We start from the raw sequence: 452,766 nt of genomic DNA, 5'->3' as shown, positions 1-452,766 counted from the left end.
GCGCTGCCATGATGACATAGGCGCCTTGCAGGGCGCTGTTCCGGAAGGCGGCTTCCTCGCGGCCTTCTTCATCACCCTCGAACCAGCTTTTCGCATCGGTGTGCGGGAAGAGCCAGGGCAGTTCCTCGTGAAAGTCGATGTCGTAACCGATAATCAGCGTGACGGGGGCGGCGCGGATCTTGTCCTGATTGCCTTCGCTGGCGAGGTCGGCGAGCTTGTTCTTCTCCTCCTCGCTTCTCACCCAGACGAACCGGCCCGGCTGCATGTTGGCCGAAGTCGGACCCATCTTGGCGAGTTCGTAGATCAGCTTCATCTGATCCTCGGACACGTCCTTTTCCAACCAGCCATTATAGGTCCGCGCCTCGCGGAAGAGCTGGTCGAGGGCGTCGTCGGAAAGAAGGTTATCGTGATACTGCTTAGACATAAGGGGATCCATCGCTAGAGGGGGACTTGGTGCCCTCGAGGGCGGTTTAGACGACATTGTGGAACGTCGCGGCAAACGGGTGTCAGGCGGCGCGAACCTCGGTCACTTCGGGGATATAGTGCTTCAGAAGCCCCTCGATTCCGTGCTTCAGCGTGGCCGAAGACGAGGGGCAGCCCGAACAAGCGCCCTGCATCGCCAGATAGACGACGCCGTCCTTGTAACCGCGATAGGCGATGTCGCCGCCATCGCCCGCAACGGCCGGGCGCACGCGTTCTTCGAGCAAGTCGTTGATTTGCTCGATGATTTCCTTGTCCGCCGGGTCTTCCTCGATCGCGAGGTCCTCTTCCTGAGGAACCGAGATGCCGGATGCCGTTCCGCCGATGAAGAGCGGTGTTTGCGCGACATAGTGGTCAAGCAGAATGGATAGCACCTGCGGCTTGAGCGCGCTCCAGCTGACGCCGGGCGCTGCCGTTACCGAGATGAAATCATTGCCGAAAAAGACATTCACGACTTCCCCGGTATCGAACAGGGCCTGTGCCAGTGGACTGGCTTCGGCACTTTCGGGCGACGTGAATTCACGCGTTCCCGACGGCATGACCTCGCGGCCGGGAAGAAATTTGAGACTGGCCGGATTGGGGGTGGTTTCAGTTTCGATGAACATGGGCCCGATGTAGGTAAGAGCCGCACAAGTCGCAAGCCGTGGTGCGACATTCACTGGTCCTTCATTGTCCCCGATATTATAACGCTTTCCCATGACCAGACTTTCGCGCGACATTCGTCGCCTCTCGCTCGGGCTGCTGCTCTGTGCCGCCCCCATCGCCCTTCATGCCCAACCGCTTCCGGCCCCCGCAGAGACCGTCGAAGAGGTCCCGGCGCCGCGCTTCGTCCAGAGCGAGAACGAGACGCCCTGGCTGTTCGAGAACAGCGACATTCCCCCCGATCCCGAATGGGTTTTCGGGGAGATGGACAACGGTCTGCGCTATGCGACGCGTCTGAACGGGGTGCCGCCGGGGCAAGTCTCGATCCGCATCCGCATCGACGCCGGTTCGCTCCACGAACGCGACAACGAACTGGGCTACGCGCATTTGATGGAACATCTGCTGTTCCGCGAAAGCGAGTATCTCGGCCCGAACGAAGCGATTGCGACATGGCAGCGTCTCGGAGCGACGTTCGGCAGCGACACGAACGCCGAAACATCGCCGACCCACACCGTGTACAAGCTGGACCTGCCCAACGCCTCCGTCGCAAAGGTCGCCGAGAGCCTGAAGCTCTTGTCGGGTATGATCCGCGAACCGGTCCTCAGCCCCGGAAACGTCGCGGCGGAACTGCCCATCGTTCTTGCCGAGAAGCGCGAACGCGGCGGCACGGCGCAGCGCGTCGGAGAACAGGTGCGCGGAACGCTGTTCGCGGGCCAGCGCTTGGCGAAGCGCTTGCCGATCGGAACGGAAGAAACCTTGCGGGCAGCGACCGCCAACTCTCTCGAGGACTTTCACGACCGCTGGTATCGGCCTGAAAACACCGTCATCTCCGTCGCTGGCGACATCGACCCGATGGTTTCCGCCGCCCTCATCGAGAAATGGTTCGAAGGCTGGGAAGGGAAAGGCGCTGCCGTTCCCGCGCCCGATTTTGGCGATCCGGTAGCGCCTGCCGGCGGTACCGGTGCGAACCCCGTCGGCGAGGTTGCGGTCATCGTCGAACCGGACGTTCCACGCAACTTCACTTATGCGGTCATGCGTCCTTGGCGACCGGTCGTCGACACCATCGTCTATAACGAGGGGCTGATGATGGACGGCCTTGCGCAGGCGCTTATCAACCGCCGTCTCGAGGCCCGTGCGCGTGGCGGAGGAAACTACCTTTATGCGCAGGTCCAGCAGGAAGACGTAAGCCGCAGCACCGATGCGACTTTCGTCAGCTTCGCGCCGCTCGGCGACGATTGGGAAGCAGCACTCGCCGACGTTCGCGGGGTGATTGCCGACGCCCTCGCAACTCCGCCGACGGACGAAGAAATTGCACGCGAAGTGGCAGAGTTCGACATCGGTCTCGCCAGCGCAGTCGAGCAGCAGGAAGTCCAGCCCGGCTCGGCGCTTGCTGACAGCATCGTCACCGCGGTCGATATTCGCGAGACCACGGCGGGGCCGGAAACGATCCTGGCCGTTTTTCGCGGAATGGTCGACGAGGTTACCCCGGAAGCCATCCTCGAACACACACGCGCATTGTTCGACGGCGCCGTAGTGCGCGCGACCTATGTGACACCCGACAGCGCTGATGCGAGCGAAGCGGCGGTCCGGACGGCACTGGCCGCACCGGTCTCCGCCGACGGTTCGGCGCGACTTGCCGCGAGTTCAATCAGCTTTGATGACCTGCCGCCGATCGGCGAACCGGGCGAAGTCGTCGAGCGCCGCCCCACCGGCCTGTTCGACATTGAACAGGTCGCCTTCGATAATGGCGTCAAGGCGCTGCTATGGTCGACCGATGCGGAGCCCGGCCGCGTTTCGGTGAAGGTCCGCTTCGGAAACGGCTTTGAATCCTTCGATGCACAAGACGGCCCCTATATCGGTCTGGGACCGGCGGCCCTTATCGGTTCGGGCATCGGCGAACTGGGGCAGGAAGAAATCGACCGGCTCGCGACGGGCCGCAAGCTGGGCTTCGATCTCGGCGTCGACGACGGCTCCTTCTCCTTCTTCGCGCAAACCCGGCGCGACGATCTGGAGGACCAGTTGTATCTGTTCGCCGCGAAGCTCGCCATGCCGAGCTGGGACTCCAATCCGGTCAATCGGGCGATTGCCGCCTCGCGCCTGTCCTACGAAAGTTTCGAGACGAGCCCCGCGGCGGTATTGGGCCGAGACCTCGAATATTTGCTGCGCGATCGCGATCAGCGCTTCCGCACGCCCGGTCCCGAAACGCTTTCGCAGATGACGGCGGAGGGCTTTCGCGAGACCTGGGCCCCGGTGCTCGAAGAAGGTCCGGTAGAGGTCATCGTCTTCGGCGACTTCGACAGGGAAGCAGCGATCGGTAGTCTCGCCAAGACCTTCGGCGCTCTTGATGCGCGAGAGCCGGCGGCGGATGCCGACCTTACCGCGATCCCGGCTTTCCCTGAGGCGCAGGAGGGACCGCGCATCCTGACGCATCGCGGCGATCCCGACCAGGCGGCCGCGGTCATTGCCTGGCCTACCGGCGGGGGCGTTACCAACTTGCGCGAAGGACGGCAGATCGAGATTCTGACCCAGCTGTTCAACAACCGCCTGCTCGACGCGCTGCGCGAGCGCGTAGGAGCCAGCTACTCGCCCAATGTCGGTGCGACCTGGCCAACCGACGTCGACAGCGGCGGCCGCATCCTCGCTCTTGCGCAATTGCGCCCGGCGGACGTGCCGGTCTTCTTCGACGAGGCGAACGCCATCGCTCAGGACCTCATCGCCAACCCGGTCGAGGCGGACGAGCTGGCGCGTGTGACCGAGCCCCTGCGGCAGGCGATCGAGCGTTCGTCGACCGGCAACCTCTTCTGGCTCTACCAGATCGAGGGTGCGACGGCCGATCCGCGGCTCATCAATCTCGCACGGTCCGTGGGTGTCGACTATTCGCGGACCACGCCCGAGACGATGCAGCAGCTTGCAGCCAAGTATTTCGGCTCGCACGAGGGCTGGCGCCTCGCTGTATTGCCGGAATCGGTCGCGGGCGGGTCGAGCGGCGTCGCGCAGCCCAACGCCCGGTAGTCCGACACGGCAGCTTGCGCGGGGAAAAGATTTACGACCATTGCGCCGCGCGGGCCTGTGCTATGCTGGCGCAACTTGATACTCGCAACCAAGGGACGGAACTTACGTGTCGCAGAGCTGGAAGAGAGATAGCTGGCAATCCTTCGAAGCACGGCACCTGCCGGCTTACGAGGACGAAGCTGCCTTGCAGGACGCTACGCGGACACTGAAAAGCTATCCGCCGCTCGTGTTCGCCGGCGAAGCGCGTGCGCTGAAGGCCGATCTCGCGCAGGTCGCGCGAGGCGAAGCATTCCTGCTGCAAGGCGGCGACTGTGCCGAAAGTTTCGCTGAGTTCCACCCCAACAACATTCGCGACACGTTTCGCGTCATCCTTCAGATGGCCGTCGTCCTGACTTTCGCAAGCAAGCAGTCGGTCGTGAAGGTCGGGCGCATGGCGGGACAGTTCGCCAAGCCGCGCAGTTCCCCCACGGAGACGAAAGACGGTATCACGCTGCCGAGCTATCTCGGCGACAATGTGAACGGGATCGAATTCGACGCGAAGGAGCGAGCGAACGATCCGGCGCGCATGGTCCGTGCCTATTCGCAGGCTGCGGCGACGCTCAACCTGCTGCGTGCCTTTGCGGGGGGCGGCTACGCCAATCTGCGACAAGTTCATCAGTGGACGCTGGACTTCATGGGACGCTCGCCCTGGGCTGCCAAGTTCGCCGAAACCGCAGACCGGATCGGCGAGGCTCTGGACTTCATGGAGGCGTGTGGGATCGATCCTGCGACCGTGCCGCAGCTTCAGGGAACGAGCTTCTATACGAGCCATGAAGCATTGCTGCTGCCTTATGAGGAAGCCATGACGCGGCAGGATTCCCTGACCGGCGACTGGTACGACACGAGCGCGCACATGGTCTGGATCGGCGACCGGACGCGCTTCGACGGCAGCGCTCATGTCGAATTCGCGCGCGGCATCGGTAATCCGCTCGGGATGAAATGCGGCCCGAGCCTCGAGCCGGACGCACTGTTGCGCCTGCTCGATACGCTCAATCCGAAGCGGGAGGAGGGGCGGATCACGCTGATCAGCCGCTTCGGTCACGAAGGCGTGGAAGCCGGGCTGCCGCGCCTTATCCGGGCCGTCCAGCGCGAGGGGCATCCGGTCGTCTGGTCGTGCGATCCGATGCACGGCAACGTCGTGAAGTCGGAAAGCGGCTACAAGACACGGCCCTTCGATCGCATCCTTTCTGAAGCCAAGAGTTTCTTCGCCGTCCATCACGCGGAAGGCTCGCATCCCGGCGGCATCCATATCGAGATGACCGGCCAGGACGTGACCGAATGTGTCGGCGGTGCGGTCGCGATCACCGACGATGCGCTTGGCGATCGCTATCACACGCATTGCGACCCGCGCCTCAACGCGGCGCAATCCCTCGAATTGGCGTTCCTGATGGCGGATATGCTCAACGCGCAAGGACGCGAGAAGCAAACCGAAGCCGCCTGAGCTGACGCCGGTTTTCGTCGTTTCCAAATCGCGGCTTCAAAAAGTTAGGCCGGTAATGCTTTCAAACGGCTGAGCTTTCGGGCAACGTCGCGGGAATGAGCACGAAAGCTGAAACTGTCGTAGCTTCCCCGCGGGCCGATGCGCCGGGCTGGGTTAGCGGAAGTCTCTCCGACCGCTTCCGGGCCATGCGAAGCCTGACTGAGGCCTTGGCGGCCCCGCTTTCGGATGCCGATGCCACCTTGCAATCGATGGAAGACGCCTCGCCTACGAAATGGCATCTGGCGCATACGACGTGGTTCTGGGAAACCTTCCTGCTCCGCGACAACACGAGCGACCATCACGCCTATCACGAGGACTGGGCGTTCCTCTTCAATTCCTATTACGAAGCCGAAGGAGAGCGAATCGACCGGTTCGCGCGGGGAATGCTGTCGCGCCCGACGCTGGACGAAATCCTCGCCTATCGCCGCCATGGGACCGACGCGATGGGCGAACTTTGCGACCGCGAGGAACTCGCGCCGCTTATCGAACTTGGTATCGCTCACGAGCAGCAGCATCAGGAACTCCTGCTGACCGACATCAAACACGCGCTGTTCCAGAACCCGCTTGGTCCTGCGATGTGGGATCGAAGCGAAGCGGCGAAAGCCCAACCTGGCGAACCGAAGTCGCGTGGCTGGTACGAACATCTCGGCGGCATCGCATTGCTCGGCCATGATGGCGACGGCTTTGCCTACGACAACGAAGGGCCGCGCCATCGCACGATCCTCGAACCTTTCGCTCTCTCGAAAACGCTCGTGACGAATGGCGAATGGGCGGAATTCATTGCCGACGGCGGTTATGAGAGCGTCGGTTTGTGGCTGTCCGACGGTTGGGCTTGGGTGAAGGAGTATGGCATCGAAGCGCCGCTCTACTGGCGCGATGACGAGCAGTTCACGCTCGCCGGGTGGGAAGCCCGCGATCCGGCAGCCCCGGTCACGCATATCTCCTATTTCGAGGCAGATGCCTTCGCCACATGGGCGGGACATCGACTGCCGAGCGAAGCGGAATGGGAAGCAATTGCTCGTGGCCAGCGGCCTGAAGAAGAGCGCTTGGCACATGATCCGATGGCGGGGAACCAGTTGGACGTTCCGGCTTCCGATCCGTCCTGGCAAATTCCGCACCCGCGGGTAGAAGCGCAGGGAGACGGGCTGTTCGGTAATTGCTGGCAGTTCACGGGGTCCGCCTATCTTCCCTATCCCCGCTTCAGGATCGCCGACGGAGCGATCGGGGAATATAACGGCAAATTTATGAGCGGGCAGAACGTCCTGCGCGGGGCGAGCTGTGCGACCGCGCGTGGACATTCGCGACCCTCCTACCGGAACTTCTTCTACCCCCATCAGCGTTGGCAGTTCACCGGCCTGCGCCTCGCGAAAGACTTGTAATGAGCACGATACAGACCATGCAGATCGTCGATCAGGACGAGAACGGCGTTGATCGTGCCTTTCGCCGCGACGTCCTCGACGGGCTGTCGCAGCCGCAAAAGGCGATACCTGCCCGGTGGCTCTACGACGATGCGGGCTCGCAATTGTTCGAGGATATCACGCAGGTCCGCGAATATTATCCGACCCGTGCCGAGACCGAGATACTGGAGCGCTATGGCGCGGAGTTTCGCGACACGATCGGGACGGGCCGGGCCGTCGTCGAATTCGGCTCGGGCAGTTCGGTTAAGACCCCGCTCCTGCTCGAAGCGATCGATCCGGCAGCTTATGTTCCGCTCGACATATCCGGCGATTTCCTGCGGGCGGCGGCCGCAGATTTGCAGCAGCGCTTTCCCGATCTTCCGGTGCATCCCGTCGAAGCGGATTTCATGCGGGAGGTCGACTTGCCCGGTGCGGTTCGCGATCTTCCGAAACTCGGCTTCTTTCCCGGTTCGACGATCGGCAACATGGTTCCGCGCACCGCGACCGATCTGCTGCGCTCGATGCGGCAGACGATGCTCGACGGGGCGGAAGCGAGCGGTGAGAACAAGCCGTTGCTCCTGATCGGTATGGATCTGATCAAAGATATCGAGACGCTCGAAGCAGCCTATGACGACAAAGAGGGCGTAACGGCGCAGTTCAACCTCAATCTGGCGCGGCGCATCAATCGCGAACTAGGCGGAACCATTCCGGTCGAACAGATGCGCCATGAAGCGCGCTGGAATGACGGTCTTGCGAGGGTAGAGATGCACCTTGTTGCCGAGAAGCCGCTGGATTTCAGCGTCGCAGGGCGAGACTTCTCGATGGACAAGGGCGAGACCATCCATACCGAGAACAGCCACAAGTTCACCGATCGCAGCAGCAACCTGCTCCTCCTCGCCGGGGGGTGGACGCCCACGCGGCGATGGCTCGACGAAGCCGGCAGGTTCTCGCTGATCCTGGCGGAGGCGGCGGTCCCGCGTAACGCCCCGTGACGATGGACGGTCGTTCATCGTCGGTTGCCGCCGCCCATGCTAAGACGCGAACATGCAAATGAGCGAATTCTTCGACGATCTCAGTGAATCCGTCGCTTCCGTACCGCAAGGCGAACTGCTCGCCGTGACGGTTCTCGCAATCCTTATCGGCTGGATCGGCACGATGATGGTCCGTCGCCGGGTCGCGCTGGGGCGGTTGGTGTCGACCGCGAGCACGCTTATTCTCGGCATCGTGCTGGTGGTCGTAGTGCTGCAGTTGTCGCATATCGATCCGCGTTTCGCGATGGCGGTGGGCGGCTCGGAGCAGACGGTGGAAGGCGGGGAAACGCGCGTTTCCTTGAGCAATGACGGGCATTTCTGGCTCGAAGCCTCGATAAACGGCGAGCCAGCGGCGTTCCTCGTGGATACAGGGGCGACGCTGACGGCAATTTCGCAGGAAACGGCGGATCGGGCGGGTCTGGAAGGTCGGAGCGGAATCGGGACGATCAGGCTGGAGACGGCGAACGGTCCGATCGCTGCGAGCCTTACCGAAGTAGAAGAACTAAGCTTCGGAAATATCAGTGCAAATAATGTCGATGCGGTCATTGCCCCCAACCTCGGGCGGACCAATGTCATCGGCATGAACGTCCTGTCGCGCCTTGCAAGCTGGCGGGTCGAAGGTGACACCATGATCCTCGTCCCCGAAGCAGGAGATCGCGATAACTCGTTGGAATAAAGGCTAAATCCCCAGCGATCGCACCGCGATTATCCCGTTCTTCCAGATTGATGCCTAACTGCACCTCAACGATGTCGAGCCCGGAGTTGGCGTAGCTTAGACCGGGAAGACTTCAGGCGAAGGAGGGCAGCGCAGCGACTTGCGTTTGCGACACCGCAAATCGTCCCTTGGCCACCGGCTTTACTGCCATGCTTTCCGTCAGCCATCCCCGCAAGCTTTGCCGCCTTTCCGTAGCGAGCTGCGTATCGAGCACCTCAGCCACGACCCGGCGAAGGGCGTTGCGGGCAAAGGGCTTGCCGATCTCGCCAGCGATGCCCTTGCCGAAGGATGCACCCTGTCCGGCAAGTACCGGACTCGTCATCAGGATGACCGGTACCTCGCTTCCTCCCGGCATCGCGCGCAGGCGCTCGACGAAGCGCGCCGCGCCATCCTTTGGCAGTCCGGCATCGAGCAGGATGCAGCCGGGCCGGTTCAGTTCGACGAGGCGCAGCGCAGCTTCGCCGCAAGGAACGACGCCGCAGATATGACCTGCCTGTTCCAGCATGTCCGCGGCGAGGTCTCCTGCCAGATCGTCCGCATCCACTATCAGTATCCGTGCCATTCTTCGATGTCCTTTCGCCGTCCGTCGCTGCGAGAAGAAAAGTAGGCCAAAACGGTTCAAGCGAGAGTATCGCAGGGCATAGGGACAATTACCTATTGCCTCGCCTTCCAACCCCTGCGCCGCTCTTGTAAGCCGCGGACCATCCTGCCAAGCCGCCACCCATGGCCGACAGTTTCTCCCGACATTCCGAGTCTCGCGTCCTTCCCCTTTCGGGCGTTCACAATTTCCGCGACTATGGCGGCTATGCGACGAAGGACGGGGGGCGGGTGAAGACCGGGCTCCTCTATCGCTCGGGCCAGCATGGCGAGGCGAGCGAGCAGGACTTGCAGGCGATCGACGCCCTCGCGCTCGCCCATGTGGTCGATCTGCGCGGAGAGGGGGAGCGTCAGCGCGCCCCCTGCCGCCGGGGGCCGGGCTTCGCTGCACAAGTTCACGTTTACGAGGGCGAGACGGCTGCCCTGGCACCGCATGAAGAGGCGGCGGGCGGCGTCCTCGACGAAGCGGGCGCCCATCGCGCAATGACGAAGCTTTATTCGAGATTGCCCGAACGCCGACCGCTACTCACCATGCTACGTCGCTATTTCGACGTGCTGGCGAGCGGTGAGGGGGCGAGCCTCGTCCATTGCCACGCGGGCAAGGACCGGACCGGCATGGCGGTGGATTTCCTGCACCATGCGCTCGGCGTCCATCCCGACGATGCGATGGAGGACTTTCTCCTGACCAATTCCGCCGGCAACATCGATGCGCGGCTCGAAGCGGGCAGGCGCGCACTCAGCGCCCGGTGGGGCTACATCGACGATGCGACGATCCGCGTTCTGATGGGCGTCGATGCGCGGTATCTCGAAGCATCGCGCAAGGCGGTGACGGAGCGCTATGGCTCGATCGATGCCTTTCTCGAGCAGGAACTCGGCGTCGACGATGCAAAGCGCGATGCGCTGCGATTGCATCTGGTGGAAACGTGACGACATCGGGTGACGCAAGCGGCAGTCTCCGATAGGCTGCCACCGCACTTCGCAAGCGGGCGATTCCCCCGTTTCGCGAGCATATTCGTTCAATCACGACTGAAGAAGATCAATGGCTACCCATCGCACCAAGATGCTCATCATCGGTTCCGGTCCCGCCGGTTACTCCGCCGCGATCTACGGCGCGCGCGCCGCGCTCGAACCGATCGTCGTTCAGGGTCTGCAACCCGGCGGCCAGCTTACCATCACGACCGATGTCGAGAACTATCCCGGCTTTCGCGACGTCATTCAGGGGCCGTGGCTGATGGAAGAGATGAAGGCGCAGGCCGAGCATGTCGGCACGCGCATGATGTGGGACACGATTACCGAAGTCGATGTCGCAGGCGGCGGTCCCTTCCGCGCGGTGGGCGATAGCGGCGACGAATATATCGGCGACTGCCTCGTCATCGCAACCGGCGCGCAGGCGAAATGGCTCGGTGTTCCCGGCGAGCAGGAACTTGGCGGGAAGGGCGTGTCGGCCTGCGCAACCTGCGACGGCTTCTTCTATCGCGGCAAGAAGGTCGCGGTCATCGGCGGCGGCAATACCGCGGTCGAAGAGGCGCTTTACCTCACCAATCATTCGGATGACGTGACCCTGATCCACCGCCGCGACGAATTGCGCGCCGAGAAGATCTTGCAGGAACGCCTGCTCAAATCGGACAAGATCACGCCAATGTGGAACCAGACGGTCGAGCGATTCGTCGCAGGCGAGAACGGCGCGCTCGATCACCTCGAACTGCGCGATACGGAGACCGGCGAAACCTCGACGCTGAAGGTGGACGGAGCCTTTGTCGCGATCGGCCATGCCCCGGCGACCGAACTGTTCAAGGGCAAGCTGCCGATGGACGACAGCGGTTATCTGCTGGTCGAACCGGGTACGCCGAAGACCTCGATCCCCGGCGTATTCGCCTGTGGCGACGTCATGGACCATACCTATCGTCAGGCGGTGACGGCGGCCGGAACGGGCTGCATGGCGGCGCTGGACGCGGAACGCTATCTCGCCACGATCGAGTTCGCGCGCGACGAATTGCCGACCGCCGAAGCTGCCGAATAGGTCCGGCTGCGAACCCGCCGCGCCTTTTAAAGGGGCGGCGGTACGCGCTTCTGGTGCAGGCTAGAAGATCGCCAATGCGGCGCGGACGATCAGCACGATCAACACAAGGCTCGATACCGCGAACAGGACGAAGCGGACCATGACCTTGTTCGCCGTCACCTGAACGATCGAGTGCATCACCCTGATGCCCATGTAGATCCAGGCGAGCAGCGCATTCATGCCATCGCCTGCGCCGATCAGCGCCAGGACGATGCACACGGCGTAGAACACCGTCGGCTGCTCGTGCAGGTGATTGTAGTTATGCGCCTTCCACTGCACCTCTGCCGGTAATTGCCGGTCGAGCGAGGCGTCGGGATCGCGGACGATCGTGTCCGGATCGACCTTGAGACGGCTCATCGCGGGTATCCGCGTGGCATACATCCACGCCCACATGACCATCGTCCAGATGAATAGCGCGACGACGGGTTGCAGGATTTGTGCTTCAATCATGCGAGAACTCCGGGGTCGTGGAACAGCGTGGCATAGGCCGCGCGCAGGGCCAGCACGAACAGCGCCAGCGTGGAAATCATAAAGAGGAGGAAGCGCAGGGGTATCGTGTTGACGAGGATCTGCCACAGCGAGTGGATTATGCGGACCGCGACGTAGATCCAGGCAAGCAGCACGTCGATCGCCGCCGCTCCCATGATGGCGAGGATGAGGACGCTCGCGTAGAACAGCGTCGGCTGTTCCATGAGATGCGCATAATTGTGGGACGGCCAGTTGATCCTGTCCGGCAGCACGCCTTCCAGATCCTGTCCGCGGCCGCCCGGCTTCGCCTTGCCGAGGCCGCCTCCCGCCTGCTTCATCGCAGGCAGGCGCTTGCCCGCCATCCAGAACAGGACGATGAGCGACCACACGATAAGCACTGCGGCGGGTGCGAGTATCTGAGCCTGCATGATGTTCGTGCCTCCCCTTTTGGCCTTTGCCTCCGGCCCCTGTGCCGGTCGCGCCTGAATGCCGGGCGAGGGGGCGGCTTGTCAATCGAAGCAGTGAGGCGGCGCGTTGGTTGTGCCCGCTTCGCTCGGATCGTTTTACGCCGCCCGAACATTCGATTAGGGAGGCGCGCATGAGGACGATGCGCGGACCGGAAACGGCGCACGCAGCGTCGCGACACGATCTGGAGACTGACACGGCATGGCAAGAGTACTGGTAATCGGCGCGGGCGGGGTAAGCTCGGTCTGCGTTCACAAGATGGCGTTCAACAAGGACATCTTCACGGACATTCGCCTGGCGAGCCGGACGCTGTCAAAATGCGATGCGATCGCGGCGAGCGTGAAGGACCGCGCCGGGGTCGAGATCAGGACCTACGAGATCGACGCTGAGGAAGTCCCGGCGATGGTGAACCTCATTCGCAAGGTGCAGCCGGCGCTCGTCGTCAATCTGGCGCTACCCTATCAGGATTTGCCGATCATGGATGCCTGTCTCGAGGCGGGGGTCGATTACCTCGATACCGCCAATTACGAGCCGAAGGACGAGGCGAAGTTCGAGTACAAGTGGCAATGGGCCTATCACGACCGCTTCAAGGAGGCAGGGCTGATGGCGCTGCTCGGCAGCGGGTTCGATCCGGGCGTCACCAGCGTCTTCACCATGTGGCTGAAGAAGCACAAACTGAAGACGATCCGCCAGCTCGACATTCTCGATTGCAATGGCGGCGATCACGGGCAGGCGTTCGCGACGAACTTTAATCCGGAAATCAATATTCGCGAAGTGACCGCCCCGGCGCGCCACTGGGAAAACGGGGAATGGGTGGAGACCCCGGCGATGCAGGTGCGCACCGCCTTCGACTTCGAGGAAGTGGGAACGCGCAACGCCTATCTCATGTATCACGAGGAGCTAGAAAGCCTCGCCAAGTTCGTCCCCGAACTGGAACGCGCGCGGTTCTGGATGACGTTCGGCGACGAATACATCAAGCATCTCACCGTGCTTCAGAACGTCGGGATGACGGGCATCGAGCCGATCAAGTATCAGGGCCGCGACATCATCCCGCTGCAATTCCTCGCCGCGGTGCTCCCCAAGCCCGAAACGCTGGGCGAGACGACCAAGGGCAAGACCAATATCGGCGTCATCGCGACCGGCGAGGCGCTCGACGGTTCGGGTGAGAAGACCTTCTACATCAACAATATCTGCGACCACGAGGAAGCCTATCGCGAGACCGGCAACCAGGCGGTCAGCTACACGACGGGCGTTCCGGCGATGATCGGCAGCGCGATGGTGGTCGAGGGCAAGTGGCAGGGCGAGGGCGTCTTCAACATGGAAGAGTTCGATCCCGACCCCTTTATGGCGATGCTGAACGAGCACGGCTTGCCGTGGGACGTGAAGGAACTGGACGGCCCGGTCGACTTCTGATGGAAACGAGAGCCGGCGATCCGGGCGCCTTCGCCCATTTCGACCCCACGCGCGTCGACAGCCCGTCCTTCGTCGTCGATGCGGCGAAGCTGCGGGAGAATTGCCGCATCCTTGCCGAAATCCGGGACGCGGCCGAGATCAGGATGCTCTCGGCGCTGAAAGCCTTCAGCATGTGGTCCGCGGCGCCCATCATCGGGGAATATCTCGACGGCACCTGCACCAGCGGGCTGTGGGAAGCCCGGCTCGCTTCCGAGTTCTACGACGGCGAGATCAGTACCTATTGCGCGGCCTACAAGCCGGAGGACCTCGAGGAGATCTGCCGGCTGTCGGACCACGTGATCTTCAATTCTCCGGGGCAGATGAGCCGCGCCGCCCTCATCCTCGACCATGCGCGGAGCAGCGGTCAGACCTTCGATGTCGGCCTGCGCCTCAACCCGCAGGTGCCGACCGGCGAAGTGCCGCGCTACGATCCGTCCTCGCCCGGCAGCCGCCTCGGCTTTCCCATCGACCAGCTGACCGAAGAACACATGGAGGGGGTCGACGGCATCCACTTCCACAATCTGTGCGAGCAGGATTTCGAGCCTCTGAAGGCAACCTGGGACAAGGTCTTCGACGCGATCGAACCGTGGTTCGGCCAGATCAAATGGATCAATATGGGCGGCGGGCATCACATCACCCGCGCCGATTACCAGCGCGAGGAACTGGTCGAGTTCCTGAGGGACGCGAAGGACGACACCGGCGCGGAAATCTATCTCGAGCCGGGCGAGGCGGTGGCGCTCGATGCGGGCATCCTCGTCGGGACGATCCTCGATACCGGGTTCAACGAAGTACCCGTCGCCATCACCGACATCTCTGCCACTTGCCACATGCCCGATGTGATCGAAGCACCCTATCGCCCGGCGATGCTGGGCGAAGCGACGGGCGAGGACGTTCCCGCCGTAAGGCTCGGCGGGCCATCGTGCCTCGCGGGCGATGTCATCGGCGACTACCGGATCGTCGGCGGGGCGGAGGTCGGCAAGCCGATCGCCTTTCTCGATCAGGCGCATTACTCCATGGTCAAGACCAACACGTTCAACGGCGTCCCGCTGCCTTCGATCTGGCTGTGGGACAGCGAAACCGACACGCTCGAACAGGTGCGCTCCTTCGGTTACGAGGATTTTCGCAACCGCCTGAGTTGAGGCGCACGAGGCCGCATCGTTCAGGGCTGCGTCAGCGCATCCGCGCTATTGCCCGATTGGCCGCATAATTCGGACACGGAGCCACGAATATCCGTTGCGAATCCGTGACGAAAGATTATATGCGCGCTTCCGCTGACGAGCCCCTGCACAACAGGGGACTTCCCAATGCTCGCCGGCTTGAACAAACTTCGATGTTTAGGGGGTCCCTTGAGTTGCACCATTTTCCCGACGCCACGGCTGTAGTCCGCGCCCTCGCGCCCGACGAACCGGTCATTCTCAACCGTCCGCACGCAGCTCGCCGTGCGGCGCGGTTCTTCGTCGAGAAGTTTCCCGGAAAGTCGCTCTATGCGGTGAAGGCCAATCCTTCGCCTGATCTCCTGCGCGTTCTCTGGGATGCGGGCGTCACGCATTACGACGTCGCCTCGATCGCAGAGGTGCGCTTGGTCGCCTCCACCCTGCCGGAGGCGAAGCTGTGCTTCATGCACCCGGTCAAGACGCCGCGCGCAATTTCCGAGGCCTATCACGAGCATGGCTGCCGCACCTTCAGCCTCGATACGGTCGAGGAACTGAACAAGATCGTCGAGGCTTGCCGTGATGCTGACGGAAAACCGGCAACGGACCTGCGGCTGTGTATCCGCCTGCGCGTATCGAGCGAATATTCGGAACTGTCGCTGGCGAGCAAGTTCGGCTGCGACCTGACCGAAGCGCCTGCACTCTTGCAGGAAGCGCGGCAGCATTGCGACTGGCTCGGCCTGTGCTTCCACGTGGGCAGTCAGGCAATGACGCCCTTCGCCTATGTCCAAGCGCTGGAGCGGGTGCGCGTCGCCATCGCCGAAGCGGGTGTCGTTATCGACATGGTCGATGTCGGCGGTGGGTTCCCCTCGGTCTATCCGGGTATGGAGCCGCCGCCGCTGGAAGACTATTTCGCGATCATCCACAAGCAGTTCTATTCGCTGCCCATCGCCTACAATGCCGAATTGTGGTGCGAGCCGGGCCGCGCGCTGTGCGCGGAGTATTCGTCGATCGTGGTGCGCGTCGAAAAACGCCGCGGTGACGAGCTCTACATCAATGACGGAGCCTATGGTGCGTTGTTCGATGCCGCGCATATCGGCTGGAACTTCCCGGTGCGTGCGCTGGAGGACGATCTCATCAAGCCGGAGATGGACTTCGCCTTCTACGGTCCCACCTGCGACGATGCGGATTACATGAAGGGTCCGTTTCCCTTGCCGGAGGACATCCAGGCAGGCGACTATATCGAGATCGGGATGCTTGGAGCCTATGGCGCGGCGATGAAGACCGACTTCAACGGGTTCGGCGCGGCCGAGCGGATCGTGGTCGAAGACGAGCCGATGGCGAGCCTCTACGACGGCAGCCGCAAGCGCGAGGAAGCCGATAACGTGGTCAGCCTTCGCTAAATCGAATGTGGAGGGGCGGTCCTGGTGGCCGCCCCTTTCTTCTCGCTACGCTGACTTCTAGCCGTATTGCCTGCGATGGCGGTCGAGCAGCGGTTTGACGCGCCCGAGCGCCGCCCCGATCCGGTCCGCGAATTCCGGCGGATCGAGCGTCAGGACCGCATCATGCGCCGTCACCAGATGCCGCGCCTCGCTCCATGCGATGCCGAGTTCGATCGCCCATTCGCGAAATTCGTCCGCTGCGCCGGCGCGTTTCTCCAGCGCGCGGGCAAGGCTTGGATGAAAGTCGAACCGGCCTGCAATCGGCAGGAGCGACAGGGGAAAGCCTGCATCGAGGAAGGAAAGCGTGTCGTCGACATGGATCGTGCGGCTGCCCTTGTGATAGGCGAGGATCGAGGAAAAATGAATGTGCCGCCCTTCGCAAACGAGCGGGACGCCCTGCGGTACTGAAAAGGCGAAATCCTCCCCGAACCGCTCGTTTATCGCCCCTTCCTCGCAAGTATCCTCGACCCAGGGGAGGTGCGGTAGCTTTTCGTGATGGCGCGCCGTCCCATACAGGTCCGCGTGCGGATAGGCTTCGTGCATCCACTCGCAATGCAGCGTGTGGAATGGATGCAGGTTCACGATCGCGGCAAGCTTTTCGCCGCCTTTCGTCAGGCGGTCCACCTCTGCATGAATATCGGGCGGCAGGGTGTAACTGTCGAGCATGACGAAGCGGTCGTCGGATAATGCAGCGAGGCTGCAATGCGTGCCGAAATCGACGAGCCCCGCGACCTTCATCTCTCCGCGGATCGACCAGAAGCCGTCCGCTATCTCGATCATCCGTTCGGTCATTTGATCCATTCCTCCGCATAACTGTTCACTTGTCCAACCGCCGAGAGCGGCAGACTTTCCCGCGAGCTGCTGCGATTTGAGAGCGCGTCAGGGTTGGGATGGAAACGGAAGCCTGGTATGACGTTTTTGTGACATGGACCTGTCGAGTTTTTCACCGCAACACATACTCTGGGGCGAAGCGATCGTTCGCATCGCTTTTGCCGTTGTCCTGCCGCTGATGATCGGGCTGGAGCGGTTCCTGCGCAAGAAGCCGATCGACTTTCGGCCCTTCGTCGTGATTTCGGTCGCCGCCTGCGGCCTGTCCATGGCGGCGATGGAACTGGCGCTGACCAGCTTCGACGATCAGATCCGCATCGACCCGACGCGCGTGTTCGAAGGCGTCATCACCGGCATCGGTTTTCTCGGGGCCGGGGCCATCTTTCGGCACGACAATTACGTGATGGGGGCAGGGTCCGCCTCGGCCATCTGGGCGGCAGGAGCCATCGGCCTGATGTGCGGGCTGGGGATGCTCTGGCTTTCGATCCTCATCACCGTACCCGTGCTGCTCGTCTTGATCGTCAGCGCGCCCTTCGTCGAGCGCTACGATCCGGCAAGCGAGACGCTGACCGATGCCAACTCCGACACGGCGCCGCTCGATACCGCAGCCGACTGACCGGCGTCAGTCTTCGAAGCCGACGAAACGCACCGCCTCCTCGACGCTTTTGCGGTTGGTATAGACGGCGTTGGCGGCGAAGTCGTCGTCCGGAAAGCCCATGGCGACGCAGATCATGATGACCTGATTGTCCGCGATGCCGGCATGTTCGCGCACGACCGGCGACTGCATGATCCCCTGGCTATTGATGACGCAGCCGAGACCGCGCGACCACGCTGCGTTGATCAGCGCGTTGGTAACGGCTCCGCAATCGAAGGGGGCGATGTCGCTGCCGAGCAATTCCCTGTCATAGGTGACGATGATGCTGACGGGCGCGTCGAACTGGCGAAAGCCGCGCAGCACCCAGTCCTGCCGCCCTTCCTTGTCATCGCGCTCGATGCCCATCGCGCCGAACAACTGCTTGGCGACGTCGACCTGCCGCGTGCGGTGATCGAGATGCTGCCCGTCATGCTTGCGAAATTCGCGGCTGTCGGGCTTTCCGGCGAGAATGCCCTCGGTATTGCCCTTGCGGATGTTGTCGAGGGCATCGCCGGTGACGACCGTGAAGTTCCAGCACTGGTTGTTGAAGGACGAGGGCGCGCGAAGGGCGAGGGCGATGACTTCCTCGATCAGGTCGCGCGGGACTGGCCTGTCGAGAAACCCGCGAATGGACCGGCGCCCGGTCACGATTTCGTCGTAGGTCTGTTCCGGATTGCCGCTCATCTGTCTTCCCCCGTCTGCATCGTTCGCTCGGGGCAGTAGCGCACGGACGTGCGATGTCCAGCGGTCGCGAGGGCCGTCAGGCGGCTTTCGACAATTCCATGTCGAGCCGTTCCCAGATCTCGACCAGCGCGTCGCCCAGTTCTTCCATCATCGGCTGGGTATGGGCCGGGCCGGGCGTAAAGCGCAGCCGTTCGGTTCCGCGCGGAACGGTCGGGAAATTGATCGGCTGGACGTAGACGCCGTATTCGGCGAGCAGGATGTCCGAGATCTTCTTCGCCCGCACCGGATCACCTACCATCAGCGGAACGATATGCGTCGTCGACGGCATCACCGGGAGACCGCGTTCGGCGAAGATCGCCTTGAGCATCGCTGCATTCATCTGCTGCGCGTCGCGCTCTTCGCTGCTTTCCTTGAGGTGGCGGACCGCCGCGAGAACACCTGCTGCGAGGACCGGCGAGAGCGAGGTCGTAAAGATGAAACCGGGCGCGTAGGAGCGGATGCAGTCGATGACCTTGCGGTCGGCCGCGATATAGCCGCCCATGACGCCGAACGCCTTGCCGAGCGTGCCTTCTATGATGTCGATCCGGTCGGCCGCGCCGTCCCGCTCGGTAATGCCGCCACCGCGCTTGCCGTACATGCCGACGGCGTGAACCTCGTCGATATAGGTCAGCGCGTTGTATTTCTCGGCAAGGTCGCAAATCTCATGAATCGGGGCGACGTCGCCGTCCATCGAATAGACGCTTTCGAAGGCGATGACCTTGGGCGCGTCGATGTCTTCGGCGGCCAGCAGTTCCTCGAGATGTGCCAGGTCGTTGTGGCGGAAGACCCGCTTTTCGCACCCGGCGTTACGGATGCCCGCAATCATGCTGGCGTGGTTCAGTTCGTCCGAAAAGATGATGCAGCCGGGCAGCAGCTTGGCAAGCGTCGAGAGTGTCGCGTCGTTCGAGACATAGCCGCTGGTGAAAAGCAGTGCGCCTTCCTTGCCGTGCAGGTCGGCCAGCTCGCGCTCGAGTTCGATGTGGTAATGCGTGTTGCCGCCGATATTGCGAGTTCCGCCGGAACCTGCGCCGACATCGTGCAGCGCCTCTTCCATCGCGCCGACGACCTTGGGATGCTGCCCCATTGCGAGATAGTCGTTCGAACACCAGACCGTGATCGGCTTGGGACCGTTGTGGCCATGAAAGCAGCGCGCATTGGGATAGGCGCCCTTGTTCCGCAGGATGTCGATGAACACGCGATAGCGACCCTCGGCGTGCAACCGGTCGATCGCCTTGTCGAAGATCTGGTCGTAATTCATCGTCTAGCCGTAAGTGCGTCGCGTTCTCGTCGTCGGATGTGGGGCGCCAGATACTGCCTCGCAAGGCGTTTGGCCACCGCGATCTTTGCGAGCGATTCGCGATAAGTGCGCATCTGCGCGCGTTTGCGCCGCAATCGGGCCTCTGCCCGCAAGTCTTGCAATTATCGCAATGCTCGTGCCGCTTCGGGTTAGCTGCCTATCTGTCAGAAGGTCGATACGCTCATGAAGCCGAGGTTCGATAGCGCGTCCCGATAGGGATCGAGCATGGCCGGCTTGCCAGTCGCCACGAAAAAGGACGGTGCCGGTTCGAAATCCTGATGGCGGGTGAGATCGACGATCCGCCGCGCAATGCCCTTCGATCCATCCACCAGCGTTACTTCCGAACCGAAGGCGCGCAGCAACTCGTTGCGGATCAGCGGGAAATGCGTGCAGGCAAGGACCAGCGTGTCGATCTTCGCATCATGCGCCTTTTCGCGCAGGGCGTGGGCTGCATCGTCCACCAGTGCCTGATCGACCGGTTCTCCGCGCAGCCGCGCTTCCGCCGCCATGACGAGTTCGGGGGCGGCGTGGCGCACTAGCGTCTTGTTCTTGGCAAACTCCGCCTCGAGGCGATCGACGTAAGGCTGCCTGATAGTCGCTTTCGTTCCCAGCAGGCCAATGACGTTCGTGCGGGTCATGGCAGCCGCCGGCTTGATCGCCGGGACCGTGCCGACGATCGGAATTTCGAGCACGTCGCGAACCATCGACAGGGCGATCGTGCTCGCCGTGTTGCACGCGATGCAGGCGAGGCGCGGGCGATAGCGTTCGCTCATCCGCCCGAGCAATCCGGCAACACGCGCCGCGATCTCGTGCTCGCTCTTGTCGCCATAGGGCAGGCCCGCCAGATCGGCGGCGTAGATCACCGGCGCATGGGGCAGGAGCGCGCGCAATTCGGACAGGACCGTGAGGCCGCCGACACCGGAATCGAGCATGAGGATAGGCGCATCGGCTTTGACCGTGCTAGGATCGTGTTCGACAAGCATCGGGTGGAGGGTTAGAGGCAGGCCATGGATTTTGCTACGGAAAATGTCTGGGCGCTGCTTCTGGGCTATCTTTTCGGGTCGATACCCTTCGGGCTATTGCTCACGCGGATGGCCGGGATGGGCGACGTTCGCAAGATCGGCAGCGGCAATATCGGGGCGACGAACGTCCTTCGCACCGGCAACAAGGCAGTGGCGGCGGCAACGCTGGCTCTCGATCTTGCGAAAGGGCTCCTGCCCGTTCTTCTCGCGAAATTGTGGTTCCCCGACGCGGTCGGCTGGGCCGCCTTAGGCGCGGTTCTGGGGCATTGCTTTCCGATCTGGCTGCGCTTTCGCGGCGGCAAGGGCGTTGCAACCAATGCGGGGGTCTCCTTCGGTCTTGCCTGGCAGATCGGCCTTGCTTACGGCCTCGTCTGGCTCGTCGTGCTGGCCGTCTCGCGCATCAGTTCGCTTGCCGGGATGAGCGCGGTCGTGGCCGCTGCAATCGCCGCCCATTTCCTCGGCTTTGCCGATTACGTCGTGGTCCTCGTCGTGATCGCTGCGCTCGTCATATTCCTCCACCGCGCCAATATCGCCCGCCTGCTGAAAAGCGAGGAACCGCGTATAGGCGGCAAATAATAACCGGATGTTCGTCAATCGGTTCTAGCGCCGCAGCAATGACGAGCAGCCCTCTCCTTCAGGACGAACCCGTAGCGCCCGAACCGCCGACGCTGTCTCAGGCAGAAGCCTTTGCGCGTATCCGCCTGCTGCGCTCGCCCCATATCGGGCCGATTTCCTACCGTAACCTCATCGATCGCTACGGAACAGCTATCGCCGCGTTGGAGGCGCTGCCGAACATGGGAGGCGAGGGTAAGCGCCGCTACGTCGCCGTGCGTCCCGATCTCGTAGAGCGCGAAGTCGCTGCGGTGAAGCGGGCCGGGGCGAAATACCTGTTCCACGATCAGCCCGACTTTCCGCCACTGCTTGCCGAACTCGAAAGCGCGCCGCCGATCCTCACCTATCGCGGTGACTGGCAACTGGCCGCGCGGCAATGCGTGGCCATCGTCGGGGCGCGCAATGCCAGCGCGTCGGCGATCCGGCTGGCGCGCGACTTCGCGCTGGGCCTTGCGGAAGCGGGACTGACGGTCGTGAGCGGACTGGCGCGCGGGATCGACGGGGCTGCGCATGAAGGTTCGCTCGGTGCAGGGTCGGGTTCGACCATTGGCGTCATCGCCAGCGGGATCGAGATCGCCTATCCGCCGCAGCACGCCGACCTACAGGAGCGCATCGCGAGTGACGCGCTGCTGATCGCTGAACAGCCACCGGGGACGGAGCCGCGCGCGCAAAATTTTCCAAGCCGCAACCGGATCATCGCCGGGCTCGCGGCGGGGACGCTGGTCGTGGAGGCAGCGCCTAAGTCCGGCTCGCTCATCACGGCGAGGCTGGCGGGCGAAGCGGGGCGCGAGGTCATGGCGATCCCCGGCTCGCCGCTCGATGCGCGCAGTCATGGCTGCAACGAGCTGATCCGGGACGGCGCGATCCTCATCCAGTCGGTCGAGGATGTTCTGGAGGCCTTGTCCGGTTTCACCGGCGAGCCACGCATCCGCGTGGTGCGGGCTGCGGCGCGGGATAGGCCGAGGCCTGTCACTTCACAGCCAAAGCCGACTGCGGCTTCTTCCGCCAACCCGCCGGACGAAAGCGATATTGCGGCTATGCTGTCGAGCGCGCCCATTTCGATCGACGAAATCGTCCGTCAGTCAGGCGCGAGCGTCGCGGAGGTGCAGATGGCACTGCTGGAACTCGAAATCGCCGGTCGTCTGGAACGCCATGCAGGCGGCAAGGTCAGCCGCAACTAGCCGGATCAACGAAGACGAACTTAATGAAACCCGCGCAAGCTTGGTAAGCGAACTGGAGTCCGACGTCCCCAAACCCGCTTGACACGCGTGAAAAGCGATCCCCACTTTCGCGCGTATACACGCATACGCACGTAAGGACTGCCGCAACACTCATGCAACTCGTCATCGTCGAATCGCCAGCCAAGGCCAAAACCATCGAGAAATACCTCGGCAAGGACTTCAAGGTTCTCGCCAGCTACGGCCATGTCCGCGACTTGCCGCCCAAGGACGGCTCGGTCCGCCCGGACGAGGATTTCGCGATGGACTGGGAACTCTATCGCGACAAGCAAAGCCGGTTCAAGGAAATCGCCGATGCGGCGAAGAAGGCCGACCGGCTGGTCCTCGCCACCGACCCCGACCGCGAGGGCGAGGCGATCAGCTGGCACGTCCGCGAACTGCTGCAGAAGCGCAAGGCTTTGCCTGCCAAGGTCGACCGGGTCACTTTCAACGCGATCACGAAAGGCGCCGTGACCGACGCGATGGGCCGCCCGCGCGAGCTGGATGGCGACCTCATCGATGCCTATCTCGCTCGTCGTGCGCTCGACTATCTGTTCGGCTTCACCCTGTCTCCAGTGCTCTGGCGCAAGTTGCCCGGTGCGAAGTCCGCCGGCCGGGTGCAGTCCGTCGCCCTTCGCCTCGTCGCCGAGCGCGAGCGCGAGATCGAGGCGTTCGTCGCGGACGAATACTGGTCGATCGTCGCCAAGTTGCAGCAGGACGGCACCGAGTTCGATGCGCGCCTCGTCAAGTATGACGGCAAGAAGCTCGACAAGCTTTCGCTCGGGGAAAAGGGGATCGCGCACGAGGCCAAAGCAAAGGTCGAGAACGCGCCTTTCACGATCGAGGACATCGAGACGAAGCCTCTGAAGCGCAATCCGGCGCCGCCGTTCACGACCTCGACGATGCAGCAGGAGGCGGCGCGCAAGTTGGGTTTCTCCGCCAGTCACACGATGCGGCTCGCCCAGTCGCTCTACGAAGCGGGCGCGATCACCTATATGCGGACCGACGGCGTGCAGATGGACGGCAGCGCGATTTCGGCCTGCCGCAAGGCTATCGCAGAGCGATATTCGGGACACTACATGCCCGAAAAGCCGCGCCATTACAGCACGAAGGCGAAGAATGCGCAGGAAGCGCATGAAGCGATCCGGCCGACCGATTTTCGCAAGGATCGTGCGGGTTCGGGCGACGAGGCCAAGCTCTACGACCTCATCTTCAAGCGTGCGATGGCGAGCCAGATGGCAGCTGCATCTCTCGAACGCACGACCGTCACGCTGCGCGATCCCGCAGGCCTGCACGAGCTTCGCGCTACCGGGCAGGTCGTGAAGTTTCCTGGCTTCCTGGCGGTCTATCAGGAAGGACGCGACGACAGCGACGACGAGGAGGATGGTCTTCTCCCGGTGATGGCGAAGGGCGATACTCCCGCAAAGCGTGCAGTCGAGGCAAACCAGCATTTTACCCAGCCGCCGCCGCGCTTTTCCGAAGCCAGCCTGGTCAAACGGCTCGAGGAACTGGGGATCGGCAGGCCGTCGACCTATGCCTCGACGATCCAGACGCTGCGCGACCGCAACTATGTCCGGATGGAGAAGAACCGCTTCTTCGCCGAGGAATCGGGCCGGCTGCTCACTGCCTTTCTCGAACGGTTCTTTCCGCAATATGTCGCCTACGACTACACCGCAGGACTGGAAGACGAACTCGACGAGGTTTCGGGCGGCAGGGAGCAATGGAAGAAGTTGCTCGATGCGTTCTGGCGCGACTTCAAACCGAAGACCGACGAGGTAATGGAACAGAAGCCGTCCGAGGTCACCGAAGTTCTCGACGAATATCTCTCCGACTATCTCTTTCCGCCGCGCGAAGACGGAAAGGACCCGCGCACCTGTCCGCTATGCGAAAAGGAAGATCGCGAGGGCGGCAGGCTCGCCTTGCGGGGCGGGCGCTACGGAGCGTTTGTCGCTTGCGCCAACTATCCCGAATGCAAGTTCACTCGCCGGTTTGCGCAGCCAGGCGGGGAGGATGGCGAACCGGCAGAGGACGAGGTCATGGGCAATGATCCCGAGACCGGCCTTCCCGTTGAACGCAAATCGGGGCGCTTTGGCCCCTATGTCCAGCTTGGCGAAGGCAAAGAAGCAAAACGCGCCTCGATCCCCAAGGATCTCGACGATTTCGATCTCGAATGGGCACTGAAGCTGCTGTCGCTGCCGCGCATCGTCGGCGCGCACCCGGAAACCGGCAAAGAGATCGAGGCCGCGATCGGACGATATGGGCCTTATCTGAGGCATGACGGCAAATACGCCAAGCTATCCTCGACGCGCGACGTGTTCGAGACGGGCATGAACGCCGCTGTTTCCCTGCTGGCCGAAGCGGCGAACCGCAAAGGCGGCGGTCGCCAGAAAGCCGAACCGATCAAGATGCTCGGTGCGCATCCGACGAGCGGCGGCGAAATGAAGGTGATGCCGGGGCGTTACGGTCCTTACGTTACCGACGGAACGACCAACGCCACGATCCCGAAGGACATGAAGCCGGAGAATGTCACTGAGGCGCAGGCGGCCGAACTGATCGACGCTCGTGCCGCGAAGGGGCCGCCGAAGAAAAAGGCGAAGAAGAAAGCGCCCGCGAAGAAGAAGGCTCCGGCCAAGAAAAAAGCGACGGCAAAGAAGAAACCTGCGGCTAAGACGAAGGCAGGCGCAAAGCCAGACGCCGATTGATGGCGCAGGTTCGGGAGCAGGCTACGCGCGATGGCCTGCCCATGCCGCGCCGCGTGCTCGCTATCGTGGCGATTAGCTTCGGTACGGCGCTGTTCGTGCTGGATGGAGCGATCGCGAACGTAGCCTTGCCGACGATCGCTCGGGAACTCGGCGTTACAAATGGCGTCGCGACGAATGTCGTCACGGTCTATCAGCTCGTCCTCGTCATGGGCTTGCTGCCCTTTTCCAACATGGGCGACCGGATCGGCCATCGGCGGCTGTACCAGATCGGACAGGCGATCTTTCTCCTTGCGACGACCGCGATATTCTTCGTCGCGAGCTTTCCGGTCCTGCTGCTTGCTCGTGCAGGGCAGGCGATCGGGGCAGGCATGGCGCTCAGCGTGGCCGCCGCCATGCTGCGCGAAATCTATCCGGCAAAGAGTCTTGGAAGTGGCATGGGCATCAACTCGGTAATTGTCGCCACATCCTACGCCATCGCGCCGACACTCGGTGGCTTCATCGTCGAGCATTTCGACTGGCGCTGGGTGTTCGTGGTGGCCGCTCCGCTGGCCGTGTTAAGCCTCGTCATCGGGCGGTCGCTACCCGAACCCGTCGCGCATGAGCGTTCGCCCGAGCGCCTGAGCGGGCTCTGGAGCGCGCTGACCGTCCTGCTGCTCATCGGCGGGCTACAGCTCGCGACACATGGTGAGACGACCCTGGCGGGCATCGTCGCAGTCGCACTCGGCGCATTGTCGGCGGTGTATCTCGTCAAGCGCGAGCGTGCTCGCAGCAACCCGGTCGTTCCCGTCGACCTGCTTGCCAACCCGGTACTGGGTCTGTCGGCGCTGGCTGCCGTCGCGGCGTTTCTAGCCAGTTCGTCGCTGATGGTCGCGCTGCCGTTTCGCTTTGAGCAGGTTTATGGTTACGCTCCGGCCGAGGTCGGCTTGCTACTGCTTCCGTTTCCGTTGACGATGCTGTTCGTCGCACCGGCTGCGGGATGGCTCTCGGACAGGGTCGCGGCCACGAAACTCGGCGTCACCGGCATGGCCATCGCTATCGTCGCCCTGTTATTGCTCGCCTTTCTGCCCGAGGCGCCGGGCCCGACGGCAATCGGGTGGCGGCTGTCGCTTGCGGCGCTCGGTTTCGGCTTGTTCTTCGCGCCGAATTCGCGGCTAATCATCGGTCGGGCTCCCAAGGAGCGCTCGGCCGCGGCGGGCGGGATGCTGTCGACCTCGCGGCTGATGGGGCAAACGCTGGGCGCCGCGCTAATCGGCCTGCTGCTGGTGATGGGGGCGGGGCTGGGCGAAGTGCCCATGCTGGCCGCCTGCGGGTTCGCGGTCCTTGCCGCCGTGTGCAGCCTCACGCGGTTCGCACGCGCGCGCCGTTCCGCGACGAACTAGTAATCGAGGCCGATTTCCTCATAGATTTCGCGGTCTTCGTCCCAGTTCTCGCTGACCTTGACGTGCAGGAACAGGTGAACCTTCTGGCCGAGTATCTCTGCTAGTTCCGTCCGCGCCGCTTCGCCGATCGCCTTGATCCGGCTGCCCCCCTTGCCGAGAACGATGGGCTTCTGGCTCGCCTTGCCGATTACGATTTGCTGACGGATCTCCACGCTTCCATCTGCGCGCTGCGTATAGCTTTCGGGCCGGACTGCGCTGTCGTAGGGCAGTTCCTCGTGCAACTGTCGATAGAGTTGCTCGCGCGTGATCTCGGCAGCAAGAAGGCGCTCGCTCGCATCGGACACCTGGTCCTCGGGATACATCCACGCCGCTTCCGGCATCATCCCGGCGAGTTCGTCTTTCATCTCGGGGACACCGTCTCCGGTCAGCGCGCTGACGAAGAAAACCTGCGAGAATTCCGCTTTCGCTCCTAATTCCTGAGCGAGTTCGAGCAGCGGCTCCTTCTTCGCCTTGTCGACCTTGTTGAGGACGAGAATCTTGCGTTCGGGTCGTTTCGACAACGCCTCGACCAGCGGTTCGAGTTCATGGCGGCGCTGTTTGATCGGATCGACCAGCAGGACGACGGCATCGGCTGCTTGCGTACCTTCCCAGGCTGCGCTGACCATGGCGCGCTCCAGCTTGCGCCGCGGCGAAAAGATACCCGGCGTGTCGATCAAAATCATCTGCGTGTTGCCGTGCAGCGCGATGCCGAGCATTCGCGCACGCGTCGTCTGAGCCTTGGCCGAAGTTATCGCGACCTTCTGCCCGACGAGCTGGTTGACCAGCGTCGACTTGCCGGCGTTCGGCGCGCCGATGATCGCGACGACGCCGCATCTGCTATCCTGTTCAGTCACGCATATTTCTCCAGAAAGGCCTTCGCCGCCGCCGTTTCGGCATCCTGCTTGCTCGACGCGGTCGCTTCGACCTCGCCGACGTTCTTCACCTTAACAAGAACGGTGAACTTCGCCGCGTGATCCGGTCCGGTCCGCGAACTCACGCTATATTCTGGCGGTTTGCGACGCTGCGCCGCCGCCCATTCTTGCAACGCGCTCTTGGGATGCTTGTGCTGGCCGGCGCTGCTTGCGATCATGTCCGCCCAAAGCTTGTGAACCAGCTTCGCAGTTGCCTCATAGCCGCTGTCGAGGAAGGACGCGCCCAGCAATGCCTCCATGACGTCGCCGAGGATGTTGTCGCTGTCCGCGCCGCCATCGGCACGGGCCTGACTGCCGAGGCGAACATGATCGGGAACCCCGATAGCACGAGCGACACCGGCGCAGGTCTCGCGGCTGACAAGCGCGTTGAGCCTCAGAGACAGCTTGCCTTCCGGCCCGGTATTGCGGTCGTAGAGCCAGGATGCGATGGCAAGGCCCAGCACGCGATCGCCCAAAAATTCGAGGCGTTCGTAATCGCGCTTTTCCCCCAGGCTGCCGTGCGTGAGCGCGGCTTTCCAACGCGCGGCGTCGCCGATCGCGAAACCGCTTGATTTAAGCCATGCCATTGTTTCAGGGCGCAATTCGCTCAAGGTTTCTTCACAATTCGTTGCCGATCCTGTTCCAGCGCGCTGCTCTAAACCAGCTTGCCGGGTCCGACCAGTCTGCATGGCCGTCGGTCGAGAAAACGATGCGATCGGCCCGGCCGACGAGCATCGTTACCGGAACGAAGCCGGTTCCGCCGCCGACACGAAGCGGAAAGCGGCTGTCCTGCGAATTGTCGCGATGGTCGCCCATAACGAAGAGGTGGCCTGCTGGAACGATCTCTGGGCCAAAGTCGTCCGCATAACCCTTTCCGCTGTCCAAAATTTCGTAGGCGTCTGCTTCGTCCAGCCTCTCGCGGCTTCGCCCGAAGCGACAGCCTTCTTCGCCAGTTGGCAGGATAATCGGTCGGCCCCAGTTGCACGAAGCATATGGCCCCCGAGCGATGGCGAAGTCGGCCTGTTCTTCGCGCGGAACCTTATGACCGTTGAGGAAGAACTGCCCGTCACGCAATTCGACCCGGTCTCCCGGCAGGCCGACGACCCGCTTGATGTAGTCCGAACGATCGAGCGGATGCTTGAATACGGCAATGTCGCCGCGTTCCGGAAGAGCGGCAAAGATGCGCCCTTCCGGCAGGGGCGTGCCGAAGGGGATGGAGTATTTCGAATAACCGTATGGCCATTTCGCGATGACCAGATAGTCGCCGCGCAGAAGGGTCGGCATCATGCTTTCGCTGGGAATGTAGAATGCTGAAAAGACAAGGACTCGAAAAAGAAAGACGACGATTACGACCTTCGCGATGAACCACAGGAAACCCAAGCCGTCCCGCTGTTCGGCGCTGTCTGCTGTTTGCTCTGCTTCAAGTTCCGGTCGGTCTTCGAGAGACATGGCGAACCCGCCGTCAGATCGCCGAAGCGAGCAGGGACCGATGCTGTCGCTGGCGTATTGAGGGGTTACAATTCATGGCGGGCTCACCTAACCGTCCGACCGTTCAGCAGCAAAGGAATTCCGCGTGACCGCTTCTTCTGACAGACAAGCCATGGCCGCCGCCTGGAACGCGATCGAGGAAAGGCCGACGCAGACGTTGGAGCAACTCTTCGCCGCCGATCAGGAACGGGTCGGTAAATTGTCGCAGAGGCTCGAATGGACCGACACGGCGCTCGGAGAGAATGCCAAGCAAGGCATTCTGTTCGACTGGTCGAAGACGCATCTCGACGACGATTTGCTGGACGAGTTCGAGGAACTGGCGAAGGCGGCCGATTTCACCGGCTTGCGGGCTTCCTTGCTCGGCGGTCGCCGTGTCAACGTGACCGAAGACCGCCCCGCCGAACACACCGCACAGCGCGGTATCGGAGACGAGGCGAGCGTCGAGGAGGCATCGGCGCTTCACGAGCGGATGAAATTGCTGGTCGAGGCCATTCACGGCGGCGCGCTGGGCGAAGTCCGGCACTGTATTCACATCGGTATCGGGGGAAGCGCGCTCGGCCCCGCAATGGCGCTCGACGCGCTGACCCGCGACCTCGAACTGGTCGATGTCCATGTCGTCTCGAATATCGACGGCCTCGCGCTGGAGCAGGCTTTCGCGGCGTGCGACCCCGCGACCACGATTATCGCCGTGGCATCGAAGACGTTCACCACGACCGAGACGATGACCAACGCGGAATCCGCGCTCAGATGGTTGGGCGAAAACGGCGTCGACGATCCCGGCGGGCGGGTGGTTGCGCTTACCGCATCGCCCGACAAGGCGGTCGAGTGGGGCGTTGACGAGACGCGCATCCTGCCCTTTGCTGAAAGCGTCGGCGGTCGTTACTCGCTATGGTCCTCGATCGGCTTTCCCGTCGCGCTCGCGGTCGGGTGGGACGATTTCGCTGCAATGCTGGCGGGCGCGAAGGCGATGGACGAGCACTTCCGCGACACCGACGGGCGCGCGAACCTCCCGCTACGCGCGGCCTTTGCCGACCGGTATTACGCACGCATTCGCAAATGTCAGACGCGCGCAGTCTTCGCCTATGACGAACGCCTTTCGCTCTTACCCGACTATCTTCAGCAACTGGAGATGGAATCGAACGGGAAGCGCGTGACGATCATCCGGGACGAAGTCGACGAGCCGACAGCCGCTATTACCTGGGGCGGCGTGGGGACGGGCGCGCAGCACGCCGTCTTTCAGCTGCTTCATCAGGGTACGCACTTGGTCCCCGTCGATTTCATAGCGAGCATCGCGCCTGGCGACGAGCTCGATCCTGCACATCACTCGATTTTGCTGATGAACTGCTTTGCACAGGGGGCGGCGCTCATGAAGGGCGGTAACATGTCGGCTTCGGGCGACGATCCCGCGCGCGCCTTTCCGGGCGACCGACCGTCCGCGACCATCCTGTGCGATGACCTCGATGCGAGTACTTTGGGCGCGCTTATCGCGTTCCATGAGCATCGCACCTTCGCCAACGCGGTGCTCATGGGCATCAATCCGTTCGATCAGTTCGGCGTCGAACTCGGCAAGAAAATGGCAAAGGAAATCGAGAGCGGCGGTAGTGATTTCGACCCGAGCACGACAGCGTTGCTGGAGGCTGCCGGACTAGGCTAATTACCTAATTGGCGGGCATGGTGAGCAGGCGCTGCTCGTCATCCGGCTCTCCCACGACGCGCGTTCGGGCAATTGCTTCCGGCTGGCGATCCGCGATCCATTCCAGAATATGCTCGCGCATGTCGCAACGCAGGTCGAACAGGGTCGGCGAGTCTTTCGCGCTCATGAGCAACCGCACCTCGATCGCGTCGCGCTTGGTATCCGTGACCTGGACGACCTTCACGCGTCCGTCCCACTTAGGGTGTTCCACGACAGCGCGTTCGAATTCCTCGCGGATCGGACCGATCTTCGTCGTCAGATCGAGATAGAGGAAGACTGTCCCGAGCATTTGCGCATGGCGCTTCGTCCAGTTCTGAAAAGCTTCCTCGAGGAACTTGGCGGTCGGCACGATCAGGCGTCGTTCGTCCCAGATCTTCACGACGACGTAGGTCGTTCGGATGTCCTCGATCCAGCCCCATTCGCCCTCGATAATGACGACATCGTCGATGTTGATAGGCTCGGTCACTGCCATCTGAACGCCGGCGATGAGGGAGCGCAGGGCGGGCTGTGCGGCTGCTCCGACGGCCAGACCGGCCAATCCGGCGGAGGCCACGAGCGTCAGGCCGATGTCGCGAATGCCGGGTATCGACAGCAACATGAGTCCAACCGTGATGAAGAGGATGATGAAGGTCGCCAGCCGGTTGAACAGGGACAGCTTGGTGCGCTTGCGTCGTGCCTTGAGGTTGTCGGAGACCGTGATGTCCGCGCGCATCGCCATCGTATGCGTGAAGGCGCGCAGGATGGCGACGGCGATCCAGCCGACGAGGGCGGGGACCACGAACCCTGCGATGCGATCCCAGGCTTCGCGAAGCAGGGGCAATTCCCCGGCGACAAGGACGACGGCGAGGGCGATCGCGGCATATCTTGTTGGGTTGAACAGGCCACGCAGCAGGACGTCGTCCGACTTGCTTTCGCTTCTTCGCGACAAGCGTATCATTGAAAGAAAAATGAGACGATGAAGGAGCCACGCGAGGATGACCGTGGCTCCGAGAGCTATCGCAGTTTGCAGCCATTCGGGCTGGGCACGAAAGTGAAGTTCGATCCAATCGAGCATTGGTCTCCTTCGCCGGTGTTAAGTAATTGATCGAGACGCGCCGAAAGTACGCTTCCCCTCAACCAATGACATTAACTGGCGGCAGTTCCGCTCGTCCTGCAGCTTTTTGCTGCAACTGCGAACCGAGTTCGCCTCAGGCGCTAGCGGAATTGCGCTAATCCCTAAAGACGGCGCCTGAAGCATTGCCATGAACGGCTGAAAATCGCATGGGGAGCCAGCCATGCAACCCGACAAGATCGACGATCGCAAACCAATCGAGCGCATTCAGGAGAACCTTCTCGCGCGTAGCGAGCGGCGCCTCCTCAACTGGTTGTGCGCGCGTTTTCCGGCTTGGGTATCGCCGGACCTTCTCACCTTCGTCGGAATGTTCGGCGCATTTATGGTGTTCGGTGGCTACGTAGCCAGCAATTGGGACGAGAACTGGCTGTGGCTCGCCATCGCCGGCTACGTGGTACACTGGTTCGGCGATTCGACGGACGGCAGCCTCGCTCGGTATCGCCGGATCGAGCGGCCCCGCTACGGCTATTTTCTCGATCATAGCTGCGATGGGTTGGCCACGACGCTCGTCGTGACCGGGATCGGCCTCAGCCCCTATGTCGTCATGGAAGTCGCATTGTTCGCGCTTGCAGGATATCTGCTGCTTTCCATTCATGCCTTTCTGTCTGTTCGTGTGCTCGGCGAATTAAAGCTGAGCTACCTTAATGCGGGCCCAACCGAACTGCGATTTCTCCTCATCGGTCTGACGGTCGCGATGATGTGGTTCGGCACTGGGCCGGGATGGTTCGGCAGGATTTCCGGGATCGACCTGTTCGTGGCCTTCGTGGCCTTCATTCTCATTTCTCTGTTCGTCGTTCAAACCAGCGTGACGGCGCGACGGCTCGCGCGTGAAGAGCCAAGCCGGAACGGTGAGTGGAAAACGCGCAACGATCGGAACAAGTAGGGTTCGCGCGAAATCGATTGACTTCGGGCAGTAGTCTGCCCATCTGCGAGCCATCGAGGCGATCGGCAGCGTGAACCGGCGGCATATTGTGCCGCCCCGGCCAAGCCTCGGTCGATAGTTTTAACGACAACTTCCCTTTTCACGCGGGCGGTTCCAATCCCCCGCGCCGTGCGCCTCGTAAAGGCAGCGCGCCGCTGTTATTTGCGAGTAAAAAAACATGAAATTTACCGAACTCGGGCTTTCGCAGCCCGTTCTTCAGGCGCTCGAGCTCAAGGGTTACGACACGCCGACCCCCATCCAGGCGCAGGCCATTCCGCCGGTTCTAAAGGGCGATGACCTACTCGGCGTCGCCCAGACGGGCACGGGCAAGACCGCAGCCTTCATGCTGCCCTCGATCGACCGGTTGCGCCAGAGCGACCGGCATGCGCCCCGCAAGGGTTGCCGGATGCTGGTGCTCGCGCCGACCCGCGAACTAGCAGGTCAGATCGCGCAATCCGCGCGAGACTACGCGGCTCTTGCAGCGATGAAGGTGGCGAGCATCGTGGGCGGAACGTCGGTCGGTCGCGATCGCCAGAAACTAGCGCGCGGCGTCGACATCCTCGTCGCAACGCCGGGTCGATTGCTCGATTTGGTCGATCAGAAGGCCTTCCAGCTCGACGGGGTCGAAATTCTCGTCCTCGACGAGGCTGATCAGATGCTCGATCTCGGCTTCATTCATGCTTTGAAGCGAATCGTGTCACTGGTCCCGCCGAAACGGCAGACCTTGTTCTTCTCCGCCACCATGCCGCGTGCAATCAAGGATCTGGCGGCGCAGTACCTCACCGAGCCGGTCCAGATTTCGGTCACGCCCGCCGCGACGACGGCGGAGCGCCTCGACCAGTATCTGCTGATGGTCCAGCAGGACGAGAAGCAGGCTTTGCTGGAAATGATCCTGTCCGGTCGACACCAGGTTCCGGGCGAGTTCGAGCGTGTCTTGATCTTCACGCGAACGAAGCACGGTGCGGATCGCGTGGTGAAGAAACTGGCTCAGGCGAATATCGACGCGAATGCCATCCACGGCAACAAGTCGCAGCCGCAAAGGCAGCGCGCGCTCGGCGACTTCAAAAGCGGGAAGGTCCCGATCCTCGTCGCAACCGATGTCGCGGCGAGGGGCATCGACATTCCGGGTGTCAGCCACGTCATTAACTACGAGCTGCCCAACGTTCCCGAGCAATATGTGCACCGGATCGGCCGGACGGCGCGGGCGGGTGCGGACGGCATCGCCATCGCATTCTGTGCGGAGGACGAGCGAGCCTATCTCAAGGACATCACTCGCAATACCGACGCGCAGCTCGAGCGGTTGCCGCTGCCCGACAACTTCCGGGCGGTTGTGGAAGGGGTCGGTCCAACGAAGCCGGCGCCCAAACAGCAGCGCGGACGTGCTTCGGTGACGCCCAAACATCCGCGCAAGGAAAGGAAGCCGGATAATCGGCCTCGCAAGGGCGGTGCACCCGCCGAAGGTGAGGGGAGGCAGGACTCCAAACCGAAGCGCAAGCATCCTAACCGGGCGGGGAAACCCGCGCGTTTCGGAGGTCCGGGAAAACCGTCAGGCAAGCCCGGCGGCCAGCGCTCGCGGCGTCAGCGCAGCCAGCGAGAGAGTGCCGGTCGAAGCTGATCTGCGCATTCGAAGTTTGGCCCCAGGCGAGGAATTAGTTTCCTCGCCGGTTGCGGCGTAGCGGCGGCAGGGCCATATCTCCGGGCTAATCCCAGGAGCATTGTTTGATGGCCGACGAATACGATTTTGACCTTTTCACCATCGGTGCCGGCTCGGGGGGCGTTCGCGCTTCCCGCGTTTCGGCCGCTCACGGAGCGCGCGTGGCCATCGCGGAGGAGCACCGTATCGGAGGCACTTGCGTCATTCGAGGCTGCGTTCCGAAGAAGATGCTCGTCTATGGTGCGCAATTCGCCGAAGATCTGGAGGATGCGAAGGCATTTGGCTGGGATATCGGCGAGGCAAAGTTCGACTGGGTCACGCTGCGCGACAATGTTCTCACCGACATCGACCGGCTGAACGGTCTTTATACGGAAACGCTCGAAAGCCATGACGTCACGATCTTTCACGAACGCGTGACGCTGACCGGTCCGCACGAGATCACCCTCGAAAGCGGCAAGACCGTCACGGCCAAGAATATTCTCATAGCGACCGGCGCGACGCCGCACGTGCCCGACCTTCCCGGTGCCGAGCATGGCATTACCTCGAACGACGCGTTTCATCTCGACGAAATACCCAAGCGCGCCCTGATCGTCGGCGGCGGTTATATCGCCAACGAGTTTGCGGGCATCTTCCATCAGTTCGGCAGCAAGGTGACGATCATCAATCGCTCCGACACGCTGCTGCGCAGTTACGATCAGTCGCTGCGCGATCGCCTGCTCATGATTTCGACGGCCAAGGGCATTCAGTTCCACTTCAACACGACGATCGACCGCATCGAGAAGAAAGACGGCGCCTTGCACGTGGCGCTGGACGGAGCGGACGACATGGAAGTCGACTGCGTTCTCTTCGCCACCGGACGCGTTCCGCATACGAAGGGGCTCGGTCTCGAGGAAGTCGGCGTTGAAATTGGCGACAAGGGCGAGGTCAAGGTCAACGAGTTTTCCCGCACGAATATCGAGCATATCTATGCGGTCGGAGACGTTACCGATCGCGTCCAGCTGACTCCGGTAGCCATTCGTGAAGGCCAGGCCTTCGCCGATACGGTCTTCGGTGGCGAGGAAACGACGGTCGATTACGATTGCATTCCCAGCGCCGTCTTCAGCCACCCGCCGATTGCATCCGTCGGCATGACGGAAGGGGAGGCGCGCAATACATTGGGCGGCGTCAGGGTCTATCAGTCGGACTTCCGCCCGATGAAGCACGTCGTTGCCGGACGTAACGAACGCGGCCTCTACAAGCTCGTTTGCGATGCTGCGAACGACCGGATCGTCGGCATTCACATGATCGCGCCCGAAGCGCCGGAAATCATGCAGATGGCTGCTGTTGCGGTGAAGGCTGGCCTTAAGAAGTCCGACTTCGATGCTACCATGGCGATCCATCCGACGATGGCGGAAGAACTCGTCCTCCTGAAATAGGCGTTCTGCCAGTGCGACCTTCACCGTGCCATTGTGGTGCATTGCACCGGTAGCGCGGCTTGCGTGGCCCCTGCCTTTGCTCAATACGCTACCGCCTTTGCCGGTCGAGCGAATCGCGGATTGCTCGCTGCGTCTAACGATGGGGAATGGCATGAACGTCTTGGCGTCGAAGGGGCAATTGCGCGCCAGTTTTGTCCGATGGTCGCTGCTGACCGTGCCGGCGATTCTCTTGCTCGGCTTCCTTTCGTCCGCCATCGTCGGAGATATCGGCGAAAGTGCGTGGTTCGCCGCCCTTCAAAAACCTGCGATCTATCCCCCTCCCGCACTTTTCGGCATTGTCTGGGCGATACTGTGGGTTCTGATCGGGTTCGCGGTGGCACTCATATGTGCGGCCCGGGGCGCCCGCTTGCGCAACCCCGCGATAGCTCTGTTCGTCGTCCAGTTCCTCGTAAGCCTCGCCTGGACGCCACTCTTCTTCGCGCTGCACGAGATGAGCGCAGCGCTAGTCCTCATCATCGTGCTCGACTTGCTTGTCCTGGCGACCATCTACCTGTTCTGGAAGGTCCGGCCATTGGCAGCTGCGCTGATGCTGCCCTACCTCGCCTGGCTCGTGTTCGCGACGATTCTGAACTACCAGTTTCTCGCGTTGAACCCTGACGCGGACGGTGCCGGCGGCGTGCCGCCCGCCGAAGTGCAGCGGATGGAACTCTAGGGGACATCAAAGGCGCTTGCGTTTATGTCGTCGCCGACCCACATTGCAGTCATGCAGTCTCAGAACCCCATGATCGCCGATTTCGTCAAGCTCGCCAACAGTGCGGCCGGAACCTTCGCCGGAATGACGCGAGAAGCTCGTGAGGCAGCGCGGGAACGCGTCAAGGAAGCGATGGGGGGCATGGACTTCGTGACCCGCGAAGAGTTCGATACGGTCAAGGCAATGGCTGCGAAGGCGCGGGAAGATAGCGAAGCCCTGATGAAGCGGGTCGCCGAACTCGAAGCGAAACAGACCATCGACCGCTAACCGGCGCACGACGCGACGGCAAGTTGCATGAATCTGCGCGTCCCGGCAATCGTCGTCGCGGCACGATCGCATGGCGAGACGGCGGTGATCGCACGTCTTCTTACGGAAGACGCCGGACTCGTTGCCGCCTATATCGCCGGGGGCAGGGGGCGCAATCTGCGACCGGTCGTCGTTCCCGGCAATCTTGTTGAAGCCGACATCCGTTCCAAGTCGGACACGCAATTACCGTTCGCGCGCGTCGAGCTTACCACGAGCCGCGGACCTTGGCTGACGGAGCCACTGGCGTCAGCGGCCATTTTATGGGTGACCTCCCTCACCGCGAGCGTCCTTCCCGAACGCAATCCCTATCCCGCTCTCTATCGCACACTCGTCGCCGTGCTCGACGCCATTTGCGCCGCACCCTCGGCTCGCGGTTGGCTCCCGGCGCTGGTCGCGTATGAGCGGCTATTGCTGCGCGAACTCGGATATGGCGGTGCGAACATCCGTGAAAGGCACGGAGAACCTTCCCGCTCTATGGTCGGAGTAGGCGCAAATGGCTATTATCAGGCTGTCTTCGTCCGGTTCGAAAAACTTGGTCCGGCGATAGAAAACTACCTGCTCGCAGATGTCAGGGGCGATGTTATGGCCGCGCGGAACTTACTGGGCGCAAGACTGAAACGGATGCTGACATGAAGATAGCGATTTTTCCAGGCGACGGGATCGGGCCGGAAGTCGTGGAACAGGCACGCCGGGTGCTGGCTGCACTGTCGCTTCCCGGGCTCAAGCTGTTCGAAGGCGATGTCGGTGCCTGCGCCTATCGCAGGCACGGACATCCCCTGCCTGCGGAAACCTTGCAAATGGCGAAAGCAGCCGATGCAGTGCTGTTGGGGGCAGTGGGCGATCCCGAATGCGACGGGCTCGTGCGTGAATTGCGACCGGAACAGGCCATCCTCGGTCTTCGCAAGGAACTGGAGCTCTTCGCCAATCTGAGGCCGGCGAAAAGTTTTCCGAACCTCGAACATCTTTCCGCCCTCAAACCTGACATCGCACGCTCGATCGATTGCCTTATCGTGCGCGAACTTACCGGGGACGTTTACTTTGGAGAGAAGGGACGCGACAGGAACGCATCCGGAGACGTCGTGGGCTGGGATCGCATGGCCTACGACGCGAGCGAAGTCCGGCGTATCGCCCATATCGCCTTCGATGCAGCGCGGGGCCGGAAGCGCCGCGTCCTTAGCGTCGACAAGGCGAACGTGCTCGAAACCAGCCGGGTGTGGCGCGAGACAATGATTGAGGTCGCAGAGGACTATCCCAAAGTGACGCTTGCGCACATGTATGTCGATAACGCGGCCATGCAGTTGGTGCGCGATCCGGCAGCGATCGACGTTCTCGTGACGGGCAACCTCTTCGGCGACATTCTTTCCGATCAGGCGAGCGCCTGCGTCGGTTCCATCGGCCTCATGGCCAGTGCGTCGCTAGGCGCGCGCAAGACGGAGTTCGGAACCTTCGGTCTTTATGAACCGATCCATGGCAGCGCGCCTGATATCGCGGGGCAGGGGTTGGCCAATCCGTCGGCAACCATTCTCTCGCTCGCCATGCTTCTGCGTCATTCGCTGGGGCTGGAAAGCGAGGCTTCGCGGATCGAAGCAGCGGTCGAGGAAACGCTCAATGCAGGCGTATTGACGCGCGATCTCGGAGGCGAAGCTTCCACACGCGAAGTGGGGGATGCGGTTCTGGCGCGGCTCTGAAGAGATCAGCTTTTTACTATGTTGGGCAATAGCGTCATCGCCGCGACATAGATTGCGACGGGTACGATGCCGAGCCAGATTACAGCTTCCCAGAGCGAGATGCCCGGAACCGGCGCGCCCCGGCGGCTCGCGACGAGGCGGCGTCTGCCTGCCAGATAGCGCAGCACTGCGAATGCGAGAATCGGAGCAGCCGCTAACGGAATGAGTACAGGCAGTAAGGATGAGCCTGCTCCGAGCGCCACTCCTGCTGCCGCCAGGCGCATCCTTCCGGTTTCGGGCTCGCGCATTGCGGCCGCAAGCTGCCACCCCGCAGCGAGGAAGAACGCGGCACCAGTTACTTGCCAAGCGGTTACCGACCCTAATGGCGCAAGAAGGAAGATCGCCCCCGCCGCGACACCGATGCCGAGGGATACGCCCCTAGAGCAGCTGGCGAACCATCCTGTTCGAGCGATGCAGAAAAGGCCGGCAGTCAGCGCCGCAACTTTCGGCAGTGGTACGAGCTTCCATACGACGAGTGCTACGAAGACCAGTCCTGCGATGATAACCGTTGCGAATAAGGGATCGCGCCTGTTCGCGGAATGACCGTGTGACCCCTGATCCATCGTTCCTGTCGGTTAAGAGGGGCGATGCACTTCCGCAAGGAGAAGGTTTTCGCGCTCTACCGCTCTTGCCGAACGTTCAGACCGACTTTTCGTGAGCATTAGGTCCGAGAGGGGAACGCGCCTTCATTCAATTCATTGGCAGCAATTAAGTCAGCAAAAGATTTAGCGGAGGTATTTATGCGTCTTTCGAAACTTGCATTGGGTCTGGCGGCATCGGCATTGGCTGCGGCGCCGATCGCGGCACAATCGACGAGCGCACTTGATCGTGCCAGCGCCCCGGTCGAAGGGGAAAGCGAACTCTTCGAGGGTATTGGCGCGGGTGCGATCATCGCCATTATTGCAGGTGCGGGCATGGCCGTTCTCTTGCTGACCGACGACGATGACGACGACGAGCCGATCAGCGCCGGCTGATTTGCCTTTGACAGATGAACAGGATGACGGGGGTCGCTTGCGGTCCCGTTTTTCTTGTCGACGATGGGGTCCTGCTTGCGCCGGGCGGGATGCGCGTTAAACGCTGCGTCCTATGAAAAAGACTACGGGCACAGACAGGAAAAAGACGGCGCAGTGGCGTCCTGCAACTCGGGCAGTTCGCGGCGGGACCTGGCGGAGCGAGCACGGGGAAACCAGCGAAGCGCTGTTCCTGACGTCGGGCTATACTTACGATGACGCAGCGACGGTAGCCGCTCGCTTTGCCGGCGAAGAGCAGGGAATGACCTACTCCCGCCTGCAAAACCCGACCGTCGCCATGTTGGAAGAGCGTATCGCCCTGCTCGAAGGAGCGGAAGCGTGCCGGGCTCAGGCAAGCGGGATGGCAGCAATGACCGCCGCGTTGCTCTCGCAGCTGTCTGCAGGTGACCACTGTGTTGCCGCGCGCGCGGCGTTCGGCTCCTGTCGCTGGCTCGTGGACAGCCTGCTTCCCCGGTTCGGGATCGAGACGAGCGTCATCGACAGTGCAGATGACGAGGCTTGGGAACGGGCCATCAAACCCAATACGAAGGTATTCTTCTTCGAGACTCCGGCCAATCCCACGCTCGACATCGTCGATCTTTCACACGTTTGCGCTGTGGCCAAGGCGCATGGGATCACGACCGTTGTCGATAATGCGTTCTGTTCGCCAGCCTTGCAGCGACCGATGGAATTCGGCGCCGACATCGTTGCTTATTCGGCGACGAAATTGATGGACGGGCAGGGCCGGGTTCTCGCCGGTGCGATCTGCGGTTCGCAGGAATTCATCGAAGAGACCCTGATGCCGTTTCAGCGCAATACAGGTCCGACATGCGCCCCGTTCAATGCCTGGGTGGTCTTGAAGGGTCTGGAGACACTGGAACTGCGCGCGCATCGGCAAAGCGAGAACGCATTGAAGGTCGGTCAATTCGTCGAGGGCCGCGTTCCCACGATCTTGCATCCCGGCCTGCCGAGCCATCCCCGGCACGAACTCGCCACGAAACAGATGGATGCCTGCGGGCCGATCTTCAGCTTCGTCGTCGACGACAGGGCTCAGGCTCACGCGATCCTCGATGCGCTCGAACTCATCGATATATCAAACAATATCGGCGATACGCGAAGCCTGATGTGCCATCCGGCGACTACCACTCATGCCGGACTTTCCGCCGAAGCGCGCGAGGCGATGGGCGTCGGCGAAGGCATGTTGCGGGTCAATATCGGGCTCGAAGACCCGGACGACCTGATCGAGGATTTCGATCGAGCCTTGAGCGCAGCAGGGCTTTAGCTCGGCAGATAGACCTTGCGCGTTTCGCTCAGCGTGAAGGGCGGAATGGAGGCGAAAGGAATGATCGGCTCGAGCCGGTATTCCATCGTCATCGTGCCGATCTGCGAGCGTGCCGTGGCCGATCGGCGAAACTCCAGCTTGGTTATTCCCGACAGGAGCACGCCCTTCATGCTGCCCTTCGCGGCGTCCTTCACTTCGATCGTCGAGGCGGTCGGATCGACCTTCGCGAGGCGCAGTCCTTCACCCAGCGCATGGCGCATGACGCCGGCGGTGTGCAAGACGACCGCAAACTGGACGATGCCGATCATCATCGTCACGAGGATTGGAATGGCAATCGCATAGTCGAGCCCGACCGAACCCCGACTGTCGCGAGAGAAACTGCGAAAACGGCGCATGGCGAACAAGCTCATTGGAACCGCACCACGCTATCGCCGGTCACCCGGATCGTCGGATCGCCTTCCGAGCCGCTGAACATTTTTCCGATCCCGCGCCAGTTAAAGCCGGTATCGACATCGCGTGAAACGCTGACGCTGGCGAACCTGGCGGGGATCTCATCGACGGGGCAAACGGTCGTGAAATCGGTCTGCCGCTCGCCGCTGCATTCGAGATAGATCTCCACCTTGATCAACGACGGATCGGCTTCAAGGGCTTCGTCGGTGATACCGGTTGCCTCTTTTGCCTCTGCCAGAAGATAACTCGCATCGCCGTTGGTCGGACGCTGCGACAGGGCGAAGTCGGTAACGCGCTGGGCTGCCTGCTCCATGTCGACCTTGCTGGATGCGACGATCGACATGTCGATCATTCCGAGCCCCAAAAGCATGAGGACAGGCGCGGCAAACCCAAGTTCGACCAGTCCGACGCCGCGTTCGTCCCGGACCAGCTTGCGAGCCGTTGCATTCGTTTGGATGTTCGTCATGAGCGTTACTCCACTACCCGAATGATCTTCGTGCGCGAGGTGTAGGATTCCACCTCGGGCCCGCAATTGTTCTTGATGTTCGACTGGCCAGCGAAACCGACGCGCTTGGCTACGAGCAAAAGGCACTGCGATTTCTGATTGGCGTTGCCGGAGAAATCGAGATCGCCACCGGGCATGTAGATTATGCCGTCCATGATGAGCTCGGAGCCACCATTAATCTTGCTGCGTTGCGCGCTGCCGATCTGGTCCTGGAAGAACAAAATACCGGCCCAGTCCGGGTCCTGATCAAGCGTCGGGGCGGTCAGTTCGAGCTTCGCGCCGCCATTCAGATCGACCGTTGCGGCATCGCCCGCTCCGCCCTTGTTGGTGAGAATGATCGTCACGCCCTTGCCAATGATCTTCGCCTGGCTGTTCGATTTGAAAGAGCCGCCAGCGATGAGGTAGACGCCCGGATGCATCAGCAAAGTCCCGCGGACGTTGATGCCGCCGCAATACATTCCCGGATAAATCTCGGCGGACGTGCCTGGTTTGACGGTGAAGTTCGTTTGATCGCAGGATCCGGTCGTATCGGGCACGGTCAGGCCGCGTTCCTCGAGCGGATCGTCAACGGGGATACCGAATGGTTGCAGACCTGCATTGGCGGGCAAGTTCACTTCATCGTAAACGATCCCGCCAGCGCTGCTGATCGGCGAACCGTCGAGATAGCTCGAACCGTGAAAGTAAATCGCGCTCGCTCCGCGCGAATTGGCGACGACCCCGCAGCCAAGATCGACGTCGGCGGTTCCCTGCATCTCGACCCCTACGCCGTCATCGGCGAGTGAGATGACGCAGTGCTTGCCGCCCGCGATCGTTGCCGCGACGGAACGGACGCGGATCGTGGGCGGAGCGCTCATGAACATTCCGCTGAAAGGCAGCTTCCTGCTGGTCGTCGCGATGAGTTCGATCGCGCCCGTATCACCGATGTAATCCCCGCTCGACGGAGGATTCGTTAGTGTCTCGATGACGAAACTGGTATTGGCCGTGCGTGTCAGCTCGGCCCGCGCAGTCGGATCGAAGTCCGCCCCTTGATGCAGGGCGAGCGCACCGGCCAGGGCGCCGCTGTCGGCGGCTTGCTGCAATTGGCGGTTCCACAGATACCACTGGACGGTGTCCGCTCCGACGCCGGCTGCTCCGACCAGCATCGCAAAGCCTGCTCCCGCCATCAGCAGGATATTGCCGCTCTCGTCGCGAACGAACCGGCGTTTGAGGTTTGTAAGCTTGCGCTTCATTGTCTCGCTTCCCTTCGAACCCCTTTTGCGAAGGCGGTTCCCCTGAGTTTTGCGAGAATGGGCGCGATGGGTAAAAATTCCTTAAGGTTTTGCAGTTTACGCGAAATTTACCATCGTGACCGAGGGATTTGGCGGCTCCCCGTACGGACGAATGTCTGAACGGGCCGACCGAAAGCTGCGGAAAATCACCCCGATTGTTAATTGAAGTGCAACCGGGGGCTTGTTATCGTCGCGAGATATGATGAAGGCCCTGTTTCAACACGCCGCAACCAGCCACGATGTCACCGTGCGCGTTTCTGTGAATTTCCTGCCCGAGCAATCGCAACCAGAACTCGGAAAGTGGTTCTGGGTGTATCACATCCGGATTGAGAACGGTTCTGACGAGACGTTGCAGCTCAAGACGCGGCATTGGCGCATTACCGATGGCCTCGGCCAAGTGAGCCATGTCGATGGCGACGGCGTCGTCGGGGATCAGCCCGTTCTTCATCCCGGAGCGGCGCATGATTACGTATCCGGCTGTCCGCTGACGACGCCGCACGGGTCGATGGAAGGCTTCTACGGGTTCGAACGTGAAGACGGCGAACCGATGGAAGTGCGGATACCTTTCTTTCCGCTGGCCGCTCCCGCGACTGCCAATTAGGCCGATAGCTCCGCTTCTACGCGCGGAGCGGACTTGCCCGGAAAATATCCCTGCGATAGGCGATGCGCGATGAAACGGACCCATCTGCCTCTCAATGCCCTGCGCGTCTTCGATGCGGCAGCGCGGCACCTGTCCTTCACGCGGGCAGCCGACGAGCTCGCCGTCACCCCGGCTGCCGTGGGGCAGCAAATACGCGCATTGGAAGATCACCTGGGGACGGTTCTATTCCGGCGAACGTCGCGTGGGCTTGAACTCACACCTGAAGCGCTGGCCGGGCTCGATCCATTACGCGACGGGTTTCTTCGGTTCGAGGAGAGCGTCCAGGCCATGCAGGCGGGTCAGGCGAGTGACCGCTTCACCATTGCCGCCCCGCGCGAGTTCTACGCGCAGTGGCTCGCCCCGAGACTGGCAGCCTATCGGCGCGAAAACCCCAAGGTACGTTACCAATTGATCGAGAACGAAACGGCGGATTTTACCGAAGCCAATCTCGATCTTGCGGTGCGCCTCGTCGATGGGCCGGGCGATCTCGAAGGGATCGAGCTGGCACCCGCGCGGCGCGTCGTCGTCGCGCATGAGGATGCTCCCGATAGCTGGATCGACTGGCCCGGTGCGCCGCTGCCTGAAGGGGCCGAGGGCGAGATAACCGTCGGCAATGCCGGTCAGGCGCTCTCGTCGGCGATGGCCGGCCTCGGACGTGCAATCCTGCCTTACCTGCTGGTCGAGGAAGCCTTGGCTGCGGGACGTCTGAAAATCCTCGAGGGACCGGACGAGGGGCGCCGCTCCTACTGGCTGGTCGCGCCGCTTCCGCAATGGCGGCAAAAGAAGGTGAAGGCGCTCGTGGCATTCCTTCAGCAGGATGCCGGAAACTGATTCGTTTCGGACACGAAATCATCCGGCAAGATTAATGTTTGATAGCTGTTTCGGCCGTTCTTATTAATCTTTCGGGGCCGTTCAGGCATCGTCAGAAAGCTCATTTTCGCGACGCATTTCTGATTGGGTCTGCCGCCGGAATAGAGTTTTTCTGCCGTACTCCAGGGCTAACAAACTCCTAATACATCCGCTTAATGGTGCGTTTACAGAGGTTTATACGTTATTTAATACCCTCGCTCTAGCTTTCGGACATCTCGAAGATGGAGTTCGAAAGCGATGTCGTTGCTTGATAGCAAACGCAAACGTTCGATTATCAAGGACACGTCAGGCAACGCCCTGATGATGATGGCTGCGGCGGTACTCCCGCTGACCGCAATGATCGGCGGCGGGCTCGATATGGGTATCGCCTACACCGCGCGCGCCAAACTGCAGAACGCCTGCGATGCCGGAGTGCTGGCGGGACGGCAGGCCATGCAGGGCAATATCTGGAGCACCGATGCTCAGGCAGAGGCACAGAAGTTCTTCGACTTCAACTATCCCGCCGGGCTTCACGGTGCGACCAACCTTGCTTTCGCGGTCCGCCAGAACCCCACTGACGGAGCGGAATTGCTCGCAACCGCCTCCGCGGAGATACCGACGGTCATCATGCGTGTCTTCCAGATCGACAGCCTGGATATCGCAGTCGACTGCAATGCGAAGAAGGAAACCGGCCATAACGACATCATGGTCGTACTCGATGTAACCGGTTCGATGCTCAACGCACCCAGCGTCGATTCCGCCGGGACTTCGAAGATCGGCAGGCTCCGTGTGGGCACGCTCGGCCTTTATCGCGGCCTCGATGATAGCGACGACGAGACCATCACACGGTTCGGCATACTGCCCTACTCGCACACGGTGAATGTCGGCGGCCTGCTGGAAAGCGACTGGGTTCTCGACAATCAGGTCTACGAGAACAGGCTGGTCTTCGTAAACGGCGTATTCCAGCCAGGGCGGACCGGCTGCGGCGGCCTCGGTCCGAATTGCGAAGTCCGACGCAGCGATCTCGTCGTGCCCGCCACCAAGTCCGGTTTCGCGACCAACCGTTCCTTCGCGCGCAACTTGCCCGATCTGCTCGCTTCGGTGAACGGTTACACCGGGTCGGTCATGCGAAGCGTCCTGCCGTCGAGCGGTAGCACGACGAACGCCCTTTCGAGGTTCCAGAACGGCGGCTTTGCCTGCATCGAGGAGCGGCCCTCCGTCGGCAGTTCCGGCGAAACCTACGATTCGATCAGCAACGACGACATCGACACCGTCCCGACGAACGGGGGCGAGCCCGAGCTGCAATTCGGTCGCTACGATCCGAGCTGGATCAACTCGCCCTATTCCGTGCTCGACTGCCCCAATTCCGCTACGATGATGCAGGAATACGCTTCCTTGGGCGCGTTCCAGTCGCAGATCGCGACCTCCACCGCGCGGGTCGGCGGCTCGACCTTCCACGACATCGGAATGCTGTGGGCTGTTAGGCTGATGTCGCGTACCGGCATGTTCGCCGACCAGAACCCCGAAACCATCGACGGCGCCCCGGTTACGCAGCACATCGTCTACATGACCGACGGCATCCTTTTTCCCAATCCGGATGTCTACAGCGCCTATGGCACTGCCAACGTCAAGCGGCGCGTCGAGGGTTCGGGATCGCATTACGACCGCCATCTCAGCCGGTTCGAGGATGCCTGCAATCTCGCGCGCGCCCGTGGCATCACCGTCTGGGTCATCGCACTCGACGTGACGGCAACCGACGACATCCGCCCCTGCGCCTCGTCCGACACGCATTTCCTGACCAGCGACGGCACTGATCTCGAAGAGGTTTTCGAGACGATCGGTCGCCGCATCGGAAAGCTTCGTCTGACGAAGTGAGACTGGCAATGCGTGGCCTTCTCTCCCTTTTCCGCGACGAGCGGGGCACGACCGTGGTCGAGTTCGCGCTGATCGTGATCCCGGTCTGCATCGTCATGATCGGCGGGATGGAGGTCGCCTACCAGTCCTATGTCCGCACCGTGATGCAGGGCGCGCTCGACACGGTCGCCCGGACTGCGACGGTCGAGGCGCCCGTCATCGCCGCTGCCGGGGACAGCACCGAGGAACGGATTGCCGAGCGCGTGCGCTCTCACGCCGGAACTGTCGCCGTCGATGCCGAAATCACCATCGTCCAGCGCAGCTATCTCGATTTCGGCGGCGTCGAGCGGCTGGAGAAGCTCGTCACCGACGTCAACGGGAACGGCCAGTTCGACGAGGACGACAACGACTGCTGGGAAGACGAGAACGGCAGCGGCACCTTCGACGAGCGCGGCCGCTTGGGCCGGGGTGCGGGCGACGATGTCGTCTTCTACACCGCCAGCATCCGGATGCCCCGCCTGTTTCCCGTGGCGGCCTTCGACCTTCTTTCCCCGACCATCGCCATGTCGGTGGAGACCGCCGTCCGCAACCAGCCCTTCGGCGACCGCCCGCCGCCCGCCATCCTGTGCGGCAGCGGTGACGCCTTCGTCGGCTGAACCCCTTAGCGACCACGAACGAACGAGCCTGCCATGCCGTATCCCTTTCGCCCCTTCGCCGATCTGCAGCGCGACGAGCGCGGCGTCGCGATCACCGAATTCTCGCTCGCGCTGCCCGCGCTTCTCATCCTCATTCTGGGTGGACTGGAAGTCAGCAACCTCGCGCTGACGCATCTGCGCGTCAGCCAGATCGCGATGACCGTCGCCGATAATGCGGGCCGCGTACGCTCGACCATCGACGAGGCGGACGTATACGAAGTGTTCGCCGGGGCGGATCTCATGGGTCGCAAGCTCGACTTTGCGGAGCGGGGCCGGGTCGTCCTGTCCTCGGTGGAGGACAATGGCAGGAGCGGCGCCAATCGCGGCCAGTACATCCGCTGGCAACGCTGCTTCGGCGCGAAAGAGGTCGATCCGGCTTACGGGGTCGAGGGCGACGGACGCGACGATGCCTCGCTTGCCGACGGGCTGGGCCGTCCGGAGAAGCGGATCGCCGCCAGCCGCGACACCGCGGTCATGTTCGTCGAAGCGAGCTATACTTACGAACCGCTGCTAATCCCCGACGGATTCGGCTCTTCGACCGTGCGCTACGAAACGGCGTTCAACGTGCGCGAGCGCGACAACTTCGCGATCACGAACACGCAGGCGCTGACCGAGAACGCCTGCGACTGATCGTTGCAGACGCATCGCGGGAGCGTTCGCGCGGACGTCCGCGAGCCTTCCCAGCCTGTTGGAACGGAATCGCGCTTTCCTGCGGGTTTCGTGGTTCCAAATCCTACGCGATGGAACACATGGAACACGGTCCTGTGATTGGAATCGGAGGCGCGCGCACACGTTCGGGCCGCTGAAGGACGGCACCGAGCTGAAAGCCGTAGCGGACGGGGCTTCGCAAGGTTCGGGGAAGGGCGCGGCGAACATGATGCGCACCACGATGCAGATTTCGGGAGAGTAGGAAACTCAGGCACAGGCGTTCGTGCGGGAGAGACCGGCGGCGGCGGGTCCGCGCTCGCGCTTTGCTTCAGCCGAGCAGCGAGACGATCAGCATCAGCACCACGAAGCCGACCAGCCCAGCGATGAAGATCATGCGGTTGCGACGCTTGGTCAGGATGATCTCGGCTCCGCGCGCCTTGTCGGCATCGTAATGGATGGGTTCGTCGTTTCTTTCGGGCGGTGTGGTCATGGCGTTCTCCTTGCCCATTCAACGGATGGGGGGCGGGGGGTGGTTCCGCTCCAGCCTACGAATGCGCCGCGGCTCCGGCCTTGACCTCTTGTCCTGCCGCTAGTAAGTGCGCGGGCATCCGGTACGGGAATCGCCTCGGTGCGAAGCCAGGGCCGGGCAGATAGAGCTGAACATTGCCGGTATGTCCCGGAGCCTTCGTGTTGTCACGCAAGGCTCTTTTCTATTGCAGCACTCCTCTCGGGGACGCTGGGGCAGCCGTCAAAGTAACCCGGTGGCCATTGGGTCGGTGGGTGGAGTGCTTCAGGCTCGTGCGAAAGGACAATGCGGACGCGCTACCCGCGCGGCGGCTTGTCCGACCGAACCCCGCGACGAAGTCCGGGTGACGGTCAGAGCACGAACTCAGCAGCATCCGCCGATCAACCCGCAACGTGTCGCCAGCCCCGGTTGCCGCAGTATCTCATATGCTGCGAGCGATCGGAACCTCATCAGGGGAAGTGGGAACCGGTTCCCCGCCCGGATGAGGTGACCCGGTCCGGCAAGTCGCCGGTCCGGACAAACAGGTGAAGAGAAAGAAGTCTATGCCGACGATCAACCAGCTGGTCCGCAAGGGCCGCGAACCGCAGAAGGCCAAGTCGAAGGTCCCTGCAATGGAGCAGAACCCGCAGAAGCGCGGCGTCTGCACGCGCGTCTATACGACGACGCCGAAGAAGCCGAACTCGGCTCTGCGTAAGGTTGCCAAGGTCCGCCTAACCAACCAGCGCGAAGTCATCTCCTACATTCCGGGCGAAGGCCACAACCTGCAGGAGCACAGCGTCGTGCTGATCCGCGGCGGCCGTGTTCGCGACCTTCCCGGCGTTCGTTACCACGTCCTGCGCGGGGTGCTCGATACGCAAGGGGTCAAGGACCGCAAGCAGAGCCGTTCGAAATACGGTGCGAAGCGTCCGAAGTAAGGAAAGCCATGCCGCCGGCATGGTGCTGGCGGGAAGGTTTGGTTTTTTGTTTGGTGCGGTCGGGACATCTGTCCCTCCCTTTCGGGACCGGCCTGCGCCCCCACCGAACCCCCGATATGGTATCCGGGGATAATCGGGTGGCTGGGTGGGGGAGCCGGACAGGCACCGCCAGCTCCGACGGATGTCGGGGCGCACTCCAGAGGAGTTAAAAGAATGTCACGTCGTCGTCGTCCCGAAAAGCGGGTCATCCTGCCCGATCCCAAGTTTGGTGATCAGGTCCTGTCGAAGTTCATGAACAACCTCATGCTCGACGGCAAGAAATCCACTGCCGAGCGCATCGTCTATGGCGCGCTCGACACGGTCGAGGCGAAAGCCAAGGCCAATCCGGTCGAGATGTTCCATGCAGCGCTCGACAACGTCAAGCCGCAGGTCGAGGTGCGTAGCCGCCGCGTCGGCGGTGCGACCTACCAGGTGCCGGTCGAGGTTCGCCCCGAACGCGCCCAGGCGCTGGCGATCCGCTGGCTCATCGGTGCGGCGCGCGGCCGTGCCGAAACCACCATGTCGGCGCGTCTCTCGGGCGAGCTGATGGATGCGGCGAACAATCGCGGCAATGCCGTGAAGAAGCGCGAGGACACGCACCGGATGGCCGACGCCAACCGGGCCTTCTCGCACTATCGCTGGTAGAGCGAATGGGGTAGGGCCCCGGCGCGCCGCGGAAATGGCGGGCCGGGTCTTACACCTGTAACAATTGCAACTATATCGGAGGCGGGCCGCGCGTGCGGCCGTTTCCATTCAACCCTCGAGGTAATTATCATGGCCCGCGACTATCCGCTGGAACGCTATCGCAATATCGGGATCATGGCGCATATCGACGCCGGGAAAACGACTACGACCGAGCGCATCCTTTACTACACCGGCAAGTCCTACAAGATCGGCGAAGTGCATGACGGCGCTGCGACGATGGACTGGATGGAGCAGGAGCAGGAGCGCGGCATCACGATCACGTCCGCCGCGACGACCACTTTCTGGTCGGCAGAGGACGGTCAGGGTCCCAAGCACCGCATCAACATCATCGACACGCCCGGACACGTCGACTTCACCATCGAAGTCGAGCGTTCCTTGCGCGTGCTCGACGGCGCGGTCGCCGTGTTCGACGGCGTTGCCGGGGTCGAGCCGCAGTCCGAAACCGTCTGGCGGCAGGCCGACAAGTACGGTGTTCCGCGGATGTGCTTCATCAACAAGCTCGACCGTACGGGCGCGGACTTCTACTACTGCGTGCAGTCGATCGTCGACCGCCTCGGCGCGACGCCGCTGGTCCTCTATCTCCCGATCGGCGCGGAAAGCGACCTTCAGGGCGTCGTCGACCTCGTGAACATGCGCGGCATCGTCTGGGAAAATGACGGGTTGGGCGCGACGTTCAACTATGTCGACATTCCCGAGGACATGGCCGACAAGGCGGCCGAATATCGCGAACAGTTGGTCGAGACTGCCGTCGAGCAGGACGACGATGCGATGGAAGCCTATCTCGAGACGGGCGACGCACCCGACGCGGCAACGCTGAAGCAGCTGATCCGCAAGGGCACGATGGCGCGCGCCTTCGTTCCCGTGCTATGCGGCTCTGCATTCAAGAACAAGGGCGTCCAGCCCCTGCTCGACGCAGTGGTCGACTACATGCCTTCGCCGCTCGACGTTCCCGCGATTAAGGGCGTCCTGCCCGACAGCGACGAGGAAGCGACGCGTCAGTCTTCTGACGATGCACCGTTCAGCGCGCTGGCGTTCAAGATCATGAACGACCCGTTCGTCGGTTCGCTGACCTTCACCCGCATCTATTCGGGTAAGCTGTCCAAGGGCTCCGTGCTCAACAGCGTGAAGGACAAGAAGGAAAAGATCGGTCGCATGCTGCTGATGCATTCCAACAACCGTGAAGACATCGATGAAGGTTTCGCAGGCGACATCGTCGCGATTGCCGGCCTCAAGGAAACGACGACCGGCGACACGCTATGCGATCCGGCAAAGCCGATCATTCTCGAGCGGATGGAATTCCCCGAGCCGGTCATCGAGCTGTCGGTTGAACCCAAGACCAAGGCCGACCAGGAAAAGATGGGCGTCGCGCTCAACCGCCTGGCAGCCGAGGATCCCTCGTTCCGCGTGACGACCGACCACGAATCGGGTCAGACGATCATCAAGGGCATGGGCGAGCTTCACCTCGACATCCTCGTCGATCGCATGAAGCGCGAGTTCAAGGTCGAGGCCAATGTCGGCGCGCCGCAGGTGGCGTACCGCGAATCGCTGGGCCGCGAAGTCGACGTCGATTACACCCACAAGAAGCAGTCGGGCGGTTCGGGCCAGTTCGGCCGCGTGAAGGTACGCGTCGCTCCTGGCGAGCGCGGCCAGGGCGTGATCTTCGAAGACGAGATCAAGGGCGGTAACATTCCGAAGGAATTCATTCCCGCGATCGAAAAGGGTTTCCGCGAGCAGGCCGAAAGCGGCTATCTCGTCGGCTTCCCGATCATCGACTTCTCCGTCACGCTGTATGACGGCGCCTATCACGACGTTGACTCGAGCGCGATCGCGTTCGAAATCGCCGGTCGTGGTGCGATGCGCGAAGTTGCGCAGAAGGCCGGGATCAAGCTGCTCGAGCCGATCATGAAGGTCGAGGTCGTGACGCCGGAAGACTATCTTGGCGACGTCATCGGGGATCTCAATTCCCGGCGCGGCCAGATCCAGGGTACCGATACGCGCGGCAACGCGCAGGCGGTCGAGGCGTTCGTCCCGCTCGCCAACATGTTCGGTTACGTGAACGAGCTGCGTTCGTTCACCCAGGGCCGGGCTCAATATTCGATGCAGTTCTCGCATTACGAGGAAGTGCCCGCGAATGTTGCCGCGGAAGTCAAAGAGAAACTTGCCTAACGGCGGTTGAGCGTTTAGGGGCGGCGCCTGAATTCGAACGGGCGCTCGCTTCCCTTTGAATATCAATTTTCAATCCAGAGGTTATTTGAGCATGGCGAAGGAAAAATTTCAGCGGAACAAGCCGCACTGCAACATCGGCACCATCGGTCACGTTGACCATGGCAAGACGACGTTGACTGCGGCCATCACGAAGGTGCTCGACGCGCCCGTGGATTTCGCAAACATCGATAAGGCTCCGGAAGAGCGCGAGCGCGGCATCACCATTTCGACGGCCCACGTCGAATACGAAACCGACGCACGTCACTATGCGCACGTCGACTGCCCGGGTCACGCCGACTACGTGAAGAACATGATCACCGGCGCGGCGCAGATGGACGGCGCGATCCTGGTCGTGAACGCTGCCGACGGCCCCATGCCGCAGACGCGCGAGCACATCCTGCTTGCCCGCCAGGTCGGTGTTCCGGCGCTCGTCGTGTTCCTCAACAAGGTTGACCAGGTCGATGACGAAGAGCTGCTCGAACTCGTCGAACTCGAAGTTCGCGAACTGCTTTCCGACTACGACTTCGACGGCGACAACATTCCGATCGTCAAGGGTTCGGCTCTGGCCGCTCTCGAAGGTCGCGACGACGAAATCGGCAAGAACGCAGTCATGGAACTCATGAACGCTGTCGACGAGTATATCCCGCAGCCCGAGCGTCCGATCGACCAGGACTTCCTCATGCCGATCGAAGACGTGTTCTCGATCTCCGGTCGCGGTACGGTTGTCACCGGCCGTGTCGAAACGGGTGTCGTCAATGTCGGCGACGAAGTCGAAATCGTCGGCATCAAGGACACCAGCAAGACGACCGTCACCGGCGTCGAAATGTTCCGCAAGCTGCTCGATCGCGGTGAAGCCGGCGACAACATCGGTGCTCTCATCCGCGGCGTCGGACGTGAAGACGTCGAGCGTGGTCAGGTTCTCGCGAAGCCCGGTTCGGTCAATCCGCACACCGAGTTCAATGCAGAAGTCTACGTCCTGTCGAAGGACGAAGGCGGCCGTCACACGCCGTTCTTCGCGAACTACCGTCCGCAGTTCTACTTCCGCACGACGGACGTGACCGGCGAAGTCATTCTTCCCGAAGGTACGGAAATGGTTATGCCGGGCGACAACGTGACGATCGGCGTCAAGCTGATCGCTCCGATCGCGATGGACGAAGGCCTGCGTTTCGCAATTCGCGAAGGCGGTCGGACCGTCGGTTCGGGGGTTGTCAGCAAGATCACGAAGTAATATAGGCGGGCGCAACGCGGGGGATTCGTCCTCCGCCCCGCCGAATACGCTTCGGCTCTAAAGTTTTGATCGATGGCCCCGCTCTCCCTGGAGACGGGAGGGGGCGGGGCCATTGATTTTGTGTTTGCTCTTTCTCATCGGTAATTGGACATGGAAGCCCAGAATATTCGCATTCGCCTCAAGGCGTTCGACCACCGCGTTCTCGACCAGGCAACTGGCGAAATCGCAGAAACCGCACGTCGTACGGGTGCACTGATCCGGGGTCCCATTCCGATGCCGACGAGGATCGAGAAGTTCACGGTGAACCGCGGTCCGCACATCGACAAGAAGTCGCGCGAGCAATTCGAGGTTCGCACCTACAAGCGCCTGCTCGACATCGTGCAGCCCAACGCCCAGACGGTCGACGCGCTCATGAAGCTCGATCTGGCAGCTGGCGTGAACGTCGAGATCAAGCTGGCTTGATCTTCACGATTCGTCCGGCTAGGGCCGGGCGACGTCCGCTCCCGAAGGGACGTTAAGCGATCGGGAAAGTTTCAAAGTCCGCTGAATAGCGGCATCGGAGGCGCAGGGGACCGGAAGGTCCGAGCCGCTTCCGCAGCGAAAGACCGCCAAGGTTTTTCACGAATTTCGAGATACCGCCGGGCTTGCCCGGGCTGCGTCTCCCGTCTCGTTCGCCGGCGGCCTCGCGCCCCATGCGAACATTCAGCCCGGACGGGCGATGCATACGAACATTTCGGGCTGAGGGTGAGGCGTTGTTTTCGCTTGTGCGGCGGCAGGGCCAAACCGGATTGAAACCAAGCACCTGGGGATGGTCCTCATGTGCCTCTGTCGAAGGAGTATGCGTGATGCGCACGGGCGTGATCGCTAAGAAAGTCGGGATGACCCGCCTGTTCCAGGAGGATGGCCGCCATGTACCGGTGACCGTTCTCGCACTGGAAGAATGCCAGGTCGTCTCTCACCGGACCGAAGAACGCGACGGTTATATCGCGTTGCAGGTCGGTGCCGGCGAAGCGAAACAGAAGAATGTCAACAAGCCGCAGCGCGAGCATTTCGCGAAGGCTGAAGTCGGTCTGAAGCAGAAGGTCGCCGAGTTCCGTCTCGATAGCGAAGAAGGTCTTCTTCCGGTCGGTGCGCGGATTTCCGCAGAGCATTTCGTCGCCGGCCAGAAGGTCGACATCACGGGCCATACGCAGGGCAAGGGCTTTGCGGGTCCGATGAAGCGTTGGGGCTTCGGCGGTCTGCGCGCGACGCACGGCGTCTCGCTCTCTCACCGTAGCCACGGTTCGACGGGTAACCGTCAGGATCCGGGCCGCGTGTTCAAGGGCAAGAAGATGGCCGGCCACATGGGCGACCGTCAGCGCACGCAGCAGAACCTCGAAATCGTTCGCACCGATGCCGATCGTGGTCTCCTTTTCGTCAAGGGTTCGGTCCCCGGTCACAAGAATGGCTGGCTGCTCGTTCGCGACTCGGTCAAGGTCAAGCATGACGATCTGCCGTTCCCGGGCGTGATGCGCCGCAACCAGGACGAGTTCGCTTCGGAAGATGCGGGTGCGGGCATGGTCGAGACGGCAGCAGAGCACCAGGTCAATCCCGAAGTATCCGCAGAGCAGCAGGAAAAGCTCCTGCAGCAGCAGGATGCGGGCGCCGAAGCCGATACCGGCGCGGCCGAAGACAACAGCACTACGCCGAGCGTCGATGATGCCGGCGAGAACAAGGAGGGCTGACACATGAAGGTGAAGGTCCAGAAAATCGACGGCTCGAAGGGTTCGGGCGATGTCGAACTGAACGACGACGTGTTCGGTCTGGAACCGCGTGCGGACATCCTGCACCGGGTCGTGACCTGGCAGCTCGAGAACCGCCGCGCGACCGCTCGTCCGACGCGCGAGCGCAGTGACGTTGCGCGTACCGGCAAGAAGTACGGTCCTCAAAAGGGTTCGGGCGGGGCGCGTCACGGCGACCGCGGTGCACCGATCTTCATTGGCGGCGGCAAGGCTCATGGTGCGCGCAAGCGTGACTTCAGCCAGTCGCTCAACAAGAAGGTCCGCGCTCTGGGTCTGAAGATGGCCCTGTCGAGCAAGGCGAAGGACGGTCTCGTGGTCGTCGACGAGCTTTCGGTGAAGGACGCGAAGACGAAGTCGATCGCAGCCGATTTCACGAAGGCCGGCTTCAGCGGCAAGGTTCTCTTCATCGACGGCGATGCGGTCGATGCGGGCTTCCGCAAGGCGACTGCCAACCTGCCCGGTATCAATGTTCTCCCGGCCCGCGGCGCGAACGTCTATGACATTCTGAAACACGACACGCTGGTTCTGTCCAAGGCCGCGGTCGAGCAGCTCGAGGCGCGCTTCGCCCTCGCGGGAGGTGCCAAGTAATGGCAAAGAAGCAGGACATCGACGCGCGGCATTACGACGTCGTGCTGGCGCCCCACATCACCGAGAAGGCGACGCTCCTTTCTGAGCACAACGCCGTGGTGTTCAAGGTGGCCGGCGATGCGACCAAGCCGCAGATCCGGGAAGCCGTCGAGGCGATCTTTGACACCAAGGTGAAGAAGGTCAACACCGTCGTCCAGAAGGGCAAGGTGAAGCGCTGGAAGGGTAAGCCCTACCGCCGCAACGACGTCAAAAAAGCGGTCGTGACGCTGGTCGAGGGGGCCAACCCCATCGACGTCACGAGCGGTATCTGAGGCGATTAGGAAATGGCACTCAAGAACTATAAACCGACCAGTCCCGCCCGGCGCGGCCTGATCCTCGTCGACAAGTCCGGCCTGCACAAGGGCGGTCCGGTCAAGGCGTTGACCGAAGGCAAGCGCAAGACGGGCGGCCGCAACAACAAGGGCCACGTCACGTCTCGCGGCATGGGCGGCGGTCATAAACAGAAGTATCGCCTGATCGACTTCAAGCGGCGCAAGTGGGACATGCCGGCGACGGTAGAGCGGATCGAATACGATCCCAACCGCACGGCGTTCATCGCGCTCATCAAGTACGAAGACGGCGAACTTGCCTACATTCTGTGTCCGCAGCGCCTCGGCGTGGGCGACCAGGTCGTCGCTGGCGAGAAGGTCGACACGAAGCCCGGCAATGCCATGCTTCTGTCGCAGATGCCGGTCGGCACGATCTGTCACAATGTCGAGATGAAGCCGGGCAAGGGCGGCCAGATCGCCCGGAGCGCTGGTACCTACGTTCAGCTCGTCGGTCGTGACCGAGGCATGGTCATCGTGCGCCTCAACTCGGGCGAGCAGCGTTATGTCCGGGCCGATTGCATGGGGACGGTCGGTGCAGTGTCGAACCCTGACAACCAGAACCAGAACCTGGGCAAGGCCGGACGTCGGCGCTGGATGGGCATCAAGCCGCTGACGCGCGGTGTCGCCAAGAACCCGGTCGATCACCCGCATGGCGGTGGTGAAGGCCGCACGAGTGGCGGTCGTCACCCGGTCACGCCGTGGGGCAAGCCGACCAAGGGCGCCCGTACCCGCAAGAACAAGCAGACGGACAAGTTCATCATCCGTTCGCGCCACGCGAAGAAGAAGAGGTAAAGGCATATGGCTCGTTCCGTATGGAAAGGCCCGTTCGTCGAACTCAGCCTTCTCAAGAAGGCCGAAGACGCACAGGAAGCCGGTGGCCGCGCCCCGATCAAGACCTGGTCGCGCCGCAGCACCATCCTGCCCCAATTCGTGGGGCTCACGTTCAATGTCTATAACGGTCACAAGTTCATTCCCGTGTCCGTCAGCGAAGACATGGTCGGCCACAAGCTCGGCGAGTTCGCGCCCACGCGCACCTTCCCGGGCCATGCTGCCGACAAGAAGGGCAAGCGATAATGGGCAAGGTCAAATCTCCTCGCCGCGTGGCCGATAACGAGGCACTCGCCGTTGGCACGACGATCCGCGGCAGCGCGCAGAAGCTCAACCTCGTCGCGGAACTCATTCGCGGCAAGCGGGCCGAAGAAGCGCTCAACATCTTGTCCTTCTCGAAGAAGGCGATGGCGCGCGATGCGAGCAAGGTTCTGGCGTCGGCCATTGCCAATGCGGAGAACAATCACAATCTCGACGTCGATGCGCTCGTCGTTGCCGAAGCCAGCGTCGGCAAGGCGATCACGATGAAGCGGTTTCATACGCGCGGTCGTGGCAAGTCGACGCGCATCCTGAAGCCTTTTAGCCGGCTTCGCATCGTCGTTCGCGAACAGGAAGAGGCGTAAAGATGGGCCAGAAGAGTAATCCGATCGGTCTGCGCCTGCAGATCAACCGCACCTGGGACAGCCGCTGGTACGCCGAAGGGCGCGATTATGCGCAGCTGCTCAAGGAAGATATCGAGATCCGCAAGCACATCATGAACTCGCTGCCCCAGGCCGCGATTTCCAAGGTCGTCATCGAACGTCCTGCCAAGCTGTGCCGCATCTCGATCTATGCCGCGCGTCCGGGCGTCATCATCGGCAAGAAGGGCGCCGACATCGAGAAGCTTCGCGGAACGCTGGCAGGCATGACCAACAGCGAAGTGAAGCTGAACATCGTCGAGATCCGCAAGCCCGAGATCGACGCCAAGCTCGTCGCGCAGGGCATCGCCGACCAGCTCATTCGCCGCGTCGCTTTCCGCCGCGCGATGAAGCGCGCGATGCAGTCCGCCATGCGTCTGGGTGCCGAGGGCATCAAGATCGTCTGCGGCGGTCGTCTCGGCGGCGCGGAAATCGCGCGTGTCGAGCAGTATCGCGAGGGTCGCGTGCCGTTGCACACGCTGCGCGCCAATGTCGATTATGCAGAAGCCGAAGCGCTGACCGCATACGGCATCATCGGCATCAAGGTCTGGGTCTTCAAGGGCGAGATTCTCGGCCATGATCCGACCGCGCAGGATCGTTTGATGATGGAAGCGCAGACTTCCGGCGTTAGGCCGGCTCGCTGATCCGGCGGCTGTCAGAGCGAAAGACTGAGTAGAGACAATGCTACAACCGAAGAAAACCAAATACCGGAAGGCTTTCAAGGGCCGGATCAAGGGCGAAGCCAAGGGCGGCACGACCTTGAACTTCGGCTCCTACGGCCTGAAGGCGCTCGAACCGGAACGTATCACGGCTCGCCAGATCGAGGCGGCTCGCCGCGCGATCACGCGTCACATCAAGCGTCAGGGTCGTCTCTGGATCCGCGTCTTCCCGGACGTGCCGGTTTCCAAGAAACCTGCCGAAGTCCGTCAGGGTAAGGGCAAGGGTTCGGTCGAATACTGGGCTGCACGGGTCAAGCCGGGCCGCATCCTGTTTGAACTCGACGGGGTTGCCGGACCGCTCGCGGCAGAGGCGTTCAGCCGCGCCGCCATGAAGCTGCCGGTGAAGACCAAGGTCGTCGCCCGCTTCGGCGACACCAGCCACCTGGGAGGCGAATGATGGCCAAGATCGAAGATCTCCGCACGAAGTCCGACGACCAGCTCACGCAGCAGCTGACGGACCTCAAGAAAGAACAGTTCAACCTGCGGTTCCAGGCGGCGACCAACCAGCTCGAGGCGCCTTCGCGCATCCGGCAGGTCCGCCGCGAGATCGCGCAGATCAAGACGCTTCAGACGCAGCGCACCAAGGCTGCTGCTGCTGAAAAGACCGGTGCATAAAGGAGCACAGCGATGCCGAAACGCATTCTGATCGGGACCGTCACCTCCGACAAGACCGACAAGACCGTGACCGTGAAGGTCGAACGCAAGGTGAAGCACCCGCTTTACGGCAAGATCATCCGTCGTTCGAAGAAGTATCACGCGCACGACGAAACGAACGAATACACGTTGGGCGACACCGTCCGCATCGAGGAGACGCGACCGATCTCCAAGACGAAGACCTGGCGGGTTCTCGACCGGGTCCAGGCCGGCGGTACGCAGGCTGTCGAAGCCGATCTCGACGTCGAGGCTGCATCGAACTGAGATCGCACCCTGCGGGGGCGATCCGGGGCGGTAGGCCGGAAAGAATTTTAGTGGAACTCCCCGACTGGTTCGGGAAAGCCGAGTAGGAAGGAAACGCATCGATGATTCAGATGCAATCAAACCTGGATGTCGCTGACAATAGCGGTGCGAAACGGGTCCAGTGCATCAAGGTGCTGGGCGGCTCGAAGCGTCGCACCGCCAGCGTGGGCGACGTAATCGTCGTCTCCGTCAAGGAAGCGCAGCCTCGTGCCAAGGTCAAAAAGGGCGACGTTCATCGCGCCGTGATCGTGCGCACGAAGAAGGACGTCCGCCGTACCGATGGCAGCGTCATCCGCTTCGACAGCAACGCCGCCGTGCTCGTCAACAAGAACGAGGAGCCGATCGGCACCCGTATTTTCGGCCCCGTCGTGCGCGAGTTGCGCGGACGCGGCTTCATGAAGATCATCTCGCTCGCTCCGGAGGTATTGTAATGGCCGCTGCGAAGATCAAGAAGGGTGACAGCGTCGTCGTCCTGTCCGGCAAGGACAAGGGCAAGACCGGCACGGTTTCCAAGGTGATGCCGCGCGAGAGCAAGGTCGTCGTCGAAGGCGTCAACATGGCTGCGCGCCACCGCAAGCCGAGCCAGCAGAACCCGCAGGGCGGTATCGACCGGTTCGAGGCGCCCATGCACATCTCGAAAGTTGCCGTCGCCGATCCCAAGGACGGCAAGCCGACGCGCGTCCGTTTCGAAGAGAAGGATGGCAAGAAGGTTCGCGTCGCCGTGAAATCCGGGGAGACGATCGATGGCTGATTACACGCCGCGCTTGAAGAAGCGCTACAACGACGAAATCGCGAAGGCGATGACCGAGAAGTTTGGCTACAAGAACGCGCTCGAAGTTCCGCGGATCGAGAAGATCACGCTGAACATGGGTGTCGGCGAAGCGAGCCAGGACAAGAAGAAGGTCCAGAACGCTGCCGAGGAAATGGCTCTTATCGCGGGTCAGAAGCCGGTCATCACCAAGGCGAAGAAGTCGATCGCACAGTTCAAGCTGCGCGAAGGCATGCCGATCGGTTGCAAGGTAACCCTGCGCCGCGACCGGATGTACGAATTCCTCGATCGCCTTGTCACCATCGCCATGCCGCGCATCCGCGACTTTCGCGGGCTGAATCCGCGCTCGTTCGACGGTGCCGGCAATTACGCGATGGGCCTCAAGGAGCAGATCATCTTTCCCGAGATCAGCTACGACAAGATCGAGACCGTCCGCGGCATGGACATCATCGTGACGACCACGGCCAAGACCGACGAGGAAGCGCGCGAACTGCTCAAGCTGTTCGGCTTCCCGTTCCCGGCCGAAGCGGCACAGGAAAAGGAGGCCGCGTGATCGCGCGCACCTCGAACGAATTGACACGAAGGAAGAGAGCTTAAGTCCAATGGCGAAACTGAGTTCCATCAACAAGAACGAGCGTCGCAAGAAGCTCGCCAAGCAATATGCAGCGAAATACGAGAAGTTGAAGGCGATCGCCGACGACAAGTCGCTGGATGAAGGCGAGCGTCTGATTGCGCGCCTCAAGATGGCGGAAATTCCGCGCAACGCGAACCCGACGCGCATCCGCAACCGCTGCACCACCACCGGTCGCCCGCGCGGCTATTACCGCAAGTTCGGCCTCAATCGTATCGAGCTCAGGAACCTGGCCAACAAGGGCCTCATTCCCGGCGTTACGAAGTCGAGCTGGTAAGGATCTGATATATGGCTATGACCGATCCCCTGGGTGATATGCTCACCCGTATCCGCAACGGCCAGCAGGCGAAGAAGGATTCCGTCCTCAGCCCTGCGTCCAAGCTGCGTGCGAACGTTCTCGAAGTGCTTCAGCGCGAAGGCTACATCCGTGGCTATTCCGAAGACGAGAGCGGCAAGCACAAGGCGCTGCGGATCGAATTGAAATATTTCGAAGGCGAACCGGCGATCAAGTATGTCGCCCGCGTTTCCAAGCCCGGCCGCCGCGTCTATTCGGGAAGCCAGAACCTTCCCACGGTTCGCAACGGCCTTGGCATCACCATCGTCTCGACCCCGCGCGGCGTGCTGTCCGATAGCGAAGCCCGCAGCGAAAACGTCGGCGGCGAAGTGCTGGCGGAGGTATTCTGATGAGCCGCATCGGCAAACGACCGGTCGCGATCCCCAGCGGGGTCACGGCAAACATCGAAGGCGACACGCTGTCGGTCAAGGGCCCCAAGGGTACCCTGACGATGGGCCTGTCCGACCTTATCGACTACAAGATCGAGGGTGACGAAATCCGCGTCAACCCGGCGAACGATACGAAGGCGGCGCAATCCTTCTGGGGTATGCAGCGCACGCTCGTATCGAACCTCGTCGACGGTGTGACCGAAGGTTTCACCAAGGTCCTCGAAATCAGCGGCGTCGGCTACCGTGCGCAGGCTCAGGGCAAGAAGCTCAAGCTGCAGCTCGGCTACAGCCACGATGTCGATCTCGACGTGCCCGAAGGCCTCGAGGTCAAGACGCCCGATCAGACCACGATCGAAATCAGCGGCAGCGACAAGCAGGCCGTCGGCCAGTTCGCCGCGGAAATTCGGCGCTGGCGCAAGCCCGAACCCTATAAGGGCAAGGGCATCAAGTATCGTGGAGAGTACATCTTCCGCAAGGAAGGGAAGAAGAAGTAAGATGGCCAAGCTTTCCCTATTCGAACGCCGCCGCCGCCGGGTCCGCACTGCCTTGCGCAAGCGGTCCGCCGGCAAGCCGCGCCTCTCGGTGCATCGCACCGGGCAGCACATCTATGCCCAGATCATCGACGACGGCGAAGGCCGGACGCTCGCTGCGGCATCGACGCTCGGCAGCAAGTCCTCGGGCGCGAATGTCGAGGCTGCCCGCCAGGTCGGCAGCGACATCGCCGAAGCAGCCAAGAAGGCCGGTGTCAGCACCGTCGTCTTCGATCGGGGCGGCTTCCTGTTTCATGGCCGCGTCAAGGCGCTGGCCGATGCTGCGCGCGAAGGCGGGCTGGAGTTTTAATTATGGCTGACGAGACAAAAAACGAAGACACGGCGGACAAGAAGCCGGTCGAGATCGATCACGCGGCATCGGCCGAGACGGAGCATGCCGTCAAGGACCAGCCCAAGATCGACAATGACGGCGCAACGCCGACGCCGACCACGGCATCGACCGAGGCGGCTGAAAATCAGTCGCCTGCTTCCGGCGATCCGACGCAGCCCCGCGGACGCGGTGGTCGCGGCGGACGGGACGGCGGTCGTGATGGTGGCGGACGTGGCCGTGGCCGCGGACGCGACGGTGGTCGTGGCAATCGCCGCGAGGAAGAGGACGATGGCATCATCGAGAAGCTCGTCCACATCAATCGCGTCTCCAAGACGGTAAAGGGCGGTAAGCGTTTCGGCTTTGCGGCACTCGTCGTCGTGGGCGACGGTTCGGGCCGGGTCGGTTTCGGCCACGGCAAGGCACGCGAAGTTCCCGAGGCGATCAGCAAGGCAAGCGCGGCTGCTCGCAAGAAGATGATCCGCGTCGCCCTGAAGGAAGGCCGGACCCTGCACCATGACGGCAATGGCCGGTTCGGTGCGGGCAAGGTGACGATCCGCACGGCTCCTGCCGGTACGGGCATCATCGCCGGTGGTCCGATGCGCGCCGTATTCGAGAGCCTGGGTGTGGCCGACGTCGTGACCAAGTCGGTCGGTACGTCCAACCCCTACAACATGATCCGCGCCACTTTCGACGCACTGACCGATCAGACTTCGCCGAAGTCGGTCGCACAGCGTCGGGGCAAGAAGGTCGCCGACCTGCTTGGTCGTGGCGGAGCAAGCGAAGCCGAGGCTCAGGCCGACGCTGCCGCGGTTACGGAGTAAGTCTGATGGCCGACAAGAAGAAAAGCGACGGCAAGACCATTCGCATCAAGCAGATCGGTTCGCCGATCCGCCGTCCCGAAGCGCAGAAGAAGATTCTGGTCGGCCTCGGTCTGGGCAAGATGCATCGTGAAGTCGAAGTTGCCGACACGCCGGAAAACCGCGGCGCGATCGCCAAACTGCCGCACATGGTCGCGGTTCTCGACTGACAACACATAGAACGGGGTCGCTTGACCCTATGGGCCCGGGCGCGTACCGGGCCCGTTCCTTTTAAGCGCGTTCCCCATGCGAAAGGGGCCAGGAAAGCGAAAGCGAGTGCACTATCATGGCTATCAAACTCAACGAACTTAGAGATAACGAAGGCGCCCGCAAGGAGCGGATGCGCGTCGGACGCGGCATCGGCTCCGGCAAGGGCAAGACCGGCGGCCGCGGTCAGAAGGGTCAGAAGAGCCGTTCTGGCGTCGCCATCAAGGGCTTCGAAGGCGGCCAGATGCCGCTGCACATGCGCTTGCCGAAGCGCGGCTTTAACAATCCGTTCGGCAAGGACTTCGCCATCGTCAATCTCGGCATGGTCCAGAAGTTCATCGATGCGGGCAAGCTCGACGCCAAGAACGCGATCGACCAGGCCGCCCTGCAGGCAGCCGGTCTCGCCAAGGGTGGCAAGGACGGCGTCCGCCTCCTCGGCAAGGGCGAAATCACCTCAAAGGCCTCTTTCAAGGTCGCCGGCGCTTCCAAGGGCGCGATTGAGGCGGTCGAGAAGGCCGGTGGTTCGGTCGAAGTCGTCGAAGAAAAGCGTCCTTCCGCCAAACCTTCGGCCAATCCGCGGTCCAAGGACGCGAACGGCAAGGCGAAGAAAGACACGGCATAATCCGCCGAATATAGGGCGGGGGGTTCGACAATCCGGATCCCCCTTCCTATGTATCGGATCGGAGGGCTGCGGCCGCGAGAATTGACGCGGTCCCAAGCCGCAGAGTCAGGACGAACGGTTACCCATGGCTTCACGCACCGACAGCATTGCCAGCAATCTCAGCCTTGCGAACTTTTCGAAGGCGACGGAACTTAAGAAGCGTATCTGGTTCACGATCGGCGCGCTGATCGTCTTCCGTTTCCTCAGCTTCGTGCCGCTTCCCGGCGTCAATCCGCTGGTCCTCGAGACCCTCTACGATCAGGCGCGTGGCGGCATCCTCGACCTGTTCAATACTTTTTCCGGCGGTAGCCTCGAACGAATGAGCCTCATCGCGCTCGGCGTCATGCCCTACATCACCGCCTCGATCGTGGTGCAGCTGGCATCCTCGCTTCATCCGACCTTGGCGGCGTTGAAGAAGGAAGGGTCTGCCGGACGGCAGAAGCTCAACCAGTACACGCGCTACGGCACCGTTTTCCTCTGCGCGATCCAGGGCTGGTTTCTTGCAGCGGGCCTCGAAAGCTTTGCCGCGCAGAACGGATTGCAGGCAGTCGTCGCACCGGGCTACATGTTCCGCATCGGTGCTGTCATCAGCCTTGTCGGCGGTACGATGTTCCTTCTGTGGCTGGGCGAGCAGATTACCAGCCGCGGCATCGGCAACGGCGTCTCGCTCATCATCATGGCGGGCATCGTCGCACAGTTTCCTAGCTTTGTGACGAGCTTCGGCTCGCAATATGCAAGCGGCACCATCGGCACGGGCCTCGTCATCGGCTTCATCGCCATGATCATCGGCCTCATCCTCGTGATCTGTTTCGTCGAGCGCGCGCAGCGCCGCTTGCTGATCCAGTACCCCAAGCGCGCGACGCAGCGCGGCATGATGCAGGCGGACCGCTCGCACCTGCCGCTGAAGCTGAACACGGCCGGCGTTATTCCGCCCATCTTCGCCAGCTCGCTGCTCCTGCTGCCGCTGACGATCAGCCAGTTCGCGGGTAATTCGGTTACCACCGAAAGCACGACCGGGAATATCATCCAGCAGCTCAACTTCTATCTCGCGCCGGGGCAGCCGCTCTATCTCGCCTTGTATGCTGCGGGCATCATCTTCTTCTGCTTCTTCTACACCGCGGTCGTCTTCAACCCGGAAGAGACGGCGGAAAACCTGAAGCGGAACGGTGGCTTCATTCCCGGCATCCGTCCGGGCAAGCGGACCGAGGAATATCTCGATTACGTGCTGAGCCGGATCACGGTCGTCGGAGCAATCTATCTGACGCTGGTCTGCGTCATTCCGGAATATGTCATCCGTCAGACCGGCATCCCGCTGTTCCTGGGCGGAACGAGCCTGCTTATCGTGGTGAACGTCACCGTGGATACGATCAGCCAGGTCCAGTCGCACCTGTTGGCACATCAGTATGGCGATCTTATCAAGAAGGCGAAGCTGAAAGGCCGCGGGCGCTGAACGAGCACCGGCCGGGTTTGCCAGTCCGCCGATCAAATGACAATGCGGTAGGCGACGATACCGTTGGGAGCGTGTGAGTGGATATCATTCTGTTGGGGCCGCCGGGTGCGGGCAAGGGCACGCAATCGCAGCGGCTCGAAGAACATCACGGAATGAGGCAGCTTTCCACGGGCGACATGCTCCGCGCGGCGGTCAAGGGCGGCACGCCGATCGGCATCAAGGCAAAGCACATCATGGATGCTGGCGAACTCGTTTCGGACGAGATCGTCTCGGCCCTGATCGATGCCGAGCTTGAAGCGATGGGCGATCATGTCGGCGCCATCTTCGACGGTTATCCCCGTACCGCCGCACAGGCTGAGGCGCTGGACGAGATCCTCGCGAAGCACAACCGCAAGCTCGATCACGTCATCGAACTCGAAGTGAACGAAGACGCTCTCGTCGACCGGATCACCGGTCGCTTTACCTGCGCAGAGTGCGGGGCGGGCTATCACGAGCGCTACAATCTCCCCGAGGTCGAAGGCGTTTGCGACAAATGCGGTTCCACCGAGTTCAAGCGGCGTCCCGATGACAACGAGGAAACGGTGCGGACCCGGATGCAGGAATATCGCGGCAAGACCGCTCCGATCCTGCCGGGATACGAGGAGCGCGGAATAGTGAGCCGGGTCGACGGCATGGCCTCGATCGACGAGGTGACGACCGCAATCGAGAACATCCTGAAGGGGTAGGAGCGCCTTGCGCATTACCCGCGTAGCGAACCCGAGGCGGGCATTGTTCGACCCGTTTCCGTAAGGTTCGACGCAGGGCTTGACCTGCCTGGCGAATCACCCTAAGCGCAGCCCTATTCGACAGGTTCGGTAAGTCCGGCAGGTGTTAGCAACTTTCGATGCGCGCCATCCGGACTTTTTGCTATTGTAGCCAATTGGCTTTCACGGCGATGCCGGCGGATCGAAGCAAACAGCGATGAGATAGGGGTGCGATCCCCTTTGCCGGCGTCCTGCCGGTGACGGATCGAGCAAGCCCTTGTGGAGCATGGAGAAGTATTAAGTGGCTCGTATTGCCGGGGTCAACATCCCCACCAACAAGCGCGTGATCATCGCGCTCACCTACATTCACGGTATCGGCCGCACGACGGCAGTCCGGATCGCCGACAAGCTCGGCATCGATCACGCAACGCGCGTGCAGGACCTGTCCGATGCGGAAATCCTTCAGATTCGCGAAACCATTGACGCCGATTACTCGGTCGAGGGCGATCTGCGGCGCAATACCGCGATGAACATCAAGCGCCTGATGGACCTTAGGTCCTATCGCGGCCTGCGGCACCGTAACGGCCTGCCCGTTCGCGGTCAGCGCACGCATACGAACGCCCGCACCCGCAAGGGCAAGGCAAAGCCGATTGCCGGCAAGAAGAAGTAAGCCGGTCTGCGGTCGCTTCCCTCGCGGAAGCAGGCCGCCGATCAGTTTGCTTTTCGCTTCTTCCAACGAATAGGATACCGATATCATGGCACGCGAACCAGGCCGGGTTAAACGCCGCGAGCGCAAGAACATTTCCAGCGGCGTTGCTCATATCAACGCCAGCTTCAACAACACGATGGTCACCATCACCGATGCCCAGGGCAATGCGATCAGCTGGTCGAGCGCCGGCATGATGGGCTTCAAGGGCAGCCGCAAATCCACTCCCTACGCAGCGCAGGTCGCCGCGGACGATGCCGGCAAGAAGGCCGCCGAACACGGTGTGCGCACGCTGGAAGTCGAAGTGAAGGGTCCGGGCTCGGGCCGGGAAAGCGCATTGCGCGGACTTGCAGCCGTCGGATTCAACATTACCTCGATCAGAGACGTCACGCCGATCCCGCATAACGGCGTGCGCCCATCCAAGCGCCGCCGCGTCTGATCGACTGCCGCCCGGTGGCTTGTTGCTCACCGGGCAATTCAAAGGTCGGACGCTTTCACGACGAAAGCGCGCCGGCCTTGTCCGCATCTGAACCCGCTACACTAGCGAATTAGGGGAAATCCATGTCCGTCAATACGAAGAACTGGCAGGAACTCAAGAAACCCAATACCCTCGACATCAAGGAAAGCGGCGATGCCAAGCGCAAGGCGACCTTCGTCGCCGAACCGCTCGAGCGCGGCTTCGGCCTGACGCTCGGCAATGCGCTGCGCCGTGTCCTTCTCTCCAGCCTTCAGGGCGCCGCGATCACCTCGATCAAGATCGAGAACGTGCTGCACGAATTCTCCTCGCTCGCCGGTGTGCGCGAGGACGTGACCGACATCGTTCTCAACGTGAAGCAGATCGCGCTGAAGATGGAAGGCGAGGGCGTGAAGCGCCTGCAGCTTTCCGCGACCGGCCCCGGCCCCGTAAAGGCTGGCGATATTGCCGTCACCGGCGACATCGAGGTGATGAACAAGGATCTCGTCATCTGCCACCTCGACGAAGGTGCGACGCTCAACATGGAACTCACCGCCGATGTCGGCAAGGGCTATGTCGCGGCGGTCCAGAACCGTCCGAACGACGCGCCGATCGGTCTCATTCCGGTGGATGCGCTCTACTCGCCGATCCGGCAGGTCAGCTACAAGGTCGAGAATGCCCGCGTCGGGCAAGAGCTCGATTACGACAAGCTGTCGCTGACGGTCGAGACGGACGGAACGGTTACGCCCGAGGATTCGGTCGCTTATGCCGCCCGTATCCTGCAGGACCAGCTGACCCTCTTCGTGCATTTCGAGGAAGGTATTCCGCAGCCGCAGAGTGCGATGATCGGCCAGGCCGCTCCGCAGGAGGAAAGCGATGCGAACCAGCTCAATCGCTATCTCCTGAAGAAGGTTGACGAACTCGAACTCAGCGTTCGCTCGGCCAACTGCCTCAAGAACGACAATATCATCTATATCGGCGATCTGGTTCAGAAGACCGAAGCCGAGATGCTGCGCACGCCGAATTTCGGTCGCAAGTCGCTGAACGAGATCAAGGAAGTCCTGTCCAGCATGGGTCTTCGCCTTGGCATGGACATTCCTGGCTGGCCGCCGGAAAACATCGAGGAAATGGCGAAGAAGCTCGAGCAGGAGTTGCTCGGCTGAAGCCAGTTTAGTTGCGGGTTTTTGGTGGCGCGCCCCGATCGAAGCGCCACCGGCATCGGGCTACCTCATACGGGCCCCTTACGAACGGAGTAAATGAAAATGCGTCACGGAATTTCGCAGCGCAAGCTGAGCCGCAAGTCGGGTCACCGCAAGGCCCTGTTCCGCAATATGGCGGCTGCCCTCATCAAGCACGAGCAGATCCTCACCACCGCCCCCAAGGCGAAGGAACTGCGTCCCTATGTCGAGAAGCTGATCACGCTGGCAAAGCGCGGCGGCCTGTCCAACCGGCGCCTCGCGCAGAGCCGCCTGCTCGACGAGACGCAATTGAAGAAGCTGTTCGACGTTCTGGCCGACCGCTATTCGGACCGCGAAGGCGGCTATACGCGGATCATCAAGGCCGGCTATCGCGCGAGCGACAGCGCACCGATGGCGATCATCGAACTCGTTGATCGCGATGTCGATGCCAAAGGGCAGGACAGCGGTCCGGTCATGAGCGACGAGGAAGAATACGAAGACGCCTGATCGGCGCTTTTCTATAAGAGATCACCGAGCGGGGTCGCAGGAGAAATTCTGCGGCCCCTTTTCTTTGGCGACGGTGGGCGTCAGAGTGCGCAGCATGATCCTTCGTCCATTCGCGGCCGCTGCGCTGCTCTTTGCCGCTCTCCCGCCCGTGCCGCTTTATGCGCAGGCCGTATCGCAGGAGGAGGTCGAAGCACGCTACGACCGTGCACTCGCCGCGGGATACAAGGCGCTCTTCCTGTGCAGCGCGATCGCCAATGCGGAAGCGAATGGCACGTCGCGCACGCCCGAAAGTGTGATGGAATGGGAACTGACGGGTATTCAAGAACCGCTGTCCGAAATTGCGCCCGATCTGCTCTACGACATCGAGCGTCTGGAAGACGGTGCGATTGATTATGTCGCAGTCACGTGGGCACGCGATATGACGCCGCGCATAGCCGATCACCGGGAGGGGGGCGGCTGTTCGCTTCTACCGCCGGGGATGGAGCCGACGCAGGCGGGAGGGCGAGCTATCGGCGAGCCGCCTCGTTTGGCGCCGATCGTCATGCCGGAAGGAGTGATGGCTGATGTCGTCGACCAGGCCTTCGGTGATGGATACGGCGAAGGCGCGCGCACGACGGCGGTCCTCGTCCGGCAGAACGATGCATTTGTCGCCGAGGCCTATGCAGACGACTTCGGGCCGACCGTTCCCCAGCGCACCTGGTCGGTCGCCAAAAGCATTGCAGCCACGCTCGTCGGCGCAGCGGTTCATCGCGGGGAAGCGGACGTGACCCGGTCGGCCGGGCTGGGCGAGAGTGACAGCGATCCGCGCCGCGTCATAACCATCGATCACCTGTTGCGCATGGCGTCGGGCCGCTACTCGGACACACTCGGCAATCGCACCGATCCGCTCTATTTCGGCGGCTCGACCGTCGAGGAAACTGCGCTCCACTGGCCGTTGCTGGAGGCGCCGGGCAGCGTCTATCGCTACGCCAATAACGATACGCTGGCCGCGGTGATGGCAATCGACGCGACATTCGACGATCATCCGCCCGCGCAGTTCTTCGATCGGCTCGGCATGACGTCCACCGTCGCCGAGACCGACTGGCAGGGCGACTACATCCTTTCGAGCCAGGTCTGGTCGACGGCCCGCGATCTTTCGCTGCTCGGCCAGCTTTACCTTGACGACGGCGTGCTTCCCACGGGCGTGCGCATTCTTCCCGAAGGATGGGCGGACTATGTCTCCGCTCCTTCCGGGCCGCAGCCCGACAGACCCTTCGGCTACGGCGCGGGCTTCTGGCTTTTCAACGACAGCGAGGGCGTGCCGCCAGACACGTTCGCGGCGATGGGCAATCGCGGGCAGTATGTCGTCATCGTACCGAGCCGCGATGTCGTGATCGTCCGGCGCGGCGAGGACCCGGTGGGCAGCCGCTTCGACATCGGCGCATTCACGCGCGACGTGCTGGCCGCGCTCGACGACTAAGCCGCATCGCCCTTTGCAATCCTAAGCAATCTCATTACATCCGTAACCAGATCACTTTTCCAATCGGAGACCTTCATGCGCATCCGTCATCTTCTGCTCGCGGCCAGTGCCGCGACCCTCGCCATCGCCCCCATTCAAGCTCAGGAAATAACCGTGCCAGACTATCCCGAAACGCGCGACGACGGAACGAGCGAGACCATTTTCGGCCAGACGATCGCCGATCCCTATCGCTGGCTGGAGGACGACGTGCGCGTCAATCCCGCCGTCGCCCAGTGGGTTGAGGATCAGAACGAGGTGACCGACGCGATCCTCGCGTCCTTGCCCTTGCGCGACACGTTCAAGCAGCGGATCACCGAACTTACGGATTACGAGCGGTTCGGCCTGCCCGAAGAGAAGAACGGGCGCTATTTCTATACCCGCAATGACGGGTTGCAGAACCAGTCCGTGCTTTATGTAAGGGAAGGGCTGAACGGAGAAGCCCGCCTGCTCATCGACCCGAACGAGTGGTCGGAGGACGATGCAACGGCGCTCGCCGGCTATGCCATTACCGAAGACGGCAGCAAGCTCGCTTATGCCATCCAGGATGGCGGCAGCGACTGGCGCACCGTCAAAGTGCTGGACGTGGCGACGGGCGAAACGATGTCCGACACCGTCGAATGGGTGAAGTTTTCCGCCATCGATTGGGCGAAGGACGGTTCCGGATTTTTCTACAGCCGGTTCCCCGCGACTGGCGAGGGCGAAACCTTCCAGGCGCTCAACACCAACCACACCGTCTATTTCCACCGCCTCGGTACCGATCAGAGCGAGGATGTGCAGGTTTTCGCGCGTCCCGATATGCCGGAGCTCAACAATATCGCGCAGGTGAGCGAAGATGGGCGTTACCTCGTGGTGACGTCCTCGAGCGGAACCGAGGCCCGCTACGAAGTCGCGCTCGTCGACTTGTCGCAGCCTAACGTCGATCCGCGCGTCCTCGTCCCCGGCTTCGAGCACGACTATTCCTATTTCGGCAATGTCGGCGACACCTTCTATTTCACGACGAATGACGGTGCGCCGCGCAATCGCGTGGTCAGCCTCGACATCTCACAGGTCGATCCGCAGCCGGTCGAGATCATTCCGGAACAGGCCGAAACGCTGGAAGGCGTGTCGCTGGTAGGTGGAAAGCTCGTCGCAAGCTATCTGAAGGATGCGAAGAGCCAGATCAGGACCTATTCGCTGGACGGCGAGCCTTTGCGCGAGGTCGCACTGCCGGGTATCGGTTCGGCAGGCGGCTTCGGCGGGGATGTCGATGACAGCGAGACGTTTTACTATTTCTCGAGCTACAACCGCCCGACGACGATCTATCGCTATGATCTCGACAGCGGAGAGAGCGATGTCTGGGCCGCACCCGAAGTCGCCTTCAACCCCGACGACTTTGTGGTCGAGCAGAAGTTCTACACTTCGAAGGACGGCACGCGCGTACCGATGTTCCTCGTGCGCAGCCGCGAAGTCGCCGAAAGCGGCGAGGCGGTCCCGACGCTGCTCTACGGTTATGGCGGGTTCGACATCTCGCTGACGCCCGGCTTCTCTCCGTCGCGCATCGCCTGGATGGAGCAGGGCGGGGCCTATGCGGTCGCCAACATTCGCGGGGGAGGAGAATACGGCAAGGCGTGGCACGATGCCGGTCGCCGATCGAACAAGCAGAACGTGTTCGACGACTTCATCGCAGCTGGCGAATATCTCATCGAGCAAGGCATCACCCCGGAAGACGGGCTGTCCATCCAGGGTGGGTCGAATGGCGGCCTCCTCGTCGGCGCCGTCACCAACCAGCGGCCCGACCTGTTCGCTGCGGGCAACGCTGCGGTAGGCGTGATGGACATGCTCCGCTTCGACCGGTTCACCGCAGGACGCTATTGGGTGGACGATTACGGCTATCCCGACCGGGAAGAGGATTTCGCTATCCTGCGCGCCTATTCGCCCTATCACAACGTGCGTGACGGAGTGGATTACCCCGCGGTCCTGGTGACGACCGCCGATACGGACGATCGCGTGGTGCCGGGACACAGCTTCAAATACACCGCCGCCTTGCAAGCCGCCGATCTCGGCGACAAGCCGCAGGTTATCCGGATCGAAACCCGCGCCGGGCACGGTTCGGGCAAGCCGACCGACAAGGCGATCGAGGAAGCAGCGGATATCCTCGCATTCCTCGGCCATTATTCGGGGCTCGATCAGGCCCAATAACCCGGAGAATAAGCAGGCGGATACTGTTCAGAAAAGCGTTAACTTATCTGAACGGTATCTGTCTTGCCAGTTCAGGCTCATCTCACAGGGGCTTGTCTATAACGCATAGTGAAGCCGGGCAGTCCCGTTCCGGCCAGATGCGAGGACAAGCCTCATGAGACAATTGACGAAGACCTTTCTCGGCTCCGTCGCAGCTGGCGCGATGGCCGTAACGGCAGCGGCGCCCGCCGCCGCCGAGGACCGCTACCGTGATCGCGACCGTGGCATCGATGCAGGCGACGTGATCGCCGGCGCGGCCGTAATCGGCGGGATCGCCATCCTGGCAGGTGCGCTCGGCAAGGATCGCGACCGCTATCGTTACGACGATTATCGCTATCGCGACCGCGATTACCGCTATCGCGATCAACGCTATTACGACCCGCGCACCGCCGTCGAGCAGTGCGTTCGCACCGCGGAACTCAATGCCCGCCGCTATGGCTTTCGCTATGCCGACGTGACGGAAATTCGCGATGTCGACCGCACACGCTACGGCTATCGCGTGAAGGGCCGTATGGTCGTGGAAGAGCGCGACCGTTATGACCGCTACGACCGTTATGATCGCTATGACCGGCGCAGCCGCTATCGCGACATCGACTACGATAAGGGAAACTTTACGTGTTACGCCGATAGTCGTGGCCGACCGCGCGTCGATTACAGCGGGATCCGAGGACTTAGGTAATCTGCCGAAGATGGAACGGTGGATAGCGGTTCAGGCTGTTTTCAGCCTGGACCGCTTATCCGTTCGCCTGCAATCCCTCATCCGGGATCGTTTTCATTCACGTTGAGGTACGCCATGTCCCGCTTCGTTCGTTTTGCCGCCGCTCCCGCGATGATCGCCGCCGTCTCGCTCGGCGCACCGTCCTACGCTGCCTCCCTTCCGCTCGCAACGGGTCGCGCTCAGTTTGTAGAGCCCGCCGCCTGGACCGACGACGCGCAAACGGTCGAGGGCCATCGCCACCGTTATCGCGATCGCTATTACCATCGCCGCAACCGCGTGGATGCGGGCGACGTTATCGCCGGCGTTGCCATTCTCGGAACGATCGCCGCCATCGCCAGCGCCGTCCGCAAGGACCGGAACGAGCGCGTCTATCGCGAGCGCGACGTGCGTTACCGCGACTGGCGCGAGCCGGGTTACGAGGACTCGCGCGGTCTCGATGGCGCAGCCGAGCTCTGCGTGCGCGAAATAGAGCGCGATGCCCGCGTGTCGGACGTCAACGCCGTCGAGCGCAACGCGACCGGCTGGATCGTTCGCGGCACCCTGTTCGACGGCTCGGACTTCACGTGTTCGATCGACGCTGATGGCGACATCGAAAACATTGACTATTCCCGCACCGACCTGCGCGCGCCCGACTATGACGATGACGGTTTCGCCGCAGTCGATCGCGGCAACCAGTGGGACGATGAGCGTTATGCCGAAGCGCGCGCCAATGCCCTCGTCGAAGGGCCGCACCGCAGCGAAGCGTTGTCCTCCGACCCGGTCCGCGATGAAGAAGAAGAGGTTTATCCGGCCTATCCCGGCGGACCGCTACCCGGCGAGACGTTTGACGATGAGGACGATGTTGCGGACGAGCAACCTATCGATGGCGACCTCGTCCTTGCCGACTGAGGACGCGCGCCTGATCTAGCCAGCGCGGCGTCCGTAAGCGGGCAGGGCGAGATTCCACTGAATGGCCGCGGCCCTAAGGGCGAAGCCGGCCCCCGCAGCGACGATCCACACGACGAAGCGCGGTAGCTCTAGCGATGCTCCTGCGACGCAGAGCGATGCCGATAACGCCGCCGCCGTGACATAGAGTTCGGGCCGCATGATGATCGACGGCTGGCCCGCGACCACGTCGCGAATGATCCCGCCGACGCAGCCGGTGACGATGCCCATAAGAATTGCTGGGACTGGCGGCACGCCATAGCTCAGCGCCTTCGCCGAACCGAGCACGGCATAGGCCGTCAATCCCAATCCATCGGCGAGCGCGAGCAGCTTACCCTCCCACCATTTTGCCGGCGTGAACCAGGCGAGCAGCGCCACGGCAAGGCAGATGCCGGCGACGCGACCGTCCGCGATCCAGAACACCGGCGCGCCGATCAGCAGGTCACGCACCGTGCCGCCGCCGACACCGGTGACCAGCGCGAAGAAGGCCATCGTCACGAAGGTCTGGTTCTCCCGCGCGGCGAGTAAGGCTCCGGTAAAGGCGAAGACAGCGACGCCGAGCAGGTCGAGCCAGTCGAGGAGCGGCGTGAGTATTTCTTCGGGCATCGGGACTTACGCTGCTTGCGGTGACCGGAATTCAGGCGGCACTCGGCCGTGCCCGCCGCCGGCGAAACAGCAGGACGGTGCCGATGGCGACGCCGATCGCGGCGAGAATGGCGAAGATAATGAGCACCGGATGCGACGTATCCTCGCGCGTTTCGAAATCCATAATGTGCAACGCCCAGGCGAAGTCGAAGGCCCGCCAGAACCGCGTGCGAACGGCGAGGATGTCGCCCGTTTCCTCGCCGACATAGACGTGCGTTCCGTCCTCCAGCGCGACTTGCCAGGCGGCAATCGGACGCCGGAAATCGGGCGCCGGATCGCTGGCCGGGAAGAGCGTCGCGCTTTCGACCCGGTCACCGCCGACGATCCGCCGTCCGACGAGAGCGCGCGCCGCGATCTCGTTCAGCGCGGGGATCTGCCGCCCGCTTTCGGAAAAGCGTTCGACGCTGTCGTCCATGTAGGTGATGCGCGTGATCGCGAGACCGCCGTCCATCGCGATGCTGACGGATTTGACGGGCTTCTCGACCCTGGAAAGATCGACCGCGATACCCGCATCGCCGGGCAGGCCGCGGTCGGCCACAGGCAGTTGCAAATGATTGCCGCGCACTTCCTCAATCGGGCGCGCGACCATCAACAGCCCGGACAGGGTCCACATGAGCAGCGGCACGGCGATCAGCCAGCCGAGCCAGATATGCGCCTTTGCCAGCGCCTGCATTGCCGGCCCGTTCGATTTCATCACGACAACCCCCTTCGACCGTCCCGTCGATCTCGCCGCCGCAACGGGGGACGAGATCAGATGTGGATTGGCTTCCCTTGTACCGCCATGGCCGCTTCCTTCAAGGCTTCGGCGTGGGTCGGGTGCGCGTGACAGGTATAGGCGATGTCCTCCGATGTCGCGCCGAATTCCATGGCTTGCGCGGCCTGCGCGATCATCGTCCCGGCAAGGCTTGCGACGATATGGACACCCAGCACCTTGTCCGTTTCCGCATCTGCGATAACCTTCACGAACCCGTCAGTGTCGCGATTGGTCTTGGCACGGCTGTTCGCCATCATCGGGAACTTGCCGACCTTGATCGTGTGGCCTGCGTCCTTCGCTTCCTGTTCGGTAAGGCCGACATCGGCGAATTCGGGCATGGTATAGACGACGCCGGGGATGACGGCGTGATTGACGATGCCCGTCTGTCCCGCAATGTTTTCCGCGACGGCGATGCCTTCGTCCTCCGCCTTGTGCGCCAGCATCGGGCCCGGAATGACGTCGCCGATCGCCCATACCCCGCCATCGTCCGTGGCGACTGACGTGCGGAATTCGTGGTCGGTCTCGATCTGGCCACGTTTGTTGAGTTCGAGCCCGATCGCATCAAGGCCGAGCCCGTCTACATTGGGCCGCCGCCCGATCGCGACGAGGACATGGCTCGCCTCGATCGTTTCGGCATCGCCGCCATCGGCAGGCTCGACGGACAGCAAGACCTTCTTGCCCTTGACCTCCGCGCCGGTGACCTTGCTCTTGAGCTTCAGCTCCATGCCCTGCTTCTTGAAGATCTTGGCCGCTTCCTTGCGCACGTCGGTATCCATGCCAGGCAGAAGCTGGTCGAGATATTCGACGACGGTCACCTTGGCACCGAGGCGGCGCCACACGCTGCCGAGTTCGAGGCCGATGACGCCGCCGCCGATCACGACGAGGTGCTCCGGCACTCGGTCGAGCGCGAGCGCGCCGGTTGAATCGACGATCATCCCCTTGTCGTTGTCGACTTCGACGCCGGGCAGCGGCGTGACCGACGAACCGGTGGCGATCACGATGTCCTTGGCGGTCACCGTTTCCTCGCCAACCTTGACGGTATGGGCATCCTGGAAAGTGGCCTGACCCTTCTTCCAGTCGACCTTGTTCTTCTTGAAGAGGAATTCGATGCCGCCGGTCAGTTCGCCGACCGCCTTGGTCTTTTCCGCCATCATCCGGCCAAGGTCGAGCTTCGGCTCGGCGGTGATGCCCCATGTCGAGAAGTGGCCGTCCGCAGCTTCCTCGAACAATTCGGAGCCGTGGAGCAGCGCCTTGGAGGGAATGCAGCCGACATTGAGGCACGTTCCGCCCAGCGTCTCGCGGCTTTCCGCACAGGCGGTCTTGAGGCCCAGCTGCGCCGCGCGGATCGCGGCGACATAGCCACCGGGGCCAGCACCGATGACAAGGACGTCGTAGTCGTATTCAGCCATAATTATCCTTCCGCAGAACCGGTGTCTGCACCGTTCTGGACACAGATTTGAAGTACTTCCTCGATCCGCGCGCGATTGATGTCGAGATCGCCGTCAGCTGCAAAGTCGGAGGCGAAGTTATCAGCCGAACATTCGCATGCCGAAGCGATACGTTCCGCCGCGATGCCCGCCCCTTCGGCGACGCCTTCGCACCGTGCGAGATATTGCGCACGGACCTCGCCCTGAATGGCATCGCCGGCCATGTCAGACGCGACTTCGCATCCGGCAAGGGCGGTAAGGACAAGCAGCAAGAACGCAGGTTTCTTTATAAGTTCTGTCATCACAAATCGATCAGCATCCGGGTGGGATCCTCGATCGCTTCCTTGATGATCTTCAGTGCGGTTACCGCTTCGCGTCCGTCGATCAGGCGGTGATCGTAGCTCAAGGCCAGATACATCATCGGCCGAATGACGATCTCGCCATCGACCACGACCGGGCGATCCTCAATCCGGTGAAGGCCGAGCACGGCGCTTTGCGGCGGATTGATGATCGGGGTGGACATGAGCGATCCGAACACACCGCCGTTAGAGATCGTGAAGGTGCCGCCCTTCATGTCTTCCATCGTCAGCGTGCCTTCCTTGGCGCGGCTGCCGAAATCGGCGATGTCCTTCTCGATCCGGGCAAAGCCCTTCTTGTCGGCATCGCGAATGACCGGCACGACGAGACCGTTGGGCGCGCTGACGGCGACCGAGATGTCGACGTAGTCGTGATAGACGATGTCGTCGCCCTCGATATAGGCATTGGCCGCCGGAACGTCCTTCAGCGCAAGGCAGGCCGCCTTGGCGAAGAAGCCCATGAAACCCAGTCGGATGTCGTGCTTCTTGGCGAACAGATCCTTGTATTTCGTGCGCGCCTCGATGACGGCCGACATGTCGCAATCGTTGAACGTCGTCAGCAGCGCGGCATTGTCCTGCGCGCCTTTTAGCCGCTTGGCGATCGTCTGGCGCATCCGGGTCATCTTCACCCGCTCTTCGTTGCGCCCCGACGTTCCGCCATCGCCCTGCGCACCGGCGTCGATCTGGCGCGCCTGTTGCGGAGCCGCATCGGCCACGCTGCCGCCGCCGTCCTTCTTCGCTTCGGCGGCCTTCACCACGTCTTCCTTCGTCAGGCGACCGTCCTTGCCGGTGCCCTTGATGGTCGAGGGATCGACCCCGTGTTCGAGGACCGCCCGGCGCACTGCCGGTGATAGCGACTGCGCGGCATCATAGGCCGCTTCGCTCGTTTCCTGCTTGGCAGGAGACGCTGCGCTGTCCTCGCGCTTCTCCTGCCCTTCCTCGCGCTGTTCTTTCGCGCGGTCCGCTTCCTCGCCGGAAGCGCCGCCCGTCGCGCCTTCCTCGATCACGGCCAGCAATGCGCCGACCTCGACCGTGTCACCGACCGCGACGCTGTGTTCCTGCAGGACGCCGGCGACGGGAGAGGGTACCTCGACCGCAACTTTGTCGGTTTCGAGGCTCGCTATGGGTTCGTCCACCGCAACCGCGTCGCCGGGCTGTTTCAGCCACTCGCCGACCGTGGCTTCCGCGACCGATTCGCCGAGCGTCGGGACTTTGACTTCGTGAGCCATGTACGTTTCCTTCAGGCTTTCTGGTAATTCTTGCGGCGGGAGATCGTGACTTTCGCCGTCTTGCCGACATTGGCGAGGTCGAGTGCGAGGCTGACCAGCGCATCCTGCTGCATCTGGTGGCGAGAGGCGTAACCCGTCGCGGGCGAAGCCGCCACTTCGCGGCCCGCATAGATCGGACGCAGATTATGTCCTGCCGCGAGCGAGGCCTGCTCGATCAGCCGGTCGACGAAGAACCAAGCTCCATTGTTCTGCGGCTCTTCCTGACACCACACGATTTCCTCGAGATTGGTCATCCGCTCCAGCCGCTTGGTCAGCGCCTCTCCGGGGAAGGGATAAAGCTGCTCGATCCGGACGATGGAGATGTCCTTGATCTCCTCCCGGTCGCGGCGCTCGATCAGATCGTAGGCGACCTTGCCCGAACACAGGACAAGACGCCGAATATCCTCGTCCGGTAATTCGGTCGTATCCCCGACGATGCGGCGGAAATGCGAGTTGCCGATGAATTCGGAGCGCTCCGATTTCGCCAGCGGATGACGCAGGAGCGACTTGGGCGTCATGATGACGAGCGGCTTCCGGAACGGACGCAGCATCTGGCGGCGCAACACATGGAAGTAGTTTGCCGGAACGGTGATGTTGCAGACCTGGATATTGTCGTTCGCGCAGAGTTGCAGGAAGCGTTCCAGCCGCGCGGAACTGTGTTCCGGTCCCTGACCTTCGTAGCCATGGGGCAGAAGCATGACGAGACCGTTCGCGCGAAGCCACTTCACTTCGCCCGCGGCGATATACTGGTCGATCATGATCTGCGCACCATTGGCGAAGTCGCCGAACTGCGCTTCCCACATCACAAGCGTTTTGGGATCGGCGAGCGCGAAGCCGTATTCGAAACCCAGCACGCCATATTCCGACAAGGTGCTGTCATACACTTCGAACTTGCCGTGAGGCAGGGTGGAGAGCGGGATGTATTTCCGCTCGTCGGTCTGGTCGACCCAGAGCGCATGACGCTGGCTGAACGTGCCGCGACCCGAATCCTGCCCGGACAGGCGCACGCCGTAACCCTCGGTGACGAGACTGCCGAAAGCGAGGGCTTCCGCCGTTGCCCAGTCGAACCCTTCGCCCGTTTCGAACATCGCCCGCTTGGCGTCGATCACCCGCCCGAGCGTCTTGTGGATGGTGAGATCGTCGGGAACGGTCGTCAGCGTCCGGCCAAGGCTGTCGAACAGCTTGTCCTCGATGCCGCTGTCGATGCTGCGCCGCGCAGTTTCAGGATCGGCCGGCTTGTTGAGACCGGTCCAGCGCCCGCCGAACCAGTCAGCCTTGTTGGACTTGTAGCTCTTGGCGGCCTCGAACTCTTCGGACAGCAGGCCCGTGAACTCGTCGATCAGCCCTTGCGCGTAGCCTTCCTCGATCTCGCCCTGAGACAACAGGCGCCCTTCATAGAGCGTCGACACCTTGGGATGCTTGCGGATGCGATCGTACATCAGCGGCTGCGTGAAGCTCGGCTCGTCGCCTTCGTTGTGGCCGAACCGGCGATAACACCACATGTCGATCACGATGTCGCGGCGGAACTTCTGCCGGTATTCGATTGCCAGCTTGCAGGCGAAGGTCACGGCCTCAGGATCGTCGCCATTGACGTGCAGGATGGGAGCCTGAACCCCCTTCGCCACGTCCGACGGGTAGGGGGAGGAGCGCGCGAATTGCGGGCTCGTCGTGAAGCCGATCTGGTTGTTGATGACGAAGTGGATGCAGCCGCCCGTGGAGTAGCCGCGCACGCCCGACAGGCCGAAACATTCCCACACGACGCCCTGGCCCGCAAAGGCCGCATCGCCGTGAATGAGTACGGGAAGTACCTGCTCATGCTTCGTCAGATCGTCGCGGAATGCCTGCTGCGCGCGGGTCTTGCCGAGCACGACCGGGTCGACCGTTTCGAGATGCGAGGGGTTGGGGACGAGTGACATATGGACGTTGATGCCGTCGAACTCGCGGTCGGTGCTGGTGCCGAGGTGATACTTCACATCGCCCGAACCGCCCACGTCGTCGGGATTGGCGCTGCCGCCCGAAAATTCGTGGAAGATGACCCTGTAAGGCTTGCCCATGACGTTGGCGAGGACGTTCAGTCGTCCCCGGTGTGCCATCCCGTAGATGATCTCGCGCACGCCCAGCTGGCCGCCATACTTGATGACGGCTTCCAAGGCCGGGATCATCGATTCGCCGCCATCGAGGCCAAACCGCTTCGTCCCGACATACTTCTTGCCGAGAAAGTTCTCGTACTGCTCGCCGCGAATGACGGCGGCCAGGATCGCGCGCTTGCCTTCGGGCGTAAACTGGATCGTCTCTTCGGGTGTCTCGAACTTGTCCTGAAGGAAGCGGCGTTCCTCGGTGTCCGAGATGTGCATGTATTCAAGGCCGACATTGCCGCAATAGGTCGCGCGCAGGGCCGCGAACAATTCGCGGATCGTCACCCATTCGAAGCCGAAGACGCCGCCGACATAGACTTCGCGGTCTTCTTGTCCGGTAAAGCCGTGCCATTCGAGCGTCAGGTCCTCGGGGACGTCGCGATGCGAGAGGCCCAGCGGGTCGAGGTCGGCCGCGAGGTGGCCGCGCACACGGTACAACCGGATGAGCAGCATCGCGCGGATCGAATCGTCGGCCGCCTGCTGGATCGCCGCCGGGTCGGTCGGTTTGCCCGCCTTGGCAGAGGCCTTCTCGACCGACTGCTTCATCACCGTCGGGTCGAGCGACTGCGTCCATTCGTCGTCGCTGCCCGTCAGCGGCCACTTCGGATTAGCCCAGGACGGTCCGGCCTGCGCCTCGCCCTGATCGCCCATTTCAGGCAGGAAGCTGTGATTTTCGTTACCCATCGGTCAAGTCCTTGCGCGGGATCGCTGCTGCGGAGCCCGGCGTGCCGTAGCGGCAAGCGGTCAGGCGTTCTCTTTCAACATAGCGTCCAGCGTCGTGCCGAGTTCCGAGGGCGAGGGGGAAACGCGGATGCCCGCATCTTCCATCGCCGCGATCTTGTCGTCCGCGCCGCCCTGGCCGCCGGATACGATCGCCCCGGCATGACCCATGCGCCGACCCGGAGGAGCCGTGCGGCCCGCGATGAAGCCAACCATCGGTTTCTTGCGGCCTTTCGCGGCTTCCGCCTTGATGAAGGCAGCCGCTTCCTCTTCCGCGCTGCCGCCGATTTCGCCGATCATGATGATCGACTTGGTCTCGTCGTCGTCGAGGAACAGGTCGAGCACGTCGGTGAAATTCGTGCCGTTGACCGGGTCGCCGCCGATGCCGACCGCAGTCGTCTGGCCGAGGCCGACCTGCGTGGTCTGGTGCACGGCTTCATAGGTGAGCGTGCCGGAGCGCGAGACGACGCCGACAGTGCCCTTCTTGAAGATGGAGCCGGGCATGATGCCGATCTTGCATTCCTCGGGCGTCAGCACGCCTGGACAGTTGGGACCAATGAGGCGCGACTTCGAGCCTTCGAGCGCAGCCTTCACCCGAACCATGTCGAGCACCGGAATGCCCTCGGTAATCGCGATTATGAGTTCCATCTCGGCGTCGATCGCTTCGCAGATCGCGTCGGCGGCAAAGGGCGGCGGCACATAGATGCAAGAAGCGGTCGCGCCGGTTTCGGCCTTGGCCTCGCGCACGGTGTTGAAGTTGGGCAGGCCGATATGCGTCGTGCCGCCTTTGCCCGGCGTCACACCCGCAACCATCTTGGTCCCGTAATCGAGCGCCTGCTGCGTGTGGAAAGTGCCGGTGTCGCCGGTCATACCTTGGGTGATGACCTTGGTGTTTTTGTCTACGAGGATGGACATTTTGCTCGCTATCCCTTCGTCGTCATCCCGGCGCAGGCCGGGATCCAGTTCAACATATCGACTCGAACAGATCGTCCCAGTCTGGATTTAGTTCTTCGATGACGCGCAATTTCCACACGCGTCGCCATTCTTTCATTTGCTTTTCGCGGATGATCGCTTGGTCAATCCGATCAAAGACTTCGAACCATACGAGCATCTTGCAGCCGTACTTGGTGGCAAATCCTTCAATATCGCCTTGTTTGTGCTGCCAAACACGAGCCGCCAAGTTGCTGGTCACCCCAATATAGAGCGTACCGTTCCGCTTGCTGGCCATGATGTAGACGTATCCGCGTTTCTCCATTTATTCTTTGTTCGACTGGATCCCGGCCTGCGCCGGGATGACGGGTTACTTCAGACTTTCATCCAGCCCCTTGCAGGCTTCGAGCAGTTCCTCGACCGCGTCGGTGCTGACCTTGAGGTTTTTCTTCTCTTCGTCCGACAGGTCGATCTCGATCACTTCCTCGGTACCGCCCGCGCCGATCACAGTGGGCACGCCGACATACAAACCGTCGAGGCCGTATTTGCCTTCGACATAGCTGGCGCAGGGCAGGATGCGTTTCTGGTCGCCGAGATAGGCTTCCGCCATGGCGATCGCGCTGGTGGCGGGGGCGTAATAGGCTGAGCCATTGCCGAGCAGCTGCACGATCTCGCCGCCGCCCTTGCGCGTACGGTCCACGATTTCGTCGATGCGGCTCTGCTCGACGCCCTTGATTTTCGCGAAGTCGTTGACCGGAATGCCGTTGACCGTCGTGTAGCTGGTGACGGGAACCATGGTATCGCCGTGGCCGCCGAGCACGAAGGCGTTCACGTCCTTCACGCTGACGCCGAATTCCCAGGCAAGGAAGGTCGCAAAACGCGCGCTGTCGAGCACACCCGCCATGCCGACGACCTTGTTGTGCGGCAGGCCGGAAAACTCGCGCAGCGCCCAGACCATCGCGTCGAGCGGGTTGGTGATGCAGATTACGAATGCGTCGGGGCAGTTGTTCTTGATGCCTTCGCCGACCGCCTTCATCACTTTGAGGTTGATGCCGAGCAGGTCGTCGCGGCTCATGCCGGGCTTGCGCGGTACGCCCGCCGTGACGATGACGACGTCCGCACCGGCAATATCGGCATAGTCGTTGGTGCCGGTAATCTTAGCGTCGAACCCTTCGACCGGGCCGCACTGGCTGAGGTCCAGCGCCTTGCCCTGTGGCATCCCCTCGGCGATGTCGAACAGGACGATGTCGCCCATTTCCTTCTTCGCGGCGAGGTGTGCGAGCGTTCCGCCGATCATGCCGGCGCCGACGAGGGCGATTTTCTTGCGAGCCATGAGGGTGTCGACCATCCTTGTTTGCGCGGGACGGAGAAAGAGAAGCCGCGGCGCTGCCGATGTTGTCCCGCCTAGATAAAGCGCGCCCGGACGTTTGATTGCGGTTTCGATTAGGCGCGCAGAAACGGCATTGCAACCGCCAAAGGACACTATCTTTGCAACTGGTTCGCAATCGCAATAAGCGCCGCCCACCGCTTCCGACAGGCTATCGGAGCGGGGCGGTTCTGCGTTTCATGGATCAATGCGCGAGGGGCGCGTTCTATCCCGCACCGGTTCAGGCGCTATCGAAACGAAGGGCGGGGCGTCAGTCGAGGCCCAGCGCTATCTCGCAATTGCGCGCCATGGCGGCATCGAAGGATCGGCAGATCGAAAGCCAGCGAGAGCGTTCTGCACCATCGCCCACGTAATGCGCAGCTTCTGCGTTGCTGCGCGCTGCGGCGGCGGCTCCGAGGCCGTGTTGCGAGAAACAGGCAAGCGCGGAGCGCAGGTCGATCCGATCGCGCGCGCCTTTGCCATTGTCGTTCGCGGCTTTCGAAGGAGTGATTACCGGACGGCAAAAGGACAGGGGGCGGCGTGATGCGCGAAGCGGCACCGGGCTGGAATCGGTAATCATGCGAACCCTCGAAGGCGACGTTTTGTTTGACCGACGCTCTAGTGCCGAGCCGATAAGGTTTCATTGTGCGACAGGGTTACGGCGGCGTTTACCGTAATTTCGAGGTTACGCAGGCCCGCTGATTTACTCGCTGCCTTCGCGCAGGGAGCCGCCATCACCTGCCTTGAGGCGCGACCCTTCGCCGGCCACCTTGAGCGTGCCCGCCCCGTCGGCCTTCAATCGCGGCGTTGCCGAGCCGACCTTCAATTCGCCGCGCCGCTTGTCCTCCGTCCATTTCGACGGAGCCGGCGTCGGTTCGATCGGCGGATCGACCGTGATCGGTGCGCTGTCGCCTAGGGACTGCTCGATGGCTGCAGCCGTTCCCTCGATCTCGTCGATGGGCATGGTCAGCAGCGTCTCGTCGAGCGTTCCGGGTGAGCGGCGCGCATCGAAGCTCGCCGCGGCCCGCTCGAACCCGGCATGACGCACGTTGAATGCGCCCGGCGTTCCGGCACGCCCGTTCCAGCGATAGAAGCGGTGATTCCCGATCGCTCCGAGCGGGTGCAGCCGCGGGGCCCAGATCGGGCTGACCGCATGGGTGTGGTAATGCGTCGCCAAGCCAACCTTGCGATCGACTTCGCCTGACAAGGCATCGTTCGCAATTTCGAGAGCGCGGGCATAGATCTGCCGATTGGGACGCCGCATCAGCGACCCGTCGCAGGTGAAGGTGAACTGGCACCCCGTCGCGCGTTCGGAGCCCTGGAAGACGACCTGGCACACGCTGGCGGGATAGGCAGGATGCGAGACGCGGTTGAGAACGACCTGCGCTACGGCGCGCTGTCCCTCGATACCTTCGCTTGCCGCCTCGTAATAGACGGCCATTGCAAGGCATTCGGCGGCGCGGGCGCGGTCGGCCCGCGTTCCGTTGAACACGAAGGAGCGCGCTGCCGGACCGGCATCGGCGATCGGCGCGGCAGAAATCTTCGCGAAGGCGCTATTTGGATCGATCACGGCCTGCTCAATCGTGTTTCCGCCCAGCGGGGGTGCGTAGAGGCCGGGCTTCATTGCCGAGGGCAGCGTGCCGTCCTCGGCCATCGGCCCCTGTCCGGCAATGGGAGAGACTGCCGATACCGAATTGACCGTCCCGATCGTGCCGATGCCGAGCATGGCGAACATCGCGAGCGGGGTCGCGACCTTCCACTTGGGCATGGCCCGGATTCTCACGGCTAGCAGCATATGGAACTCAAAGAGGCCTTTCAGCATTGGTTCCCGCGCGAAAGAGCGGGTCGGAAACGGTTTCCTACGGCGCCAGAAAGCGCCCCGGGCGATGCGGTTCCCTACGATAGCCGTAGCGATCCCCAATCTCCGGTAATATTCGTCCCTCGCATAGCGAATATGCGTCCCGTCCATGCGCTCGAACATACCCTCGCGAAGCGCTGCGGGCGAGTCCGCCCGACAGCAACGTTCCTATTCGGGACAGAGTTTTGCACGTTCGTGTAGTTCGGCGGGCGCCGTTCACGCAAAGATGCCTCCGAGTGCACGCGTGCAAGGCGCTTGTCCGCAAAAGCGCAAAGGCGTAGGGGCGTGCCCGAGTCATGGGTTGCCTGCCGCAGGGTGGGCCTAAGAGGGAAGCCGGTGTCACAATCCGGCGCTGCCCCCGCAACTGTGACCGGCGAGGTTCAGCCCGATGATGCCACTGCGCCATATGCGCGGGAAGGCCGGGCGAAGCGTTCGAGCCGGAAGCCAGGAGACCTGCCCAAGACCCGTCGTTAGGCCGCGAGCGGGGTGTCTCGTCGGTCGAGCGGAAGGCGTGTCTGTCGCGCGCCTCCCGTCATGGGCGGATTTTGCCACATGACAGGAGGTTCTATGTATAAATATCTGTTATTGCTCACTTGTTCGCTCGTACCCTGCGCTGCATCGGCGCAGCAGACCGATGAGGTCGAGGAGCGCGTCGATCCGGATTGGAATGCCCCCGGTCATGCTGGCTTCGAGCCGGTCGAGCCGACCATCACCGTTACGGCGAACGGTCTCTCCACCGCCGTCGCCAATACCGGACAACCCGTCACCTTCATCGAGCGCGAAGAGATCGAAGCGGTGCAGGGCGCCGATCTGCAGCGCGTCCTGCGCCGCGCGCCCGGCGTCACCCTGACGCGGAACGGTCCGGTCGGCAGCTTTTCCGGCATATCGGTGCGCGGAGCGAGCGCCGATCAGTTGCTCGTCGTGGTGGATGGCGTCCGCGTGGCCGATCCCGCTTCGCCCGCCGGGGGCTTCGACAGCGGCAATCTCTTGACCGGCAATGTCGGCAAGCTCGATCTGCTGCGCGGTTCCAATTCCGTGGTGTGGGGCGCCGATGCCATAGCGGGCGTGCTGGCCGTCTCGACCCGCGCCGAAACCGGCGCCGAGGCGAGCGTCGAATACGGCTCGCGCGATACGCTCTTCGCCAATGCCGCCGCCGGTCATGCAGGCGAGAGATATTATGCGGGATTGACCGCAAGCCATTACGATAGCGATGGATTTTCCGCTGCCGCCAGTGGCGAGGAGAATGACGGATTTCGACAGACGGCAGTTTCGGGAAGCGCGTTCTACGACCTGACAGATGATGTCGAGCTGTTCGCCAATGCCCGCTATGGCACCGGACGGTTGGAGATCGACGGCTTCGCGCCGCCGGACTATCTCGCGCTCGGTGATACCGAGGAAGTGCAGGACACCGATCAGTTCTCCGGCGCGCTCGGCGCGACCTATTACGGACAGGACCTGACCCTGCGCGGCAGCTACTCGCTGTCCGATACCGAACGTACCAATTTCGCGAGCGACGCGCGCATCGCGGAAGGCTTTGCCAGCGACGGACGCTCGGAACGATGGGCCTTGCGCGCGGAATATCGCCTGATCGGAGGGCTGTCGCTCGCCTATGGCGGCGAATATGAGGAAACGCGCCTTGCAACAAGCTTTGGCGGCATTGCGAGCGATGCGGCCGAGACGTCCATCGTCGGCGGCTATGCGCAGGCCGGCTGGGTCTTGGGCGATCTCGCGGCACATCTGGGTGCGCGCTACGACAAGCACGAGGATTTCGGCGGACAGACGAGCTTCGGCGGCGATGTAAGCTACGGCCTGCCGGGCGACTGGCGTATCCGGGCCAGCTTCGGGGAGGGGTTCAAGCCGCCCAGCCTGTTCCAGCTGTTCTCCGACTTCGGCAATCCGGTCCTGCAACCCGAGGAAAGCACGAGCTTCGATATCGGCGTGGAAAAGGGTTCGCGCGGCGCCTCGCCCTATTACCTCTCCTTGACAGCGTTTCGCAGGGATAGCGATAACCTCATTGATTTCATTGGCTGTTCGGTCGCGATCCCCATTTGCATCGACCGCCCCTTCGGTACCTATGACAATGTCGGCGAGGCGCGAGCCCAGGGGATCGAGGTGGAAGCCGGCGCGCAACTTTCCCGCGGCTTCAGCATCGGCGGCCAGTACAGCTTCATCGATAGCGAGAACCGCACGGACGGTTCGCCGAACGAGGGTAACCGGCTCGCCCGCCGGCCCCGCCATGCCGCCACGCTGTTCGCCGACTGGCAGAGCGCCGTCGGCCTTACGCTTGGCGCCGATCTGCGGTTCGTCGGCGGCAGTTATGACGATCCCGGCAATATCGTCCACCTCGACAGCTACGGCGTGCTCGACCTGCGCGTGGAATACGCGCTGAGCGGCAAGTTGACTGCCTTCGGCCGGATTGAGAATGTGTGGGACGAGGATTACGCGACGGCGGCGGGCTACGCCTCAGCGGGGCGGGGCGTCTTCGCCGGAGTGAGGGCGTCGCTGTGATCCGCGCCGCGCTGCCAGTTCTGGCGGCGCTGGGGCTGGGCAGCTGCGCGCCTGCCGCGCCCCACCCGTCTGCAGAGGCCGCGCACCCGCGTATTGCCAGCCTTAACCCGTGTCTCGACGCGATCCTCGTCGAGGTGGCAAGGCCGGGCCAGGTAGCGGCGCTTTCGCATTACAGTCGCGACCCTTCAGCCAGTTCAATCCCTTCCGCCGTCGCCCGCCGCTATCGGACGACCGGCGGCACGGTCGAGGAACTGATTGCGCTGGAGCCGGACATCGTGCTCGCCTCGACCTTCACCGATCCGGCGACCCGCAGCGCGATGGAGCGGCTGGACATGCGCGTCGCGACTTTCGGCATCGCGGGCAGCGTCGCCGACAGCCTCGCTCAGGTCGAGGAAATCGGGCGCATCGCAGGTCGTCAGGAAGCCGCCCGGCGCCTCGCCGAGCGGATCGAGGGCGCCGTTGCGAAAGCGCGCGCGGACGAAGGTCCGGGGCCGAGCATCGCCTTGTGGCAGCCCGGCGGCATCGTGCCGGGCGAAGCGGCGCTGGTCTCACAGCTTGTAAGGATCGCCGGATTTACGAGCAGTTCGGTGACGAGGGGCATGGAGCAGGCCGACTATCTCGACCTCGAGAGCATCATCGCCGACCCGCCCGACATCCTGCTCGTCGCGGGCAGTGAAACCGGGCAGCAGCATCCGGTCCTCGGTCGTATCGACGGGATGGAGCGCGTGCCGTTCGACACCTCGCTCATCTATTGCGGTGGGCCGACCATCATCGCGGCGCTGGAACGACTGACGACGATCCGCGAAGAATGGCGGGCGCGACGATGAGCCGCGCGACGATCATCTTCGGCGCGTTGCTGCTCGTCGCTTTACCGCTGTCGCTGGTCGCCGGGCGGGTGTGGATCGGCGGCGGAGACGTCGCCAATGCGACGCTCATCCTGGCTGAATTGCGCCTGCCTCGCAGCGTCCTGGCCGTGGTCGTCGGCGGAGGGCTGGGAGCAGCGGGTGCGGCCATGCAGGGCTATCTCAGGAACCCGCTCGCCGATCCCGGCCTGTTCGGCATCGCGCCGGGCGCGGCGCTCGGCGCGGTCACCGCCATCTGGCTCGGCCTTGCCGCCAGTCCTTTGGTCCTGCCGCTTTTCGCGCTGGTTGGGGCTGGGGCCGCGATGGCCCTGCTAGCGCTGATCGCCGGGCGCAGCGCCTCCGGGCTCGGGCGAGGCATTGCGCTGTTCACCCTCGCCGGGCTGATGGTCGCGAGCCTTGCCGGTGCGTTGACCGCGCTGATGATAAGCCTCGCGCCAAACGCCTTCGCCCTTAGCAACATCGTGCTGTGGCTGAACGGCGCGCTGACCGATCGCAGCTGGCAGGACGTCGCCATTGCCGCACCGCTGACACTGGTCGGCATCCTTCTGTTACGGAGAGCGGGAACGGCGCTCGATGCGATGACACTGGGCGAGGAAGTGGCCCGCTCCCTCGGCATCGATGCGCGGAGGCTCCTGTGGTTGCTGATTGCCGGGGTGGGTCTGACCGTCGGGGCGGGAGTCGCCGTTGCGGGCATCATCGGGTTCGTCGGCCTGATCGTGCCGCATCTCGTCCGCCCGCTGACCGACCGGCGACCCTCGCGCCTGATCGTGCCGAGCGCTTTGGCAGGCGCCCTGCTGGTGCTGGTCGCCGATAGCGTGGTGCGTATCCTGCCGCTGGTCACGGAACTGCGCCTCGGCATCGCGCTGAGCCTGATCGGTGCGCCCTTCTTCCTGTGGCTGCTCGTGCGGATGCGGAGGGGGTGGGCATGACACTCGAAGCGCAGAACGCAGGCCTTGCAGGAAGGCTGACCAACGTCACCGCGCAATTTGTGCCCGGCAAGATTACCGCTATTTGCGGGCCGAATGGAGCGGGCAAGTCGACATTGCTGAAATTGCTCGCCGGACTGCTCGCTGCCGATGCGGGACGCATCGAGTTCGACGGTGGCGCGATGTCCGACCTTCATCCCCGCGAACGGGCCAAGGTAATCGGCTATCTGCCGCAATCCGCCGAAGTCGCGTGGGACGTGCCGGTCCGCAACATCGTCGCACTGGGACGCATCCCGCATCGCGATGGGGCGAGCGAGCCGGTCGCCGAGGCAATGGCCGCGCTCGACTTGTCGGACCTCGCGGAACGGCGAGCACTGACCCTGTCGGGCGGCGAGACGGCGCGCATGTTGCTGGCGCGTGTCCTTGCAGGAGAGCCGCGCTGGATCCTCGCCGACGAGCCGTTCGCTGCGCTCGACCTTGCCCATCGCGAGCGATTGCTGCGGCAGTTCCGAATTGAAGCGGCGAAGGGACGCGGCGTTGTGGTCGTCATGCACGATCTGGCACTGGCGAGAAATCATGCCGACCGCGTTCTGGTGCTGGAAAAGGGGCGCATGGCGGCGATGGGCGAGCCGGAAGGAACCTTGTCGAGCGCACTCATCGAAAAGGTCTGGGGCGTGAAGGCGCGCTGGATCGGGGAGCCGGGGCAAAGCGCTCTTCTTGTCGATCCGCTGGGTTGACGAGTCAGCCCTGCAAGCCGGTTGGCTAGGCCATGCGAGCGCCTATATCGAGGCGATGGAACGGCAACTGCTCGTCGAGGAATGGCTGCAACTGACGCGGGAGGCGATGCCCTCCGCCGCGCGCAGGAAACGCTGGTCCGTGCGGTTCGATCACTGCTTTCAGCGCATCCTGCTCGACAACGCGGTCGGCGGCCGATGGTACGATCACATCGCGCGTCCGGCCTATCGCAATGCGAGCGATGACCTGCTTCGCGAGGCGATCAGGCTCGGCAAGGCTGCCCTTATGGGCAAGGAAGACCTTGCCGATCTGAACCGCAAGTCGCTCGAATGGCGGGGGCAGCGTTAGCGCCGCCCCCCGCGCACATTATTACTCGACGGGATCGATGCCCGCCGTATCGCTCGGCAATTCGCCGTCGGAAATGTCCTCCGCTTCGCCTTCGCCGCCCGCGACGAGGCCGCGTGCTTCGAGCATCGGGGTAACATCAGGTTGGCGCCCGGCGAAGTTCTCGAACATCTCGAAATAGTCCATCGTGCCGCCCCGGCTCAAAACCGTGTCGCGGTAATGGTCGCCATTGGCGCGCGTCAGGCCGCCATTTTCGAGGAACCACTTACGGCTGTCGCGGTCGAGCATCTCGGTCCACAGATAGCTGTAATAACCGGCCGAATAGCCCGACGGGTTCGAGAAGATGTGGTTGAAATAGCTGCTGCGATAGCGCGGCGGCACGAGGTCGATCTCGAGCCCGAGATCTTCCAGCGCATCGCGCTCGAACGCATCGACCTGAGCCGGCGTGGTGATCGCCGCCGCTTCCTGAGGCGACAGCGCATGCCATTTCATGTCGAGCAGCGCCGCTTCGACCACTTCGCCGAAATCGTAGCCCTGGTTGAATTGCGCCGCGGCTTCGATCTTCTCGATGAGTTCGGCGGGAATCGTTTCGCCCGTCTCGTAGTGCTTGGCATAATTGCGCAGCACCTCGGGATAGGTCGCCCACAACTCGTTCACCTGGCTCGGATATTCGACGAAGTCGCGCGCCGTCGCCGTTCCCGACAGGGAGGCAAAGCGCTGATCCGCGAAGAGGCCGTGCAGCGCATGGCCGAATTCGTGGAAGATCGTGTTGACGTTGTCGAAGCTGACGAGTTGCGGCTGGCCTTCGGCGGCCTGCGGAATGTTCAGCACGTTGTAGATGACGGGCTTCGTTCCATAGAGGTCGCTCTGGTCGACGAAATTGCCCATCCACGCGCCGCCGCGCTTCGAAGGGCGCTGAAACGGATCGAAGTAGAAGATGCCGAGTTCGCTGCCGTCTCGGTCGAAGACGGTGTAGGTCGTGACGGTCGGATGATAGACCGGCAGGTCAGTGCGCTTTTCGAAGGACAGGCCGTACAGCTTGTTCGCGGCGTAGAAAACACCGTCCTCGAGAACGCTGGTCAGTTCGAAATAGGGCTTTACCGCGTTCTCGTCGAGGTCGTAGCGCGCCTTGCGCACCTGCTCGGCATAGCGATACCAGTCCCACGGCTTGACCTCGAAATCGCCGCCATCCGCTGCGATCTGCTCGTTGAGGAGAGCCGCTTCGCGCCGCTGCGTCGCGGCGAGGGCGGGGACCATCTGCTCCATGAAGTCGAGCGCGGTCTGCGGGTTCTTCGCCATGCGGTCGTACATCGCGTAGCTCGCCCAGTCGGGCTGGTCGAACAGCGCCGCCTTCTGGGCACGAAGCTTTGCAATTTCGGCGAGCAGCAGGCGCGTATCATTGTCGTCGCCCATCACCGCGCGATTATAGGACAGCTTGAACAGGCGTTCGCGCGTCTCGCGGTTTTCAAGATTGGGAAGCAGCGGCTGTTGCGTCGTGTTCTGGAGTGCGATGGCATATTTGCCCGGCTGTCCGCGCTCTTCCGCCAGCTTGGCGGCGGCCGCGATCTCGTCGTCGGACAGGCCGGCCAAGGCCGCGGCGTCATCGACGATCAGAGCGTTCTCGTTCGTGGCGTTGCGCACGCGCTGGGAAAACTCGGTGGTCGTTTCACTGAGCCGGGTGTTGATCGCCTTGACCTGCTCCTTTTCCGCAGCCGTCAGCAAGGCTCCGGACTGGACGAAGCCGTCATAGGTCTCTTCCAGCAGCTTGGCGTCCTCGGGCGTCATGCTCATCGCGGCGCGATTGTCGTAAACCGCCTTCACGCGGGCGAAGAGTTCGGGATCGAGGCTGAAGCTGTCATAATGCGCGGCGAGTTCCGGGCCGACCTCCGCGTCGATCGCATCGAGCGTGTCGTTCGTATTCGCGCCCGTCAGCGCATAGAACACCGTCGAAACACGGTTCAACATCCGGCCCGAGGTTTCGAGCGCGACGATCGTGTTTTCGAAGGTAGGTGCTTCGGGATTTGCCTTGATAGCCTCAATTTCCGCCTTGTGGATGGCCATCGCCTGCTCGAAGGCCGGCATGAAGTCGTCATCCGAAATTGCGGTGAAATCGGGCGCATGGAAGGGCAGGTCGCTGTCGGAGGCGAAATAGCCGGTCGCTTGCGGAATGGCAGGGGCCTGCGTCTGCGACACGGTGCGCGTCGTAGCGTTGTCTTCAGCCATGGTGGAACAAGCCGAGAGCAGGGCGCCGGTAGCGCTGGCGGTCAGCAATTTCTTGATCATGCGACATAATCTCCGATGTTTCTTTGTTCCGCACAGGCGCGAGGAAGTCGCGCCGCGAGGCAATGGAGGGCTTCAAGAGCAAAGTGCTTTCCTTTGCAACCTGTTCCCCGCATGCGTCGGCGGATAGTGGATTAACATCGTGGGTAGCAGGCCGCGCATCGCCTGCGGATGAACTGAGCGACCCGTCAGGTAAACTGACCGCTGCCGATCTCGCGGGGATCGTCGTAAGATGCTTCCATGAAGATGTTGGCGCGTCGCTCGCTGCGATAGATCAGGCCCTTCGCCTTGCTTCCTGCGGCATGGTGATAGGAGAGTTCATCCGCAATACCCTGGTAATCGCCGCTGGCAATCGCCTGGTTAAGGCGCGGGCTTGCGCGCTCGGAAACATTGCCTTCGCCGACATTGAAGATGAGATCAACGAGAGCATCGAATTCGTGCTGGTGAACGGGCAGATCGCCGAGCAGGCGGACGGCGGCACGCTCCGCGATGCGCAGATCCTTTTCGAGCAAATCGAGAATTTGGTCGTCGCTGATCCGGTCGCCGACGGATAGCCCGTCATCCGGCGTCACCAGATGGCCGACGCCAACGGTCGGATTGCCTGCAACATCGAGATAGACGGTCTTGCGCGCGCCTTCCTCCTCGATCATCGCCTGCTTCATTTCGTCGCTCGCCGACAGGAGATGCGCCGGGACCCGGTGTTCGCTCGCATTGAGGACGGAAAGCTGGTGTGCTTCGACGGCGGACGGGGCCATGATGTCGACGGCTCCGGTAGTGATCGCCACGGTTCCCGCAGAAGCGGCGAGCGCGATCTTGCGTTTGCGGCGGCGTTTGCCGCCCGCGTTAGCCCTTCGTTCGAGACGCCGTTCGACCAATCGGCCCTTCAGCCGCGTAATGCGCTGCCTCGAACGATTGGCAGCACGTCCGCCGACGCGCACCACCGAACGATAGGACGGTCGGTAAGTGAGTGATGTAATGGCATGACGATGCTGGATAGGGCGTTCTCCTGTTACGTTCTCCACAATCGGGCCGCGCAAGCGCGACAGATTGTTTCCCGTTCATCTAAATAACGGGCGGACTTGGCGAACGGTCCTCGCTTCGCCGCCACTGGCCTTCAGCTGGCCGTGCCAAAGGGAACGTTCCCCAATTGCAACAAAAAAGCCCGGACGAAGCGCGCTGTCCTGCGAGGGAGGCGGCTTCATCCGGGTCTAGTCTTCGGGTCGCATGGAACCTCTCGGCTCCGCAGTGGGTAATAGGCGCGCTCGCCCTTCATGGCCGTGACGGACATCACAGCGGGAAGATTTCTTTGGCTTTTTCGGCGAGAGCGAACTTGATGCGGGCGAGCGGCCCGCTAAGGCTCATGCCATGCCGACCTCTGCCGAAATCGCCGCCGATCCCCTGTGGCTGCCGCACAAGGCGGATTTTGCCACGCGCCGGATGACATTCGTCCGCCTCCGGCCCGAACGGTTCGCAGAGACCGCCTTCCTTGCGGATCAGCAACCGACCGAAGCCAGCGACAGCGCCAGCCTGTCCTTCGACGAGGTCATCGCGCTCGACTTCCCAACCGGGCCGCTGCATTTCATTTTTCACACAGCGTTCTGCCGCTCGACCTTGCTGGTCCGCGCGCTCAACATCCCTGGGTTCAGTATCGGAATGAGCGAGCCGGGAATCTTCGCCAGCCTCGCAGGGGCCGGGCAGCAGGCGGGACCGCTCCTAAAGCCGGTGCTCGACCTGCTCTCGCGCCCGCATCCGGGCAGGCAGGCCGTGTTCGTCAAGCCGAGCAATCATACGAACATGTTGATCCCGGCGCTGATGGAGGCGCGACCCGATGCGCGGGCGATCCTGATGAGCAACGCGCTGCCCGCCTTCCTCGAGGCGGTGATCCGCAAGGGCATGATGGGGCGCCGCTGGGGTCGGCAGCTGTATCTGGAATTGCAATCCTACGCGACGCTCGATCTCGGCATGGACGGGCGCGAGACCTACCTCATGACCGACCTGCAGGCGGCGGGGGCGGCATGGCTGCTCAACCGGCGATGGTTCGAACTCAACGCCCGCAATGCGGTCGGGCGGGCGGGCGAACGGATGGTCAGTCTAGACGGCGACCGGTTCAACGAGCACAAGGCGGACACCCTTATCGCCGCGCTCAAGCTCGCGGGCATCGATCTGCCCCGCGAACGCGCGGACGCGGTCGGCGCAAGCCCGGTCTTCGGCGAATATTCGAAGGGCGGGAGCGACTTTGCGACCAAGGAGGCGGACGACCGGGCGCGCAGCAGCAGCCCGGTGACCCGCGAGGAAATGGAACAGGTCGGTCAGTGGGTCGGCATGGTGGCAAAGCAGTCGGGTATCGCGATGGAGGTCCCCAGCGACCTTTTCTGAGCGTTGTTGCTTCTGCTTCAGGCTGCGGCTCGCTCGATGCGGTTGCGTCCTCCGCGCTTCGCTGCGAACAGGGCCTTGTCGGCGGCCATGAGAGCCGCTTCGAGCGACGTATCCGGCGCGCATTCCGCCCGGCCGATGGACACTGAAATTTCAAGATCGGGGGCGATGTAGGACAGGTCCAGCGAGCGCATCCGGGCGAGGACGATTTCTGCCACGCCCTTGGCGGCGAGCGAATCGACGCCGCTGAGCAGGACGATGAATTCTTCTCCGCCCGTTCGCACCGCGCAATGCGGTCCGCCCGGTACCTCGCGCGCCACATCGCGCAGGATGCGCGCCGCCTCGACCAGAACGCGGTCGCCCGCGGCATGGCCGAAACGGTCGTTGATCGACTTGAAGTGATCGAGGTCGATCGCCAGCACGTGCCGCTCGACCGGCTGTGCTGCAATCCATCCTTCCATCTCGAAAAAGGCGCGGCGGTTCTTCAAGCCGGTCAGCGGATCGTGCAGCGATAGAAAGTTCGCCTGCTCCAGTGCTTCGGTGAGTTCCTCGCCCAGCCGGTGATTGGCGACGAGGACGGCGGATACGGCATAAGCCTGTCGCGCCATTCCGAGGCTGAATGCGATCACGCCGCCTCCGATGGCGGCGAGGGCGAGGATGTAGACGAGCGCGACGGGCGTCGGATGAATGAACAGCCCCATCGCCAGCGTGCCGCAGAACGAGGCGACGAAGCCGAGCAGGATCTTGGGTAGCGGGCCGAGGACCGCCGCGACGAGCGAGACGCCCACGGTCGCCAGCCCGATGAGCAGCCAGGCGAGCGGTTCGACGGTGGTGTTGCCGAAGATCGGCCATAACAGTACGGCCCAGGTCGCGCCGCTGAAGCACAGGCTCATGCCGAGCAGCCGCAGCGCGCGCAGATAGGGTTTTCTCTTCTTGATCCGGTATGCGAGATGAAGGCTGGCGAGCCGGGTTGCCGCAATAGCAAGGAGGCGCAGGCCTATGGCGACGGTCAGGGCTCCCGACATCGGCAGGATCATCGCGACGATCGCGCAGGCGAGAACGCCGAACAGGTTGGATGTGAACGTCTGGACTTCGCGGTCGGCCAGCGAACGGACCATCTCGCGATGGATCTCCTCGTCCGCGTGGATGATGTCGCGCAGCGAAACGCCGTAAAACCTGTCCATATTCGCTGCTATCCGGCCCGCTTAAGTGTCCCTGCGACCGCTTTACCAAGAACGGGTTAAGACTTTTTTGCCGCCGCAAGAAAGACTTGCTGCCATAGTCTTATCCACTCTACCGTCCGAAAAACCGCGATGGTTTGATAATAGATCTATGCTACCGCACGGCGATCCTTATGGTTACGGTCGCTAGGTTTTCATGTCTTCGAATGTTGTTCGGCTCGCTGCCGCCGTCCTTGTTGCCGTTGCGCCGTTTCCAGTTCTCGCGCAGTCGAACGGTCAGCCGGTCGCCACGCGCGAACTGACGCCGGCGCAATTGTTCGCCTTCGCCGACGCAGCGCGCGATGCCGGCAATTACGAGCTCGCGGAGACAGCCTATCGCGCTCTCGCTACCAATCCCGACGTCGCCCTTCGCAACGAGGCACGCTTCCGCCTCGCGATGATGCTGGCCTACAGCCAGTCGCGGCCACGCGATGCCGAGGTGCTGCTGCGCCAGATCCTCGACGAGCAACCCGAAACGGCCCGCGTCCGCCTCGAACTGGGACGCGTTCTCGCCGATCTCGGCGAAGTGCGCGCGGCCGAGCGCGAATTGCGTGCCGCCCAGGCGGCCGGACTGCCGCCGGAAGTCGAGCGACTGGTGCGCTTCTTCACGGGCCGTCTCAACCAGGCGAAGCCGTTCGGCGTCAACTTCCAGCTCGCTTTCGCGCCCGACACCAACATCAACCGCGCGACGCAGTCCGATACGCTCGAGACAATCATCGGCGATTTCGACCTCAGCGAGGATGCACGGGCGCAATCGGGCATCGGCTTGTCTTCGCGCCTCCGAGCCTTTGCCCGCATTCCGACCGACGAACATGCCACGCTCGCGCTCGGGTTCAACGGCAGCGGGCGCTTCTATCGCGAAAGCGCCTTCAACGACATCATCGTCGGCGGGCAGATCGGCTCCGAGATCCGTTCGGGAACCGACTATATAGAGGTCTCCGGCGTAGCGAACTGGCGCTGGTTCGGCGGAATTTTATACACCAAATCCTATGGCGTGACCGGACGGATGCGCCATCCGCTGAACCCGAGAACGCAGCTCAACCTCGATGCCGCGCTCATCTACAGCGACGACCAGCTCAACGATCTGCGCGATGCTGAAGTCGCGACGGCGTCGGTCGGCCTCGACCGCTCTCTCGATGCGCGCACGGGGATCGGCGGCAGCGTTTCGGCCAGCCGCAACTTTGCCAATGACGAAGGCTACGCGACGGCCTCGGGCGACATCGATTTCTATGCCTATCGCGAGTTCGGCAGCACGACGGCGCTGGTACGGGCAGGCTATTCGCATCTCGAAGCCGACCGGCGGCTTTTTCTTTATCCGGAGCGCCGCAAGGACGATCGTTTCACGACCAGTATTGCAGGAACCTTCCGAAGCTTTCGTGTCGGTACATTCGCCCCGCAAGTTCAACTGAGCTAAGAAAAGAATCTTTCAACTATTGGAATAGATGATTATGACCGTTTCGCAGCCGAAATAGGGATTGTGGCTGCTTTTTAGGGGTTTTCGCAAAATGAATATTCGCGTTGGGTTGCAGGCGTAGGCTTGCGCGATGGCTTTCGCCCTGTCGGCATGTGGTGGCGGGGGCGGGGTCGGCAGTACGCCCCCCTCCGCGGACCGGGGGCCCGGCGCCTTCGCCAAGTCCCTCACCGAGCCCTTCTCCGACGCCAGCCCCGGCACCGGCTCCCACGCCCAGTCCCACTCCCGCTCCGAAGCCGCTACCGACCTCGCTGGTCAATCTTTCGACCGCTTATACGTTTGATGCAGCGGACGGGCGGATCGAAGGGACCATTAGCGCTGAAGGCTCGGTTCAGGACATGGCGGTGTCCGACCCTTCGCTTTCGATCCGATACGACCCGGCAACCATGCGTTACACCCTTTTTCGGTCAGAAGGTGAAAAGGCTTTCACTCAAGCTGAACTAGAGCTCGTCGATGCTACCAACGAGCGGCTTCCCTACAATGGCTACCTTCGGACGCTCTCTAATGGCTCGGAAGAACTGTTCGTCAGTGCCAAATACGCCCACCGCCCGCCTGAACTGGGTAGGACACGGTCAGTATCTGGAGCAGCGCTTCGACGGATCGAAATACAATGTTTCGTCCGACGTTTTTGTTTTCGGCGTGCCGACCGTAGCATCCGCGGTTCCTACGACTGGCAGCGCGACCTACTCGGTAAATTTACTTGGGATGCTTACCGCTAAGAACGAAACGGCCTATCTGCTGATAGGCGGATTCCCCGGGATGTTAACCGCCGATTTCGGTGCGGGAACTGTCTATGTTATCGGAATTTCGAGGTACATCGATCTGATAAACGGGGGCGGCACGGACACCAATGGCTACATCGGTTTCAACTACGAAGGCACGGCAGCGATCGGCTCCTCCGAAACCTTCAGCGGGGAGTTCAATCTCGCCGGTTCCTTGGGATCTTGGAACGGTCAGTTCTTCGGGCGTGGCGCCGAAGAAGTGGGCGCCTACTTTTCAGGCTCATCCGATAGGGTCGATTGCGTCGGCACTTTGGTTGGTTCCAGTAACAACCAGTTCCGCGGTTTCGCTTCTTCCTTGAGGGATCTTGGGGACGCCGCTTCGTGGGATCCGATCGTAGTTGAAGAAATCACCCGGTTCGATCAGGGGACCGGTGCGATCGCTCAGCATTTCATAAAAGTGGTACGTCCAGGTAGCGGTGGCATGATCGGCGATGGCAACGTGCGTTATGATGCCAGGGCGGGGATATGGAACCTTGCAAACACGTTTCCGTTTTTTGCTACAGAAATTGACCCGGATAAAAGTACGTTAGCTTATACCCATTATGGGAATCCATCGATCGTGTCGACGACCGGTGGAGATGGTCTCGTTCTTCTCAACAACACAGCCGATAATCCGCTTGTAGACCTGACCTACACCAAAATGGGATATTGGCAGATGAGCAACGGCTTCGAGACTTGGCGGCACTACGTTGCGTTCGGTTTCAAGACGGATGCCGCGCAAGTCCCTTCAACCGGGTTGGCAAGCTATTCCGGCATCGTCTTGGGCGCCGCAACCAGCCAGGGAGCCGACGATCGTTATTACGATCTGGGGGGTACGACGCAGGTTACTGTCAACTTCAGCGACGGAATGTGGGGCAGCCTCCTCACTCTAATCGGTATCGATCGGGCAACCGGAGCAGAACGCGATTTGGGCAGCTATAGTTCGAGCGATGGGCTAATTTCCGGCAATGAACTGTCGGCCAGCGATCTGTTGAACGGAACCGCGGAGACTGTCGGCTCGATTTTCGGTTATCTGTTCGGGAGCAATCCGGAAGAAGTCGGCGGCGGTTTTTCCGTTACAACCGCCGACCCGGCAATGTCTGATCAGACGCTTGATGCCGCCGGCGTCTTCGTGGGCAAACGCGACTAACCGGCCACATCAACTTCGTCACCGCCCGTCCTGCATATCGCGGGGCGGACATTATTTTTGATGCAAGCGTTACCACATGACCCGAAAGCGGCGTCGCAGGGACTTCCCCCGCGCGTCGCATCGCCTTGGACCATAGCGAACAATTCGGAAACACAGCCGACCCATGACATCAGGCGAAGTTTTAGATTTCGCCGCCGTCTACGCGCGTTGAGATTGCCTCTTCTTGAGAGTCAGCCTGCACACTTCATGAAATGAAGACGAAGCGCTGCGTTCCTCAGCGACCGTCATCATTAAATTTCTCCGTCGAAAGCGCACGCGCGTCTCAGCCTGACCTGATCCACCCGCTCCCTATCTTACGGGGGCGGGAAATCTCGATATTATGTCAGAGAAGCCTCGTTCATCGGTTCAGACTAACGTTACTTATATAGCGAAACTGCCGCGATATGCTTGTCATCTCCGATCAGCAGTTGGTTGTCTGGCGAAATTGCGAGCCACCTTGCGCCACCATCACGTTGCCAGACTATCGGATAATTGGTTTGCGACAAATCGAACGCGTAAGTTTTGCTGGCTGAACTTACGAACAAGAGGTTGCTGGCAATCACGATATTACTGTTTGCCGTCTCGCTATCTGGAAACGCTACGGAAAATGCAACGGATCCAGTTGCCTGATTGATAGCATCAATCAGTTGAAGACCATGCCGGGCGGCGAACAGGCGTCCATTCGCAAAGGCAGGAGCAGTCGTGTAAGAATTTTCGGAAATCCATATTTGCCGTCTCTGTGGGAGGGAATACCCAGCCAGTTTCGTTTCGGAATTGTACATTCGCGGAGAGGAAAAGCCGAAAACAAGTCCATCCGTTCCGATTATGGGCGCGCCGTCCCAGCCATAGCCTCGCCACTCGAAATTCGGATCGGCCATTGAGGTTATTTTCCCGCCAGTAGACCGGTCGAAGACGTCCATGAACGCTCCGGAGTAATAGTACACGTAATCTTGATCGGCAGCGACGCTCTGGCCATCCCAAATGTTACCGCCAGTACCACTAGCCTGCCACAGCAGCGTTCCAGCGACATAATCGAAATTGTATACTTCGTTTCCGTAGTAACCGGCGGCTACGTATACAGAACCATCGAAAACCGTAGGTTGAGCGAAGTCATGCCATTGCGAACCGAACTGCATCTGTTGAAGCAACGTTCCACTCGATGCATCGAGAACCCATTGCGGGTTATTATCCGATGAGTTTTGCATGGATGTGATAAAAACCCGGTTATCGCTGAAGCTCGGGCCGCTGACGTAGGCCTGCTCTCCCAGCGATCGCGTCCATCGTATTGAACCATCCGATGCCCTGAGGGCATGAACCACGCTCGTCCCGAAATATTGCCGCTCGGTTACGAATACGCTTCCGCGAGTGGCCGACATTTCAAGCGTATTGCCATCTGCTGGTGCCCAGCTCCAAGAATCTTCGAAGTCAGCGGGTTCGTACCGAGCCGCGACATAACCCGTGTGCGCGGCATTGCGCTGGAACATGCCCCAGTCGCCCAACTTGACATCGAGGTTCACTGTAAAGGTCTTAGTGGAACCAGGATAAACAGTGCTACAGGCGGCGGTCGTGCAGAGCCGAAACTGCACTTCGCTGGTCGTGGCGCCACCGGCCGCAAGTGGCACGGTCGATAGATTTACGGTGTAGCTCGAACCCGACTGCACCGGGGCGCCATCCAGCACGTATCGCCTACCGCCGATTGCGACATCGGCAACGATCGGGCTGGAAGTGCTTCCCGAGTAGTTTGCCGTGAACCCGAATTTGGCGCTTGCGCCTTCTTCCACGCTGACATTCGCCGAAGTTTGCGAAAGGGTGACGTTCAAATTCGGCGTACTGCCCCCGGTTGGCGGTCTGGATGATCCATCGTCTCCGCCGCAACCAGCGAGTAGAACCATGCCGGAAACCGACACCAATAGTGCGTAAATTTTCATTATGACCCCCAAGTTCGGCCCGCCAGAGCGAGCCGAAAATCCCCCATTAAGTTCGTAGTATTTCTACGATATCTCTAAAAGCGCAAGCCAGATTTAACGCAGCCGGATATTTCGTCGCTGTAGTGCCAGAAAAGCCACCCGCATGCCGGCAAATCCGTAAGCGCACTCGTAATTAGGTTAACAATCACCATGTAGCGCGCGGCCATCCATCTCGTCTTGACGCTGGCGAACAATTCAGGAACAGATCCGCTTTATGGCATTAACCAAGATTTCGGTGCGCGGCGCGCGCGAGCACAATCTCAAGGGCGTGGACATCGACCTGCCGCGCGACAGCCTGATCGTCATCACCGGCCTCTCGGGCAGCGGCAAGTCGAGCCTCGCCTTCGACACGATCTATGCCGAAGGACAGCGGCGCTACGTCGAAAGCCTGTCGGCCTATGCCCGCCAATTCCTCGAAATGATGCAGAAGCCCGATGTCGAGCATATTGACGGGCTCTCGCCCGCCATCTCGATCGAGCAGAAGACGACGTCGCGCAATCCTCGCTCCACCGTGGCGACCGTGACCGAGATCTACGACTACATGCGGCTTTTATGGGCGCGCGTGGGCGTTCCCTACAGCCCTGCGACCGGCCTGCCGATCGAGGCGCAGACCGTGTCCAACATGGTCGACCGGGTGATGACCTTGCCCGAAAGCACGCGGCTCTATCTGCTCGCGCCGGTGGTGCGCGGACGCAAGGGCGAATATCGCAGGGAGCTCGCCGAATGGCAGAAGGCGGGCTTCACGCGTGTCCGCATCGACGGCGAGTTCTACGCGATCGAGGACGCGCCCGCGCTCGACAAGAAGTTCAAGCACGATATCGAGGTCGTCGTCGACCGGCTGGCGGTGAAGCCCGATCTCGAAACGCGCCTTGCCGACAGCTTCGAAACCGCGCTGAAACTGGCCGATGGTCTTGCCTATGTCGATCTCGCCGATACGACCGTCGCCGAGGCCCTGTCGCATCGGCAGGACGTTCGCACCGCGGTCATCGGGCCGGCTGGCGAGGGCGAGGGCACGGAGCAATCGGGCGTGTCCGAAAAGGGCGGGGCGATGAAGGGGGCGGGCCTGCCAGAGAACCGGATCGTCTTTTCCGAGCGTTTCTCTTGCCCCGTCAGCGGCTTCACCATCGAGGAAGTCGAACCGCGCCTGTTCTCGTTCAACGCGCCGCAGGGTGCCTGTTCGACCTGCGACGGCATCGGGGAAAAGCAGCTGTTCGACCCGCAACTCGTCGTCCCGAACGAGGAACTGTCGCTGAAGAAGGGCGCGGTCGTGCCGTGGGCGAAGTCGAACCCGCCGTCGCCCTATTACATGCAGGTGCTCTCCAGCCTCGCCAAGGCCTACGACTTCGACCTCGCGACGCCGTGGAACGAACTCGATGCAGAGGTGCGCGACGTCATCCTGTTCGGAACGAAGGGCAAGGCCGTGCCGCTGACCTTCAAGGACGGGCGCAAGCAATACACCGTCAAGAAGGCGTTCGAGGGGGTCATCGGCAATCTCAACCGCCGGATGCGCCAGACCGAAAGCGCGTGGATGCGCGAGGAACTCGCGAAGTTCCAGACCGCCCAACCTTGCGAGGCGTGCGGCGGGGCGCGGCTCAACGACAAGGCGCTGGCGGTGAAGATCGCCGGGACGGACATCAGCCAACCGACCCGCATGAGCGTGGCGGATGCGAAGAAGTGGTTCCTCGCCATCGAGGATCGCCTGACCGAGCAGCAGCGCCAGATCGCCCGCGCCATCCTCAAGGAAATCAACGAGCGGCTGGGCTTCCTCGACGATGTCGGACTCGACTACCTCAATCTCGACCGGACCTCGGGCACGCTGTCGGGCGGGGAAAGCCAGCGGATCCGCCTCGCCAGCCAGATCGGCAGCGGCCTGTCGGGCGTGCTCTACGTCCTCGACGAGCCGTCGATCGGCCTGCACCAGCGCGACAATGACCGCCTCCTCGAAACGCTGAAGCGCCTGCGCGACCTCGGCAATACGGTGATCGTGGTCGAGCATGACGAGGACGCGATCCGCACCGCCGACCATATCGTCGATCTCGGCCCCGGCGCAGGGGTGCGCGGCGGCGAGGTCGTCGCACAGGGCACGCTGAAGCAGATCATGAAGGCGAAGGGCTCGCTCACCGCCGACTACCTAACCGGACGGCGCGAGATCGCGGTCCCCACCACCCGCCGCAAGGGCAACGGCCACGAGTTGACGGTCCACAATGCGCGGGCGAACAACCTCGCGGGCGTCACCGCCAGCCTGCCGCTCGGCACCTTCACCTGCGTCACCGGCGTATCGGGCAGCGGCAAGTCGAGCTTCACCATCGACACGCTCTACGCCTCCGCCGCCCGCACCCTCAATGGCGCGCGCATCATCGCGGGCGCGCATGACAAGGTCACCGGCCTCGAGCATTGCGACAAGGTGATCGAGATCGACCAGTCCCCCATCGGCCGCACCCCGCGCTCCAACCCGGCGACCTATACCGGCGCCTTCACCAATATCCGCGACTGGTTCGCCGGCCTGCCGGAAAGCCAGGCGCGCGGCTACAAGCCCGGCCGGTTCAGCTTCAACGTGAAGGGCGGCCGGTGCGAGGCGTGCCAGGGCGACGGCCTCATCAAGATCGAGATGCACTTCCTCCCCGACGTCTACGTCACCTGCGAGGAATGCGGCGGCAAGCGCTACAACCGGGAGACGCTGGAAGTCCGCTTCAAAGGCATGAGCATCGCCGACGTCCTCGACATGACGATCGAGGATGCGGAGGAGTTCTTCAAGGCCGTCCCCCCGATCCGCGACAAGATGGCGATGCTGAACGAAGTCGGCCTCGGCTACGTCAAGGTCGGTCAGCAGGCGACGACGCTGTCGGGCGGAGAGGCGCAGCGGGTGAAGCTGGCGAAGGAACTGGCGAAGCGGTCGACCGGGCAGACGCTCTATATCCTCGACGAACCGACGACGGGCCTGCATTTCGAGGATGTGAGGAAGCTCCTGGAAGTGCTGCACCGGTTGGTCGACCAGGGCAATTCGGTCGTGGTGATCGAGCACAATCTCGACGTCATCAAGACCGCCGACCATATCCTCGATCTGGGGCCGGGTGGCGGCGTGCGCGGCGGGGAGATCGTCGCGCAAGGCACGCCGGAGGACGTGGCGGAGGAACCGCGCAGCTTCACCGGCAAGTATCTGAAGCCGATGCTGGGCAAGAGCGCAGAGCGGCAGGCGGAAGCTGAAACCGAGGCTGCGGAATAGCCCGCCTGCACTGCGTATCAGGGCGGTCGCCCGTCTTTCTTAACCAATGACAATCTCGGAACGCCCGCATCGGCGCTCCATTGGTTTGTTGTTTAACAAGGGAGAAACGACATGAAGAAGATCGGTCTAGCCGCCACCGTCCTCGCAGCATTTGCCACCTCGGGCTGCGCCACCCTGGCCGCCGCCGGCGCCGGTGCCGCCGCGGCAACCTGCCTTCCCGAAGACACCGATTGCGTCGAGGAAGTCGAAGACACGGCTGAGGACGTCGCGGACGACATCTGAGCGACAGTTACGTTCAGGAAAATCTCGCCCGTTCGCTAGCGCGGCTGCAATTCGTGGCCGCGCGCGGCGGGGAGATCGTTGCGCAAGGCGTTCCGGAATATGTCGCGACGGTGAAACGCAGTTATACGGGTCAGTACCTCAAGCCGCTTTTGGAACGCGCGACCTGGAACGAGCTTGCCCCGGCGTAGGCCGGGGCCGAGGGACGTGGCAGAGGAACCGCGCAGCTTCACGGGCAAGTATCTGAAGCCGATGGTGGGAAAGGGCGGTGCGGACGTGGAGAAGGTCAGCATCGCGATCCAGAGGTTCATCTCGTTCATTAATTGCATCACTTTAAAAAGCATGTGAAAATGAATTCGCAGGGATCTGCGGGGCATCAAAATGGTCAAGCAGACGACCAAAATGCAAACTTTCCCGACACCATCTAACTCCAAATTACGAACCAGTGTGACGATTTAAGGTGACTCGTTACTGATAATAGGATTCCAATGCTTGCAAATAATTTTTGGCAAGCATATGCTTGCAAGGAAAGTTAGCAAGCATGGATTGATCTCAATGAATGAAACTCCCCAATCTAAAGGCGGTTCTGCCCGCGCGGAAAAACTCTCAAAGCAAGAGCGGAGGGAAATTGCTAAGAAGGCAGCAGTAGCTAGATGGAGCGCGCACCTCCCTGACGCTACGCACGAAGGGGAGTTAGAGATCGCAGGCCTAAATCTGCCTGTAGCTGTGACATCGGACGGCACTCGATTGATGATATCGAAGGCGTTCATGACGGCCTTGGGACGTCCTTGGAAGGGCAGTTATGCGCGCACCGAATTGCCAAATTTTATCGCCGCGAAGAATCTCCTGCCTTTCGTATCCAAAGAGATAAGGGACGTCCTCGACCCGATCGATTTCGTGAACAAGCACGGGCAACGGGCAAATGGGTATCGTGCTGAATTATTGCAAATGGTTTGCGACGTATACTTGGACGCGCGAAAGGCCGGGGTACTGACAGAATCGCAAGAGCGCGTTGCTGCGCAAGCTGAGATTCTTATTCGTGGATTCGCCCGTGTCGGGATTTTGGCGCTGGTTGACGAGGCGACGGGCTATCAACGCGATCGTGCAAGCGACGCGCTGGCTAAAATCCTTGAACAATTCATCGCCAAGGAACTTCAACCATGGGTAAAAACATTTCCGGATGAATTCTATGAGCAGCTTTTCCGACTTCGCGGTTTGGATTTTCCGCATGATACGGTCAAGCGCCCTCAGTATTTTGGACATCTTACTAATGATATCGTCTATCGCCGTCTCGCGCCCGGCGTGCTGGCAGAGTTGAAGGGGACCGAACCCAAGACCCCCTCAGGCAAGCGGAAGGGTACGCTTCAACAGCGGCTAACACCCGACCTTGGTCATCCAAAGTTGCGCGAACACTTGGCCTCGGTGTGTACGATTATGGATTTCAGTGAGGATTACGAGGACTTCATGAACAAGCTTGACAAGCGGCATCCTCGCTACGGTGAGACAATCTCGTTCGATTTCGAAGGAGACAACTGGAAAGGCCTTTAGGGGTCTCCCAACGAAGCTTCGCAGTTATCTCGAAAATCGTACTGCGCCAGCCAGCCGAAAGGTTTGCGGCGCGCTTCTTCCCGCCTTCACAGCGTCCCTGAGGCGGATCGGACTAATAGTCGTCACCCACATGCGGCAATCTTACTAACTAGGATAGCCGAACGGTTCGGGTCGGCTAGCTGCGTCTGTCCTTGTGGTTCTTTATGCCGGGCGCAATGCCCGTGGATAATGCCAGACAAGTTTATTTTGGTTGTCGCGAATTTCGACCCGATCATATTCGCCAGAGTCGACGGCATTGCGCCCTATAATCTTAGCGTCAGAGAAGTTCCCATTAAATCGCTCTTCCGCTTCCGGGCGCGACGCCTTTATGTAAGAAATTGAATAAGCCATTCTCTTTTTATAACATGAGAAAGGCTGGATTGCCCAATGAATCTCGAAATTACTCCTAATTTTCCTACTTCCCACATTCCCGCTAAATAGTCCGGTTCCCCTTCGTCCCTGAAAAGGAGAACCGTTCCCATGTTGCCGATCCAGTCCCCCTGGGCTTCCCGCGAAACGATTGAGGCCGCGCAGCGCTGGGCGCGCCACGCCGAGGCGCAGGCAAAGCCCGACATTCGCCGCCTCGCACGAGACGCGCAGCAGGAAGCCATCCTGCTCGGCCCGGATGCCCGCTATCGTTCCGGCAGCGCGACCCATGCCCTCTACAAGCTCGCCAAGCCCTTCGGTCCGCCCAGGCCGCGTTTTCCGGGGCTGCGGCGTGCCCCCACCCCTGACAGTGAATTTCCCACCCCTGACCGCGACTCCCCCACCCCTAACCCCTCCCCCCAAGGGGAGGGGGAATTTGCGTTACTTCCAAATGGGGAGGGGGATTTTGCGAATCCGCACGGCGAGGGGGATGGCGACCCGCTACCGACCCCGAACGCACCAGACAATCACTCCGCCGAAGGAGCCGCCCGATGAATGCCATCGCCTCCGCGGATCGCTTCTCGATCTTCACGCCCCGCGCGCAGGGCGAATTCCTCGCCAACCTTCAGCTTTACGGCAATGTCCGGCTCGCCTGCCGGGCCGCGCGCGTCTCCGCCCAGACCGCCTATCGCGCCCGGCGGCGCTCCACCGCGCTCGCCCGCGCCTGGGACGCGGCGCTGCTCGCGGCGCGCAGCCATGCCGAGCAGGTGCTGGCCGAACGCGCGATCGAGGGGGTGGAGGAAGCCATCTATTACCATGGCGAGGAAGTGGCGCGGCGGCGGCGCTACGATTCCCGGCTGCTGCTGGCACACCTCGCGCGCTTGGACCGGCTGGCGGAGCGGGAGGATCTGGCCGGGGCGCTGGCAAGCCTCGATGACGAGATCGACGCGCTGCGCCGGGGTGAGGCCTTAGCCGAGACCCTGAGCCACACTTGCGAACCGTTCGAAGCGCGCGCGGCTGCCTGCGATGCGTCTGCTCGCGAACGGGCTGCGATCGGGCATGAGGCGGAGGGCGCTGAGGGGGCGGGAAACAAACCGCAGGACCGTGTTCCATGTGTTCCATCGCGTAGGATTGCGGACGCCTCGGAATGGCTGGAGGACCGGCTCGACCGGATGGAGGCGGCGCGACCCGCCGATGCGCCGAAACTGGCGACGTTCAGGGATGTGGGCGCGGCGGAATATGCGCAGCTTCTCGCATTCGAGGAGGGCGCGGCGAACTGGTGGCTGCTGGATGGGCAGCCGGACAAAGAGCAGCGGCTGGAGGGCGCGGAAGGCGGGGACGCGGCCCGGTCGTCCGGCTCAGTCGAGTAAAGCGAGTTCGACCGCTGCGTGGCCGGAGCGGACCATGCCGAGCTGTTCGGCGGCGGCGCGGCTCACGTCGATCACGCGGCTCTTGGCGAAGGGGCCGCGATCGTTGATCCGCACGACGACGCTCTTGCCCGTATCGGCATTGGTCACGCGGACCTTCGTGCCGAAGGGCAGGGTGCGGTGCGCGGCGGTCAGCTGGGTGGGGTCGAACCGCTCGCCGCTCGCGGTCGGGCGACCGGCGAAGCGCTTGCCGTAGAAGCTGGCGCGGCCGGTGTCGAAGATGCTGTCCTCCTCGACCGGCGGCTCGAAGCTGTCGAGATCGACGGCCTTGCTCGACAGGTTGCTCGCCGGGTCGGGCGCGTCGGGCAGATCGTCGAAGGCGCCGAAATGCTGCGCGAACGGATCGGCAGCGGGCTCGGGCGCCTGGGCGGCGGCCGGAGTTGCGGCGAAGGCGGCGAGCGCGAAGAGGCGCAGACCGCGCTGGGCGATGGTGGTCTTGATCCCGTCCATAACGCGACCGGAGATAGAGGCGGCAGGCCGAACAAAAAACTAACGCGGCGGGGGCTCGCCGTATCTCCGGCTCGACTCGGCGGAAGTCGAGTTTAATTTGCGACGAAACGACTCGTGACGTCGGCAAGCGGTGAAATGACGCCGGAACCGGGCTTCGGCGGGGGTCAGCGGTCCCGCTTGGCGAGGAGGCGCAGGCGCAGGGCGTTCAGTTTGATGAAGCCTTCCGCATCCTTCTGGTCGTAGGCTCCGGCATCGTCCTCGAAGGTGACATGCGCCTCGGAATAGAGGCTGTCGGGGGATTTGCGCCCGACGACCGAGGCGAGGCCCTTGTAGAGCTTCAGGCGGACCGTGCCATTGACCTTCTGCTGGCTGAGATCGATCGCGGCCTGCAGCATCTCGCGCTCCGGGCTGAACCACAGGCCGTTATAGATGAGTTCGGCATAGCGCGGCATGAGTTCGTCCTTGAGGTGCGCCGCGCCGCGGTCGAGGGTGAGCTGTTCGATGCCCCGATGCGCGCGGGCGTAGATCTCGCCGCCCGGGGTCTCGTACATGCCGCGGGACTTCATGCCCACGAACCGGTTCTCGACGAGGTCGAGCCGGCCGATGCCGTGCTTCCTACCCAGTTCGTTGAGGCTAGCGAGCAGCGTAGCAGGGCTCATCGCCTCGCCGTTCAATGATACGCCGTCGCCCTTCTCGAAGCCGATCTCGATATATTCGGGTGTATCGGGCGCGTCTTCGGGGTGGTCGGTGCGCGAGTAGACGTAGTCGGGCGTTTCCATCCACGGGTCCTCGAGGACCTTGCCTTCGGAAGAGGTGTGCAAAATGTTCGCATCGGTTGAGAATGGGCTTTCCCCGCGCTTGTCCTTCGGGACGGCAATCTGATGTTCTTCCGCCCAGGCGATGAGCGCCGTCCGGCTCGTCAGGTCCCATTCGCGCCACGGGGCGATGACCTTGATGTCCGGGGCGAGCGCATAGGCCGACAATTCGAAGCGGATCTGGTCGTTGCCCTTTCCCGTCGCGCCATGCGCGATCGCGTCGGCACCCGTCTCGCTGGCTATTTCGACGAGCCGCTTGGAAATGAGCGGACGGGCGATGCTGGTACCGAGCAGATAGTCGCCTTCGTAGCGCGCATTGGCGCGCATCATCGGGAAGATGAAGTCGCGGACGAACTCCTCGCGCAAATCTTCGATGAAGATGTTGTCGTCCGGGATGCCCATCGCCCGAGCCTTGTCGCGCGCAGGTTCGATCTCCTCGCCCTGTCCAAGGTCGGCAGTGAAGGTGACGACCTCGCAGCCTCGTTCGACCTCGAGCCATTTGGCGATGACGCTCGTATCGAGGCCGCCGGAATAAGCGAGGACGACTTTACTGGCTTGAGGCACTGGCGAATTCTTTCACTATCGAATTGGGAACGGCGGCCCGCCTATCAGCGGGGAGCGGGCCGATCAATGGGCTCACTTCGCGAGGAGGCGGCGTTCTTCCTCGCGCATGTAGTCGCGCGCCAGCGGCAAAGTCAGCCGGTTGCGGCTGTACTGCACCTGATAGTTGCACATGCCCCCACTCTCGAAGCTCGCCGTCGCGCCGGCAAGATAGAACATCCACATGCGATAGAACCGCTCGTCGTAAAGGTCGATAATGTCGTCCTTCCTCGCCGCGCAATTCGCGTACCAGGAACGCAATGTCTTGGCGTAGTGCAGTCGCAACGTTTCGACGTCGGTCGGGATCAGGCGGTATTTCTCGCTGGCGAGAATGATCTCAGAAAGCGCCGGGATATATCCGCCGGGGAAGATGTATTTGCGCGTGAAAGCATCCGTCTGACCCGCCGGGCCCATTCGTCCGATCGTATGCAGCAGCATGATGCCGTCCGCATCGAGCAGCTTGCGTACGCAATCGAAGAAGGTGTCGAATTGAGGTCGTCCGACATGTTCGAACATGCCGACGGAAACGATCCGGTCGTACTTTCGCCCGCTCGCGGCGAGATCGCGGTAGTCGTCCAATTTGAAGGTGACCTTGTCCGAAACACCGGCGTCGGCGGCACGCTCTACGGCGAGTTCCAGCTGTTCCTTGCTAAGCGTGATCCCCTGGACCCGGCAGTCGTAGTTCTTCGCGAGATAGATCGCCATCCCGCCCCAGCCACATCCGATGTCGAGAACCTCTTGCCCCGGTTCGATGGAAAGCTTCGCCGCGATATGCGCCAGCTTGGCTGTCTGCGCTTCGCCCAGCGTAATGCTTTCTTCGGGCCAGTAAGCGCAGCTATATTGCATGTGCTCGCTGTCGAGGAACATCCGGTAGAGTTCGTTGCCTATGTCGTAGTGGTGCGAGACGTTCGACTTCGAGGAAAGCTGTTCGTTCGCTTCGGCAGTCTTGGTGTGCAGGGCCAGCTTCACCTTGCCGAACAGACTGCGATGGGCAGGCCCCTTCGCTTCCCACGGGATGTTGCCCTTGATCAGCTCGACGAGATCCATGATCTCGCCCTTCTCGATCACGAGGCGACCGTCCATATACGCTTCGCCGGTACCCAGGGACTGATCCATGACGATCTGCCGAGCGACGCCCGCATCGGTGAACCGGATACGGACATCGGCGAACAGGGGGTGAGAGGTTCCGAACCGTGCGACGCGCCCGTCATGGTGAACGATTTCCAGCGTGCCGTCCTTAACGACGTGCTTCATCGCCTTGTCGATCAACCTGTCGAACATTCTCGTCTCGCTTTCAGTGTCTTTGCAAATTCAGATCCCGGCATACCAGTGGTAGCCCGAGCGGTCTTCCCAATAGCCGCCTTTGCCCTTGCCGATGTCGTCCAGAGAGGCAACCGCTTCTATGGCTGTCAGGTATTTCGCATGCTTGTAACCGAGTTGCCGCTCAATCCGCATTCGAAGTGGCGCGCCATTCTTGATCGGCAGAGGTTCCTCGTTCAGCTGATGAGCCACGATCGTCTGCGGGTGATAGGCATCGTCGAGGTCGCAGCTTTCGTAATAGTCGTCGCCATTGAGATTGTCGGCACAGCGAAAGACGATGAACCGCGCCTCGGGCGCCAGTCGCGCTTCGTCGAGAATGAGCGACAGTTGCGGACCGGTCCATTGCCCGATGGCGCTCCACCCCTCGACGCAATCATGGCGCGTAATTTGCGAGCGTTGGGGAAGGGCGCGAATATCATCCATCGAAAGGGACAAAGGTCGTTCGACGAGGCCAGCAACTTCGAGGCGCCAGTCGGCAAACCCGGCCGCCGCGGCCGCGCGGTAAGCGGCGTTGTCCGGATCGATCGTTCCGTTGCCTCTGAAAGTCGGCGAGATGGCGGACGCGTCGTATTCCTTCACCAGTCTCCCATTGCCGAGAAACCGGTGAACGATCCGATGCCAGCTTTCCGAAGCGTCGAAGGCGGCTTGTCCGGCCTCGGTTTGACCGATCTTCGTGCACCCGGCGAGGAAGGATGCCCCCATAGCGGCGAGGAAACCGCGACGTTTGACGTTGGCCATTATGCCTCTCCTGCGGGCGTTGCGGCCTTCGGGTTGCGTCCGGTGATCATTGCGCGAAGCTGCCATACGGGGCCGGACAATATGACGAGCAGGACATGGACGACGAAGAAAGCGAACAAGGTCCATGCGAGGATGAAGTGCAGGCTGCGCGCTGACTGTCTGCCGCCCATGAGTTCGATCGCCCAGGTGAAGCTTGGCTCGAGGCCGGGGCTCATCGCCATGCCGGTGAATACCATGCCGGGCAGGATAATGCCGAAAACAAGGCCATAGGTGAGCTTTTGCAGGAAATTGTACTTGCCCGCTCCGTGGTGGAAATCGAGCCGCAGATGGGCCTTGATGTCCCGGACGACCTCGCTCACCTGCCACTCGCGCCGCCGGGTGCGGATATCTTGCCAGAAATGTCCGTTGGCGAGCATCGCGACCCAGATGAAGAGGAGAATGAGCGCCATCGGCCAGGCGAACAGTACGTGCCAGTCCCGCGCTTGCGCAAGGCTATAGAAGTCGGGGATCGTGGCCCATCCCGGAAAGCGAGGAACGCTGAGCCAGGCTTCGGCGGGGCGGAAGCCGTAATCGCCCCAATAAAGATAGGGGTGGGCATTGCTGATATTGAGGCCCGACATGAAGAGGATGACGACGCAGACGAGGTTGATCCAGTGCCACAGGCGCGTGGAGAAGGCATGTCGTTTCCGGCCTGTCATACTTTAACCCCGCGCTTCCCTTGCGAGGTAGATAACGTCGCGATCCTGCCGGAGCAAATGCTGCCCGGCATCGACGAATATCGTCTCGCCCGACGCCAGATGTCCTTCGCTGAGAAACAGAGCCGCTGCGGCGATGTCCTGCGGGGCGGTCCTGCGGTTCAAAAGGTTCATCCGGTGCGAAATCTCGATCTCCTCGACCGACTGGTCATGGCTCGGAAGGATGGCGCCGGGCGCCAGCCCATAAATTCGGTCCAGCGGGTTCGTATTGGCGATGGCGAGCATGGGGATCGTTCCGGCAAGGGCGTGTTTGCTTGCGGTATAGGAAAAGAAGTCGGGGTTGGTGTTCGCGAGCTTCTGATCGGTAATGTCGACGACGCATCGCAGACCGGTGCTGCGAGCAAGGGCGAGATAGGCCTGCGCCATGCGTGTCGGGGTCTCGCAATTGATGCGCATCATGCGGCGAAACAGGTTCGGATCAAGTGCGCTAGCCGTATCCGGGGCGAAGATGGAGGCGTTGTTGATCAACATTCGCCAATCGTCGAGCTCTTGCCCAAGCCGTTCGATCATGGCGGCAGCTTCGTCGCCGTCTTCGAGGTCGCATTGAACACAGCGGGCGGAGGGCAATCGATCGGCCAGTTCGAGCGCCGCGGTTTCCGAACGGTTGTAATGTATGACGATATGCCAGCCTTCCGCAGCGAATGCTTCGGCCAGAACCGCGCCGATGCGCCGGGCAGCTCCGGTGATGAGTATGGCGGGGCGAGGCATTGCGGTAACCTATAAAGGAATTCGCTCAAATGCGATGCTTCGATGGTCCAGCAGACGAAAAAAAGCGCCGGCGGGTTTCGCCGACGCTTTCGAATTCGCTCACATCCTTGCCGTCAGTTCAGCGGCATTTCAGATCGCCCTTGTCGATTTCGCGACCGAGCAGACCGCCGCCGACCGCACCGATGATGGCGCCGAGCGTCTTGTCTCCGCGTCCTGCGATTTCATGACCGGCGAGCGCACCGACCGCAGCGCCGATAACGAGGCCGGTGGTGCCGTTGTCGCGCTTGCAGTAATAGCGACCGTCATCGCCGCGCCATACGCGATCAGCACGGGAAAGGCGGCGCGGCTCGTAATAGCGCCCGCGATCGTCGTAGATGCGATCCTTGGCACGCTTGCCATAGGCTTTCGCATGTGGGGGCGGATCGGCCAGAACCGGAGCGGCTGGCACGGTCATGGCAGCGGCTGCTGCAATCATCATAATCTTCTTCATGGCTTCATTCCCCTTCGATGAAAACCTGACATGTCTGACGGTCTCGCGCGGGGATGCACAACACCGGATGAACGATGGCGGTTAACGTGTTTCAATGCGACGAATTGAAGCTCTCGCTAAGTCGAAATGAAGTTTGGAACGGGGTTCGGCAGCGTAACGGGTTCAGGCGTTCGACGCCTCTCGGTCGCGCTCGGCCCGGCTTTTCTTCTCCGCTGCCGTCTTCAACTGCCCGCAAGCCGCATCGATGTCCCGCCCGCGGGGAGTCCGGACCGGAGCACTGATGCCACTGTCGAAAACGATCGCGGAAAAGCGCTTTATCCGTTCCGGCGTTGAGCATTCATAGGCCGAACCGGGCCACGGATTGAAGGGAATGAGATTGACCTTCGCCGGAAGATCGAACGCCTTGATGAGTCTCACCAGTTCTCGCGCATCCTCGTCGCTGTCGTTCTTGTCCTTCAGCATGACGTATTCGAAGGTAATCCTTCGGGCGTTCGATGAGGCGGGATAGGCCTTGCAGGCAGCCAGAAGCTCTTCGATGCCGTACTTCCGGTTCAAAGGCACGATCTCGTCGCGCACGTCCTTCGTCACCGCATGGAGAGATACGGCGAGATTGACGCCGATCTCTTCGCCGCAGCGCTCCATCATCGGCACGACGCCGCTCGTCGAAAGGGTGATCCGGCGCCGCGACAATGACAGGCCTTCGCCATCCATCACGACGTTCAGCGCGTCGCGCACATTGTCGAAATTGTAGAGTGGCTCCCCCATGCCCATCATGACTATGTTGGTAAGCAGCCGCCCGTCGGCGCGGTATTCTCCGGCGCTCTCCTCGTCGCCGAAATCCATCTTGCCCTTCGGCCACTCGCCCAGCGCGTCGCGCGCCAACATGACCTGACCGACGATCTCCCCCGCCGTGAGGTTACGCACGAGGCGCATCGTGCCCGTATGACAAAAGGTGCAATTCAGGGTGCATCCGACCTGGCTCGACACGCAAAGGGTTCCGCGCGTTTCATCTGGGATGAAGACCATTTCGAAATCATGTCCGTCTTCCGTCCGCAAGAGCCACTTGCGCGTGCCGTCATTCGAATGCTGCGCTTCAACGACATTGGGGCGACCGACGACGAAGCGTTCCTCGAGCCAGATGCGAAGCGACTTCGAGATATCCGTCATCGCTTCAAATTCTGTCTCGCCGCGATGATACATCCAATGAAAGACCTGCTTGGATCTCAGCTTCGCTTGTCGTTCGTCGAGGCCTGTTTCGATGAAAAGCCTTCCGATCCGCTGACGAGAGAGCCCGAGCAGATCGACCCTGCCATCGGCACGAGGGGTTACTTCACGCGGTGCGGGGACCGGATCGATTCGACCCGGGATGGACATGAGTGCGGTGTTTGCCATGAATGTCCGCATATAGCGACGACGGTCGCAGGATTAAAGCAGCCTCGCACGCTCTATGCGGCTGAGGGTTCCCGCGTTTCGACGATCACAAATGCTATTCATCGAACGGGACGTAGTAATTTTGCCACAAAATCTTGTTATATTATGTTCATGAAACTCCACCGCGGGGTCGGGCGTCTGAGGCCACGTGGGGCACAAACGCCTAACCAAATGGAGTTGAAATGAAGTACACCAGAACATTGCTCGCAGTTGTCGCCGTTGGCGCAATTTCATCACCCGCACTGGCACAAGATGCGGTCGACGGAACCTTTACCGGTCCGCGCGTCGAAATCCTGACAGGCTTCGACAGCACGAAGGCCGGCAGCGACATCGATGACGAACTCAACGAAGACAATGACCAATCGATCGAAGGCGTCCTGTATGGCGGCGCGATCGGTTATGACGTTGCGCTGGGCAGCTTCCTCGTCGGTGCCGAGGCGGAACTGACCGGATCGACCGCTGACACGGAAGTGGACGAAGGTGATTTCGAGGGATTTGGCTTCGGCGATGTCGAAACCGGCCGCGACCTCTATCTCGGCGTTCGTGCCGGCGTTCTCGCGAGCCCGAACCTTCTAGTTTACGCGAAGGGTGGTTACACGAACGCTAAATACGACATTCGCGCAAGCGACGGGACGACCGAGTTCACGCAGGACATCGACACCGACGGTTACCGTCTCGGTGCGGGCGTCGAATATGCGCTGAGTGAGCGGACATTTGCGAAGCTCGAATATCGCTATTCGAACTATAGCCGCGCCGAACTCGATTTCCCCAATGACGTACCGGACAGCGATCGTTTCGACATCGATACCGACCGTCATCAGGTTGCGGTAGGCGTCGGTTACCGCTTCTGATCGCCTCTGCAATCACAAAAAAGGGCCGGGAGCTTCGCGCTTCCGGCCTTTTTCTTGATCTACAGCTTAGCACAAGCGCGCGAAGCCGCATCGACAGCGCTAGACGCTCCGCGCAAATCATAACTGTTCGAGAACGACTGTCCCCGGTCGTCGCGCGCGGCAATCTTCATCGAAGCTGCGGATCGCATGGCAGCAAGGATTGCGGCGTTCATGGTCTTGTCCCGCGCCCAAGCATCGCCGCCACCGCCGGTCAACAGGAACTCGCGGTCACCTATATCGAGGGATATCGTCGAAGAGCGGGCCATCTCGCGCGACAGGCGAAAATGTACTTGGGCACGGATACCCTCGTCCGGCCAGTGTCCTACGGTTGCATAGGGCTCGTAATCCCGCCTGAGACTGCTCGGCGCCGCCTTGGCGATTGCGTAGCAACGCGGGACGTCCCGGTCGCGGAAGGCTGCCCAACCATCAAACAGTCCAAGGCTTTCGCGCGCGAGAGCGCCGGCAGGGATCGCCGCTGCCGCCACCGCTGCCAGAACGGCCAAGTTTATCGAGCCCCGCGCCATCTCCTGGCTATTTGCGCAGGAATTCGCCCGCACGCTGCGGATGACCGCTCCGAACCCGCTCGGGATGAAGCGCGGCATAGACGCTCGCGTTCTCGATGACGCGCTGGACGTAATTCTTGGTTTCGAAGATCGGAATCCGCTCGATCCAGGTCACGTAGTCGATGCTCCCGGTTCGCGGATCGCCATTTGCGCGCAGCCATTTATTCACATTGCCCGGACCGGCATTGTAAGCGGCGATGGCGAGCGGATAGGCGCCGTCAAAATAATCGAGCATTCGCGCGAAATAGGCATCGCCGAGCCGAATGTTGTAGTCGGGCTTGCCGATCAGGTCAGCCGTCATATAGGTCATGCCGAGCTTGCCCGACTGCTCCTGCGCGGTCGCGGGCATCAGCTGCATCAAACCGCGCGCGCCGGCATGGCTGATCGCATTGTCGGCGAATTGGCTTTCCTGCCGCGCGATCGCGTGGACCATGATCCAGTTGGCGCCCGGCGGCGTGTCGAGCACAGGAAAGCCCTGTTCGACGAAGGCGGAGTGTCCGTCCGCACCCGCCGCTTCGGCGACGTTCACGGCAAGGTCGCGGCGACCGATTTCCCGCGCGAAGTCGGCGACCAACCGGTGTTCCGCCGGCGTATCGGCACGCTGTGCAAGAGCGCGGTAGAACTGAATCCCGGTACTCCAGGGGGCTCCTCTAGAGACCTCACGCGTCGCTTCGACCAGCGGCTCGCTGCTGAACTGGCGGTATGCCTCGGGCGAGAGAGCAGTCTGTCCCTGACCCTTCAGCGAGGGAAGCGGGCGCCCTAGTTTTTCCAGAGCCAACTGCCCGTAAAAACGGTCTGCATACTCGCTCGCCATTTCGAAATATCGGTTGGCCCCTGCGGTATTTCCGGCTCTTTCGCTTGCCAGACCTGCCCAGTAAAATCCTTTTGAGCGGGTTTGCGGGGTCTTGGCCGCCGTGCCGTAGTGATAGAACAGCGGCGCGGCCGAAGCGGGGTTTCCGTTGGACCACAAGGCTTCTGTGCCACCATGCCACATGAGCGAGGTGTAATCGTCCCGCAGACGATAGGAGAGATCGCTGATGTCGGTACCGTCGGCAAAGATTGCATCGGCATTGGCCGCGATGCGAGATGCCGCCGCAGGCGGCGCAGAGCGCGCTACCTGGAGCATTTCGGCAATCATCGCCTCTGCGTCATAGGCCGGTTTCGAGAACGACGTCGCGTTCGACAGTGTCGAGACAGCCAGGTCCATTCGTCCCATGCGCCGTTGCTGCTGCGACAGATTGTAAACGTAGCCGGGATCGCTGCCGAACGCTCCGAGGTTTGCTGCAGCGTTCGGCGCGTTTTCGAGAAGGTCAAGTCGCGCTTCGGCGACCGTGCGCGCCTGAGGCGACGCCATTGTCAGCGTTCGACGGGCGGCTTCGGTCTCGCCTTGCCAGAGCAGTGCATCGAGCCGCTGATCGTGATCGGCTTGCTGGAAGCGCGCGGCATACCGGGCAGAAAGATAGGCTTCCGCCGTTCCGTCCAGTCGTCCATTGCGCCAAGCCTCGCGCGCCCATTCGAAGGCTTCGGGTCGTTCGAGTGAAGCAAGGGCAAGTGCGTATCTGGCTCGCCCGCTATTCGTCAGGGGCGGATTGCGATCGAAGAATGCCACCAGTCTTTCGGCGCCGACAGGTTCGCGATCGAGCGCGTTCTCGGCCCTTATCCGAAGGGTCTCCTCACGGGGGAAATCCGGATAGGCGAGGACGAAGCCCGCATAATCGTCGAAGCGCAGATCGCGGCTCGCGGTCAGGCGCTCCCACTGGGAAATTGCCGGTGCGATCCGGCTCGGAGCACGGGCGATCATGTTCTGCCGAGCGCGGTCCCAGCTTTCTGCGTCCTGCGCGGTCACGGGGGCGGACGCCGTCATTGCAGGCATGACGGCAAGAGCTAATGCTATAAAAGGTAAACGGTCCATACTGGACATAGTAGGCAGTCGCTCCTTATCAGTCGCTGAATAAATCGACGGTCGATCGTTTTCAGCTTACGATTCCCGACCGCTAGCCTCAAGGGTTCCGCTATGTTCGCCGGCTCAATTCCCGCTCTCGTGACGCCATTCCGGAACGGCTCGTTCGACGAGATGGCGTTTCGCAACCTTGTGGACTGGCAGATCGAAAGCGGCAGCAGCGCGCTCGTACCCTGCGGAACGACCGGCGAAGCATCGACCCTGTCGAACGCCGAACACCACCGGGTCATAGAGGTGTGTATCGAGCAAACCGCCGGGCGTGTTCCCGTCATCGTGGGCTGCGGCAGCAACGATACGAAGAATGCTCTTTTGCATATGAACTTCTCGAAGAAGGCTGGGGCGAGCGCTGCCTTATGTGTCGCACCCTATTACAACAAGCCGAGCCAAGCGGGACTTATCGCGCATTTCAGCTATCTGGCGGATCACTGCGACCTGCCGATCGTCCTCTATAACGTGCCGGGTCGAACCGTGACCGATATCGCTCCTGAAACCGTTTGCGAGCTGGCGAACCGGTATCCTGACCAGATTATCGGCATCAAGGATGCGAGCGAGGATCTGTCACGCGTCGCCGACCATCGCATGGGCATCTCGAAGGAGTTTTGCCAGCTTTCGGGCAACGACGAGCTGGCCCTGCCGTTCAATGCCGCGGGCGGTAAGGGCTGCATCTCGGTCACCGCCAACGTAGCGCCTCAGCTATGCGCAGAATTCCAGCATGCCTGTGCCGATAATGATCTGCTCAAGGCGCGCCAGTTGAACGACCGGCTGTATCCCCTTCATTATGCAATGTTCGAAGATTCCTCGCCAGCGCCCGTGAAATACGCGCTGTCACGCGTTCGTGAGGGCTTCAGCGACGAGGTAAGGCTTCCGCTATGTTCGGCGAGCGACCACGCACGGCGCGCGGTCGACGCGGCACTCGACCACGCTGGCCTCCTGTAGCCTTACAATTCGCTCTCCCGCCTCTTAATAAAGCCGCATGGCCAGACCCAAACCCGAAACCTTCGACAAGCAGAAAACCGTCGCTGAGAACCGGCGCGCTCGCTTCGACTATGCGATCGAAGACAAGTTCGAGGCAGGGCTCGTCTTGCAGGGGACGGAGGTGAAGTCGTTACGGGCTGGCGAGGCCAGCATCGGGGAGTCCTATGCCGAGGTGACCGAAGGCGAATGCTGGCTGATCAACGCCAATATTCCGGAGTTCAGTCACGGCAACCGGTTCAACCATGAACCCAAGCGACGTCGCAAGCTCCTTCTGAACGAGCGCGAGATCAACAAGATGATGGGTGCCGTCGAGCGCAAGGGAATGACGCTCGTCCCGATGTCGATCTATTTCAACCGGCAGGGCAGGGCGAAGGTGGAACTTGCGCTGGCGAAAGGTCGCAAGGCACAGGACAAGCGCGAATATATCAAGGACCGCGACTGGAAGCGTGACAAGGCTCGCCTGCTGAGAGAAAACGGCTGATCCGTTAAGCTCTGCGCTAGCAATCGCGTATTATGACGACGCCACACGTCGTTTGATCGGTTTACCGGGCATTGCTATTGCGCTTGGTCGACGGTCGTAGCAAAGCGCGAAGCGATCCAATGAATCTTAAAAAACTCACCAGAATGCTGCCAGGCTGGGCCAAGCCCCGCATGCCGACGCGCGACGAAATGGCCAGCAATAAGTGGCTCGAACCAATCGCACATCGGTTCCTGTCGCCCGAACTCTGGCGCTTCACCCGGCGGAGCGTCCCGAGGGGCGTCGCACTCGGACTATTCTGCGCGTTCATCATTCCCGTTGGCCAAATCTTCCTTGCCGCATTCATGGCCCTTCCGGCGCGGGCCAACGTACCCCTTTCCGCAATTGCGACCTTCATAACGAACCCGTTTACCTTCCCGTTCTGGATCGTCGTCGCCAATCGCGTCGGTTCCTTCATCCTCAAGATCGACGCCGCGGCGGGTGGGCTTGCCGGCGAGGAACTTCAAGGTGAGCGGGGCCGCTTGCTGGCGGAGTTTTTCCAGACGGCGGGCGTCACCGCTTTCGGTTTTCTCGTGCTTGCCGTCGTGACCGCTTCGATCGGGCACGTCGTTTCGTCATGGAGCTGGCGTTACATCGTGGCCCGCCGCCGCTCTCGCAGGCTTGCTCGCATGGAAGCCGATCTCGATCGGAAGCTGGAAGCCAACAAGCAATGATGGGAAGTTTCGAGCGCGAGGGGGCGCTGCCCCCCGTACCGCTGATTCTCGGCCTTTTGCTGGCCCTTGCGCTCAGCGTCGGCTTGGTATGGCTGCTCGCCGAATCCTCGATCACGGCCGCAGCGTTCGGCGGCTCACTCCTCGTCCTGTCGCTCGCGGCGATGATCTACGCGCGGGTAAAGCCGGAGGTCGAGGAAGTCGCCCACGCATTGCCGGACTGGTCGGTTACCCTCGCGGCGATCGAGAAAGGCGGCGACGGCGTCGTTATTATCGACCGGGCGAACCGCATGGTCTGTGCGAATGAACGCTTCCTCAAATGGTTCGGCCAGAGCGCCATCCCGCCGGAACTGCCCGTCGATCAACAATCGCGCGAAGGCCTCGTCGAAGCTGCCCGCAAGGCATGGCGAGAGGGAGAAGCCGAAGTTGGACTGCTGCTGTCCCCGAACGAGGACAAGCGCTGGAGCGCTCGCCTGCAACGGGCCGGACGCGCCGATGATTATCTCGTCTGGCATTTCTCCGAGATCGTGAATACGCGGATCGAGGATCTGATCAGCGAGAACCTGACGGGCCTGTTTGGTGTTGTCCTGTCTCGCGCGGGGCTGGAGGCAGCGCTGGTTCGCGCCGATGGACGCATCGAATCGGCCACTCCTGGACTTGGCGAACGCGCGAGCGGCAATGCGCGCATGAACATCGTGCATGCCGAATTCGTCCAGATGCTGCGAACGGATGAGCGCAATCGGATTTTCTACGCGCATGAGGGAATGCAGGGCAGTCCGCAAACCCTCGTGAATATCGCGCTCGATCCGCCGGGCACGACTTCGACCAGCAATGCGGACCAGGCATCTTCGCTCATGCTGCTCATCGATAGCACGGTGGTGCTTGGCGGCGGGAGCGAAAGCGCCGGGCGCAATGCCGTGCCGCAACTGGAAGCTCTCTTGTCGGCGCTGCCACTCGGCCTGGCGCTGACCGATCGCGACGGGCGCTTCCTATTCGCCAACAAGGCGTTCATGCGAGCGGTCGACAGGCGCGACAAGGGTCTGCCGCAATATCCGTCCGATCTTGTCGTGCGTGAGGACAAGGGAGCCTTTGCCGATTCCGTCAGACGCTTCGCCAAGGGCCCGATCGCCAGCGGCAACATGCCCGTGCGTCTGTCGAGCGATCCCGAAGAACCCATTTCGATTGGTTTTGCAGGTGTCCGCGGTTTGGGCGATGCGGCGGTCCTCTTGTCGATGAGCGACTCCTCGGAGGAAAAGCGCCTCCGCCGTCAGGTCGCGCAAGCGACGAAGATGCAGGCGGTGGGGCAACTGGCCGGCGGCGTTGCGCATGACTTCAACAATGTTCTGACCGCGATCATCGGCTATTGCGACCTCATGCTGCTGCGGCACTCGCCGGGCGACAGCGATTACGACGATATCCAGCAGATCAGGGCGAACTCGAACCGCGCTGCTTCTCTTACGCGGCAATTGCTCGCATTTTCGCGGCAGCAGACACTGCAACCGGTCGTGCTGCAATTGCCCGACGTGGTCAGCGAAGTGAGCCAGCTGCTGAAGCGCCTCATGAGCGACGGCATCGAGTTTACGGTGCGGCACGATCGCGAACTGGGCCCCGTCCGCGCCGACCCGCAGCAACTCGAGCAAGTGATCGTCAATCTCGCCGTCAATGCACGAGATGCCATTCTCGCCAGCGGAACGACGAACGGTCGTCTGACGATGGCGACCCGCCGCGTGTCGCGCGAGGATGTCGAGCGCATGGACATCGAAGTCATGCCGGTTGACGACTACACCGCCCTCATCATTCAGGACACGGGGGGCGGTATCCCGGCGCATATCTTGCCCAAGATCTTCGAGCCATTCTTCACCACCAAGGAGCAAGGGAAGGGCACGGGCCTCGGCCTTTCGACAGTCTACGGGATTGTGAAGCAGTCGAACGGTTACATCTTCGCGGACAATATTCCGGCAAGTTCTGGTCGGCAGGCAGGTGCAAGGTTCACCGTCTATCTGCCGGTATACAAGGGCGATGCTTTGCCGGCGCCGTCCGGGCCTCCCTTGTCGGAAGAGCCTGATGCCGATGCCAGCGACTGGTCGACTGGCGGCAACCTGCTTCTCGTGGAGGATGAAGACATGGTACGCGCCGTGGCGGAACGTGCCTTGAGCAGAGCCGGCTATCAGGTGACGACCGCCTCCGACGGCGAGGAAGGCCTCGCGCAGATCGCGAATGGCGGGGGTTTTGACTTGGTCGTGTCCGATGTGGTCATGCCCGGCATGGACGGTCCGACCATGGCGAAGGCCATACGCAAGGTGCATCCCGACCTACCGATCCTCTTCATGTCGGGCTATGCCGAGGAACAGCTGCGGCGCGACATCAATATCGAGAACATGTATTTTATCGCCAAACCGTTTTCTGTGCAGCAGATCGGCGCGAAGGTTTCCGAAGTCCTCGGGCAGAAAGGAAAATAATTTGGGAGTTGTTTACCATCGAAGGTGGCACCAAGCTGCCGATCGTGCGAGCAGCGTCCCAAAGAGAGCGGAATAAATTTTGTTCTACTCTTGTTCTGTGAGAACAAAAGGCATACACAGTTATCCAACAGGGCGATCGAAGTCTGGATCAGTCCTAAAGATGGAGGCGTGTTATGGCTTCGGCGAAATTGAAACTGGTCGAGGATAAGGAAGTGAACGTGGATCGTCAGAAGGCATTGGACGCAGCACTCGCGCAGATCGATCGTGCATTCGGAAAAGGCTCGGCAATGAAGCTGGGCAGTCGGGAAGCGATGAATGTCGAGTCGATATCGACGGGTTCGCTTGGCCTGGACATCGCGCTTGGTATTGGCGGCTTGCCGAAGGGGCGCGTCATCGAAGTCTATGGACCGGAAAGTTCGGGCAAGACCACGCTTGCGCTGCACGTCATTGCAGAAGCGCAAAAAGCGGGCGGAACGGCGGCGTTCGTGGATGCAGAGCACGCCCTTGATCCCGTTTACGCACGCAAACTGGGCGTCGATATCGACGAACTGATCGTCTCTCAGCCCGACACCGGCGAGCAGGCGCTTGAGATTACGGACACCCTCGTACGTTCTAATGCGATCGACGTGCTCGTCGTGGACTCCGTTGCCGCACTTGTTCCGCGGGCGGAAATCGAGGGCGAGATGGGTGACAGCCATGTTGGCCTGCAGGCACGGCTCATGTCGCAGTCGCTCAGGAAGCTGACCGGTTCGATCAATCGTTCGAAATGCATGGTCATCTTCATCAACCAATTGCGTATGAAGATTGGCGTCATGTACGGTAACCCGGAGACGACCACTGGCGGGAACGCGCTGAAGTTCTACGCGTCCGTGCGGCTCGATATTCGGCGTACCGGACAGATCAAGGATCGCGACGAAGTCGTCGGCAACTCGACCCGCGTTAAGGTCGTCAAGAACAAGGTTGCGCCGCCTTTCAAGCAGGTCGAATTCGACATCATGTATGGCGAGGGCATTTCGAAGATCGGTGAAATCCTGGATTTGGGCGTGAAGGCCGGCTTGGTCGAAAAGTCGGGCTCTTGGTTCAGCTATGACAGCATTCGCATCGGACAGGGCCGGGAGAACGCGAAGAACTATCTCAAGGAAAACCCCGAGGTTTGCGACAAGCTCGAGGCGGCCATTCGCGGGAAGACGGACGAAGTGGCAGAAGAGATGATGACTGGACCTGACGCCGAAGAATAAGTGAGCGGCGCGAGTTATTCGTCGCGCTCCACATAAGGAAAGCGAAAATCGGGCGAAGCCAACCTAGGCTTTGCCCGATTTTCATTTGTGCTAGGAGTTTCTGCCTTATGGCAACCGAGGTCGACCATCTCAGCCGCGGGTTGCTACCGAACCGGTTTGAAATAGCGGAAAATTCTTATGGCAATCGTAGTCCATCACCTGAACAGTAGTCGTTCGCAGCGCGTACTCTGGTTGCTCGAGGAACTCGAACAACCCTACGAAGTGATCCATTATCAGCGGGATAGCGATACCAATCTGGCGCCGCCTGAACTGAAGAATGCTCATCCGCTCGGCAAGTCGCCGGTCATTGAGGATGACGGACGCGTGATTTCCGAAAGCGGAGCCATTATTCAATATCTCTGCGAACGTCATGGCGGATCGGACTGGTTGCCCCGCGCGGGAACCGACGAATATGTCTCGCATCTCGAATGGATGCAATTCGGGGAAAGTTCTTTCTTCGTACCCGTCATGCTGAAACTTTTCCTCGCTAGATTGGGCGAAGCGGCAGCACCCGTTCAGCCGCGCATCGACGAGCAACTGAGCGCGCATATCGACTTCATGGAATCGGGGATTGGCGACAATCTTCATTTTGTCGGCGACGGTTGGACTGCCGCCGATGTGCTGATGAGCTTCCCCGCCGAAATTGCGCTATTACAGGGCTATGGGGAGGGGCATCCGAAGATTTCGCGCTTCGTCGAGAAAGTTCATTCGCGCCCAGCGTGGCAGAGAGCGAGAAAAAAGGGCGGCGCGTATTTCGTCTGGTGATCGAGACGTAAAAGGACGCCTCATTGCGGCAAGAGCGTTCATCGCCTCTTGTCGATACATTGACGAGTGCGTAATTCGCACCGCATGACTTCGACGAACGATATACGGCGATCCTTTCTGGATTTTTTTGCCGCCGCCGACCATCAACCGATCCCCTCGGCACCACTCGTGCCTTTCAACGATCCGACGCTCATGTTCGTGAACGCCGGAATGGTTCCGTTCAAAAACGCCTTCACGGGCCTAGAATCACCGCCTTCGCCGCGTGCGACGAGCAGTCAGAAATGCGTTCGCGCAGGCGGCAAGCACAACGATCTCGATAATGTCGGCTATACCGCGCGCCATCATACATTCTTCGAAATGCTCGGCAATTTCTCCTTCGGCGACTACTTCAAGTCTCAGGCAATCGAACATGCCTGGACGTTGCTGACGAAGGAATGGGAGTTGCCAACCGAGCGGCTGACGGTAACGGTCTATCACGACGATGACGAAGCGTTCGATCTGTGGCGCAAAATTTCTGGCCTTCCCGAAGAGCGCATAATCCGCATCGCGTCGAACGATAACTTCTGGTCGATGGGCGATACCGGCCCGTGTGGGCCATGCAGCGAAATATTCTACGACCATGGCGACCACATTGCCGGTGGTCCTCCGGGTAGTCCGGACGAGGACGGCGACCGGTTCGTCGAGATCTGGAACCTCGTCTTCATGCAATACGAACAGCGCGAAGACGGAAACCGCGTGGCGCTTCCCAAACCGTCAATCGATACGGGCATGGGGCTCGAGCGCATTGCCGCCGTCATGCAGGGGGTTCACAACAATTACGACACGGATACCTTCAAAGCGCTGATTTCCGCTGCCGAAACATTCACCGGAAAGAGCAAGGGCGAAACCGAACTTGCGAGCCAGCGCGTCGTTGCGGACCATCTGCGTTCCGTCAGTTTCCTGCTGGCGGACGGCGTCCTTCCTTCCAATGAGGGGCGTGGCTACGTTCTGCGCCGGATCATGCGACGAGCCATGCGCCATGCGCACCTGCTTGGAGCGGAAGAGCCCTTGCTTCATCGGCTCGTTCCCGCGCTGGTCACTGAAATGGGTCAGGCCTATCCGGAACTGGTACGCGGTCAGGCTTTAGTTGAAGATGTGCTGAAGCGTGAGGAAGTCCAGTTCCGCCGAACGCTCGAGAAAGGCTTACGCCTGCTCGAAGACGAGGTTGCTGGTCTGGCACCTGGCGAAAAGCTTTCCGGTACGGCAGCTTTCAAGTTGTACGATACTTACGGTTTTCCGATCGACCTTACTGAAGATGCGTTGCGTATGCGCGATCTGTCAGTCGATCTTGCCGGCTTCGATGCTGCAATGGCCGAACAGAAGGCCGCCGCGCGGGCGGCGTGGAAGGGTTCGGGCGAGGCAGCATCCGAGGATGTCTGGTTCGATATCTTCGAACGGTGCGGATCGACCGAATTCACCGGCTATTCGTCGACGAAAGGTGAAGCGCAAATCGTGGCAATCCTTCGCGACGGAGAGGAAGTGGCCGAGGCGTCGGACGGCGAAAGCGTGTTGATCGTCACGAACCAGACGCCTTTCTATGGGGAAAGTGGCGGTCAGGCCGGCGACAGCGGAAGCATTTCGACGGCTTCCGGCATGAACGGAAAAGTGACGGACACGACGAAGCCGCTCGGCAAGTTGCATGCGCACCAAGTAGAGATTAAGCGCGGTTCGGTGGCGACGGGGGATGTCGTTCATCTCCAAATCGACGCCGAGCGACGCGACCGGGTTCGCGCCAACCATTCGGCGACGCATCTGCTTCATGCAGCATTGCGCCACCGTCTGGGCGAACACGTTACCCAAAAAGGCTCTCTCGTTTCCGAGGACAAGCTACGCTTCGATTTTTCGCATCCTGATCCGCTCAGCGCCGAAGAGATTGCCGATGTCGAAGCCGAGATAAACTCCGAGATCCGCGCGAATGAAACCGTCGGGACGGGCCTGATGACGCCCGACGATGCGATCGCGGCCGGGGCACTCGCCTTGTTCGGCGAGAAATACAGCGATGAAGTGCGCGTCCTGTCCATGGGGCGTAAGAAAGATGCGGAACGCCATTATTCCGTCGAACTGTGCGGTGGTACCCATGTCGAGGCTACCGGCGATATCGGCATCTTCCGGATCATCTCAGAGAGTGCCGTATCCTCGGGCGTGCGGCGCATCGAGGCCCTTACCGGCGAAGCAGCGCGTTTGTGGCTCGTCGAACGCGAAGAGATTTTGCGGTCTGTCGCAGCGATCGTCAAAAGCTCTCCCGACGAAGTTAATGAGCGTGTGCGCAGTCTAGCCGAAGAACGCCGCGCTCTCGAAAAGGAACTGGCCGAGGCGAAGCGGAAGCTGGCACTATCGGGCGATGGTTCGGGGGCGCAAACGGCAAGCTCCGATGAAAAGATCGGCGATCTGAACTTTGTCGGACGCGTTCTGAACGATCTGCCAGCAAAGGAACTTCGCGGATTGATCGATCAGGAGAAGGCACGGATCGGGTCGGGTGTCGCTGCGGTCATCGCAGTGAATGAAGGCCGCGCCGCAATCGCCGTGGGGGTGACCGACGATCTCGTTTCGCGGTTCGACGCGGTCGCGCTGTTGCGCAGCGCCGTCGAAATTCTTGGCGGCAAGGGCGGCGGCGGACGGCCCGACATGGCGCAGGGCGGCGGACCGGACGGCGACAAGGCAGATGCTGCGCTCGACGCCGTCCGTCAGGCCTTGCAGAAGGAAGACGCCTAAACGATGCCTTCCGGATCGGCGCTTTACGCCCCTGGCGTTTCCTTCGTCTGACCGCTGCTTCCCCGCGGCACGTCGTTTCCTCCGGTATCGCCCGGCTGCTCTCGATGCTGCGTGGCGTTGTTGCCGTCCTTCAGCGGGCCTTTCACGTTTTGAGGCTTGAACTTCTCGTCATTGGAGGTCGGTTTCGTCGGATCGTTGTTATCGGACATTTGTGTCTCCTTTCGACCCTACCAACGCGTCAGCTAGCTAAGCGGTCCGGTCAGCCCGAACCGCTCGCCGTGGAACTGCGCAGCTTGGGCGTATAGCCGATCTCGCCATCTTCCTTGATCTGCGCACGAAATTCGTCGCGCTTTTCATGGATGGAGGCGATGACCGGGCCCATCGGAACGCCGATATCGACGAGCACGGCTTCCGATAGTTGAAGCGAGCTTTCGAGCGTCTCGGGAACGGCGTGGCTCGCACCGCTGCGATAGAGTTCTGCTGCGTGTTTCGCATCGCGAGCGCGGGCGATGATCGGCAAGTCGGGATAGGACTTGCGCAGTTTCGAAACCAGGCGCTGTGCGAGTACGGGTTCGTCCATCGTGAGGATGACCGCGAGCGACTGTCCGATGCCGAGGCGATCGAGCGCATCGCGCCGTCCCGCATCCCCGAACACCGCGCGATATCCCTGTCGCTTCGCTTCGTCGATCAGATCGGCGTTGGAATCGATCGCAACATAGGGCTTGTCGTGGCGGGCAAGCATGTCGGCCACCAGCCTGCCGACGCGACCGGCTCCGACGATCACGACGAGCGGCGTTCCCGGGTCCGTCTCAGGCAGTTCGGGTATGGGTTCGACCCTGCGTCCGATCGAACGTCCGAGGCGCGCGAGAAGGGGCGTGATGGTCAGGCCGATAGCAGTGACGATCTGCCAGAATTGTGCCGTGCCTGGCTGGATGAGCAAGGCAGCGCTCGCCGCCGAAAGGACGATCAGCGTCGTCTCCGAAGGGCTGGCCATGAGTATCCCCGTTTCCGTCGCCGTGCTTCGCCGCGCACCCATCAATCGCAGGAGAAGGCCTGTCACCAGCGCCTTGAACGTCAGCACCATGACGACAGCAAGCATGATCGTGCCAAGATTGTCCCAGATGGTGAGGAGGTCGATGCTCATACCCACCGTGATGAGGAAGACCCCGAGCGCCAGTCCCTTGAACGGCTCCATGATGGACTCGATCTCGCCGTGATATTCGGTTTCCGCGATCAGTAGTCCGGCGATCAGCGCGCCGACGATCGGCGAAAGGCCGGTGAGGGCGGTGGCGAGGCTGGCTCCGATCACCACCAGCAGTGTCGCGGCAAGGAACAATTCGGGGCTTTTCGTCCGGGCCGCCTGCGCGAACAGGCGCGGCAGCGCGATGCGTCCGATGACGAGCAGGGCGAGAACGACGAGCCCGCCCTGCCAGAGCGTTTGCATCAGACCCTGCAATCCTTCGCCCTGCGCATAGGGAGCAAGCGCGCCGAGCATGAAGATGATCGGAACGATGGCGATATCCTCGAACAGCAGCATCGACAGCGCTGCCCGGCCGACCGGACTGCTCGTTCCTGAAATCGGCAGCACGATGGCGGTCGAGGACAAAGCGAGCGCGAGGCCCAGACCGAGCGCGCCGGTCCAGTACTGGCCCATCATCGCGAGGAAGATCGCGATGAGGCTGCCGATGATGAGCAATTCGAGGGCGCCCAGTCCGAAGACAAGCCGACGCATCTGCCACAATCTGTTGAACGACAATTCGAGCCCGATCCCGAACAGGAGCAGGATTATCCCGAACTCGGCAAAGGGCGCGAGCGCCTCCGGATCGGATATCGTGACATGGGTAAGCCACGGGACGTCGTAAACGAGCTTGCCCAGACCGAACGGCCCGACAAGCACGCCGATGAGGATGAAGCCGATGACGGGCGTGATGCGGAAACGCGTGAAGACGGGAATGACGATGCCGGCTGCGCCGAGGATCACCAGCCCGTCCGAAAGCATCGGGGAAAGGGAAAGTTCGCCGGCCATGCTAGGCGTTGCCGCCTCTCGCCCAAACGGAGGGAATGCGCGATTCCGCTCGCGCAAATCCTACGCGATGGAACACATGGAACACTGTCCTGGGGTTAGAAAAGGAACCCCCGGCAAAGCCGGGCAGCTGCGCGCTCGCCGACCACCCCTCGCTTGGCCAAACCCCGTTTTCGTTGGATCGCGTCATCGCGCGCGACGATAGCGAACAAGCACCAAGTAGGGAATGCCGGATCACCCGCCGCCGGGCGATGGTTTGCCGAGCGGTTCGCGGCGCGGTCGGGGCTTGCCTTCATGCGCTCCGGCTTCGTCCCATTCGATGCGATAGAGGTCGAAGCGGCGATCCGCGAGATTACGAACCGTTCCCTCGGCGCGCGCCCAGCTCAGATCGGCAAGGTTGATGTCGCTGATCGTCAGCGTCTCGACGTTCTCGCTTGCCTCTGCGGCGATCCCGTCGCGCGCGAAGGGAAAGTCGCAGGGCGTTAAGATGCAGCTTTGCGCATACTGGATATCCATATTGGCAACGTTCGGCAGATTGCCGACATTGCCCGACAGGACGACAAAGCACTGGTTCTCGATCGCGCGTGCCTGACCGCAATAGCGCACCCGCAGATAGCCTTGGCGGCTGTCGGTGCAGAAAGGCACGAAGATGATGCGCGCGCCTTCATCGGCAAGGCGCCGCGCAAGTTCGGGAAATTCGCTATCGTAACAGATGAGCACGCCGATCGGGCCGCAATCGGTCGGAATGACGTCGATGCTGTCGCCGCCTTTGATGTTCCACCAGTACCGCTCGTTCGGCGTCGGGTGAATCTTCTCCTGCGCGTGGATCGACCCGTCGCGCAGGCACACATAGGCGATGTTGTGAATGTCGCCGTCTTCTAGCCGGGTCGGATGAGAGCCGCCGATGATGTTGATGTTGTAGCGCATTGCCATGTCCGACAACGCTTCCTGGATGCGCGGCGTATAGTCGGACAGCTTGGCGATCGCCTCGACCGGCGACAATTCCTTCTCTTCGAAGGACAGCAGCATCAGGGTGAAGAGTTCGGGGAAGGTGATGAAATCGGCTTCGTAATCCGCCGCCACATCGACGAAATACTCGATCGCGCGCATGAATTCCTCGAAATCCGCAACTGCGCGCGCCTGCAACTGGCAGGTCGCGACGCGCACGGACTCGACGCCGCGCGGCAGGCGCTTCTTCACCGGCTGGTCGCGATCGACATAGGGATTGCGCCAGACCATCATGATGGCGTTGCCGGCGGATCGCTTGTCCTCGGGCAGGTAATTTTCCATCACCCGCTCGGGCTCGAACCCGTTGGCGAGCTGAAAGCGCAGGACCGGGTCGTGGACCTTGCCCGCGATGACGAGATCGAGATATTCCTGCGGCGTTTCGGCGCGGTTGTTCTTGCGCCGCCGTGCCCGTGCAAAACCCGGCATCCGGCCGCCGAAGACGATCCCGGTCAGGTCACGTTCCTCGGCCAGCGCGCGCCGTTCCTCGTAAAGCCTGCGTCCGATGCGCACGCCGCGCACCTTTGGGTCGACGCACATCTCGTAACCGTAGAGCCAGTCGCCGGTCGGATCGTGGCGGCTGCCGAACCCGTTGCCGGTAATCTCGTCCCAGTCATGCGGGGCGAAAGCGACGGCTTCTGCCAGCTGCATGGTTGCGCAGTAGCCTACGATCGTATCGTCGAGCAGCGCGACGAAGCAGCCTTCCGGAAAATTGTTGATCTGCCCCCGGATTTCGCCCTGCGTATAGGCTGGCAGATCGTCATAGGCACGCGCGACGAGCGCGGAGATCCCCCGCACGTCGCGCGTTCTCGCCTGTCTGATCTCCAGGCGGCGCTCGCCCATGCGCTCTCCGTCCTTCTTGCGGGAAGGACGCTTGGCGGGTGTGGGCGAACCTCCGCTCTTCGGCTTCTTCGCCATAGGGTCGGTCCGTTGCCTAGCGGAAAAGGGTGAAGATCAGGCCGCGCCCATCTTCGCTTCGAGATTGTTGACGATCGCTTCGAAGAACTGCTCGGTCGTGAGCCAGTTCTGCTCCGGTCCGATCAGTAGTGCCAAATCCTTGGTCATCTGGCCTTTCTCGACCGTCTCGATGCAGACCTGCTCCAGCGTTTCGGCGAACTTCACCACTTCCGGCGTATCGTCGAACTTGCCGCGATACATGAGGCCACGCGTCCAGGCGAAAATCGAGGCGATCGGATTGGTGCTGGTCGCCTTGCCCTGCTGGTGCTGGCGGTAATGACGCGTCACCGTGCCATGTGCGGCTTCTGCCTCGACCGTCTTGCCGTCCGGCGTCATCAGCACGCTGGTCATCAGGCCGAGCGAGCCGAAGCCTTGCGCGACGGTGTCGGACTGGACGTCGCCGTCGTAATTCTTGCAAGCCCAGACGAACTTGCCGTTCCACTTGAGGGCGGAAGCGACCATGTCGTCGATCAGGCGATGTTCGTAGGTGATGCCGGCCTTGTCGAACTTGTCCTTGAACTCGTTCTCGAACACTTCTTCAAACAGGTCCTTGAAGCGGCCATCATACTTCTTGAGGATCGTGTTCTTGGTCGAGAGATAAACCGGCCAACCGCGGTCGAGACCGTAATACATCGACGCGCGGGCGAAGTCGCGGATCGACTCGTCGAGGTTGTACATAGCCATCGCGACGCCGCTGCTCTGGAATTCGAAGACGTCGAGGTCGATTTTCTCGCCATCCTCGCCTTCGAAGACGAGGCGCAGCTTGCCGGCGCCCGGAATGAGGGTGTCCTTCGCGCGATACTGGTCGCCGAATGCGTGACGTCCGACGACGATCGGATCGGTCCAGCCCGGCACAAGGCGCGGGACATTGTCGATAACGATGGGCTCGCGGAAGACGACGCCGCCCAGGATGTTGCGGATCGTGCCGTTGGGCGAGACCCACATCTTCTTGAGGTCGAATTCCTCGACGCGCGCCTCATCGGGCGTGATCGTCGCGCATTTAACACCGACGCCATGCTCCTTGATCGCATTGGCGGCATCGACGGTGATCTGGTCGTCCGTCTCATCGCGCTTTTCGATGGAAAGATCGTAATATTTCAGGTCAACATCGAGATAGGGCAGGATCAGCCGTTCGCGGATCCATTGCCAGATAATCCGCGTCATTTCGTCGCCGTCGAGTTCGACAATGGGGTTCTTGACCTGAATCTTTGCCATAATCTTTCTGCAATCCAATCGGTTGTGACGGGGGAATGTCTCGTTGCTGCGCGCTTTAGCAGAGGGGCGGCAGGGCGCAAGGCGGGGCGGCCCAGAGCGAGCGAAAGGGCGCTATCGTTTGCGGAACTGCCGGGAAAGGGAACGAATGGTGGGCGTAGGAAGAGTTGAACTTCCGACCCCTGCGATGTCAACACAGTGCTCTACCACTGAGCTATACGCCCACGCTTCGTCCGCGCCGATGGCCGATCCCCGTGGGGGCGACTATCGGTGAGAGGCGCGCATTTAACGGGCGGCTCGGTGGAGCGCAAGCCCTATCGTCACGCCGCCGAAGTTATCTCTCGCGAATCGCGTATCAGAGGGACGCCTGCGCCTTGTCGTCCAGCACGCGCTCCACCTCGAGCACGAGGTCGCGCAGGTGAAAGGGCTTCGACAAAACCTTCGCCTCGGGCTGTTCGCGACTGGCCTTGAGCGTCACCGCAGCAAAGCCGGTGATGAACATGACCTTCGTATGCGGACTGACTTCGTTGCATCGCTGCGCAAGTTCGATCCCGTCCATTTCCGGCATGACGATGTCCGACAGCAGGAGATCGAAACTCTGCGTCTCGAGGAGCGGCACGGCAGCGGTTCCGCGATCGACCGACTGCACTTCGTAACCGGCCTTCTCGAGCGCACGTTCGAGATAGACCCGCATCGCCGCATCGTCTTCGGCCAACAGGATGGATGGTTTCGCGCTGTTCGTCATGTCGTCGCCTTAGCTCGAATTCTTTAAGAAAGCTTTGGTTCGTCGCGGTAGCTTTTCGGTAAAGGCCCGCTCCCTTGCATCCGATGGCGAGGGACCGTTTTCCGCAAATCCGCTCGGTTCACGCGAATGGTTTACAGCGACGACAGCTTGTTGGCGAGCCTCCGCTCGTCGCTCAGCCTTTGACACGGAGCGCGTTTGCGCTCAGCAGCATGGTCATGAGCGGCAGACAGCTACCAGACGAACCCCGAGAAGCCGCGTCGCCTTTCCGCTTCTTTTTGCCGTCTGCGCCATCGGTGCCGGTCGTGATCGCCGCACCGCATGGCGGCCGGGCGTATCCGCAAGAAGTCACGGTTTCGATGCGCGACCCCGATTATGCCAAGTTGCGGCTGGAAGACCGGTTCGTCGACCAGATGGCCCTGGCCATCGCCGAGCGGACGGGGGCTGCCTGGCTGGTTGCCGATGCTCCGCGCGCCATGATCGACCTCAACCGCGCACCGGACGATATCGACTGGGGCATGGTGGCGAATGCCCCGGATGCTGGCCGTGCTGCGAAGGGCACCCAGCGGCGTGCGAAGAACGGGCTGGGGCTCGTGCCGCGACGGCTGGCGGAACATGGCGATATCTGGCGGCAACCATTGGAGCATGGCGAACTCGAACGGCGGATCGCGCAGATACATGCACCCTATCACGAGCGGCTGGACACGATGCTACACGCCGTCGCCGACCTGTGGGGAGCGGTCCTGCTCCTCGATCTGCACTCCATGCCCCCGCTCAAGAGCAGGAGCGGTTCGGGCAGGGCGGCGGAGTTCGTCGTCGGCGACAGGTTTGGGGCATCCTGCGGCCACGCCCTCAGCGCTCTTGCCCTGCGCCATTTCGACATTGCCGGTCGCCCGGTAGCGCATAACCGCCCCTATTCGGGTGGCTATATCCTCGACCGGCACGGAAAGGTCGCGCGGCAGCACCACGCCTTGCAAATCGAGGTTTGCCGGTCGGCCTATCTCGATTCGAGGCACGAAAACACGACGCCGCGGATGGAGCGTATCGTACATCTCTTAAGTGGCTTGGTGCAGACCCTGTCGGCCGAAGTCGCGCAGATCGGCGATCCTTCGCTGCGTCGCCACGCGGCTGAATAATCCTCCCGCAAATCGGGGACCCCGAACGAAAAAACCACCCCGTGCATATCGCACGAGGTGGCCAAGGTTCAGGGAGGTATGTGCTACTCAGAGCACAAGTGCCAGGCCGCTCGAAAGGGGGGATGGCGACCTGACAATCTGGAAATAATACGGGCGCCGAAGCGTTTCAAGAGGCTCCAGACCGGAAAAGATTTTCTTTTCGAACTTATTTTGCGCCGCTTCCGGCAGACCTCAGGAAGGCTGCGGCATCGTCTGGACAGGCACCTTGCCCTGCGCCTGCTGCCGGCCGAAGATGTTGCGCATCAGATCGAGCGAGAACAGGTGAGCGTGGATGAGCGGCAGGAGGCCGTTCTGGTTCCACGTACGCAACTGGTCGCCGCGCAGGTCCCGAAGTTTGTCCTGATTGATCATCTGGAAACCGCGATAGATGAAGGGCTTGTCCGGATTGTCGTTCTGCGACACCGACATCTCACCGTCCATCAGCAACTCGTGCTTCGCGAGTTCTTCCATGAAGGCGCGGGTGCGCTGTCCGGCTTGCTCGAACTGTTCGCAGAACTGCAGGATGCCGTTGGTCGCTTCGCCCGGCTTGCCTTCTTCGTTGAAGAGCGGTTCGCCTTCGCTGAACTCGCCGACGGTGTCCGCCGTCGGGTCGAAGCAAAGCGACAATTCGTCCGAATCCTGCCGCAGCTTCGCGAGCATGAAGGGATAGCGGCGGATATAGGCCGGGACATAAACCGGCTCGTTGATCTTGCCGTTTTCGTCGACGAAGACATTGACCCCTTCGTTGAGGCCCATCAGCGCCAGCGGCAGGGGATTTGCGCCCGAAGAGAAAACGATCGGAAAATTGCGCTGTGCCTGCGGGAATTCGTCGACCGTCAGGGGGATCGCGTGATGACCGGCCAGCCACTTCGCGGAGTCCGTCGCCTTCGCATGATATTTGGAATGATCGCGCGAATTGAGCGGCATCAGATCATTGTAGAACAGGGGTAGGCTGGCTTGCGGCGCGCTGGCCATAGAATTTCTCCGCTGAAAAGTCTTTTTTGAAGCCCGCGATCCCCGTCGATCCGGTCGCGCGCCTGCGTGGCAGTGCCCTTAGGCAAGGCGCCGGGGCGATGCAAGATGCAAGGGCGGGGCGGTGCGCGAGCCCGTTACTTTGGCTGCACGAGTTTCCCCGGATTCATGAGACCATGCGGATCGACCGCCCGCTTGATGCTGCGCATGAGCGACAATGCGGCCGGGTCACGGGTAGCCTCTAGCGTCGACAACTTGTCTTGGCCGATACCGTGTTCGGCGGAGATCGACCCGCCTTTCTCCGATACGTGACGATAAACGAGATCGCTGATCTGTTTGGCAGTCGTATCGTCCCAGTTATTCGGGGCTTCGGCGGGGGCAAGGACGTGAAGATGGATGTTGCCGTCGCCAAGATGACCGAAACCGCGCACTTCGTGATCGGGGAACTGCTCTACGATGGCCCTTTCCAGCTCGCCCAGCGTAGCAGGCATGAGTGCGGGGGCGACGGAGATGTCGTGCTGCACCGCGCGGCCATGCGCGCGTTCGGCAACCGCGATCATCTCGCGCAATTGCCAAAATGTTTCGGCCTGTTTCTCGTTGCTCGCAATGGCCGCATCTTCGAACAGGCCGCGTTCGAGCGCGTCTGCGAGGCAGGCTTCGACCCGTGCCGGCAGCGTCGCGGCGCCTTCGCGATCGGCATCGAATTCCAGGAGGGCATGCCAAGCATGTGTGCCTTCGAGCGGAGGACGGGCGTCAAGATAGGCAAGAACGGTGCGATAGCAGCTATCGGGCAGCACTTCGAATCCCTCGAGCGCTTGGCCCATGGACCGCTCGCAATGCAGCAGCAGCTCGCGCGCCGCCTCAAGGGAATCGAGACCGACCCAGACCACTTGCCGGGCGGCAATCGCCGGGACCAGCGCCAGCACCGCTTTCGTGACGATGCCGAGCGTACCTTCCGAACCGATGAACAGCTGCTTCAGATCGAAGCCGCGATTGTCCTTCTTGAGGGGCGACGTCAGATCGAGCACCGTCCCGTCGGGCAGGACGATTTCCAGCCCCTCGACGAGCGCGCGCATGACGCCATGGCGCAGGACCTGCGTGCCGCCGGCATTGGTCGAAACGAGCCCGCCGACCGTGGCTGAGCCTTTGCCGCCGAGCGACAGGGGAAACCGCAATTCCTCACCCGCCGCCGCCTCGTGCAGGTTCTGCAGGATGACCCCCGCCTCGCAGATTGCCTGTTTCGCCTGCGGATCGATCGTCACATCGTCCATGCGCCGCAGCGAGAGGAGTAGAGCATTACCGGTCTTGTCGGGCGTCGCGCCGCCGACCATGCCGCTGTTTCCTCCTTGCGGAACGACCGGTACGCCTTCCTTTGCACATAGCTGCAAGAGGGCGGAAACTTCCTGCGTCGAGGCGGGCGAGGCAAGGCCGACTGCCCTGCCGGTATAGCGGCCGCGCCAGTCGGTCAGCCATGGGTCCACGGCGGCGGCGTCGCGGGTGAAACCTTTCGGCCCGAGAAGGTCCGCGACCTGGCTTTCGAACGACGGGTTCGGCTTGGAAGAGGTGGCTGCGTTCTCGCGCGAAGCGGGTTCGATACGTTCGGACATGGCTTCATTGTGTCACAATTAAGCCGCCATTCAATATGGTTCGTTAGGGAAGTCCTTGAACACGCGCCGCAAAGCCGAATAGGCTGCCTTACCGAATCGAAGAGGGGGGACGTTCGCTTCGCAATGAATATCGTCGTATCCTTGCTCGCACCGATAGCGCTGCTCGCTCCGTTCCCCCTCGATGGGCTGTCTGGCCCCGGACCATATGACAGCGATGCTCAGACCGTTTCGCACGGCGAGGCAGATGCCAACGAGGACAAAAGGCTTTCGCGGACCGTCCGCAAGATGCCGGACTGGATCGAATTCGCGCCGGCACAGCGGATCGAACCGGCAAGGCAGGTCCGGATCGAAAGGCGCGTCATCATTCGCATTTCGCCGCGCCCCCCTGCCGAGCGGCAACGTCTGCTGCGCGAACTGCCGCGCTCGCAACCCGTGGCGAACTATGTCGAACGAAAGCTGGACGAGTGCCTTTCGACGCAGGGCATCATCGGCGTCCAGCCTTCCGGAGAGCATAGCCTGAGGCTTTTCCTGCGCGATCGCAGAATGATCAATCTGCGCTTGGCGAAAAGCTGTCCGGCGCAGACCTTTTATTCCGGCTTCTATGTGGAGCGTCACGACGACGGCAAGCTCTGCGCTCGCCGCGACCTCTTACATTCCCGATCCGGTACGAAGTGTTCGGTCGCGGCCATGTCTGAACTCGTGCCCGTAACGAAGCGATAGCGCGCGCCTGCTGCCTCGCGGGGGCAGGACGGTAATTCTTGACATTTTCGCCGCTTTGTCGGACTGCCGCGGGCGCGTGATTAGCCGGACCGAAGCGTCCGTGCGATCCTGACAACAATCCTTCGAAAAACTGGAACCGCATGACCTTTGCCGATCTCGGCCTATCGCCTGAACTTTTGAAAGCGGTCGAAGCCGCAGGCTATACCGAGCCGACGCCGATCCAGGCGCAGGCGATACCTGCCGTTCTGATGATGAAGGACGTGCTCGGCATCGCGCAGACGGGGACCGGCAAGACCGCCAGCTTCGTGCTGCCGATGATCGACATTCTGGCTTCGGGGCGGCGTCGCGCGCGTATGCCGCGCTCCCTCATTCTCGAGCCGACCCGCGAACTCGCGGCACAGGTGGCGGACAATTTCGAGAAATACGGCACGAACCACGACCTCAAGATGGCGCTCCTTATCGGCGGAGTTCAGATGGGCGAGCAGGTAAAGGCACTGGACGAGGGCGTCGACGTGCTCATCGCGACGCCGGGCCGGTTGATGGATCTGTTCGAGCGGGGCAAGATCCTGCTGACGGGATGCGAGCTGCTCGTCATCGACGAGGCAGACCGGATGCTCGACATGGGCTTCATTCCGGATATCGAGGCGATCTGTGACAAGCTTCCGCCGCAGCTGCAAACGATGCTGTTCTCGGCAACGATGCCGCCGCCGATCGAGAAGCTGTCGAAGAAATTCATGGACAACCCGAAGCGCATCGAAGTAAGTCGCGCTGCCTCGACCAACGAGAACATCGCTCAGAACAAGCTGCTGGTCTCGCCGCGCAAGAAGAAGGACGCCTTGCGTTATTTCCTCGCGAAGGACGAGATGCAAACGGCGATCGTCTTCGCCAATCGCAAGACGACGGTGCGCGAACTTGCCAAGAGCCTCAACCGCGAGGGTTTCTCGGCGGGTGAAATTCACGGCGACATGGACCAGTCCTCGCGCATCGCTGAACTGAAGCGGTTCAAGGACGGCACGATCAACATTCTTGTCGCCAGCGATGTTGCCGCGCGCGGCCTCGATATCAAGGGCGTCAGCCACGTCTTCAACTACGATACGCCCTGGCACCCTGACGATTACGTCCACCGCATCGGGCGCACCGGGCGGGCGGGCGCGACCGGTCACGCCTATACCTTCGTGACAAAGGAAGATGCCGAGGCGATTGCCAATATCGAGAAGCTGACCAAGAACGAAATTCCGCTCTGGACCGGCGAAGGTGCCGGCGAGGGCGGGTCGAACGATGGCGAGGCGCAAGATGATAGCGGCGAGGCGGCTGACGCGCGGGAGAATAAAGCGCGCCGGTCGCGCTCACGATCGCGCCGGAGCGACGGCGACGAGGGCGGGCATGCGTCGCGCAAACTTCGCGGGGACGACCGTGAGGCAAAAGGAAAAGGCACTTCGCGGAACCGTCGCAATGATAACGGTCGCGATGATGAGCCTCCTGCAAAGCCGGGCGAATGGAACGGTCCGGTGCCCAGTTTCCTCGGCGTTTCTACGACAGACTGAGTGCAGACCTTCAGGTCCGCGCTCCGCAGCCGAACCTTATCAGGCGAGACGGACGAAGCTGTCGATCACGCGTTTAAGGCCGACATCTTCGAATTCGATTTCGAGCTTGTTGCCTTCCTGATCCATCACGACGCCGCTGCCGAACTTGTCGTGAACCACCTGCGCTCCGACCGCGATGTCGGTCCGGGGCCGGGCCGCGAAACTCGCCGCGGACCGCTTGCTTTCCGCAACGCGCTGCTGTCGGGGCTCGTATCCGGTCGCCAGTGCGCGCTGCCAACCAGGACCGCGCGAGGAGGACTTGCCCGGTGCCGCCTGTGCGACATGCGCGAAAGGATCCTCGTTCTCCGTCCAGTTCGCGCGCCATAGCGACGCACCGCCGCTCATCGTCGTCTCGCTTTCGATGTGGTCGTCGGGCAATTCCTCGATGAAGCGGCTGGGAATAGAACTGGTCCACTGACCATAGATGCGGCGGTTCGCGGCATGAAGGATCGTGCAGCGTCGCTTTGCCCGCGTGATCGCGACATAGGCGAGGCGGCGTTCCTCCTCGAGGCTGGCGAGACCGCCCTCGTCGAGTGCGCGCTGCGAAGGGAACACGCCTTCTTCCCAACCGGGCAGGAAGACGTTGTCGAATTCGAGGCCCTTCGCCCCGTGCATCGTCATGATCGTTACCTTCTCGCCCTCGTTCGCCGCGTCATTGTCCATGATGAGGGAAACGTGTTCGAGAAAATCGGTCAGCGTCTCGTATTCTTCCATTGCGCGGGCGAGTTCCGACAAGTTCTCGAGCCGACCGGCGGCTTCGGCGGATCGGTCCTTCTGCAGCATGTCCTCATAGCCGCTTTCGGTGATGACCGTTCGCAACAGATCGGCGGGCGACACGTTTTCCGCCTCTTCTCGCCACTTCGCGAAGTCGCGCAATAATGCGACAAGCGTATTCTCCGCGCGCTTCGGCAGTTCGTCCGTATTGGCAAGATCGAGAGACGCAGCCGCCAGCGGCATCTGCGCGCGGCGGGCATGGCGGCGCATTGCCTCCAGCGTCTTTGCGCCGAGGCCGCGCTTGGGTTGATTGTAGATTCGCTCGAACGCAAGATCGTCCGCAGGTTGCGCGATGACCCGCAAATAGGCGAGTGCGTCCCGGATTTCGGCCCGCTCGTAGAAGCGAAAGCCGCCGATGATGCGATAGGCGATACCGGTCTGGATGAAGCGATCTTCGAACTCGCGCGTTTGGTACTGAGCGCGAACGAGGATGGCGACCTCGTCCATCGAGGCGCCCTGACCTTCGAGCCGCTCGATCTCTTCGCTGACGCGGCGGGCTTCCTCCGGCCCGTCCCACACACCGACGATGCTCACCTTGTCGCCCTTGGGCAGTTCGGTCCACAACTCCTTGCCCAGCCGCTGGCTGTTCGCGTCGATTAAGCCGGATGCCGCCGCAAGGATTTGCGGGGTCGAACGATAATTCTGTTCGAGCTTGATGACTTTCGCGCCCGAAAAATCCCTCTCGAAACGGAGGATATTGGCGACTTCCGCGCCGCGCCAGCTGTAGATCGACTGGTCGTCATCGCCCACAACGCAAATATTGCGGCGATGCTGCGCGAGGAGCCGGAGCCAGAGATACTGGACCTGGTTGGTGTCCTGATATTCGTCGACGAGGATGTATTTGAACCGCTGGTGGTATTGCGCGAGCACCTCTGGCTCGGTGCGGAAAATGTTGAGCATGTGCAGCAGCAGATCGCCGAAATCGCACGCATTCAGCTCCTTCAGACGATCCTGATACAGGCCATAGAATTTCGCGCCCTGGCCGTTCGCATAGGCCTCGTTCTCGCCCGCATCGAGATCGCCGGGATTGAGCCCGCGGTTCTTCCACCTGTCGATAAGACCCGCCAACTGCCGCGCGGGGAAGCGCTTTTCGTCCAGTTCGTTCGCCGTGATGAGCTGTTTCAAAAGGCGTAGCTGATCGTCGGTGTCGATGATCGTGAAATTGTTCTTCAGTCCGACCAGTTCGGCATGACGGCGCAGCATCTTCGCGCATACGGAGTGGAACGTTCCGAGCCAGGGCATTCCTTCTACGGCCGGACCGACATGACGGCCCACGCGCTCCCGCATCTCGCGCGCCGCCTTGTTCGTGAAGGTGACGCAGAGAATTTCGCTGGGCCACGCAAGGCGCATGGCGATCAGATGAGCGAGGCGAGCGGTAAGGGCGGCCGTCTTGCCCGTCCCCGCGCCAGCCAGCATGAGGACCGGCCCTTCGGTCGTCAGAACCGCCTCGCGCTGCGGCGGATTGAGCATCCGCGCATAGGCGGGAACGTCGTTCGATGCGGTAGTGTCGGTAGCGGCGGGCAAGTCGGTCATTACCGGTGAACAGTTAGAGAACACCTGCTCCTGCGGCAAGGGCGGTCTGTCGCGATTTCGGAACCCGACGCCCCTGTAATGGTAGAATTGGTGTAATTCCACGATGGAGTAAGCACCAATGAGAAATCTTTTGATGTCAGGCGCCGCAGGACTGGCGCTCGCAATGTTTTCCGCGCCCGCACTCGCCGATCACCATAATGAGGGCGGTCAGGCGATGAACGAGGAAATGGCCGACAGCATGGACGCCTATGAAATGACGACCATGCAGCAGACCGATTACGATAGCTGGAACGCGACGCAGCAATCAACCTACGACAACTGGCCCGGTGGCGTTCAAGAATACTATTTCACGCTAAACGATGACCAGCAGGATGCGTGGTGGATGCTCAATGACGAGCAGCGCGTCCAGGTCTACAATCTCGGCGAAACGCAGCGGACCGCCGCTTGGACCAGCATCATGAATCAGGTCAATGCACGGCAGTCGGGTATGTCCGGAATGAACAATTCGAGCCAAACTGGCATGAACAACGCGAGCCCTACCGGTATGAACAATTCGAGTTCGACCGCCATGATGAGTAACATGGGCAATTCCGGCAATATCCGGTTTGTCCGTAACGAAGAGGTTCAGGCCGCACCCGCCCCGCATAATGGAGAATATCCGATTTGTAATTCGGATATGGATGATAACTGCATGAACCCTTGGGAAGCAGGGAAAAGAGGCCCCGGCGTTGAACAGCCTCTCTCCTATTGGCCGGGACGCCCGGCAAGCGAGATCGACGAACCGCTCCCGGCGACACGACCGAACTGATTGAGATTTTCGGTTTCAGGATAGAGAAACGGCCTCCGACGGGGGCCGTTTTTTTTGTACGAGGGTCGTCACCCCGAAACGCGCAAAAGGGTCAGCTTCGCCTTGCCGACGATCCGTTCGGCTTCGACAGACAAAGACTTAATTTCGACCTCGTCCTGCCGCGCCGTTTCCAACGCGATCCACGTTGCCGATCCGACCCAACCCAGCCGGTCGAGGCGATCGAGAGCGACGTTCCCGGCGCCCGTTCCGTAAGGTGGGTCGAGCAGGATGAGATCATGGGGAACCTTCGCGGGTCCGAGTTGCATGACCGAGCCATGATGGACTTCACAGCGGCTTCGGACTTCGAACTTGGCGATATTGGCGCGAATCGCTTCGACGGCCTGTTTGTCCTCTTCGACGAACAGGCAAGAAGCCGCACCGCGCGACAAGGCCTCCAGCCCCAGAGCACCACTTCCGGCGAAGAGATCGGCGACTGACAATCCTTCGAAACTGCCGATCCGGCTGGCCAGCATGTTGAACAGGGTTTCGCGGGTCCGGTCTGCGGTCGGACGCGTCGTCTCCCCCTTGGGCGAAAGCATCGTGCGTCCGCGCCATTCGCCGCCGATGACGCGCAACGGTTTCGGCTTTGCGGAAGGATTGCGCTTGGTCATGCCCGGCGCGCGTCCCTTGCCAGTTCCTTGCGCAGACGCTCGACCTCGCTCTGCTTGACTTCGACCGCTGCGCCGCGCGGCAGGTCCGCTAGTTCGAAAGCGCCGTAGCGTATCCGCATCAGACGCGACACTTCGAGCCCGAGATGTTCGAGCACGCGCCTGACTTCGCGGTTCTTGCCCTCGGTCAGGGTCAGCTCGATCCATTGGTTGCGGCCAGTCCGCCGTTCCAGATTGGCATCGATCCGCCCGTAGCGCACACCGTCGATCGTTATGCCCTCGATCAGATCTTCGAGTTGCTCCTGTGAGACCTCGCCGAAGGCGCGCGCGCGATACGTCCGCTCGATCTGACTCGAAGGCAGTTCAAGCGCGCGTTTCAGCGCGCCGTCATTGGTCATCAGGAGCAGCCCCTCCGTGTTGAAGTCGAGCCGTCCCACCGGCATGACCCGCGGGGTTCCCTTGGGCAGGGCGTTGCGCAAGGCAGCGTAAATGGTGGGACGCCCGGAAAAGTCGCGCTCCGCGGTCAAAAGGCCCTGCGGCTTGTGAAAGATGAAGAGGCGCGCGGGATCGGGCTTCCCGACAGGCTTGTCATCGACAGTCACGCCCTTGAGATCGCGAACGATCGTCGCCGGTGTGTCGAGCGTCTTTCCGTCAATCGCGACCCTTCCGGCCTCGATCATGCGCTCCACCTCACGGCGGCTGGCGATACCGGCGCGGGCCAGCAGCTTTGCTATCCGGTGCCCTTCGGGCTTCGTGCTCGAAGAATTTGAAGACGTATCGTTTCCGCTCATTACGCGAGCGCACCTAAGCGCCTTCGCCGTTCAGCGCAATGCGGCGATCCGTTCCTGCAGCGTTTCGTGAAACTGGCGGATGCCATCCTCCAGCGTGCCGAGCGTCAGCTGTTCGATGGTCCCGCTTTCGAGGCCCTGCTGCCCCAGTTCGGCAGCGCGGAAATCTTCCGAAGCGAAGACGCCGCCATCGAGCAGCTTCCAGCTTCGCTCCCAATGGTCGCGTGCCTTGTCCGTCTTCGGCTCTTCCGGGATGATCATGAAATCCTCGACCAGCGTCCGGTTGTGCGCTTGAGGCCAGATCGTCATGACGTTCACGTAGTCGGGGCTCGGCACGATGACCGTCGCAGGGACGAGTTGATAGGCGAAGGTGACGGTGCGGCGAAGGGCGTCCATGTCGTCGAGGTCGATCGCTTCCATCTCTTCCATTCGTCCGACCGCGCTGCGGTGATGCGGCCCGACGAGATCGCCCGCAGTTATGCCGTCCTTGAAGAACGGCCCGATGGTCGCACTATGCAACCGCGTCACGTGATAGCTTTCGAGAAACGCATCCATGATGAGTTTCCAGTTCGATGCGACTTCGTGCGTCTTGCGGCGAAAAAGGACACCTTCGTCCATGCCGAATGCCGCGAAGTCAGGCGCGAGTTCGCGAGCATGAGCGAAGTCCGCAGTTTTCGCCGGGCAGAACCAGATGAGGCCGCCCGCTTCCTCACTCGGCAATTCGACAAGACCATATTGTTTCTTGTCGAGGTCGGGAAACGCATCGGTGCGAGGAAGGGCCAGCAATTCTCCGTCCAGTTTGTAGGTCCAGGCGTGGTAGGGACAGACGAGCCGCGCGCTGCATTGCGCTTCACTGCCTTCGACGAGACGCGTTCCGCGGTGCCGGCAGACATTCATGAAAACATGCGCCTTGCCTTGCTTGTCGCGGGTCAGCAGCAGGGGTTTGCCCGTCAAATCGTGCGGCACCGCCATGCCCGGTTCGCCAAGCAGCGCGGCCGGCGCGATGACTTGCGGCATCTTCGCGAATAGGGTCGCTTTTTCCGCCTCGAAATGGGCGGGATCGGTATAGACGCTGGTCGGGACCGAGGACACGGCATCGGAGCGCTTTGCATCGTCCGCGACGATCCGGTCGGCAAGGGCGCGTTGCGCCGCGCTTGCCCGCCGCGGTCTTTCGATGGTTTGGGTGGCATTCATTCCGCTGTTCCTATCCGCATCATGCAGCTAGTGTGACATAAAATTGCGAGGGATGGTAAAGTTTATGAGCGGAACCGCCGAACGGATCGACGACGGCAATGCACGAGGCAAGCGCTCTCTCGGCGAATCGATAAAGCCATATCTGGAGAAGGAATCGCTGGCGTCCTTCTTCCTTGGCATTTCATCGGGTTTCCCCTTTGCGATGCTGGCAGCGACCCTCACGACGCGGCTTGCCCAGAACGGCATCGACAAGTCGACGGTGACCGCCTTCACGCTCGCGTTTCTCGTCTACAATCTGAAGTTCCTCTGGGCATGGGTCGTCGATGGCGTCCGCCTCCCAATCCTTAGCAACTGGCTGGGGCAACGGGTCTCATGGATGGTCCTCATCGGCATTCTCGTCATGGCAGCGACCGTCAATCTGGCGCTGGCCGATCCGCAGGCGGACATCCTGTGGGTCGCAACCTCCGCCGTCCTTCTCGGGCTCGCCGGGGCGAGCTTCGACATCGTGATCGATGCCTATCGTATCGAGACGCTGAAGCCCTATCAGCTGGGTACCGGTTCGGGGATGAGCCAGTATGGCTGGCGCATCGGCGCGGCGGCAGCCGGGGCCCTCGCGCTCGTGGTTGCTGCCCGCTATGGCTGGGAAGCGGCCTATATCGCCTGTGCCGTCTTCGCCCTTCCGGCGATGCTGACCGCACTCATTCTGGGCGAGCCGCCCCGCCGCAAAGTCGTGGTCGAGCGGCGCAGCATGGGCGAGATGTGGCAATCCATCGCCGGACCCTTCACCGAATTCTTCCGGCGGAGCGGCGCGTGGCTCGTGCTCGTCTTCATCCTCGTCCACAAGATCGGCGACACGCTCGCCAACCTGACTTTCCGCCTGCTGTTCGACGATCTTGGCTACACCAATGACGAGATCGCGATCTACGACATCGGCGTCGGGTTCTGGGCGCTCATCATCGGTGTCTTCGTCGGCGGCGTCATCTATGCAAAACTCGGCCTCAAACGGTCCGTCCTCATAGCGCTTATCCTGATGGCAATCAGCAACGTCAGCTTCGCCGCGCTCGCAGCGGTGGGCAAAAGCAACCTCGGCATGGCAGGCGCGATCGGGTTCGAGAATTTCGCCAGCGGCTATGGCGGCGTGGTCGTCGTCGCTTACTTCTCCGCCCTGTGCGACCTGCGTTTCACCGCGACGCAATATGCGCTCATTAGTGCTGGCGCGAGCATCGTAGGGCGGTTCCTCACCGGGACGACGGCGGGATCGCTGATCGAAAATTTCGGTTACGTGAACTTCTACCTGCTGACGACCATTCTGGCGTTTCCGGGAATCATCCTGTTCTGGTGGATGATGCGCACCGGCCTCGTCGATGCGGCCATGGGCACGGCGGGTGAAGTCGGCGAGGGCGATGCGCGCGCCGATCCGCCGGTCTAGTCGGGCAGTTCCTCGTTGAGCCTGAGAACTTCACCCGCGAGGTAAAGCGATCCGGCGATCAGGACCGCCGCGCCGTCCTCGGGCAATGCATCGAGCGCAGTCTGCACGTCCGGAGCCGAGGCTGCGCCGTCCCCAAAAGCCGCCGGCCCATGGGCCGGGTGATTTGGAACGGGCACGACGGTGATGCTGCGCAAGCTTTTCCGAAGCGGTCGAACGATGGCCGAAGGGTTTTTGCCTTCGATCATGCCAATGACGAGGTGCAGCTCTTCTTCGGCAAAATGCCGCGCCAGCGCTTCGCCGGCGCTGGCATTATGGCCGCCGTCGAGCCACACTTCGCGGCCCCTCACGAGCGGACCGTCCGCCAGCCGTTGGAGACGTGCCGGCCAGTGCGCTTCGCCATTGCCTGTCGCCAAGGCGTCCGCTTCGACAGTGACGAAATCCTGATGCCGCAGCATCGCGATGGCGAGAGCGGCGTTCTCGAACTGATGTTCTCCAAGAAGTGCAGGCCGGGGGAGCGCGATTTCTCCATGGCGGTCGGCATAGTGAAGGCCGGTGTCCGTGATGCTCGAATGCCAGTCGCGTCCGCGCATGGCCAGCGGCGCGCCTTTCGTCATTGCGGCTCGTTCGATTTCGAGTGTCATCGCGTCGGAGTATGACAGCGTCACCAGCGACACGCCGCGCTTCGCAATCCCCGCCTTTTCGAACGCGATACGCGCCAGCGGGTCGGTCGGAGCGCCCTCTTCAGGCGCCAGCAGGAAGCGTTCGTGATCGATGCCGAGCGCGGCAACGCCGCAAGCTGCGAGGACATCCGACGGCAATATGTTCGTGGCATCGAAGCGGCCGCCGAGACCGACCTCGACGACGCAGGCATCGGCGGGCGTCCGGCTGAAGGCTAGAAACGCAGCGGCGATCGTCACTTCGAAGAAGCTCGGATTGATGCCCTCGGCATGGTCGAGGACTTCCTCGAGCAGGCTGGCGAGCGAGGAGTCGTCGATCAACGCTCCGGCAAGGCGAATGCGCTCGTTGTAACGCACGAGATGCGGGCTGATCGTGGCGTGGACACGCTTGCCGTCCGCCTCCAGCATTGTGCGCAGAAAGGCGCAGGTCGAACCCTTGCCGTTCGTCCCGGCGACATGAAAGACCGGTGGCAGGCGGGTTTGCGGATCGCCGAGCCGGGAGAGCAGCGCGCGAATGGCGTCCAGACCGATCCGCCCCTCGGGCAGGGACAGTTTTGCCAGTCGGTCGAGTTGTGCCTGAACCAGTGGATCGTCGGATGAGCCGAAGTCGCGCATCGCAGCGCCTCTCGTCTGCGATCAGGCGGCTTCTGCCGGTTCCAGATATTCGAGAAGATCGGCCAGCGTACCCTTCAACTCATGCCGGTCGACCACCATGTCGACCATTCCATGTCTGTGGAGGTACTCGGCTCGCTGGAACCCATCGGGCAGTTGCTCGCGGATCGTATCCTGAATGACGCGCTGTCCTGCAAAACCGATGAGCGCGCCCGGTTCGGCGATATGGATATCGCCCAGCATCGCGTAACTCGCCGTAACGCCGCCCGTCGTCGGGTCGGTCAACACGACGATATAAGGCAATCCCGCTTCCTTGAGGCGCCGCGTCATGACGGTGGCCTTGGGCATCTGCATGAGGCTGAGGATGCCTTCCTGCATCCGTGCGCCACCGGCGGCGGTCACCACGACATAGGCGCAGCGCCGCTTCAGCGCTTCTTCGGCGCCTTTGCAGAAGGCCTCGCCCACCGCCATGCCCATCGATCCGCCCATGAAGCCGAAATCCTGAACCCCGACCACCGCCGGGCGGTTGTCGATCGTTCCGGCAGCAGCGGTGAAAGCATCGCGATGCGGATTGGCGGCGCGCGCCTGCTTCAGCCGCTCCGTATACTTCTTCGTGTCGCGAAACTTCAGCGGGTCCTCGCGCACGTCGGGCTGCGACAGGACTTCATATCCTTCGTCGAGCAGCAGGGCGAGACGCCGATCCGCCCCGATGCGTCCATGATAATCGCATTTCGGGCAGACCGAGAGGTTCTCCTCGTAGTCCTTCGTGAACAGCATTTCCTGACAGGCGGGACATTTGGTCCAGAGATTATCGGGCGTGTCACGCTTGCCGAGGAAGGGGAGGGCGTTGCGCGCGCGGGTCAACCAGTTCATGCGTTTTCTTCTTTCTGCGAGGCCTTTCGCGCATTATGCACCGCGTTGGCAAGGCTCGCCGTCAGGGCTTTGAGATGTTTCGGCGCGTCGGACCCATGTTCCGCGACCAGTTCGACGAGGGCGGAGCCGACGACGACACCGTCCGCGACCATCGCAATGGCGCTGGCCTGTTCGGGCGTGCGCACGCCGAACCCGACGGCGACGGGCAGGTCGGTCGCCGCTTTCAGGCGCGCCACGGCCTCCTCGATGCTCGCTTGAGCTGCCTGCTGCTTGCCGGTGATCCCGGCGACGGAGACGTAATAGAGAAAGCCCTGGCTACCCTCAATGACCGCAGGAAGGCGTTTCGTATGGGTGGTGGGCGTGGCGAGCCGGATCGGAGCCACCCCGGCCGAGCGCAGCGCCGGGCCGAGCGCCTCGTCTTCCTCGGGCGGGATGTCGACGCAGATCACCCCGTCGACGCCGGCGGTTTCGCATCGGTCGGCGAACCACTCCGGGCCGCGCCGGATCATGGGGTTGGCGTAACCCATCAGTACCAGTGGCGTTTCGGGATGCCGCTGCCGGAATGCGGCAGCGATAGCGAATACGTCCGCCGTGGTCGTGCCATTGCCGAGCGAGCGGATGTTCGCGTTCTGGATCGCGGGGCCGTCCGCCATCGGATCGGTGAACGGCATGCCGAGCTCGATCACATCCGCACCTCCCTCGACCAGCGCGTCAAGATTGGCCGCAGTGTCACCGTCGCCCGCGGTGAGGAAGCACACGAGCGCGGGGTGGCGCTTGGCGAAGGCGCTGGAGAGGCGGGGGGATATGCTCATTGCGAGAAGCTAAGTCCTACAGGATGGAACACGTGGAACACGGTATGAGGCGAAAACGAATAGGGCTTGAATGGGCATGCATATGGGAGGGTAGGCAAGGAGTCGGTTAGCATCATTCCGTCCGTATGCCAGACGTATGTCGTAGTAGGACACATTGTATCGAATACGGATTGCCAGCGTCATCCGAAGCGTGAAGAAATCCCCAGGGACAGTTTAATCAAGGCCAATACGGACAGAAGGATTGAGGGGATCAAAACCAATGGCAACATCCCTCTGACAGGCGAAGGCGTGCAAAGCACAATAAAGTTGTCGTCGGGGTCATCTATCGGACAATGCAATGTTGCCAGAACGCCGGAATGAATAATCAGCCCTCCAATGATGACGAAAAAAAGCAGCGTCAAAAGGCTGCGATATGCGGAGATCTGCCTTATCCAAGGTCGCGACGGCACTGCTCGCAAGACAAAATCACCCATGTGCCAGACGAATACGGGAATCATTATAACCAAGAAAATGGCAATCGAATTGCTAGTAGCCCAAGCCGCCGTTTGAGCGCGATACTCTAACATATTCGCGTTGGTGAAACGGAACACATTTTCAGAATTCACGTAGATTTCGATCAGTAATGATAGCCCCAGAAAGGCCAAGCCAAGAACCATACTACTGGCGTAATTTAGAAGCTTTTGGCGAAAAGCGTTGGTCAACGCGTCACATCTCCACCCCGAGCCGCTCGGCAACGGTGAAGATGTCCTTGTCCCCCCGGCCGCAGAGGTTCGCGAGGATCACGCTATCTTTCGGCATTTGCTTCGCGCGCTTGGCCACCGCTGCGATCGCGTGGCTCGGCTCGAGCGCGGGGATGATGCCCTCGGTTCGGCAGAGCAGCTGAAAGGCATCCAGCGCTTCTTCGTCGGTAATCGCGGTGTATTCGACGCGGCCCGTGTCCTTGAGCCAGGCGTGTTCGGGACCGATACCGGGATAGTCGAGGCCGGCGCTGATCGAGTGGCCTTCGGTGATCTGGCCGTCCTCGTCCTGCAGCAAGTAAGTCTTGTTACCGTGGAGCACGCCGGGAAAGCCGCCGAGCAGGCTCGCCGCGTGCTCGTCACCGTCGAGGCCGTGGCCTGCCGCCTCGACGCCGAGCATATTCACGTCCGGATCGTCGAGGAAGGGATGAAAAAGTCCCAGCGCATTCGAGCCGCCGCCGATCGCCGCGACCAGCAGGTCGGGCAAGCGACCGATGCGGTCCTGCATCTGCGCGCGGGCTTCCTTGCCGATCACGCTCTGGAAGTCGCGGACGAGTTCGGGATAGGGGTGGGGGCCTGCCGCTGTGCCGATGATGTAGAAGGTGTTGTGAACGTTCGCGACCCAGTCGCGCAGCCCCTCGTTCATCGCATCTTTCAAGGTCGCACGACCGCTCGTCACCGGCACGACCTGTGCGCCGAGCAACTTCATGCGGAACACGTTCGGCTGTTGGCGGGCAACGTCGGTCGCACCCATGTAGATGACGCAGGGCAGGCCGAAGCGTGCGCAGACCGTCGCCGTTGCGACACCGTGCTGGCCCGCCCCCGTCTCGGCGATGATGCGGGTCTTGCCCATTCGCATGGCGAGCAGGATCTGACCGATGCAATTGTTGATCTTGTGCGCGCCGGTATGATTAAGCTCGTCGCGCTTGAACCAGACCTGCGCGCCCATTCCTTCGTCGGCGTCCTCGCGCAGCGATTCGGTCAGCCGTTCCGCGAAATACAGGGGGGAGGGGCGCCCGACATAATGCTCGAGAAGATCGTCGAACTCGCGCTGGAATTCGGGATCGGCCTGCGCCTTGCGATATTCCCGCTCAAGATCGAGGACGAGCGGCATCAGCGTCTCGGCGACGTAGCGCCCGCCATAGTCGCCGAAATGCCCGCGCTCGTCAGGCTGGTTGCGGAAGGAATTGGGGGTGTTCTCGGTCATGTCCGGCCCTTCAGGATTGCAATGCCGCTTCGCAGAAGGACCGGATCAAGTCCACATCCTTGACGCCCGGCGCGCTTTCCACGCCGGAAGAGGTATCGACGAGAGGCGCACCGGTCGTGCGGATCGCTCGGGCGACATTCTCGGGCGTCAGTCCTCCGGCGAGGCCCCAGTCGATCTCGTGATCGTGATCCGATAGCCAGTTCCAGTCGAACGCCTCTCCGTTTCCGCCGGGCAACGCCTTGGCCGGAGCATCGTAGAGCAGGCGGTCGACCTTGCCCTTCCACTTGCCGGCTCGCTTGAGCGTCGCAGGTTCGCGCAGGCCGACGGCTTTCCAGACTTCGACTTTTGCCTGCTGCCGGACGAGGCCGACCCATTCGGGCGTTTCCCGGCCATGAAACTGCACGACATCCGGCCGTATGCGATCGATTGCCGTAGCGGTCGTATGCGGATCGGCATTGGCAAGCAGCAGGACGGCCTTGCGGTCGGAAGAGACGCAACGGCGCAGCCGTGCCGCGTCGTCAAGCGAGAGATGCCGCGAACTCGGCTCGAAATGGACGAAGCCGATATGCGAAGCACCGGCATCCAGCGACGCCTCGATCGTCTCCGTCGTCGACAGCCCGCAAATCTTGATGAGGGGCGCGGTCATGACTTGGTCTCGGAGGGGATGAATTGCATGAGCGGCAGATAGCGATAGGGCACGGTAACAGGAAGGGGGCTTACAGCGTTCCTTCGATCTCCCGCGCCGCGGCGGCAGGATCCTCCGCCCGTGTGATCGGACGCCCAATGACGAGGACGCTCGCGCCGTCGTCGCGGGCCTGCCGCGGCGTGACGACCCTTTTCTGGTCACCGCTCGCCTTGCCCGACGGGCGCAGGCCGGGCACGACGAAAAACCCCTTGCGCCATTGCTTGTGGACAGCGCCGACTTCACGACCCGAGCACACGATGCCGTCGAGCCCCGCACTTTCAGCCAGTTCGGCAAGGCGCATCACCTGATCGTGCGGTGATCCGGTCACGCCTGTTCGGGCCAGATCGCGCTCATCCATGCTCGTGAGAAGCGTCACGCCCACGACCTTGCAATGTTCTCCCGCTGCCGCCTTTGCGTCTTCCATCATTGCGCGACCTCCGCTTGCATGAACCGTGACTATGGCGGGTTCGAGTGCATGGATGGCCTGCATGGCGCCCGCGACCGTATTGGGGATGTCGTGCAGCTTGAGATCTAGAAAGATCGGCAGTCCGATATTGGCGACGTCGCGAACGCCGCTTGCCCCGTGCGAGTAAAAGAATTCCATCCCCAGTTTTACGCCGCCGACATGAGCCTTCACCTGCTTTAACAGGGCGAGTGCAGGGTCAAGCTGCGGCAGGTCGAGCGCGACGAATATCGGGTTGCTCATCAGGGAAGCGCCGGTCGATCGTTGGGCGTAGCCGTCGCACCAGCATCGTCCCGGTCGTGCAGGGCCGGCTCGTCGGTAGTCGGCGCAACGGGCGAGGGGCTGGGCGAAATCGCAGACACGCGGGTCGCCTCTTCGAGAGCCTTCATTCGGCGGCTCAGCCGCCATTTGACCCCGCGATGATAGAGCCACATCGGCACGAGACCGGCCAAAAAGGACAGCAGCACGACCGCAGGCAGGCGGGTATCGACGACGATCCCTTCCCAGATGCGAACGGTGACGCCCGGGCTCCAGTTGGCCCAGCTGAACAACAGCAGCGCGGCAAGGATGAGAAGCCACAGGATCGTGCGGATGATCTGCATGGTCTGGTCGGCGCTCCTTCCGGTCGTTTTGGCTACCGGGGGAGCCTAGGCCGATGCGGCCCTTTGGTCCAGTCGACTCGCAGCCGAACCTTTATGTGCGCTCAACCGAAAACCCGTTCGAAAATCGTGTCCACCTGCCGGAAGTGATAGTCGAGGTCGAACTTTTCCTCGAGTTGCTGCTCGCTGAGGGCATTCCTAACCTGCTCATCCTGCTTGAGAAGGGAGAGTAGGGATAGCGCACCGTCCGACTCCCACACCTTCATCGCATTGCGCTGAACGATGGCGTAGGCGTCCTCGCGGCTGACGCCTGCCTGCGTCAGCGCCAGCAGGACGCGCTGAGAATGAACGAGCCCGCCCATCCGGTCGAGGTTCTTCTGCATCCGCTCCGGATAGACGAGCAACTTGTCGATCACGCCCGTCAGCCGAGCAAGCGCGAAATCCAGCGTGATGGTCGCATCGGGTCCGATGAACCGCTCCACGGATGAGTGGGAAATATCGCGTTCGTGCCAGAGCGCCACGTTCTCCAATGCGGGCAAGGCATAGGCTCGGATCATGCGAGCCTGGCCAGTCAGGTTTTCCGTAAGGATCGGATTGCGCTTGTGCGGCATTGCGCTCGAACCCTTCTGACCCGGCGAGAAATACTCCTCCGCTTCGAGAACTTCGGTTCGCTGCAAGTGCCGGATCTCGACGGCCAGTCGCTCGATCGATCCGGCAATGACGGCAAGGGTCGAGAAATACATCGCGTGGCGATCGCGCGGAATGACCTGAGTGCTGATCGGCTCGGGCGTCAGACCCAGCTGCTCGGCGACATAGGTCTCAACTTGCGGGTCGATATTCGCGAAGGTCCCGACTGCACCGGAGATGGCGCAAGTGGCGATTTCCTTGCGCGCTGCCTCTAGCCTCGTCTTGCATCGATCGAACTCGGCATAGGCCTGGGCAAGCTTCAGTCCGAAGGTTACCGGCTCGGCATGGATGCCGTGGCTACGTCCGATCGTCGCCGTGTATTTGTGTTCCTCGGCCCGGCGGCGAAGGGCATCGAGCAGATCGTCGAGGTCGGCGAGCAGGATGGCACTCGCCCGGTCAAGCTGCACCGCGAGCGTCGTATCGAGGACGTCGCTCGACGTCATTCCCTGATGCATGAAGCGCGCTTCGTCGCCGACCTGTTCGGCCACCCAGGTAAGAAAGGCGATAACGTCGTGCTTTGTAACCGCTTCGATGGCGTCGATCGCTGCGACGTCGATCTTCGGCTTCGTTTCCCACCAGTCCCACAAGGCTTTCGCAGCGCTTTGCGGCACGACGCCCAGCTCTCCTAGTTTCTGCGTGGCGTGAGCCTCTATCTCGAACCAGATCCTGTATTTCGCCTCCGGTTCCCAGAGTTCTGTCATTTGCGGGCGGGCGTAGCGGGGCACCATGGTGCGGTTCCTTTGTACAAAGACAGATTGAAGGTGGGGTCGAGTTTTCCGCGCGCTAAAAGGCGCCTGACGGTTTTGCAAGCGGCGGACTTGCCTGTTTCCGCCGATAAACAGAGTCCATGCCCGCGCTCCTGAATTGCGTCGTTACGGGAATCCTAACCTCATTCGTTACTTGTCGTTTGACTGGGCCGTGTTAGTCTCCGTGACGATTACACAGGGGAATTCATCGTGCGCAGGACGTCGCTTCTTTTTTCGGCCCTTTCGGGAACTTCGCTTTTAGGATTCATCGCTTCACCGGCCTTCGCAGGAGATACGGTGCTTTACGGACCGGCCCCTTCCTGGGTCGAGATCGAGGACATTACGGACGAAAAAGCGGAAACGGGCAATCCGATCGTTCTCTATGACCGTCAGATACGTCTCGAAGAAGGCAGGGTGACGCACTTCACAGATATCGCGTTCGCTCTATCTACGCCGCAAGCGCTTACCGCGTTCGGCAATCTGCAGGCGAACTGGCTGCCGGACAAGGGCGACCTGACGGTGAATAGCGTCGAACTCATCCGTGACGGGAAGGCCATCGACTTGCTGGCCGGTGGCGCGAAATTCGACGTCATCCGCCGGGAAGCGCAGTTGGAAAGCCGCGTCTTGAGCGGTCTTCTGACCGCGACGATGAGCGTTCCGGGCGCGCAGATCGGCGACATCGTTCGCCTCTCCCATTCCATCACCCTCAGCGATCAGGCGATGGGCAAGGAAATCCAGCTCCGCGAACACATACCGTTCCAGGAAAACGTAATCCGCGAGGGAGAGATCGCCATCAGCTGGCCGAAGGGCCTCGCCGTCAACATCGAAGGCTTCGGTTCGCGCCGAACCGTCGAGCCGGTGCTGAAGGACGGATTTTACTATATCTGGGAAGACGTTCCCGGAGATGAGATGGAGCCGATCCCCTCTGACGCTCCGGCGCGTTTCCGCATTATGCCGCAGTTGCAGGCGAGCACTTTCGCCGACTGGCGGGAAGTCTCGAAGGTCATGGCGCCGCATTTTGCGACGGAAGGACTGATCGCACCGGGTAGCGAGATTGCCGATGCGGTCGCCAGGATCGCGGCAGAACACAATGGCGCCAAGGCGCGCGCCGCGGCGGCGCTGCAACTCGTCCAGGACGAGATCAGTTACCTCGCCAACGGGATGGACGGGGGCAACTATCTTCCCCAGTCGCCTGAAGAAACCTGGCAATCGCGCTATGGCGATTGCAAGGCCAAGTCTCTCCTGTTGCTCGCGATGTTGCGCGAACTCGATGTCGATGGGGACATCGTTCTCGTCCAGAGCACTGAAGGGGATGCCGTGAGCGAGTTCGTGCCCATGCCCGCGGCTTTCGATCACATGATCGTGCGCGCGGAGATCGACGGCGAATCATATTGGCTCGATGGCACCAACACCGGTAGCCGACTTGCGAATATCGAAGCGGTTCCTCGGTTTCACTATGCTCTGCCGCTCGTCGCGGGCGGAGCGGACCTGATGGCGATGACCGAGCGTCCGCTGCAAAACCCGATCAACCAGACACGCCTGATGCTCGATTACAGCGCCGGGGTGGACGTGCCGATGCTGTTTTCCGCTGATGTCACGATCCTCGGACCCTATGCAGCGTTCTGGCGGCAGATCGAATCGCAACCCGATGAAGATACGAAGAAGGAAACGCTGTCCGGAATGCTGGCGGGCTATGTCGGGGAGAATCACCTTACCGATTTCTCGATTTCCTTCGACGACGCTGCCGGGACTGCGCGCGTGACGGCCACCGGCCTCGCGAAATCAGCCTGGAGCGAGCAACGCGAGCGCATGCAGTTCACTCCGCCGGGGCAGGTCGCGGGCGATCTCGATTTCGATTCGGATCGAACGAAGGCGGAATGGCGGGACCTGCCGCTGGCGCTGAACGGACCCCTTTACCAGACGGCCGACGTCGTCGTGAAACTGCCGAAAGCAACCGGATTCGCGCTGTCGGGCGAACAACAGATCGACGAAACCGTCGGCGGATACGAATCGAAGGGTACATCGTCGCTCGATGGTCAGTTTTTTACGATGCGTCAGTCGCTCCGATCCATGAAGACCGAGCTCGATGCAGCGGAATTAACGGCGGCGAAACGCGAAGTGCGCAGCCTTCGCCGCGCGATGCCCGAAATCAAGGCACCCGCGGACGTCCGGCGCAGCTGGGATTATCGCGGGTCTGACAGGAAGCAGCTGGCAGCGATCGACGATGCGTTCGCCAAGCTCGTGAAAGCCGCAGACTCCGACGACGTGTCGATTTTGTGGAACCGGGCCGAATATCGCCGCTCGATTCTCGATTTCGCCGGTGCGAAGGAGGATCTGGACACCGCAATCGAGCGCTCTCCGGAGCAGTATCTTTACTTCGCCCGGGCTCAGGACAAGACCAATCTCGGCGATCTGAAGGGTGCGATCGTCGATTACCGGACGGCGGAGGAGATGGAACGCACCGGCGCAAGCTATTTTGCGCAGCTGCCGCTACTTGCCGAACTCGGTCGCACCGATGAAATGGCGGACCTCGTCGACGACTATTATGATCTTGTGGAAGAGACGCATCAGGCCGAACTGTTCGAGGCGCTGGCGCTCGACTATGAAGGCAAGCATGACGAAGCCTACGCCATTCTGACGTCGATCGCTGCGGATCGTCCGGGAGATAGCAACGTGCTCAACGCGATCTGCTGGCACGGCGGCACGTGGGACCGCGTCAATGCAGAGGTCATGTCGGCATGCGACGAAGCGGTGACCAAATCGGGCTATTCCCCACAAAATCTCGATAGTCGCGCGCTTGCCTTCTACCGTTCCGGAGAAATCGACAAGGCCTTGGCCGACTATGATGCGGCGCTCGGCAACGGCACGCGGGTCGCAGAGATCGAGTATATGCGCGGCGTTGTGCGCCTTGCTAACGGTGATGCCTCGGGCCAGCAGGACGTTGATCGTGCGCTCGCCAAATCGCCGAATATCGCAGTCATTTACGGCGCCTGGGGGCTCTAGCCGAAACGATACCGGACAATAGATTTGGGCAAAGCCGGGCAGGGCGGCGATGTGCTGCGAAAAGCGGTCCGGTATCGGGCCTTCGCCGGTTGACTTGGGATGAACCCCCTTCTAATGGAGCGGCGCCCTTGGCGGGCAGCTTTTTGCCTGTATCGTCGTTTCATCTTGTGAAAGGAGCTTCGCCTTCCGGCGAGGTCCCGACGAGGAGGAATACGGTATGAGCGATGAGAAGCCCGCGCGAGAGCCCATTGCTGAGGATGCGCGGATCGACGCACTCGAGAAGCGGCTCGCTGCCGCCAACGAGCGGGAAGAAAGCCGCAACCGGCCGAAGATTACGGGCGCCGATGCGAATTACCGCAGCGGCAACCGTGTTCTTGCCGATCTTCTCGGCGGCATATTGGGCGGAGTGGTGATTGGCGGCGTGGTGGATTACTTCGCTGGGACGACACCCTGGGGTCTGTTGGTCGGGTTGTTCCTCGGAATAATCGTGGCCTTCAGGAACATATTTCGAATGGCGAACAAGCGCCCCGATTGACAGTGAAGGCCGAATGCTCGGCCTCACGGCGGGGCAAGGTCGAAGCAAGCGGACAGGGGCTCAATGAACCCGTGTCCCTGATTGGGGTAGCAAGAGCGTGGCAGGTCAGGAAGCTAAGGTGGACCCGATGTACCAGTTCACCATCGAACCCCTGATGGGTTCTGATGGCTGGGAAATCGCCGGCTTCAACATCGCCTTCACCAACAGCGCATTATGGATGGCGATCACGACCATCCTGCTCGCCGTGTTCGTCGCCGGCGGAATGAAGCGCGAGCTCGTTCCTGGACGCTGGCAGATGGCGGTCGAGACCTTCACCGGTTTCATCGACGACATGCTGGAGGCGAATGTCGGCAAGGCGGGGCGCAAATACGTGCCCTACATCTTCTCGCTGTTCATGTTCATCCTGTTCGCCAACCTGCTCGGCCTGCTTCCGGTCGGCGTTCTCGGCCTGCACCCGTTCACTTTTACCAGCCACTTCACCGTCACCGGCGTTCTGGCGATCATCAGTTTCTCGATCGTGCTCATCGTCGGCTTCGCGAAGCACGGCTTCCACTTCTTCAGCCTGTTCGTTCCCCACGGTACGCCGCTGCCGATGATCCCGATCATTTTCCCGATCGAGCTTATTTCCTTCCTCGTGCGCCCGTTCAGCCTTGCTTTGCGACTGTTCGTCGCGATGATGGCCGGCCACGTCCTGTTGAAGGTTCTCTCCAGCTTCGTCATCGACGGAACCAATGCCGGTGCGGGTTTCGGCCTGCTCGTCGGCTTGCCGAGCTTCATCCTGATGATCGGTATCAGCGCGCTGGAAATCCTCGTGGCCGGTATCCAGGCCTATGTTTTCGCCCTGCTGACATCGCTTTACATCAACGATGCAGAGAACCTTCACTAATCCGTTTCCAAACAGTCACGATTTTCAACAAGGAGTTATTACAATGGACGCAGAAGCTGCAAAGCTCGTAGGCGCAGGTCTCGCCGCTATCGGTGCCGGTATGGCCGCCATCGGCGTGGGTAACGTATTCGGTTCCTTCCTCGAAAGCGCACTGCGCAACCCGGGCGCCGCAGACGGCCAGCAGGGTCGCCTGTTCATCGGCTTCGCCGCTGCCGAACTTCTCGGCCTGCTGGCATTCGTCGTCGCGATGATCCTGATCTTCGTCGCCTAAGACGTTCGTGCTGCCGGACCGGTTGGCAAAGTTTCCGGTCCGGCAGCACAATTTCCTCGCATATCAACGGAAAGCCGTTCGATGCCCCAGATAGCACAGCTCGCCGAGACCTATTCAAGCCAGATCTTCTGGCTCTTGATATTCTTCGGTATTACCTTCTTCTTCGTCGGACGGGGAATGGTGCCCAAGGCCATGGCGACGGTGCAGGACCGCAACGACAAGATCGCTGGCGATCTCGCCGCAGCGAAAGCGGCTCGTGATGCAGCCGACGAGGAAGAGGAAACCTGGCGTAAGCGCGAGAACGAGAACCGTGCCAATGCACAGGCAATCGTGGCGGAAGCCAAGGCGGAAGCGGCGGCAACCAACGAACGCAAGCTGGCAGAGGCGCAGAAGCGGCTCGATGCACAAGTGAACGAGGCAGAAGCGCGTATCGCCAAAGCCCGCGAAGCCGCAATGTCGGAAATTGAAGCAGTGGCGGTCGAGGCGACGCAGGACATCGTGCAGCGTCTTGCCGGTATCAACGTCCCTGCTGCGGCGGCGAAAAGCTCGGTAGAAAAGGCATTGCAGCATGGCTAACACCCCCGAAATCTTTTCGGACACTCCGACGCAAGCGACGACCGAAACGCATGGCGGCGCGGCTGCGCATGCCGATCCCAGCCTGTTCGGGATGGAGCCTTACCAGATCGTCGCGATTGCGATGCTGGTGCTGATCGCGATCGCCATTTGGAAGAAAGTCCCCGGCATGATCACCGGCGGGCTCGACGCCAAGATTGCCGCGATCCGCGAGCAGCTCGACGAGGCAAAGAATTTGCGGGCCGAGGCGGAAGCCCTGCGTGACGAGTACAGCGCGAAGATCGCCAATGCCGAGAAGGATGCGGAGGCCATGATGGACAACGCCCGCCGCGAAGCTGCGAGCGTTCTCGACAAGGCCGAAGCGGACAGCGCGGCGATGATAGAACGGCGCAAGCGCATGGCGGAAGATACGATTGCTGCCGCCGAACGCGAAGCGATTGCCGGTGTTCAAGCCAAGGCTGCCATGGCCGCAGCCCAGGCTTCGCGCAATCTCATTGCCGAACGCCACGATGCAACAGCTGACAGCAAACTGGCCGACAGCATTATTTCCAGCATCTGATCGAGAGCGGCTCATTTCGCATTCAATTGCGAAATTAGGAACGAAGGCGGCGGTTCATGCGTGACTCCTTATGAAAGAGGAGTTCCTATATGACCGTTTCCGCAATCGCCTTTAACTGTTCGCTGAAGAAATCGAGCGGCGAGCCGAGCTCGACCGATGCGATGATCGAGGTTCTGAAAAAGAAGTTCGCAGCGCGCGACGTCACGCTGTCCGAGACCATCCGGGTTGCAGATTACAACGTCTTGCCGGGCGTTACGAATGACGAGGGCGAGGGCGACGACTGGCCCCAATTGCTCGAAAAGATCAAGGCGCACGACATTCTCATCTTCGGCGGCCCAATCTGGATGGGCCAGATCAGCTCCATCGCCAAGCGCGTGCTAGAGCGCATGGATGCTTTCCTTACCGATACGGACGACAAGGGCCGGATGCCAAGCTATGGCAAGGTCGCCGTGGCCGCGATCGTCGGCAATGAAGACGGAGCGCATTGGAGCAGTTCCCAACTCTTCCAGGCGTTGAACGATACGGGCTGGACCATTCCCTCGGTCGCCGCGTGCTACTGGGTCGGCGAGGCCATGCATGGCACCGACTTCAAGGATCTCGACAAGACCCCGGAAAAGGTCGACCAGACTGCCGGCATGGTGGCGGACAATGCCGCCCATCTTGCCCGGCTGTTGAAGGATAACCCCTATCCGGGCCACGAATAGGCCGTCAGACTAGAACGCGTCCTTCGCGGAACGCAGGGCGGCAAAGGTCTCGTGCGGGGCATTGCCGCCCCACCGCTCACGCATGTCATCGCTATCGGCGCGAAGGAAGGGATTGGTCGCCATCTCGCGGGAAAGAGTGGTCGGGACCGTCGCTTCTCCGCGTCGGCGCGCCTCGTCGACTTCCTTCGCATAAGCCGCGAGCGCAGTATTGTCCGGATCGGCATGGAGCGCGAACTTGGCGTTCGCTTGCGTATATTCGTGCGCGCAATACAGCGTCGTGTCTTGGGGCAGGGCCTTGATCCGTTCGAGGCTCTGCCAGAATTGTTCGGGCGATCCCTCGAACATGCGTCCGCAGCCCAATGCGAAGACGCTGTCGCCGACGAATGCGAGGCTATCTTGCGGCAGATAATAGGCAATGTGGCCCATCGTATGTCCACCGACATCGATTACGCGCGCCTGATGATCGCCCAGCGCCACGATCTCGCCATCCTCGACCGTTCGGTCGATCCCTGCGATCCGCTCCGCTTCCGCGGCCGGAGCGGTGATCTTACAACCGGTCGCTTCCTTGATGGCTTCGTTTCCCCCGGCATGATCCGGATGCCAATGCGTGTTCCAGATCTGCGTGATGCGCCAGCCTTTCGTTTCAGCTTCGCGCAGAATGACGTCCGCCTCTGGCGTGTCGATGCACGCAGTTTCGCCGCTGTCCGGATCGTGCAGAAGGAAACCGTAATTGTCGCTGAGACAGGGGAACTGGTGGACTTGCAGTTGGCTCATTTATCATTCCTTCCGCGAGGGAAGCGCGCGGTTTCAGGGGGGAGGGTCACCCAGTCGTGGCGGTTCTCTTCGAACACCGAACGCATGGGCGGACCGATCGGCTTGCCGACCAGCGTGCCTGCGGTGATGCCGATGCCGCCGGGGTGCCGCGCGGTCTTGAGATAAAGCGTCGTGCCGCAGACGGGGCAGAAGCCGGAGGTGAAGGGCAAGCCGCTATCGGCGGAGCGTTCATATTCGGTCGCCTCGCCCGAGATAGTGACGTTCGCAGCGTCGAAATACAGCGCCATTCCGAAAGGTGAGCCGCTGCGCCTTTGGCAGGCGGTGCAATGACACACGACGCTGCCATATTCTCCGTGGGCGACGGCCGATAATTGTCCGCATTGGCAATGGGCGTGCATGAGCGCAATTCTACACAAGCTGCCAGAGTAGGAAAGGCCCGCCTGCTCCTTAAGAGCGGACGGGCCTTTCCATCATTCATGTGCCCTCGCGTTTAACGAGGTCAGAAGATGCGTCGATCAGTCGTCGCTCTTCTTCAGCGCTTCGCCGAGAATGTCGCCGAGCGACGCACCCGAATCGGACGAACCGTACTGCTCGACCGCCTGCTTCTCTTCGGAGATCTGCAGCGCCTTGATCGAGAAGTTCGGCTTCTTCGAACGGTCGAAGCCGGTGACCAGCGCGTCGACCTTCTGGCCGGGCTGGAAGCGGTCGGAACGCTGTTCGTCGCGATCGCGACCGAGGTCCGAACGCTTGATGAAGCCGGTCGCACCATCTTCGCCGACCTGAACTTCGAGACCGCCATCACGGACTTCGAGGACGGTGACGGTGACGGTCTGGCCACGACGCAGATCGCCGCCTGCACCTTCGGCCGAGGGCGCACCCTTTTCGAGCTGCTTCATGCCGAGGCTGATGCGCTCCTTCTCGACATCGACGTCGAGAACGACGGCTTCGACTTCCTCGCCCTTGCGGTGCAGGGCAAGTGCGTCTTCGCCCGAAATACCCCATGCGATGTCGGACATGTGAACCATGCCGTCGACGTCGCCTTCGAGGCCGATAAACAGGCCGAATTCGGTCGCATTCTTGACTTCGCCCGAAACCTTGGACCCAACCGGGTGCTTCTCTGCGAAATCGTCCCACGGATTACCCTGAGCCTGCTTGAGGCCGAGGCTGATGCGGCGCTTGTCCGAATCCACTTCGAGGATGACGACTTCGACTTCCTGACTGGTGGAGACGATCTTGCCCGGATGGACGTTCTTCTTGGTCCAGCTCATCTCGGATACGTGAACGAGGCCTTCGATGCCCGGTTCGAGTTCGACGAACGCACCGTATTCGGTGATGTTCGTGACCTGTCCGGTGAACTTCGCACCGACCGGGTACTTCGCCGAAACGCCGTCCCACGGATCGCTTTCGAGTTGCTTCATGCCGAGGCTGATGCGCTGCGTATCTTCGTTGATGCGCACGATCTGGACCGTCAGCGTCTGGCCGATCTCGATCATTTCGGTCGGGTGGTTGACCCGCTTGTAGCTCATGTCGGTGACATGGAGCAGGCCATCGATGCCGCCCAGGTCGACGAACGCACCGTAATCGGTGATGTTCTTGACCACGCCTTCGGTAACCTGGCCTTCGGTCAGCTGATCGATCAGTTCGCTGCGCTGTTCGGCGCGCGTTTCCTCGAGCACGGCACGGCGCGAAACGACGATATTACCGCGGCGGCGATCCATCTTGAGGATCTGGAAGGGCTGGGGCACGTCCATCAAAGGACCTACGTCGCGAACGGGGCGAATATCGACCTGGCTGCCGGGCAGGAAGGCAACGGCGCCGTCGAGATCGACGGTGAAGCCGCCCTTGACGCGGCCGAAGATGCGACCTTCGACGCGCTTGCCTTCGCCGAATTCGCTTTCAAGCTTGTCCCACGCGGCTTCGCGGCGGGCGCGGTCGCGGCTGAGCATCGCTTCGCCATCGGCATTCTCGACGCGGTCGACGAACACTTCGACTTCGTCACCAACCGAAAGGCCGTGATCGTCTTCGCCGCGGGCGAATTCCTTGAGGGGGATACGGCCTTCGCTCTTAAGGCCGACATCGACGAGAGCGGCGCCGCCCTCGATCGCAGTGACGGTGCCCTTGACGACGCGGCCTTCGAAGCCCTCTTCGTCGGCACCGCCGAGTTGTTCGTTCAAGAGCGCTTCGAATTCGTCGCGCGTCGGATTGGCTGCAGTTGCCATATGGTCAATGTTCCAGTTCAATGTTCATTTCCGGCCACCGGTTTTACCGGGGTCTTTTCTCCGCCCCTCGCGGGATTGCGAGAGAGCGGGCCAAGAGGGCCGTATTCCGCACGCGGCCGGATGCCGACGCGCAGGTTCCGTCAAACGCCTGAGTGATTTCAAGAACGACGCGCGCCTAGTCCAAAACCACGCAAAACGCAAGCAGGACGACTCAGCTCAAGTCCAACGCGATGGAACACATGTAACACTGTCCTTGGACCGAAAGAAACGGGGTCGGAAAAGGATCGGTCGAAGCATCGGGATGACAGGTCGGAGCGTGCTTAAAAGAGGCATCCCGCAGGATTGCCACATCGCGGACAAGTAGGAAAACCTGCCCGGCGTCCCCGGTCTATTTCGCCCGGCCCGATCGTTTGTCGACGGCGTCGATGGCGGCAGCGATTGCCCCGTCCTTGTCCAGGTCCGACGTATCGAGGATCACCGCATCCTTCGCCGCACGCAACGGTGCTTCGTCGCGGTTGCGGTCGCGCTCGTCGCGTCGTTCGAGGTCGCCGACGATCACTTCGAGGGGAACGTCCGTGCCGCGCTCGATCATTTCCTTGTGACGCCGCTTCGCACGTGCCTCGGTCGATGCGGTCACGAACAGTTTGACGTCGGCTTCGGGCGCGATCACCGTTCCGATGTCGCGTCCGTCGAGCACCGCTCCGCCTTCCTGCAATGCGAAGCTGCGCTGCCGCTCGAACAGTGCCTCGCGCACATCGTGATGGACGGAGACCCGGCTGGCGAAACCGCCCGTCACTTCATCGCGCAGCGCCGAATCCTTAAGCAGCTTTTCGGGAAAGTCGCAGGCGGCCAGAGCATCGGCGGGATCGTCGGGGTCCCCTCCGCTGAGGAACACCTGTCGCCCGACCGCGCGGTAAAGCAGTCCGGTATCGAGATGCGGCAGCCCGTAATGCGCGGCGAGCGCCTTGGCTATCGTGCCCTTTCCGCTGGCGGTCGGGCCGTCGACGGCGATGATCATGCTTCGCGTTCCTGCGCTTTCTTTCCGGTACGCGCCGCTTTCACGAGGCCGTAGATCGCGATCGCCGCCCAGAAGCCTTCCAGAACGAGCGAAGGCCAGTTGGTATGATAGAGGAGCGATACCGTCAGCAACGAAGCGCCGACGAGGTTCGTTCCGTGCAGGACGTATGGATTGGGCGCGTCCTTCCAGGTGAGATAGGCATAGGCCGCGATGATGCAGGCCATGCCGATGAAGCCGATGCCCGTCGCCCAGTCCAGATCGTTCATTGCGTCAGCCCTTCGAGAAGGTCAGCGAAGCCGGGAAAACTGGTCGCGATCGGGCCTGTATCGTCCACTTCCACCCCGTCACGGCTGGCAATGCCGGCAATCGCCATGCTCATGGCGATGCGGTGGTCGAGCGCCGTCGCGACGCCCTCGTTCGCCGTGCCGCGCAGCGGTGTGCCGCCCGTTCCCTCGATGACGAGGCCGTCCTCGCGCTCCTCGACCTGCGCACCGGCGGCTGTGAGAGCACGAGCCATCGTCGCGAGGCGATCGGACTCCTTGACCCGCAATTCGTGCAGGCCGCTGGTGGTCGTGGTTCCCTTGGCGAGTGCCGCGGCAACGAACAGGACCGGGAACTCGTCGATCATCGACGGCGCAAGCGCTGGATCGACTTCGACGCCGTGCAATTCCGCATGACGAACGCGCAGATCCGCGACCGGTTCGCCGCCGACCTCCCTCCGATCCTCGTAAGCGATGTCCGCGCCCATCGCTTCCAGCACCTGGAAGATGCCGTTGCGCGTCGGGTTGAGGCCGACATTGCGGATCGTTACATCGCTTTCGGGCACGATGGATGCTGCCACGGCGAAGAACGCGGCGGAAGAGGGATCGCCGGGCACGACGATGTCCTGCGGCGCGAGGTCGCCGGGACCGTGGATGCGGATATGGCGTTCCTCCGCGACGGTTTCCGTTTCGATCGCCGCGCCGAAGCCCTTCAGCATCCGTTCCGAGTGATCGCGCGTCGGGACCGGTTCGATGACAGTCGTTGTTCCCGCGGTATTGAGGGCCGCGAGCAGAATGGCGCTTTTCACCTGTGCGCTGGCGACGGGCAACCGGTAGGTGATCGGCACGGCGGGATTGGCGCCGCGCATCGTCAGCGGCAGCGTATCCTGAGGTTCGCCCGCGCGTGAGGCGGTAAAGCTCGCCCCCATTTGCCCGAGCGGTTCGATGACGCGCCCCATCGGGCGGGCCGAAAGGCTGGCATCCCCGATAAAGGTCGCGCTGATCGCATGACCTGCGATGAGACCCATGAGGAGGCGGGTCGAGGTGCCGCTATTGCCCATATCGAGCGCGGTTTCGGGTTCGAGCAGGCTGCCGACGCCGACGCCCTCGACGACCCAGGTCTCGCCATCGCGTTCGATCTTCGCCCCCATCTGGCGCATGGCCGCCGCGGTCGCGAGCACGTCCTCGCCCTCGAGAAGGCCTGCAATCCTGCTTTTCCCGACGGCCAGCGCGCCGAAGATGAGCGCGCGGTGACTGATCGACTTGTCGCCGGGGACCGTGATCGTGCCGCGCAAGGGGCCGCGCGGTGCGAATCTGCGCGGTGTCGGGTTGTCGGGCAAGGGCAGCGTTCCTAGATGCGTGAGGTTGCGATATGAGCGCGGCTTTTGACAGTGCGACCCGCCTATGGCAAGGCGCGCGCGCTTTTGCGAATCCGGGCGGGCAATCCCGGCCAGCGACATCGCAGTCACGAGAATTTCTTGCGTCCGGTTGGCAGCCTGCGGGCGGTCCGGACCAGCTTTGAGGAACGAGAATGGTCAAGCCAGAATGGGGCACGAAGCGCACCTGCCCGAAATGCGGCACGCGCTTTTACGATTTGAACAAGGACGATCCCGTCACCTGCATCGAATGTGGCGAGGAATGGGAGCCGGAGCCCGTCCTCAAGTCGAAGCAGCCGATCCCCTTCGACGACGAGAAGAAGAAGGATACCGAGGCCGACAGCGACCTGGCCGATGACGATCTCGAGGATATCGACGAGGACGACGATTCTCCCGACAACGAAGTCGATCTGGGCGGCGACGACGATCTCGGCGTGTCCAAGGGCAAGGGCGACGACGACAAGGACGACGAGTAAATTGTTGCAAAGGGCGGCCCTCTCGCATAGGGGGCTGCTTTCGCGCTTCGGCGCGAGATGGAATGGCACGGGGCCTTAGCTCAGCTGGGAGAGCGCAACACTGGCAGTGTTGAGGTCAGCGGTTCGATCCCGCTAGGCTCCACCATTCACCGCCTTCGGGCGGGTCCTGGAAGTCAGGAACATAAAGTGCTGAGGTAGCGCATAGCGCTGAAGCACGGACATGAGGTGCTCAAGTAGCGCAAAGCGCGGTAGCACGAAACGAAGAAGCCGGGGCATTCTTGCCTCGCACGCTGGCCAACGAGGTTTCGTTCGCCGGCGTTTTTGGCATTTAACGCCTGCGCGGCAGCATCGCTGCCATGCGGCAAGGTTTTGGAGAACGCGCATGTTCGACAATCTGTCAGATCGCCTCGGCGGGGTGTTCGATCGCCTGCGCGGGCGCGGCGCGCTTGGCGAGGCCGATGTGCGCGAAGCCATGCGAGAAGTGCGCATCGCCCTGCTCGAGGCGGACGTTGCCCTGCCGGTCGTCCGCCGCTTCATCGATGCGGTAACCGAAAAGGCGATCGGTCAGGATGTCCTGCGTTCGATCACGCCGGGTCAGCAGGTCGTCAAGATCGTCAATGACGAACTCGTCGAAATGCTCGGCGGGCAGGGCCACGAAGGACTCGAACTCGACGTCAAGCCGCCTGCCGTGGTGATGATGGTCGGTCTGCAGGGTTCGGGCAAGACGACCAGCACGGCGAAGCTCGCACGCTACCTCAAGCAGAAGCATGGCAAGAAGGCGCTGATGGCGTCGCTCGACGTGCAGCGTCCCGCCGCGCAGGAGCAGCTGAAGGTGCTCGGCGAGCAGGCCGAGGTCGCGACGCTGCCGATCATCGAGGGCCAGCAGCCGGTCGATATCGCGCGCCGCGCGCTCGAAGCGAGCCGTTTGCAGAGTTTCGACGTCCTGCTGCTCGATACCGCCGGCCGCCTTCACGTCGACGAGGCGTTGATGGCGGAGATGAATGCCGTCGCGCGCGTGTCGAACCCTGCCGAGGTGCTGCTCGTCGTCGATGCGCTGACCGGCCAGGATGCCGTCAATGTCGCGCAGAGCTTCTCCGGCGAGGTCCCGCTGACCGGCGTGATCCTCACGCGGATGGATGGCGATGCGCGGGGCGGTGCGGCGTTGTCGATGCGGCATGTTACCGGCAAGCCGATCAAGTTCGCCGGCACGGGCGAGAAGCTCGATGCGCTCGAAGCCTTCGATCCGGAGCGCGTTGCCGGGCGCATCCTCGGCATGGGCGATGTCGTCAGCCTCGTCGAGAAGGCTGCGGCGACCATCAAGGAAGAGGATGCCGAAGCCCTCGCCAAGCGCATGGAGAAAGGTCAGTTCGACCTCAACGATCTGCGTATGCAGCTTCAGCAGATGAACCGGATGGGTGGCCTCGGTATGCTCGCCGGAATGTTGCCGGGCATGAAGAAGGCGAAGGCCGCGCTGCAGGGCAGCGGAATGGACGACCGGGTGCTGCTCCACATGGATGCAATCATCGGTTCGATGACCGCGAAGGAGCGGGCGAACCCCGCCTTGCTCAATGCGAAGCGCAAGCGGCGCGTCGCGGCAGGCTCCGGCACGCAGGTGCAGGACGTCAACCGCCTCCTTAAGATGCATCAGGAAATGGGTCGCGCCATGAAGCAGATCAAAAAGATGGGCGGGCTGAAGGGGCTCGGCGCGCTGTTCGGCAAGGGCGGTCTTGATGCCGCAATGCCAGGTCTCGGCGGGCCGGGCGGCGGCATGGGCGGCGGTGCTGGCGGATTGCCGCCGGGCTTTCCCGGCATGGGCGGTCGCAAGAAATAGATTTCACTCAAATACAAATAATTTCAGTTTGTTAAATTCGAAAGGTAAGAGATTATGGCAATTGCATTGAGGCTGTCGCGTGGTGGCGCGAAGAAGCGTCCTTATTACCGTATCGTTGCTGCGGACAGCCGCAAGCCGCGTGACGGCAAGTATCTGGAGCAGATCGGCGTTTACAACCCGCTGCTCGCCAAGGATGACGACAACCGCGTGAAGCTGGACGAGGACCGTGCGCGTTACTGGCTCGGCGTTGGAGCCCAGCCGTCGGATCGCGTAGCTCGCTTCCTCGATGCCGCCGGCATTCGCGAGCGCGAGGCACGCAACAACCCCAACAAGGCGAAGCCGGGCGAAAAGGCTACCGAGCGGGCCGAGGAAAAGGCTGCTAAGGCTGCCGAAGCCGAGGAAGCTGCGAAGGCTGCCGAAGAAGAAGCCAAGAACGCTCCGGCCGAGGAAGAAGCCGAAACGACTTCGGAATCGACCGAGGAAAGCAGCGATGCTCCGGTCGAAGGTAGCGAAGAAACCGTCGACGAAGCGCTGGAAGAGAAGTCTGGGGACTGATCGGCGTCATGCCGGACCGCCCGGATACCGCTCCCGGCACGATTGCCCTCGCGGCGGTCGCCGGGGCGCATGGCGTTGCAGGCGAAGTCCGGCTGAAACTGTTCGGGGAGAGCGTCGAGGCGCTCTCCTCGCATCCCTCCTTCAACGACGGCGCACTGACGCTGTCGAAGGTGCGCTCGGACAATAAGGGCGGGGCCATTGCGCGCTTCGCCGAAGTGCGTGACCGCAACGCTGCCGAGGCCCTGCGGGGCACATTGCTCACCGTATCGCGCAGCACCTTGCCGCCGCTGGAAGAGGGCGAATTCTACCATGCCGACCTGATCGGTCTTGCCGTTCAGACGAATGACGGAGCGGCGGTCGGTCGAGTGGTCGCGGTCGAGAATTTCGGCGCGACCGACATCGTCGAGATCGAGAAACCGGACGGCAAGCGGTTCATGATTCCCCTGACCGAAGACGCCGTTCCTCACTGGGACGACGAGACACTGACCGTGGATGCCGCATTCGTCGACTGATCGTCCGCAGGGACGCTCTTTCGCCCCCTCCGTCAGTTCAGCGTTTGAGCGGCTTCTGCTCGGCGAGTTCGTTGCGGATCGTCGTCGCCGCCACGCCAGCCTGTCCCATCGCATGGCTTATCTGGTCAAGCCCCAGCACGACGTCGCCCGCGGCGAAGAGGCCGGGCACGCTCGTGCGCATATGCTCGTCCACTTCGAGGCAACCTTCCTCGCTCGCCTTGGCTCCAGCCGCCACCGCCAGGTCGCTGCGGATGATCGAGCCGAGCGCGGGATAAGCGCTGTCGAAGCTGAGGGTTCCGTCTGCCACGCGCACGGCCATGCGCCCATTCTCAAATGCGTATTCGCCGCACGGACCGTCCGCTCTCGTAATTGCGTAGTTGTCGAGTTTGGCGAGACACTCGTCGTCCAGATCGTGTTCCGCATCGGGCGAGATGAGCGTCACGTCCTTCGTGAAGCCGCGCAGGAAGATAGCCTCAGCCGTACCATGACTGCCCGTTCCGATGATGCCTACCCTCTTGTCCGTCACCTCATAGCCGTCGCAGACCGGGCAATAGCGCAGGAGACCGCGTTCCAGTGCCTCGTCATGGAAAGCATCTTCCATTCCGGGCGGATGGCGGTTGAAGACCCCGGTCGCGAGCAATACGCTACGAGCGAGAAACCTTCTGCCATTGCTACTTAGCGAGAATACGTTACCGTCTTTCGCAAGCGCCTCGACCCTCGTCGCTTCGCGCATCGTGCCGTATTTGATGGCCTGTTCCCGCATTCGTTCGAGAAGGGTGGTTCCCCTGATCCCCTCGGGAAACCCTGCGTGGTTATGCGTCGTGGGAATGAGGGCAGCGCGGCTCGTCCCGCAGTCGAACAAGCGGACGGAAAGGTGATAGCGCGCGAGGTAGATAGCAGCCGTCAGGCCCGCCGGTCCGCCGCCGATGATGATGCAGTCATCCGGTTGAGCCATTTCCTCTTTCCGTTGCTCGCGAGAATTGGCAGGAGCCGACCATGTCCGATGCTTGTTCAGATCCGAGTGCCAGCCCCTTGGCGCATGAGGCGCTAGCGCGGTTCGTATGGCGATGCAATCAAGCCTCTGCTGTTAACGCGGTCAGCTGCAGGACGATTAACAAATGACCTTCGCCGCGACCGTCCTCACGCTGTACCCAGAGATGTTTCCCGGTTCGCTCGGCCACTCGCTGGCGGGGCGGGCGCTCGAACGCGGCGACTGGTCGCTCGATGCGGTGCAATTGCGCGACTTCGCGACGGACAAGCATCGCAACGTGGACGACACGCCTGCCGGGGGTGGGGCGGGCATGGTGCTGCGGGCCGACGTCCTCGGCGCTGCGATTTCAAGCATTCGGGACGACAGGCCGATACTCGCCATGACGCCGCGAGGCCAGCCGATCACGCAGCAACGCATCCGCGAGATAGCAGGCGGGCCGGGCGTCGCCATTCTGTGCGGTCGTTTCGAAGGCTATGACGAGCGGATCTTCGAGGCCTATCCCCAGATCGAGCAGGTCAGTCTGGGCGACATCGTCCTGTCGGGCGGAGAACCGGCGGCGCTCGCCATACTGGACGCTTGCATTCGCCTCCTTCCCGGAGTAATGGGCGGCGCTTCAAGCGGTGTCGAGGAGTCCTTCGAGGGAGGGTTGCTCGAATATCCGCAATATACCCGACCATCTGAATGGGAAGGGCGCACGATCCCCGAAGTGCTGCGATCGGGGGATCATGCGAAGATCGCTGCTTGGCGCAAGGCAAGGAGCGAGAACGATACTCGGTTACGCAGGCCGGACCTTTGGGAGCGTTACTGTGACGCTCGGGACCAGTCTGCCTCTGGCGCGCGGCACGAAGACTAAGGACCAGGGGCCATGAACCTCATCCAGCAGCTCGAAGCGGAAGCGATCGAGCAACTTGCAGAAGGCAAGGAAATTCCGGATTTTCGCGCGGGCGACACCGTGCGCGTCGGCGTGCGCGTCGTCGAAGGCGAGCGTACTCGCGTGCAGAACTTCGAAGGCGTGTGCATCGCGCGTTCGAACCGCGCGCTGAACAGCAATTTCACCGTTCGCAAGATGAGCTTCGGCGAAGGCGTGGAGCGCGTGTTCCCGCTCTACTCGCCCAATGTCGAAAGCATCACGGTGGTTCGCCGCGGTGTGGTACGCCGTGCGAAGCTGTATTATCTGCGCGGTCGTACCGGCAAGCGGGCCCGTATTGCGGAACGTCGCGACAACGCCCCCAAGGCATAAGCTGCCGCAAGGCAAATTATTAGGGAAAGGGCGGTCCGGTCGGGCCGCCCTTTTTCGTTGGAGCTTGCCAAGTTGCCTCACCATTGCGAGGAGCATGGCCGCGAGGCAACGACGCGATAGCGCTTGATGCCGCGCCGCCAGCTTACGCCCGCCAAGAACGAGGTTTCCGATTGACATGCGCTTTGCCATCACCGCCGCCGCCCTGCTGTTCGCCAGCCCCGTCGCGGCGCAGGAACAAAGCGTGACGAGCGCTCCGCAGCTTAGCTTCGAGCGGGTATTCGCCTCGCCCTCGCTCGACGGGCCGGCCCCGCGTCAGGCGAAATTGTCGCCCGACGGGCGCTATCTGACGCTGCTGCGGAATCGCGCGGAAGATCGCGAGCGCTACGATTTGTGGGGTTATGATCGCCAAACCGGCGAGTGGTCGATGCTGGTCGATTCCGAGAGCCTCGGATCAGGACAGGAACTGTCCGAGGACGAGAAGATGCAGCGCGAGCGGCAGCGGATCGGCAATCTGTCGGGCATCGTTTCCTACGAATGGACCGCCGACGGTGCGGCTTTGCTCGTGCCACTCGATGGCGATCTCTATCTTGCTGGGCTGGACGGATCGGTCCGGCGGCTGACACAGAGCGAGGACAGCGAACTCAATCCCAAGCTCAGCCCGGAAAGCACCTTCCTGTCCTTCGTGCGCGATCGTCGCCTGTGGGTCGGTGAAGTGGGCGAGGAACCCCGTCCGATAACCCCGAAAGAGGGCGACACGATTCGCTGGGGCGAGGCGGAGTTCGTCGCGCAGGAGGAAATGGGCCGCCTGACCGGCTATTGGTGGGGGCCCGAGGAACGCCGCATCGCTGTCCAGCGCACCGATGAAAGTCCGGTCGGCATTGTGACCCGTGCCGCGATCGGTGCGACCGGCACGAAGGTCTTCGAACAGCGCTACCCCGTCGCGGGGTCCGACAACGCCATCGTCGAGCTTTACGTCATGGACCCCGACGGGCAGAACCGGATCAAGGTCGATCTTGGCGAAGAGACGGACATCTACCTGGCGCGCGTTGATTGGGCGCCGGATGGCAGCGCGCTCTACGTCCAGCGGCAGAACCGCGAACAGACAAGGCTCGACATGCTGCGTGTCGATCCGGCGACTGGCGCGAGCGAAGTCTGGTTCACCGAGAATGCCGCGCAGGACGACTACTGGATCAACCTGTCGGATAATTACCGCTTTCTGGAGGACGGCTCGCTTCTGTGGTGGTCGGAGCGCGATGGATACGGACATTTCTACCGGTTCGACGGAACGGACTGGCTGCGCCTGACGAGCGGCGACGAGCCGACGACCGCGCTGGTCGGTGTGAACGAAAAAACCGGTGAATTCTTCTATCAAGCGACGAGCGGTGTGCTGACGCAGCAGATCTACAAAGCGCGGCTGGACGGCAGCGGCACGCCGCAGCGCCTGACCGATCCGGCATTCACCAACAGCGCGAGCATGGATAGCGACGGCAGTGCGCTCTACATCACGCGCTCTAATACCGAGCAGCCGACGCAAAGCTATCTCGCCAATATTAACGGATCACGTCTGCAATGGGTGGAGGAGAACGCGCTCGACGCCGAACATCCTTATGCGCGCTATCTTCCGAGCCATCGTCCAGCGCAGTTCGGAACGATCAAGGCGGCGGACGGAGAGACCGATCTGTACTGGAAGATGGTCACGCCGCCGATGGAAGCGGGGAAACGCTATCCGGTAATCTACTACCATTATAGCGGGCCGGGACCGCAGGTCGTGACCCGTGGCTGGGACGGAGCCTTGCAGCAGGCGGTTGTCGATGCGGGCTATATCTGGTTCGAGCTCGACAATCGCGGCAGCGCCAATCGCGGTGTCGCATTCGAACAGCCGCTCTATCGCGCGATGGGCGGGGTCGAGGTCGCCGACCAGAAGGCCGGCGCGGAATATCTCAAGTCGCTCGACTTCGTGGATGGCGACAAGATCGCGCTCTATGGCTGGTCCTATGGCGGTTACATGACGCTGAAGCAGCTGCAGGCCGATCCGGGCCTTTACGCTGCCGGGATCGCGGGCGCGCCGGTGACCAAGTGGGAGCTCTACGATACCCATTACACCGAGCGTTACATGGGCGACCCGTCGAAGGTGCCGGAGGCTTACGAGGCGGCTGCGGTCATACCCAACGCGACCGAGATCGAGGACCCGCTGCTCATCATTCATGGCATGGCCGACGACAATGTGGTGTTCGAAAATTCCTCGGAACTGATCGCGGCCCTGCAAGAAGGAAACGTCCCGTTCCGCATGATGTTGTATCCCGGTTATACGCACCGGGTTTCGGGAGAGAACATCTCTCCCCATATGTGGAATACGATCATGACCTTTCTTGAAGAGGCCGGTGTTTCGCCGCCGCAATAGGCGAAGCGCCTTGCGCCCCTGATGAAGGGCGCTAGGGCGGTGAACGAACACGAACGAACGGAGAATTTGTCTTGGGTTATCGAGTGGCAGTCGTTGGTGCGACGGGCAATGTCGGGCGTGAAATGATGGCTATCCTGGCCGAACGCGAATTTCCGATCGACGAGATCGCAGCCGTCGCAAGTTCGCGCAGCCACGGGACGGCAGTCGAATTCGGCGACACCGGCAAGATGCTCAAGTGCAAGAATATCGAGCATTTCGACTGGGCGGGCTGGGACATCGCGCTCTTTGCCGCGGGCTCGGGTCCGGCAAAGGAATACGCGCCTAAGGCTGCAAAAGCCGGCTGCGTCGTGATTGACAACTCCTCGCTCTACCGGATGGACCCGGACGTGCCGCTGATCGTACCCGAGGTGAACCCGGATGCGATCGACGATTACAAGAAGCGCAACATCATCGCCAATCCCAACTGCTCGACTGCGCAGCTCGTCGTCGCGCTGAAGCCGCTGCACGATGCGGCCACCATCAAGCGCGTCGTCATCTCGACCTATCAGTCGGTTTCCGGCGCGGGGAAGGCCGGCATGGACGAATTGTTCCAGCAGAGCCGGGCAATTTTCGTGGGCGACCCGGTCGAACCGGAAAAGTTTACGAAGCAGATCGCCTTCAACGTCATCCCGCATATCGACGTGTTCATGGATGACGGCTCCACCAAGGAAGAGTGGAAGATGGTGGTCGAGACGAAGAAGATCCTCGATCCCAGGATCAAGCTGAATGCGACCTGCGTGCGCGTGCCGGTCTTCGTGGGCCATTCCGAGGCAGTGAACATCGAGTTCGAGAAGGAAATTTCGGCGGACCAAGCGCAGGAAATCCTCCGCGAGGCGCCGGGTTGCATGCTAATCGACAAGCGCGAGGACGGCGGATACGTTACGCCCGTCGAAAGCGCCGGCGACAGCGCGACTTATATCAGCCGTGTGCGCGAAGATCCGACGGTCGAAAACGGTCTGACGCTTTGGTGCGTGAGCGACAATTTGCGAAAAGGGGCAGCCCTGAACGCCGTGCAGATCGCGGAACTGCTCGGCCGGCGTCATCTCAAGAAGGGCTGATCGCAAGGTGCGTGCGATCCTCCCGTCACTGCTCGCGCTGTCGCTCGCTTGCGCGCTTGCCGCCTGTTCCGGTTCGGACGGCGATGAGGAGGCTATCGAGGCCAATCGCAAGGCGCTCGATGCGGCGACGATCCAGGCGTTCGACTCGGTCGAGGCCGCTTCGATTGCTTTGGACGGAGAGGGCTTGCGCATCGTTGCTCCACGCGGTTCCGGCTTGCTGCTCGGTTTCGGCGCAAAGCGCGGCACGGTGGAAGGGCTGCTTCAGAACCTTTTGGAAGACGAGCCGGAGCGGACCATCAACAACGAATGCGGCGCAGGGCCGATGAAGTTCACGAGTTTCGGCAGCCTGACCCTCAATTTCCAGGATGGCGAGTTCGTCGGCTGGCTGGTTGACGAACGCGGCAAGCAATCGACCATCGACGGGGTCGGCATCGGGACGACGCGTGCTGAGGCGGAGCGGTCGCGAATCATCGAGATCATCGATGGCAGTACGCTCGGCACCGAATTTTCGAGCGGCGCGATTAACGGCTTTCTCGCGGATGAAAGCGCGGATGCGCCTATTACCGGGCTGTATGCAGGCACGAACTGCTTCTTTCGCTGACCGTTTTTGCCGGACATACGAGGCCATATCATGAGCGAGCCGACGATGACGATAGTCGATAGCTTCGACGGAACGCCTCTGGCGGTGCACCGGATGGGTGAGGGCCGACCCGTGCTGATGCTTCACGGCCTGTTTTCCGATGCGAACACCAACTGGATCAAATACAGTCACGCAGAGCGGATTGCGCAAGCCGGTTTCGAATGCATCATGCCGGATCTGCGCGCTCATGGGCATAGCGGCAAGCCGCATGACCCCACATTCTACCCAGATGACGTTCTGGCAAGGGATGTTGCCGCGGTGCTTAACCGGCTGGAGATAGAAGCGTACGACCTCGTCGGCTTCTCGCTTGGCGCGCGCACTGCCGTCCGCGCGGTCGTATCGGGCCTTGCCCCGCGGCGGCTGGTCCTGTCGGGCATGGGTTTGCAGGGGCTGGCCGGGTGGAACGAGCGCGCCGCCTTCTTCATCGATGCGATCGACCGGTTCGACGAGATCAAGCGCGGCGATCCGGCATTCTTCGCCGCCGCCTTCATGAAGACGATGAAAGTCGACCGGGTGGCGGCACGCGCTCTCCTGCAATCCGTGTCCGATACGGAGCCTCACGAACTTTCGCGCATCACCATGCCGACTCTGGTTCTTTGCGGAGCGGACGACCGCGACAACGGATCGCCCGAAGAGCTCGCGGATGCCTTGCCCGATGCGCAGCACGTCGAAATTTCCGGGACGCACATGTCCAGCGTCACCGAAGCGGCCTTGGGTGAGGAAATCGCGGCATTCCTCGATTGATTAAGCCTGGCAACAGGTTCATTCCGGTAACAGTTGAAATCATTACCGATCGAAGAGGACATAGCCCATCATGAAATTCGCTAGCGTAGCGCTGTCGGCGCTTGCCATTTCCCTCGCAACCCCGGCCATGGCCGACGACCACAACGCCTCCGCCATGTCGCAGGACGCGACCTTCCCGATGACGTCAGAGGGCGCAAAGGACTGGGTCGCAATGGTCGAAAACGACCTGTTCGACTATTCGATCGAAGCCTCGCGGGTCTACTGGATCAATTCCACCTACATCAACCACGATACCGATGCGCTCGCCGCGCAGATCGGCGCGGAAGGTACCGAGAAATCGGTGAAATACGCGCTCGAAGCGGCGAAATATGCGCAGGTTCCGGGTCTCGACGCCGACGTTGCGCGCAAGCTCGACATCTTGCGCAACGGCATCGTCCTGCCCGCTCCGACCGCCGACGGGGCGGCCACCGAGCTGAACGAGATCGCGACCGGCCTCAACAGCCAGTACGGCAAGGGCAAGGGCACGCTGAACGGCGAGCCGATCAACGGCAGCGACATCGAGGCCGAGATGGGCAATCTCGACCATACCCCTGCCGAATACGCAGAAATGTGGGCAAGCTGGCATACCAATGTCGGCGCTCCGATGAAGGAAGACTATGCCCGCATGGTCGCCATTGCGAATGATGGCGCGGAAGAGCTCGGTTTCGCCGACGTCGGGTCGATGTGGCGCTCCGGCTACGATATGGAGCCCGAGGAATTTGCCGCCACGACCGAGCGCCTATGGTCCGAGGTCAAACCGCTCTACGACAGCCTGCATACCTACGTCCGGGCGAAGCTGAACGAGAAATACGGCGACGAGGTGCAGCCCGCCACCGGTCCGATCCGCGCCGACCTGCTCGGCAATATGTGGGCGCAGGAATGGGGCAACATCTATCCGCTCGTCGCACCCGAAGGGGCCGGCGACATCGGCTACGACCTGACCGATCTCATCGAGAAGAAGGGCTATAGCGAGACCGACATGGTTCGCGTGGGCGAGCAGTTCTTCTCCTCGCTCGGTTTCGAGCCGCTGCCTGAAACCTTCTACGAGCGCAGCCAGTTCACGAAGCCGGCCGATCGCGAAGTCGTCTGCCACGCGAGCGCTTGGGATGTCGATAATAAGGACGACATCCGCATCAAGATGTGCATCAAGAAGAATGCCGACGACTTCATCACCATCCATCATGAACTCGGTCACAACTATTATCAGCGGGCCTATAACGAGCAGCCCTATCTTTATCTGAACGGCGCGAATGACGGCTTCCACGAGGCGATCGGTGATATGGTCGCTTTGTCGATCACGCCCGAATATCTCGTCCAGATCGACATGCTCGATCGCGCAGACGTGCCGGGCGCAGACAAGGATATCGGCCTTCTCTTGCGGCAGGCGATGGACAAGGTCGCCTTCCTGCCTTTCGGCCTGCTCGTCGACAAGTGGCGCTGGGGCGTGTTCGACGGCTCCATCACGCCTGCTGAGTACAATTCGGCATGGCATGAGCTGAAGCGCGAATACCAGGGCATCACGCCGCCGGTCGAGCGTCCCGCCGACGCCTTCGATCCGGGCGCGAAGTATCACATTCCGGGCAACACGCCCTATTCGCGCTATTTCCTCGCCCGTATTCTGCAATTCCAGTTCTACAAGGCCGCATGCGATCAGGCGGGCTGGGAAGGACCGCTTCACCGTTGCTCTTTCTATGGCAACGAGGAAGTGGGACGAAACCTCAACGCGATGCTCGAAATGGGCGCGTCGAAGCCCTGGCCGGATGCGCTGGAAGCATTCACCGGCTCGCGCGAAATGAGCGGCGAGGCGATGATCGAGTATTTCGCGCCGCTGAAGGCGTGGCTCGACGAACAGAACGAAGGCAAGCCGACCGGCTGGTAAGGCGATAGGGAAGGGCCGGGCGCGATGCTCGGCCCTTTCGCTTTTCTGCGCGGGGAAACGCTTTTGCAAGGTCGCCGAAGATAGTAGCCTTCTTCCGGCGTGGCGTCGTGCCGCGCATGAGGGGGACATCATGACATCGAAATTCTTTGCCTGCGCCTGCGCGCTCTTGTGTTCTGCGACACCGCTATATGCGCAATCGGCGCCTGACATCGTCACGGCAAAGGACCCCCAAACGATCGGCTCGGCCATGCGCTATGCGGGCTATCCCGTCGAAATCGAGAAGGACGAGTTCGAGGATCCCATCATTTACACGCAGATGGGTGGATGGAACGGCAGCATCCTTTTCTACGGCTGCGACGCGGAAACGAAGGACCAATGCGATTCGGTGCAGTTGCGTGCGTGGTTCGACCGCGAAACTCCGATGCCGGCGGAGAAGATCAACGAAGTGACGAAGACCACGCGTTTCCTTTCCATGGCGATCGACGACGAAGGCGATCCCTATGTATCGTGGGACATCATTATGGATGACGGTATTCCCGCGAGCGTATTCCTGAAATCGCTCGACAAGTTCGGCTGGGCGTTGAACGATGCCTCGGACATCATTTTCGCCGACGATTGAGGGGTTGGCGCGATAAGGAGGGAGTGAGACAATGACCGGCAATAGGACGCTTCTACAGAGAACGTCGGTGGTTCTGGCGCTGGCCGCGCTGAGCGGTGCCTGCGCGTCTCTTCCCGAAAGTTCGACCCGCTCGGACGCTGAAGGCGGCAGCCTCTTCGTCGCCAACAAGTTCGGCAACACGCTTTCGAAGCTCGATCTCGACACGGGCGGGGAAGCCATCCGCGTCGATAGTTGCACGAACCCGCATGAACTTGCTGCCTCGCCCGACGGAGAGCATGTGGCGCTCGCCTGTTATGGCGGGCAAAGCGTGGCGATCTTCCGCGCCGTTGACCTAAAGCGCGTAGGCGAAGTCGATCTCGGCGAGAATGCGCGACCGCACGGCATAGTGTGGCATGCAAATGGCGATCTTTATGCAACGGCCGAGGGACGCAAGTCGATTTTCTGGATCAGGAACCCGCTGGGCGAGGCCGAAACATTCGAATTTGCGACGGGACAGGAAGGCACGCACATGCTGGCCGTATCGCCGGATGCGCGCCATGCCTGGACGACGGATTTGGGGTCGAAGACAGTGACCGCAGTCGACTTGCTGACCCGCCGCGCGCCGCGCTCCGTCGAAGTCGGCATCGAACCCGAGGGCATCGCGCTTTCGCCCGATGGCAAGACCTTGTGGGTCAGCGCCCGCGGTTCGAACAAGGCCTTTGCGCTCGATCCCCAAACGCTCGCAATTCGCCGTGAAGTCGCCACGGGCGCCTTCCCCCTCCGGATCGCAGTTAGGCCTCAAGGCGATGTCGCAGTCACATCGAACCTTGCCGATACCAGCCTGTCAGTGATCAACACCGAAAGCGGCGCAGTTTTGCGCACTATCGCGCTCGACGAGCCGGGCAACGCCGAAACCCGCCAGCAGGTGACCATCCTCTGGTCGCCCGATGGATCGCGCATCTACGTCGCGGAAACCGGCAGCGATACGGTGGCCGAAGTCGATTACGAGAGCGGCCGGGTCCTGCGCCGCCTGACCGTCGGTGATGGCGGAGACGGAATGGCGATCATCGACTAGTCGACGGAGAACTTGGCGGCATGGCGGGCGACCTCGTCGCCGTACCGGTCGGCCACGGTAAGAAACTTGCGGTGCTCGTCGTCATAGGCGCTGACGTCGCCTGTCGCGATGTCATAGACCCAGCCATGGATCGAGAGGTCGCCCTGGGCGAGGCGTGTCGCGACGGTGGGATGCGTTCGGAGGTGGCGCATCTGCAGAAGGACGTTCTGTTCGAGAAGCATCTTCATGCGCTCGTCGTCGCTCAGCCCGTCGCCCGTCGCCTCGACGATGTCGACCGCTGCCTTTGCAAAGCCGAGCCAGCGGCGCACGTGGGGCAGCCCCTCGACGCTCGGCAAGTCCATGGCTCCGGCCATCGCGCCGCATTGCGTATGCCCGCAAATGACGACGTGAGGCACTTTCAGCACAGCCATCGCGAACTCGATGGATGCGGTCATTCCGCCCGTCTGATCGGTGTGCGGGGGAACGATGTTACCGGCGTTGCGGCAGATGAAGAGCTCGCCCGGTTCTGTCTGCGTAATCATCGCAGTCTCGACCCGGCTGTCGGAGCAGGCGATGAACAGGGCTTCGGGCGACTGACCCTTGGCCAGTCGTTCGAACAGGTCGCGCTTCTCCGGATAGACGTGCTGCTGGAAATGAACGACGCCGGCTGCGAATTTGGGCATGATGCGGTCCTGTTGCTGTTCTGGTTCGATCAGTTTTTAACGGAAGGGTGGTTCGTTGAAGGCGCGCAGCTTGCGGCTATGCAGGCGCGGACCCTCGGCGCGCAGGATGCGACAGGCGGTCGTGCCGATCTCGAGGTGGGCGGCGATCGCCTGTTCGTAGAACTTGTTGGCCTGACCGGGCAGCTTGATCTCTCCGTGGAGCGGCTTGTCACTGACGCAGAGCAGCGTTCCGTAGGGTACCCGGAAGCGATAGCCCTGGGCCGCGATGGTCGCGCTTTCCATGTCGATCCCGACGGCACGCGACAGCGACAGGCGGCGCGCGGAATTCGTAAAACGCAGCTCCCAGTTGCGGTCGTCGGTCGTGACGACGGTCCCGGTGCGCATTCGGCGCTTGAGGTCCGCTCCGTGCTCGCCCGAGACTTCCTCGGCGGAAGCGGCGAGCGCCTGCTGCACTTCGGCAATGGCGGGGATCGGTATCTCCGGCGGCAGGACCGAATCGAGCACGTGATCGTCGCGCAGATAGGCGTGGGCGAGGACGTAGTCCCCGATCTTCTGGCTCGGCCGCAATCCGCCGCAATGGCCGATCATCAACCAGGCTTCCGGTCGCAGCACGGCCAGGTGATCGCACACCGTCTTCGCGTTGGAGGGACCCACGCCGATATTGACCAGCGTGATGCCGTCCCGGCCTTCCCGCGTCAGGTGATAGGCGGGCATCTGGTGGCGCCGCCACGCCGTGTCTGACAGCTGCAGCCGGGCATCGTCGGTTTTTTCGTCGAGATACATGCCGCCCGCACCGGCCAGCGCCTCGTAACCATTGCGGCCAAGCTGGCGACCGGCCCAGTCAACGAATTCATCGACATAGCGGTGATAGTTCGTAAACAGGATGAAACGCTGAAAGTGCCGGGGATCGGTGCCCGTGTAATGCGCCAGCCGTGCGAGGCTGAAATCGGTACGCAAACCGTCGAACAGCGACAGGGGTATGGTATCGCCGCCATCACCGAGTTCGATGCCGTCCGCCAGTTCGTCGCCGATGTCGGCAAGTTCCGTCGCCGGAAAGTGCTGGGCGATGACCTGCGGGCTGATCCCGGCAAGTTCGGCCCCCGCATCCCCGTCGAGGACATAGGGGAAGGGGATTTCCTGGTTCGAAAGGCGGGCTTCGAGTTCGATCTCGTAATCGCTGCCGATGAGTTCCAATTGCTCGCGCAGGTAATCGGCGAACATCGCCGGGCGGGTGACCGTCGTCGAATAGGTACCCGGAACATTGAGTCGTCCGAAGGCACGGCTGCGGTCGGCCGGCTGGTCGCCGCCCATGAAGCGCATCACCAGTTCGGGATAGGCATAGCTGCCGTCGCGTCGCCGCTCGGATGCGGGCAGGGTGCCGTCACGTCCGAAGGCTATGACGTCGGAGCGAAGTCGCTGGATGGAGCCCTGATAGAGCCGCTCTAGCTCGGCGAGGATGGAATCGACGGTTTGCATCGTGCCCTTCAGTCTTGCGCGTTCGCGGCGAAAAGGAAAGACGTTGCCAGAACGGTTCAGCGTCTTCTATACAGGAAGGGCGCGAAGCCGTCGCCGACCCGCGCCCTTGCCGTGTTCGTTATAGGGAGGAAAATCAGCTTTCGCTGTCTTCTTCCCGTGCGGCGCCTTCTTCGAGCATGTCGGCGGGAATTTCACCCGGCTCGAGGTTGGGATCGACCGCTTCGGTGAAGCCTTCGCCTTCCTGCGCCTTCTGTTCTTCTTCGAACATCTGCGCCATCACGTCGACGCCCTGGCTCTGCAGTTCAGCTTCGTCATCGCTGCGGGCGACGTTCGCCTTGATCGTGACGGAGACCTCGGGGTGCAGGTCGATGCGGACATCGTGCATACCGATCGATTTGATCGGGTTGCCCATGATGACCTGCTTCTTGTCGATCTCGTGACCCTTGTCGGCGAGACCGGCAACGATGTCGCGGACATTGACCGAGCCGTACAGCTGGCCGGTGTTCGACGAAGCGCGGATGAGAACGATCTCGGTTCCATCGACCTTTTCGCCTTGCTTTTCGGCTTCGGTCCGGCGTTCGGCGTTTTCCTTTTCGAGCCGCTCGCGATTGGCTTCGAAAACCTTGCGGTTGGAATCGTTCGCGCGCAGCGCCTTCTTCTGCGGAAGAAGGTAGTTGCGGGCATAGCCGTCCTTGACCGACACGACGTCGCCGATCGTGCCGAGCTTCTCGATCCGCTGGAGGAGAATAATATCCATGAAACTTTCTCCCTTACTTCACGATATATGGAAGCAGGCCGATATGGCGCGCACGCTTGATCGCCTGGGCGAGCTCGCGCTGCTTCTTGGCCGAAACGGCGGTGATACGGCTGGGAACGATCTTGCCGCGCTCGGACATGAAGCCCTGCAGCAGACGAACGTCCTTGTAATCGATGGTCGGCGCATTCTTGCCCGAGAACGGGCAGGTCTTGCGGCGGCGGAAAAACGGGCGGGCCATCAGTCGCGGTCCTCTCTGTCGGAGCGACGCTTGCGGTCGCGGTCGTTCTTGCGCATCATCACCGAGGGTCCGTCCTCGTGTTCTTCGACGCGGATCGTCATGTAACGCAGCACGTCTTCGTTGATGCGCGTTTGACGCTCGAGTTCCTCGACGACCGAGCCGGGCCCGTCGATGTTGAGCATCACGAAATGCGCCTTGCGGTTGCGGTCGATCTTGTAAGCGAGGCTCTTGAGGCCCCAGGTTTCCGTCTTGGTAACCTTGCCGTCATTCGCTTCGATGATTTCGGTGGCATTCGCGGCCAGCTGATCGACCTGAGCCTGGCTCAGATCCTGGCGCGCGAGAAAGATATGCTCGTAGAGAGCCATCGTCTCACATCCTTGGTACTGTAATGCCGATCGCTGGCTGATCCGCGGGATTGCGGGGCCCCTCCGGCTTTCTTCAATATTCCGCGACCGCCCGCCGGCCATATCTGGCACTCTTGGGAACTCGGGAATGCGCGCTCATAACCGGTCGGGCGTGAAAAGCAAGGGCTGTCCTTTCCTGACCGGACGGCTAAGGCTGAATGTTCATCTGATCTTCTTCCCAAGGATAGCAGCGAATATGCCCGGCGGACTGGTTGCCCTACTCGACGACGTATCGATCATCGCCCGCACGGCTTCGGCGTCGGTAGACGACATTGCGGCAGCTGCGGGACGTGCGGGTTCGAAGACCGCCGGCGTGGTGATCGACGATGCGGCGGTGACGCCCTCTTACGTCACCGGTCTCAGTCCGGCGCGCGAATTGCCGATCATCTGGTCGATTACCAAGGGAAGTCTGAAAAACAAGCTGCTGATATTGCTGCCAGGCGCCCTTATCCTGAGCGAGTTTCTGCCTGCCGCGATCATCTTCATTCTCATGCTGGGCGGCTGCTACCTTTCCTACGAAGGGGCGGAAAAGGTGCTCGAAAAGCTTGGCGGCGAAAAGCACGGCAAAACACTCGACGATGTGATCGAGGACCCGGCAAAGTTCGAGAAGGAACGGATATCGGGCGCGATCCGGACCGACCTGATCCTTTCGGCGGAGATCATGGCAATCACCCTCAATGAAGTGGCGGCGGAAGATCTACTAACGCGCGGCGGCGTGCTCGCGCTCGTCGGGCTCGCTGTCACGGTCGGCGTTTACGGCGTGGTCGCCCTGATCGTGAAGATGGACGATGTCGGCCTTCATCTTGCGCAGAAAAGCAGCACCGCCGCGCAGAAGTTCGGCCGCGGGCTGGTAAATTTCATGCCATGGCTCCTGAAGGCGCTTTCGCTCATCGGCACCATCGCGATGCTATGGGTCGGGGGAGGCATCCTGCTGCACGGGACGCACGAACTTGGCTGGCATACGCTCTACGATGCGACGCATGGGCTTGAGGAAGCGGTCGCATCCACGACGGGGGGTCTCGGCGGCGTTCTCGGTTGGCTCAGCTACGCGGCGGCGTCAGCTGTCATAGGGCTGATTGTCGGAGCGATCCTCGTCTTCATCCTGCACAAGGTCTTTCGTATAGGTCACGGCGAGGACGCAGCCGAAGCGCACTAGCCCGTTCGCCCGTCCTGCTCGCCATGCTTCAGGTCGACTCCGCAACGGCTGCACACCTTGTTGGGCCAGGGTAGCGGGATCCCCTTTCGCATGAAAAGATTGCTGCCGCAGCGCGGGCAATTGTACTTCCACATGCCGGTCGCCATGGCGAACAGGATGACGGTGCAGATGGCGAAGGGAATGGAGGAATGGCCAAAGGCCTGTTCGAAAATGACCACGAACACGGCACTGGCGCCCACGCCGAACAGCATCCGATAGAGATGCTGGCGAGCCTGCCGGAAGACCATCATGGCAGGCGTTTCACCAGGTCGGCAGCGAACGTGCTCAGGGTGTCGTCCCTTGCGCCCATGACGACGATGCGGTCCCCGGCTTTCGCGGTGTCCACGAGATAGTCGCCGCAAGCCTCGCGCTCGGGGATATGCCGGGCGTTGCCACCGGCTTGCTCGATCAATTCCGCGATGCGCTCGCTGCCCACGCTCCGGTCGGTTGTTCCACCGAAATAGACAGGATCGCAAAGGACGACCTCGTCCTCGTCGTCCAACTCGTCGGCGAAGGTTTCGGCAAGCTCGGCGCCCATCTGTTTCAGCGGACCGTATCCGTGCGGCTGGAAGAAGGCGAGCACACGCCCCTCATGCGCTTTCAGCGTTCGCAGGGTCGCGGCACATTTCTCCGGGTTGTGCCCGAAATCGTCGATCACGGTAATGCCGCTCTCGCTGGTTCCAACGATATCGAAACGGCGTGCGAGGCCTGCAAATCCGCTGAGCGCTTCGACAGCCAAGCCAGTCGGTATGCCCGCTGCAACCGCACCGGCTATGGCGGCGAGCGCATTGGACAGGTTGTGGCGTCCGGGCAGGGCGAGCGTCAGCGGATGGCGACTGTCGTCATGGCGGTCGAGAACAAGCGCTGCCTGCCGCACAGGTCCCTCTGCGATGCTGCCATCCACGATCCCGATCTGCGCTTTCTCCTGCTCGATGCCGAAAGTGATGACCTCGTTTGCGCGGGGCAGCAGCGCCAGGGCTTCGGCATCGTCGGCATTGACGACCGAAATGCGGCTGCGTTCGAGATAGTCGCCGAAGAGGCTGCGCAATTCTTCCATGCTCTTGTGATCGAGCGAGACATTGAGTAGAATGCCGACCGCGGGTTTGTAGAGCGCGATAGAACCGTCGCTCTCGTCGACTTCGCTGACATAGAGGCTCTCGCCGCCCACGACCGCGCTGGCAAAGGGGCGCTCGTCGTCGGTGAAGTTCTTCATCACCGCGCCGTTCATGATCGTCGGCTCGCGCCCGACGGCGTGCAGGATCCAGCCGAGCATGCCCGTGACGGTCGATTTGCCGCTCGTCCCGGCAACGGCGAGGCCTGCGCCGCTGGTATTGAAGAGGATCGAATTGAGCTCCGCCCGCGTCATGCGCAGGCATCCCAGTTCCTTCGCCCTGGCGACCTCGGGAACGCTGTCTTCGATGGCGGCGCTGGCAACGAGTATCTGGTTTTGGTCGGTAATGCCGCTGCCGTCCTGCGGATGAATGGCAAAGCCCTGACGTTCGAGCGCGGCGAACTTTTCCGGCGTGCGGCCCTGATCGAAACTGCGGTCGGATCCGGCTATCTCCGCGCCGCGCCCTTTCAGGATGTGGGCCAGGGGAAGCATCCCCGAACCACCTATGCCGCAAAAGAAGAACGGACGGGCGAGCAATTCGCGGGCAGTCGGGAACTCGGTCATTGCCTGTCAGGTATTGCGTTGTGCCTGCAAGCACAAGCGCGCTAAGGGGGTTTTATGACTGCGATAGGGATTTGCGCACCGGGCAAGCGACTGGATCGCCGCCATGCAGACCGGTTGCTTGAAGTGATGGAGCAAGACCCGGCGCTTGCGGGCATCTCAATCGAGTTCCACCCGCAATGTTTTGCCCGATCCGGCCATTTTGCGGGCGATGACGAGACGCGCCTCGCGGCGCTTCTGGAATGCGCCAACGACCCGACGAAGGATGCGGTCTGGTTCGCGCATGGCGGTTACGGCACGAACCGCATTGCTGCCAGCGCCATCGACCGGCTGGGACCGGCGGCAAGAGACAAGATTTTTCTCGGCTATTCGGATACCGGCTACTTCCTGTCCGCCCTCTACATGCACGGCATTGGCAAGCCGGTGCACGGCCCGATGGTCGCTGATATTCGCCACGATTACGGGGAGAGCGCGGTCAAGCGGTCGCTGCATTATCTCGCCGGAGAACGGGACGGACTGGAGGGCGATCTCGACGACAAGCCGACGGTCGCGCTCAATCTGATGACGCTCGCCATGCTTTGCGGCACCGAGCTCATGCCCGATCTGTCGGGTCACGTCGTGCTGGTCGAGGAGGTCTCCGAGCATCTCTACGCGATCGACCGCCTGTTCTTTCACGTGACGCAGCATCTCGGCGGCATCGCTGGCTTGCGGTTGGGCCGGATAAGCGACGTCCCGGAGAACGACCGTCCGTTCGGCGCGAGCGCGGAGGACATCGCCCAATACTGGTGCGGCAAAGCTGGCATTCCCTATCTGGGCCGCGCCGATATCGGCCATGACAGCGCCAATAAGATAGTGCCCTTCGGCCTTGCGGAGCGCGCTTCGAGGCAATAGGCGCACAGCTCTCGTTTCAGCACAAGGATATGGAGAGCAAAGCGATGCGGGCATTCATCTTTCCGGGGCAGGGAAGCCAGAAGGTCGGCATGGGCTCCGACCTCGCTGCTGCGTCGCCTGCCGCGCGGGCAGTATTCGAGGAGGTCGACGATGCGCTGTCGCAGAAGCTTTCTGCGATCATGCGCGACGGGCCGGAAGACCAGCTGACGCTGACGGAGAATGCGCAACCCGCGATCATGGCGAATGCCATCGCGACGCTGCGTGTCCTGACCGAGGAATTTGGCGTATTGCTGACGGAGAAGGGCGATTGCGTCGCCGGCCACTCTCTTGGGGAATATACCGCCCTTTGCGCAGTCGACGCTTTTTCGCTCGCCGATACTGCGCGGCTCCTGAAGCTGCGCGGACAGGCGATGCAGCAGGCGGTTCCTGTCGGTCTCGGCGCGATGGCCGCGTTGCTCGGTACCGATTTCGAAAAGGCGAAGGAACTCGCCGCTGCCGCCGCGCAGAACGAGGTTTGCGAGGTTGCGAACGATAACGATCCGACCCAGGTAGTGATCTCGGGTCATGCCCACGCGATCGACCGGGCCATCGCACAGGCCCGCGACCACGGCATCAAGCGAGGCATTCGACTGCCCGTTTCGGCCCCGTTCCATTGCTCGCTGATGCAGCCGGCTGCCGACCGCATGGCCGAGGCGCTGGCGGAGACGCCGCCGGGCGACCCCGCGCTGCCGCTCTATGCCAATGTCACGGCGGCCAAGGTGACGAGCGGCGACGAAGAGCGCGAATTGCTCGTCGAACAGGTGACGGGAAGGGTGCGCTGGCGCGAAAGCGTGCTCGCGATGGCGGATAGCGGCGTCGCCGAGTTCGTCGAACTCGGCGGCAAGGTCGTCGGGCCGATGGTTGGCCGGATCGTGAAGGATGCCAAAGTGACGAGCGCGGTCACGATGGACGACCTCGAAGCGCTCGCGAAGGAGATCGGATGATGTTTTCGCTTAAAGGCAAGACCGCACTCGTAACGGGAGCCAGCGGCGGCATCGGTTCGGCCATCGCCTATGCGCTGGCACGGCAGGGTGCGCGGCTGGCGCTGTCCGGTTCGAATGGCGAGAAGCTGCGAATCTTCAGGCAGCAATTGATTGAGGAGATTGGAGGTGATCACATCGAGATTACCTGCAACCTGTCCGATCCGGCGGAGGTCGAGGAACTTGTGCCGTCGACGCTGGAGAGTTTCGAGAAGCTCGACATCCTCGTCAACAATGCGGGCATCACGCGCGACAATCTCGCGATGCGGATGAAGGACGAGGAATATGCAGACGTCATGCGCGTCAATCTGGAAGCTGCCTTCCGCCTGATGCGCGCATGCACAAGGCCGATGATGAAGGCGAAAGGCGGACGTATCGTCAATATCACGAGCGTAGTCGGCGCGACCGGCAATCCGGGACAGATGAATTATGCCGGTGCGAAGGCGGGCCTCGTGGGGATGAGCAAGAGCCTCGCCCAGGAACTGGCGAGCCGCGGCATTACGGTGAACTGCGTTGCGCCGGGCTTCATTCGCACGGCGATGACCGACGAATTGCCCGATGCGCAGAAGGACGCCCTGAGCAGCCGCATTCCGATGGGCCGGATGGGCGAGGGCGAGGATATCGGCGCGGCGGTCGCCTATCTCGCCAGCGACGAGGCAAGCTACGTCACCGGACAGGTGCTGCATGTGAATGGCGGCATGGCCATGTTCGGCTGAACTGTCGACGGGCGCGCGGTCCTACCGTCGCGTTCGCGAGCCCTGTTTGAGAGGGCGCTGCGAGCCTTCGTGCCAGATGGGTGAATTATCCCCAAAGAATCGCCGGAGACGCGCTGCGATGCTTGCCCCGCAAGCCGCCAACGTTAAGGGTATCGGCAGAAATTCATGCGCCGCGAAGCGATTCTGTACCGATAACGCTTCGGCTCGGGCTGCGTCAGAGGGGTTGGAAGACGAGACGATGAAGGCAACAATCGAACGCGCAACGATCCTGCGCTGCCTTTCCCATGTGCAATCGGTCGTCGAGCGACGTAACACGATACCGATCCTGTCCAACGTCCTGATCGAGGCTTCCGAAAGCGGAACGCTCAAGGTCATGGCCACCGACCTCGATTTGCAGGTCGTCGAGAATATGTCCGCCGCTTCGGTCGAGGTGCCCGGCGCCGTCACCGTTTCCGCGCATCTGCTGTTCGACATTGCGCGCAAGTTGCCTGACGGAAGCCAGGTCAGTCTGGAAGCAGCAGAAGGCCGCATGGCGATCAAGGCAGGTCGCAGCCGCTTTTCGCTTCCCACCCTCCCGCGCGACGACTTCCCGGTCATCGCCGAAGGCGACCTGCCGACGAGCTTCGAGTTGCCCGCCAAGACGCTGGCCGAAATCATCGACCGGACGCGCTTCGCGATCTCGACCGAGGAAACGCGCTATTATCTGAACGGTATCTTCCTGCACGTCACCGACGACGATCAGCCTGTTCTGAAGGCTGCGGCAACCGACGGGCATCGTCTCGCCCGGTTCACGCTCGATCGCCCGGAGGGCGCCGCCGGGATGCCTGACGTCATCGTGCCGCGCAAGGCGGTGGCGGAGTTGCGCAAGCTGATCGAGGAATCGCTGGACGGAAACGTCCAGATCGACCTGTCTGCAAGCAAGATACGGTTCACCCTCGGCGGGGAGGGCGGTGTCGTGCTGACCTCCAAGCTCATCGACGGAACTTTCCCCGATTACAGCCGCGTCATCCCGACCGGCAACGACAAGCTCTTGAAGCTCGATCCGCGCAGCTTCTACGAAGCGGTCGACCGCGTAGCGACCATCGCGACGGAAAAGACGCGTGCAGTAAAGATGGGCCTCGACCGAGACCGCGTGACCCTGTCGGTGACTTCTCCCGACAATGGTACGGCTGCGGAGGAGCTGGCGGCAGAATATGGTGCCGAAAATCTCGAGATCGGCTTCAACGCCAATTATCTCAAGGACATTCTGAGCCAGATGGACAGCGATGCGGTCGAGTTGCATCTTGCCGACGCAGGCGCGCCGACCCTCATCCGCAAAAACGATAAGGCACCGGCGCTCTACGTCCTGATGCCGATGCGGGTCTGACCCGCCTTGGTCACGCGGACGGGCGAATAGCCTGCATCATCGCTTCGACATCGACGAACTTCTCGCGCGGCGAGCCGTCGCGAGCGGCTGCGGCTTCGGCTTCCTCGATCCTTTTCCATTCCTGAAACGTGACGATTTTGAGGCCGCGTTTCGCCGCCATGCGATCGAACCCTGCCCGACCTTCTTTCTTCTTTCGGTCTGCCGAATCGAAGTCGGACGCGATCTTCTCGATCAGAGCATAACCGTCCGGCCTGTTCGTGCCGATGGTTCCTGTGGGACCGCGCCGCGCCCATCCCACGCAGTACAGTCCCGGCAGGATGCGTCCGTCCTCGTTGGCGAAACGTCCGGCGCGCTCGTCGAACGGCACCCCTTCGATCGGTGACGTGCGATAGCCGATACAGGTCACGACGAGATCGGCTGGCAGGCGAAATGTCTCGCCGGTACCGACCGCCCTGCCTTCGACGAGTCCGGTGCGCTCCAGTTCGACTTCGGCGACCGTGTCATCGCCGAGAAATGCCGTCGGACTGGCGAACATGGCAAAGTCGATGACGATCGGCTTCGTGCCGCGCTCGCTGTCCGGAATGGCGGCGAACTGGCGCAAGTGAGCCACCGACTTGCGCAAGCCCGGTTCGAGAATCGCATCTTCTTCTTCAGGCGGTAAATCCGCCTGAGCGACATGAGGAGTAGCGCGTTCCAGTTCGCCGAGCTCGCCCAGTTCCTTAGGTGTCATCTGGATCTGGTAAGGGCCGCGGCGCCCGACGATGGTGATCCGCTCGATTTCAGATTGGCGCAAGGCGTCGAAAGCATGAGCGACGATATCGCTGCCAGTGAACTCTGCCTCGCTCTTGGCGAGAATGCGCGCGACATCGAGCGCGACATTGCCCATACCGATGACGACCGCATGGCGTCCTGCCAGGTTCGGTGCGAGATCGGCGAATTGCGGATGTCCATTATACCAGCCCACGAAAGCGGCGCTGCCGATGACGTTGCGAAGATCATTGCCCGGGATGTCGAGCGTCCGGTCCTGCGGCGCGCCCGTTGCGAGGACCACGGCGTCGTAAAGCTTTTGCAATTCCTCGATCGAGACGTCCTTGCCGATGCGGACATTGCCGACGAAGCGGACATTGTCGCTGAACGCAGTCTTTTCGTAACGGCGCGAGACGCCCTTGATCGACTGATGGTCCGGGGCGACGCCCGAGCGAATAAGGCCGTAGGGGACGGGCAGCGCATCGAACACATCGACCCGCACGTCCTCTCCCCATTCCTTGGCTGCCGCTTCCGCCGTGTAATATCCGGCCGGGCCGCTTCCGATAATGGCGATGTGAAGCAAGCGCAGCCTCCCGTTGATCGATCATGTTTTGCGTAACGCTTTGATGGCTTTTACGCTGCGCCTTTCCGATGGTCATGGCAAGGGGCAGGGGTACCCGCGTCAATCCTTGAAGGGCACGCAAATCAACGCGTCGACTGACCGATAGTGGGCTTGCGAAAGGCCTGCGTTAAACCTTCGGCTTAGGAAAATCCTAACCATTCGCATTTACGCAAAGCACCAGCAGTTCACGCAAGAAAGGTTCCCGGCAGCCATGGGCGAAATGCCCTTTTCCGCTCTGTTCAAGAAAAGCCGCAACCCCGCCGAACTTCGCGGCGGGGGTGGTCGCGGTATCGAACCGCAGGAAAAGCTGTCGATCGTCGAGGACCTCGAAGACACCGGTCTCGCCGCTTTCTGGGCGACCGGTCCGGATGGCTCGCTCACCTATCTCAGCCCCTCCATCACCGACGGGCTGGGCAAGGGGCTCGACACGCTGAAGGGCCAGCAGCTGCAGAACGTCTTCAAGCCGATTTCGAGCGACAACGACGCGCGTTCTCTCGGATTGAAACTCGGGACCCGCAAGGCCTTCGCCAATTTCACCGTTTCGGCCTGCGATCGCAATCGCGACATCGTGCTGCGCTTGTCCGGGCGTCCTTCGTTCGACAGCGCGGGAGAGTTCCAGGGGTTCAGGGGCAGCGGGATCGACATCACGGAAGAATTCCGAAGCGAGGAAGAAGCGAACCGCCTCGCAAAATACGACGCGCTCACCGGCCTCTCCAACCGGCACCGGATGGGTCAGTGCATCGATTCGACGCTCAACACCTTCCGTCAGGCCAAGCGCACCTGTGCCATCCTGATGATGGATCTCGATCGCTTCAAGGCGGTGAACGACACGCTCGGCCATGCTGCAGGCGACCAGTTGCTGGTGCAGGTTGCTCAGCGTCTGACCAGTGTGCTCGGTGAAATTGGCGAGATTGGACGGCTCGGTGGCGACGAGTTTCAGGTGATGCTGCCGGACATCGACGATCGGGGAAAGCTCGGCGAGATCGCGAAGAAGATCATCACCATGCTCTCGCAACCCTATTCCGTCGAGGAAGGCCGCTGCTCGATCGGCGCATCGGTCGGCATTGCGATCGCACCTTATGACGGGATCGAGCGGGACGAACTCACCCGCGCCGCCGACCTGGCACTCTATTCCGCCAAGAACGGCGGGCGCGGGCAGTTCCGCTTCTATTCGGCGGAGCTGGAACACGGTGCCAATCTCAGAAAGCGGATGGAAGACGATTTGTCCGACGCGATCGACGCCGGACAGTTCAAGCTCGAATATCAGCCGATCGTCGCGCTGAAGGGGAACAAGGTCGTCGGGCTTCAGGCGACCTATGTCTGGGACGACGAGGAACGTGGCCGGGTGCCTGCCTCGACCTTCCTGCCCGTGGCCGAGGGCAGCCGCCTCATCGTGCCCATCGGCGAATGGGCATTGAAGAAAGCCTGCGAGGATGCCTGCGAATGGCCGGCCAGCCTGCGGCTCGTGATGAACGTCTCGCCAGTGCAATTCGGCGAGAAAGGCTTCGTCGAAATGGTCACTCGGACGCTCGAGGAAACCGGGCTTGATCCGGCCCGGCTCGAGATCGAGATGAACGAAGCGGTCTTTCTGACCGATCAGGCAGCGACGGAAAAGGCGATCTCCGACCTCTTCAAGCTCGGCGTGCGTCTCTCGCTCGACCAGTTCGGGACGGGCTACACGTCGCTGAGCTATTTACGCCGCGCCCCGTTCAGCAGCATCAAGATCGGCGAAAGCTTCTTCGAAAGTACGATGGTCGACGAGTTGGGCGATCTCGACATGGTCGAGGCGATCGTCGAACTGACCAAGGTCCTCGGCATGGAAACCGTCGCCGCCGGCGTCGATTCGCTCGATCTGCTGAAAGCGCTCGCGAAGCGGGGCATTGGCAACGTCCTGGGCTTCGTGTTCTCCGAACCGCTTTCGAGCGAGAAGATCGCCGAGGAAATTGCGGCGGGCGAGTGGGTTCTCGATCCCTCGCATGACGGCTCGCAGCGGGCCGGGCGGCGGACGGTATTCCGCAGGATCGGCATCATTCACGAAGACCATTACTACGAGGTCACGCTGCGCAACCTGTCGCGCACCGGAGCAATGATCGAGGGGCTTGAGGACGTACCGGTCGGCACCATGTTCGTGCTCGATTTCGGTGGCGGACAGCTTGCTGTGGCGTCGGTCAAGCGGACCGACGACGATGTGCAGGGCCTCGAATTTGAATCCGCGCTTGTCGATGACGGGGCGGGCGGGCTTTGCACACGGCATCGCGTGAGCCCTTACGAGCTGGCGGCCGCTGGCGCTCCGCTCTCTGCCTTGCCGGCGGGCAAGTATTCGGGTCTCGGCGACGCGGGTGGACAGGCGGCAGGGTTCCCGCAGTTCAAGTTGTCGGGACGCGCTCCGACGCAGGGGCAGGGGCCGCAGCCCGTTTAGAACCCTCGCGAGGCGTCGCGTTCTTCTCTTCGCAAGCGCAAAAGGCGGCTGACAGGCAAGCGACGCGCGGCTAAAGGCGCGAGCATGACCGACCTCTCGCTGATCCGAAACTTCTCCATCATCGCGCATATCGACCACGGCAAGTCGACGCTGGCCGACCGTCTTATCCAGGTGACGGGCGGCCTGACCGATCGCGAGATGCAGGAGCAGGTGCTCGACAACATGGATATCGAGCGCGAGCGCGGCATCACCATCAAGGCGCAGACCGTTCGGCTGAAATACGAGGCGAAGGACGGCAAGACCTATCAGCTCAACCTGATGGATACGCCGGGCCACGTCGATTTCGCCTACGAGGTCAGTCGCAGCCTTGCCGCCTGCGAAGGGGCGCTGCTGGTCGTCGATGCAGCGCAAGGCGTCGAGGCGCAGACGCTCGCCAACGTCTATCAGTCGATCGAGCACGATCATGAGATTGTGCCGGTCATCAACAAGATCGACCTTCCTGCCGCCGAACCCGACAAGGTTCGCGAAGAGATCGAGGAAGTCATCGGGCTCGACGCTTCGGAAGCAGTCTTGACATCGGCCAAGTCCGGCATCGGTATCGAAGACGTGCTGGAAGCTGTCGTGAAGCGCATTCCGCCGCCCGCCGGCGAGCGCGATGCACCGCTCAAAGCGAGCCTCGTCGATAGCTGGTACGACCCGTATCTCGGCGTCGTGATCCTCGTTCGCGTGCTCTCGGGCGTCCTCAAGAAGGGGCAAAGCATCAAGTTCATGCAGGGCGGGACGGAGCACCTCGTCGACCGGGTGGGCTGTATGCGTCCGAAGATCGAACAGCTCCCCGAACTCGGCCCCGGAGAGATCGGCTTCATCACAGCGCAGATCAAGGAAGTCGAACAGGCCCGCGTCGGCGACACCATCACGACAGTGAAGAACGGCGCCGAAAAGGCGCTCCCCGGCTATCGCGAGCCGCAACCCGTGGTGTTCTGCGGTCTCTTCCCGGTTGACGCCGCCGATTTCGAAAAGCTGCGCGAAAGCATTGGCAAGCTGCGGCTAAACGATGCGTCCTTCAGCTTCGAGATGGAGTCCTCTGCCGCCCTGGGTTTCGGCTTTCGGGCAGGCTTTCTCGGCCTGTTGCACCTTGAGATCATTCAGGAGCGGCTGACCCGCGAATACGATCTCGACCTCATTACGACGGCGCCGTCGGTCGTCTATCGCATTCAGCTCGCCAAGTCGAAGACGGACGATGCGCGCACGATCGAATTGCACAACCCCGCCGACTATCCCGACCCGACCCGCATCGACATGATCGAGGAGCCGTGGATCAAGGCGACGATCTACACGCCCGACGAATATCTCGGCCCGATCCTAAAGCTATGTCAGGACCGGCGCGGCGTGCAGGTAAACCTGACCTATGTCGGCGGTCGCGCGCAGGTAACCTACGAACTGCCCCTCAACGAGGTGGTGTTCGATTTCTACGACCGGCTGAAAAGCATCAGCCGCGGATATGCCAGCTTCGATTACGAGCAGATCGGGCTGCGCGAGGGCGATCTCGTGAAGATGAACATCCTCGTCAATAACGAGCCGGTCGATGCACTTAGCATGATCGTGCATCGCGGCGTTGCCGAAGCGCGCGGTCGGCATATGTGCGAGCGCCTGAAGGACCTGATCCCGCGACACCTGTTCAAGATCCCGATCCAGGCGGCGATCGGCGGCAAGGTCATTGCGCGCGAGACGATCAGCGCAATGCGCAAGGACGTGACCGCGAAATGCTATGGCGGCGACATCACCCGCAAGAAGAAGCTTCTGGAAAAGCAGAAGAAGGGCAAGGCAAAGATGCGCGAATACGGCAACGTGTCGATCCCGCAGGAAGCATTCATTGCCGCGCTCAGGATGGGCGAGGAGTAGGGCGGCGTACGGCGACCTCTGGGTGGCGGCTACAGGCGGGCAATGACCGAGGCGAGCGAGGATACGACCCGAAACCAGGCTCGACGTGGGGTCGCAGCTCGGTTGCGCGATGCATTGCGCTATCGCGGCTTTCGTCAGAACTGGAATGTAGGGGTCATGGCTCGGCCTGTGGCGGATGTGGCCGGGCTGAACGGCGCGGCGGCACAGCGCGAAGCGCTGGCGGCGGTTTGGTGGATGGAGGAAGAGCGCGGGCTCTTTCGCGCCGATCCATTCCCGCTGCCAGCATTCGACGGCGGGCTCGACATATATTTCGAACAGCTTCGCTGGGACGAAATGCGCGGGACGATCGAACGGGTATGTTTTCGCGATGGCAGCTTCGGCCCGGTCGCACCCTATCTGTCGGAGGCGCACCATCTTTCCTATCCCTACACGCTTCAGGGGGAAGGAAAGGCTTTGGTCCTGCCGGAACAAGCGGAGGCCAGATTGGTCGCGGCGCTCGATCCGCAGGATGCCGGAATTAGAAAGACGGTTATCTCAGGCGAGCCGTTGCTCGACAGTTCCATCCTGCGATATGGCGGGCGATATTGGCTGTTCGCGACGCGGCTCGATGAAGGCGAGAACGAAACCCTTCACCTTTTTCACGCCGAAGGGCTGGACGGACCGTGGACGCCGCATCCCGGCAATCCGGTAAAGCGCGATGCGCGCGCGGCGCGACCGGCGGGTCATTTCTTTCGGCACGGGAACGACTGGTTCCGGCCCGCGCAGAACTGCTCGCGATATTATGGCGAGAGCATCGTCATCAACCGTATTGCGCAGTTGGATGGGGAAGGCTTTTCCGAAGAAGCCGTTTCGGAAATTCGGTCGCCGCCAGGTTGGCGCTATGCGGATGGATTGCACACGATCTCGCATTGCGGCGATACGACGGTCATCGACGCGGCGCGGCTGGAGAGCAAATTCGCAGCGTTTCTCGACCCGCTGGCGCGTTTCGTGCGTCCGCCCGATCAGGCGAAGCTGTAGCCGTCGCTGCAGAAATGCGTGAGATGCCAGTGGGAAAGGGAGCTCGCATGGGAAAGTTCTGCACCCTCGACCTGCTTGAAGACGAATGTCATTCCCGGACCGCGCTTGATGAAGCCAGCCCGTTCGAGCGCGTCGATCAGAGCCGGGTCGCTGACCACGATGTCGGCGACGTCCGCACGGCGCTCATAGAGTAAATCTGCCAGCGCAGCGACGAGAGCTTCGCGCGCTTCGGATCTGTCGGCCACGACGTAATGCATCATCGTCAGGCGGCGAACGGGGACGGGGCCGTCCTCCGCGTCCGGCTCACGTTCGCGCAGAACGAACACGCCCAACAGCCGGTTCTCGGCGTTGCGAACCGCATGCATCGTGTCGACCGACTGCAGGCGCGAGGTCGCCCAGTCTGCCTCTTTGTCCCAGTGCCAGCGGGTTTGGTCCCGCTCGATGTCCGATGCGAGCGCGCGAAACTCTTCCGCATCGACTTCGCGGCAGTTCGCCTGAGACGCAGCCCGACCGCCCTTCAGACCAGTGCGTAGCGCGAGCGCGACATTGGCGAGGAACGCGGAAGCGCCGGTAACGAAGGGAAGCGAGACTTTGCGATGGAGGAAGGGTCCGACATTGCGGATCAGCGCATATTTCGGAGTGAACCCCAGCACCTCGTAATCGAGCTTTTCGTAGATGCGCATCATGGCGGGTGCAGAGAAGGCGGCTCCGCTAAGCTGCTCGCGTCGCCCAAATTCTTCGACCTGGACGGCTACGAGTTTGGTGCCGATGCCCCGACCGTGATGCGCAGGATTGACGATCGTATCGAAGCACCAAGCGAAATCGCGCACCTCATCGCCGCGGCGGACCACGTCCGGCATGGCCCGGCGAGCACCGAGGATCTCGCCGTCTTCCACAAAATAGAACAGGTAGGGGAAGTCATCGTCGTACGGGACCGGATTGGCGGGAAAGGCCGGATCGCACAGATCCGGGCGCTTCTCGAACAGTTCGGGATGCAGTTCGGAAAGGTTTTCGCGTTCGCCGTAACGAACCAGTCGGCAATCCATCTGTCATTCCCCTTTTCGGGCTATTTGTGCTTCACTTCGAAGCCCGCCGCACCGACGAGTTTGCCGGCCGCTTCGCATAGCTGTGCCGCGCAATAGAGAATTTGCGGCGATTGTCCTTTTGCAAGGCGGCTAGCCGGCCGCATGATCGCCCGCGCTGCCACACCTGCACTGTGCACCGCCATCCGCCCGCGGCTCGATCCGCCTTTGAGCATGGTCAGGACCGATGAATTGCCGATCCAGTAATGCCGCCGCATCTGATAGCCGAGGGTAAGCCGATCCGCCTCCTCGTTCTCGTAGACCTTCGCGTCCTTGGCGAAGACGATGCGATACCCTTCTCTTGCGACCTGCCGGTAGAACACCATGTCCTCGCCGCCGATCCGCCCGAACTTGGGATCGAAACGCAGGTCACTTCGCTCGCGCAGCAACTGTCCGGAGATCATGCTGTTGTTGGTGAAGGCCAACGCCATCTCATGACCAGTTTCGGCCTGAAATGCGGTGACACTGAGGAATGGCTGGGTTTTAAGCCAGTTCGGTGCGTGATCGGGGGCGCGCCTGTAAAGCGGGCCCGTCACGACATCGGCGTCGTATTCGCGTTGCACGCGGAGCAATTCCCTAAGCCACGCCTCGCCGGGTTCGCAGTCGTCGTCGGTCATAGCGATCCATGCCGCGCCGCCCTCTGCTGCAGTCTCCAGCACGAGGTTTCGTGCGATGGAGATATTGCGCTTTCCCGAATGGCGATATTCGATGCCTCTTTCGAACTTGTCGGCAAAGTTCGCCACGACGCCTTCGGCTTGCTGGTCCGCGCTGTCGTCGACGACGACTACTCCAAGGCGATAGATGTCGGCGTCCGCCTTCGCCAGCTTCTGCAACGTTTCGAGCAGCAGACGAAGCGGCTCGTTGCGCTTGAATGTGCAGATCGCGACCGTAAGCGCCACCCGATCCTCGGCGTCGCGATTGCGGGTCGTGCCGGATGCGGGCGCGGGCGGTGTCATGCTGTGGGATTGGCTCTGCGAAATTACGTTCAATTCTTGCGAAGCCTTAGATCACAAAGCTTAACAGTGCGACAACCAATTGGCCTTGCATTTGACCACCCCGCGGCACCGCCTCTGACGTCACATTTCGGGCATTTCGACGTTGTCGCCCAAGCGCGCAAGAACGTCGGACGCATCAAACGTGGGCCCGCTCGCATTGGTGTTCATGCCATTATACATCCGGATGGTTGCGGAGGCACGGTACTGATCGCTCGTCTGGATACGCTGCGCGGGATAAGTGCTGCCCAGAAACGGATCGTATGCCGTGCCGAACCCGGTGCCGTAATACCACGTCGGACCCCAGCCCGGATAGGCGCCGGCGAAAGTCGTTGTGGGAACGGTGTCGACATCCAGTTCTCGCTGGGTATTGTCGTTCAGCAGCGTGAAATTCGAATAGCCGTTGCGCCGCGTCAGTTCGGCTGCCCGGTACAGGAGATAGTTTTCCACGGTTTCGCGCGAAGTGAAATCATTGCCTTCGAACATCACGCGATAGCGGTCCGAAGCTAGCTGTTCGCTCGAATAACCATATTCGTTTCCGGTACTTTGCGCGGATTGATAGGGCGTCGAACTGGCGCAACCTCCGAGGGCGAGTGTCGCCGCGCCGAGCAGCGCTGCGAATTGCAGGTTAGAAACTCTTAACATAGGTAAGTCCTTGTTTTTCCCTCGCATGTGATCAAGGCGGCAGCCCTTCCATTTGTTCCGAGATGGGGAAGTGATGGGCACCGCAAGGCGAATATCGGATAAGTCCGGACGGGTCTGCCGCAGCGCCCCGTCTTTCACTTGGCGTTCAGTATCGTGATGGCTATAGCGCGCTTCCATGATCGCTCATTCGCTTCCCTCTGCTTCGCCGCGCAAGGCGCGCTTCGCTTTCCTCGCAGCCGGTGCGGCGCTTGCTCTGTCGGCCTGCGCCACGACGTCGGACGGTCCGAACGACACCGCATATGTCGCGCGTGATGTCGAAACGCTTTACACGGAAGCCAAGAGCCGCCTCGATCGCGGTAATCCGACTGTCGCCGCCGCCCTGTTCGACGAGGTCGAACGGCAGCATCCCTATTCGCCTTGGGCGCGCCGGGCACAGTTGATGAGCGCCTTCAGCTATTACGTCGCGCGCGATTACAACAAGGCGATTGCCAGCGCGCAGCGGTTCCTCTCGATCCATCCGGGTAACAAGGACGCACCATACGCCTATTACCTGATCGCACTGAGCTATTACGAACAGATCAGCGACGTGCAGCGGGATCAGAAGATAACCGAGCAGGCGCAGGCTGCCTTGCGCGAAGTCGTGCGCCGTTTCCCCAACACGTCCTATGCCGCCGATGCGAGCCTCAAGATCGATCTGGTCGAGGATCACCTGGCGGGGAAGGAGATGGAGATCGGACGATTCTATCAGCGGTCGGGTCGCTGGCTTGCAGCGCAAATCCGCTTCCAGAACGTGATCGACGAATTCCAGACGACGAGCCACACGCCGGAGGCGCTTTATCGCTTGACCGAGAGCAGTCTCGCTTTGGGCGTTCCGGTCGAGGCGAAGAAATATGCGGCCGTTCTGGGAGCGAACTATCCCGGCAGCGACTGGTATGAAAAGGCTTACGAGCTGATCGAGGATCACGCCGCGAACGTAGTCGTCAGCTGATAAGAAACAGGCGATCTTTCTGTCCCTGTCTTTACGGGTCAGCGCATACTTAACATTCCTTAACCATCCCGCTGTATGGCGGCGGGATGAGAGAACGGGGCGTCTTCCTGCTGCGCATGGTCGTGTGCGCGTTGATCGCGCTGGTCGTCATGATCGCCCCGGCATCCGCACAGCCTTCCGAAAGGCTGGTCGGTGGTGCGGTCAGGGAGGGCGAGATACGGCTCGCCGGCCTGTTGGACGGGCGCCGGGACAAACTCAAATTCGACGAGGGGATCGCCGTCAGCATCAACGATGTGGCGGCGGTGCTCGACAGTGCTGGCAGATACTCCGTCGATCTGCCTCCTTCACCGTACTATACGGTAACAATCGAAGGCGATGCGATCTTCGACATGGTGCAGACCTTCGGTCACGCCGAACTGATCGATCCCCACTGCAAATGCCTGTCCGTCCCGGCGATCGAACTCGTGGCGCGCAAGAAGGATCGTATCGAGCTGTTTTTCGGCGGAGACAGCATGGCGGGACGCCGTTACTTCGCATCGCGCAGCGATGGGCTGCAGGTGCTGAACCGGGAAACGCTAGCCCAGGATCTCGATGGCCTGCTCGCCGCGATCAAGCCGTATTGGTCGGAGAGTGACATCACCTCCATCAATCTGGAATCGGTCGTCGCCGCGTCCGAGCCCGGCCCGCCCGCGCCAAAGAAGTACCTGTTCTTTACCCCGCCCGAAGCCGTACACGCTTTCGCTCGCGCAGGGATCGATCACGTCTCACTGGGCAACAACCACACGGCGGATTACCGCGCGGCAGGTCTGGCCACGACCATCGAAGCGCTCGACAGTGCGGGCGTCGCCTTTTCAGGGGCGGGGATGGACATCGAACAGGCCGAGGCGGCAAGCATCCTTCCGGCAGGCGGGCGCACCGTCGCGATCTATGGCTTCGTCGGCTGGCGTGGTACGTGGGAACCCAACCAGACTGCCACCGAGAGCAAGGCCGGCGCGGCCTGGGGGCAGTCGAGCGTCGTCGAACGCGTGACCCGCCGCGAGCGTAAGGCCGGCCATATCCCGATCATGCAGTTTCACGGTAATCTCGAATATAGCGACCGTCCATCGGCAATGTCGCTGCCCCGCTATCGTCTGGCGATCGAGAAAGGCGCGCCGCTCGTCATCGGCCATCATCCGCATGTGACGCATGGCCTGGAGCTTTATCGCGGCGGCCTGATCGCTCATTCGCTCGGCAATTTCATGTTCGATCAGGACCACCCGCACACCCACAACAGTTTTGCGCTGAAGGTCTGGCTGGAGAAGGGCAAGTTTCTGCGGGCCGAGGCCGTTCCAATCAACATTCTCGACTATCGCCCGGTTCCTGCGACGGGAGGGATGCGGCAGGCTAGCCTGAAGCGCCTTTACTGGCTGTCGGCGGAAATGGGGACGCGCTTGATGCAATCCGGCGGTCATGCGGTGGTTTGGCGCTCGACCCGGGGAGAAGCAAAAGTGCCATGCATCGACGACCCATCGACCGGGCTGCGTTTGCAAGCGGCCTGCATCGGACCGGCGCACCGCAATGGTCGCAATATCGTTCCGCGCGGCGATTTCGAAAATACCAATTTCGGCGAAGCGCGCGACCGATACTGGCGCAGCTACAATGCGGGGCTGGACTTTCGCCGATCTTCCGCTGGCGAAGGCGTGCTCGCCGTCCTGCCGGAGGATGCCGCAAAGCCTTTCTATCTCTTTTCGCAATCCTATGTGCGCGACATCTACGCGACCGAGTTCACTCTGAAGGCGCGCGTGCGTATCCCGCACGATGCCTCGGTCGAATTGTTTGTAAAAGATCGACCGCTGGAGGGCCAAGCCGCTTCGCGCTCTCACGAAGGCGAAAAGGTTGCCGGAACGAGCGTTTCCGGGAGCGAGGACTGGCAGGAAATTTCGCTCGATTTTACCCGCCCCGTCGATCCTCTCTCGCACGAGAACATCAACGTTGCAGGAGCAGCGCGCGCATTTCGCCCGATCCTGCGAATAACCTATGACGATCGCACAAACGCCTCCACCAGCATGCTGATCGATGACTTTGCGCTTATCGAATGGCCTGAGGACGCAGCGCAAACCGATCCGGCGAAAGCATGGTTGTGGACCCACCGGCGCACAGGGACGCGTGTTGCTGCAAGCCCTCCGCGCATTGCCGTCGAACCGTTGGAACAACCGATGCGATGAAACCCGTGACGCAAACGATCGCTTGCGCTAACCACCCTCGCGACGATGCTTACTCGGCTATCCATTCGCAATATCGTGTTGATCGAGGCGCTCGACCTCGACTTTTCGGGCGGTCTCGGTGTTCTGACCGGGGAGACCGGCGCGGGCAAATCGATCCTTCTCGATGCGCTCGGTCTCGTGCTCGGCAACCGCGCCGATAGCGCGCTGGTTAGGGCCGGCGAGGACAAGGCGAGCGTTACCGCCTCCTTCGAATTCGCCAAACTACCCGCCGCTATGTCCGCCGTTCTCGATGATGCCGATATCGAGATTGAAGACGGCGAACCGCTCATCATCCGTCGGCAATTAAAGGCCGATGGAAAGAGCAAGGCATTCGTCAACGATCAGCCGGTCGGGGTCGCGTTGCTGCGCGAAATGGCGCCGTTTCTCGTCGAACTTCATGGGCAGCACGACGACCGCGGGTTCGTCAATCCGAAGGGGCATCGTTTGCTTCTGGACCGCTATGCCGGAGCCGAAAGCAGCCGGGTCGCGGACGCATGGCACGAATGGCGGGCCGCCGAAAAGCAACTTTCCGAAGCCCGCCAGTCATTGGAGCAGGCGAAGGCCGATCAGGACCTCCTGCTGGCTCATCTGGCCGAACTGACGGCGCTCGAACCGGTCGCGGGCGAGGAAGCGCGCCTCGCGGAAACGCGCGCATCCATGCAGAAGGGCGAGAAACTGTCCGGCGAATTGGCGGAGCTGCGTATTCTCTGGGAGGGATCGGATTCGCCGCTCGCCGCCTTGCGCGTCGCCGCGCGCAAACTCGACCGGATCGCGGGCGAACACCCACTTCTCGGCGAAGCATTGGAAGCGCTCGACCGGGCCGTGATCGAGACGGGCGAGGCCGAGGATCGTCTGAACGCGGCAGGAGAAGCGCTTATCCACGACCCGGCGGCGCTGGAAACTGCCGAAACCCGCCTGTTCGAATTGCGTGCTCTCGCGCGCAAGCACCGCTGCGAGGTTGACGAACTTCCCGAGAAGATGCGCGAGATGCGCGGTCAGCTCGACGCGATCGAGGGCGGCGAGGCGCAGCTCGATGCGCTGGAAGCTGCCGAGCGCGAGGCGGGCGCGAGCTATGCCGCGCGGGCCGAGGCGCTGCACGCAAACCGTGTGGCGGCGGCGATGGAACTCGACGAAGCGGTGGCGGGCGAACTGGCCCCGTTGAAGCTCGATGCGGCGCGGTTCAAGACCGCAGTGGCCGAGATGCCGGAAGAGCGCTGGGGGCCTCATGGGCTCGACAGCGTCGAATTCCTGATTGCGACCAATCCGGGGGCGGACTTCGCGCCGCTCGGCAAGATCGCGAGTGGCGGCGAACTAAGCCGCTTCATTCTTGCGCTGAAGGTGGCTCTCGCCGAGCAGGGCGGCGCGGCGACGGTCATCTTCGATGAGATCGACCGCGGCGTGGGCGGCGCGGTGGCCTCGGCGATTGGAGAGCGGCTGGCGCGGTTGGCGGATGGCGGTCAGTTGCTGGCAGTCACGCACAGCCCGCAGGTGGCGGCGCGAGGTAACACCCATTACCTGATCGCGAAATCTTCGGAGGGGACGGTTACGCGCACTTCGGTCGGACGGCTCGATCAGGAAGCGCGCAAGGAGGAAATCGCGCGGATGCTATCGGGCGCTGAAGTGACGGACGAGGCGCGGGCGCAGGCCGACCGGCTCTTGGAGGGCGTGTGAGCAAAAGCGAGGCCAAACTTTCCGAAGCGGAAGCGGCGAACGAACTGATGCGGCTTGCGAAGCAGATCGCGCATCACAACCGGCTTTATCACGCGGAAGATTCGCCGGAAATCACTGACCAGGAATATGATGCGCTGGTTCGGCGCAATGCAGAACTCGAAGCGGCATTTCCCCATCTGGTCCGCGTGGACAGTCCGAGCGTCGCCGTCGGACATGAAGTCGGTGCCTCGCCGCTGTCCAAGGTGCGTCATGCAGAGCGAATGATGAGCCTCGACAATGCGTTCGACGATGCCGAGGTGGCGGAATTCGTCGCGCGGGTGCGCCGCTTCCTGAACCTCGCGGAGGATGAACCGGTTGCGTTCACCGCCGAGGACAAGATCGACGGGCTGTCCTGCTCGCTGCGTTACGAGAACGGAAAGCTCGTGATGGCGGCCACGCGCGGAGACGGACAGGTCGGCGAAAACGTCACCGCCAACGTCGCTCATATTTCCGACATTCCGCAGGAACTGGACGTCGACGACGTGCCGGAGGTCTTCGAAGTCCGCGGCGAGGTGTATATGGAACGTGCCGCCTTCGCCGCGCTCAACGAGGCGCAGGAGAAGGAGGGCGGAAAGCTGTTCGCCAATCCGCGCAACGCCGCTGCGGGTTCGCTAAGGCAAAAGGATGCAAGCGTAACCGCACGGCGTCCCATGCGTTTCTGGGCGCATGGCTGGGGTGCGGCAAGCGACGTTCCCGGCGAAACCCAGACGGAGGTCGTCGAAACGCTGAGAGATTGGGGCTTTCCTGTGTCACCGGACTTTCGGAGGGCCGAAACGCTCGAGGAAATGCTGGCTGCCTATACCGCGATTGCAGCAAAGCGCGCCGATCTTGCCTACGAGATCGACGGGGTGGTCTACAAGGTCGATCGGCTGGACTGGCAGCGCCGCCTCGGTTTCGTGGCGAAGGCGCCGCGCTGGGCGATAGCGCGGAAATTTCCCGCCGAACGCGCCGAAACGACGCTCGAAAGGATCGACATTCAGGTCGGACGCACGGGCAAGCTGACCCCGGTGGGGCGTCTGGCGCCGGTCTTAGTCGGCGGAGTGACGGTCACCAACGTCACGCTGCACAATCGCGACGAGATTGCGCGGCTCGGTGTGCGCGAAGGAGACCGGGTGCTCATCCAGCGGGCAGGAGACGTCATCCCGCAGGTGGTCGAGAACCTGACACCCGAAGTCGATCGCCCGGCATTTATCTTTCCCGGTCATTGCCCGGAATGTGGCAGCGAAGCCGTCGCGGAGGAAGGCGAGGTCGATGTGCGGTGCACCGGGGGCCTCGTCTGCCCGGCCCAACGCGCGGAACGGCTGAAGCATTTCGTCAGCCGCGGCGCGCTGGATATCGACGGGCTGGGGGAAAAGACCATCGACCAGTTCCTCGGTCTCGACTGGCTTTCCAATCCTGCCGACATCTTTCGCCTGCATCAGAAGCGCGAGGACATTCTGGCGCTGGAAGGCTGGAAAGAGAGGTCCGTCGACAATTTGCTCGCCAGCATTGAGGCCAAGCGGCAACCGGATGCAGCCCGGTTACTGTTCGGACTGGGAATTCGGCACGTGGGAAGCGTGACGGCGCGCGATCTGATGAAGCATTTCCACGATCTGCCTACCCTTCGGCAAGTCGCGGAAAAAGCCCGAAACGGCGATACGGACGCCGTCGCCGAACTCACGGCCATCGACGGGATCGGCAACGCAGTCGTCGAGGCGCTGGGAGATTTCTTTCACGAACCTCACAACATCGCGGTGTGGGAGGAACTGCTGAGCGAGGTCAGCCCGCCGCGCTACGAAGTCAAAACGCGCGATAGCCTGGTGGCTGGCAAGACCGTCGTCTTTACCGGCAAGCTCGAAACGATGAGCCGCGACGAAGCCAAGGCCCAGGCCGAGCGGTTGGGCGCAAAGGCTTCCGGTTCGGTCAGCGCGAAGACCGACCTGCTCGTCGTCGGTCCGGGAGCCGGTTCCAAGCTGAAGAAGGCGGAAGAGCTGGGCATCGAAGTGTGGGACGAAGCCCGCTGGGCTGAAATGGTGGCCGCCGCAGATTAGGCAATTTGCGGAGGTTCAAGGCGCTTCGTTTCTTTCCGCGGGGGAGGGCACCCATTTCATGACGCTGCCGGAAAATGGCGTCCACCAGCCCATCTCGACGCCGGCGGCGGCAAGGACATTGCCGGTCCAGCTGTTGCAGGTGCTGATCGGGTTGTATCGACCAAGAGCGTCGAAGTGGATGTCGCCGGGCTGGTAGCTCGCGTAACTCCTGCGCATTGCCGGGTCGGTCGTTGGGGGCAGGGATGCTTCGACTGCCGCGACGAGCCGCTCATATTCCCATGGCCGCAACCGCAACGGCCGGTGGTTTTCGCCGGGCGCCGGCCGAACATAGTGTGACACCCGCAAAAGCGTATCGCCACCGATCGTCACGACGCGCAAGGCCCTGAGCAGATCGAGATCGCCCCATGTGGCGACGTTGAGAAAGACGTCGCGCTCTCCCCAACCGACCGCGATGTGGGTTGGTAATTCGCCCGATGGGGTCGGTTGCCTCGCGGACGGGAAAAACTCCCCCCAGTCGTTGACCTCGCTGACGATCGGCATGACGATGCCGGTATGCACTCCGTTCGTCTCGACGAGGATGGTGATGCCGTCCTCGGGTTCAGTCCACCCGGGATTGCGCGGAATAGAACTGCCGACCCAAGCCGTCAGGAAGTAGAGTCCGACCAGCAAGGCAAGGCCGAGAAGCGCCCGCTTCGTCCACACGGCTGCGCGTGAAATGCGGCCGTCGTGCCGCTGCCTTATCTCCGCTTTCGCAGCCATAGAATTGCCCAATCTCCCTTTACGAGACGCCGTGCAAGCCGGAACCCGGCCCGGCGATAGGCGGCTCGCACCGTCGCTTCCTGTTCTTCGAGCAGACCTGCAAGCAGCACATTGCCTCCCGGCGCGATGTTGGCGGCAAAATCGTCCGCTAGGGCGACGAGGGGTTGCGCCAGAATGTTCGCAATTAGCAGGTCATATGGGCCGCGCACTTCGATCAGTGGATCCTCCATACCCGCTGCGATCACGACGGTCAGTTGCCCGCGCGACGGGCCGATGGGCACTTCGTTGAGCCGGGCATTGTTGATCATCACTCCCCGACAGACTTCGTCGATGTCGCTCGCCGTGAGATAGGCGCGCGGCCAAAGCGCGCGTGCTGCGAAAGCCAGCAGTCCGGTCCCGCTGCCGACATCTACGATGTTGCGCGCCAAAACGCCGGTCCGCCGCATCTCCGACAGCATGGCGAGGCAACCGGCGGTCGTCGCGTGGCTTCCCGTGCCGAATGCCTGGCTCGCCGGAACGACGAGATCGATGAGTTCGCCGTCATCGGCAGGCGGATAGTCGGGCGTGTGAACGTAGAACCGGCCGGCAGTTACCGGCTGCACGCCGCCCTGGCTCAGGGTCAGCCAGTCTTCCTCCGGCAGTTTTTCGACGCTGAAATCCGGGGGATCGGCAGTGAATAGCGAGGCTATATCGGTGAGATCACGCTTAGTCGGCCTGCGCGAAAGATAGGCTTCGAGCACCCAGTCGTTCGGACGGTCCTCCGCGATTTCCCGGCCCAGCACGACGATCTCGCCATCCCAGTCGTCGATAGCATCATGCGCGAGAAGCGCGGCCTGTACGTCGCGCTTGCCCGCTTGCCCTGCGACTTTCCAGCTATCCGCCATCCCGTGCCTCTCTGGTAAGCCGCTCGGTCAGACGTTCGTTCGCCGTTTCGGCATAGCGGCGACATCCGGCGCTATCGATGAGCGCAGCTTTACCCATTAATCGCGGGCGCAAGTTTGCGGCGGCCGGATGCGGGGCGAGGGCGATGCCGCATCGCATCGACCCGATCTTTTCGATCGCTTCCACAAAGGCAGCGACCAGTTCCGGGTTGTCGGAGAAGCGGAACACGTTGTCCGAGATAGGGTTCATGCTGTCGATGTAAACGAGCGTTTCGCAGGCCTCGCCTTCGCATTCCCGCCAAGCCCAACTCATCGCACCGCGCGTATGGCCGGGGGTCGGCACCGCATGAACGGTTCGCGACGACAGCGAGAGCGGGCCTTCGTCGACGATTTCGATCGCGCCGGTCACGGGTGGGAAGGGCGGATGATTCGACCCGGCTTGCGGATCGTTTTCCGAGGGCAGCCCCCTGCGCAGAACTTCGGCGGCTTCGGCGCTTGCCAGGATCGTTGCGCTTGTCGCAGCCTGTATGCGCGCCATTCCGCCGACATGGTCGAAATGCTCATGGCTCATCAGAATCGTCGTTACATCTTCAGGTTCGAAGCCCAATGCGCGGATGTTATCAAGCACGATCCGGGCTCCCGCATCAGTGCCGGTGTCGATCAGCGTATGCCCGGTCTCGCTCGCGATCAGGATCGCCGAAATACCGCAGGTGCCGACGTAATAGGATTGACCGTAGATACGAAAGGGCGGTCCCGGCTTGTCCCATTCGTCCGAGTCTCGGCAAGCTGCGGCCCAACCCTGCTGCCCCGTCGTACGGCCGAGATGGGTCTCAGCCTGTGGCGGGACTGGTGGATGGGGCATCGCACAACTCCCCAGCATGAAGCTCGCTAGGATGGTGGTCGCTCTAGCGGACATAGCTCGCCCCATTGGCGTCGAGCGTCGCGCCGGTCATGCTGGCCGGCGCATCGAGCGCGCAATAGGCGATCATGTTCGCGATTTCCTCCGGCTGCGCCACCCGGCCGAGCGGGATGTCCGCAAGCAGGCCCGGACCGCCGCGACTTTCGAGATAGTCGCCCGCCATCGCCGTATCGACGAAGCCCGGTGCGATCGCGTAGCTCAGAATGCCTTGCCCGGCATAAGCGCGGGCAATGGTCTTGTGCAGCGCGAGCATTCCGCCCTTCGCCGCAGCATAATGCCAATGTGCCGGCGAGTCGCCGCGATGACCGGCGCGGCTTGCGACGTGGACGATCCTTCCGCCGACGCCCCTTTCCTGCCAATGCAGCACAGCCATTCGGCACAACTGGGCCGCCGCACTCAGATTGATGCTCAACGTCTGCTGCCACTTCTCGAGCCAGGCGGCATCGCTCGCATCGATCGGATTGGGATCGAACAGGCCGGCATTGTTCACCAGCACTTCGATTTCGCCCCCGGCCCGTTCGAGCGCCTCGCCCCAGATGGCGGTAGGAGCGGCATAATCCGACAGATCGCCGCCGATCGTTTCCGCATCATGCGCGGCGCTCGCATGACCGATGACGGTGGCGCCGCGCGATTGAAGGAGGGAGCGGGCCGCGGCACCGATGCCGCGACTCGATCCGGTAAGAAGGATGCAAGTCATGCAACGCGCTATCCGAAACTTTGCAAGCCATGTCGAGCGACGCGCCTTGATTGACGGGTCGGTTCGTCTAAGTAAGGCGCACGAAACGCGTAACCGGAACGATCGAGAATTATGAGCAACAGGCCCCTGTCACCCCATCTTGGCATCTGGAAGTGGGGGCCGCACATGCTGACCTCGATCCTGCACCGGGTGACCGGCGACAGCCTGGCGCTTGTTGGGCTCGGCGTGTTCCTCTGGTGGCTCGGCGCGATGGCGAGCGGACCGGAAGCTTACGAGACTTTCGCCGCCATCATGGGGTCGCCCATAGGCATCATCGTGCTGATTGGTCTTAGCTGGGCGTTCTTTTCCCACATGATGAGCGGTCTGCGCCATTTCGTGCTCGACATCGGTGCGGGTTACGAACTCGATACGAACAAGACGTGGGCGATCGTAGCGCCAGTGCTCGGCGTCGTCCTGACCGTTGTGTTCTGGGCGGTCATCTTTCTGAAGTGAGTGGTAGGAATGGATAAAGGTACATCGGTCGGCCGGGTTCGCGGGCTCGGCTCTGCCCATGAAGGCGCGCATCACTGGATGGTGCAACGGTTCACGGCGGTCGGCAATCTCATACTCGTCCTGTTCCTCGCGGTCGGGCTCGCACTGTTGCCAGACTACAGCTACGCGACCGTTGCCGGCTGGGCCTCGCAAACGCTTCCCGCAACTGCGCTGGCGCTCATCTGCATCAACACGTTCTGGCATGCCCGGCTCGGTCTTCAGGTCCTGATCGAGGACTACGTCCATACGCCCGGCAACAAGTTCGCCTGCATCGCGCTGCTCAATATCGCGACGATCGGCGGCGCCGTCTTCGGCGTGGTTTCAATTGCGCGCATCGCGCTTGGAGGAATTTCCTGATGGCTTCGGGCACGAACGACAATACTCCGCCGCATGGCGGCCCGGACAATACGAACACCGGAAATGTCGGAAGCGACAATCAGTCGCCTACGACTGCACCGACCACGTCGAAGGACAAGAAGGCTCCGGCGGCGGGCGGCACGGACAAGAACGCCTATCCGATCGTTGACCATACCTACGACGTCGTCGTGGTCGGAGCGGGCGGTTCCGGCCTTCGGGCAACGATGGGCAGCGCGGAAGCTGGTCTACGCACCGCGAACATCTCCAAGGTCTTTCCGACGCGCAGCCATACCGTCGCGGCGCAAGGCGGTATCGCGGCAAGCCTCGGCAACAATACGCCCGACCACTGGTCCTGGCACATGTACGACACGGTGAAGGGTGCAGACTGGCTCGGTGATCAGGATGCGATCGAATATCTCGCGCGGGAAGCACCGCAGGCGGTGTATGAGCTGGAACATGCGGGCGTCCCGTTCTCTCGCAACGACAATGGCACGATCTACCAGCGACCCTTCGGCGGCCATATGCAGAACATGGGCGAGGGACCGCCGGTCCAGCGCACTTGCGCTGCGGCCGACCGGACCGGCCATGCGATGCTGCACGCGCTTTACCAGCAGAGTCTGAAATACGACGCCGATTTCTTCATCGAATATTTCGCGATCGACCTCATCATGCAGGACGGCGCATGTCGCGGCGTCATCGCGATGTGCATCGATGACGGCTCGATCCATCGTTTCCGCGCGCAGAGCGTCGTTCTGGCGACGGGCGGCTATGGTCGTTGCTATTACACCGCCACCAGCGCGCATACCTGCACCGGGGATGGCGGCGGCATGGTCCTGAGAGCGGGGCTGCCGCTGCAGGACATGGAATTCGTCCAGTTCCATCCCACTGGCATTTACGGCGCCGGCGTGCTCATTACCGAGGGCGCGCGGGGCGAGGGCGGTTATCTGACCAATTCCGAAGGCGAGCGCTTCATGGAACGCTACGCCCCGTCGGCAAAGGATCTGGCAAGCCGCGACGTGGTCTCCCGCTCGATGGCGCTGGAAATGCGCGAGGGCCGGGGCATCGGCGCGGATGGCGACCACATCCACCTGCACCTCGACCATATCGATGCGAAGGTGCTGGCAGAGCGACTTCCCGGCATTACCGAGAGCGGCAAGATCTTCGCAGGCGTCGACCTGACGCGCGAACCATTGCCGGTAACGCCGACCGTTCACTACAATATGGGCGGAATTCCCTGCAATTATCATGGCGAAGTCGTGACCATCGGCAAGGACGGCAATCCCGATACGGTCGTGCCGGGCCTGTTCGCCGTGGGCGAGGCGGCCTGCGTTTCGGTCCACGGGGCGAACCGGCTCGGCTCCAACTCGCTCATCGACCTCGTGGTGTTCGGGCGTGCGACTGGGCATCGCCTGAAGGAACTCATCAAGCCGGGCGCAAGTCAGGCCGAACTGCCGAAAGACAGCGCGGAGATGGCTCTCGGGCGGCTCGATCATTTCCGCTATGCCAATGGTGGTTCGCCCACCGCGCAGATCCGCAGCGACATGCAAAAGACGATGCAGAAGCACGCAGCCGTCTTCCGCGACAGCAAGCTGATGGCCGAGGGCGTCAGCCAGCTCGCTCAGACCTATCAGCGGATGAACGACATCCATGTGACTGACCGCTCGCTGATCTGGAACAGCGATCTCGTGGAAACGCTGGAGCTCGACAATCTGATCGCTCAGGCGGCTGTCACCATGTCCTCGGCCGAGAACCGCAAGGAAAGTCGCGGCGCTCACGCCCACGAAGATTTCCCGGAGCGTGACGACAAGGAATGGATGAAGCACACCGCCGCCTGGTTCGATGGCTGGGGCGGCAAGGGCGGGGAGGTGAAGATCGACTACCGCCCGGTTCACGAATACACGCTGACCGACGACATCGATTACATCGAGCCGAAGAAGCGGGTCTACTGAGCCGAGGAGTTCGACCTATCGTTGCGCGATAGGAGGTCGGGGGCGGTCTGCGCGGTCGCTCCAGACGACGTTCAGGGCAGTTCGCTGCCGGGTTAGTCTTGTTCGATGCGCCGCGCTTCGATGATCTCGACCGGCTCGGCAAGCATCTGGCCTTTCATCCAGCCTTCGCCCGCTTCCGGATCAACCGGAGCAGCGTGAATGGCTTCGACGACGTCCATTCCTTCGATGACATGACCGAACACCGCATAGCCGTCGCGAAAAGCGGGATCGTCACTGTCGGGCTGAGCGTCCATCGCCGGTTGGTCGCGTAGCAGGATCGAGAAGTCTCCGGTCGCGGTACCGGGATCGAGCCGCGCCATGGATAGCGCCCCCCTGCGGTGCGTCAGCCCCGTTTCGCTGGTCGGCTCATGGGCGATCGGGTCGATGATCCGCTCCGGATCGTTCTGCGTTCCGCCCTGGATGAGACCGTTTGGCTGCTCGCCCCAGTCAAGCCGCATCGCGCGGTAAAACACCGTCCCGTCGAAGCGATCCTCGTCAACGTAGCGCAGGAAATTGTCGGCGGTGACTGGTGCGCGTTCGGTTTCGAGAGCCACAACGATGTCCCCCATGCTCGTTTCGAGGATGACCGTTTCCGTTCCATATGTCGCTGGCGGCGTTTGCTCTTCCTGCTCTGCCGTCGCCGCCCCGAGCGGAGCGATCAAGAGCAAGGCGGACAGCGCGAATCGTTTCAGCATGGGCAGGATGATGGCACGGCGAGGGTTGGGAAAGGAAGCACCGCTCAGATGATGCCGGCGATGAGGCCTTTTTCCAGCGCTTCCTCGCACGGGATGTACCAGTTGTCGGGCGCCTTGTTGCGCACTTCCTCGAAGGATACGTCTGACCCGTCGCAAAGCGCACGAAATCCCTCTTCCTCGATCTCGATCGAATGTTCGATTTCGTGCAGTGCGGCCTTGAGCTGGTCCGTGCAGCTCTTTAACGGGCCCGAGAGGTTGATCGTCTTGCTCAGATGCCGTTCGTGGATCATCAGCCGCGTGCCCTTCGTCAGGAAGCGGCATTCGACGGGGAAGCCCGACATGAACGTTGCCCCCGCCGAATAGACCGCCGCCTTTCCGAGAAACAGCAATTCACGCTTGGCTTCGCGCAGCAGCCGCACATCGTCGGACATGCAGCGCGCTACTTCCGGATTACCGCCGAGCGTCGTGATGTTGATGACAAGCGGCCCGTCGGTCGGCGCGGCGGCCAGCTGCCTGCGAAATTCGTCATACATCGCCTCGTCGATACCGCCGACAAGGCGCAGTTGCGGCGAAGTAAGGACTTTCGAGGAATCAGTTTCGGCCATGCGGCCTCCCATCTTGTTGAAATGCTTTGTCGGACGCGTGCTCACATAGCGGCCAGGCGGCGGCTCGGTTCCGAAGCTCATCCCCGCATTGCCGATGTCGTTCGTCGAACCTTCTCAGCCGTTCGTCCCGAATGAACGTTTACAAGCGTAGTCGCGTTCGTTTACAGATGTAGTCGATGAATGGAGAGAAGCCATGAAGAACCCGGTGACGCCCGAAGGCGAACGGATCAGCGAGGCGGAATACGCCGTCATGGACGCATTGTGGCAAGCGAGTCCGCTTTCCGCGACGGAGATTTGCGCGCATGTCTGCCAGGATCGCGACTGGTCGCTCGCCACCGTCAAGACGCTCGTTTCGAGACTCGTGGCGAAGAACGTGGTCGACGCTGAGGCCGATGGCCGACGTTATCTCTATTCTCCGCGGATCCAGCGATCGGACTATGTCGGCGGCGAGTCGCGCAGACTCGTCGACCGGTTGTTCGGCGGAAAGGCGGCTCCGCTTTTTGCCCATCTGGCGGAGAGCGAAGCATTGTCCGACGACGATCTCGCGGAAATGGAAGCATTGCTGAAGGAGTTGCGGAAATGACGGACTACCTCCTCGACACGCTCTTATGGACGGGCATGCTGATCGCGCTGGTCCTGCTCGTTCGCCGCCCCGTGGCTCGTCATTTCGGGGCGAAGGCGGCCTACGCCCTCTGGCTTTTGCCGATGGTGCGGCTCGTCATGCCGCCGATCACGCTTCCGGCCATGCTTGCTCCGACACAGGACGCGGTTTCCCTCCCTCCCGTGGCTGCCGCGGAAGTGTCCATCTCGCACGCGAATACCTTCGATCCGCAGGCGCTCGCTTCCGCCCCCGTCGCGAGCGAGGTGCCGCGTTTCGCCGTCGATGTCGATTTCGTAACGCTGCTGGTCATTCTCTGGCTGGCAGGAGCGGCCATCTTTCTCGTCCGCCGCTTCTATCTCTACGCCGTGATGCGGCGCGACATGCTGGCGGAAGCGCGCCCGATGGGCGAGGCGGGCCCGATCCGCCTCGTGGAAACCCCCGCGACGACCGGACCCGTAGCATTCGGGGTAAGGGACCGCGTGATCGCTTTGCCGCCGGGATTCCTTGCGAAATCCGACCGCCGGATGCGCGATCTCGCGCTGGCGCACGAACTGGCACACCATCGCGGCCGCGACCTGCTCGTTAACTTCTGTGTGCAACCGCTGTTCGCTCTGCACTGGTTCAATCCGCTCGGCTGGGCAGGGTGGCGCGCCCTTCGCCGCGATCAGGAAGCGGCCTGCGATGCGCGGGTCGTGGAACGGATGCAGCGGCGCGAGCGGGCAGACTACGCCGAAGTCATTGCGCGCTTCGCCGCCGGTCCCCACGCTGCGCTCGCGGCGCCGATGGCGTGCCCCGTCCTGGGGGACAAATCCATAATTCAAAGATTGAGGAGCCTATCCATGTCCGACCCCACACCCCGCAAGAAGGCGACCGCAAAGTTTCTACTGACCGGTGCCGCGCTGGCACTGCCGCTGACGGCCTCGATCTCCTACGCGAAGGCGGATGCCGACCGGGACGTGACGTTGCCGCCCGCTGCTCCCGAAGCACCGGACGCACCGCTTCCGCCGGCCCCACCGCTTCCCCCGGAAGCACCGGACGCACCGGAGTTCTGGGATGCTGGCTACGAGGAGGGCGAGGCTGCTTTCGAACGCGCGATGCTCGAAGGCGAGCGTGCCGAAGCCGAAGCCGAACGCAAATGGCAGCGCGCCGAACGCGAGTGGGAGCGCGCCGAACGGCAACAGGAACTCGCCGAAGAACGGATGGAACAGGCGGAAGAAAGGGCCGAAGCGCGGCGCGTAAGCATGGTCCACGGAAAGCGGATCGTTCACGGAGAATTGGACAGTGCCGAAATGCGCGAGGCGCTGCGGGAAGCTCGCATCGAACTGCGCATGGCCGACGAGGAACTGAAGCGCCACGCGATCGACCGGAGAGAGCTTGAGCGGAACATCGAAACGGCGCTGTCCGCCCTCGATGAAACGACACGGATCGTCAGCGTCGAGTGTCCGCGCGGGACGAACTATACGCAGACGAACACGGTGAACGGAAAGACCACCGTCCGGATCTGCGCCACGAAGATCGCCGCCGAAGCACTATCGCATGCACGAAACGGCATGATCGAGGCGCGCGAGGCGATCGCAGCCGACCGTCATATGAATCGCGAAGACAAGCGCGAGGCGCTGCGCTCGCTCGACCGGGAAATCGCCAAGCTGCAACGCGAAATCTGATCGCTATCTGCAATACCCCTTTTCAGTCCGGAGGGGTCGGGGGCGCGGTGCCGAATGGCTCCGCGCCCCCTTTTTGTCGGGCTGAAGGTCAGCGAAGGTTGGTGATCGCATCGCATTGCGTATCGTCGCCCTGAAGGCCGAGCCGCAAGGCCTGCATCCGCTGTTCGCTGGTGCCGTGTGTAAAGCTTTCCGGATTGACCCGCTGTCCTGCCTGACGCTGCAACGTGTCGTCGCCGATCGCGCTCGCTGCCCTCAACCCCTCCTCGATGTCGCCCGGCTCGATGAGGTTCCGGTTGCGTCCTGCCCAGACGCCGGCATAGCAATCCGCCTGCAATTCCATCAGCACCTGCAACTGGTTCGAAGCGCGGGGATTTTGCGATTGGGCGCTGCGGATCTGGTCGGAAATGCCGGTGACGGTCTGGATGTGATGACCATATTCGTGAGCGATCACGTAGTAGCGGGCAAAATCCCCGCCCGCGCCCAACTGCCGCGCCATCGTGTCGTAGAAGCTCGTGTCGAGGTAAATGCCCTGATCCTGCGGGCAGTAGAACGGACCGACCGCGCTCGTCGCATTGCCGCAACCCGAGCGGATTGCGCCGCTGTATAGCGTCAGTTCCGGATCGACGAAATCGAGGCCTGCATTCTGGAAGATCGGCGCCCAGGTCTGGTTGAGCGATGTCAGCGCATTGCACGCCTCGGTCGCATATTCGCTTTGCGTACAGACTTCCTGCTCGTTCAGATTGTCGGCGACCTGTCCGCCCCCGGTGCCTGAACCTTGCATCCCCTCGACGACCCCGATGGTCTGCAACGGGTTCACTCCGAACAACACCATGCCGAGAAGCGCGATGACGAGCGTGCCGCAGCCGATCCCTCCCTTGCCGCCGGGAAAGCCGCCGCCTCCGCCGCCGCCGCGCACCCGGATATTGCCGGTATCAAATGGATTGAGCCGCATTGTCTTGTCCCCTTTCGCTCGCTCGTCACCCGCACTCGCTGTCTTCCCGGTCCGGGAAAGCGAAGTCGGACGCGAACGCTTCTCTTGTCAGCCGTGTCCTAAAGGATGTTCCTGCTAATTCCTACGCCCTGTGGACTAGCGATTGCGCGGTTGTGTCGTTACATGACCCGCCACACCCGAAACCCGTTCCCGCAAGAAAGCGATTCTTTACCGTGGCAGCCAGCGACATTCCCATCGGCCTTACGTTCGACGACGTCCTTCTGCGTCCCGCCGAAAGCGACATCGTGCCGTCCATGGCCGATCCGCGCACGCAGCTGACGAAGGAAATCGCGCTCAATATCCCGTTCCTGTCGGCCGCGATGGACACCGTGACCGAAGCGGACATGGCCATCGTCATGGCGCAGCTGGGCGGGATCGGCGTCCTCCATCGCAATCTCGAGGTCGAGGAACAATGCGCGGCGGTCCGGGCGGTGAAGCGGTTCGAAAGCGGAATGGTCGTCAATCCGATCACCGTCCAGCCCGAGGCGACGCTGGGCGAGGCGCAGGCGATCATGACGCAGAACCGTATCAGCGGCATTCCCGTGACCGACCGCGACGGAAAGCTGGTCGGCATCCTGACAAATCGCGATGTGCGCTTTGCGGAGAACCCCTCGCAGCCGGTCCGCGAATTGATGACGACCGACAATCTGGCGACCGTTCCGCTCGGCACCAATCAGGAAGACGCGCGCCGCCTCCTGCATCAGCGGCGGATCGAGAAGCTGATCGTGGTCGACGACGATTATCGCTGCATCGGCCTCATCACGGTCAAGGACATCGAGAAGGCGGTCAACTATCCCGACGCGACGAAGGATGCCGGGGGACGACTGCGCGTCGCAGCGGCGACGACCGTGGGTGACAAGGGGTTTGAGCGCAGCGAGGCGCTGGTCGATGCGGAAGTCGACGTCATCATCATCGATACCGCGCACGGACATAACAAGGACGTCGCGCGCTCGGTGGAACGGGCCAAGAAGCTTTCCAACCATGTTCAGGTCATCGCCGGCAATGTCGCCACCGCCGAGGCTACGCGCGCCCTGATCGAAGCCGGCGCCGATGCGGTGAAGGTCGGGATCGGTCCCGGCTCGATCTGCACGACCCGCGTCGTGGCAGGGGTCGGGGTTCCGCAGCTTACCGCGGTCATGGAATGCGCCGAGGAAGCGGCGAAATCCGGCGTTCCGGTCATTGCTGATGGTGGCCTTCGGACGAGCGGCGACGCGGCCAAGGCGCTCGCAGGCGGGGCATCTGCGCTGATGATCGGTTCGATGCTTGCAGGCACGGCGGAAGCGCCGGGCGAAACCTTCCTCTATCAGGGGCGCAGCTACAAGAGCTATCGCGGCATGGGCAGCGTAGGCGCCATGGCGCGGGGCAGCGCCGACCGTTATTTCCAGCAGGACGTTTCCGCCATGAAGCTCGTGCCCGAGGGGATCGAGGGGCAGGTTCCCTACAAGGGGCCGGCGGCAGACGTCATTCACCAGCTCGTCGGCGGCATCAAAGCCGCGATGGGCTATACCGGCGCGGCGACGCTCGCGGATCTGCGCGAGCGCGCGAAATTCGTGCGCATCACGAATGCTGGCCTGTCCGAAAGCCATGTGCATGACGTCGCCATCACCCGCGAAGCGCCGAACTATCCGACGCGCTGAAGGATGAGGCCCGCTGCCCGCGTCCAGGCCGCTATCGAACTGCTCGATGCCATTATCGGTGCCGCGCTCGATAACGGACCGCCTGCCGATCGGCTGATAGCCGACTATTTCCGGCAGCGGCGTTATGCCGGATCGAAGGATCGCCGGGCGGTTCGCGACCTCGTATATCGTGCGATCCGGGCTTGCGGACCCGTGCCGGTCAGCGGCCGCGCTGCAATGTTGCGTCTGGCCGCCGACGATCCCGCGCTAGCCGAAATGTTCGACGGTTCCGATCACGCGCCGGATTTGATCGTCGAAGGAGAGAGACCGGCAGCGGCCGGCATCGCCCCGCAATGGCTGACCGAGGAACTGGCGAAATCTGGCATCAGGGGCGAGGAGGCAGAAGCATTGCTCGACCGCGCCCCTCTGGACTTGCGGGTGAACAGCCTCAAAGCCAGCCGCGAAACCCTCGATCTGCCCGAGACAGGCGAGTTTCTGGCGGCACCGAACGCCTTGCGGTTCGACGGAGGAACGCGCGTCGAGACTTGGGACGCCTATGAGGACGGCCGGGTCGAGGTCCAGGATCATGGCAGCCAGCTTGCCTGTCTCGCCGCCGCCCCCGAACCTCACGATACCGTCATCGATCTGTGCGCAGGGGCGGGGGGCAAGACGCTCGCCATGGCCGCAACGATGGAGAATGGCGGAGCGATAATCGCCTGCGATACCGACAAGCGCCGGCTGTCGCAGCTTCCCCCGCGCGCAGAGCGGGCGGGTGCGACGAACATCACGCCGGTCTTGCTCGATCCCGGCAAGGAGCTGGAGCGGCTGGAAAGCTACCGGGAAAGTGCCGATCTCGTGCTTGTCGATGCTCCGTGTTCCGGGACGGGAACCTGGCGACGCAATCCCGAGACGCGCTGGCGGCTGACGCCGAACCGCCTCGATGCCCTGATCGAAACGCAGGCGCGGCTGCTCGATCTTGCCGCACGGCTTGTCAAACCGGGTGGACGGATAACCTACGTAGTATGCTCGCTTCTCGACCGGGAGGGCACGCTGCAAGCGAAAGCCTTCCTCGAACGACATTCCGGCTGGAAGGCTAAACTGCCGCTCATTCCGGCGGGGCAGGAGCGCGGTGCGGGCGTTCGCCTCACGCCTCATCACGACGCAACTGACGGGTTTTTCATCGCACAGCTATGTTCGCCGTGATAAACCCGTCGCGACAATGACCGAATTCATGCGAAATTTGGCCGAAGACGGAACCGGAGGTCGTTCGACCGGTAGCGGTTCCCTGAAGGAGTTTTTCATGCGTTACGCGCCCGCCGCCGCCGCCCTTTCTCTCGCCCTCGCCGTTGCCGGAAGCGTCTCGGCAGTTGCCGAACCCGAAGCAAGCCCGCGTGCAGCGGCGCTCGTCGCGAAGGGAGAAGCCGCACTGAGCGAGGGCCGCACTCAGGACGCGATTGACGCCTTCGAAGCTGCCCTGACGGTCGATCCGGCCTATACGCCGATCTTCAACGATCTGGCTGCGGCAGCGCGTGCACAAGGGCTGCAAGGCAAGGCAATCCGCTATTATCGCGAGACGCTGTCCCGCGATCCGCGCAATTTTGCAGCCATATCGGGCGAGGGCGCGGCAATGGTTGAGCGCGGAGCGATCGAGAAGGCGCGGCAGAACCTCTCCAGACTGGAATCGCTATGCGGCCCGAATTGCCCCGAAACGGAGGCTCTCGCGGCTGCTATCGCATCGCCGCCGGTCCGCACGGCTGAGGCGCCGACGCCTTCCGGCTCCGAAGAGCCGCAGGCGAACTGATCAGACGACTTGTGATGTTCTTTAGATAAGGTTCCGAAATTCCTCGAGAATGGCGCGGTAAAGCACACGCTTGAACGGCACGATGACCTCGGGAAGCTGCTCGGGGTCGAGCCACTTCCATTCCGCGAATTCCGCAGGTTGGTGCGTTTCCAGATCGACTTCGCTGTCATCTCCTGTGAACCGCAGCAGGTACCAGACCTGCTCCTGCCCGCGATACTTTCCGCCCCATAGCTTGCCGATCAGCTCGTCGGGCAAGTCGTAGCGCAGCGATTCGCCTGCTCGCGCGATCAGGGTCGAATTGTCTTGCGTGACGCCGGTTTCCTCGTGCAATTCACGCCACATGGCCGTTTCGAGGTCTTCGCCCGGATCGACGCCGCCTTGCGGCATCTGCCAGTAAATCTGTCCATCGGTGGTCTCGGGATGGTCGAGCCGCTTGCCGACGAATACCTTCCCCTCGCGATTGGCCAGCACCACGCCGACACAGGGACGGTAACCCAGTTCAATATCCATCAGGCACTTCGCTCCAGCATGTTCTTCACCGCGCCGAGCAGGGCTTCCACGTCCTTTTGCGCGCTCGGTATGCCCTTGCGAAGATTGATGAAGCCGTGGATCGTTCCCTTGAATTCGAGATAGGTGACGTCGGCGCCGCGGCTGATGATGTGGCCGGCATAGGCTCGCCCGGAATCCCTCAGCGGATCGAGCCCGGCGGTACAGATGATCGTGGGCGGCGTGTTCGAGCAGTCGCCGAGCAGCGGCAGATTGCGCGGATCGCTAGGGTCTGCCGCATATTGCTGGGTGAAGAAGGCCATCGAAGCACCGGTCAGGAAATAGCCGTCGCTGAATTGCCGGAAGCTTTCATATTGCGATACGTCGTCCGCGACCGGATAGATCGGCACCTGGCAGATGACGGGAACTTCGGCCGGTTCAGAGCAAAGCGCGTTGGTCGTCACGATCGTCAGATTGCCGCCCGCGCTGTCGCCCATCGGGATGAGCCCCGTGACCTTGCGACCGAGCGCGTCAGGACCGGAGGCAACCCAGCGCGCGGCAGCCTCGCAGTCGTCGGGCGCTGCGGGGAAGGGGGCTTCGGGAGCCCGGCGATAATCAACCGATACCACCGGCAGGTCGAGCTGCGCACAGATCTCGGTGCAGATGCTGTGATAGATGTCGAGATCGCCGATGACGAAACCGCCGCCGTGAATGAACAGCACGACCGGTCCTGCCTCACGCTCCTCTCGCGTATCGTAGAGCCGGAGCGGGATGTCGCCGTCGGGTCCGGGACAGGACAGGTTCTCGATCACCGCGAGGTCGCGCGGCGGCGCCTCCGCCAGCAGGTTCAGCGCGGCCATGCCCTGCCGTCCCTCCTCGACGGGCAGTTCCTCGACCCCAGGGCGGTTCGCCTGCTCGAGCAGGTTCAGGAAAGCGCGGACGTCGTCGCGCACGAAATGTTCGGTATCGGCCATGGTTCTGCCTAGCTCCCGGTTTTCATTGTGATTTCAGCACGGCTTTAACGGGTTGGCGGACCATTTCCAGAATGGTTTTGCGTCTTTAGGAGAAAAACTTCATTGCCCCGCGTCGGCCCCGTTCATAGGTGCGGCGCGTTGCCTAGCGGCGGGCCGGGCGTTATGCTTGCCCGCCAGATTTAACCGAGGAATTTTCATGGCGAGTGCCGCCGATACCAGACCCCCCGAAACCGCCGGTGCCGCGCCCGACTCGGTCGTGGTGCGCTTTGCCGGGGACAGCGGCGACGGGATGCAGCTGACCGGCGGGCAGTTCACCCTGTCGACGGCGTTGGCCGGGAACGATCTGGCGACCTTTCCCGACTTTCCGGCCGAGATCCGCGCCCCGCAAGGCACGCTGTTCGGCGTCTCGGCCTTCCAGATCAATTTCGGCAGCCGCTCGATCAACACGGCAGGCGATGCGCCCGACGTGCTCATCGCGATGAACCCGGCGGCGCTCAAGGTGAACCTGCCCGCCCTGAAGCCCGGCGGGCTCGTCATCGCGGATACCGGCGAATTCACGAAGCGCAATCTCGACAAGGCCAAATACGACGCCAACCCGCTGGAGGACGACACTCTCGCGAAATACCAGGTGCTGGCCTTCGACATTTCCGCGCTCACGATCGAGGCGGTCAAACCCTTCGGCCTCGGCAACAAGGATGCACTGCGCTCCAAGAACATGTGGACGCTTGGCCTCGCGCTGTGGATGTTCGACCGCTCGCGCGAACCGCTTCACGCGTGGCTGAAACAGAAGTTCGCAAAGAAGCCCGATATTGCCGACGCCAATATCGCGGCGCTCGACGCCGGTCATGCCTATGGCGAGACGGCGGAGTTGTCCGGCCCGCTCAAGCAGACGCATATCGGACCGGTCAAGTCGGAGCCCGGCCTCTATCGCACCATTACCGGCGCCGAAGCGGTGTCGCTGGGTCTGGTCGCGGGCGCGCAGCTGGCCGAACTGCCGATGTTCTTCGGCGGTTATCCGATCACGCCCGCCAGCGCGATCCTGCATCATTTGGCGCGCCTCAAGGAATATGGCGTCACGACGTTTCAGGCCGAGGACGAGATCGCGGCGATCTGCGCCGCCATCGGCGCGAGCTATGCTGGCAGCCTTGGCGTCACATCGTCGAGCGGTCCGGGCATTGCCCTGAAGACCGAGGCGATGGGCCTTGCGATCATGGTCGAACTGCCGCTCGTCATCGTCAATTCGCAGCGCGGCGGTCCGTCGACCGGCTTGCCGACCAAGACCGAGCAAAGCGACCTTTATCAGGCGGTCTATGGCCGCAATGGCGACGCGCCGATGCCGGTCATCGCCTGTCGTTCCCCCTCCGATGCATTCGACTGCGCGATCGAGGCAACGCGCATCGCGACGCAGTACATGACGCCCGTCATGCTGCTGACCGACGGATATATCGCCAATGCCGCAGAGCCGTGGAAAGTCCCGGACCCTGCCCAGTTTGCGCCTTTCCCCGCGCGCTTCAAGGATAGTCTGGCCGAAGGCGAGGACTTCGCTCCCTATGCACGGGACGAGAAAGGCGCGCGGCCGTGGGTCAAGCCCGGCACGCCCGGACTGATGCACCGCGTCGGCGGGATCGAGAAGCACGCGACCACTGGCAATATCGACTATTCACCCGACAACCATCAGGCGATGACCGATGCGCGCGCCAAAAAGGTACTGGGCGTCGAGGTTCCCGAACAGGATGTCGCGCTCGGCGAAGCGGGCGGCAAGCTCGCCGTCGTCGGCTGGGGTTCGACCTACGGACCGATCCGGCAGGCTGTCCGCCGTGCGCGCGAAAAAGGCCATGATGTCGCGCAAATTCATGTCCGGCATATCTGGCCGCTTCCTGCCAATCTGGGCGAATTGCTGCGGTCCTTCGACCGCGTGCTCGTTCCCGAAATGAATACTGGCCAGTTCAAGACGGTGCTTCGCGACCAGTTTCTCGTCGACGCCGAAAGTTTGACCAAAACGAGCGGCCAGCCGTTCCAGATCGCGGAACTGGAAGCGGCAATCGCCAGATATTTCGATGGGATCGACGGCAACGAGGGCGGTGAGGTCGAGGTCAACGAACAGCAACTCCCGAACCTGGAAGCCGGCCATGATGACGGCTCCTATTCGGATGCACCTTTTCACGGTGAAGGGGCCGTCCCGTCCGGCACGGACACCGATTCCGAGGCAGTAAACCAATGAACGCACCCGTTAAGATCGAAACGACGCTGAAGGATTGGGAAACCGATCAGGAAGTGCGCTGGTGCCCCGGTTGCGGGGACTATGCCATCCTGAAGGCCGTGCAGCGCACGCTGCCGAAAATCGGCGCCGACCCGGCTAATACGGTGTTCATTTCCGGCATCGGCTGTTCGAGCCGCTTTCCCTATTACATGGAAACCTACGGCTTCCACACGATCCACGGCCGCGCACCCGCGGTGGCGACGGGCGTGAAGCTGGCCAATCCGGAACTCGACATCTGGCTGGTAACGGGCGATGGCGATGGCCTCAGCATCGGCGGAAACCACATGATGCATGTCCTTCGCCGCAACGTCGACATGCAGATCATGCTGTTTAACAACGAGATTTACGGCCTGACGAAGGGCCAGTACTCGCCCACGAGCCGCGTCGGTACGCCCAGTCCCTCGACCCCGCGCGGTAGCGTCGATGCTCCGGCCAATCCATGTGCATTTGCACTGGGATCAGGCGCGCGCTTCGTCGCCCGCGGTTTCGACGTCTCGAAGAAACTGCCCGAAGTCCTGATCGCGGCGCACGAACATCGCGGCGCAGCCTTCATCGAGATTTTCCAGAACTGCATCGTCTACAACAAGGACGTGTTCGACGACTTCGCTGCCCCAAAGGGTGCGGAGGACCGTCAGCTATGGCTCGAAGACGGCGAGCCCATGCTGTTCGGTTCGGAGAAAACGGGTGGCGTCAAGGGCTTGCGGCTTAACACCGATACGCTTTCCTTCGAAGTTGTCGAGGTGGCAGACGGCGACTGGCAGGCCGCAGGCGTCCGCGTGCATGATACGAAGAACCGGGTCATCGCCCATTTGCTGGCCGAGCTACCGTTCGGACCTTACCCGATGGCGATGGGCGTCCTCTATGACGATCCCGCTCCGACATTTTCCGACGGCATGATCGCCGAGCGCGAAGCCGCGACGAAGGGCAAGGAAGCCAATCTCGCCAAGCTGCTGCAATCGGGACAGACCTGGACGGTGGATGGCACGGCCCAGGACCCGGTGTGATCTTATAGAAGTTAATACGCCTTTTTTTGAACAAATTGCGCCCGGCTTCGTTGCCCTGTTAGAAAGACACGAAAAAACAGCCGGATAAGCGGCCGCGTCGAACTCTAACAGGAGCAACATTTATGAGAAATTCACTGATTCTTGCAGCAGCTGCCAGCGCGCTCGCCCTTTCGGCCTGCGGTGAAGGCGAGCCGCTCGATGACGTCGATGAAATCAACGACATTGCCGAAGAAGACGGCGCGGATGACGCCTATCCGGTTGGCGGCGACCTGACGTCAGAGCAGCAGGCAAGCTACGATGCGATGGATCGCCAGGCTGTCAGCGACGAGTATGATGCGAACCAGGATGCGATGATGGCGGACGGAACGATGTCCGGTTCGTCGTCCGGTACGATGGCATCCGACACATCCTCGATGAGCGACGACGCCGCGATGAGTGGCGGCATGGCCGATAGCGGTTCCGGCAACATGGCCGATAGCGGCGATGCGATGCAGGGTTCGAGCGGCAACATGCAAAGCGGCAATATGGCCTCGAATAATGGCCAGTCCGTCGAACCGCTGCGTCCGCGTAGCCAGATGGACTTTGCCTTCCTCGACCGGAATAGCGACGGCGAGCTCTCGGTCGCCGAATACGCAATCTGGGCAGTACGCGCCAATCCGCGCACGGATGCCCCGAACGACGCGCGTCCGCCCTACATGACCACCGCGCAGATCAACGAAGCAGGAACGACCTTCTTCTATTTCGATGAAGACGGCGACAGCTATCTTTCCGAGAGCGAGTTCATGAATGCTCGTAACAGCGCACGAACGCCGGGCGGCACTTCCTGAAAGCGCCAAACGGTTTAGTCTTTTAAGAAAGGCGGCGAGTCTCCACCTGCCGCCTTTTTTCGTGCGACGAACCGATCCTCTGCCACCGGCTTTCCTACCCTGGACCGCATCCCTATAGGTCAGGGCATGAAAAACTTCGCAAAACCCCGGCTTTCACGGCACTTTGTCGGCGATTGCAGGAGGGCGATTTTTCTTCCCCATAACCCTGTTCCATGTGTTCCAAACGTGCATTACACACGACGAACCGAGTGGCTTGAGGACTGGGGGTTTCGGTGGATAATCTAACGCACGGCCTGACGGGTGCGCTGCTCGGCCAAGTGGGCCTGAAGCGGAAAACGGGCCTCGCCATGCCGGCGCTGATCATCGGTGCGAACCTGCCCGATGTCGATGCGGCGTGCTTCCTATGGACGACCGGGGCGGAACATCTCGCCATAAGGCGCGGCATCACGCATGGCCCGATTGCCTGGGTGGTGTTGCCGCTGATACTGGCTGCGCTACTCTACGGCTTCGACCGCTGGCAGACGAAGCGCGGGAAGCGGCCGGAGGGGCGGCTGCCGGTAAACTTCAAATGGCTCTACCTACTGAGCTTCATCGGCTGCCTGACGCATCCGGCGCTCGACTGGCTCAACGTTTACGGCATCCGCCTGCTGGAGCCGTTCTCGAGCCGCTGGTTCTATGGCGACATTCTGTTCATCATCGACGTTTGGCTGTGGGCACTACTGGGCTTCGCGACGTGGTTCTCGCTGCGGCGGGAGAAGCGGGGCGGGGAATGGCGACGTCCAGCACGCCTCGCGCTGAGCGCGGCGCTGGCGTATATTGGGGCGAATGCGGGCATTACGGTAAGTGCTGAGCAAGAGGCAGATCGGTGGTTCCACGGCTCAAACGACGCAAACGTCGAGACGATTGCGAACCCAGTGCCTATAGCGTTCTGGCATCGAGAGGTGTTGCTAGGCGAGGACGGTTATTGGACTCAGTTCAACTCTAGCGCTTGGACACATTCGGGCGGCGAACTGATCGAACTATCAGACGGATTTTGCCGCTATGATCGATCTGTCTTTACTGAACGCCGCAATGCGGCCGATGCCTTCCTCTTCTGGTCCCGCGCGCCCTTCGCCGAGCGAGCGCCCGATGGCTCGGTTCTCCTGCGCGATGCGCGCTTCTACGACCCGCGGGCGCGCGATCGCTTCACCGTCGCATTGCCCGACGTCGCGTGCGAGGAACTTCCCGCTGAAGCAGGCGCTGACTAACGATGAGCAATCCGCAAATCGTGTGGCTGCGGCGCGACCTCCGCATGAAGGACCAGCCCGCTCTCCACGCCGCCGCAGAAGCCGGACCGATCGTCCCGGTCTACGTCCTCGATGACGAGCGACCCAAACAAGAGGGGGCCGACCGCTGCTTCGGCGGGGCGCATCGCTGGTGGCTCCATCAATCGCTGCAAAGCCTTTCCAAGAGCTTCGGCGCTCGCAACGGCTCGCTCGTTTTGCGGCGCGGCGACTCGGTCTCCGTTCTGGCCTCCATCGCGGACGACACCGGTGCCGAGGCCGTCCATGCCAATCGCCATTACGAACCGTGGTGGCGCGAAGCGGAAGAGGAACTGAAGGAAGCCCTGCCGGATGGCTGCGAGCTCGTGCTGCATGACGGCAATTACCTAATGCCGCCAGGTACGGCGACCACCGGCAGCGGCGATCCATACAAGATCTACACCCCGTTCTCCAAAGCGATGCTCGACCTCTTTCCGCCGCGCGACGAGCTGCCCGAACCCGAAACGATCTCGCAACCGTCGGATATGCCGGAAAGCGACGATCTCTCCGAATGGGACCTCTTGCCAACCAAGCCCGACTGGGCTGGGGGCTTTCGCGAGTTCTGGCAAGTCGGGGAGGATGCCGCCTGGGATCGGCTCGATTGGTGGAAAGACCATATCGACGATTACGAGGACGACCGGAACCTGCCGAGCGAGGACGGTTCGAGCAAGATGAGCCCGCATTTGCATTGGGGGGAGATCAGCCCGGTCAGCATCTGGCATGCGTTCAAGGACAAGCGCAGTCAGGGCTGGAAAACGTATGAAAAGGAACTGATCTGGCGTGATTACGCGCAGAACATCATCATGCAGTTCCCCCGCTATCCCAGCGAGAGCTACCGGGACTATGACGAGAACAAGCTGTGGCGGCATCCCGAACGCGGTCACCTGATCGCGGAAGATCTGGAAAGATGGCAGAAGGGCATGACGGGCTATCCGATCGTCGATGCGGGGATGCGGCAGCTCTGGCAGACAGGCTGGATGCACAATCGCGTGCGCATGATAACGGCGAGTTTCCTCATCAAGCATCTGCTGATCGACTGGCGGCATGGAGAGCTATGGTTCTGGGACTGCCTCGTGGATGGCGACTATGCCAGCAACGGAACGAACTGGCAGTGGGTGGCCGGCACAGGGGTCGATTCGAATATGTTTCCCCGGATCATGGCGCCACTGTCGCAGAGCGAGAAATTCAACGCCGCGGACTATATCCGCCAATACGTTCCGGAGCTCGCCGAGCTGTCCGACGAGGATATTCATGATCCGCCCGACGAAAAGCGAGGCGACTATCCGGAGAAGATCATTAGCCACAAGGAAGCGCGTCAGCGGGCGCTCGATGCGTATAACGATATGAAAGACTCCTGACTTGCCTACTGTCGGCGCGCATCGCATAGGGCGCGCATGGGAGCCGACGGGTTTGACAGGGCAGGGCCGGGGCGCAGCGCAGCACTATTGTCGCGGGCGCAACGCTTCGAGAGAAAGGCGGGCTTGCTTGCGCGGATGGTCGCGCCCGGCTTTCACCGCATTCTCGACCGCCTCGATGTCGGGCTGGAAAGCGGCTCGATCACCGGGAGACTGCCGGACGGTACGGTGCGGTTGTTGGGCGGAAGACGGCCGGGGTTCGATGCCGAGGTAGAGTTGCGCGACTGGCGCGCACTCATTCGCCTCGCAAGCAACGGCTCGATCGGCTGGTATCAGGGCTGGGCGAACGGCGAATGGACGAGCCCCGATCCCGTTCAAGTCTTCGCGGTTTTCGGAGCGAACGCGGCGTCGCTTGGATCTCTCGGCCGTGCTTCCGGGCTGTTCCGCCTGAGTGCGCGGCTCGGCCATTGGCTCAACCGCAACGATCGGGCCGGCGCCAGGCGGAATATCGAGGCGCATTACGATCTCGGCAATGCGTTCTATAGCGCATGGCTCGATCCGACCATGAGCTATTCGAGTGGTTACGCCGTCGAGGGTTCCGAACTGGAAGAAGCCCAGCGGAAGAAATGGGATCTGCTCGAAGCGCGGCTCGGCGATGCGAAAAAAGTATTGGAGATTGGCTGCGGTTGGGGAGGGCTCGCCGCTTACCTTGCGGAAGGCGGTCGCGAAATGACCGCTATCAGCCTTTCGGACGAACAGCTCGAATGGGCGCGCGCACGACACGGTAATGCTGGGAAGAAGGCCGGAGGAAGCGTCGCCTTCCTCAAGCAGGACTATCGCGATGTAAACGGACAATTCGACGGGATCGTCAGTGTGGAGATGGTGGAAGCGCTGGGCCGTAAATATTGGTCGGAATTCATGCGATGCCTCGTACGTAACCTCGAACACGGCGGACGGGCGGCGATCCAGTTCATTTCGATGCGCGACGAGATTTTCGAAGCCTATGCCGCCAGCGCCGATTTCATCCAGGCCTATGTCTTTCCCGGCGGGATGCTCATCAAACAAAGCGAATTTCGCGCGCTTGCCGAGAAGTCCGGACTGGGCTGGGTCGATCAAAGCGACTTCGGTCAGGACTACGCGGAAACCCTGCGGCTATGGCGCGAGCGGTTCGAAGAGGCCGTCGAACGGAAGGCGTTGCCGCAGGGATACGACGCGCGCTTCATTGATATGTGGCGCTATTACCTGATGTATTGCGAGGGCGGCTTTCGCTGCGGCAATATCGACGTGCACCAGGTTACGCTCATCAAGTCTTGAACGACGCCCTATTCACAGCGAAGCTGAGCGAAGTCTCCCGGCAACGCTTTCCGGCGGTCAGACGTTGCTGCGATAGACCCGGTTACCGCTGTAGCGTTGCAAAATATTGTCGTGAACGATCGGGCTGAGCAGTTCGGAGAATGCGCATCCCGCGATGCAATTTTCCCACCACACGACTTGCGCCTGAAGGGATTGCAGACCGGGCAACGTAAGCCAGCATACCTGCCCTTCATGCATCCGGTTGATGGCCGACGCAGAGAAACCCGAAATGGAGAGATCGTGGACGACCGTCTGGAAAGCCCGTCCGCCGGATGCTCGCAGCATCCCCGGAATGGTAAGTTTCGTGCGCTGACCGCACCGGTCTTCCTGCGCGGCAATCTCGTATTTTTCCGAAACCTTGAACTGCATGACGTGCCTCTAAGATGGATGCCGCAGGCTCCAAACCTGCGCTGCGTCCGGGATACCCTTCGAGTGTTAGGTAAATTTTACCCTTCGAAGTTAAGCGATATTAACCACGATAATGGTTAATTTTCGGTATCGATCCTTAAAGAAGGTTCGACGTCACGGCGGACGGATACCATTTCGGAGATACGCCCGCGAAGGGGAAAGACCTACTCTTCGACCCGCTCGCGGTGAAAATCCGAGAAGTCGTTGGTCAGCAAGGCGACGATGCGATCCGCTACCACGCTCGGCTGCTTCACGGTTTTCGGGTCCTCGCCCGGATAGGCCTTGGCTCTCATTTGGGTTCGCGTCGCACCCGGATCGACGATGGCGACCCGGATTGCGCTGATCCGCTCCACTTCCCCGGCGTAGCTTTCCAATAGATTGTCGAAAGCGGCCTTGGACGAACCATAAGCGCCCCAGAAAGGTCTCGGGGAAGCTCCGACAGAACTGGTCAGTCCTATTACGCGAGCATTCGGCGCTCGCTTCAAAAGCGAGTCAAACCCCGCCAGTAGCGCATGCGTGGCGAGAACGTTGATACTCATCGCCTTTGCGAACTCGGCCCCGTCAATCTGCACAACCGATGACAACGTCGGAAGATAAGCTGCTGAAATGACGAGAATGTCCAGCCTGTCCCACCGCTGCGCTATCGCGGATGACAAGCGGGCTACACCATTCTTTTCCGTCAGATCGAGCGGAGCGATGCTGCTGGAGCCGCCGCTTTCATGGATTCGGTCTTCGACCTTTTCGAGCGAGCGTACATCCCGTCCGGTCAGGATCACATGAGCGCCCGCTTCGGCAAGCGCTTGCGCGGTTGCAGCTCCGATACCCTTGCTCGATCCGGTGACCAGAGCCGTCTTTCCAGCGAGTGGCGGGTCAGCCATTTGCGAGGACCTTGCTAACTGGCAACGACATTTCGGTCTGGCGGTTTTCGGTCTCCCCAAGATCTGTCAGCGAGGTCGGATAGTCGCCCGTAAAACAGGCGTCACAGAACTGGGGGCAGGCCCGGTCTCGCTTCGTCGAGGCGACGGCCCGATAGAGCCCGTCGATCGACACGAATGCAAGGCTGTCGGCTTTGATGAACTCCCGCATCGGCTCGACATCCATGCGTGCGGCAAGCAACTTGGATCGTTCGGGCGTATCGACACCGTAATAACAGCTGTGCGCGGTCGGGGGGCTCGCTACACGGAAATGGACTTCGGTCGCGCCGGCTTCGCGCATCATCTCGACGATCTTCATCGACGTCGTGCCGCGAACGATAGAATCGTCGATAAGGACGATCCGCTTTCCCTCGACTAGGCCGCGATTGGCGTTGTGTTTTCGCTTCACGCCGGCATGACGGGCACCGTCGGACGGCTGAATGAACGTGCGGCCCACGTAATGCGAGCGAATGATGCCGAGTTCGAATGGCAGGCCTGATGCTTGCGCGTAGCCGATCGCGGCCGGAACGCCGCTGTCCGGTACGGGAACGACCAAGTCCGCCTCCACCGGATTTTCGATCGCGAGTTCCGCGCCGATCGCCTTGCGCGCCTCGTAAACGGAACGACCATCGAAGACCGAATCCGGTCGGCTAAAATATACGTGTTCAAAGATGCATGGGCGCGGCTTGCGCTCCCCGAACGGTCGCAACGAAGTCACCTTGCCTTCATGGGTGACCTGCACGACTTCACCCGGCTCGACCTGCCGGACGAATTTCGCCCCGATGATGTCGAAAGCGACGGTTTCGCTTGCGAAGGCAATGGCATCGCCGATCTTCCCCATTACCAAGGGGCGGATGCCGAGCGGATCGCGGCAGGCGATCATTCCTTCGGGCGTCATTACGAGCAGCGAATAGGCGCCTTCGACCATCCTCAAGGCGTCGATGAGCCGGTCGATCATCGTGGGATAGCGCGAAGTCGCTACAAGATGGATGATGACTTCGGTGTCCGAGGTCGACTGGAAAATCGACCCGCGCTTGACAAGGTCCTCGCGCAAGGTCCGCGCGTTGGAGATATTGCCGTTGTGAGCGACAGCGAACCCGCCGCTCGCCAGGTCAGCGAACAGCGGCTGGACGTTCCTGAGTCCTGACCCGCCAGTCGTCGAATAGCGCACATGCCCTGCAGCCATCGACCCAGGCAGATCGGCGATCGCTTCCTGACTTGAGAAGTTCTCCGCGACATGGCCCAGTCCGCGTTGCGAATAAAATTCGGTTCCGTCGAAACTCGTGATGCCCGCGGCTTCCTGACCGCGATGCTGCAGGGCATGCAGACCCAATGCGGTAATGGCGGACGCGTCGGCTGCGTTGATAGTTCCGAAGACGCCGCACTCCTCGCGCAGCTTGTCGCCGTTTTCGTCACGATAGGGGTCGGTAAGGTTCATGGCGCAAATGTTCTGCACGTTCGGCGGGGCTCAGTGGTCCAATGGCTATGTTGCGCTTCGATTACAACCCGCAAACCGTGACGCACCCGCAAAGCTGCGGACAATTCGGCTAATTCATTGCAGGGCCATGAAAGCTTGCCTACAAAAGCCTTGTCGCACTGCGACGCTCTCGCAACAGTTGGCCAACGAGTTCCCTTGATCCTCTCACCATTCGAACGGACGATTGCCCGTCGCTACCTGTTGCCGGGGCGAAGTGAGGCATTCATTGCACTCGTCGCGGGTATCAGCGTCGGCGTCGTGATGCTATCGGTCGCGATGCTCGTCATCGTCATGAGCGTAATGAACGGTTTCCGTGCGGAACTGCTCGACAAGATCGTCGGACTGAACGGTCACGCGGTCGTTCAGGCATTTGGCGGGCGGCTCGATGACTGGGAGAACATTCTCGAGGACATCCGCGAGACGCCCGGTGTGGTTCGCGCCTCTCCGCTGATCGAACAGCCCTTGATGACGACGTTCAACGGTCGTGTCGAAGGCGTCTTCGTACGCGGCAACACGATGGAAGACATCGAACGTATCGGCGCTCAGGTCGTCCAGGGAAACATCGATGCTTTGCAGCCAGGGGCAGGCAAGGTCGCGATCGGCACGCGCCTTGCGGCAAATCTGGGCGTTCGGGTGGGTGATACGATCACCGTCATCAATCCTCAGGGCAGGTCGTCTCCCTTCGGAACCGTGCCTCGGCAAGTTGGCTATGAGGTCGCAGCGCTGTTCGAAGTAGGTATTTATAATTACGACGAGACTTTCGTCGTTATGCCGATGCAGGATGCCCAGACATTATTGCTGCTTGGTGACCGGATCGGCATGATCGAGATCAAGGTGGAGGATGCGGACCGCGTCGAGGAAATACTCGCACCGGTCGCCAGAAATCTGACGGGATTGGCGCAAATCGCGGACTGGAAAACAATCAACGCTTCTTTGTTCGAGGCCTTGCAGGTCGAGCGGGTCGCCATGGCTTTCGCCTTGTCGTTCATGGTCTTGGTCGCCGCCTTTAATATTTTGTCGAGCCTCGTCATGCTCGTCCGTGCAAAAACGCGCGATATTGCGATCATGCGCACGATGGGTGCGACGCGTCGCTCTTTGCTGAAGATCTTCGTGACGACCGGATTCACCGTCGGCGCACTGGGGACGATTGCTGGTCTGATTCTCGGTTTTATCGTCCTGACCTTCCGACAGCAGATCGTAAAGATCATCGAAGTGGTTACCGGTCAGGAATTGTGGGACCCTCAGGTTCGCTTTCTGAGCACGCTGCCTGCCCGGACGGACCCGGTGGAAATTGCCATGATCGTCGGCCTGGCGCTGTTGCTCAGCTTTCTTGCGACGCTTTATCCGGCGCTAAAGGCTGCCAGTACCGATCCCGTGCAGGTCCTGCGCTATGAGTAAATCGTCGCAGCCTGCCGTCGTCGAGCTGAAGGGCCTGACGCGAAGCTTCGAGCAGGGCGGGGTGCGTATAGACGTTCTTCGCGGCATTGATCTTTCCGTCGGTTCCGGGGAAATCGTAGCTTTGTTGGGCCCGTCGGGTTCCGGGAAGTCGACGATGCTGCAGGCCGTCGGTCTGCTCGAAGGCGGTTTCGGCGGTCGTATCGCGATTGCCGGGGAAGAAGCGAGCCAGATGCCGGCGGACGAGCGAACGCGCCTTCGCCGAAACTACCTCGGTTTCGTATATCAGTTTCACCACTTGCTGCCGGATTTCAATGCAACCGAAAACGTCGTTCTGCCTCAGCTCGTCAAGGGCACGCCGCGACCTGATGCGGAAGAGCGCGCCCGTTCTCTACTGACCTCACTCGGGCTTCAGGAACGAATGGACCATCGGCCGAGCCAGCTTTCCGGCGGTGAGCAGCAACGTGTCGCTGTGGCGCGAGCACTTGCCAACAGACCGCACCTGGTTCTGGCGGACGAGCCGACCGGCAATTTGGACGAGGCAACCTCCGATCGCGTTCTGGCGCAGTTTCTCGAACTCGTGCGGGGAGAAGGAAGTGCAGCCCTCGTCGCGACGCATAACGAGCGACTGGCGGCAAAAATGGACCGGGTTGTCCGCCTGCATGACGGAATGCTCGAATAGCGGACCCACGAGGCGCCTTGTGCGTTGCGATGAAAAGACAGGAGAAGCACAATTGACCGATCATCCCAGCACTTTTCACGGCGATCCTCAGAACACCGGCGCTATCGATTGGGATGACCGCGCAGCGCTGCACCGGGTCGGCGACGGAAGAGGCGTGTTCGACGGCTCAAAAGCTTTGAAACACGGAACATTCTCCGACATTATCAAACATTTGATGATGCTTCCTGCGGAAGAGCGTGAGAAATACGCTATCCAGAAAGCGGGCGATCGGAAATATACGGCGGAAGAGGCGGTCGCGCTCGCCGATCATCCTAACTTTCCTCGCGACTGACGCTTTCTGTTAAGGTCAGCCGCGGCCGCCGAAGCGTTTATGCAGCGCTAATTTCCGCTAAATTGCTGTGGATTGGACCTTGGATAAAGTTGCGCAAGATCGCATAAGAGCGGGATGAAGTTTGCCCCCTTCGTCCCTTTGCGGGTCATGTCGTCCTATTCCATGCTGGAAAGCGCGATCGATCCGAAGCATATCGCGACCGTTGCGAAAGAACGGGGCTTTCCCGCCATCGCCATCTGCGACCGAAACGGCCTCTACGGTGCCGTACAATTTGCCAAGGCCTGCCAGTCGGAAGGCATTCAGCCAATTATCGGCGTGCTGCTCGGAATAGCGCGAGAAAAAGGTCCGTCGCAGATCGACTACCTTCCGTTGTTCGCTCAGAACGACACAGGTTACGACAATTTGTGCGCTTTGGTCAGCAAGGCGCATCTCGAACGCCCGCTCGAGCTCGAACCGCATATATCGATGGGCGATCTCGAAGGCGCGACCGACGGGCTCATCGCTCTGAGCGGCGCGGATGACGGCGCGGTCACCCGATTGTTTGCCGAAGGGCAGAGTTCGGATGCGGAAGAATTACTCGACCGGTTAGAGCAACTGTTCCCTGCGCGGTTCTACATCGAGCTGGTGCGCGGGATGGGCGGCGTGTCGGCTGCGGCGGAAGAGCATCTGATCGACGCTGCCTATGCGCGTGACTTGCCCCTCGTCGCAACGAACCCCGCGACCTTTGCCGACCCCCATATGCACAAGGCGCATGATGCCATGCTGTGCATTGCCGGTTCGACGCATATCGAGGCTGAGGAACGGCCTCGCTCGAACGCTCAAAGCTTCGTCAAATCGGCCCCCATGATGGCCGAGTTGTTCAGCGACTTGCCGGAAGCATTGGACAATTCCCTGACCATCGCGCGGCGTTGTGCGTTCGCTCCGCCCAACCGGGCGCCCATCTTGCCCAGTCTTGCCGGAGATCTCGAAGGAGAGGCCCGGATGCTCGAAGAGGATGCGAAGGCCGGCCTCGAAGAGCGATTGTCAGCGTATGGCGAGCTGAGCGCCGAAGAACGGCAGGTCTATGACGATCGTCTTACGTACGAAGTCGATATCATTCGCGGGATGGGTTTTCCGGGTTACTTCCTCATCGTCGCCGATTTCATCAAATGGGCGAAGGAGCAGGGAATCCCCGTAGGTCCGGGGCGTGGTTCGGGGGCGGGCTCGCTTGTCGCCTGGGCGTTGACGATCACCGACCTCGATCCAATCAGGCTCGGCTTGCTGTTCGAGCGCTTCCTCAATCCCGAGCGTGTATCGATGCCGGACTTCGACATCGACTTCTGTGAAACTCGGCGCGGAGAAGTCATTCGTTACGTTCAGGCGAAATACGGGCACGATCATGTCGCGCAAATTATCACCTTCGGAAAATTGAAGGCGCGTGCCGTCTTGCGCGATTGCGGCCGCATTTTGCAGATGAGTTACGGTCAGGTCGATCGGCTTTGCAAGATGGTGCCTAACCATCCAACCGACCCGTGGGATTTGCCACGGGCGCTGAACGGTTCGAGCGAGTTCAAGCGCGAGTATCACAACGATAACGAGGTCAGGCGGCTCGTCGATCTCGCTATGCAGCTGGAGGGATTTCCGCGCAATTCCTCGACTCATGCCGCCGGTGTCGTGATCGGCGATCGACCACTTGCGCAGCTCGTCCCACTCTACCGCGACCCGCGCTCCGACATGCCGGTCACTCAGTTCGACATGAAACATGTCGAGACGAGCGGTCTCGTCAAATTCGATTTTCTCGGCCTGAAGACGCTGTCCGTGCTTCAGAAAGCAGTCGATCTGCTCGCAGAGCGGGACATAGCAATCGACCTTGCCACGCTCGAGCTGGACGATCCCGCCGTCTTCGAGCTCATGAAGTCGGGTAACACGGTCGGGGTGTTCCAGCTCGAATCCGAAGGCATGCGACGTACCCTGACCGCCGTCAAACCAACGAAGTTCGAAGATATCATTGCGCTCGTATCGCTCTATCGCCCGGGACCGATGGACAACATCCCGCTATTTGGCAAACGCAAGGCCGGGGAAGTGGAGATCGAATACCCTCATCCCAAGCTCGAAGGGATACTTGCCGAAACCTACGGCATCTTTGTCTACCAGGAACAGGTCATGCAGGCGGCGCAGATCCTGGCGGGCTATTCGCTGGGCGATGCCGATCTGCTTCGCCGTGCGATGGGCAAAAAAGTCCAGGCGGAAATGGACGCGCAACGCCAGCGGTTCGTCGACGGCTGCAAGAGTGTTTCGGGTATCGAACCCAAGCGCGCGAACGAACTGTTCGACCTTATCGACAAGTTTGCCGGCTACGGGTTCAACAAGTCACATGCCGCGGCTTACGCGCTTCTCGCCTATCAGACCGCATGGATGAAGGCGCATTATCCGCACGAGTTCTATGCGGCGTCCATGTGTTTCGACATGCATCAGTCCGAGAAGCTGGCCGTATTCGTCGATGATGCGCGACGCTATCCCGCTCGTGTTGGAGGACCGATCGAAATTCTTCCTCCGAACATTAATCGATCGGTTGCACGATTTTCGGTGGAAACGACCGAAAATGGACATGCCGTGCGCTATGCTCTGGCCGGTATCCGCAATGTCGGCGAAAAGGCGATGGATGCCATCGTTCAGGAGCGGGAAGCCAGCGGGCTCTTCGAAAGCCTGTCGGACTTCTTCAATCGTCTACCGGCGGGATCGATGAACCGACGGCAGCTAGAAGGACTGATCTGCGCCGGAGCGCTCGACACTCTTGAGCCCGACCGAGCGCAGCTTCTTGCGAACGCGGATTTGCTGATGGCCGTGGCGGACGCCGCGGCGCGAGAGCGCTCAAGTGGTCAGGCGGGCCTGTTCGGCGGGGCCGAAGCAACTAGTGAGCCGATCCGGCTGAAGCCCGCGACCAGTTGGACGCGCGCGGAAATCATGGCACATGAGCGCGAAAATTTCGGCTTCTTCTTCTCGGCTCACCCGGTCAGCGCCTATCGCTTAGTCGCCTCGGCCAACGGGGCACGCAGCTATGCCAGCATCATGGAAGGTGGACTGGATGCCGCAGGACGGACGTCCGCAGTCGTGGCCGCGATGGTCGAGAAGGTGAACAAGGGGCGTACGCGCCGAGGAAAAGATTTCATCCGCGCTGATTTCTCCGACCATACCGGCCAGTTCAGCGCCGCCTGCTTCGAAGAAGGAATGGTGGAAAAGTTCGAGCAATGGGCCCGCGATAGCACCTGTGTCCTTCTCAACGTCGAACTCGACAGTCCCAGCCCCGACGAGCCGCCGCGCGTTACCGTTCGTGGCGGGCGGCCGCTCGATGAGCTCGGTCAATCTGCTCGTCTCACATTAAGCCTCGCTGTGGCCGACGTCGTCGCGCTCGATGCTCTCGCAAAGGAACTGGAAGGTTATGTGGGACAGAACGAGCAACTGCCGCCTAATGGTGAGATAATGATATCCCTGGCGAAAGAAGGTCTGGACGGTCGGCGGATATGCCTCGGCACTACGTTCCGCCTGGACGGTGAATTGGCCGAACGGCTCGGCCAGATCGCCGGTCTTTCAGAAATCGAGCTCAAGGCGCGGCAGGCGACAAGTCACCTCAGGCTGGTGGCCTGACGAAAGCCACTTGTCGATGGTCGCAGAGCAGCTAAGGTTTCGAAAACAATAGCGGGAGAGAGAGTTTGCTCGGCGGAATGCAGGACTGGAGCCTGAAGGTAACTCACCTGATCGACCACGCGGCGCGCGAACATGCAACGCGCGAACACGTGACACGGTGGGCTGACGGGAGCGAAACGCGCGCCGACTGGGCCAGTATTCGCCTAGATGCTTTGAAAATGGTTCAGGCTCTGCGCGATATGGGAATCGAGAAAGGCGACCGGATCGCGACGCTCGCAATGAACCATTCGCGGCATCTCGTCACCTGGTATGGCGCCGTCGGTGCTGGCGGCGTGCTGCATACGATCAACCCGCGCCTTTTCGAGGACCAGCTCGAATACATCGTCAATCATGCGGACGACCGCGTGCTTATCTACGATGCCGCGTTTCAGCCGATCGTCGACAAAATGCGCGAGCAATGGCCGAATGTCGAAAAGTTCATCTGCTTCGACAACGATGCAGATACGGTGTCTTTCGAACAATGGCTTGCTCCGTATGACGGCCAAACTGACTGGGCCGACGTAGACGAGCGCGATCCATGCATGCTCTGTTATACGAGCGGTACGACCGGAAATCCAAAAGGGGTGCTGTACGAGCATCGCTCGACGATGCTGCATGCAATGGCCGGTCTGCAGCCGGGAAGCTTCGGCTTCGAAACCCAGACGGTCATGTTGCCGATCGTCCCGATGTTTCATGCGGCGAGTTGGGGTCTTCCGTGGGCAGGTGCCGCGGCGGGCGTCAAGTTCGTCTACAGCACGGTGAACGAACCCGACGTTTTATGCGAACTGATGGACAGGGAAGGGGTCACGGACAGCGCCGGAGTGCCGACCGTCTGGCTGGGTATCTTCCAATATTGCGACAAGATCGGGCGAGAGCTTCCCAAACTTAAAAAGGTTATCATTGGCGGGTCGGCTTGCCCGCGCTTCATGATCGAGCGCCTGATGAAGAACGATACCTATGTGGCGCATGCCTGGGGGATGACCGAAACCTCTCCCATCGGAACGGTCGGATCGAGGACATCCGATTGGGAAAAATTGAGCTTCGACGAAAAGGTCGACGTCGTCGCCAAACAGGGACGGCCTATTTTCGGCGTCGAACTGCGCACCGTCGATCTCGACAATATGGCCACTCCGTTGCCGCGCGATGGAAAAACGGCGGGCGCCTTGCAGATACGTGGCCCATGGATCATCAAGCGTTACTTCAAGGCCGAACAGGATGCGGCGGACGCGGATGGCTGGTTCGACACCGGCGATGTCGGCATCATTCATCCCGATGGAACCTTGCAACTCACCGACAGAACCAAAGATGTCATCAAATCGGGCGGTGAATGGATCAGTTCGGTGGAACTGGAGAACCAGGCAGTCGGTCATCCCGCAGTTGCGGAAGCTGCGGCCATTGGAATGCCGCATCCAAAATGGGACGAGAGGCCCGTGCTGTTCGTCGTGCGCAAGGAAGGTCAGGATTGCTCGGCAGACGACTTGACCGCCTACCTGTCGGACAAGGTTGCCAAATGGTGGCTTCCGGATGCCATCGAATTCGTTGACGACATACCGCACACCGCTACGGGAAAAATCAGTAAGAAGGACCTGCGAACGCGCTTTGCCGGTTACCGGCTAGCAAGTTGAGCAAGTTCGGCGTCGACTTCCGCTATGCGACGTTCGAATCGTTTCCATTCCGCCGTTTGTTCGATACTGTCCGGATCGCTAGACAGCATGCGGAATGTTTCGCGCTCTCCCACTAGTTCGTCCCGGCGGCTTTCTAGTTCTTCTATCGCGATGAACCGGCGTGCCTGCGGCGAATAATTGTTCAGATCCTGAGCAGCGAGCAGCTCGGCATCGCGCTTCTTTCGTTCGATCGTGAAATCGATTGCGTCCCCGATGGTAAGCGGCTCGCGGCCATCGAGGCTGACGAGTTTTTTACCGCAGAAGCGATCCGAAGACGCCAGATGCTCGATAGCGTATGTCTTGAAGATGCCGCGTTCTTCGACTGCCAAACGACTTGCCACATCTGCCACGACTTGCATGTCGGTAAAGTCGTAAAGCGCAAGCGGATCGTCGCGTGGATCATCCGCGCATGCGCCGAGCGCGAGGCAGGCTGCGACAAGCCAGAGAAGGCGGGACACCAACATCAAATATTACTTTGCTGAAACTCGGTTAATTTCGCGTTACGCTTCGAATTAAAGGAGTTGTATCTGGCCATCGAGGCGGGGTGCTGTGAAACTGTCACAACTCAATGCGATCTTGCGTTTTTCAAGGCCCGACCGTCGGCATGCTGCGCGGAAGCGCGCGCGAAAGAGGTCCGCCCAAACGCCCTTCGGATTGAACCGCGCATGAAAGTTAGGTTCGTTGTCGCGGCCACCCCGCATGTCGCGAACGATGTTCATCACTTTCTGAGCCCGATCGGGAAAGTGCACTTCGAGCCATTCGCGAAAGAGCGGCGCCACCTCGTTCGTCAGGCGCAGCATGATCCAGCCTACAGACCAGGCACCGCACTCGCTGGCACGCTCTACGATTTCTTCGAGAAACTTATCGGTAATGGCGGGGATAACGGGTGAAATGGAACAATGCACCGGGATGCCCGCTTCGGATAGTCTACTTATCGCCGCCATGCGTTTTGCCGGAGAGGCGGCGCGTGGCTCCAGCTTGCCGGAAAGATTTGCGTCCAGCGAAGTCACTGAGAGAGCGACCGCTACCAGATCGCGCTTTGCCATTTTTTTCAGGAGTTCGATGTCCGCCAGCACGCGGTCGGATTTGGTCGTAATAGTGACCGGGTGCCCGACTTCCAGACAAAGTTCGAGGATTTCCCTTGTGATCCGATAGCGCTTTTCGATCGGCTGGTATGGATCGGTATTCGTTCCCATCGCGATAGGTTTCGGCTTGTAACCGGACTTGGCGAACGTTTGTCGAAGCAAGGCCGCCGCCTGTGGCTTCGCAAACAGACGCGTCTCGAAATCGAGGCCGGGCGACAGGTCGTGATAGGCGTGCGTCGGACGGGCAAAGCAGTAAATGCATCCATGCTCGCAACCTCGATACGCGTTGATCGAGCGATCGAAGCCGATGTCGGGCGACGTGTTGAACGTGAGAATGCTTTTTGGATGTTCTTCGACGACGTGAGTACGAAGTTTGACCGGAGGACCTTCCAGCTTCTCCATGTAATCGCGCCAGTCACCGTCGCATTCCCGTTCAATGCCGTGAAACCGCAAGGATTGTGCGGAAGAGGAAGCCCCGCGGCCCTTCAAAATTGTTCGTCCTGCGTCCGACATTGCAGAACAATTAGAGAACATATAGGTTGTCGTAAAGGCAGTTATTCCTTCAACCGGGGCATCAGCTCGACGAAATTGCAGGGGCGATAGCGGCTGTCCAACTGGGTTGCCAGGATGTTGTTCCAAGCGTCTTTGACAGCCCCGTTCGAACCGGGCATCGCGAAGATGTAGGTCGTGTCGGCAAGGACTGCACAGGCCCGGCTCTGGATCGTGCTTGTGCCGATAGTTTCGTAACTCAACATCCGGAACAATTCGCCAAACCCGGGGATGTCCTTCGATTTTACACGATCGAGCGCTTCCGGCGTAACGTCGCGGCCTGTCAATCCCGTTCCGCCCGTAATCAGGACTGCATCGACGTTCGGATCATCGATCCAGCTTCTCAATCGATTGACGATCGTTCCGACGTCGTCCTTTTCGATACTTCGAGCAGCAATGCGATGGCCCGCACCTTGCGACAAATCGCGCAGTATGTCGCCCGAGGTGTCGTCTGCCGAGCTGCGCGTGTCGGACACCGTTAGAAGAGCGAGGTTAAGCGGCTTGAATGGCCGCGTTTCATCGATCGGCATATCAGTTCTTCGTCGGAAATTCGGGCCATGCGTTCTGGGCAAGCGCTTCCCGGCTCGGGGCTGGCTCGGCTCCCTGACGAAGATAGATCCAGTAGTTTCGCATTACGATAGCGACATAGCCGCGCGTCTCCCAGTAGGGTATCGATTCCATGTAAAGAAGAGGATCGTCAAAAGCGCGTATCTCGCTGTTCCAGCGGGCCACTGGTGTGGGACCGGCATTGTACGCAGCCATCACTTTCGGAAGGTGGCCGTTCGTCGTTTCGGACTGCGACAAAGCTCGCAAAGCTCGCTGACCGAATGCGATATTTGTTGCCTCGTCCTTGAGGTCGACTGTCGAAGCATTCATCTGGATGGACGCCGCGTATTCCCGCGCCGCGATGGGGCGTATCTGCATCAGGCCAATAGCGTTCGCGGGGCTTACGACGCGCGGTCTGAAATCGCTTTCCTGAAGAGAATGCGCAAAGGCGAGCGCCGGATCGACCGTCCATCCTCGAACGGGAGTTGCGGCAGTGCTGGGATAGCGCATAGCCGGGATCGGCTGCGCTCCGCGGGGGGTATTGTAACCGCTCCATTTTTGTGCCGACGTCAGCCCCAACGTCTTGGCGAGCCGAGCCTTTGACGCGAAGCTCTCTGCATCGCCCGTCTGCAACGCATGCAGCAGGGTCTCGTCCGCGAGTTCGAGTTCATTGATCTCCGCAAGACCGATGGCGTTCCGGACGATCGGATCGTTGCGCAACTTTCGCCAGTCTTCGCGATCGAACGCCGCCACGCGAAAGCGATCGGGGCGGGTTATGCCGAGCTGCTCGGTTGCCAGCATCCCGTAAAGGGTCTCGTCGCTCCTGCTAGCGCGTTCGAGCATCTGCCGGGCGAGCGCGGGCTGACGACATTTCGTGAACGCGCGCGCCGCCCAATATTGCGCGGCAGAGCGGAGCTCCACATTGTCCGCCTGTTCGCTCGCGCGCGTAAAGGCATCGGCTGCATCGGGACAGTCGTCGAGGCGCCAGGCCGCCAGACCTTCGACCCATGCCCCCTCGGCAAGCCACGGGCCGGTGCCGCCCCGCGCCGTCCTTGCCATCGCCAGCGCCGCGGTGTCGCGGTTCTCGATGTAGTAGCTCCAAGCGACCCTTTGCCGCCATTCGGTTCGCGATGCCGGACTGAGCGAAGCGTCGATGCCGTCGAGCAGCATGCGTGCGCTATCGGGATCGTCATTGCGAATTGCCGACAGGATCGCCTCGCCGATCTCTGCAGGCATCGTGCCGTCTTCGACCGAGCGGGGCAGGACCCTTTTGGGAATGGAAGGTTCGCGGGCTGTCGCGACCTTGCGGGGCAAAATCGGCGCCTCGACAAGGCCCCGCTTGATACCGAGCCCGATCATGCGTTCGGCCTGAGGGTGGGTAGGATAGCGCTGTAGCCACGCCTCGATCTCTTCGATGGAAATGCGCGGACTATTGGGGTGCAGGAAGTATTCTGCTGCCAATGTCCCGCGCAGCGCTCCGAAGGGATCGTTGTCGATCGCGGTCCGCACACTCACCCAATCCTGACGGTTCAGTGCGTCGAAGGCATTCGCGTAGAATGCGGTTTCCTCGCGAGAAAGAACGCGCTCCGGCAAGTCCGAGAGACCGGGGGGTCGATAATCTATTTGTTGTGCCGCGACAGGCTCCCCCAGCATCAGGGCGCTTGCCATGCCGAGAGCGAATATCGTTCGAGTAAGAAGTGTCATTCGTTCGTTGCCGTCCAATCGAGCCATCGAGACCAGAACCTTTGCCGTCGTTGCGCGGAACGGGCCAGTTCGCCAAGTGCGGGAGCGGCGAAAAGTGGTATTTTCGCGCCGCGAATATCCAGATCGGTACTGTGGCCGGCTCGCTCGTTCGCGAGGAAGGGGAGTATCGAGCGGCCGAACAGCACGACCCGTTCGGGTTCGACAAGCGCAATATGATGTCGCGCGAGGGCAAAGAGACCTGTGTCTCTCGCCGCGATCCAGTCCGGGAAAGGACCATGTCTGGGCATTACGCTGGCAAGATAGACAGCCTCGCTTTCCAGATTGAGCGCGTTGCGGAAGGCCTCGAGAAAATTCGAAGCCGGGCCGTCGACGAGTTGTTTTCGGTCACCTTCGAAGGGTTGGGGAAAGAGGAACAGTGTCCTTGCCGATTTCGCTCCTACTGGGGCGATCGATGAGCTGTTCGGGTTCGTCTCTGTGAAACCCGCCTGCATCCACCAAGATTGAAAAGCCTCGAGATCGCCGGGTGCCGAAGCGACAAGTTCTTCCGCTTCGCGTGGCTTCGTCTCCGCATTCTTCGGTTCGGGGCGACGGGCAGGCTCGACGGGTTGCGATCCCTGTCGCGATGGTATGGGCGCTTCGTCGCTCTCTTCTGCCAGCCAGTTGATGGCCTCGCTCTCGAACAGGCAATCGACGCCGGCGGACTCCCACCAATCGTAAAAGCCCGAAACGGCGTCTGAAGGGGTTGTCTTGCGGGTTTCCATGGCCATTTCGAAAGTAACCGGGGCGGGGCCAGTCTTGACCTCTCAAGCGTCAGCAATCAAGGCGTTATCGGACCAGTAAAACGAAAGAAGCGAAGAACCATGACCGAACGTGAATCGATGCCTTGCGACGTAGTCATTATCGGCGGAGGCGTCGCTGGACTTGCCGCCGCGATAAGGCTGAAGCAGATCAACGATGAACTGGAAGTTGTCGTTCTCGAAAAAGGTTCGGAGATCGGCGCGCACATTCTATCCGGAGCGGTAGTCGATCCGATCGCGCTTGACGAACTGTTGCCCGAGTGGCGCGAAATGGATTGCCCCATGGCCGAGACGCCGGTGACGGATAACTGGCACTGGATACTTTCCGCTCGCGGAAAGACCAACATCCCCCATCTCGCGATGCCGCCCTTCATGTCGAACAAGGGATGCTACACAGGTTCGCTCGGCAATCTGTCGCGCTGGATGGCTGAACAGGCAGAGGCGCTGGGGGTGATGGTGTTCCCCGGCTTTCCCGCCTCTGAAGTATTGTTCGACGAAAACGGTGCGGTAGCCGGTGTCGTTACACAAGACATGGGCGTAGCCGCCGACGGGTCGCATAAGGCCGATTATCAACCGGGCATGGAAATTCTCGCGAAGTATACCTTCTTTGCCGAAGGGGCTCGGGGCAATCTGACCAAGAAGATGAAGGCTCGCTTTGATCTCGAGGCGGACTGCCAACCGCAGGTCTATGGTCTCGGGGTCAAAGAGCTGTGGGACATTGACCCAGAGAAGCACGTTCCGGGCCGCGTCTTGCACACGCAGGGTTGGCCCCTTTCCGAAAGCGATACGTGGGGCGGTGGCTTCATGTACCACCAGTCCAACGGCCAAGTCGCGCTCGGATTCGTGACCGCGCTCGACTACAAGAACCCGTATGTCTCGCCGTTTCAAGAGTTCCAGCGGTGGAAGCAGCATCCGGCCATTCGCGAATATCTCGAGGGCGGCAAGCGGGTCGCCTATGGCGCGCGCGCGATTAATGAAGGCGGCTGGCAATCGGTCCCGAAACTCGCCTTTCCGGGCGGTGCCCTGATCGGCTGTGCCGCCGGTTTCGTGAACGTACCGCGGATCAAGGGTAGCCATACCGCCATCAAGAGCGGCATGCTGGCCGCGGAAAGCGCTGCTGCGGCAATTGCTGCCGGACAGGAAAAGACCGAACTGGCCGATTACGACAGCAATCTGCGCAATAGCTGGATCGCGACCGAGCTAAAGAAAGTCCAGAATGCGCAGCCCGCCGTCGCGAAATTTGGCGGCGATCTCGGCACCGTTATCGCCGGCGTGGATATGTGGATGCGACAATTGAAGATCGGCCTGCCGATCGCGATGAAGCACGAACCCGATTACGAGATGCTGCAACGCGCCGACCTTTACAAGCCGATCGATTACCCCAAGCCGGACAACGAGATCAGTTTCGATCGCCTGACGTCGGTATCCTATAGCTACACCAATCATGCAGAAGACCAGCGCAATCACCTGAAGGTCGAGGACATGGGTCTTCAGCGCGCCAGCGAACTGGAGGTCTATGGCGGGCCGTCGACGCGTTACTGCCCCGCCGGTGTCTACGAATGGGTGGGCGTTGAGGAAGGGAAGCCGGAATTCGTCATCAATTCCCAGAATTGCGTTCACTGCAAGACGTGCGACATCAAGGATCCGAACCAGAACATCGAGTGGACCACGCCCGAGGGCGGGGGCGGACCGAATTATCCGAACATGTGACGCAGCGCCGACACCGCGCTCATCATGAGGCTTCGCGAAACCGCCTTTGCCAAGATCAATCTGGCGCTGCATATCCGTGCCCGCCGGGAAGACGGCTATCACGACATCGAAACGCTATTCGCGTTCGTCGATAAGGGAGATGTCCTGACCGCCCGAACGGCAGAGCAGGATGCCGTCACTACGCTCGGCGCGTTCGCTCGGGAACTCGACAACCCGTTCGACAATCTGGTGGCGAAAGCGCTTTCGGCTCTGCCGCGTCCTGACGGACTGGCGGTAACGCTCGAGAAGAACCTGCCGGTTGCGGCGGGGCTCGGTGGGGGTAGCGCCGATGCCGGAGCGATCTTTCGCATGGTACGCGATGCTTACGGGCTTCCGGACGACTGGCGCGCACGGGCGGCGCGGCTCGGAGCGGACGTGCCTGCCTGCGTCGACAGCTCATCCAGCCTCGGCAAGGGAACGGGGACGCAGATTGAGCCAGTCGAGGACGATATGGTCGGCACCGCGGTGTTGCTCGTCAATCCCGGCGTACCGATGTCGACCGTCAAAGCGTATGGCGCATGGGACGGGACCGATGACGGTCCTCTCATTGGCAAGTCGACCAGCGAAATAGCCGGACGCAACGGCAACAGCTTCGAGCGCATTGCAACGGAACGGCTTGGCGTCGAACCCGTCGTCGAAACCCTGAGGCTGCTAAGCGAAACGAAACCTTTCCTGCACCGGCTTTCCGGATCCGGCGCGACCTGCTTCGCGCTGTATCGAAAGATTGGCGAACGAGACGAGGCGGCGGATTTTATCAAGCGCAGGCGTCCGGAATGGTGGCAAATTTCGGGAGCATTGCGGTGACCACGTCGGAAACATTCGAAAGGCTCGGTCCCAACAGTCAGTCCCCGATCGCGGCCTGCGCCGATCATGCGGGTAACAGCTTGCCGCCCGATCTAGCGCTCGGGATCGGAGACGATGTCCTCGATCAGCACGTCGCCGTCGATCTCGGCGTCAGGGAACTGTCGCAATGCCTTGCCGGCAATCATAATATTCCCGTGCATGTCGCCAAGGTCAGCCGCCTAGTCGTCGACCTACATCGCAGGGAAGACGATCCTGCAGTAATGCCGAAAACATCGGACGGCATCGCCATTCCCGGAAACGACGCGGGGCGTTTGGAAGATCGCCTTGCCCGGTTTCATCGTCCCTATCACGCCGGCCTGGAAAATTTCATCGAGGATACCGAGCCCGAGCTCTTCCTCGCTCTTCACAGCTTCACGCCCCGGCTGAAGACATCGGGCGAGAAACGCCCCTGGGAAGTCGGGTTGCTTTACAATAATGACGACCGGGCCGCTCGGCACGCCATTCGTCTTTTTAAAAACATGGGTTTCACGGTTGGCGACAACGAGCCTTACTCGGGCAAGCAGTTCAATGCGACGATGGATCGTCACGCAGAAACGCGTCGCATACCGTATCTGACGATCGAGGTACGACAGGATCTGGTCACTTCCGCTCAAGGACAATCGGAATGGGCCGACAGGATTGCGCAAGTCGCCCGGCAGACGCTGGCCGCGCTAAAGGCGAATTAAGACCCGCCAAACATCGCTTGCGCTTGATAAAACCCGCGAGGCGGGCGAAACCCGCCCGATGACCCAGAATTTCGACAAATCGCGCCTTCCGAGCCGCCACGTCTCGGTCGGTCCCGAGCGTGCGCCGCACAGGTCCTATTACTACGCGATGGGGATGTCCGAGGAAGAAATCGCCCGACCTTTCGTCGGCGTTGTGTCGGCGGGTAACGACAGCGCGCCTTGCAATACAGCGCTCGACGCACAAGCGAATATCTGCCGACGCGGCGTTGAGGAGGGCGGGGGCACACCGCGGCGTTTCAACACGATTACGGTCACCGACGGCATCGCCATGGGTCATCAGGGGATGAAAAGTTCGCTGGTAAGCCGCGAAGTCATAGCCGACTCTATCGAATTGTCGGTGCGCGGCCACTGCTACGACGCGCTTGTCGGGTTCGCCGGATGCGACAAGAGCCTGCCCGGCATGATGATGGCGATGCTGCGGCTCAATGTGCCTTCGATTTTCGTCTATGGCGGGTCGATCCTTCCCGGAACCTATCGCGAGAAAGACGTCACTGTCGTCGATGTGTTCGAGGCGGTAGGCCAATATGCCGCCGGAGGCTGCCCGCTGAAAGACCTGACCGCACTTGAGAAAGTGGCCTGTCCCGGACACGGCGCCTGCGGCGGACAGTTTACGGCGAACACGATGGCGTGTGTAGGAGAAGCTATCGGATTATCTCTTCCGAACAGCAATATGGCACCTGCTCCTTACAAATCACGAGAGGAGATTGCGACAGCCGCCGGGCGCCAGGTGATGGAACTGCTCGCTCGAATCCTGCGCCCGCGCGATATCTGTACTCGTGAAGCGTTCGAGAATGCCGCACGGGTCGTGGCTGCAACCGGAGGCTCGACTAATGCGGCGTTGCATCTTCCCGCGATGGCGAGCGAGTGCGGCATCGCGTTCGATCTCTTCGATGTCGCGGAGATCTTCAAAACGACGCCTTACATCGCCGATCTGAAGCCTGGTGGACAATATGTCGCGAAGGACATGCATGAGGCGGGCGGGGTCTACATGGCCATGAAAACCCTTCTCGACGGCGGTTTTCTCGATCCAGAGCCCCTGACCGTGACTGGAAAGAGCCTCGGCGAGAACCTCGAAGAGATTACGTGGAACCCGGATCAGAAAGTTTTTTACGACGTTCGCTCGCCGCTCAGCCCGACCGGCGGGGTGGTCGGTTTAAAAGGATCGCTCGCTCCTGATGGCGCGATCGTCAAGGTCGCGGGCATGGAACGACTGCAATTCAGCGGACCTGCGCGCGTCTTCGAATGCGAGGAGGACGCATTCGATGCGGTTGAACGGCGCGATATCCAAGAGGGGAGTGTCATCGTCATTCGCTATGAAGGCCCGAAGGGCGGGCCGGGCATGCGCGAGATGCTTTCGACAACGGCTGCCTTGTATGGTCAGGGAATGGGCGAAAAGGTCGCTTTGGTCACCGATGGACGCTTTTCCGGGGCGACGCGCGGCTTTTGCATCGGTCATGTGGGTCCGGAGGCGGCAGAATGCGGTCCGATCGCGCTCGTCAAGGATGGCGACATGATCCACATTGATGCCGAGAAGGGGTCTATCGATGTCGAGATCGATCAAACCGAACTCGACCGACGCCGCGGCGAATGGCAACCCCGACGCAACGATTACCAGTCCGGTGCACTCTGGAGATACTCGCAGAATGTCGGACCGGCATCCAAGGGTGCGCTTACTCATCCCGGGGCTGCCAGCGAAACGCATGTCTTTGCCGACATCTGATCGCCTAGCTACAGGATGACCATCGAAGCCGCGGAGATCGTTCGCCTTGCGTCCAAGGGCGACGGCGTCACGGAAAGCAAACAGCATGTGGCGGGTGCGGCACCCGGCGATCGCATTGCACCCGACGGAGCAATTGTACCCGGTCCGCATCGTGTCACGCCGCCCTGCCGCCATTTCGGCGAATGCGGCGGGTGCCAACTGCAGCATTGCGACGAGGAGGCCCTGCGCCAGTTCGTAACCGATCGCGTCGTCCTGCCCGCGCTCAAACTCGGACTGGAACCGGGCGAGCTTTTGCCGACCCATCTGTCTCCGCCCCATAGTCGCAGAAGGACGGTGCTGCATGCCGTCTCTTCGGGGAAAGGCGTAAGGATCGGCTACAACCTGCCGAAAACCAATCGCATTTTCGATCTTGTCGAGTGCCCGGTCCTGCGACCAGAACTGGTTGCTCTGGTCAGCCCTCTGCGTTCGCTTTTGCGCTCGTTCCTTGGGAAAGGCACTGCTCGAATCGCCTTGACGCTGGTCGATCGGGGCGTCGATTGCGTCATTTCCGGCATAGAGCCCGAAGGACTGGCGCAGACCGAACGACTAACCGCTTTTGCCGAGGAACATGGCTTTGCGCGCCTCTCCCTCGATCAGGGGTTCGGACCCGAGGTGTTCTACGAGCCGGAACCGACGACGATCACGCTTTCGGGCGAGGCCGTTCCGTTTCCGCCCGGCGCATTCCTCCAAGCGACACAGGACGGGGAGCAGCGACTGGTGGACGACGTGCTTGCCTTTGCAAGCGGTGGCCCAACCGCCGATCTTTTCGCAGGACTGGGAACATTCGCCTACGCGCTGGCGGCGGAGCGGAGGGTGCTGGCGGTCGAGGCTGCGCAGGACGCACATATCGCCTGCAAGGCTGCGGCGAACCGGTCGGGCGCGTCCGTATTCGCGCTGCATCGCGACCTTTTTCGAAATCCGCTTCGAGCCGAGGAACTGGCGCGTTTCGAGACGATCGTTCTCGATCCTCCGCGAGCCGGGGCTAGGAACCAGATCGAACAGATCGCGCAGAGCGACGTCCGGCGCGTCGCCTATGTCAGTTGCAATCCATCGAGCTGGTCACGCGATGCCGCCATATTGAAGGCGGCCGGCTTCAGCTTGCATAGCTTGCGCCCTGTCGGGCAATTCCGCTGGTCGACTCATGTCGAACTCAGCAGCTGTTTCGTCCGTAACTAGGCGTCCGCGCCGTCTGTTAGCTTGCCTTCGACGAAATCGCGCAGACCACCATAGGTTTCGAGCATTTCACCATCGACGTCCTCATCATCGATGATGATGCCGAAGCGGTCCTCGATTTCCGTGAGCAGTCCGGCCACCGCCATGGAATCCATTTCGGGCAAGTGTCCGAAAAGGCCAGTATCGGCATCGAACTCGGCAACATCGGCAGGGTCCAGCGCGAGGACGTCGCATAATACGGCGCGCAGTCGCTCATCGACGGCCTTCGCGTTGATTCGTCCGTGGCACGCGTCGCTTACGTTGCTGGCCGAATCGTCCGTTCGATCCTGTTCGGTCTGCGCATGCGAGGTGACGGCCATGCAAGTTTCGCCTTTCCCAAACCCGGTTCTTTTGGAAAACCCGCATTATCGGCTCGACCGGGCCGAAGCAAGCATAGCTGCCATCAGATAGCGGGACCGCGGCCATGCCCTTCTGGTTTGCCTCGCATGGACAGCACGACCTGCCGGGTTCTAAGGACGCGGTCGACGGCGTGACGAAACGAACGAGGCGGTGTTGGAACGATTGGGATCGGAGGAGGGGATGGAAGGCGTGAAGGTCGAAATCCGTCCGCTCGACCATATTCTCGAGCGGGGTCAGGCAAACGACACCGCACTTGTCCTGAAGGAGCGCGCCTATTCGTACGCCGAATTGCGCGAGGTGGTAGCGCAGGCGAGCGCGTGGCTGGCCTCCATCGCCAATCCGGGGGATCGTGTTGCGAGCTGGGCCGCGAAAGGGGTGTGGACTGCGATCCTTCCACTCGCCGCGCCTCGCGCGAAGCTGATCCATGTTCCGATCAATCCCCTGCTCAAGGAAGAGCAGGTCCGCCATATCTTACGCGATTGCGGCGCGTCGTGCCTGATTGCGACCACAGCGCGTCTCAAGCTGCTCGACCGGGCAGATTTGAGCCAAGCTTGCACGTTCTTTTCGGACGAAGAGGCGAGCGGGCTGCGCGACGCTTTTCCCGGCAGGCTGGCCGCATCGAACGCAGATACCGATGACCTTGCTGCCATACTCTATACAAGCGGTTCGACGGGGAAGCCGAAGGGCGTCATGCTGTCTCACGCCAATCTTTGGCTTGGGGCGGACAGCGTAGCATCTTATCTTTCGCTACAAGCGTCCGACCGGACGCTCGCCGTCCTGCCGTTTTCGTTCGATTACGGGCAAAACCAGCTGCTCAGCACGTGGTACGCCGGTGGCTGCGTCGTTCCGCTCGATTACCTGTTCCCGCGCGACGTCGTAAAGGCCTGCGCGGCGCATGACATCACGACGCTCGCCGCCGTTCCACCCCTATGGACGCAACTCGTCTCGGTCGATTGGCCACCGGAAGCGACGGGATCGATGCGTCGGCTTACCAATAGCGGGGGTGCACTTACCCGGTCGCTGATAACGAAATTTCGCGAGGCTTTCCCTTCTGCCGACATCGTGCCGATGTACGGGCTGACGGAGGCATTTCGCTCGACCTATCTCGATCCTGCCTTGGTCGAGAAATATCCGACGTCGATGGGCAAGGCCATTCCCCACGCAGAGATACTGGTGGTCGATCAAACAGGCGCTCTGACGAAACCGGGCGAACCTGGCGAACTGGTGCATTGCGGGCCGCTGGTGGCGCAAGGCTATTGGAAGGATCCGGGACGAACGGCGGAGCGGTTCAAGCCTGCGCCCTCATTCTCCTACTATGGGGGAACGGCCGTCTATTCCGGCGACACGGTGATGCGCGACGAAAACGACCTGCTCTTCTTCGTCGGACGCGACGATGCCATGATCAAGAGTTCGGGCACACGTATCAGCCCGCAGGAGATCGAGGATGTCGCAATCGGTTCCGGCGTTGTCCGTCATGCGGTCGCTTTCGGAGTTCCCGACGAGGAACTGGGCCAGACGGTCTCCCTTGCCGTGGAAATGATCGACGATACAGATACTTCGATGACCCTTTTGCAAAAGCATTTGAAGCACATCCTGCCGACCTTCATGCACCCGCGCATGGTGCATCCAATTGGTGAAATGCCCTTCAACCAGAACGGGAAGATTGATCGCTCCTCGGTCATCGAACAATACGGCGCGACAGGGCGAGGGGTATGAAAGCAAAGCCGCACGGACCGATCCCGGAAGGCTTCGATGCCGATACCGAAGGGCGCTTGCTTATCGGAGGACGCTCCGTTTCCGCGTGGGTGGAAGAAGCCGGCGAGACTCCGGTATTTCTTTACATCGCCGATCGATTGCGACAGCGCGTCGCGCGCTTGCGCAGCGCCATGCCGGAGCGGCTGAGGCTCAACTATGCGGTAAAGGCCAATCCGTTCCCGCCCTTGCTCGAGACGATGCGGGAACTCGTCGACGGGTTCGATATTGCCTCTGGCGGCGAACTGGCCATGTGCGAGGCCGCGAATATCACTGCCGATCGCATCAGTTTCGCTGGTCCCGGCAAGCGCGATGCGGAACTGGCGGCCGCGATCACGGCGGGAGTAACGCTGAATTGCGAATCCGAAGGCGAAGTCGAGCGCGCTCTTTCGATCGGTTCTGAAATCGGACGCAAGCCGCGGATCGCCCTGCGCGTCAATCCGGAGTTCGAGTTGCGCGGCTCGGGCATGAAGATGGGGGGCGGGGCGAAGCCTTTCGGGATCGATGCAGCCCGCGTGCCGGAACTCGCGCGCTACCTTGGCGCTCAGCCATGCGATTGGCGTGGCCTGCACGTATTTACCGGAAGCCAAGCGCTCGATCAGGCAGCCATCATCGAGACGCAGGGCAATGTCCTCGACCTGGCGGCGGAAATCTGCACGACCGCCGGGGTAGGCTTACCGTCGCTCAATATGGGAGGCGGCTTCGGGGTGCCGTACTTTCATGGCGACGAGGCGCTGGACATCGAGCGGGTCGGGGAAGCATTGCGCGAACGGTTCGCGCATCTGCCGGACGTGCTTGCCGAGACCGAGTTCCACATCGAACTGGGACGGTATCTGGTGGCGGAGGCGGGCATTTATTGCTGTCGCATCGTCGATCGGAAGGAAAGCCACGGCGAGATTTTCCTCGTCACCGACGGGGGGCTGCACCACCAATTGGCCGCGTCGGGGAATTTCGGAACCGTGGTGCGACGCAATTACCCGATCGCGATTGCCGACAGCTTCGCCGCCGAGCCGGAGGAGCGCGTCAACGTCGTCGGTTGCCTTTGCACGCCGCTCGATCGCCTGGGCGATGCCGTCATACTGCCGACCGCGCGGGAAGGAGACATCGTGGTCCTCTTCTGCGCCGGCGCCTACGGTGCGACCGCCTCGCCCGCCGCTTTTCTCGGTCGCGGCCCGGCGAAGGAACTGCTCGTCTAGCTGGCTTGCGGACTACCCCGTTTCGCCGTGTCCCAGCGCCATGTAGCGCGAGCTTTGCATTTCCTTGAGGCGGCTGACGGTGCGTTGAAATTCGAAGCTGTTGTCGCCCGCCGGATACAGTTCTTCGGGCTCGACCTCCGCGGTCACGAACAGCTTCACCCGCGCTTCGTAAAGCGCATCGATCAAGGCGGTGAAGCGCGTCGCCTCGTTGCGCTGGTCCGGCCCCATCTGCGGAATGCCGACGATGATGACCGTGTGATATTCGCGGGCGATAGCGAGGTAGTCCGCCGCCCCTCGTGGCTCCCTGCAAAGGCGTTTGAAGCTGAACACGGCGACGCCGCGAAAGCTCTTGGGAACGTGGATAGTGCGCTTCTTGCCGACATCAAGCTCGCGTGACGGTACCGTCTCCGCATCCTCGGCTTCGTGATCGGTAAGCCGGAAGAATACCTCGCGCACCTTCGCGGTCGCTTCCGGGCCGAGGGGCGTATGCCAGGCATCGATCCCGGCAAGCCGATCGAGCCGGTAATCGGTCGGCCCATTCAGGGGCACAACTTCGAGGCGTTCTTCGATAAGGGCAATAAACGGCAGAAAATGCTCGCGATTCAGCCCGTCCTTGTAGAGATCGCGCGGGGGACGGTTCGACGTCGTGACGATTACGACTTTCTCCTCGACGATCAACGCCCGGAACAAGCGTCCCATGATCATCGCATCGGCCGAATTGTTGACGACCATCTCGTCGAAGGCGAGGCAGCGTACGCCGGTCGCGAGATCGCGCGCAACCTTGGGGATCGGATCGCCGGGGTCACGCTCGCGCCATTCGCGCATCAGGTCGTGGACCTCTTGCATGAAGGCATGGAAGTGAACGCGCCTCTTCGCTTCGATCGGCAAGGTTTCGTGGAACAGGTCCATCAGCATCGACTTGCCGCGCCCCACTCCGCCCCACATGTAAACACCGGGCGGGGCGGCTTCCTCCTTGCCGAACAAACGGGAGATGAGCCCGGAACGCGGCTTTTCCGCCAGTCGGCCTTGCAACGTATCCAGTCGCTGCGCAGCCGCCTGCTGATCGGTATCGGGTTGCAACTCTCCCGCTTCGATGAGGGCGCGGTAACGCGCGAGTATGCCGTTCTCTCTCATGCCGGACCGATCAGGAACGCGGCTTGAACTTGCGCACGATGCCGCTGAAGGCGGCCACGATCGTGTCGCCTTGCACGACCTCGCCCCGCAAGAACGCCAGTCGCCCGGTTTCGCGCAGGATCGAAGTCACCGCGTCGAGCGGTTCTTCGGCCTTGCCCGCTTCGACGAATTGCGTCGAAAGTTCGAGGGTGACCGATGGGCCGCTATCCGAGCCGCCGAGGACATGCATCGCGGAGAACAGCGATATGTCGATAAGGCCCATGGTGACGGCGCCGTGGATGACGCCTTGCAGGTTGAGGTGGCGCCGCTCCGGAAACATGCGCAGACGGCAGGCATCGCCATCCTTCCGAACGATCAGCCTTCCGAGAACCGCGCCGTTGAACAGCGTGTCGTCGTGAAAGTTCCAGTGATTCCAGCCCGGGTTGTCTGGATCGGGTCCGTGATCGAAGATGTCGTCGGACAGATGATCGAGCGGCACGTCAGATATGCTTTTCGACCTGCATTTTCTTGATCTCGGCAATCGCTTTCGCCGGCGACAGGCCCTTGGGGCAGACATTCGCGCAGTTCATGATCGTGTGACAACGATAGAGGCGGAACGGGTCCTCCAGATCCTCGAGCCGCTCGCCCGTCATCTCGTCACGGCTGTCGGCGAGCCAGCGATAGGCCTGGAGAAGGATCGCAGGACCAAGAAATTTGTCCGAATTCCACCAGTAGGATGGGCAGGCCGTCGAACAGCAGGCGCACAGGATGCACTCGTAAAGGCCGTCAAGCTGTTCGCGCTGTTCGGGGGACTGGAGCCGTTCCTTGCCCGAAGGGGTCGGCGATACGGTTTGCAACCAGGGCCGGATCGACGCGTATTGCGCATAGAAATGGGTGAAGTCGGGAACGAGGTCCTTGATGACTTCCATATGCGGCAGCGGCGTAATCCGAATCTCGCCCTTCAAATCCTCGATTGCCGTCGTGCAGGCGAGGCCGTTCTTGCCATTGAGGTTCATCGAGCACGAACCGCAGATACCTTCGCGGCAGGACCGGCGAAAGGTCAGCGTCGGATCGATCTCGTTCTTGATCTTGAACAGTGCATCGAGAACCATTGGGCCGCACTGATCGAGATCGACCTCGAACGTGTCGTAGCGCGGGTTCTGGCCGCTATCGGGATCGTAGCGATAGATTTTGAACGTCTTGGTTCGCGTCGCCCCTTCGGAGCGGTGCTTCTTGCCCTTTGCGTTGATCTTCGAATTCGCGGGGAGGGTGAAAGTCGCCATGGTTCGATCCTGTCTGCCTTGCCGTCTATCTAAGCATTTCGCGCCGCGACTCAAGACGAAGTTGCCACTTTGCGCGGAGCGCCAAATCCAACGCGATGGAACACATGGAACACTGTCCTGTCAGAGAAAACTCCCCCCGATAACGGTCGAAAACATGCATTTTCGAGCGCGCTGGGGAACCGGGCGGACATCGGACAACTCTAAGGAATATGGGCGATGTAGGACAGGATCGGCGAAGCGCGGCGATATTCGGAGCAAGCGGCGGCATTGGCAGAGCACTTGCCGAGGAGGCGCTGCGTCGCGGCTTCGAGACGGTTCACGTAGGCTCCCGCTCCGGCGAGGGACCTTCGGGGGAGGGGCTGCGGCCGTTCCGCTTCGACTACGAAAACGAAGAGAGCATCGCGGATTTTGCTGATAGCGTTTCCGAGACACCATTGTCGCTGATTGTCGTGGCCACCGGCGTTCTTACCCTTGCCGACGGAATCGGACCCGAGAGAAGTTTTCGCAAAATCGATCCGGACTTGATGGAAAAGGTATTCCGGGTCAATACGATAGGACCCGCACTTGTCGCGAAACATCTGCTTCCGCAATTGCCGCGCGACCGGCGTTCCGTCTTCGCCGCCCTGTCGGCACGGGTCGGGTCGATCGGCGACAACCGGCTCGGCGGGTGGCACAGCTACCGCGCGTCGAAGGCTGCGCTCAACATGCTGATCCGCAATTTTGCCATCGAGCTTGCGCGCACGCACAAACAGGCGCTCGCGGTCGCCTTGCATCCCGGAACGGTCGATACGAAGCTGTCCGAGCCGTTTCAGGGCAATGTGCCAGACAAACAACTCTTCACGCCGCAGCGATCAGCGGCGCATCTGTTCGACGTTATCGAAGGCCTCGAACCGAAAGATAGCGGCGGGCATTTCGACTGGCGCGGCGACAGGATCCCCGACTGAATTACAATCAGAACCGGAACGATCGATGATCGGGGCGGGCGGGGAGCCTTTCAGCTACCCAACTCCGCCCCGCTATCGCCTAATCGCCTATTCGCCGAAGGTCCGCTGCCACCAGCCACGCCGCGGCTTGGCGGTCTCGATCGTTCCGGCGCTGTCCTTCGAAGCATTGCCCGCTCCGTTATCGCTCGCCTTGGCATCGCCATCGGAAGGCGCGTTGTCGTTAGAGCCACCCTCTCGCGAGGTTTGCTCGGCCGGTTTGGGTTCAGCCTTCTTGCGGGACTGGCGCGGCTTCTTCTCCGCCGGAGCCTTCTCGCTCTTGGCTGCCTTTGCAGCGGCCTTTTCTTCGGCCGCTTTCGCCTTCGCTGCCTTGTCGGCTTCGATCTCGGCCTTGGTGCGGCGCTTGCGACGCTTCGGCTTTTCCTCGACTTCGGCCTTCGCCTCGCCGGTATCGTCCATGCGCTCGGCAGTTTCCGAAGCACCGTCAGGACCGGTCACGACGGCGATGTCGTCCTGCATCTGCTCGGAGACCTGCTCGAGCGCTTCGCCGTCGATCTTCTGATCGGACGCGTTGCCGGAGTCGGCGTTGCTATTCTCGCCATTATCCTGAGCACCGTTGTCCTGCGAGGTATCGGTGTTCTTGCGCCGACCGCGGCCACCCCTGCGACGACGCTTGCGCGGCTTGTCCCCGCCGTCGCCATTGGCGTCGCTTTCGCTTCCGTTGTTCTGATCGCTGGCGGAGGGGGCGGACGTTTCCTCGCGGTCGTCCTCGCCATTCTCGCGCCGCTTGTTGCGGCCACGTCCGCCGCGCCGACGGCGCTTGCGCTTGCGCTGCTGACCGTCGTGATCGTCCGAAGAGGTTTCGTCGTTGTCGTTGTCGTCTTCGTCCTGATCGTATTCGTCGGAATCCTCGTCGTCATCCTCCGCGATCGGTTCGAATTTCGGCGCATTGGTGGGGCGCGCGCCGGAACTCGACACGCTCATCTTGGCACCTTCGTCCTCGCCTTCGGGGTGAACCTCGACGCTGACATTGTAGCGATGTTCGATTTCCTGAAGATCAGCGCGTTTCGCGTTCAGGAGATAGATCGCCGCCTCGGTGCTCGCCGAAAGCTGGATGATCGAACCCTTGCCCTTGGCGGCTTCCTCCTCGATGAGACGCAGCGCACTCAATCCGGCGGAAGAGGCCGTGCGGACGAGGCCCGTGCCGTCGCAATGCGGACAATCGCGCGTCGTTGCTTCGAGCACGCCGGTCCGCAGCCGCTGCCGGCTCATTTCCATAAGGCCGAAGCTGGAGATGCGACCGACCTGGATGCGTGCACGGTCGTTCTTCAGCGAATCCTTCATGCACCGCTCGACCTTGCGGATATTGCCGTGCCGTTCCATGTCGATGAAGTCGATCACGACAAGGCCGGCCATGTCGCGCAGCCTCAATTGGCGGGCGATTTCCTTGGCCGCTTCGAGATTGGTCGACAGCGCGGTCTGCTCGATACCGTGCTCCTTCGTGGAGCGGCCGGAGTTGATGTCGATCGAAACCAGCGCTTCGGTCGGATTGATGACCAGATAGCCGCCCGATTTCAGCTGCACAACGGGATCGTACATCGCCTTCAGCTGGTCCTCCGCCCCATAGCGCTGGAACAGCGGAACGGGATCGGAATAGGCCTTCACCCGCCGGGCGTGGCTCGGCATCAGCAGCTTCATGAACGACTTGGCCGACTTGTAGCCTTGCTCGCCCTCGACGATCACTTCCTCGATGTCGCGATTGTAGATGTCGCGGATCGCACGCTTGATGAGGTCGCTGTCCGAATGGATGAGCGAGGGCGCGGTCGAGCCGAGCGTCTTCTCGCGAATCTCATCCCACAGCCGCGCGAGATAGTCGAAGTCGCGCTTGATTTCCGTCTTGGTGCGCGACAGACCGGCGGTCCGCACGATCAGCCCCATGGTGCGGGGCAGCGACAGGTCGGACACGATTTCCTTCAACCGCTTGCGGTCGCTGGAGGAAGAAATCTTCCGGCTGATGCCTCCGCCGTGATTGGAGTTGGGCATCAGGACGGTGTAGCGTCCGGCAAGGCTGAGATAGGTGGTGAGTGCGGCGCCCTTGTTGCCGCGCTCTTCCTTGACGACCTGTACCAGCAGGACCTGGCGGCGCTGGATGACGTCCTGAATCTTGTAGCGGCGACGCAGCGCCTGACGACGCTGGCGCACCTCGTCGACGGCCTTGGAGCGGGTTCCGCCGCCATTGTCGCCATTGTCGGAATTCTCCTGCGACCGCTTCGGTCCGCGGCGCGAGCGCGAGCGCCGCGAACGTCCGCGACCAGAGCCGCCGTTTCCGCCGTTTTCCTCGGCATCGTCGTCTTCGTCATCGTCGCTATCGTCGTCATCGCCGTTCTCGACGTGACCTTCCTCGATCGTGGCGACCTTGCTCTTTTCCGAAGTGTCAATTTCCTCGACGCCGTCCTCGGCTATTTCCTCGACCAGAGCGCCCGAGGATTCCTCGTCCGCATCGAAATCGTCGGACGATCCGTTGCCGCTTTCCTCTTCCTCTGCACGAAGCCTCGCTTCTTCGGCGGCCGCTTCCGCGTCTTCGTCGAGCAGGGCCTGCCGATCGGCCTGCGGGATCTGGTAATAGTCGGGGTGGATTTCGCTGAAGGCCAGGAAACCGTGACGATTGCCGCCGAAATCGACGAAGGCGGCCTGGAGGCTCGGTTCTACCCGCGTGACTTTCGCGAGGTAGATATTGCCCTTTATCTGCTTGTGTTCAGCTGATTCGAAATCGAATTCTTCAATGCGATTTCCCTTGAGTACCGCCACTCGGGTTTCTTCCGAATGGCGCGCATCGATAAGCATGCGCGTTGACATGAATTATTCTCCATACGCGCGAACGCCGGGCAGGGCCGGACGTCAATTTGCGCGTTCTGTGTGATGAACCCGGCGCCGAACCTGCGGGCCGAGGGGTCAGATACCGGTACGCTGCGCAAGGCGTCGCGCACCGGAATGTCGTGTCTGCAGAACTGAAGCCGCGCGATCCTCGCGCCAAGCCGCCATCGCACGGACCTGCTGCACCGGGCAGCGCGGTCGTGAGCGGTAGCGTGGCTATCATGGTCTGCATCAACCTGTCGTCTTGGCCGCGCCTGACCGTGCCTTTCGATGAAAGGAGGCCGGCGGGGCACTGGTGGATAGGCTCGATCCAGCGATTGCGGCGTTTCGCATCAGCGGTTCGCCTGTCGCTGCCGGTCGTCCCTATCCCTCGAATACCGGTTTACATGCGCTAGCATCGTGCATTTCATTCAGCAACTATATTGCGAAAATGCAGCGATAACCTTAACCGTCGGCATCGCCATGCTCTCGCGCGCTTCCTATCTGCCGATCGCAGGCGCTTTCCTCGCCGTGCTGTTCGTCTGTCTGGGACTGTATCAGACGCCTCTTCTCGATGCACCGAGGATCGGGTCGCGCCCGGACTATGTCCTGAAGCTGCAATTGCCTGCGCCGGGTGAAGTCGATCTGCCGAGCATTGCGGGCGGCGGCGATGCCTCGCGTCCGCTCGTCGTGATCGACGCAGGACACGGCGGCCACGATACCGGAGCGATCGCCGGGAACCGTCAGGAAAAGGACATCGTCCTGTCGCTCGCAAAGCGGTTGCGCGACGAATTACTGGCCGACGGGCGGGTACGGGTCGCCCTGACGCGGGAGGACGACCGGTTCCTCGTGCTGGAGGAACGCGCCGAGATCGCTCGCCGCCTCGACGCCGACCTGTTCCTTTCGATCCATGCCGATTCCGCCGGGGAAATTACCGAAGCCGCCGGAGCCAGCATCTACACCCTTTCCGCCGACGCGTCGAGCCAGGCCGCCGCCCGCTATGCCGCGCGTGAAAACAGCGCGGACATCATCAATGGCGTGCAGCTGGAACGCGGCAACGAGACGGTGGCGACGATCCTCGTCGAACTGTCGCAGCGTCGCGCTGTCGAGGAGGCCGGCGCCTTCGCTCAGGCGATAGAGGAAGCTGGGACGGGCCGGATCGCCTTTCGCGAGCCAGCCAGGCGCTCGGCACCGTTCGTGGTGCTGAAGGCGCCCGACATCCCCTCCGTTCTGTTCGAGGCGGGCTTCATCAGCAACGCTGCAGAGGCGCAGGTTCTGGACAGTGCCGAGGGACGCGAGCGTTTCGCAGAAATTATGGCGCGGGCGATTTTGAACTATTTCGATGCGGTACCCCCGGTACAGGACCCGCAGCCTGCACCCCGCCCCGCGAACGAAGCGCCATCTGCGAGGCCTTCCATTGGCAGCGTTCTGTAAGTCTGCCGCGTCGCGAGTAAAGCGCCTTTCGACCCCGGACTTGGCGAACCGACAAGCCTTCCCTAATATGCGGTTCATCCTTCTTGGGGTATTGGCGTAACTTCGCGCTCGAACATGCGAAACGCAATGGACGGTAACGATACATCGATGACTTATTCCGAACGGCTGCGGCGAGAGACCGGCGGCTTCTTCCTCAAGCTGCGCGAAGTGTGGAGCGAACACCGCCTGTTGCGGTGGTTCGTCTATCTCGTCCTCGCTGGCATTCTCGCGCTGACGATCATCTGGATCCTCGTCGCGCGCAATCTGCCCGATGCCCGAATGCTCGTGAACTACCAGCCCGCGCTGCCCAGCGTCGTGCGCGGCGTGGACGGCGAGATCGTTCACAGCTTCGAGCGAGAGCGGCGCGTCCAGCTGCAATATGACGATTTCCCGGAGCCTTTGATCGAGGCTTATCTGTCGGCCGAAGACAAGACCTTCTTCAGCCATGGCGGGGTCGACCTGCCCGGTACGATCAATGCGGTCATCGACTATGCCACCAAGTTCGGTTCGGGCGAACGCGCGGTCGGCGGCTCGACCATCACGCAGCAGGTCGCCAAGAACGTCCTTCTCTCCAACGAATATTCGGTCACGCGAAAACTGAAGGAAATGGTGCTCGCGCGCGAGATCGAGGACGTCCTGACCAAGCAGCAGATCCTCGAACTCTATCTCAACGAAATTCCGCTCGGTCGCCGCAGTTTCGGCGTTCAGGCCGCTGCCCGTGCCTATTTCGACAAGGACGTCGATCAGCTCGACCTGCATGAAATGGCGTTTCTGGCAATCCTGCCCAAGGCGCCCGAACGCTATGGCCGGGCGGCCAATGCCGAACTCGCGATGGAACGGCGCAACTTCGTCCTCGGGCAAATGGCTGAGAACGACTTCATCACCGAAGCGGAGGCGCGCGCTGCCCAGGCGCAGCCGCTCGGCCTGCAGCGGCAGCAGCCGGGGGCGCGCAGCGCAGACGCCGGCTATTTCTTCGAGTCGGTGCGCCGCGAACTCATCGACCGGTTCGGCGAGAACGCGGAAGACGGCGACAACAGCGTCTATGCCGGCGGATTGTGGATACGCACGTCGCTCGACACAGAGTTGCAGAATGCGGCGCGCGATGCGCTTCGCGCAGGATTGCTGCGTTATCACGGCAATCGCGGCTGGACCGGGCCGATCGCAACGCTCAACGTCGACGAGGGCAACCTTTCGGGTCAGTTGGCGAGTTCCAACCTCGGCATCAATTACGAGGACTGGCGCGTCGGCGTCGTCACCGAGCGCAGTGGTTCGCGAGCGACGATTGCCTTCGCAAACGGCGACACTTCGCCGCTAAGCGGGCTGCCCGACAATCTGAAGACGGGCGACGTCATCGCCGCTTCGCCGTCGGGAAGCGGCTATCGCGTGCGCACCGTTCCGGAGATCAGTGGCGGCTTCGTCGCTGAGCAACCATTTACCGGGCGCATCCTTGCCATGCAGGGCGGGTTCGACAGCCGCCTCGGCGATTTCAATCGCGCGACGCAAGCGGATCGTCAGCCGGGTTCGACGATCAAGCCCTTTGTCTATGCGACGGGCCTCGAGAACGGGTTCACTCCTGCGAGCGAAGTCCCCGACCAGACCTATTGCTATTATCAGGGCGCCGGACTGGGCGAGAAATGCTTCCGCAACTTCAGCGGCCGCGGCGGCGGGGTCCACACGATGCGCTGGGGTCTCGAACAGTCACGCAACCTGATGACCATCCACATAGCGATGGAAGCCGGGATGGAAAACGTCGTCAAGACGATCGACCGCGTGGGTATCGGCGATTACGAACCCTATCCCGCCTTTGCGCTCGGCGCGGGCGAAACGACGGTCGAGAAAATGGTCTCGGCCTATTCCGCGCTTGCCAATCAGGGGCGGCAGATGCCCGCGACGACGATCGATTTCGTCCAGGATCGCACCGGCAAGGTGATCTGGCGAGCCGACCGCCGCGCGTGCAACAATTGCAACATGGCCGAGTGGGACGGCAATCCGATGCCCCGCTTCGCCGCGGGCGGGCGACAGGTCCTCGATCCGGGCACGGCGTTCCAGACTGTTCACATGCTCGAAGGCGTCGTCGAACGCGGTACGGCGACCGTCCTGCGCGATCTCGACATGCCGCTGTTCGGCAAGACCGGCACGACCAACGGTCCGACCAATGTCTGGTTCGTCGGTGGTTCGCCCGACGTCGTCGCCGGGGTCTATCTCGGCTTCGATCAGCCGCGCAACATGGGCGGCTATGCCCAGGGCGGAACGCTGGCCGCGCCGATCGTGAAGCAATTCATCTCCGATACGCGTGAGAAGTGGAGCGGTTCGCCCTTCGTCGCACCCGAAGGCATCCGGATGGTTCGCGTGAACCGCCTCTCCGGCAAGCGGGTCTTCGAGGGATGGCCGACCGACGAGCCGAAGCCTGCGGTCATCTGGGAGGCCTTCAAGGCCGATACCGAACCGCCCATCGCAACGCGGCAGGATGCCATTGCCGCGAAGCGCGAGGAGGTTCTCGACCTCATACGCCGTGCGCGGATCGGCGCGACGCGTTCGCGACAAAGCGTCGCGGCGGAGGAACCCGTCGACTTCGTGGAAGAGCAGGGCGGCATCTACTAGCACGCCGCTTTACAATCGCGCGAGGCGAGGTAATCGCTGCCGGACAAGCCATGCAAAGCCGTGCGGCAGCGACACGCCGCGCGCAGATGAGGATTTTTCGTATGCGTGCCGAAGGGCAAGCTCATATCGACCGGATCGAAGCGGCACTCTCGCTCGTGCGGCAATCGCTCGACTGGGACCGGGCGCTGCGCGAACTCGACGAGCTCAATGCGCGCGTCGAAGACCCAACGCTGTGGGACGATCCGAAGCAGGCGCAGACCATCATGCGCGAGCAGAAGCGGCTGGAAAGCGCCGTCAACACCGTTCGGCAGATTTCGAACGAGATGAACGACGCGGTCGAATTCATCGAGATGGGCGAAGCCGAGGGCGACGAGGAGATCGTCGACGAGGGTCTCGCAAGCCTCGAGAAACTGGCCGAGCGCGCCGACGCCGACAAGGTGCAGGCATTGCTCGCGGGCGAGGCGGACGCCAACGATACCTATGTCGAGATCCACGCCGGGGCTGGCGGCACGGAAAGCCAGGACTGGGCGGAAATGCTCTTCCGCATGTATGCGCGCTGGGCCGAGAAGCGCGGTTTCAAGGTCGAGACGGTCGAATATCAGGCAGGCGATCAGGCCGGCATCAAGAGCGCGACCTTGCTGGTGAAGGGCGAGAACGCCTACGGCTATGCGAAGACCGAAAGCGGCGTTCATCGCCTCGTCCGGATCAGCCCTTACGACAGTTCGGCACGTCGCCACACCTCCTTCAGTTCGGTCTGGGTCTATCCGGTAATCGACGACGACATCGACATCGAAATCAACGAAAGCGATCTCAAGATCGACACCTACCGCGCCAGCGGTGCGGGCGGTCAGCACGTGAACACGACCGATTCAGCCGTTCGCATCACCCACCAGCCGACCGGCATCGTCGTCGCGAGCCAGAACGATCGCAGCCAGCACAAGAACCGCGCGACTGCGATGAACATGCTGAAGGCGCGGCTCTTCGAACGGGAGATGGCGGAGCGCGAAGCGGCGGCTTCCGGCGAATATGCCGAAAAGACGGAGATCGGCTGGGGACACCAGATCCGCTCTTATGTCCTGCAGCCCTATCAAATGGTGAAGGATCTGCGCACCGGGACGACGTCGAGTTCGCCGGACGATGTGCTGGACGGTGCCTTGGACCCGTTCATCTCGGCGGCGCTCGCGCAGCGGGTGACCGGCGAAACGGTCGAAGTCGAGGATGTCGAGTAGGCCGCGAAGAATGAACCGCTTATCCGTCCTCTGCCTGGTCCTCGGTCTGGGGCTCGTCACGGGTTGCGAGCGCGTGGGCGAGCAGGGCGATCGACCCGAAACGGCGCTCGCCTTTCCGTTGCCCGACCGCCCCGTTTCCAATCTCGGGGCCAACCGCTTTTCCACCGAAACGGCCCGCGACAGCGTGAACGAGGCGCAGAAGGTCATGGACCTTGCCGCCATCAGCGAGGGCATGACGGTCGCCGATATCGGTGCGGGCGAGGGGTATTACACCGTTCGCCTCGCCGAGCGGGTGGGGGAAAGCGGGCGGGTGCTCGCCCAGGATATTGATCGCAACGCATTGTCGGCTCTCGGCGAACGGGTCAGCCGCGAGCGTTTGGACAATGTTTCGATCAAGCCGGGAGCGCCGGACGATCCGCGCCTTCCCGAGAACAGTTTCGATCGCATCTTCCTCGTGCACATGTATCACGAGGTGGCTGAACCCTACGCCTTCCTCTGGCGGCTGTGGCCGGCTCTGCGCGAAGGGGGGCAGGTCATCGTGGTCGATGTCGACCGCCCGACCGATCAGCACGGGATAGACCCGCTCCTCTTGTCCTGCGAGTTTCGCGAGGTCGGCTTCGAACTCGTCCAGTTCCGTGACGAGCCGGAACTGGCGGGGTACTATGCAAAATTCGAGAGGGCGGCTAAGAGGGCTGCTCCCGCCGACATCCAGCCTTGTCGCGGATCGTCGAACGATACCAATCGCGCCGCCTCGTAGCAGCGCCCATAACCGGCAGAAATCATGGCATTCAAAGGGTTGAGCCCGATCAATTACGGCGGCAAGGAAGTGTGGCCGCTCATCGAAGGTGGTAAGGGCGTTTCCGCGACCAACCACGCCAGTTCGGGCGCCTGGGCCGCGGCCGGCGGGATCGGCACGGTCAGCGCGGTCAATGCGGACAGCACCGACGAAGACGGCGAGATCATCGAACAGGTCTATCCGCAACGGACGCGCAAGGAACGGCACGAACAGCTTATTCGCTATGCCATCGACGGCGGTATCGAGCAGGTGCGCAAGGCGCATGATATCGCAGGCGGGAACGGCGCCCTGAATATCAATGTCCTGTGGGAAATGGGCGGCGCACAGCCAGTTCTCGAAGGGATCCTCGAAGAGGTCGGCGATCTCGTCGACGGCGTGACGTGCGGGGCCGGGATGCCCTACAAACTTGCCGAGATCGCTGCCCGGCACAAAGTTCACTATCTGCCGATCATTTCCTCGGCGCGGGCGTTCCGCGCCTTGTGGAAGCGCAGTTACTCCAAGGTTCCCGAGCTGATGGCCGCGGTAGTCTATGAGGATCCCTGGCTGGCTGGCGGGCATAACGGTCTGAGCAATGCCGAAAACCCGAAGGAACCGCAGGACCCTTTCCCCCGGGTCAAGGCCTTGCGCGAAACCATGCGGGCCGAAGGCGTTAGCGAGGATTGCGCGATCGTCATGGCGGGCGGCGTTTGGTTCCTGCGCGACTGGGACCACTGGATCGACAATCCCGACATCGGCAAGATCGCCTTTCAATTCGGCACGCGGCCCCTGCTCACGCATGAAAGCCCCATTCCGCAGGAGTGGAAGGACGAATTACGTAACCTCGATGAAGGCGACATCCTGCTGCACCAGTTCTCGCCCACCGGGTTCTATTCCTCGGCGGTAAAGAACGACTTCCTCTACGATCTCATCCATCGATCCGAGCGGCAAATACCGTTCATCAGGCATGAGGATGAGGATCATAGCTGCTCGCTCGACGTCGGCGTAAAGGGCAAGAACTTCTGGGTCAGGCCGGAAGACCGCGAAAAGGCGCAGAAATGGCACGAGGCGGGATTTGTCGAGGCGTTGAAGACGCCGGACGACACCCTCGTCTTCGTCACCCCTGAAAGCCGCGCGACCATCCGCACGGACCAGGCGGATTGCATGGGTTGCCTGTCGCATTGCCAGTTTTCGAGCTGGAAGGACCACGACGACTATACGACTGGCCGGCTGGCCGATCCGCGCAGCTTCTGCATCCAGAAGACATTGCAGGACATCGCGCATGGCGGAAGCACGGACGACAATCTGATGTTTGCCGGCCACGCCGCCTTCATGTTCAAGAAGGACCCGTTCTACTCGAACAATTTCACCCCGTCCGTGAAGGAACTGGTCGACCGCATCCTGACCGGCGACTAAGGCGGTGCGGATCGGGAGGGCCGATCTCCACGATGCCGATGTGCGCGCGCTCATAACCGAGCATTAGCGGCGCATGTACGAAAGCTCTCCGCCCGGTACGTCCTTCGCGCTTGATCTCGACGGGTTGCGGCGGCCAGAGATCACCGTGATCGAAGCGCGCGAGGGCAGAGAACTGCTCGGCGTCGCAGCGCTCAAGGCGCTGTCCAAAATGGCGGGTGAGATCAAATCGATGCGCACTGCGGACGGCGCGCTGCGCAAAGGCGTGGGGCAGGCGTTGCTCGATGCATTGTGCGAGATTGGTCGCGGTCGCGGCTACACACAGCTGATGCTCGAAACGGGGCAAGGCGAAGTCTTCGAAGCTGCCAATGCGCTCTACCTCAAGAACGGTTTCATGCGGCGCGAAGCGTTCGGCAATTACCGTGAAACCGACTTCAACATCTTCTACGGAAAAAGCTTGTAGCCGCCGGTCAGCGCCACAACTGCATCGAGCGGATGGCGTCGGGCATTTCCGCGTCGGTGTCGGGGCGCGAGAGGGTCCGCTCGACAATGCGCCAGCTGCGCTTGAACCGGCTGCGCTGCCACAGGTCGGTGATCCAGGTCTCGCCCGACCATTCGTGCATTCCGATCGTCGCGTCGAGCGTCATGCGCGTCGCGAAAACCGCGGTGGAGCCGTGCCGCCGCACATATACTTCGTCGAACCGGTAGCCGTTGCAGCGAAACCGCGTGGTCGCTGCTTCGAGCCAGCTCGCCCGGTCGAGAATGGCAGCACTGCTTGATGCCAGAAGAAAGATGAAATCGCGGGCGGCCAGCTGCTTCATCAGGTTGCGGTCGCGCTGCATCCAGGCACGCATCCAGCGGTGTTCGAGCGTTTCGATCTTCGCGGCGAGTTCGTTCATGCGGGCAAGCGATACAGGCAGCCGCGCAAACCGCAAGATAGCTTGCGAAAGGCGAAAGCCCCTTCAGTCGAGGTTCGGAAGTACCTGGTCGGGCGGACGATGGCCGTCCATCCAGAAGCGGATATTGGCGATCACTCGTTCGCCGGATGCTTCGCGGCCTTCTACCGTCGCGCTGCCGATATGGGGCAGGGTCATGACGTTGGGATGCGCGATGAGGCGCGGATCGACCTTTGGCTCGTCGGGATAGACGTCGAGTCCCGCGCCGACGAGATGCCCGCTTTCCAAAGCATCGATCAAGGCCTCCTGGTCGATCAGTTCGCCGCGCGCCGTATTGATGAGCGCCGCGCCCTTGCGCATCAGACCGAGGCGCCGCCGGTCGAGCAATCCGACGGTTTCGGGCGTGGCGGGACAATGCAGCGTCAGGATGTCGGAACTCGCGACGAGGTCGTCGAGCGAGGGAATGAACTGGGCCGACAGCATCCGCTCTGCCGCTTCGGGCAGGCGCTTGCGGTTGTGATAGGCGATATCGAGTCCGAATGCCCGCGCACGGTGCGCGACCGCCTGGCCAATCCGGCCCATGCCGACGATGCCCAGAATTTTCCCGCCGAGCTTGCGGCCGAGCATGGCCGACGGAGCCCAGCCGCTCCAGTCGCCGTGCCGGACAAGGGCGACGCCTTCGCGCACGCGTCGAGGCACGCCGATGATGAGGGCCATCGTCAGGTCCGCCGTATCGTCGGTAAAGACGCCCGGCGTATTGGTGACGATGATGTCGCGCTTGCGCGCCGCCGCCAGATCGATGTGGTCCGTGCCTGCGCCATAATTCGCGATCAGCTTCAGCCGGTCGCCCGCATCTGCAATGAGCTCGGCATCGATCGTGTCGGTAACGGTCGGGACCAGCACGTCGCAACGTTGAACCAGATCGAACAATTCGTCGCGTGACAGAGGGTGATCGTCCTCGTTCGTTACGACATCGAACAATTCGCTCATGCGTGCTTCGACGGCAGGCATCAGATGGCGCGTCACGCCGACGCAGGGGACGCTTCGCTTGGTGTCGTTGAAGTCGGACATTCGCCACTTGCTAGGGCGTATTGCAGCGCCAGACAAGCAAGCAGACGTATCGAGCGCTACGAAGGGTTTACCGCTCTCCGTCGCTCCGTTTATCAGCGCGTTGACGCACGTCGACGGACGCGAATCAAATTATAGGGACTCACCGAACGCGATGATCGAGCCGCTCCGCTTATTGAAATTGCTCGTCGCGGCGATTTTGAGCTTCGTCCTGCTGAGCGAAGGGGAAGCGTGGGCGCAGGAACGCGAGGTTCCCTACTGGGCGAGCATCCGCGAATCGGCGACCCGCCTCAATATGCGGGTAGGGCCAAGCCTCGAATTCAAGATAGCCTGGGTCTATCAGCGTCCCGGCCTCCCGGTGAAGGTCGTGCGGCTGAAGGATGGCTGGCGGCTCGTGGAAGACCCAGACGGAACGAAAGGCTGGGTTCGCGCCAGCCTGCTTTCCACGAACCTGTCGGTCTATGTCCATGGAGAGGGTCTAGCCGACATGCACGAGGATCCCGAATTCGCTTCGGCGGTTCGGTGGAGGCTCGAACCCGGCGTGGTCGGATCGCTCGTTCGCTGCGAAGATGGCTGGTGCCGCATCGCCGTCGGCGAGCGGCGCGGCTGGGTCCGGCAGGACCGGTTATGGGGCGCAGGCGCGGCGTAATCTACGCAGGGCGTTGAACTAGTCGAGCTGACGCACGACCGTGCCGGTATCCGCTCCCGTCGAGTCGATGGCGCGCCAGCTTCCGTCCGGCCCAACTTCGCTGCCGGTCATGCATCGTTCGGTCGCCGGTCCGTCTGCATCGAGACAAATCCCTTCGCCGTCGCTGCGCCAGCTTCCGCGTTCGAGTTCTTCGCCACCCGGCGTCGTGTCCCGATAGGTTCCGTCGGGACTGAGAACCTGCAAGACCACCGAGCCGTCGCCGCTGGTCAGTTCATACGTTCCGGCAAGCCCCGCCGTGCCGTCATCCAGCGCAACGTCATCCTCGACGGCGAGAACCTCGTCGGCAACAGCCGCCTCTTCGCTGGATGTGCCGCAAGCGGCAGTGACAAGAAGCACCGGGCCGAGGATTACACAACGCATCGTATCGTTCCCCTGTGCTGGACCGGCCGTACGTTTATCGGGCGACCGGTCGCCTTGGCAATATCAGAGCATTTCTACGGCAACTGCGGTTGCCTCGCCCCCACCGATGCACAGGCTGGCAACGCCCTTCTTCTTACCCTGTTGCTTCAGGGCGTTGAGCAGCGTCACGATGATGCGCGTACCGCTCGCTCCGATCGGATGACCGAGCGCCGTGCCGCCGCCATTCACGTTGATCCGGTCATGCGGGATGCCGATATCGCGCATGGCGAACATGGCCACGCAAGCGAAAGCTTCGTTCACTTCCCAAAGGTCGACCTCGTCCTTTGACCAGCCGGCCTTTTCCAGAACCTTTTCGATGGCACCGATCGGGGCAGTGGTGAACTTGGCCGGTTCGTGCGCATGCGCGGCGAGCGCGACGATACGTGCGATCGGCTGCTGTCCGCGCTCCTTCGCGACACTTTCGCGCGTGAGGACGACGGCAGCCGCCCCGTCGGAGATCGAACTGGACGTCGCCGCGGTGATGGTGCCGTCCTTGGCAAAGGCGGGACGCAGTTGCGGTATCTTATCGGGCTTGCCCTTTCCGGGTGCCTCGTCCTTGTCCACCGTAACGTCGCCGCCGCGCGTGCTCATGGTGACGGCGACAACCTCTTCATCGAACGCGCCGTTCTCGATCGCGGCATTTGCGCGCCGCAGCGACTCGATGGAATATTCATCCATTTCCTCGCGGGTCATCTGGTATTCGTTGGCCGTTTCCTGCGCGAAGGTGCCCATCGCGCGACCTTCTTCATAGGCATCCTCGAGACCGTCGAGGAACATGTGATCGTAAGCGGTATCATGGCCGATCCGCGCACCCGACCGATGCTTCTTGAGAAGGTAGGGCGCATTGGTCATGCTCTCCATGCCGCCCGCCACGACGCAATCGACGGAGCCGGAAGCCAGCGCCTCGCTCCCCATGATGACGGTCTGCATGCCCGAGCCGCAGACCTTGTTGACGGTGGTCGCCTCGACCGATTTGGGCAGGCCGGCCTTGATCGCAGCCTGGCGGGCGGGCGCCTGGCCCAGTCCGGCGGGCAGGACGCAGCCCATGTAGCAGCGGTCGATTTCCTCGCCGCCGACCCCCGCGCGCTCGACAGCGGACTTGACGGCCGTCGCACCGAGATCGGTAGCCGATGCATCGGAAAGGGCGCCCTGCATCGCACCCATCGGCGTGCGAGCATAGGAAAGAATTACGACGGGATCGTTGGCGGAAAATTGCGACATGATCGAGCACTCGCTTCGTTGGTTGGACCTATGGGCTTTCCATCTATGGCGATAAGGAGCGCAACGCAAATCGAATGGCGACGGCGAAGAGGCGCCGCGCTTGCTTCGCCTATGAGGACGACATAGGTGGGCGGGACAAGATCAGCGAAGGAGAGAGCGATGGCGGACGAAAACAGGCAGGACTTGCACGGCACTCTAAACCGGCAGCGCGAGGATTTTACCCGGTCGCGGCCCGAAAAGCTTTCCAAGCGCAAGGACCGTATCGAGCGTGCTATCGCCCTTCTGAAAGAGAATGGCAATGCGCTGTGCAAGGCGATGAGCGCGGATTTCGGCAATCGCAGTCCGCGGCAATCCATGATGACCGACATCGCCGGGACGGTTGGCTTCGGCAAATACTGCCTCAAGAACCTCGACGACTGGGCTAAGCCCGACAAGCGCAAGGTGCAGTTTCCGCTCGCGCTGTTGGGCGCGAAGGCCGAGGTGCGCTACGAGCCCAAGGGCGTCATCGGCATCCTCAGCCCGTGGAATTTCCCGGTAAACCTGTCTTTCGGTCCGCTGATGCAGGTTCTTGCCGCCGGCAACCGCGCCATGATCAAGCCCAGTGAATTCACGCAGGAGACAAGCGAACTCTCGCGCGAACTCGCGGCGAAGTATTTTGCGCCGGAGGAAGTCGCCTTCGTCACCGGCGGGCCGGAGATCGCGCAGGAATTTTCCGAACTGCCCTTCGACCATCTGGTCTTCACCGGTTCGACCGAGACGGGGCGCAAGGTGATGGAGGCCGCGGCCAAGAACCTCGTCCCGGTCACCCTCGAACTCGGCGGCAAGTCGCCCGTGATCCTTGGCAAGAATGCCAATCTCGAACGGGCGGGCGAACGGATTGCCATGGGCAAGATGATGAATGCCGGGCAGATTTGCCTCTCGCCGGACTACATGATCGTTTCGGAAGAGCAGGAAGACGCCGCCGTCGCCGCCGTCGAGCTCGGCGTGATGAACATGTATCCTACGCTGCTTGAGAACGAAGACTATACGAGCATCATTTCCGACAAGCACTTCGAGCGCCTTAAAGGACTGGTGGAGGATGCGCGCTACAAGGGCGCAGATGTCGTTGAGGTGAACCCCGCCAACGAGGATTTTTCTAGCGCCAACGCGCGCAAGATGCCGCTCACGATTCTGCGGAACGTCAATGACGACATGAAGGCGATGCAGGAGGAGATTTTCGGCCCGGTCCTGCCCGTCATGACCTACAGCTCGGTCGATGATGCGGTCGATTACGTGAACGACCATGACCGGCCGCTCGGCCTCTATTATTTCGGCGACGATTCAGCAGAGCAGCAGCGGGTTCTTTCGCGCACGGTCTCGGGCGGAACGACGGTGAACGACGTCATCTTCCACGTTTCGATGGACGATCTTCCCTTCGGCGGCATCGGACCATCGGGGATCGGCAGCTATCACGGGCCTGAAGGTTTCCGCGAATTCAGCCATGCGCGGTCCGTTTACACGCAGCCGAAGATCGACATCGCCAAGCTGGCCGGGTTCAAGCCGCCTTACGGAAAGAATACCGAAAAGGCGGCGCGCTCGGTCATGAAGTAGTCTTTCACGAGCGTCTGACCGCTAACATATCGAAGGAATGGGGGAATTGCGCAGGGTTTCGTCTGCCCGTGCCCTTGCGCGCACCGTCCGAGGAGCCTAGATGCGGGCCACCCCTTCTCACAACCGGAATCGCTCGTGGTCGATCTCTCGCAATATCTGCCTATCCTATTGTTCCTGTTCATCGCGCTGGGACTGTCGGTGGCGTTCGTGTTCCTGCCGATGGGCGTGTCTCGCCTGACAGGAGCGCATCAGCCGACCGCCGAGAAACTCAGCGAATATGAATGCGGCTTTCCGGCGTTCGAGGATTCGCGGGGCCAGTTCGACGTCCGGTTCTATCTCGTCGCGATCCTGTTCATCGTCTTCGATCTCGAAGCGGCATTTCTCTTTCCCTGGGCGGTCAGCCTCGACCTGACCGGCTGGGCCGGCTGGACCACGATGATGATCTTTCTCGCCGAACTCGCCGTAGGCCTGGCTTATGCATGGAAGGTGGGAGCGCTCGAATGGGAGTAGGAACGAACGATATGAACAGCCGGGAATATGCCGAGCTGGCGACCGCACCGACCGCGAAAGGCGGCGAAATCCGGCAGCCCGATGCGGATTACTTCAAGGCGATGCAGACCGAGGTCAACGACCAGGGGTTCCTCGTCACGACGACCGAGGACCTGTTCCAATGGGCGCGGACCGGTTCGCTCTGGTGGATGACGTTTGGCCTCGCCTGCTGTGCGGTCGAGATGATCCACGTCAATATGCCGCGCTACGACATGGAGCGGTTCGGCGTTGCGCCGCGCGCAAGTCCGCGCCAGTCGGACGTGATGATCGTGGCGGGAACGCTCTGCAACAAGATGGCCCCGGCACTGCGCAAGGTCTACGACCAGATGTCGGACCCGAAATACGTCATCAGCATGGGAAGCTGCGCCAATGGCGGCGGCTACTACCATTACAGCTACTCAGTGGTGCGCGGCTGCGACCGCATCGTGCCGGTCGACATCTACGTGCCCGGTTGCCCTCCGACCGCCGAAGCCTTGCTCTATGGCGTGATGCAGTTGCAGCGGAAGATCCGCCGCGTCGGCACGATCGCTCGGTAAGGCGGAGAGCGCTATGACAGTCCTTCATCCCGCACCGAAGATTTCGACGCTGACGAACATCCGCGAGACGCTGTCGCAGGCTATGGGCGACCACCTGCTCGAAGCGCGCGAGGAACACGGCGAATTCCTGTTTTCCGTAAAGCGAGAGGCGATCGACGACGTCCTGAGAATGTTGCGCGACGAGCATGGCTATCAGCAGCTCATGGAGATCGCCGGCGTCGACTATCCGAGCCGGGCAGAGCGGTTCGAAGTCGTCTACATGCTCCTCAGCGTAACGAAGAACCATCGCGTAATCGTGAAGGTTCAGACCGACGCGGAGACGCCGGTACCCACGGTCACCAATCTCTGGCCGAATGCGGGTTGGCTCGAACGCGAGGTGTTCGACCTATTCGGCGTGCTGTTCAGCGGCAATACCGATCTCCGCCGTATTCTGACCGATTACGGTTTCGAAGGGCATCCCTTCCGCAAGGATTTCCCGCTGACGGGATATAGCGAGTTGCGCTATTCCGAGGACGAGAAGCGGGTCGTATACGAACCCGTCGAACTGGCGCAAGAACTAAGGACTTTCGATTTTCTCAGTCCATGGGAAGGGGCGGACTACGTGCTGCCCGGCGACGAGAAGGCCGAAATGCCCCCCGTGGCCGATCCGAAAGTCACGGACAGTCCGAAGGACACCGGCGCCGGCCCCAAGACGGACGAGAAAGCGGCAAACAAGGTGAGCGAGGGCTCGCCCGCCGAAAAGGACGCTGGCGAAGATCGCACGCCTCCGCCTGCGCCGACGGAAGACCGTCCGGCGAGAGCGAAGCGCAAGGGCAAGACGACCGATACGAAGGCGGCGACCACACCTCGGAAGACCGTCGAACCGAACAAGGCAAATGTTGCTCCTGCCGATGATGCCGGAGCGAGCGGAGACAAGGCGGAATGAGCGGCCTAACCCTCGAGAAATCGCCGACCACCGGCGACGAAACGATCAGCAACTACACGATCAACTTCGGACCGCAGCATCCCGCAGCGCACGGCGTGTTGCGCATGGTGATGGAACTCGACGGCGAGATCATCGAACGGATCGATCCGCATGTCGGCCTCCTGCATCGCGGGACCGAGAAGCTGATAGAGCACAAGACCTATCTGCAGGCGCTGCCCTATTTTGACCGGCTCGACTATTGCTCGCCGCTTTGCATGGAGCACTCCTACGTGCTCGCCATCGAGAAGCTGCTGAACATCGAAGTGCCGGAGCGGGCGCAATACCTTCGCGTGCTGTTCGCGGAACTGACTCGCATCTGCAACCACATGCTCAATATCGGGGCGCATGTCATGGATGTGGGCGCGATGACGCCCAACCTCTGGGTGTTCGAGCTGCGCGAAGACTGCATGAACTTCTTCGAGCGGGCGAGCGGCGCGCGAATGCACAGCGCATGGTTCCGGCCCGGCGGGGTTCATCAGGACGTGCCGCTGAAATTGCTCACCGATATTGGCGATTGGGTGGATACGCGCCTGCCGGAACTGTTCGGCGATGCGATGAGCCTCGTCACCGACAATCGCATCTTCAAGCAGCGTAACGTCGATATCGGCGTGGTGTCGAAGGAAGACGCGCTTGCGTGGGGCTTCTCTGGCCCAATGATCCGCGCTGCCGGCATCCCATGGGACTTGCGAAAGAGCCAGCCTTACGACGTTTACGACCGGATGGAGTTCGACATCCCGGTGGGGACCAATTCCGATTGCTACGACCGGTTCATGGTGCGCGTGAAGGAAGTTTACGAAAGCGCGAAGATCATCAAGCAATGTCTGGCGGAAATGCCGGAAGGCCCGATCGCCAGCGACGACCGCAAGGTTTCTCCGCCCAAGCGGGGCGAGATGAAGCAGTCGATGGAAGCGCTGATCCATCACTTCAAGCTCTATACGGAAGGTTTTCACGTACCCGCGGGCGAAGTGTACGTCGCGACGGAAAGTCCGAAGGGCGAGTTCGGCGTCTATCTGGTGAGCGACGGTTCCAACAAGCCCTATCGCTGCAAGATCAGACCGACGGCTTTCAGCCACCTTCAGGCGATGGATTTCATGTGCAAGGGGCACATGCTGCCCGATGCGATCCCTGTCCTGTGCGCGATCGACGTTGTGTTCGGGGAGAGCGACCGGTGAGTGACATGGTAAAGCTGGTTTTGGTCGCGGCCGTCCTAGGGTTCGCCGCAGCCGTTGTTATAAACGTTATTTCACCGGAAGTTTCCGGCGGCCTCGTGGTGGGTGCGGTCGTAGCTGCAATAGTCGGCGCAGGATCGGCTCGCTCGATCAGGAAATTGAAGCATGGCTGACCGTTCCCTTGCACCCGATACGCCCGAACTGCGCGAGCGCTGGGGCGGCTTTGCATTCACCGAAGCCAACAAGGCGCATGCGGACAAGGTCATCGCGCGCTATCCCGACGGTCGGCAGAAGAGTGCGGTGATGCCGCTGCTCGATCTTGCCCAGCGGCAGGTCGGGGCGGAAACCGATACGCAGGGCTGGCTGCCTTTGCCGGTCATCGAATATGTCGCTGCCTATCTCGACGTACCGGTCATCCGCGTGCTCGAAGTCGCGACCTTTTATTTCATGTACAATCTTCGCCCCGTGGGAAAGTATCACGTGCAGGTCTGCGGCACGACGCCGTGCATGCTACGCGGCTCGGACGCGATCATGGAAGCCTGCAAGGCGCGCGGCATGAAGAAGGGCGCCGTATCCGAGGACGGCTTGTGGACGCTCACCGAAGTCGAGTGCATGGGAAGCTGCGCGACCGCGCCGATGGTGCAGATCAATGACGGAAACTACGAGGATCTGACGCCGGAGCGGCTCGATGCGGTCCTCGACGCGCTTGCCGCAGGGAAAGATCCGAAAGAAGGCACGCAGGAACCGGGGCGGCATACGTCCGAACCGTCCGGCGGGCCGACCACGCTCAAGGAAATGGTCAGCGAGAACCACGACTACCGGAGCCAGTGGTAGTGGAAATCGTCACGATCATCGTCGCGCTGATCGCGATCTTCATCGCCTGGAAGCTGTTCAAGGGCGTGGTCAAGACGGTTGCGCTGCTCGTCATCCTGGCGATCGTTGCGGTCGTCGTATTCGGCGGTGTACTGTGACCGGAATGACCAACACTCAAATGCTGGTGATGGCGACGGGGCTCGTCGCGCTGCTCGCAGGGGCATACATTGTCTTTGTCGCCGGTAATGTGCTCGGCGTGGTATTCATGGGGCTGGCGACGATGATGTTCGGACTGTCCGCATCTGTCGGTGCGAAAGAGAAGAAGAAGGACGCGAGCGATGCTGGCTGACAAGGACCGCATCTTCACCAATGTCTACGGGTTTCAGGATTGGGGCCTCAAGGCAGCGCAGCAACGCGGCGACTGGGACAACACGAAGTCGCTCATCGCGCGCGGGCAGGATTCGATCATCGACGAGATTAAGGCGAGCGGTCTGCGCGGTCGCGGCGGGGCAGGGTTCCCGACCGGTCTCAAATGGTCTTTCATGCCCAAGGAATCGAAAGACGGTCGACCCTCCTTCCTCGTCATCAATGCCGACGAATCCGAACCGGGCTCGTGCAAGGATCGCGAGATCATCCGGCACGATCCGCACAAGCTGATCGAAGGAGCGCTCATCGCCGGGTTCGCCATGCGCGCTCGTGCGGCCTACATCTACATTCGCGGGGAATATATCCGCGAGGCACAGACGTTGCAGGCGGCCATCGAGCAAGCCTACGAAGCCGGGCTGATCGGCAAGAATGCCAGCCAGTCGGGTTATGATTTCGACGTGTTCCTCCATCGCGGCGCCGGCGCCTATATTTGCGGCGAGGAAACGGCGATGATTGAGAGCCTCGAAGGCAAGAAGGGGCAGCCGCGCCTCAAGCCGCCGTTTCCGGCGGGTGCGGGCCTTTATGGCTGTCCCACTACGGTCAACAATGTGGAGAGCATCGCGGTCGTACCGACGATCCTGCGGCGCGGAGCCGCGTGGTTCTCGAGCTTCGGGCGTGAAGGCAATCACGGAACGAAGCTGTTCCAGATCTCCGGCCACGTCGAAAAGCCGTGCGTCGTCGAAGAGGAAATGAGCATTCCGTTCCGCGAACTGATCGAGCGGCATTGCGGCGGCATCACCGGCGGGTGGGACAATCTGCTCGCAGTCATTCCCGGCGGCTCATCGGTTCCGCTCGTTCCGGCCGAACAGATCATGGACGCGCCGATGGACTTCGACGGGCTGAAAGAGCTCGGCTCGGGCCTCGGCACCGCGGCAGTCATCGTCATGGACAAGTCGACCGACATCGTCCGTGCGATTTCCCGCATCAGCTATTTCTACAAGCACGAAAGCTGCGGTCAGTGCACCCCCTGCCGCGAAGGCACGGGCTGGATGTGGCGCATGATGGAGCGGCTTCGTACCGGCGACGCGGCGATCGAGGAAATCGACATGCTGCAACAGGTTACGAAGCAGGTCGAGGGCCACACGATTTGCGCACTCGGCGATGCCGCAGCTTGGCCGATCCAGGGCCTCATCCGCCACTTCCGGCCTGAACTCGAGCGCCGGATCGAAGAACATAACGCCAAATTCGCAGAGGCGGCCGAATGAAAATTGCGACGGCTTTTGCCGTGCTTTCTGCCATCGGATTGAGCGCCTTGCCTACTACCGGGTTCGCGCAAACCGACGACGCTGTCGAAATCGTCTCAGAAAGTCGCTCGGAAACAGCGTTTAGACGCCAAGTGACGTCTATGGCCACTTGCGCCTACGATATCGCGCCTCAGTCTGCCGTAGAAGCTATTCTCGATACGGGAGTGCAGGCACTTCAAGAATTTAGTGAAGGACTTACTCTCGGACATTGCCTCAAAGCGAGATCAATTTGGTTTTCGTCCGAAGTTCTTCGTGCTGGTCTCGCGCGGGCTGCGTATTTGAGCGGTGATTTGAAGGCGGAATTGCCGGTCGATGCCTTGCGAGCCCATCGATACGAATTTCCTGATGAGACTCCACTTAATGATCGATTGGAATATCTTCGCTTCTCGAATTGCGTTTTTTTGAATGACGAGGACAGCTCGAGGACGTTCTTGAGTTCGTATCCGAGCAGCAGCACTGAAAGCAGGGCTCTTGCGGATCTTGAACAGAGCTTTGCGGATTGCGGTGGGATGCTGGCAGTGCCGAAGCTAAAGCTAATGCCATTCGCCATGGCCCTGTCCTATGTCGCATTCCTCCATTGGATCGGCCAACCTTTTGTAATTGCAGAGTTGTCGTAATAATGCCCAAAGTTACCGTAGACGGTCAGGAAATCGAGGTTCCGAACGGCGCGACCGTGCTGCAAGCCTGCGAGCTTGCAGGCAAGGAAATCCCGCGCTTCTGCTATCACGAGCGGCTCAGCATTGCCGGCAATTGCCGCATGTGCCTCGTCGAAGTGAAGCCCGGACCGCCCAAGCCGCAGGCAAGCTGTGCGCTTCCCGCGACCGACGGGCAGGAAATCCGCACCGACACCGACATGGTCAAGACTGCGCGCGAAGGGGTGATGGAGTTTCTCCTGATCAACCACCCGCTCGACTGCCCGATTTGCGACCAGGGCGGCGAGTGCGACCTTCAGGACCAGTCGATGATGTATGGTCGCGGCGCGACCCGCTACGAAGAGAACAAGCGCGCCGTTACCGAGAAATACATGGGTCCCTTGATCAAGACGATCATGACCCGCTGCATCCATTGCACCCGCTGCGTGCGTTTCTCCGAGGAGATTGCCGGCGTGGACGAAATCGGCGCGATTTATCGCGGCGAGGACATGCAGATCACGACCTATCTCGAACAGGCGGCGAGCCACGAATTGTCGGCCAACGTCATCGACCTCTGCCCGGTCGGAGCGCTGACCAGTCGCCCCTATGCGTTCGAGGCGCGGCCGTGGGAGTTGAAGAAAACGTGGTCGATCGACGTGTCTGACGCGGTCGGCGCGAATATCAGGCTCGACAGCCGCGGTCGCGAAGTCATGCGCGCGCTGCCGCGCATAAATGACGCCGTGAACGAGGAATGGTTGTCCGACAAAGGCCGTTATCAGGTCGACGGGCTGTCGCGGCGTCGGCTCGACAAGGTCTATATCCGCAAGGACGGCAAACTGGTTCCTGCCGAGTGGAACGAAGCATTCGCGGCCATCGCAGCCGCCAATCCGAAGGGCAGCATTGCGGCGGTTGCGGGCGATCTCGTCGATTGCGAGACCATGTTCGCGGCCAAAGCTCTGCTCGGCGCGCTCGGTTCCGACCATCTGGAAGGTCGTCAGACCGGGCTCGATTACGATTGTTCCAATCTCGCAGCGGTCAATTTCAATTCGACCTTCGAAGGGATCGAGAACGCCGATGCGATCCTCATCGTCGGCAGTCAGGTTCGTTGGGAAGCCGCCCTCGTCAACGTCCGCCTGCGCAAGGCGGCCAAGCGCGGAGCGAAGATCTTCGTCGTCGGCCCGCAGTGGGATACGACCTATCCTGCTACTTTCCTCGGCGAAGACGCAGCCGTGCTGCACGATCTTCCGCAAGCGATTACCGAGGCGTTCAGCAAGGCGGAACGTCCGGCGGTCATCGTCGGCGGCGGTGGCCTTGCGAAGGGAGCGCTGCATCCCGCACTCGCGTTTGCCGAACAGTTCAATCTGGTGCGCGAAGGCTGGAACGGCTTCAACGTGCTGCACATGGCGGCAAGCCGGATGGGCGGCCTGATGCTGGGCTATGCGCAGAAGGGCGGTATCGGCAATATTGCCAAGGCCAAGCCCAACGTGCTGATTTCCCTTGGTGCTGATGAATTGGATTACGGCGCGTTCGCCGACAGCCTGAAGGTCTATATCGGCCATCATGGCGATGCTGGAGCTCACGCCGCTGATATCATCCTGCCCGGTGCGAGCTATGCCGAGAAGGACGGAACCTACGTCAACACGGAAGGCCGCGTGCAGTTCGCGGAGAAGGCCGTCTTCGCTCCCGGCGACGCGCGCGAGGACTGGACCATCCTGCGGGCGATGGCCGACGCGCTCGACGTCTCCGTCGGCTTCGACAGCTTTGCCGAATTGCAGAGCGCGATGATCGCCGCCGTTCCGGCACTGGGCGAAGAAGGCCTCGCCGATTTCGGACAGCTTCCGAACGCTGATGCGTCGATCAGGGCGAGCGGCGCGATTTCCTATCCGATCGCCGATTTCTACATGACCAATGTCGTTGCGCGCGCGAGTGCGACCATGCAGCGCTGTTCCTCCGAACTGCTGCATCATGACGACCTGAAGGAAGCCGCCGAATGACCGAGTTCTTCCAGTCCCTCGGCCTCACCTTCGAGGCGGCGTGGTTCATCGCGACGATTGCCGGCATCCTGCTGATCGCATTGCCGCTGATGCTTGCTGTCGCCATGATCATCTATGTCGATCGCAAGGTCTGGGCGGCCATCGCGCTGCGCCGCGGACCGAATGTGGTCGGGCCGTTCGGCCTGCTGCAAAGTTTTGCCGACGGGCTAAAGGTTTTCCTGCAGGAAACCATCATTCCGAGCGCCGCGAACAAGGGTCTGTTCCTGATCGCGCCGATCGTGACCTTCACGGTCGCGCTGCTGGCCTGGGCAGTCATTCCTTTTGGCCCAGAGGCTGTCCTGGCGGACATCAATGTCGGTCTGCTCTACGTGCTCGCGATCAGTTCGCTAGGCGTTTACGGCGTCGTCGTGTCGGGCTGGGCATCGAACTCGAAATATCCGTTCTTTTCCGCCATGCGCGCCGCAGCGCAGATGATCTCCTACGAGGTTTCCATCGGCTTCGTGCTCGTCTGCGTCGTCCTCTGGGCCGGGACGTTCAACATGAACGGCATCGTGCTGGCGCAGCTCGGTCACGGCTTCGGCATCGTCAATGCATTCGCGTTCAACCTGCTGCTGTTCCCGATGTGGGTCGTCTTCCTCATTTCCGCACTGGCGGAAACGGCGCGCGCGCCGTTCGATCTGACCGAGGCAGAGAGCGAACTCGTCGCAGGCTATCAGACCGAATATTCCTCGATGAGCTTCGCCCTGTTCTGGCTCGGCGAGTATGCGAACGTCCTCTTGATGTGCACGCTCAACGCGATCCTCTTCTTCGGAGGGTGGCTGCCGCCGCTCAATATCGATCTCATTCCGTGGTTCGACATTCCCGGCTTCGTATGGCTGTTCGCGAAGATATTCTTCTTCTTCTTCGTCTTCAGCTGGATCAAGGCGACCGTGCCGCGCTTCCGCTACGACCAGCTGATGCGGTTGGGCTGGAAGGTGTTCCTGCCCTTGAGCCTCGTCTTCGTCGTTCTCATCTCCGGCTATCTTATGGCCACCGGACATTATTCATGACCATCGCCCAAACCATCAAGTCGTTCACCTTGTGGGAGTTCGTTAAGGCGCACGCCCTTACGCTGAAATATTTCTTCAAGCCGAAGGTGACGATCAACTACCCTTACGAGAAGAACCCGATCAGTCCGCGTTTCCGGGGGGAGCACGCATTGCGCCGCTATCCCAATGGGGAGGAACGCTGCATCGCCTGCAAGCTGTGCGAAGCGGTATGTCCAGCGCAGGCGATCACTATCGAGAGTGAACCGCGCGATGACGGCAGTCGCCGCACGACTCGCTACGACATCGACATGACGAAGTGCATCTATTGCGGTTTCTGCCAGGAAGCCTGCCCGGTCGATGCGGTGGTCGAGGGTCCGAATTTCGAATATTCGACGGAAACCCGCGAGGAACTGCTCTACGATAAGGCGAAATTGCTGGCCAACGGGGACAAGTGGGAGCGGGCGATCGCCGCAAACCTTGAAGCCGACGCTCCCTATCGCTAACGCGCGCGTCAGACCACACGGGGCCCATCGCAAGCTATGACATTACAGGTCGTTGCCTTCTATCTTTTCGCGAGCATCGTCATCGCCAGCGCGGTGATGGTGATCCTCGCCCGCAATCCCGTGCATTCGGTGCTGTGGCTGATCCTCGCCTTCTTCAACGCGGCGGGTCTCATGGTGCTGCTCCATGCGGAGTTCATCGCGATGCTCGTGGTGATCGTCTATGTGGGGGCCGTCGCGGTCCTGTTCCTGTTCGTCGTGATGATGCTGGACATCGACTTCGCTTCATTGCGCGCAGGCTTCGTGAAGAACTTCCCGCTCGGCATAGCCGTGGCTCTCGTGCTGCTGGCGGAACTGGTGCTCGGCATCGGGGCTTACCGCGCGGGTGCGCTGAATCTCGGGGCGGCGGAGGGAACGGCTGCGCCCATCCCCATGACGAGCAATATCGAAAGCCTGGGCGCGGTACTCTATTCCGAATACCTGTTCCTCTTCGAAGCGGCAGGGATCGTCCTGCTGGTGGCGATGATCGGGGCCATCGTCCTGACGCATCGCGACCTGCGCAGCCCGCGCGCTCATCAGGATATCGGCAAGCAGGTCCGTCGCAATCCCGACGAGGCGACCATCATGACGCAACCGGCGGTAGGGAAGGGGGTCGACTTATGATCGGCATCGAACATTACATCGTCGTCAGCGCAATCCTGTTCGTGCTCGGCGTGCTCGGCATCTTCCTGAACCGCAAGAACATCATCGTCATTCTGATGGCGATCGAGCTCATTCTGTTGGCGGTCAACATCAATCTGGTCGCTTTCAGTGCATTTCTGAACGATCTGACCGGACAGGTTTTCGCCATGTTCGTGCTGACCGTGGCAGCCGGTGAAGCGGCCATCGGCCTTGCAATTCTCGTCATATATTTCCGCAATCGCGGGACGATCGCGGTCGACGACGTCGACCGGCTGAAGGGGTAGAACGGTGTCGTCGATACTGATCATCGTATTCCTGCCGCTGCTGGCAGCGATCATCGCCGGTTTCGGCAATCGTGCGCTGGGCAATACGGTCGCGAAATCGATCACGACCGGTGCACTGTTCGTCTCCTGCGTGCTATCGTGGCCGATCTTTCTCGGGTTCCTCGGCGGAACCGCGACGGCTGAAGTCGTCCAAGTCCTCACTTGGGTCCGCTCCGGCACGCTGACATTCGATTGGGCGCTGCGGGTCGATACGCTGACCGCAGTCATGCTGGTCGTCATCACGACCGTCTCCGCGCTCGTTCACCTCTATAGCTGGGGCTATATGGACGAGGACCCGGACCAGCCGCGGTTCTTCGCCTATCTGTCGCTTTTCACCTTTGCCATGTTGATGCTGGTGACGGCCGACAACCTCGTGCAAATGTTCTTCGGTTGGGAGGGCGTCGGGCTCGCTTCCTACCTCCTCATCGGTTTCTGGTTCAGAAAGCCGAGTGCGAACGCTGCGGCGATCAAGGCGTTCGTGGTCAACCGCGTCGGCGATCTCGGCTTCATGCTCGGTATTTTTGGCACGTATCTGGTTTTCAATACGGTCTCGATCCCCGCGATTCTCGAGGCGGCCCCGGCAATGAGCGGCGCGACGATCGGGTTCCTGGGTTACCGCATGGCAACGATGGACGTGCTTTGCATCCTGTTGTTCATCGGCGCGATGGGCAAGTCGGCGCAGCTCGGCCTTCACACCTGGCTGCCCGACGCGATGGAAGGGCCGACACCGGTCTCAGCGCTGATCCATGCGGCGACGATGGTCACGGCAGGCGTGTTCATGGTCTGCCGGCTCAGTCCGATGTTCGAAACCGCGCCGGTCGCGCTCGCTGTCGTCACCTTCATCGGCGCCGCTACATGCCTGTTCGCTGCGACGGTCGGAACGACGCAATGGGACATCAAGCGCGTCATCGCCTATTCGACCTGTTCGCAGCTGGGATACATGTTCTTTGCAGCGGGCGTCGGAGCCTATGGCGTCGCCATGTTCCACCTCTTCACCCATGCCTTCTTCAAGGCGCTGCTGTTCCTCGGCGCAGGTTCGGTCATCCACGCAATGCATCACGAGCAGGACATGCGGTATTACGGTGCGCTGCGTAAGGAGATACCGCTGACGTTCTGGGCGATGCTGGCAGGCACGCTGGCGATTACGGGCGTCGGCATATACTGGCTGCACGCCGGTTTTGCGGGGTTCCATTCGAAGGACGCAATCCTCGAAGCGGCGTGGGGCAGGGGTACCGAACTGGGACGTTTCGCCTTCTGGATGGGCACGATCGCGGCGCTGCTGACGAGTTTCTATAGCTGGCGCCTCATGTTCCTCACATTCTGGGGCAAGCCGCGCTGGATCGAGAGCGAGCATATTCAGCATGCCGTCCATGCGGGACACGACGAGCCCGAAGACCATAATCCGGCGCGTCAGGAAGATTCAGGGCACGACGTCACCCACGCAGTTCCACCGCCGGAGTATCGCGGCGGCACCGGTGGCTATCATCCGCACGAAAGCCCGGTATCGATGCTCGTTCCGCTCGGTGTGCTGACCCTCGGTGCGATCTTTGCAGGCTTCGTCTTTACGGACGCATTCGTCGACAGCGAGACCTTCTGGGCCGGCTCCATCTATTACAATGAGGGGCTCATTCACGAACTGCACGAAGTGCCGTTGCTGGTGAAACTTGCCGCCTCGATCGTCATGCTGCTCGGCCTGACGGCGGCGTGGTTCGCTTATATCAAGGATACGTCGATACCGGAAAAGGCGGCCGACCAGCTCGGGCCGATCTACCACTTCTTCTACAACAAGTGGTATTTCGACGAGCTCTATCGTTACGTCTTCCTGAAGCCTGCCTTCTGGTTCGGCCGCGTCTTCTGGAAAGCGATCGACATGGGCACGATCGACCGGTTCGGCCCGAACGGCGCGGCCTGGCTGGTGTCGAAAGGTAGCGTTGCCGCCAAGCGGTTCCAGACCGGCTATCTCTACAGCTATGCGCTGGTCATGCTGCTCGGCCTCGTGGCCGCAATAACCTGGGTCGTCTTCTGATGGGGTTCCCTATCCTTACCTTCCTCCTGCTCGTGCCGCTGGTCGGCGCGATCGCCTGCCTGTTCCTTGGCGAGCGGACCGCGCGCATAACCGCCCTTGTGGCGACTTCGGTCAATCTGGTGCTCGGTCTGTTGCTCTGGGCGAATTACGAAGTAGGCGGAGCTCAATGGCAGTTCGTCGAGCGGAGCGAAGTTTTCGCCGGCTTCTCCTATGCCTTGGGGATCGACGGCATTGCGCTGATGCTCATCGTCCTGAGCGTATTTCTCATGCCGATCTGCATACTGGCCAGCTGGGATGCGATCCGCACGCGTGTCGGTGAATACATGTCGGCCTTCCTGTTCATGGAAGTGCTGATGATTGGCGTCTTCGCCGCGCAGGACATCTTCCTCTTCTACATCTTCTTCGAGGCTGGCCTGATCCCCATGTATCTCATCATCGGAGTATGGGGCGGCGACAACCGGATTTACGCGAGCTACAAATTCTTCCTCTACACGCTGCTCGGCTCGGTCCTGATGCTGATAGCGATGCTGTGGATGGTGAACGAGGCCGGCACGACCGACATTCCGACACTGATGCAGTATGATTTTGATCCGTCGGCCCAAACCTGGCTCTGGCTGGCGTTCTTTGCGAGCTTCGCGGTCAAGATGCCGATGTGGCCCGTACACACCTGGCTGCCCGACGCGCACGTGCAAGCTCCGACCGCGGGTTCGGTCATCCTTGCCGGCGTACTTCTGAAACTGGGCGGCTATGGCTTCATTCGCTTCAGCCTGCCGATGTTCCCCGAGGCCAGCGCGCAGTTCGTCTGGCTGATCTTAGGCCTGTCGATGGTCGCGGTCGTGGTGACGAGCCTCATCGCACTGGTTCAACACGACATGAAGAAGCTGATCGCCTATTCCTCGGTGGCTCACATGGCGATTGTTACGGCAGGCCTGTTCGCATTCAACGTACAGGGCCTCGAAGGCGCTATGGTCATGATGCTGAGCCACGGCCTCGTATCGGGGGCGCTGTTCCTGTGCGTCGGCGTCATCTACGATCGGCTGCATACGCGCGAGATCGATCGCTATGGCGGGCTGTCGATCAACATGCCGCGATATGCGCTGTTCTTCCTGTTCTTTACAATGGCCAGCATCGGACTCCCTGGAACAAGCGGTTTCGTGGCCGAATTTCTGAGCCTTGCCGGAGTCTACGAAGTTTCGAGCTGGGCCACTCTCGTCCTGACGACGGGGATCATTCTGGGTGCCGGTTACATGCTTTACCTCTATCGCCGTGTCGCTTTCGGCGTCCAGCGCAACGAAGATGCTGCTGCGATGCCGGACTTGACTGCGCGCGAATGGGTCATGCTGGCACCGATCGCTGCGGCCGTCCTGTGGATGGGCGTTTATCCCGAGAGTTTCCTCGCGCCCATGCGTGCCGATATCGCGACGCTCGAGGCACGTCTCGCGACTGCAGCCCCGCAGGGTGACGCTGAACTCGTGATTGGCGAACCTGCGGCGCATGGAGCCAATTACATCGAGGGAAGCCTCGGAGCGGAGGGAGCGCACTGATGGATTACGCAACCTCTCTCTATCTGACCGGTGCCGAGATCGGTCTGTCGATCAGCGGACTCGTCCTGCTCTTGGTTTCTGCCTGGGGCGGAGCGCGCGTGACACGGCTCGTGACCATTCTTGCGGCGGCGGCGCTGTTCGGGGCGGCGATCTTCACCGGGCACCTCTTTACCGAACTGAGTGTTCCTGCTGCAGGCGATGCGTTCGGCGGCCTTTATCGAGCGGACGACTTCAGCAGCTTTGCGAAGATCCTCATCTACCTAGCGGTCATCGCCTGTCTGATGATCACGCCGAAATATCTGGCAGCGAACGGTATCTACCGGTCCGAGTACCCGATCCTCCTGCTGTTCGGGGCGGTCGGCATGAGCATGATGGTGTCTGCCGTCGACCTCATCACCCTCTACATCGGTCTGGAACTGTCGAGCCTGTCGTCCTACGTCCTCGCAAGCTTCGCGCGTGATGACGTCCGTTCGTCCGAGGCTGGTCTCAAATATTTCATTCTCGGCGCCTTGGCGTCAGGCATCCTCCTTTACGGAATGAGCCTGATCTACGGTTTTGCCGGAACGACGGACTACGCTGCCATACGCCTGGCGTTTATCGGCGGGATCGAGACCGGAGCGCTCTTCGGTATCGTTTTCGTTCTCGCCGGCCTCGCGTTCAAGATCGCGGCGGTTCCCTTCCATATGTGGACGCCGGATGTGTACGAAGGCGCGCCGACGCCAGTCACGGCGTTTTTCGCCAGCGCTCCGAAAGTTGCCGCCGTGGCAATCCTTATGCGGATTGCGCTCGAGCCCTTCGCCGATCATGTCGATAGCTGGCGCCAGATAGTCGTCTTTGCGGCGCTGGCATCCATCGTCGTCGGTGCCTTGGGCGCAATCGGGCAGGACAGCCTCAAGCGCTTGCTGGCCTATTCCTCCATCAACAATGTCGGTTTCATCCTCATCGGTCTCGCGACGGCGACGCAACTCGGCACGAGCGCGATGATGACTTACCTGGTGATCTATGTGGTCATGACGCTCGGTAGCTTTACGGCTTTGCTTATGCTGCGCGCCGAGGACGGTCGCCCCTTCGAGACTTTCTCGGATATTGCAGGACTCGCCACGCGCAAGCCGGCGATCGCCTGGTGTCTGCTCCTTCTGATGTTCAGTCTGGCAGGCATTCCGCCGCTATTCGGGTTCTGGGCGAAGTTCGTCGTCTTTCGCGCAGCGGTCGAAGCTGACCTGATCGCGCTGGCAGCCATAGGGATCGCCGCAAGCGTCATCGGTGCGTTTTACTATCTGAAATTCGTCAAGGTGATGTTCTTCGATGAGGCCGAGGGATCCGTCGTGAAGACGAGTCCGATCGGTCAGTGGATCGTGCTCATTCTGGCAGGCATCATCGTTTCACCGCTGGGATATTTCCTGAACGGGCTGCTCGACGCTTGGTCGAGCGATGCAGCGGCTTCGCTATTCTACCTGGTCTAGCGTCGTGACGAGAGCCGTCGCCCTCGAGACGGTGCCGCTTACCGGTTCGACCAATGCCGATCTGCTTGCGCGCCTGGGCTCAGGAGAACTGATCGACGAACATTATTGGCTGCGCGCCGAACGGCAGGAAAGCGGTCGCGGCAGGCTCGGGCGAAGCTGGACGAGCGAAGCGGGCAATCTGTTCTGCAGCACCGTGGTCCATGTCAATGTCGCCGATCCGCCCGTTACGACTCTTTCCTTCGTCGCAGCTCTCGCGGTCCATGACGCCATTGCCCACCGGTTAGGCGGGCAATCGTCGCTCAGACTGAAATGGCCGAACGATGTAGAGGTCGGCGGCGCCAAAATAGCCGGCATTCTTCTCGAACGGCTCGAACGCTTCGTTGTCGTGGGGATTGGCATCAACGTCGCGCATGCGCCAACGATCGAGGGGCGGCGTACGATATCAATGCGTGAAGCCTGCCAAGATGCCGCAATCGGTCCTGCCGAGGTGCTGGTCGATCTTGCAGACAGGTTCGCCGTACGTCTGGACGTATGGCGAAGCCGAGGGAGCGATGCAACGCTGGCTCAATGGTCCACCCGCTCTCACAAGCCGAGCGAACAACTCACCGTCAGCAATCCGGGCGGCGGAAATTTGCAGGGTTCATTTGCCGGAGTGTCAGCCGACGGGGCGCTGCGTTTGCGCATGCCGGACGGAAGCATTAGGGACGTTTACGCCGGCGATATCGGACCCGGCTGAAGGAGTGGGTTCATGCTGCTGGTCATCGACGTAGGCAATACGAACGTCGTTTTCGCCCTGTTCGACCGGAAGGGAACCGGGCGGGACAACATCCATGCGCGTTGGCGAATTGCCACCGATCCTCGCCGGACCGGGGACGAATATGCTGTCTGGCTCGTTCAGCTGCTCAAGATCGAAGGCTACGAAACTTCCGATGTTACGCGCATCGTGGTCGGTTCCGTCGTACCGCGTGCCGAGCATAATCTGACCGTTCTTGCCGAGAAGTATTTCGGCATCACGCCTATTTTCGCAGGGCAGGGCGAGGCAAGATGGACATTCGAGATCGACGTCGACCAGCCCTCTTCTCTGGGCGCGGACCGCGCCCTCAATTGCATCGCCGCAAGCCATATTTTCGGTGGTGATCTTATCGTCGTCGATTTCGGAACGGCCACCAAATTCGAAGCGATCGACTTTCACGGCGCTTACAAAGGCGGAATTATCGCACCGGGTATCAACCTCTCGCTCGATGCGCTGGTCGGCAAAACGGCAAAGCTTCCGCGCATCGGCATACGCGCACCCGACAATGATAGCGTCGTCGGACGTACGACCGAGGAACAGATGCTTATCGGCGTCTATTGGGGTTATGTGGCGATGATGGAAGGCCTGATTGCTCGCATGAAGCGGGAGATTGGCCGCCCGGTAAAGGTCGTCGCGACCGGCGGACTGGCAATCCTTTTCGACACAAACACCGACATCTTCGATGCGGTGGAAACCGACCTGACCATTCGCGGTCTGGCCATACTTTCGGAACAGATCGATACATGAAGAAGAATTACCAGCCCGAAGACGAATTGCTGTTCCTCGCCCTTGGCGGTTCGGGCGAGATCGGCATGAACGTCAACCTTTACGGCTGTCAGGGCAAATGGCTGATGGTCGATCTCGGGATGACCTTTTCCGGAAATGAATATCCGGGCGTCGACCTCGTCTTCGCCGACATCGAATTCATCGAGGACCGGCGGAAGGACCTTCTCGGAATCGTGCTGACACACGCCCATGAGGATCATATCGGCGCAGTGCCATATTTCGCAGAGGAACTGGGTGTTCCCCTCTATGCGACGCCGTTTACGGCGGATCTTGTCCGGCGGAAGCTTGCGGAGGCGGGCTTGGAGAAGCAAGTCGAACTCAACGTGATCCCGCACGATCATGGCACGTTCGATCTCGGGCCTTTCACCGTCGAATATCTTCCGCTTGCGCACTCGATTGCCGAGGGTCACGCCTTGCTGATCGAGACGCCTTTCGGACGGGTGTTTCACACCGGCGACTGGAAGCTCGATGAAGATCCGATAATCGGAGAGCCGACGACGGAGGAAGAGCTTCGCTCGATCGGAGAGGACGGAGTCCTCGCCCTGGTTTGCGATTCGACGAACGTGTTCAATCCCGAACCGAGCGGTTCGGAGGGCGCGGTCTATCGCGGATTGCTGGATGAGGTGCGCAAGCACGAGGGTAAGCGAGTCCTGGTCACGACCTTCGCCTCTAACGTCGCTCGTCTCCATACGCTCGGGGCCGTCGCTCGTGAGACCGGGCGGCAGGTTTGCGTCGCCGGCCGCTCGCTCGATCGCATTCTGGAAGTCGCACAGGACAATGATTATCTGCTCGACTTTCCCAAAACGGTAGATTTCGACACGGCAATGCGGCTGCCGCGCGGAGACGTGCTTATTATTGCGACGGGCGGGCAGGGCGAACCGCGCGCCGCTCTCGCGCGAATAGCAGAGGATAACCACCCCCTCGAACTGACGCGCGGCGATGTCGTTCTCTTCTCCAGCAGGCAGATACCCGGCAACGAGATTGCGATCGGACGGATGCAGAATGCTCTTGCCGATCGCGGAATTGAAATGGTCACGGATCGGCAGAACATGATCCATGTCTCTGGCCACCCCGGGCGCCCCGAACTGGAAGCACTTTATGAGTGGCTTCAACCGGAGATTCTCGTACCCGTTCATGGGGAGATGCGCCACATGCGGGAGCAGGCGCGTCTCGGCCGAGATCGCGGAATCGCTCACAATCTGGTTCAACGTAACGGCGAGATAGTCAGGCTTGCTCCCGGCGATCCGCAAAAGCTCGGAGAAATCCGCGCAGACCGACTGCTGCTCGATGGCGATCTGATCGTTCCGGCAGACGGCGAGGCTATCACGATGCGACGTCGAATGGCCTTGAACGGTTTGGTCATTGTAGCGCTTGATAACCGTCTGACACCGCAGATCGATGCGATCGGCCTGCCGCTGGACGAGGATTTCGATGAGTTCGTAACGGAAGCCGAAAGCGACGTTACCGATGCGATCGCCAAGTTACGCGGGAAGGACAGGAACGACGCAAATTCCATTCACGAGGCAGCGCGCTTGGCTGCGCGTCGTGCAGCAGTTCGCTGGAGCGGGAAGAAGCCGCAAGTAAAGGTGCTGATGCCGCGTCACCTAGCGAAGGAAGTTTAAGACCGTGCAATGGACCTCGATCATAGCGATCTTCGTCCTCATCTGGATTGCGACCGCTTTCATGCTTCTGCCGTTCGGCGTGAAGACACATGAGGAAATGGGTCTCGAGAAAACGCCCGGTCAGGCCGACAGCGCTCCGGCGAATTTCCGACCTAAACGGCTCCTAACGCGTGCAACCATCCTCGCGGCCGTTCTGACCGCGCTATTCGTTGCCAATTACGAGAATGGCTGGATTACCGCGAACGATCTCGACTTCTTCGCGCGCGCAAAGGACTGATCGGCCTCTCTCAGTTGCGCAGACGCTCGATTGCCTGTGCGAGTGCGACATAGAGCTTGCCCATATCCGATCCCAGAACCGTTACGCTTAGCGCGTTGCCGTTTTCTGTCGCGAGGAAGGAGCGAAGCAGTTCCTCGAAATCATGGATGTAGCGGCTCACATGTTCGCGAAACTCGGCGTCGCTGTCGTATAGGGCCGCGATTTCCTTCGCCTGCGTATTGTCCAGCAGGCGAACGGCACGGCGTGTGAAGATGCCGCGATCGCCTTTCAGATAGGATGCCCAGGCAGTTTCGCTGACATCCTCCGACATGGCCTTCGAAATATCGATCGCGGAAGAATTGAGATTTTCCGTGATGACGGCAACCCGGCGCGAGAAGTCGCTATCGAGTCGGTCGTTCGCACGTTCGCGAATATGATCGATCCGGGTTTCGAGTTGGGCTGTCATCTCTTCTATGCGTGCAAGCTCGTTGCGCAGGACGTCGGCCGTCTCCTCGCTGTGCTTTGCCGCACGCGCGCTCGATAGTTCCAAGGCCTCGACCGTTTCCTCAGCCTTCGTTCGCACGGCATCTTCAACCGCACGCGCGCTTGCACTTCCGACGAGTTGCGCAATTTCCTCATACCTGTTCGAATCGGGATCGCGAAAGGATGCGAGCGCCTCGTCGACAGCTTGTCTTGAAGTCTCGATGACGCCGCGAAGTTCGTCCGTCGAACGTTTGGATTGATCGTCCAGCAGGGCAGAAATTTCTTCCAACCCGTCCTTCAGACTTGATAGCCGCAGCTGTTGAGCATCAACACCCTCCTCGAGGCGAGAGCGCCAGCCATCGAGGTAGTCGATGGCGGCAACGCTCTTCTCGCTGCTCGCGCTGATATTCGTCGAGAGCGATGTGCCATGAGCATCTGCTTCACGTAGTTTGTCGACAAGCTGTTCGAGCGCCTCGGAAAGGGCGGCAATCTTGGTTTCGCTCGCTCCGATGCTTTCGGGCAGGACTTTTTCCGTTTGCGTGACGCTTGCCTGAAGCAGTTCGAGAAGCCTGACGCTGTCGTCGGTTGCCGTCGCCATATCGCTGCGCGTTGCGTCGAGCATTCGCTTGCCTTCCTCGACATGATCGCGAAGAGAAACGACGTCGTTTCTCAATTGCTCGCGCGTTTTTTCTCCGGCTTCTGAAAGTGAGCCGATCTTCGAGGCAAGCTCGTCGATACGCGCGCCCATGCTATCGAGATCTGCCCCGAGCCTTTCGGAATAGTCGGTGAATACCCCGCGCTTCGCTTCCAGGCGGTTATCCAGTTCCTCGATGCGAGCGGCGAGGTCGCGACTTACATCCTCGCCAAGCGCGAGCAGTCGTTCGCCCCGTTTGTTGAGGTCGTCTTCGAGGTCCGAAGCGTGCAGCCGTAGATTGTGTTGAAGGCCGGACACATCGTCCTCGATCTTCACGAGGTGCTCGTCCCAATCCGAACGGGCTGCGTTTTGCGCCTCGCCAAGGCGATCCGACACGCGATCCGCCGAGGACCGCAACTCCTCGATCCGCTCGATCAGCGCGGTTAGCATAACGCTTTCCCGCTCCACGGACTCGTCCCGCAAGGCGTTCAATTCATCGTTCAGCTTGTGCGCCCTCTGGCGAATGCTTCCGAGAGCCGCGATTTCGTGGTCCTCGAGTTCGGACCGCAACAATTCGATCGCCTTGCCCAGTTCCTTGAACCGGCTTGCGGCGGCGACATTCACATATTCCGATGTTTCCGTGAAGTGGGTATAGGTTTCGTCGAGTTTCGCTTTCAAAGCATCGACCTGTCGTTCGCTGGCCAAGCCGAACTTATTGAGCCGTTCGAAACCGGTAATGAGTGTTTCGACCTGCCGCTGAGCACCTCGGCCAGCGCCGGCGATCTGGTTGGCGACGTCGCGCGCCGAATTGGCGATCACAGGGAGATCGTCGCGAATTTTCTCCATGTTCCCCGCAGCGACCTCGCTTACCGTCGCAATCTTCTCGACCTCGTCGTTATTGCGGCCAATCAGCGACTGAAGGACGGTCGCGTGGTCGGACAGCCGCTCGCTTGCACTGCGGCCGACATATTCGAGCTCGCGCGATTGTATCGTCAGGAACTCGCGCGCAAGGCTCAGCTCGCGGTTTACGGTATTTAGCCGGTGTTCGAGTTCCAGCGAAGCCTGCCTCAAAGAGTTTGCCGCATCGCCGTATCGCTTGATCTCGCGAGTGCTTGACCGCGTATACAGAATATAGGCGACGGCGATCAGAACCAGCGGAACCGCCCAACCAACCAGAAGATCGCTGACGCGAGAAGGAGAAAGACCACTCTCCCATAGAGAACTTTTGGACCAGAAGAAGTAGCCGGTCCATGCGATCGCCGCGCTCGCTGCGACGATCGGCAACCATAGTCCGCCGGTCTCGTTTTCGTCGTGAAAGCTGCCGTCTTCTTCCGCAGCGATCAGTCCATCGGCATCGTAGTAGCCATCGTCGCGCGCAATCTGATGCTCGTCCAGGATGAGTGTGCTTTCATGCGGATCCTGCGGGGCTGCATCGACGACCTGGTGATCGCCTTCGACGGCTCTGATGTGGGAATTCGTGACCATGAGAAGCAAGCTATCACGTAAGAATAGGGCTTAAAAACTTTTTAACCTTAATTGCGGTAGATTGTGCGCCGATGGCTTACGACAACGGCAATCTTGAGGCGACGATCTCTGCCGCGGCGGGCGACAACGCCGCGCTGCAGGGAGAACTTGCGACTGCCTTTCTCGACAGCATTGCCCGGCAGCTCGATCTGTTGAAAAGATCGCGTTGCGACGCGAACTGGAACATGGCGGCCTTACGGTTGCGGGCGATCGCAGCGAGCTTCCATGCAGAGCAGCTCGTCGCGCTGGCTGACGAGACCCTCGCTTCCGCGCCCGGCGAGCCGACCGTGTTGCGAAAAATGGATGCCGTTCTCGCGTCTTTTGCAAATATGGAAGCACGCTGAACGCGCTTACCGTCAGCTAGCCCCTCTTTATTTCCGCATTGTCGCCGTTTACCGGTGAACGACTGGCGACGGGAGAGGACGGGTGCGGATAGCGCTGCTAAGCGCCTTAAGCAGAAACGCCGAAGGGCGAGAGCAAGTCGCTGCCTTTCTTCCAGTGGCGGGTTCGTCGATCATTCATCGTCAGATCAAGTTGGCGCACCAATTCGGCTGTTCGAAAGTTCTGGTTCTTGTCGACGACCAATCGCCACAAAATGATCGGCTTACCAATCTCTGCTCAAGTTTGGGTCTCCAAGTAGAGTTCTGCGATAGCGTCGAGAAAGTCGCGAATTCCATCGGATCGGATGACGAATTGATGCTGGTTGCAGATGGGTTAGCCATTTCATCTCAACTTGCCGAAGGACTCGCATTTGCCGATCCTTTCGTCATGGCCGTTCCCGCGGACGAAAAGGGCGACGAGCATGAGCGGATCGACGCGAAGCGCAGATGGTTCGGCTTGGCAATGATCCGGGGGCACCTTGCTCAAAGCCTGCATGACTTTCCCGAAGACATCGACGCAACTTCGACGTTGCTGCGGTTGGCCCTACAGGACGGAACACCCATCTTGTCCGATATCGTGAAGGAACAGGAGGATTATTTCCTGTTGCCGTTCGCGACGTCCGAGCAACGCGGCAATTTCGAGGAACGCGAATTTGCAACCGTGGTAACGCCGGTCCGTTTTTCGCAACCCTTGAAAGGCGTGGCGCAACGTGTCGCGCTGAGCGTAGCTAGCAAGGGTCTGCCCGAAGGTTCGATCGTCCGGCAGGTGAGCCTGATATCTCTCGTCCTATGCGCGACGATCCTGCTGGCTCTGTATTTCGAACTCGTTGCGGCTGCTCTTTTTCTGTGCGCGGTCGGCACCGCGATGATCTACGCCGCTTCGACCATCGACAAACTTCGCAATTTTGGCGCTACACGCAGCAGGATCAACACGATGTTGCTCGGCTTCGAGCTTCTGGCAATCGCCATTGTCTCGCTACAGCCCGAGACCGGTTTTTCATTAGTTAGGATTTTCGCTGGGGTCGTGCTGTTCGGAACGCTTTATATCGCGCAAAGCAAAGACACTCGATGGCTGGAGATGCTGAAGGATAGGGCGACCCTGTTTCTTTTTCTAAGCATGGCAGCCTTAGTCGATCAGCTGCTTCATACAGTTATGGTGCTATGTGTTTACGTTATCGCTGTCCTCTTGTGGCACGATCGCGAAACGAGAATAACGACTGATTAACTACGCCATGCTAGCGAAGAAGCATGAGCGACGAGGTTCTGACAGAAGACGAAACGGTCGGACCATCCGATGATTTCCTCGCTCGCCTGGCGCAGGAGGAACGGTTCGCACGGCAAACCGATGCGACCCTTGCCCTATTGTTTGCCGCGCCGCCCTCGCGATATTTCAGTGACGCTATCATTGCTCGGACACGAGGTCTTGTCCGCAGTCTTGCCCGGCAATTGAGCGAAGCGGAACGGGAAACCGATAATTCGAGCAACTCAACCGCCCCATCTGTTGGGCGGATCAGTCGATATCTCGAGAACAACGAAGCGCTCCTTCGGCACTGTCACGCACTGTCCCTCGAATATACGCTTCTCCTTCGTTTGCAAAAGACACGGGGCGCAGACCCAATTCTCCCGCCGGTGATCCGCGATTGTCTTTCAGACGATAAGGAAAGCACTGCCTCGCTCGCAATGCGTTTCGTGGCAAGTCAGGGGCAGTTCTTGCAATCGCTCGAACGCATGCACCTTCCGCTGTCGCAACTCCCGGCGGACATCCTTCACGAGGTTCTGCGTGACTGGCGCAATAGCGGCAGCCCGCAGAACGGCGCGGCGATGACTGCGAGTGAAGCGCAAATCCGGAACGCCTATGACGAGCGCAACAGCCGGACCGCCTTGCTCGAGCGGTTGGCAACAATCGTCACGGACACAGGAGATGAAATTTTTCCGCTCGAAAAGTCTGGTCTGTCTCTATTCGTCTCGCTCCTGAGCGATGCGTTGAAGCAGGAGCGCGAGGAGATCGTCCGACTTCTCGACTTGTCACAGGCCAGCCGCCTTTCGCTGGCGCTTCATGCAGTCGGCAAGAAACGGACGGCAGCATTAGCAGATCTGGCCTATCTGTCCGACGAACACGCGGAAGCGGCGTGGAGCGGTGAGATCGATCAGGTTGAGGCGCGAACCTTGTATTTCGCCGAAGCAAGGCACGGTTCTTGATATGATCGACACCCTCGATAAACCCCTGATCGAAGGACGGTGCGATGCGAATGGCTGGCTGATAGAAGCAGGCGACGCCTTGGCCGAATTGCAAGCCGATTGCGGCGGCGCGATACCGGGCCCTGTCGCAGTTCCCCAATTGGCGGAGCTTGTCCGAAAGACGAAGGAGTATGGATTCCGCATCGCGAGACAGATCCGCGCCTTCGACGGAGAGCACGAGATCCGCGCATGGATCGAACTGACCCCTCATTTCGCGATCGGCGGAAGTCAAACTAGTGGAGCGGAACGCGGGGCGCCCGAATATGCAGGCACGCGGATCGCGATTTTCAGCTGGAACAAGCAACGCGAAGATCTAGCTTCGGCGTCGTCCATGGCCAACCGAAGCGAGGACGCAGAGAAACTGCTTTCGGAATTGGCACTCCGGCTCGGTCCCAATGAGGAGATCGTCTCGGTCGATGCCTCTGCGCCCGACACGATCAGCGCCGCCAAGAAAATGAAGGCGGCGATTGGACAATCTTGGCGTCATCTCGTGGTGTTCAATGATCATGACGACATAGACGAAAGTCATTGGCGCGTCTTGAACGGTGCGCGTTGCACGTTGCCGGGTTCGAAGCGGCATTGGAAGATCAGTTTTCAGCCTCTCAAACCGGACGCAGGACAGCCAACTGGTTTCATGCTTTACCTGATCCCTGACAGCGCATTCATCGCACCGGAGCAGTCAGACAAGCAAGTTGCCTCGGCGACATTTGACTTGATCGGGCGAGACCTTTCCCCCGTTCTTCGGCAGCCAATCGCACGTATTATCGCGAATGCCGAAACGATCCGCACAAAGCTCGCGGGACCGATCGACGACGCCTACAGCGACTACGCTTCGGACATCGCTGCGGCCGGGCAGCATCTGCTCAATCTTATCGACGATGTGGGCGATCTGGAGGCCGTGGAAGATGCAGAGTTCAGTACGGCTCCCGACATTATCGATTTGGCCGAGGTTGCACGGCGTGCTGCGAGTATCCTGCGCGGCAAGGCTTCGGAGAGAGGAATTTCTCTGATCATGCCGCAAAAAGGGGAAAGTCTGACAGCGACAGGCGAATTCCGCCGCGTTCTTCAGGTCCTTCTCAACCTGCTCGGTAACGCCGTCCGTTATTCTCCGGAAAGTTCGCAGATTTGGCTGTGTCTCGACGAGACTGAGGACGAGGCGATGCTGACGGTCGCTGATCAGGGAGCAGGATTGAGCGAAAGCCAGCAAGCGAAGGTTTTCGACAAGTTCGAGCGCCTCGGTCGTTCTGGCGACGGCGGAACCGGTCTCGGGCTTTACATTTCGCGCAAGATAGCCCGAGCGATGGGTGGCGATCTGTCGGTCGAAAGCGCGCCGGGGCAGGGGGCACGCTTCACGCTATCCATCCCCAAAAACTCTCACGGCACGAATTAGGGCGAAAGCGCGATATTCGCGCTCTCGCCTTTTTGTCTCAGCGCTTGTCGACCGGTACGTAGTCGCGTTGCGTCGGACCGGTATAAAGCTGCCGCGGACGACCGATAACCTGGCCTGGGTCGGAAATCATCTCGTTCCATTGCGCGACCCAGCCGACCGTCCGCGCAAGCGCGAAGAGAGCGGTGAACATCGTCGTCGGGAAGCCGATGGCTGACAGGATGATACCCGAATAGAAATCGACGTTCGGGAACAGCTTCTTCTCGCGGAAATAATCATCGTTGAGAGCGATCTCTTCGAGCTGCAACGCCGTTTCGAAGACCGGATCCTTCACCTTCAGTGCGTCGAAAACTTCGCGCACCGTCTTCTGCATGACGGTCGCGCGCGGATCGTAGTTCTTGTAGACACGGTGTCCGAAGCCCATCAGGCGGAACGGATCGTTCTTGTCCTTCGCACGCTCGATATAGTGGGGGATCTTGTCCGGCGTTCCGATCTCGCGGAGCATGTTCAACGCGGCTTCGTTCGCGCCGCCATGCGCCGGACCCCAAAGACATGCGATGCCGGCGGCGATGCAGGCGAACGGGTTGGCCCCCGACGAACCGGCAAGCCGCACTGTCGATGTGGAAGCATTCTGTTCGTGGTCCGCATGAAGAATGAAGATGCGGTCCATTGCTCGCTCGACTTCGGGAATGACTTCGTATTCCTCTGCCGGAACACCGAAGGTCATTCGCAGGAAGTTGCCGGTGTAACTCAGTGAGTTGTCCGGCTGCAGAAATGGCTGACCGATCGAATATTTGTATGCCCAGGCCGCAATTGTCGGCATCTTGGCCAGCAATCGATGGCTCGAAATCTTCCGGTGCTCCGGATCGGAGATATCCGTGCTGTCGTGGTAGAAAGCCGAAAGCGCGCCGACCACCCCGCACATGATCGCCATCGGGTGCGCATCGCGGCGGAAACCTTGATAGAACTGGCGAAGCTGATCGTGCAGCATCGTATGGCGCGTGATGGTATAAGTGAACTCATCGAGTTCGTCCGCTTTCGGCAGTTCTCCGTTCAGGAGAAGGTAGGAGACTTCCATGAAACTGGAATGTTCCGCCAGCTGACCGATGGGATAGCCGCGGTGGAGAAGGACGCCTTCCTGACCATCGATGAAGGTCAGGGCGCTTTCGCAGCTCGCGGTAGATTTATAGCCGGGATCGAAGGTGAAGCGTCCGGTCTGACCATACAGCTTGCGAATATCGATGACATCCGGTCCGCAGCTACCCTGAAGGATCGGGAAATCCTGCGTAGCATCGTCAATCTGCAGCTTCGCCTCGTTATCGGCCAAAACACATCTCCTTAAAATTCATTCGTCTTCGGTCGGAGCGGCCTGCGCCCTGATACGGGCGAGGGACTCGTCCCGGCCCAATAGGACCAGCACGTCGAAAATTCCCGGCGACGTCGTCGTGCCGGTCAGCGCCGCGCGCATCGGTTGCGCAAGCTTGCCCAGACCCAGGCCGAGCGTCTCGGCCAGCGATTTGGTAGTGGCTTCGAGTGCCTCGCTTGTCCAGTCATTTTCACGGCTCAGCGCTTCGTGGACCCGTGCCAGATTGAGGCGCGCATCACCGTCGAGCAGAAGCTCAGCTTTCTCGGTCATCGCGAGCGGTCTTTGCGCGAACAGGAATCGAGCGCCTTCGGCCAGTTCGTTGAGGTTCTTGGCCCTCGTCTTGAGAAACGGCATCGCTGCAGCCAACAAGTCCCGATCAATTGACTTTTCATACCGCTCGGCAACAAGTTCGACGAGCCGGTCATCGTCGGCCTCGCGGATGTAATGCCCGTTCAGGTTCTCGAGCTTCTTCAGGTCGAAGCGGGACGGGCTTTTGCCGACGCCCGAAAGATCGAACAACTCTATCGCTTCCTGCCGCGTCAATTCTTCGCGATCGCCGTGGCCCCAACCGAGCCGGAGCAAATAATTGTTCATTGCTTCCGACAATATGCCGAAGTCGTCGCGGTAAGCTTCGACGCCGAGCGCACCGTGACGCTTCGAAAGTTTAGCCCCGTCAGAACCATGGATGAGCGGTACATGCGCGTATCGCGGGTCAGGCCAATCCCCCTCGATCTCGTTCATTGCACGAATGACAGGCAACTGACGGAAAGCATTGTTGAGGTGATCGTCGCCGCGGATGATGTGCGTGCATCCCATGTCGTGATCATCGACGACAACTGCTAGCATATAGGTCGGCGAACCGTCGGCCCGCAGGAGGACATAGTCGTCGATCTCGTCGTTCGAAACCGACACCTTGCCCTGAACGGCGTCCTCGATTTCGGTTGTGCCGCCTCTTGGCGTCTTGAGCCTTACCGTGAAGGGGGTGCCGGGTTTCGCTTCGGAAGGGTCGCGGTCTCGCCAGCGGCCATCATACCGGATAGGCTGCTTGTTGGCACGCTGCTCAGCGCGCATTTCTTCGAGTTCTTCCGCCGTCGCAAAGCATTTGTAGGCATGACCGGCGGCGAGCAGTTTTGCCGCAACCTCCGCATGCCGTTCTGCGCGCTTCGATTGAAATACGGGTTCTTCGTCGTAATCCAGACCCAGCCACTCAAGACCGTCGAAGATCGCTTCGATCGCTTCTGGAGTGGATCGCTTGCGATCGGTATCCTCGATCCGGAGCAGAGCCTTTCCGCCGTGATGTCGCGCGAACAGCCAATTGAAGAGTGCCGTTCGCGCGCCTCCAATGTGCAGAAACCCGGTGGGCGAGGGCGCGAAGCGCGTTACGACCGGTTTCGGCGACAAACTCATCTTAACCTCTGACTTCTAACTTATTGCCGGTCATGGGCGCCCTTCAACAACATGGTGATTTCGAAGAAAATGCACCTTGGCAGCATCCACGACGAACTTCGCGCCATTGGCCGATCAAGGCAGCTTTGTCCAGCACCGGGGACCGGTTGGAAGAGTTTCTGGAACGGAGCGCTTTCGATCGCGGTCCCTGGCTGGCAGTTGCGATGGCTTGCGGCATCGCAAGCTGGTTTTTGCTCAACACGAAGGCGCAATGGATAGGCTTTGCCACTGCGTTGGGGTTGCTGATATTCCTTTCGATTTCGGTTTGGCGGGACAGGGTCGAGCGAGCGGCCCTCCTGTTGGCCGTTGTTTCCCTAGGCGGTATGACACTTGCCGGCTTCGGAGCAGTCTGGGCTCGCTCAGCTATGGTTGGTCAGCCCGCGATCGAGCGACCGATGATCGAATGGTTCGACGGGCGCGTCATTGAGCGCATCGAACAACCTGCGGAGGATCGAACGCGTCTCGTCCTGGCGGTAACGGATCGTGACACCGGACTACCTCGCAAAATTCGAGTAAACTTGCCGCAGGCTAAGGACAGCGATGAGTTTCGGGAGGGGGCAATCGTGCGATTGAGAGCGCGCCTCATGCCCCCGGCCGGACCGATGCTCCCAGGCTCTTACGATTTCGCGCGATCTGCCTGGTTCGACGGATTGGCAGCATCGGGATCGGTTATCGGAGATGTCGAACTCGTCCGACGCCCGCCTGCAACGAGCGACATTTCCGAAATGCAGCGCCGCCTCTCTGCTCACGTCCGTACGCAGGTCTCTGGCAGCGCGGGTCATATTGCCGCTGCTTTCGCGAGCGGGGATCGAGGTTCCATCGGCAAACCTGATGAGATTGCCATGCGTGATGCTGGGCTGACCCATCTTTTGTCGATCAGCGGATTGCATGTCAGTGCAGTCATCGGAGCCGCGTATTTCATCGCATTGAAACTGATGGCGCTCTTTCCGCCAATAGCCCTGCGATTTCGGGTTCCGCTTATGGCTGCCGCGCTCGCTGCATTGGCGGGTATAGCATACACCGTCCTTACAGGGGCACAGGTTCCGACCGTGCGAAGCTGTATCGCTGCGCTGCTCGTGCTCGTCGCGCTCGCGCTCGGGCGAGAGCCCCTTTCCCTTCGGATGATAGCCGTAGCCGCGATTGCCGTGATGATCGCTTGGCCCGAAGCGGTCATCGGGCCGAGCTTTCAGATGAGCTTTGCGGCCGTCATTGCTATCGTTTCCCTACATTCCTTGGAGCCGGTGCGCCGGTTTCTAGCTCCACGCGAAGAAAGATGGCTGGTTTGGTTCGCGCGCAGGGTGATGATGCTATTTACGACCGGCCTCGTTATCGAAATCGCCCTGACGCCGATCGTCCTTTATCACTTTCATCGGTCCGGTATCTACGGCGCTTTCGCCAACGTTGTCGCAATTCCGCTTGTGACCTTTGTCTCGATGCCCGCAATTGCAGCGGCCCTTCTGCTGGATTTGGTTGGGCTAGGCCGACCGTTATGGTGGCTCGTGGGCATGTCGCTGGACTTGTTATTGTGGATTGCCCACCATACGGCGAATATTCCGGGCGCCGTCCGGTTGATACCACAGTTAGCTTTGCCGGCAGTGCTTATCTTCGCGTTCGGTGCATTATGGATGGCTTTGTGGAACGGTCGTGCGAGGTTGCTCGGAATTGTTCCGGTCTCGGCAGCTATTGTGATGTTCGTTTTTACGACGAGCCCTGACGTGATGATCTCGCGTGATGGGCGACATGTCGGAATTGCCGGTGAAGGCGAACGGCTACTTGTCTTGCGTGCTACGCAAAGCGGGTACACACGCGATAATTTCCTCGAACTATCGGGGCTGGAGGGCGAACCCTTGCCGTTTGAGCAGTGGGACAGGGCACGCTGCAGCGCGGATTTCTGTCTCACGACTCTCGAACGGGAAGGAGAGATTTGGCAAATTCTCGTCGCGAGAAGCAGGAACCTCGTAAGCGAACGCGAACTGTCGGCGGCCTGTGCCAATGTCGACATCGTGATAGCTGACCGCCGCTTGCGGCGCAGTTGCCGCCCGCGCTGGCTGAAAGCCGATCGCCGCATGCTGGAGCAGGCCGGCGGGCTTTCCATTAACCTTTCAAACCAAACTGTCGAGCGCGTTGCCGACAGCCAAGGAGATCATGGCTGGTGGCGCGAAGATAAACGCGCCTTTCAGCGATGATTTGCGGGTGAAAGCGCCGTCACGACACCGCGATTTTAATGATAACGGCGCAGCAATCCGGCAAGCTTGCCCTGAACCTTTACCTGCGAGGAGTTGTAGATCTGCGGTTCGTACATTTCGTTCGCCGGATCCAGCCTTACGCGAGCACCATCGCGGCGCAGATATTTAAGAGTCGCTTCCTCGTCATCCACCAAAGCGACGACGATCTCGCCATCACGCGCAGATTCCGTCCGGCGGATCAGGGCATAATCGCCGTCGAAAATGCCGGCCTCGATCATAGAATCGCCGGAAACTTCGAGCGCATAATGCTCGCCCGGACCGAGGAGCGCTGCTGGAACCGGAAGGCTATTGAAATCCTCGATCGCCTCGATCGGGGCGCCAGCCGCAATACGACCGTGAAGCGGTACTTCGACGATGTCGTTCGCTGCGGTGGGCTGCGTTGCGGTAGATTTCTTGAACGGAACCACCGTGTCGGACTTCGGCTCCGCCGAACCATTCTCACTCGCAGGCGACTGATCCGCACCGGCAGTTTCAGGAACCTTCAGCACCTCGAGCGCACGGGCACGGTTAGGCAAACGCCGGATGAAACCGCGTTCTTCCAACGCAGAGATCAGCCGATGAACCCCGGACTTGCTCTTAAGGTCGAGGGCATCCTTCATCTCTTCGAAAGAGGGCGAGATGCCCGTCGCTTCGAGCCGGCGCGCAATGAAGAGAAGCAGTTCGTGCTGTTTCGCGGTAAGCATCCAGTTGGCCTCCTTGCCAAGCCATTCCAAAATCCGTCAGCGATTAGTTAACACATTTCGCGAACGAATACGGAACAAGTAGGAAACTTGTTCGACAAGGTCAAGCATTTCCGCGCTTTTCTAAAGGCGGTATGCAGCCACGCTGTCTCCAATGCCGCGAGGTTCGTCATCTATAGGTCGATCGATAAGGTATTGCGCCTCGGCCAGGCTATGGAGAGCCCCGCTACCTTGCTCGGTCAACGCATATAATTTGCCATCCTTTTCGACCGCGCGCAGAAATTCGCGGCGATCGCCCCCAGCGGGGAGGGCGGCGCCGAGCGGCATCGAAACCGGCTTGAATTCGACATCTTCCGCCCCCGCCAAATGCAGGAGAAGGGGGCGTACGAATAGCATTGCCGTAACGAAGGCCGAGACCGGATTGCCCGGCAAGCCGACAATAAGTTGCTTGGCCCGTCGAGCGACCATGACCGGTTTGCCGGGCTTGATCGCGACTTTCCCGAACTTGAGGTCGGCGCCGATCTGCTCGAAAGCCTGTCCGACATGATCGTGCTCGCCCACCGAAGCGCCACCGATCGTCACGATGATGTCGTGATCATGGAGTTTCGCGAACTCCTCGGCAAGCCGGTCTGGATCGTCTGGCAGCAGGGGCTGCAACGATGCTTCAACGAGATGCGGCGCGAACATGGCCTTCAGCATAAGTCCGTTCGCTGCGGGCAGGCGGTGACTTTCCGTGCTGACAGGCTCCTGCATCGGATCGTATAATTCATCGCCGCTTTGAATGATGGCGAGTCTTGGACGACGCTTGACCGTTACTCGGGTCACCCCGGCAGTAAGAGCAAGGGCTAGCAGTCGCGGTGTGACCTCGCTTCCTTCTTCGGCGATCGTCTCACCTTTTGAAAAATCGCCGCCTCGTCGCCGGATATGCCTGTCGCGGGGTTCGGGCAGGTCGCCGCTCAATCTGATTGAACCCTCCGTGCGTTCGACAATTTCGCGGACGAGGATCGCATTTGTCCCTGCCGGAACGACTGCGCCTGTCGATATGAGCACGGCCTGTGCACTCGTAACCGTTCCCGAGTAAGGCTGGCCAGCTCGCGACTCCCCGATAACCTGCCATTCTTTGCCGTTGACGTCTGCGACTGCGAAGCCGTCCATCGCGGAAAGGTCGGCGGCGGGTTGAACACGCTGCGAGATCAAGGGAGCGACAATATATCGTCCAATCGCATCCGTCACCGCGATTTCTTCGTCCTCGAGCGGTGTCGCAAGGCGGAGAAGTTTGTCGAGGGCAACCTCGTAGGCGAGCAACTCGCTCACCGCACTGCTTGCCAGTCGCCCGACTTGCCGCCTTCCTTGGAAACAAGCCCGACCTCGTCGATCGTCATTCCCTTGTCGAGCGCTTTCGCCATGTCGTAGATCGTGAGCAATGCGACGGTCGTGGCCGTTAGCGCCTCCATTTCGACGCCGGTTTTGCCGCTGACGCGCACGGTGGCCGTCGCAATTATTGCGGTAGCTTCGTCGAACTCGAAGTCGATCTTCACCCGGTCGATAGCCAGGGGGTGACAAAGCGGTATGAGGTCGCTCGTCTTCTTCGCTGCCATGATGCCCGCTGTCCGCGCCGTCGCCAGCACGTCGCCTTTCGCGGCAGCACCCTCGCGAATAGCGGAGAATGCTGCGTCGTTCATGGCGATCTTACCGCGCGCAGTCGCGACACGACGCGTTACGTCCTTGTCGCCGACATCGACCATGTTCGCATCGCCGCGATTGTCGAGATGCGTCAGTTCAGCCATGGAGAAGTTTCCTCGTCGCTTCGGCAATGTCGTCCTTTCGCATAAGGCTTTCGCCAACGAGAAAGCATCTCGCCCCGGCTTTTGCCAATCGCGCGCAATCGTCGTGCGAGTCGATGCCGCTTTCGGAGACGAGGATTGCATCGGACGGTGCCATCTCGGCCAGCCGCTCGGTCGTCGAAAGATCGGTCTCGAAGGTCTTCAGGTTGCGATTATTGACCCCGATAAGGCGGGATTGCAGTCTTGCCGCACGTTCCAGTTCGGCTTCATCGTGAACTTCGACGAGGCAATCCATTCCCAGTTCGAGAGCGGCGCTTTCGATCTCCGCCATCATCGTATCGTCCAGCGCGGCAACGATGATCAGAATTGCGTCGGCGCCGATACTGCGCGCTTCGGCGACCTGCCAGGGATCGAGAATGAAGTCCTTGCGCAGGACGGGGAGATCGCAGGCAGTTCGCGCAGCCATGAGGTAGTCTTCGTGCCCGCTGAAGAACTTTGCATCGGTCAGCACCGAAAGACAGGTCGCACCGCCGGCAGCGTATGCCGAGGCGTGGTTGGCCGGGTCGAAGGATGCGCGGATCAGTCCTTTCGACGGGGAGGCTTTCTTGATTTCGGCAATCAGCCCGAAATCGTTGGATGAAGCTTCTTCGAGTGCCTTTTGAAAGCCGCGCGGGGCGGTTTGCTCTTTGGCCATGCGATCGAGTGCGTCGATGGAAAGGTCTCGTTTACGCAGATCCACTTCCGATCGCTTGAATGCGCAGATTTCGGCCAGTTTGTCCATCTTTCAAAGCGCCAATTCGATCCAGCTCTTAAGCAGTCGTTTGGCCGCGCCGCTGTCGATCGCTTCCTCCGCGAGCGCACGCCGTTCGGTCCAGTCGGAGCCGCGACCGGCAACCTTCAGGGAAGCAGCGGCGTTAAATACCGCGGCATCGCGGTAAGAACCCTTTTCGCCATCGAGCAATTCTTTCAGCTTGCTCGCATTGAATGCTGGATCGCCGCCACGGATCGCTTCGACTGGTGCGTGCTCGAGGCCGAGTTCGGTACAGGACAGTCGCTGCATCACGAATTCGCGGCCCTCGACCATGGCAACCTCGTTTCCGCCAGCAAGGCTCAATTCGTCGAGCCCCTCGTCGCCCGATACGATCAAAGCCATCTTCGCGCCCAGTTCCGCCCGTGCTTCGGCATAGATTGGTACATAGGCGGGGCGAGCTATTCCGATGAGTTGTCGCTCCACATGGGCCGGGTTCGACAACGGCCCCATCAGATTGAAGATAGTGCGCTGCCCGATTTCACGGCGCAGCGGTTGAATACGTCGCATTGCCGGATGATGGTTTGTCGCAAAAAGGAAGCAAATACCGATTTCGGCGAGCGTCTTCTCAGCCGTCCTGCCGGCAGCTTCCATGTCGAGGCCGAGCGCCTCCAGCGTGTCGGCTGCTCCTGCCTTCGACGACGCGGCACGATTGCCATGCTTAGCGACGGGAACGCCGCAAGACGCGACAATCAGGCTCACCGCTGTCGAGACATTCAGTGTATGGTGTCCGTCACCGCCGGTCCCGCAAACGTCGATCGCGTCGTCCGGTGCTTCGACCGGTATGAGACGCTCGCGTAGCGCGAGCGTCGCCCCGGCAATCTCCGCCGCCGTCTCTCCGCGATTGGAAAGCGCGACGAGAAACGCCTTGATCTCCTCGTCCGAAACCGTCCCGTCGAGGATAGCAGCGAAAGCGTCATGCGCCGTCGCCCGATCGATAGGATGTTCGATATCCGGCAAGCCGTTCATTGGCTGACGACCTCCAGGCCGCAAATCTTCAGAAAGTTGCCGAGCAACGCATGACCGTTTTCGGTTGCGATGCTTTCGGGGTGGAACTGTACCCCATGAATTGGCAGCGTTTCATGGCGGAAGCCCATCACGTTCGTGCCGTCGAGACCGGGCGTCGTCGTATGGGCATTGACCTTGAGACAAGCAGGAATGTCTTCGACGACGAGCGAATGGTATCGTGTCGCCCGATAAGGGGAGGGTAGGCCAGCAAAGACGCCGCTGCCGTCATGTGTGATGTCGGATGTCTTGCCATGCATGAGGCCGCCTTGCACGACCCTTCCACCAAAGAACTGGCCGATCGCCTGATGGCCCAGACATACGCCGAGCAGCGGAAGACCATGTTTTGCGCAAGCAGCCACGATTTGAAGGCTGATGCCCGCATTGTCGGGCGTGCTCGGACCGGGGGAAATGAGGATACCTTTGGGCTTCAGATCGAAGGCTTCGTCGACGGTCAAGACATCGTTGCGGCGAACCTCGACATCCGCTCCCAATTCCATGAGGTAATGGACGAGGTTGAAGGTAAAGCTGTCGTAATTGTCGATAACGAGGATCACGGTCTTATCGCTTCTCGACTACGATTATCGGACCGATTGCCGCGCCGGTATCGAGCCGGTCGGCAGCAGGGTTCCACAAGGCTGACACGTTTCCGTCGAGATAGAGCGCGTTGGGAACATCAAGTTCATCGCGATAGAGGCGCGCCATCTTGCCGAAGCTGACCGCCCGATTGCTGATGACGAAATGCGCGCGACCGCGTGTGTCGATGCCGACCGCATTCCTGATCGCCTTCGAGGTTCCGTCCGTCGCGATGTCGGGATGGAGCTTGCCATTAATCACGAGCATCGGCCCGCTTTGAGTGCCGAATTCGGGTCTGTCGGACACTGAACTGAAGAAATCGTCCGACGTCCTGATTTCCCATTTGCCATCGCTGCCGTAGAAGACGCCATTCGGCAGCATGTGGAAATTGCCTTCCCCGGCGTTTCGGTTGAGCTCCTTTAGCCGTTCCGAATTCTCGACATAGTATCCGATCGGATCGCCGGCATCGTCATACATGCCGCCATTGACGGCGAAGGCCACTGGCGGCGCATCGGATGACCGCGAAGCGGCATATTGGGCCAAGCCGCGATATGGCGTGCCGTCGCTCGACTGAAGCGCGGTCGAGATATGATGGCGCGCAGGCACCGCGACGCAGTGAATGAAGGGCTCGTTCTCGAAAATGACGGGCCTACACGGGGTTTCGACAGCCGCGCGCTGTTCGCTGGCAACATTGCCTTGTTCGGAGCCGCTGCCGGTCTCGGAGCCTCCGATCTCCGTCCGCACGACCGCTTCCCCGGTTGCCTGTTCGTTGCAGCCGGAAAGCGCGGTCAGACCCAAAACGAGGATAAGGCTTTTACGGAATGTGCTGTTCATTGCCCGAAACCGGGTTCGTTCGAGAGGCGCACGGCTTCCTCGGCAGCAGCGAACAAAGCGCCAGCTTTCGCGCGACATTCGCGCAACTCGTACTCTGGATCGCTGTCAGCCACGATCCCCGCGCCAGCATAAACGTGCATCACTTCATCCTTAACAATCGCGGTCCGCAATACGATGCAGCTGTCGATCGTTCCGTCCGTGCCGAAATACCCGACGCCGCCGGCATAGGGGCCGCGACGCTCCGGTTCCAGTTTTGCGATGATCTCGCAAGCCCGTATTTTCGGCGCACCGCTGACCGTACCGGCGGGAAAGCCTGCAAAAAGCGCGTCGAGAGCGTCCTTAGCGGGGTCGAGACGACCCACCACGTTGCTGACGATATGCATAACGTGACTGTATCGTTCGACGAAATAAGACTGCGTGACCTTCACCGTATCGGACCGGGCAACCCGTCCGACATCGTTCCTTCCGAGATCGAGCAGCATCAGGTGTTCTGCCAGTTCCTTCGGATCGGCGAGCAATTCTTCTTCTGCTTTCCTGTCGGCATCCGCCGTAGCACCGCGCGGCCGCGTTCCCGCGATTGGTCGAACCGTAACTTCTCCTTCGCGAACGCGCACCAAAATTTCAGGGCTCGAGCCGACAATCGCGAAGTCCGGAAAATCGAGGAAGAAGAGGAACGGTGAGGGATTAATCCGGCGGAGCGCTCGGTAAAGCGCGAGCGGGGGAAGATCGAATGGCGCAAAAAATCGCTGCGCGAGCACGACTTGGAAAATCTCACCCTGTTCGATGTAGTTCTTCGCCTTGCCGACCATCGCGCGATAATCCGCTTCGTCCATGGCGGGCTCGGGCCGCGGGGAACGCGCGCTGGCAATTTCAGCCGTCTTGTCCACTGAAGCGGCGAGCTTGGCGAGTAAGGTATCGATCCGCTCCGAAGCCGCTGCAATAGCTTGCCCAGGTTCCTGCGCAGCGTTCCAGATAGGAGCCACGCAGAAGATGCAATCCTGCAAGCGATCGAAGATGAAGATCGTGGTCGGGCGAACGAACAGCATGTCCGGAAGGTCGAGCGGATCGGCGGACGCGAAGTCGATCCTTTCGATTAGGCCGATAGTCTCGAAGGAAAAGTAGCCGACCAGACAGGACAGAGCGCCAGGGATTTCTTCCGGCGTATCGATCTGACATTTCCGGTGGAGGTCGCGTAGCGCTTCGACAGCAGGGGTTGCGATTTTCTCGAACGCTTCCTGATCGGTCTGCCAATTGCGATTTACGAAAGCGGCCTTTCCGTCGACCCGAAAGACCAGATCGGGATCGAGTCCGAGAAGGCTGAACCGGCCGCGGGTTTCGCCGCCCTCGACGGATTCGAGTAGGAAATCGCCTCTTCCCGGTTGCACAAGGTGGACTGCGGCTCGCACGGGGGTGACCGTATCGGCCACAACCTTTCGCCAGACCAGTGCGGGCTTTCCCGCTTCGAGAAGAGCGGCCGCCGTTTCTGCGCCTTGCGTCGAAGTCATTGGCGAGTTCGAGACGATCAGTTCTCGCCGATCAACTGACGGCGCACCGCCTCGACCGCGGCCTGATTGATTTCCACGCCCTGACTATTACGCATCGCAGTTACCAGTTGCTGCTGATATTCCTGCTCGATAGCCTGCCCGAGCTGGGTTTGTGCCTGAGCGACGAGCGGATCGCTCTGTTCGAGTTGTCCGGGTATGATCTCGTTCAAAGAAACTACGTAGTAACCCGTCGAGTTCTCCGCTTCGAGCTTCTTCTGGGTCCCTTGCGCCATGCTGAAGAACAGGGCGAGCGGTGGCGGAACGCGTTGCTCGCGCAAACGCGCAAGTTCCTCGCGTGTCAGGCTGACGGCCTCTGGCGGCGGCACGGACGTGTCGAGCGAGCGCACTGCTGCGGGAAGGTCCGTCTCGCCGTTCATCCGCGCAAGAACGCGGTCGGCGGCAGCCCGTGCAGCGCGCTGGCCCTGGACAATCCGCCAGTCGCGAACGAGCCGGTCACGAATTTCGGCGAAAGGAGCCGTCGCGCTTTCGGTAATGCGAGATACTTCGAAAATCAGAAATTCCTCGCCGCGCGTTACTTCCGCAATCTGGGGTTCGCTTTCGACCATCTGGAATGCAGTTTCGACAGCCGGCGCTACCGCGTCGGGAACCCGCTCGCCCGGCGTTCCATAGATCGAACCGTCTGCGACGACGGGGCGAGTGGTCTGAACCTCGAGCTCGAGCTCTTCGGCCAGATCGGTCAGGCTCACGCCATCCGCGAGGGAGTTCTCGATCTCCGCGCTCAGATCCGACAGGAGGCGATTGGTCTTCTGCTGACGAACAGTGGCCGCAATGTCCTCACGCGCCTGTGCCAGTGTCCGACCGGACTGCGAGCTGATGTCCTCTACCCGCGCAACATACCAGCCGAGATTGCCGCGAGCAGGAGTGGTAAGACTACCTTCGCCAGCTGCGAAATAAGCCTTTGCGACCGCTTCGTTGGCCGTTGCTTCAATTTCCGCTTTGGTCGAGGGGTCTACGGTCGTCGTGCGCAGACCGGCGGCCTGCGCAGCTTGCGCCAAGCTCTGCCCGCCTGCTACTGCACTTGCGATGGACCGCGCTGCCGCCTGGCTCGAGGCGATGACTTGTGTGAAGCTGCGCTCTTCACGCGCAGCAAATTCCTCTTCATTCTCGCGATAATAGCGCGTGATCTCGGCCTCGGTCGGAGCAGCCTGTTCGGCGATGGCGTCAGGGCCGAACGTAACATAGCGGATGATCCGGCGCTCTGGACGGACGTAGCGGCTGCGGTTCTCATTGTAGTAGGATTGCAGCTGCGCATTGCTCGCCTCACCTTCAGGCGCGAAGGCGGCGCTTGGCAGAAAGGCTATGCTGCCCGTCCGCCGCTCCCGGAACAGGGAAGCATATTGCCGCGCTATTCCAGTGGGGATTGTCGCATTTGCAGTCGTGGGCTGAAGGATCTGTTGAGCAAGGAGGCCATCCGCGAGATCGGCGCGAAACACCGCGTCGGTAAGACCGACCTGTTGTAAGGCCGCCCGGTAGACATTCTGATCGAAGGCTCCGCTCGGACCACGGAACTGCGGGATGTTGACGATCTCGCTATTTACGAGGTTTTCCCCGGCGCGAAGTCCGATCGAGCGGGCGTATTCAGCGATTGCATAGCGGTCGAGCATCCGGTTCAGCGTCTGATCGAGCCCTCCCGCCGCGACGAACTCCTCCATGGTGAGGTTGGGATTGTCACGTCTTGCCTGGTCGAGGGCAGTCGAAGCAGCCCTTGAAAGTTCCGCCGTCGAGACCTTTCGATCGCCCACCACCGCGACCCGGTCACCGCCGGCGACGCCGCCGAACGTTCCGGTATTCGCCACATCGCTGCTGGCGAAGGCGAAAGCGATCAGTCCAAGAAAGGCGAACGTTACCGCGAGACCTATCTTCGACTGGAAAAACTTGCGGAAAAACTGAAACATGATCGGTTGAATTCGTCCTGGTTGATCGGTGCTCTTGCGGCCCTGGGCCCACATCGTCGTGGCGCTCCATATAAGGCCCGGTATAAAGCGGCAAGGTTGATACTTATGGTTTTGACCTATCCGGCAAGCTCGGCTACCGGACCGTTCGAATTACGGCCGATCGGGCCGGTCCTCAACGACAGATAGGTGATTGCATGGCCGAACGGCCTTATATTGTCGGCAATTGGAAGATGAACGGTACGCGCGCGATGCTGTCCGAAGCACGCGCAATTGACCGGGCCTCGCAGCGTTACATGAAGGTCGAGGTGGCGCTCGCGCCGCCGTTCACCCTGATCCATGCGGTTGGCCGCGAGGTCGAGCAGATCGGCGTCGGTGCGCAGGATTGCCATGCAGAACCGGACGGCGCGCATACCGGCGACATTTCGGCAACCATGGCGCTCGATGCGGGTGCGAAATTCGTTATCCTCGGCCATAGCGAGCGTCGCGAGAACCACGATGAAAGTGACGCCCTGATCGCCAAGAAGATGGCGGCTGCGTTCGATGCAGGCCTGCGCGTGATCCTGTGCTGCGGCGAGAGCGCCGAAACGCGCGAAGCCGGTCGCGCCGAAGAATTCGTACTTGGCCAGCTGCGTGCTTCGTTGCCGGAACTTACCGACCCGCAGCAGCAGCTTACCGTCGCTTACGAACCGATCTGGGCGATCGGAACGGGCAAAGTGCCGACAGCCGGCGACATTACTGCGATGCATGGTGCGATCCGCGGCGTCCTGAAAGAGCGATATGGTGCCGACAATGCAGAGGCGATCCGCATCCTGTACGGCGGTTCTGTCAAGGCGGACAATGCCCGCGAAATCCTCGACCTGCCTGACGTCGACGGCGCGCTCGTCGGAGGCGCGAGCCTGACTGCCGAGAATTTTCTCGGTATCGTTCTTGCCGCGGTCGAGCGCGAGGACGAGGCCAACTAATCCATCAACGCAGCCAAGGCTTGCCGCCATAGCCGGCAAGTCCTAGATAGCCGGCAATCCGCTTGCCGATCGATCGAAAGATAGTCCGATGTCCCTCTTCGTATTCCTCACCGTCGTCCAGGCGATCGTCGCCGCCGCATTGGTAGGCGTAATCCTCATGCAACGCTCCGAAGGCGGAGGTCTGGGAATCGGCGGGGGCGGCAGCCCCTCGGGAATGCTGAGCGCACGCGGAGCCGCGGACTTCCTCACCCGCTCGACGAAGATGCTAGCAATTCTGTTCGTGGCCCTCTCCATCGCCTTGGCGGCGGTCGCGGTCGAGACGACCGGAATTGACGAGATTACGTCGACCATCGACCGTTCGGTCACACCGGCGGGACAGCCCGATCCGCTTTCCGGCGGCACCGGTTCGTCGGCATTGGGTGCGCCTGCACCTGTCGATGGCGGAGCCGACGATACGGCGCCTGCAAGCACCGATCCGCTCGCCGAGTAAGGCAGCTTCGGCGCCGTCACGGCGCACCGACTGCATTGTGGATTGGCGAGCGCCGTTGGGCGTTAATCGCTTGCTCCGAATCAATACGACTGCTTAAGGCTTGGCTCCCATGGCGCGGTATATTTTCATCACCGGCGGCGTGGTTTCTTCGCTCGGTAAAGGTCTCATGGCTGCCAGTCTGGCAGCGCTTCTTCAGGCGCGCGGGTACAAGGTTCGTATCCGCAAGTTCGATCCCTATCTCAATGTCGATCCGGGCACGATGAGCCCTTATCAGCATGGTGAGGTTTTCGTCACCGATGACGGTGCGGAGACCGACCTCGACCTTGGCCATTACGAGCGCTTCACCGGCGTTTCGGCGCGGCAGAGCGACAACATCACCTCGGGCAGGGTCTATCGCGACATCATCGCCAAGGAACGGCGCGGCGACTATCTAGGTGCGACAGTGCAGGTCATTCCGCACGTCACGGACGCCATCAAGGCATTCGCGCTCGACGATCAGGGCGACCACGACTTCATCCTGTGCGAGATCGGCGGAACGGTCGGCGACATTGAGAGCCTGCCGTTCATCGAGGCGATGCGGCAGCTGAAGAACGAACTCGGACCTTCGCGAACGGCCTTTATCCACGTCACCCTCGTCCCTTACATTTCCGCCGCGGGCGAACTGAAGACCAAGCCTACGCAGCACTCGGTTCGCGAATTGACCAGTCTCGGCATTCAGCCCGATATGCTCCTGTGCCGTTGCGAGCATCCGCTGCCTGATGGGGAACGGCAGAAGATCGCCAATTTCTGCAATGTCAGGAAGGAAGCGGTCATTCCTGCCCTCGATGCGTCCAGCATCTATGCCGTGCCCCTGCAATATCACGCCAGCGGTCTGGACGCCGAATTGCTCAAGCATTTCGGGCTCGAAAGCGAGCCGCCCGAACTGTCCGCATGGCAGGATATCCTCGACCGTTACGAGAACTTCGAAGGAGAGGTGACGATCGGGGTCATCGGCAAATATGTCGGGCTTCAGGACGCGTACAAATCGCTGAACGAGGCGCTTGTCCATGGCGGGCTCGCGAACCGGGTCAAGGTGAAAATCCGCTGGATCGACGCTGAAATCTTCGAGCGGGAACCGGGCGAAATCGTATCCGAACTGGAACCGCTGCACGGAATCCTCGTGCCCGGCGGCTTCGGCGAACGCGGCTCACGCGGGAAGATCGCCAGCGTTCGTTTCGCGCGGGAGCGCAAGGTGCCGTTTCTCGGGATATGCCTTGGGATGCAGATGGCCTGCATCGAGGGGGCGCAGCTTGCCGGTATCGGCGGCGCTTCCTCCACCGAGTTCGGAGAAACGCAGGAACCGGTCGTCGGCATCATCACCGAATGGATGAGCGACGAGGGACTTCAACAGCGCAACGTGAACAGCGATCTTGGCGGAACGATGCGTCTCGGCGCCTATGATGCAGCATTGAAGGAAGGGAGCCGCATCTCCGAGATTTATGGCAATGCGCTCACCATCTCCGAGCGGCATCGTCACCGTTACGAGGTCAACGCCGGATATATCGAACGTCTGGAAGCTGCGGGTTTGCGCTTTTCAGGCATGTCGCCCGATGGATTGCTTCCGGAGATCGTGGAGCGTCCGGAGCATCCCTTCTTCATCGGGGTTCAGTATCATCCGGAACTTAAATCCCGACCGTTCGAACCGCATCCTTTGTTCGCCAAGTTCATCGAGGCGGCTCTGCATCAGGCGCGCCTCGTCTGATATAAAGACCCTCTGATCTGACCGATCTGCGCCACTTTCGGACAGTCGGGAAAATCGATTCTTCAACTTTATTATGTTTTGTGGCAAGCAAAGCGTCGAATCCGGCTACGAAGCTTGCCACGGCCTCAATCGTCTAAAGCGACCCGGACGATCGAAGCAGGGGTGGGGCGGCACCACGTGTCGCGGGGCGGACCTTCCCAAAAGGCCCGCCCCGAACATCTTTCAAATTATGGCGCTGTCGCTGATCAGGCCGCGTCGGAGCGCTTCTCGTCATCGTCACTATCGACGATTTCCAAGCGCTGATGGCTCTTGAGCTGAACTTTCTTCGGCTTCATCGCCTCCGGAATTTCGCGCACGAGGTCGATGTATAGCAGACCGTCCTGAAGGTCCGCCTGTTCAACGCGTACGAAATCGGCAAGTTCGAAGCGCCGCTCGAAACCGCGATTGGCGATGCCGACATGCAGCATCTCGCGCGTTTCGTCGCTTTCCGAACGCTTCTTGCCCACGACGACGAGCAGGTTCTGCTGCGCGGTTATATCGATGTCCTGCGGACGAAAACCGGCGACCGCGAGGGTAATGCGATAATTGTCGTCACCCTGCCGCTCGATATTGAAGGGTGGGTAATTGTCGCCGCTATTCTGGCGGGCCTGGCCCTCCAGAAGGTCGAAAAGGCGGTCGAAACCGACCGTGCTGCGGCGATAGGGGGTAAGATCGATACGGTTCATGTTACAAATCCTCATTCTAGAGCAATTCGAAGTTCCGAAGCCCGCCAATCGGCGGCACTTCGTTCGTGCGTTCTCACCGGCAATCAGCCCGGAAAGTCCGCACCTTGCAAAGATATGTCATGAGAAATCGCCTTTCAAGATTTCGAAAGCCTCCTAAATGCAAGGAACGTGCAACAAGAAGAGGATCAAGATGAGCCAGCCCCAAATCGACATCTATACGAAATTCGGCTGCGGTTATTGCGCGCGAGCCAAGCGCCTGCTCGACGAGAAGAACGCATCCTATCACGAGCACGACATCACCATGGGCGGGCCTTCGCGTGACGAGATGATGAAGCGGGCTCCGATGGCGCGAACCGTGCCGCAAATATTTATCGGCGACGTTCATGTCGGCGGATCGGACGATCTTGCCGCACTCGAGCAATCGGGCAAGCTCGACGAGCTTCTTTCCGCATAGTATTGTAATGACGCGCATTGCCGTTCTGCAGATGCAGTCGGGCATCGACCCGATCCGTAATGCCGAGGCCATCGCCACGGCCTGCGATGAAGCGCGAAGCGGCGGCGCCGCAATGCTGTTCACACCTGAAATGAGCGGGTTGCTGGATCGCGACAGGAAACGCGCTGCTGCTTCTATTGTCAGCGAAGACGAGGATGTCTGCCTTCAACGCGTCAGACAGGCGGCTGCGGCGAACAAGCTCTGGGTCGCGCCCGGATCTCTACCGATCCTGCGCGAGGACGGTATGTGGGCGAACCGTTCGTATGTCATTGATGACACCGGCAATATCGCTGCCCGATACGACAAGATGCACATGTTCGACGTCGATCTCGACAGCGGTCAAAGCTGGCGGGAATCGAATGCCTACAGGGCGGGAGATGACGTCGTGACAGTCGAAACTCCGATCGGACGGTTGGGATTGTCGATCTGCTACGACATACGATTTCCTTTGTTGTTTGAGAGGCTTGGGCGCCTATCCTGCGACGTAATCGCTATCCCGGCGGCTTTCACCAAGCCTACCGGAGCTGCCCATTGGCATGTGCTGCAACGGGCCCGCGCCATCGAGGCAAGTGCCTATGTCGTCAGCGCCGCTCAGGTCGGCAAACATGAGGATGGACGCGAGACTTACGGCCATTCTTTGGTCGTCGATCCGTGGGGCGAAGTCCAACTCGATCTGGGCGGCGAGATGCCTTCGCTCGGCTTTGCGGACATTTCGAAAAAGCGCATAGCCCATGTGAGACAACAGGTCCCGAGCCTTAAAAACAGGCGAGAAATACCGGAGCGGACATCGAGATGATCGTTTTCGATCTGAATTGCCTCAACGGCCACCGCTTCGAAGCGTGGTTTCGCTCTTCGAGCGATTTCACCGAGCAGCAGGCGCGGAATCTTGTCACCTGTCCGCAATGCGGCATTGAAAAGGTTGAGAAAGCTCCGATGGCGCCAGCCGTGCCCGTCAAGGGAAACAGGGCGACGCACAAGGATGTCGAGCAGAGGTCAAGGGATGCCGAGAGCGCCCCAAAGGATAGCGAACCCTCACTTCCTGTCGCCAAGTCTGCTGTTCCGAATCTCCCGCCGGAGGTGAAGCAGAAATTCGAAGCTGCCGTCCGGCAATTCGCCAAAGCGCAAAGCGAAGTTTTGAAGAAGAGCGAATGGGTCGGCGATAAGTTCGCCGATGCCTCTCGCAAGATCCATTACGGCGAAGCGAGCGACAAGCCGATCCACGGCAAGGCGACCGCGAAGGAAGCGCGCGAGCTTCTGGAAGAGGGAATTTCGATCGCTCCGATCATCGTTCCCTTCGCGCCGCCCGACGAAGTCAATTGACCGGATTGCGCTTTGCCAAGCGTGCGGTTAGGCAATCGCGCGGGGCGCCCGTAGCTCAGTCGGATAGAGCACCAGATTCCTAATCTGGGGGCCACAGGTTCGAATCCTGTCGGGCGCACCAATCCTTCCTCTGATGCTATCCCCGGCGCAAACAAAGGCGCAGAAGTCGCCTGACACAAGTCAGTTCGTCTGACCGGCCTTGGTGCCGATCGGCACCTTCTCCTTGAAGGTGTGCGTGACGTAGGGGAACGGAATTTCGATACCCGCGTCGTCGAGGCCGCGCTTGATCGCGCGCACGACGAGATCCTTGCTTTCCCAACCCGAGCGGGGCGTCGAACCGGCCCACCAGCGAACCAGAAAGTCGACCGAGCTCGAATTGAATTCCTGCGCGAAGATGTCGATGCCCTTGTCCGTCGCCAGACCTGACACGCCGCGGACCGCCTTTTCGATGACTTCGGCAGCGTGATCGAGGTCGGTGTCATAGGAAACGCCGACGACCACTTCATGACGCCGCTGGTCATGATCGGTGAAGATCTCGACCGGGCTTTTGAACAGCATCGAATTGGGTAAAAGCGTGAGCTCGCCCGAGAGCGAACGGATATGTGTCTCGCGCAAGGTGATATGCTCGACCTTGCCCTTGATGCCTTCGCATTCGATAACGTCGCCGATGCGCATCTTCTCGCGGAGCATGATGAGGACGCCGGCAAGGAAATTCTCGAAGATATCCTGAAAGGCGAAGCCAATCGCGACCGCACCGATGCCAAGCCCTGCGATCAGGCTGGCCGCGGTCAGCCCCGGCATCACGATGACGGCGGCGATCATGAGCCCGATCAGCCAGATGCCGAGCTTCACGAGCGTAGCGATCAGGTTCTCGAGGCTGGGGCGGATGCTGGTCTTGCCGATCAGCATGTCGGCGATGCGAACCGCAAAACGCGCCACGATCCAGGTAATCAGCAGGACGATCAGGGCAATGGCAAGGCTGGGGAGGGCTTCGATGAAACCGGTCGCCATTCCTTCCAGTTCGCCCCTGATGGTCTCGATGTAATTCATGTCGGCAAAATCCCTTCGCAGCCGAACGGACCCTTACCGCAATTGTTCCGATACGAAGGGCAGGGCGCCCGGTTATCTACAGAATTAGACGCCCGTCCTTATCATTTGTTAGCCTGATGCAGCCAATCGGCGTGTCGCGGTGCTTTTTTCGTCTCGCTCCACTCCTCTAGCATGGGCATCGCAACGCGCTTCAGCTCGGCATATTGTTCGTCCGTGCCGATATCGGCTGCCAGTTCGACGCGGTGACCATTGGGGTCGAAGAAATAGATCGATTTGAAGATGCCGTGATGCGTCGGGCCGAGCACTTCGATCCCTTCGCTTTCGACATGCTCCTTCGCAGCGAGCAGCGCATCTTCGTCCGCCACGCGAAAGGCGAGATGCTGGACCCAGACCGGCGTGTTCTCGTCGCGGCCCATATCCTTCTGATTGGGCAGTTCGAAAAATGCGAGAACGTTGTCGTTACCCGCATCGAGAAAGACGTGCATGTAGGGGTCGTACTCGCCGGTGGAGGGTACGTGGTCCTCGCTGAAGGCACTGACATATTCCATGCCGAGTACGCGCTCGTACCATTGCACGGTCTCGCGCGCATCCTTGCAGCGATAGGCGGCATGATGCACGCCGCCCAGTTTGATGGGATGAGAGGACGTCCTGGTCATTCGGCCGGCTCCTTTTCCTCAACCTTCAACGTGCCGCGATTGATCTGGTCGCGCTCCATGCTTTCGAAGAGCGCCTTGAAATTGCCTTCGCCAAAGCCCTCGTCGCCCTTGCGCTGGATGAACTCGAAGAACACGGGGCCGACCTGCGCCTCTGCGAAGATCTGCAGGAGCAGGCGCGGCTGACCGCCTTCCGTAGTCCCGTCGAGCAGGATGCCGCGGGTCTGCAAGGCGCTTTTGTCCTCGCCGTGACCCGGCAGACGCTCGTCGAGCATCTCGTAATAGGTGGCGGGCGGGGCTGTCATGAAGGGAACGCCGAATGATTTGAGACGGTCCCAGCACGCGACGAGATCGTCGCAGATGAGGGCAATGTGCTGGATGCCTTCGCCGTTGAACTCGCGCAGGAACTCCTCGATCTGGCCTTTACCGCCATCGCCTTCTTCATTGAGAGGAATACGGATCTTGCCGTCCGGTGCGGTCAACGCCTTGGAAGTGAGGCCGGTATATTCGCCCTTGATGTCGAAGAACCGGATTTCGCGGAAGTTGAAGAGCGTCTCGTAATAATCCGCCCAGTACTTCATTCGCCCGTTATAGACATTGTGCGTCAGGTGATCGATCCGGTCAAAACCGGCGCCGACGGGGTTCCGCTCGACGCCCGGCAGATATTCGAAATCAATGTCGTAGATCGAGAGCGCGCCTTCACCTTCACCGTCGTCGTAGCGATCGATGAGATAAAGGATGGCTCCGCCGATGCCTCGGATTGCGGGAATACGCAGTTCCATCGGGCCGGGCTCGTTGGCGACCGGCTCCGCGCCCTGTTCGATGACGTGATCATAGGCCTTGGCGGCGTCCTTCACCCGGAAGGCCATGCCGCAAGCCGACGGACCATGCTCGCGCGCGAAATACCAGGCGGCGCTGCGCGGTTCGTAATTGGCGATGAGGTTGATCCCGCCCTGCCGCCAAAGCTGAACGTCCTTGCTCCGATGCGACGCGACATGGGTGAACCCCATCGCCTCGAAAACCGGTTCGAGCTGCCCTTTTTCGGGCGCACAGAACTCGACGAACTCGAAGCCATCGAGGCCGGCGGGGTTTTCGAACAGGTCTGCCATCAAGGTTCCTCACGTTATAGTTACAATGGAAACTATCTACCACAATGCGACCTATCTGTCAAAGCCGCTACCTCATCCACACAAGGTGCCGGAAAGGCGACGAACATTGGCGATTTTTCTTGCGAAAATCACGACGTTGTGGTGGTTTGGCGCGGTGATGCAAAGACGCCGTTTCGACAGGATGTTCCGCAAGGAAAACCGCACTCGCACGGTGGGTATGGGCGCGATGGGCCTGATCGTCGGACTGGCGCTCGTCGGTCCGTCGGGGCTGTTGTCGTGGAGCGAGACGTTGCGGCTGCGCGATGCCCGCGCTGCGCAGCTTGCCGAACTGGAAGAACGGCGCGACGAGTTGCAGCATCGCGTGACGTTGCTGTCGCCGGATTCGGCCGATCCCGACCTTGTCAGCGAACTCATCCGCGAGAACCTCAACGTCGTCCATCCGGACGAGATGGTCATCATCCTCGACGATCCCGTCGAACCCGCTGCGCGATAGGACGGTTCGCCGGTTTCCCCTACGTTCTCGGCGAATTGACCGCGCGAAGCATTGCGCGGTTCGAAAATTTCGTCTTATAGACCCGACCTTATGTACAGGACGCGGCTTGCCGGCATATCGCGCGCAAAAGGCGCTTGGCTGGCCGCAGTCGAAGAACGAGGATGACACGATTTGGCGAACGCTAAAGCCGAAAAGACAGCCGCAAACGCAAATGCGAACCCGGCAGAGGACGATTTCTCGCTTCGCAGCCTGCAGGAAGCGCATCAGGACAAACCCCGCTTCGATGCGAGCGAGGAACAGATGCTCGACTTCTACCGGCAGATGCTGCTCATCCGCCGGTTCGAGGAGAAGGCCGGCCAGCTTTACGGTCTCGGCCTGATCGGCGGGTTCTGCCACCTCTATATCGGGCAGGAGGCTGTCGCCATCGGCTTGCAATCGGCGCTCGACAACGACCGGGACAGCGTCATCACCGGCTATCGCGATCACGGGCACATGCTCGCCTACGGGATCGATCCGAAGGTCATCATGGCCGAGCTGACCGGCCGCGCTGCGGGCATATCCAAGGGCAAGGGCGGCTCGATGCACATGTTCTCGACCGAGCACAAATTCTACGGCGGGCACGGCATCGTCGGTGCGCAGGTGGCGCTCGGCGGCGGCCTTGCGCTCGCGCACCAGTACAATGACGATGGCGGTCTGTGCCTTGCCTATTTCGGCGACGGCGCGGCGAACCAGGGTCAGGTCTACGAGACCATGAACATGGCGAGCCTGTGGAACCTGCCCATCGTCTTCGTGGTCGAGAATAACCAATACGCCATGGGAACTGCGGTCAACCGCAGCAGCGCGGAAACCGAATTCTATCGCCGCGGTACGGCCTTCCGCATTCCGGGAATGGACGTGAACGGTATGGACGTCCTCGAGGTGCGCGGCGCGGCAGAGATCGCGTTCGATCATGTGCGCCAGGGCGGCGGCCCGGTCCTCATGGAATGCAACACCTATCGCTATCGTGGGCACTCGATGTCCGACCCGGCGAAGTACCGGACGCGCGAGGAAGTGCAGGGCTATCGCGATACCAAGGACCCGATCGAGGCCATCAAGAAAACCCTGATGGAAAAGGGAAAGAGCGAGGACGATCTGAAGGCAATCGACAAGGACATTCGCAAGATCGTCGCCGAAGCTGCTGATTTTGCGGAAAACTCGCCCGAGCCGGAAGCGGCTGAACTTTATACCGACGTGCTGGTCGGGGAGTATTGAGCGATGGCGGTCGAACTCAAGATGCCTGCGCTTTCTCCCACGATGGAAGAGGGCACGCTCGCCAAATGGCTCGTCAAGAAGGGGGACACGATCGAACCGGGCGACATCATCGCCGAGATTGAGACGGACAAGGCCACGATGGAATTCGAAGCCATCGACGAGGGGACCATTGCGGAAATCCTGGTCGAGGAAGGCGCGGAGAACGTGGCAGTGGGAACCGTCATCGCCATGCTCGCGGGCGAGGGGGAGGATGCGTCCGAAGTCTCCGCTGCGTCATCGTCGAAGGATGTGGCAGAGCCGTCGTCCGGCGGCGATGTCGACGACGTTCCGGGCGAGGGGAAGGATACCGGTCGCGAGCCTGCGGAGGCTGAAATCACGAAGAAGGCTGCCGCGAAGAAGCCCGTCGCCGATCCGGCGATCCCCGAGGGCACGAACATGGTCAGCACTTCCGTGCGCGAGGCGCTGCGCGATGCCATGGCCGAGGAAATGCGCAAGGACGAACGGGTCTTCGTCATGGGCGAGGAAGTCGCTCAATATCAGGGCGCTTACAAGGTTACCCAGGGCCTGCTCGACGAGTTCGGTCCGAAGCGCGTGATCGACACTCCCATCACCGAATACGGTTTCGCGGGCATCGGCACCGGCGCCGCAATGGGCGGGCTGCGGCCGATCGTCGAGTTCATGACGTTCAATTTCGCGATGCAGGCGATCGACCATATCGTGAACTCGGCTGCAAAGACGAATTACATGAGCGGCGGCCAGATGCGCTGCCCCGTCGTCTTTCGCGGACCCAACGGTGCGGCGAGCCGGGTCGGCGCGCAGCACAGCCAGAATTACGGGCCGTGGTATGCCAGCGTGCCGGGTCTCATCGTCATTGCGCCTTACGATTCCGCCGATGCGAAAGGCCTTCTGAAGGCAGCGATCCAGTGCGAGGATCCGGTCGTCTTCCTCGAGAACGAATTGCTTTACGGCCGCAGCTTCGACGTACCCGATCTCGAAGACCATACCCTGCCGATCGGGCAGGCGCGTATCATGCGCGAAGGCGGCGACGTCACGATCGTGTCCTATTCCATCGGGGTGGGGATCGCACTCGAAGCGGCTGAGAAGCTCGCGAAGGAAGGCGTCGAGGCCGAGGTCGTCGATCTGCGTACGCTACGTCCGCTCGACAAGCACACGGTCCTCGAAAGCCTCGCCAAGACCAACCGGCTCGTCGTCGTCGAAGAAGGCTGGCCGACCTGCTCGATCGCTTCCGAGATACAGGCAATCTGCATGGAGGACCGGTTCGACGATCTCGACGCCCCCGTATTGCGGGTGACGAACGAGGACGTGCCCTTGCCTTATGCTGCAAATCTCGAAAAGATGGCGCTGATCGACAGCGACCGCGTGATCGAGGCGGTGAACCGCGTTACGTACCGGAACCGGAACTAGACGAGGAAGATCCCGGCACGACGAAGATCGGGCGCGAATAGGTCAGCTCGAACGCGTCGAGGTCGATGAAGGGAAGGATGGTCTCCATCCGATAGGTCACGCGGAAGTTAATTTCCTTGGCGCCCGTGACGCGGCTCGACGTCGCGTCCGGTGCCGTGACCGTCAGGCGGTTGGTCTTCAGCAGATAGGGCGGATTGACGGCAATGCCGCGAGTAATCGCGGCAATCTGCGATTCGTTGAGTTCGTTGCCACGCTGGTAGCTGACCGCGATCTCGCGTTGCACGTCCGAAGCGACCGAGCGCACGGCATTGTAGTTCTGCATGTAGATGCCGGTCAGAAACACGCCCATCACCGCTGCCAGAAAGGCGGGGATGATGAGCGCGAATTCGACGGCCGCGCCGCCGTCTTCGTCCGAGAAGAATTTGCGCAAGATCATGTCAGGACACCTGAACCGTTCGCTCGACATCGTAATTGATCGTGTCGCCGATGCCGAAATCCTTCCACACCGGCGTGTAGGAATCGGTGACTTCAATACGGAGATAGGAGCTGACGACCGGCTTGTTTGCTTCTTCGCCGCCCTCTTCTGTCGTTTCTCCGTCGACTTCACCTTCGCCCTCGGCGATGCACAAGGCGGGATTGTCGACGGTGTTGGCATCGGCATCGCAGCGGTAAAAGCGCGTGACGTTCACATTGTCATCGCCCAACCGTGTTGTCGTCTTGATGATATCCTCGATTTCGTCGACGTGAATTTGAGCCCCGCGTGCCACGGCAAGCGCGATGGTCTCGCCCTCAAGCGCAGCAGCTTGCAATTCCTGCTGGCGCGAAAAGATCGTACCTATCTCGAATGCGCCTAATGCGAAGGTCGCGAGGATCGGCACGACGAAGGCCATTTCGACCGCGATCGAACCTTTCTCGTCACGAAGGGCTAGGCGACGAAATCGCAACATGGTCATGCGACCAGCCTCACATCCGGAACGCCCGTTCCGACACTGGTGCTCGCGCGAGAAGGACACAGCGTCTCGATATTCGCATTGCCCTGTACTTCGAGCCGATAGGCGGTGATCTGCAGGCACTGCGAAGCAACGTCAGCCGTACCGTTGACGGTCAGCTTGCTGGCCGGAAGATAGATCAGGCCTTCGATGAGCGAATTGGAGTTGCCGTTCATCTGATGCCCCGGGTTGGGGGGATCGTTGTCCCGTTCTTCGAAGATCAGGATGCCGGCCAGCTTGTGCGCCATATCCGCCGCCGGCGTGTTCAGCAAATCAGCTTCTGTCGGCGGGGTAAGGTTGAGGCTGTTCGAATTGCCGCTGCCGCCCAGCTTGATGCGTGCACCATTACGCAGCACGAACATCACGCCATTGCCAGTCACGTTGTAATTCGCCGAAAGGTCGAGCAACCCGCCGTCGATCACATAGATGCCGGACGCGAGGACCGTCGTGCATTTAACGACGATGCTGGAATAGGTTCCGGGCAGCAGTGACGCTTGCTTGTTCTGTCCCTTGCCGGAGCAATTGTCGGACCGGGGGCGCGAATCGTCGGGCGGTACGAGGTCCTTGTAAGTATCCTCGAGCCCCTTGCGCTTCTCTTTGATGATCGTCGATTCGTCGCTGTCGTCTTCGCCGTTCGAAATAGTGCCATTGGCACTGATCGTGCCGCAGGCGACCATCGAATCGGTAATGATCGTCGCCGCGCCGTTGATCTCAATGGCATTCTCGTCGCATGACAGGGCCGCAAAGCCGCACTTGGCGTTGATCGTGCCGCTGCCCGTAACCAGCGTACCGGTGCCTTCCGTAGCGGTGGAGATGAGGCAGGCGTTGTAATCGAAGCCTTGCTCGAAGCTCGCTTGTGCGCGCACGCTGATCGTGGCGGCCTTGCCCGTCAGGAACGAGGAGAAGGGAAGCGACTTGGACGCCGAGGCGGATACGACGACGCTGTTGTCCGAACCGCCGGCATAACCGGCAAGTCGGATCCTCGGATTGCTCGCGAAGTCCTTCGTCACCTTGAGGTTCGCGTTATATTCCTGAACCGCGCGCCGCTGATAGATGTCTTGGCTGTTCTCGTTCGCCATGGCCCAGGCACCAGCATAGGCGGCCTGATCGACGGAATGTTGCAATTCGCGCTTCCACAGATACCATTGCGCGGTATCGACGGCATAGCCCGCCCCGCCGACCAAGCCCGGCATGGCGAGTGCGACGATCAGCATCGCATTGCCGCTCTTGTCTGCCTTCAACTGGTGCAGTTTGTTTCTAATCCGTCCCATGGGGATGTCCTTGAAATAAATTTCATGTGCCTGCCGCATTAGAGGAGCAGCTATTGAGGAATGAAAAAGCAGCATGGTTAAGACAGGGTTATCGCGCAGCACACGGTTTCGATTGCATGTGCCGTTGACGATAGCGACGTCGTGAGCCTGCTGGACGAACTGGGTCCGCCGGCGCGCTTTGCCTTGGCCTATGCTCCAAAGGCGGTGCGCCAGGCGACTGCCGCGCTGTTGGCGCTCGACGTTCGGCTCGGACAGATCGTGGCGCGTGCCAACGAGCCGATCCTTGCGCAGATGCGATTGGCGTGGTGGCGGGACCGGCTGAAGGAAGAGCCGGAAGCACGACCGAAGGGCGACGGTGTACTTGAGGCAATCGGCGAGCACTGGACCGGGCGGGAAGGGGCGCTGATTGCCTTCGTTGATGGCTGGGAAGAATTACTGGCCGAGGGGACGCTCGATGTCGCTTCGATCGAAGCTTTCGGCGAGAGCCACGCCGCGGCCTTCGAAGGATTGTCGAACGGGACGCTGTCCGGCGCTGACAAGATCAACGTGAGGGAGCGCGCGAAGCTCTACGCATGGGGGAAGTTGCACGCTCGGACGAGCGACTCAGCGGAGCGCGAGCGTATCGCAGGGGTGGCACTGCCGCTAGCGGCTAGGGGAGGGCGGCTCCCGCGCTCTCAGCGACCGCTCGCGATCCTCTCGGGCTTGGCTGCCTACTCGCTGCGCCATGAAGGGGAGGGGCTGATGGCCTCGCGCGGGGGCATTCTCACCGCATGGCGGATCGCCTTATCGGGCCGTTAAGCATTACGCTCTAGCGAGCCGGGAACGGAGGATTGCATGAGCAGATTGGTTCTCGGCGCGGTCGGCGCGCTTGCCTGCGCAGGCGTCGGCAGTTTCTGGATGCAGGGCCGGGCGGAGGTCGAGGCAGGCGCGCCGCCGCCTGCACCCCTGAAGCTCTCTTCGCTCGATGCCTATGCCGACCCTTCTCTTCCGTCCTCCGACGTTGCCAACCTCGTCGGACCGGCACCGCCCGAGGCGAGCGAATTGTCGAAGGAGCAGCGCCGCTTCTTTCGCTACGATCGCAACCACGACTGGAAGATTTCGCGCAACGAAATGCTCTCCAGTCGCACCGATGCCTTTCGCAAGCTCGACAAGGACGGCAACAACTTGCTCACATTCGAGGAATGGGCAGTCACCACGGTCGAGAAATTCGACGGCGCGGACGCCAATGGCGATCTTTATCTTACGCCGAGCGAGTTCCTCGCCACCAAGAAGAAGTAGCCGTCACGCCGCGACGGTTTCCACCGTGCCGAGCCAGTTGCGCAAATCCGCCTTCGCCCGGTCGGTATAGGCTTCCTTGCGCTGTTTCTTGGGCACGTCGTGCAGCGGCGGGAATAGGCCGAAATTGACGTTCATCGGCTGATAGTGCTCCGCCGCTGCGTCGCCGGTAATATGCGCGAGCAGCGCGCCCATCGCGGTCGTGCGAGGCGGTTCGCTGATCGGTCGCCCGGCGATGTCCTGTGCCGCCATGATCCCGGCGAGCAGACCGATCGCCGCGCTTTCGACATAGCCTTCGCACCCCGTGATCTGTCCCGCGAAGCGGATATGTTCCGCTCCGCGCAGGCGCAAATGGCGATCGAGGACCACGGGCGAATTGATGAACGTGTTGCGATGCAGACCGCCCAGCCGGGCGAACTCGGCATTGGCAAGCCCCGGTATCGTGCGAAACAGCTCGACCTGCGCGCCGTATTTCAGCTTGGTCTGGAAGCCGACCATATTCCACAGCGTCCCCAATGCGTTGTCCTGCCGCAACTGGACGACCGCGTAAGGCCAGCGTCCCTGTGGAAACTCTGGCGTCGTATCGCGCGGATTGTCGAGGCCAACAGGCTTCATCGGCCCGAAACGCAAGGTATCGACGCCCCGCGCCGCCATCGCTTCGATGGGCATGCAGCCGTCGAAATAGGGCGTATCAGCTTCCCATTCGCGAAATTCGGTCTTCTCTCCGTCGATGAGCCCCTGATGGAAGGCGAGATATTCGTCCTTGGTCATCGGACAATTGATATAGTCGCCGTCCTCGTTCGAGGCCGCGGTCCGCTTGTTCCAGCGAGACTGGATCCAGCAGATGTCCATGTCGATACTGTCGCGATGGACGATCGGGGCGATCGCATCAAAGAAGGCTAGGCGGTCTTCCCCGGTTGCCTTGACGATACTTTGCGCGAGCGATTGCGCGGTCAGCGGTCCCGTGGCGACGATGGTCGGCCCTTCCGTTGGCAGAGCATCGACCCGTTCGCGCACGACGGTAACCTTTGGATGTTCGAGCAGCCGACGTTCGACGTTACGTGAGAAAACGTCGCGGTCCACCGCCATCGCGCTGCCCGCAGGAACCCGCGCTTCTTCTCCCGCCGCCATGACGAGTGAATTAAGCTGCCGCATTTCGTGATGCAGCAGCCCGACCGCATTGCGTTCATCGTCGTCGGAGCGAAAGGAGTTCGAGCAGACGAGTTCGGCAAGCCCGTCGCCCTGATGGGCGGGCGTCGTGTCGCCGCCCCCGCGCATTTCCGAAAGGCGCACGTTCAAGCCCCGTTCGGCGAGTTGCCAGGCAGCCTCGCATCCGGCGAGGCCGCCACCGATGATATGGATGTCGTAAGTCATTGCGCGCCTGAGTAAGGCTGTGCGATAGCGCGCGCAACCTCAGCCTTCACGAGACGGCGACGGACGAAAGGGGGCGGGCCATGCCGCGACGATCTTTGGTTGAACACCGACCGTGGCTATTCGCGAGCCTCGCCGCGGCGATCGCCTATTACTTCCTCAGCGACGAATCGTTGGGCGAATTGTGGCAGGTTGCCATCAAGGGCGCGGCAATCCTGTGTCTCGCCATCTACGCGCTTCAGCGCCATCCCGGCAGCGACGCGAAAATATTGAGCGGTTCGCTGCTGCTGGCTGCGACCGGCACCATGGCGCTGGAGCTGTTCCCGTTATGGGCAGGGCTGTTTCTCTTCTTCTCCTACGCGGCGGCGATCGCTCTATATCTGCATCATCGGCGACCCGCGCCATCCTATAGCCAGCGTGCGCTCGGCCTTGCACTGCTCGTCGCGACGCCGCTGATCGCCTTCGCTTTGACTGGCGATCTCAATGTCATCGCCTATGGCCTCGTTGTAGGTGCAATGGGCTTCGCCGCCTGGCTGAGCGCCTTTCCCCGCTACCGCGTCGGCGTCGGAGCTGTGATGATTGTCGCCGCCGAGCTGTTATGGTTCGCGCATGGCGACCGGCCCGGCGAGCAGAACCTCGTCGACTGGCTCTACTGGCCCCTCTTCTTCGCGGGGCAGTTCTCGGTCGCCACAGGCGTCATCCAGTCGCTTCGCGGACAGCCCGTGAACCGGTGACGAGACCGGCTCGCGTGCTGCCAGATCAGGGTTCCTGATCGGGCGGGTCGTCGCGAGCCAGCGTCGTATCGGGCTGCGTCTCGTCCTCTCCACCCCGCTTTTCGACCATTTCCTCGACGACCGCCTGTTCGAGCTCGTTCTCCGGTTCCTCAGTCTCGTCAATCAACGCCGCACCGACGATCGTTTCGCCCTTCGCGACGTTGAAGATGCGAACGCCTGAAGAACCGCGGCCCGAAATCGAATAGCCGATATGGTTCTCGAAGCCGCCCTCCGTCAGGTGACGCAGCTGGATCGGCAGCCGGATGAGCTTCGCCTGATCAGTCACGAGCATCAGTTGCGAGCCGTGAGTGACCGGGAAGCTCGCTACGACCGGTCCGTTCCGGTCCGGGTTGCTCGACGGTTCGCCGATATTGGCAAGACCCTGGCCGCCGCGGCCGATGGTCCGATATTCATAGGCAGAGGAAATCTTGCCGTAGCCATTGGCCGTCAGCGTGAGGATGAACTCTTCAGCTTCCTCCATCTGCGCAACGGTATCCTCGTCCAGAGTATGGTCCGTCTCGTTGTTCTTCCACGAAGCTGCGCGTAGATAGGCCTCGCGCGTTTCCATATCGGCTTCGAGCGGATCGAGCACCGCCATCGAGACGACCTTCGCCCCGTTTTTCAGCGTCATGCCGCGCACGCCGATGCCCGTACGGCTCTTCGTTTCGCGCGCATCGGTGGCGCTGAAACGGATCGCCTTGCCGCTGTCGCTAGCGAGGAAGACTTCCTGATCCTCGCTCAGCAATTCGACGCCAATCAGCCGGTCCCCGCTGCCTTCGACGAAGCCCATGGCATATTTGCCGTTTGAGGGAACGTTGGTGAACGCATCCATCGAATTGCGGCGAACCATGCCCTGTTCGGTCGCGAAGACGATGTTGAGGCGGCTCCATTCCTCTTCATTCTCGGGAAGAGAGAGAACATTCGTGACCCGTTCGTCATCGGCAAGGGGAAGCAGGTTGACCATGGGGCGACCCTTCGTCTGCGGTCCTCCCTCCGGCAGCTTCCAGACCTTCATGCGATAAACGCGGCCCGTATTCGTAAAGAAAAGCACGGGGTTATGGGTTGAAGTTACGAACAGTTCGACGACTGCATCCTCGTCCTTCGTCGCCATTCCGCTCCGCCCCTTGCCGCCGCGTGCCTGCGCACGGAAAGTCGATAGGGGAGTACGCTTGATGTAACCGCCATGCGTGACGGTCACGACCATTTCGTCGCGCTCGATGAGGTCTTCGTCGTCGAGCCCGTCCCAGGCCGGCGCGATTTCCGAAAGGCGCGGTGTGGCGTAATTCTCCCGAATATCGACGAATTCCTTGCGCATGACTTCGTAGAGTTTCACGCGGTCGCCGAGGATGGCGAGATATTCCTCGATGGCGACGGCCAGTTCCTTCAGCTCGTCGCCGATCTCGTCACGCCCGAGCGCCGTCAGGCGGTGCAGGCGCAGGTCGAGGATCGCTTTGACCTGCCGTTCGGACAGGCGGTAGGTTCCGCCTTCCTGATCGGCGGTCGGCTCGATCGCCTCGACCAGCTGTATGTATTGCGCGATTTCGCCGATCGGCCACTCCTTCGCCAGCAAACGCGCGCGGGCCTCAGCGGGGTTGGGGGCGCCGCGGATCATTGCCACGACTTCGTCGAGATTGGATACGGCGACCACCAGGCCGAGCAGGATGTGGGCGCGTTCCCGGGCCTTGTTCAGTTCGAACTTCGTCCGCCGCGTGATGACCTCTTCGCGGAACTTGATGAACGCCTGAATGATGTCGCGAAGCGTAAGCGTTTCCGGGCGACCGCCGCGAATGGCCAGCATGTTCGCCGGAAAGCTCGACTGAGCAGGCGTGTGCCGCCAGATCTGATTGAGGACGACGTCCGCCGTCGCATCGCGCTTCAGGTCGACGACGACGCGCACACCTTCGCGGTTCGATTCGTCGCGGATGTCTGAGATACCTTCGATCCGCTTGTCCTTCGCCGCATCGGCAATCTTCTCGACGAGATTGGATTTGCCGACCTGGAAAGGAATGGAGGTAAGGACGATGCTTTCGCGTCCCTCGCTCTTGCCGCCGCGCTTTGTCTCGATCTCGTGACGACAGCGCATGAGGATGGAGCCGCGCCCGGTCGTGTAGGCGGCCTTAGCGCCCGACTGTCCGAGAATGAGCGGTGCGGTCGGGAAATCCGGCCCCGGAATGATCTGGAACAATTCCTCAGACGTGATTGCCGGATCGTCCATGAAGGCAAGGCAACCGTCGATCACCTCGCCGAGATTGTGCGGCGGGATATTGGTCGCCATGCCGACTGCGATGCCGCCCGCGCCGTTGACGAGCAGGTTCGGAAACCGCGCCGGCAGAACCGTGGGTTCGCGCTTGCTGCCATCGTAATTGTCCGCGAAATCGACCGTGTCCTTGTCGAGATCGTCGAGCAGCGCGTTCGCGACTTTCGCTAACCGTGCTTCGGTATAGCGCATGGACGCGGGCGGATCGGGGTCCATCGAACCGAAATTGCCCTGGCCATCGACCAGCGGTACGCGCAGCGACCAGTCCTGCGTCATGCGGGCGAGCGCATCATAGATCGCGCTGTCGCCGTGCGGGTGATAGTTACCCATCACGTCGCCGACGATCTTCGCCGACTTGCGATAAGGTCGACCGGCGACGAAGCCGCCTTCCTGACTTGCGAAAAGAATACGGCGGTGCACAGGTTTCAGGCCGTCGCGCACATCGGGCAGGGCGCGGCTGACGATGACGCTCATGGCGTAATCGAGATAACTCGTCTTCATCTCATCGACGATGTCGATGCTGTCATATTCGCCCGAGGGTGAGATCGGGTCTTGGGGATCGATACTGTCGGTCAAAACGGGTCTTTCCGTGACGCGCCCTTACGGGCGCCAAACAACCCCTCACATGTAGGAGTTTCCGGCGCAAAACGCCACCGCAAGCGACCAAGGGCAGGCAGAATTTCGCGCTTTTTTCCACATCTTGCGTCGTACGACGCTTGCAGCGGGGCGGGCGACATGGAACCGCGCCCGAACCGCCAGCGTTCAATCGCTATTCAGGGCCCTGCATGTAGTTTCACAAGGTATTCAGCGAATTCAGACCATTTACCGGCACCGAAGTGCCCAATCAATTCAGTCCCCAGTTTCAAGAGAGGTTTATCGATGATTTTCAATCGTTTCGACACCAAGCATGCCAAGCGCAGTCCCGCTTCGAAACTTGCGCTCGCCATAGCGCTCGCGTCGGGTACGGCTTTGACCGCGACGGCGCTGGAAGTGCCCGCCCATGCGCAGAAAAAGCGCCAGAAGGGCGATGAGCAGGCTGCAGCGGCCCAGTATTCCGATGCTTTCCGCGAGACGTTCGGACCGTATCAGGAACTCGCGAATTCCGAGACGGCTGACGTCGCGGCTCTTCGTGCCGCAGTCGATCCAGTCCGCGCGTCCATCTCGACGCCCGACGACAGATATGTCGGCGGTAACTTCCTCTACAATACGGGCGTCAAGGCGCAGGACCCCGCCTTGCAGCTCGAAGGCATCAGGTTGATGCTCGAGAGCGGAAAGACCCCTGCGGCCAACCTCGGTCAGTATAATTTTGTTGCTGCCCAGCTCTCCTATCAGCAGGAGCAATGGGCGGATGCACGGCAATTCCTCGAAGCGGCGATCGCGAACGGATATACGCAGAACAATCCGCGCGCATTGATCATCGAGAGCTACATCAAGGAAGGCAATTCCGCCGAAGCGGTGAACTACATCACCCGCGCCGCCGACGAGGCAATGGCGGCAGGCCAGAAGCCCGAGCGCTCGTGGTTGGTGCGTGGCATCCAGCAAGCCTATCAGTCGGAGATGCGGGAAGAGGCGAAGAACCTCTCCTATCTTTATGCGATGAACTACCCGTCGCCGGAAAGCTGGGGCGATGCCATCGTCATCGCGCGCGCTTTCGGTAGCAACGACGACCAGACGAGCCTCGACTTTCTCCGATTGCAGCGTCGCACTGATACCTTCCGCCAGGCGAACGACTATATCGACTATATCGAGTTCGCCGACGCACGGCGTCTTCCTTACGAGGTCAAGGCGATCATCGACGAAGGTTACGCATCGGGAACCCTGCCACGCGACAATAGCTACGTCACCGAATCCTACGGTCTCGCCAAGCAGCGTATCGCGGCCGACCAAGCCGATCTCGGATCGCTGGAACGCGATGCGCGGGCTTCGGGCGCTTCACTGAGTACGGTGATGGCAGCCGGCGACGTGTTCTTGAGCTACGACCAGCCGGCAAAGGCGGAAGAGTTCTACCGCGCAGCGCTCGACAAGTCGGGAGCGGATCGAGGTATGGTCCTGACGCGGCTCGGCATCGCTCAGGTCGACCAGGGCAAGTATGACGAGGCGCAGCAGACCTTCGAACAGGTTCAGGGCGCGCGCTCCGACCTGGCGAACCTCTGGTCGGCTTATGCCAAGCAGCAGGCAGAGGGCACGACGATGACTCCGGCCGCTTAAAGCTGCCCGCTCGAAGTTCGAGAATGATAGAAGGGCGCGGGAGCTTCGGCTCTCGCGCCTTTCTCGTTTCAGCGGAGACGCTTTACCGCATACTGCCCGTCGTTACGCCGCTCGAGCTTAAAATTGTCGAGCGACTTGAAGAGGTCGGACAGGCTCGAATAGCCGTAATTGCGGACGTCGAAGCTTGACCGGTTGCCGGCAATCTGACCGAGCTGGTTGAGCATCGCATAGCCTTGCTCGTCGCGCTTGGTCTCGCGATAGGCCGCCCCGATCAGTTCCATCAGATCCTGGTCGATGGCTGCGGCTTCGCGACCGCGCTTTCCGCTTGGCGTGTCGGCGTCGGCCGTATTGGCGATCAGCTTGCCGATCTCCAGAAACCTTGTGCAGGCAGATTTGAAGGCTTGCGGCGTCTTGGCCTCCCCAAAACCATAGACGAGCAGCCCGTCTTGCCTGAGGCGAGTTACGAGCGGGGTGAAGTCGCTATCAGAAGTCATCAGGCCGAACCCGTCGACCTTGCCCTGATACAGCAAGTCGATCGCGTCGATCGTCATTGCCATGTCGGTCGCATTCTTCCCCTTCGACACATCGAATTGCTGGTGCGGACGAATGCCGAACTTGTTAGTGATCTTGTCCCAGCGCGCGAGATTGTCCTTAGCGAAATTACCGTAGGCACGGCGAATATTCACCTGCCCCAGTTCCGCCATAACGGTCAGCACCGGATCAATGCCTTGCGGCGAGGTATTGTCCGCGTCGATGAGCAGTGCGATATTGAGAAGAGAGCGTTCGGCCATGCGCGCTCTCTTGCCGAGGCCGAGCCGTTCAGGCAAGCCTTTGCATAAGGCTCGAATGCCTCCGAGTTGCGGCTTGCGGGTCGGCCCCATCACTCTTAAGTGGACCGCATGAACGATCTTTCCTCCGTTCCGACGCCTGAGGGCGAGCATCCTCCACGCGAGCGCAAGCCCGACTGGATCAGAGTCAAGGCTCCGGTAAGCAAGGGTTACCACGAGACGCGCAAACTGATGCGCGAACTCAGCCTCAATACCGTGTGCGAAGAAGCGGCCTGCCCGAACATCGGGGAATGCTGGACCAAGAAACACGCGACCGTGATGATCCTCGGCGATGTGTGCACGCGCGCCTGTGCCTTTTGCAACGTCAAGACGGGCATGCCGCGCAAAGTCGATCCGCTGGAGCCCGAGCATACCGCGGTCGCGGCGGCGAAGATGGGTCTCGAACACATCGTCATCACGAGTGTCGATCGCGACGATCTTCCCGACGGCGGTGCGGGGCAGTTCGTCAAGGTGATCAAGGCTCTGCGCCGCGAAACGCCCGAGACGACGATCGAAATCCTGACGCCCGATTTCCGGGGGAAGATGCGCGCTGCGGTCGAGGCGATCTGCGAGGCTGGCCCCGATGTCTACAACCACAATCTGGAAACCGTTCCGCGGCTTTATCCGACAATCAGGCCGGGCGCGCGCTATTATGCTTCGCTGCGTCTCCTCGAAGAAGTTAAGAGCCACGATCCGATGATCTTCACCAAGTCGGGCATTATGCTGGGGCTGGGTGAACAGCGGCTCGAAGTGCATCAGGTGATGGACGACATGCGCAGTGCCGACATCGACTTCATGACGATGGGACAGTATCTTCGCCCGACGCCGAGACACGCGAAGGTCGAGGATTTCGTCACCCCGAAGGCGTTCGACGCCTATGGTTCGATCGCACGCGCCAAGGGGTTCCTTCAGGTTGCATCTTCGCCGCTTACCCGTTCGAGCTATCACGCTGGCGATGATTTTGCTGAAATGCGCGCCGCGCGCGAAGCTCGCCTCGCGAAAGCAGCCGCCAGAGCCGACTGATGCCCGGTATTCGCGAGAAACGCTTCCTGCCGTATAGCTGCGAGCAGATGTTCGACCTCGTCGCCGATGTCGACAAATATCCCGAATTTCTGCCGTGGGTTATCGCTACGCGCGTACGCAATGACAGCGCGGAAGAGATGACCGCCGACATGGTCGTCGGGTTCAAGGCAATTCGCGAACGATTCACTTCCACCGTTAGCAAGTCACGTCCCGAGCGTATCAACGTGCATTATGTCGACGGACCCCTGCGCGATCTCGACAATAGCTGGGTGTTTACTCCGGCGGAGGGCGGATGCGACGTCGACTTCTGTGTGGATTTCGCTTTCAAGAACCGGATGTTCGAGACGCTTGCCGGGGCCTATTTCGATCGCGCGTTTCGGCGTCTCGTCGCGGCGTTCGAGGCGCGGGCGGACCAGCTTTACGGCAATAGCAGTTCGAGCGCGCAGACTGTCGCCTGATGGCGAATTTCGCTGCGCGAGAGGTCTTCCCCGAAACGCTTCAGTTCGCCCTCCGGTTCGCCGGTCGTTCCGCGCACCATTCGGGCGAAGACGACTGTTCCAACGGGTTTGAGAGCATTTCCGCCGGTCGGACCGGCTACGCCGCTGATAGCGACGGCAACGTCCGCATCGCTGTGCTTGAGCGCACCATGGGCCATCGCCCACACACAGGCGATGGAAACTGCGCCGAACGTTTCGAGAATGTCGCTCGCAACGTCGAGGCATTCCATCTTCGCCTGGTTGGAGTAGGTGACAAAGCCGCGCTCGAAAACGGCTGAGGAGCCGGGAATCTCCGTCAATGCTGCGGCAACGAGTCCGCCTGTGCAGCTTTCGGCGAGAGTTACCGTGCGACCGATCTCGCGATTCTCCCTGATCACCCGTTCGGCAAGTTGAACGATGTCGTCAGGCAGCATGTCGGTCGACCACGACGGTTCTATCCAAGTTTCGAAATGCAGTCCGGAAGGTCATGCTGTCCTTTCGAGCGAGACGATCGCTTGTGCGGCGATGCCTTCACCACGCCCGGTGAAGCCAAGGCGCTCGGTCGTCGTTGCCTTGATACTGACCAAACCAGCATCGACGTCAAGCAGGCTCGCCACGGTTTTGCGCATGGCGTCCCGATGCGGACCGATCTTGGGACGCTCGCAGATGATGGTGCAATCGACATTGGCAACACGATAACCGGCGGCGCGGACCAGTTCGGTTGCATGGATGACGAACCGATCGGATGACGCGCCTTTCCAGCGCGGATCGCTGGGCGGGAAATGCGTGCCGATATCGCCTTCGCCGATTGCGCCCAACATAGCATCGACGATGGCATGAAGAGCCACGTCCGCGTCGCTGTGACCCGCGAGGCCGAGTTCGAAGGGAATATTGACGCCAGCGAGCCAGAGTTCTTCCCCGGCCGCCAGACGATGAACATCATAGCCCATGCCTGTGCGAAAGAGCGGCGCTGTCGTCCTCGTCTCGTCACGGAAGTCTTTCGCAAAGGTAAGCTTTTTCAAGGCTTCGTCGCCCTCTACCGTCACGATTTCGAGGCCTGCTCGCTGCAGGACTTGCGCGTCGTCCCCGGCCACTGGCGCGTCCTTCCATGAACGGTGCGCTGCAAGTATTGCGTTGAAGCGGAAGGCCTGGGGCGTCTGTACGCGGCGCAGCATGTCCCGCTCCGCCGTGCCGGTCATCATCCCGTCTTCGCATTGGGCAAGACTATCGACCACCGGCAAGACCGGAATTGCCCCGGGGTTCGTTTTGAGCGCGGCCAGCAGGCGGCCAATGACGCTTTGAGGCAAATTGGCGCGTGCGGCGTCGTGTATCAGGACGAGTTCGGGTTGATCCTCGGCCATTGCTTCGAGGGCCGCGCGAACAGAGGCCTGCCGTGTCGCGCCGCCATGAACGAGGCGCACCTTGTCGAACCCGGCAACGATCTCGCGAGCGAGGTTCTCGAAGGCTTCGGGAATGGCGACGACAATAGGGTCGGCACCCGCTCTTGCTAAACTCTCAAGCGAGTGAAGAAGAACCGGTTTGCCGTTCCATTCGGCGAACTGCTTGGGGATATCGAGACCGGTTCGCGATCCGGTTCCGGCGGCCACCACGACGGCAGCGAAAGGAGAGGGGGCGGGCCCGTTCGTCATGGCCGCTCGCCCTATCGTCTTGCGTGACCTGTCGCAATCCACTAAGCGATGCCCAAAATTTAGGCAGAAGTACGAGTAATGGAAAACCCCCCCGCACCTCCGCGATTGAAACCCATTCCCATTGGCAATGTCGTCATTCAATCTCCCGTGATCCTCGCGCCGATGACCGGCGTTACGGACATGCCTTTTCGCAGGCTCGTTCGGCGCTACGGGTCGGGCCTCAACGTGACCGAAATGATTGCCAGCCCGGCGATGATCCGTGAAACGCGCCAAAGCCTTCAGAAGGCTGCGTGGGATCCGAGCGAGGAACCTGTTTCCCTTCAGCTTGCCGGTTGTTCCCCGGTTGAAATGGCGGAAGCGGCGAAGCTCAATGCCGATCGCGGGGCTGCCATCATCGACATCAACATGGGTTGCCCGGTAAAGAAGGTGGTGAACGGCGATGCCGGTTCGGCGCTCATGCGCGATCTGCCGCTGGCCGCCAGCCTTATCGAGGCTACCGTCAGGGCGGTCGACGTACCGGTCACCGTCAAGATGCGGATGGGCTGGGACCATCAGTCGCTCAATGCCCCGGAACTGGCGCATATCGCGGAGGATCTCGGTGCGAAGATGATCACCGTCCATGGTCGCACCCGCTGTCAGATGTACAAGGGAAGCGCGGACTGGTCGTTCATCAGAAAGGTAAAGGACGCAGTTAGCGTGCCCGTGATTGCCAATGGCGATATCTGTACCATCGAGGACTCAGTTGCAGCGCTCGAGCAATCGGGTGCCGATGGCGTGATGATCGGCCGGGGAGCTTACGGAAAGCCCTGGCTGCTCGGTCAGGTCATGCACTGGCTCGACACGGGCGAGTATCGCGCTACGCCGTCATTCGACGAGCAATATGAAGTTCTGGTCGAACATTATCGCGCCATGCTGGAACTCTACGGTCGCGATGTGGGCGCCAAAGTCGCGCGCAAGCATATCGGTTGGTACGCCAAGGGCATGCATGGATCGGCGGAGTTCCGGAATCACGTCAATCTTCTGGACGACCCGGATCAGGTGCTGGGAGAAATCGAGCGTTTCTATACGCCCTTCCTGCGTCGGCGGGCTGCGTGAACGAACCGCCCGATGCCGCCATTCAGCTGGCGGGATTGATCTTCGCCGTTCTGCTTCTCGATGGCAGGGGAACCATCGTGCAAGCCAACCCTGCGGCCGAGAACCTCTTCGGGCAAAGCGAAAAGCGTCTCGCCGGAAAAGAAGCGTTCGCCTTGTTGAACTTCGAGAACGACCGTTTCAGGCAGCAATTTCATGCGGGCGAGGTCCGGCTAATTGCACGATCCGTCGCAGCCGAAGTCAACGATCGCCGCATGTCCGTCAATCTGACGATCTCGCCCGTAGGAACGGACCCGTCGTGGTATGTCATGACCATCTCGGAAAATATCGGCAATGAAACGGGATATGCTGCCGAGGATCGTTCGCTGGTCGGGGCGCCCAACATTCTCGGGCACGAAATCAAGAACCCGCTTTCGGCCATTCGCGGTGCCGCGCAGTTGCTCGCGCGAAAGATCGGACCGGGCGAGATGAAGCTGTCCGACATCATAACGCGCGAAGTCGACCGGATCGCGGACATCATCGATCGAATGCAGCAATTGGGGAGTAGGGGTGCCCTCGACACACGACCGAGCAACCTGCACGGCATTGTGCGCAACGCTATTGCAACGGTCAGGGCCGCCCGCAGCACCACCACCGAGGCTGATGCAGTCATTGTCGAAGAGTTCGATCCCTCCCTGCCTCCGGTCCTCGCCGACGCCGCGACGCTGGAGCAGGTGCTGATCAATCTGCTGGTCAACGCCTGCGATGCGAGCGTCGATTCTCACGACAGAACGGTCGTCGTGCAAACGCGCTATGCTTCCGGCCTCTCCTTCAAGGCCATCCGCTTCGGCCGGGCCGTCAGGCTTCCGATCGAGATTGCCGTAATCGATCGCGGTGCGGGCATTGCACCGGGAATTGCCGAGCGCGTCTTCGATCCTTTCGTCAGCAGCAAGCCGAAGGGCCAGGGTTTGGGGCTCGCGCTCGCCCGAAAACTTGTCGAGGACATGCAGGGGCGGATCAGTCACACGCGCGACGAGAAGCGCGGAGAAACGAGTTTTCGTATCCATCTCCCGATGGCCGAATAGGGAAGGGCGGCAGGATGAAGCAGAAGATTCTTTTGGTGGAGGACGATGACGGTATCGCAGCCGTCATCGAGGCTGGCCTGAACGAAGCCGGATTTGAGGCCGATCACTGCCTGTCGGTCGCAGAGCGCGACCGCTTGCTCGACAATGGTAATTACGACGCGATAATCACCGATATCATGTTGCAGGACGGCGATGGCATTGCCGATCTCGAACAGGTTCGCGAGCGGGCGGGGGACATCCCTGTCATTATCGTTTCCGCACAGAACACGTTCGATACCGCCATTCGGGCCACAGATGCCAAGGCTTTCGAATATTTCCCGAAGCCGTTCGATCTCGATGAACTCGTACGAGCGGCCGTGCAGGCGACGCGCAGAAACCGCAATCAGACCGTTCGCGAGGTAGAGGGGGAAGATGCGCTCCCGCTGATCGGAACCAGTCAGGCGATGCAGCAGGTGTTCCGTATGATCACGCGCGTCATGCGTAATGACCTGTCCGTGCTGGTCACCGGCGAATCCGGGACCGGAAAAGAACTGGTCGCCGAAGCCATCCATCAGCTCGGCAGCCGCCGCTCGGGTCCATTCGTAGCGGTGAATTGCGCTGCTATTCCGCACGACCTCATCGAAAGCGAATTGTTCGGGCATGAGAAAGGGGCATTTACCGGCGCAATTTCGCAGGCAATTGGTAAGTTCGAGCAGGCAAACGGCGGAACGCTCTTTCTGGACGAAATCGGTGACATGCCGTCCGACGCGCAAACCCGCCTACTTCGCGCGCTCCAGTCCGGTCGTATCCGGCGGGTCGGAGGACGCCAGGACGTTTCCGTCGATGCGCGCATCATTGCCGCCACGAACCGCGATCTTGCACCGCTAATAGCGCGAGGGAGTTTTCGCGAAGACCTATTTTACCGCCTCAACGTCATTCCCATTCACCTGCCACCTCTGCGAGAGCGGCGGGAGGACATAGCCGCGCTAACGCATCACTTCTTCAAGCAAGCCGAACGCGAAGGCTTGCCCAACAGAACGATTTCGCCTGAGGCCATCGAGCGGCTCGCGACCCGGGAATGGCGCGGTAACGTGCGCGAGCTTCGCAATGTCGTGTTCCGCCTCGCCGTCTTCGCGCGCGAGGACGTTATTACAAACGAGAGCTTGTCCGATCTCGAACTTTGGACCGAGACGAACGAGGCCGCAGAGGTCGAAGCAGGGTTTGACCGCATACTGTCCCGCTGGATTGAAGAGGAAAAACCGGCCGCCGGTTCGGTTTACCATAAAGCGATTTCCGAATTCGAGCGCCCTCTCTTCACGTATGCCTTGAAGATGACCAACGGCAACCAGATAAAGGCATCGCAATATCTCGGCATAAACCGGAATACGCTGCGCAAGAAACTTGCCGATCTGAAGCTGTCAGCGGATAACTTCGCCGGGCAGAAGTAGCGGAAGAGCGTACCCTAACGAGAAAACTCTTGCATTTTTGCAACACTATTCGTGTAGTGTTGCAACGATGGCTGTTTCCCCCGACACGCCCAAACTTTCGACGCCGCGTTGGTGGCGACGCGTAATGGTTTTTTCGCGTCGGGCAAACCTGTTTGCTTTGATCGAAATATCGCTTGCCATCGCTTTCTTCGTGATGGTTGCGGTGACTTACCTGACGTTCACTTCGGCGCCCCCTAATGGCGAATTGCTTCCGTCGGGACAGGTCGCAGCCCTGTTGGTCGGAACGCTTATTCCGACCATGGCGCTGCTCGTACTTCTTGGACGCAGGCTTGCACTGCGGCGAGCGGCGGGTAGTACGGCGCGGCTACACGTTCGCCTGGTATTCCTGTTTTCGCTGATTGCAGCGGTTCCGACGCTTCTGGTTGCCGGTTTCGCCACATTGCTCTTTCAGTTCGGCGTCGATTTCTGGTTCTCCGACAATTCGCGCGACCTGATGGCCAGCACCAATACGCTCGCGCAAAATTATTACGAACAGAACCAGCTCGACGTAGCAAACGAGACGATAGCCATGGCGAGCGACATGCGCTTTTACCTCGAGCGTGGGACCATAACCGACGAGAGCTTCCCCAATTACTACCAGTATCAGGCGCAGGGGCGCGACATCAGCGAAAGCGTCATCCTGCAACTCATGCCAGACGGAACAACCCGGAGCGCAGCGGTATTCAACCTCCGCCAAGACAACGATCCGGCAACCTATGCGGGCGAGACGCTTCCGACCCTTATCGCAGGCAAGGCAGTGTCCGTCAGCGGTAACCCGACGCGGATCGAGGCTCTGGCGCCGATCGATCGCGAAAGCGGCGTCTATCTCTATAATGCCCGCAATTCCGAAGCTGCTTCATTCAACTTCTGGCGCGGAGCGAATTCGATTTCCGCAGCCTATCAGCAGCTCATTTCGCGAGCGCGGGCGCTACAATTGCGCTTCAGTCTCGCCCTCTTCGTAATTAGTGTCGCACTGGTCGGTCTTGCAGTCTGGTTCGCCCTGCGCTTCGCGGATCGCCAAGTGGAGCCATTGACGGATCTCGTCGCCGCGGCTCGCCGCGTCGGCGCAGGCAATTTTGCCATGAGGGTGCAGGGAAGGACGGGCGGCGACGAGATCGGCCTTTTGAACCGTGCGTTCAATCGCATGACGCAGCAGCTGGAAAAGCAGACCGATGCGCTTGTGGCAGCGAACAGGCAGATCGAGGAACGCCGCAGCTTCATCGAAGCAGTCCTGGAATCGGTAACCGCGGGGATCTTGTCGCTCGACGAGGACGGGCTCATCCTGCTGATGAATAACTCGGCACAGAAAGTGCTGTTCGATGGCGAGCATGCCTCGCTCGTCGGAAGGAGATTAAGCGATGTCGCTCCGGAAATCGCGAACCTCGTATCCTCCGGTTCGACGCAAGGCATCGTTACATATTCGCGCAACGGGGAATTGCTTACCCTCGCGGTAAAGGTCGGAAACGAGACTTACGGCCGCGTCATCACCTTCGAAGACATCACTCGCCAACTGCTCGATCAGCGCCAGGCGGCCTGGTCCGACGTTGCGCGAAGGATCGCGCATGAGATCAAGAATCCGCTTACGCCTATTCAACTTGCGACCGAACGTCTGAAGCGGCGTTATCGCAAACAGATCGACGGCGAGGACGAGGGCCAACTGTTTGACGAACTCACCAGTACCATCGTGAGGCAAGTCGGCGATCTACGGAAGATGGTCGACGAGTTCTCGTCGTTTGCTCGCTTGCCGAAACCGGTATTTCGCCAGGAAGATGTCGTCGATCTCGTAAGGCAGTCAATGTTCCTGCAGGAAGTGGCTCATCAGGAAATCGATTTTCATTACCGCTCGGACGCGGCCGCCCCGACGATCATCGCCTGCGACAGGCACCAGATCGGTCAGGCGATGACGAATGTTCTCAAAAATGCTGTCGAAGCGGTCGAAAGCCGGCTTCGCCAGTCAGGTTCGGAAGAGGCGGAAAAAGGCCAGATAACCGTCTTGCTCGAGGAACTTGACGATAAGATCTGCATCGCGGTCGAGGATAACGGCGTCGGGCTTCCGACAGATATGGAGCGGATTGTCGAACCTTACGTCACCACGCGAGAGAAGGGCACGGGCCTCGGATTAGCGATCGTCAACAAGATCGTGGAGGAACATGGCGGAGAAATGCAGTTTTCCAATCGGAAGGAGGGGGGCTCACGCATTTCGATGACGTTTGCGCGCAATCCACAGAAAACGAAGACCTCCGACGGGTACCGTGACGTGAATAAGAAGGTAACGGCTTGATGGCGCTTGATATTCTCATTGTCGACGACGAACGCGATATTCGGGAACTGGTCTCAGGCGTCCTGAGCGACGAGGGCTACGAATGTCGCACGGCCGGGGATAGTGATGCGGCCTTGGCAGCAATCGACGAGCGTCGTCCCAGCCTCGTGCTGCTCGACGTATGGCTTCACGGCAGCCAGATGGACGGTCTCGAAGTGCTCGACGCCATTAAGCAGCGCGAGCCCGAACTGCCGGTCATCATTTTCTCAGGTCACGGAAATATCGATACCGCGGTATCGGCCGTAGGGCGGGGTGCGGTGGACTTCATCGAGAAACCCTTCGAGGCAGAGCGGTTGCTGCTCCTCGTCGAACGAGCCACTGACACGGAAAGACTGCGCAAGGAGAACGAGGGCTTCCGCCAGGGCTTTTCGCGAAACGACGAATTTACCGGCAATTCGGCCGTCATCAATCAGGTTCGCGCGACAATCAAGCGAGTGGCCAATACGGGTAGTCGGGTGCTCATTACCGGCCCGGCAGGCTCGGGAAAGGAAGTAGCGGCGCGGCTGCTTCATTCCTGGAGCGGTCGGACGGATCATGCTTTCGTCATCGTCAATTCGGCGCGGATAACCCCGGAACGGTTCGAGCAGGAACTTTTCGGAGAAGAGGCGGACGGTCGCCTCGTACGTCCCGGCCTTCTTGAACTGGCCGATGGCGGTACACTTTACTTCGACGAAATCGCGGAGATGCCGCTTTCGACCCAGTCGCGCATTCTGCGCGTCCTCACGGAACAAAGTTTCGTTCGGGTCGGAGGCTCACGCCAGATCGGTGTCGATGTTCGGGTCGTCTCTTCAACAGCGCGCGACCTTTCCACAGAGATGGAAGAAAAGCGGTTTCGCGAGGACTTGTATTATCGCCTGAACGTCGTCCCGATTGCCATTCCTTCGCTGGCCGAACGCCGAGAGGACATTCCCGCTTTGGCGGAGCATTTCTTCACACGCTACTCGGCGGAACAGGGAATTGCGCCACCCGCGTTGGGAGAGGAGGCCGCCGCGGCCCTTCAGGCCTATGACTGGCCAGGCAATGTCCGGCAGCTTCGCAACGTGGTCGAGCGCACGATAATCCTGACCCCGCGCGAGAAGTTGACTGAGATTGCCGTCGATATGTTGCCCGAAGAGGTCAGGGGAGGGGACGGATCAGGCGGAAACAGCCTGACCGGTTTGATGGGGGCGCCGCTGCGTGAAGCCCGCGAAAGCTTCGAGCGCGAATATCTGGCTGTGCAAATCAGACGATTTTCGGGAAATATTTCCAAGACCGCGAATTACATCGGCATGGAGCGCTCGGCGCTTCATCGAAAACTCAAACTGCTGGGGATGACCGATCGGAAAAATGGCGAGAATGGCGACGACGCATAAATCTGTCGCAAAATCGCTTCGCAAATGCTAAATAAACCCGGCAATCGCACGAGATTGTAACGAAACGGAATATCGCGAGCGCATTGCGCGGACGTGTTCCAGATCGCGGATCGAAGCCTCTTCGGTCCGCCAACAAACAGGAACAGATCATGTCCGAAAGAACCTTGACCGCTCGTCCGAAGTCCTCTCCCCCCGAACCAGCATCTCGCCCTTCCGCGAAAGGCAAGGGTCCGAACCTTCAGGATGCGTTTCTCAATCTCCTGCGAAAGAACAAGACGCCGATCACGATGTTCCTCGTGAAGGGCGTGAAGCTCCAGGGCATCGTTACCTGGTTCGATAATTTCTCGATCTTGTTGCGCCGCGACGGTCAGTCGCAACTGGTCTACAAGCATGCTGTTTCGACGATAATGCCGACTCAGCCGGTCGACGCCTCGCAATTCGACAGCACGGGTAGCAACGCGAAGCAACGGCTGTTGCAGGATGTCTTCCTTTCACGAGTGAGCGAAGCGGAAGCCGAAGTTACGATGTTCCTCGTCAACGGCGTGATGTTACAGGGCCGCATCGCAGCATACGATCTTTTCTGCATGCTGCTCGAGCGCGACGGCTTTGTACAACTGGCTTACAAACACGCAGTTTCGACAATCCAGCCGGCAGTCGATGTCGATCTGACCGAAGATTGGGAAGACGACAACTGAGTTTCGACGACGACCTTTCAGGAGAAGTCACGCGCGGTGCGCGGGGCCTGATTCTTTGTCCTGACATTCGTGCAAAGTCCTATGATTTAAGCGCCGAAGCTCGTCTGGAAGAGGCAAGGGGCCTTGCGCTCGCCATTGGCGTCGTCATTGCCGGCGATGCGATTGTTCCGATCCGCGAAGTGAAACCGAACACTTTCTTCGGTTCGGGACAGGTCGAGGACATCGCGATACGCTGCGATCAGGACGACATAGAACTGGTCGTCGTCGATGGAAGCCTGACTCCGGTCCAGCAACGCAATCTCGAAGACAAGCTCAAGCGGAAGGTCATCGATCGAACCGGCCTTATCCTCGAGATCTTCGGGGAGCGCGCCAACACCGCAGAGGGGCGGTTGCAAGTTGAACTGGCGCATCTCGATTATCAACAAAGCCGTCTTGTCCGAAGCTGGACGCACCTCGAGCGTCAGCGTGGCGGCTTCGGCTTCCTTGGCGGTCCCGGGGAAACGCAGATCGAGGCGGACCGGCGCATGATCCGGCAGCGCATGGCGCGGCTGCGGAAAGATCTTGAGCAGGTACGACGCACCCGAACATTGCAACGATCGCGGCGAGAGCGAGCGCCGTGGCCCGTTATTTCGCTGGTCGGCTATACGAATGCCGGCAAATCGACATTGTTCAACAGAATGACCGGTGCCAATGTCATGGCGGAAGACCTGCTATTCGCCACGCTCGATCCGACGATGCGGGCAATTTCTCTACCTGGCGTCGAAAAGGCGATCCTGTCGGACACGGTCGGTTTTATTTCCGATCTGCCGACGCAGCTCGTCGCAGCTTTTCGTGCAACGCTCGAAGAAGTCACGGCCGCCGACGTCATCTGCCATGTTCGGGATATGGCCAACCCGTCCGCCGACGCCCAGAAAGGTCAGGTCATGGACGTGCTTCGCGATCTCGATGTCGTCGGAGAGGAAAGCGAAGAGCAGGTTCCGATCATCGAGATTTGGAACAAACTCGATCTGTTACCCGACGCGGAAGCCGATGCTTTGCGCGACGTGGCGGAGGGTGACGATCGTGTCGCTGTCATTTCGGCTCTGACGGGCGATGGGATCGAAAAGCTGTCGGAAAAGCTCGGGCATTTGCTGACCCTGTCCGCCCGGCTGCACGAAATCGAACTGTCGGCGAGTGAAGGGCGTAAGCTTGCCTGGCTTCACGCTCACGGCGAGGTTCTCAACGAAAGTCCGGCAGAACCGGACGAAAACGGCCCCCGGCGGCGGCTTAAGGTCAGATTGAGCCCCAAAGAGTTCGGCCAGTTCGAGACGCTATGAACTCTCGCGTTTGACTATTGCCCATAGTTCTTCCTGTTCGTCGAGCGAGAGAGAAGCGAACTGGCGAGGCGCCATGGCTTCCATGGCGCGATAGCGTGCTTCGAACTTCCGGTTGGCGGCGGACAAGGCCTTTTCCGCATCGATGCCATAAGCGCGAACGAGATTGACGGCGGCGAACAGCAGATCGCCTGCCTCTTCTTCGCGCTCCTCGTTCGTCCGGCTCTGTCTGAGTTCTTCTGCCTCTTCTACCAGTTTCTCCGCCGGTCCCGTCGGATCAGGCCAGTCGAACCCATCCCGGGCGGCACGTTTTTGCAGTTTTGCCGCACGAAGTAACGCGGGTAGGGCTGTGGCAACGCCATCCATCGCGCTGGTTTCGCCGCGCTGCTCGCGTTCGGCCGCCTTCAGATCTTCCCAACGTTCGCTGTCCATCGTTCCGTCTTGTCGACCGAAGATGTGCGGGTGACGCGCTTCCATCTTGTCGGCAATAGCCTGTGCGACGTCGGCGAAAGCGAAGTGACCGGCCTCTTCCGCGATACGCGAATGAAAGACGACCTGGAGGAGAAGATCGCCCAGTTCGTCGCGAAGGTCGTCGATATCATTTCGCTCGATCGCGTCGGCGACTTCGTAGGCTTCTTCGATCGTATAGGGTGCGATGGACGCGAAGTTCTGCGCCTTGTCCCAGTCGCAACCCTTATCGGGATCGCGTAAGGTGGCCATGATCGAGAGAAGGCGATCGAGAGATTGCGGCATCAGTCGGCGTCGTTCGGCTTCACCACCGCGAGGACGGCTTCCACCTGCACCTGACCGCCTTCACCGGCGGAGAGCTCGGCCACAGTCCCGTCAAACGGCGCGGTGAGCGCGTGCTCCATCTTCATCGCCTCGAGCACCATCAACCGCTGCCCGGCGGTGACCGCATCGCCCTCGGCCACATCAACCGCGATGACCTTGCCCGGCATGGGTGCGATGATCGCGCCATCGACGGCGGAGGCGTAGCCGGTGCCGTCGTAGCGTGCCGGGATGAACACCCCTGACCAGCCATCATTGTTGCTGACGAATATGCCATCGGCCTTCGCCCGCGCAATAGGCACATCCCAGATCGACTGCGTGCTGACATCGACCTCAGACAGATTATTGCCGTGCCGGACACGGACTGACAGCGGCTTGGGCTCGGCATTCAAGCGGAAGCCAGCCATCCGGGGGCGCCACGTGTCGTCAAGATCAAGAGAGTCACTCGCCTGCCTGCCATTGGCGAGCGCAGCAATTAGCAGCCCTGCTGCTTGGAGCGCGTCGTCAGGCGCAGTAACTGCCGGGATCAGGTCTTCAAGATTGCGCTCGATAAATCCGGTATCCAACTTTGCAGCCTTAAAGTCTTCGGCAAGGGCGAGGTTGCGCAAAAAGCCGGCGTTCCATTTCACCGGATAACAGTGCGAACGGCCAAGATGTGTGGCGAGCGCCTCGATGGCCTCGAGCCGGGTCGGGCGGTGGCAGATCATCTTGGCAATCATGGGGTCGTAGAATGGTGAGACTTCCGCCCCTTCTTCCACCCCAGCGTCCACCCGCAGGTCGCCGTCCCGTCGGTTACGCTGGGCGAGATAGAAGTCCTCCAGCCGCCCCGTACTCGGCAAGAACCCCTTTGCTGGATCCTCCGCATAGACTCGGGCCTCGATCGCCCAGCCGTTGATCGACAGCTCCTCCTGCTTCATCGGGATCGGCTCCCCGTTCGCCACCCGCAGCTGCCACTCCACCAGATCGACCCCGGTGATCTCCTCGGTGACCGGGTGTTCGACCTGCAGACGGGTATTCATTTCCATGAAGAAGATACGGTCGGCGCGCAGGCCTTCGCTGGCGTCGGCGATGAATTCGATTGTGCCTGCGCCTTCGTAATCGACCGCTTTGGCGGCGCGTAGGGCGGCGGCGCAGATTTCCTCGCGCGTTGCCTCGTCCATGCCGGGGGCGGGGGCTTCCTCGATCACCTTCTGGTGGCGGCGCTGGAGCGAGCAGTCGCGTTCGAACAGATGGACGACATTGCCGAGACTGTCGCCGAAGACCTGCACTTCGATATGGCGGGGCGAGGTGATCCATTTTTCGAGAATCACGTCGTCATTGCTGAAGCTGGCCTTCGCCTCGCGGCGGCAACTTTCGAGCGCAGACAGGAAGTCGCCCTCGGCATCGACCTTGCGCATCCCCTTGCCTCCGCCGCCCGCGACAGCCTTGATCAGCACGGGATAGCCAATCGCATCAGCCTCCTGCTTAAGGCGTTCGGGCGACTGGTCCTCGCCGTCATAACCTGGAGTGACGGGCACGCCCGCCTCGCGCATCAGTTTCTTCGCGGCGTCTTTCAGTCCCATCGCCCGGATTGCGGCGGGCGGGGCACCTACCCAGATGAGTCCTGCATCCTTAACCGCCTGCGCAAAATCGGCGTTCTCCGACAAGAAGCCGTAACCCGGATGAATTGCTTCTGCCCCCGTCTGCTTTGCTGCGGCGATGATTTTCTCACCCACTAGATAGCTTTCCGCGGCGGGTGAGGGGCCGATATGCACCGCCTCGTCCGCTTTACGAACGTGCAGCGCCTTGGCGTCGGCGTCTGAATAGACGGCTACGGTCGCGACGCCCATCTCACGGCAGGTGCGGATGATGCGGCAGGCGATCTCGCCGCGATTGGCGATAAGGAGTTTGGTGATCATTGGCATCACATCCTGAACACGCCGAATTGCGGGCGCTCGGGTATCGGGGCTTCGAGCGTCGCCGCGAAAGCAAGGCCGAGCACGTCCCGGGTTTGCACCGGGTCGATTACGCCATCGTCCCATAACCGAGCCGTGGCGTAATAGGGATTGCCTTCATCCTCGTATTTCTGGCGGATCGGAGCTTTGAATTTTTCGGCCTGCTCATCCGTCCAACTATCTGCGTCGCGGTGGACGGTAGCAAGAACGCTGGCCGCCTGCTCGCCGCCCATCACACTGATGCGCGCGTTGGGCCAGGTGAACAGGAAGCGGGGGGAATAGGCGCGGCCACACATGCCGTAATTGCCCGCGCCAAAACTGCCGCCGATGACCACGGTGACCTTGGGTACCGTGGCGGTTGCGACTGCAGTCACGAGCTTGGCGCCATGCTTGGCGATCCCCTCGGACTCGTATTTTCCGCCGACCATGAAGCCGGAGATGTTCTGCAGGAACAGCAGGGGAATGCGGCGTTGCTGGGCAAGCTCGATGAAATGGGCACCCTTCTGTGCGCTTTCGGAAAACAACACGCCGTTATTGGCGAGGATCGCGACTGGCATACCCCAAATGTGCGCGAAGCCGCAAACCAGCGTGCTGCCGTATTGCTGCTTGAATTCGTGGAACTCGGACGCGTCGACGAGGCGCGCAATCACTTCATGCACATCATAGGGCGCGCGGACATCATCCGGTACAATCGCGTACAGATCGTCGGCATCGAACTTCGGTGGGCGCGGATCGCGTAGGTCGATATTTTTAGCTTCCGCATAGTTGTCGCCCAAATGGGAAACGATGTCGCGCACGATGGTAAGGGCGTGTTCGTCGTTCTCGGCCAAGTGGTCCACCACGCCGGACTTCTTCGCGTGCAGATCGCCGCCACCAAGATCTTCCGCACTGATTTCCTCGCCCGTCGCCGCCTTCACCAGCGGTGGCCCGGCAAGGAAAATCGTGCCCTGGTTGCGCACGATAACCGTCTCGTCCGACATGGCGGGCACATAGGCGCCGCCCGCGGTACAGCTTCCCATAACGCAGGCGATCTGCGGAATGCCGAGCGCGCTCATATTGGCCTGATTGAAAAAGATGCGCCCAAAGTGATCGCGGTCGGGAAAGACCTCGGCCTGGTGCGGCAGGTTCGCCCCGCCGCTGTCGACGAGGTAGATGCATGGCAGGCGGTTCTCCTGCGCGATCTCCTGCGCACGAAGGTGCTTCTTCACCGTCATGGGGTAGTATGTGCCGCCCTTCACGGTGGCATCGTTGCAGACGATCATGACCTGCCGACCCGAAACGCGCCCGATCCCCGCAATCATTCCCGCGCCATTAATCTCGTCCTTGCCGTACATATCATTGGCGGCAAGCTGGCCGATCTCGAGGAACGGACTGCCCGGATCTAGCAGCCGCTCGACCCGCTCTCGCGGTAGCAATTTGCCTCGCCCGACATGGCGCTCGCGACTGCCTTCGCTGCCGCCGAGTGCGGCTGCGGCGACTTTGGAACGCAGTGCTTGAGCAAGGGACCTGTTATGCTCGAACCGCGCCATGGCATCGGGTGCTTCGCGATCGAGGGTAGAGGTGAGGGTAGGTGCGCTCATATGGCCTCGTCTTCCGGCCTTGCTACCGTTCGGGCAAGCGGTTCTATCCACGGCAACGGGTATGCGCCAAATTGCTGTTTCAATTCGCTCGGTCGTGGAAGATCGGGCATCAATCCGGCGCGTAATCGAAGCTGACCTAGCCGCCTCGTGCGTCGGCTATATACAGGCGCACCACAGCCTGCGCAGAAAGCGCGGAATTTGCCTGAAGAGCTTTCATATTCGCTTATTCTATTTTGACTTTTCCATCCGACCTGCTGTTCCGTCACCGGTACGACCATATGGAACTCGCCGCCATTAGCGCGGCGACACTGAATGCAATGGCAGACTTCTATGCGATCGTATGGAGGCGAAAGAGCGTAGGATGTCGGGCCGCACAGACACCTTCCCATGACCGATGGCTTTTTCATCCCGCCGCCCCGATCAATTCGCGGCCGATCAGCATCCGCCTGATCTCGTTCGTCCCCGCGCCGATGTCGAGCAGCTTGGCATCGCGCATGTAACGCTCAACCGGCCAATCTAGCGTGTAGCCGGCACCGCCCAAGGCCTGCACGCTTTCGGCCGCGACACGGAATGCGTTTTCGGAAGCAAGCAAAATTGTTCCCGCTGCGTCGAACCGCGTGGTCTTGTCGGCATCGCATGCCTTTGCGACGGCGTAGGTATAGGCACGAGCGGATTGCAGCGCGACATACATGTCCGCCACCTTGGCCTGCATCAGCTGGAAGCTGCCGAGCGGCTTGCCGAACTGGGTACGCTCGCGAAGGTAGGGGATGACGGTGTCGAGGCATGCTTGCATTACGCCGAGCTGCAATCCTGCAAGCACGACGCGCTCGTAATCGAGCCCGCTCATCAGCACGCCGACGCCGCCATTCTCCGGACCCATGATGTTTTCTTCCGGTACGAAGCAATCTTCGAAAACGATCTCGCTTGTCGGAGAGCCGCGCATTCCAACTTTTTCGATCTTCTGACCGATCGAAAAGCCCTCGAAGCCTTTCTCGATCAGGAAGGTCGTGATCCCGCGGCTGCCCGCGTCAGGGGTCGTCTTGCCGTAAACGACGAGCGTGTCGGCATATGGCGCGTTAGTAATCCAGAATTTGGTGCCGTTCAGAACGTAACCACCGTCCGCCTTTTCAGCTTTCAGTTTCATTGAAACGACGTCGGAGCCTGCGCTTGCTTCGCTCATGGCCAGACTGCCGATGTGTTCGCCGCTGATCAGTTTGGGAAGGTATTTTGCCTTCTGCTCGTCATTACCCCAGCGCGCGATCTGGTTGACGCAGAGATTGGAATGCGCGCCGTAGCTGAGGCCTACCGAGGCGCTCGCGCGGCTGACTTCCTCGACTGCGATGACATGCTCCAGATAACCCAGGCCAAGGCCGCCATCGGCCTCTGGAACAGTAATGCCATGAAGGCCAAGCTCTCCCATAGCAGGCCACAATTCGTCCTTCGGAAACCAGTCCTCGCGATCTACTTTTTCGGCCAACGGCGCGATCTGATCGTCGGCGAAGCGGGCAGTCGTCTCGCGGATCATGTCCGCCGTATCGCCAAGTTGAAAGTCGAATTCGGGGGTCGCGCGCATGATCTCTCCTTCACTGCGACGAAGCCCTAGATGGTCGGCGGGCTTAGGTGAACCCGGTTTCGTATGAAAATAGTCGCGCGGGAGCAGGGGCGTTCGACGAAGCTCAGCGATCGTTGAGAATGATAATAAGTATTATGTTAAATAAAAGATGGGCGCGTCAACCCGCTATGAGATTGAAGAATAGGAATACGATAGCGAAAATCGCGAGCCACCCTGTTGCCATGACCACGCCGCGCTTCCACGACAATCGATGGCCGATAAGCGCGCTGCCAGCCAGGATTAGAAATCCTAGCAGCGCAACCAACGACACGATCTGATGTTCGTTCATGCAGCAATTTCCAGACCGTCGTAACCGACGATGACGTTCTTCGGGATTTCCGACTTCAAAGTCGCGTAATCCATGCTCTTGTCGAGATGCGTCAGGACTAATTTCTTCGCACGCGTCTTTCGACCGAGTTCAAGCGCAAGATCAAGATGCGCATGTGTCGGATGCGGATCCCGGCGCAGGCAATCGGAAACCAGAATGTCGGCGCCTTTCAATACATCGACCATCGACGGTGTTATCGCGTTGAAGTCCGTCGCATAACCTATTGTCTTTCCGTCATATTCCAGAAGGAATGCCGTGCTGTCCATACCGCCATGCGGCATCTCGCAATGAGCCAGGCCAAATCCTGCGACCAGCCTGACATTGTCGAGAGTGGAAAGATCTACCAGCGTGGGATAACCGTATTGACCGGCAAAGATGTAATTGAAACGCGCCTTCAGTCGCTTCGCCGTGGCCGCGCTGGCATATCCCGGCAAAGCGTTGGAACGACCGTATCTCATCGGGCGCAAATCATCGATTCCGTGACAGTGATCTGCGTGATCATGTGTCCAGAGGACGGCATCGACGCGGTCGATATCGTTCGCAAGCAATTGCTGCCGGAGATCGGGAGAAGTATCGATCAGCACTCGCTTGCCGAGCGAATTTTCGACTATGATGGATACGCGTGTGCGTCGATTTCGCGGCTCGTTCGGATCGCAGTCGCCCCAGTCGTTTCCGATCCTGGGAACGCCGGTCGAGGTACCCGACCCTAGCATGATGAGCTTCACCTTTGCGCTTTCGCGAACAGGCGGAAAAAGTTGGCGGTCGTCGTTTCCGCAAGTTGTTCGATGGTTTCGTTTCGCAAGTCAGCGAGGAAGCGGGCCGTGTCGCTGACAAAGGCCGGCTCGCAGGTTTTGCCGCGGTTCGGAACGGGCGCCAGAAATGGGCTGTCGGTTTCCACGAGCAGCCGATCTGCCGGAATGATCCTCGCGAATTCCTGCAACGGTTTGGCGTTCTTGAACGTCACGATGCCCGATAAGGAGATCGACAAACCCAAATCGAGAACGCTTTGCCCGAACCCTGCGGAAGCGGTGAAGCAGTGGATGATCGCGGGAAAGGCGCCCTGCTCCATCTCGGTCCGAAGAATGTCGAGCGTATCGTCCTCAGCATCACGCGTATGAATGATTAGCGGCAGCCGAGTCTCGCGAGCAACGTCAATATGCATGCGAAACAACGACTTCTGCGTTTCTCTGTCCGAATGTTCGTAATAGTAGTCGAGGCCGGTTTCACCGATGCCAATGACGGGAGGATGGTCCGTCGCAGACTTCAGGTCGCTCCTCGCGAGATCGCGGTGTTCGTCCGCCTCATGAGGATGAATGCCGACGCTGGCCCAGACGCCGTCCTTGCAGGTCGCCGTTTCGCAAACCCGGTCCCACTCGCTGCGCTTGGTACTGATGTTGAGGAACGCTGTAACTCCTGCCGATCGGGCATTCTGTAAGACGTCATCCTGTCGTTCTGCCAAGCCTTCGTATTCAAGGTGACAATGGCTGTCGACCAGCATCATGCGGCTACCGCCTCAGAAAGCTCGAGGCGCGGAAAAACGGGAGCCGGCTTTTCGATCATATGCCCCTTGGCGACAAGCGCACCGAACCAGCTTTCGTCCTGAAGATCGTCATATGATCTGCGCTCCGATGCGATACCGAGTTGGTCGAGAACGAGTTTGGACTTTTCAGGAATGACGGGCTGAATTGCGATCGCAAGATCGCGGATTGCGATAAACAATGTCTGCAATACCGCAGCCATGCGCGTTGGATCGCTCTTCTTCAACGCCCACGGAGCCTGCTCGTCGACATACTGGTTGCACGCGAAAACGGCGCGCAGCCAAGCCTCGATACCCACCGAAAACCTCAATTGCTCGAACGCCTCGGGAAGTTCGTCGCGACATGCCCGCTGAACAATCGTCAAGAGCGTCCTGTCGGCGCCATCGAAATAATAATCGCTAAGCGCGCCATCCATATTCTTATGGATCATCGACAGAACGCGCTGGCAGAGATTGCCGAAACTGTTCGCGAGTTCCGCGTTGGTTCGCGTCACGATTGCTTCGTGCGACCAATTGCCGTCCTGGCCGAAGGAGATCTCGCGCAGCAGGAAATATCGAAGCGTATCGACCCCATACATCTCGGCGAGTTCAAGCGGGTCGCTGACGTTTCCGAGGGACTTGGACTCCTTCTGCCCGCCCTTTAGGACGAAACCGTGCGCAAATACCTGTTTGGGTAGCGGCAGGTCGGCGCTCATCAGAAAGGCCGGCCAGTAAATCGTGTGGAACCGCGCAATGTCCTTGCCGATCAGATGTAGATCGGCAGGCCAGAATTTACGCCAATTATCTGTTTCGTCAGGAAAACCAAGACCCGTCAGATAGTTCGTGAGCGCATCGACCCAGACATACATGACGTGGTTTTCGCTGCCCGGAACCTTGACGCCCCAATCGAAGCTGGTGCGGCTGACGGAAAGGTCGCGCAAGTCCCCTTCCAGAAATGCGATCATTTCGTTGCGACTACGTTCGGGTCTTATAAAATCGGGGTTGCCACGCAGCAATTCGAGCAACGCGTCCCGATATTTGGACAAGCGGAAAAACCAGCTTTCCTCCGTCGTCCATTCTACCGGCGTACCTTGTGGAGAAAGGCGCTCGCCCCCCTCACCCTCGATCAGCTCCTTCTCGTAGTAGAACGCTTCGTCGCGGACCGAATACCAGCCTTCGTATCGGTCGAGATAGAGGTCACCGCGCGCTTCCATGCGCTCCCATAATGCCTTGCTGGCACGATGGTGATCGTCGTCGACCGTTCGAATGAACCGGTCATATTCGATGTGCAGAGCGTCGCACATATGCTTGAACTTGGACGACATTTCGTCTGCCAATTCGCGCGCAGTCTTGCCCTGCTCTTCCGCTTTACGCGCCATCTTCAGGCCGTGCTCGTCCGTACCGGTCTGGAACCGAACCTCGCGTCCCCGTAGTTTGTGAAACCGCGCAATCGTGTCAGCTGCGATGGCTTCGTACGCATGGCCGATATGCGGCGGACCATTCGGATAGCTAATTGCGGTAGTGATGTAATACGGGTCAGGCATAGTGGCGCTTCGTAGGACGAGCGGCATTCGCAAGCAAGCTACCGATCTCCATCGCGAGCAAACCTGAATCGTAGTTGAAGGTCGCGATTTCCGCCGCCAGACGTTCGCATTCGAGATAGGCAGTGTGACGAGAGGAAAAGTCCTCTCTCGAACCGTTTGCCATGTTCTTCGCCAGAAGCGATCTTGCAAGAGAGACGATGGCTGCCAGGCGTTCGCGGTCGGGTCGTTGCCCGATGGCATTTGCAAGAGCGGCTCTTGCTTCGAAATGCGGATCCCCGCCCTCGAGGATATGCGCCATCGCTTTTCGGACTTCGCCCAGCTTTAGCGCGATCAGCTGAAGCGCCAGTCCCGGCGATCCGTTGGCTCCCTCGATGGCGGCGTCCAGCGCCTCGGGCGTCGCGTCGACATCCTGCTTCGCCAATACATGACGAAGCTGCTCCTCGCTCAGCGCGGCAAACCGCAAGACTCGACAGCGCGAGCGGATCGTCGGAAGCAATTTCGAAGGCTGATGCGAAACGAGGAGAAAATGGCTGCCGGTGGGCGGTTCCTCGAGGCTTTTCAAGAGCGCATTGGAGGCTGATCGTTCCATGTCGTCCGCAGCATCGATGATGATCACCCGTTTGTCGCCCAAGGTTGGCCGGGTCGTCAGTCTCTTCTGCATCGAACGCACTTGGCCGACGCCGATATTGCGCTTGCGCTCGAACGGCTTTCCTTCGGCGCGCTTCTTATCCTCTTTCTCATCCTTCGGCAGTTGCGAAAGGATGTGAATGTCGGGATGTTCGGTAGCTGGCGCGTCACCGCCAACGAGTTTGCGGCCAGCCTCTATGGCAAAGTGCATCTTGCCAATCCCACGCGGTCCCGAAAGGAGCCAGGCATGATGCAACTTGTCTGAACCGACTGCAGCTTGCCATTGACGCGAAGGTTCCTCGTGCCCCTGCAGCATCAGTCGCGCTCTTCGAGAAAGGGTTTCAAGGCTGCCATGACCGAGCGATGGACGAGTTCGGGTGCGCCATTGCCATCGATAATAATGACGCTGTCATCTCCGTCTGCCAGATTGCGAAATCCCTCGCGGACCCGTGCATGGAAGGCCGGATCGCGTCCTCCGATCGCATCGCTCCTCCCCCGATCGCGAGACATAAGCCGCTCTGCCACATTGACGTCGCTCACATCGAACAGGAGCGTCACGTCCGGACGCAGCCCCGTACTTCCTGCCAAATGCAATTGTCTGATTAGCTCGTCTCCTAGAGACCCGGCATGCCCTTGATAAGCGCGGCTCGAGTCGATGAAGCGATCGCAGACAACCCATTTTCCGGCAGCCAACGCAGGTCCAATGAGTTTGTCGACGTGATCCGCACGCGCAGCGGCAAACAGGAGCGCCTCCGCTCTGATGCCCCACCCCCCGGCGGGCGGATCGAGGAGCAGCTTGCGAATGGCCTCCGCCCCCTCCGTTCCGCCTGGTTCGCGCGTATGTACGACATCCTGGCCAGCTCCTCTTAATGCCTCGACAAGCAGCCCGGCCTGCGTCGTTTTCCCCGTTCCCTCGCCGCCTTCAAGAGCGATGAAAAAACCTTTCCCAACCTGAGGATAAGTCACGAAAAAAGGCCCGCGAGACCGTTATACATCCGCTCGAAGGGGTTCGCCGTATCGACCGAACGGGATGCATAGAGCGGTATGCTGTAGCTGGCGGCAGTCCCGTGCGAGACGTCGAGCCAGGCGACCTGTTCGCCATCTTCGATCGGGGCAACAACGGGCCCTGCGTAGCGAATTGAGAGCTTCACGTCGCGCAGATCCTCGCCCTCCATCAGCGTCGCGAACACGCCATGTTCGCTGACGACGTCCAGCCTGCGCGTATCGCCATTCTGAACTGGTATCGTGGCGACCGGGTCGGCAGGAGCGAACAACATCCTGTTGCGCGTCTCCAAAAATCCCCATTCGATGAGATTGCGCGCGGCCGTGTTGCGCAGATTCGCGCGGTCGCTTGCTGCGACGACCATCATGAGCCGCCTTCCCTCGCGCTCGGCCGTCCCCAAGAAGCCGTAGCCAGCCTGATTGGTGAACCCGGTCTTTATTCCGTCGGCTCCATCGACCTTGGAGGTAATCGGATCATGATTGTTCTGCGTGATATTGTTATAGGTATAGGTCCGCTTCCCATAGAAATGTCGATATTCTTCGCCGAAATCGCGCAGGAGTGAACTGCCGAGAGTTACGAGGTCTCGCGCTGTCGTGAAGGTTCTGCCTTCGTCGGGCCAGCCGTTCGGCGTTCCGAAATGCGAGTTCTTCATGCCGATGCGGCGCGCGCTGTCGTTCATCAGGGCCAGCCAGTTGTCGACGGAGCCCCCCATGGCTTCGGCAAGAATGACCGACGCATCGTTTCCGGACACGGTGGTAATGCCGTGGAGCAATTGGTCGAGCGTCAGGACCGCATCATGCGGCACATACATTGTCGAGCCCTTGCCGCTCCATTCGCGAAATGTCTCCGGCCGGACCCCGGTTTGCTGCCGGAGAGAAGCATCGCCCTCCTTGAGCTTCGAAAAGGCGACATAGGTCGTCATGACCTTCGTGATGGAGGCCGGCGCGAAACGGCGATCGACGTCACGCTGGAAGAGCGTCCTGCCGCTCTGTAGATCGTAGAGCATCGCGATCGGTGCTGCTTCAGGCGCAGGTATCTCCGGTCGCACTTCGTCCTTCGCATGGATCTGCGAGGCCAAGGACAGAGCGGACAGAGCGCAGAAAAGGCGCGTCGCAATCGAGAATCGGACCATAAGCCGCTTTTAGCGCGCTATTTCGTCAGCCAACAGACCCACGCTCATCGCATAGTAATTGGAGCAATTATATTCGAGGATTGCACGGTAATTGCCCGTTAGGAGGTAAGCCGGCGTCCCCGTCCCGTCGGGCTGAAAGACGAACGCGAACACGTCGTCGCCGATTGCCCGCTGCGGGGTCACGCCGAGGTCGCGCCATTCTGCGACGGTCTTCCACTGGCTGTGCCGATTATGCACGCGCGGGCATACGGGGGCGACCAGTTCGGTCTCGTAATCGGACGGATCGAACCCGGCGGGAAGGCTTGCCCGAACACCCCATGGCTGACCGGGACGCCAGCCAGCATCGCGGAAATAATTGGCTATGGAAGCAAGGGTGTCAGCGCGATTGTTGAAGATATCGGCCCTCCCGTCACCATCGCCATCCGCGGCAAGTCGAAGATACACGCTCGGTAGGAACTGCGGGTTACCGAATGCGCCCGCCCAACTGCCCTGCAGCCGATCGCGAGGGTAACCCTTGTCCGCGACCTTCATCAGGGAAACGAATTCCGATGCAAACAACTCGCGACGACGCCCTTCCCAGGCAAGCGTCGCCAGGGCGCGGGCAAGGTCGAAGCTGCCGGTAACCGCCCCATAGGCTGTCTCATGCCCCCAGATCGCGACCAGTATTTCCGCAGGTACGCCATATTCTCGCGCGATCCGGTCCGCCGTTCCACGCGAATTGCGATAGACGTCGCGACCGTTATTGATCCTGACGTCATTCACGTGAATGTTGATATAATTCTGGAGCGAGGGAAACACGTCGGGGCGCGAAGGCGTACCCGGTTGCTCGCGATCGAGTTCGATGACGCGTGAATTCGGCGTCAATCCGGCAGTCATTCGCGATAGTGTTGCTTCACTGACGCCTTCTGCACGCGCCCGCGAAACCAAGCTGTCGACATAAGCATCGAAACTAGGTTGCTGAGCGAAAGCGGGAGCGGCTGATGTTCCGACCAAGGATGCCAGAGTAAGCGGTAAGAGCGAGCGTAGAAATTTCATATGTTACTCATGGCAGAACCTGTTCGATCGTTAAAGGCGAGAACGACGCTTTACCTTCGGTGAACTCGGCAATCTCCGCGTGACAAAGCGCCCTATCGGCTTTAGCGCACCGCCGGACGGACAGGTGGCAGAGCGGTTGAATGCACTGGTCTTGAAAACCAGCAAGGGTGCAAGCCCTTCGTGGGTTCGAATCCCACCCTGTCCGCCATGTGGTCCGATTACTCGGGCTGACGGTCCTTCTCGTCGGCATCCTTCTTCGGCACGAGGCTTTCCGCCTTGCGCTCTTCCTCTGGATAGTCCTCCGGTTCGACCGAGGACTGGTTGCGCAGGGCGATATGATCCTCGACGATGCCACCGTCCCGGTCGCCTTCCGGTCGGTCGCGTTCGCCTTGCGGATCATCCAAAATTTCGAATTCCATTGTCTCTCTCCTTGCGCCAATAACGCGCGGAGAAAGGCAACGGTTCTCGACATTTACGACCAGACGATGAAAAATGCGACGAACCGACAGCGGAACGCCGGGCGGTCAGATATGCAACGCCTTTCCATAGGCCGCGAGCACGCTTTCGTGCATCATTTCTGATAAGGTCGGATGCGGGAAGACCGTCTGCATCAGTTCCGCCTCCGTCGTTTCCAATTGCTTGCCGACCGTATAGCCCTGAATGAGTTCCGTCACTTCCACCCCGATCATGTGGGCGCCGAGCAGTTCCCCGGTCTTCGCGTCGAACACCGTCTTGATGAAGCCTTCCGCTTCTCCCAGTGCAATCGCCTTGCCGTTGCCGATGAATGGGAAGTTTCCGACCTTCACCTCGCGCCCTGCATCTTTCGCCGCCTTCTCAGTCAGCCCGACGCTGGCAACCTGGGGATGGCAATAGGTACAGCCGGGAATGTTCGACCGGTCGAGCGGGTGTGGATGGACGTCCTTGTTGCCAAGTTCCCTTGCGATGGCCTCGGCTGCGGTCACGCCTTCGTGGCTGGCCTTGTGTGCGAGCCACGGGCCGGGCGTGCAGTCGCCGATGGCCCACAATCCCTTGCTCTTCGTCCGCCCGTAAGGGTCGATCGTGATGAAGCCACGTTCCATCTCGACCAGATCGTCGAGGCCGATGTCTTCCGTGTTCGGCACGATGCCGATGGCGACGATGACGTGGCTGAAGTCGCTTTCTGCGACCTTGCCGTCCTTCGTCTTGATCTTCGCCTTGATCCCGCTGTCCGAGACCGAGATGTCCTCGACCCCGGCGCCGGTCATGATTGTCATACCCTGCTTGACGAGGCTCTTTTCGAGGAACGCCGAGACCTCGTGGTCTTCGACCGGCACGATGCGGTCGACCATCTCCACGACCGTCACATCCGAACCCATGTCGTTATAGAAGCTGGCGAACTCGATGCCGATCGCGCCCGATCCAATCACCAGCAGTTTTTCGGGCATTTCCGGCGGGGTCATGGCGGCGCGATAGGTCCATACGCGCTTGCCGTCGGCCTTCGCAAAGGGAAGATCGCGGGCCCGCGCGCCGGTCGCTACGATGATATGCTTCGCTTCCAGCTGTTTCTCGCCGTCGTCACCTTTCACCGAAAGGGTGGTGGCGCTGGTCAACCTGCCCTCGCCCATGTGCACGGCAATCTTGTTCTTCTTCATCAGATGCGTGACGCCCTGATTGAGCTGTTTCGCGACGCCCCGACTGCGTTTCACGACGGCTTCAAGGTCGGCCTCGATGGCACCGGCAACCTTGAGGCCGTAGTCCTTCGCGTGGTCCATGTAGTGCTTGATTTCCGCCGAGCGAAGCAGTGCCTTTGTCGGAATGCAGCCCCAGTTGAGACAGATGCCCCCCAGCTTCTCGCGCTCGACGATTGCCGTCTTCAACCCGAGCTGGGCGCAACGGATTGCCGCGACATAGCCGCCCGGCCCGGAGCCGAGAACGATGACATCGTAACTCTCTGACATTATTCGATAACCTTTCGGAAAGTCCTACAGGATGGAACACATGGAACCCGGTCCTGACGAAGAGAAATCTCCCTTCGCGCGAAGCCTGAAAAAGCCATTGGAAAGCGATCGTGAGCCACTGACGTCATGCTCTATTATTCGCATAGGACGATAGCTGCAGGACAGTAATCACGATACCGGACGCAAGTTTGATCGCCCTGCCGCTCAAGCCACCAGCCCGAGCGGGTTTTCGACCAGTTCCTTGAACACCTTCATCAATTCCGCGCCGTCCGCACCGTCGATCGCACGGTGATCGAAACTGCCAGTGGCGCTCATCACCGTAGCGACCGCCAGGGCGTCCTCGACCACGTAAGGACGTTTCTCGCCCGCACCGACCGCCAGGATCATGCCCTGCGGCGGATTGATGACGGCATCGAACTGCTTTATGCCGAACATTCCAAGATTGGACAGGCTGGCCGTGCCGCCCTGATATTCATGCGGCTGCAGCTTGCCGTCGCGGGCCTTGCCGGCCAGTTCCTTCATCTCGGTCGATATGCTCGATATCGCCTTGTTTCCGGCATCGACGATGATCGGAGTGATGAGCCCGCTGGGCGCGGCGACGGCGACCGAGATGTCCGCCCGGCTGAACTTGCGCAGCTCGTCGCCGGCAAAGCTGACATTGCACTTGGGCACTGCCAGCAGCGCCTTCGCCAGCGCCTTTATGAGCAGATCGTTGACCGAGAGTTTGACGCCCTGTGTTTCAAGCGCGGAATTGAGGTCGCTGCGCAGCTTCAGCAACGCATCGAGCCGCACGTCGACGGTAAGATAGATGTGCGGGATCGTCTGCTTCGCCTCGGTCAGACGCCGCGCAATCGTCTTGCGAACGTTGTTGAGCTTTTCCGCCTCGAACGGGATGCCGAAATCGGGAACCTTGGCCGCGCTCGCCGTCGGGGCGGGCGTATGCTCCGGAACGGCAGCACGATCTTCCTTTTGGGCTTCCGTCCCTCGTTTCGCCTTTGCCTTGCCCGGCTTAAATTTATCGACATCGGCTTTCACGATGCGACCGTTCGGCCCGCTACCCTCGATCTCGGCCAGGTCGATGCCCTGCTGTTCTGCGATCCGTCGCGCAAGTGGCGAGGCGATGATGCGATCGTCATCGTCGCTCGCTTCGCCTTTCGGCGCGGTCGCGGGCTTGTCTTCCCATCGCGGCGCATCCTTGGCGGGTTCGGCATCCGCCTTGCTGTCTGCCTGCGAAGCGCTGGCGGGGGTTTTGTCCTGAGCCGCCGTAGCCTGCTCGCCCGACGCATTATCGGACGAATTTGAAGTCGCCGCTTTGGCCGCTTCGTCAGGGTCCTCGCCTTCTTCAGCGAGGATTGCGATCACATCGCCCACCTTGACGTTTTCCGTTCCGGCCTCGACCTCGATCGCCGCGATGACCCCTTCGTCCACCGCTTCGAATTCCATGGTCGCCTTGTCTGTTTCGATCTCCGCCATGACGTCGCCGGATTCGACCTTGTCGCCGACTTTCACAAGCCATTTGGCAAGCGTTCCCTCTTCCATCGTAGGCGACAAAGCAGGCATCTTGATCGAAATCGGCATAAATCTAAATCTTCCTCGACCTTACGGAACAGGCGAGGTTATGCCTTTGCCGATCGCCTTCGTCTAGGCAAGGTTCTTGCGCTATCGGTGAATTCGTCGGATATCGCGCTCGACAGGAAAGACAGGTCGACAGCGGTGAATGTCGGCGGAAAGCGGGGGCGCGATGCGGATTTACATGGTCGTGATGGACGAAACGCCGGAAGCGCGCAAAGCCTTGCGCTTCGCGGCCCTTCGCGCGGCCCGGACCGGCGGCGCGGTCCATATCCTCGCCCTCGTTCCGCAGAACAACTTCAATGCCTTTGGCGGCGTGCAGGCAACGATCGAACAGGAAGCGAAAGATCGGGCAGAAGTGCTCGCCAATAGCGAGGCAGGCAACATTTTCGCAGAACACGGCAAGCGTCCGACGATCGCGGTGCGGACCGGCGATCCGCAGGCATCGGTGAAGAAATATCTCGAGGAACATAGCGACATTGCCGCGCTCGTCCTCGGTTCGAGCGCGGAAGCGGCGGCCGGGCCGCTCGTAACCCATTTCACGAGCAGCGCCGGCGGACTGCCCTGCCCGCTCTACATCGTGCCGGGCGGGCTTTCGACCGAACAGATCGACGCGCTCGCCTGAGGCTGCATCAGGTCAGTGTGCCGCGCGCCGGATAGTCTTTCTCCGTAACGAACTGAATCGCCTCGACCAGTTCGTCGAGCGGAGGACGGGTGAAGGGACCGCTCTGCACGACCGAGAAATACAGCGTTCCGTCCGGCTTCACGAGGAACAGGCCCGGCTCCGAGAACTTGGCGGGTTCCTCGCTGTCCGGGCGACCTTCGGAGATGAACAGGCCCCATTCGCGCGCCTTTTCCTCGCTCAGGTCGTAAGCGAGCGGGACGTCGCCCGTATCCCACTCCCGATCGATCGTCATTGCGCGGTCCTCGTCATCCATCGAGACGGTGAAGGTGTTCACCCCCGCCTTCGTGAAGTCGTCGAGCTTGCCGGCCAGTTCCGTCAGGTATCGCTTGCATACCGGGCAGTGCTTGCCGCGATAGAACACCAGCATGGTGAAGCTGTCCGGGTCCTGATCGGCGAGGACGAACTTCGCGTCGATGGTCAGGGGCAGTTCGAGGGTCGGTACTTTATCGCCGGGCTTCAGCATGAATATCTCCTTTTGATAAAGGCAATGGGCCGTGCGCCGACCCGTTCCGAGGCCTAGCGCTTGCGCCCCTGATGCCGGATGTTGCCGGGGCGGCCTCGCTTGCCCTGCTGGTGGCCCGGCTTGCCCTTGCGCCCGGACTTTTTCGTTCCGCTTCGACGCTCGCCCTGTGCTGGTCGTTTGCCGCGGGGTTCGACGCCCTTCCCCTCGCTATCGGGGACTTCGAATTTGAGCGCCCCGGTCAAAGGATTGGCTTCGGCCAGTTTCAGCTTGAGCCGGTCGCCCGTCGTAAAGCTTTCGCCGCTTCGTTCCCCGACCAGCGACTGGGCTTTCTCGTCGTAGCGATAATAGTCGTTGCCAAGCGTCGAGACGGGAACGAGTCCGTCGCCGCCCAGCCCCTCGATCGTGGCGAAAAAGCCGAAGGACTGAACGCCGGTGATGCGCGTATCGAAGGTCTCGCCTACGCGGCTTGCGAGCCATGCCGCGACGTAGCGGTCGATCGTGTCGCGTTCGGCCTCCATCGCGCGCCGTTCCGACTGACTGATCGCGTCGCTGATCTTTGCAAGGTCCGCCTTATCCTTGTCGGACAGGCCGGACGTTGGGGGCAAGTCGCCTTTCGGCGCTGCCTGTTCGAGACCGTAGGCATCCACCAGCGAGCGGTGGACCAGAAGGTCGGCATAGCGGCGGATGGGTGACGTGAAGTGCCCGTAGCTGTCGAGCGCCAGCCCGAAATGCCCGGCATTGGTCGGGCCGTAATATGCCTGCGTCTGGCTGCGCAGGACGGCTTCCATCAACTGGGCCTTTTCCGCCGGATCGTCGATCTCGGCCAGGAAGCGGTTGAAGATGGACGGCTTGATGACCTGGCCCATCGCGAAGTTGCGGTCCAGCGTGGCGAGATATTCCTTCAGCGCAACCAGCTTCTCCCGGCTGGGCGTCTCGTGAACGCGGTATACCACGGGAGCCTTTTTCGCCTCCAGCGCCTTTGCCGAGGCGACATTCGCGGCGATCATGAAATCCTCGACGACGCGGTGGGCATCCAACCGCTCGCGCACGGCGATCTCCGTGATCCTGCCCTGCTCGTCGAGCATGACGCGCCGCTCGGGCAGGTCGAGATCGAGAGGTTCGCGCTCGGCGCGCGCTTTCGCCAGCGCTTCCCAACAGCCCCACAGGTTCTTCAGATTTTCGCCCGCCTTGTCGTTATCGATCCGCTCCTGCGCGTCCTCATAGGCGATGACCTCGTCGATGCGGACGATGGCGCGGGTGAAGCGCCAGTCCTTGAGCTTGCCGTCCGACGAGATTTTCAGGTGGCAGGCCATTGCGGCCCGGTCGTCCCCCTCGCCCAGAGAACAGACATCGGCGGAGAGGATCTCGGGCAGCATCGGCACGACCCGATCGGGGAAATAGACGGAGTTGCCGCGCTTTCGCGCTTCGCGGTCGAGCGCTCCGCCGGGCCGGACGTAATAGGACACGTCGGCAATCGCGACGACGGCGTCGAAGCCGCCCTTTCCGTCAGGCTCGGCCCAGATCGCATCGTCGTGGTCGCGCGCATCGGCGGGATCGATGGCGACGATCGGCAAATGCCGCAGGTCCTCGCGCTTGTCCGGCGTTACCGGAAGTTTTGCAGCCCGATCCGCCTCTTCGAGCGCGGCATCGGGAAAGACATAGGGAATGCCGTGTTTCGCGATGGCGATGAGACTGAAACTCTTCGGTTCGAGGGGATCGCCCAGCACCTCGATGACATTAACCCCGGCACGCTGCGAGCGACCTGCCAACTCGGCCAGAACCAGCTGCCCTTCCTCCGCTTCGCCGACATCGGCGATCGCGCTGCTCGACCGGATGCGCTTGTCGACCGGCGCAAGCCAGTGCTTGCCATCGCGATCGGTCTCGACGACGCCCATCATGCTTTCGGTCTTTGCGGGAAGCTTCTTCATGGGATGGGCGACCCACCCGCGCCCCGTCTCCTCCGTGCGAGCAAGCACCCGGTCCCCGACCTTCAAAGCCGGAAGACGGGCCTGCTTCTTCTTTCCGCCCTTGCTTTCGCGCACGTAGAGCCGCGGAGGCGGCGTCGCATCGTCGGGGTTCCAGCTGTCGGGAATGGCATAGGCCTCGCCATCCTCGATCTCCGCGATCCGCAGTACCGTCACCTTCGGCACGCCGCCCATGCGATGATAGGCCGTCTTCTTGCCGTCGATCAGCCCTTCCTCAGCCATGTCCTTGAGACGTTTCTTGAGGGCGATCTTCTCCTGCCCCTTGAGGCCGAAAGCCTTGCCGATCTCGCGCTTGCCGACCGTACCGTCGGCGCTTTGGATAAATTCGAGGATCTGTTCGGCCGAGGGCAGGCTCGCCTGTTTTGCTTTGTTCATGCGCGCGATATGGGGTGGACCGGTCGATCTGTCACCCCAAACCGCCCGATGCCGCCCTTAATAGGCGCGGCCCACGATGATCCGCTCGACCGCCGGCTTGCCGGTAAAGATGCACTTCCCGTCGGCAGGGGGGGCATCCACCGGCACGTTACGGAAGGTCAGCTTGAGAGCTTTCAATCGTTCGATGACGGCTTCGAGTTCTTCGCCCGTCGGACGCGACCACTGTACTTCCACCCAGCCGGGGGCAGACGCGCCCTCGGCATAGAGCGCCTCGATCTGCGAAAACTCGTTCACGTCGCGCGTGACGTTGCGCTCGCGCCGATCGCGCGCTTCGACGAAAAGCGCGGTTTGCATGTCTTGGAGAATGGCGACGACGCGGTCTGCAGTTTCGGTCCGCGAGGGCGTCGAAAAGTTCGGCTTGCCGTTTTCCATGTTCCACAGGTCGTCGCGTCGGAGAAGGCTGACAACATCGTTCTCCATGTCGCGCCCGCCGACCTCGATGATGACCGGCGCACCCTTGCGCACCCAGTCCCAGCGTTTCGCAGCGGCCTTGCCCGGTTTCCGGTCAAGCAGCACGCGCACCGGCTCTCGCAGGACGTCCTTCCCGGCGATCGCGTCACGCAATTCCTCGCAATAAGCGAGGAGCGCCGCATCCTCCGGCTTGTCGCGGAGCATCGGCAGGATAACCACCTGGTGGGGAGCGATCGCCGGCGGCACGCGAAGCCCGTCATCGTCGCCATGCGTCATGATGACGCCGCCCACCATCCGGGTCGAGAAGCCCCAGCTCGTCGTATGGGCGAGTTGCTGCGACCCCTCGCGATCCTGAAAGCGGATGCCGCTGGCTTCGGCGAAGTTGGTTCCGAGATAGTGGCTGGTTCCCGCCTGCAAGGCCTTTCCGTCCTGCATCATGGCCTCGATGGACCATGTTTCGACAGCCCCCGGAAACCGCTCGTTCTCCGGCTTCTCTCCTACGATTACGGGGATTGCGAGTTCGTCTTCAGCGCAGGCACGGTACATTTCGATGGCCCGGTGCGTCTCGGTCAGGGCGTCCTCGCGCGTTTCGTGCGCCGTATGACCTTCCTGCCAGAGGAACTCGCTCGTGCGAAGAAACATGCGCGTCCGCATCTCCCAGCGCACGACGTTCGCCCATTGATTGGTTAACAGCGGCAGATCGCGCCAGCTTTGGACCCAGCGCGCCATGGCATCGCCGATGATCGTCTCCGACGTCGGGCGCACGACGAGAGGTTCTTCGAGTTTCGCTTCGGGATCGGGCACGAGTTTGCCGTCCTCGCCCGCGATGAGGCGATGATGCGTGACGACCGCCATTTCCTTGGCAAACCCCTCGACGTGTTCGGCTTCCCGCTCGAAATTGGAAAGCGGAATGAAGATGGGGAAATAGCAATTATCGACCCCGGCGGCCTTGATTCGTGCGTCCATCAAGCGCTGGATCCGCTCCCAGATTCCGTAGCCCCATGGCTTCATCACCATGCACCCGCGGACTCCCGATTCTTCCGCCAGATCGGCTTCGGCGATGACCGCCTGATACCATTCGGCGAAATTATCCGCGCGCTTGACCGAAAGGGCGTGACGTATCTGTACCAAGTTTCACCTGAGAAATGTGCCCCCGCGCAAATCACTGCGCGCAGAGCGGGAGAGATTGAGTGTTCGCCGGCGGCGGCAAACGGACCGTGAAGGGTTATTTACCGAGTTCGTCGAGCTTCTTCTGCATGGCGGCCATCTGGTCGCGCAGTGCGGCAAGCTCGTCACCGCTGTGCGTATCACTTCGCTTGTCACCCTCGCGCGGCTCGCTGGCGGTAGAGCCATTGGGCATGAACGCCTCGGTCGCGGCCATCATCATCGCCATGTTGGTTTCGGCCAGCTTGGCGAAGGGGTTGCGCCCAACGCTGCGCTCGAACGCTTCGCGCATCTGGTCCTGATTGGCACGAAACTGTGCCATGGAGGCTTCGAGATATTGCGGCATCATTGCTTGCATCGACTTGCCGTACATCCCGATCAGTTCACGCAGGAAGCTGACAGGCAGCATCTGCTCGCCATTCGCTTCCTCGTCCATGATGATTTGTGTGAGAATAGAGTGCGTGATGTCGTCCCCGCTGCGCGCATCGACCACCTGAAAGTCGATGTTCTCGCGGACCATCGCGGAAAGATCGTCAAGCGTGATGTAGCTCGAGGACGAGGTGTTGTAGAGACGCCTGTTGGCATATTTCTTGATGATTACGGCGTTCGTATCGTCCGTGTTCTTGGCCATGCTCTCAGGTCCCCGGCAATCGTTTCATGCTGCACTTAGCATTCGCCAAATCGCAGGCGCAATATCGCAAGTCCAGTGTCAAGCAAAGCGGTCGCCGAGAACGGTCAGCAATTCGTATTGCGACAGGCCGGTCGCGCCCGACTTTTCCGGCAGGAGATAGGGAATGTCGAGCCAGTCGCCCTCGCGCAAGTTCGGCGCTTCGCTGCAATCGACGACGACCATATCCATGGATATCTTTCCGAGCAGGGGAAGGCGGGTCTGTCCATCTCGGAAAGCCGCCCCCTCCTGCTTGTTGGCCCTCAGGAACCCGTCGGCATAGCCGATGGAGACCACGCCGATCTCCATGTCATGCTGCGCGGTGAACGTCGCGTTGTAGCCGACCTTCTCCCCTGCCCTGATGCTGCGGCGCTGGATGATCGCGGCTTGCGGATAGGCAACCTGTGCGATCACTTCAGACAGTTCAGTGCGCGGAACGCCGCCATAGAGCGAGAGACCGGGACGGGTGAGATCGAAATGATACTTGCTGCCGAGCGCAATGCCTGCGCTGTTCGCCAGGCTTGTCGTCCGATGCGAAATGGCGGGAATGATATCGCGAAAGCGCTGAAGCTGGCGTACGTTCATCGCACTGTCTTCGTCGGCGCAGGCCAGATGCGACATCAGCACGTCGATGTCGAGCGCGGCAATGGCAGGGTCGCTGCATTCATGCGTAGCGATGCCGAGCCGGTTGATCCCCGTATCGATCATGAGGTGACAGGGGCCCCCGTCCGCCTCGGTCCAGCGCCTTGCTTGCTCGAGCGAATTGATGACCGGCTTTGCCCCTGTTGCGATGGCATAGGCGGCTTCGGCCTCGTTCGTGCAGCCGTGCAGGACCGCGATGGAGCCGGGATCGACGTGGCGTGCGACACCCTCGACTTCCTGCCAGTGAGCGACGAAGAACGCCTCGCAGCCAGCTTTCTTCAGGATCGGCACGCAGCGATCGACTCCGAGACCGTAGCAATCCGCCTTGACCGCCGCGCCTGTCCCCGCCCGCCCCGAAAGACGGTCGAGCGCCTGCCAGTTCGCGGCCAGTGCCTTTTGGTCAATTCGCAGGCGAAGGGTGGATGGCGGCCTGTCAGCCATCTTCGGCAAAGTCGCGCGGCGGTCCGCTCGGCAGGCCCCAGAAGGCGACGACCATGCCGAATGCGACGACCGCCCACGTGTACCACAACCCTGCGTAGATATCGCCGGTCCGGGCCACGATGAAGCCTGATATAAGCGGCAGGAACCCGCCGAGATAACCGGCGCCTATATGGTAGGGGATCGACATCGAGCTATATCGGATGCGTGGGGGAAACATCTCCGACAGAAGCGCCGCTACCGAACCGTAGGTCATGGCCGACAATGCGCCGAGGACGAGGATCAGCCCGAGAATGCCGATGATCGCGCCGATACCGGGAACCTGCCGGGAGAAGTCGAAGCCGTATCCCGCAAGCGTCTCTTCGATGCCGGCACGGCGGGCGGCGCCATCCTCGAACCAAGTTGGCGGCAAGGCGACGACGTCACCGGCCACGGACAGGCCAACGGTCGGAGCTTCCGCGACCGCATAGCGCACTCCGCTGCTGGTCAGCGTTTCGAGCAACTTGCCGCAATCGGTCTGCTCACGGTCGAACAGTTCGGCGAAGGGATCGGTCGCGCATTCAGGTCCAGACACCAGGATCGGATTGTCCCTCGCCGCCTGTGCGAGTCCGGGATTGGCGAGGCTGCCCATGGCCCAGAAGATCGGGAACAGCAGCAGCAGGGCGAGCAGCGCGCCGATCACGATCGGCTTCTTCCTGCCGACCCGGTCCGACCATTTGCCGACCACGAGGTAGAAGCTCATCGACACGAGCCCGCCGACGAGCAGGATCATCTCGACCGCGAATTCGTCGAGGCGCATGTCGCGCTGAAGGAATGAAAGGCTGGAGAAGAACGCGGTGTACCAGATCGTCGTCAGCACGCCCGTAATACCGAACAGCGCGACGAAGATACGCTTCTTGTTGCCGGGATAAGTGAAGCTTTCCACAAAGGGATTGCGCGCCGTCTCTCCCGCCTCCTTCATGGCGAGGAAGACCGGGCTTTCGGAAAGCTTCAGGCGCATCCACAGCGATATGCCGAGCAGGACGATCGATAAAAGAAACGGAACGCGCCAACCCCATGCGGCGAATGTATCCGCCGGAAAGATCGCGCGGCAGGCGAGCACAACCACGATGCTGAGGACGAAGCCGCCGACGACGCTCGCCTGGATGAAGCTTGTGTAGAAGCCGCGCTTTTCTGGTGGTGCATGTTCCGCGACGTAGATCGCAGCCCCGCCATATTCACCGCCCAGGGCCAGCCCCTGAAGTATGCGCAGCAGGATCACGATGGCCGGGGCCCACAGCCCGATGCTTGCGGCATTGGGTACGAGGCCAACGCCGGCCGTCGCGATGCCCATGAGGGTGACGGTCACAAGGAAGGTATATTTGCGCCCCAGCCGGTCGCCGAGAAAACCGAACAGGATCGCGCCGAGGGGCCGGAAGCCGAACCCGATCGCGAAACCGGCCCAGACCAGCAGGATCTGCAAGGTTTCGTTCTCGCTCGGGAAGAAGGCCGCTCCGATCAGCGCAAACAGCGTTCCGTAGATGAAGAAATCGTACCACTCGAAGATCGTACCGGCGGACGAGGCCGCGATGACCAACCTGATTTCCTTCTCGCTCGGCTCCTGTTCGAGCGCGGCAGCCTCGGACATTCTTGCCCCTCCCCTCGCAGCTTCGTTGTAAAGGGCAGCCTTAGCCAGCCGTCACGCCTTTGGAAAGCGCGACCGCCGCGGCCTTCCACGGCAGCAGGATGGCTTCGTGCCGCCCCTTGTGAGGGATGGCAGGAGCGAGCGCTTCGATGTCGGCCCAGTCGGGAAGCGGCCCGTTATCGTCGAGCCAGGAGGCAATCGCGTCCATCGCGGCAGAAATCGACGAGGCTTCGCGACCCTCGGCATCAGCGACGAAGATCGCCGCCGCCGCCTGACCGACGGCGCAGGCCGATGCGGAGATACCGATCTTCGATGTGTCGGACGGGTCGAAGGCGACCGTCACGATGCTGCCGCAGGTTCGCGACCGCACGCTTTCGGAAAGGGTCATGCGCTCGCCTATCGGATAGTCCGCCAGCGTGACGGCAAGTCCGAGGAGGCGCGGCGAATAAAGGGCCGGACTGCCGCTCATTCCTCGTTTGCAGCGGCGTCTGCGGCCCGCATCCGTGCCCGTCGCTCGCCGATGATCTCGACCATGCTGCGCGAGCTTGCATCGATGAATTCGTAGCTGCGGGCCGTCGCGATCCAGTTCGGTCGGCCCTTCATGCCCCAGATCGTATCGAAGCCGAGGACGAGAACCGAGAAACCGATGACGACGATGATGAGGCCCTTGATGGCTCCGAACAGGAAGCCGAGGATACGATCGATGAAACCGAGGACGGAACTGCGCGCGGCCTTCCCGGCATTGGTCGCGATGACCTTCATCGCTGCATAGGGAATGAGCAGCAGAAGAACGAAAGCGAGAATGGACGTTGTCGTCGTATCGCCGAGTTGCGTTCCCAGCTGATCGGTCAGCGGCTTGTGCAGCACGCGAATCGCAGCGATCGCCAGGATCCAGGCAGCAAGCGACAGCACTTCCTGCACGACGCCGCGCATGAAGCCGCCGACGGCAGCCACGCCCACGATTGTCAGCACGATGATGTCGAAGCCTGTCATTGCGATCCCGTCGTTACGTCTCGCGTGGTTAATTTCCCGTCATCGCGCGGTCAACGAGGTTGAGCAATTGCGCCAGTCCGACATAGCGCAGCTGCTTTGCCGGATTTTCGACATCGGCAGGTCCGTATCCGGCGGCAAAACCGAGCTTGGCCGCTTCGCGCAGACGTAGTCCGGCATGGGCAACGGGGCGAATTTCTCCGGCTAATGAAACCTCGCCCAGCCAGACGCTATCCTTCGGCAGCGGCTTGTCGGAGAGGGCGGAGACGAGCGCAGCCGCGACCGCCAGATCGGCTGCAGGATCGGCAAGGCGGTAGCCGCCTGCAACGTTCAGATAGACTTCGGCCGAGGAGAAGTTGAGCCCGCAGCGGGATTCGAGAACGGCGAGCAGCATGGCGAGCCGCCCATTGTCCCAGCCCACGACAGCGCGGCGCGGAGTTGCCCCAGATTGCAGGCGCACGATCAAGGCCTGTATCTCTACGAGGACGGGTCGCGTTCCCTCGATCGCGGGAAAGACGGCGCTGCCCGCCAGCGGTTCGTCCCTGCCCGAAAGGAACAGCGACGAGGGGTTCGCGACTTCCTCCAGCCCGTCGCCGGCCATGGCAAACACGCCGATCTCGTCGACCGCGCCAAAACGGTTCTTGAGTGCGCGGAGGATCCGATACTGGTGGCTGCGCTCGCCCTCGAAGCTCATCACCACGTCCACCATGTGTTCGAGAACGCGTGGCCCGGCAATGTTCCCGTCCTTCGTCACGTGGCCGACGAGGACCAAAGCGACGTTGTTCTCCTTCGCATAGCGGATCAGTTCAAAGGCGCAGCCGCGCACCTGGCTCACCGTTCCGGGAGCACCCTCGATCGTGTCGGAATACATTGTCTGGATCGAATCGATGACCAGGAGACCGGGCGTTGCCATCTGTCCGAGCGTCGTCAGGATGTCGCGCACCGACGTTGCCGCCGCCAATTTCACGGGCGCATCGGCAAGGCCTAGCCGGGCGGCGCGGAGGCGCACCTGTCCCGCAGCTTCCTCGCCACTGACATAGCAGGTCTCGACACCCGCCCGCGCCATGTTAGCCGCCGCTTGCAGCAACAGGGTCGACTTGCCGATGCCCGGATCGCCGCCCATCAGGATCGCAGAGCCGGGCACGAGCCCGCCGCCCAGCGCCCGATCGAATTCAGCGAGGCCTGTCGCCTGCCGCTCGGGCAGCTTGCCCGGCCGGTCAAGATCGACGAATTCCACCGATCGCCCGCCGCTCGAGAGGTCATGCTTTTGCGAAAAGACGGTTGCCGGCGCCTCTTCGGACAGCGTGTTCCATTCAGCACAATCGGGACATTGTCCCTGCCAGCGATGCGACACCCCGCCGCATGCCTGACAGACATATTTTCGTTTCGGTTTAGCCATAATATTCAGGATGCGACCGGGTGGCCCTCGAACTGTTTCGCGTCATCGCAGATTACCGCCCATTCAGGCTTCTCCCGCACGAATTCATGGAACCGCACCTTGAGGTTCAGCGGATCGTCGAAGCAATTGGCAGGGACCGGAAAGCTGTCGCCGGAACTCCCGATTTCGCCAAGCGAAGTGCCGCAGCGGCTGCAGAAAGTTCGGCGGTAGCGAAAGCTCTCTTCGGGTTCATAGACGGAAATTTGCGAGTGACCGTCGACGAGGGAGAAGGCATCGGACTTCACGAAAACGAAGGTGCTCATCCCAACCTTCCGGCAACGGCTGCAATGACATGTCGCCATCATTTCGGGCGGTTCGCTGACGGTGAACCGCACCGCCTTGCAACAACAACTTCCCTCTAGCATCCGACACTCCCGCTTTCCACGATCTGGAACGTAAAGAGAACGACCGGATTTTGCAATCTCGCAATTGCCTACTGGCCATAGTTTTTCCGACCTGCCAGAAAGGCCGCGATGCGGCAGAAAGAGTTACGGATCGCACTGGTTTGCTACGGCGGCGTCAGCCTTGCCGTCTACATGCATGGCGTCACGAAGGAATTATGGCACCTCGCCCGGGCCAGTCGCGATTTCCATGGCGAAGGTGTCGAGGCGTCGGGGTCGAGCGCCGTCTATCGCCGCATCTTCAACGATATCGAAGCGGAGCATGATCTGCGCCTGCGGGTGCTCCCCGACATCCTGACCGGGGCGAGCGCAGGGGGGATCAATGCCGTCTTCCTCGCCGATGCGATCCATTCGGGACATTCGCTGGAGCCATTGACCGACCTATGGCTGGAAATGGCGGATATCGACGAGCTGGTCGATCCGGATGCCCGCCCCGTCTGGCGCTTCGCCAAGTTCTGGGCGCAGCCGCTCGTCTGGTGGCTCATGAGTCGCCCTGACAGCGCCGTTAGCGAGAGCGTCGCCCCCGAGACGCGCACCGAGGTCGCCCGCAAGCTGTCGAGCCTGGTGCGCGGGCGGTGGTTCCAGCCGCCCTTTTCGGGGATCGGTTTTAGCAAGCTGCTCGCCGGTGCCATCACGACCATGCGGGAAACGCCGGCGGAGAAGCCGTTGCTGCCTCCCGATCATCCGATCGACCTGTTCGTCACGACGACGGATTTTCGCGGACACATCCAGTATTTGAGGCTCAACAGCCCCCCGGTCGTCGAGGAAACCGAACATCGCCTGCCAATCTCTTTTGCCGTCCGCGTCCCGCGGGAGGGTGGCATGGGACTGGCAGACATCAACGAGCTGACTTTTGCGGCCCGTGCGACTGCCAGCTTTCCCGGAGCCTTTCCGCCGCTGCGCGTCGCAGAGATCGACCAGCTGGCAGAGGATAGCGGGGCCACTTGGCCGACGCGCTCCGACTTTCTCGAACGGATCATGCCGGTTCATCACAAGCAGGGTGATGAGCATAACGCCTCGCTGATCGACGGATCGGTTCTGGTGAACGCGCCGTTTTCCGGTGCGATCGCGGCTCTTCCCCAGCGACCTGTCCAGCGCGAAGTCGACCGGCGGTTCGTCTATATCGACCCGCGCCCGGACCGGATCGGATCGCTTGGCGACGACGACATGGCGGAACCCGTTGGCTTTTTCGCGGCGATCTTTGGCTCGCTCTCGACCATTCCGCGCGAGCAGCCGATCCGCGACAATCTCGAAACGATCGCCGATCAATCGCGCGAGGCGGTGCGCATTCAGCGCATCATCAAGGCGCTGCGGGACGAAGTCGAAGGCGAGGTCGAGCGGCTGTTCGGACGAACCTTCTTCCTCGATACGCCCACGCCGCGCCGCCTGAAGAACTGGCGCGCCAAGGCGCAGCAGGCGGCCGCGAGCAGTGCCGGCTTCGCGTTCCAAGCCTATGCCCAGACCAAATTCTCGAACATCGTGGAAAACCTTGCGAAGCTGGTGGCCGACGCGGGCGGCGGGCCGGATCAGCCTTCGCTGCAGGTGATCGAGGCGCTGCTGCGCGGCGAATTTGCGGAGCGCGGCCTTACCAATCTGGGCGCACCGGGGGGCGGTGCGAGCGAGGAGGCCATCGCGTTCTTTCGCGTCCACGACATCGACTTTCGGTTGCGCCGATTGCGGCTGCTCACACGCCGTCTCGCGCGCGACTGGGAGATCGATCCTGACATCCCCGTGTCGGCGGTCGAGGAAGCGCGGCAGGCGATCTACGATATTCTGGCGCTCTATTACGCGCGGGAAAGCGAGGAGTATCTCGGACCCGAATTTGCAGAGGCGGCACGCGATATCGCGAAGGACGCCGGGCGGGTCATCGATCTGATCGCAGAGCGGCGGTTGCTCCCCGAACTCGACGAACGGGCGGAGGAGATGCTGGCCGAGGCTATGGCGGCGATGCCTAAGGACCTGAAACGGCGCATGCTGCTCACCTATCTCGGCTTTCCCTATTACGACATCGCCACGTTCCCGCTGCTGCGTAACGAGGTGTATAACGAGTACGACCCAGTGAAGGTCGACCGCATCTCGCCCGACGATGCACGCTCCATCCGCGAGGGGGGAACGCGCGCGACTTTACGCGGAATAGAATTCTACAATTTCGGGGCGTTTTTCAGCCGCGCCTACCGCGAGAACGATTATCTATGGGGCCGCCTGCACGGCGCGGAGCGGATGATCGATCTCGTTTGTTCGACGATCGAGGACGGCGTTTCCGACCGGCTCTGCCGATCTTACAAGCGCGATGCGTTTCTCGCGATCCTCGATGAAGAGGAAGACCGACTGACGCATAGCGCCGATCTCGTTGCGAGTCTGCGGGCCGAAGTCGAGGCCAGACTTCCGGCCGAAGAAACGGAGGAACGCGACGCCGAGGATGACGCGGTTGGTCAGTCTCCGAGTGACTCGTAGACCATCTCGACGAAGTCGTCGGCATCCTTGAACCCCTCCTCGCCCTCATTGAAGCCTGCAAGGGGTGATGCCGCCTGCGCCTCTTCAAGCGTCATACCCTGCTCATATAATTCTCGGACGCGATCGACCATTGCACCCAATTGCGCCCGATAGGCGGTTAGTTCGGCCTTTGTCGAAACCGTGCCGTGGCCTGGTATGACGACCGTCTCCTCATCCAGCATGGGCAGGATGACATCGAGCGAATTCATGGCGTCGAGCACGCTGCCGCCGCTCGATATGTCCATGTAGGGAAAGCCGGGGATGTTGAAGTAGAGATCGCCCATGTGGACGACATTGTCCTCACGCCAGCGGACAATGCTGTCGCCATTGGTATGGCCTCCGCCGACGAACATCACGTCGACCGTATCGCCGTTGACGTGCATCGTGATCCCCTGACCGTAAGTCACGACGGGCAAGGCGGCAGCCGGAGCAGGAGGCGTATTGCCCTCGGGCTGGCTGCCACTGGCGAGGCGGCTTCGGACATTGTGATGAGCGAAGATCTGTGCGCCCTTCTTGGCAAAGTTCTCGTTCCCGCCGGTATGATCGCCATGCCAGTGCGTGTTGATGAGATATTGAACGGGTTTGGCGCCCAGTTCGGTGATGGCCGCTTCGATCTTCGCAGTCAGCGGCGCGAACTGATCGTCGACCAGAATGGTGCCATCCTCGCCGTAGCTCACCGCCAGATTGCCACCCGCCCCGAACAGGACCGCGATGCCCGGTGCGACTTCTTCCGCGGTAATCTCGACTTCGCTGAAATCGCGTTGCGCCTGAAGCGGGGTGGCAAGCAGCCCGATCGAGAGAACGGTAGCGGCGGAAAGGCGAAGGGTCATCGGCAAGTTCCTCTAGGCGCAAGGGCAACGGCTCATGCGCATACGACCGTAAGTCGCTTGCACGCCCCTGTCGAGTTCCCGCCGAACGTCTGCTCGTTACGCTCCGAACGCGCCTTTCAGCTTGTCGAAGAAGCCGCGGCTCTGCGGGCATTCGTCGCCCGTTTCGGTCTCGCGGAACTGACAAAGTATCTCGCGCTGTTGCTTCGTCAGCTTGGTCGGCGTCTCTACCTGTATCTCCACCACCAGATCGCCGCGCCCGCGCCCTTGGAGGATAGGCATTCCCGCTCCGCGCTTGCGCAGTTGACGACCGGACTGGATGCCCGCCGGAATGTCGATGGTATTCGTCTCGCCGGACATGTCGGGTATGTCGACCGAACCGCCCAGCGCCGCTGTCGTGAAGCTGATCGGAACGCGGGTGGCAAGCGTCGTGCCTTCACGCTCGAAAACGTCGTGGCGGCGAATGTGCACGAAGATGTATAGGTCCCCCGGAGGCGCACCGCGCGGCCCCGCCTCCCCCTTACCCGACAGACGGATACGCGTCCCGGTATCGACGCCCGGCGGAATGTCGACCGCGAGCGACTGGGCGACGTCGATCCGCCCCTCGCCCCGGCAATCGCTGCACGGTTTCTCGATGACTTCGCCGCGGCCGTGACAGTTGGGACAGGGTCGCTCGACCACGAAGAAGCCTTGCTTCGCCCGAACCTTTCCGTGGCCGCCGCAAAGATTGCAGGCCCGAACGCCGGTTCCCGGAGCCGCCCCAAGCCCGTCGCACGTCTCGCAGGTCTGCGAGACCTCGACCTCGATCTCCGTCGATTTGCCGTGAAACGCATCTTCGAGAGAAATTTCCATGTCGTAGCGCATATCTGCGCCGCGGCGCGCCTGCTGGCGACTTCCGCCGCCGAAAGCGCTTCCGAAAATCGTCTCGAAAATATCGCCTATATCGCCGAAATCCTGACCGTGAGCATGGCCGCCCCCGCCCATTCCCTGCTGGAAAGCAGCATGGCCGAAGCGGTCATATGCCGCCCGTTTCTGCGGATCTTTCAGGCACTCATAGGCTTGCCCGATCGCCTTGAACTTGGCCTCGCATTCGGCATCGCCCGGATTGCGGTCCGGATGATATTGCATGGCAAGCTTGCGATAGGCCGACTTGATCGTCGCACCATCGGCGGAGCGTTCCACTCCGAGCATTTCGTAATAGTCGATGTCGGTCGCTGACATAATCTTCCCCGTCCAAAAGCGATCCGCCACCGCCACCCCTTAAGGGCAACGATGGCGGTCGTGTCCGTCGGACTTGTCAGCCCTTGGCGTCTGCGTTGTCGTCTTCGCCGACTTCCGAAAATTCGGCATCGACCACATCGTCATCCGCCTTGTTGGCGCTGCTGTCGGAAGCCTCGCCAGCATCGGCGGAACCGCCATCGGCTTGCTGCTTCTCGTAGATCTGCTGACCCATCTTCATAGCAACGTCGCTCAGGGCCTGCGCCTTGGCGTTGATGGCATCGACATCGTCGCCTTCGAGGGCCGTCTTGGTCTCGGCGATGGCGCTTTCGACATCGGACTTCAGCGAAGCGTCGATCTTGTCGCCATTTTCCTCAAGTTGCTTCTCGGTCGTATGGACGAGGCTGTCGGCCTGGTTGCGCGCTTCGGCGGACTGCTTGCGCTTCTTGTCCTCCTCGGCGAACTTCTCGGCGTCCTGCACCATCTGCTCGATGTCGCTATCACTGAGACCACCCGACGCCTGGATGCGGATCTGCTGCTCCTTGCCGGTACCCTTGTCCTTTGCCGAGACGTTGACGATACCGTTCGCATCGATGTCGAAAGTAACTTCGATTTGCGGCACACCCCGCGGCGCGGAAGGAATTCCGACGAGATCGAACTGGCCAAGCATCTTGTTGTCGGCGGCCATTTCCCGCTCGCCCTGGAAGACGCGGATCGTCACGGCCTGCTGGTTGTCCTCGGCAGTCGAATAGGTCTGCGACTTCTTGGTCGGGATCGTCGTGTTGCGATCGATCATGCGCGTGAAGACCCCGCCGAGCGTCTCGATACCGAGCGAAAGCGGCGTCACGTCGAGCAGCAGGACATCCTTGACGTCGCCCTGCAACACGCCAGCCTGAATGGCGGCACCCATGGCGACGACTTCATCCGGATTGACGCCGGTATGCGGCTTCGAACCGAAGAATTCCTCGACCGTCTCGCGGACCTTGGGCATCCGGGTCATGCCGCCGACGAGAATGACCTCATCGACTTCGCCCTTCTCCATGCCGGCATCCTTCAATGCCTTCTTGCACGGCTCAAGCGTCCGCTTGATGAGATCGCCGACCATCCGTTCGAGATCCGACCGGCTGATCGTCTCGACGAGGTGCAGCGGGGTGGACGAACCGCCTTCCATGCGGGCGGTAATAAAGGGCAGGTTGACTTCGGTAGTCTGCGAAGAGGAAAGCTCGATCTTGGCTTTCTCGGCTGCTTCCTTCAGTCGCTGCAAAGCGAGCTTGTCGCTCCGCAGGTCCATGTTTTCCTTTTTCTTGAACTGGTCTGCCAGCCATTCGACGATCGCGCTGTCGAAGTCCTCGCCACCGAGGAACGTGTCGCCGTTCGTCGATTTCACTTCGAAGACGCCATCGCCGATTTCGAGGATGGAAATATCGAAGGTACCGCCGCCAAGGTCATATACGGCGATGGTCTTGCCGTCATTCTTGTCGAGGCCATAGGCGAGCGCTGCCGCAGTCGGCTCGTTGATGATGCGCAGGACTTCGAGGCCGGCAATCTGGCCGGCATCCTTCGTCGCCTGACGCTGCGCGTCGTTGAAGTAGGCAGGAACCGTGATGACTGCCTGGCTGACCGTCTCGCCGAGATAGCTCTCGGCCGTTTCCTTCATCTTCTGCAAAATGAAGGCGGAAACCTGGCTCGGCGAATACTTCTCGCCGCCGGCTTCGACCCATGCGTCGCCATTGCCGCCCTTGACGATGTCGTAGGGGACAAGTTCCATGTCCTTCTTCGTCATCGGATCGTCGAACCGGCGACCGATCAGGCGCTTGATCGCAAACAGCGTATTGTCGGGATTGGTCACCGCCTGGCGCTTTGCCGGCTGACCGATGAGGCGCTCCCCATCCTTCGTGAAAGCAACGATGGAAGGAGTCGTCCGCGAACCTTCGGAGTTCTCGATGACTTTCGGCTTCCCGCCATCCATTACGGCAACGCAGCTGTTCGTCGTGCCGAGGTCGATACCGATTACTTTTGACATTGTTTCCCCATTTCTCATTGGTTGGACGCCGCGCGGCTGGTTCCCTCGAACCAAGCGGAACCGTTCGGCGGCTCGATCACGGAAGGGGATATAGGTGCGGTTTTTGTTGGCACAAGAGAACGAGTTCAGTAGGAAAAAGCCGATCTGGGACAGGGGTAATTGCATGACTTTGACATTCATTTCACGTCGCGGCTTCGCAGCTTTCATGGCGGCGAGTGCGTTGGCGCTATCGGGTTGCGGCGAAACCGCCGAAGAAGCTCCGGCACCGTCCGAGACCGGTCTGGCAGCCGAGAATGCGCGGCTCGTCCTGCCCGCGGTCGAGGGCAATCCGGGGGCGGTCTATTTCGATCTTGCCAATCGGAGCGAAGGCAATCTGGTGGTTCGCGCCGCCTCAGTCGAAGGAGCGAGCAGCACCGACATGCACGAGATGTCCGAATGGAACCTCGAAATGCAGATGACCGACATGGCGCCGCTGATGATCGAGCCAGGCTCCACCGCTACGTTCGAGCCGGGCGGTCGCCATTTGATGGCGCATGACTTGCCGGCAAACCTGACGGCAGGAGACACCGTCGAGGTGACTTTGACGGTTCTTGGCGGCGACAAGTTCAGCTTCCCCGCAACCGTTCAAGAGGCTGGAGAGGATCGCTGAACCCAGTCGTAGCCGAAAATGAGGTGCCGCCACCCTGCCCCGTGGGCGGGGAGCGCGCACTGACTTCCGGCGAAATAGCCTTGGCGCGAAGCGTCTATGGCGATGCGATCGACTACCGGAAAGTCACCATTAGGCGCCGAAAGTGGTTTCCCTTTCAGCCGCGCCAAACCACGATGGCTCCGCGCGGCCATATTCATTTCCATCCTGGCGGCGATGCCTATTGCGATGATTTCTCGAAGGTTCCGGTTCTCCGGGCGGGTCTCTTCATCCATGAAATGGCGCATGTCTGGCAGGCTCAGACGAAAGGAGACTGGTGGCTCGTCCTCAATCGCCACCCGTGGTGCCGATACGACTACTCGCTGAAACCCGGTTGGTCCCTCGGCCGCTACGGCATCGAGCAGCAGGCCGAGATAATCAAGCACGCCTTCTGGCTGAGGAACGGTTTGAAGGTCGCGGGGATCGGCGATCCCGCAGCTTATGACCTGCTCGTGCGTTTTCCGGGGGCGGATCGGTGACCGAGTTCGAATTCGTCTTCATTCTCTATGCCCTCGTTCTCGGTCTTTCGCTGGTAGCGCTGCTTTCGGGGCTGGGTCGTGCGCTGGAGCTTGAATTCGCGTTCGATGCCGCGGGCGAGGAGGCGAAGTTCTCGATAGGATGGCTGACGCCGCTGTTGGCGATCTTCGTCATGCTGGATCTGATGTCGTTCTGGATATTTGCCTGGACCTTGCGCGATCTCATCAGCGTGACACCGGCAACGCTGATCGGCGTCATGGCGTTTTCCAGCGCTTACTATCTGGCTGCGCGGCTCGTCTTTCCTGAGCGACCGGAAAGCTTCGCAAATCTGGACACGCATTATTTTCGCATTTCGAGAACGGTCTTCGGCATCCTGATCGCTCTCGTTTTCGTGCAATGGGCCTACCTGCTCACAATGAGCGAACTGACTGCAGTTCTGCTTTCACCGCTCAGCGTGGGAATGACCGTCCTGTTCGTCGGCCTCATGGGTGCAGCGATGATCTTCCGTCGGAGGGCCGTTCAGGCGACGATCCTCAGCGTGCTTATCGCCCGGTATCTCGTCCTTTACCTGATCGTGTGACGCCATGGAAAAAGGCCGCTCCGTTGCAGAAGCGGCCCTTTTGGTAACGAGTTCCGCCGATCAGTAGCGCGGATCGTCGGGATATCCGTCGAGACCGAAACAGTCGTCGTCGAGATAGCGATCGTTATTATAACCGTCGCAGCCATCGTCCTTGTCGACGAAATAGCCGACAGCACCGCCTGCAAGTGCGCCGGCAAGGGCATAAGTCTCGATATCTTCGCCCGTGATCGCGGCAAGTCCGGCACCAGCGGCAGCTCCGCCGATGGCGCCTTCGGCTGCATAGTTTTCCGCACAGCCGGCGAGGGGCAAGGCGGAAAGGGCCAATGCAGGTGCGAGCAGTATCTTGGTCTTCATGGCATTCTCCAGTAACATTGCCCCCGGCAACTTACGGCTGCAAACCACGAAAGTTCCAAGCGAAATCCGTCAGTCGGGTTTCTTTGCGACGCCGACCATCGCGGGGCGCAGCAACCGGTCCTTGATCATGTAGCCGGGCTGCATTTCCTGGACGATAGTCCCAGGTTCCTTGTCCGCGGTCGGGATTTCGAGCATCGCCTGATGCTGGTTCGGGTCGAGCGGTAATCCCATCGCTGCGATGCGGGTGATTCCGTTCTGGCTGAACACCTTTGCGAGTTCGCGTTGGGTCGCTTCGATACCGGTGACGAAGCCGCGCATCTTTTCGTCTTCGCGCAATTCCGGTGGGATCGCCGCAACGGCCCGGTCGAGATTGTCGGACACCGACAAGATGTCGCGAGCGAACCCGGTCGCAGCGTAATTGCGTGCGTCGGCAACGTCCTTTTCCATGCGACGCCGGACATTCTGGGTTTCGGCACGTGCGTAAAGGACATCCTGCTTTGCCGCCTCGAGATCGGCCTTGAGCGCCGCGATCGCATCGCCTTCGCTCGATCCGCTATCGTCCTTACCCTCTTCCGCCGGGTCTTTCCCATCCTCGAGAAATTCCTCGGGAACGCCTTTCAATTCCTCGGCCACCGCCGCGTCATCGGGCGCATTGTTCTTGTCGTTATTCACGTCGTAAGTTCCAGTCAGCTGATGATTTTGCCCAGGGATCGGGCCGTGAAATCCACCATGGGCACTAGCCGCGCGTAATTCAACCGCGTCGGACCGATGACCCCGAGGACGCCGACCACTTTCCCTTCGCCGTCGCGATATGGCGCGGCGATTACCGAAGATCCGGAATGGGCAAACAGGCGGTTTTCCGAACCGATGAAGATCCGCGTCGATTCGGCATCGCGCGCGGATTCGAGCAGTTCGGCGACGGACTGTTTGTTCTCGAGATCGTCGATCAGGCGCTTCACCCGGTCGAGATCGTCGAGAGCGCTTTCGTCGAGCAGATTGGCCTGCCCCCGAACAATGAGGACCCGTCGCTGACTGGCATCCTTGCTCCATACGGCGAGACCGCGCGCCACGAGATCACGGCTGGCATCGTCAAGGGCGCTGCGCCCGCTCGAAATTTCGTTCGAAATAGACCGCGCAGCTTCCGCCAAGCTCGTCCCGGACAACCTCGCAGTGATAAAATTTCCAGCCTGTTCCAGCGCTGAATAGGGAACGTCGACGGGCAGGTTCATGATGCGGTTTTCTATCTGTCCGTCATCCGCCACCAGGACCGCGAGAACTCGTCTATCTCCCAATGGAACGAAGCTCATCTGTGACAATCTCGCTTCGCGGGTCGGTACGAGAACCATTCCCGCCGCCCCCGAAAGATCGGAAAGGACGGCACTGGTATTAGCCAGTGCTTCCTCGATCGGACCGCTGCCCGCGACCCTCTGTTCGATCGCAGCCCGCTCCTGCGCGTTGGGTTCCGCCACCTGCATCATTCCGTCGACGAAAAGCCGCAGGCCGCTGATGGTCGGCATCCGCCCCGCGCTCGTATGAGGCGCAGCGAGCAGCCCCGCGCTTTCCAGTTCGGCAAGCACCGAGCGGATGGACGCCGGTGAGAGATTGATTGCCTGCTCGCTCGCGAGTGCCTTCGAACCGACCGGCTGACCTTTTTCGAGATAGGTCTCTACCACGCGGCGAAAGATTTCCCGCGCACGGTCGCTCATATCATCTGCTCGAAAGCCGGCCATCGAAACAATTTAGCCGCTGGGCTTGCGGCGACAAGGGCGAAGGTCTTATCGCGCTTGCAACCTGGCCCAAGGCCACGGCAAAGCAATCGCCACAGGAGTGACACATGCGACCATCAGGCCGCGCGCCCGACGAAATGCGCGCTATTACCATCGAAACCGGTTTCACCCGTCATGCCGAGGGCTCCTGCCTGATCGGGTTCGGAGACACGCGCGTCCTTTGTACCGCCAGCATCGAAGAGCGCTTGCCTCCTTGGCTTCGCGGGAAAGGCGCAGGGTGGGTCACCGGGGAATATTCGATGTTGCCCCGGGCAACACATACTCGCGGAATGCGGGAGGCCGCTAAGGGAAAGCAATCGGGCCGCACGCAGGAAATTCAACGTCTGATCGGCCGATCGCTTCGCGCGGTCGTCGATCTGAAAAAGCTGGGCGAGCGGCAGATCACGCTGGATTGCGACGTCATCCAGGCCGATGGCGGAACGCGCACCGCCGCTATATCCGGCGCATGGGTCGCATTGCGGATCGCAGTGAACAAGCTGATGGCGTCTGGCGCGTTGAAGGCAGATCCGATTACCGCCCGGGTCTCCGCAATCTCCTGCGGGATATATAAGGGCACGCCGGTTCTCGATCTGGACTACGACGAGGATTCCACCGCCGATGCGGACGCGAATTTCGTTCTGATCGAGGGCGGGCGGATTGCGGAAGTTCAGGCGACTGCAGAAGGCGCAACCTATGATGAGGAAGGGCTTTTACGCCTCCTGCGGCTTGCCAAGATCGGCTGCGGGCAGATATTCGCTGCACAGGCAGATGCGGTGAAATGACGAATACCGAACGGCGTCTCGGTTCAGGCTCGCTGGTTATCGCGACCCACAACGCAGGCAAACTGAAAGAGATCGGTGCGTTGCTGGAGCCGCATGGACTGAAATGCATTTCCGCAGGGTCGCTCGGTTTGCCAGAACCGCCCGAAACCGGACGAAGCTTTGTCGAAAACGCTTTGATCAAGGCTCGCGCGGCCGCCGAAGCATCCGGCATTGTCGCGCTCGCCGACGATAGCGGGCTGTCGGTCGCAGCGCTCGACGGAAGGCCGGGGGTATACACTGCCGACTGGGCCGAGCGGCAATGGTTCGAAGGCGAGCCCGGGCGCGACTGGTACATGGCCATGGGCAAGGTCGAGGGACTGCTTGCAGAACGAGGTCCCCACGTGGACCGGCAGGCGGCTTTCCATTGCGTACTCGCCATCGCATGGCCGGACGGGGAACACGCTGTCTACGAAGGATTTGCCCCCGGCTCGCTCGTCTGGCCCCCGCGAGGAAAACTCGGCTTCGGTTACGATCCGGTATTCGTGCCGGAAGGGAGCGATAAAACGTTCGCCGAAATCGAACCTGACCGCAAGCACGCCATCAGTCACCGGGCGGATGCTTTTGCGAAGCTGGTCGCGGAGCAATTCCCCAGCTAGAACTGGTCGCGATGGCTCGAGCACTCTACATCCATTGGCCTTTTTGCCTGTCGAAATGCCCATATTGCGATTTCAACAGCCATGTTCGCGCATCCGTCGACCACGACGCATGGCAGGAAGCCCTGTTGCGCGACATGGCGTATGAAGCTGAGCGTGCTGGCGGTGAACCGCTATCGAGCATCTTTTTCGGTGGAGGGACACCCAGCCTCATGCCACCCGCGCTGGTTTCTGCGCTGCTGAGCGAGGCCGAGCGACTATGGGGGTTTGCCGAGCAGATCGAAATCGCTCTGGAAGCCAATCCGACTTCGGTCGAAACTGCAAAACTGGCCAATCTCGCGGTAGCCGGCATCAATCGCGTCTCCCTCGGAATTCAGTCCTTGGACGACGAAGCGCTGCTGTTCCTTGGCAGGGAGCATGATGCCGAGCAAGGTTTGCGGGCGCTGGACGTTGCGCAAAGTCATTTCCCGCGGGTCAGCTTCGACCTCATCTATGCGCGGCCCGGACAAACACTGGACGCCTGGCGCGATGAACTCGTTCGCGCTCTCTCCTTCGGAACGCAACATTTGTCGCTTTATCAGCTGACGATCGAGCCCGGAACGCGGTTCGCGACGGAGCAGCGTCGTGGCAGGCTGGTTCCGCTGGATGACGATGCCTGCGCGGATATGTTCGCGCTGACCGACGAACTGACGAGAGCCGCCGACCTTCCGGCATATGAGATCAGTAACCATGCCGCGCCAGGCGAAGAGAGTAGGCATAACCTCACCTATTGGCGCTATCAGGATTACGTCGGAATTGGTCCGGGGGCACATGGACGCCGTGGCGGCTGCGCTACGGTGAGGCACAAGAAGCCCGAGAATTGGCTGACCTCGGTGCGCGAATACGGGCACGGGACTGCAGAGCAACGCGCCCTTCCCCGCCACGAGCAAGCGACCGAAGCGTTGCTGATGGGGCTAAGACTTCGCGAAGGGGTCGATTTGGAGGCTCTCTCCCGGCGTTTTCAACTGGCGGAGAGCACCATGATCGATCGGGCAAATTTCGAGCGTTATCGAGCGCACGGTTTTGTCGAGCGAGACGGAACGCGCATCATGGCGACCCGGCGGGCCATGCCGATCCTCAACAGCCTGTTGCAGGAACTGGTCGCTGACGATTTGGTCGCGGCATGAGCGATCAGGCGAAAGCCGACTTCCTTGCCGAATGGCGCGCGCATCTTGGGGAAGGGAGGCGGTTTTCGCCGCATACGATCCGGGCCTATCTTGCCACCGCCGGACGGCTTCTCGACTTTCGAAATGCGAACTCCTGGCACGAAGTCGCCTCGATCGAAGCCCGGGACATTCGCGCGTTTCTCGCCTATCGCCGTTCAGAGGGAATTGAAAATAGTTCCGCGGCGAGGGAAATGTCTGCGTTGAAGACCTTTCTGGCTTTCGCCCGGACACGAGCCGGCGTCGGCGACGAAGCCGCGCCGAGATTGCGCGGTCCGAAAATAAAGAAAGGACTGCCGCGGCCGGTTACTCCAGACGAGGCGATAGCGCTCGCGGACCTCGTGGCCGATGCGGAAAGCTGGACTGGCAAGCGTGACCGCGCAGTCCTCTATTTGCTGTACGGAGCAGGTCTTCGCATCGCCGAGGCCTTGTCGCTCAATGGCGACGATGTGCCTCTCGATGATGCTCTTCGCATTTCGGGCAAGGGGGGCAATGAGCGCATCGTTCCGATCCTCGCGCCCGTGCGCGAAGCCGTTGCGAGCTATTGCGACGCGTCCCCTTTCCCGGTCGAACGCGGAATGCCCCTGTTTCGCGGAGCCAAGGGAGGCCGCCTCTCCCAGGGCATGGTGCAAAAGGCGGTGGCGCGAGCCCGCATCGCGCTCGGTCTTCCGACTACTGCGACGCCCCATGCGTTGCGGCACAGCTTCGCGTCGCATTTGCTGGGCGCTGGAACCGACCTTCGCTCGATTCAGGAATTGCTGGGCCATGCGAGCCTTGGCTCGACGCAGATCTATACGAAGGTCGATAGCGCGATGTTGCTCGATACATATCGCTCCGCCCATCCCCGCGAACGCATCGATCCGGTCGACTAGCTCACCGCTTGGCGCGCGGTTTCCAGGTTACGAATCGCCAGATATAACCGCCGACCGACAGCACGATCGTCGCGATGATTACGACGCTGACGACGTTGTCGCTATTGTCGAATGTTCGTGCGAGCCATTGTGTACCTGCGATAAGTATCACGTTCCAGAGAGCGGCGCCCGCTGTCGTGAAGATCAGAAACTTCCAGATGTTCATATGCGACAGCCCGGCGGGCAGCGAGATCATTGTGCGCATCACCGGTGTCGCGCGCAGCACGAATACGACCCAGTGGCCGTGTTTGCGGAAGAATTCGGATGCTCGCTCGACATCCTCCCATTCCATCGTGAGCCAGCGACCGAACCGGTCGATGAATGGTCTCATTCGCTCATAGCCCCATTTGTGACCGATCCAGAACCAGACGTAATTGCCCGCCACGGTTCCCGCGGTCGCAAAAGCGAGCAATGGCCAGTACGAAAATTGACCGCGATCGATTGCCAGCGCGCTGGCCCCCATGATCGCTTCCGAGGGCATGGGCGGAAAAATGTTTTCCAGCATCATCAGGATTGCGACCCCGAGATAACCGAGGCGACTGATGAATTCGACGATGAGCTCATCCATGCGACCTGAACGCGGGAACGACGCGAACGGTCCGCAGGCTTTCAGGGATAAGCCTTACATCTGCGCGTGTCGCCGCTCGATCGAATCCCAGATGGCCCCTGCGCTGTCGGTTCCATTATAACGATCAATGGCGACGATACCTGTCGGAGACGTGACATTGATCTCCGTCAGCCATTTGCCCCCGATTACGTCGATACCCACGAAGGTCAGGCCGCGCCGCTTGAGTTCCGGGCCCATCGCCGTGCAGATTTCTTTCTCCCGCTTGGTAAGTTCGGCTGCCTCTGCATAGCCGCCTTGAGCGAGATTGGAGCGGAACTCGCCTTCGCCGGGCTTGCGGTTGATCGCTCCAGCGAATTCGCCGTCGATGAGAACGATGCGCTTGTCGCCCGCGCTGACCTCGGGAAGAAATTTCTGAATCATGTGGGCTTCGGGCCAGGTCCGGTCGAACAGTTCGAAAAGAGCAGACAGATTCGTTCCGTCCTCTTCGATCTTGAAGATCGCTTTTCCGCCGTTGCCGTGCAGCGGTTTCACGACGATCGCGCCATGTTCCTTCTGAAACCGGCGCACGTCGTCCAGGTTTCTGGCAATGAGGGTCGGCGGCATGAACCGCGCATAGTCGAGCACGAACATTTTTTCGGGCGCGTTCACGACTTCCCGCGGATCGTTGACGACCAGCGTGGTGCCCTTGAGGCGGTCGAGCAGGAAGGCGGCAGTGATGTAGCCGAGATCGAAGGGAGGATCCTGCCGCATGAGCACCACATCGATGTCTTGTGCCAGATCGAGCATCTGCATTTCGCCGGCTTCGAAATGGTCGCCTTCGACACGTCGGACCTCGACCCGGCGTCCGTGCGCCCAGAGCTTTCCGGAAAGCGTATCGTCGCTCTCCCACGAAAGTGTCTCGACATCATAATGATAAATCTCGTGGCCCCGATCCTGTGCGGCCATCATAAGTGCGAAACTCGAGTCTCCGGCGATGTTGATCGTTTCCAGGGGATCCATTTGAACGGCTATGCGCAAGGCCATCGTGCTTCTTTCGGTTTCAGGGTTGCCAGGCATTGGCGATGTGACGCGGCTTGACGCCCGGCGCAAGAAGGATGACGTCGATACGAATGTCTTCGTGAGGTTCGGCGTATTCGTGGGCGACCGCTTCTACCGCTGCCGCTACGCGTGCCAGACGGCGTTCGTCGATCGCCAAGTCGAGATCTGCCGCCGACTTGCGCCACTTGACCTCTACGAAGACGACCGTCCCCTCGCGGCGCAGGACGAGATCGATTTCGCCAAGCTTCGTCTTGACCCGTTCGCCGACCAGCGACCATCCCTGTGCAGCGAACCAGTTGGCAGCTTCTCGTTCAGCCGCCCTTCCCTCCAGTTCCGCGCGCCGGCGTCTTTCCGGACGAGCGATCTTCATTCTTTCAGTTCCAAGGCGCGCGCATAGAGCGCCTTGCGGTCCCGGCCGCTTTCTTTCGCGACTTGGGCAGCGGCCTTCGACGGTTTAAGTTCGCGCATCGCTTCGACCAGCAACCGGTCGGTTTCATCATCGTCAATTGCCCGCTCCGACGGAGGAGCAACAAGCAGCACGATTTCGCCCCTCGGAGGCTTTTCGCGGTAATGCTCTGCAAGAGACACCGCCGTTCCCCGGCGACATTCCTCATGCAGTTTGGTCAGCTCGCGAGCGACCGCGACGGTTCGATCACCCATAAGGTCGGCAATCGCGGTGAGCGATGCGACCAGTCGAGGTGCGGTCTCATAGAAAATCAGCGTTGCGTCGATTTGCGCGAGGTCGGCAAGCGTTTCGCTGCGGGCCTTCTCGCGATTGGGAAGGAAACCGGCAAAAAGGAAACGGTCGTTCGGCAGTCCTGAAAGCGTAAGAGCGGTCACCGCTGCACAGGCGCCTGGCAGGCTCGTGACGAAAACACCTGCGTCCTGCATCGATCTCACGAGCCGAAAACCAGGGTCCGAAACTATCGGAGTTCCTGCATCGCTTGTCAGCGCGATCGCCTGCTGTCCCGCCATGGCAACAAGCCTTTCCCGAGCTTCCTCGTCGCTGTGATCGTCGTAGCGCCACAGCTTCTTTCGAAGTCCCAGATGCTTCAGAAGCTTGCCCGCGACACGCGTATCCTCGCACGCCACGATGTCGCAGCGCTTGAGGACGTCGACGGCACGCAAGGTGATGTCGCCGAGATTGCCAATCGGCACCGCCACGATGTACAGACCCGGCTCGAGACTGTCGGAAGGCGTTTCTGCACTTGTCACGCGCGCTTCCTTGGCCGAGAATCAATTGAATGGGAAGGCTTGTCGCGGGATCCGCCCAAGCCGGTTGAATAAGGGAAGCAGTGCAAATGTCGGGCATCACTTTTTCGAGGCGCGTTTTCGCTATCGCCGGCGCGACAATCGTTCTGGCGGGCTGCCAAGTCGTGCCCAAGACCACTACTGCCCCGCCCGCGCCAACTCCTGCGCCCACCGCCGGTCCGACGGAAGAAGTGCTGCCGGAGGACGAAACACGGCATCGCGTTGCGCTCCTCGTTCCGATGAGCGGTGAGAATGCCCCGGTCGGTCAGACCCTGGCCAATGCTACGACGATGGCGCTGCTCGATACCAACGCTTCGAACCTTCGGATAACGACATACGACACGGCGAGCGGCGCCGCCGAAGCGGCGCGGCGAGCGGTCGCCGACGGCAACAAGCTCATTCTCGGCCCGCTGATCCGCGAGAATGTCGGCGTCGTGGCCGATATTGCCCGGTCACGCGACGTTCCGGTCATCACGTTCAGCAACGATGCGGCGGTTGCAGGCGGGAATGTCTTCGTCATGGGGCACGTCCCGGAGCAAAGCATCGAGCGCTCGGTGCGCTATGCGGATGCGAACGGAGCCAACAGCTTCGCAGCAATCATCCCCGACGGCGATTACGGAGAGCGCGCAGAAGCTGCATTCGAAACGAGCGTCCGCGGAGTCGGCGGCAACATCGTCGCTGAAGAAGATTATCAGCGCAACAATACTTCCATCGTCAGTGCCGCCCAGCGCGTGGCACAGGCTGGCGGCTTTGATGCCTTGCTGATCGCCGAAGGTCCACGTCTCGCCGCGCGCGCAGCGAATGAGATCGCCGGGCGCGGTACGCCGACCCAGATCATTGGCACCGAGTTGTGGAGCGGCGAGGCCGGTATCGCCCAGACCAGATCGCTCGACGGCGCGATCTTCTCGGCTGTTTCGGACGCCCGCTATCAGACCTTCGCAAATGCTTATGAAGCGCGGTTCGGCAATGCACCTTATCGGATCGGTCGGCTTGGCTATGACGCGGTGCTTCTGACGCTGCGCATATCGAACGACTGGCGCGTGGGACGCGACTTTCCCACTTCGATGCTTCGTCAGGACGGCGGATTCATCGGGGTGGATGGACCGTTCCGCTTCGGGCGAAGCGGCGTCGCAGAGCGCGCGCTCGAAGTGCGCAAGATCGAGAACGGACGCGTTACGATCGTTTCGCCCGCTCCGACGAAATTCGACGACTAACCTTTCGGAGAGCCGCTGGAAACGGGGGAAATTGCGCAGCCCTTCGGTTGCCGCACGCCTGTCTCCGCCCATATAGAACAAAGCATGTCCAAGGATCTGTTCGAAAATCCCCCGCCCGACAATTCCGGCTACGATGCTTCGTCTATCGAAGTTCTGGAGGGGCTTGAGCCCGTTCGTCGGCGGCCCGGAATGTACATCGGCGGAACGGACGACCGCGCACTGCATCATCTCGCCGCGGAAGTGCTCGATAATGCAATGGACGAAGCGGTTGCAGGTTATGCCAATCGCATCGAGATGGAATTGCAGGAAGGGCCCCATGGTACCGCCGGACGTTTGATCGTAACCGACAACGGACGCGGCATTCCCGTGGACGAGCATCCCAAATATCCCGGTAAGTCCACCCTGGAAGTAATCCTTTCAACGCTTCATTCGGGGGGCAAGTTCTCCGGCAAGGCTTACGCCACGAGCGGCGGGTTGCACGGCGTCGGCGTCAGCGTCGTGAACGCTTTGTCGATCGATACGCGGGTCGAGGTTGCTCGCGACAAGCAACTCTACGCTCAGGAATTTTCGCGCGGCGAAACTAAAGGGAAGCTCGAACATTTGGGTCCGACGCCCAATCGTCGCGGAACCTCGGTCGCTTTTACGCCCGACCCGGAAATCTTCGGTGACCGTGCATTCAAACCCAAACGGTTGTTCAAACTTGCACGCTCCAAGGCCTATCTGTTTGCCGGGGTCGAGATACGTTGGAAATGCGCGGCCAGCCTTGCAGGCGACGACGTGCCGGAAGAAGCCACCTTCAAGTTTCCGGGCGGGCTTGCCGATCATCTTGCCGAACAGATTGACGGCCGCGAATGCGTGACCGCCCAGCCCTTCGCCGGAAACCAGGAGTTTCCCGAGAACGATGCAGGGGCGACGCAAGGAAGGGTCGAATGGGCCATCGCGTGGCCGCTTTTCTCCGATGGCTCGACAAGTTGGTACTGCAATACGGTCCCGACTCCGGACGGCGGTACGCATGAGCAAGGGTTGCGTGCCGCCTTGACTAAGGGACTGCGCTCCTTCGGCGACCTCGTCGGACAGAAGAAGGCAAAGGATATTACGGCGGACGACGTCATGAACGGCGCGGAAGTCATGCTCTCGGTCTTCATTCGCGATCCGCAATTCCAAAGCCAGACGAAGGATCGGCTGACTTCGCCCGATGCGGTGCGGCTCGTCGAGAATGCCATGCGTGATCATTTCGATCATTTTCTCGCGGACAACATGGATCGCGGAAAAGCCCTGCTCGGCCAGATCATGGAGCGCATGGACGAGCGACTACGGCGTAAGCAGGAGCGCGAGATCAAGCGCAAGAGCGCGACGAATGCCAAGAAACTCCGATTGCCAGGGAAGCTGACGGACTGTTCGGGCGAAGGGGATGGCGAGACCGAACTCTTTATCGTCGAGGGCGATTCCGCTGGTGGCAGCGCGAAGCAGGCGCGCAACCGCAAAACGCAGGCAATTCTGCCTATCCGCGGCAAGATCCTGAACGTCGCGAGTGCAACAAGCGACAAGATCCGAGCTAATAGCGAGATTGCCGACCTGACGCTCGCGCTCGGTTGCGGAACGCGTAAGGAATGCGACGCGGAAAACCTCCGCTACGACCGGATCATCATCATGACGGACGCCGATGTCGACGGCGCCCATATTGCGACACTTTTAATGACCTATTTCTTTCAGGAAATGCCGGATATCGTCCGCAAGGGGCATTTGTATCTCGCGCAACCGCCGCTCTACCGACTGACGGCCGGCAAGGAGAGTCGCTATGCGAGGGACGATGCGCATCGCGCGGAACTCGAAGCGACCGTTTTCAAGGGCAAGAAGGTTGAAGTCGGGCGGTTCAAGGGTCTCGGCGAAATGAACCCGTCGCAGTTACGCGAAACGACGATGAACCCGGAAACGCGTTCGCTCATTCGCATCACTCTGCCGAGCGAGTTCGAGCATCGCGCGGTCGTGAAGGAACTGGTCGATCAACTGATGGGCCGAAACCCGGAACACCGGTTCAATTTCATTCAGAACCGCGCGGGCGAAGTAGACCGCGAAATGATCGATGCGTGAGGAGGGAGAAGCCTTCCACGAGCCTGAAGAGGGCGACATCATGGCAGGCGATCGGCGTATAGCGAGAGCCGATACGGCCTTGCCGGACTGGTATGCCAGCGACGCTGCCTATCGCCCCATTCCTATCGTCTGGTTCGGCGGAGCCCTCGTCCTGCAAGCGATTGCGCAACCGGCCGTTGCGTTCGTCGCGCTGAGCGTCCTAGGTCTGTCTGCCTGGATCGCGTTGATTCTGGCTGCGCTCGTCACCGCTGTCATATGCCGCTATGTCTGGGCGAAGGGCATGGCGGGAGCGGGTGCGGGCTGGCGCTGGGCGACAATACTTACCTTGCTGTTATTTTTGGGAATTACCGGTCTCGGACTGTTCGCGTGAAGCGCTCGGCGCGCAATCAGTATGAATGTGCAGGACGCCTTCCAACGTCTTGTGAACCGGGCATTTGTCCGCAATCGTCATCAGTTTGGCGCGGTCCTGTTCGCTTAGGTCGTCGCCTTCTATAACGATGCTGCGGTGCAAAGCCTGCATTCCTTCCTCCGCTTCCATTGCCTCGCCATGCTGGCAAGACTTACCATGGTCGCGTTCATGCGTGACGCGGACGATAACCCGCTCAAGCGGCAGCCCCTTGCGATCGGCATACATCTTCATCGTCATCGCGGTGCAACTGCCCAAGGCTGCGTTCAGCAGGTCGTAGGGTGTTGGCCCCGTATCGTCGCCGCCATAGCTTTCGGGCTCGTCGGCAACGAAGCGATGCGATTGGGTGAATATCTCGGTTCCGAACTTTCCAAAACCTAGCCGCGCGACGATGCCTTCCTCCGGAAACATGTCATCCTCGCTTTCCGGCAGATAGCGATCTGCCCAAGCGGCAATGATCGTCGCTGCGAATTCGGCATCCTGTTGATCGAGAAGCAGATGGTCCGCTCCGTCCAAACTGACGAAACTTTTCGGATGCTTGGCCTCACTGAAAAGATTTCCAGCATTCTCAATCCCGACCACGGCATCGGCTGGGGAGTGGAGGATAAGCAATGGTTCGCGAAGTAAGCGAACCCGCTCCATCAGCTTCGCCTCGCGGGCTCGGTCGATGAATTCACGGCTCAGCGAGAACTTCCGCCCTCCGATGGTGACATCGCCGATTCCTTCGCGCTCGATTGCCTTGAGGTCGCCCTCGATATTCGCAAGAACATGCGGCACGTCTGACGGTGCGCCGATCGTTGCAATACCTGCTATGCGCTCGATCTCCTGTGCGGCTGCAAGGACTGCGGCGCCGCCGAGGCTGTGACCGATGAGAAGGATATTTCTCGCGAACCGGTCGACCAGATAGCGCGCCGAAGCAACGATGTCGGCAACGTCGCTGGCAAAGCCCGCACGCCCGAATTCGCCTTCGCTACTGCCGAGGCCGGTAAAATCGAACCGCAATGTCGCAATGCCCAACCGAGCGAGCTTTCTGGACAGCGCGACTGCGCCCTTGCTTCCCTTGGTACAGGTAAAGCAGTGAGCGAACAGGGCAGCGCCACGCAGATGACCCGTCGGAAGTTCAAGCGCCCCGGACAGCTCATGTCCTTCGTTCGTCGTAATCGAGATCCGTTCCGTCGGCATAAGCAGTTTGTCTCCTTTCGTGGTGCCGTAGGGCGAAGGACCGCTGTCTGGCAAACGAGGAAGCGCCCTGCCCCTTGCTCTTCAATGGCCAGTTTCCTATCGCTCAGCCAAATGAGTTGCTGAAGGATACTCGATGGAACAGCGTTTCGAAGGCACGGAAGACTATATCGCGACCGACGATCTCAAGGTGGCCGTCAACGCGGCGGTGACCCTTCGCCGCCCGCTGCTCGTCAAGGGCGAACCGGGAACGGGAAAGACGGTCCTCGCGCACGAGATTGCCAAGGCAGTCGGTGCTCCGCTGATCGAGTGGAACGTGAAGTCGACGACGAAGGCGCAACAGGGCCTATATGAATATGATGCCGTTGCGCGGCTGCGCGATGGTCAGCTGGGTGACGAGCGCGTCCATGACATCAGCAATTACATCAAGAAGGGCAAGCTCTGGGAAGCCTTCACGTCCGAACATTTGCCCGTGCTTCTCATCGACGAAATCGACAAGGCGGATATCGAGTTTCCGAACGACCTCCTGCAGGAACTCGACCGAATGAGTTTCGATGTTTACGAAACTCACGAGACGATCACCGCCAAAGAACGACCGATCGTGGTCATAACGTCGAACAACGAAAAGGAATTGCCTGACGCGTTCCTGCGCCGCTGCTTCTTCCACTACATCAAGTTTCCCGACCGCGAGACAATGCGGGACATTATCGACGTCCACTTCCCCGACATCCAAAAGACGCTCGTTACCAAGGCAATGGACGTTTTCTACGAACTTCGCGAGGTTCCGGGCTTGAAGAAGAAGCCTTCCACCAGCGAGTTGCTCGACTGGCTCAAGCTCCTTTTGAACGAGGATATGCCGCTGGAAACGTTGCAGGACCAAAATCCTAACAACGCCATCCCGCCGCTGCACGGTGCGCTGCTCAAGAACGAGCAGGACGTGATGATGTTCGAACGCCTTGCATTCATGGCGCGCCGCCAAAGTTGAGCGACGCGCGCTCAGTCGAAGCAGTAGGCGATCTCGAAGTCGCCCCAGCGGCGTCCGTTTACAAATAGCGGGATGTATACGTTACGCACGACGTTGTAGGATGTGCCGTCGCCTTCCTGCCGGTACACTGCCATCATGAACGGGCTTGTGCTTGCCTTCGCCTTGGCATCGATCGCTTCGAGCAAGATGCGACCGTTGCGGCAGAACGCGGTATCATGGGCAAGGTCACCGGTGGGCGTACGCGACATCGAAGACAGGTGCGTCGGCAAGAAGCCGTTTTGATCGGTGCAAGCCGCGGCGATGATCCGCGGATCGCTTGCTTTCGTATTGTCGAGAAATGGCTGCCAGTGCTTGTTCGCCCAATCGGAAAGGCGTGTGCGGTAAAGCTTCGGATTGGTGTTTGGAACGAGGACATAATCCCGGTCGAACAGCGCTTGCTCTGAAAGCGTGCCCCGCGCGATTGCCTCTTCCGTATAACGCTGAAGTTCGACCGCGATGCCTTGCGCTTTTGTCACCATGAGGCTGTCATCAGGGGAGAGGTCCCCTTTCACCACCTCGTCGAACATCGTGCTGGCATCGAGTTCGAGCTCCAAGATGCTTTCCTGTGCGTCGTTCAGCTGCTTCTCGTTCTCGCGCGAGATCGCACCAAAATTGGTGAAGGCGTGCCGCATGGCATCGACGCGCTGGCCGATCGTTCCGGTCGAACGCGTGATCTGCTCGTTCTGGTTATCGACCTCACGTACGATACTGGCGACATCGGAAATCGTCGTATCGATCTTGCTGACCGAACTCTTCGCATGGCTGCTGACTTTGGATCCAGCCTCGATGCGACCGATTACCAGCGATGCCTCGCCTTCGAGCGTGTCGATGACCGAACCAATTTCTTCGGTTGCCTTGCGCGTTTCGCTGGCGAGCGACTTCACTTCGCCGGCAACGACTGCAAACGCGCGACCGGCAGTGCCGGCACGCGTAGCCTCGATCGTTGCGTTAAGCGCGAGTATGTTGGTGGTGTCGGCAATTTCCTCGATGTCCTTGGAGCAGCGCTTCACCTGTTCCATCGCTGAGGCAAAGCCTGTGATATGCGTCGAAAGCGCATCGACCAATTCCAGCAGCGCGGAGATATCGCGCAGAGATCCCTCGATCTGGCCGGTCGCCGTCTCGAGCCGTTCCATCGCCCGGCGTGAAAGGAGGCGCGCTTCGTCGCTCGCTTCATTGACCCGGGCCTGGTCATCTTCCAGTTCACGGATCGTGCCTTCGAGATCGTGATAGCGCGAGCGTAAGCTTGCCGAGGCGTCGATTACACCGCCTACGACGCCCGCCACGTCCGAGCATTTGACGGCGACATCGCCGCACAGCTCCGGAATTCGACTGATCGAATTTGGATCGAATTTCGCAAGCGGTTGCATTTTCATGAGATAGCTGACCCTGTTTAGAAAACCCAGTCAGCTCAATAGGGTAAACTGGTAACTGCGAAGTTAAGGATCCCCCGCTGCTCGAACAAAACCGTCAGATCAAAGCTGGTAGGAAATCTGCAAATTCCCCCAGCGGCGGCCTCCAATGTTGATGGGAATGTAAACACTGCGCCATACGATATAGTCGGCGTTCTCATCATCACGGCGATAAACCGAGGTCATGTACTCGGCGCGCGACTGGCCTGCCTTCAAATTGATCGGTGTCGCAAAGATGCGCCCCTTGCGCGAGTAAAGGGTGTCATGCGCCACATCGCCTGACGGGGGTTTCGCATAGAGGCTCATATGGGTCGGAAGATGGCCGTTTTCGTCGACGAAAACGGCTGAACCGATGCGGCTATCCGAAGCGACGATCGCGTCGAGAACCGGCTGCCAATTCGCGTCAGCCCACGGCGTCAGCGCAGTAGTAAAACACTCGGGGTTGCTACCGTGTATGGGCTGATAATGGCGGTCGAAGAAGTCAGCCGTTGCGATCTTGTTCTGCGCGATAGCATTATCCGCAAGTTCCATCGCCTTATGCGCTTCACCTGTGGCAAAGATTACGAGTTCGCTGTCGCTGCGCGAGAGGCCTGCATGAACGAGCGTATCGAACATCTAGCACGCGGTAAGCTCAAGGTTTCCGACATGATCGTGCGCCATTTCCAGATTGCGTTCGCTTTCCTCCGCCTTATCAGCAAATTTGTCGAGCACGTCGCGGACGCGATAAACGTGACCGCTGATCGTGCTGGTCGAGCGCGTTATTTGTTCGTTCTGCTGATCGACCTCTTCCACGATAGCGACCACATCGACGATGGTCGTGTTAATGCTGTCGACCGAGCTTTTTGCCGCGCTGCTCACTTCGGCCCCGATTTCGATCCGCTCAATCACCTTGCCTGCCTCGTGCGACAAATTGTCGATGACCGCACCTATTTCGCTGGTGGCGCTTCGTGTCTGGCCGGCGAGGCTTTTTACCTCGTTCGCCACTACGGCAAAGGTTCGGCCAGCCTCGCCTGCCCGCATGGCCTCGATGTTGGCGTTGAGCGCGAGGATGTTGGTTCGATCCGCCAGTTCCTCGGTATCGCTCGAGCAGCGCTTGACCTGTTCCATAGCTGCGGCGAACCCGGTGACGTGAGACGACAGCGTATCGACGAGGTCGAGGATGTCCGCACACCCTCGATAATGCCCGAGACCTGCGAGCAAGATACTGCAACCTGGCCGCAACTTTCGGGTAAGGCGCGCAGGCGCTCTTCGTCGACCGCAAAATCCAACTGATTGACAAGCGCGTTCACGTCATCCCTCTCAATTTATTACTCTGTCTAATAATAACAGGGTTAACATATGGTAATTGGCCTCGCGGCTTTGCAGATTGCGGGCGTTGCGCTAGTCCGACGACCTATGTTCTATAATTTCGTCGACGAGTTACGTGATGCCGGCATTGGCGCGTCCTTCAAGGAACATCTGACCCTGCTGGAGGCGCTCGACAGGGATGTCATCGAACAGACGCCCGAAGCATTCTACTATCTTAGCCGGGCGACCTTCGTGAAGGACGAAGGCATGCTCGACCGCTTCGACCAGGTATTCAACAAGGTCTTCAAAGGCGTGTTTTCCGACTACGGTCAAAACCCCGTCGAGATACCCGAAGACTGGCTGAAGGCCGTTGCGGAAAAATTCCTTTCCGAAGAGGAGATGAAAAAGATCAAATCCTTGGGCGACTGGGACGAGATCATGGACACGCTGAAAAAACGGCTCGAAGAACAGAAGGAACGCCATCAGGGCGGCAACAAGTGGATCGGTACCGGCGGAACTTCCCCCTTCGGACATTCGGGCTACAATCCGGAAGGCGTGCGGATCGGCGGAGAAAGCAAACACAAGCGCGCCATCAAGGTCTGGGAAAAGCGGGATTTTAAGAACCTCGATAACACCCGCGAACTCGGTACGCGAAACATCAAGATGGCCCTTCGTCGGTTGCGCCGTTTTGCTCGTGAGGGCGCGCAGGACCAGCTCGACATCGACGCGACGATCGAAGGAACTGCCAAACAGGGCTGGCTCGACATTCACTTGCGCGCCGAACGGCGTAATGCGGTCAAGCTCCTTCTTTTCCTCGATGTCGGCGGCTCGATGGACCCATTTATCAAGCTGGTCGAGGAACTGTTCAGCGCGGCCACGTCCGAGTTCAAGAACCTCGAATTTTTCTACTTTCACAACTGCCTTTACGAGGGCGTTTGGAAGGACAATCGTCGCCGTTGGCAGGAACGCACGAAAACCTGGGACATCCTTCACAAATACGGTCACGACTACAAGGTCGTCCTGGTCGGAGATGCCGCGATGAGCCCCTATGAAATCACGCACCCGGGCGGCAGCGTCGAGCATATGAACGAGGAAGCCGGCAGCGTATGGTTGCAGCGTCTGACCAACACCTATCCAGGAACCGTGTGGCTCAACCCGGTCCCCGAGAAGCAATGGAATTATTCGCAATCGACGAAGATGATCCGGCAACTGCTTGCTGACCGGATGTACCCGCTCACGCTCGACGGACTGGACGATGCCATGCGGGAACTGAGCCGAAAACAGGGATAGGATGAATGACTCGTTCCTCGATCTCTCGGCCTTGTCGCCGCGGACAAGAATAGGCGAGGCGTCTGAGGACTCTGGTTCGAAGACGACGAATAGGTTCGCCTTGCCCAAGATTCGGCGAAAAATAAGCGTCCCTGGACTTGAAATCTAAGTTCGTGCGGAATTGAACGGCAATGGCGCAACGTTATCGCCGGAATTCCCGCTTCGCTGCCATCCGTGCCCGGCTCGAAGACTACGATCCCGGAGGGGGCTGGCGGCTTTGGATTTACGAGTTCTTTTTGTTCGGGTTCAAACAAGGGTGGGCTTGCCTGTTCGGAGCCCTGATGCTCGCCCTCTTGCTAGCGACGTATCTGTTTTATCCCGAAAATGCGCTACTCCATCGCTACGATTTTCTTACCCTCGCCGCCGTTGCAATACAGGCGGGAATGCTCGCGTTCCGGCTCGAAACGTTCCGCGAAGCCAAGGTAATCCTCGTCTTCCACATCGTCGGAACCGTCATGGAGTTGTTCAAGACAGCCGTGGGTTCGTGGATCTATCCGGAACCTGCAATTCTGAAAATTGGCGAAGTGCCGCTGTTTTCCGGTTTCATGTACGCAGCTGTCGGCAGCTACATTGCGCGAGTTTGGCGCATTTTCGACTTCCGTTTTACTCGCTATCCCGCGCGCTGGGCGACATGGTTGCTGGCCGCTGCGATCTACGTGAACTTCTTCGCACACCACTGGTTGCCTGATACCCGCCTAATTTTGTTCATAACGACCGCGCTGCTGTTCTTTCGGACACGAGTCCACTTTCGCATCTGGCAGGATCATCGCTGGATGCCCCTGTTGCTCGGATTTTTCCTTGTTGCCCTGTTCATTTGGGGGGCCGAGAATATCGGGACATTCGCCAACGCCTGGACCTATCCCGATCAAAGCGGCGAATGGCGCATGGTTAGTCTGGCAAAATTGGGGAGCTGGTATCTGCTCATGCTGATCAGCTTCGTCTTAGTTTCACTAGTGCAGCCGATCGAAAGATCAGATTAGTATAGAAGATGCTGCTTTATCGTTTGGCGCCAAGCAAGCTCATCGCGCGAGGCGATACGATCGAGATCGTCCGGCCGGGCCGCCGCATCGTCAACCCATTCGCGTAAGGAAGGGCCGGCATTGATGACGTCGATCGCCAAACGCTCCAACTCGTATTCGTATGGGAAGTCGCGCCAAATCTCGTAGTCGGGATAAAGGGTTCGGATTGCCTTGAATGCCAAAGCCTGCAAGCGCCAGGGTTTGAAGGAATGGTGCTGGTAGAAGGGTCCTTCCGCGTGGATCATTAGCCCGTTGCAAAGCTTGCCTGCATGCTTGTGAAAGGTCGGTTCGAACCAGCATTCACGCAAGGCGCAGCCCTCCAACCAATTGGGGGCCACTTTACGCATTTCGTTCAAGACAGCTTTGGCGTCGATGACGGGTGCGCCGAACAGCACTTCCAAGGGGCGGGTCGTCCCCCGCCCCTCGCTCAATGTCGTTCCTTCGAGCATTACCGTACCCGCGTACGCGCGCGCCATGTTGACGTTCGCAGCATTCGGCGAGGGATTGATCCAGACGCGGTTGCGCGGCCAGCCATGGCCGTCTCCGTCCGGCTTCCAGCCTTCCATTTCGATGACCCGATAATCAACGTCGAGGCCGAAATGTTCGATGAACCAATGCCCCATCTCGCCCATCGTCAGACCATGCCGCATGGGCATAGGGGCGGCCCCGACGAAGCTCTCATTACCTGGTAGCAGCAGCGTTCCTTCGACCGGACGTCCGGCGGGATTGGGTCGATCGAGAACCCACACGCTTTTGCCGTATTTTGCCGCTTCTTCTAGTAAATAGAGCAGCGTCGTGACGAAAGTGTAGATGCGGCAACCCAGATCCTGCAGATCGAACAGGAAGACATCGGCGCTCGAAATCATTTGCCCGGTCGGTCGGCGCACTTCGCCATAGAGGCTGAAAACGGGGATGCCGTAGTGCGGATCGGTTTCGTCGGCGGTCTCCACCATATTGTCCTGCTTGTCGCCCTTCAGACCATGCTGAGGGCCAAAAGCGCTCGAAACATTCAGCCCAGCAGCAACAAGTGCATCGAGGGAATGGGTGAGGCTGGCAGTGACGCTTGCCGGATGAGCGATCAAGGCTACCCGTCGTCCTTCGAGCGGCTTTCTCAACGCAGCGTCGTCCAGCAGGCGGTCAATTCCGAATGCAACGCTCATAGCCGCCCCGCCACATGCAATCTGCGCGAGCTTGCGCGGTGGAAGTCCGGCGGACCTTCCGGAAAGGCGAGCGCCCAATACTGCATTCGACCATCACTTTCTTCGATCACTGTCGATAAACCGATAGATGCCGGCAACTTGAAAATCCCCTCTATTTCTGCCTTCAAGGTCAGGGAGTCTTCAGCGCGTTCCGACCAGACGACAATCCGATCCAACGCAGCGTCTTGCCGCTTTGCACGATAGTCCGCAAAATCATAAGCGGCCCAGCATGTTGAAGGCGATAAATTAATCTCGCGGTAGGAGGTGTCGGCTTTGGGCTGCCAGAAAATCTCGCAGCATGTCGTTCGCCACAATTCGTCCCGTCGCGTCGGCGTTTCCCTGCCCGGAATGACCAGGTTGTCGAAGGCTCCGGCAATTACGAAAGCTGCACGGCAACCCGTAGGAGTAGGATGAAGCTCGGCCTCGATGCCCGACACCGGTCCGTCAGCGCAATCCGGATGAAGGACAAGCTTTCTCATGGTTCGCCTATCGCGCAATGCCTCGTCACTCGCAAGGGTACCGATGTTTCCGCCCTTCCATCGGCTCGCAAATCTTTCTAACGGCAAGCGCTATGCAAGAGTACAAATCCGAATTGATGCGTTTGCTCGAAGAACGCGGTCACATCCATCAGGCAACCGATGCCGAGGGACTGGACAAACTCGCGTGCGAAAAAATCATCACTGCCTATGTCGGGTTCGATCCGACGGCCTCGTCGCTGCATGTCGGCAACCTCGCCTCGATCATGCTTCTCAAGCGAGTTCAGCAGGCCGGTCATCGTCCGATCGTGATCATGGGCGGCGGCACCGCGAAAGTCGGCGACCCCTCGGGCCGCGACGAAACGCGGCAGATGTTGACCGAACAAACACTGTCCGAGAATATCGCTTCCATCCGCACCAGCTTCGAACAGATCCTGCGCTTCGACGATAGCGAAACCGGCGCTTTATTGATCGACAACGACAAGTGGCTGAGCGAATTGGGCTACATCGAACTGTTACGCGATGTAGGACCTCATTTCACGATCAACCGAATGCTGGCCTTCGATTCCGTCAAGACCCGCCTCGAACGAGAGCAACCGCTGACGTTCCTCGAATTCAATTACATGATCATGCAGGCATACGATTTCGTCAAACTGGCCCGCGATCACGATTGCCGCCTGCAACTCGGCGGGAGCGACCAGTGGGGCAATATCGTCAACGGGATCGAATTGGCCCGACGTCTCGACGGTCGCGAACTGTTTGGCGTGACAGCCCCTCTCTTGACGCGAGCGGACGGGCAGAAAATGGGCAAGTCGGTGTCGGGTGCTGTCTGGCTGAACGAGGACCGGTTGCCAGCTTACGACTTCTGGCAATATTGGCGCAATACGGACGATCGGGACGTTGGACGCTTTCTTCGTCTCTTCACTGATGTCTCCTTGGAAGAGATACGGCGCTTGGAAGCGCTCGAAGGCAGCGAGATCAACGAGGCCAAGGTGGTGCTAGCGAACGAGGTGACGACACTCGTCCGCGGAAAGGCCGCTGCGGATGCGGCGGAACGCACCGCTACCGAAACGTTTGCTGCGGGCGGTTCCGGAGCCGATCTGCCAACCCTGCACATTTCTCGCGAAGGGGCGCGCGTGAATGCGGTGCTGACGGAACTTGGGTTCTCTGCGTCGAACGGGGAAGCAAAACGCAAAATATCGGAGGGTGCCGTCAAGCTCGACGGCGAGGTCGTGTCCGAAGCTGGCCAACTAATCGAGTTGTCACCGGGCGAGCAGATCAAGCTGAGCCTCGGAAAGAAGAAGCACGCGGTTCTGCGCGGGGTGTAGGCTTGATCAACTCGCTAAGCGGAAGGGCAATTCTCTACGGCGCGTTTACCAAATATCAGCCTTTTTCGCTCATCTGGTCTTATCCGACATGAGATCGAAGGGTTGAACAAGATGGGTGCGGGAGCACAATTGAGCGTTACCGAACTGCGCCGCGTGGCACGGCATCCCGTGGATTATCCGGTCATTGCCGAGCATCATCGGTCCGGCGATCTCGAAATGCATGTCGTCAACATCTCGGCTCACGGTTTCATGGTCGACGATGCTGACGGTCTTGCTCGCGGTGACCGGGTTATCATCCGGCTGCCAATCATCGGGCGTATCGAAGCCTATGTCATCTGGACCCGCGACAATCGTGCGGGCTTTCAGTTCGAACGTATCCTCAGGCAGGATGACTTCCTTTCCATGATCAACACGTTGCAGCCTAACCCTCGCCTTCGGCGACCGCGCTGATCGGCTGAGAAACGCGCGGCAAGCCGCTAACGAGCGTTCGTAACAAACGGCTTTGCAAATGACCTGAGCGCTGCCATTGGCGGTGCGTGGAAAGACCCGTCTCCCCTTTCTCGATAGCCAATTTCCGCGCTTACTGGATCGCACGCCTTGCGATGACGCTGGGCCAATACGCGATGATGCTGATCATCGGTTGGCAAACCTATAATATTGCGCGCGACGGCGGGATGAGCGTGGGAGAAGCGTCCGGTCAACTCGCGCTGATTGGCCTCCTGCAATTCGTTCCGCTCTTCCTTTTGACGCCTTTCTCAGGATTGGCGGCGGACCGGTTTCACCGTCGCATGATCGGGCAATTGACCATTCTCCTGCAACTTGGTTGCGCGATCGCTTTGGCGTTGTTTACCTATTTCGGCACAATCTCCCTCGCGGTGCTGTTCGTCGTCGCGATAATTCTCGGCATCGTACGGGCGTTCAACGGCCCTGCCCTGTCGGCGCTAGCACCGAATCTCGTTCCCAAGGAGATATTGCCGAACGCCATCGCTCTCTCGTCCATTGCCTGGCAAAGCGGCATGATCGTCGGCCCGGCAATTGGCGGTTATCTTTATGCGATCTTCCCCTCCCTGCCCTATGTGGCGGCTTCCGTCCTATTTCTGCTTGCGGCGATATCGCTGGGGTTCATAGGTCAGGTGCCGCGGACGCCGATTGCCGGAAGTCAGCGGCCGATCGGACAAATCGTCGAGGGTCTGAAATACGTCGTCCATAACAAGATGGTTTTGGGGGCGATTACCCTCGATCTTTTCGCCGTTTTTCTGGCCGGTGCTACCGCCCTTTTCCCCGTCTATGCGCGCGACATCCTGCAAGTAGGAGAAACCGGCCTCGCACAACTCGCGATGGCTCCAGCGGTCGGTGCGGCGCTTACTGCTCTCTGGTTTTCGTTCAATCCTCTCAAAACCTATGTCGGTCCGAAAATGCTTCTGGCGGTTGCGGCCTTCGGTCTTGCCACCATCGGATTTGGCCTGTCGAAATCCATGCCGTTCTCGCTCGTGATGCTATTCCTCGTCGGGGCGGCAGATATGTTCTCTGTCTATATTCGCCAGTCGCTGATCCAACTTCATACGCCGGACGATAAGCGAGGCCGCGTATCGAGCGTCTCCATGCTTACCATTTCAGCCTCGAACGAGTTCGGCGACTTTTTTTCCGGTTCGCTCGCTTTCCTCATCGGGCCAGTTCTGGCGGTCGTTTCCGGCGGTGTGGGAGCCATCGTCACAGTCGCACTATGGACGAGGGTCTTCCCTGTCTTGCGAACCACCCATACCTTTGACCCTCCTGAAGCGTTACAGGACGAGGAAACGAAAAGAACAACGGAGAAGACAGCGTGAAAGCCGACACAATACTCGCCACCATAGGAAATACGCCCCATATCAGGCTGGGGCGGATGTTCCCGGATCACGAAGTGTGGATCAAGTCCGAGCGCAGCAATCCGGGCGGATCGATCAAGGATCGGATCGCCCTCGCCATGGTCGAGGATGCTGAAAAATCGGGAAAGCTAAAGCCGGGGGGCACGATCATCGAGCCGACCAGCGGCAATACCGGGATCGGCCTGGCTATGGTCGCCGCCGTCAAAGGCTACAAGCTGGTCCTTGTCATGCCAGAAAGCATGTCGATCGAGCGCCGCCGCCTGATGCTCGCCTATGGGGCCACGTTCGATCTGACGGACAAGACCAAGGGCATGAAAGGTGCGATCGAGCGCGCAAGCGAACTCGTTTCCCAAACCGAAGGTGCATGGATGGCCGCACAGTTCGACAACCCCGCGAATTTCGAGGTCCATGTTCGCACCACGGCTCAAGAGATCATTGCAGACTTCGCTGATACGCCGATCGACGTGATGATCACTGGCGTCGGAACCGGCGGGCACATCACGGGCTGTGCGGAAGAGATGAAACGCCATTGGGCGAACCTGAGGGCCTATGCCGTCGAACCCGAGGGCTCTCCCGTCATTTCCGGTGGCCAGCCCGGTCCACACCCGATCCAGGGCATCGGGGCCGGGTTCATCCCGGAGAATTTGCATACCGACGCGATCGATGGCGCAATTACCGTCGATCCCGAAGATGCGAAGGAAATGGCGCGGCGATGTGCTTCGGAAGAGGGAATGCTCGTCGGTATTTCGAGCGGCGCCACGCTCGCGGCGATCAAGAAGAAGCTGCCCGAAATCGATGCAGGAAAGCGGATTCTCGGCTTCAACTACGACACCGGAGAGCGTTACCTGTCCGTTCCGGATTTTCTTCCAGAAAGCTGATCGATGGAAAAAAGGGCCGCAGATTGCGGCCCTTTCATTGTCATTTTGCAAAATCAGGCGGCAGTCGCAAAACAGTCCTCGTCCAGCGCCATCAGACTGCCGCTGCCCGCTTCCAGCTTGCGGCGCAGCGCGCCGACGTCGGGCAAGAACCGATCCATGTAGTATTGCGCCGTTGCCACCTTGGTTTCGTAGAACGCTTCGTCCTGCGTACCTTCGGCGAGTTTCGCCTGCGCGACCTTCGCCATCTTCAGCCACATCAGTCCGATCGTCACGATCCCCATGATGTGCATGTAGTGGTGCGCGCCTGCCCCCAAATTGTTCGGGTTCTGCATGGCGTTCTGCATGAACCACATGGTCGCAGCCTTTTGCTGACCTAGTGCCTTGTCCAGCGCATCCGCCAGACCGGCCAGGCGTTCGTCGTCCTTGGCGGCTGCGATTTCCTCGTCGCACATGGCAAAGAACGCTTGAATGGCCGCACCGCCCTTCTGCGCAAGCTTCCGACCGCACAGGTCCATCGCCTGAACGCCGTTCGTTCCCTCGTAAATCATGGCGATCCGGGCATCGCGGACATATTGCTCGACGCCCCATTCGCGCACGTAACCGTGACCGCCGAACACCTGCTGCATGTTGGTCGCGACTTCGTAGCCCTTATCGGTGCCATAGCCCTTGATGACAGGCGTCAGCAGGCTGATGAGAGTATCAGCCCGTTCGCGGTCTTCTTCGGTCGCGCCGCGATGCGTCAGATCCACCTGCAAGGCACCCCAAAGGCACAAGGCGCGCATCCCTTCGGTAAAGGCCTTGCCGTCCATGAGCATGCGGCGAACGTCGGGATGAACAAAGATGGGGTCAGCTTGTGCCTCTGGGTCGGCAGGACCGGTCAACGCCCGCCCCTGCCGCCGATCGAGCGCGTAGGCGACGGCGTTCTGATAAGCGACCTCCGCCTGGCTCAAGCCCTGAATTCCGACACCGAGACGGGCGGCGTTCATCATCACGAACATCGCAGCCAGACCGCGGTTTTCCTCGCCGACCATCCAGCCCTTCGCGCCATCGTAATTGAGGACGCAGGTCGCATTGCCGTGGATCCCCATCTTCTCCTCGATCGAGCCACAAGTCACGCCATTACGCTCGCCGAGCGATCCATCGTCGTTGACCAAAACCTTGGGAACAACGAACAGGGAGATACCCTTCGAACTGTCGGGCGCACCCGGCGTCTTGGCAAGAACGAGGTGAATGATGTTTTCCGTCAGGTCGTGCTCGCCTGCGGAAATAAAAATCTTGGTTCCGGTGATGGCGTAGGAGCCATCAGCCTGGGGTTCCGCTTTGGTGCGGATCAGGCCCAAATCGGTCCCGCAGTGCGGTTCGGTCAGGTTCATCGTTCCGAGCCATTTGCCCGATATCATGTTCGGCACGTATTTCTGCTTCTGCTCCTCGGAGCCAGCGGCGATGAGTGCGGAGATCGCTCCGGTCGTAAGTCCGGGATACATGGCGAAAGCCATGTTCGCCGTCGACATGAACTCCTCGACCGCGAAACCGAGTACATGGGGCAATCCCTGTCCGCCAAATTCTTCAGGAGCTGCCACCGTGCCCCAACCGCTCTCCCGATATTGCTCGAATGCTTCCTTGAAGCCTTCGGGCGTTGTGACCGACCCGTCTTCATGGCGGACGCAGCCCTTCTCGTCCCCAACGGGATTGAGGGGCGCGAGCACTTCTGCGGTGAACTTGCCCGCTTCATTGACGACGGCTTCGATCATGTCATCCGTCGCTTGCTCGAAGCCATCGAGATTGTTGTAGCTTGCAAGGTTCAGAACGTCGTTGATGATGAAACGAGCATCCTTGGTCGGTGCGGTGTAAATCGGCATTTGATGTCCTTTGGGGAAAGGGGAATTATTCTCAAGTCGGCTACATCAGGCTCTTGATGCGGTCGACGAAGTCGTCGAGTTCGGAGATGGCGCTGTCGATGTCGTCACGCTGGTTCTTGAGCTTCGCAATATGTGCTTCGCAGCGCTCGATCGTCACACGACGCTGTTCGGTCCGCCCATCATCCAGATCGTAGAGATCGATCATCTCCTTGATCTCCGTAAGGCTGAATCCGACGTTCTTCGCGCGCATGATCCAGGCGAGGCGCGCACGATCCCTCTTCGAATATATCCTGGTCAGGCCGACGCGGGTCGGAGCAATCAGCCCTTCATCCTCGTAAAAGCGAAGCGCCCGGGCCGTACAGTCGAATTCTTTCGTCAGGTCCGATATCGCATATTGCTCTCGAGACAATTCGTCGGGCCGTTCAAGATGCGCCCCGGCATGCGGGCCGCGCTCTTGCTTGCCGGTCGAACCTTCGCTTTTGACTGATGCAAGATTTCGAGAAGCCATGACCGCTCGATACAGTTCCCTTACGTAAACGTCAAGTCTTGACTGTTACGAGAGCGTCACCGTCCAGTTCCCTGAAGAAGCAACTCGTGGCACCGGTATGACAGGTCGGCCCGGCGGGCGTCGCGAGAACGAGTATGGCATCCTGATCGCAGTCCAGTCGCACGGATTCGACGGCGAGCGTGTTTCCAGAGGTCTCACCCTTACACCATAGCTTCTGGCGCGACCGGGAGAAGAAATGGACGAGGCCTGTAGACCGCGTCTTTTCGAACGCTTCGTCATTCATGTAGCCGACCATCAAGATGTCCCTCGTCTGAGCATCCTGAATGACAGCTACGACGAGTCCGGCCTGGTCCCGCTTCAATTTCAAATCCGAACTGATTTCCGTATTGTCGATGGTTCGATCCTCTTTTTCACGGCCCTGTCCGTTCCGCTGCGGATAATATCCAACGAGGCCATTTAGTCGCTGTTGCCTGATAACAACAGAGCGATTTCAAAATAGGACAGGGCTACTCTCTCCACTTTGCGAATGAAGATTTATTTGAGAGTTAGATGTCACGGCTTTCGCAAGGAAGCCCAGCTCGGGGGAAGCAATGCATGACGCCGGGTTCAGGGAAACTTGAAGCAGACGACCGAAGTGGGGACATCGGGCGCCTTCGAGTTCGATGACATAGTCGTTCGATGCGATCGCTGGGGGGCTTCGCATTCGCCGAAAGGCCGAACGATATTCGTCACGCGGCGCCCGGGATCTTACGGTCCCGGGCGTTTTGCTTTGTTTTCATTGTTTCTTTCGGGGGAGGAAAGCTGCCCGCGCTACGCATCCCACGATAACGCTTTTAGCGCCGGCCTCCTTCAACACTCGGACGCATTCGCCATTCGTCGCGCCCGTCGTCACGACGTCGTCCACGAGCAGGACGTCGGCGTTCTCGATCCGAGAGCGACGGGCAGGTTTCACCCGGATATTTCCAGCAAGCAGGTCGCGACGTTGTGTTCCAGGCAGGTTCCCGAGCGGCGGTGTCGATCGAGTGCGTATGAGCCCATCCACCATGCAGCTTCCATGACCGGCAAGTGAAATTTCCTGCGCGAGGAGCGCCGCCTGATTGTAACCTCGTTGCCAGAGGCGCCAGCGATGCAGGGGGACAGGGATCACGATCCTTGCTACATCGTCTTTCGGCAGGCGTGCGACAACCAATCGCGCGAGCAAGCGAGCCAAGGCAATTTTGCGCCCATGCTTAAAGGCTAGAATAAGCTTTCGCGAAACGTCGTCGTAGATGGTGGCCGCGAATATGCCATCGTGGAGCGGTGGCGCTTCGACGCATTGGCTGCAAATCGCTTCTTCGTATGCGTCGTCCGAGAAAAGGGGAATGGAGCATAGGGTACACAGGGGATGACCGGGTACGGCGAGTTCGGACCAGCACGTGGTGCACAGCCCGGTCTGGGCACCCGTCGCCCTCCCGCAAGCGGGGCATCGGGGCGGATATACGAAATCCACTATTGGCGCGATTCCGCGCACGATTTCCGATTTTAGCGACACCGCCTGTGGGATGCATCACTTGCACGCGGTAAGCAAGCACGGCAGAGGCTTTGCTCGATGAAAGCCGAGGCTCCGACAATCTTCGACAAGGCGAGGCGGCGTGTCGCCTATGCTCGCGCGCGCAGTCTGCAGCGTTCCGAAAGCGCAGCGTCCTTTCTGCTCGACGAAATGGCAGAGGACTTTCAGGAGCGCCTCGCTTTCATGAACCTCAGTCCCCGGCATGTTTTGATCGTCGGCGATCCGACTGAAAACTCGCTTTCCCACTTGGCGCACAACGCAAATGCAATCGAATATCGCGGACCCGACCAATTTGATGAGGAACTGCCCCATTCTCGCGAGGAACTCGATGCAGTTCTCGATTTCGGCACGCTGGCAACGGTCAACGACCTCCCGGCAGCCCTTCTACACTACCGTGCGGCCTTGCGACCCGGCGGAGTGTTCCTGTCGACCATCCTCGGTTCCGGAAGCCTCTCCAGTTTGCGCAGCATCATGCTGGCGGCGGATGCGGACCGACCGGCAGCGCGAATGCATCCGATGATCGACCGAGCCAGCACCAGCGCGCTTCTTGGTCGGGTAGGTTTCAACCGACAGGTCGTCGACAGCCACCGGCTGAACGTTTCCTACACATCATTCGAACAATTGCTGTCGGACCTGCGTGACCAAAGCCTGACGAACGTGCTGACGGACCGCGCTCCGAGGCTCGACAAAGCCGCTTACTGCCGCGCGCAGGATGCGTTTGCAGAACTCGCAGGGGAAGACGGGCGTGTTTCCGAGACGTTCGATTTGCTCACGATGACGGGTTGGAAGGTTTAGGCCAGGACCGCCTGAGCGGCCGCAAGACGAGCGATCGGCACGCGGTAGGGCGAAGCGCTCACGTAATCGAGCCCCGTCTCTTCGCAGAACGCGATGCTGGCCGGGTCGCCGCCATGCTCCCCGCAAATGCCGAGCTTGATATCTTCGCGCGTTTCCCTGCCCCGTTCCGCAGCCAGCGTGACCAGCTGTCCGACGCCATCCACATCCAGACTGACGAACGGATCGCGTTCGAAAATGCCTTTCTCAACGTAGGTGCCAAGAAAACGCGCCGCGTCATCTCGCGAAACGCCCAGCGTTGTCTGGGTAAGGTCGTTCGTGCCGAAGCTGAAGAACTCGCCCTCTTCCGCGATCTTGTCAGCCATGAGCGCAGCACGCGGCAGTTCGATCATCGTGCCGACGAGATAGTCGACCTTATGCCCCTTTTCGTCGAACACTTCTGACGCGACATCGTCCACCAATTTTCGCAGAATCTTCAGCTCTCGTGCCGATGCCACGAGCGGTATCATGATTTCCGGAAGCGGCGCTTCACTCGTGTCCTTGGCGACGCTGCAGGCAGCCTCGAAGATGGCGCGCACCTGCATGGTGTAGATTTCGGGGAAGGTAATGCCGAGGCGGCATCCACGGTGGCCCAGCATCGGATTGAACTCGTGAAGTTCTGCAGCGCGCCGTTTCAGTGCGTCGGCGGAGGTATCGAGCGATCCGGCCAATTCGTCGAATTCGCGATCGCTGGTCGGAAGAAATTCGTGAAGCGGAGGATCGAGCAGGCGAATCGTGCAGGGCAGACCGGCCATGACCTCGAAGATTTCTTGAAAATCCTGACGCTGTTCGGGCAAGAGCTTCGCGAGCGCCCGTTCGCGTCCTTCCCCGTCTTCCGCCAGGATCATCTGGCGCACCGCGCTGATCCGCTCGGCATCGAAGAACATGTGTTCGGTCCGGCACAGGCCGATTCCCTCGGCGCCGAATTGCCGCGCCGTGCGGCAATCCTCCGGCGTTTCGGCGTTCGTGCGAACCTTCATCCGGCGATGCCTGTCCGCCCATTCCATGAGAGTTCCGAAATCGCCTTCGACTTCGGGTTCGATGGTCGCGACCCGGCCAGCCATCACCTGCCCGTTCGAGCCGTCGAGAGTGATCGTGTCGCCCTCGTCGAGATTGCGCGAGCCGATCCGCAGCTTGCGCTCCTTCATATCGATCGAAAGGCCCGATGCTCCCGACACGCAGCAGCGCCCCATGCCGCGGGCGACGACTGCCGCGTGGCTGGTCATGCCGCCCCGAGCGGTCAGGATGCCCTTCGCCGCGTGCATGCCGTGAATGTCCTCGGGCGAAGTCTCCACCCGAACGAGGATGACGTCCTCTCCCGAATTCGCCCACTTCTCGGCCGTGTCGGCATCGAGAACGATCTTGCCCGAAGCAGCTCCGGGAGAAGCAGGCAGGCCCGTCGTCATGATGTCGCGATGTGCCTTTGGATCGAGCGTCGGATGAAGCAATTGGTCCAGCGCCATGGGATCGATCCGGCGGATCGCGTCCTTCTCGTCGATCAGGCCTTCCTCGACCATTTCGACCGCCATGCGAAGCGCCGCCCTCGCAGTGCGCTTGCCGGTGCGCGTCTGCAACATCCAGAGCTTGCCCTGCTGCACCGTAAACTCGATGTCCTGCATGTCGCGATAATGCCGCTCGAGCAGTTCGAAGGTTTGCGCGAGTTCGGCGAAGGCGTCGGGCATCGCCTCTTCCATCGATAGCGGCTTGGCATTGGCTTCCTCACGCGCAGCGCGAGTGAGATATTGCGGGGTGCGAATGCCGGCGACGACGTCCTCTCCCTGCGCATTGATGAGATATTCCCCGTAATAGCTCTTTTCGCCGGTCGAGGGATTGCGGGTGAAAGCGACGCCAGTCGCGCTGGTTTCGCCCATATTTCCGAAGACCATCGCCTGGACGTTGACCGCCGTGCCCCAATCGGCGGGGATGTCGTTCAGACGCCGATAGATCTTAGCGCGCTCGCTGTCCCAGCTTTCGAACACGGCGGCGATCGCGCCCCACAGCTGGTCGGAGACGTCCTGCGGGAATGGCCGATCGTATTCGCGCTTCACAATCGCCTTGTATTCCGAGACCAGTGCCTTCCAGTCATCCGCTTCCATTTCGGTATCAGCGTAGAAGCCCTTGTCTTCCTTCGCGATTTCGAGCGCCTCTTCGAACAGGCCGTGATCGAGACCGAGGACGACGTCGCAATACATCTGAATGAACCGGCGATAGCTGTCCCAAGCAAAGCGTTCGTCGCCCGATGCAGCGGCCAGCCCTTCGACCGTCTCGTCATTGAGGCCGAGATTGAGAACCGTGTCCATCATGCCGGGCATCGAAACGCGCGCGCCCGAGCGAACCGAGACGAGCAGCGGGTCGGACGCATCGCCCAGTTTCTTGCCGACGGTGCGTTCGATATGGGTCAGCGCCTCGGCCACGTTCGCGCGCAGGGCGTCGGAGAAGTCTGCCCCCTCGCGCAGATAGCGGACCGATTCCTCGGTCGTGATCGTGAAACCGGGAGGCACCGGCAGGCCGATGCTCGACATGACCGCAAGGTTCGCACCCTTGCCGCCGGTGATCGTCTTGTCCTTCTGCCGCGCGTCCGGTTCGGGCGCGTTTCCGCCAAAGGTGTAGACTGTCTTGTTCATATTCTATCCTGCTTGTCTGAACCGATGGAACACATGGAACACGGTCCTGTCGTAAGAAACTACCCTTCGATCCGACCGAAATCGGCGACACGTTCGACCGCATCGCGGAAGCGGGCGAGAAGGTCGAGCCGCGCAGCACGCTTCGCCGCGTCGGCATCGTTTACCGTCACATTGTCAAAGAACGCATCGATCGGCGCGCGCAGCGTAGCGAGGGCGGTCATGGCCGCTTCGAAATCCTCCGCCGCCAAAGCAGCCTCGGCTTTCGGTTCGGCATCGTCGAGCGCGTCGATCAAGTCCTTTTCCGCCGGTTCGGGAGTGTAGGAAAGCGATTTGCGCGCCTTTTGCCGGCTCGCCTCCATCTGCGCGGCGGCGACTTTCGCCATGGCCGGATCATCGACCAGGGCGAGCGGATCTTCCTCGCCCGTCTCGATCGGGTCGGCATCGCTCGCCCCCTCCCAATCCTCTTTCTTGAGGATGTTGGAGGCGCGCTTGTAAGCAGCGAGCAAATCCGCGCCTTCGGCGGTTTCGATGTAATTCTGCAATGCTTTCACCCTTGCCAGCAGGCGGACAAGATCGTCCTCCCCTCCAAGAGCAAACACCGCATCGATAAGATCGTGCCGAATGCCAGCTTCGCGCTGCTGGACCTTGAGGCGGTCGGCAAAGAAATCGAGCAATTCGCCATCAGCCACGGCAAAACGAAGATCGTTTTCCGTCACCAGGCGAATGACTCCGAGAGCAGCGCGGCGCAGCGCGAACGGGTCTTTCGAACCGGTCGGCTTCTCGTCGATGCCGAAGAATCCTTGCAACGTGTCGAGCTTGTCCGCCAGGCTCACCGCCACCGTCACCGGCGCGGTGGGCACATCGTCGCCCTGACCGACCGGCTTGTAATGATCACGAATGGCATCGGCGACTTCGTCCGGCAGGCCTTCGGCGCGGGCGTAGTAGCCGCCCATCAGGCCCTGTAGTTCGGGGAACTCGCCGACCATTTCCGTAACGAGGTCGGCCTTGGCGAGACGTGCGGCCTGTTCAGCCATGTCCGGGTCGGCACCTTTGACGATCCCCTCATCCACCAGCCAGCGGGCCAGCTTCGCAACGCGCTCGACCTTGTCGGCGACGGTGCCGAGCTTTTCGTGGAAGGTGATGCGCTTCAGACCTTCCGCATGCTCGGCGAGAGTTCTCTTGCGATCGACGTCCCAGAAGAAGCGCGCGTCCGAAAGCCGCGCAGCGAGGACCTTGCGGTTGCCATCGACGATGGCCGCCCCACCGTCTTCCGCCTCGATGTTGGCGGTACAGATGAAAGCGTTGGCAAGCTTTCCGTCTGAATTTTCGCAGACGAAGTATTTCTGGTTCACTCTGGCAGTAAGCTGGATCGTCTCCGGCGGAACCTCCAGGTAATCTTCCTCGAACCGGCCGAGCAGTGGGATCGGCCATTCTGTAAGGCCGGCATTCTCGATGACCAGCCCTTCGTCCTCGACGAGGTTCAGACCCGCTTCGCGCGCTACTTCGGTTGCGCCATCGCGGATCAGCGTCGCGCGTTCCTCATGATCGACAATGACATGGGCGGCCCGCAATTTGACGGCGTAATCATCCGCATCGCCGATGGTGATATCCCCGGAATGGTGGTAGCGATGGCCGAGCGTGACCGCCCCGCTGGTAACGCCGTGCACTTCGCATTCAACGATGTCCTGGCCGAGCAGTGCGACGATGCCGGAAAGCGGGCGGACCCAGCGAAGGCTTCCCGTGCTGATTGAGGCAGCCCCCCAACGCATCGACTTGGGCCAGCTGAAATCGCGAATGACGGCGGGAATGGCGACCGCCAGAACGTCTTTCGTCGCCCGGCCGGGAATGTTCTTTAGCGCAAAGTAGGTTGCCCGCCCCTTGACCTCGCGCTGTTCGAGTTCATCGCGTGAGACCCCCGCTTTCCGGCAGAAGCCCTCGATCGCCTGATCCGGGGCGCCCACCGGCGGGCCTTTCAGTTCCTCGCTGACCGCATCGGTCGCCTGCGGCAATCCGCGCGCGATCAACGCAAGGCGGCGCGGAGTTGACCAGACTATCAGCTCGCCTGTAGCAACCCCGGCCGCATCCATCTCGCGGCGAAACAGTTTTTCCAGTTCCTCACGCGCCCCGGCCTGCATTCGCGCGGGAATTTCTTCGGATCGCAGTTCGAGGAGAAAGTCCGCCGTGCTCATTTCGACCACTCCGGGTATTTCTCCGCCCAGCGCTCTGCTTCCTTCGCCATATGCGCTTCACACGAACCGCGTGCCAAGTCGCGCACCCGCCCCATATAGCTGGCGCGTTCCTGGACGCTGATGACGCCGCGCGCCTGTAACAGGTTGAAGATATGGCTGGCCTCGACCGCCTGCTCGTAAGCGGCGATCGGGACGTCCTTTTCAAGGGCATTCCGGCATTCCGCCTCGGCCATCTCGAACGCCTTCAGCAGCCCGTCGGTATCGGCGACTTCGAAGTTCCACTTCGACATCTGCTTCTCGTTTTCGAGAAACACGTCGCCATAGGAAACGCGTCTTTCGCGTCCTGCCGCTTCGCTGCTTGAGGACGTTCCGCCGTTGAAATTGAGGTCGTACACATTGTCGACGCCTTGAATGTACATCGCCAGCCGTTCGAGCCCGTAGGTCAACTCGCCCGCCACCGGCTTGCAGTCGAAGCCGCCCATCTGTTGGAAATAGGTGAACTGCGTGACTTCCATCCCGTCGCACCACACTTCCCAGCCCAGCCCCCAGGCGCCCAGCGTCGGGCTTTCCCAGTCGTCCTCCACGAAGCGAATGTCGTGCTTCAGCGGATCTATCCCGATCGTCGCGAGGCTTTCGAGGTAAAGCTCCTGAATATCGGGCGGACTGGGCTTGAGGATGACCTGGTACTGGTAATAGTGCTGGAGGCGGTTGGGGTTTTCCCCATAGCGTCCGTCGGTCGGTCGGCGGCAGGGCTGGACGAAAGCCGCGTTCCACGGTTCGGGTCCGAGCGCGCGGAGCGTCGTCGCGGTGTGGAAGGTACCGGCGCCCATGCGCAGGTCATAGGGCTGCAGGATGAGGCAACCCTGCGCGCTCCAGAAATCGTGAAGCGTGAGGATCATGTCCTGAAAGGATGTGCGCGGGTCGCGTGTCATGGCGCGATGCGCTTTGGCTCATCCCCGCCGAAGCGTCAACGTCGCCCGCGCAGAAGCATCAAAAGACAAATAGTGAGACATCTTCAGCCTCGAAATGCCAACCGATCGTCCTTCGGCCCGACAGTGGAAGCGCAAACGGGAAATGCTCGACAAACGAGAGACTATTCTCTTAGTAATACGCAGCAGACAGCACTCTTTCATCAGGCCGCGAAGATTGTCCTTCTGTCGCGCGGCAATCCCATTCGACCCAGGCGTTACGAACCAGCGCCGATCACATCCTGGAAAGGATGCTTCAGTCAGAAAGGAACTCGACCATGACCCTTCTCAAGAAACTTCAGGCCGGCGTAGCGATTGCCGCTTTCTCCTTCACGCTTCCCGGCTGCGCCTACAAGGAAACGCCGACGGCTCAGGCGCCCGCACAGGTCGCGGCGGAACGGGTCGAGATGGAGGGCCCGGCCCTGTGGCGCGTGGCCGACGAGGACACGACCATCTATCTTTTCGGAACGGTTCACGCGCTGCCCGACAACGTCCAATGGTACACGCCGGCCATCGAACGCGCTCTTACCAGCTCCGACCTGCTCGTGACGGAATTGCCTGCAGGTGCGGACAAGGACCCGGCGCTGGCCCAGCTCATGACGTCGAAGGCGATGCTGCCAGAGGGCGAAAACCTTCGCGAGATGATGTCGCCGGAGCAGGTCGCGGTGTATCAGGAAGCGCTCGCCAAATTGCAATTGCCCGCCGAAGCGTTCGATCGCTTCGAACCGTGGTTCGCAGCCATGACGTTGAGCCTGCTTCCGCTGCTCCAGCAAGGCTACACGCCGGAATCCGGCGTCGAAGCCGTGCTCGAGACGAAGGTCGGTGCCGACATGGAGCGCGCCGGGCTTGAAACGCTCGAATATCAGATTGCCGTGTTCGACGAGATGCCTGTTGAAAGCCAGCTTCGCTACCTCGTCGAAACCGCCGAGCAGGTGGACGACATCAAGGACATGCTGGACGAGATGGTCGCAGCCTGGGCCGTGGGCGATGCGGATCGGCTGGCCGCGATGATGAACGAAAATCTCGACGATCCGATCGTTGCCGAACGCCTGCTCTATACGCGCAACGCGAACTGGGCCGAATGGATCGACGAGCGGCTCGATACGCCCGGCACGGTGTTCGTCGCCGTGGGTGCGGGTCATCTTGCAGGGCGTAACAGCGTGCAGGACCAGCTGACCGAACGCGACATCCGCTCGTCCCGCGTGCAGTAAGCCACCTGCCCTTACCACGAAACCGCGCGCCCCTTTCCAGAACTGCCGGACCTTTCCGGTATTCGCAGGAAAGGGGCCGCGCCTATCCGCTGGACATTCCGGCAATCCTTGCCTAAGGGCGCGGGGTTCCCGGCCGTGGTCATCCCTGGAGGCGTGGCGGGACGATAATGATATACAGGCATCTTGAAAGGCTAGAAACATGAGCGACGCTCTTACTCTGCCGGCCGAGACGCGCGAACGGGCTGGCAAGGGAGCCTCCCGTGAACTGCGTCGCAACGGCCGCGTACCCGCCGTCATCTATGGCGGTAAGGAAGAACCCCACACCATTCACGTCGAGGAAAAGGTTCTCGTCAAGCAGTTGATGACGGGCCACTTCATGAACTCGATCGTCCAGGTCGAAGTCGGCGGCAAGCAGGTCCGCACGATTCCCAAGGACGTCGCGCTCGACCCGGTCACCGACCGTCCGATCCATGCTGACTTTCTGCGTCTCGCGAAAGGCGCGAAGATCGAAGTCGAGGTTCCGGTCGTCTTCACGAACGAAGAAGCCTCGCCCGGCCTCAAGAAGGGCGGCGTCCTCAACATCGTGCGGCACGAACTCGAACTCGTCTGCGATGCGGACAAGATCCCCTCCGAGATCGAGATCGACGTCACCGGCAAGGAAGTCGGCGATTCGATCCACATCAGCGAAGTCGATCTGCCCGAAGGTGCGACGAGCGCCATCACCGACCGCGACTTCACCATCGCCACGCTGGTTGCTCCTTCCGCGCTCAAGAGAAGCGAAGAAGAAGGCGCAGACCAGACCGGCGAAGGCATGGAGCCGGGCGAGACCGCCGCGACCGAACAGGGTCCGGACGACGACGCTGCCGACGAACAGGAAGAGAAGAGCGAATAACGCTTTTCTTCCTTTTCAATACAATACGAAGCGCCGGGCCCTTGCGATACGAGGGTCCGGCGTTTTGCTGTCCGCAGCCTACCGCCTCCCCGCCCCTTGCGAGAGCGCCATGCGCCGCTAAGGGTTCGAGGGGCAGATAACGAAGCACACGAAGCGATACGGACGGGCAATCATGCAAATCTGGACTGGTCTCGGTAATCCCGGACCGAAATATGCGCTTCATCGCCATAATGTCGGTTTCACGGCGCTCGACGTGATCGCCGAGATGCACGATTTCGGACCCGTCCAGAAGAAGTTCTCCGGCTGGGTTCAGGAAGGCACGATCGGTTCGCACAAGGTGCTGCTTCTGAAGCCGGCGACCTTCATGAACAAGAGCGGAGAAAGCGTCGGCGCAGCCTTGCGCTTCTACAAGCTGGAAACGGACGCACTCACCGTTTTCCATGACGAACTCGACCTCGCGCCCTTCAAGGTGAAGGTGAAAGAAGGTGGCGGTCATGCGGGTCACAACGGGCTGCGCAGCATCGACCAGCACTGTGGCTCCGACTTTCGCCGGGTACGCATCGGCATCGGACATCCCGGCCACAAGGAACGAGTGAACGGGCACGTTCTCGGTAATTACGTGAAGGCGGAAATGGACGACCTTGCCGAAATGCTCGGCGCGATCGCATCGGAGGTTCGCTGGCTTGCGGACGGCGAGAATGCGCGTTTCATGAGCGACGTGGCCCTTCGCCAGCAATGAGCGACAAGAAGAACATGGCCGACATGTCCGAAGGGCGGGTCGTGCTTCTTCTGGGCGTTCAGGGAACGCTATTTACGCTTCTGGGCCTCGGCCTGTGGCATGTGACGGGCCGACCGCTTGATGAGTTCGCGAGACTTTCGCCGACCAATCTCGCACTTGGCGCACTTCTCGGTGTGTTCTTTATCACCTTAGGGGTCGCGACGCTTCGCCTCTTTCCGCGGTTCTCGCGCCGCATGATGGACTTGCAGCGCGACACCTATGCCTTTCTGGCCAACTCCTTTTCCAATCGCGCGGTCGTCTTCGTCTCCATCTTCGCAGGCGTCGGCGAGGAAGCCCTTTTTCGCGCTGGCTTGCAAACGATCGCATCCGACTATCTAGGTGCGGCGGGCGGCATTCTGTTGTCGTCTGCCCTGTTCACGCTGCTGCACATGAGCAAACCGGCTATCGCGGTCATTCTCTTCGCCATCAGCATCATCTTCGGCGTGGCGTTCTGGTTTACCGGAAGCTTCGTAGTCGTAGCGACAGCTCACGTCCTCTACGATATTTTCGCCGTCCGCTATCTACGCGACATGATGCAGCCGACCGTAACGGCGGAGGAAGCGGCCATGGTGCAGGACGAAGCCTGACCTGCTATAGACCGTTGGCGTCCCCACCTGACGGAGTGTTATCCATGCCGAATATCAATCGCCGCAATCTTCTCGCCGGAGCCGCCGCAACCGGCATCTTCGCCGCAGCCGCATCTCGCGCGCAGCCCGACCAGCGGGAAGCCATGCCCGACCTGTCCGGCAAGTCGATCCTTATTACCGGCACCTCTTCCGGCTTCGGCCGCCTGGGCGCGGAACATTACGCCCGCCTCGGTGCGAAGGTCTTTGCGACGATGCGCAATCTGCCGCGACCGGAAGCCGAGGAATTGCGGCAACTCGCCGCGTCGGACAATCTCGACATCACGGTGATGGAACTCGACGTGCTGGACGAGGCGCAGATCGAGCGGACCGTAGCCGAAGCGGAACGGGCGGCGGGCGGCGCGCTCGACGTCCTCGTCAACAATGCGGGCGTCGGCGTGACGGGCCCCATTGAAGTGCAGGACATGGAAGCCACGCGCCTGATCTTCGATACCAACGTTTTCGGCCCGCATCGCATGGCGCGCGCTGTGCTGCCTGCGATGAGAGCGGCGGGAAGCGGTCAGATCATCCAGATTTCGAGCCAGCTGGGCCGGGTAATCGTTCCCTTTTCTGGCCACTATTCCCCGACCAAATTCGCCCTAGAGGCGATGAGTGAGGCGATGGCCTACGAACTCGTACCGCACAATATCGACGTCTCGATCATCGAGCCGGGCGGATATCCGACGGAAATCTGGGTGAACCGGAACGCTTATACGTCCGCTCTCAAACAACGGGCGGAGGAAGAGCACCTCGCGGGCTATCCGCAGGTCGTCGCGAGCATGGGCGAAGAGGATGGTTCGGGGCGCAGCGCCGATCCGATGGACGTGCCGCGCGCTATCGCCAGCCTTGTTGCCATGCCGGCAGGAACGCGCCCTCTTCGCCAACCGGTCAGCGGCGGCAACATTCCGCAGACGCCGATCAACGAGACGGCTCGGCAAGTCCAGCTCGGATGGCTCGGCGAAAGCGGCTATGGTCCGATGATCCGCGCGGTTCACGACTAGGGACCCGCGGGTTCGCCCTTTCGCATCGCAGCGGCGCTCGCTAAGGGCGCGCCACACCTTACATCATCGGATACGAGATTTCATGGGATTCAAATGCGGTATCGTCGGACTGCCGAATGTCGGCAAGTCCACCCTGTTCAATGCGCTTACCGAAACGCAGGCCGCGCAGGCCGCGAACTATCCGTTCTGCACGATCGAGCCGAATGTCGGCCAGGTCGCGGTGCCGGACGAGCGGCTCGAAACGATCGCCGCCATCGCGAAGAGCGCGAAGGTCATTCACACGCAGCTGGCATTCGTCGATATTGCGGGCCTCGTGAAGGGCGCCAGCAAGGGAGAGGGTCTGGGCAACCAGTTTCTTGGCAATATCCGCGAGGTGGACGCGATCGTTCACGTCCTCCGCTGCTTTGAGGATGACGACATCCAGCACGTCGCCAACCGTGTCGATCCGCTGGCCGATGCCGAAGTCGTCGAGACCGAACTGCTGCTGGCCGATTTGGAAAGTCTCGAGAAGCGCGTTCCCACCGCTCAGAAGAAGGCGACTGCGGGCGACAAGGAAGCCCGACTGACCGCAAGCGTCCTCGGTCAGGCGCTCGACCTTTTGCGCGAGGGCAAGCCCGCACGCCTCACCGAACCGAAGGATGACGAGGAAGCGCGCATCTTCGCGCAGGCGCAGCTGCTCACCGCAAAGCCTGTCCTGTATGTCTGCAACGTGGCGGAAGAGGACGCAGCCGAGGGCAATGAATTGTCGCAGCAGGTCTTCGCCAAGGCCGAGGCTGAGGGCGCGCAGGCGGTCGTGGTGTCCGCCGCCATCGAAGCGGAACTCGTCAGCATGGAAGCCGAAGAGCGCAGTGAATATCTGGCCGAACTCGGCCTTGAGGAAAGCGGCCTGTCGCGCATCGTACGCGCGGGTTATCGCCTGCTCGGTCTCAATACCTTCTTCACCGCCGGACCCAAGGAAGCGCGTGCTTGGACGTTCCCGGAAGGAGCCAAGGCTCCGCAGGCCGCGGGCGAGATCCACTCAGATTTCGAGCGGGGTTTCATTCGTGCCGAGACCATCGCCTATGACGACTACGTATCGCTGAAGGGCGAGAGCGGCGCGCGCGAGGCAGGCAAGCTGCGGCAGGAAGGCAAGGACTACCTCGTGAAGGACGGCGACGTTTTGCTGTTCAAATTCAACGTCTAGGTAGCTTCGGCGGGACCGAATAGGGGGATCGTTCGTTGACCACCCGTGCCGCATCTGCGGTGACCGTATAATAAGAAGGGGCAACGAAGAACATGGTCGACAAATCCGAGAAATTTAACTGGCTGGTTCGCGTAGGCTATTTCAGCCGCGCAATCCTTTATTCCGTCCTCGGGCTGATCGCGCTGACGAGCGCGCAGAAAATAGCCGAGGGTACGAACGGCGTCTTCCAGGCGATCGAGGATTTCCCGGCAGGGACGGTTATCCTGTGGATCCTCGTCGTCGGTCTGACGGCCTATGGTCTGTTCCGGCTCGCGTCGCCCGTCTTCGACATCGAGAACAACGGTTCGGACGCCAAAGGCTGGGCACACAGGCTTGGCCATCTCGGTAGCGCAATCGGCCACTTCGCCCTTGCCTATTCTGCTTACAAGTTCGCGAACAGCGATACCGGCTCTTCCTCCGGCGGCAGCGGCGGAGGAAGTGGAGGCGCACAGGAAGCGGCATCCGGTCTGCTGTCAGCCGATCTCGGTGGCATCGTCCTCGGCCTTCTCGGCCTCGCCTTCTTCGGAGCGGCCTTCGCCCAGGGAAAGAAGGCCATCACAGGCTCGTTCATGAACCGTATCAGCCCGCGCGCTCCGGATTATACGCGTATCCTCGGCGGCATCGGTTTCAGCGCCCGTGCGGTCGTCTTCGCAATCATCGGCTGGTCGCTCGTCCAGGCAGGCTTCCTGTCGGGCGGCGCAAGCCAGGTTAAGACCTTGGGCAGCGCGGTCGCCTCGCTCGCCGGTGACGGGTTCATCTTCACCCTCGTCGCGATCGGCCTGCTGATCTTCGGCATCTTCAGCCTCATCCTGTCGCGCTACCGGATCATTCCGGATATGGGCGCAGAGGGCAAGGTCCCGAGCTTCCGCGCCTAGGACTTCTGAACGGACTGCACGATTTGCTATGGACCCGGACGCGCGTTCCGGGCCATAGCTTCGCGCATCCTGGGAGGCTTGATGGAGAGGTCCGACGATGCGTTATTTCGAAGATATCGAAGTGGGCGAGAAGGACGCCTACGGCGCTTACGAAGTAACGCGCGAGGAGGTGATGGATTTCGCTTCCAAATACGATCCCCAGCCTTTTCATCTTGATGACGAGGCCGCTTCGCGCACACATTTCGGGCGCTTGTCGGCGAGCGGCTGGCATACCTGCGCCATGACCATGCGCATGATGGTCGATCACATGGGCGAACGTCGGCAGGCGAGCCTCGGTTCGCCCGGTATCGATCAGCTGCGCTGGAAGAAGCCGGTCTATCCCGGAGATACTTTGCGCGTCGAGGCAGAGGTCCTCGAGAAGAGGCAGAGCGAGAGCCGTCCCGAGATGGGCTTCTTCAAATCACTACAGCAGGTTTTCAATCAAAACGATGAAGTCGTGCTCGAAATGATTTCGAACGGCATCGTCGAGGTTCGCAACCCCTGAAGCGACGGGAATGTCAGCTTTTTGCGGCCCATCAGGCGCCGCAGCTTGCGCTACCTTCCGCCTCGTAAACCACGCGGTTGCGCCCGTCATAAACGGTCAGGCGCGCCGGATAGCTTGCCGCTTCCGCCCCATCGTCAGGCTCGATCGCCAGGCGAAAGCCATGCTCCAACCCGTCATAGCGGCTGCGTGTGCCAAGCGGGTTTTCTTCGCTCCCGCTATCGGGGGCGAAGCGGGCAACCTCGCCATCGACCTTGAGATAACCAGCCTCGCCGAGCGCGACCGCGATCGCTTCCCCGCCCTCGCTCAACGCGAACGAGCAGCCGGCGCCGTAGATGGCGTTGCGCTCGAAATCGGCAAAGGTCATTTCCTGCGGTTCGATGGCGATCGCGGGCGGACCCTCCGCCGCAGCGATGGCTCGCTCGGTCTCGGCTATCTCCTCCTGCTCGGAACGGGAGGTTTCATTCCCGCAGGATGCGATGAGAGCGGCAGCCGCCACGATGAAATAGCGCTTCATCAATGTCTTCCGAATAGTTTCTCGACGTCTTCCATCGACAGCTTGACCCAGGTCGGACGACCGTGATTGCATTGGCCGGACCGCGGTGTGCGCTCCATTTCGCGTAGCAGCGCGTTCATTTCGGCGACGGTGAGATTGCGTCCCGCCCGCACCGATCCGTGACACGCCATCGTCGCGAGCACGAGATCGAGCTTCTCCTCGAGCAGCAGGGCCGTACCGTGCTTGGCGAGATCGTCGTCGATATCCTGCAGCAGTCTGTACGGGTCGCCGCGCTTCAAAGCGTGGGGCATCGCCCGAACCAGCATGGCCTGCGGGCCGAAACGCTCGATGACGAGACCGTGCTTGCCGAGCGCATCCGCAGCTTCCTCCAACCGGTCGCAGGCCGTTTCCTCCAGTTCGACGACTTCGGGAAGCAGCAGGGGCTGGCTGCGCGCCAGTGCCTCCTGCGCCCCGGCAGCCTTCAACCGTTCGAGGACGAGCCGTTCATGCGCGGCGTGCTGATCGACGAGGACGAGGCCGTCAGCCGCCTCTGCCACGATGTAGGTCTGCGCGACCTGCCCGCGTGCAACGCCGAGAGGATATTGGGGGGCCGCCATATCCTGTTCCGCAGCCGCCTCCGCCCTGCCCTGCGGCAGATCCATCACCGCGACATCGCCGGGCTCGGCATAGTGCATGCGCGCCATCGTGCTTGAGGCAGGGGTGCTGCCCCTCGCGGTCCAGTCCTGGCCCGAAAAAATGGAGCGCATGGCGGGCGCAACGTCGTCCGCTCCGGGTTCGATCTGCCAGCGGTCCATCGCCTTGCGATCGGGACCCTGCGCGCTGCGCTTGTCGCCGCTTGCCAAGGCTTCGCGCAAACCGGAGACAATGAAGCCGCGAATACCGGCCGCATCGCGAAAGCGAACCTCGGTCTTCGCTGGGTGGACATTCACGTCCACGTCTTCTGCCGGTAAATCGAGAAAGAGAGCGAGGACGGCATGCCGATCGCGGGCCAGCATGTCGGAATAGGCACCGCGTACTGCGCCGATCAGGAGCCGATCCTTTACGGGGCGGCCATTCACGAACAGATACTGATGATCGGCAACCCCGCGATTATAGGTCGGCAGACCGGCGATACCGGACAACCGGATGACCTCTCCGTCCGCCGTCATCCGCTCGAAATCGATGACGACACCGTTAACCTTCAATTCGCGCGTGACGACCTGCGCGACCCGCGTCGGCAAGTCCTCTCCCGCCTGAACCGCGAGCGTGCGACGGTCGCCGTGATCGAGCGTGATCGCGATATCCATGCGCGTCATGGCAAGGCGCCGCACGACGTCGAGACACGCGGCGTATTCGCTGCGCGGTGTTCTCAGAAATTTCTGGCGGGCGGGAAGCTTGGCGAACAGCTGCTCGACGCGAATTCGCGTGCCCGGCGGCAGAGAAGCAGGTCGATCCTCCAGCAATTCGCCATGATCGACCAGTTTGCGCCAGCCATTGTCCGCATCGTGTGGACGACTCTCGATCGTGAAGCGAGACACGCTGGCAATCGACGGCAAGGCCTCTCCGCGGAAACCCAGTGTGCGGACCCGTTCGATCGCATCGTTCGCGCCGATCAGGCTTTCAGGCAGTTTCGAGGTAGCGTGCCGTTCCAGCGCGAGCGCCATTTCGTCAGGTGCCATGCCGCACCCGTTATCGGCCACCTCGAGGGCGCTCGTGCCGCCGTCGACGAGCTTCACCGCGATGCGCGTCGCCCCGGCATCGATGGCGTTCTCGACCAGTTCCTTCAATGCCGAAGCCGGCCGTTCCACCACCTCGCCGGCGGCAATCCGGTTGACGAGGTTTTCAGGGAGGCGGCGGATGTGCGGCATAAGTATTAACCGTAAAGACGCGCAGTTCGATTTTCGAGGCCGACCGTGGAAAAATCTTCCCCCTATCGACATAATTTTTTGGTGTTTTGCTTAGTGCGGCGTTAAGGCAGCCCGGCGAGCGGGCACTTTCCCGACCTATACGGCCTTCGGCACTGCCGAACGAACAGCCGCACGGTCTTGCCGTTACGGCAATGCGGAAGGTCCGGGACGGACGAACTAACGGCACGGATATTGATTTCCCATGGGCTTTTTCTCCAATCTTCTCAAGTTTGGCACGCAGAACATCGCTATCGATCTGGGTACTGCGAACACTCTCGTTTATGTTCAGGATCAGGGGATCATCCTCAACGAACCGTCGGTCGTCGCGATCGAAACGAAGGACGGTTTCAAGCGCGTGAAAGCGGTGGGCGACGACGCGAAGATGATGATGGGCAAGACGCCCGACAGCATCGAGGCGATCCGGCCCCTGCGCGACGGCGTCATCGCGGACATCGAAATTGCCGAGGCGATGATCAAGCACTTCATCCAGAAGGTCCACGGTAAGAAGAGCCTGCTGCGCTATCCCGAAATCGTCATCTGCGTACCCTCGGGCTCGACCAGCGTGGAACGTCGCGCGATCCGCGACGCGGCATCCAATGCCGGGGCGAGCCAGGTCTTCCTCATTCTCGAACCCATGGCGGCTGCGATCGGCGCGGACATGCCCGTGACCGAGCCGGTCGGCTCGATGGTGGTCGATATCGGCGGCGGCACGACCGAAGTCGCCGTCCTGTCGCTGCGGGGCCTCGCATATACGACGTCGGTTCGCACCGGCGGTGACAAGATGGACGAGGCGATCGTGTCCTACGTCCGCCGCCATCACAACCTGCTGATCGGCGAATCGACGGCAGAGCGGATCAAGAAGGATTACGGCGTCGCCATGCCGCCCGAAGACGGGATCGGCGAAGCGATTACCTTGAAGGGCCGCGACCTCGTGAACGGCGTGCCCAAGGAAATCACGATCAACCAGGCGCATATCGCGGAAGCCCTCGCCGAACCGATCGGTGCGATCGTCGAAGGCGTTCGCATCGCTCTCGAAAATACCGCCCCGGAACTGGCCGCGGACATCGTCGATCAGGGCATCGTCCTGACCGGCGGCGGGGCGCTCATCAAGGGTCTCGACGACTATCTGCGCGAGGAAACGGGACTACCGGTCAGCGTGGCCGAAGATCCCCTGTCCTGTGTCGCGGTTGGCACGGGCCGGGCGATGGAAGACCCGATCTATCGCGGCGTCCTGATGACGGCCTGAGGCGCAGATCGTGGCGCCGCCTGCATCCCGGCGCTCCAGCTATTCCAAGCGAGCGCAACTGAGCGTCTTTACCGGCTACGTCGTGGCCGGGATCGGCGCCGTGCTGGGCGCCATCCTTCTCATCCTGTCGATCTGGCGACCCGACCTGCCGGGCAATTTGCGAGCGAGCGCCAACGACGTCACGACCCCCGCCACCTCCGCTGCCGCCGAGGTACGTACGGGAAGTAAGGGCTTCCTCGAAAGCGTGCAGGGTTATCTGCGCGCGGGCGCTCAGAACGCAGAGCTGAAGCGGGAAATGGAACTGGCGCGGATTCGGCTGGCCGAAGCGGATGCGGTCCGCCTCGAAAACAGGCGGCTGCGCGCATTGATGAACCTGCAGGAGACCGATTCCGCGCCCGTGGCCGTAACGCGCATGGTCGGCTCGACCTCGTCGAGCGCGCGGCGCTTCGGCTATATCGGGGCGGGCTCGAGCGATGGCGTCACGATCGGGATGCCGGTGCGGACCGCGCGCGGAGTCGTTGGCCGGGTGCTCGAAGTGGGACTGAGCAATTCGCGCATCCTGCTCATCACCGACAGCCAGAGCGTGTTGCCGATCCGCCTTTCCGACGAGCGGCGTAACATCGTCGCTTTCGCCAGTGGCAATGGTGACGGGCGGCTGCGCGTCCGCCTTATCAACCTTGGCATCAACCCGCTCGAACCGGGCGATCTGTTCGTGACCAGCGGCGCGGGCGGCTATTATCAGCCTAGCGTTGCAGTGGCGCTGGTTGAGGAAGTGATCGACGACGGTGCCATCGCCCGCGTCGTATCCGACCCGGCAGCCTCGGATTTCGTGGCGGTGATGCCGATCTTTCAGCCTGAGGCGGTAAGGGCTGCGCGCACTGCCGATGATCAGCGGCTCGGCGAGGATGAAGGCAATTCGCCGGACAATCCCGCAGGTGAGGTGCCCGCCGAACCCGCGCCGATGCCCGACGGAGCGGAGTGATGGAGCGCTACAACCCGCGCGCCCGCGCCGACCAGTATGGCAGCCGCCTTCACCGCGAGCATTCGACCATCGTCGCGAATATCGTTCCGTGGGCGAGCATCATGCTCGGCTCCATCCTTCCGCTCTTCGTGATTACGGCGGCCATCCCGTGGATGCCACCGCTGGGCTATCTCACGATGATTGCTTGGCGCATCGTGCGGCCCGGCCTCTTGCCGATGTGGGCGGGTTTTCCGCTCGGGCTGTTCGACGATTTGTTCAGCGGCCAGCCCTTGGGCAGCGGCATTTTACTGTTTTCCCTGACGCTCATCGCCTTCGAAGTGATCGAGGCGCGCTTCCCCTGGCGCAGCTTTGCCCAGGACTGGTTCACGACAGGCTTATGTATCATCGTGTATATTCTGTTCGCGATGATAGTATCCGGGGCAAAGATAACGGGAACCCTGCTGTTCGTGATGGTACCGCAGATCGTCTTGGCGATCCTGCTGTTCCCGCTGCTTGCTCGCTTCATATCGCATCTTGACCGGTTCCGGCTGGTTAGGTGGAGGTCGGTGCGATGAGGCGTTCGCGTCGTCCCAAGCAGCATATATCGAGCACCACGCTGAAGGACCGGTTCGACCGCCGCAGCGTCGTCATCGGTGCATTTCAGGGCGGTATCGGCGTCCTTCTGGCCGCGCGTATGGGTTATATCGCAATCGCCGAGAACGAGAAATACGAGCTTCAGAGCGAAAGCAATCGCGTCAATTTGACGCTGATACCGCCGCGCCGCGGCTGGCTTCTCGACCGGAACGGTGCGCCCCTTGCCTCCAACCGGGCGGATTTCCGCGTCGACGTCATTCCCGAACGGCTTGCGGATCGCGAAGACACGGTCAGGACATTGGGCGAAATCCTCGATTTCGGTCCCGACCAGATGGCCGATCTCAATGCGCGCATCGACGAGGCGCGCCCGTTCCAGCCCGTCGAGGTCTCGACCGGCGTCGATTACGAGCAATTCGCTGCGATCAGTGTCCGTCTTCCCGACCTTCCCGGCGTCGTGCCGCAGCGCGGATTTTCGCGCTTCTACCCGACTGGCCCGTCGGTGGGCCACCTTATCGGTTATGTCGGACCAGCCTCCGCCGAAGAATATGAGGAGGACAACAACCCCCTTCTCATCACGCCGGGTTACAAGATCGGCAAGGACGGTCTGGAGAAACAGTTCGAGCGACAGCTGCGCGGGGAGCCAGGGGCGCGGCGGGTCGAAGTGACCGCTTCCGGTCGAATCGTGCGCGATCTCGAAACGCGCGACGACATTCAGGGCGATCCCGTCAAGCTGACGATCGACGGCCCGCTGCAGGACTATGCGGCGCGGCGCATCGGCCTCGAATCCGGGTCGGTGGTCGTGATGGATTGTCTGACGGGGGATCTACTCTGCATGGCCTCCATGCCGAGTTTCGACCCGAACAGCTTTTCCGCCGGCATCGGTAGCCTCGAATATTCCATGCTGCGCGACGATGTGCGCGTGCCTTTGCGCAACAAGGTTCTGTCCGGCCTTTATCCGCCCGGCTCGACCGTCAAGCCGATGGTCGGCATGGCCTTTCTCAAGGCGGGCCTCAAACCCAACGAGAGCGTTTTTTGCGGCGGCGGTCTGCGGGTCGGCAATCGCGTCTTTCGCTGTTGGAACAGGCGCGGTCACGGGCGCGTCGATCTCGCCAAGGGCATCTATCAGTCCTGCGACGTCTATTTCTACCACTTCGCGCAGGCTATCGGGATGGACCCGATCGCTACCATGGCCCGCCGTTACGGGATGGGGCAGGAGTTCCCCCTGCCCGTTACGACACAGTTCTACGGCACGGTCCCGGATCCCGAGTGGAAGTTCAACAAGTTCGAACGCGAATGGCAGGCCTTCGATACGGTGAATGCGACGATCGGCCAGGGCTATATGCTCGCCAGCCCGTTGCAGCTTGCCGTGATGGCCTCGCGCCTCGCGACGAGCGAGATCGTCATGCCGCGCCTCGTCCTCGACGGAAGCACACCGAAGTTCGAAAGCATGGGCGTGTCCCCTGAATACAAGGCCTATGTGCGTCAGGCGATGAGCGACGTCGTCAATGGGCCGGGGACCGCCGGGCGGGCGCGCCTGCCGGTGGAGGAAGTCCTCATGGCAGGCAAGACCGGGACGGCGCAGGTCGTCGGATTGAGCCTTTCGGACGGCAAGAGCGGACCGTGGAAATTTCGCGACCACGGGCTCTTCATCTTCTTCGCCCCGTTTGACAAGCCGCGCTATGCCGGGGCGGTGGTGATCGAACATGGCGGAGGATCGGGCGCTGCCTATCCGATCGCACGCGACGTAATGACCTATCTGTTCGATCCGCAGAAGGGGATGGACGCACTGCTGGCGCTGGAAAAGCAGTGGGGCGGCACCGCTCAGGAGCGCCTGAACAAGCAATATGCTGCCTATGCGGCCGAGGCAGGCGAGACAGTTCCCCCCGTGCCGCGGCGCGAAGAAGACATCTTCGCGCAGGTCGAAGCCGAGGCCCGGCTCGCCGTTCGCCAGTCGGAATCCATGGCCGACGGCGTTATCACCCCGCGCGAGGACCCCTTCGCGCCCGGCGACACGCAGGGTCGGCCAACGACGTGAGCATCGTCCCCGCTCCGATCGCACGCCAACCCTGGCAGATGCTCATACCGCTCTTTGTGCTGGCAAGCTTCGGCGCGGCAGTGCTCTTTTCCGCGGCAGGCGGCAACATGCAGCCGTTTGCGCAATCGCATCTGATACGGTTCGGCATCTTCCTGGTGATGGCGGTAATCATCACTTTCTTCACGCGCGATGCGATGAAGCTTCTCGCCTATCCGATCTATCTGATCATCCTGCTGCTGCTCGTGGCCGTCGAGGCTATCGGCTTCGTCGGAGGCGGAAGCCAGCGCTGGCTCAATCTTGGTTTCATGACCCTTCAGCCGTCCGAATTGATGAAGCCTGCGATCGTGCTGACCCTTGCGCGCTTCTACGACACCTTGCCAGTCGGCATGGTCGGTACTTGGCGGGCACTGGTTCCGGCTGGCGCGATCATTGCTCTGCCCATGGCGCTCGTACTGTTGCAGCCAGACCTCGGGACGTCGCTCGCCCTCGCCTTCGGCGGCGTCGTGGTGATGTTCCTTGCCGGCTTGCCGATGCGCTGGTTCGTAACGTCCGGGATCGCCGGACTAGCCGCCATCCCCGTGCTCTATACCTTCGCCCTTCAGCCTTATCAGCAACGCCGCGTGACCACCTTCCTCGATCCGGAAAGCGATCCGCTAGGCTCAGGCTATCACATCACCCAGTCGAAGATCGCGATCGGCTCGGGCGGGCTTACCGGCAAGGGGTTCAACCAGGGTTCGCAGAGCCACCTCAATTATCTGCCCGAACCGCAGACCGACTTCGTTTTCGCCACCATGGCGGAGGAATGGGGCTTTATCGGCGGCCTGCTCGTCATCGGGATCTTTGCCCTGATCCTGCGCTGGGGCTGGAAAGTCGCGAGCAATTCCGAGGACCGGTTTGCCCGGTTGCTCGCTGCGGGAATGGTGGCGACGATCTTCTTCTACGTGGCCATTAATCTGATGATGGTGATGGGCCTGGCGCCGGTGGTTGGCATTCCCCTGCCTTTCATGAGCCATGGCGGATCGTCCATGCTGACCAACATGATCTGCATCGGCATCCTGATGCAGGTCTACCACTGGAACCGGCGCACACATCGGCGGGGACTGGATTGATCTTCGTCAGCAAAGACGACAGCGATGACGAAATTTGCACTTGCCTCTTCCATCGCCGCGAATTCACGCTATATGCGGCGCTCCTGAAGGGTCGACCTAGCCCCGGAACGGACGCATAGCTCAGTTGGTAGAGCAGCTGACTCTTAATCAGCGGGTCCTTGGTTCGAGCCCAAGTGCGTCCACCACTTTCAAAACAAGCACTTAGCGGGTGTTTGATGAATTTCAACACGGTCACTCACCTTGCCACTTAATCGAGACGTAATCAGCGCGCTCGAAACTCGGGTCATTCGCTCGTGAGTTTTGATGCGAAAGTTATCAACGTGATGATTGCTTCGCCAGGCGACGTGCAACGAGAGCGCCAAGCAATTCGCGAAACGATCCATACATGGAATGATGTGCATGCCGCAGACCGCCGGTGCGTGCTTTTACCAGTTGGTTGGGAGACTCATTCAGCACCGGCTTTAGGTGACCGGCCCCAAAAACTGATCAACGACCGTGTATTGGAGCATTGCGATCTCTTGGTGGGCGTATTCTGGACGCGATTAGGTACACCAACTGGCGAAGCGGCCAGCGGGACCGTCGAAGAGATTCGACGCCACATGGCTGCTGGTAAGCCGGTCATGGTGTACTTCTCGCAGCAGCCCGTGGCTCCCGATTCCTTAGATCGAAGTCAATACGATGCGTTGCAGGACTTTAAAGCTTGGTGCGCAGAACAAGGGCTAATTCATAGCTACGACACGCAAGACGAATTTAGGGTCGCTTTTGCTCGTCACCTGCAGTTGACCCTTCGTGACGATCCTTATCTGAAGAACCTCCAACGTGCAGTTGCAGGTTTTTCGATCAGCGACCTGCCCGGACTTCCTGATGAAGACGAGCATCAAATCAGTGAAGAAGCGAAGACGTTGCTAAAGGCAGGGATCAACGACAATCAGGGCGTTGTGATGGTTGGGCACTTCCTCAATGGCGACTTGATACAGACAAACGGGATAAATTTTGCCGAAGGCTGTGACGCTCGAGGAAGAGCCGCATGGAAAAGCGCAGTCGATCAACTCGAGTCCAAGTTTTTTATCGAAGATCGCTCAGGAAAGGGCCAAGTCTACTTTATCACGGACGCCGGCTATCGTTACGCTGAAAAACTCCGCGCCGATCAACAAGACCGGCCCGCATAGTCTAGATCATCAACCGTCTTCGTGATTCGTCGTTGGATAGGGCGTGCACGAAGGGAAAGGGCTGTATCTGCGATGGCTAGATTACCGGACACAACTCCACCACATATCACACGACCACCCGGAATACGACGCAGCTATCTTCACCGATCGCCCCATGCTTGGCCTCGTAAGCAGCACGCGCTTCCGCTTCCGTCTGACCCTCGCCCACAATGATCCGGTGCCAGCGCTGAACCCCTACCGGCATCGTGCCTTCCAGCGCCTGCACCCTTGTCCTCAAATTGCGCATGACGTTCCCTCCAATGCTTTCCAGTTCCGTGCCGCAATAAGATCGCGCCAGTTGTCGGGCTGCATTCCCGGCAGACGATCGGGATGGCGCTCGATCGCTTCGCATACCTCGACCATCCGCGCTTCAAGCTGCTCGTCGGTCAGGTTCCATAGGTGAGAACCGAGACCGGCTTCCAGGACCGTCACACGTCGATGCAGATGCCTGCTCATTGCTTGTTCTCCAATGCTGCAATCCGCATTTCCAGATCCCCGGCTTCCACCAGCGCCTTGTGCGCCGTCAGCAATGCCATGACCCGTCCTGCCTCGTCGGGCGTCACTTCCCCAGCCGCGACGGCCTTCAGCAATGCAGCAGAAGCCTTCAGCGCATCTTCGGCAGTCGAAATGGGTGGAAGGTCGAACGTCACCGGGCTGTCCTTGCGTGGCGGTGCAATGCGATCGAGACACAGACGCAGCGCAGCCGTGTCGCCTTCCAGCGCCTTGCTGATTGCGGCGCGGGTCAGCTGCTCGTGCTCGCCTTCCAGCAAAGCCTCGACGGCCAGCGTCGCCTTGTTGCGCGCACCGGGCTTGCGACCGCCCAGCGAATTGCCCTCAGCGAACGTGCCATCCGTTTTCCGACCGTTTGTTTTCGGATCGTCAGCCATCGTCGTAATCGCTCATCGGCCGAGGAAACTCGCGCAGCCAGTCGAAGGCGTCGAACTCCTCATCGATCGAAAAGTCGCCAAGACTGTCCGGCACAAAAGGAACAATAGGCACAAAAGGTCCGGTAGCGGCACGCGAGCCAATAGGGTCAATAGCGCCAATAGGTCCGGCCATCATTGCACCTCCAGCGTGAAACCCGGAGGCGGTGGTGGCATGCCTTCGAGCGGGTTCTTCAGCCCTGCGTCCCGCGCGCCCTCGAATGTTGGAGCGCCGTAGTAGCCCGGAAAACTGGCGTGCAGGTGTCCATCATGGATTAGCAGCTTCGCCTTGGGATCGTAGCGGCGAACCTGTGCCTTCAGCCATTCCATCGACTTGCCGGGAGGCGGCAGCATGTCGAGCGAGGAACCGTCGAGGTGTTCGCTATTCCATGCGGGTTTATATCCTCTGCGCCGCATGTCGTCCTGGTAGGCCTGGTCGCGATAGCCGCTGGTGAAGCGAATGCCGGGGATAGCGTCCTTCAGGTCCGCGAACACATTGCGGCCCCCGCTTTCCCCTTCTATCGCGAAGCCCGGAGGCGGGGGAGGAATCGCCCCATCCGACCCCCCGGCGGCTTCTGCCCCGTCTCCATTGCCGAACAGTTCTTCGCGTGCTGCCTCACGGGCTTCACGAATCGCTTTCTTCGCCGCCTTGTTCTGCTGCGCAATGTTCATCGCGGCATATTCGTCCGACGCAATCAGTTCGGCCAATCCCTCGTGCGTCAGCCGTCCAGCTAATTCGTGGTAGCGATCGTACTCTTCCGGCGTGTAGTCTTTCCTCTCCCCGTTCTCGGTATATTGCTTACCGGGGGCGCTCACGTTCTTTCCGATCCTCAGCATTTCGGCCACGACGGGATCGTTCTTCGCTTCCGACTGCCAGAATGGCGACAGGATATCAGGCCCCAAGCTATCGAACTCGATCTGCCTGCCAAAGACATCGCGACGGGGAAGGAGATCGCTGCTCAATCCCGGAATGCGCGAGCGGATGGCTTCCCCGATGCTTTCCCGTTTGCGTGAGACAGGATCGATAGCCCTAGCAACGCCTGCAACCCCGGCTGGCACGGTGAAGGCACCGACAGTCCGGTTGAGCCAGTTATCCGCATAACGCCCCGGATCGCTCAAGCCCTCGACGAAGGAAGAGACCCCGGACAGCCATACCTTGCTCGCCAGATTGCTCATGAACGAGGCAGTGACCATCATTAACTTATCGTCGCGTTGCCGTTCGCTTAAATTGTCGGGAAGCGTTGCGAGGTCCGCTGCCATGCCGATCGTTGTCGAGAACGGGTCCATCCGAGAGTAGCTGATCCAACGGTTGCCCACCTTGATGGAATAAGGCTCCCAGCCATCGGCATAGAGCAGCCGCGCCTTCCCGGAGTTTGGCGGCGTGCTGCCTGTCACCCGTCCATCCAGCGCAGCCTCATAGATCACCGCTGCGAAGCCGCTTCCCAGCATGGCCTTCGCAATCGCCAGATCGCGCCGCGAACCGCCCGCCACGAATTCCTTCCGCCATTCTGCGAGGGCCGGTGCGGCCGGAGAGCGCTCGACGGCGAATTTCAGCAGGTTGATCGGAGTTCGCACGAACGGAATGATGACCTTCGCGAACAAACTATCAGTGGTCATTCCGGAAATCTTTTGGCCGAAAGGTCCAAGCTTGGTCTGAAATGTCAGGTAGCGTCCGTATTCCAGCGCACGTTCGAACATCTCGTCCGTTGGATCAGCCAGCAGTTCCGCAATTCGGGCTTCGCGTTCTTCCCCCTTCAATCCCTCTCGGTGAGCAATGCGGAGGGCCTGTGCGTTCAGTTCCATCCGCCGCGCGATGCCCTTGAAGAACTGATCCTCTGCCGTCAGAAACCGCGTAGGGAGACGGATGACTTCGCCTTTCTTCCCGCTAATGGCCTTGTACTCGTCACCCTCGACCTTCGATACGAAGTCGTCGGCTTCGCCGGTCCGCAATCCTCTTGCGAAAAGCTTTGCCCCTTCCTTCGCGCCTTGGATAAGTCCGAAAGCGCGCGCTCCCACTTCGCTGCCCAGAATTTGCTCTTTCGCCGCCTTGCCGAGGACGGCTTTGCGTGCTGCACCGATGACAGAAGCAGTGGCGTATTCAGGAACCTGCGCGATGGCCGTGAGGCTATTGCTGACCATGTTGACGATGTGCGTAGGAGGGTTCGACAGCAACATATTGATGTAGAGTTCGGCAACCTTGTCCTTGAACTTGGGGTTCGCCGCCTTCTTCACCAGCGCATTGAACTTACCCGGCGAGAGCTCCGCTGCATCGATGATGATGTCCGCAGTGTCCTGCAAACGATCGCCGCCACCACCCGCGCGAACGAGAGCGTTGAGAACATCGCCACGAAACTGCCGACTGTCCGCTGCCTGGCGAAACTGTTGCAATGCTCGACCGGCTTCCGCCGTCATGCCCGCAACCGATTCCTGAATGGCGACATGGCGCGTCCAGATATGCCGGAACCGCGCGAGTTCCTCCGCACCGGGGTCATCGCCCCTCGCTTTCAGCCGCTTCGCCGCGTTCACCAGTTCGTTCGCGCTCTTCGCCAGTATCTGCCGTGCGGCCAATGCCTCTTCCGCGTTGAACGCCTGGCCCTTTCGGCGCGACAGCAGCTGTTCGGGAGTCATGTTCAATTCCGAGGCCAGCCGTTCGGTCTCGGCCTGTGTCACCCGTCCGCGTGTCGCCGCATCGAACCCGCCCACGGCATTGTAGGAGGTCTTGAGCGCGCGACGTATGTCCTGCGGGGTCTCCAGCTTCGATACATCGATATTGCCGACCCGCTCGATCGCATCGGATGGCCATTCCTCGTAAGCCTCGACCGGCGGAAACGGTGCATCGTCCGAGGCAATGCCGCGATCCTCGTAGATTGGCCCTCGCTCGGTAATCTCCTGTTCCAGTTGCAGGCGTTCTGTCCGCAGCGCATCGAACGCTTCCACTTCCGGCGCATCTTCGGGACGGAAGCGACGACCGGCACCACCGTTGTAGGTATCGGACAGCGCGTCGAGGAACGTGTTGATGTCCGGACGGTCCGAGAGTTCCGGGAAGTAACCTGCTTCCCATGCCTGCAAGGCGGCATCGTCGAGGCTCATGCCCTCGTCGTTCACCAGCGGACCGAACCGTGCCTCCTGTCCAACATGATCGAGACCGCGACGAGGCGCATTGTTCAGATCCATGAACGACAGTTCGCCGCCTTCGTCCCGCAGACCGCCCTGCGTCCTTAGCCAGCCCACCATGTCGAGCGGGCCGACCTTGGGAACCTCCTTGCCGTCATAGGAACGGATGGTGGTGCGTTCCAAGGCCTTGCGTTCATCCAGCGGCTTCGCCTGTGCGAAGCGTCCTGCATCGATCGCAGCAGCTTCCTCGACCCCATCGACCGCATTACCCGGCAACGGCAGAACATCGTTTGGCTGGACGTTCTGTGCAGCTGCCAGACGTTCGGCGTCGGTTGCCGGATCGAGCAGGCGGCGTGTCGTGCCTTCCGGGATTGCCGAGACCGAGGGCGCGGCCTCCATTTCCATCGGCATTGCGTCGATCCGATAGCCGGGAGGGGGCGGGGGAATATCGCGCCCCTGCGGCATGTCCAGCGCTGCATCGAGCGCCTGTTCCTCGCCATAGCCCTCGACAGCCTCTCCTGCCGCCTTCGTGCCCCTGTCGCCGTTCCTGCCCGTCACAGCACGATAACCGCGCGCAACGATCGGAGCGCCGTATTCGATCGCCTTACCACCAACCGCTCCGACAATAGCCCCAGCCGGAACCCCGATGGCCGCACCCGTCAGCCGGTCAGCCGTCGAACCGTCCGTTCCGAGAAAGCCTTCCGCACCACCATAAACCGCGCCGACCTTCGCCAACTGCGGGACCGTGCGTGCTGCCTGTCCGTAGGGAATGACCACACCCGAGGTCAGCGCCCCGGCAATCTCGCCGCCGGTCGCGGCATAGGGATGGTTGCCCTGATCGTAGTCGAGGATCGCTGCGTTCTGCTGTTGGTTGTTGAGCCATATATCGGCCAGCCGCCGGTCGCTGTTCCAGACGCTTTCGCGCCCAGCCGTTCCGCCCAGCGTATCGACAATGGCGCCAGCCTCATCAAGACCCCCAGCCAGAAAGCCTTCCGCGAAACCGCGCACCGCCGCCCCGCCTGCGCCGTCGCCGGAATCGATCGGAATACGCACGCCGCTTTCGTAGAGCACGGAAGCGTTGACCGAGGAGGGATCGGCATCGCGCTTCGCCACCCAGTCGCGCAACTCGTCCTCGCGGGTCGCGTGACCGTTGCGGGCAAGGAAGGCAATGATCTCGTCAGCCGTTCCGGTCTTCAGCAGTGCCAGATATTCCTGTTCGGCTTCCGCCGACAAGCCGCTGTTTGGCGTCGGCGTGTCCCAGAACTTCGCGATGGTCTCGCGCTCCGGAACATAGTCCGGATCGGCGCGAAACTCCTCCGGCGACTGGTTGACCGTTGAATGCAACGGACCGCGCCGGTTGAGGCGAGCGCCCCTGTCCGCAGCCGCATAGTCGGCAAGGCGTTGCGGCTGATCCTGAAGGTATTGCGGCACGACCACCGCATTGCCGCTTTCGAGCATCGCCAGTCCTGCATCGCGATCATCCATCGTCAGCGGAGCGACCGGGCGTCCGTAGGACATATGCGCCGTATCGCCCATGACGACCGGACCATTGCCGAGCCGGTCAGCCAGTGCGGCCCGTGACTGTTCTCCGATCGGGATGGGCTGGCCATCGCGGTCCCAGCCCTGCTGTCTGAGTTCCGGCGCATCGACGCCCAGCAGGCGAACGCGTATTTCTCCCGCTTTCACCGTATCGCCATCCGTCGCTTCCGGATCGACCAGCGTAAAGCCGGGGGGCGGCGGCGGAATGCGCTTCGCCTTCTTCTTCGGCATTTCCTCTGCAGACTCGACGAGGGTGAACCCCGGCGGAAGGGGCGGCAGGCTCACTTGACCGGAACCCATTTCTTGCCGTCGAACTGGATCTTGTTCCCGTTCGCATCGGTCGCGGTTGGTCGCGCCGGTCCCTGCCGGTTACCACGCGTTGGCCGAATGTCCTGCCCCCGGCGGCGGTCTCGGCTGCTGATGTCCTGTCCGCGCCTCACCCGCGTGTCGGTCAAGTCCTGACCGCGCCGCGTCGTCGCTTCCCGCACCCGGTTCGCGCGGCGGTATTCGTCCAGCCGCTCCTCGCGCGTGTCGATGAGGCTGTCCGTGTTTCGGTCCATGCGCTCGTTGTCGATCTGGTCATCCTCGATGTCCCAATCCAGCTTGCGCTCGTCGAGGACGGTTTGAAGCTGCTTGCGCGTCTCCATTCCCTGCATCTGCAACTCGCGAACGAGTTCGGGCGAATACTGGTCAGGCAGCTGTAACTGCGCAGGATCGATACCGTATTGGCTATAGAGCCGGTAGGCCATCGCACGCGCCCGGTTGTAGCTGGGCTGGTCGTGAACGCCGCCGAGCAACTGCATCGATTGCTCGTTCAGGTCGCTCGCCGTTTCCAGTTGCTTTTGCTGCCATTCCGCCGTGCTTGCGCGAAAGTCGATCGCGCCTTCCGGGTCGTACTTCACGTATTCCGCCCACGGATCGGGCTTTTCTTCCTGCTGCGGCTGGCCGCTCATGGCGATGCGGGTTGCAGGCGTATCGCTCATGCCCATCGCCGCCGGGTTCGTCAGAGGGTAGGGCGTGATCGCGCGATTGTCCGGTAGGCCTTCAGGCGGAACCGCAGGGCGTTCCTCGCCAAACCGCGTTCCCGGTGCCTGTTCATGCTGCGACAGTATCAGGTCGGCCAGCGACTTGCGCGCATTGGTCTTGCGTTCGGTCTCGGCTTCGAACGCCTCCCGCTGGGCGCGCAGTGCCTTGTAGCGTTCGGCCTGTTGCGCGATGTCGGCCAGGTTCACCTGCGCCCCTTGGGCCGCCATTAATGGAATACGGGTATCGAGTGTCATCGGACAGCCTCCCTCTGGCGTCGTGCTTCTGCGAAAATGGCAGGGTCAAGTGTGTCGCCTGAACGGGCGATCATGTCGGCCATCGCCTCGTTACCTTCGTCGGCGAGGATGTTCGCTGCGTTGAGCGCCGCTGCTTCAAAGCGCGTGCCGATGTCGGAGCGACCCTGCTCGTTCTGGAACGCGGCGAACTGCGACAGGAGGAACACGAACACTTCGGCGTCCCGCTGCTCACCCTGCAACGCGGCCATCCGGGCGAAGGTCAGCGCCTCGACGAAGCCGATGACGCGCAGGGCTGGATCATGCTCGTTCTGGTTGACGGTCTCCCAAGCATGGCAGGCCATCGACCGTTGGGCGGCTATATGGCCTCTCGCGGCCAGCTTGGGGGTCTCGATGGGATCAAAGGGCGCAACCTCGACCCCACGACTGCCAATTCTCTCCGTAAGGACCCGGCGCATCAATTCGGAGCGACTTACCTTTTCGGCCTGCGCTGCTCGTGTCAGCGCTTCCACGAGCTCGGGGGTGACCCGAAAGTTGAGCATTTCCGTTCGCATCGCGTCCCCGCCCGTAATCGATATATGCGATTTGTCTTACACTATTTAATCGATTTTGTCGATAACAAACGGTTCCTCGCGCGTGGTTATCCGCGCTCTCGTCACGAACCAGACGCTGTGTTAGAAACTCCTAAGGAAACTTGTGCTATTAAAGCGCGCAACTTCGGCGATCCGATGGGGGGTATGATGAAGAAAAGCTTTTTTGCAGCGATATGTTTGACCTTGAGCGGTTGCATAGGGGGGACACCAGTATTCTCTGAAGTTGCTAAGTTCGATGCACTGCCAACAGCACCGCAAGGAATTAAATTAGCACTTGTTCCTCTAAATGATCAGGAAGGTGACATTGAATTTTCGACCTATAGGCAAACGGTGAAAGCACGTATGGAGGCCCAAGGTTTCCAGATTGTCGAAGATCCTACACATGCGGAGTTATGGGCTTTCTTCGATTATGGTGTCGGTGACCCTCGGTCAGAAAGTTTTTCATATCCCATATTCGGCCAAACAGGGGGCGGAACCACTTACCATTCCGGTACCGTGAACTCATCAGCCGGATCGGCCACTTTTTCAGGTACGTCTACGCAGATGCCGTCTTTTGGTTTTGTGGGTTCGGGCAATGGAACACGGACCGTTTACGATCGCTTTTTTGTTCTCGAGATCGTCGATCCTTCTAGGTCGACGCAGGAAAAGGTCGAAATAGTCTATAGATCAAATGTCAGAAGTTCGGGAAGTTCAGGTACATTTCTTCCCATCTCTGAGTGCGTCTTTGAGGCAGTCTTCGAAGAGTTTCGCGGGACAGGATCAAAGAAGATAACCGGGCGAAAATGCTTCAAGGGCTAAGCTTAGCTTACATACCAGATTAGGTGGGCGAACCCGGTTCTAACTCGCAAATATCCACTGGGAACGCTTTGGATAATCCGGCACATTAACGTTTTCCTACACGGTCGCCATTCGTCCAACTGGCGCAATGTCCTGGAAGGCGCCAACCTGCATCTCTCATTGCTTGCGTGACGATCTAGCCCTCACGCTACGATGTGAATGCGGACACGAGGCGCAACCCGACCTTCGGCAACTGCGACAGGCCTGCCGGATGGCATGTGGCGAAGAGACATTTGCGGCGCTGGCCAGTAAAGCGAAGTGCTATCGTTGCGGATCACGGCAGGTCGAAGTGGTTATTTCAGAGCGTTAACCGATCTTTGGCAAAGCACTGATTACAGCGAATGCGTTGCGACGGTGCATTGCAACATCGTGGGGCCGGCATCTCCGTTCATTTGCTCAGCTGGCCCACACCCCCCAAAAAGAGAAAAGCCGCCGTGACAGGAGGCGACACGACGGCTCTGTCATCTGGCAGGATGTTGACCATCCTGGCGACCCGAATGACTCTTTGACGGTACGGCAGGCTTCATGAGCGAACAAGTCAACTCGCCGCAAAAAAAGGGGCTGCTGCCATAGGGAAGGACAACAGCCCGCTCTTAGTCAAAACACTTAAGCCGACCCGCAATGATTTACGGCTCAAGTGCGTCGCCTTTATAGTGTCAAATTATCGTGCCAAGCAGTCGTAAGTTTGCCCAGTCTCAAATTGATACAATTGGCTGGAAAATAAGGCGAAATGCTATCGCTGCGGATCGCGAAAAGTCGAAGTGGTTTTAGAGCCAAAGCAGCGAACTGGACGAAGGGCATAGTTCGGCGCATACATGGATCATGAGATTGATCGCTGCCGCGGTGGCCTTAGCCACCTTGTTTTTGACGGGCTGCAACAGTCAGGCCGACGAAGAACGAGCCTACAGGCAAAGTCTAAGCGCCGTTCGCGACATAATTTGCGCTTCCGATCGCACCGACGTTAGCTTGGGGTTAGAGAAATTTGCTGTTGCTGCTGAAGGGCTCGATCCTGAAACACGAGAAGCGACGATCGACGATATAGTCAACGACATTGAATGCCAAAGTGGCACTGCCGTTATGGTTCCCCCACCGCCCGAGGGGTTCACACGAATTAATTGATCGTCCAGCCTTCGCGTATTTTCCCGTAATTACGGGTCGCCATCTATAACTGGCGATCCCCCTCCCCCTTTTTACGGTGTCCAAAAACTCCGCCAATCATTCGGGTACCGAGACACCCACACGCCCCTTGGCATGCGTAAACTGTGCGCCAGCTTGTCTCAACGTCGCGGCCAATTTCTTGCAGCTTTCAGCATTGATCGATCCGCCTGACTCGAAACGAGCTACGGTCGCATAACCAACCTTCGCGTTCGCCGCCAAATCCTTCGCCGACCAGCCAAGGCCTGACCGCGCCATCTTACAGTGAGGTGCTTTCATGATGATAGAGAATATATCAGAAAGGGGATTGACGCAATAGAGATCGGTATGATAGATATTCTATCAGCCAAGGCATGAGGCCAAGGCGGCTGACCGGGAGCTACTACCTTCCCAGCCAGCCTAATCGCCACCCTTAGTGAGAAGGGCACGACTATGAGCACCAATACAAAACGACGCGACCTTTTGAAAGTCGCACCTCTCTGCGCCGTCGCAGTAGCACTTCCTGCAACTGCCTCCGCAGTATCCGACCGCACGGCATGGGAAAAGGCTATGCGCGCCTATCTCGCCGCCAAGTCCGAGGATGCGGCGTTTCTCGCCGAATGGCGCATCACGTCCGATCGTTGCAAGGCAGCTTGCGAGCGCGTCCCGCACGAAGCGTTCCCCAGCGATCCCTATACCGGCACACCGGGTCCAATTACGACCGACAACGCGTCGTTCGTCCGTAGAGCGCGGCGCACCGTTGCCGACCTTGCTTCGGGGAGGATGCACTTCGATGATCGCCCTGATCTTCGCGCGCACCGCAAGCTGTGCCAGGACGTTGCCGCCGCAGCCGACCGGCGCGACGAGCAGGTTCGCCGGGTTCGCAGCAGCTTCGCAATGGACGAGGCCGACGACATGGCAGAAGAACTTTGCGACCGCGTTTGCGCAACCCACTCCGCCCTTATGGCTATGCCTGCGCCCGACCTTGCAGCCCTGCATTGGAAACTCGATCAGTTACGGGATCAGGATGGCGATATGGAAAGCTGGGCCGCCCGTTATGTCGCACAGACCTTCGCGGACATCGCCCGCCTTCTTCCGGCGGCAGCGTGAACCATGGGCGCGCACAACATCGGGAGGGCT

436 protein-coding genes, 5 tRNA genes, 1 pseudogene and 1 riboswitch (2 of these 443 only partly in view) are annotated in these 452,766 nt (G+C 61.1%); of the genes and pseudogenes, 249 read left to right on the top strand and 193 right to left on the bottom strand.

Annotated features, from left to right (window positions below):
* Nucleotides 1-424: the 5' portion of a malonic semialdehyde reductase gene (locus GRI38_RS06435; RefSeq protein WP_160682047.1), read on the bottom strand. 185 nt of this gene lie to the left of the window's left edge; the window shows 424 of its 609 coding nt (coding positions 1-424); its start codon is at nt 422-424; its stop codon lies beyond the left edge, outside the window.
* A gap of 82 nt (nt 425-506) precedes the next feature.
* Nucleotides 507-1,085 carry a NifU family protein gene (locus GRI38_RS06430; protein WP_160682494.1) on the bottom strand — a complete coding sequence of 193 codons (579 nt, stop codon included), beginning with the start codon at nt 1,083-1,085 and terminating at the stop codon, nt 507-509.
* Between the two features lie 91 nt (nt 1,086-1,176).
* Here GRI38_RS06430 and GRI38_RS06425 point away from each other — a divergent pair, with 91 nt between their 5' ends.
* The 5 genes from GRI38_RS06425 to GRI38_RS06405 all read left to right on the top strand — a co-directional run bounded on the left by GRI38_RS06425 (nt 1,177) and on the right by GRI38_RS06405 (nt 8,757).
* Complete coding sequence (locus tag GRI38_RS06425; RefSeq protein WP_160682046.1) at nt 1,177-4,134, top strand: M16 family metallopeptidase; 2,958 nt, start codon at nt 1,177-1,179, stop codon at nt 4,132-4,134.
* Between the two features lie 106 nt (nt 4,135-4,240).
* On the top strand, nt 4,241-5,614 hold the full coding sequence (locus tag GRI38_RS06420) for a class II 3-deoxy-7-phosphoheptulonate synthase (RefSeq protein WP_160682045.1): 1,374 nt from the start codon (nt 4,241-4,243) through the stop codon (nt 5,612-5,614).
* A gap of 95 nt (nt 5,615-5,709) precedes the next feature.
* Entirely contained in the window at nt 5,710-7,032 is a 1,323-nt protein-coding gene (gene egtB, locus GRI38_RS06415; protein WP_160682044.1) for an ergothioneine biosynthesis protein EgtB, read from the top strand.
* Nucleotides 7,032-8,042: an L-histidine N(alpha)-methyltransferase gene (gene egtD, locus GRI38_RS06410; protein WP_160682043.1), complete on the top strand. Its 1,011-nt coding sequence runs from the start codon at nt 7,032-7,034 to the stop codon at nt 8,040-8,042. The genes egtB and egtD overlap by 1 nt, the downstream gene beginning before the upstream one ends.
* A 58-nt stretch (nt 8,043-8,100) precedes the next feature.
* Nucleotides 8,101-8,757: a retropepsin-like aspartic protease family protein gene (locus GRI38_RS06405; RefSeq protein ID WP_237487363.1), complete on the top strand. Its 657-nt coding sequence runs from the start codon at nt 8,101-8,103 to the stop codon at nt 8,755-8,757.
* 112 nt (nt 8,758-8,869) lie between these two features.
* Here the strand turns inward: GRI38_RS06405 and GRI38_RS06400 are convergent, their stop codons facing one another.
* On the bottom strand, nt 8,870-9,358 hold the full coding sequence (locus tag GRI38_RS06400) for a response regulator (RefSeq protein ID WP_160682041.1): 489 nt from the start codon (nt 9,356-9,358) through the stop codon (nt 8,870-8,872).
* 161 nt (nt 9,359-9,519) lie between these two features.
* On the opposite strand from GRI38_RS06400, the gene GRI38_RS06395 reads away from it, so the two are divergent.
* On the top strand, nt 9,520-10,320 hold the full coding sequence (locus GRI38_RS06395; RefSeq protein WP_160682040.1) for a tyrosine-protein phosphatase: 801 nt from the start codon (nt 9,520-9,522) through the stop codon (nt 10,318-10,320).
* A 112-nt stretch (nt 10,321-10,432) separates the two neighbouring features.
* Complete coding sequence (trxB, locus tag GRI38_RS06390) at nt 10,433-11,413, top strand: thioredoxin-disulfide reductase (protein ID WP_160682039.1); 981 nt, start codon at nt 10,433-10,435, stop codon at nt 11,411-11,413.
* Nucleotides 11,414-11,473: 60 nt separating this feature from the next.
* Here trxB and GRI38_RS06385 read toward each other — a convergent pair whose 3' ends face one another.
* Nucleotides 11,474-11,902: an MAPEG family protein gene (locus GRI38_RS06385; RefSeq protein WP_160682038.1), complete on the bottom strand. Its 429-nt coding sequence runs from the start codon at nt 11,900-11,902 to the stop codon at nt 11,474-11,476.
* A complete protein-coding gene (locus GRI38_RS06380; protein ID WP_160682037.1) occupies nt 11,899-12,348 on the bottom strand; it encodes an MAPEG family protein in 450 nt (149 codons plus the stop codon). The genes GRI38_RS06385 and GRI38_RS06380 overlap by 4 nt, the downstream gene beginning before the upstream one ends.
* 238 nt (nt 12,349-12,586) lie before the next feature.
* Between GRI38_RS06380 and GRI38_RS06375 the strand changes: the two genes are divergently transcribed.
* From GRI38_RS06375 to GRI38_RS06365, 3 genes are all read left to right on the top strand, one after another.
* Entirely contained in the window at nt 12,587-13,798 is a 1,212-nt protein-coding gene (locus GRI38_RS06375; RefSeq protein ID WP_160682036.1) for a saccharopine dehydrogenase family protein, read from the top strand.
* Entirely contained in the window at nt 13,798-14,976 is a 1,179-nt protein-coding gene (locus tag GRI38_RS06370) for a carboxynorspermidine decarboxylase (protein WP_160682035.1), read from the top strand. The genes GRI38_RS06375 and GRI38_RS06370 overlap by 1 nt, the downstream gene beginning before the upstream one ends.
* A 212-nt stretch (nt 14,977-15,188) precedes the next feature.
* Nucleotides 15,189-16,391: a type III PLP-dependent enzyme gene (locus GRI38_RS06365; protein WP_160682493.1), complete on the top strand. Its 1,203-nt coding sequence runs from the start codon at nt 15,189-15,191 to the stop codon at nt 16,389-16,391.
* Between the two features lie 57 nt (nt 16,392-16,448).
* Here GRI38_RS06365 and GRI38_RS06360 read toward each other — a convergent pair whose 3' ends face one another.
* Complete coding sequence (locus GRI38_RS06360; RefSeq protein ID WP_160682034.1) at nt 16,449-17,222, bottom strand: hypothetical protein; 774 nt, start codon at nt 17,220-17,222, stop codon at nt 16,449-16,451.
* A gap of 133 nt (nt 17,223-17,355) precedes the next feature.
* Here GRI38_RS06360 and GRI38_RS06355 point away from each other — a divergent pair, with 133 nt between their 5' ends.
* Nucleotides 17,356-17,874, top strand: a complete 519-nt coding sequence (locus GRI38_RS06355) for an MgtC/SapB family protein (RefSeq protein ID WP_160682033.1) — start codon at nt 17,356-17,358, stop codon at nt 17,872-17,874.
* 6 nt (nt 17,875-17,880) lie between these two features.
* On the opposite strand, the gene GRI38_RS06350 is transcribed toward GRI38_RS06355, so the two are convergent.
* From GRI38_RS06350 to murI, 3 genes are all read right to left on the bottom strand, one after another.
* Nucleotides 17,881-18,576, bottom strand: a complete 696-nt coding sequence (locus GRI38_RS06350) for a nitroreductase (RefSeq protein WP_160682032.1) — start codon at nt 18,574-18,576, stop codon at nt 17,881-17,883.
* Between the two features lie 76 nt (nt 18,577-18,652).
* Nucleotides 18,653-19,873 (bottom strand): 5-aminolevulinate synthase, encoded by a 1,221-nt coding sequence (hemA, locus tag GRI38_RS06345; RefSeq protein ID WP_160682031.1) that lies wholly within the window; start codon nt 19,871-19,873, stop codon nt 18,653-18,655.
* 203 nt (nt 19,874-20,076) lie between these two features.
* Nucleotides 20,077-20,895, bottom strand: a complete 819-nt coding sequence (gene murI, locus GRI38_RS06340; RefSeq protein WP_160682030.1) for a glutamate racemase — start codon at nt 20,893-20,895, stop codon at nt 20,077-20,079.
* Nucleotides 20,896-20,919: 24 nt separating this feature from the next.
* Between murI and plsY the strand changes: the two genes are divergently transcribed.
* The 4 genes from plsY (at nt 20,920) to GRI38_RS06320 (ending at nt 26,844) form a co-directional block, all read left to right on the top strand.
* A complete protein-coding gene (gene plsY / locus GRI38_RS06335) occupies nt 20,920-21,510 on the top strand; it encodes a glycerol-3-phosphate 1-O-acyltransferase PlsY (RefSeq protein WP_160682029.1) in 591 nt (196 codons plus the stop codon).
* A gap of 38 nt (nt 21,511-21,548) precedes the next feature.
* On the top strand, nt 21,549-22,727 hold the full coding sequence (dprA, locus tag GRI38_RS06330; RefSeq protein WP_160682028.1) for a DNA-processing protein DprA: 1,179 nt from the start codon (nt 21,549-21,551) through the stop codon (nt 22,725-22,727).
* Between the two features lie 152 nt (nt 22,728-22,879).
* On the top strand, nt 22,880-25,465 hold the full coding sequence (gene topA / locus GRI38_RS06325) for a type I DNA topoisomerase (protein ID WP_160682027.1): 2,586 nt from the start codon (nt 22,880-22,882) through the stop codon (nt 25,463-25,465).
* Nucleotides 25,465-26,844: an MFS transporter gene (locus tag GRI38_RS06320; protein ID WP_160682026.1), complete on the top strand. Its 1,380-nt coding sequence runs from the start codon at nt 25,465-25,467 to the stop codon at nt 26,842-26,844. The genes topA and GRI38_RS06320 overlap by 1 nt, the downstream gene beginning before the upstream one ends.
* Here the strand turns inward: GRI38_RS06320 and era are convergent.
* From era to lepB, 3 genes are read right to left on the bottom strand one after another with little or no spacing between them, the layout of a single operon-like run.
* Entirely contained in the window at nt 26,841-27,737 is an 897-nt protein-coding gene (gene era, locus GRI38_RS06315) for a GTPase Era (RefSeq protein ID WP_160682025.1), read from the bottom strand. The genes GRI38_RS06320 and era overlap by 4 nt on opposite strands.
* The gene (gene rnc / locus GRI38_RS06310) at nt 27,734-28,405 is read right to left on the bottom strand and encodes a ribonuclease III (protein WP_237487362.1); all 672 of its coding nucleotides are present in this window, start codon (nt 28,403-28,405) and stop codon (nt 27,734-27,736) included. The genes era and rnc overlap by 4 nt, the downstream gene beginning before the upstream one ends.
* Nucleotides 28,406-28,412: 7 nt before the next feature.
* Complete coding sequence (gene lepB / locus GRI38_RS06305; RefSeq protein WP_160682023.1) at nt 28,413-29,243, bottom strand: signal peptidase I; 831 nt, start codon at nt 29,241-29,243, stop codon at nt 28,413-28,415.
* A gap of 151 nt (nt 29,244-29,394) precedes the next feature.
* Between lepB and pgi the strand changes: the two genes are divergently transcribed.
* A complete protein-coding gene (pgi, locus tag GRI38_RS06300; protein ID WP_160682492.1) occupies nt 29,395-30,936 on the top strand; it encodes a glucose-6-phosphate isomerase in 1,542 nt (513 codons plus the stop codon).
* A gap of 4 nt (nt 30,937-30,940) precedes the next feature.
* Here the strand turns inward: pgi and GRI38_RS06295 are convergent, their stop codons facing one another.
* Nucleotides 30,941-32,029: a mechanosensitive ion channel family protein gene (locus GRI38_RS06295; protein WP_160682022.1), complete on the bottom strand. Its 1,089-nt coding sequence runs from the start codon at nt 32,027-32,029 to the stop codon at nt 30,941-30,943.
* 220 nt (nt 32,030-32,249) lie between these two features.
* On the opposite strand from GRI38_RS06295, the gene GRI38_RS06290 reads away from it, so the two are divergent.
* The 7 genes from GRI38_RS06290 to leuB all read left to right on the top strand — a co-directional run bounded on the left by GRI38_RS06290 (nt 32,250) and on the right by leuB (nt 38,822).
* On the top strand, nt 32,250-32,969 hold the full coding sequence (locus GRI38_RS06290; protein WP_160682021.1) for a CDP-alcohol phosphatidyltransferase family protein: 720 nt from the start codon (nt 32,250-32,252) through the stop codon (nt 32,967-32,969).
* Between the two features lie 217 nt (nt 32,970-33,186).
* Nucleotides 33,187-34,623 (top strand): DEAD/DEAH box helicase, encoded by a 1,437-nt coding sequence (locus GRI38_RS06285; protein ID WP_160682020.1) that lies wholly within the window; start codon nt 33,187-33,189, stop codon nt 34,621-34,623.
* Nucleotides 34,624-34,730: 107 nt separating this feature from the next.
* Nucleotides 34,731-36,077, top strand: a complete 1,347-nt coding sequence (gene gorA, locus GRI38_RS06280; protein WP_160682019.1) for a glutathione-disulfide reductase — start codon at nt 34,731-34,733, stop codon at nt 36,075-36,077.
* A gap of 151 nt (nt 36,078-36,228) precedes the next feature.
* On the top strand, nt 36,229-36,789 hold the full coding sequence (locus GRI38_RS06275; protein WP_160682018.1) for a TspO/MBR family protein: 561 nt from the start codon (nt 36,229-36,231) through the stop codon (nt 36,787-36,789).
* Nucleotides 36,790-36,840: 51 nt separating this feature from the next.
* Nucleotides 36,841-37,095: an accessory factor UbiK family protein gene (locus GRI38_RS06270; RefSeq protein ID WP_160682491.1), complete on the top strand. Its 255-nt coding sequence runs from the start codon at nt 36,841-36,843 to the stop codon at nt 37,093-37,095.
* 27 nt (nt 37,096-37,122) lie between these two features.
* Nucleotides 37,123-37,767, top strand: coding sequence for a DNA repair protein RecO (gene recO / locus GRI38_RS06265; protein ID WP_160682017.1), 645 nt, complete (start codon nt 37,123-37,125; stop codon nt 37,765-37,767).
* Nucleotides 37,764-38,822 (top strand): 3-isopropylmalate dehydrogenase, encoded by a 1,059-nt coding sequence (gene leuB, locus GRI38_RS06260; protein ID WP_160682016.1) that lies wholly within the window; start codon nt 37,764-37,766, stop codon nt 38,820-38,822. The genes recO and leuB overlap by 4 nt, the downstream gene beginning before the upstream one ends.
* A 5-nt stretch (nt 38,823-38,827) precedes the next feature.
* Here leuB and GRI38_RS06255 read toward each other — a convergent pair whose 3' ends face one another.
* Nucleotides 38,828-39,424, bottom strand: coding sequence for a hypothetical protein (locus tag GRI38_RS06255; RefSeq protein ID WP_160682015.1), 597 nt, complete (start codon nt 39,422-39,424; stop codon nt 38,828-38,830).
* Between the two features lie 177 nt (nt 39,425-39,601).
* On the opposite strand from GRI38_RS06255, the gene GRI38_RS06250 reads away from it, so the two are divergent.
* Both GRI38_RS06250 and GRI38_RS06245 read left to right on the top strand, forming a co-directional pair.
* Complete coding sequence (locus GRI38_RS06250) at nt 39,602-39,835, top strand: hypothetical protein (RefSeq protein WP_160682014.1); 234 nt, start codon at nt 39,602-39,604, stop codon at nt 39,833-39,835.
* A 112-nt stretch (nt 39,836-39,947) separates the two neighbouring features.
* Nucleotides 39,948-41,153 carry a trans-sulfuration enzyme family protein gene (locus GRI38_RS06245; RefSeq protein ID WP_160682013.1) on the top strand — a complete coding sequence of 402 codons (1,206 nt, stop codon included), beginning with the start codon at nt 39,948-39,950 and terminating at the stop codon, nt 41,151-41,153.
* Here GRI38_RS06245 and GRI38_RS06240 read toward each other — a convergent pair.
* From GRI38_RS06240 to GRI38_RS06230, 3 genes are all read right to left on the bottom strand, one after another.
* Nucleotides 41,150-41,563, bottom strand: coding sequence for a TadE/TadG family type IV pilus assembly protein (locus GRI38_RS06240; RefSeq protein ID WP_160682012.1), 414 nt, complete (start codon nt 41,561-41,563; stop codon nt 41,150-41,152). The two genes, GRI38_RS06245 and GRI38_RS06240, sit on opposite strands and share 4 nt — an antisense overlap.
* Complete coding sequence (locus GRI38_RS06235) at nt 41,560-41,973, bottom strand: tetratricopeptide repeat protein (protein WP_419880259.1); 414 nt, start codon at nt 41,971-41,973, stop codon at nt 41,560-41,562. Before GRI38_RS06235 ends, GRI38_RS06240 begins: the two co-directional genes overlap by 4 nt.
* Before the next feature lie 101 nt (nt 41,974-42,074).
* Nucleotides 42,075-43,337, bottom strand: a complete 1,263-nt coding sequence (locus tag GRI38_RS06230; RefSeq protein ID WP_160682010.1) for a pilus assembly protein TadG-related protein — start codon at nt 43,335-43,337, stop codon at nt 42,075-42,077.
* Nucleotides 43,338-43,578: 241 nt separating this feature from the next.
* On the opposite strand from GRI38_RS06230, the gene apaG reads away from it, so the two are divergent.
* From apaG to GRI38_RS06205, 5 genes are all read left to right on the top strand, one after another.
* Nucleotides 43,579-43,977 carry a Co2+/Mg2+ efflux protein ApaG gene (gene apaG / locus GRI38_RS06225; RefSeq protein WP_160682490.1) on the top strand — a complete coding sequence of 133 codons (399 nt, stop codon included), beginning with the start codon at nt 43,579-43,581 and terminating at the stop codon, nt 43,975-43,977.
* A 69-nt stretch (nt 43,978-44,046) separates the two neighbouring features.
* Nucleotides 44,047-44,847 carry a LysR substrate-binding domain-containing protein gene (locus tag GRI38_RS06220; protein WP_160682009.1) on the top strand — a complete coding sequence of 267 codons (801 nt, stop codon included), beginning with the start codon at nt 44,047-44,049 and terminating at the stop codon, nt 44,845-44,847.
* A gap of 282 nt (nt 44,848-45,129) precedes the next feature.
* Nucleotides 45,130-46,740: a TadE/TadG family type IV pilus assembly protein gene (locus tag GRI38_RS06215; protein WP_160682008.1), complete on the top strand. Its 1,611-nt coding sequence runs from the start codon at nt 45,130-45,132 to the stop codon at nt 46,738-46,740.
* Nucleotides 46,737-47,375, top strand: coding sequence for a TadE/TadG family type IV pilus assembly protein (locus GRI38_RS06210; RefSeq protein WP_160682007.1), 639 nt, complete (start codon nt 46,737-46,739; stop codon nt 47,373-47,375). Before GRI38_RS06215 ends, GRI38_RS06210 begins: the two co-directional genes overlap by 4 nt.
* A 33-nt stretch (nt 47,376-47,408) precedes the next feature.
* Entirely contained in the window at nt 47,409-48,044 is a 636-nt protein-coding gene (locus tag GRI38_RS06205; RefSeq protein ID WP_160682006.1) for a TadE/TadG family type IV pilus assembly protein, read from the top strand.
* Between the two features lie 346 nt (nt 48,045-48,390).
* Here GRI38_RS06205 and GRI38_RS06200 read toward each other — a convergent pair whose 3' ends face one another.
* Complete coding sequence (locus tag GRI38_RS06200) at nt 48,391-48,552, bottom strand: peptide ABC transporter permease (RefSeq protein ID WP_160682005.1); 162 nt, start codon at nt 48,550-48,552, stop codon at nt 48,391-48,393.
* Nucleotides 48,553-49,130: 578 nt separating this feature from the next.
* Here GRI38_RS06200 and rpsL point away from each other — a divergent pair.
* The 35 genes from rpsL to GRI38_RS13930 all read left to right on the top strand — a co-directional run bounded on the left by rpsL (nt 49,131) and on the right by GRI38_RS13930 (nt 74,665).
* Nucleotides 49,131-49,502, top strand: a complete 372-nt coding sequence (gene rpsL, locus GRI38_RS06195; RefSeq protein ID WP_019831557.1) for a 30S ribosomal protein S12 — start codon at nt 49,131-49,133, stop codon at nt 49,500-49,502.
* Between the two features lie 213 nt (nt 49,503-49,715).
* Complete coding sequence (rpsG, locus tag GRI38_RS06190; RefSeq protein ID WP_160682004.1) at nt 49,716-50,186, top strand: 30S ribosomal protein S7; 471 nt, start codon at nt 49,716-49,718, stop codon at nt 50,184-50,186.
* Between the two features lie 129 nt (nt 50,187-50,315).
* Nucleotides 50,316-52,412 carry an elongation factor G gene (gene fusA, locus GRI38_RS06185; RefSeq protein ID WP_160682003.1) on the top strand — a complete coding sequence of 699 codons (2,097 nt, stop codon included), beginning with the start codon at nt 50,316-50,318 and terminating at the stop codon, nt 52,410-52,412.
* A gap of 91 nt (nt 52,413-52,503) precedes the next feature.
* Nucleotides 52,504-53,679, top strand: a complete 1,176-nt coding sequence (tuf, locus tag GRI38_RS06180; RefSeq protein ID WP_160682002.1) for an elongation factor Tu — start codon at nt 52,504-52,506, stop codon at nt 53,677-53,679.
* Between the two features lie 150 nt (nt 53,680-53,829).
* Nucleotides 53,830-54,141 carry a 30S ribosomal protein S10 gene (gene rpsJ, locus GRI38_RS06175; protein ID WP_061924928.1) on the top strand — a complete coding sequence of 104 codons (312 nt, stop codon included), beginning with the start codon at nt 53,830-53,832 and terminating at the stop codon, nt 54,139-54,141.
* Nucleotides 54,142-54,524: 383 nt separating this feature from the next.
* A complete protein-coding gene (rplC, locus tag GRI38_RS06170) occupies nt 54,525-55,403 on the top strand; it encodes a 50S ribosomal protein L3 (RefSeq protein ID WP_160682489.1) in 879 nt (292 codons plus the stop codon).
* Between the two features lie 3 nt (nt 55,404-55,406).
* Nucleotides 55,407-56,048, top strand: a complete 642-nt coding sequence (gene rplD, locus GRI38_RS06165) for a 50S ribosomal protein L4 (protein WP_160682001.1) — start codon at nt 55,407-55,409, stop codon at nt 56,046-56,048.
* Nucleotides 56,048-56,359, top strand: a complete 312-nt coding sequence (locus GRI38_RS06160; RefSeq protein WP_160682000.1) for a 50S ribosomal protein L23 — start codon at nt 56,048-56,050, stop codon at nt 56,357-56,359. Before rplD ends, GRI38_RS06160 begins: the two co-directional genes overlap by 1 nt.
* A gap of 12 nt (nt 56,360-56,371) precedes the next feature.
* Nucleotides 56,372-57,208 carry a 50S ribosomal protein L2 gene (gene rplB / locus GRI38_RS06155; protein WP_160681999.1) on the top strand — a complete coding sequence of 279 codons (837 nt, stop codon included), beginning with the start codon at nt 56,372-56,374 and terminating at the stop codon, nt 57,206-57,208.
* A gap of 6 nt (nt 57,209-57,214) precedes the next feature.
* Entirely contained in the window at nt 57,215-57,490 is a 276-nt protein-coding gene (rpsS, locus tag GRI38_RS06150) for a 30S ribosomal protein S19 (RefSeq protein ID WP_047805737.1), read from the top strand.
* The gene (rplV, locus tag GRI38_RS06145) at nt 57,490-57,867 is read left to right on the top strand and encodes a 50S ribosomal protein L22 (RefSeq protein ID WP_160681998.1); all 378 of its coding nucleotides are present in this window, start codon (nt 57,490-57,492) and stop codon (nt 57,865-57,867) included. Before rpsS ends, rplV begins: the two co-directional genes overlap by 1 nt.
* A gap of 2 nt (nt 57,868-57,869) precedes the next feature.
* Nucleotides 57,870-58,565: a 30S ribosomal protein S3 gene (gene rpsC, locus GRI38_RS06140; protein ID WP_160681997.1), complete on the top strand. Its 696-nt coding sequence runs from the start codon at nt 57,870-57,872 to the stop codon at nt 58,563-58,565.
* Between the two features lie 37 nt (nt 58,566-58,602).
* Nucleotides 58,603-59,037 carry a 50S ribosomal protein L16 gene (gene rplP / locus GRI38_RS06135; RefSeq protein ID WP_160681996.1) on the top strand — a complete coding sequence of 145 codons (435 nt, stop codon included), beginning with the start codon at nt 58,603-58,605 and terminating at the stop codon, nt 59,035-59,037.
* On the top strand, nt 59,037-59,255 hold the full coding sequence (gene rpmC / locus GRI38_RS06130) for a 50S ribosomal protein L29 (protein WP_160682488.1): 219 nt from the start codon (nt 59,037-59,039) through the stop codon (nt 59,253-59,255). The genes rplP and rpmC overlap by 1 nt, the downstream gene beginning before the upstream one ends.
* 12 nt (nt 59,256-59,267) lie before the next feature.
* Nucleotides 59,268-59,558 (top strand): 30S ribosomal protein S17, encoded by a 291-nt coding sequence (gene rpsQ, locus GRI38_RS06125; protein ID WP_160681995.1) that lies wholly within the window; start codon nt 59,268-59,270, stop codon nt 59,556-59,558.
* A gap of 101 nt (nt 59,559-59,659) precedes the next feature.
* Complete coding sequence (rplN, locus tag GRI38_RS06120) at nt 59,660-60,028, top strand: 50S ribosomal protein L14 (RefSeq protein ID WP_160681994.1); 369 nt, start codon at nt 59,660-59,662, stop codon at nt 60,026-60,028.
* On the top strand, nt 60,028-60,348 hold the full coding sequence (gene rplX / locus GRI38_RS06115; protein WP_160681993.1) for a 50S ribosomal protein L24: 321 nt from the start codon (nt 60,028-60,030) through the stop codon (nt 60,346-60,348). The genes rplN and rplX overlap by 1 nt, the downstream gene beginning before the upstream one ends.
* A complete protein-coding gene (rplE, locus tag GRI38_RS06110; protein WP_160681992.1) occupies nt 60,341-60,919 on the top strand; it encodes a 50S ribosomal protein L5 in 579 nt (192 codons plus the stop codon). Before rplX ends, rplE begins: the two co-directional genes overlap by 8 nt.
* A gap of 49 nt (nt 60,920-60,968) precedes the next feature.
* The gene (gene rpsN, locus GRI38_RS06105) at nt 60,969-61,274 is read left to right on the top strand and encodes a 30S ribosomal protein S14 (RefSeq protein WP_160681991.1); all 306 of its coding nucleotides are present in this window, start codon (nt 60,969-60,971) and stop codon (nt 61,272-61,274) included.
* 11 nt (nt 61,275-61,285) lie between these two features.
* Nucleotides 61,286-61,681, top strand: coding sequence for a 30S ribosomal protein S8 (rpsH, locus tag GRI38_RS06100; RefSeq protein WP_160681990.1), 396 nt, complete (start codon nt 61,286-61,288; stop codon nt 61,679-61,681).
* Nucleotides 61,681-62,214 carry a 50S ribosomal protein L6 gene (gene rplF / locus GRI38_RS06095; RefSeq protein ID WP_160681989.1) on the top strand — a complete coding sequence of 178 codons (534 nt, stop codon included), beginning with the start codon at nt 61,681-61,683 and terminating at the stop codon, nt 62,212-62,214. The genes rpsH and rplF overlap by 1 nt, the downstream gene beginning before the upstream one ends.
* Before the next feature lies 1 nt (nt 62,215).
* Nucleotides 62,216-62,560: a 50S ribosomal protein L18 gene (gene rplR, locus GRI38_RS06090; RefSeq protein WP_160681988.1), complete on the top strand. Its 345-nt coding sequence runs from the start codon at nt 62,216-62,218 to the stop codon at nt 62,558-62,560.
* Nucleotides 62,560-63,402, top strand: coding sequence for a 30S ribosomal protein S5 (gene rpsE, locus GRI38_RS06085; RefSeq protein WP_337191266.1), 843 nt, complete (start codon nt 62,560-62,562; stop codon nt 63,400-63,402). Before rplR ends, rpsE begins: the two co-directional genes overlap by 1 nt.
* Nucleotides 63,403-63,407: 5 nt before the next feature.
* Nucleotides 63,408-63,608, top strand: coding sequence for a 50S ribosomal protein L30 (rpmD, locus tag GRI38_RS06080; protein WP_160681986.1), 201 nt, complete (start codon nt 63,408-63,410; stop codon nt 63,606-63,608).
* Nucleotides 63,609-63,724: 116 nt separating this feature from the next.
* Nucleotides 63,725-64,267, top strand: coding sequence for a 50S ribosomal protein L15 (gene rplO / locus GRI38_RS06075; protein ID WP_160681985.1), 543 nt, complete (start codon nt 63,725-63,727; stop codon nt 64,265-64,267).
* A gap of 124 nt (nt 64,268-64,391) precedes the next feature.
* Nucleotides 64,392-65,756 carry a preprotein translocase subunit SecY gene (gene secY, locus GRI38_RS06070; protein ID WP_160681984.1) on the top strand — a complete coding sequence of 455 codons (1,365 nt, stop codon included), beginning with the start codon at nt 64,392-64,394 and terminating at the stop codon, nt 65,754-65,756.
* Nucleotides 65,757-65,833: 77 nt separating this feature from the next.
* Nucleotides 65,834-66,481, top strand: coding sequence for an adenylate kinase (locus GRI38_RS06065; RefSeq protein WP_160681983.1), 648 nt, complete (start codon nt 65,834-65,836; stop codon nt 66,479-66,481).
* Between the two features lie 319 nt (nt 66,482-66,800).
* Nucleotides 66,801-67,169 (top strand): 30S ribosomal protein S13, encoded by a 369-nt coding sequence (gene rpsM, locus GRI38_RS06060; protein WP_160681982.1) that lies wholly within the window; start codon nt 66,801-66,803, stop codon nt 67,167-67,169.
* Between the two features lie 85 nt (nt 67,170-67,254).
* Nucleotides 67,255-67,644, top strand: a complete 390-nt coding sequence (rpsK, locus tag GRI38_RS06055) for a 30S ribosomal protein S11 (RefSeq protein WP_160681981.1) — start codon at nt 67,255-67,257, stop codon at nt 67,642-67,644.
* Nucleotides 67,645-67,766: 122 nt separating this feature from the next.
* Nucleotides 67,767-68,822, top strand: coding sequence for a DNA-directed RNA polymerase subunit alpha (locus tag GRI38_RS06050; RefSeq protein ID WP_160681980.1), 1,056 nt, complete (start codon nt 67,767-67,769; stop codon nt 68,820-68,822).
* Between the two features lie 99 nt (nt 68,823-68,921).
* On the top strand, nt 68,922-69,344 hold the full coding sequence (gene rplQ / locus GRI38_RS06045; protein ID WP_160682487.1) for a 50S ribosomal protein L17: 423 nt from the start codon (nt 68,922-68,924) through the stop codon (nt 69,342-69,344).
* Between the two features lie 94 nt (nt 69,345-69,438).
* Nucleotides 69,439-70,803 carry a serine hydrolase domain-containing protein gene (locus tag GRI38_RS06040; RefSeq protein WP_160681979.1) on the top strand — a complete coding sequence of 455 codons (1,365 nt, stop codon included), beginning with the start codon at nt 69,439-69,441 and terminating at the stop codon, nt 70,801-70,803.
* Between the two features lie 75 nt (nt 70,804-70,878).
* Complete coding sequence (locus GRI38_RS06035; protein ID WP_160681978.1) at nt 70,879-73,020, top strand: prolyl oligopeptidase family serine peptidase; 2,142 nt, start codon at nt 70,879-70,881, stop codon at nt 73,018-73,020.
* Nucleotides 73,021-73,174: 154 nt separating this feature from the next.
* On the top strand, nt 73,175-73,738 hold the full coding sequence (locus GRI38_RS06030; RefSeq protein WP_160681977.1) for a hypothetical protein: 564 nt from the start codon (nt 73,175-73,177) through the stop codon (nt 73,736-73,738).
* Nucleotides 73,739-73,852: 114 nt separating this feature from the next.
* Nucleotides 73,853-74,665, top strand: coding sequence for a hypothetical protein (locus tag GRI38_RS13930; RefSeq protein ID WP_202389841.1), 813 nt, complete (start codon nt 73,853-73,855; stop codon nt 74,663-74,665).
* A 15-nt stretch (nt 74,666-74,680) separates the two neighbouring features.
* On the opposite strand, the gene GRI38_RS06025 is transcribed toward GRI38_RS13930, so the two are convergent.
* From GRI38_RS06025 to GRI38_RS05975, 11 genes are all read right to left on the bottom strand, one after another.
* The gene (locus GRI38_RS06025) at nt 74,681-75,307 is read right to left on the bottom strand and encodes a trimeric intracellular cation channel family protein (RefSeq protein WP_160681976.1); all 627 of its coding nucleotides are present in this window, start codon (nt 75,305-75,307) and stop codon (nt 74,681-74,683) included.
* A 31-nt stretch (nt 75,308-75,338) separates the two neighbouring features.
* Nucleotides 75,339-76,040 (bottom strand): hypothetical protein, encoded by a 702-nt coding sequence (locus tag GRI38_RS06020; protein WP_160682486.1) that lies wholly within the window; start codon nt 76,038-76,040, stop codon nt 75,339-75,341.
* 56 nt (nt 76,041-76,096) lie between these two features.
* Nucleotides 76,097-77,509, bottom strand: a complete 1,413-nt coding sequence (gene lpdA / locus GRI38_RS06015) for a dihydrolipoyl dehydrogenase (RefSeq protein WP_160681975.1) — start codon at nt 77,507-77,509, stop codon at nt 76,097-76,099.
* 2 nt (nt 77,510-77,511) lie between these two features.
* Entirely contained in the window at nt 77,512-77,829 is a 318-nt protein-coding gene (locus GRI38_RS06010) for a hypothetical protein (RefSeq protein ID WP_160681974.1), read from the bottom strand.
* Nucleotides 77,829-79,112: a 2-oxoglutarate dehydrogenase complex dihydrolipoyllysine-residue succinyltransferase gene (odhB, locus tag GRI38_RS06005; protein WP_160681973.1), complete on the bottom strand. Its 1,284-nt coding sequence runs from the start codon at nt 79,110-79,112 to the stop codon at nt 77,829-77,831. Before odhB ends, GRI38_RS06010 begins: the two co-directional genes overlap by 1 nt.
* Nucleotides 79,113-79,123: 11 nt before the next feature.
* Nucleotides 79,124-81,970 (bottom strand): 2-oxoglutarate dehydrogenase E1 component, encoded by a 2,847-nt coding sequence (locus tag GRI38_RS06000; RefSeq protein ID WP_160681972.1) that lies wholly within the window; start codon nt 81,968-81,970, stop codon nt 79,124-79,126.
* A gap of 60 nt (nt 81,971-82,030) precedes the next feature.
* Nucleotides 82,031-82,921, bottom strand: a complete 891-nt coding sequence (gene sucD, locus GRI38_RS05995; RefSeq protein ID WP_160681971.1) for a succinate--CoA ligase subunit alpha — start codon at nt 82,919-82,921, stop codon at nt 82,031-82,033.
* A 49-nt stretch (nt 82,922-82,970) separates the two neighbouring features.
* Nucleotides 82,971-83,261 (bottom strand): GIY-YIG nuclease family protein, encoded by a 291-nt coding sequence (locus GRI38_RS05990; RefSeq protein ID WP_160681970.1) that lies wholly within the window; start codon nt 83,259-83,261, stop codon nt 82,971-82,973.
* Between the two features lie 45 nt (nt 83,262-83,306).
* Nucleotides 83,307-84,269: a malate dehydrogenase gene (mdh, locus tag GRI38_RS05985; RefSeq protein WP_160681969.1), complete on the bottom strand. Its 963-nt coding sequence runs from the start codon at nt 84,267-84,269 to the stop codon at nt 83,307-83,309.
* A 304-nt stretch (nt 84,270-84,573) separates the two neighbouring features.
* Nucleotides 84,574-84,882, bottom strand: coding sequence for a hypothetical protein (locus tag GRI38_RS05980; protein ID WP_160681968.1), 309 nt, complete (start codon nt 84,880-84,882; stop codon nt 84,574-84,576).
* A 123-nt stretch (nt 84,883-85,005) separates the two neighbouring features.
* Complete coding sequence (locus GRI38_RS05975) at nt 85,006-86,070, bottom strand: cell wall hydrolase (RefSeq protein ID WP_237487361.1); 1,065 nt, start codon at nt 86,068-86,070, stop codon at nt 85,006-85,008.
* 371 nt (nt 86,071-86,441) lie between these two features.
* Nucleotides 86,442-86,635: riboswitch (cobalamin riboswitch) on the top strand.
* Nucleotides 86,636-86,727: 92 nt separating this feature from the next.
* On the opposite strand from GRI38_RS05975, the gene GRI38_RS05970 reads away from it, so the two are divergent.
* Genes GRI38_RS05970 through GRI38_RS05950 form a run of 5 tightly spaced genes read left to right on the top strand, consistent with a single transcriptional unit; the run spans nt 86,728 to nt 91,540 of the window.
* Nucleotides 86,728-88,668 (top strand): TonB-dependent receptor plug domain-containing protein, encoded by a 1,941-nt coding sequence (locus GRI38_RS05970; RefSeq protein WP_160681967.1) that lies wholly within the window; start codon nt 86,728-86,730, stop codon nt 88,666-88,668.
* A complete protein-coding gene (locus GRI38_RS05965) occupies nt 88,665-89,495 on the top strand; it encodes an ABC transporter substrate-binding protein (RefSeq protein WP_160681966.1) in 831 nt (276 codons plus the stop codon). Before GRI38_RS05970 ends, GRI38_RS05965 begins: the two co-directional genes overlap by 4 nt.
* The gene (locus GRI38_RS05960) at nt 89,492-90,460 is read left to right on the top strand and encodes a FecCD family ABC transporter permease (RefSeq protein WP_160682484.1); all 969 of its coding nucleotides are present in this window, start codon (nt 89,492-89,494) and stop codon (nt 90,458-90,460) included. The genes GRI38_RS05965 and GRI38_RS05960 overlap by 4 nt, the downstream gene beginning before the upstream one ends.
* A complete protein-coding gene (locus GRI38_RS05955) occupies nt 90,457-91,194 on the top strand; it encodes an ABC transporter ATP-binding protein (protein ID WP_160681965.1) in 738 nt (245 codons plus the stop codon). Before GRI38_RS05960 ends, GRI38_RS05955 begins: the two co-directional genes overlap by 4 nt.
* Entirely contained in the window at nt 91,175-91,540 is a 366-nt protein-coding gene (locus GRI38_RS05950; protein ID WP_237487360.1) for a GCN5-related N-acetyltransferase, read from the top strand. Before GRI38_RS05955 ends, GRI38_RS05950 begins: the two co-directional genes overlap by 20 nt.
* 21 nt (nt 91,541-91,561) lie before the next feature.
* Here the strand turns inward: GRI38_RS05950 and GRI38_RS05945 are convergent, their stop codons facing one another.
* Together GRI38_RS05945 and GRI38_RS05940 are read right to left on the bottom strand one after the other, a co-directional pair.
* Nucleotides 91,562-93,820, bottom strand: a complete 2,259-nt coding sequence (locus tag GRI38_RS05945) for a M3 family metallopeptidase (RefSeq protein ID WP_160681964.1) — start codon at nt 93,818-93,820, stop codon at nt 91,562-91,564.
* A gap of 185 nt (nt 93,821-94,005) precedes the next feature.
* The gene (locus GRI38_RS05940; RefSeq protein ID WP_237487359.1) at nt 94,006-94,854 is read right to left on the bottom strand and encodes a lysozyme; all 849 of its coding nucleotides are present in this window, start codon (nt 94,852-94,854) and stop codon (nt 94,006-94,008) included.
* A gap of 328 nt (nt 94,855-95,182) precedes the next feature.
* On the opposite strand from GRI38_RS05940, the gene GRI38_RS05935 reads away from it, so the two are divergent.
* Complete coding sequence (locus GRI38_RS05935; protein WP_160681963.1) at nt 95,183-96,193, top strand: hypothetical protein; 1,011 nt, start codon at nt 95,183-95,185, stop codon at nt 96,191-96,193.
* Nucleotides 96,194-96,210: 17 nt separating this feature from the next.
* Here the strand turns inward: GRI38_RS05935 and GRI38_RS05930 are convergent, their stop codons facing one another.
* Nucleotides 96,211-97,374: a GGDEF domain-containing protein gene (locus tag GRI38_RS05930; protein ID WP_160681962.1), complete on the bottom strand. Its 1,164-nt coding sequence runs from the start codon at nt 97,372-97,374 to the stop codon at nt 96,211-96,213.
* A gap of 193 nt (nt 97,375-97,567) precedes the next feature.
* On the opposite strand from GRI38_RS05930, the gene GRI38_RS05925 reads away from it, so the two are divergent.
* The gene (locus GRI38_RS05925; protein ID WP_160681961.1) at nt 97,568-98,824 is read left to right on the top strand and encodes a surface lipoprotein assembly modifier; all 1,257 of its coding nucleotides are present in this window, start codon (nt 97,568-97,570) and stop codon (nt 98,822-98,824) included.
* A gap of 585 nt (nt 98,825-99,409) precedes the next feature.
* Nucleotides 99,410-100,792 carry a HupA family protein gene (locus GRI38_RS05920; RefSeq protein WP_160681960.1) on the top strand — a complete coding sequence of 461 codons (1,383 nt, stop codon included), beginning with the start codon at nt 99,410-99,412 and terminating at the stop codon, nt 100,790-100,792.
* Between the two features lie 416 nt (nt 100,793-101,208).
* Here GRI38_RS05920 and GRI38_RS05915 read toward each other — a convergent pair whose 3' ends face one another.
* A complete protein-coding gene (locus GRI38_RS05915; protein WP_160681959.1) occupies nt 101,209-102,759 on the bottom strand; it encodes an outer membrane protein assembly factor BamB family protein in 1,551 nt (516 codons plus the stop codon).
* Nucleotides 102,760-103,012: 253 nt separating this feature from the next.
* On the opposite strand from GRI38_RS05915, the gene uvrA reads away from it, so the two are divergent.
* From uvrA to GRI38_RS05895, 5 genes are all read left to right on the top strand, one after another.
* The gene (gene uvrA / locus GRI38_RS05910) at nt 103,013-106,021 is read left to right on the top strand and encodes an excinuclease ABC subunit UvrA (RefSeq protein ID WP_160681958.1); all 3,009 of its coding nucleotides are present in this window, start codon (nt 103,013-103,015) and stop codon (nt 106,019-106,021) included.
* 111 nt (nt 106,022-106,132) lie between these two features.
* Nucleotides 106,133-106,303: a hypothetical protein gene (locus GRI38_RS05905; RefSeq protein ID WP_160681957.1), complete on the top strand. Its 171-nt coding sequence runs from the start codon at nt 106,133-106,135 to the stop codon at nt 106,301-106,303.
* A 53-nt stretch (nt 106,304-106,356) separates the two neighbouring features.
* Nucleotides 106,357-106,491, top strand: coding sequence for a hypothetical protein (locus tag GRI38_RS14215; RefSeq protein ID WP_272916421.1), 135 nt, complete (start codon nt 106,357-106,359; stop codon nt 106,489-106,491).
* A gap of 16 nt (nt 106,492-106,507) precedes the next feature.
* A complete protein-coding gene (locus GRI38_RS05900) occupies nt 106,508-106,648 on the top strand; it encodes a hypothetical protein (protein ID WP_160681956.1) in 141 nt (46 codons plus the stop codon).
* Between the two features lie 207 nt (nt 106,649-106,855).
* Nucleotides 106,856-107,848 (top strand): P63C domain-containing protein, encoded by a 993-nt coding sequence (locus tag GRI38_RS05895; RefSeq protein WP_160681955.1) that lies wholly within the window; start codon nt 106,856-106,858, stop codon nt 107,846-107,848.
* 201 nt (nt 107,849-108,049) lie between these two features.
* Here the strand turns inward: GRI38_RS05895 and GRI38_RS05890 are convergent, their stop codons facing one another.
* The gene (locus GRI38_RS05890) at nt 108,050-108,544 is read right to left on the bottom strand and encodes a hypothetical protein (RefSeq protein ID WP_160681954.1); all 495 of its coding nucleotides are present in this window, start codon (nt 108,542-108,544) and stop codon (nt 108,050-108,052) included.
* Nucleotides 108,545-108,804: 260 nt separating this feature from the next.
* On the opposite strand from GRI38_RS05890, the gene GRI38_RS05885 reads away from it, so the two are divergent.
* Complete coding sequence (locus GRI38_RS05885) at nt 108,805-109,623, top strand: hypothetical protein (RefSeq protein ID WP_160681953.1); 819 nt, start codon at nt 108,805-108,807, stop codon at nt 109,621-109,623.
* Here GRI38_RS05885 and GRI38_RS05880 read toward each other — a convergent pair.
* From GRI38_RS05880 to rlmN, 8 genes are all read right to left on the bottom strand, one after another.
* On the bottom strand, nt 109,612-110,130 hold the full coding sequence (locus GRI38_RS05880; RefSeq protein WP_160681952.1) for a septal ring lytic transglycosylase RlpA family protein: 519 nt from the start codon (nt 110,128-110,130) through the stop codon (nt 109,612-109,614). The genes GRI38_RS05885 and GRI38_RS05880 overlap by 12 nt on opposite strands.
* A 164-nt stretch (nt 110,131-110,294) precedes the next feature.
* A complete protein-coding gene (locus GRI38_RS05875) occupies nt 110,295-111,509 on the bottom strand; it encodes an argininosuccinate synthase (RefSeq protein WP_160681951.1) in 1,215 nt (404 codons plus the stop codon).
* A gap of 72 nt (nt 111,510-111,581) precedes the next feature.
* Nucleotides 111,582-112,826, bottom strand: coding sequence for an SAM-dependent methyltransferase (locus GRI38_RS05870; protein WP_160681950.1), 1,245 nt, complete (start codon nt 112,824-112,826; stop codon nt 111,582-111,584).
* Between the two features lie 30 nt (nt 112,827-112,856).
* Nucleotides 112,857-113,603, bottom strand: a complete 747-nt coding sequence (locus tag GRI38_RS05865; RefSeq protein WP_160681949.1) for a molybdopterin-dependent oxidoreductase — start codon at nt 113,601-113,603, stop codon at nt 112,857-112,859.
* Entirely contained in the window at nt 113,603-114,301 is a 699-nt protein-coding gene (locus tag GRI38_RS05860; RefSeq protein WP_160681948.1) for a cytochrome b/b6 domain-containing protein, read from the bottom strand. Before GRI38_RS05860 ends, GRI38_RS05865 begins: the two co-directional genes overlap by 1 nt.
* A 3-nt stretch (nt 114,302-114,304) precedes the next feature.
* Nucleotides 114,305-115,066 carry an SDR family oxidoreductase gene (locus GRI38_RS05855; protein WP_160681947.1) on the bottom strand — a complete coding sequence of 254 codons (762 nt, stop codon included), beginning with the start codon at nt 115,064-115,066 and terminating at the stop codon, nt 114,305-114,307.
* Nucleotides 115,067-115,184: 118 nt separating this feature from the next.
* Complete coding sequence (locus GRI38_RS05850; RefSeq protein ID WP_160681946.1) at nt 115,185-115,556, bottom strand: glycine zipper 2TM domain-containing protein; 372 nt, start codon at nt 115,554-115,556, stop codon at nt 115,185-115,187.
* Nucleotides 115,557-115,718: 162 nt separating this feature from the next.
* Entirely contained in the window at nt 115,719-116,948 is a 1,230-nt protein-coding gene (gene rlmN, locus GRI38_RS05845; protein ID WP_160681945.1) for a dual-specificity RNA methyltransferase RlmN, read from the bottom strand.
* Between the two features lie 221 nt (nt 116,949-117,169).
* Here rlmN and GRI38_RS05840 point away from each other — a divergent pair, with 221 nt between their 5' ends.
* Entirely contained in the window at nt 117,170-117,838 is a 669-nt protein-coding gene (locus GRI38_RS05840) for an outer membrane protein (RefSeq protein WP_160681944.1), read from the top strand.
* A gap of 59 nt (nt 117,839-117,897) precedes the next feature.
* On the opposite strand, the gene GRI38_RS05835 is transcribed toward GRI38_RS05840, so the two are convergent.
* Together GRI38_RS05835 and GRI38_RS05830 are read right to left on the bottom strand one after the other, a co-directional pair.
* A complete protein-coding gene (locus GRI38_RS05835; RefSeq protein ID WP_237487358.1) occupies nt 117,898-118,380 on the bottom strand; it encodes a hypothetical protein in 483 nt (160 codons plus the stop codon).
* A gap of 28 nt (nt 118,381-118,408) precedes the next feature.
* On the bottom strand, nt 118,409-120,286 hold the full coding sequence (locus GRI38_RS05830; protein WP_337191245.1) for a lytic transglycosylase domain-containing protein: 1,878 nt from the start codon (nt 120,284-120,286) through the stop codon (nt 118,409-118,411).
* A 168-nt stretch (nt 120,287-120,454) separates the two neighbouring features.
* Here GRI38_RS05830 and dapA point away from each other — a divergent pair, with 168 nt between their 5' ends.
* From dapA to alaS, 7 genes are all read left to right on the top strand, one after another.
* A complete protein-coding gene (gene dapA, locus GRI38_RS05825; RefSeq protein WP_160681942.1) occupies nt 120,455-121,336 on the top strand; it encodes a 4-hydroxy-tetrahydrodipicolinate synthase in 882 nt (293 codons plus the stop codon).
* Between the two features lie 37 nt (nt 121,337-121,373).
* Entirely contained in the window at nt 121,374-121,856 is a 483-nt protein-coding gene (smpB, locus tag GRI38_RS05820) for an SsrA-binding protein SmpB (RefSeq protein WP_160681941.1), read from the top strand.
* Between the two features lie 119 nt (nt 121,857-121,975).
* Complete coding sequence (locus GRI38_RS05815; RefSeq protein ID WP_237487357.1) at nt 121,976-122,566, top strand: DUF2062 domain-containing protein; 591 nt, start codon at nt 121,976-121,978, stop codon at nt 122,564-122,566.
* Nucleotides 122,566-125,022 carry a PAS domain-containing sensor histidine kinase gene (locus tag GRI38_RS05810; RefSeq protein WP_160682479.1) on the top strand — a complete coding sequence of 819 codons (2,457 nt, stop codon included), beginning with the start codon at nt 122,566-122,568 and terminating at the stop codon, nt 125,020-125,022. Before GRI38_RS05815 ends, GRI38_RS05810 begins: the two co-directional genes overlap by 1 nt.
* A 173-nt stretch (nt 125,023-125,195) precedes the next feature.
* Nucleotides 125,196-126,260: a recombinase RecA gene (recA, locus tag GRI38_RS05805; RefSeq protein WP_160681940.1), complete on the top strand. Its 1,065-nt coding sequence runs from the start codon at nt 125,196-125,198 to the stop codon at nt 126,258-126,260.
* Nucleotides 126,261-126,437: 177 nt separating this feature from the next.
* Nucleotides 126,438-127,064, top strand: a complete 627-nt coding sequence (locus GRI38_RS05800; RefSeq protein ID WP_160681939.1) for a glutathione S-transferase family protein — start codon at nt 126,438-126,440, stop codon at nt 127,062-127,064.
* A gap of 84 nt (nt 127,065-127,148) precedes the next feature.
* Complete coding sequence (gene alaS / locus GRI38_RS05795) at nt 127,149-129,815, top strand: alanine--tRNA ligase (protein WP_160681938.1); 2,667 nt, start codon at nt 127,149-127,151, stop codon at nt 129,813-129,815.
* A gap of 23 nt (nt 129,816-129,838) precedes the next feature.
* Here alaS and GRI38_RS05790 read toward each other — a convergent pair whose 3' ends face one another.
* From GRI38_RS05790 to cpdR, 6 genes are all read right to left on the bottom strand, one after another.
* The gene (locus GRI38_RS05790; protein WP_160681937.1) at nt 129,839-130,024 is read right to left on the bottom strand and encodes a hypothetical protein; all 186 of its coding nucleotides are present in this window, start codon (nt 130,022-130,024) and stop codon (nt 129,839-129,841) included.
* Nucleotides 130,025-130,074: 50 nt separating this feature from the next.
* Complete coding sequence (locus tag GRI38_RS05785; protein WP_160681936.1) at nt 130,075-131,841, bottom strand: cation:proton antiporter domain-containing protein; 1,767 nt, start codon at nt 131,839-131,841, stop codon at nt 130,075-130,077.
* Nucleotides 131,842-132,072: 231 nt separating this feature from the next.
* Nucleotides 132,073-133,686, bottom strand: a complete 1,614-nt coding sequence (locus GRI38_RS05780) for a bifunctional GNAT family N-acetyltransferase/carbon-nitrogen hydrolase family protein (protein ID WP_160682478.1) — start codon at nt 133,684-133,686, stop codon at nt 132,073-132,075.
* A gap of 111 nt (nt 133,687-133,797) precedes the next feature.
* On the bottom strand, nt 133,798-135,015 hold the full coding sequence (locus GRI38_RS05775; RefSeq protein WP_160681935.1) for an NADP-dependent isocitrate dehydrogenase: 1,218 nt from the start codon (nt 135,013-135,015) through the stop codon (nt 133,798-133,800).
* A gap of 146 nt (nt 135,016-135,161) precedes the next feature.
* A tRNA-Val gene (locus GRI38_RS05770) sits at nt 135,162-135,236 on the bottom strand.
* A gap of 131 nt (nt 135,237-135,367) precedes the next feature.
* Nucleotides 135,368-135,757, bottom strand: coding sequence for a cell cycle two-component system response regulator CpdR (gene cpdR, locus GRI38_RS05765; RefSeq protein ID WP_160681934.1), 390 nt, complete (start codon nt 135,755-135,757; stop codon nt 135,368-135,370).
* 302 nt (nt 135,758-136,059) lie between these two features.
* Here cpdR and GRI38_RS05760 point away from each other — a divergent pair, with 302 nt between their 5' ends.
* Nucleotides 136,060-136,890 (top strand): N-formylglutamate amidohydrolase, encoded by an 831-nt coding sequence (locus GRI38_RS05760; protein WP_337191244.1) that lies wholly within the window; start codon nt 136,060-136,062, stop codon nt 136,888-136,890.
* A gap of 231 nt (nt 136,891-137,121) precedes the next feature.
* Here GRI38_RS05760 and GRI38_RS05755 read toward each other — a convergent pair whose 3' ends face one another.
* Both GRI38_RS05755 and GRI38_RS05750 read right to left on the bottom strand, forming a co-directional pair.
* A complete protein-coding gene (locus tag GRI38_RS05755; RefSeq protein WP_160681932.1) occupies nt 137,122-137,904 on the bottom strand; it encodes a SapC family protein in 783 nt (260 codons plus the stop codon).
* A gap of 134 nt (nt 137,905-138,038) precedes the next feature.
* Nucleotides 138,039-139,508 carry an FAD-binding oxidoreductase gene (locus tag GRI38_RS05750; RefSeq protein WP_160681931.1) on the bottom strand — a complete coding sequence of 490 codons (1,470 nt, stop codon included), beginning with the start codon at nt 139,506-139,508 and terminating at the stop codon, nt 138,039-138,041.
* Nucleotides 139,509-139,631: 123 nt separating this feature from the next.
* Between GRI38_RS05750 and GRI38_RS05745 the strand changes: the two genes are divergently transcribed.
* Together GRI38_RS05745 and GRI38_RS05740 are read left to right on the top strand one after the other, a co-directional pair.
* Nucleotides 139,632-140,228, top strand: coding sequence for a hypothetical protein (locus GRI38_RS05745; RefSeq protein WP_160681930.1), 597 nt, complete (start codon nt 139,632-139,634; stop codon nt 140,226-140,228).
* Nucleotides 140,229-140,368: 140 nt separating this feature from the next.
* On the top strand, nt 140,369-141,772 hold the full coding sequence (locus GRI38_RS05740) for a DEAD/DEAH box helicase (protein ID WP_160681929.1): 1,404 nt from the start codon (nt 140,369-140,371) through the stop codon (nt 141,770-141,772).
* A 39-nt stretch (nt 141,773-141,811) separates the two neighbouring features.
* Here the strand turns inward: GRI38_RS05740 and GRI38_RS05735 are convergent, their stop codons facing one another.
* Nucleotides 141,812-144,055, bottom strand: a complete 2,244-nt coding sequence (locus GRI38_RS05735; protein ID WP_419880266.1) for an ATP-dependent helicase — start codon at nt 144,053-144,055, stop codon at nt 141,812-141,814.
* Between the two features lie 196 nt (nt 144,056-144,251).
* Between GRI38_RS05735 and GRI38_RS05730 the strand changes: the two genes are divergently transcribed.
* Nucleotides 144,252-144,926 carry a hypothetical protein gene (locus tag GRI38_RS05730; protein ID WP_160681927.1) on the top strand — a complete coding sequence of 225 codons (675 nt, stop codon included), beginning with the start codon at nt 144,252-144,254 and terminating at the stop codon, nt 144,924-144,926.
* Between the two features lie 68 nt (nt 144,927-144,994).
* Here the strand turns inward: GRI38_RS05730 and rsmD are convergent, their stop codons facing one another.
* From rsmD to GRI38_RS05715, 3 genes are read right to left on the bottom strand one after another with little or no spacing between them, the layout of a single operon-like run.
* Nucleotides 144,995-145,576 (bottom strand): 16S rRNA (guanine(966)-N(2))-methyltransferase RsmD, encoded by a 582-nt coding sequence (gene rsmD, locus GRI38_RS05725; protein WP_160681926.1) that lies wholly within the window; start codon nt 145,574-145,576, stop codon nt 144,995-144,997.
* Complete coding sequence (locus tag GRI38_RS05720; RefSeq protein WP_160681925.1) at nt 145,573-146,364, bottom strand: pseudouridine synthase; 792 nt, start codon at nt 146,362-146,364, stop codon at nt 145,573-145,575. Before GRI38_RS05720 ends, rsmD begins: the two co-directional genes overlap by 4 nt.
* 30 nt (nt 146,365-146,394) lie before the next feature.
* Nucleotides 146,395-147,555, bottom strand: a complete 1,161-nt coding sequence (locus GRI38_RS05715; protein WP_160681924.1) for an aromatic ring-hydroxylating oxygenase subunit alpha — start codon at nt 147,553-147,555, stop codon at nt 146,395-146,397.
* Between the two features lie 64 nt (nt 147,556-147,619).
* Here GRI38_RS05715 and GRI38_RS05710 point away from each other — a divergent pair, with 64 nt between their 5' ends.
* A complete protein-coding gene (locus GRI38_RS05710; protein WP_237487356.1) occupies nt 147,620-148,984 on the top strand; it encodes an AmpG family muropeptide MFS transporter in 1,365 nt (454 codons plus the stop codon).
* Here GRI38_RS05710 and GRI38_RS05705 read toward each other — a convergent pair.
* From GRI38_RS05705 to purB, 9 genes are all read right to left on the bottom strand, one after another.
* Nucleotides 148,981-150,276, bottom strand: coding sequence for a bifunctional folylpolyglutamate synthase/dihydrofolate synthase (locus tag GRI38_RS05705; protein WP_160681922.1), 1,296 nt, complete (start codon nt 150,274-150,276; stop codon nt 148,981-148,983). The genes GRI38_RS05710 and GRI38_RS05705 overlap by 4 nt on opposite strands.
* A gap of 21 nt (nt 150,277-150,297) precedes the next feature.
* A complete protein-coding gene (accD, locus tag GRI38_RS05700; protein WP_160681921.1) occupies nt 150,298-151,146 on the bottom strand; it encodes an acetyl-CoA carboxylase, carboxyltransferase subunit beta in 849 nt (282 codons plus the stop codon).
* Nucleotides 151,143-151,958 (bottom strand): tryptophan synthase subunit alpha, encoded by an 816-nt coding sequence (gene trpA / locus GRI38_RS05695; protein WP_160681920.1) that lies wholly within the window; start codon nt 151,956-151,958, stop codon nt 151,143-151,145. Before trpA ends, accD begins: the two co-directional genes overlap by 4 nt.
* Before the next feature lie 179 nt (nt 151,959-152,137).
* The gene (locus GRI38_RS05690) at nt 152,138-152,659 is read right to left on the bottom strand and encodes a hypothetical protein (protein WP_160681919.1); all 522 of its coding nucleotides are present in this window, start codon (nt 152,657-152,659) and stop codon (nt 152,138-152,140) included.
* 4 nt (nt 152,660-152,663) lie between these two features.
* On the bottom strand, nt 152,664-153,902 hold the full coding sequence (gene trpB / locus GRI38_RS05685; RefSeq protein ID WP_160681918.1) for a tryptophan synthase subunit beta: 1,239 nt from the start codon (nt 153,900-153,902) through the stop codon (nt 152,664-152,666).
* 10 nt (nt 153,903-153,912) lie between these two features.
* Nucleotides 153,913-154,548, bottom strand: coding sequence for a phosphoribosylanthranilate isomerase (locus GRI38_RS05680; protein ID WP_160681917.1), 636 nt, complete (start codon nt 154,546-154,548; stop codon nt 153,913-153,915).
* 70 nt (nt 154,549-154,618) lie between these two features.
* Complete coding sequence (pyrF, locus tag GRI38_RS05675; protein ID WP_160681916.1) at nt 154,619-155,293, bottom strand: orotidine-5'-phosphate decarboxylase; 675 nt, start codon at nt 155,291-155,293, stop codon at nt 154,619-154,621.
* A complete protein-coding gene (locus GRI38_RS05670) occupies nt 155,293-155,652 on the bottom strand; it encodes a LapA family protein (RefSeq protein ID WP_160681915.1) in 360 nt (119 codons plus the stop codon). The genes pyrF and GRI38_RS05670 overlap by 1 nt, the downstream gene beginning before the upstream one ends.
* A 101-nt stretch (nt 155,653-155,753) precedes the next feature.
* Nucleotides 155,754-157,064, bottom strand: coding sequence for an adenylosuccinate lyase (gene purB / locus GRI38_RS05665; RefSeq protein ID WP_160681914.1), 1,311 nt, complete (start codon nt 157,062-157,064; stop codon nt 155,754-155,756).
* Between the two features lie 315 nt (nt 157,065-157,379).
* Between purB and GRI38_RS05660 the strand changes: the two genes are divergently transcribed.
* The 7 genes from GRI38_RS05660 (at nt 157,380) to GRI38_RS05630 (ending at nt 163,613) form a co-directional block, all read left to right on the top strand.
* On the top strand, nt 157,380-160,085 hold the full coding sequence (locus GRI38_RS05660; RefSeq protein WP_160681913.1) for a DUF3857 domain-containing protein: 2,706 nt from the start codon (nt 157,380-157,382) through the stop codon (nt 160,083-160,085).
* Between the two features lie 217 nt (nt 160,086-160,302).
* Nucleotides 160,303-160,620: an AtpZ/AtpI family protein gene (locus GRI38_RS05655; RefSeq protein ID WP_160681912.1), complete on the top strand. Its 318-nt coding sequence runs from the start codon at nt 160,303-160,305 to the stop codon at nt 160,618-160,620.
* Nucleotides 160,621-160,717: 97 nt separating this feature from the next.
* The gene (locus GRI38_RS05650) at nt 160,718-161,506 is read left to right on the top strand and encodes a F0F1 ATP synthase subunit A (RefSeq protein ID WP_337191243.1); all 789 of its coding nucleotides are present in this window, start codon (nt 160,718-160,720) and stop codon (nt 161,504-161,506) included.
* A gap of 43 nt (nt 161,507-161,549) precedes the next feature.
* On the top strand, nt 161,550-161,777 hold the full coding sequence (locus GRI38_RS05645; RefSeq protein WP_011414432.1) for a F0F1 ATP synthase subunit C: 228 nt from the start codon (nt 161,550-161,552) through the stop codon (nt 161,775-161,777).
* 81 nt (nt 161,778-161,858) lie between these two features.
* Nucleotides 161,859-162,353, top strand: coding sequence for a F0F1 ATP synthase subunit B family protein (locus GRI38_RS05640; RefSeq protein WP_160681911.1), 495 nt, complete (start codon nt 161,859-161,861; stop codon nt 162,351-162,353).
* Nucleotides 162,346-162,909, top strand: coding sequence for a F0F1 ATP synthase subunit B family protein (locus tag GRI38_RS05635; RefSeq protein ID WP_160681910.1), 564 nt, complete (start codon nt 162,346-162,348; stop codon nt 162,907-162,909). The genes GRI38_RS05640 and GRI38_RS05635 overlap by 8 nt, the downstream gene beginning before the upstream one ends.
* Nucleotides 162,910-162,998: 89 nt before the next feature.
* The gene (locus GRI38_RS05630) at nt 162,999-163,613 is read left to right on the top strand and encodes a flavodoxin family protein (protein WP_160681909.1); all 615 of its coding nucleotides are present in this window, start codon (nt 162,999-163,001) and stop codon (nt 163,611-163,613) included.
* A 9-nt stretch (nt 163,614-163,622) separates the two neighbouring features.
* Here the strand turns inward: GRI38_RS05630 and gloB are convergent, their stop codons facing one another.
* The 6 genes from gloB to aroA all read right to left on the bottom strand — a co-directional run bounded on the left by gloB (nt 163,623) and on the right by aroA (nt 169,224).
* Nucleotides 163,623-164,387: a hydroxyacylglutathione hydrolase gene (gene gloB / locus GRI38_RS05625; RefSeq protein ID WP_160681908.1), complete on the bottom strand. Its 765-nt coding sequence runs from the start codon at nt 164,385-164,387 to the stop codon at nt 163,623-163,625.
* Complete coding sequence (locus GRI38_RS05620) at nt 164,384-164,785, bottom strand: GFA family protein (protein ID WP_160681907.1); 402 nt, start codon at nt 164,783-164,785, stop codon at nt 164,384-164,386. The genes gloB and GRI38_RS05620 overlap by 4 nt, the downstream gene beginning before the upstream one ends.
* A gap of 117 nt (nt 164,786-164,902) precedes the next feature.
* On the bottom strand, nt 164,903-166,606 hold the full coding sequence (gene rpsA, locus GRI38_RS05615; protein WP_160681906.1) for a 30S ribosomal protein S1: 1,704 nt from the start codon (nt 166,604-166,606) through the stop codon (nt 164,903-164,905).
* 388 nt (nt 166,607-166,994) lie between these two features.
* On the bottom strand, nt 166,995-167,624 hold the full coding sequence (locus tag GRI38_RS05610; protein WP_160681905.1) for a (d)CMP kinase: 630 nt from the start codon (nt 167,622-167,624) through the stop codon (nt 166,995-166,997).
* A complete protein-coding gene (locus GRI38_RS05605) occupies nt 167,621-167,890 on the bottom strand; it encodes a CBU_0592 family membrane protein (protein WP_160681904.1) in 270 nt (89 codons plus the stop codon). The genes GRI38_RS05610 and GRI38_RS05605 overlap by 4 nt, the downstream gene beginning before the upstream one ends.
* Nucleotides 167,887-169,224: a 3-phosphoshikimate 1-carboxyvinyltransferase gene (gene aroA, locus GRI38_RS05600; RefSeq protein WP_237487354.1), complete on the bottom strand. Its 1,338-nt coding sequence runs from the start codon at nt 169,222-169,224 to the stop codon at nt 167,887-167,889. Before aroA ends, GRI38_RS05605 begins: the two co-directional genes overlap by 4 nt.
* Before the next feature lie 191 nt (nt 169,225-169,415).
* On the opposite strand from aroA, the gene GRI38_RS05595 reads away from it, so the two are divergent.
* From GRI38_RS05595 to rimM, 5 genes are all read left to right on the top strand, one after another.
* The gene (locus tag GRI38_RS05595) at nt 169,416-169,736 is read left to right on the top strand and encodes a TIGR02300 family protein (RefSeq protein WP_160681903.1); all 321 of its coding nucleotides are present in this window, start codon (nt 169,416-169,418) and stop codon (nt 169,734-169,736) included.
* Nucleotides 169,737-169,805: 69 nt separating this feature from the next.
* Nucleotides 169,806-169,881: transfer RNA gene (locus GRI38_RS05590), tRNA-Ala, on the top strand.
* 237 nt (nt 169,882-170,118) lie between these two features.
* Nucleotides 170,119-171,567, top strand: coding sequence for a signal recognition particle protein (gene ffh, locus GRI38_RS05585; RefSeq protein ID WP_160681902.1), 1,449 nt, complete (start codon nt 170,119-170,121; stop codon nt 171,565-171,567).
* Nucleotides 171,568-171,621: 54 nt separating this feature from the next.
* Entirely contained in the window at nt 171,622-172,122 is a 501-nt protein-coding gene (gene rpsP / locus GRI38_RS05580; RefSeq protein ID WP_160681901.1) for a 30S ribosomal protein S16, read from the top strand.
* Nucleotides 172,123-172,130: 8 nt separating this feature from the next.
* Nucleotides 172,131-172,634, top strand: a complete 504-nt coding sequence (gene rimM / locus GRI38_RS05575; RefSeq protein WP_160681900.1) for a ribosome maturation factor RimM — start codon at nt 172,131-172,133, stop codon at nt 172,632-172,634.
* Between the two features lie 37 nt (nt 172,635-172,671).
* Here rimM and GRI38_RS05570 read toward each other — a convergent pair whose 3' ends face one another.
* On the bottom strand, nt 172,672-173,589 hold the full coding sequence (locus GRI38_RS05570) for an NAD(P)/FAD-dependent oxidoreductase (protein WP_160681899.1): 918 nt from the start codon (nt 173,587-173,589) through the stop codon (nt 172,672-172,674).
* A gap of 163 nt (nt 173,590-173,752) precedes the next feature.
* Between GRI38_RS05570 and trmD the strand changes: the two genes are divergently transcribed.
* The 9 genes from trmD (at nt 173,753) to GRI38_RS05525 (ending at nt 183,338) form a co-directional block, all read left to right on the top strand.
* Nucleotides 173,753-174,478: a tRNA (guanosine(37)-N1)-methyltransferase TrmD gene (gene trmD / locus GRI38_RS05565; protein WP_160681898.1), complete on the top strand. Its 726-nt coding sequence runs from the start codon at nt 173,753-173,755 to the stop codon at nt 174,476-174,478.
* Nucleotides 174,479-174,490: 12 nt separating this feature from the next.
* Nucleotides 174,491-174,865 carry a 50S ribosomal protein L19 gene (gene rplS, locus GRI38_RS05560; RefSeq protein WP_160681897.1) on the top strand — a complete coding sequence of 125 codons (375 nt, stop codon included), beginning with the start codon at nt 174,491-174,493 and terminating at the stop codon, nt 174,863-174,865.
* A 175-nt stretch (nt 174,866-175,040) separates the two neighbouring features.
* Nucleotides 175,041-177,266: a S9 family peptidase gene (locus tag GRI38_RS05555; RefSeq protein ID WP_160681896.1), complete on the top strand. Its 2,226-nt coding sequence runs from the start codon at nt 175,041-175,043 to the stop codon at nt 177,264-177,266.
* A 71-nt stretch (nt 177,267-177,337) separates the two neighbouring features.
* Nucleotides 177,338-178,363, top strand: coding sequence for an aspartate-semialdehyde dehydrogenase (locus GRI38_RS05550; protein ID WP_160681895.1), 1,026 nt, complete (start codon nt 177,338-177,340; stop codon nt 178,361-178,363).
* Nucleotides 178,364-178,370: 7 nt separating this feature from the next.
* On the top strand, nt 178,371-178,964 hold the full coding sequence (locus GRI38_RS05545) for an aspartate-semialdehyde dehydrogenase (protein WP_160681894.1): 594 nt from the start codon (nt 178,371-178,373) through the stop codon (nt 178,962-178,964).
* Nucleotides 178,965-178,994: 30 nt separating this feature from the next.
* Nucleotides 178,995-179,747, top strand: coding sequence for an alpha/beta fold hydrolase (locus GRI38_RS05540; RefSeq protein WP_160681893.1), 753 nt, complete (start codon nt 178,995-178,997; stop codon nt 179,745-179,747).
* Between the two features lie 70 nt (nt 179,748-179,817).
* On the top strand, nt 179,818-181,665 hold the full coding sequence (locus GRI38_RS05535; RefSeq protein ID WP_160681892.1) for a M2 family metallopeptidase: 1,848 nt from the start codon (nt 179,818-179,820) through the stop codon (nt 181,663-181,665).
* Nucleotides 181,666-181,795: 130 nt separating this feature from the next.
* Nucleotides 181,796-182,284, top strand: coding sequence for a YbjN domain-containing protein (locus tag GRI38_RS05530; RefSeq protein WP_160681891.1), 489 nt, complete (start codon nt 181,796-181,798; stop codon nt 182,282-182,284).
* Between the two features lie 31 nt (nt 182,285-182,315).
* Nucleotides 182,316-183,338: a YncE family protein gene (locus GRI38_RS05525; RefSeq protein ID WP_160681890.1), complete on the top strand. Its 1,023-nt coding sequence runs from the start codon at nt 182,316-182,318 to the stop codon at nt 183,336-183,338.
* On the opposite strand, the gene GRI38_RS05520 is transcribed toward GRI38_RS05525, so the two are convergent.
* The 5 genes from GRI38_RS05520 to rpsF form a co-directional block, all read right to left on the bottom strand.
* Nucleotides 183,335-184,000, bottom strand: coding sequence for a carbonic anhydrase (locus GRI38_RS05520; RefSeq protein ID WP_160681889.1), 666 nt, complete (start codon nt 183,998-184,000; stop codon nt 183,335-183,337). The two genes, GRI38_RS05525 and GRI38_RS05520, sit on opposite strands and share 4 nt — an antisense overlap.
* Nucleotides 184,001-184,036: 36 nt before the next feature.
* Nucleotides 184,037-185,476: an AMP nucleosidase gene (locus GRI38_RS05515; RefSeq protein ID WP_160681888.1), complete on the bottom strand. Its 1,440-nt coding sequence runs from the start codon at nt 185,474-185,476 to the stop codon at nt 184,037-184,039.
* A 133-nt stretch (nt 185,477-185,609) separates the two neighbouring features.
* A complete protein-coding gene (gene rplI, locus GRI38_RS05510) occupies nt 185,610-186,233 on the bottom strand; it encodes a 50S ribosomal protein L9 (protein ID WP_160681887.1) in 624 nt (207 codons plus the stop codon).
* A gap of 13 nt (nt 186,234-186,246) precedes the next feature.
* The gene (gene rpsR / locus GRI38_RS05505) at nt 186,247-186,471 is read right to left on the bottom strand and encodes a 30S ribosomal protein S18 (RefSeq protein WP_160681886.1); all 225 of its coding nucleotides are present in this window, start codon (nt 186,469-186,471) and stop codon (nt 186,247-186,249) included.
* Entirely contained in the window at nt 186,471-186,836 is a 366-nt protein-coding gene (gene rpsF / locus GRI38_RS05500; RefSeq protein ID WP_160681885.1) for a 30S ribosomal protein S6, read from the bottom strand. Before rpsF ends, rpsR begins: the two co-directional genes overlap by 1 nt.
* A 235-nt stretch (nt 186,837-187,071) precedes the next feature.
* Between rpsF and GRI38_RS05495 the strand changes: the two genes are divergently transcribed.
* Nucleotides 187,072-188,031 carry a DUF808 domain-containing protein gene (locus tag GRI38_RS05495; RefSeq protein ID WP_160681884.1) on the top strand — a complete coding sequence of 320 codons (960 nt, stop codon included), beginning with the start codon at nt 187,072-187,074 and terminating at the stop codon, nt 188,029-188,031.
* Here the strand turns inward: GRI38_RS05495 and GRI38_RS05490 are convergent.
* Together GRI38_RS05490 and GRI38_RS05485 are read right to left on the bottom strand one after the other, a co-directional pair.
* Nucleotides 188,028-188,321, bottom strand: coding sequence for a hypothetical protein (locus GRI38_RS05490; RefSeq protein WP_160681883.1), 294 nt, complete (start codon nt 188,319-188,321; stop codon nt 188,028-188,030). The genes GRI38_RS05495 and GRI38_RS05490 overlap by 4 nt on opposite strands.
* Nucleotides 188,318-189,745, bottom strand: a complete 1,428-nt coding sequence (locus GRI38_RS05485; protein WP_160681882.1) for a glutamate ligase domain-containing protein — start codon at nt 189,743-189,745, stop codon at nt 188,318-188,320. Before GRI38_RS05485 ends, GRI38_RS05490 begins: the two co-directional genes overlap by 4 nt.
* A 54-nt stretch (nt 189,746-189,799) precedes the next feature.
* On the opposite strand from GRI38_RS05485, the gene GRI38_RS05480 reads away from it, so the two are divergent.
* From GRI38_RS05480 to dnaN, 4 genes are all read left to right on the top strand, one after another.
* Nucleotides 189,800-190,633, top strand: coding sequence for an LD-carboxypeptidase (locus GRI38_RS05480; protein ID WP_160681881.1), 834 nt, complete (start codon nt 189,800-189,802; stop codon nt 190,631-190,633).
* 44 nt (nt 190,634-190,677) lie between these two features.
* Nucleotides 190,678-191,616 carry an ACP S-malonyltransferase gene (fabD, locus tag GRI38_RS05475; protein ID WP_160681880.1) on the top strand — a complete coding sequence of 313 codons (939 nt, stop codon included), beginning with the start codon at nt 190,678-190,680 and terminating at the stop codon, nt 191,614-191,616.
* Nucleotides 191,616-192,368: a 3-oxoacyl-[acyl-carrier-protein] reductase gene (fabG, locus tag GRI38_RS05470; RefSeq protein ID WP_160682475.1), complete on the top strand. Its 753-nt coding sequence runs from the start codon at nt 191,616-191,618 to the stop codon at nt 192,366-192,368. Before fabD ends, fabG begins: the two co-directional genes overlap by 1 nt.
* A 238-nt stretch (nt 192,369-192,606) precedes the next feature.
* Nucleotides 192,607-193,734, top strand: a complete 1,128-nt coding sequence (gene dnaN / locus GRI38_RS05465; protein ID WP_160681879.1) for a DNA polymerase III subunit beta — start codon at nt 192,607-192,609, stop codon at nt 193,732-193,734.
* 10 nt (nt 193,735-193,744) lie between these two features.
* Here the strand turns inward: dnaN and GRI38_RS05460 are convergent, their stop codons facing one another.
* Nucleotides 193,745-195,064, bottom strand: coding sequence for an FAD-dependent oxidoreductase (locus GRI38_RS05460; protein WP_160681878.1), 1,320 nt, complete (start codon nt 195,062-195,064; stop codon nt 193,745-193,747).
* A gap of 250 nt (nt 195,065-195,314) precedes the next feature.
* Here GRI38_RS05460 and GRI38_RS05455 point away from each other — a divergent pair, with 250 nt between their 5' ends.
* The 3 genes from GRI38_RS05455 (at nt 195,315) to GRI38_RS05445 (ending at nt 200,441) form a co-directional block, all read left to right on the top strand.
* Complete coding sequence (locus tag GRI38_RS05455) at nt 195,315-197,522, top strand: sensor domain-containing protein (protein ID WP_160681877.1); 2,208 nt, start codon at nt 195,315-195,317, stop codon at nt 197,520-197,522.
* An 84-nt stretch (nt 197,523-197,606) separates the two neighbouring features.
* The gene (lepA, locus tag GRI38_RS05450) at nt 197,607-199,424 is read left to right on the top strand and encodes a translation elongation factor 4 (protein WP_160681876.1); all 1,818 of its coding nucleotides are present in this window, start codon (nt 197,607-197,609) and stop codon (nt 199,422-199,424) included.
* Between the two features lie 42 nt (nt 199,425-199,466).
* Nucleotides 199,467-200,441, top strand: a complete 975-nt coding sequence (locus GRI38_RS05445; RefSeq protein ID WP_160681875.1) for a glucosamine inositolphosphorylceramide transferase family protein — start codon at nt 199,467-199,469, stop codon at nt 200,439-200,441.
* Here the strand turns inward: GRI38_RS05445 and GRI38_RS05440 are convergent.
* From GRI38_RS05440 to GRI38_RS05430, 3 genes are all read right to left on the bottom strand, one after another.
* Entirely contained in the window at nt 200,426-201,487 is a 1,062-nt protein-coding gene (locus GRI38_RS05440) for a GNAT family N-acetyltransferase (RefSeq protein ID WP_160681874.1), read from the bottom strand. The genes GRI38_RS05445 and GRI38_RS05440 overlap by 16 nt on opposite strands.
* A gap of 20 nt (nt 201,488-201,507) precedes the next feature.
* Nucleotides 201,508-202,479, bottom strand: a complete 972-nt coding sequence (locus tag GRI38_RS05435; RefSeq protein WP_160681873.1) for a glycosyltransferase family 2 protein — start codon at nt 202,477-202,479, stop codon at nt 201,508-201,510.
* 120 nt (nt 202,480-202,599) lie between these two features.
* Nucleotides 202,600-203,160, bottom strand: a complete 561-nt coding sequence (locus tag GRI38_RS05430) for a CC0125/CC1285 family lipoprotein (protein ID WP_160681872.1) — start codon at nt 203,158-203,160, stop codon at nt 202,600-202,602.
* A 175-nt stretch (nt 203,161-203,335) separates the two neighbouring features.
* On the opposite strand from GRI38_RS05430, the gene GRI38_RS05425 reads away from it, so the two are divergent.
* From GRI38_RS05425 to ligA, 4 genes are all read left to right on the top strand, one after another.
* The gene (locus GRI38_RS05425) at nt 203,336-204,148 is read left to right on the top strand and encodes an outer membrane protein assembly factor BamD (RefSeq protein WP_160681871.1); all 813 of its coding nucleotides are present in this window, start codon (nt 203,336-203,338) and stop codon (nt 204,146-204,148) included.
* 86 nt (nt 204,149-204,234) lie between these two features.
* A complete protein-coding gene (locus GRI38_RS05420) occupies nt 204,235-206,352 on the top strand; it encodes a CapA family protein (protein WP_160681870.1) in 2,118 nt (705 codons plus the stop codon).
* 45 nt (nt 206,353-206,397) lie between these two features.
* Nucleotides 206,398-208,062 carry a DNA repair protein RecN gene (gene recN, locus GRI38_RS05415; protein ID WP_160681869.1) on the top strand — a complete coding sequence of 555 codons (1,665 nt, stop codon included), beginning with the start codon at nt 206,398-206,400 and terminating at the stop codon, nt 208,060-208,062.
* 47 nt (nt 208,063-208,109) lie between these two features.
* On the top strand, nt 208,110-210,131 hold the full coding sequence (gene ligA / locus GRI38_RS05410) for an NAD-dependent DNA ligase LigA (protein WP_160682474.1): 2,022 nt from the start codon (nt 208,110-208,112) through the stop codon (nt 210,129-210,131).
* Nucleotides 210,132-210,146: 15 nt separating this feature from the next.
* Here the strand turns inward: ligA and GRI38_RS05405 are convergent, their stop codons facing one another.
* Genes GRI38_RS05405 through GRI38_RS05390 form a run of 4 tightly spaced genes read right to left on the bottom strand, consistent with a single transcriptional unit; the run spans nt 210,147 to nt 213,387 of the window.
* Entirely contained in the window at nt 210,147-210,890 is a 744-nt protein-coding gene (locus GRI38_RS05405) for a DUF2459 domain-containing protein (RefSeq protein WP_160681868.1), read from the bottom strand.
* Nucleotides 210,869-211,774, bottom strand: a complete 906-nt coding sequence (locus GRI38_RS05400; protein WP_160681867.1) for a 50S ribosomal protein L11 methyltransferase — start codon at nt 211,772-211,774, stop codon at nt 210,869-210,871. The genes GRI38_RS05405 and GRI38_RS05400 overlap by 22 nt, the downstream gene beginning before the upstream one ends.
* Nucleotides 211,764-212,633, bottom strand: coding sequence for a subclass B3 metallo-beta-lactamase (bla, locus tag GRI38_RS05395; RefSeq protein WP_160681866.1), 870 nt, complete (start codon nt 212,631-212,633; stop codon nt 211,764-211,766). The genes GRI38_RS05400 and bla overlap by 11 nt, the downstream gene beginning before the upstream one ends.
* Nucleotides 212,634-212,676: 43 nt before the next feature.
* Complete coding sequence (locus GRI38_RS05390) at nt 212,677-213,387, bottom strand: SDR family NAD(P)-dependent oxidoreductase (RefSeq protein WP_160681865.1); 711 nt, start codon at nt 213,385-213,387, stop codon at nt 212,677-212,679.
* 111 nt (nt 213,388-213,498) lie between these two features.
* On the opposite strand from GRI38_RS05390, the gene sdhC reads away from it, so the two are divergent.
* The 3 genes from sdhC to sdhA are packed head-to-tail and all read left to right on the top strand — an operon-like array spanning nt 213,499 to nt 216,224.
* Nucleotides 213,499-213,879 (top strand): succinate dehydrogenase, cytochrome b556 subunit, encoded by a 381-nt coding sequence (gene sdhC / locus GRI38_RS05385; RefSeq protein WP_160681864.1) that lies wholly within the window; start codon nt 213,499-213,501, stop codon nt 213,877-213,879.
* A gap of 9 nt (nt 213,880-213,888) precedes the next feature.
* Nucleotides 213,889-214,275 (top strand): succinate dehydrogenase, hydrophobic membrane anchor protein, encoded by a 387-nt coding sequence (sdhD, locus tag GRI38_RS05380; RefSeq protein WP_160681863.1) that lies wholly within the window; start codon nt 213,889-213,891, stop codon nt 214,273-214,275.
* Nucleotides 214,275-216,224 (top strand): succinate dehydrogenase flavoprotein subunit, encoded by a 1,950-nt coding sequence (sdhA, locus tag GRI38_RS05375; protein WP_160681862.1) that lies wholly within the window; start codon nt 214,275-214,277, stop codon nt 216,222-216,224. Before sdhD ends, sdhA begins: the two co-directional genes overlap by 1 nt.
* A 92-nt stretch (nt 216,225-216,316) precedes the next feature.
* On the opposite strand, the gene GRI38_RS05370 is transcribed toward sdhA, so the two are convergent.
* Nucleotides 216,317-216,958 (bottom strand): peptidylprolyl isomerase, encoded by a 642-nt coding sequence (locus tag GRI38_RS05370; RefSeq protein WP_160681861.1) that lies wholly within the window; start codon nt 216,956-216,958, stop codon nt 216,317-216,319.
* 44 nt (nt 216,959-217,002) lie between these two features.
* Nucleotides 217,003-217,563 carry an ATP-dependent Clp protease proteolytic subunit gene (locus tag GRI38_RS05365; protein ID WP_237487353.1) on the bottom strand — a complete coding sequence of 187 codons (561 nt, stop codon included), beginning with the start codon at nt 217,561-217,563 and terminating at the stop codon, nt 217,003-217,005.
* A gap of 193 nt (nt 217,564-217,756) precedes the next feature.
* Here GRI38_RS05365 and GRI38_RS05360 point away from each other — a divergent pair, with 193 nt between their 5' ends.
* Together GRI38_RS05360 and GRI38_RS05355 are read left to right on the top strand one after the other, a co-directional pair.
* Nucleotides 217,757-218,146, top strand: coding sequence for a BlaI/MecI/CopY family transcriptional regulator (locus tag GRI38_RS05360; protein ID WP_160681860.1), 390 nt, complete (start codon nt 217,757-217,759; stop codon nt 218,144-218,146).
* Complete coding sequence (locus GRI38_RS05355; protein WP_160681859.1) at nt 218,143-219,828, top strand: M56 family metallopeptidase; 1,686 nt, start codon at nt 218,143-218,145, stop codon at nt 219,826-219,828. Before GRI38_RS05360 ends, GRI38_RS05355 begins: the two co-directional genes overlap by 4 nt.
* An 88-nt stretch (nt 219,829-219,916) precedes the next feature.
* Here GRI38_RS05355 and ypfJ read toward each other — a convergent pair whose 3' ends face one another.
* Nucleotides 219,917-220,780, bottom strand: coding sequence for a KPN_02809 family neutral zinc metallopeptidase (gene ypfJ, locus GRI38_RS05350; RefSeq protein ID WP_160681858.1), 864 nt, complete (start codon nt 220,778-220,780; stop codon nt 219,917-219,919).
* Between the two features lie 212 nt (nt 220,781-220,992).
* On the opposite strand from ypfJ, the gene guaB reads away from it, so the two are divergent.
* The 3 genes from guaB to GRI38_RS05335 all read left to right on the top strand — a co-directional run bounded on the left by guaB (nt 220,993) and on the right by GRI38_RS05335 (nt 224,236).
* Nucleotides 220,993-222,456 carry an IMP dehydrogenase gene (gene guaB / locus GRI38_RS05345; protein WP_160681857.1) on the top strand — a complete coding sequence of 488 codons (1,464 nt, stop codon included), beginning with the start codon at nt 220,993-220,995 and terminating at the stop codon, nt 222,454-222,456.
* A 3-nt stretch (nt 222,457-222,459) separates the two neighbouring features.
* The gene (locus GRI38_RS05340; protein ID WP_160681856.1) at nt 222,460-223,638 is read left to right on the top strand and encodes an RsmB/NOP family class I SAM-dependent RNA methyltransferase; all 1,179 of its coding nucleotides are present in this window, start codon (nt 222,460-222,462) and stop codon (nt 223,636-223,638) included.
* Nucleotides 223,639-223,735: 97 nt separating this feature from the next.
* Entirely contained in the window at nt 223,736-224,236 is a 501-nt protein-coding gene (locus GRI38_RS05335; protein ID WP_160681855.1) for a BTAD domain-containing putative transcriptional regulator, read from the top strand.
* A 21-nt stretch (nt 224,237-224,257) separates the two neighbouring features.
* Here the strand turns inward: GRI38_RS05335 and GRI38_RS05330 are convergent, their stop codons facing one another.
* A complete protein-coding gene (locus GRI38_RS05330; protein ID WP_160681854.1) occupies nt 224,258-224,746 on the bottom strand; it encodes an RNA pyrophosphohydrolase in 489 nt (162 codons plus the stop codon).
* Complete coding sequence (locus GRI38_RS05325) at nt 224,746-225,696, bottom strand: alpha/beta hydrolase (RefSeq protein ID WP_160681853.1); 951 nt, start codon at nt 225,694-225,696, stop codon at nt 224,746-224,748. The genes GRI38_RS05330 and GRI38_RS05325 overlap by 1 nt, the downstream gene beginning before the upstream one ends.
* Before the next feature lie 196 nt (nt 225,697-225,892).
* Here GRI38_RS05325 and GRI38_RS05320 point away from each other — a divergent pair, with 196 nt between their 5' ends.
* The 6 genes from GRI38_RS05320 (at nt 225,893) to GRI38_RS05295 (ending at nt 233,757) form a co-directional block, all read left to right on the top strand.
* Nucleotides 225,893-227,917, top strand: a complete 2,025-nt coding sequence (locus tag GRI38_RS05320) for a 2-oxoacid:acceptor oxidoreductase subunit alpha (protein ID WP_160681852.1) — start codon at nt 225,893-225,895, stop codon at nt 227,915-227,917.
* Nucleotides 227,914-228,960, top strand: coding sequence for a 2-oxoacid:ferredoxin oxidoreductase subunit beta (locus GRI38_RS05315; RefSeq protein ID WP_160681851.1), 1,047 nt, complete (start codon nt 227,914-227,916; stop codon nt 228,958-228,960). Before GRI38_RS05320 ends, GRI38_RS05315 begins: the two co-directional genes overlap by 4 nt.
* Nucleotides 228,961-229,082: 122 nt before the next feature.
* Nucleotides 229,083-229,787 carry an EF-hand domain-containing protein gene (locus GRI38_RS05310; RefSeq protein ID WP_160681850.1) on the top strand — a complete coding sequence of 235 codons (705 nt, stop codon included), beginning with the start codon at nt 229,083-229,085 and terminating at the stop codon, nt 229,785-229,787.
* 272 nt (nt 229,788-230,059) lie between these two features.
* Nucleotides 230,060-231,034, top strand: a complete 975-nt coding sequence (locus GRI38_RS05305) for a metal-dependent hydrolase (protein WP_160681849.1) — start codon at nt 230,060-230,062, stop codon at nt 231,032-231,034.
* Nucleotides 231,035-231,036: 2 nt separating this feature from the next.
* On the top strand, nt 231,037-232,446 hold the full coding sequence (locus GRI38_RS05300) for a cryptochrome/photolyase family protein (protein WP_160681848.1): 1,410 nt from the start codon (nt 231,037-231,039) through the stop codon (nt 232,444-232,446).
* Between the two features lie 36 nt (nt 232,447-232,482).
* On the top strand, nt 232,483-233,757 hold the full coding sequence (locus GRI38_RS05295; RefSeq protein ID WP_160681847.1) for an SAM-dependent methyltransferase: 1,275 nt from the start codon (nt 232,483-232,485) through the stop codon (nt 233,755-233,757).
* Nucleotides 233,758-233,814: 57 nt separating this feature from the next.
* On the opposite strand, the gene GRI38_RS05290 is transcribed toward GRI38_RS05295, so the two are convergent.
* From GRI38_RS05290 to purF, 3 genes are all read right to left on the bottom strand, one after another.
* On the bottom strand, nt 233,815-234,165 hold the full coding sequence (locus GRI38_RS05290) for a PilZ domain-containing protein (RefSeq protein WP_160681846.1): 351 nt from the start codon (nt 234,163-234,165) through the stop codon (nt 233,815-233,817).
* A gap of 203 nt (nt 234,166-234,368) precedes the next feature.
* Complete coding sequence (locus GRI38_RS05285; RefSeq protein ID WP_160681845.1) at nt 234,369-235,082, bottom strand: SDR family NAD(P)-dependent oxidoreductase; 714 nt, start codon at nt 235,080-235,082, stop codon at nt 234,369-234,371.
* Nucleotides 235,075-236,556: an amidophosphoribosyltransferase gene (gene purF, locus GRI38_RS05280; RefSeq protein WP_160681844.1), complete on the bottom strand. Its 1,482-nt coding sequence runs from the start codon at nt 236,554-236,556 to the stop codon at nt 235,075-235,077. Before purF ends, GRI38_RS05285 begins: the two co-directional genes overlap by 8 nt.
* A 195-nt stretch (nt 236,557-236,751) precedes the next feature.
* Between purF and GRI38_RS05275 the strand changes: the two genes are divergently transcribed.
* The 5 genes from GRI38_RS05275 to GRI38_RS05255 all read left to right on the top strand — a co-directional run bounded on the left by GRI38_RS05275 (nt 236,752) and on the right by GRI38_RS05255 (nt 244,291).
* Nucleotides 236,752-237,993: a lipoprotein-releasing ABC transporter permease subunit gene (locus tag GRI38_RS05275; protein ID WP_160681843.1), complete on the top strand. Its 1,242-nt coding sequence runs from the start codon at nt 236,752-236,754 to the stop codon at nt 237,991-237,993.
* On the top strand, nt 237,986-238,672 hold the full coding sequence (locus GRI38_RS05270; RefSeq protein WP_160681842.1) for an ABC transporter ATP-binding protein: 687 nt from the start codon (nt 237,986-237,988) through the stop codon (nt 238,670-238,672). The genes GRI38_RS05275 and GRI38_RS05270 overlap by 8 nt, the downstream gene beginning before the upstream one ends.
* Before the next feature lie 52 nt (nt 238,673-238,724).
* Entirely contained in the window at nt 238,725-239,003 is a 279-nt protein-coding gene (locus GRI38_RS05265; RefSeq protein ID WP_160681841.1) for a hypothetical protein, read from the top strand.
* A gap of 114 nt (nt 239,004-239,117) precedes the next feature.
* On the top strand, nt 239,118-242,627 hold the full coding sequence (dnaE, locus tag GRI38_RS05260; protein WP_160681840.1) for a DNA polymerase III subunit alpha: 3,510 nt from the start codon (nt 239,118-239,120) through the stop codon (nt 242,625-242,627).
* Nucleotides 242,628-242,704: 77 nt separating this feature from the next.
* Entirely contained in the window at nt 242,705-244,291 is a 1,587-nt protein-coding gene (locus tag GRI38_RS05255; protein WP_160682472.1) for a long-chain fatty acid--CoA ligase, read from the top strand.
* On the opposite strand, the gene GRI38_RS05250 is transcribed toward GRI38_RS05255, so the two are convergent.
* The 5 genes from GRI38_RS05250 to GRI38_RS05230 are packed head-to-tail and all read right to left on the bottom strand — an operon-like array spanning nt 244,273 to nt 248,975.
* On the bottom strand, nt 244,273-244,794 hold the full coding sequence (locus GRI38_RS05250) for a hypothetical protein (protein ID WP_160681839.1): 522 nt from the start codon (nt 244,792-244,794) through the stop codon (nt 244,273-244,275). The genes GRI38_RS05255 and GRI38_RS05250 overlap by 19 nt on opposite strands.
* A 48-nt stretch (nt 244,795-244,842) precedes the next feature.
* On the bottom strand, nt 244,843-245,928 hold the full coding sequence (locus GRI38_RS05245; protein ID WP_160681838.1) for a PA0069 family radical SAM protein: 1,086 nt from the start codon (nt 245,926-245,928) through the stop codon (nt 244,843-244,845).
* Between the two features lie 41 nt (nt 245,929-245,969).
* Nucleotides 245,970-246,494: a molybdenum cofactor biosynthesis protein B gene (moaB, locus tag GRI38_RS05240; RefSeq protein ID WP_160681837.1), complete on the bottom strand. Its 525-nt coding sequence runs from the start codon at nt 246,492-246,494 to the stop codon at nt 245,970-245,972.
* Nucleotide 246,495: 1 nt separating this feature from the next.
* Nucleotides 246,496-248,214 carry a lytic transglycosylase domain-containing protein gene (locus tag GRI38_RS05235; protein ID WP_237487352.1) on the bottom strand — a complete coding sequence of 573 codons (1,719 nt, stop codon included), beginning with the start codon at nt 248,212-248,214 and terminating at the stop codon, nt 246,496-246,498.
* Nucleotides 248,211-248,975, bottom strand: coding sequence for a hypothetical protein (locus GRI38_RS05230; RefSeq protein WP_160681835.1), 765 nt, complete (start codon nt 248,973-248,975; stop codon nt 248,211-248,213). The genes GRI38_RS05235 and GRI38_RS05230 overlap by 4 nt, the downstream gene beginning before the upstream one ends.
* A gap of 99 nt (nt 248,976-249,074) precedes the next feature.
* On the opposite strand from GRI38_RS05230, the gene GRI38_RS05225 reads away from it, so the two are divergent.
* From GRI38_RS05225 to GRI38_RS05205, 5 genes are read left to right on the top strand one after another with little or no spacing between them, the layout of a single operon-like run.
* A complete protein-coding gene (locus GRI38_RS05225; protein WP_160681834.1) occupies nt 249,075-250,721 on the top strand; it encodes an electron transfer flavoprotein-ubiquinone oxidoreductase in 1,647 nt (548 codons plus the stop codon).
* A 24-nt stretch (nt 250,722-250,745) separates the two neighbouring features.
* Nucleotides 250,746-251,564: a 4-(cytidine 5'-diphospho)-2-C-methyl-D-erythritol kinase gene (locus GRI38_RS05220; RefSeq protein ID WP_160681833.1), complete on the top strand. Its 819-nt coding sequence runs from the start codon at nt 250,746-250,748 to the stop codon at nt 251,562-251,564.
* The gene (locus tag GRI38_RS05215) at nt 251,561-252,289 is read left to right on the top strand and encodes an N-formylglutamate amidohydrolase (RefSeq protein WP_337191241.1); all 729 of its coding nucleotides are present in this window, start codon (nt 251,561-251,563) and stop codon (nt 252,287-252,289) included. The genes GRI38_RS05220 and GRI38_RS05215 overlap by 4 nt, the downstream gene beginning before the upstream one ends.
* 58 nt (nt 252,290-252,347) lie before the next feature.
* Nucleotides 252,348-254,069, top strand: a complete 1,722-nt coding sequence (ilvD, locus tag GRI38_RS05210; RefSeq protein ID WP_160681831.1) for a dihydroxy-acid dehydratase — start codon at nt 252,348-252,350, stop codon at nt 254,067-254,069.
* A 15-nt stretch (nt 254,070-254,084) separates the two neighbouring features.
* Complete coding sequence (locus GRI38_RS05205; RefSeq protein ID WP_160681830.1) at nt 254,085-255,284, top strand: class I SAM-dependent RNA methyltransferase; 1,200 nt, start codon at nt 254,085-254,087, stop codon at nt 255,282-255,284.
* On the opposite strand, the gene GRI38_RS05200 is transcribed toward GRI38_RS05205, so the two are convergent.
* The gene (locus GRI38_RS05200) at nt 255,281-255,556 is read right to left on the bottom strand and encodes an acyl carrier protein (RefSeq protein ID WP_419880265.1); all 276 of its coding nucleotides are present in this window, start codon (nt 255,554-255,556) and stop codon (nt 255,281-255,283) included. The genes GRI38_RS05205 and GRI38_RS05200 overlap by 4 nt on opposite strands.
* 304 nt (nt 255,557-255,860) lie before the next feature.
* Between GRI38_RS05200 and GRI38_RS05195 the strand changes: the two genes are divergently transcribed.
* Together GRI38_RS05195 and GRI38_RS05190 are read left to right on the top strand one after the other, a co-directional pair.
* Complete coding sequence (locus GRI38_RS05195) at nt 255,861-257,396, top strand: acyl-CoA ligase (AMP-forming), exosortase A system-associated (protein WP_160682471.1); 1,536 nt, start codon at nt 255,861-255,863, stop codon at nt 257,394-257,396.
* Complete coding sequence (locus GRI38_RS05190; protein ID WP_160681828.1) at nt 257,393-258,628, top strand: pyridoxal-dependent decarboxylase, exosortase A system-associated; 1,236 nt, start codon at nt 257,393-257,395, stop codon at nt 258,626-258,628. Before GRI38_RS05195 ends, GRI38_RS05190 begins: the two co-directional genes overlap by 4 nt.
* A gap of 12 nt (nt 258,629-258,640) precedes the next feature.
* On the opposite strand, the gene zapE is transcribed toward GRI38_RS05190, so the two are convergent.
* The 3 genes from zapE to GRI38_RS05175 are packed head-to-tail and all read right to left on the bottom strand — an operon-like array spanning nt 258,641 to nt 261,024.
* Nucleotides 258,641-259,762 carry a cell division protein ZapE gene (gene zapE / locus GRI38_RS05185; protein ID WP_160681827.1) on the bottom strand — a complete coding sequence of 374 codons (1,122 nt, stop codon included), beginning with the start codon at nt 259,760-259,762 and terminating at the stop codon, nt 258,641-258,643.
* A gap of 10 nt (nt 259,763-259,772) precedes the next feature.
* Complete coding sequence (locus GRI38_RS05180) at nt 259,773-260,240, bottom strand: PaaI family thioesterase (protein ID WP_337191240.1); 468 nt, start codon at nt 260,238-260,240, stop codon at nt 259,773-259,775.
* A gap of 1 nt (nt 260,241) precedes the next feature.
* Nucleotides 260,242-261,024 carry a succinate dehydrogenase iron-sulfur subunit gene (locus GRI38_RS05175; protein ID WP_160681825.1) on the bottom strand — a complete coding sequence of 261 codons (783 nt, stop codon included), beginning with the start codon at nt 261,022-261,024 and terminating at the stop codon, nt 260,242-260,244.
* Between the two features lie 209 nt (nt 261,025-261,233).
* On the opposite strand from GRI38_RS05175, the gene GRI38_RS05170 reads away from it, so the two are divergent.
* Nucleotides 261,234-261,968: an SDR family NAD(P)-dependent oxidoreductase gene (locus GRI38_RS05170; protein WP_160681824.1), complete on the top strand. Its 735-nt coding sequence runs from the start codon at nt 261,234-261,236 to the stop codon at nt 261,966-261,968.
* An 87-nt stretch (nt 261,969-262,055) separates the two neighbouring features.
* On the opposite strand, the gene GRI38_RS05165 is transcribed toward GRI38_RS05170, so the two are convergent.
* Nucleotides 262,056-264,821 carry an Rne/Rng family ribonuclease gene (locus GRI38_RS05165; protein ID WP_160681823.1) on the bottom strand — a complete coding sequence of 922 codons (2,766 nt, stop codon included), beginning with the start codon at nt 264,819-264,821 and terminating at the stop codon, nt 262,056-262,058.
* 417 nt (nt 264,822-265,238) lie between these two features.
* Here GRI38_RS05165 and GRI38_RS05160 point away from each other — a divergent pair, with 417 nt between their 5' ends.
* From GRI38_RS05160 to GRI38_RS05135, 6 genes are all read left to right on the top strand, one after another.
* On the top strand, nt 265,239-266,252 hold the full coding sequence (locus GRI38_RS05160; RefSeq protein WP_337191239.1) for an N-acetylmuramoyl-L-alanine amidase family protein: 1,014 nt from the start codon (nt 265,239-265,241) through the stop codon (nt 266,250-266,252).
* A 147-nt stretch (nt 266,253-266,399) separates the two neighbouring features.
* The gene (locus tag GRI38_RS05155; RefSeq protein WP_160681822.1) at nt 266,400-268,892 is read left to right on the top strand and encodes a penicillin-binding protein 1A; all 2,493 of its coding nucleotides are present in this window, start codon (nt 266,400-266,402) and stop codon (nt 268,890-268,892) included.
* Nucleotides 268,893-268,993: 101 nt separating this feature from the next.
* Nucleotides 268,994-270,121: a peptide chain release factor 2 gene (gene prfB, locus GRI38_RS05150; RefSeq protein WP_160681821.1), complete on the top strand. Its 1,128-nt coding sequence runs from the start codon at nt 268,994-268,996 to the stop codon at nt 270,119-270,121.
* 10 nt (nt 270,122-270,131) lie between these two features.
* Nucleotides 270,132-270,878: a class I SAM-dependent methyltransferase gene (locus GRI38_RS05145; RefSeq protein WP_160681820.1), complete on the top strand. Its 747-nt coding sequence runs from the start codon at nt 270,132-270,134 to the stop codon at nt 270,876-270,878.
* Nucleotides 270,879-270,902: 24 nt separating this feature from the next.
* The gene (locus tag GRI38_RS05140; protein WP_160681819.1) at nt 270,903-272,309 is read left to right on the top strand and encodes an NAD(P)H-dependent flavin oxidoreductase; all 1,407 of its coding nucleotides are present in this window, start codon (nt 270,903-270,905) and stop codon (nt 272,307-272,309) included.
* Between the two features lie 73 nt (nt 272,310-272,382).
* Entirely contained in the window at nt 272,383-272,769 is a 387-nt protein-coding gene (locus tag GRI38_RS05135; protein ID WP_160681818.1) for a GNAT family N-acetyltransferase, read from the top strand.
* Nucleotides 272,770-272,776: 7 nt separating this feature from the next.
* On the opposite strand, the gene GRI38_RS05130 is transcribed toward GRI38_RS05135, so the two are convergent.
* Both GRI38_RS05130 and GRI38_RS05125 read right to left on the bottom strand, forming a co-directional pair.
* Entirely contained in the window at nt 272,777-273,205 is a 429-nt protein-coding gene (locus GRI38_RS05130; protein ID WP_160681817.1) for a nuclear transport factor 2 family protein, read from the bottom strand.
* Between the two features lie 63 nt (nt 273,206-273,268).
* Nucleotides 273,269-274,273, bottom strand: coding sequence for a 2-hydroxyacid dehydrogenase (locus tag GRI38_RS05125; RefSeq protein ID WP_160681816.1), 1,005 nt, complete (start codon nt 274,271-274,273; stop codon nt 273,269-273,271).
* Between the two features lie 151 nt (nt 274,274-274,424).
* On the opposite strand from GRI38_RS05125, the gene GRI38_RS05120 reads away from it, so the two are divergent.
* Nucleotides 274,425-274,919: an SH3 domain-containing protein gene (locus GRI38_RS05120; RefSeq protein WP_160681815.1), complete on the top strand. Its 495-nt coding sequence runs from the start codon at nt 274,425-274,427 to the stop codon at nt 274,917-274,919.
* Nucleotides 274,920-274,937: 18 nt separating this feature from the next.
* Here GRI38_RS05120 and GRI38_RS05115 read toward each other — a convergent pair whose 3' ends face one another.
* Together GRI38_RS05115 and GRI38_RS05110 are read right to left on the bottom strand one after the other, a co-directional pair.
* Entirely contained in the window at nt 274,938-275,339 is a 402-nt protein-coding gene (locus tag GRI38_RS05115; RefSeq protein WP_160681814.1) for a hypothetical protein, read from the bottom strand.
* A 63-nt stretch (nt 275,340-275,402) separates the two neighbouring features.
* Nucleotides 275,403-276,599, bottom strand: coding sequence for a thiolase family protein (locus tag GRI38_RS05110; protein ID WP_160681813.1), 1,197 nt, complete (start codon nt 276,597-276,599; stop codon nt 275,403-275,405).
* Between the two features lie 159 nt (nt 276,600-276,758).
* Here GRI38_RS05110 and GRI38_RS05105 point away from each other — a divergent pair, with 159 nt between their 5' ends.
* The 22 genes from GRI38_RS05105 to GRI38_RS05005 all read left to right on the top strand — a co-directional run bounded on the left by GRI38_RS05105 (nt 276,759) and on the right by GRI38_RS05005 (nt 297,559).
* Nucleotides 276,759-278,189, top strand: a complete 1,431-nt coding sequence (locus GRI38_RS05105; RefSeq protein WP_160681812.1) for a coniferyl aldehyde dehydrogenase — start codon at nt 276,759-276,761, stop codon at nt 278,187-278,189.
* Nucleotides 278,190-278,324: 135 nt separating this feature from the next.
* Nucleotides 278,325-278,699 (top strand): NADH-quinone oxidoreductase subunit A, encoded by a 375-nt coding sequence (gene ndhC, locus GRI38_RS05100; protein ID WP_160681811.1) that lies wholly within the window; start codon nt 278,325-278,327, stop codon nt 278,697-278,699.
* A gap of 11 nt (nt 278,700-278,710) precedes the next feature.
* Nucleotides 278,711-279,274, top strand: a complete 564-nt coding sequence (locus GRI38_RS05095) for a NuoB/complex I 20 kDa subunit family protein (protein WP_160681810.1) — start codon at nt 278,711-278,713, stop codon at nt 279,272-279,274.
* A gap of 13 nt (nt 279,275-279,287) precedes the next feature.
* On the top strand, nt 279,288-280,199 hold the full coding sequence (locus GRI38_RS05090) for an NADH-quinone oxidoreductase subunit C (protein WP_160681809.1): 912 nt from the start codon (nt 279,288-279,290) through the stop codon (nt 280,197-280,199).
* Entirely contained in the window at nt 280,196-281,410 is a 1,215-nt protein-coding gene (locus GRI38_RS05085) for an NADH-quinone oxidoreductase subunit D (protein ID WP_160681808.1), read from the top strand. The genes GRI38_RS05090 and GRI38_RS05085 overlap by 4 nt, the downstream gene beginning before the upstream one ends.
* Before the next feature lie 162 nt (nt 281,411-281,572).
* A complete protein-coding gene (gene nuoE / locus GRI38_RS05080) occupies nt 281,573-282,241 on the top strand; it encodes an NADH-quinone oxidoreductase subunit NuoE (RefSeq protein WP_160681807.1) in 669 nt (222 codons plus the stop codon).
* The gene (locus GRI38_RS13925; RefSeq protein ID WP_202389926.1) at nt 282,241-282,378 is read left to right on the top strand and encodes a hypothetical protein; all 138 of its coding nucleotides are present in this window, start codon (nt 282,241-282,243) and stop codon (nt 282,376-282,378) included. The genes nuoE and GRI38_RS13925 overlap by 1 nt, the downstream gene beginning before the upstream one ends.
* 5 nt (nt 282,379-282,383) lie before the next feature.
* Nucleotides 282,384-282,569, top strand: coding sequence for a hypothetical protein (locus GRI38_RS05075; RefSeq protein ID WP_160681806.1), 186 nt, complete (start codon nt 282,384-282,386; stop codon nt 282,567-282,569).
* A complete protein-coding gene (gene nuoF / locus GRI38_RS05070; protein WP_160681805.1) occupies nt 282,559-283,851 on the top strand; it encodes an NADH-quinone oxidoreductase subunit NuoF in 1,293 nt (430 codons plus the stop codon). The genes GRI38_RS05075 and nuoF overlap by 11 nt, the downstream gene beginning before the upstream one ends.
* The gene (locus tag GRI38_RS05065) at nt 283,848-284,507 is read left to right on the top strand and encodes a hypothetical protein (RefSeq protein ID WP_160681804.1); all 660 of its coding nucleotides are present in this window, start codon (nt 283,848-283,850) and stop codon (nt 284,505-284,507) included. The genes nuoF and GRI38_RS05065 overlap by 4 nt, the downstream gene beginning before the upstream one ends.
* 2 nt (nt 284,508-284,509) lie before the next feature.
* Nucleotides 284,510-286,516, top strand: a complete 2,007-nt coding sequence (nuoG, locus tag GRI38_RS05060) for an NADH-quinone oxidoreductase subunit NuoG (protein ID WP_160681803.1) — start codon at nt 284,510-284,512, stop codon at nt 286,514-286,516.
* Nucleotides 286,513-287,565 carry an NADH-quinone oxidoreductase subunit NuoH gene (nuoH, locus tag GRI38_RS05055; protein WP_160681802.1) on the top strand — a complete coding sequence of 351 codons (1,053 nt, stop codon included), beginning with the start codon at nt 286,513-286,515 and terminating at the stop codon, nt 287,563-287,565. The genes nuoG and nuoH overlap by 4 nt, the downstream gene beginning before the upstream one ends.
* Nucleotides 287,562-288,047, top strand: a complete 486-nt coding sequence (nuoI, locus tag GRI38_RS05050) for an NADH-quinone oxidoreductase subunit NuoI (protein ID WP_160681801.1) — start codon at nt 287,562-287,564, stop codon at nt 288,045-288,047. The genes nuoH and nuoI overlap by 4 nt, the downstream gene beginning before the upstream one ends.
* A 36-nt stretch (nt 288,048-288,083) precedes the next feature.
* Nucleotides 288,084-288,707 (top strand): NADH-quinone oxidoreductase subunit J, encoded by a 624-nt coding sequence (locus GRI38_RS05045; protein ID WP_160681800.1) that lies wholly within the window; start codon nt 288,084-288,086, stop codon nt 288,705-288,707.
* Nucleotides 288,704-289,009 (top strand): NADH-quinone oxidoreductase subunit NuoK, encoded by a 306-nt coding sequence (nuoK, locus tag GRI38_RS05040; RefSeq protein ID WP_160681799.1) that lies wholly within the window; start codon nt 288,704-288,706, stop codon nt 289,007-289,009. Before GRI38_RS05045 ends, nuoK begins: the two co-directional genes overlap by 4 nt.
* Before the next feature lie 4 nt (nt 289,010-289,013).
* Nucleotides 289,014-291,074: an NADH-quinone oxidoreductase subunit L gene (nuoL, locus tag GRI38_RS05035; RefSeq protein ID WP_160681798.1), complete on the top strand. Its 2,061-nt coding sequence runs from the start codon at nt 289,014-289,016 to the stop codon at nt 291,072-291,074.
* Complete coding sequence (locus tag GRI38_RS05030) at nt 291,074-292,618, top strand: NADH-quinone oxidoreductase subunit M (protein WP_160681797.1); 1,545 nt, start codon at nt 291,074-291,076, stop codon at nt 292,616-292,618. Before nuoL ends, GRI38_RS05030 begins: the two co-directional genes overlap by 1 nt.
* Entirely contained in the window at nt 292,618-294,081 is a 1,464-nt protein-coding gene (gene nuoN / locus GRI38_RS05025) for an NADH-quinone oxidoreductase subunit NuoN (RefSeq protein ID WP_160681796.1), read from the top strand. The genes GRI38_RS05030 and nuoN overlap by 1 nt, the downstream gene beginning before the upstream one ends.
* Before the next feature lie 4 nt (nt 294,082-294,085).
* Nucleotides 294,086-294,817 carry a biotin--[acetyl-CoA-carboxylase] ligase gene (locus GRI38_RS05020; RefSeq protein ID WP_337191238.1) on the top strand — a complete coding sequence of 244 codons (732 nt, stop codon included), beginning with the start codon at nt 294,086-294,088 and terminating at the stop codon, nt 294,815-294,817.
* Between the two features lie 12 nt (nt 294,818-294,829).
* Entirely contained in the window at nt 294,830-295,621 is a 792-nt protein-coding gene (locus GRI38_RS05015; protein ID WP_160681794.1) for a type III pantothenate kinase, read from the top strand.
* Entirely contained in the window at nt 295,618-297,282 is a 1,665-nt protein-coding gene (locus GRI38_RS05010) for a ribonuclease J (RefSeq protein ID WP_160681793.1), read from the top strand. Before GRI38_RS05015 ends, GRI38_RS05010 begins: the two co-directional genes overlap by 4 nt.
* A 4-nt stretch (nt 297,283-297,286) precedes the next feature.
* A complete protein-coding gene (locus tag GRI38_RS05005; protein ID WP_160681792.1) occupies nt 297,287-297,559 on the top strand; it encodes a DUF1467 family protein in 273 nt (90 codons plus the stop codon).
* Between the two features lie 10 nt (nt 297,560-297,569).
* Here GRI38_RS05005 and GRI38_RS05000 read toward each other — a convergent pair whose 3' ends face one another.
* Complete coding sequence (locus GRI38_RS05000) at nt 297,570-300,140, bottom strand: coiled-coil domain-containing protein (RefSeq protein WP_160681791.1); 2,571 nt, start codon at nt 300,138-300,140, stop codon at nt 297,570-297,572.
* Nucleotides 300,141-300,211: 71 nt separating this feature from the next.
* On the opposite strand from GRI38_RS05000, the gene GRI38_RS04995 reads away from it, so the two are divergent.
* The 4 genes from GRI38_RS04995 to GRI38_RS04980 all read left to right on the top strand — a co-directional run bounded on the left by GRI38_RS04995 (nt 300,212) and on the right by GRI38_RS04980 (nt 304,187).
* Nucleotides 300,212-300,523 carry an Hpt domain-containing protein gene (locus tag GRI38_RS04995; protein ID WP_160681790.1) on the top strand — a complete coding sequence of 104 codons (312 nt, stop codon included), beginning with the start codon at nt 300,212-300,214 and terminating at the stop codon, nt 300,521-300,523.
* 424 nt (nt 300,524-300,947) lie between these two features.
* On the top strand, nt 300,948-301,784 hold the full coding sequence (locus GRI38_RS04990) for a hypothetical protein (protein ID WP_160681789.1): 837 nt from the start codon (nt 300,948-300,950) through the stop codon (nt 301,782-301,784).
* Nucleotides 301,785-301,807: 23 nt separating this feature from the next.
* The gene (locus tag GRI38_RS04985; RefSeq protein WP_160681788.1) at nt 301,808-302,758 is read left to right on the top strand and encodes a hypothetical protein; all 951 of its coding nucleotides are present in this window, start codon (nt 301,808-301,810) and stop codon (nt 302,756-302,758) included.
* A gap of 1 nt (nt 302,759) precedes the next feature.
* Entirely contained in the window at nt 302,760-304,187 is a 1,428-nt protein-coding gene (locus GRI38_RS04980) for a sensor histidine kinase (protein ID WP_160681787.1), read from the top strand.
* Nucleotides 304,188-304,224: 37 nt separating this feature from the next.
* On the opposite strand, the gene GRI38_RS04975 is transcribed toward GRI38_RS04980, so the two are convergent.
* Nucleotides 304,225-305,511 (bottom strand): citrate synthase, encoded by a 1,287-nt coding sequence (locus GRI38_RS04975; RefSeq protein WP_160681786.1) that lies wholly within the window; start codon nt 305,509-305,511, stop codon nt 304,225-304,227.
* 18 nt (nt 305,512-305,529) lie between these two features.
* Nucleotides 305,530-306,957 (bottom strand): glutamate--tRNA ligase, encoded by a 1,428-nt coding sequence (gene gltX, locus GRI38_RS04970; protein ID WP_160681785.1) that lies wholly within the window; start codon nt 306,955-306,957, stop codon nt 305,530-305,532.
* Nucleotides 306,958-307,082: 125 nt separating this feature from the next.
* On the opposite strand from gltX, the gene GRI38_RS04965 reads away from it, so the two are divergent.
* Entirely contained in the window at nt 307,083-309,182 is a 2,100-nt protein-coding gene (locus GRI38_RS04965) for a ComEC/Rec2 family competence protein (protein WP_237487351.1), read from the top strand.
* A gap of 35 nt (nt 309,183-309,217) precedes the next feature.
* Here GRI38_RS04965 and lexA read toward each other — a convergent pair whose 3' ends face one another.
* The 9 genes from lexA to GRI38_RS04920 all read right to left on the bottom strand — a co-directional run bounded on the left by lexA (nt 309,218) and on the right by GRI38_RS04920 (nt 318,389).
* Entirely contained in the window at nt 309,218-309,925 is a 708-nt protein-coding gene (gene lexA, locus GRI38_RS04960) for a transcriptional repressor LexA (protein WP_160681783.1), read from the bottom strand.
* Nucleotides 309,926-310,045: 120 nt separating this feature from the next.
* Nucleotides 310,046-311,236, bottom strand: a complete 1,191-nt coding sequence (locus GRI38_RS04955) for a molybdopterin-binding protein (RefSeq protein ID WP_160681782.1) — start codon at nt 311,234-311,236, stop codon at nt 310,046-310,048.
* Nucleotides 311,233-311,709: a cyclic pyranopterin monophosphate synthase MoaC gene (moaC, locus tag GRI38_RS04950; RefSeq protein ID WP_160681781.1), complete on the bottom strand. Its 477-nt coding sequence runs from the start codon at nt 311,707-311,709 to the stop codon at nt 311,233-311,235. The genes GRI38_RS04955 and moaC overlap by 4 nt, the downstream gene beginning before the upstream one ends.
* On the bottom strand, nt 311,702-312,487 hold the full coding sequence (gene trpC / locus GRI38_RS04945) for an indole-3-glycerol phosphate synthase TrpC (RefSeq protein WP_160681780.1): 786 nt from the start codon (nt 312,485-312,487) through the stop codon (nt 311,702-311,704). Before trpC ends, moaC begins: the two co-directional genes overlap by 8 nt.
* Before the next feature lie 3 nt (nt 312,488-312,490).
* The gene (gene trpD / locus GRI38_RS04940; RefSeq protein ID WP_160681779.1) at nt 312,491-313,483 is read right to left on the bottom strand and encodes an anthranilate phosphoribosyltransferase; all 993 of its coding nucleotides are present in this window, start codon (nt 313,481-313,483) and stop codon (nt 312,491-312,493) included.
* Nucleotides 313,480-314,076 carry a glutamine amidotransferase-related protein gene (locus tag GRI38_RS04935; RefSeq protein ID WP_160681778.1) on the bottom strand — a complete coding sequence of 199 codons (597 nt, stop codon included), beginning with the start codon at nt 314,074-314,076 and terminating at the stop codon, nt 313,480-313,482. Before GRI38_RS04935 ends, trpD begins: the two co-directional genes overlap by 4 nt.
* A 4-nt stretch (nt 314,077-314,080) precedes the next feature.
* Complete coding sequence (locus GRI38_RS04930; protein WP_160681777.1) at nt 314,081-314,929, bottom strand: phosphodiester glycosidase family protein; 849 nt, start codon at nt 314,927-314,929, stop codon at nt 314,081-314,083.
* Entirely contained in the window at nt 314,926-316,434 is a 1,509-nt protein-coding gene (trpE, locus tag GRI38_RS04925) for an anthranilate synthase component I (protein WP_160681776.1), read from the bottom strand. Before trpE ends, GRI38_RS04930 begins: the two co-directional genes overlap by 4 nt.
* A gap of 17 nt (nt 316,435-316,451) precedes the next feature.
* A complete protein-coding gene (locus GRI38_RS04920; protein WP_160681775.1) occupies nt 316,452-318,389 on the bottom strand; it encodes a peptidylprolyl isomerase in 1,938 nt (645 codons plus the stop codon).
* 194 nt (nt 318,390-318,583) lie between these two features.
* Between GRI38_RS04920 and tpiA the strand changes: the two genes are divergently transcribed.
* The 3 genes from tpiA (at nt 318,584) to GRI38_RS04905 (ending at nt 321,582) form a co-directional block, all read left to right on the top strand.
* On the top strand, nt 318,584-319,351 hold the full coding sequence (tpiA, locus tag GRI38_RS04915) for a triose-phosphate isomerase (protein ID WP_160681774.1): 768 nt from the start codon (nt 318,584-318,586) through the stop codon (nt 319,349-319,351).
* An 88-nt stretch (nt 319,352-319,439) separates the two neighbouring features.
* Complete coding sequence (gene secG / locus GRI38_RS04910) at nt 319,440-319,841, top strand: preprotein translocase subunit SecG (RefSeq protein WP_160681773.1); 402 nt, start codon at nt 319,440-319,442, stop codon at nt 319,839-319,841.
* Between the two features lie 109 nt (nt 319,842-319,950).
* Nucleotides 319,951-321,582: a CTP synthase gene (locus tag GRI38_RS04905; RefSeq protein WP_160681772.1), complete on the top strand. Its 1,632-nt coding sequence runs from the start codon at nt 319,951-319,953 to the stop codon at nt 321,580-321,582.
* 245 nt (nt 321,583-321,827) lie between these two features.
* Here the strand turns inward: GRI38_RS04905 and GRI38_RS04900 are convergent, their stop codons facing one another.
* Entirely contained in the window at nt 321,828-322,307 is a 480-nt protein-coding gene (locus GRI38_RS04900) for an Hsp20 family protein (RefSeq protein WP_160681771.1), read from the bottom strand.
* A 190-nt stretch (nt 322,308-322,497) separates the two neighbouring features.
* Here GRI38_RS04900 and grxC point away from each other — a divergent pair, with 190 nt between their 5' ends.
* The 4 genes from grxC (at nt 322,498) to GRI38_RS04880 (ending at nt 324,241) form a co-directional block, all read left to right on the top strand.
* Nucleotides 322,498-322,761 carry a glutaredoxin 3 gene (grxC, locus tag GRI38_RS04895; RefSeq protein WP_160681770.1) on the top strand — a complete coding sequence of 88 codons (264 nt, stop codon included), beginning with the start codon at nt 322,498-322,500 and terminating at the stop codon, nt 322,759-322,761.
* A gap of 7 nt (nt 322,762-322,768) precedes the next feature.
* Nucleotides 322,769-323,596, top strand: a complete 828-nt coding sequence (locus GRI38_RS04890; RefSeq protein WP_160681769.1) for a carbon-nitrogen hydrolase family protein — start codon at nt 322,769-322,771, stop codon at nt 323,594-323,596.
* On the top strand, nt 323,593-324,120 hold the full coding sequence (locus GRI38_RS04885; protein ID WP_160681768.1) for a DUF1178 family protein: 528 nt from the start codon (nt 323,593-323,595) through the stop codon (nt 324,118-324,120). The genes GRI38_RS04890 and GRI38_RS04885 overlap by 4 nt, the downstream gene beginning before the upstream one ends.
* A 44-nt stretch (nt 324,121-324,164) precedes the next feature.
* A tRNA-Arg gene (locus GRI38_RS04880) sits at nt 324,165-324,241 on the top strand.
* Nucleotides 324,242-324,300: 59 nt separating this feature from the next.
* Here the strand turns inward: GRI38_RS04880 and GRI38_RS04875 are convergent.
* The 3 genes from GRI38_RS04875 to hppD all read right to left on the bottom strand — a co-directional run bounded on the left by GRI38_RS04875 (nt 324,301) and on the right by hppD (nt 326,932).
* The gene (locus GRI38_RS04875) at nt 324,301-325,170 is read right to left on the bottom strand and encodes a mechanosensitive ion channel family protein (protein WP_160681767.1); all 870 of its coding nucleotides are present in this window, start codon (nt 325,168-325,170) and stop codon (nt 324,301-324,303) included.
* Nucleotides 325,171-325,271: 101 nt separating this feature from the next.
* Complete coding sequence (locus GRI38_RS04870) at nt 325,272-325,826, bottom strand: VOC family protein (protein ID WP_160681766.1); 555 nt, start codon at nt 325,824-325,826, stop codon at nt 325,272-325,274.
* On the bottom strand, nt 325,823-326,932 hold the full coding sequence (gene hppD, locus GRI38_RS04865) for a 4-hydroxyphenylpyruvate dioxygenase (protein WP_160681765.1): 1,110 nt from the start codon (nt 326,930-326,932) through the stop codon (nt 325,823-325,825). The genes GRI38_RS04870 and hppD overlap by 4 nt, the downstream gene beginning before the upstream one ends.
* Nucleotides 326,933-327,038: 106 nt before the next feature.
* Here hppD and GRI38_RS04860 point away from each other — a divergent pair, with 106 nt between their 5' ends.
* The 3 genes from GRI38_RS04860 to GRI38_RS04850 all read left to right on the top strand — a co-directional run bounded on the left by GRI38_RS04860 (nt 327,039) and on the right by GRI38_RS04850 (nt 330,101).
* The gene (locus GRI38_RS04860) at nt 327,039-327,425 is read left to right on the top strand and encodes an FtsB family cell division protein (RefSeq protein WP_237487350.1); all 387 of its coding nucleotides are present in this window, start codon (nt 327,039-327,041) and stop codon (nt 327,423-327,425) included.
* Between the two features lie 171 nt (nt 327,426-327,596).
* On the top strand, nt 327,597-328,676 hold the full coding sequence (pdhA, locus tag GRI38_RS04855; RefSeq protein ID WP_160681764.1) for a pyruvate dehydrogenase (acetyl-transferring) E1 component subunit alpha: 1,080 nt from the start codon (nt 327,597-327,599) through the stop codon (nt 328,674-328,676).
* 3 nt (nt 328,677-328,679) lie between these two features.
* A complete protein-coding gene (locus GRI38_RS04850; RefSeq protein WP_160681763.1) occupies nt 328,680-330,101 on the top strand; it encodes a pyruvate dehydrogenase complex E1 component subunit beta in 1,422 nt (473 codons plus the stop codon).
* Here the strand turns inward: GRI38_RS04850 and GRI38_RS04845 are convergent.
* Genes GRI38_RS04845 through GRI38_RS04835 form a run of 3 tightly spaced genes read right to left on the bottom strand, consistent with a single transcriptional unit; the run spans nt 330,079 to nt 332,361 of the window.
* Nucleotides 330,079-330,537, bottom strand: coding sequence for a TadE/TadG family type IV pilus assembly protein (locus GRI38_RS04845; protein WP_160681762.1), 459 nt, complete (start codon nt 330,535-330,537; stop codon nt 330,079-330,081). The two genes, GRI38_RS04850 and GRI38_RS04845, sit on opposite strands and share 23 nt — an antisense overlap.
* Nucleotide 330,538: 1 nt before the next feature.
* Nucleotides 330,539-331,054, bottom strand: a complete 516-nt coding sequence (locus tag GRI38_RS04840; RefSeq protein ID WP_160681761.1) for a TadE/TadG family type IV pilus assembly protein — start codon at nt 331,052-331,054, stop codon at nt 330,539-330,541.
* Nucleotides 331,051-332,361, bottom strand: coding sequence for a TadE/TadG family type IV pilus assembly protein (locus GRI38_RS04835; protein WP_160681760.1), 1,311 nt, complete (start codon nt 332,359-332,361; stop codon nt 331,051-331,053). Before GRI38_RS04835 ends, GRI38_RS04840 begins: the two co-directional genes overlap by 4 nt.
* Nucleotides 332,362-332,502: 141 nt before the next feature.
* On the opposite strand from GRI38_RS04835, the gene GRI38_RS04830 reads away from it, so the two are divergent.
* Nucleotides 332,503-333,159, top strand: a complete 657-nt coding sequence (locus GRI38_RS04830; protein ID WP_160681759.1) for a squalene/phytoene synthase family protein — start codon at nt 332,503-332,505, stop codon at nt 333,157-333,159.
* A 36-nt stretch (nt 333,160-333,195) separates the two neighbouring features.
* Nucleotides 333,196-333,639 (top strand): EF-hand domain-containing protein, encoded by a 444-nt coding sequence (locus tag GRI38_RS04825; RefSeq protein WP_160681758.1) that lies wholly within the window; start codon nt 333,196-333,198, stop codon nt 333,637-333,639.
* Between the two features lie 3 nt (nt 333,640-333,642).
* On the opposite strand, the gene trmFO is transcribed toward GRI38_RS04825, so the two are convergent.
* The gene (trmFO, locus tag GRI38_RS04820; RefSeq protein ID WP_160681757.1) at nt 333,643-335,010 is read right to left on the bottom strand and encodes a methylenetetrahydrofolate--tRNA-(uracil(54)-C(5))-methyltransferase (FADH(2)-oxidizing) TrmFO; all 1,368 of its coding nucleotides are present in this window, start codon (nt 335,008-335,010) and stop codon (nt 333,643-333,645) included.
* 80 nt (nt 335,011-335,090) lie between these two features.
* Here trmFO and GRI38_RS04815 point away from each other — a divergent pair, with 80 nt between their 5' ends.
* The gene (locus GRI38_RS04815) at nt 335,091-335,741 is read left to right on the top strand and encodes a lysoplasmalogenase (RefSeq protein WP_160681756.1); all 651 of its coding nucleotides are present in this window, start codon (nt 335,091-335,093) and stop codon (nt 335,739-335,741) included.
* A 25-nt stretch (nt 335,742-335,766) separates the two neighbouring features.
* Here the strand turns inward: GRI38_RS04815 and gyrA are convergent, their stop codons facing one another.
* Nucleotides 335,767-338,613, bottom strand: a complete 2,847-nt coding sequence (gene gyrA, locus GRI38_RS04810; RefSeq protein WP_160681755.1) for a DNA gyrase subunit A — start codon at nt 338,611-338,613, stop codon at nt 335,767-335,769.
* 303 nt (nt 338,614-338,916) lie between these two features.
* On the opposite strand from gyrA, the gene GRI38_RS04805 reads away from it, so the two are divergent.
* Complete coding sequence (locus tag GRI38_RS04805; protein WP_160681754.1) at nt 338,917-340,245, top strand: tetratricopeptide repeat protein; 1,329 nt, start codon at nt 338,917-338,919, stop codon at nt 340,243-340,245.
* 68 nt (nt 340,246-340,313) lie between these two features.
* On the opposite strand, the gene GRI38_RS04800 is transcribed toward GRI38_RS04805, so the two are convergent.
* Nucleotides 340,314-341,036: an NYN domain-containing protein gene (locus tag GRI38_RS04800; protein ID WP_160681753.1), complete on the bottom strand. Its 723-nt coding sequence runs from the start codon at nt 341,034-341,036 to the stop codon at nt 340,314-340,316.
* Nucleotides 341,037-341,144: 108 nt separating this feature from the next.
* On the opposite strand from GRI38_RS04800, the gene lipA reads away from it, so the two are divergent.
* Both lipA and GRI38_RS04790 read left to right on the top strand, forming a co-directional pair.
* Nucleotides 341,145-342,095 (top strand): lipoyl synthase, encoded by a 951-nt coding sequence (gene lipA / locus GRI38_RS04795; protein WP_160681752.1) that lies wholly within the window; start codon nt 341,145-341,147, stop codon nt 342,093-342,095.
* On the top strand, nt 342,095-342,553 hold the full coding sequence (locus tag GRI38_RS04790) for a type II toxin-antitoxin system RatA family toxin (RefSeq protein WP_160681751.1): 459 nt from the start codon (nt 342,095-342,097) through the stop codon (nt 342,551-342,553). The genes lipA and GRI38_RS04790 overlap by 1 nt, the downstream gene beginning before the upstream one ends.
* Here GRI38_RS04790 and GRI38_RS04785 read toward each other — a convergent pair.
* Nucleotides 342,514-343,005: a CinA family protein gene (locus GRI38_RS04785; protein ID WP_160681750.1), complete on the bottom strand. Its 492-nt coding sequence runs from the start codon at nt 343,003-343,005 to the stop codon at nt 342,514-342,516. The two genes, GRI38_RS04790 and GRI38_RS04785, sit on opposite strands and share 40 nt — an antisense overlap.
* A gap of 51 nt (nt 343,006-343,056) precedes the next feature.
* Nucleotides 343,057-344,220 (bottom strand): bifunctional 2-C-methyl-D-erythritol 4-phosphate cytidylyltransferase/2-C-methyl-D-erythritol 2,4-cyclodiphosphate synthase, encoded by a 1,164-nt coding sequence (locus GRI38_RS04780; RefSeq protein ID WP_160681749.1) that lies wholly within the window; start codon nt 344,218-344,220, stop codon nt 343,057-343,059.
* 78 nt (nt 344,221-344,298) lie between these two features.
* On the opposite strand from GRI38_RS04780, the gene dusB reads away from it, so the two are divergent.
* From dusB to hflX, 7 genes are all read left to right on the top strand, one after another.
* Nucleotides 344,299-345,315 (top strand): tRNA dihydrouridine synthase DusB, encoded by a 1,017-nt coding sequence (gene dusB, locus GRI38_RS04775; protein WP_160681748.1) that lies wholly within the window; start codon nt 344,299-344,301, stop codon nt 345,313-345,315.
* Nucleotides 345,312-346,376, top strand: coding sequence for a two-component system sensor histidine kinase NtrB (locus GRI38_RS04770; protein WP_337191237.1), 1,065 nt, complete (start codon nt 345,312-345,314; stop codon nt 346,374-346,376). The genes dusB and GRI38_RS04770 overlap by 4 nt, the downstream gene beginning before the upstream one ends.
* Before the next feature lie 14 nt (nt 346,377-346,390).
* Nucleotides 346,391-347,803: a sigma-54-dependent transcriptional regulator gene (locus GRI38_RS04765; protein WP_160681747.1), complete on the top strand. Its 1,413-nt coding sequence runs from the start codon at nt 346,391-346,393 to the stop codon at nt 347,801-347,803.
* A 124-nt stretch (nt 347,804-347,927) separates the two neighbouring features.
* Nucleotides 347,928-350,123, top strand: coding sequence for a sensor histidine kinase (locus tag GRI38_RS04760; RefSeq protein WP_237487349.1), 2,196 nt, complete (start codon nt 347,928-347,930; stop codon nt 350,121-350,123).
* The gene (gene ntrX / locus GRI38_RS04755) at nt 350,123-351,514 is read left to right on the top strand and encodes a nitrogen assimilation response regulator NtrX (RefSeq protein ID WP_160681745.1); all 1,392 of its coding nucleotides are present in this window, start codon (nt 350,123-350,125) and stop codon (nt 351,512-351,514) included. The genes GRI38_RS04760 and ntrX overlap by 1 nt, the downstream gene beginning before the upstream one ends.
* A gap of 149 nt (nt 351,515-351,663) precedes the next feature.
* Nucleotides 351,664-352,209 carry an RNA chaperone Hfq gene (gene hfq, locus GRI38_RS04750; RefSeq protein ID WP_160681744.1) on the top strand — a complete coding sequence of 182 codons (546 nt, stop codon included), beginning with the start codon at nt 351,664-351,666 and terminating at the stop codon, nt 352,207-352,209.
* Entirely contained in the window at nt 352,191-353,525 is a 1,335-nt protein-coding gene (hflX, locus tag GRI38_RS04745; protein ID WP_160681743.1) for a GTPase HflX, read from the top strand. Before hfq ends, hflX begins: the two co-directional genes overlap by 19 nt.
* On the opposite strand, the gene mazG is transcribed toward hflX, so the two are convergent.
* The 13 genes from mazG to GRI38_RS04685 all read right to left on the bottom strand — a co-directional run bounded on the left by mazG (nt 353,520) and on the right by GRI38_RS04685 (nt 366,622).
* The gene (gene mazG / locus GRI38_RS04740) at nt 353,520-354,275 is read right to left on the bottom strand and encodes a nucleoside triphosphate pyrophosphohydrolase (RefSeq protein WP_160681742.1); all 756 of its coding nucleotides are present in this window, start codon (nt 354,273-354,275) and stop codon (nt 353,520-353,522) included. The two genes, hflX and mazG, sit on opposite strands and share 6 nt — an antisense overlap.
* Nucleotides 354,275-356,209, bottom strand: coding sequence for an acetyl/propionyl/methylcrotonyl-CoA carboxylase subunit alpha (locus tag GRI38_RS04735; RefSeq protein WP_160681741.1), 1,935 nt, complete (start codon nt 356,207-356,209; stop codon nt 354,275-354,277). The genes mazG and GRI38_RS04735 overlap by 1 nt, the downstream gene beginning before the upstream one ends.
* 5 nt (nt 356,210-356,214) lie before the next feature.
* Entirely contained in the window at nt 356,215-357,825 is a 1,611-nt protein-coding gene (locus tag GRI38_RS04730; protein WP_160681740.1) for a carboxyl transferase domain-containing protein, read from the bottom strand.
* Nucleotides 357,822-358,214 (bottom strand): GFA family protein, encoded by a 393-nt coding sequence (locus GRI38_RS14340; protein ID WP_419880264.1) that lies wholly within the window; start codon nt 358,212-358,214, stop codon nt 357,822-357,824. Before GRI38_RS14340 ends, GRI38_RS04730 begins: the two co-directional genes overlap by 4 nt.
* Before the next feature lie 14 nt (nt 358,215-358,228).
* Entirely contained in the window at nt 358,229-359,398 is a 1,170-nt protein-coding gene (locus GRI38_RS04720) for an isovaleryl-CoA dehydrogenase (protein ID WP_160681738.1), read from the bottom strand.
* 157 nt (nt 359,399-359,555) lie between these two features.
* Nucleotides 359,556-359,726 (bottom strand): hypothetical protein, encoded by a 171-nt coding sequence (locus GRI38_RS13920; RefSeq protein WP_202389839.1) that lies wholly within the window; start codon nt 359,724-359,726, stop codon nt 359,556-359,558.
* On the bottom strand, nt 359,723-360,490 hold the full coding sequence (locus GRI38_RS04715; protein ID WP_160681737.1) for an MBL fold metallo-hydrolase: 768 nt from the start codon (nt 360,488-360,490) through the stop codon (nt 359,723-359,725). The genes GRI38_RS13920 and GRI38_RS04715 overlap by 4 nt, the downstream gene beginning before the upstream one ends.
* A complete protein-coding gene (locus GRI38_RS04710) occupies nt 360,487-361,263 on the bottom strand; it encodes a TatD family hydrolase (protein ID WP_160682467.1) in 777 nt (258 codons plus the stop codon). Before GRI38_RS04710 ends, GRI38_RS04715 begins: the two co-directional genes overlap by 4 nt.
* Complete coding sequence (gene metG, locus GRI38_RS04705) at nt 361,263-362,825, bottom strand: methionine--tRNA ligase (protein ID WP_160681736.1); 1,563 nt, start codon at nt 362,823-362,825, stop codon at nt 361,263-361,265. Before metG ends, GRI38_RS04710 begins: the two co-directional genes overlap by 1 nt.
* Entirely contained in the window at nt 362,818-363,768 is a 951-nt protein-coding gene (locus GRI38_RS04700) for a DNA polymerase III subunit delta' (protein ID WP_160681735.1), read from the bottom strand. Before GRI38_RS04700 ends, metG begins: the two co-directional genes overlap by 8 nt.
* A complete protein-coding gene (gene tmk, locus GRI38_RS04695) occupies nt 363,768-364,418 on the bottom strand; it encodes a dTMP kinase (RefSeq protein WP_160681734.1) in 651 nt (216 codons plus the stop codon). Before tmk ends, GRI38_RS04700 begins: the two co-directional genes overlap by 1 nt.
* Nucleotides 364,415-365,587 (bottom strand): D-alanyl-D-alanine carboxypeptidase family protein, encoded by a 1,173-nt coding sequence (locus GRI38_RS04690; protein ID WP_160681733.1) that lies wholly within the window; start codon nt 365,585-365,587, stop codon nt 364,415-364,417. The genes tmk and GRI38_RS04690 overlap by 4 nt, the downstream gene beginning before the upstream one ends.
* 9 nt (nt 365,588-365,596) lie before the next feature.
* Nucleotides 365,597-366,622 carry a lytic murein transglycosylase gene (locus tag GRI38_RS04685; RefSeq protein WP_160681732.1) on the bottom strand — a complete coding sequence of 342 codons (1,026 nt, stop codon included), beginning with the start codon at nt 366,620-366,622 and terminating at the stop codon, nt 365,597-365,599.
* A gap of 118 nt (nt 366,623-366,740) precedes the next feature.
* Between GRI38_RS04685 and GRI38_RS04680 the strand changes: the two genes are divergently transcribed.
* A tRNA-Ser gene (locus GRI38_RS04680) sits at nt 366,741-366,830 on the top strand.
* 10 nt (nt 366,831-366,840) lie between these two features.
* Here the strand turns inward: GRI38_RS04680 and GRI38_RS04675 are convergent.
* From GRI38_RS04675 to GRI38_RS04665, 3 genes are all read right to left on the bottom strand, one after another.
* Nucleotides 366,841-367,041, bottom strand: coding sequence for a hypothetical protein (locus GRI38_RS04675; protein WP_160681731.1), 201 nt, complete (start codon nt 367,039-367,041; stop codon nt 366,841-366,843).
* A gap of 105 nt (nt 367,042-367,146) precedes the next feature.
* Nucleotides 367,147-368,559: a dihydrolipoyl dehydrogenase gene (lpdA, locus tag GRI38_RS04670; protein WP_160681730.1), complete on the bottom strand. Its 1,413-nt coding sequence runs from the start codon at nt 368,557-368,559 to the stop codon at nt 367,147-367,149.
* 204 nt (nt 368,560-368,763) lie between these two features.
* On the bottom strand, nt 368,764-370,137 hold the full coding sequence (locus GRI38_RS04665) for a pyruvate dehydrogenase complex dihydrolipoamide acetyltransferase (RefSeq protein WP_160681729.1): 1,374 nt from the start codon (nt 370,135-370,137) through the stop codon (nt 368,764-368,766).
* A 163-nt stretch (nt 370,138-370,300) separates the two neighbouring features.
* Here GRI38_RS04665 and GRI38_RS04660 point away from each other — a divergent pair, with 163 nt between their 5' ends.
* Entirely contained in the window at nt 370,301-370,753 is a 453-nt protein-coding gene (locus GRI38_RS04660; RefSeq protein ID WP_160681728.1) for a universal stress protein, read from the top strand.
* 7 nt (nt 370,754-370,760) lie between these two features.
* Here the strand turns inward: GRI38_RS04660 and GRI38_RS04655 are convergent, their stop codons facing one another.
* The 10 genes from GRI38_RS04655 to GRI38_RS04610 form a co-directional block, all read right to left on the bottom strand.
* Nucleotides 370,761-371,276, bottom strand: a complete 516-nt coding sequence (locus GRI38_RS04655) for a peroxiredoxin-like family protein (RefSeq protein ID WP_160681727.1) — start codon at nt 371,274-371,276, stop codon at nt 370,761-370,763.
* 53 nt (nt 371,277-371,329) lie between these two features.
* A complete protein-coding gene (rnr, locus tag GRI38_RS04650; RefSeq protein WP_160681726.1) occupies nt 371,330-373,636 on the bottom strand; it encodes a ribonuclease R in 2,307 nt (768 codons plus the stop codon).
* Between the two features lie 57 nt (nt 373,637-373,693).
* Nucleotides 373,694-375,238, bottom strand: a complete 1,545-nt coding sequence (proS, locus tag GRI38_RS04645; protein WP_160681725.1) for a proline--tRNA ligase — start codon at nt 375,236-375,238, stop codon at nt 373,694-373,696.
* A 94-nt stretch (nt 375,239-375,332) separates the two neighbouring features.
* On the bottom strand, nt 375,333-375,902 hold the full coding sequence (gene phaR, locus GRI38_RS04640) for a polyhydroxyalkanoate synthesis repressor PhaR (protein WP_160681724.1): 570 nt from the start codon (nt 375,900-375,902) through the stop codon (nt 375,333-375,335).
* 78 nt (nt 375,903-375,980) lie between these two features.
* Nucleotides 375,981-377,021, bottom strand: a complete 1,041-nt coding sequence (gene alr / locus GRI38_RS04635; protein ID WP_160681723.1) for an alanine racemase — start codon at nt 377,019-377,021, stop codon at nt 375,981-375,983.
* Entirely contained in the window at nt 377,014-378,645 is a 1,632-nt protein-coding gene (locus tag GRI38_RS04630) for an MFS transporter (protein WP_160681722.1), read from the bottom strand. The genes alr and GRI38_RS04630 overlap by 8 nt, the downstream gene beginning before the upstream one ends.
* A gap of 40 nt (nt 378,646-378,685) precedes the next feature.
* A complete protein-coding gene (locus tag GRI38_RS04625; RefSeq protein WP_160681721.1) occupies nt 378,686-379,111 on the bottom strand; it encodes an iron-sulfur cluster assembly scaffold protein in 426 nt (141 codons plus the stop codon).
* Nucleotides 379,108-379,635 carry a CvpA family protein gene (locus tag GRI38_RS04620; RefSeq protein WP_160681720.1) on the bottom strand — a complete coding sequence of 176 codons (528 nt, stop codon included), beginning with the start codon at nt 379,633-379,635 and terminating at the stop codon, nt 379,108-379,110. Before GRI38_RS04620 ends, GRI38_RS04625 begins: the two co-directional genes overlap by 4 nt.
* A 28-nt stretch (nt 379,636-379,663) precedes the next feature.
* Entirely contained in the window at nt 379,664-381,031 is a 1,368-nt protein-coding gene (radA, locus tag GRI38_RS04615; protein WP_160681719.1) for a DNA repair protein RadA, read from the bottom strand.
* A gap of 5 nt (nt 381,032-381,036) precedes the next feature.
* A complete protein-coding gene (locus GRI38_RS04610; RefSeq protein ID WP_160681718.1) occupies nt 381,037-381,435 on the bottom strand; it encodes a GFA family protein in 399 nt (132 codons plus the stop codon).
* Between the two features lie 108 nt (nt 381,436-381,543).
* Between GRI38_RS04610 and GRI38_RS04605 the strand changes: the two genes are divergently transcribed.
* Nucleotides 381,544-383,925, top strand: a complete 2,382-nt coding sequence (locus GRI38_RS04605; RefSeq protein ID WP_160681717.1) for a patatin-like protein — start codon at nt 381,544-381,546, stop codon at nt 383,923-383,925.
* Here GRI38_RS04605 and GRI38_RS04600 read toward each other — a convergent pair.
* The 3 genes from GRI38_RS04600 to dnaK all read right to left on the bottom strand — a co-directional run bounded on the left by GRI38_RS04600 (nt 383,904) and on the right by dnaK (nt 388,032).
* A complete protein-coding gene (locus tag GRI38_RS04600) occupies nt 383,904-384,794 on the bottom strand; it encodes an MBL fold metallo-hydrolase (RefSeq protein WP_160681716.1) in 891 nt (296 codons plus the stop codon). The genes GRI38_RS04605 and GRI38_RS04600 overlap by 22 nt on opposite strands.
* Nucleotides 384,795-384,890: 96 nt before the next feature.
* Nucleotides 384,891-386,012, bottom strand: a complete 1,122-nt coding sequence (gene dnaJ, locus GRI38_RS04595) for a molecular chaperone DnaJ (RefSeq protein ID WP_160681715.1) — start codon at nt 386,010-386,012, stop codon at nt 384,891-384,893.
* Nucleotides 386,013-386,088: 76 nt separating this feature from the next.
* Nucleotides 386,089-388,032: a molecular chaperone DnaK gene (gene dnaK, locus GRI38_RS04590; RefSeq protein ID WP_160681714.1), complete on the bottom strand. Its 1,944-nt coding sequence runs from the start codon at nt 388,030-388,032 to the stop codon at nt 386,089-386,091.
* 163 nt (nt 388,033-388,195) lie between these two features.
* On the opposite strand from dnaK, the gene GRI38_RS04585 reads away from it, so the two are divergent.
* From GRI38_RS04585 to GRI38_RS04575, 3 genes are read left to right on the top strand one after another with little or no spacing between them, the layout of a single operon-like run.
* A complete protein-coding gene (locus GRI38_RS04585) occupies nt 388,196-388,681 on the top strand; it encodes a copper chaperone PCu(A)C (RefSeq protein ID WP_160681713.1) in 486 nt (161 codons plus the stop codon).
* A 41-nt stretch (nt 388,682-388,722) separates the two neighbouring features.
* Nucleotides 388,723-389,196, top strand: a complete 474-nt coding sequence (locus GRI38_RS04580) for a vgr related protein (protein ID WP_160682466.1) — start codon at nt 388,723-388,725, stop codon at nt 389,194-389,196.
* Complete coding sequence (locus GRI38_RS04575; protein ID WP_160681712.1) at nt 389,193-389,774, top strand: hypothetical protein; 582 nt, start codon at nt 389,193-389,195, stop codon at nt 389,772-389,774. Before GRI38_RS04580 ends, GRI38_RS04575 begins: the two co-directional genes overlap by 4 nt.
* A 60-nt stretch (nt 389,775-389,834) precedes the next feature.
* Here the strand turns inward: GRI38_RS04575 and GRI38_RS04570 are convergent, their stop codons facing one another.
* The 3 genes from GRI38_RS04570 to hrcA form a co-directional block, all read right to left on the bottom strand.
* Nucleotides 389,835-390,128, bottom strand: coding sequence for a glycine zipper domain-containing protein (locus GRI38_RS04570; RefSeq protein ID WP_160681711.1), 294 nt, complete (start codon nt 390,126-390,128; stop codon nt 389,835-389,837).
* A gap of 69 nt (nt 390,129-390,197) precedes the next feature.
* Nucleotides 390,198-390,800 carry a nucleotide exchange factor GrpE gene (gene grpE / locus GRI38_RS04565; RefSeq protein WP_160681710.1) on the bottom strand — a complete coding sequence of 201 codons (603 nt, stop codon included), beginning with the start codon at nt 390,798-390,800 and terminating at the stop codon, nt 390,198-390,200.
* 14 nt (nt 390,801-390,814) lie between these two features.
* The gene (gene hrcA, locus GRI38_RS04560) at nt 390,815-391,834 is read right to left on the bottom strand and encodes a heat-inducible transcriptional repressor HrcA (RefSeq protein WP_237487347.1); all 1,020 of its coding nucleotides are present in this window, start codon (nt 391,832-391,834) and stop codon (nt 390,815-390,817) included.
* Nucleotides 391,835-391,962: 128 nt separating this feature from the next.
* Here hrcA and rph point away from each other — a divergent pair, with 128 nt between their 5' ends.
* The 4 genes from rph to GRI38_RS04540 are packed head-to-tail and all read left to right on the top strand — an operon-like array spanning nt 391,963 to nt 395,382.
* Nucleotides 391,963-392,676: a ribonuclease PH gene (gene rph / locus GRI38_RS04555; protein ID WP_160681708.1), complete on the top strand. Its 714-nt coding sequence runs from the start codon at nt 391,963-391,965 to the stop codon at nt 392,674-392,676.
* Nucleotides 392,673-393,311: an RdgB/HAM1 family non-canonical purine NTP pyrophosphatase gene (rdgB, locus tag GRI38_RS04550; protein WP_160681707.1), complete on the top strand. Its 639-nt coding sequence runs from the start codon at nt 392,673-392,675 to the stop codon at nt 393,309-393,311. Before rph ends, rdgB begins: the two co-directional genes overlap by 4 nt.
* Before the next feature lie 11 nt (nt 393,312-393,322).
* The gene (gene hemW, locus GRI38_RS04545) at nt 393,323-394,474 is read left to right on the top strand and encodes a radical SAM family heme chaperone HemW (protein WP_160681706.1); all 1,152 of its coding nucleotides are present in this window, start codon (nt 393,323-393,325) and stop codon (nt 394,472-394,474) included.
* Entirely contained in the window at nt 394,471-395,382 is a 912-nt protein-coding gene (locus GRI38_RS04540; protein ID WP_160681705.1) for a tyrosine recombinase XerC, read from the top strand. Before hemW ends, GRI38_RS04540 begins: the two co-directional genes overlap by 4 nt.
* A 1-nt stretch (nt 395,383) precedes the next feature.
* Here GRI38_RS04540 and GRI38_RS04535 read toward each other — a convergent pair whose 3' ends face one another.
* The 4 genes from GRI38_RS04535 to rsmI are packed head-to-tail and all read right to left on the bottom strand — an operon-like array spanning nt 395,384 to nt 398,242.
* Complete coding sequence (locus GRI38_RS04535) at nt 395,384-395,989, bottom strand: DedA family protein (RefSeq protein ID WP_160681704.1); 606 nt, start codon at nt 395,987-395,989, stop codon at nt 395,384-395,386.
* Nucleotides 395,990-396,043: 54 nt separating this feature from the next.
* Nucleotides 396,044-397,012, bottom strand: coding sequence for a glutathione synthase (gene gshB, locus GRI38_RS04530; protein ID WP_160681703.1), 969 nt, complete (start codon nt 397,010-397,012; stop codon nt 396,044-396,046).
* Between the two features lie 16 nt (nt 397,013-397,028).
* A complete protein-coding gene (locus GRI38_RS04525) occupies nt 397,029-397,397 on the bottom strand; it encodes a YraN family protein (protein WP_160681702.1) in 369 nt (122 codons plus the stop codon).
* Complete coding sequence (gene rsmI / locus GRI38_RS04520) at nt 397,394-398,242, bottom strand: 16S rRNA (cytidine(1402)-2'-O)-methyltransferase (protein WP_160681701.1); 849 nt, start codon at nt 398,240-398,242, stop codon at nt 397,394-397,396. The genes GRI38_RS04525 and rsmI overlap by 4 nt, the downstream gene beginning before the upstream one ends.
* Nucleotides 398,243-398,328: 86 nt before the next feature.
* On the opposite strand from rsmI, the gene GRI38_RS04515 reads away from it, so the two are divergent.
* The 3 genes from GRI38_RS04515 to GRI38_RS04505 all read left to right on the top strand — a co-directional run bounded on the left by GRI38_RS04515 (nt 398,329) and on the right by GRI38_RS04505 (nt 401,953).
* Nucleotides 398,329-399,492, top strand: coding sequence for a penicillin-binding protein activator (locus tag GRI38_RS04515; protein ID WP_160681700.1), 1,164 nt, complete (start codon nt 398,329-398,331; stop codon nt 399,490-399,492).
* An 84-nt stretch (nt 399,493-399,576) separates the two neighbouring features.
* Nucleotides 399,577-401,583 carry a DNA topoisomerase IV subunit B gene (gene parE / locus GRI38_RS04510; protein ID WP_160681699.1) on the top strand — a complete coding sequence of 669 codons (2,007 nt, stop codon included), beginning with the start codon at nt 399,577-399,579 and terminating at the stop codon, nt 401,581-401,583.
* Nucleotides 401,576-401,953 (top strand): hypothetical protein, encoded by a 378-nt coding sequence (locus GRI38_RS04505; protein WP_160681698.1) that lies wholly within the window; start codon nt 401,576-401,578, stop codon nt 401,951-401,953. Before parE ends, GRI38_RS04505 begins: the two co-directional genes overlap by 8 nt.
* Here GRI38_RS04505 and GRI38_RS04500 read toward each other — a convergent pair.
* Nucleotides 401,915-403,171 carry a bifunctional alpha/beta hydrolase/OsmC family protein gene (locus GRI38_RS04500; protein WP_160681697.1) on the bottom strand — a complete coding sequence of 419 codons (1,257 nt, stop codon included), beginning with the start codon at nt 403,169-403,171 and terminating at the stop codon, nt 401,915-401,917. The two genes, GRI38_RS04505 and GRI38_RS04500, sit on opposite strands and share 39 nt — an antisense overlap.
* A gap of 133 nt (nt 403,172-403,304) precedes the next feature.
* On the opposite strand from GRI38_RS04500, the gene GRI38_RS04495 reads away from it, so the two are divergent.
* On the top strand, nt 403,305-404,153 hold the full coding sequence (locus GRI38_RS04495; RefSeq protein WP_160681696.1) for an AAA family ATPase: 849 nt from the start codon (nt 403,305-403,307) through the stop codon (nt 404,151-404,153).
* 11 nt (nt 404,154-404,164) lie between these two features.
* On the opposite strand, the gene GRI38_RS04490 is transcribed toward GRI38_RS04495, so the two are convergent.
* The 3 genes from GRI38_RS04490 to GRI38_RS04480 form a co-directional block, all read right to left on the bottom strand.
* Entirely contained in the window at nt 404,165-405,565 is a 1,401-nt protein-coding gene (locus tag GRI38_RS04490) for a methyl-accepting chemotaxis protein (protein WP_160681695.1), read from the bottom strand.
* Between the two features lie 99 nt (nt 405,566-405,664).
* Nucleotides 405,665-406,216, bottom strand: a complete 552-nt coding sequence (locus tag GRI38_RS04485) for a hypothetical protein (protein ID WP_160681694.1) — start codon at nt 406,214-406,216, stop codon at nt 405,665-405,667.
* Nucleotides 406,217-406,801: a methyl-accepting chemotaxis protein gene (locus tag GRI38_RS04480; RefSeq protein WP_160681693.1), complete on the bottom strand. Its 585-nt coding sequence runs from the start codon at nt 406,799-406,801 to the stop codon at nt 406,217-406,219.
* A gap of 195 nt (nt 406,802-406,996) precedes the next feature.
* Here GRI38_RS04480 and GRI38_RS04475 point away from each other — a divergent pair, with 195 nt between their 5' ends.
* Nucleotides 406,997-408,178 (top strand): vWA domain-containing protein, encoded by a 1,182-nt coding sequence (locus GRI38_RS04475; RefSeq protein ID WP_160681692.1) that lies wholly within the window; start codon nt 406,997-406,999, stop codon nt 408,176-408,178.
* A gap of 170 nt (nt 408,179-408,348) precedes the next feature.
* On the top strand, nt 408,349-409,197 hold the full coding sequence (locus tag GRI38_RS04470) for a DUF817 domain-containing protein (RefSeq protein ID WP_160681691.1): 849 nt from the start codon (nt 408,349-408,351) through the stop codon (nt 409,195-409,197).
* Here the strand turns inward: GRI38_RS04470 and GRI38_RS04465 are convergent.
* On the bottom strand, nt 409,194-410,396 hold the full coding sequence (locus GRI38_RS04465; RefSeq protein ID WP_160681690.1) for an exo-beta-N-acetylmuramidase NamZ family protein: 1,203 nt from the start codon (nt 410,394-410,396) through the stop codon (nt 409,194-409,196). The two genes, GRI38_RS04470 and GRI38_RS04465, sit on opposite strands and share 4 nt — an antisense overlap.
* On the bottom strand, nt 410,393-410,872 hold the full coding sequence (locus GRI38_RS04460) for a DOMON domain-containing protein (RefSeq protein WP_160681689.1): 480 nt from the start codon (nt 410,870-410,872) through the stop codon (nt 410,393-410,395). Before GRI38_RS04460 ends, GRI38_RS04465 begins: the two co-directional genes overlap by 4 nt.
* A gap of 134 nt (nt 410,873-411,006) precedes the next feature.
* Here GRI38_RS04460 and tyrS point away from each other — a divergent pair, with 134 nt between their 5' ends.
* The 4 genes from tyrS (at nt 411,007) to cysK (ending at nt 414,982) form a co-directional block, all read left to right on the top strand.
* Nucleotides 411,007-412,239, top strand: coding sequence for a tyrosine--tRNA ligase (gene tyrS, locus GRI38_RS04455; protein ID WP_160681688.1), 1,233 nt, complete (start codon nt 411,007-411,009; stop codon nt 412,237-412,239).
* 111 nt (nt 412,240-412,350) lie between these two features.
* Entirely contained in the window at nt 412,351-412,689 is a 339-nt protein-coding gene (locus GRI38_RS04450) for a PilZ domain-containing protein (protein ID WP_160681687.1), read from the top strand.
* 86 nt (nt 412,690-412,775) lie between these two features.
* A complete protein-coding gene (locus GRI38_RS04445; RefSeq protein WP_160681686.1) occupies nt 412,776-414,065 on the top strand; it encodes an MFS transporter in 1,290 nt (429 codons plus the stop codon).
* Nucleotides 414,062-414,982, top strand: coding sequence for a cysteine synthase A (gene cysK / locus GRI38_RS04440; RefSeq protein ID WP_160681685.1), 921 nt, complete (start codon nt 414,062-414,064; stop codon nt 414,980-414,982). The genes GRI38_RS04445 and cysK overlap by 4 nt, the downstream gene beginning before the upstream one ends.
* Nucleotides 414,983-415,035: 53 nt before the next feature.
* On the opposite strand, the gene GRI38_RS04435 is transcribed toward cysK, so the two are convergent.
* The 4 genes from GRI38_RS04435 to GRI38_RS14265 form a co-directional block, all read right to left on the bottom strand.
* Entirely contained in the window at nt 415,036-416,841 is a 1,806-nt protein-coding gene (locus GRI38_RS04435; RefSeq protein WP_160681684.1) for an acyl-CoA dehydrogenase C-terminal domain-containing protein, read from the bottom strand.
* Nucleotides 416,842-416,881: 40 nt separating this feature from the next.
* Nucleotides 416,882-417,349 carry a MerR family transcriptional regulator gene (locus tag GRI38_RS04430; RefSeq protein WP_160681683.1) on the bottom strand — a complete coding sequence of 156 codons (468 nt, stop codon included), beginning with the start codon at nt 417,347-417,349 and terminating at the stop codon, nt 416,882-416,884.
* A gap of 31 nt (nt 417,350-417,380) precedes the next feature.
* A complete protein-coding gene (gene hisI / locus GRI38_RS04425) occupies nt 417,381-417,728 on the bottom strand; it encodes a phosphoribosyl-AMP cyclohydrolase (protein ID WP_337191265.1) in 348 nt (115 codons plus the stop codon).
* Between the two features lie 396 nt (nt 417,729-418,124).
* Nucleotides 418,125-418,838 (bottom strand): ComF family protein, encoded by a 714-nt coding sequence (locus GRI38_RS14265; protein ID WP_337191236.1) that lies wholly within the window; start codon nt 418,836-418,838, stop codon nt 418,125-418,127.
* 99 nt (nt 418,839-418,937) lie between these two features.
* Between GRI38_RS14265 and GRI38_RS04415 the strand changes: the two genes are divergently transcribed.
* Nucleotides 418,938-419,693, top strand: a complete 756-nt coding sequence (locus tag GRI38_RS04415; protein WP_160681682.1) for a class I SAM-dependent methyltransferase — start codon at nt 418,938-418,940, stop codon at nt 419,691-419,693.
* On the opposite strand, the gene ppdK is transcribed toward GRI38_RS04415, so the two are convergent.
* From ppdK to GRI38_RS04400, 3 genes are read right to left on the bottom strand one after another with little or no spacing between them, the layout of a single operon-like run.
* Nucleotides 419,690-422,353 carry a pyruvate, phosphate dikinase gene (gene ppdK, locus GRI38_RS04410; protein ID WP_160681681.1) on the bottom strand — a complete coding sequence of 888 codons (2,664 nt, stop codon included), beginning with the start codon at nt 422,351-422,353 and terminating at the stop codon, nt 419,690-419,692. The genes GRI38_RS04415 and ppdK overlap by 4 nt on opposite strands.
* Nucleotides 422,354-422,412: 59 nt before the next feature.
* The gene (gene glyS / locus GRI38_RS04405) at nt 422,413-424,542 is read right to left on the bottom strand and encodes a glycine--tRNA ligase subunit beta (protein ID WP_160682463.1); all 2,130 of its coding nucleotides are present in this window, start codon (nt 424,540-424,542) and stop codon (nt 422,413-422,415) included.
* Nucleotides 424,539-425,474, bottom strand: coding sequence for a glycine--tRNA ligase subunit alpha (locus GRI38_RS04400; protein ID WP_160681680.1), 936 nt, complete (start codon nt 425,472-425,474; stop codon nt 424,539-424,541). The genes glyS and GRI38_RS04400 overlap by 4 nt, the downstream gene beginning before the upstream one ends.
* Before the next feature lie 314 nt (nt 425,475-425,788).
* On the opposite strand from GRI38_RS04400, the gene GRI38_RS04395 reads away from it, so the two are divergent.
* From GRI38_RS04395 to GRI38_RS04360, 8 genes are all read left to right on the top strand, one after another.
* A complete protein-coding gene (locus tag GRI38_RS04395; protein WP_160681679.1) occupies nt 425,789-426,721 on the top strand; it encodes a TraB/GumN family protein in 933 nt (310 codons plus the stop codon).
* A 199-nt stretch (nt 426,722-426,920) separates the two neighbouring features.
* Nucleotides 426,921-427,613 carry a 50S ribosomal protein L25/general stress protein Ctc gene (locus GRI38_RS04390; RefSeq protein ID WP_160681678.1) on the top strand — a complete coding sequence of 231 codons (693 nt, stop codon included), beginning with the start codon at nt 426,921-426,923 and terminating at the stop codon, nt 427,611-427,613.
* 172 nt (nt 427,614-427,785) lie between these two features.
* Nucleotides 427,786-428,352, top strand: a complete 567-nt coding sequence (gene pth / locus GRI38_RS04385) for an aminoacyl-tRNA hydrolase (protein WP_160681677.1) — start codon at nt 427,786-427,788, stop codon at nt 428,350-428,352.
* Entirely contained in the window at nt 428,349-428,978 is a 630-nt protein-coding gene (locus GRI38_RS04380; RefSeq protein WP_160681676.1) for a CPBP family intramembrane glutamic endopeptidase, read from the top strand. The genes pth and GRI38_RS04380 overlap by 4 nt, the downstream gene beginning before the upstream one ends.
* A 44-nt stretch (nt 428,979-429,022) precedes the next feature.
* The gene (locus GRI38_RS04375; RefSeq protein WP_160681675.1) at nt 429,023-430,015 is read left to right on the top strand and encodes an SDR family oxidoreductase; all 993 of its coding nucleotides are present in this window, start codon (nt 429,023-429,025) and stop codon (nt 430,013-430,015) included.
* Between the two features lie 82 nt (nt 430,016-430,097).
* On the top strand, nt 430,098-431,198 hold the full coding sequence (gene ychF / locus GRI38_RS04370) for a redox-regulated ATPase YchF (protein WP_160681674.1): 1,101 nt from the start codon (nt 430,098-430,100) through the stop codon (nt 431,196-431,198).
* 92 nt (nt 431,199-431,290) lie between these two features.
* Nucleotides 431,291-432,112 carry a DUF1206 domain-containing protein gene (locus GRI38_RS04365; protein ID WP_160681673.1) on the top strand — a complete coding sequence of 274 codons (822 nt, stop codon included), beginning with the start codon at nt 431,291-431,293 and terminating at the stop codon, nt 432,110-432,112.
* A gap of 97 nt (nt 432,113-432,209) precedes the next feature.
* Nucleotides 432,210-432,656 (top strand): MaoC family dehydratase, encoded by a 447-nt coding sequence (locus GRI38_RS04360; RefSeq protein WP_160681672.1) that lies wholly within the window; start codon nt 432,210-432,212, stop codon nt 432,654-432,656.
* Between the two features lie 31 nt (nt 432,657-432,687).
* Here the strand turns inward: GRI38_RS04360 and GRI38_RS04355 are convergent, their stop codons facing one another.
* Both GRI38_RS04355 and mutL read right to left on the bottom strand, forming a co-directional pair.
* Nucleotides 432,688-433,170, bottom strand: a complete 483-nt coding sequence (locus tag GRI38_RS04355; protein ID WP_160681671.1) for a hypothetical protein — start codon at nt 433,168-433,170, stop codon at nt 432,688-432,690.
* Nucleotides 433,170-435,017, bottom strand: coding sequence for a DNA mismatch repair endonuclease MutL (mutL, locus tag GRI38_RS04350; protein ID WP_160681670.1), 1,848 nt, complete (start codon nt 435,015-435,017; stop codon nt 433,170-433,172). The genes GRI38_RS04355 and mutL overlap by 1 nt, the downstream gene beginning before the upstream one ends.
* A 241-nt stretch (nt 435,018-435,258) precedes the next feature.
* On the opposite strand from mutL, the gene GRI38_RS04345 reads away from it, so the two are divergent.
* The 7 genes from GRI38_RS04345 (at nt 435,259) to GRI38_RS04315 (ending at nt 442,170) form a co-directional block, all read left to right on the top strand.
* Complete coding sequence (locus tag GRI38_RS04345; RefSeq protein ID WP_160681669.1) at nt 435,259-436,302, top strand: rod shape-determining protein; 1,044 nt, start codon at nt 435,259-435,261, stop codon at nt 436,300-436,302.
* Between the two features lie 10 nt (nt 436,303-436,312).
* Entirely contained in the window at nt 436,313-437,284 is a 972-nt protein-coding gene (locus tag GRI38_RS04340) for a rod shape-determining protein MreC (RefSeq protein WP_160681668.1), read from the top strand.
* The gene (gene mreD / locus GRI38_RS04335; RefSeq protein WP_160681667.1) at nt 437,284-437,838 is read left to right on the top strand and encodes a rod shape-determining protein MreD; all 555 of its coding nucleotides are present in this window, start codon (nt 437,284-437,286) and stop codon (nt 437,836-437,838) included. The genes GRI38_RS04340 and mreD overlap by 1 nt, the downstream gene beginning before the upstream one ends.
* Entirely contained in the window at nt 437,835-439,892 is a 2,058-nt protein-coding gene (mrdA, locus tag GRI38_RS04330; protein WP_160681666.1) for a penicillin-binding protein 2, read from the top strand. Before mreD ends, mrdA begins: the two co-directional genes overlap by 4 nt.
* 38 nt (nt 439,893-439,930) lie before the next feature.
* Nucleotides 439,931-441,001, top strand: a complete 1,071-nt coding sequence (rodA, locus tag GRI38_RS04325; RefSeq protein WP_160682462.1) for a rod shape-determining protein RodA — start codon at nt 439,931-439,933, stop codon at nt 440,999-441,001.
* A 109-nt stretch (nt 441,002-441,110) separates the two neighbouring features.
* A tRNA-Lys gene (locus GRI38_RS04320) sits at nt 441,111-441,186 on the top strand.
* Between the two features lie 108 nt (nt 441,187-441,294).
* Nucleotides 441,295-442,170, top strand: coding sequence for a DUF4062 domain-containing protein (locus GRI38_RS04315; RefSeq protein WP_160681665.1), 876 nt, complete (start codon nt 441,295-441,297; stop codon nt 442,168-442,170).
* Between the two features lie 106 nt (nt 442,171-442,276).
* On the opposite strand, the gene GRI38_RS04310 is transcribed toward GRI38_RS04315, so the two are convergent.
* The 8 genes and pseudogenes from GRI38_RS04310 to GRI38_RS14335 form a co-directional block, all read right to left on the bottom strand.
* The gene (locus tag GRI38_RS04310) at nt 442,277-442,456 is read right to left on the bottom strand and encodes a hypothetical protein (RefSeq protein ID WP_160681664.1); all 180 of its coding nucleotides are present in this window, start codon (nt 442,454-442,456) and stop codon (nt 442,277-442,279) included.
* A complete protein-coding gene (locus GRI38_RS04305) occupies nt 442,444-442,665 on the bottom strand; it encodes a hypothetical protein (RefSeq protein WP_160681663.1) in 222 nt (73 codons plus the stop codon). The genes GRI38_RS04310 and GRI38_RS04305 overlap by 13 nt, the downstream gene beginning before the upstream one ends.
* The gene (locus tag GRI38_RS04300; protein ID WP_237487346.1) at nt 442,662-443,096 is read right to left on the bottom strand and encodes a hypothetical protein; all 435 of its coding nucleotides are present in this window, start codon (nt 443,094-443,096) and stop codon (nt 442,662-442,664) included. The genes GRI38_RS04305 and GRI38_RS04300 overlap by 4 nt, the downstream gene beginning before the upstream one ends.
* A complete protein-coding gene (locus GRI38_RS04295; RefSeq protein ID WP_160681662.1) occupies nt 443,089-443,271 on the bottom strand; it encodes a hypothetical protein in 183 nt (60 codons plus the stop codon). Before GRI38_RS04295 ends, GRI38_RS04300 begins: the two co-directional genes overlap by 8 nt.
* Nucleotides 443,268-448,085 (bottom strand): thermonuclease family protein, encoded by a 4,818-nt coding sequence (locus GRI38_RS04290; protein WP_237487345.1) that lies wholly within the window; start codon nt 448,083-448,085, stop codon nt 443,268-443,270. The genes GRI38_RS04295 and GRI38_RS04290 overlap by 4 nt, the downstream gene beginning before the upstream one ends.
* Complete coding sequence (locus GRI38_RS04285; RefSeq protein ID WP_160681660.1) at nt 448,067-449,065, bottom strand: hypothetical protein; 999 nt, start codon at nt 449,063-449,065, stop codon at nt 448,067-448,069. The genes GRI38_RS04290 and GRI38_RS04285 overlap by 19 nt, the downstream gene beginning before the upstream one ends.
* Nucleotides 449,062-449,406, bottom strand: coding sequence for a hypothetical protein (locus GRI38_RS14045; RefSeq protein ID WP_237487344.1), 345 nt, complete (start codon nt 449,404-449,406; stop codon nt 449,062-449,064). The genes GRI38_RS04285 and GRI38_RS14045 overlap by 4 nt, the downstream gene beginning before the upstream one ends.
* 138 nt (nt 449,407-449,544) lie before the next feature.
* A pseudogene (locus tag GRI38_RS14335) lies at nt 449,545-449,604 on the bottom strand (hypothetical protein); the annotation flags it as partial.
* Between the two features lie 36 nt (nt 449,605-449,640).
* Here GRI38_RS14335 and GRI38_RS04275 point away from each other — a divergent pair.
* A complete protein-coding gene (locus GRI38_RS04275) occupies nt 449,641-450,453 on the top strand; it encodes a DUF4136 domain-containing protein (RefSeq protein WP_160681658.1) in 813 nt (270 codons plus the stop codon).
* A gap of 861 nt (nt 450,454-451,314) precedes the next feature.
* On the top strand, nt 451,315-451,611 hold the full coding sequence (locus GRI38_RS04270; RefSeq protein WP_160681657.1) for a hypothetical protein: 297 nt from the start codon (nt 451,315-451,317) through the stop codon (nt 451,609-451,611).
* 96 nt (nt 451,612-451,707) lie between these two features.
* Here the strand turns inward: GRI38_RS04270 and GRI38_RS14330 are convergent, their stop codons facing one another.
* A complete protein-coding gene (locus GRI38_RS14330; RefSeq protein ID WP_160681656.1) occupies nt 451,708-451,905 on the bottom strand; it encodes a helix-turn-helix domain-containing protein in 198 nt (65 codons plus the stop codon).
* 174 nt (nt 451,906-452,079) lie between these two features.
* Between GRI38_RS14330 and GRI38_RS04260 the strand changes: the two genes are divergently transcribed.
* Nucleotides 452,080-452,736 (top strand): hypothetical protein, encoded by a 657-nt coding sequence (locus GRI38_RS04260; protein WP_160681655.1) that lies wholly within the window; start codon nt 452,080-452,082, stop codon nt 452,734-452,736.
* A gap of 3 nt (nt 452,737-452,739) precedes the next feature.
* Nucleotides 452,740-452,766, top strand: partial view of a hypothetical protein gene (locus GRI38_RS04255; RefSeq protein ID WP_160681654.1) — the start only. The gene runs 378 nt beyond the window's last position; the window shows 27 of its 405 coding nt (coding positions 1-27); its start codon is at nt 452,740-452,742; the stop codon falls past the right edge of the window.

Source organism: Parapontixanthobacter aurantiacus, from assembly GCF_009827635.1.
Lineage (GTDB): Bacteria > Pseudomonadota > Alphaproteobacteria > Sphingomonadales > Sphingomonadaceae > Parapontixanthobacter > Parapontixanthobacter aurantiacus.
This window is presented reverse-complemented; position numbering and strand designations above follow the sequence as displayed.

What these genes read in the sequence shown, in the direction of transcription:
- GRI38_RS06430 (WP_160682494.1), bottom strand. Translation starts at nt 1,085, where the DNA reads ATGTTCATCGAAACTGAAACCACCCCCAATCCGGCCAGTCTCAAATTT.
- GRI38_RS06425 (WP_160682046.1), top strand. Translation starts at nt 1,177, where the DNA reads ATGACCAGACTTTCGCGCGACATTCGTCGCCTCTCGCTCGGGCTGCTG.
- egtB (WP_160682044.1), top strand. Translation starts at nt 5,710, where the DNA reads ATGAGCACGAAAGCTGAAACTGTCGTAGCTTCCCCGCGGGCCGATGCG.
- egtD (WP_160682043.1), top strand. Translation starts at nt 7,032, where the DNA reads ATGAGCACGATACAGACCATGCAGATCGTCGATCAGGACGAGAACGGC.
- GRI38_RS06405 (WP_237487363.1), top strand. Translation starts at nt 8,101, where the DNA reads ATGAGCGAATTCTTCGACGATCTCAGTGAATCCGTCGCTTCCGTACCG.
- GRI38_RS06400 (WP_160682041.1), bottom strand. Translation starts at nt 9,358, where the DNA reads ATGGCACGGATACTGATAGTGGATGCGGACGATCTGGCAGGAGACCTC.
- GRI38_RS06395 (WP_160682040.1), top strand. Translation starts at nt 9,520, where the DNA reads ATGGCCGACAGTTTCTCCCGACATTCCGAGTCTCGCGTCCTTCCCCTT.
- trxB (WP_160682039.1), top strand. Translation starts at nt 10,433, where the DNA reads ATGGCTACCCATCGCACCAAGATGCTCATCATCGGTTCCGGTCCCGCC.
- GRI38_RS06385 (WP_160682038.1), bottom strand. Translation starts at nt 11,902, where the DNA reads ATGATTGAAGCACAAATCCTGCAACCCGTCGTCGCGCTATTCATCTGG.
- GRI38_RS06380 (WP_160682037.1), bottom strand. Translation starts at nt 12,348, where the DNA reads ATGCAGGCTCAGATACTCGCACCCGCCGCAGTGCTTATCGTGTGGTCG.
- GRI38_RS06375 (WP_160682036.1), top strand. Translation starts at nt 12,587, where the DNA reads ATGGCAAGAGTACTGGTAATCGGCGCGGGCGGGGTAAGCTCGGTCTGC.
- GRI38_RS06370 (WP_160682035.1), top strand. Translation starts at nt 13,798, where the DNA reads ATGGAAACGAGAGCCGGCGATCCGGGCGCCTTCGCCCATTTCGACCCC.
- GRI38_RS06360 (WP_160682034.1), bottom strand. Translation starts at nt 17,222, where the DNA reads ATGACCGAACGGATGATCGAGATAGCGGACGGCTTCTGGTCGATCCGC.
- GRI38_RS06355 (WP_160682033.1), top strand. Translation starts at nt 17,356, where the DNA reads ATGGACCTGTCGAGTTTTTCACCGCAACACATACTCTGGGGCGAAGCG.
- GRI38_RS06350 (WP_160682032.1), bottom strand. Translation starts at nt 18,576, where the DNA reads ATGAGCGGCAATCCGGAACAGACCTACGACGAAATCGTGACCGGGCGC.
- hemA (WP_160682031.1), bottom strand. Translation starts at nt 19,873, where the DNA reads ATGAATTACGACCAGATCTTCGACAAGGCGATCGACCGGTTGCACGCC.
- murI (WP_160682030.1), bottom strand. Translation starts at nt 20,895, where the DNA reads ATGCTTGTCGAACACGATCCTAGCACGGTCAAAGCCGATGCGCCTATC.
- plsY (WP_160682029.1), top strand. Translation starts at nt 20,920, where the DNA reads ATGGATTTTGCTACGGAAAATGTCTGGGCGCTGCTTCTGGGCTATCTT.
- dprA (WP_160682028.1), top strand. Translation starts at nt 21,549, where the DNA reads ATGACGAGCAGCCCTCTCCTTCAGGACGAACCCGTAGCGCCCGAACCG.
- topA (WP_160682027.1), top strand. Translation starts at nt 22,880, where the DNA reads ATGCAACTCGTCATCGTCGAATCGCCAGCCAAGGCCAAAACCATCGAG.
- GRI38_RS06320 (WP_160682026.1), top strand. Translation starts at nt 25,465, where the DNA reads ATGGCGCAGGTTCGGGAGCAGGCTACGCGCGATGGCCTGCCCATGCCG.
- lepB (WP_160682023.1), bottom strand. Translation starts at nt 29,243, where the DNA reads ATGTCTCTCGAAGACCGACCGGAACTTGAAGCAGAGCAAACAGCAGAC.
- pgi (WP_160682492.1), top strand. Translation starts at nt 29,395, where the DNA reads ATGGCCGCCGCCTGGAACGCGATCGAGGAAAGGCCGACGCAGACGTTG.
- GRI38_RS06295 (WP_160682022.1), bottom strand. Translation starts at nt 32,029, where the DNA reads ATGCTCGATTGGATCGAACTTCACTTTCGTGCCCAGCCCGAATGGCTG.
- GRI38_RS06290 (WP_160682021.1), top strand. Translation starts at nt 32,250, where the DNA reads ATGCAACCCGACAAGATCGACGATCGCAAACCAATCGAGCGCATTCAG.
- GRI38_RS06285 (WP_160682020.1), top strand. Translation starts at nt 33,187, where the DNA reads ATGAAATTTACCGAACTCGGGCTTTCGCAGCCCGTTCTTCAGGCGCTC.
- gorA (WP_160682019.1), top strand. Translation starts at nt 34,731, where the DNA reads ATGGCCGACGAATACGATTTTGACCTTTTCACCATCGGTGCCGGCTCG.
- GRI38_RS06275 (WP_160682018.1), top strand. Translation starts at nt 36,229, where the DNA reads ATGAACGTCTTGGCGTCGAAGGGGCAATTGCGCGCCAGTTTTGTCCGA.
- GRI38_RS06270 (WP_160682491.1), top strand. Translation starts at nt 36,841, where the DNA reads ATGCAGTCTCAGAACCCCATGATCGCCGATTTCGTCAAGCTCGCCAAC.
- recO (WP_160682017.1), top strand. Translation starts at nt 37,123, where the DNA reads ATGAATCTGCGCGTCCCGGCAATCGTCGTCGCGGCACGATCGCATGGC.
- leuB (WP_160682016.1), top strand. Translation starts at nt 37,764, where the DNA reads ATGAAGATAGCGATTTTTCCAGGCGACGGGATCGGGCCGGAAGTCGTG.
- GRI38_RS06255 (WP_160682015.1), bottom strand. Translation starts at nt 39,424, where the DNA reads ATGGATCAGGGGTCACACGGTCATTCCGCGAACAGGCGCGATCCCTTA.
- GRI38_RS06250 (WP_160682014.1), top strand. Translation starts at nt 39,602, where the DNA reads ATGCGTCTTTCGAAACTTGCATTGGGTCTGGCGGCATCGGCATTGGCT.
- GRI38_RS06245 (WP_160682013.1), top strand. Translation starts at nt 39,948, where the DNA reads ATGAAAAAGACTACGGGCACAGACAGGAAAAAGACGGCGCAGTGGCGT.
- GRI38_RS06240 (WP_160682012.1), bottom strand. Translation starts at nt 41,563, where the DNA reads ATGAGCTTGTTCGCCATGCGCCGTTTTCGCAGTTTCTCTCGCGACAGT.
- GRI38_RS06235 (WP_419880259.1), bottom strand. Translation starts at nt 41,973, where the DNA reads ATGCTTTTGGGGCTCGGAATGATCGACATGTCGATCGTCGCATCCAGC.
- GRI38_RS06230 (WP_160682010.1), bottom strand. Translation starts at nt 43,337, where the DNA reads ATGAAGCGCAAGCTTACAAACCTCAAACGCCGGTTCGTTCGCGACGAG.
- apaG (WP_160682490.1), top strand. Translation starts at nt 43,579, where the DNA reads ATGAAGGCCCTGTTTCAACACGCCGCAACCAGCCACGATGTCACCGTG.
- GRI38_RS06220 (WP_160682009.1), top strand. Translation starts at nt 44,047, where the DNA reads ATGAAACGGACCCATCTGCCTCTCAATGCCCTGCGCGTCTTCGATGCG.
- GRI38_RS06205 (WP_160682006.1), top strand. Translation starts at nt 47,409, where the DNA reads ATGCCGTATCCCTTTCGCCCCTTCGCCGATCTGCAGCGCGACGAGCGC.
- GRI38_RS06200 (WP_160682005.1), bottom strand. Translation starts at nt 48,552, where the DNA reads ATGACCACACCGCCCGAAAGAAACGACGAACCCATCCATTACGATGCC.
- rpsL (WP_019831557.1), top strand. Translation starts at nt 49,131, where the DNA reads ATGCCGACGATCAACCAGCTGGTCCGCAAGGGCCGCGAACCGCAGAAG.
- rpsG (WP_160682004.1), top strand. Translation starts at nt 49,716, where the DNA reads ATGTCACGTCGTCGTCGTCCCGAAAAGCGGGTCATCCTGCCCGATCCC.
- fusA (WP_160682003.1), top strand. Translation starts at nt 50,316, where the DNA reads ATGGCCCGCGACTATCCGCTGGAACGCTATCGCAATATCGGGATCATG.
- tuf (WP_160682002.1), top strand. Translation starts at nt 52,504, where the DNA reads ATGGCGAAGGAAAAATTTCAGCGGAACAAGCCGCACTGCAACATCGGC.
- rpsJ (WP_061924928.1), top strand. Translation starts at nt 53,830, where the DNA reads ATGGAAGCCCAGAATATTCGCATTCGCCTCAAGGCGTTCGACCACCGC.
- rplC (WP_160682489.1), top strand. Translation starts at nt 54,525, where the DNA reads ATGCGCACGGGCGTGATCGCTAAGAAAGTCGGGATGACCCGCCTGTTC.
- rplD (WP_160682001.1), top strand. Translation starts at nt 55,407, where the DNA reads ATGAAGGTGAAGGTCCAGAAAATCGACGGCTCGAAGGGTTCGGGCGAT.
- GRI38_RS06160 (WP_160682000.1), top strand. Translation starts at nt 56,048, where the DNA reads ATGGCAAAGAAGCAGGACATCGACGCGCGGCATTACGACGTCGTGCTG.
- rplB (WP_160681999.1), top strand. Translation starts at nt 56,372, where the DNA reads ATGGCACTCAAGAACTATAAACCGACCAGTCCCGCCCGGCGCGGCCTG.
- rpsS (WP_047805737.1), top strand. Translation starts at nt 57,215, where the DNA reads ATGGCTCGTTCCGTATGGAAAGGCCCGTTCGTCGAACTCAGCCTTCTC.
- rplV (WP_160681998.1), top strand. Translation starts at nt 57,490, where the DNA reads ATGGGCAAGGTCAAATCTCCTCGCCGCGTGGCCGATAACGAGGCACTC.
- rpsC (WP_160681997.1), top strand. Translation starts at nt 57,870, where the DNA reads ATGGGCCAGAAGAGTAATCCGATCGGTCTGCGCCTGCAGATCAACCGC.
- rplP (WP_160681996.1), top strand. Translation starts at nt 58,603, where the DNA reads ATGCTACAACCGAAGAAAACCAAATACCGGAAGGCTTTCAAGGGCCGG.
- rpmC (WP_160682488.1), top strand. Translation starts at nt 59,037, where the DNA reads ATGGCCAAGATCGAAGATCTCCGCACGAAGTCCGACGACCAGCTCACG.
- rpsQ (WP_160681995.1), top strand. Translation starts at nt 59,268, where the DNA reads ATGCCGAAACGCATTCTGATCGGGACCGTCACCTCCGACAAGACCGAC.
- rplN (WP_160681994.1), top strand. Translation starts at nt 59,660, where the DNA reads ATGATTCAGATGCAATCAAACCTGGATGTCGCTGACAATAGCGGTGCG.
- rplX (WP_160681993.1), top strand. Translation starts at nt 60,028, where the DNA reads ATGGCCGCTGCGAAGATCAAGAAGGGTGACAGCGTCGTCGTCCTGTCC.
- rplE (WP_160681992.1), top strand. Translation starts at nt 60,341, where the DNA reads ATGGCTGATTACACGCCGCGCTTGAAGAAGCGCTACAACGACGAAATC.
- rpsN (WP_160681991.1), top strand. Translation starts at nt 60,969, where the DNA reads ATGGCGAAACTGAGTTCCATCAACAAGAACGAGCGTCGCAAGAAGCTC.
- rpsH (WP_160681990.1), top strand. Translation starts at nt 61,286, where the DNA reads ATGGCTATGACCGATCCCCTGGGTGATATGCTCACCCGTATCCGCAAC.
- rplF (WP_160681989.1), top strand. Translation starts at nt 61,681, where the DNA reads ATGAGCCGCATCGGCAAACGACCGGTCGCGATCCCCAGCGGGGTCACG.
- rplR (WP_160681988.1), top strand. Translation starts at nt 62,216, where the DNA reads ATGGCCAAGCTTTCCCTATTCGAACGCCGCCGCCGCCGGGTCCGCACT.
- rpmD (WP_160681986.1), top strand. Translation starts at nt 63,408, where the DNA reads ATGGCCGACAAGAAGAAAAGCGACGGCAAGACCATTCGCATCAAGCAG.
- rplO (WP_160681985.1), top strand. Translation starts at nt 63,725, where the DNA reads ATGGCTATCAAACTCAACGAACTTAGAGATAACGAAGGCGCCCGCAAG.
- secY (WP_160681984.1), top strand. Translation starts at nt 64,392, where the DNA reads ATGGCTTCACGCACCGACAGCATTGCCAGCAATCTCAGCCTTGCGAAC.
- rpsK (WP_160681981.1), top strand. Translation starts at nt 67,255, where the DNA reads ATGGCACGCGAACCAGGCCGGGTTAAACGCCGCGAGCGCAAGAACATT.
- GRI38_RS06050 (WP_160681980.1), top strand. Translation starts at nt 67,767, where the DNA reads ATGTCCGTCAATACGAAGAACTGGCAGGAACTCAAGAAACCCAATACC.
- rplQ (WP_160682487.1), top strand. Translation starts at nt 68,922, where the DNA reads ATGCGTCACGGAATTTCGCAGCGCAAGCTGAGCCGCAAGTCGGGTCAC.
- GRI38_RS06040 (WP_160681979.1), top strand. Translation starts at nt 69,439, where the DNA reads ATGATCCTTCGTCCATTCGCGGCCGCTGCGCTGCTCTTTGCCGCTCTC.
- GRI38_RS06035 (WP_160681978.1), top strand. Translation starts at nt 70,879, where the DNA reads ATGCGCATCCGTCATCTTCTGCTCGCGGCCAGTGCCGCGACCCTCGCC.
- GRI38_RS06030 (WP_160681977.1), top strand. Translation starts at nt 73,175, where the DNA reads ATGAGACAATTGACGAAGACCTTTCTCGGCTCCGTCGCAGCTGGCGCG.
- GRI38_RS13930 (WP_202389841.1), top strand. Translation starts at nt 73,853, where the DNA reads ATGTCCCGCTTCGTTCGTTTTGCCGCCGCTCCCGCGATGATCGCCGCC.
- GRI38_RS06025 (WP_160681976.1), bottom strand. Translation starts at nt 75,307, where the DNA reads ATGCCCGAAGAAATACTCACGCCGCTCCTCGACTGGCTCGACCTGCTC.
- GRI38_RS06020 (WP_160682486.1), bottom strand. Translation starts at nt 76,040, where the DNA reads ATGAAATCGAACGGGCCGGCAATGCAGGCGCTGGCAAAGGCGCATATC.
- lpdA (WP_160681975.1), bottom strand. Translation starts at nt 77,509, where the DNA reads ATGGCTGAATACGACTACGACGTCCTTGTCATCGGTGCTGGCCCCGGT.
- GRI38_RS06010 (WP_160681974.1), bottom strand. Translation starts at nt 77,829, where the DNA reads ATGACAGAACTTATAAAGAAACCTGCGTTCTTGCTGCTTGTCCTTACC.
- odhB (WP_160681973.1), bottom strand. Translation starts at nt 79,112, where the DNA reads ATGGCTCACGAAGTCAAAGTCCCGACGCTCGGCGAATCGGTCGCGGAA.
- GRI38_RS06000 (WP_160681972.1), bottom strand. Translation starts at nt 81,970, where the DNA reads ATGGGTAACGAAAATCACAGCTTCCTGCCTGAAATGGGCGATCAGGGC.
- sucD (WP_160681971.1), bottom strand. Translation starts at nt 82,921, where the DNA reads ATGTCCATCCTCGTAGACAAAAACACCAAGGTCATCACCCAAGGTATG.
- GRI38_RS05990 (WP_160681970.1), bottom strand. Translation starts at nt 83,261, where the DNA reads ATGGAGAAACGCGGATACGTCTACATCATGGCCAGCAAGCGGAACGGT.
- mdh (WP_160681969.1), bottom strand. Translation starts at nt 84,269, where the DNA reads ATGGCTCGCAAGAAAATCGCCCTCGTCGGCGCCGGCATGATCGGCGGA.
- GRI38_RS05980 (WP_160681968.1), bottom strand. Translation starts at nt 84,882, where the DNA reads ATGATTACCGATTCCAGCCCGGTGCCGCTTCGCGCATCACGCCGCCCC.
- GRI38_RS05975 (WP_237487361.1), bottom strand. Translation starts at nt 86,070, where the DNA reads ATGCCCAAGTGGAAGGTCGCGACCCCGCTCGCGATGTTCGCCATGCTC.
- GRI38_RS05970 (WP_160681967.1), top strand. Translation starts at nt 86,728, where the DNA reads ATGTATAAATATCTGTTATTGCTCACTTGTTCGCTCGTACCCTGCGCT.
- GRI38_RS05960 (WP_160682484.1), top strand. Translation starts at nt 89,492, where the DNA reads ATGAGCCGCGCGACGATCATCTTCGGCGCGTTGCTGCTCGTCGCTTTA.
- GRI38_RS05955 (WP_160681965.1), top strand. Translation starts at nt 90,457, where the DNA reads ATGACACTCGAAGCGCAGAACGCAGGCCTTGCAGGAAGGCTGACCAAC.
- GRI38_RS05945 (WP_160681964.1), bottom strand. Translation starts at nt 93,820, where the DNA reads ATGATCAAGAAATTGCTGACCGCCAGCGCTACCGGCGCCCTGCTCTCG.
- GRI38_RS05935 (WP_160681963.1), top strand. Translation starts at nt 95,183, where the DNA reads ATGCCGACCTCTGCCGAAATCGCCGCCGATCCCCTGTGGCTGCCGCAC.
- GRI38_RS05930 (WP_160681962.1), bottom strand. Translation starts at nt 97,374, where the DNA reads ATGGACAGGTTTTACGGCGTTTCGCTGCGCGACATCATCCACGCGGAC.
- GRI38_RS05925 (WP_160681961.1), top strand. Translation starts at nt 97,568, where the DNA reads ATGTCTTCGAATGTTGTTCGGCTCGCTGCCGCCGTCCTTGTTGCCGTT.
- GRI38_RS05915 (WP_160681959.1), bottom strand. Translation starts at nt 102,759, where the DNA reads ATGAAAATTTACGCACTATTGGTGTCGGTTTCCGGCATGGTTCTACTC.
- uvrA (WP_160681958.1), top strand. Translation starts at nt 103,013, where the DNA reads ATGGCATTAACCAAGATTTCGGTGCGCGGCGCGCGCGAGCACAATCTC.
- GRI38_RS05905 (WP_160681957.1), top strand. Translation starts at nt 106,133, where the DNA reads ATGAAGAAGATCGGTCTAGCCGCCACCGTCCTCGCAGCATTTGCCACC.
- GRI38_RS05895 (WP_160681955.1), top strand. Translation starts at nt 106,856, where the DNA reads ATGAATGAAACTCCCCAATCTAAAGGCGGTTCTGCCCGCGCGGAAAAA.
- GRI38_RS05890 (WP_160681954.1), bottom strand. Translation starts at nt 108,544, where the DNA reads ATGGGTCGCGCTGCCGGAACGATAGCGGGCATCCGGGCCGAGCAGGAT.
- GRI38_RS05885 (WP_160681953.1), top strand. Translation starts at nt 108,805, where the DNA reads ATGAATGCCATCGCCTCCGCGGATCGCTTCTCGATCTTCACGCCCCGC.
- GRI38_RS05880 (WP_160681952.1), bottom strand. Translation starts at nt 110,130, where the DNA reads ATGGACGGGATCAAGACCACCATCGCCCAGCGCGGTCTGCGCCTCTTC.
- GRI38_RS05870 (WP_160681950.1), bottom strand. Translation starts at nt 112,826, where the DNA reads ATGTTCGACAGGTTGATCGACAAGGCGATGAAGCACGTCGTTAAGGAC.
- GRI38_RS05865 (WP_160681949.1), bottom strand. Translation starts at nt 113,603, where the DNA reads ATGGCCAACGTCAAACGTCGCGGTTTCCTCGCCGCTATGGGGGCATCC.
- GRI38_RS05860 (WP_160681948.1), bottom strand. Translation starts at nt 114,301, where the DNA reads ATGACAGGCCGGAAACGACATGCCTTCTCCACGCGCCTGTGGCACTGG.
- GRI38_RS05855 (WP_160681947.1), bottom strand. Translation starts at nt 115,066, where the DNA reads ATGCCTCGCCCCGCCATACTCATCACCGGAGCTGCCCGGCGCATCGGC.
- GRI38_RS05850 (WP_160681946.1), bottom strand. Translation starts at nt 115,556, where the DNA reads ATGAAGAAGATTATGATGATTGCAGCAGCCGCTGCCATGACCGTGCCA.
- rlmN (WP_160681945.1), bottom strand. Translation starts at nt 116,948, where the DNA reads ATGGCAAACACCGCACTCATGTCCATCCCGGGTCGAATCGATCCGGTC.
- GRI38_RS05840 (WP_160681944.1), top strand. Translation starts at nt 117,170, where the DNA reads ATGAAGTACACCAGAACATTGCTCGCAGTTGTCGCCGTTGGCGCAATT.
- dapA (WP_160681942.1), top strand. Translation starts at nt 120,455, where the DNA reads ATGTTCGCCGGCTCAATTCCCGCTCTCGTGACGCCATTCCGGAACGGC.
- smpB (WP_160681941.1), top strand. Translation starts at nt 121,374, where the DNA reads ATGGCCAGACCCAAACCCGAAACCTTCGACAAGCAGAAAACCGTCGCT.
- GRI38_RS05815 (WP_237487357.1), top strand. Translation starts at nt 121,976, where the DNA reads ATGAATCTTAAAAAACTCACCAGAATGCTGCCAGGCTGGGCCAAGCCC.
- GRI38_RS05810 (WP_160682479.1), top strand. Translation starts at nt 122,566, where the DNA reads ATGGGAAGTTTCGAGCGCGAGGGGGCGCTGCCCCCCGTACCGCTGATT.
- recA (WP_160681940.1), top strand. Translation starts at nt 125,196, where the DNA reads ATGGCTTCGGCGAAATTGAAACTGGTCGAGGATAAGGAAGTGAACGTG.
- GRI38_RS05800 (WP_160681939.1), top strand. Translation starts at nt 126,438, where the DNA reads ATGGCAATCGTAGTCCATCACCTGAACAGTAGTCGTTCGCAGCGCGTA.
- alaS (WP_160681938.1), top strand. Translation starts at nt 127,149, where the DNA reads ATGACTTCGACGAACGATATACGGCGATCCTTTCTGGATTTTTTTGCC.
- GRI38_RS05790 (WP_160681937.1), bottom strand. Translation starts at nt 130,024, where the DNA reads ATGTCCGATAACAACGATCCGACGAAACCGACCTCCAATGACGAGAAG.
- GRI38_RS05785 (WP_160681936.1), bottom strand. Translation starts at nt 131,841, where the DNA reads ATGGCCGGCGAACTTTCCCTTTCCCCGATGCTTTCGGACGGGCTGGTG.
- GRI38_RS05780 (WP_160682478.1), bottom strand. Translation starts at nt 133,686, where the DNA reads ATGGGCGAGCGCCGCCTGGAGATCAGACAGGCGAGAACGCGCGACGTG.
- GRI38_RS05775 (WP_160681935.1), bottom strand. Translation starts at nt 135,015, where the DNA reads ATGGCAAAGATTCAGGTCAAGAACCCCATTGTCGAACTCGACGGCGAC.
- cpdR (WP_160681934.1), bottom strand. Translation starts at nt 135,757, where the DNA reads ATGACGAACAGCGCGAAACCATCCATCCTGTTGGCCGAAGACGATGCG.
- GRI38_RS05755 (WP_160681932.1), bottom strand. Translation starts at nt 137,904, where the DNA reads ATGGCCAGCGCGCCGCAAGCCAGCCTACCCCTGTTCTACAATGATCTG.
- GRI38_RS05750 (WP_160681931.1), bottom strand. Translation starts at nt 139,508, where the DNA reads ATGTCCGAACGTATCGAACCCGCTTCGCGCGAGAACGCAGCCACCTCT.
- GRI38_RS05745 (WP_160681930.1), top strand. Translation starts at nt 139,632, where the DNA reads ATGAATATCGTCGTATCCTTGCTCGCACCGATAGCGCTGCTCGCTCCG.
- GRI38_RS05740 (WP_160681929.1), top strand. Translation starts at nt 140,369, where the DNA reads ATGACCTTTGCCGATCTCGGCCTATCGCCTGAACTTTTGAAAGCGGTC.
- GRI38_RS05735 (WP_419880266.1), bottom strand. Translation starts at nt 144,055, where the DNA reads ATGCTCAATCCGCCGCAGCGCGAGGCGGTTCTGACGACCGAAGGGCCG.
- GRI38_RS05730 (WP_160681927.1), top strand. Translation starts at nt 144,252, where the DNA reads ATGTCAGGCGCCGCAGGACTGGCGCTCGCAATGTTTTCCGCGCCCGCA.
- rsmD (WP_160681926.1), bottom strand. Translation starts at nt 145,576, where the DNA reads ATGACCAAGCGCAATCCTTCCGCAAAGCCGAAACCGTTGCGCGTCATC.
- GRI38_RS05720 (WP_160681925.1), bottom strand. Translation starts at nt 146,364, where the DNA reads ATGAGCGGAAACGATACGTCTTCAAATTCTTCGAGCACGAAGCCCGAA.
- GRI38_RS05715 (WP_160681924.1), bottom strand. Translation starts at nt 147,555, where the DNA reads ATGAATGCCACCCAAACCATCGAAAGACCGCGGCGGGCAAGCGCGGCG.
- GRI38_RS05710 (WP_237487356.1), top strand. Translation starts at nt 147,620, where the DNA reads ATGAGCGGAACCGCCGAACGGATCGACGACGGCAATGCACGAGGCAAG.
- GRI38_RS05705 (WP_160681922.1), bottom strand. Translation starts at nt 150,276, where the DNA reads ATGCGCGACTTCGGCTCATCCGACGATCCACTGGTTCAGGCACAACTC.
- accD (WP_160681921.1), bottom strand. Translation starts at nt 151,146, where the DNA reads ATGAACTGGTTGACCCGCGCGCGCAACGCCCTCCCCTTCCTCGGCAAG.
- trpA (WP_160681920.1), bottom strand. Translation starts at nt 151,958, where the DNA reads ATGAGCATATCCCCCCGCCTCTCCAGCGCCTTCGCCAAGCGCCACCCC.
- trpB (WP_160681918.1), bottom strand. Translation starts at nt 153,902, where the DNA reads ATGACCGAGAACACCCCCAATTCCTTCCGCAACCAGCCTGACGAGCGC.
- GRI38_RS05680 (WP_160681917.1), bottom strand. Translation starts at nt 154,548, where the DNA reads ATGACCGCGCCCCTCATCAAGATTTGCGGGCTGTCGACGACGGAGACG.
- pyrF (WP_160681916.1), bottom strand. Translation starts at nt 155,293, where the DNA reads ATGAGCAACCCGATATTCGTCGCGCTCGACCTGCCGCAGCTTGACCCT.
- GRI38_RS05670 (WP_160681915.1), bottom strand. Translation starts at nt 155,652, where the DNA reads ATGCAGATCATCCGCACGATCCTGTGGCTTCTCATCCTTGCCGCGCTG.
- purB (WP_160681914.1), bottom strand. Translation starts at nt 157,064, where the DNA reads ATGGTGCCCCGCTACGCCCGCCCGCAAATGACAGAACTCTGGGAACCG.
- GRI38_RS05655 (WP_160681912.1), top strand. Translation starts at nt 160,303, where the DNA reads ATGAGCGATGAGAAGCCCGCGCGAGAGCCCATTGCTGAGGATGCGCGG.
- GRI38_RS05645 (WP_011414432.1), top strand. Translation starts at nt 161,550, where the DNA reads ATGGACGCAGAAGCTGCAAAGCTCGTAGGCGCAGGTCTCGCCGCTATC.
- GRI38_RS05640 (WP_160681911.1), top strand. Translation starts at nt 161,859, where the DNA reads ATGCCCCAGATAGCACAGCTCGCCGAGACCTATTCAAGCCAGATCTTC.
- GRI38_RS05635 (WP_160681910.1), top strand. Translation starts at nt 162,346, where the DNA reads ATGGCTAACACCCCCGAAATCTTTTCGGACACTCCGACGCAAGCGACG.
- GRI38_RS05630 (WP_160681909.1), top strand. Translation starts at nt 162,999, where the DNA reads ATGACCGTTTCCGCAATCGCCTTTAACTGTTCGCTGAAGAAATCGAGC.
- gloB (WP_160681908.1), bottom strand. Translation starts at nt 164,387, where the DNA reads ATGAGCCAACTGCAAGTCCACCAGTTCCCCTGTCTCAGCGACAATTAC.
- GRI38_RS05620 (WP_160681907.1), bottom strand. Translation starts at nt 164,785, where the DNA reads ATGCACGCCCATTGCCAATGCGGACAATTATCGGCCGTCGCCCACGGA.
- rpsA (WP_160681906.1), bottom strand. Translation starts at nt 166,606, where the DNA reads ATGGCAACTGCAGCCAATCCGACGCGCGACGAATTCGAAGCGCTCTTG.
- GRI38_RS05610 (WP_160681905.1), bottom strand. Translation starts at nt 167,624, where the DNA reads ATGATCATCGCCGTCGACGGCCCGACCGCCAGCGGAAAGGGCACGATA.
- GRI38_RS05605 (WP_160681904.1), bottom strand. Translation starts at nt 167,890, where the DNA reads ATGAACGATCTGGACTGGGCGACGGGCATCGGCTTCATCGGCATGGCC.
- GRI38_RS05595 (WP_160681903.1), top strand. Translation starts at nt 169,416, where the DNA reads ATGGTCAAGCCAGAATGGGGCACGAAGCGCACCTGCCCGAAATGCGGC.
- ffh (WP_160681902.1), top strand. Translation starts at nt 170,119, where the DNA reads ATGTTCGACAATCTGTCAGATCGCCTCGGCGGGGTGTTCGATCGCCTG.
- rpsP (WP_160681901.1), top strand. Translation starts at nt 171,622, where the DNA reads ATGGCAATTGCATTGAGGCTGTCGCGTGGTGGCGCGAAGAAGCGTCCT.
- rimM (WP_160681900.1), top strand. Translation starts at nt 172,131, where the DNA reads ATGCCGGACCGCCCGGATACCGCTCCCGGCACGATTGCCCTCGCGGCG.
- GRI38_RS05570 (WP_160681899.1), bottom strand. Translation starts at nt 173,589, where the DNA reads ATGGCTCAACCGGATGACTGCATCATCATCGGCGGCGGACCGGCGGGC.
- trmD (WP_160681898.1), top strand. Translation starts at nt 173,753, where the DNA reads ATGACCTTCGCCGCGACCGTCCTCACGCTGTACCCAGAGATGTTTCCC.
- rplS (WP_160681897.1), top strand. Translation starts at nt 174,491, where the DNA reads ATGAACCTCATCCAGCAGCTCGAAGCGGAAGCGATCGAGCAACTTGCA.
- GRI38_RS05555 (WP_160681896.1), top strand. Translation starts at nt 175,041, where the DNA reads ATGCGCTTTGCCATCACCGCCGCCGCCCTGCTGTTCGCCAGCCCCGTC.
- GRI38_RS05540 (WP_160681893.1), top strand. Translation starts at nt 178,995, where the DNA reads ATGAGCGAGCCGACGATGACGATAGTCGATAGCTTCGACGGAACGCCT.
- GRI38_RS05535 (WP_160681892.1), top strand. Translation starts at nt 179,818, where the DNA reads ATGAAATTCGCTAGCGTAGCGCTGTCGGCGCTTGCCATTTCCCTCGCA.
- GRI38_RS05530 (WP_160681891.1), top strand. Translation starts at nt 181,796, where the DNA reads ATGACATCGAAATTCTTTGCCTGCGCCTGCGCGCTCTTGTGTTCTGCG.
- GRI38_RS05525 (WP_160681890.1), top strand. Translation starts at nt 182,316, where the DNA reads ATGACCGGCAATAGGACGCTTCTACAGAGAACGTCGGTGGTTCTGGCG.
- GRI38_RS05520 (WP_160681889.1), bottom strand. Translation starts at nt 184,000, where the DNA reads ATGCCCAAATTCGCAGCCGGCGTCGTTCATTTCCAGCAGCACGTCTAT.
- GRI38_RS05515 (WP_160681888.1), bottom strand. Translation starts at nt 185,476, where the DNA reads ATGCAAACCGTCGATTCCATCCTCGCCGAGCTAGAGCGGCTCTATCAG.
- rplI (WP_160681887.1), bottom strand. Translation starts at nt 186,233, where the DNA reads ATGGATATTATTCTCCTCCAGCGGATCGAGAAGCTCGGCACGATCGGC.
- rpsR (WP_160681886.1), bottom strand. Translation starts at nt 186,471, where the DNA reads ATGGCCCGCCCGTTTTTCCGCCGCCGCAAGACCTGCCCGTTCTCGGGC.
- rpsF (WP_160681885.1), bottom strand. Translation starts at nt 186,836, where the DNA reads ATGGCTCTCTACGAGCATATCTTTCTCGCGCGCCAGGATCTGAGCCAG.
- GRI38_RS05495 (WP_160681884.1), top strand. Translation starts at nt 187,072, where the DNA reads ATGCCCGGCGGACTGGTTGCCCTACTCGACGACGTATCGATCATCGCC.
- GRI38_RS05490 (WP_160681883.1), bottom strand. Translation starts at nt 188,321, where the DNA reads ATGATGGTCTTCCGGCAGGCTCGCCAGCATCTCTATCGGATGCTGTTC.
- GRI38_RS05485 (WP_160681882.1), bottom strand. Translation starts at nt 189,745, where the DNA reads ATGACCGAGTTCCCGACTGCCCGCGAATTGCTCGCCCGTCCGTTCTTC.
- GRI38_RS05480 (WP_160681881.1), top strand. Translation starts at nt 189,800, where the DNA reads ATGACTGCGATAGGGATTTGCGCACCGGGCAAGCGACTGGATCGCCGC.
- fabD (WP_160681880.1), top strand. Translation starts at nt 190,678, where the DNA reads ATGCGGGCATTCATCTTTCCGGGGCAGGGAAGCCAGAAGGTCGGCATG.
- fabG (WP_160682475.1), top strand. Translation starts at nt 191,616, where the DNA reads ATGTTTTCGCTTAAAGGCAAGACCGCACTCGTAACGGGAGCCAGCGGC.
- dnaN (WP_160681879.1), top strand. Translation starts at nt 192,607, where the DNA reads ATGAAGGCAACAATCGAACGCGCAACGATCCTGCGCTGCCTTTCCCAT.
- GRI38_RS05455 (WP_160681877.1), top strand. Translation starts at nt 195,315, where the DNA reads ATGGGCGAAATGCCCTTTTCCGCTCTGTTCAAGAAAAGCCGCAACCCC.
- lepA (WP_160681876.1), top strand. Translation starts at nt 197,607, where the DNA reads ATGACCGACCTCTCGCTGATCCGAAACTTCTCCATCATCGCGCATATC.
- GRI38_RS05445 (WP_160681875.1), top strand. Translation starts at nt 199,467, where the DNA reads ATGACCGAGGCGAGCGAGGATACGACCCGAAACCAGGCTCGACGTGGG.
- GRI38_RS05440 (WP_160681874.1), bottom strand. Translation starts at nt 201,487, where the DNA reads ATGGATTGCCGACTGGTTCGTTACGGCGAACGCGAAAACCTTTCCGAA.
- GRI38_RS05435 (WP_160681873.1), bottom strand. Translation starts at nt 202,479, where the DNA reads ATGACACCGCCCGCGCCCGCATCCGGCACGACCCGCAATCGCGACGCC.
- GRI38_RS05430 (WP_160681872.1), bottom strand. Translation starts at nt 203,160, where the DNA reads ATGTTAAGAGTTTCTAACCTGCAATTCGCAGCGCTGCTCGGCGCGGCG.
- GRI38_RS05425 (WP_160681871.1), top strand. Translation starts at nt 203,336, where the DNA reads ATGATCGCTCATTCGCTTCCCTCTGCTTCGCCGCGCAAGGCGCGCTTC.
- GRI38_RS05420 (WP_160681870.1), top strand. Translation starts at nt 204,235, where the DNA reads ATGAGAGAACGGGGCGTCTTCCTGCTGCGCATGGTCGTGTGCGCGTTG.
- recN (WP_160681869.1), top strand. Translation starts at nt 206,398, where the DNA reads ATGCTTACTCGGCTATCCATTCGCAATATCGTGTTGATCGAGGCGCTC.
- ligA (WP_160682474.1), top strand. Translation starts at nt 208,110, where the DNA reads ATGCGGCTTGCGAAGCAGATCGCGCATCACAACCGGCTTTATCACGCG.
- GRI38_RS05405 (WP_160681868.1), bottom strand. Translation starts at nt 210,890, where the DNA reads ATGGCTGCGAAAGCGGAGATAAGGCAGCGGCACGACGGCCGCATTTCA.
- GRI38_RS05400 (WP_160681867.1), bottom strand. Translation starts at nt 211,774, where the DNA reads ATGGCGGATAGCTGGAAAGTCGCAGGGCAAGCGGGCAAGCGCGACGTA.
- bla (WP_160681866.1), bottom strand. Translation starts at nt 212,633, where the DNA reads ATGCCCCATCCACCAGTCCCGCCACAGGCTGAGACCCATCTCGGCCGT.
- GRI38_RS05390 (WP_160681865.1), bottom strand. Translation starts at nt 213,387, where the DNA reads ATGACTTGCATCCTTCTTACCGGATCGAGTCGCGGCATCGGTGCCGCG.
- sdhC (WP_160681864.1), top strand. Translation starts at nt 213,499, where the DNA reads ATGAGCAACAGGCCCCTGTCACCCCATCTTGGCATCTGGAAGTGGGGG.
- sdhD (WP_160681863.1), top strand. Translation starts at nt 213,889, where the DNA reads ATGGATAAAGGTACATCGGTCGGCCGGGTTCGCGGGCTCGGCTCTGCC.
- sdhA (WP_160681862.1), top strand. Translation starts at nt 214,275, where the DNA reads ATGGCTTCGGGCACGAACGACAATACTCCGCCGCATGGCGGCCCGGAC.
- GRI38_RS05370 (WP_160681861.1), bottom strand. Translation starts at nt 216,958, where the DNA reads ATGCTGAAACGATTCGCGCTGTCCGCCTTGCTCTTGATCGCTCCGCTC.
- GRI38_RS05365 (WP_237487353.1), bottom strand. Translation starts at nt 217,563, where the DNA reads ATGGCCGAAACTGATTCCTCGAAAGTCCTTACTTCGCCGCAACTGCGC.
- GRI38_RS05360 (WP_160681860.1), top strand. Translation starts at nt 217,757, where the DNA reads ATGAAGAACCCGGTGACGCCCGAAGGCGAACGGATCAGCGAGGCGGAA.
- GRI38_RS05355 (WP_160681859.1), top strand. Translation starts at nt 218,143, where the DNA reads ATGACGGACTACCTCCTCGACACGCTCTTATGGACGGGCATGCTGATC.
- ypfJ (WP_160681858.1), bottom strand. Translation starts at nt 220,780, where the DNA reads ATGCGGCTCAATCCATTTGATACCGGCAATATCCGGGTGCGCGGCGGC.
- GRI38_RS05340 (WP_160681856.1), top strand. Translation starts at nt 222,460, where the DNA reads ATGAGGCCCGCTGCCCGCGTCCAGGCCGCTATCGAACTGCTCGATGCC.
- GRI38_RS05335 (WP_160681855.1), top strand. Translation starts at nt 223,736, where the DNA reads ATGCGTTACGCGCCCGCCGCCGCCGCCCTTTCTCTCGCCCTCGCCGTT.
- GRI38_RS05330 (WP_160681854.1), bottom strand. Translation starts at nt 224,746, where the DNA reads ATGGATATTGAACTGGGTTACCGTCCCTGTGTCGGCGTGGTGCTGGCC.
- GRI38_RS05325 (WP_160681853.1), bottom strand. Translation starts at nt 225,696, where the DNA reads ATGGCCGATACCGAACATTTCGTGCGCGACGACGTCCGCGCTTTCCTG.
- GRI38_RS05320 (WP_160681852.1), top strand. Translation starts at nt 225,893, where the DNA reads ATGGCGAGTGCCGCCGATACCAGACCCCCCGAAACCGCCGGTGCCGCG.
- GRI38_RS05315 (WP_160681851.1), top strand. Translation starts at nt 227,914, where the DNA reads ATGAACGCACCCGTTAAGATCGAAACGACGCTGAAGGATTGGGAAACC.
- GRI38_RS05310 (WP_160681850.1), top strand. Translation starts at nt 229,083, where the DNA reads ATGAGAAATTCACTGATTCTTGCAGCAGCTGCCAGCGCGCTCGCCCTT.
- GRI38_RS05300 (WP_160681848.1), top strand. Translation starts at nt 231,037, where the DNA reads ATGAGCAATCCGCAAATCGTGTGGCTGCGGCGCGACCTCCGCATGAAG.
- GRI38_RS05295 (WP_160681847.1), top strand. Translation starts at nt 232,483, where the DNA reads ATGGGAGCCGACGGGTTTGACAGGGCAGGGCCGGGGCGCAGCGCAGCA.
- GRI38_RS05290 (WP_160681846.1), bottom strand. Translation starts at nt 234,165, where the DNA reads ATGCAGTTCAAGGTTTCGGAAAAATACGAGATTGCCGCGCAGGAAGAC.
- GRI38_RS05285 (WP_160681845.1), bottom strand. Translation starts at nt 235,082, where the DNA reads ATGGCTGACCCGCCACTCGCTGGAAAGACGGCTCTGGTCACCGGATCG.
- purF (WP_160681844.1), bottom strand. Translation starts at nt 236,556, where the DNA reads ATGAACCTTACCGACCCCTATCGTGACGAAAACGGCGACAAGCTGCGC.
- GRI38_RS05270 (WP_160681842.1), top strand. Translation starts at nt 237,986, where the DNA reads ATGAGTAAATCGTCGCAGCCTGCCGTCGTCGAGCTGAAGGGCCTGACG.
- dnaE (WP_160681840.1), top strand. Translation starts at nt 239,118, where the DNA reads ATGAAGTTTGCCCCCTTCGTCCCTTTGCGGGTCATGTCGTCCTATTCC.
- GRI38_RS05255 (WP_160682472.1), top strand. Translation starts at nt 242,705, where the DNA reads ATGCAGGACTGGAGCCTGAAGGTAACTCACCTGATCGACCACGCGGCG.
- GRI38_RS05250 (WP_160681839.1), bottom strand. Translation starts at nt 244,794, where the DNA reads ATGTTGGTGTCCCGCCTTCTCTGGCTTGTCGCAGCCTGCCTCGCGCTC.
- GRI38_RS05245 (WP_160681838.1), bottom strand. Translation starts at nt 245,928, where the DNA reads ATGTCGGACGCAGGACGAACAATTTTGAAGGGCCGCGGGGCTTCCTCT.
- moaB (WP_160681837.1), bottom strand. Translation starts at nt 246,494, where the DNA reads ATGCCGATCGATGAAACGCGGCCATTCAAGCCGCTTAACCTCGCTCTT.
- GRI38_RS05235 (WP_237487352.1), bottom strand. Translation starts at nt 248,214, where the DNA reads ATGACACTTCTTACTCGAACGATATTCGCTCTCGGCATGGCAAGCGCC.
- GRI38_RS05230 (WP_160681835.1), bottom strand. Translation starts at nt 248,975, where the DNA reads ATGGAAACCCGCAAGACAACCCCTTCAGACGCCGTTTCGGGCTTTTAC.
- GRI38_RS05225 (WP_160681834.1), top strand. Translation starts at nt 249,075, where the DNA reads ATGACCGAACGTGAATCGATGCCTTGCGACGTAGTCATTATCGGCGGA.
- GRI38_RS05220 (WP_160681833.1), top strand. Translation starts at nt 250,746, where the DNA reads ATGAGGCTTCGCGAAACCGCCTTTGCCAAGATCAATCTGGCGCTGCAT.
- ilvD (WP_160681831.1), top strand. Translation starts at nt 252,348, where the DNA reads ATGACCCAGAATTTCGACAAATCGCGCCTTCCGAGCCGCCACGTCTCG.
- GRI38_RS05205 (WP_160681830.1), top strand. Translation starts at nt 254,085, where the DNA reads ATGACCATCGAAGCCGCGGAGATCGTTCGCCTTGCGTCCAAGGGCGAC.
- GRI38_RS05195 (WP_160682471.1), top strand. Translation starts at nt 255,861, where the DNA reads ATGGAAGGCGTGAAGGTCGAAATCCGTCCGCTCGACCATATTCTCGAG.
- GRI38_RS05190 (WP_160681828.1), top strand. Translation starts at nt 257,393, where the DNA reads ATGAAAGCAAAGCCGCACGGACCGATCCCGGAAGGCTTCGATGCCGAT.
- zapE (WP_160681827.1), bottom strand. Translation starts at nt 259,762, where the DNA reads ATGAGAGAGAACGGCATACTCGCGCGTTACCGCGCCCTCATCGAAGCG.
- GRI38_RS05175 (WP_160681825.1), bottom strand. Translation starts at nt 261,024, where the DNA reads ATGGCGACTTTCACCCTCCCCGCGAATTCGAAGATCAACGCAAAGGGC.
- GRI38_RS05170 (WP_160681824.1), top strand. Translation starts at nt 261,234, where the DNA reads ATGGGCGATGTAGGACAGGATCGGCGAAGCGCGGCGATATTCGGAGCA.
- GRI38_RS05165 (WP_160681823.1), bottom strand. Translation starts at nt 264,821, where the DNA reads ATGTCAACGCGCATGCTTATCGATGCGCGCCATTCGGAAGAAACCCGA.
- GRI38_RS05155 (WP_160681822.1), top strand. Translation starts at nt 266,400, where the DNA reads ATGACTTATTCCGAACGGCTGCGGCGAGAGACCGGCGGCTTCTTCCTC.
- prfB (WP_160681821.1), top strand. Translation starts at nt 268,994, where the DNA reads ATGCGTGCCGAAGGGCAAGCTCATATCGACCGGATCGAAGCGGCACTC.
- GRI38_RS05145 (WP_160681820.1), top strand. Translation starts at nt 270,132, where the DNA reads ATGAACCGCTTATCCGTCCTCTGCCTGGTCCTCGGTCTGGGGCTCGTC.
- GRI38_RS05140 (WP_160681819.1), top strand. Translation starts at nt 270,903, where the DNA reads ATGGCATTCAAAGGGTTGAGCCCGATCAATTACGGCGGCAAGGAAGTG.
- GRI38_RS05135 (WP_160681818.1), top strand. Translation starts at nt 272,383, where the DNA reads ATGTACGAAAGCTCTCCGCCCGGTACGTCCTTCGCGCTTGATCTCGAC.
- GRI38_RS05130 (WP_160681817.1), bottom strand. Translation starts at nt 273,205, where the DNA reads ATGAACGAACTCGCCGCGAAGATCGAAACGCTCGAACACCGCTGGATG.
- GRI38_RS05125 (WP_160681816.1), bottom strand. Translation starts at nt 274,273, where the DNA reads ATGTCCGACTTCAACGACACCAAGCGAAGCGTCCCCTGCGTCGGCGTG.
- GRI38_RS05120 (WP_160681815.1), top strand. Translation starts at nt 274,425, where the DNA reads ATGATCGAGCCGCTCCGCTTATTGAAATTGCTCGTCGCGGCGATTTTG.
- GRI38_RS05115 (WP_160681814.1), bottom strand. Translation starts at nt 275,339, where the DNA reads ATGCGTTGTGTAATCCTCGGCCCGGTGCTTCTTGTCACTGCCGCTTGC.
- GRI38_RS05110 (WP_160681813.1), bottom strand. Translation starts at nt 276,599, where the DNA reads ATGTCGCAATTTTCCGCCAACGATCCCGTCGTAATTCTTTCCTATGCT.
- GRI38_RS05105 (WP_160681812.1), top strand. Translation starts at nt 276,759, where the DNA reads ATGGCGGACGAAAACAGGCAGGACTTGCACGGCACTCTAAACCGGCAG.
- GRI38_RS05095 (WP_160681810.1), top strand. Translation starts at nt 278,711, where the DNA reads ATGAACAGCCGGGAATATGCCGAGCTGGCGACCGCACCGACCGCGAAA.
- GRI38_RS05090 (WP_160681809.1), top strand. Translation starts at nt 279,288, where the DNA reads ATGACAGTCCTTCATCCCGCACCGAAGATTTCGACGCTGACGAACATC.
- GRI38_RS05085 (WP_160681808.1), top strand. Translation starts at nt 280,196, where the DNA reads ATGAGCGGCCTAACCCTCGAGAAATCGCCGACCACCGGCGACGAAACG.
- nuoE (WP_160681807.1), top strand. Translation starts at nt 281,573, where the DNA reads ATGGCTGACCGTTCCCTTGCACCCGATACGCCCGAACTGCGCGAGCGC.
- GRI38_RS05075 (WP_160681806.1), top strand. Translation starts at nt 282,384, where the DNA reads ATGACCAACACTCAAATGCTGGTGATGGCGACGGGGCTCGTCGCGCTG.
- nuoF (WP_160681805.1), top strand. Translation starts at nt 282,559, where the DNA reads ATGCTGGCTGACAAGGACCGCATCTTCACCAATGTCTACGGGTTTCAG.
- GRI38_RS05065 (WP_160681804.1), top strand. Translation starts at nt 283,848, where the DNA reads ATGAAAATTGCGACGGCTTTTGCCGTGCTTTCTGCCATCGGATTGAGC.
- nuoG (WP_160681803.1), top strand. Translation starts at nt 284,510, where the DNA reads ATGCCCAAAGTTACCGTAGACGGTCAGGAAATCGAGGTTCCGAACGGC.
- nuoH (WP_160681802.1), top strand. Translation starts at nt 286,513, where the DNA reads ATGACCGAGTTCTTCCAGTCCCTCGGCCTCACCTTCGAGGCGGCGTGG.
- nuoI (WP_160681801.1), top strand. Translation starts at nt 287,562, where the DNA reads ATGACCATCGCCCAAACCATCAAGTCGTTCACCTTGTGGGAGTTCGTT.
- GRI38_RS05045 (WP_160681800.1), top strand. Translation starts at nt 288,084, where the DNA reads ATGACATTACAGGTCGTTGCCTTCTATCTTTTCGCGAGCATCGTCATC.
- nuoK (WP_160681799.1), top strand. Translation starts at nt 288,704, where the DNA reads ATGATCGGCATCGAACATTACATCGTCGTCAGCGCAATCCTGTTCGTG.
- GRI38_RS05030 (WP_160681797.1), top strand. Translation starts at nt 291,074, where the DNA reads ATGGGGTTCCCTATCCTTACCTTCCTCCTGCTCGTGCCGCTGGTCGGC.
- nuoN (WP_160681796.1), top strand. Translation starts at nt 292,618, where the DNA reads ATGGATTACGCAACCTCTCTCTATCTGACCGGTGCCGAGATCGGTCTG.
- GRI38_RS05015 (WP_160681794.1), top strand. Translation starts at nt 294,830, where the DNA reads ATGCTGCTGGTCATCGACGTAGGCAATACGAACGTCGTTTTCGCCCTG.
- GRI38_RS05010 (WP_160681793.1), top strand. Translation starts at nt 295,618, where the DNA reads ATGAAGAAGAATTACCAGCCCGAAGACGAATTGCTGTTCCTCGCCCTT.
- GRI38_RS05000 (WP_160681791.1), bottom strand. Translation starts at nt 300,140, where the DNA reads ATGGTCACGAATTCCCACATCAGAGCCGTCGAAGGCGATCACCAGGTC.
- GRI38_RS04995 (WP_160681790.1), top strand. Translation starts at nt 300,212, where the DNA reads ATGGCTTACGACAACGGCAATCTTGAGGCGACGATCTCTGCCGCGGCG.
- GRI38_RS04990 (WP_160681789.1), top strand. Translation starts at nt 300,948, where the DNA reads ATGGCCGTTCCCGCGGACGAAAAGGGCGACGAGCATGAGCGGATCGAC.
- GRI38_RS04985 (WP_160681788.1), top strand. Translation starts at nt 301,808, where the DNA reads ATGAGCGACGAGGTTCTGACAGAAGACGAAACGGTCGGACCATCCGAT.
- GRI38_RS04980 (WP_160681787.1), top strand. Translation starts at nt 302,760, where the DNA reads ATGATCGACACCCTCGATAAACCCCTGATCGAAGGACGGTGCGATGCG.
- gltX (WP_160681785.1), bottom strand. Translation starts at nt 306,957, where the DNA reads ATGAGTTTGTCGCCGAAACCGGTCGTAACGCGCTTCGCGCCCTCGCCC.
- lexA (WP_160681783.1), bottom strand. Translation starts at nt 309,925, where the DNA reads ATGCTTACCGCGAAACAGCACGAACTGCTTCTCTTCATTGCGCGCCGG.
- moaC (WP_160681781.1), bottom strand. Translation starts at nt 311,709, where the DNA reads ATGGCTGAACTGACGCATCTCGACAATCGCGGCGATGCGAACATGGTC.
- trpC (WP_160681780.1), bottom strand. Translation starts at nt 312,487, where the DNA reads ATGGACAAACTGGCCGAAATCTGCGCATTCAAGCGATCGGAAGTGGAT.
- trpD (WP_160681779.1), bottom strand. Translation starts at nt 313,483, where the DNA reads ATGAACGGCTTGCCGGATATCGAACATCCTATCGATCGGGCGACGGCG.
- GRI38_RS04930 (WP_160681777.1), bottom strand. Translation starts at nt 314,929, where the DNA reads ATGAACAGCACATTCCGTAAAAGCCTTATCCTCGTTTTGGGTCTGACC.
- trpE (WP_160681776.1), bottom strand. Translation starts at nt 316,434, where the DNA reads ATGACTTCGACGCAAGGCGCAGAAACGGCGGCCGCTCTTCTCGAAGCG.
- GRI38_RS04920 (WP_160681775.1), bottom strand. Translation starts at nt 318,389, where the DNA reads ATGTTTCAGTTTTTCCGCAAGTTTTTCCAGTCGAAGATAGGTCTCGCG.
- tpiA (WP_160681774.1), top strand. Translation starts at nt 318,584, where the DNA reads ATGGCCGAACGGCCTTATATTGTCGGCAATTGGAAGATGAACGGTACG.
- secG (WP_160681773.1), top strand. Translation starts at nt 319,440, where the DNA reads ATGTCCCTCTTCGTATTCCTCACCGTCGTCCAGGCGATCGTCGCCGCC.
- GRI38_RS04905 (WP_160681772.1), top strand. Translation starts at nt 319,951, where the DNA reads ATGGCGCGGTATATTTTCATCACCGGCGGCGTGGTTTCTTCGCTCGGT.
- GRI38_RS04900 (WP_160681771.1), bottom strand. Translation starts at nt 322,307, where the DNA reads ATGAACCGTATCGATCTTACCCCCTATCGCCGCAGCACGGTCGGTTTC.
- grxC (WP_160681770.1), top strand. Translation starts at nt 322,498, where the DNA reads ATGAGCCAGCCCCAAATCGACATCTATACGAAATTCGGCTGCGGTTAT.
- GRI38_RS04890 (WP_160681769.1), top strand. Translation starts at nt 322,769, where the DNA reads ATGACGCGCATTGCCGTTCTGCAGATGCAGTCGGGCATCGACCCGATC.
- GRI38_RS04885 (WP_160681768.1), top strand. Translation starts at nt 323,593, where the DNA reads ATGATCGTTTTCGATCTGAATTGCCTCAACGGCCACCGCTTCGAAGCG.
- GRI38_RS04875 (WP_160681767.1), bottom strand. Translation starts at nt 325,170, where the DNA reads ATGAATTACATCGAGACCATCAGGGGCGAACTGGAAGGAATGGCGACC.
- GRI38_RS04870 (WP_160681766.1), bottom strand. Translation starts at nt 325,826, where the DNA reads ATGACCAGGACGTCCTCTCATCCCATCAAACTGGGCGGCGTGCATCAT.
- hppD (WP_160681765.1), bottom strand. Translation starts at nt 326,932, where the DNA reads ATGGCAGACCTGTTCGAAAACCCCGCCGGCCTCGATGGCTTCGAGTTC.
- GRI38_RS04850 (WP_160681763.1), top strand. Translation starts at nt 328,680, where the DNA reads ATGGCGGTCGAACTCAAGATGCCTGCGCTTTCTCCCACGATGGAAGAG.
- GRI38_RS04845 (WP_160681762.1), bottom strand. Translation starts at nt 330,537, where the DNA reads ATGATCTTGCGCAAATTCTTCTCGGACGAAGACGGCGGCGCGGCCGTC.
- GRI38_RS04840 (WP_160681761.1), bottom strand. Translation starts at nt 331,054, where the DNA reads ATGACCATGTTGCGATTTCGTCGCCTAGCCCTTCGTGACGAGAAAGGT.
- GRI38_RS04835 (WP_160681760.1), bottom strand. Translation starts at nt 332,361, where the DNA reads ATGGGACGGATTAGAAACAAACTGCACCAGTTGAAGGCAGACAAGAGC.
- GRI38_RS04825 (WP_160681758.1), top strand. Translation starts at nt 333,196, where the DNA reads ATGAGCAGATTGGTTCTCGGCGCGGTCGGCGCGCTTGCCTGCGCAGGC.
- trmFO (WP_160681757.1), bottom strand. Translation starts at nt 335,010, where the DNA reads ATGACTTACGACATCCATATCATCGGTGGCGGCCTCGCCGGATGCGAG.
- GRI38_RS04815 (WP_160681756.1), top strand. Translation starts at nt 335,091, where the DNA reads ATGCCGCGACGATCTTTGGTTGAACACCGACCGTGGCTATTCGCGAGC.
- GRI38_RS04805 (WP_160681754.1), top strand. Translation starts at nt 338,917, where the DNA reads ATGATTTTCAATCGTTTCGACACCAAGCATGCCAAGCGCAGTCCCGCT.
- GRI38_RS04800 (WP_160681753.1), bottom strand. Translation starts at nt 341,036, where the DNA reads ATGGCCGAACGCTCTCTTCTCAATATCGCACTGCTCATCGACGCGGAC.
- lipA (WP_160681752.1), top strand. Translation starts at nt 341,145, where the DNA reads ATGAACGATCTTTCCTCCGTTCCGACGCCTGAGGGCGAGCATCCTCCA.
- GRI38_RS04790 (WP_160681751.1), top strand. Translation starts at nt 342,095, where the DNA reads ATGCCCGGTATTCGCGAGAAACGCTTCCTGCCGTATAGCTGCGAGCAG.
- GRI38_RS04785 (WP_160681750.1), bottom strand. Translation starts at nt 343,005, where the DNA reads ATGCTGCCTGACGACATCGTTCAACTTGCCGAACGGGTGATCAGGGAG.
- GRI38_RS04780 (WP_160681749.1), bottom strand. Translation starts at nt 344,220, where the DNA reads ATGACGAACGGGCCCGCCCCCTCTCCTTTCGCTGCCGTCGTGGTGGCC.
- dusB (WP_160681748.1), top strand. Translation starts at nt 344,299, where the DNA reads ATGGAAAACCCCCCCGCACCTCCGCGATTGAAACCCATTCCCATTGGC.
- GRI38_RS04765 (WP_160681747.1), top strand. Translation starts at nt 346,391, where the DNA reads ATGAAGCAGAAGATTCTTTTGGTGGAGGACGATGACGGTATCGCAGCC.
- GRI38_RS04760 (WP_237487349.1), top strand. Translation starts at nt 347,928, where the DNA reads ATGGTTTTTTCGCGTCGGGCAAACCTGTTTGCTTTGATCGAAATATCG.
- ntrX (WP_160681745.1), top strand. Translation starts at nt 350,123, where the DNA reads ATGGCGCTTGATATTCTCATTGTCGACGACGAACGCGATATTCGGGAA.
- hfq (WP_160681744.1), top strand. Translation starts at nt 351,664, where the DNA reads ATGTCCGAAAGAACCTTGACCGCTCGTCCGAAGTCCTCTCCCCCCGAA.
- mazG (WP_160681742.1), bottom strand. Translation starts at nt 354,275, where the DNA reads ATGCCGCAATCTCTCGATCGCCTTCTCTCGATCATGGCCACCTTACGC.
- GRI38_RS04735 (WP_160681741.1), bottom strand. Translation starts at nt 356,209, where the DNA reads ATGATCACCAAACTCCTTATCGCCAATCGCGGCGAGATCGCCTGCCGC.
- GRI38_RS04730 (WP_160681740.1), bottom strand. Translation starts at nt 357,825, where the DNA reads ATGAGCGCACCTACCCTCACCTCTACCCTCGATCGCGAAGCACCCGAT.
- GRI38_RS14340 (WP_419880264.1), bottom strand. Translation starts at nt 358,214, where the DNA reads ATGGGAAGGTGTCTGTGCGGCCCGACATCCTACGCTCTTTCGCCTCCA.
- GRI38_RS04720 (WP_160681738.1), bottom strand. Translation starts at nt 359,398, where the DNA reads ATGCGCGCGACCCCCGAATTCGACTTTCAACTTGGCGATACGGCGGAC.
- GRI38_RS13920 (WP_202389839.1), bottom strand. Translation starts at nt 359,726, where the DNA reads ATGAACGAACATCAGATCGTGTCGTTGGTTGCGCTGCTAGGATTTCTA.
- GRI38_RS04710 (WP_160682467.1), bottom strand. Translation starts at nt 361,263, where the DNA reads ATGCTGGTCGACAGCCATTGTCACCTTGAATACGAAGGCTTGGCAGAA.
- metG (WP_160681736.1), bottom strand. Translation starts at nt 362,825, where the DNA reads ATGCCTGACCCGTATTACATCACTACCGCAATTAGCTATCCGAATGGT.
- GRI38_RS04700 (WP_160681735.1), bottom strand. Translation starts at nt 363,768, where the DNA reads ATGCTGCAGGGGCACGAGGAACCTTCGCGTCAATGGCAAGCTGCAGTC.
- GRI38_RS04690 (WP_160681733.1), bottom strand. Translation starts at nt 365,587, where the DNA reads ATGGTCCGATTCTCGATTGCGACGCGCCTTTTCTGCGCTCTGTCCGCT.
- GRI38_RS04685 (WP_160681732.1), bottom strand. Translation starts at nt 366,622, where the DNA reads ATGAAATTTCTACGCTCGCTCTTACCGCTTACTCTGGCATCCTTGGTC.
- GRI38_RS04675 (WP_160681731.1), bottom strand. Translation starts at nt 367,041, where the DNA reads ATGGAATTCGAAATTTTGGATGATCCGCAAGGCGAACGCGACCGACCG.
- lpdA (WP_160681730.1), bottom strand. Translation starts at nt 368,559, where the DNA reads ATGTCAGAGAGTTACGATGTCATCGTTCTCGGCTCCGGGCCGGGCGGC.
- GRI38_RS04665 (WP_160681729.1), bottom strand. Translation starts at nt 370,137, where the DNA reads ATGCCGATTTCGATCAAGATGCCTGCTTTGTCGCCTACGATGGAAGAG.
- GRI38_RS04660 (WP_160681728.1), top strand. Translation starts at nt 370,301, where the DNA reads ATGCGGATTTACATGGTCGTGATGGACGAAACGCCGGAAGCGCGCAAA.
- GRI38_RS04655 (WP_160681727.1), bottom strand. Translation starts at nt 371,276, where the DNA reads ATGCTGAAGCCCGGCGATAAAGTACCGACCCTCGAACTGCCCCTGACC.
- rnr (WP_160681726.1), bottom strand. Translation starts at nt 373,636, where the DNA reads ATGAACAAAGCAAAACAGGCGAGCCTGCCCTCGGCCGAACAGATCCTC.
- phaR (WP_160681724.1), bottom strand. Translation starts at nt 375,902, where the DNA reads ATGGCCAAGAACACGGACGATACGAACGCCGTAATCATCAAGAAATAT.
- alr (WP_160681723.1), bottom strand. Translation starts at nt 377,021, where the DNA reads ATGGCTGACAGGCCGCCATCCACCCTTCGCCTGCGAATTGACCAAAAG.
- GRI38_RS04630 (WP_160681722.1), bottom strand. Translation starts at nt 378,645, where the DNA reads ATGTCCGAGGCTGCCGCGCTCGAACAGGAGCCGAGCGAGAAGGAAATC.
- GRI38_RS04625 (WP_160681721.1), bottom strand. Translation starts at nt 379,111, where the DNA reads ATGAGCGGCAGTCCGGCCCTTTATTCGCCGCGCCTCCTCGGACTTGCC.
- GRI38_RS04620 (WP_160681720.1), bottom strand. Translation starts at nt 379,635, where the DNA reads ATGACAGGCTTCGACATCATCGTGCTGACAATCGTGGGCGTGGCTGCC.
- radA (WP_160681719.1), bottom strand. Translation starts at nt 381,031, where the DNA reads ATGGCTAAACCGAAACGAAAATATGTCTGTCAGGCATGCGGCGGGGTG.
- GRI38_RS04610 (WP_160681718.1), bottom strand. Translation starts at nt 381,435, where the DNA reads ATGCTAGAGGGAAGTTGTTGTTGCAAGGCGGTGCGGTTCACCGTCAGC.
- GRI38_RS04605 (WP_160681717.1), top strand. Translation starts at nt 381,544, where the DNA reads ATGCGGCAGAAAGAGTTACGGATCGCACTGGTTTGCTACGGCGGCGTC.
- GRI38_RS04600 (WP_160681716.1), bottom strand. Translation starts at nt 384,794, where the DNA reads ATGACCCTTCGCCTTTCCGCCGCTACCGTTCTCTCGATCGGGCTGCTT.
- dnaJ (WP_160681715.1), bottom strand. Translation starts at nt 386,012, where the DNA reads ATGTCAGCGACCGACATCGACTATTACGAAATGCTCGGAGTGGAACGC.
- dnaK (WP_160681714.1), bottom strand. Translation starts at nt 388,032, where the DNA reads ATGTCAAAAGTAATCGGTATCGACCTCGGCACGACGAACAGCTGCGTT.
- GRI38_RS04585 (WP_160681713.1), top strand. Translation starts at nt 388,196, where the DNA reads ATGACTTTGACATTCATTTCACGTCGCGGCTTCGCAGCTTTCATGGCG.
- GRI38_RS04570 (WP_160681711.1), bottom strand. Translation starts at nt 390,128, where the DNA reads ATGAAGACCAAGATACTGCTCGCACCTGCATTGGCCCTTTCCGCCTTG.
- hrcA (WP_237487347.1), bottom strand. Translation starts at nt 391,834, where the DNA reads ATGAGCGACCGTGCGCGGGAAATCTTTCGCCGCGTGGTAGAGACCTAT.
- rph (WP_160681708.1), top strand. Translation starts at nt 391,963, where the DNA reads ATGCGACCATCAGGCCGCGCGCCCGACGAAATGCGCGCTATTACCATC.
- rdgB (WP_160681707.1), top strand. Translation starts at nt 392,673, where the DNA reads ATGACGAATACCGAACGGCGTCTCGGTTCAGGCTCGCTGGTTATCGCG.
- hemW (WP_160681706.1), top strand. Translation starts at nt 393,323, where the DNA reads ATGGCTCGAGCACTCTACATCCATTGGCCTTTTTGCCTGTCGAAATGC.
- GRI38_RS04540 (WP_160681705.1), top strand. Translation starts at nt 394,471, where the DNA reads ATGAGCGATCAGGCGAAAGCCGACTTCCTTGCCGAATGGCGCGCGCAT.
- GRI38_RS04535 (WP_160681704.1), bottom strand. Translation starts at nt 395,989, where the DNA reads ATGGATGAGCTCATCGTCGAATTCATCAGTCGCCTCGGTTATCTCGGG.
- gshB (WP_160681703.1), bottom strand. Translation starts at nt 397,012, where the DNA reads ATGGCCTTGCGCATAGCCGTTCAAATGGATCCCCTGGAAACGATCAAC.
- GRI38_RS04525 (WP_160681702.1), bottom strand. Translation starts at nt 397,397, where the DNA reads ATGAAGATCGCTCGTCCGGAAAGACGCCGGCGCGCGGAACTGGAGGGA.
- GRI38_RS04515 (WP_160681700.1), top strand. Translation starts at nt 398,329, where the DNA reads ATGTCGGGCATCACTTTTTCGAGGCGCGTTTTCGCTATCGCCGGCGCG.
- parE (WP_160681699.1), top strand. Translation starts at nt 399,577, where the DNA reads ATGTCCAAGGATCTGTTCGAAAATCCCCCGCCCGACAATTCCGGCTAC.
- GRI38_RS04505 (WP_160681698.1), top strand. Translation starts at nt 401,576, where the DNA reads ATGCGTGAGGAGGGAGAAGCCTTCCACGAGCCTGAAGAGGGCGACATC.
- GRI38_RS04500 (WP_160681697.1), bottom strand. Translation starts at nt 403,171, where the DNA reads ATGCCGACGGAACGGATCTCGATTACGACGAACGAAGGACATGAGCTG.
- GRI38_RS04495 (WP_160681696.1), top strand. Translation starts at nt 403,305, where the DNA reads ATGGAACAGCGTTTCGAAGGCACGGAAGACTATATCGCGACCGACGAT.
- GRI38_RS04490 (WP_160681695.1), bottom strand. Translation starts at nt 405,565, where the DNA reads ATGAAAATGCAACCGCTTGCGAAATTCGATCCAAATTCGATCAGTCGA.
- GRI38_RS04485 (WP_160681694.1), bottom strand. Translation starts at nt 406,216, where the DNA reads ATGTTCGATACGCTCGTTCATGCAGGCCTCTCGCGCAGCGACAGCGAA.
- GRI38_RS04475 (WP_160681692.1), top strand. Translation starts at nt 406,997, where the DNA reads ATGTTCTATAATTTCGTCGACGAGTTACGTGATGCCGGCATTGGCGCG.
- GRI38_RS04470 (WP_160681691.1), top strand. Translation starts at nt 408,349, where the DNA reads ATGGCGCAACGTTATCGCCGGAATTCCCGCTTCGCTGCCATCCGTGCC.
- GRI38_RS04465 (WP_160681690.1), bottom strand. Translation starts at nt 410,396, where the DNA reads ATGAGCGTTGCATTCGGAATTGACCGCCTGCTGGACGACGCTGCGTTG.
- tyrS (WP_160681688.1), top strand. Translation starts at nt 411,007, where the DNA reads ATGCAAGAGTACAAATCCGAATTGATGCGTTTGCTCGAAGAACGCGGT.
- GRI38_RS04450 (WP_160681687.1), top strand. Translation starts at nt 412,351, where the DNA reads ATGGGTGCGGGAGCACAATTGAGCGTTACCGAACTGCGCCGCGTGGCA.
- GRI38_RS04435 (WP_160681684.1), bottom strand. Translation starts at nt 416,841, where the DNA reads ATGCCGATTTACACCGCACCGACCAAGGATGCTCGTTTCATCATCAAC.
- GRI38_RS04430 (WP_160681683.1), bottom strand. Translation starts at nt 417,349, where the DNA reads ATGGCTTCTCGAAATCTTGCATCAGTCAAAAGCGAAGGTTCGACCGGC.
- GRI38_RS04415 (WP_160681682.1), top strand. Translation starts at nt 418,938, where the DNA reads ATGAAAGCCGAGGCTCCGACAATCTTCGACAAGGCGAGGCGGCGTGTC.
- ppdK (WP_160681681.1), bottom strand. Translation starts at nt 422,353, where the DNA reads ATGAACAAGACAGTCTACACCTTTGGCGGAAACGCGCCCGAACCGGAC.
- glyS (WP_160682463.1), bottom strand. Translation starts at nt 424,542, where the DNA reads ATGAGCACGGCGGACTTTCTCCTCGAACTGCGATCCGAAGAAATTCCC.
- GRI38_RS04400 (WP_160681680.1), bottom strand. Translation starts at nt 425,474, where the DNA reads ATGACACGCGACCCGCGCACATCCTTTCAGGACATGATCCTCACGCTT.
- GRI38_RS04395 (WP_160681679.1), top strand. Translation starts at nt 425,789, where the DNA reads ATGACCCTTCTCAAGAAACTTCAGGCCGGCGTAGCGATTGCCGCTTTC.
- GRI38_RS04390 (WP_160681678.1), top strand. Translation starts at nt 426,921, where the DNA reads ATGAGCGACGCTCTTACTCTGCCGGCCGAGACGCGCGAACGGGCTGGC.
- pth (WP_160681677.1), top strand. Translation starts at nt 427,786, where the DNA reads ATGCAAATCTGGACTGGTCTCGGTAATCCCGGACCGAAATATGCGCTT.
- GRI38_RS04380 (WP_160681676.1), top strand. Translation starts at nt 428,349, where the DNA reads ATGAGCGACAAGAAGAACATGGCCGACATGTCCGAAGGGCGGGTCGTG.
- GRI38_RS04375 (WP_160681675.1), top strand. Translation starts at nt 429,023, where the DNA reads ATGCCGAATATCAATCGCCGCAATCTTCTCGCCGGAGCCGCCGCAACC.
- ychF (WP_160681674.1), top strand. Translation starts at nt 430,098, where the DNA reads ATGGGATTCAAATGCGGTATCGTCGGACTGCCGAATGTCGGCAAGTCC.
- GRI38_RS04365 (WP_160681673.1), top strand. Translation starts at nt 431,291, where the DNA reads ATGGTCGACAAATCCGAGAAATTTAACTGGCTGGTTCGCGTAGGCTAT.
- GRI38_RS04360 (WP_160681672.1), top strand. Translation starts at nt 432,210, where the DNA reads ATGCGTTATTTCGAAGATATCGAAGTGGGCGAGAAGGACGCCTACGGC.
- GRI38_RS04355 (WP_160681671.1), bottom strand. Translation starts at nt 433,170, where the DNA reads ATGAAGCGCTATTTCATCGTGGCGGCTGCCGCTCTCATCGCATCCTGC.
- mutL (WP_160681670.1), bottom strand. Translation starts at nt 435,017, where the DNA reads ATGCCGCACATCCGCCGCCTCCCTGAAAACCTCGTCAACCGGATTGCC.
- GRI38_RS04345 (WP_160681669.1), top strand. Translation starts at nt 435,259, where the DNA reads ATGGGCTTTTTCTCCAATCTTCTCAAGTTTGGCACGCAGAACATCGCT.
- mreD (WP_160681667.1), top strand. Translation starts at nt 437,284, where the DNA reads ATGGAGCGCTACAACCCGCGCGCCCGCGCCGACCAGTATGGCAGCCGC.
- mrdA (WP_160681666.1), top strand. Translation starts at nt 437,835, where the DNA reads ATGAGGCGTTCGCGTCGTCCCAAGCAGCATATATCGAGCACCACGCTG.
- rodA (WP_160682462.1), top strand. Translation starts at nt 439,931, where the DNA reads ATGCTCATACCGCTCTTTGTGCTGGCAAGCTTCGGCGCGGCAGTGCTC.
- GRI38_RS04310 (WP_160681664.1), bottom strand. Translation starts at nt 442,456, where the DNA reads ATGCGCAATTTGAGGACAAGGGTGCAGGCGCTGGAAGGCACGATGCCG.
- GRI38_RS04305 (WP_160681663.1), bottom strand. Translation starts at nt 442,665, where the DNA reads ATGAGCAGGCATCTGCATCGACGTGTGACGGTCCTGGAAGCCGGTCTC.
- GRI38_RS04300 (WP_237487346.1), bottom strand. Translation starts at nt 443,096, where the DNA reads ATGGCTGACGATCCGAAAACAAACGGTCGGAAAACGGATGGCACGTTC.
- GRI38_RS04295 (WP_160681662.1), bottom strand. Translation starts at nt 443,271, where the DNA reads ATGATGGCCGGACCTATTGGCGCTATTGACCCTATTGGCTCGCGTGCC.
- GRI38_RS04290 (WP_237487345.1), bottom strand. Translation starts at nt 448,085, where the DNA reads ATGGGTTCCGGTCAAGTGAGCCTGCCGCCCCTTCCGCCGGGGTTCACC.
- GRI38_RS04285 (WP_160681660.1), bottom strand. Translation starts at nt 449,065, where the DNA reads ATGACACTCGATACCCGTATTCCATTAATGGCGGCCCAAGGGGCGCAG.
- GRI38_RS14045 (WP_237487344.1), bottom strand. Translation starts at nt 449,406, where the DNA reads ATGGCCTGCCATGCTTGGGAGACCGTCAACCAGAACGAGCATGATCCA.
- GRI38_RS04275 (WP_160681658.1), top strand. Translation starts at nt 449,641, where the DNA reads ATGCGATTTGTCTTACACTATTTAATCGATTTTGTCGATAACAAACGG.
- GRI38_RS04270 (WP_160681657.1), top strand. Translation starts at nt 451,315, where the DNA reads ATGAGATTGATCGCTGCCGCGGTGGCCTTAGCCACCTTGTTTTTGACG.
- GRI38_RS14330 (WP_160681656.1), bottom strand. Translation starts at nt 451,905, where the DNA reads ATGGCGCGGTCAGGCCTTGGCTGGTCGGCGAAGGATTTGGCGGCGAAC.
- GRI38_RS04260 (WP_160681655.1), top strand. Translation starts at nt 452,080, where the DNA reads ATGAGCACCAATACAAAACGACGCGACCTTTTGAAAGTCGCACCTCTC.